Annotated in this window: 401 protein-coding genes, 6 tRNA genes, 6 rRNA genes, 12 pseudogenes and 1 riboswitch (2 of these 426 only partly in view); of the genes and pseudogenes, 196 read left to right on the forward strand and 229 right to left on the reverse strand. The window is 59.5% G+C overall.

Features of this window, described 5'->3' with window-relative positions:
• From GF111_RS12415 to GF111_RS12445, 7 genes are all read right to left on the reverse strand, one after another.
• A protein-coding gene (locus GF111_RS12415; protein ID WP_147191515.1) for a TA system toxin CbtA family protein crosses the window boundary here: on the reverse strand, window positions 1-9 show its 5' portion. It extends 360 nt beyond the left edge of the window; the window shows 9 of its 369 coding nt (coding positions 1-9); its start codon is at window positions 7-9; its stop codon lies off the left edge, out of view.
• Window positions 10-67: 58 nt separating this feature from the next.
• Window positions 68-403 (reverse strand): type IV toxin-antitoxin system YeeU family antitoxin, encoded by a 336-nt coding sequence (locus GF111_RS12420; RefSeq protein ID WP_224217841.1) that lies wholly within the window; start codon window positions 401-403, stop codon window positions 68-70.
• An 11-nt stretch (window positions 404-414) separates the two neighbouring features.
• Entirely contained in the window at window positions 415-894 is a 480-nt protein-coding gene (gene radC / locus GF111_RS12425) for a DNA repair protein RadC (RefSeq protein ID WP_047729511.1), read from the reverse strand.
• Between the two features lie 181 nt (window positions 895-1,075).
• Window positions 1,076-1,696, reverse strand: coding sequence for a hypothetical protein (locus GF111_RS12430; protein ID WP_047730810.1), 621 nt, complete (start codon window positions 1,694-1,696; stop codon window positions 1,076-1,078).
• Window positions 1,697-1,723: 27 nt separating this feature from the next.
• A complete protein-coding gene (locus tag GF111_RS12435) occupies window positions 1,724-2,278 on the reverse strand; it encodes a hypothetical protein (protein WP_047729513.1) in 555 nt (184 codons plus the stop codon).
• Window positions 2,279-2,525: 247 nt separating this feature from the next.
• The gene (locus GF111_RS12440) at window positions 2,526-3,407 is read right to left on the reverse strand and encodes a GTPase family protein (protein ID WP_224217842.1); all 882 of its coding nucleotides are present in this window, start codon (window positions 3,405-3,407) and stop codon (window positions 2,526-2,528) included.
• Window positions 3,408-3,489: 82 nt separating this feature from the next.
• A complete protein-coding gene (locus GF111_RS12445) occupies window positions 3,490-4,296 on the reverse strand; it encodes a hypothetical protein (RefSeq protein WP_047729515.1) in 807 nt (268 codons plus the stop codon).
• A gap of 626 nt (window positions 4,297-4,922) precedes the next feature.
• On the opposite strand from GF111_RS12445, the gene GF111_RS12450 reads away from it, so the two are divergent.
• Both GF111_RS12450 and GF111_RS12455 read left to right on the forward strand, forming a co-directional pair.
• Window positions 4,923-5,555, forward strand: a complete 633-nt coding sequence (locus tag GF111_RS12450; protein ID WP_071845329.1) for an inovirus Gp2 family protein — start codon at window positions 4,923-4,925, stop codon at window positions 5,553-5,555.
• Window positions 5,556-5,723: 168 nt separating this feature from the next.
• On the forward strand, window positions 5,724-5,933 hold the full coding sequence (locus GF111_RS12455) for an AlpA family transcriptional regulator (RefSeq protein WP_047729519.1): 210 nt from the start codon (window positions 5,724-5,726) through the stop codon (window positions 5,931-5,933).
• Window positions 5,934-6,140: 207 nt separating this feature from the next.
• Here the strand turns inward: GF111_RS12455 and GF111_RS12460 are convergent, their stop codons facing one another.
• The 3 genes and pseudogenes from GF111_RS12460 to GF111_RS12470 all read right to left on the reverse strand — a co-directional run.
• Window positions 6,141-6,956, reverse strand: coding sequence for a hypothetical protein (locus tag GF111_RS12460; protein WP_047729521.1), 816 nt, complete (start codon window positions 6,954-6,956; stop codon window positions 6,141-6,143).
• 150 nt (window positions 6,957-7,106) lie between these two features.
• A pseudogene (locus GF111_RS12465) lies at window positions 7,107-7,344 on the reverse strand (transposase); the annotation flags it as partial.
• Window positions 7,345-7,457: 113 nt separating this feature from the next.
• Window positions 7,458-8,066 (reverse strand): annotated as a pseudogene (locus tag GF111_RS12470) (tyrosine-type recombinase/integrase); the annotation flags it as partial.
• Here GF111_RS12470 and GF111_RS12475 point away from each other — a divergent pair.
• Window positions 8,064-8,498, forward strand: a pseudogene (locus tag GF111_RS12475) (ATP-binding protein); the annotation flags it as partial. The pseudogenes GF111_RS12470 and GF111_RS12475 sit on opposite strands and share 3 nt — an antisense overlap.
• A 104-nt stretch (window positions 8,499-8,602) precedes the next feature.
• Here the strand turns inward: GF111_RS12475 and GF111_RS12480 are convergent.
• Window positions 8,603-8,855: pseudogene (locus GF111_RS12480) on the reverse strand (IS21 family transposase); the annotation flags it as partial.
• On the opposite strand from GF111_RS12480, the pseudogene GF111_RS12485 reads away from it, so the two are divergent.
• Window positions 8,849-9,202, forward strand: a pseudogene (locus GF111_RS12485) (IS1 family transposase); the annotation flags it as partial. The pseudogenes GF111_RS12480 and GF111_RS12485 sit on opposite strands and share 7 nt — an antisense overlap.
• A 39-nt stretch (window positions 9,203-9,241) precedes the next feature.
• Here GF111_RS12485 and GF111_RS12490 read toward each other — a convergent pair.
• Window positions 9,242-10,378 (reverse strand): acetyl-CoA carboxylase biotin carboxylase subunit family protein, encoded by a 1,137-nt coding sequence (locus GF111_RS12490; protein ID WP_154235522.1) that lies wholly within the window; start codon window positions 10,376-10,378, stop codon window positions 9,242-9,244.
• 83 nt (window positions 10,379-10,461) lie between these two features.
• Here GF111_RS12490 and GF111_RS12495 point away from each other — a divergent pair, with 83 nt between their 5' ends.
• On the forward strand, window positions 10,462-11,430 hold the full coding sequence (locus GF111_RS12495) for an IS5-like element IS903B family transposase (protein ID WP_000654805.1): 969 nt from the start codon (window positions 10,462-10,464) through the stop codon (window positions 11,428-11,430).
• 183 nt (window positions 11,431-11,613) lie between these two features.
• On the opposite strand, the gene GF111_RS12500 is transcribed toward GF111_RS12495, so the two are convergent.
• The 4 genes from GF111_RS12500 to GF111_RS12515 all read right to left on the reverse strand — a co-directional run bounded on the left by GF111_RS12500 (window position 11,614) and on the right by GF111_RS12515 (window position 16,878).
• Window positions 11,614-12,861 carry an ATP-grasp domain-containing protein gene (locus GF111_RS12500; RefSeq protein WP_080346894.1) on the reverse strand — a complete coding sequence of 416 codons (1,248 nt, stop codon included), beginning with the start codon at window positions 12,859-12,861 and terminating at the stop codon, window positions 11,614-11,616.
• Window positions 12,862-12,977: 116 nt separating this feature from the next.
• Window positions 12,978-14,084, reverse strand: a complete 1,107-nt coding sequence (locus GF111_RS12505) for a G-D-S-L family lipolytic protein (protein ID WP_047729525.1) — start codon at window positions 14,082-14,084, stop codon at window positions 12,978-12,980.
• A gap of 151 nt (window positions 14,085-14,235) precedes the next feature.
• Window positions 14,236-16,068: a carbamoyltransferase gene (locus GF111_RS12510; RefSeq protein WP_047729527.1), complete on the reverse strand. Its 1,833-nt coding sequence runs from the start codon at window positions 16,066-16,068 to the stop codon at window positions 14,236-14,238.
• A 9-nt stretch (window positions 16,069-16,077) separates the two neighbouring features.
• Window positions 16,078-16,878, reverse strand: a complete 801-nt coding sequence (locus GF111_RS12515; protein ID WP_047730815.1) for a phytanoyl-CoA dioxygenase family protein — start codon at window positions 16,876-16,878, stop codon at window positions 16,078-16,080.
• Between the two features lie 335 nt (window positions 16,879-17,213).
• On the opposite strand from GF111_RS12515, the gene GF111_RS12520 reads away from it, so the two are divergent.
• Complete coding sequence (locus GF111_RS12520) at window positions 17,214-18,407, forward strand: MFS transporter (protein ID WP_071845333.1); 1,194 nt, start codon at window positions 17,214-17,216, stop codon at window positions 18,405-18,407.
• Here the strand turns inward: GF111_RS12520 and GF111_RS12525 are convergent.
• The 5 genes from GF111_RS12525 to GF111_RS12545 form a co-directional block, all read right to left on the reverse strand.
• On the reverse strand, window positions 18,404-18,865 hold the full coding sequence (locus tag GF111_RS12525; protein ID WP_047729531.1) for a DUF4145 domain-containing protein: 462 nt from the start codon (window positions 18,863-18,865) through the stop codon (window positions 18,404-18,406). The two genes, GF111_RS12520 and GF111_RS12525, sit on opposite strands and share 4 nt — an antisense overlap.
• A 565-nt stretch (window positions 18,866-19,430) precedes the next feature.
• A complete protein-coding gene (locus tag GF111_RS12530; protein WP_047729533.1) occupies window positions 19,431-20,645 on the reverse strand; it encodes an integrase arm-type DNA-binding domain-containing protein in 1,215 nt (404 codons plus the stop codon).
• 163 nt (window positions 20,646-20,808) lie between these two features.
• Window positions 20,809-20,903: transfer RNA gene (locus GF111_RS12535), tRNA-Sec, on the reverse strand.
• A gap of 99 nt (window positions 20,904-21,002) precedes the next feature.
• Complete coding sequence (locus tag GF111_RS12540; protein WP_147190642.1) at window positions 21,003-22,346, reverse strand: esterase-like activity of phytase family protein; 1,344 nt, start codon at window positions 22,344-22,346, stop codon at window positions 21,003-21,005.
• A 75-nt stretch (window positions 22,347-22,421) separates the two neighbouring features.
• Window positions 22,422-23,621 (reverse strand): cyanate transporter, encoded by a 1,200-nt coding sequence (locus GF111_RS12545; protein WP_071845335.1) that lies wholly within the window; start codon window positions 23,619-23,621, stop codon window positions 22,422-22,424.
• A 126-nt stretch (window positions 23,622-23,747) separates the two neighbouring features.
• Here GF111_RS12545 and GF111_RS12550 point away from each other — a divergent pair, with 126 nt between their 5' ends.
• The 4 genes from GF111_RS12550 to GF111_RS12565 all read left to right on the forward strand — a co-directional run bounded on the left by GF111_RS12550 (window position 23,748) and on the right by GF111_RS12565 (window position 27,696).
• On the forward strand, window positions 23,748-24,602 hold the full coding sequence (locus GF111_RS12550) for a LysR family transcriptional regulator (protein WP_055317504.1): 855 nt from the start codon (window positions 23,748-23,750) through the stop codon (window positions 24,600-24,602).
• Between the two features lie 127 nt (window positions 24,603-24,729).
• Complete coding sequence (locus tag GF111_RS12555) at window positions 24,730-26,118, forward strand: amidohydrolase family protein (protein WP_147190643.1); 1,389 nt, start codon at window positions 24,730-24,732, stop codon at window positions 26,116-26,118.
• A 100-nt stretch (window positions 26,119-26,218) separates the two neighbouring features.
• Entirely contained in the window at window positions 26,219-26,770 is a 552-nt protein-coding gene (locus GF111_RS12560; RefSeq protein WP_038875934.1) for an isochorismatase family protein, read from the forward strand.
• Between the two features lie 2 nt (window positions 26,771-26,772).
• The gene (locus GF111_RS12565; RefSeq protein WP_038875936.1) at window positions 26,773-27,696 is read left to right on the forward strand and encodes a GlxA family transcriptional regulator; all 924 of its coding nucleotides are present in this window, start codon (window positions 26,773-26,775) and stop codon (window positions 27,694-27,696) included.
• Here GF111_RS12565 and GF111_RS12570 read toward each other — a convergent pair.
• Window positions 27,691-28,683, reverse strand: coding sequence for an acyltransferase (locus GF111_RS12570; protein ID WP_047729540.1), 993 nt, complete (start codon window positions 28,681-28,683; stop codon window positions 27,691-27,693). The two genes, GF111_RS12565 and GF111_RS12570, sit on opposite strands and share 6 nt — an antisense overlap.
• A 217-nt stretch (window positions 28,684-28,900) precedes the next feature.
• On the opposite strand from GF111_RS12570, the gene GF111_RS12575 reads away from it, so the two are divergent.
• Window positions 28,901-30,148: an MFS transporter gene (locus tag GF111_RS12575; RefSeq protein ID WP_038875940.1), complete on the forward strand. Its 1,248-nt coding sequence runs from the start codon at window positions 28,901-28,903 to the stop codon at window positions 30,146-30,148.
• A 52-nt stretch (window positions 30,149-30,200) separates the two neighbouring features.
• Here the strand turns inward: GF111_RS12575 and GF111_RS12580 are convergent, their stop codons facing one another.
• Window positions 30,201-30,827: a LysE family translocator gene (locus GF111_RS12580; protein ID WP_102779852.1), complete on the reverse strand. Its 627-nt coding sequence runs from the start codon at window positions 30,825-30,827 to the stop codon at window positions 30,201-30,203.
• Window positions 30,828-30,948: 121 nt separating this feature from the next.
• Here GF111_RS12580 and GF111_RS12585 point away from each other — a divergent pair, with 121 nt between their 5' ends.
• Window positions 30,949-31,860 (forward strand): LysR family transcriptional regulator, encoded by a 912-nt coding sequence (locus GF111_RS12585; protein WP_055311811.1) that lies wholly within the window; start codon window positions 30,949-30,951, stop codon window positions 31,858-31,860.
• 11 nt (window positions 31,861-31,871) lie between these two features.
• On the opposite strand, the gene GF111_RS12590 is transcribed toward GF111_RS12585, so the two are convergent.
• From GF111_RS12590 to fdnG, 10 genes are all read right to left on the reverse strand, one after another.
• Window positions 31,872-32,147, reverse strand: a complete 276-nt coding sequence (locus GF111_RS12590; RefSeq protein ID WP_038875945.1) for a type II toxin-antitoxin system RelE/ParE family toxin — start codon at window positions 32,145-32,147, stop codon at window positions 31,872-31,874.
• Entirely contained in the window at window positions 32,147-32,407 is a 261-nt protein-coding gene (locus GF111_RS12595) for a CopG family ribbon-helix-helix protein (protein ID WP_047729547.1), read from the reverse strand. The genes GF111_RS12590 and GF111_RS12595 overlap by 1 nt, the downstream gene beginning before the upstream one ends.
• Window positions 32,408-32,489: 82 nt before the next feature.
• Window positions 32,490-34,331, reverse strand: a complete 1,842-nt coding sequence (gene selB / locus GF111_RS12600; RefSeq protein WP_047729548.1) for a selenocysteine-specific translation elongation factor — start codon at window positions 34,329-34,331, stop codon at window positions 32,490-32,492.
• Window positions 34,328-35,722, reverse strand: coding sequence for an L-seryl-tRNA(Sec) selenium transferase (selA, locus tag GF111_RS12605; protein ID WP_047729550.1), 1,395 nt, complete (start codon window positions 35,720-35,722; stop codon window positions 34,328-34,330). Before selA ends, selB begins: the two co-directional genes overlap by 4 nt.
• A 68-nt stretch (window positions 35,723-35,790) precedes the next feature.
• A complete protein-coding gene (locus GF111_RS12610; protein ID WP_038875954.1) occupies window positions 35,791-36,396 on the reverse strand; it encodes a glutathione S-transferase in 606 nt (201 codons plus the stop codon).
• Window positions 36,397-36,436: 40 nt separating this feature from the next.
• Complete coding sequence (locus GF111_RS12615) at window positions 36,437-37,087, reverse strand: DcrB-related protein (RefSeq protein WP_047729554.1); 651 nt, start codon at window positions 37,085-37,087, stop codon at window positions 36,437-36,439.
• Window positions 37,088-37,201: 114 nt separating this feature from the next.
• Window positions 37,202-38,131 (reverse strand): formate dehydrogenase accessory protein FdhE, encoded by a 930-nt coding sequence (gene fdhE, locus GF111_RS12620; protein ID WP_038875958.1) that lies wholly within the window; start codon window positions 38,129-38,131, stop codon window positions 37,202-37,204.
• Complete coding sequence (fdoI, locus tag GF111_RS12625) at window positions 38,131-38,766, reverse strand: formate dehydrogenase cytochrome b556 subunit (RefSeq protein WP_004934017.1); 636 nt, start codon at window positions 38,764-38,766, stop codon at window positions 38,131-38,133. Before fdoI ends, fdhE begins: the two co-directional genes overlap by 1 nt.
• On the reverse strand, window positions 38,763-39,665 hold the full coding sequence (fdxH, locus tag GF111_RS12630) for a formate dehydrogenase subunit beta (RefSeq protein ID WP_033649532.1): 903 nt from the start codon (window positions 39,663-39,665) through the stop codon (window positions 38,763-38,765). The genes fdoI and fdxH overlap by 4 nt, the downstream gene beginning before the upstream one ends.
• Window positions 39,666-39,677: 12 nt before the next feature.
• Window positions 39,678-42,725, reverse strand: coding sequence for a formate dehydrogenase-N subunit alpha (gene fdnG / locus GF111_RS12635; RefSeq protein ID WP_094300722.1), 3,048 nt, complete (start codon window positions 42,723-42,725; stop codon window positions 39,678-39,680).
• Between the two features lie 417 nt (window positions 42,726-43,142).
• On the opposite strand from fdnG, the gene sodA reads away from it, so the two are divergent.
• The 4 genes from sodA to GF111_RS12655 all read left to right on the forward strand — a co-directional run bounded on the left by sodA (window position 43,143) and on the right by GF111_RS12655 (window position 47,470).
• Window positions 43,143-43,763, forward strand: a complete 621-nt coding sequence (sodA, locus tag GF111_RS12640; RefSeq protein ID WP_004934003.1) for a superoxide dismutase [Mn] — start codon at window positions 43,143-43,145, stop codon at window positions 43,761-43,763.
• A 125-nt stretch (window positions 43,764-43,888) separates the two neighbouring features.
• The gene (locus tag GF111_RS12645; RefSeq protein ID WP_147190645.1) at window positions 43,889-45,817 is read left to right on the forward strand and encodes a methyl-accepting chemotaxis protein; all 1,929 of its coding nucleotides are present in this window, start codon (window positions 43,889-43,891) and stop codon (window positions 45,815-45,817) included.
• Between the two features lie 99 nt (window positions 45,818-45,916).
• Entirely contained in the window at window positions 45,917-46,588 is a 672-nt protein-coding gene (yiiM, locus tag GF111_RS12650; protein WP_025304787.1) for a 6-hydroxyaminopurine reductase, read from the forward strand.
• Between the two features lie 102 nt (window positions 46,589-46,690).
• Complete coding sequence (locus GF111_RS12655; protein ID WP_038875967.1) at window positions 46,691-47,470, forward strand: class I SAM-dependent methyltransferase; 780 nt, start codon at window positions 46,691-46,693, stop codon at window positions 47,468-47,470.
• A gap of 11 nt (window positions 47,471-47,481) precedes the next feature.
• Here GF111_RS12655 and GF111_RS12660 read toward each other — a convergent pair whose 3' ends face one another.
• Both GF111_RS12660 and GF111_RS12665 read right to left on the reverse strand, forming a co-directional pair.
• A complete protein-coding gene (locus GF111_RS12660) occupies window positions 47,482-47,844 on the reverse strand; it encodes a YibL family ribosome-associated protein (protein ID WP_021504152.1) in 363 nt (120 codons plus the stop codon).
• A gap of 73 nt (window positions 47,845-47,917) precedes the next feature.
• Complete coding sequence (locus tag GF111_RS12665; RefSeq protein ID WP_038875970.1) at window positions 47,918-49,384, reverse strand: PLP-dependent aminotransferase family protein; 1,467 nt, start codon at window positions 49,382-49,384, stop codon at window positions 47,918-47,920.
• A 142-nt stretch (window positions 49,385-49,526) separates the two neighbouring features.
• Here GF111_RS12665 and GF111_RS12670 point away from each other — a divergent pair, with 142 nt between their 5' ends.
• Entirely contained in the window at window positions 49,527-50,135 is a 609-nt protein-coding gene (locus GF111_RS12670; RefSeq protein WP_038875972.1) for a LysE family translocator, read from the forward strand.
• On the opposite strand, the gene GF111_RS12675 is transcribed toward GF111_RS12670, so the two are convergent.
• The 7 genes from GF111_RS12675 to GF111_RS12705 form a co-directional block, all read right to left on the reverse strand.
• Window positions 50,132-50,683 (reverse strand): MltR family transcriptional regulator, encoded by a 552-nt coding sequence (locus tag GF111_RS12675; protein WP_047729562.1) that lies wholly within the window; start codon window positions 50,681-50,683, stop codon window positions 50,132-50,134. The two genes, GF111_RS12670 and GF111_RS12675, sit on opposite strands and share 4 nt — an antisense overlap.
• 94 nt (window positions 50,684-50,777) lie before the next feature.
• Window positions 50,778-51,923, reverse strand: coding sequence for a mannitol-1-phosphate 5-dehydrogenase (locus GF111_RS12680; protein ID WP_134267593.1), 1,146 nt, complete (start codon window positions 51,921-51,923; stop codon window positions 50,778-50,780).
• 58 nt (window positions 51,924-51,981) lie between these two features.
• Window positions 51,982-53,901, reverse strand: a complete 1,920-nt coding sequence (locus GF111_RS12685) for a PTS mannitol transporter subunit IICBA (protein ID WP_038875977.1) — start codon at window positions 53,899-53,901, stop codon at window positions 51,982-51,984.
• A 540-nt stretch (window positions 53,902-54,441) separates the two neighbouring features.
• Window positions 54,442-55,161 carry a DUF3053 domain-containing protein gene (locus GF111_RS12690; RefSeq protein ID WP_147191817.1) on the reverse strand — a complete coding sequence of 240 codons (720 nt, stop codon included), beginning with the start codon at window positions 55,159-55,161 and terminating at the stop codon, window positions 54,442-54,444.
• A 307-nt stretch (window positions 55,162-55,468) separates the two neighbouring features.
• Complete coding sequence (gene glyS / locus GF111_RS12695) at window positions 55,469-57,538, reverse strand: glycine--tRNA ligase subunit beta (protein ID WP_038875981.1); 2,070 nt, start codon at window positions 57,536-57,538, stop codon at window positions 55,469-55,471.
• A 9-nt stretch (window positions 57,539-57,547) separates the two neighbouring features.
• Window positions 57,548-58,465, reverse strand: coding sequence for a glycine--tRNA ligase subunit alpha (gene glyQ, locus GF111_RS12700; protein ID WP_004933966.1), 918 nt, complete (start codon window positions 58,463-58,465; stop codon window positions 57,548-57,550).
• Between the two features lie 744 nt (window positions 58,466-59,209).
• On the reverse strand, window positions 59,210-61,198 hold the full coding sequence (locus tag GF111_RS12705; protein ID WP_047729566.1) for an autotransporter domain-containing esterase: 1,989 nt from the start codon (window positions 61,196-61,198) through the stop codon (window positions 59,210-59,212).
• A gap of 196 nt (window positions 61,199-61,394) precedes the next feature.
• Between GF111_RS12705 and GF111_RS12710 the strand changes: the two genes are divergently transcribed.
• Window positions 61,395-61,961 (forward strand): DNA-3-methyladenine glycosylase I, encoded by a 567-nt coding sequence (locus GF111_RS12710; protein ID WP_038875986.1) that lies wholly within the window; start codon window positions 61,395-61,397, stop codon window positions 61,959-61,961.
• Window positions 61,958-62,377 (forward strand): annotated as a pseudogene (locus GF111_RS12715) (N-acetyltransferase); the annotation flags it as partial. The gene GF111_RS12710 and the pseudogene GF111_RS12715, both read left to right, overlap by 4 nt.
• A 15-nt stretch (window positions 62,378-62,392) precedes the next feature.
• On the opposite strand, the gene GF111_RS12720 reads toward GF111_RS12715, so the two are convergent.
• On the reverse strand, window positions 62,393-63,445 hold the full coding sequence (locus tag GF111_RS12720) for an ISL3 family transposase (RefSeq protein WP_370633554.1): 1,053 nt from the start codon (window positions 63,443-63,445) through the stop codon (window positions 62,393-62,395).
• Between the two features lie 215 nt (window positions 63,446-63,660).
• Between GF111_RS12720 and GF111_RS12725 the strand changes: the two genes are divergently transcribed.
• The 6 genes from GF111_RS12725 (at window position 63,661) to ghrB (ending at window position 69,836) form a co-directional block, all read left to right on the forward strand.
• The gene (locus GF111_RS12725) at window positions 63,661-64,323 is read left to right on the forward strand and encodes an OmpA family lipoprotein (RefSeq protein ID WP_016929583.1); all 663 of its coding nucleotides are present in this window, start codon (window positions 63,661-63,663) and stop codon (window positions 64,321-64,323) included.
• Between the two features lie 126 nt (window positions 64,324-64,449).
• Window positions 64,450-65,484 (forward strand): LacI family DNA-binding transcriptional regulator, encoded by a 1,035-nt coding sequence (locus GF111_RS12730; protein WP_038875990.1) that lies wholly within the window; start codon window positions 64,450-64,452, stop codon window positions 65,482-65,484.
• A gap of 166 nt (window positions 65,485-65,650) precedes the next feature.
• The gene (locus GF111_RS12735; protein WP_038875991.1) at window positions 65,651-66,403 is read left to right on the forward strand and encodes a sugar phosphate isomerase/epimerase; all 753 of its coding nucleotides are present in this window, start codon (window positions 65,651-65,653) and stop codon (window positions 66,401-66,403) included.
• A gap of 7 nt (window positions 66,404-66,410) precedes the next feature.
• On the forward strand, window positions 66,411-67,376 hold the full coding sequence (locus tag GF111_RS12740; RefSeq protein WP_038876064.1) for a sugar kinase: 966 nt from the start codon (window positions 66,411-66,413) through the stop codon (window positions 67,374-67,376).
• Between the two features lie 140 nt (window positions 67,377-67,516).
• Window positions 67,517-68,785 carry an MFS transporter gene (locus tag GF111_RS12745; RefSeq protein ID WP_055317378.1) on the forward strand — a complete coding sequence of 423 codons (1,269 nt, stop codon included), beginning with the start codon at window positions 67,517-67,519 and terminating at the stop codon, window positions 68,783-68,785.
• Between the two features lie 73 nt (window positions 68,786-68,858).
• The gene (ghrB, locus tag GF111_RS12750) at window positions 68,859-69,836 is read left to right on the forward strand and encodes a glyoxylate/hydroxypyruvate reductase GhrB (RefSeq protein WP_055317377.1); all 978 of its coding nucleotides are present in this window, start codon (window positions 68,859-68,861) and stop codon (window positions 69,834-69,836) included.
• Window position 69,837: 1 nt separating this feature from the next.
• Here ghrB and GF111_RS12755 read toward each other — a convergent pair whose 3' ends face one another.
• Complete coding sequence (locus GF111_RS12755; RefSeq protein WP_168166338.1) at window positions 69,838-69,990, reverse strand: hypothetical protein; 153 nt, start codon at window positions 69,988-69,990, stop codon at window positions 69,838-69,840.
• Between the two features lie 195 nt (window positions 69,991-70,185).
• Here GF111_RS12755 and GF111_RS12760 point away from each other — a divergent pair, with 195 nt between their 5' ends.
• From GF111_RS12760 to GF111_RS12775, 4 genes are all read left to right on the forward strand, one after another.
• Complete coding sequence (locus GF111_RS12760; protein ID WP_038875997.1) at window positions 70,186-72,249, forward strand: alpha-amylase; 2,064 nt, start codon at window positions 70,186-70,188, stop codon at window positions 72,247-72,249.
• 135 nt (window positions 72,250-72,384) lie between these two features.
• On the forward strand, window positions 72,385-73,635 hold the full coding sequence (locus GF111_RS12765) for a valine--pyruvate transaminase (protein ID WP_004933935.1): 1,251 nt from the start codon (window positions 72,385-72,387) through the stop codon (window positions 73,633-73,635).
• A gap of 74 nt (window positions 73,636-73,709) precedes the next feature.
• On the forward strand, window positions 73,710-73,931 hold the full coding sequence (locus tag GF111_RS12770) for a ribbon-helix-helix domain-containing protein (protein WP_038875999.1): 222 nt from the start codon (window positions 73,710-73,712) through the stop codon (window positions 73,929-73,931).
• On the forward strand, window positions 73,931-74,311 hold the full coding sequence (locus GF111_RS12775) for a type II toxin-antitoxin system VapC family toxin (RefSeq protein ID WP_055317375.1): 381 nt from the start codon (window positions 73,931-73,933) through the stop codon (window positions 74,309-74,311). The genes GF111_RS12770 and GF111_RS12775 overlap by 1 nt, the downstream gene beginning before the upstream one ends.
• Before the next feature lie 10 nt (window positions 74,312-74,321).
• On the opposite strand, the gene GF111_RS12780 is transcribed toward GF111_RS12775, so the two are convergent.
• The 3 genes from GF111_RS12780 to ibpA all read right to left on the reverse strand — a co-directional run bounded on the left by GF111_RS12780 (window position 74,322) and on the right by ibpA (window position 77,090).
• Entirely contained in the window at window positions 74,322-75,980 is a 1,659-nt protein-coding gene (locus GF111_RS12780; RefSeq protein ID WP_047729572.1) for a putative transporter, read from the reverse strand.
• 167 nt (window positions 75,981-76,147) lie between these two features.
• On the reverse strand, window positions 76,148-76,576 hold the full coding sequence (ibpB, locus tag GF111_RS12785; RefSeq protein ID WP_147190061.1) for a small heat shock chaperone IbpB: 429 nt from the start codon (window positions 76,574-76,576) through the stop codon (window positions 76,148-76,150).
• A gap of 100 nt (window positions 76,577-76,676) precedes the next feature.
• A complete protein-coding gene (ibpA, locus tag GF111_RS12790; protein ID WP_004933919.1) occupies window positions 76,677-77,090 on the reverse strand; it encodes a small heat shock chaperone IbpA in 414 nt (137 codons plus the stop codon).
• Between the two features lie 309 nt (window positions 77,091-77,399).
• Between ibpA and GF111_RS12795 the strand changes: the two genes are divergently transcribed.
• Complete coding sequence (locus tag GF111_RS12795; protein ID WP_016929593.1) at window positions 77,400-77,747, forward strand: YceK/YidQ family lipoprotein; 348 nt, start codon at window positions 77,400-77,402, stop codon at window positions 77,745-77,747.
• A gap of 30 nt (window positions 77,748-77,777) precedes the next feature.
• Here GF111_RS12795 and GF111_RS12800 read toward each other — a convergent pair whose 3' ends face one another.
• Together GF111_RS12800 and GF111_RS12805 are read right to left on the reverse strand one after the other, a co-directional pair.
• On the reverse strand, window positions 77,778-79,058 hold the full coding sequence (locus GF111_RS12800; protein WP_147190059.1) for a DUF3748 domain-containing protein: 1,281 nt from the start codon (window positions 79,056-79,058) through the stop codon (window positions 77,778-77,780).
• A 132-nt stretch (window positions 79,059-79,190) separates the two neighbouring features.
• On the reverse strand, window positions 79,191-79,511 hold the full coding sequence (locus tag GF111_RS12805) for a hypothetical protein (RefSeq protein WP_038876003.1): 321 nt from the start codon (window positions 79,509-79,511) through the stop codon (window positions 79,191-79,193).
• 36 nt (window positions 79,512-79,547) lie between these two features.
• Between GF111_RS12805 and GF111_RS12810 the strand changes: the two genes are divergently transcribed.
• Entirely contained in the window at window positions 79,548-80,516 is a 969-nt protein-coding gene (locus tag GF111_RS12810; RefSeq protein WP_038876004.1) for a threonine/serine dehydratase, read from the forward strand.
• Window positions 80,503-81,444, forward strand: a complete 942-nt coding sequence (locus GF111_RS12815) for an ornithine cyclodeaminase family protein (RefSeq protein ID WP_147190057.1) — start codon at window positions 80,503-80,505, stop codon at window positions 81,442-81,444. Before GF111_RS12810 ends, GF111_RS12815 begins: the two co-directional genes overlap by 14 nt.
• A 25-nt stretch (window positions 81,445-81,469) precedes the next feature.
• On the opposite strand, the gene yidA is transcribed toward GF111_RS12815, so the two are convergent.
• The 5 genes from yidA to dnaA form a co-directional block, all read right to left on the reverse strand.
• Complete coding sequence (gene yidA, locus GF111_RS12820) at window positions 81,470-82,285, reverse strand: sugar-phosphatase (protein WP_047729576.1); 816 nt, start codon at window positions 82,283-82,285, stop codon at window positions 81,470-81,472.
• A 124-nt stretch (window positions 82,286-82,409) separates the two neighbouring features.
• Window positions 82,410-84,824, reverse strand: a complete 2,415-nt coding sequence (gyrB, locus tag GF111_RS12825) for a DNA topoisomerase (ATP-hydrolyzing) subunit B (RefSeq protein ID WP_147190054.1) — start codon at window positions 84,822-84,824, stop codon at window positions 82,410-82,412.
• Window positions 84,825-84,842: 18 nt separating this feature from the next.
• Window positions 84,843-85,928: a DNA replication/repair protein RecF gene (gene recF / locus GF111_RS12830; protein WP_033636531.1), complete on the reverse strand. Its 1,086-nt coding sequence runs from the start codon at window positions 85,926-85,928 to the stop codon at window positions 84,843-84,845.
• A gap of 161 nt (window positions 85,929-86,089) precedes the next feature.
• Window positions 86,090-87,190, reverse strand: coding sequence for a DNA polymerase III subunit beta (gene dnaN, locus GF111_RS12835; RefSeq protein WP_047729577.1), 1,101 nt, complete (start codon window positions 87,188-87,190; stop codon window positions 86,090-86,092).
• A 4-nt stretch (window positions 87,191-87,194) separates the two neighbouring features.
• Window positions 87,195-88,589: a chromosomal replication initiator protein DnaA gene (dnaA, locus tag GF111_RS12840; protein ID WP_048232285.1), complete on the reverse strand. Its 1,395-nt coding sequence runs from the start codon at window positions 88,587-88,589 to the stop codon at window positions 87,195-87,197.
• Between the two features lie 682 nt (window positions 88,590-89,271).
• On the opposite strand from dnaA, the gene rpmH reads away from it, so the two are divergent.
• The 9 genes from rpmH (at window position 89,272) to GF111_RS12885 (ending at window position 96,772) form a co-directional block, all read left to right on the forward strand.
• Window positions 89,272-89,412 (forward strand): 50S ribosomal protein L34, encoded by a 141-nt coding sequence (rpmH, locus tag GF111_RS12845; protein ID WP_000831330.1) that lies wholly within the window; start codon window positions 89,272-89,274, stop codon window positions 89,410-89,412.
• Window positions 89,413-89,429: 17 nt separating this feature from the next.
• Window positions 89,430-89,789, forward strand: coding sequence for a ribonuclease P protein component (gene rnpA / locus GF111_RS12850; RefSeq protein WP_004933883.1), 360 nt, complete (start codon window positions 89,430-89,432; stop codon window positions 89,787-89,789).
• Window positions 89,753-90,010, forward strand: coding sequence for a membrane protein insertion efficiency factor YidD (yidD, locus tag GF111_RS12855; RefSeq protein ID WP_004933881.1), 258 nt, complete (start codon window positions 89,753-89,755; stop codon window positions 90,008-90,010). The genes rnpA and yidD overlap by 37 nt, the downstream gene beginning before the upstream one ends.
• Before the next feature lie 2 nt (window positions 90,011-90,012).
• Window positions 90,013-91,650, forward strand: a complete 1,638-nt coding sequence (gene yidC, locus GF111_RS12860; RefSeq protein WP_147190052.1) for a membrane protein insertase YidC — start codon at window positions 90,013-90,015, stop codon at window positions 91,648-91,650.
• A 96-nt stretch (window positions 91,651-91,746) separates the two neighbouring features.
• Window positions 91,747-93,111, forward strand: a complete 1,365-nt coding sequence (mnmE, locus tag GF111_RS12865) for a tRNA uridine-5-carboxymethylaminomethyl(34) synthesis GTPase MnmE (RefSeq protein ID WP_038876016.1) — start codon at window positions 91,747-91,749, stop codon at window positions 93,109-93,111.
• Between the two features lie 143 nt (window positions 93,112-93,254).
• Window positions 93,255-94,055 (forward strand): MBL fold metallo-hydrolase, encoded by an 801-nt coding sequence (locus GF111_RS12870; RefSeq protein WP_048232282.1) that lies wholly within the window; start codon window positions 93,255-93,257, stop codon window positions 94,053-94,055.
• Window positions 94,056-94,188: 133 nt separating this feature from the next.
• The gene (locus GF111_RS12875; protein ID WP_038876020.1) at window positions 94,189-94,914 is read left to right on the forward strand and encodes a 4'-phosphopantetheinyl transferase superfamily protein; all 726 of its coding nucleotides are present in this window, start codon (window positions 94,189-94,191) and stop codon (window positions 94,912-94,914) included.
• Between the two features lie 161 nt (window positions 94,915-95,075).
• Window positions 95,076-95,642: an NADPH-dependent FMN reductase gene (locus GF111_RS12880; protein WP_147190050.1), complete on the forward strand. Its 567-nt coding sequence runs from the start codon at window positions 95,076-95,078 to the stop codon at window positions 95,640-95,642.
• 77 nt (window positions 95,643-95,719) lie between these two features.
• The gene (locus GF111_RS12885; protein ID WP_038876022.1) at window positions 95,720-96,772 is read left to right on the forward strand and encodes a hypothetical protein; all 1,053 of its coding nucleotides are present in this window, start codon (window positions 95,720-95,722) and stop codon (window positions 96,770-96,772) included.
• A gap of 35 nt (window positions 96,773-96,807) precedes the next feature.
• Here GF111_RS12885 and GF111_RS12890 read toward each other — a convergent pair whose 3' ends face one another.
• Window positions 96,808-98,145: an NCS2 family permease gene (locus GF111_RS12890; protein WP_028128066.1), complete on the reverse strand. Its 1,338-nt coding sequence runs from the start codon at window positions 98,143-98,145 to the stop codon at window positions 96,808-96,810.
• Window positions 98,146-98,380: 235 nt separating this feature from the next.
• On the opposite strand from GF111_RS12890, the gene GF111_RS12895 reads away from it, so the two are divergent.
• Together GF111_RS12895 and yieH are read left to right on the forward strand one after the other, a co-directional pair.
• Window positions 98,381-98,785: an NUDIX domain-containing protein gene (locus GF111_RS12895; RefSeq protein ID WP_162419896.1), complete on the forward strand. Its 405-nt coding sequence runs from the start codon at window positions 98,381-98,383 to the stop codon at window positions 98,783-98,785.
• A gap of 47 nt (window positions 98,786-98,832) precedes the next feature.
• A complete protein-coding gene (yieH, locus tag GF111_RS12900; protein WP_038876027.1) occupies window positions 98,833-99,501 on the forward strand; it encodes a 6-phosphogluconate phosphatase in 669 nt (222 codons plus the stop codon).
• Here yieH and GF111_RS12905 read toward each other — a convergent pair.
• From GF111_RS12905 to asnC, 23 genes are all read right to left on the reverse strand, one after another.
• Window positions 99,498-100,238 carry an amino acid ABC transporter permease gene (locus tag GF111_RS12905; RefSeq protein ID WP_004933841.1) on the reverse strand — a complete coding sequence of 247 codons (741 nt, stop codon included), beginning with the start codon at window positions 100,236-100,238 and terminating at the stop codon, window positions 99,498-99,500. The two genes, yieH and GF111_RS12905, sit on opposite strands and share 4 nt — an antisense overlap.
• 1 nt (window position 100,239) lies before the next feature.
• Window positions 100,240-100,953, reverse strand: a complete 714-nt coding sequence (locus tag GF111_RS12910; RefSeq protein ID WP_048232277.1) for an amino acid ABC transporter permease — start codon at window positions 100,951-100,953, stop codon at window positions 100,240-100,242.
• Between the two features lie 81 nt (window positions 100,954-101,034).
• The gene (locus tag GF111_RS12915) at window positions 101,035-101,874 is read right to left on the reverse strand and encodes an ABC transporter substrate-binding protein (protein ID WP_019455482.1); all 840 of its coding nucleotides are present in this window, start codon (window positions 101,872-101,874) and stop codon (window positions 101,035-101,037) included.
• A 168-nt stretch (window positions 101,875-102,042) separates the two neighbouring features.
• Window positions 102,043-102,777 carry a phosphate signaling complex protein PhoU gene (phoU, locus tag GF111_RS12920; RefSeq protein ID WP_016929613.1) on the reverse strand — a complete coding sequence of 245 codons (735 nt, stop codon included), beginning with the start codon at window positions 102,775-102,777 and terminating at the stop codon, window positions 102,043-102,045.
• Between the two features lie 11 nt (window positions 102,778-102,788).
• Entirely contained in the window at window positions 102,789-103,559 is a 771-nt protein-coding gene (pstB, locus tag GF111_RS12925) for a phosphate ABC transporter ATP-binding protein PstB (RefSeq protein WP_016929614.1), read from the reverse strand.
• A 54-nt stretch (window positions 103,560-103,613) separates the two neighbouring features.
• Window positions 103,614-104,504, reverse strand: a complete 891-nt coding sequence (pstA, locus tag GF111_RS12930; protein ID WP_019455481.1) for a phosphate ABC transporter permease PstA — start codon at window positions 104,502-104,504, stop codon at window positions 103,614-103,616.
• Window position 104,505: 1 nt separating this feature from the next.
• Window positions 104,506-105,462 (reverse strand): phosphate ABC transporter permease PstC, encoded by a 957-nt coding sequence (gene pstC / locus GF111_RS12935; RefSeq protein ID WP_055317615.1) that lies wholly within the window; start codon window positions 105,460-105,462, stop codon window positions 104,506-104,508.
• A 91-nt stretch (window positions 105,463-105,553) separates the two neighbouring features.
• Window positions 105,554-106,594, reverse strand: a complete 1,041-nt coding sequence (gene pstS / locus GF111_RS12940) for a phosphate ABC transporter substrate-binding protein PstS (RefSeq protein ID WP_038876034.1) — start codon at window positions 106,592-106,594, stop codon at window positions 105,554-105,556.
• 336 nt (window positions 106,595-106,930) lie between these two features.
• Window positions 106,931-108,760 (reverse strand): glutamine--fructose-6-phosphate transaminase (isomerizing), encoded by a 1,830-nt coding sequence (glmS, locus tag GF111_RS12945; protein ID WP_038876036.1) that lies wholly within the window; start codon window positions 108,758-108,760, stop codon window positions 106,931-106,933.
• A gap of 152 nt (window positions 108,761-108,912) precedes the next feature.
• Window positions 108,913-110,286: a bifunctional UDP-N-acetylglucosamine diphosphorylase/glucosamine-1-phosphate N-acetyltransferase GlmU gene (gene glmU, locus GF111_RS12950; RefSeq protein ID WP_038876038.1), complete on the reverse strand. Its 1,374-nt coding sequence runs from the start codon at window positions 110,284-110,286 to the stop codon at window positions 108,913-108,915.
• A 289-nt stretch (window positions 110,287-110,575) separates the two neighbouring features.
• Window positions 110,576-110,995, reverse strand: coding sequence for a F0F1 ATP synthase subunit epsilon (locus tag GF111_RS12955; protein WP_004933814.1), 420 nt, complete (start codon window positions 110,993-110,995; stop codon window positions 110,576-110,578).
• Window positions 110,996-111,015: 20 nt separating this feature from the next.
• Window positions 111,016-112,398 carry a F0F1 ATP synthase subunit beta gene (atpD, locus tag GF111_RS12960; protein ID WP_004933813.1) on the reverse strand — a complete coding sequence of 461 codons (1,383 nt, stop codon included), beginning with the start codon at window positions 112,396-112,398 and terminating at the stop codon, window positions 111,016-111,018.
• Window positions 112,399-112,430: 32 nt separating this feature from the next.
• Window positions 112,431-113,294 (reverse strand): F0F1 ATP synthase subunit gamma, encoded by an 864-nt coding sequence (atpG, locus tag GF111_RS12965; protein WP_004933811.1) that lies wholly within the window; start codon window positions 113,292-113,294, stop codon window positions 112,431-112,433.
• Between the two features lie 59 nt (window positions 113,295-113,353).
• Window positions 113,354-114,895 carry a F0F1 ATP synthase subunit alpha gene (gene atpA / locus GF111_RS12970; RefSeq protein WP_004933808.1) on the reverse strand — a complete coding sequence of 514 codons (1,542 nt, stop codon included), beginning with the start codon at window positions 114,893-114,895 and terminating at the stop codon, window positions 113,354-113,356.
• Window positions 114,896-114,907: 12 nt separating this feature from the next.
• Window positions 114,908-115,441: a F0F1 ATP synthase subunit delta gene (gene atpH, locus GF111_RS12975; protein WP_025304741.1), complete on the reverse strand. Its 534-nt coding sequence runs from the start codon at window positions 115,439-115,441 to the stop codon at window positions 114,908-114,910.
• Between the two features lie 14 nt (window positions 115,442-115,455).
• Window positions 115,456-115,926 (reverse strand): F0F1 ATP synthase subunit B, encoded by a 471-nt coding sequence (gene atpF, locus GF111_RS12980; RefSeq protein ID WP_004933804.1) that lies wholly within the window; start codon window positions 115,924-115,926, stop codon window positions 115,456-115,458.
• Window positions 115,927-115,983: 57 nt separating this feature from the next.
• A complete protein-coding gene (gene atpE / locus GF111_RS12985; RefSeq protein WP_004093904.1) occupies window positions 115,984-116,223 on the reverse strand; it encodes a F0F1 ATP synthase subunit C in 240 nt (79 codons plus the stop codon).
• Between the two features lie 49 nt (window positions 116,224-116,272).
• Entirely contained in the window at window positions 116,273-117,049 is a 777-nt protein-coding gene (gene atpB / locus GF111_RS12990; RefSeq protein ID WP_025304740.1) for a F0F1 ATP synthase subunit A, read from the reverse strand.
• A gap of 22 nt (window positions 117,050-117,071) precedes the next feature.
• The gene (gene atpI, locus GF111_RS12995; protein WP_025304739.1) at window positions 117,072-117,455 is read right to left on the reverse strand and encodes a F0F1 ATP synthase subunit I; all 384 of its coding nucleotides are present in this window, start codon (window positions 117,453-117,455) and stop codon (window positions 117,072-117,074) included.
• A 639-nt stretch (window positions 117,456-118,094) separates the two neighbouring features.
• Complete coding sequence (rsmG, locus tag GF111_RS13000; RefSeq protein WP_047729585.1) at window positions 118,095-118,715, reverse strand: 16S rRNA (guanine(527)-N(7))-methyltransferase RsmG; 621 nt, start codon at window positions 118,713-118,715, stop codon at window positions 118,095-118,097.
• A gap of 138 nt (window positions 118,716-118,853) precedes the next feature.
• The gene (mnmG, locus tag GF111_RS13005) at window positions 118,854-120,743 is read right to left on the reverse strand and encodes a tRNA uridine-5-carboxymethylaminomethyl(34) synthesis enzyme MnmG (protein WP_147190048.1); all 1,890 of its coding nucleotides are present in this window, start codon (window positions 120,741-120,743) and stop codon (window positions 118,854-118,856) included.
• A 381-nt stretch (window positions 120,744-121,124) separates the two neighbouring features.
• Window positions 121,125-121,565, reverse strand: a complete 441-nt coding sequence (gene mioC, locus GF111_RS13010) for an FMN-binding protein MioC (RefSeq protein ID WP_016929621.1) — start codon at window positions 121,563-121,565, stop codon at window positions 121,125-121,127.
• 100 nt (window positions 121,566-121,665) lie between these two features.
• Window positions 121,666-122,127, reverse strand: a complete 462-nt coding sequence (gene asnC / locus GF111_RS13015; protein ID WP_004933786.1) for a transcriptional regulator AsnC — start codon at window positions 122,125-122,127, stop codon at window positions 121,666-121,668.
• A 155-nt stretch (window positions 122,128-122,282) separates the two neighbouring features.
• Here asnC and asnA point away from each other — a divergent pair, with 155 nt between their 5' ends.
• A complete protein-coding gene (asnA, locus tag GF111_RS13020) occupies window positions 122,283-123,275 on the forward strand; it encodes an aspartate--ammonia ligase (RefSeq protein ID WP_038876043.1) in 993 nt (330 codons plus the stop codon).
• A gap of 4 nt (window positions 123,276-123,279) precedes the next feature.
• Here the strand turns inward: asnA and GF111_RS13025 are convergent.
• Together GF111_RS13025 and ravA are read right to left on the reverse strand one after the other, a co-directional pair.
• A pseudogene (locus GF111_RS13025) lies at window positions 123,280-124,519 on the reverse strand (ATPase RavA stimulator ViaA).
• A 2-nt stretch (window positions 124,520-124,521) separates the two neighbouring features.
• Window positions 124,522-126,030 carry an ATPase RavA gene (ravA, locus tag GF111_RS13030; RefSeq protein WP_048232264.1) on the reverse strand — a complete coding sequence of 503 codons (1,509 nt, stop codon included), beginning with the start codon at window positions 126,028-126,030 and terminating at the stop codon, window positions 124,522-124,524.
• Between the two features lie 283 nt (window positions 126,031-126,313).
• On the opposite strand from ravA, the gene kup reads away from it, so the two are divergent.
• The 7 genes from kup (at window position 126,314) to rbsR (ending at window position 134,167) form a co-directional block, all read left to right on the forward strand.
• Window positions 126,314-128,182 (forward strand): low affinity potassium transporter Kup, encoded by a 1,869-nt coding sequence (kup, locus tag GF111_RS13035; protein ID WP_038876047.1) that lies wholly within the window; start codon window positions 126,314-126,316, stop codon window positions 128,180-128,182.
• A 171-nt stretch (window positions 128,183-128,353) separates the two neighbouring features.
• A complete protein-coding gene (rbsD, locus tag GF111_RS13040; protein WP_038876048.1) occupies window positions 128,354-128,773 on the forward strand; it encodes a D-ribose pyranase in 420 nt (139 codons plus the stop codon).
• Between the two features lie 7 nt (window positions 128,774-128,780).
• Entirely contained in the window at window positions 128,781-130,286 is a 1,506-nt protein-coding gene (rbsA, locus tag GF111_RS13045; protein ID WP_134267610.1) for a ribose ABC transporter ATP-binding protein RbsA, read from the forward strand.
• A gap of 6 nt (window positions 130,287-130,292) precedes the next feature.
• A complete protein-coding gene (rbsC, locus tag GF111_RS13050; protein ID WP_047729589.1) occupies window positions 130,293-131,261 on the forward strand; it encodes a ribose ABC transporter permease in 969 nt (322 codons plus the stop codon).
• 24 nt (window positions 131,262-131,285) lie between these two features.
• Window positions 131,286-132,173 (forward strand): ribose ABC transporter substrate-binding protein RbsB, encoded by an 888-nt coding sequence (rbsB, locus tag GF111_RS13055; protein ID WP_025160300.1) that lies wholly within the window; start codon window positions 131,286-131,288, stop codon window positions 132,171-132,173.
• Window positions 132,174-132,234: 61 nt separating this feature from the next.
• Window positions 132,235-133,161: a ribokinase gene (gene rbsK / locus GF111_RS13060; RefSeq protein WP_147190046.1), complete on the forward strand. Its 927-nt coding sequence runs from the start codon at window positions 132,235-132,237 to the stop codon at window positions 133,159-133,161.
• Between the two features lie 4 nt (window positions 133,162-133,165).
• Complete coding sequence (rbsR, locus tag GF111_RS13065) at window positions 133,166-134,167, forward strand: ribose operon transcriptional repressor RbsR (RefSeq protein WP_038876052.1); 1,002 nt, start codon at window positions 133,166-133,168, stop codon at window positions 134,165-134,167.
• On the opposite strand, the gene mdtD is transcribed toward rbsR, so the two are convergent.
• Both mdtD and GF111_RS13075 read right to left on the reverse strand, forming a co-directional pair.
• Window positions 134,164-135,579: a multidrug transporter subunit MdtD gene (gene mdtD, locus GF111_RS13070; protein WP_015379462.1), complete on the reverse strand. Its 1,416-nt coding sequence runs from the start codon at window positions 135,577-135,579 to the stop codon at window positions 134,164-134,166. The two genes, rbsR and mdtD, sit on opposite strands and share 4 nt — an antisense overlap.
• A 67-nt stretch (window positions 135,580-135,646) precedes the next feature.
• Window positions 135,647-136,336: a FadR/GntR family transcriptional regulator gene (locus GF111_RS13075; protein WP_033636503.1), complete on the reverse strand. Its 690-nt coding sequence runs from the start codon at window positions 136,334-136,336 to the stop codon at window positions 135,647-135,649.
• 475 nt (window positions 136,337-136,811) lie between these two features.
• On the opposite strand from GF111_RS13075, the gene GF111_RS13080 reads away from it, so the two are divergent.
• From GF111_RS13080 to rrf (GF111_RS13095), 4 genes are all read left to right on the forward strand, one after another.
• Window positions 136,812-138,353 (forward strand): 16S ribosomal RNA (locus tag GF111_RS13080).
• 139 nt (window positions 138,354-138,492) lie between these two features.
• Window positions 138,493-138,568: transfer RNA gene (locus GF111_RS13085), tRNA-Glu, on the forward strand.
• Window positions 138,569-138,802: 234 nt separating this feature from the next.
• Window positions 138,803-141,710: ribosomal RNA gene (locus GF111_RS13090) — 23S ribosomal RNA — on the forward strand.
• 99 nt (window positions 141,711-141,809) lie between these two features.
• Window positions 141,810-141,925: ribosomal RNA gene (gene rrf / locus GF111_RS13095) — 5S ribosomal RNA — on the forward strand.
• The 16S, 23S and 5S rRNA genes sit together here with 1 tRNA gene alongside, the layout of an rRNA operon.
• A 72-nt stretch (window positions 141,926-141,997) precedes the next feature.
• On the opposite strand, the gene mobB is transcribed toward rrf (GF111_RS13095), so the two are convergent.
• Together mobB and mobA are read right to left on the reverse strand one after the other, a co-directional pair.
• Complete coding sequence (gene mobB / locus GF111_RS13100; RefSeq protein ID WP_038872517.1) at window positions 141,998-142,516, reverse strand: molybdopterin-guanine dinucleotide biosynthesis protein MobB; 519 nt, start codon at window positions 142,514-142,516, stop codon at window positions 141,998-142,000.
• The gene (mobA, locus tag GF111_RS13105) at window positions 142,513-143,103 is read right to left on the reverse strand and encodes a molybdenum cofactor guanylyltransferase MobA (RefSeq protein WP_038872520.1); all 591 of its coding nucleotides are present in this window, start codon (window positions 143,101-143,103) and stop codon (window positions 142,513-142,515) included. Before mobA ends, mobB begins: the two co-directional genes overlap by 4 nt.
• A 148-nt stretch (window positions 143,104-143,251) precedes the next feature.
• Between mobA and GF111_RS13110 the strand changes: the two genes are divergently transcribed.
• The 3 genes from GF111_RS13110 (at window position 143,252) to dsbA (ending at window position 145,259) form a co-directional block, all read left to right on the forward strand.
• A complete protein-coding gene (locus tag GF111_RS13110; RefSeq protein WP_004931268.1) occupies window positions 143,252-143,521 on the forward strand; it encodes a YihD family protein in 270 nt (89 codons plus the stop codon).
• A 98-nt stretch (window positions 143,522-143,619) separates the two neighbouring features.
• Window positions 143,620-144,606: a serine/threonine protein kinase gene (locus tag GF111_RS13115; protein WP_147191595.1), complete on the forward strand. Its 987-nt coding sequence runs from the start codon at window positions 143,620-143,622 to the stop codon at window positions 144,604-144,606.
• Window positions 144,607-144,635: 29 nt separating this feature from the next.
• The gene (gene dsbA / locus GF111_RS13120) at window positions 144,636-145,259 is read left to right on the forward strand and encodes a thiol:disulfide interchange protein DsbA (protein WP_025304721.1); all 624 of its coding nucleotides are present in this window, start codon (window positions 144,636-144,638) and stop codon (window positions 145,257-145,259) included.
• A gap of 42 nt (window positions 145,260-145,301) precedes the next feature.
• On the opposite strand, the gene GF111_RS13125 is transcribed toward dsbA, so the two are convergent.
• Entirely contained in the window at window positions 145,302-146,198 is an 897-nt protein-coding gene (locus tag GF111_RS13125) for an acyltransferase (RefSeq protein WP_033636498.1), read from the reverse strand.
• Between the two features lie 497 nt (window positions 146,199-146,695).
• Here GF111_RS13125 and polA point away from each other — a divergent pair, with 497 nt between their 5' ends.
• The gene (polA, locus tag GF111_RS13130) at window positions 146,696-149,494 is read left to right on the forward strand and encodes a DNA polymerase I (RefSeq protein WP_055317180.1); all 2,799 of its coding nucleotides are present in this window, start codon (window positions 146,696-146,698) and stop codon (window positions 149,492-149,494) included.
• Window positions 149,495-150,010: 516 nt separating this feature from the next.
• Here the strand turns inward: polA and yihA are convergent.
• A complete protein-coding gene (yihA, locus tag GF111_RS13135) occupies window positions 150,011-150,655 on the reverse strand; it encodes a ribosome biogenesis GTP-binding protein YihA/YsxC (RefSeq protein ID WP_019452177.1) in 645 nt (214 codons plus the stop codon).
• A gap of 734 nt (window positions 150,656-151,389) precedes the next feature.
• Here yihA and yihI point away from each other — a divergent pair.
• Together yihI and hemN are read left to right on the forward strand one after the other, a co-directional pair.
• Window positions 151,390-151,929 (forward strand): Der GTPase-activating protein YihI, encoded by a 540-nt coding sequence (yihI, locus tag GF111_RS13140; protein ID WP_071890410.1) that lies wholly within the window; start codon window positions 151,390-151,392, stop codon window positions 151,927-151,929.
• A 182-nt stretch (window positions 151,930-152,111) separates the two neighbouring features.
• On the forward strand, window positions 152,112-153,485 hold the full coding sequence (gene hemN / locus GF111_RS13145; protein WP_060434733.1) for an oxygen-independent coproporphyrinogen III oxidase: 1,374 nt from the start codon (window positions 152,112-152,114) through the stop codon (window positions 153,483-153,485).
• A gap of 34 nt (window positions 153,486-153,519) precedes the next feature.
• Here the strand turns inward: hemN and GF111_RS13150 are convergent, their stop codons facing one another.
• From GF111_RS13150 to glnA, 4 genes are all read right to left on the reverse strand, one after another.
• Window positions 153,520-153,642 (reverse strand): YshB family small membrane protein, encoded by a 123-nt coding sequence (locus tag GF111_RS13150; protein WP_015379453.1) that lies wholly within the window; start codon window positions 153,640-153,642, stop codon window positions 153,520-153,522.
• Between the two features lie 113 nt (window positions 153,643-153,755).
• Entirely contained in the window at window positions 153,756-155,168 is a 1,413-nt protein-coding gene (gene glnG, locus GF111_RS13155) for a nitrogen regulation protein NR(I) (protein WP_047729595.1), read from the reverse strand.
• A gap of 8 nt (window positions 155,169-155,176) precedes the next feature.
• The gene (gene glnL, locus GF111_RS13160) at window positions 155,177-156,226 is read right to left on the reverse strand and encodes a nitrogen regulation protein NR(II) (RefSeq protein WP_004931246.1); all 1,050 of its coding nucleotides are present in this window, start codon (window positions 156,224-156,226) and stop codon (window positions 155,177-155,179) included.
• 193 nt (window positions 156,227-156,419) lie between these two features.
• A complete protein-coding gene (gene glnA, locus GF111_RS13165) occupies window positions 156,420-157,829 on the reverse strand; it encodes a glutamate--ammonia ligase (protein WP_025304715.1) in 1,410 nt (469 codons plus the stop codon).
• 369 nt (window positions 157,830-158,198) lie between these two features.
• On the opposite strand from glnA, the gene typA reads away from it, so the two are divergent.
• The 5 genes from typA (at window position 158,199) to fabY (ending at window position 163,127) form a co-directional block, all read left to right on the forward strand.
• Complete coding sequence (gene typA, locus GF111_RS13170) at window positions 158,199-160,022, forward strand: ribosome-dependent GTPase TypA (protein ID WP_004931243.1); 1,824 nt, start codon at window positions 158,199-158,201, stop codon at window positions 160,020-160,022.
• Window positions 160,023-160,188: 166 nt separating this feature from the next.
• The gene (gene yihX / locus GF111_RS13175) at window positions 160,189-160,779 is read left to right on the forward strand and encodes a glucose-1-phosphatase (protein ID WP_004931242.1); all 591 of its coding nucleotides are present in this window, start codon (window positions 160,189-160,191) and stop codon (window positions 160,777-160,779) included.
• Between the two features lie 51 nt (window positions 160,780-160,830).
• A complete protein-coding gene (locus tag GF111_RS13180) occupies window positions 160,831-161,724 on the forward strand; it encodes a virulence factor BrkB family protein (RefSeq protein ID WP_147190291.1) in 894 nt (297 codons plus the stop codon).
• Window positions 161,721-162,158 (forward strand): D-aminoacyl-tRNA deacylase, encoded by a 438-nt coding sequence (gene dtd, locus GF111_RS13185; protein ID WP_025304712.1) that lies wholly within the window; start codon window positions 161,721-161,723, stop codon window positions 162,156-162,158. Before GF111_RS13180 ends, dtd begins: the two co-directional genes overlap by 4 nt.
• Before the next feature lie 21 nt (window positions 162,159-162,179).
• Complete coding sequence (fabY, locus tag GF111_RS13190) at window positions 162,180-163,127, forward strand: fatty acid biosynthesis protein FabY (protein WP_004931235.1); 948 nt, start codon at window positions 162,180-162,182, stop codon at window positions 163,125-163,127.
• 38 nt (window positions 163,128-163,165) lie between these two features.
• Here fabY and GF111_RS13195 read toward each other — a convergent pair whose 3' ends face one another.
• Both GF111_RS13195 and GF111_RS13200 read right to left on the reverse strand, forming a co-directional pair.
• Entirely contained in the window at window positions 163,166-164,827 is a 1,662-nt protein-coding gene (locus tag GF111_RS13195) for an AsmA family protein (RefSeq protein ID WP_147190293.1), read from the reverse strand.
• Between the two features lie 128 nt (window positions 164,828-164,955).
• Window positions 164,956-166,356 carry an NCS2 family protein gene (locus tag GF111_RS13200; RefSeq protein WP_038872554.1) on the reverse strand — a complete coding sequence of 467 codons (1,401 nt, stop codon included), beginning with the start codon at window positions 166,354-166,356 and terminating at the stop codon, window positions 164,956-164,958.
• A 240-nt stretch (window positions 166,357-166,596) separates the two neighbouring features.
• On the opposite strand from GF111_RS13200, the gene gltS reads away from it, so the two are divergent.
• Window positions 166,597-167,808, forward strand: coding sequence for a sodium/glutamate symporter (gltS, locus tag GF111_RS13205; protein ID WP_033649747.1), 1,212 nt, complete (start codon window positions 166,597-166,599; stop codon window positions 167,806-167,808).
• Window positions 167,809-167,850: 42 nt separating this feature from the next.
• Here gltS and recG read toward each other — a convergent pair whose 3' ends face one another.
• From recG to GF111_RS13235, 6 genes are all read right to left on the reverse strand, one after another.
• Window positions 167,851-169,932 carry an ATP-dependent DNA helicase RecG gene (gene recG / locus GF111_RS13210; RefSeq protein WP_094460819.1) on the reverse strand — a complete coding sequence of 694 codons (2,082 nt, stop codon included), beginning with the start codon at window positions 169,930-169,932 and terminating at the stop codon, window positions 167,851-167,853.
• Window positions 169,929-170,624 (reverse strand): tRNA (guanosine(18)-2'-O)-methyltransferase TrmH, encoded by a 696-nt coding sequence (trmH, locus tag GF111_RS13215; RefSeq protein ID WP_048232237.1) that lies wholly within the window; start codon window positions 170,622-170,624, stop codon window positions 169,929-169,931. The genes recG and trmH overlap by 4 nt, the downstream gene beginning before the upstream one ends.
• A gap of 5 nt (window positions 170,625-170,629) precedes the next feature.
• Window positions 170,630-172,741 (reverse strand): bifunctional GTP diphosphokinase/guanosine-3',5'-bis pyrophosphate 3'-pyrophosphohydrolase, encoded by a 2,112-nt coding sequence (gene spoT, locus GF111_RS13220; protein ID WP_019452189.1) that lies wholly within the window; start codon window positions 172,739-172,741, stop codon window positions 170,630-170,632.
• An 18-nt stretch (window positions 172,742-172,759) separates the two neighbouring features.
• A complete protein-coding gene (gene rpoZ, locus GF111_RS13225; RefSeq protein ID WP_004931221.1) occupies window positions 172,760-173,035 on the reverse strand; it encodes a DNA-directed RNA polymerase subunit omega in 276 nt (91 codons plus the stop codon).
• 54 nt (window positions 173,036-173,089) lie between these two features.
• On the reverse strand, window positions 173,090-173,713 hold the full coding sequence (gene gmk, locus GF111_RS13230; RefSeq protein WP_004931218.1) for a guanylate kinase: 624 nt from the start codon (window positions 173,711-173,713) through the stop codon (window positions 173,090-173,092).
• Between the two features lie 211 nt (window positions 173,714-173,924).
• Entirely contained in the window at window positions 173,925-174,542 is a 618-nt protein-coding gene (locus GF111_RS13235) for a trimeric intracellular cation channel family protein (RefSeq protein ID WP_025304704.1), read from the reverse strand.
• Window positions 174,543-174,795: 253 nt separating this feature from the next.
• On the opposite strand from GF111_RS13235, the gene GF111_RS13240 reads away from it, so the two are divergent.
• Entirely contained in the window at window positions 174,796-175,230 is a 435-nt protein-coding gene (locus GF111_RS13240) for a DUF3574 domain-containing protein (protein ID WP_048232234.1), read from the forward strand.
• 34 nt (window positions 175,231-175,264) lie between these two features.
• Here the strand turns inward: GF111_RS13240 and GF111_RS13245 are convergent, their stop codons facing one another.
• On the reverse strand, window positions 175,265-176,449 hold the full coding sequence (locus GF111_RS13245; RefSeq protein WP_004931212.1) for a NupC/NupG family nucleoside CNT transporter: 1,185 nt from the start codon (window positions 176,447-176,449) through the stop codon (window positions 175,265-175,267).
• Between the two features lie 360 nt (window positions 176,450-176,809).
• On the opposite strand from GF111_RS13245, the gene GF111_RS13250 reads away from it, so the two are divergent.
• Window positions 176,810-177,199: a hypothetical protein gene (locus GF111_RS13250; protein ID WP_048232233.1), complete on the forward strand. Its 390-nt coding sequence runs from the start codon at window positions 176,810-176,812 to the stop codon at window positions 177,197-177,199.
• A 66-nt stretch (window positions 177,200-177,265) separates the two neighbouring features.
• Here the strand turns inward: GF111_RS13250 and GF111_RS13255 are convergent.
• A pseudogene (locus tag GF111_RS13255) lies at window positions 177,266-178,117 on the reverse strand (YicC/YloC family endoribonuclease); the annotation flags it as partial.
• A 126-nt stretch (window positions 178,118-178,243) separates the two neighbouring features.
• On the opposite strand from GF111_RS13255, the gene rph reads away from it, so the two are divergent.
• Window positions 178,244-178,960, forward strand: coding sequence for a ribonuclease PH (rph, locus tag GF111_RS13260; protein WP_025160305.1), 717 nt, complete (start codon window positions 178,244-178,246; stop codon window positions 178,958-178,960).
• A 96-nt stretch (window positions 178,961-179,056) separates the two neighbouring features.
• Window positions 179,057-179,698, forward strand: coding sequence for an orotate phosphoribosyltransferase (gene pyrE / locus GF111_RS13265; protein ID WP_004931204.1), 642 nt, complete (start codon window positions 179,057-179,059; stop codon window positions 179,696-179,698).
• A 31-nt stretch (window positions 179,699-179,729) separates the two neighbouring features.
• Here pyrE and slmA read toward each other — a convergent pair whose 3' ends face one another.
• The 3 genes from slmA to coaBC form a co-directional block, all read right to left on the reverse strand.
• Complete coding sequence (gene slmA / locus GF111_RS13270) at window positions 179,730-180,326, reverse strand: nucleoid occlusion factor SlmA (protein ID WP_004931203.1); 597 nt, start codon at window positions 180,324-180,326, stop codon at window positions 179,730-179,732.
• A gap of 252 nt (window positions 180,327-180,578) precedes the next feature.
• A complete protein-coding gene (gene dut, locus GF111_RS13275; protein WP_016929680.1) occupies window positions 180,579-181,037 on the reverse strand; it encodes a dUTP diphosphatase in 459 nt (152 codons plus the stop codon).
• Entirely contained in the window at window positions 181,015-182,232 is a 1,218-nt protein-coding gene (coaBC, locus tag GF111_RS13280) for a bifunctional phosphopantothenoylcysteine decarboxylase/phosphopantothenate--cysteine ligase CoaBC (RefSeq protein ID WP_047730817.1), read from the reverse strand. Before coaBC ends, dut begins: the two co-directional genes overlap by 23 nt.
• 183 nt (window positions 182,233-182,415) lie before the next feature.
• On the opposite strand from coaBC, the gene radC (GF111_RS13285) reads away from it, so the two are divergent.
• The 4 genes from radC (GF111_RS13285) (at window position 182,416) to mutM (ending at window position 184,674) form a co-directional block, all read left to right on the forward strand.
• Window positions 182,416-183,099, forward strand: a complete 684-nt coding sequence (gene radC, locus GF111_RS13285; protein WP_038872576.1) for a DNA repair protein RadC — start codon at window positions 182,416-182,418, stop codon at window positions 183,097-183,099.
• Window positions 183,100-183,361: 262 nt separating this feature from the next.
• The gene (gene rpmB, locus GF111_RS13290) at window positions 183,362-183,598 is read left to right on the forward strand and encodes a 50S ribosomal protein L28 (protein WP_004931195.1); all 237 of its coding nucleotides are present in this window, start codon (window positions 183,362-183,364) and stop codon (window positions 183,596-183,598) included.
• Window positions 183,599-183,609: 11 nt separating this feature from the next.
• Window positions 183,610-183,777, forward strand: a complete 168-nt coding sequence (gene rpmG / locus GF111_RS13295; protein ID WP_002442576.1) for a 50S ribosomal protein L33 — start codon at window positions 183,610-183,612, stop codon at window positions 183,775-183,777.
• An 81-nt stretch (window positions 183,778-183,858) separates the two neighbouring features.
• Window positions 183,859-184,674 (forward strand): bifunctional DNA-formamidopyrimidine glycosylase/DNA-(apurinic or apyrimidinic site) lyase, encoded by an 816-nt coding sequence (gene mutM / locus GF111_RS13300; RefSeq protein WP_004931185.1) that lies wholly within the window; start codon window positions 183,859-183,861, stop codon window positions 184,672-184,674.
• A 3-nt stretch (window positions 184,675-184,677) separates the two neighbouring features.
• On the opposite strand, the gene coaD is transcribed toward mutM, so the two are convergent.
• The 3 genes from coaD to waaA are packed head-to-tail and all read right to left on the reverse strand — an operon-like array spanning window position 184,678 to window position 187,218.
• Window positions 184,678-185,163 carry a pantetheine-phosphate adenylyltransferase gene (gene coaD, locus GF111_RS13305; protein ID WP_004931181.1) on the reverse strand — a complete coding sequence of 162 codons (486 nt, stop codon included), beginning with the start codon at window positions 185,161-185,163 and terminating at the stop codon, window positions 184,678-184,680.
• A gap of 3 nt (window positions 185,164-185,166) precedes the next feature.
• A complete protein-coding gene (locus tag GF111_RS13310; protein ID WP_038872579.1) occupies window positions 185,167-185,940 on the reverse strand; it encodes a glycosyltransferase family 2 protein in 774 nt (257 codons plus the stop codon).
• Window positions 185,941-187,218, reverse strand: coding sequence for a lipid IV(A) 3-deoxy-D-manno-octulosonic acid transferase (gene waaA, locus GF111_RS13315; protein ID WP_147190295.1), 1,278 nt, complete (start codon window positions 187,216-187,218; stop codon window positions 185,941-185,943).
• Window positions 187,219-187,343: 125 nt separating this feature from the next.
• Here waaA and GF111_RS13320 point away from each other — a divergent pair, with 125 nt between their 5' ends.
• Complete coding sequence (locus tag GF111_RS13320; protein WP_038872581.1) at window positions 187,344-188,357, forward strand: glycosyltransferase family 9 protein; 1,014 nt, start codon at window positions 187,344-187,346, stop codon at window positions 188,355-188,357.
• 44 nt (window positions 188,358-188,401) lie between these two features.
• On the opposite strand, the gene GF111_RS13325 is transcribed toward GF111_RS13320, so the two are convergent.
• From GF111_RS13325 to rfaQ, 3 genes are read right to left on the reverse strand one after another with little or no spacing between them, the layout of a single operon-like run.
• A complete protein-coding gene (locus GF111_RS13325) occupies window positions 188,402-189,502 on the reverse strand; it encodes a glycosyltransferase (RefSeq protein WP_055311844.1) in 1,101 nt (366 codons plus the stop codon).
• Between the two features lie 2 nt (window positions 189,503-189,504).
• Window positions 189,505-190,632 carry a glycosyltransferase family 4 protein gene (locus GF111_RS13330; protein WP_038872587.1) on the reverse strand — a complete coding sequence of 376 codons (1,128 nt, stop codon included), beginning with the start codon at window positions 190,630-190,632 and terminating at the stop codon, window positions 189,505-189,507.
• Entirely contained in the window at window positions 190,629-191,711 is a 1,083-nt protein-coding gene (gene rfaQ, locus GF111_RS13335; RefSeq protein WP_038872589.1) for a putative lipopolysaccharide heptosyltransferase III, read from the reverse strand. Before rfaQ ends, GF111_RS13330 begins: the two co-directional genes overlap by 4 nt.
• A 210-nt stretch (window positions 191,712-191,921) precedes the next feature.
• Between rfaQ and GF111_RS13340 the strand changes: the two genes are divergently transcribed.
• A complete protein-coding gene (locus GF111_RS13340; protein WP_147190297.1) occupies window positions 191,922-192,878 on the forward strand; it encodes a polysaccharide deacetylase family protein in 957 nt (318 codons plus the stop codon).
• 8 nt (window positions 192,879-192,886) lie between these two features.
• Window positions 192,887-193,981, forward strand: a complete 1,095-nt coding sequence (locus tag GF111_RS13345; protein WP_038872593.1) for a glycosyltransferase family 9 protein — start codon at window positions 192,887-192,889, stop codon at window positions 193,979-193,981.
• A gap of 36 nt (window positions 193,982-194,017) precedes the next feature.
• Here GF111_RS13345 and GF111_RS13350 read toward each other — a convergent pair whose 3' ends face one another.
• Genes GF111_RS13350 through rfaD form a run of 6 tightly spaced genes read right to left on the reverse strand, consistent with a single transcriptional unit; the run spans window position 194,018 to window position 200,391 of the window.
• Window positions 194,018-194,995 carry a glycosyltransferase gene (locus GF111_RS13350; RefSeq protein WP_148940289.1) on the reverse strand — a complete coding sequence of 326 codons (978 nt, stop codon included), beginning with the start codon at window positions 194,993-194,995 and terminating at the stop codon, window positions 194,018-194,020.
• Window positions 194,992-196,233 (reverse strand): O-antigen ligase, encoded by a 1,242-nt coding sequence (locus tag GF111_RS13355; RefSeq protein WP_055317240.1) that lies wholly within the window; start codon window positions 196,231-196,233, stop codon window positions 194,992-194,994. Before GF111_RS13355 ends, GF111_RS13350 begins: the two co-directional genes overlap by 4 nt.
• Window positions 196,234-196,261: 28 nt before the next feature.
• Window positions 196,262-197,428 carry a glycosyltransferase gene (locus GF111_RS13360; RefSeq protein WP_047729606.1) on the reverse strand — a complete coding sequence of 389 codons (1,167 nt, stop codon included), beginning with the start codon at window positions 197,426-197,428 and terminating at the stop codon, window positions 196,262-196,264.
• Window positions 197,425-198,390 (reverse strand): lipopolysaccharide heptosyltransferase RfaC, encoded by a 966-nt coding sequence (gene rfaC, locus GF111_RS13365; protein WP_047729607.1) that lies wholly within the window; start codon window positions 198,388-198,390, stop codon window positions 197,425-197,427. The genes GF111_RS13360 and rfaC overlap by 4 nt, the downstream gene beginning before the upstream one ends.
• A gap of 2 nt (window positions 198,391-198,392) precedes the next feature.
• The gene (gene rfaF / locus GF111_RS13370; RefSeq protein ID WP_047729608.1) at window positions 198,393-199,439 is read right to left on the reverse strand and encodes an ADP-heptose--LPS heptosyltransferase RfaF; all 1,047 of its coding nucleotides are present in this window, start codon (window positions 199,437-199,439) and stop codon (window positions 198,393-198,395) included.
• Window positions 199,440-199,461: 22 nt separating this feature from the next.
• On the reverse strand, window positions 199,462-200,391 hold the full coding sequence (rfaD, locus tag GF111_RS13375; RefSeq protein ID WP_047729609.1) for an ADP-glyceromanno-heptose 6-epimerase: 930 nt from the start codon (window positions 200,389-200,391) through the stop codon (window positions 199,462-199,464).
• 239 nt (window positions 200,392-200,630) lie between these two features.
• Here rfaD and kbl point away from each other — a divergent pair, with 239 nt between their 5' ends.
• The 3 genes and pseudogenes from kbl to GF111_RS13390 all read left to right on the forward strand — a co-directional run.
• The gene (gene kbl, locus GF111_RS13380) at window positions 200,631-201,827 is read left to right on the forward strand and encodes a glycine C-acetyltransferase (RefSeq protein WP_004931154.1); all 1,197 of its coding nucleotides are present in this window, start codon (window positions 200,631-200,633) and stop codon (window positions 201,825-201,827) included.
• A gap of 9 nt (window positions 201,828-201,836) precedes the next feature.
• Window positions 201,837-202,862, forward strand: coding sequence for an L-threonine 3-dehydrogenase (gene tdh / locus GF111_RS13385; protein ID WP_025304682.1), 1,026 nt, complete (start codon window positions 201,837-201,839; stop codon window positions 202,860-202,862).
• 10 nt (window positions 202,863-202,872) lie between these two features.
• Window positions 202,873-203,895, forward strand: a pseudogene (locus GF111_RS13390) (ISL3 family transposase); the annotation flags it as partial.
• Between the two features lie 6 nt (window positions 203,896-203,901).
• On the opposite strand, the gene GF111_RS13395 reads toward GF111_RS13390, so the two are convergent.
• From GF111_RS13395 to gpmM, 3 genes are read right to left on the reverse strand one after another with little or no spacing between them, the layout of a single operon-like run.
• A complete protein-coding gene (locus GF111_RS13395) occupies window positions 203,902-204,855 on the reverse strand; it encodes a divergent polysaccharide deacetylase family protein (protein WP_038872613.1) in 954 nt (317 codons plus the stop codon).
• 2 nt (window positions 204,856-204,857) lie between these two features.
• A complete protein-coding gene (gene envC / locus GF111_RS13400) occupies window positions 204,858-206,192 on the reverse strand; it encodes a murein hydrolase activator EnvC (RefSeq protein ID WP_147191316.1) in 1,335 nt (444 codons plus the stop codon).
• 9 nt (window positions 206,193-206,201) lie between these two features.
• On the reverse strand, window positions 206,202-207,746 hold the full coding sequence (gpmM, locus tag GF111_RS13405; protein WP_048232194.1) for a 2,3-bisphosphoglycerate-independent phosphoglycerate mutase: 1,545 nt from the start codon (window positions 207,744-207,746) through the stop codon (window positions 206,202-206,204).
• Between the two features lie 297 nt (window positions 207,747-208,043).
• Between gpmM and GF111_RS13410 the strand changes: the two genes are divergently transcribed.
• From GF111_RS13410 to cysE, 5 genes are all read left to right on the forward strand, one after another.
• Window positions 208,044-208,478 (forward strand): rhodanese-like domain-containing protein, encoded by a 435-nt coding sequence (locus GF111_RS13410; protein ID WP_038872623.1) that lies wholly within the window; start codon window positions 208,044-208,046, stop codon window positions 208,476-208,478.
• Window positions 208,479-208,506: 28 nt separating this feature from the next.
• Window positions 208,507-208,755, forward strand: coding sequence for a glutaredoxin 3 (gene grxC, locus GF111_RS13415; RefSeq protein WP_110593639.1), 249 nt, complete (start codon window positions 208,507-208,509; stop codon window positions 208,753-208,755).
• A gap of 57 nt (window positions 208,756-208,812) precedes the next feature.
• Complete coding sequence (gene secB / locus GF111_RS13420) at window positions 208,813-209,283, forward strand: protein-export chaperone SecB (RefSeq protein WP_025304678.1); 471 nt, start codon at window positions 208,813-208,815, stop codon at window positions 209,281-209,283.
• Window positions 209,283-210,302 carry an NAD(P)H-dependent glycerol-3-phosphate dehydrogenase gene (gene gpsA / locus GF111_RS13425; protein WP_038872626.1) on the forward strand — a complete coding sequence of 340 codons (1,020 nt, stop codon included), beginning with the start codon at window positions 209,283-209,285 and terminating at the stop codon, window positions 210,300-210,302. Before secB ends, gpsA begins: the two co-directional genes overlap by 1 nt.
• 103 nt (window positions 210,303-210,405) lie before the next feature.
• Window positions 210,406-211,227 (forward strand): serine O-acetyltransferase, encoded by an 822-nt coding sequence (gene cysE / locus GF111_RS13430; protein ID WP_004931135.1) that lies wholly within the window; start codon window positions 210,406-210,408, stop codon window positions 211,225-211,227.
• A 61-nt stretch (window positions 211,228-211,288) separates the two neighbouring features.
• Here the strand turns inward: cysE and GF111_RS13435 are convergent, their stop codons facing one another.
• The 5 genes from GF111_RS13435 to cpxR all read right to left on the reverse strand — a co-directional run bounded on the left by GF111_RS13435 (window position 211,289) and on the right by cpxR (window position 215,505).
• The gene (locus tag GF111_RS13435) at window positions 211,289-211,960 is read right to left on the reverse strand and encodes a DUF3313 domain-containing protein (protein WP_038872629.1); all 672 of its coding nucleotides are present in this window, start codon (window positions 211,958-211,960) and stop codon (window positions 211,289-211,291) included.
• A gap of 103 nt (window positions 211,961-212,063) precedes the next feature.
• Complete coding sequence (locus GF111_RS13440) at window positions 212,064-212,837, reverse strand: CHAD domain-containing protein (protein ID WP_147190909.1); 774 nt, start codon at window positions 212,835-212,837, stop codon at window positions 212,064-212,066.
• 61 nt (window positions 212,838-212,898) lie between these two features.
• Window positions 212,899-213,372 carry a tRNA (uridine(34)/cytosine(34)/5-carboxymethylaminomethyluridine(34)-2'-O)-methyltransferase TrmL gene (trmL, locus tag GF111_RS13445; protein WP_004931130.1) on the reverse strand — a complete coding sequence of 158 codons (474 nt, stop codon included), beginning with the start codon at window positions 213,370-213,372 and terminating at the stop codon, window positions 212,899-212,901.
• Window positions 213,373-213,415: 43 nt separating this feature from the next.
• On the reverse strand, window positions 213,416-214,810 hold the full coding sequence (cpxA, locus tag GF111_RS13450; RefSeq protein ID WP_048232185.1) for an envelope stress sensor histidine kinase CpxA: 1,395 nt from the start codon (window positions 214,808-214,810) through the stop codon (window positions 213,416-213,418).
• On the reverse strand, window positions 214,807-215,505 hold the full coding sequence (gene cpxR / locus GF111_RS13455) for an envelope stress response regulator transcription factor CpxR (protein ID WP_004931124.1): 699 nt from the start codon (window positions 215,503-215,505) through the stop codon (window positions 214,807-214,809). The genes cpxA and cpxR overlap by 4 nt, the downstream gene beginning before the upstream one ends.
• 148 nt (window positions 215,506-215,653) lie before the next feature.
• On the opposite strand from cpxR, the gene cpxP reads away from it, so the two are divergent.
• The 4 genes from cpxP (at window position 215,654) to GF111_RS13475 (ending at window position 219,532) form a co-directional block, all read left to right on the forward strand.
• Window positions 215,654-216,133, forward strand: a complete 480-nt coding sequence (gene cpxP / locus GF111_RS13460; protein WP_004931122.1) for a cell-envelope stress modulator CpxP — start codon at window positions 215,654-215,656, stop codon at window positions 216,131-216,133.
• Between the two features lie 132 nt (window positions 216,134-216,265).
• Window positions 216,266-217,168 carry a CDF family cation-efflux transporter FieF gene (fieF, locus tag GF111_RS13465; RefSeq protein WP_147190911.1) on the forward strand — a complete coding sequence of 301 codons (903 nt, stop codon included), beginning with the start codon at window positions 216,266-216,268 and terminating at the stop codon, window positions 217,166-217,168.
• A gap of 231 nt (window positions 217,169-217,399) precedes the next feature.
• Window positions 217,400-218,362: a 6-phosphofructokinase gene (pfkA, locus tag GF111_RS13470; protein ID WP_004931116.1), complete on the forward strand. Its 963-nt coding sequence runs from the start codon at window positions 217,400-217,402 to the stop codon at window positions 218,360-218,362.
• A 186-nt stretch (window positions 218,363-218,548) separates the two neighbouring features.
• A complete protein-coding gene (locus GF111_RS13475; protein ID WP_147190913.1) occupies window positions 218,549-219,532 on the forward strand; it encodes a sulfate ABC transporter substrate-binding protein in 984 nt (327 codons plus the stop codon).
• Window positions 219,533-219,597: 65 nt separating this feature from the next.
• Here GF111_RS13475 and tpiA read toward each other — a convergent pair whose 3' ends face one another.
• Together tpiA and GF111_RS13485 are read right to left on the reverse strand one after the other, a co-directional pair.
• On the reverse strand, window positions 219,598-220,365 hold the full coding sequence (gene tpiA / locus GF111_RS13480) for a triose-phosphate isomerase (protein ID WP_004931113.1): 768 nt from the start codon (window positions 220,363-220,365) through the stop codon (window positions 219,598-219,600).
• A 128-nt stretch (window positions 220,366-220,493) separates the two neighbouring features.
• A complete protein-coding gene (locus GF111_RS13485; protein WP_038872643.1) occupies window positions 220,494-221,078 on the reverse strand; it encodes a DUF1454 family protein in 585 nt (194 codons plus the stop codon).
• Window positions 221,079-221,277: 199 nt separating this feature from the next.
• Between GF111_RS13485 and GF111_RS13490 the strand changes: the two genes are divergently transcribed.
• Window positions 221,278-221,697, forward strand: coding sequence for a DUF805 domain-containing protein (locus GF111_RS13490; protein WP_038872646.1), 420 nt, complete (start codon window positions 221,278-221,280; stop codon window positions 221,695-221,697).
• Between the two features lie 11 nt (window positions 221,698-221,708).
• Here the strand turns inward: GF111_RS13490 and fpr are convergent, their stop codons facing one another.
• Together fpr and GF111_RS13500 are read right to left on the reverse strand one after the other, a co-directional pair.
• Window positions 221,709-222,455 carry a ferredoxin--NADP(+) reductase gene (fpr, locus tag GF111_RS13495; RefSeq protein ID WP_038872649.1) on the reverse strand — a complete coding sequence of 249 codons (747 nt, stop codon included), beginning with the start codon at window positions 222,453-222,455 and terminating at the stop codon, window positions 221,709-221,711.
• A 3-nt stretch (window positions 222,456-222,458) separates the two neighbouring features.
• Window positions 222,459-223,070, reverse strand: coding sequence for a metalloregulator ArsR/SmtB family transcription factor (locus tag GF111_RS13500; RefSeq protein ID WP_038872652.1), 612 nt, complete (start codon window positions 223,068-223,070; stop codon window positions 222,459-222,461).
• A gap of 297 nt (window positions 223,071-223,367) precedes the next feature.
• Here GF111_RS13500 and emrD point away from each other — a divergent pair, with 297 nt between their 5' ends.
• Entirely contained in the window at window positions 223,368-224,552 is a 1,185-nt protein-coding gene (gene emrD, locus GF111_RS13505) for a multidrug efflux MFS transporter EmrD (RefSeq protein ID WP_004931102.1), read from the forward strand.
• Between the two features lie 134 nt (window positions 224,553-224,686).
• A complete protein-coding gene (gene tehA, locus GF111_RS13510) occupies window positions 224,687-225,661 on the forward strand; it encodes a dicarboxylate transporter/tellurite-resistance protein TehA (RefSeq protein WP_047729618.1) in 975 nt (324 codons plus the stop codon).
• A gap of 40 nt (window positions 225,662-225,701) precedes the next feature.
• Here tehA and glpX read toward each other — a convergent pair whose 3' ends face one another.
• The 3 genes from glpX to GF111_RS13525 all read right to left on the reverse strand — a co-directional run bounded on the left by glpX (window position 225,702) and on the right by GF111_RS13525 (window position 229,237).
• Window positions 225,702-226,712: a class II fructose-bisphosphatase gene (glpX, locus tag GF111_RS13515; RefSeq protein WP_048232174.1), complete on the reverse strand. Its 1,011-nt coding sequence runs from the start codon at window positions 226,710-226,712 to the stop codon at window positions 225,702-225,704.
• A 128-nt stretch (window positions 226,713-226,840) separates the two neighbouring features.
• A complete protein-coding gene (glpK, locus tag GF111_RS13520) occupies window positions 226,841-228,349 on the reverse strand; it encodes a glycerol kinase GlpK (protein ID WP_038872661.1) in 1,509 nt (502 codons plus the stop codon).
• 42 nt (window positions 228,350-228,391) lie between these two features.
• Window positions 228,392-229,237 carry an MIP/aquaporin family protein gene (locus GF111_RS13525; RefSeq protein ID WP_038872721.1) on the reverse strand — a complete coding sequence of 282 codons (846 nt, stop codon included), beginning with the start codon at window positions 229,235-229,237 and terminating at the stop codon, window positions 228,392-228,394.
• A gap of 525 nt (window positions 229,238-229,762) precedes the next feature.
• Between GF111_RS13525 and zapB the strand changes: the two genes are divergently transcribed.
• On the forward strand, window positions 229,763-230,002 hold the full coding sequence (zapB, locus tag GF111_RS13530; protein WP_004931092.1) for a septal ring assembly protein ZapB: 240 nt from the start codon (window positions 229,763-229,765) through the stop codon (window positions 230,000-230,002).
• A 60-nt stretch (window positions 230,003-230,062) separates the two neighbouring features.
• Here zapB and rraA read toward each other — a convergent pair whose 3' ends face one another.
• The 7 genes from rraA to priA form a co-directional block, all read right to left on the reverse strand.
• Window positions 230,063-230,548 carry a ribonuclease E activity regulator RraA gene (gene rraA, locus GF111_RS13535; RefSeq protein ID WP_038872664.1) on the reverse strand — a complete coding sequence of 162 codons (486 nt, stop codon included), beginning with the start codon at window positions 230,546-230,548 and terminating at the stop codon, window positions 230,063-230,065.
• A gap of 75 nt (window positions 230,549-230,623) precedes the next feature.
• Entirely contained in the window at window positions 230,624-231,541 is a 918-nt protein-coding gene (locus GF111_RS13540) for a 1,4-dihydroxy-2-naphthoate polyprenyltransferase (RefSeq protein WP_015379416.1), read from the reverse strand.
• Window positions 231,542-231,637: 96 nt separating this feature from the next.
• Entirely contained in the window at window positions 231,638-232,972 is a 1,335-nt protein-coding gene (hslU, locus tag GF111_RS13545) for an HslU--HslV peptidase ATPase subunit (RefSeq protein ID WP_025304663.1), read from the reverse strand.
• Between the two features lie 12 nt (window positions 232,973-232,984).
• Window positions 232,985-233,515: an ATP-dependent protease subunit HslV gene (gene hslV / locus GF111_RS13550; protein ID WP_004931085.1), complete on the reverse strand. Its 531-nt coding sequence runs from the start codon at window positions 233,513-233,515 to the stop codon at window positions 232,985-232,987.
• 102 nt (window positions 233,516-233,617) lie between these two features.
• Complete coding sequence (ftsN, locus tag GF111_RS13555) at window positions 233,618-234,553, reverse strand: cell division protein FtsN (RefSeq protein WP_055311854.1); 936 nt, start codon at window positions 234,551-234,553, stop codon at window positions 233,618-233,620.
• A 65-nt stretch (window positions 234,554-234,618) separates the two neighbouring features.
• Window positions 234,619-235,647, reverse strand: coding sequence for a DNA-binding transcriptional regulator CytR (gene cytR, locus GF111_RS13560; RefSeq protein WP_038872675.1), 1,029 nt, complete (start codon window positions 235,645-235,647; stop codon window positions 234,619-234,621).
• A 291-nt stretch (window positions 235,648-235,938) separates the two neighbouring features.
• Complete coding sequence (gene priA / locus GF111_RS13565) at window positions 235,939-238,134, reverse strand: primosomal protein N' (RefSeq protein WP_048233709.1); 2,196 nt, start codon at window positions 238,132-238,134, stop codon at window positions 235,939-235,941.
• Window positions 238,135-238,333: 199 nt separating this feature from the next.
• On the opposite strand from priA, the gene rpmE reads away from it, so the two are divergent.
• Window positions 238,334-238,549: a 50S ribosomal protein L31 gene (gene rpmE, locus GF111_RS13570; protein WP_004931078.1), complete on the forward strand. Its 216-nt coding sequence runs from the start codon at window positions 238,334-238,336 to the stop codon at window positions 238,547-238,549.
• 77 nt (window positions 238,550-238,626) lie between these two features.
• Here the strand turns inward: rpmE and metJ are convergent, their stop codons facing one another.
• Window positions 238,627-238,944 (reverse strand): met regulon transcriptional regulator MetJ, encoded by a 318-nt coding sequence (gene metJ / locus GF111_RS13575; protein WP_004931076.1) that lies wholly within the window; start codon window positions 238,942-238,944, stop codon window positions 238,627-238,629.
• A 304-nt stretch (window positions 238,945-239,248) separates the two neighbouring features.
• Here metJ and metB point away from each other — a divergent pair, with 304 nt between their 5' ends.
• The 3 genes from metB (at window position 239,249) to metF (ending at window position 243,972) form a co-directional block, all read left to right on the forward strand.
• Window positions 239,249-240,409 carry a cystathionine gamma-synthase gene (gene metB / locus GF111_RS13580; protein WP_047729621.1) on the forward strand — a complete coding sequence of 387 codons (1,161 nt, stop codon included), beginning with the start codon at window positions 239,249-239,251 and terminating at the stop codon, window positions 240,407-240,409.
• A 2-nt stretch (window positions 240,410-240,411) separates the two neighbouring features.
• Complete coding sequence (locus GF111_RS13585; protein ID WP_038872682.1) at window positions 240,412-242,847, forward strand: bifunctional aspartate kinase/homoserine dehydrogenase II; 2,436 nt, start codon at window positions 240,412-240,414, stop codon at window positions 242,845-242,847.
• 228 nt (window positions 242,848-243,075) lie between these two features.
• A complete protein-coding gene (gene metF / locus GF111_RS13590; RefSeq protein WP_033645217.1) occupies window positions 243,076-243,972 on the forward strand; it encodes a methylenetetrahydrofolate reductase in 897 nt (298 codons plus the stop codon).
• 108 nt (window positions 243,973-244,080) lie between these two features.
• Here metF and ppc read toward each other — a convergent pair whose 3' ends face one another.
• Window positions 244,081-246,717 (reverse strand): phosphoenolpyruvate carboxylase, encoded by a 2,637-nt coding sequence (gene ppc, locus GF111_RS13595; RefSeq protein ID WP_038872687.1) that lies wholly within the window; start codon window positions 246,715-246,717, stop codon window positions 244,081-244,083.
• A 258-nt stretch (window positions 246,718-246,975) separates the two neighbouring features.
• Entirely contained in the window at window positions 246,976-248,121 is a 1,146-nt protein-coding gene (argE, locus tag GF111_RS13600) for an acetylornithine deacetylase (protein WP_162419915.1), read from the reverse strand.
• A gap of 216 nt (window positions 248,122-248,337) precedes the next feature.
• Here argE and argC point away from each other — a divergent pair, with 216 nt between their 5' ends.
• From argC to argH, 4 genes are all read left to right on the forward strand, one after another.
• On the forward strand, window positions 248,338-249,342 hold the full coding sequence (argC, locus tag GF111_RS13605) for an N-acetyl-gamma-glutamyl-phosphate reductase (protein WP_038872689.1): 1,005 nt from the start codon (window positions 248,338-248,340) through the stop codon (window positions 249,340-249,342).
• A 20-nt stretch (window positions 249,343-249,362) separates the two neighbouring features.
• Window positions 249,363-250,136: an acetylglutamate kinase gene (gene argB / locus GF111_RS13610; RefSeq protein ID WP_038872691.1), complete on the forward strand. Its 774-nt coding sequence runs from the start codon at window positions 249,363-249,365 to the stop codon at window positions 250,134-250,136.
• A 25-nt stretch (window positions 250,137-250,161) separates the two neighbouring features.
• Window positions 250,162-251,382 carry an argininosuccinate synthase gene (locus tag GF111_RS13615; RefSeq protein WP_019452247.1) on the forward strand — a complete coding sequence of 407 codons (1,221 nt, stop codon included), beginning with the start codon at window positions 250,162-250,164 and terminating at the stop codon, window positions 251,380-251,382.
• 68 nt (window positions 251,383-251,450) lie between these two features.
• A complete protein-coding gene (argH, locus tag GF111_RS13620; RefSeq protein WP_038872696.1) occupies window positions 251,451-252,824 on the forward strand; it encodes an argininosuccinate lyase in 1,374 nt (457 codons plus the stop codon).
• Between the two features lie 36 nt (window positions 252,825-252,860).
• Here the strand turns inward: argH and GF111_RS13625 are convergent, their stop codons facing one another.
• The 3 genes from GF111_RS13625 to GF111_RS13635 form a co-directional block, all read right to left on the reverse strand.
• The gene (locus GF111_RS13625; RefSeq protein WP_038872699.1) at window positions 252,861-253,187 is read right to left on the reverse strand and encodes a type II toxin-antitoxin system HicB family antitoxin; all 327 of its coding nucleotides are present in this window, start codon (window positions 253,185-253,187) and stop codon (window positions 252,861-252,863) included.
• Window positions 253,188-253,598: 411 nt separating this feature from the next.
• On the reverse strand, window positions 253,599-255,047 hold the full coding sequence (locus GF111_RS13630; protein WP_038872702.1) for a dihydrolipoyl dehydrogenase: 1,449 nt from the start codon (window positions 255,045-255,047) through the stop codon (window positions 253,599-253,601).
• A 72-nt stretch (window positions 255,048-255,119) separates the two neighbouring features.
• A complete protein-coding gene (locus GF111_RS13635; protein ID WP_019452251.1) occupies window positions 255,120-255,851 on the reverse strand; it encodes a glutathione peroxidase in 732 nt (243 codons plus the stop codon).
• Between the two features lie 151 nt (window positions 255,852-256,002).
• Here GF111_RS13635 and oxyR point away from each other — a divergent pair, with 151 nt between their 5' ends.
• A complete protein-coding gene (oxyR, locus tag GF111_RS13640; protein WP_038872705.1) occupies window positions 256,003-256,920 on the forward strand; it encodes a DNA-binding transcriptional regulator OxyR in 918 nt (305 codons plus the stop codon).
• Here oxyR and sthA read toward each other — a convergent pair.
• A complete protein-coding gene (sthA, locus tag GF111_RS13645; protein ID WP_004931047.1) occupies window positions 256,903-258,300 on the reverse strand; it encodes a Si-specific NAD(P)(+) transhydrogenase in 1,398 nt (465 codons plus the stop codon). The two genes, oxyR and sthA, sit on opposite strands and share 18 nt — an antisense overlap.
• A gap of 218 nt (window positions 258,301-258,518) precedes the next feature.
• On the opposite strand from sthA, the gene fabR reads away from it, so the two are divergent.
• Window positions 258,519-259,151 (forward strand): HTH-type transcriptional repressor FabR, encoded by a 633-nt coding sequence (gene fabR / locus GF111_RS13650; RefSeq protein WP_004931044.1) that lies wholly within the window; start codon window positions 258,519-258,521, stop codon window positions 259,149-259,151.
• 15 nt (window positions 259,152-259,166) lie between these two features.
• The gene (locus GF111_RS13655) at window positions 259,167-259,538 is read left to right on the forward strand and encodes a YijD family membrane protein (protein ID WP_025304650.1); all 372 of its coding nucleotides are present in this window, start codon (window positions 259,167-259,169) and stop codon (window positions 259,536-259,538) included.
• 34 nt (window positions 259,539-259,572) lie between these two features.
• Here GF111_RS13655 and trmA read toward each other — a convergent pair whose 3' ends face one another.
• The gene (trmA, locus tag GF111_RS13660) at window positions 259,573-260,676 is read right to left on the reverse strand and encodes a tRNA (uridine(54)-C5)-methyltransferase TrmA (RefSeq protein ID WP_147190752.1); all 1,104 of its coding nucleotides are present in this window, start codon (window positions 260,674-260,676) and stop codon (window positions 259,573-259,575) included.
• 122 nt (window positions 260,677-260,798) lie between these two features.
• Window positions 260,799-261,011: riboswitch (cobalamin riboswitch) on the forward strand.
• A 68-nt stretch (window positions 261,012-261,079) separates the two neighbouring features.
• On the opposite strand from trmA, the gene btuB reads away from it, so the two are divergent.
• From btuB to GF111_RS13705, 9 genes are all read left to right on the forward strand, one after another.
• The gene (gene btuB / locus GF111_RS13665) at window positions 261,080-262,984 is read left to right on the forward strand and encodes a TonB-dependent vitamin B12 receptor BtuB (protein ID WP_047730818.1); all 1,905 of its coding nucleotides are present in this window, start codon (window positions 261,080-261,082) and stop codon (window positions 262,982-262,984) included.
• Window positions 262,929-263,792, forward strand: coding sequence for a glutamate racemase (murI, locus tag GF111_RS13670; RefSeq protein WP_080491225.1), 864 nt, complete (start codon window positions 262,929-262,931; stop codon window positions 263,790-263,792). The genes btuB and murI overlap by 56 nt, the downstream gene beginning before the upstream one ends.
• Before the next feature lie 373 nt (window positions 263,793-264,165).
• A 16S ribosomal RNA gene (locus GF111_RS13675) occupies window positions 264,166-265,707 on the forward strand.
• A gap of 74 nt (window positions 265,708-265,781) precedes the next feature.
• Window positions 265,782-265,858 (forward strand) — tRNA-Ile (locus GF111_RS13680).
• Between the two features lie 38 nt (window positions 265,859-265,896).
• Window positions 265,897-265,972, forward strand: a tRNA-Ala gene (locus GF111_RS13685).
• A gap of 207 nt (window positions 265,973-266,179) precedes the next feature.
• A 23S ribosomal RNA gene (locus tag GF111_RS13690) occupies window positions 266,180-269,087 on the forward strand.
• Window positions 269,088-269,186: 99 nt separating this feature from the next.
• A 5S ribosomal RNA gene (gene rrf, locus GF111_RS13695) occupies window positions 269,187-269,302 on the forward strand.
• Between the two features lie 94 nt (window positions 269,303-269,396).
• Window positions 269,397-269,473, forward strand: a tRNA-Asp gene (locus tag GF111_RS13700).
• 51 nt (window positions 269,474-269,524) lie between these two features.
• Window positions 269,525-269,600 (forward strand) — tRNA-Trp (locus tag GF111_RS13705).
• A 260-nt stretch (window positions 269,601-269,860) separates the two neighbouring features.
• Here GF111_RS13705 and hdfR read toward each other — a convergent pair.
• Window positions 269,861-270,688: an HTH-type transcriptional regulator HdfR gene (gene hdfR / locus GF111_RS13710; RefSeq protein WP_047729627.1), complete on the reverse strand. Its 828-nt coding sequence runs from the start codon at window positions 270,686-270,688 to the stop codon at window positions 269,861-269,863.
• A gap of 119 nt (window positions 270,689-270,807) precedes the next feature.
• Here hdfR and GF111_RS13715 point away from each other — a divergent pair, with 119 nt between their 5' ends.
• The gene (locus GF111_RS13715; protein WP_019455272.1) at window positions 270,808-271,146 is read left to right on the forward strand and encodes a DUF413 domain-containing protein; all 339 of its coding nucleotides are present in this window, start codon (window positions 270,808-270,810) and stop codon (window positions 271,144-271,146) included.
• A 28-nt stretch (window positions 271,147-271,174) separates the two neighbouring features.
• Here GF111_RS13715 and GF111_RS13720 read toward each other — a convergent pair whose 3' ends face one another.
• The gene (locus tag GF111_RS13720) at window positions 271,175-272,698 is read right to left on the reverse strand and encodes a YifB family Mg chelatase-like AAA ATPase (RefSeq protein ID WP_147190738.1); all 1,524 of its coding nucleotides are present in this window, start codon (window positions 272,696-272,698) and stop codon (window positions 271,175-271,177) included.
• Window positions 272,699-273,039: 341 nt separating this feature from the next.
• On the opposite strand from GF111_RS13720, the gene GF111_RS13725 reads away from it, so the two are divergent.
• The 9 genes from GF111_RS13725 to GF111_RS13765 all read left to right on the forward strand — a co-directional run bounded on the left by GF111_RS13725 (window position 273,040) and on the right by GF111_RS13765 (window position 282,285).
• Window positions 273,040-274,272, forward strand: coding sequence for an MFS transporter (locus tag GF111_RS13725; protein ID WP_038874708.1), 1,233 nt, complete (start codon window positions 273,040-273,042; stop codon window positions 274,270-274,272).
• Window positions 274,273-274,406: 134 nt separating this feature from the next.
• Entirely contained in the window at window positions 274,407-274,505 is a 99-nt protein-coding gene (gene ilvL, locus GF111_RS13730) for an ilv operon leader peptide (RefSeq protein ID WP_013814970.1), read from the forward strand.
• 142 nt (window positions 274,506-274,647) lie between these two features.
• Window positions 274,648-276,294: an acetolactate synthase 2 catalytic subunit gene (gene ilvG, locus GF111_RS13735; RefSeq protein WP_047729630.1), complete on the forward strand. Its 1,647-nt coding sequence runs from the start codon at window positions 274,648-274,650 to the stop codon at window positions 276,292-276,294.
• Complete coding sequence (gene ilvM / locus GF111_RS13740) at window positions 276,291-276,548, forward strand: acetolactate synthase 2 small subunit (RefSeq protein ID WP_038874702.1); 258 nt, start codon at window positions 276,291-276,293, stop codon at window positions 276,546-276,548. Before ilvG ends, ilvM begins: the two co-directional genes overlap by 4 nt.
• 23 nt (window positions 276,549-276,571) lie before the next feature.
• Window positions 276,572-277,498 carry a branched-chain amino acid transaminase gene (locus GF111_RS13745; RefSeq protein WP_033636413.1) on the forward strand — a complete coding sequence of 309 codons (927 nt, stop codon included), beginning with the start codon at window positions 276,572-276,574 and terminating at the stop codon, window positions 277,496-277,498.
• 76 nt (window positions 277,499-277,574) lie between these two features.
• Window positions 277,575-279,425 carry a dihydroxy-acid dehydratase gene (ilvD, locus tag GF111_RS13750; RefSeq protein ID WP_033649965.1) on the forward strand — a complete coding sequence of 617 codons (1,851 nt, stop codon included), beginning with the start codon at window positions 277,575-277,577 and terminating at the stop codon, window positions 279,423-279,425.
• A 5-nt stretch (window positions 279,426-279,430) separates the two neighbouring features.
• Entirely contained in the window at window positions 279,431-280,975 is a 1,545-nt protein-coding gene (ilvA, locus tag GF111_RS13755; RefSeq protein ID WP_038874699.1) for a threonine ammonia-lyase, biosynthetic, read from the forward strand.
• A 53-nt stretch (window positions 280,976-281,028) separates the two neighbouring features.
• Window positions 281,029-281,562, forward strand: a complete 534-nt coding sequence (locus GF111_RS13760) for a hypothetical protein (protein ID WP_147190740.1) — start codon at window positions 281,029-281,031, stop codon at window positions 281,560-281,562.
• 21 nt (window positions 281,563-281,583) lie between these two features.
• Window positions 281,584-282,285 carry a DUF2461 domain-containing protein gene (locus tag GF111_RS13765; RefSeq protein ID WP_038874696.1) on the forward strand — a complete coding sequence of 234 codons (702 nt, stop codon included), beginning with the start codon at window positions 281,584-281,586 and terminating at the stop codon, window positions 282,283-282,285.
• Between the two features lie 8 nt (window positions 282,286-282,293).
• Here GF111_RS13765 and ilvY read toward each other — a convergent pair whose 3' ends face one another.
• A complete protein-coding gene (gene ilvY / locus GF111_RS13770; protein WP_033636409.1) occupies window positions 282,294-283,184 on the reverse strand; it encodes an HTH-type transcriptional activator IlvY in 891 nt (296 codons plus the stop codon).
• 168 nt (window positions 283,185-283,352) lie between these two features.
• Here ilvY and ilvC point away from each other — a divergent pair, with 168 nt between their 5' ends.
• Window positions 283,353-284,828 (forward strand): ketol-acid reductoisomerase, encoded by a 1,476-nt coding sequence (gene ilvC, locus GF111_RS13775; protein ID WP_147190742.1) that lies wholly within the window; start codon window positions 283,353-283,355, stop codon window positions 284,826-284,828.
• A gap of 47 nt (window positions 284,829-284,875) precedes the next feature.
• Here ilvC and GF111_RS13780 read toward each other — a convergent pair whose 3' ends face one another.
• Both GF111_RS13780 and GF111_RS13785 read right to left on the reverse strand, forming a co-directional pair.
• Window positions 284,876-285,577, reverse strand: coding sequence for a LuxR family transcriptional regulator (locus tag GF111_RS13780; RefSeq protein WP_147190744.1), 702 nt, complete (start codon window positions 285,575-285,577; stop codon window positions 284,876-284,878).
• 243 nt (window positions 285,578-285,820) lie between these two features.
• Window positions 285,821-286,753: a sugar kinase gene (locus tag GF111_RS13785; protein ID WP_147190746.1), complete on the reverse strand. Its 933-nt coding sequence runs from the start codon at window positions 286,751-286,753 to the stop codon at window positions 285,821-285,823.
• Window positions 286,754-286,991: 238 nt separating this feature from the next.
• On the opposite strand from GF111_RS13785, the gene pdeH reads away from it, so the two are divergent.
• Both pdeH and GF111_RS13795 read left to right on the forward strand, forming a co-directional pair.
• Window positions 286,992-287,783 (forward strand): cyclic-guanylate-specific phosphodiesterase, encoded by a 792-nt coding sequence (gene pdeH / locus GF111_RS13790; protein WP_047729634.1) that lies wholly within the window; start codon window positions 286,992-286,994, stop codon window positions 287,781-287,783.
• 90 nt (window positions 287,784-287,873) lie between these two features.
• Window positions 287,874-289,913: an AsmA family protein gene (locus GF111_RS13795; protein WP_048232141.1), complete on the forward strand. Its 2,040-nt coding sequence runs from the start codon at window positions 287,874-287,876 to the stop codon at window positions 289,911-289,913.
• On the opposite strand, the gene GF111_RS13800 is transcribed toward GF111_RS13795, so the two are convergent.
• From GF111_RS13800 to yhjD, 3 genes are all read right to left on the reverse strand, one after another.
• Complete coding sequence (locus GF111_RS13800) at window positions 289,914-290,681, reverse strand: CDP-diacylglycerol diphosphatase (protein WP_047729636.1); 768 nt, start codon at window positions 290,679-290,681, stop codon at window positions 289,914-289,916. It lies immediately after the preceding gene.
• Window positions 290,682-290,782: 101 nt separating this feature from the next.
• Window positions 290,783-292,105 (reverse strand): MFS transporter, encoded by a 1,323-nt coding sequence (locus GF111_RS13805; protein WP_038874673.1) that lies wholly within the window; start codon window positions 292,103-292,105, stop codon window positions 290,783-290,785.
• 328 nt (window positions 292,106-292,433) lie between these two features.
• On the reverse strand, window positions 292,434-293,453 hold the full coding sequence (gene yhjD, locus GF111_RS13810; RefSeq protein ID WP_038874670.1) for an inner membrane protein YhjD: 1,020 nt from the start codon (window positions 293,451-293,453) through the stop codon (window positions 292,434-292,436).
• A 342-nt stretch (window positions 293,454-293,795) separates the two neighbouring features.
• On the opposite strand from yhjD, the gene GF111_RS13815 reads away from it, so the two are divergent.
• Entirely contained in the window at window positions 293,796-294,662 is an 867-nt protein-coding gene (locus tag GF111_RS13815; protein WP_038874666.1) for a crotonase/enoyl-CoA hydratase family protein, read from the forward strand.
• Window positions 294,663-294,678: 16 nt separating this feature from the next.
• On the opposite strand, the gene pdeR is transcribed toward GF111_RS13815, so the two are convergent.
• The gene (pdeR, locus tag GF111_RS13820) at window positions 294,679-296,673 is read right to left on the reverse strand and encodes a cyclic di-GMP phosphodiesterase (protein WP_047729638.1); all 1,995 of its coding nucleotides are present in this window, start codon (window positions 296,671-296,673) and stop codon (window positions 294,679-294,681) included.
• A gap of 535 nt (window positions 296,674-297,208) precedes the next feature.
• Here pdeR and spy point away from each other — a divergent pair.
• Window positions 297,209-297,697 (forward strand): ATP-independent periplasmic protein-refolding chaperone Spy, encoded by a 489-nt coding sequence (gene spy / locus GF111_RS13825; RefSeq protein WP_038874659.1) that lies wholly within the window; start codon window positions 297,209-297,211, stop codon window positions 297,695-297,697.
• A 92-nt stretch (window positions 297,698-297,789) separates the two neighbouring features.
• On the opposite strand, the gene GF111_RS13830 is transcribed toward spy, so the two are convergent.
• Window positions 297,790-299,007, reverse strand: coding sequence for a Tm-1-like ATP-binding domain-containing protein (locus GF111_RS13830; protein WP_147190748.1), 1,218 nt, complete (start codon window positions 299,005-299,007; stop codon window positions 297,790-297,792).
• 250 nt (window positions 299,008-299,257) lie between these two features.
• On the opposite strand from GF111_RS13830, the gene GF111_RS13835 reads away from it, so the two are divergent.
• The 3 genes from GF111_RS13835 to GF111_RS13845 all read left to right on the forward strand — a co-directional run bounded on the left by GF111_RS13835 (window position 299,258) and on the right by GF111_RS13845 (window position 304,735).
• Window positions 299,258-299,911: a TetR/AcrR family transcriptional regulator gene (locus GF111_RS13835; RefSeq protein WP_038874652.1), complete on the forward strand. Its 654-nt coding sequence runs from the start codon at window positions 299,258-299,260 to the stop codon at window positions 299,909-299,911.
• 478 nt (window positions 299,912-300,389) lie between these two features.
• Window positions 300,390-303,428: an autotransporter serine protease gene (locus GF111_RS13840; RefSeq protein ID WP_147191069.1), complete on the forward strand. Its 3,039-nt coding sequence runs from the start codon at window positions 300,390-300,392 to the stop codon at window positions 303,426-303,428.
• Window positions 303,429-303,883: 455 nt separating this feature from the next.
• On the forward strand, window positions 303,884-304,735 hold the full coding sequence (locus GF111_RS13845; protein ID WP_038873866.1) for a helix-turn-helix domain-containing protein: 852 nt from the start codon (window positions 303,884-303,886) through the stop codon (window positions 304,733-304,735).
• Here GF111_RS13845 and GF111_RS13850 read toward each other — a convergent pair.
• The 4 genes from GF111_RS13850 to GF111_RS13865 all read right to left on the reverse strand — a co-directional run bounded on the left by GF111_RS13850 (window position 304,725) and on the right by GF111_RS13865 (window position 309,482).
• Entirely contained in the window at window positions 304,725-306,509 is a 1,785-nt protein-coding gene (locus GF111_RS13850) for an ATP-binding protein (protein WP_038873863.1), read from the reverse strand. The two genes, GF111_RS13845 and GF111_RS13850, sit on opposite strands and share 11 nt — an antisense overlap.
• Window positions 306,506-307,000, reverse strand: a complete 495-nt coding sequence (locus GF111_RS13855; RefSeq protein WP_147191064.1) for a molybdopterin-dependent oxidoreductase — start codon at window positions 306,998-307,000, stop codon at window positions 306,506-306,508. The genes GF111_RS13850 and GF111_RS13855 overlap by 4 nt, the downstream gene beginning before the upstream one ends.
• A 156-nt stretch (window positions 307,001-307,156) precedes the next feature.
• Window positions 307,157-308,509: a glutathione-disulfide reductase gene (gorA, locus tag GF111_RS13860; RefSeq protein WP_025304617.1), complete on the reverse strand. Its 1,353-nt coding sequence runs from the start codon at window positions 308,507-308,509 to the stop codon at window positions 307,157-307,159.
• A 130-nt stretch (window positions 308,510-308,639) separates the two neighbouring features.
• Entirely contained in the window at window positions 308,640-309,482 is an 843-nt protein-coding gene (locus GF111_RS13865) for a 23S rRNA (adenine(2030)-N(6))-methyltransferase RlmJ (protein ID WP_047729642.1), read from the reverse strand.
• A gap of 135 nt (window positions 309,483-309,617) precedes the next feature.
• Here GF111_RS13865 and GF111_RS13870 point away from each other — a divergent pair, with 135 nt between their 5' ends.
• The 4 genes from GF111_RS13870 (at window position 309,618) to rsmJ (ending at window position 313,416) form a co-directional block, all read left to right on the forward strand.
• Window positions 309,618-310,022 (forward strand): ASCH domain-containing protein, encoded by a 405-nt coding sequence (locus GF111_RS13870; protein WP_038873857.1) that lies wholly within the window; start codon window positions 309,618-309,620, stop codon window positions 310,020-310,022.
• Between the two features lie 16 nt (window positions 310,023-310,038).
• Window positions 310,039-310,500, forward strand: coding sequence for an HIT family protein (locus GF111_RS13875; RefSeq protein ID WP_038873854.1), 462 nt, complete (start codon window positions 310,039-310,041; stop codon window positions 310,498-310,500).
• 118 nt (window positions 310,501-310,618) lie between these two features.
• The gene (gene prlC / locus GF111_RS13880; protein WP_147191066.1) at window positions 310,619-312,661 is read left to right on the forward strand and encodes an oligopeptidase A; all 2,043 of its coding nucleotides are present in this window, start codon (window positions 310,619-310,621) and stop codon (window positions 312,659-312,661) included.
• Between the two features lie 8 nt (window positions 312,662-312,669).
• Complete coding sequence (rsmJ, locus tag GF111_RS13885; protein ID WP_060433492.1) at window positions 312,670-313,416, forward strand: 16S rRNA (guanine(1516)-N(2))-methyltransferase RsmJ; 747 nt, start codon at window positions 312,670-312,672, stop codon at window positions 313,414-313,416.
• Window positions 313,417-313,444: 28 nt separating this feature from the next.
• On the opposite strand, the gene GF111_RS13890 is transcribed toward rsmJ, so the two are convergent.
• The 10 genes from GF111_RS13890 to GF111_RS13935 all read right to left on the reverse strand — a co-directional run bounded on the left by GF111_RS13890 (window position 313,445) and on the right by GF111_RS13935 (window position 324,851).
• A complete protein-coding gene (locus GF111_RS13890) occupies window positions 313,445-314,044 on the reverse strand; it encodes an SIS domain-containing protein (protein ID WP_042785538.1) in 600 nt (199 codons plus the stop codon).
• Entirely contained in the window at window positions 314,044-315,681 is a 1,638-nt protein-coding gene (locus tag GF111_RS13895; protein ID WP_147191068.1) for an FGGY-family carbohydrate kinase, read from the reverse strand. Before GF111_RS13895 ends, GF111_RS13890 begins: the two co-directional genes overlap by 1 nt.
• Before the next feature lie 279 nt (window positions 315,682-315,960).
• Entirely contained in the window at window positions 315,961-316,914 is a 954-nt protein-coding gene (locus GF111_RS13900) for an ABC transporter permease (protein WP_038873845.1), read from the reverse strand.
• 1 nt (window position 316,915) lies between these two features.
• On the reverse strand, window positions 316,916-317,905 hold the full coding sequence (locus GF111_RS13905) for an ABC transporter permease (protein WP_047729644.1): 990 nt from the start codon (window positions 317,903-317,905) through the stop codon (window positions 316,916-316,918).
• Window positions 317,898-319,397, reverse strand: a complete 1,500-nt coding sequence (locus GF111_RS13910) for a sugar ABC transporter ATP-binding protein (RefSeq protein ID WP_047729645.1) — start codon at window positions 319,395-319,397, stop codon at window positions 317,898-317,900. Before GF111_RS13910 ends, GF111_RS13905 begins: the two co-directional genes overlap by 8 nt.
• A gap of 105 nt (window positions 319,398-319,502) precedes the next feature.
• Window positions 319,503-320,489: an autoinducer 2 ABC transporter substrate-binding protein gene (locus GF111_RS13915; RefSeq protein WP_033636379.1), complete on the reverse strand. Its 987-nt coding sequence runs from the start codon at window positions 320,487-320,489 to the stop codon at window positions 319,503-319,505.
• 329 nt (window positions 320,490-320,818) lie between these two features.
• Complete coding sequence (gene gdhA / locus GF111_RS13920) at window positions 320,819-322,162, reverse strand: NADP-specific glutamate dehydrogenase (RefSeq protein ID WP_033649380.1); 1,344 nt, start codon at window positions 322,160-322,162, stop codon at window positions 320,819-320,821.
• Window positions 322,163-322,361: 199 nt separating this feature from the next.
• The gene (gene uspA, locus GF111_RS13925) at window positions 322,362-322,799 is read right to left on the reverse strand and encodes a universal stress protein UspA (protein WP_004930988.1); all 438 of its coding nucleotides are present in this window, start codon (window positions 322,797-322,799) and stop codon (window positions 322,362-322,364) included.
• Between the two features lie 267 nt (window positions 322,800-323,066).
• Window positions 323,067-323,975 (reverse strand): LysR family transcriptional regulator, encoded by a 909-nt coding sequence (locus GF111_RS13930; protein ID WP_038873838.1) that lies wholly within the window; start codon window positions 323,973-323,975, stop codon window positions 323,067-323,069.
• A 102-nt stretch (window positions 323,976-324,077) separates the two neighbouring features.
• Window positions 324,078-324,851, reverse strand: a complete 774-nt coding sequence (locus GF111_RS13935; RefSeq protein WP_147190859.1) for an SDR family oxidoreductase — start codon at window positions 324,849-324,851, stop codon at window positions 324,078-324,080.
• Between the two features lie 433 nt (window positions 324,852-325,284).
• Here GF111_RS13935 and uspB point away from each other — a divergent pair, with 433 nt between their 5' ends.
• On the forward strand, window positions 325,285-325,620 hold the full coding sequence (gene uspB, locus GF111_RS13940; protein WP_016930435.1) for a universal stress protein UspB: 336 nt from the start codon (window positions 325,285-325,287) through the stop codon (window positions 325,618-325,620).
• A 73-nt stretch (window positions 325,621-325,693) separates the two neighbouring features.
• On the opposite strand, the gene pitA is transcribed toward uspB, so the two are convergent.
• A complete protein-coding gene (pitA, locus tag GF111_RS13945) occupies window positions 325,694-327,196 on the reverse strand; it encodes an inorganic phosphate transporter PitA (RefSeq protein WP_047729648.1) in 1,503 nt (500 codons plus the stop codon).
• Between the two features lie 300 nt (window positions 327,197-327,496).
• Between pitA and GF111_RS13950 the strand changes: the two genes are divergently transcribed.
• Window positions 327,497-328,696, forward strand: a complete 1,200-nt coding sequence (locus GF111_RS13950) for an NAD(P)/FAD-dependent oxidoreductase (RefSeq protein WP_055313435.1) — start codon at window positions 327,497-327,499, stop codon at window positions 328,694-328,696.
• A gap of 28 nt (window positions 328,697-328,724) precedes the next feature.
• On the opposite strand, the gene add is transcribed toward GF111_RS13950, so the two are convergent.
• Both add and GF111_RS13960 read right to left on the reverse strand, forming a co-directional pair.
• The gene (add, locus tag GF111_RS13955; protein WP_147190857.1) at window positions 328,725-329,717 is read right to left on the reverse strand and encodes an adenosine deaminase; all 993 of its coding nucleotides are present in this window, start codon (window positions 329,715-329,717) and stop codon (window positions 328,725-328,727) included.
• A gap of 9 nt (window positions 329,718-329,726) precedes the next feature.
• Window positions 329,727-330,668 (reverse strand): nucleoside hydrolase, encoded by a 942-nt coding sequence (locus GF111_RS13960; RefSeq protein WP_038871515.1) that lies wholly within the window; start codon window positions 330,666-330,668, stop codon window positions 329,727-329,729.
• Window positions 330,669-330,829: 161 nt separating this feature from the next.
• On the opposite strand from GF111_RS13960, the gene GF111_RS13965 reads away from it, so the two are divergent.
• Window positions 330,830-331,513, forward strand: a complete 684-nt coding sequence (locus GF111_RS13965; RefSeq protein ID WP_047729650.1) for a Crp/Fnr family transcriptional regulator — start codon at window positions 330,830-330,832, stop codon at window positions 331,511-331,513.
• Here the strand turns inward: GF111_RS13965 and GF111_RS13970 are convergent.
• The 4 genes from GF111_RS13970 to GF111_RS13985 form a co-directional block, all read right to left on the reverse strand.
• Complete coding sequence (locus GF111_RS13970; protein WP_038871509.1) at window positions 331,510-331,923, reverse strand: VOC family protein; 414 nt, start codon at window positions 331,921-331,923, stop codon at window positions 331,510-331,512. The genes GF111_RS13965 and GF111_RS13970 overlap by 4 nt on opposite strands.
• A gap of 99 nt (window positions 331,924-332,022) precedes the next feature.
• Window positions 332,023-334,203 carry a virulence factor SrfC family protein gene (locus tag GF111_RS13975; RefSeq protein ID WP_147190855.1) on the reverse strand — a complete coding sequence of 727 codons (2,181 nt, stop codon included), beginning with the start codon at window positions 334,201-334,203 and terminating at the stop codon, window positions 332,023-332,025.
• A complete protein-coding gene (locus GF111_RS13980) occupies window positions 334,200-337,145 on the reverse strand; it encodes a virulence factor SrfB (RefSeq protein WP_186766894.1) in 2,946 nt (981 codons plus the stop codon). Before GF111_RS13980 ends, GF111_RS13975 begins: the two co-directional genes overlap by 4 nt.
• On the reverse strand, window positions 337,145-338,392 hold the full coding sequence (locus GF111_RS13985) for an SrfA family protein (RefSeq protein WP_147190851.1): 1,248 nt from the start codon (window positions 338,390-338,392) through the stop codon (window positions 337,145-337,147). Before GF111_RS13985 ends, GF111_RS13980 begins: the two co-directional genes overlap by 1 nt.
• A 294-nt stretch (window positions 338,393-338,686) precedes the next feature.
• On the opposite strand from GF111_RS13985, the gene GF111_RS13990 reads away from it, so the two are divergent.
• Complete coding sequence (locus GF111_RS13990; protein ID WP_038871497.1) at window positions 338,687-339,604, forward strand: DMT family transporter; 918 nt, start codon at window positions 338,687-338,689, stop codon at window positions 339,602-339,604.
• Here GF111_RS13990 and GF111_RS13995 read toward each other — a convergent pair.
• From GF111_RS13995 to GF111_RS14035, 9 genes are all read right to left on the reverse strand, one after another.
• Window positions 339,601-341,094, reverse strand: a complete 1,494-nt coding sequence (locus GF111_RS13995) for a PLP-dependent aminotransferase family protein (RefSeq protein WP_047729652.1) — start codon at window positions 341,092-341,094, stop codon at window positions 339,601-339,603. The two genes, GF111_RS13990 and GF111_RS13995, sit on opposite strands and share 4 nt — an antisense overlap.
• A 79-nt stretch (window positions 341,095-341,173) precedes the next feature.
• Window positions 341,174-341,797, reverse strand: a complete 624-nt coding sequence (locus GF111_RS14000; protein WP_038871492.1) for a LuxR family transcriptional regulator — start codon at window positions 341,795-341,797, stop codon at window positions 341,174-341,176.
• A 108-nt stretch (window positions 341,798-341,905) separates the two neighbouring features.
• A complete protein-coding gene (locus GF111_RS14005) occupies window positions 341,906-342,445 on the reverse strand; it encodes a fimbrial protein (protein ID WP_038871490.1) in 540 nt (179 codons plus the stop codon).
• Window positions 342,446-342,462: 17 nt separating this feature from the next.
• Window positions 342,463-343,467 (reverse strand): fimbrial protein, encoded by a 1,005-nt coding sequence (locus tag GF111_RS14010; protein ID WP_055315447.1) that lies wholly within the window; start codon window positions 343,465-343,467, stop codon window positions 342,463-342,465.
• A 14-nt stretch (window positions 343,468-343,481) separates the two neighbouring features.
• Window positions 343,482-344,093, reverse strand: a complete 612-nt coding sequence (locus tag GF111_RS14015) for a fimbrial protein (protein ID WP_047729654.1) — start codon at window positions 344,091-344,093, stop codon at window positions 343,482-343,484.
• Window positions 344,094-344,104: 11 nt separating this feature from the next.
• On the reverse strand, window positions 344,105-344,851 hold the full coding sequence (locus tag GF111_RS14020; RefSeq protein WP_147190849.1) for a molecular chaperone: 747 nt from the start codon (window positions 344,849-344,851) through the stop codon (window positions 344,105-344,107).
• Window positions 344,852-344,875: 24 nt separating this feature from the next.
• A complete protein-coding gene (locus GF111_RS14025; RefSeq protein WP_038871477.1) occupies window positions 344,876-347,377 on the reverse strand; it encodes a fimbria/pilus outer membrane usher protein in 2,502 nt (833 codons plus the stop codon).
• 71 nt (window positions 347,378-347,448) lie between these two features.
• A complete protein-coding gene (locus GF111_RS14030; protein ID WP_147190847.1) occupies window positions 347,449-348,000 on the reverse strand; it encodes a fimbrial protein in 552 nt (183 codons plus the stop codon).
• A 91-nt stretch (window positions 348,001-348,091) separates the two neighbouring features.
• Window positions 348,092-348,622, reverse strand: a complete 531-nt coding sequence (locus tag GF111_RS14035) for a fimbrial protein (RefSeq protein ID WP_038871472.1) — start codon at window positions 348,620-348,622, stop codon at window positions 348,092-348,094.
• An 826-nt stretch (window positions 348,623-349,448) separates the two neighbouring features.
• Here GF111_RS14035 and GF111_RS14040 point away from each other — a divergent pair.
• The 5 genes from GF111_RS14040 to fetB all read left to right on the forward strand — a co-directional run bounded on the left by GF111_RS14040 (window position 349,449) and on the right by fetB (window position 352,883).
• Complete coding sequence (locus tag GF111_RS14040; protein WP_262372956.1) at window positions 349,449-349,793, forward strand: hypothetical protein; 345 nt, start codon at window positions 349,449-349,451, stop codon at window positions 349,791-349,793.
• A gap of 29 nt (window positions 349,794-349,822) precedes the next feature.
• Window positions 349,823-350,929 (forward strand): FKBP-type peptidyl-prolyl cis-trans isomerase N-terminal domain-containing protein, encoded by a 1,107-nt coding sequence (locus GF111_RS14045; protein WP_186766913.1) that lies wholly within the window; start codon window positions 349,823-349,825, stop codon window positions 350,927-350,929.
• Between the two features lie 38 nt (window positions 350,930-350,967).
• Window positions 350,968-351,255: a FaeA/PapI family transcriptional regulator gene (locus tag GF111_RS14050; RefSeq protein WP_004930885.1), complete on the forward strand. Its 288-nt coding sequence runs from the start codon at window positions 350,968-350,970 to the stop codon at window positions 351,253-351,255.
• 190 nt (window positions 351,256-351,445) lie between these two features.
• On the forward strand, window positions 351,446-352,123 hold the full coding sequence (fetA, locus tag GF111_RS14055) for an iron ABC transporter ATP-binding protein FetA (RefSeq protein ID WP_047729658.1): 678 nt from the start codon (window positions 351,446-351,448) through the stop codon (window positions 352,121-352,123).
• Window positions 352,110-352,883, forward strand: coding sequence for an iron export ABC transporter permease subunit FetB (fetB, locus tag GF111_RS14060; RefSeq protein ID WP_038871458.1), 774 nt, complete (start codon window positions 352,110-352,112; stop codon window positions 352,881-352,883). Before fetA ends, fetB begins: the two co-directional genes overlap by 14 nt.
• A 35-nt stretch (window positions 352,884-352,918) precedes the next feature.
• On the opposite strand, the gene GF111_RS14065 is transcribed toward fetB, so the two are convergent.
• Window positions 352,919-353,755 (reverse strand): TIM barrel protein, encoded by an 837-nt coding sequence (locus GF111_RS14065; protein ID WP_038871456.1) that lies wholly within the window; start codon window positions 353,753-353,755, stop codon window positions 352,919-352,921.
• A 32-nt stretch (window positions 353,756-353,787) separates the two neighbouring features.
• A complete protein-coding gene (locus GF111_RS14070) occupies window positions 353,788-355,230 on the reverse strand; it encodes a sugar porter family MFS transporter (RefSeq protein ID WP_038883346.1) in 1,443 nt (480 codons plus the stop codon).
• Window positions 355,231-355,786: 556 nt separating this feature from the next.
• Here GF111_RS14070 and GF111_RS14075 point away from each other — a divergent pair.
• The 4 genes from GF111_RS14075 to GF111_RS14090 all read left to right on the forward strand — a co-directional run bounded on the left by GF111_RS14075 (window position 355,787) and on the right by GF111_RS14090 (window position 358,987).
• Window positions 355,787-357,292: a CoA-acylating methylmalonate-semialdehyde dehydrogenase gene (locus tag GF111_RS14075; RefSeq protein ID WP_162419962.1), complete on the forward strand. Its 1,506-nt coding sequence runs from the start codon at window positions 355,787-355,789 to the stop codon at window positions 357,290-357,292.
• Between the two features lie 76 nt (window positions 357,293-357,368).
• The gene (iolB, locus tag GF111_RS14080) at window positions 357,369-358,190 is read left to right on the forward strand and encodes a 5-deoxy-glucuronate isomerase (RefSeq protein ID WP_147191340.1); all 822 of its coding nucleotides are present in this window, start codon (window positions 357,369-357,371) and stop codon (window positions 358,188-358,190) included.
• 174 nt (window positions 358,191-358,364) lie between these two features.
• On the forward strand, window positions 358,365-358,634 hold the full coding sequence (locus GF111_RS14085) for a hypothetical protein (protein ID WP_038871448.1): 270 nt from the start codon (window positions 358,365-358,367) through the stop codon (window positions 358,632-358,634).
• Window positions 358,635-358,648: 14 nt separating this feature from the next.
• Window positions 358,649-358,987, forward strand: coding sequence for a type II toxin-antitoxin system RelE/ParE family toxin (locus tag GF111_RS14090; protein WP_038871444.1), 339 nt, complete (start codon window positions 358,649-358,651; stop codon window positions 358,985-358,987).
• 41 nt (window positions 358,988-359,028) lie between these two features.
• On the opposite strand, the gene GF111_RS14095 is transcribed toward GF111_RS14090, so the two are convergent.
• Entirely contained in the window at window positions 359,029-359,865 is an 837-nt protein-coding gene (locus GF111_RS14095; RefSeq protein WP_038871441.1) for a MurR/RpiR family transcriptional regulator, read from the reverse strand.
• 203 nt (window positions 359,866-360,068) lie between these two features.
• Window positions 360,069-362,000, reverse strand: coding sequence for a 5-dehydro-2-deoxygluconokinase (iolC, locus tag GF111_RS14100; RefSeq protein WP_094460935.1), 1,932 nt, complete (start codon window positions 361,998-362,000; stop codon window positions 360,069-360,071).
• A 545-nt stretch (window positions 362,001-362,545) separates the two neighbouring features.
• Here iolC and iolD point away from each other — a divergent pair.
• From iolD to iolE, 4 genes are read left to right on the forward strand one after another with little or no spacing between them, the layout of a single operon-like run.
• On the forward strand, window positions 362,546-364,486 hold the full coding sequence (gene iolD, locus GF111_RS14105; RefSeq protein WP_147191341.1) for a 3D-(3,5/4)-trihydroxycyclohexane-1,2-dione acylhydrolase (decyclizing): 1,941 nt from the start codon (window positions 362,546-362,548) through the stop codon (window positions 364,484-364,486).
• Between the two features lie 35 nt (window positions 364,487-364,521).
• Window positions 364,522-365,535 (forward strand): Gfo/Idh/MocA family protein, encoded by a 1,014-nt coding sequence (locus tag GF111_RS14110; RefSeq protein WP_038871433.1) that lies wholly within the window; start codon window positions 364,522-364,524, stop codon window positions 365,533-365,535.
• A 40-nt stretch (window positions 365,536-365,575) separates the two neighbouring features.
• A complete protein-coding gene (locus GF111_RS14115; protein ID WP_048232101.1) occupies window positions 365,576-366,460 on the forward strand; it encodes a sugar phosphate isomerase/epimerase family protein in 885 nt (294 codons plus the stop codon).
• Between the two features lie 59 nt (window positions 366,461-366,519).
• Window positions 366,520-367,416, forward strand: a complete 897-nt coding sequence (gene iolE / locus GF111_RS14120) for a myo-inosose-2 dehydratase (RefSeq protein ID WP_047729663.1) — start codon at window positions 366,520-366,522, stop codon at window positions 367,414-367,416.
• 58 nt (window positions 367,417-367,474) lie between these two features.
• On the opposite strand, the gene GF111_RS14125 is transcribed toward iolE, so the two are convergent.
• On the reverse strand, window positions 367,475-368,656 hold the full coding sequence (locus tag GF111_RS14125; RefSeq protein ID WP_047729664.1) for a P1 family peptidase: 1,182 nt from the start codon (window positions 368,654-368,656) through the stop codon (window positions 367,475-367,477).
• Window positions 368,649-369,164, reverse strand: coding sequence for a GNAT family N-acetyltransferase (locus tag GF111_RS14130; protein WP_038871421.1), 516 nt, complete (start codon window positions 369,162-369,164; stop codon window positions 368,649-368,651). The genes GF111_RS14125 and GF111_RS14130 overlap by 8 nt, the downstream gene beginning before the upstream one ends.
• 390 nt (window positions 369,165-369,554) lie before the next feature.
• On the opposite strand from GF111_RS14130, the gene GF111_RS14135 reads away from it, so the two are divergent.
• Together GF111_RS14135 and GF111_RS14140 are read left to right on the forward strand one after the other, a co-directional pair.
• Window positions 369,555-370,250 carry a pirin family protein gene (locus tag GF111_RS14135; RefSeq protein ID WP_038873615.1) on the forward strand — a complete coding sequence of 232 codons (696 nt, stop codon included), beginning with the start codon at window positions 369,555-369,557 and terminating at the stop codon, window positions 370,248-370,250.
• Between the two features lie 692 nt (window positions 370,251-370,942).
• On the forward strand, window positions 370,943-371,830 hold the full coding sequence (locus GF111_RS14140) for a hypothetical protein (protein WP_038873612.1): 888 nt from the start codon (window positions 370,943-370,945) through the stop codon (window positions 371,828-371,830).
• Window positions 371,831-371,904: 74 nt separating this feature from the next.
• On the opposite strand, the gene GF111_RS14145 is transcribed toward GF111_RS14140, so the two are convergent.
• From GF111_RS14145 to yhfZ, 8 genes are all read right to left on the reverse strand, one after another.
• Entirely contained in the window at window positions 371,905-372,762 is an 858-nt protein-coding gene (locus GF111_RS14145; RefSeq protein ID WP_224217727.1) for a phosphatase PAP2 family protein, read from the reverse strand.
• A gap of 47 nt (window positions 372,763-372,809) precedes the next feature.
• Complete coding sequence (locus tag GF111_RS14150) at window positions 372,810-374,120, reverse strand: YhfT family protein (protein ID WP_038873609.1); 1,311 nt, start codon at window positions 374,118-374,120, stop codon at window positions 372,810-372,812.
• A gap of 10 nt (window positions 374,121-374,130) precedes the next feature.
• Window positions 374,131-374,484, reverse strand: a complete 354-nt coding sequence (locus GF111_RS14155) for a DUF2620 domain-containing protein (RefSeq protein WP_038873606.1) — start codon at window positions 374,482-374,484, stop codon at window positions 374,131-374,133.
• A 13-nt stretch (window positions 374,485-374,497) separates the two neighbouring features.
• Window positions 374,498-375,391, reverse strand: a complete 894-nt coding sequence (locus GF111_RS14160) for a phosphotriesterase-related protein (RefSeq protein ID WP_038873604.1) — start codon at window positions 375,389-375,391, stop codon at window positions 374,498-374,500.
• Entirely contained in the window at window positions 375,384-376,613 is a 1,230-nt protein-coding gene (locus tag GF111_RS14165) for a phosphopentomutase (RefSeq protein WP_038873601.1), read from the reverse strand. The genes GF111_RS14160 and GF111_RS14165 overlap by 8 nt, the downstream gene beginning before the upstream one ends.
• A 48-nt stretch (window positions 376,614-376,661) precedes the next feature.
• The gene (locus tag GF111_RS14170) at window positions 376,662-377,825 is read right to left on the reverse strand and encodes a YhfX family PLP-dependent enzyme (protein WP_038873600.1); all 1,164 of its coding nucleotides are present in this window, start codon (window positions 377,823-377,825) and stop codon (window positions 376,662-376,664) included.
• A gap of 92 nt (window positions 377,826-377,917) precedes the next feature.
• Window positions 377,918-378,274 (reverse strand): hypothetical protein, encoded by a 357-nt coding sequence (locus tag GF111_RS14175; protein WP_038873597.1) that lies wholly within the window; start codon window positions 378,272-378,274, stop codon window positions 377,918-377,920.
• Window positions 378,275-378,284: 10 nt separating this feature from the next.
• Complete coding sequence (gene yhfZ / locus GF111_RS14180; protein ID WP_047729667.1) at window positions 378,285-379,196, reverse strand: GntR family transcriptional regulator YhfZ; 912 nt, start codon at window positions 379,194-379,196, stop codon at window positions 378,285-378,287.
• A 229-nt stretch (window positions 379,197-379,425) separates the two neighbouring features.
• On the opposite strand from yhfZ, the gene gntR reads away from it, so the two are divergent.
• From gntR to gntK, 3 genes are all read left to right on the forward strand, one after another.
• A complete protein-coding gene (gene gntR / locus GF111_RS14185) occupies window positions 379,426-380,421 on the forward strand; it encodes a gluconate operon transcriptional repressor GntR (RefSeq protein WP_004930833.1) in 996 nt (331 codons plus the stop codon).
• Between the two features lie 340 nt (window positions 380,422-380,761).
• A complete protein-coding gene (gene gntT, locus GF111_RS14190) occupies window positions 380,762-382,078 on the forward strand; it encodes a gluconate transporter (RefSeq protein WP_033636339.1) in 1,317 nt (438 codons plus the stop codon).
• A 101-nt stretch (window positions 382,079-382,179) separates the two neighbouring features.
• Window positions 382,180-382,707 (forward strand): gluconokinase, encoded by a 528-nt coding sequence (gene gntK, locus GF111_RS14195; protein ID WP_033649350.1) that lies wholly within the window; start codon window positions 382,180-382,182, stop codon window positions 382,705-382,707.
• A gap of 30 nt (window positions 382,708-382,737) precedes the next feature.
• On the opposite strand, the gene GF111_RS14200 is transcribed toward gntK, so the two are convergent.
• A complete protein-coding gene (locus tag GF111_RS14200; protein ID WP_025159894.1) occupies window positions 382,738-383,331 on the reverse strand; it encodes a YhgN family NAAT transporter in 594 nt (197 codons plus the stop codon).
• Between the two features lie 394 nt (window positions 383,332-383,725).
• On the opposite strand from GF111_RS14200, the gene asd reads away from it, so the two are divergent.
• From asd to glgP, 8 genes and pseudogenes are all read left to right on the forward strand, one after another.
• Complete coding sequence (gene asd / locus GF111_RS14205) at window positions 383,726-384,829, forward strand: aspartate-semialdehyde dehydrogenase (protein WP_016930397.1); 1,104 nt, start codon at window positions 383,726-383,728, stop codon at window positions 384,827-384,829.
• A 581-nt stretch (window positions 384,830-385,410) separates the two neighbouring features.
• Window positions 385,411-385,815 (forward strand): annotated as a pseudogene (locus tag GF111_RS26750) (RNase A-like domain-containing protein).
• Between the two features lie 8 nt (window positions 385,816-385,823).
• A complete protein-coding gene (locus GF111_RS14215; protein ID WP_047729668.1) occupies window positions 385,824-386,114 on the forward strand; it encodes a contact-dependent growth inhibition system immunity protein in 291 nt (96 codons plus the stop codon).
• Window positions 386,115-386,589: 475 nt separating this feature from the next.
• Window positions 386,590-388,776, forward strand: a complete 2,187-nt coding sequence (gene glgB, locus GF111_RS14220) for a 1,4-alpha-glucan branching enzyme (protein WP_038873590.1) — start codon at window positions 386,590-386,592, stop codon at window positions 388,774-388,776.
• Window positions 388,773-390,755, forward strand: a complete 1,983-nt coding sequence (glgX, locus tag GF111_RS14225; RefSeq protein ID WP_147190876.1) for a glycogen debranching protein GlgX — start codon at window positions 388,773-388,775, stop codon at window positions 390,753-390,755. Before glgB ends, glgX begins: the two co-directional genes overlap by 4 nt.
• Before the next feature lie 15 nt (window positions 390,756-390,770).
• Window positions 390,771-392,048, forward strand: coding sequence for a glucose-1-phosphate adenylyltransferase (glgC, locus tag GF111_RS14230; RefSeq protein ID WP_004930810.1), 1,278 nt, complete (start codon window positions 390,771-390,773; stop codon window positions 392,046-392,048).
• A 139-nt stretch (window positions 392,049-392,187) separates the two neighbouring features.
• A complete protein-coding gene (gene glgA / locus GF111_RS14235) occupies window positions 392,188-393,618 on the forward strand; it encodes a glycogen synthase GlgA (protein WP_147190878.1) in 1,431 nt (476 codons plus the stop codon).
• Window positions 393,619-393,759: 141 nt separating this feature from the next.
• Window positions 393,760-396,207: a glycogen phosphorylase gene (gene glgP / locus GF111_RS14240; RefSeq protein WP_038881512.1), complete on the forward strand. Its 2,448-nt coding sequence runs from the start codon at window positions 393,760-393,762 to the stop codon at window positions 396,205-396,207.
• A 63-nt stretch (window positions 396,208-396,270) separates the two neighbouring features.
• Here glgP and glpD read toward each other — a convergent pair whose 3' ends face one another.
• The 6 genes from glpD to ulaG form a co-directional block, all read right to left on the reverse strand.
• The gene (glpD, locus tag GF111_RS14245; RefSeq protein WP_038878209.1) at window positions 396,271-397,779 is read right to left on the reverse strand and encodes a glycerol-3-phosphate dehydrogenase; all 1,509 of its coding nucleotides are present in this window, start codon (window positions 397,777-397,779) and stop codon (window positions 396,271-396,273) included.
• Between the two features lie 248 nt (window positions 397,780-398,027).
• Window positions 398,028-398,786, reverse strand: a complete 759-nt coding sequence (locus GF111_RS14250; RefSeq protein WP_004930797.1) for a DeoR/GlpR family transcriptional regulator — start codon at window positions 398,784-398,786, stop codon at window positions 398,028-398,030.
• A gap of 50 nt (window positions 398,787-398,836) precedes the next feature.
• Complete coding sequence (gene glpG / locus GF111_RS14255) at window positions 398,837-399,673, reverse strand: rhomboid family intramembrane serine protease GlpG (protein ID WP_038878206.1); 837 nt, start codon at window positions 399,671-399,673, stop codon at window positions 398,837-398,839.
• A gap of 171 nt (window positions 399,674-399,844) precedes the next feature.
• The gene (gene glpE / locus GF111_RS14260) at window positions 399,845-400,171 is read right to left on the reverse strand and encodes a thiosulfate sulfurtransferase GlpE (protein ID WP_004930790.1); all 327 of its coding nucleotides are present in this window, start codon (window positions 400,169-400,171) and stop codon (window positions 399,845-399,847) included.
• 84 nt (window positions 400,172-400,255) lie between these two features.
• A complete protein-coding gene (gene ulaR / locus GF111_RS14265) occupies window positions 400,256-401,011 on the reverse strand; it encodes an HTH-type transcriptional regulator UlaR (RefSeq protein ID WP_047729670.1) in 756 nt (251 codons plus the stop codon).
• A 110-nt stretch (window positions 401,012-401,121) separates the two neighbouring features.
• Window positions 401,122-402,186 carry an L-ascorbate 6-phosphate lactonase gene (ulaG, locus tag GF111_RS14270; RefSeq protein ID WP_047729671.1) on the reverse strand — a complete coding sequence of 355 codons (1,065 nt, stop codon included), beginning with the start codon at window positions 402,184-402,186 and terminating at the stop codon, window positions 401,122-401,124.
• 354 nt (window positions 402,187-402,540) lie between these two features.
• On the opposite strand from ulaG, the gene ulaA reads away from it, so the two are divergent.
• The 6 genes from ulaA to GF111_RS14300 are packed head-to-tail and all read left to right on the forward strand — an operon-like array spanning window position 402,541 to window position 406,966.
• A complete protein-coding gene (ulaA, locus tag GF111_RS14275; RefSeq protein WP_047729672.1) occupies window positions 402,541-403,938 on the forward strand; it encodes a PTS ascorbate transporter subunit IIC in 1,398 nt (465 codons plus the stop codon).
• Between the two features lie 14 nt (window positions 403,939-403,952).
• Window positions 403,953-404,261 carry a PTS ascorbate transporter subunit IIB gene (gene ulaB / locus GF111_RS14280; protein WP_047729673.1) on the forward strand — a complete coding sequence of 103 codons (309 nt, stop codon included), beginning with the start codon at window positions 403,953-403,955 and terminating at the stop codon, window positions 404,259-404,261.
• 10 nt (window positions 404,262-404,271) lie between these two features.
• A complete protein-coding gene (gene ulaC / locus GF111_RS14285; RefSeq protein ID WP_047729674.1) occupies window positions 404,272-404,742 on the forward strand; it encodes a PTS ascorbate transporter subunit IIA in 471 nt (156 codons plus the stop codon).
• 12 nt (window positions 404,743-404,754) lie between these two features.
• Window positions 404,755-405,411, forward strand: coding sequence for a 3-keto-L-gulonate-6-phosphate decarboxylase UlaD (locus GF111_RS14290; RefSeq protein WP_047729675.1), 657 nt, complete (start codon window positions 404,755-404,757; stop codon window positions 405,409-405,411).
• 9 nt (window positions 405,412-405,420) lie between these two features.
• Window positions 405,421-406,275: an L-ribulose-5-phosphate 3-epimerase gene (locus tag GF111_RS14295; RefSeq protein ID WP_047729676.1), complete on the forward strand. Its 855-nt coding sequence runs from the start codon at window positions 405,421-405,423 to the stop codon at window positions 406,273-406,275.
• 4 nt (window positions 406,276-406,279) lie between these two features.
• A complete protein-coding gene (locus tag GF111_RS14300) occupies window positions 406,280-406,966 on the forward strand; it encodes an L-ribulose-5-phosphate 4-epimerase (protein ID WP_047730822.1) in 687 nt (228 codons plus the stop codon).
• Window positions 406,967-406,969: 3 nt separating this feature from the next.
• Here GF111_RS14300 and malT read toward each other — a convergent pair whose 3' ends face one another.
• On the reverse strand, window positions 406,970-409,684 hold the full coding sequence (malT, locus tag GF111_RS14305) for an HTH-type transcriptional regulator MalT (RefSeq protein ID WP_162419964.1): 2,715 nt from the start codon (window positions 409,682-409,684) through the stop codon (window positions 406,970-406,972).
• Window positions 409,685-410,144: 460 nt separating this feature from the next.
• Between malT and malP the strand changes: the two genes are divergently transcribed.
• Together malP and malQ are read left to right on the forward strand one after the other, a co-directional pair.
• Window positions 410,145-412,550 carry a maltodextrin phosphorylase gene (gene malP, locus GF111_RS14310; protein WP_147190205.1) on the forward strand — a complete coding sequence of 802 codons (2,406 nt, stop codon included), beginning with the start codon at window positions 410,145-410,147 and terminating at the stop codon, window positions 412,548-412,550.
• 9 nt (window positions 412,551-412,559) lie between these two features.
• Complete coding sequence (gene malQ / locus GF111_RS14315; protein WP_147190207.1) at window positions 412,560-414,650, forward strand: 4-alpha-glucanotransferase; 2,091 nt, start codon at window positions 412,560-412,562, stop codon at window positions 414,648-414,650.
• Window positions 414,651-414,835: 185 nt separating this feature from the next.
• Here malQ and nfuA read toward each other — a convergent pair.
• Window positions 414,836-415,285 (reverse strand): annotated as a pseudogene (gene nfuA, locus GF111_RS14320) (Fe-S biogenesis protein NfuA); the annotation flags it as partial.
• 48 nt (window positions 415,286-415,333) lie between these two features.
• Between nfuA and GF111_RS14325 the strand changes: the two are divergent.
• A protein-coding gene (locus GF111_RS14325; protein WP_223433957.1) for an IS1 family transposase occupies window positions 415,334-416,031 on the forward strand; the annotation gives its coding sequence in 2 pieces (ribosomal slippage) (window positions 415,334-415,583 and window positions 415,583-416,031; 699 coding nt in all).
• Window positions 416,032-416,041: 10 nt separating this feature from the next.
• Here GF111_RS14325 and GF111_RS14330 read toward each other — a convergent pair.
• Together GF111_RS14330 and gntX are read right to left on the reverse strand one after the other, a co-directional pair.
• A complete protein-coding gene (locus tag GF111_RS14330) occupies window positions 416,042-416,188 on the reverse strand; it encodes a hypothetical protein (RefSeq protein ID WP_370633458.1) in 147 nt (48 codons plus the stop codon).
• Between the two features lie 58 nt (window positions 416,189-416,246).
• Window positions 416,247-416,930 carry a DNA utilization protein GntX gene (gene gntX / locus GF111_RS14335; RefSeq protein ID WP_147190208.1) on the reverse strand — a complete coding sequence of 228 codons (684 nt, stop codon included), beginning with the start codon at window positions 416,928-416,930 and terminating at the stop codon, window positions 416,247-416,249.
• Between the two features lie 40 nt (window positions 416,931-416,970).
• Between gntX and bioH the strand changes: the two genes are divergently transcribed.
• Window positions 416,971-417,741, forward strand: a complete 771-nt coding sequence (gene bioH / locus GF111_RS14340; RefSeq protein ID WP_147190210.1) for a pimeloyl-ACP methyl ester esterase BioH — start codon at window positions 416,971-416,973, stop codon at window positions 417,739-417,741.
• Between the two features lie 270 nt (window positions 417,742-418,011).
• Window positions 418,012-418,296, forward strand: a complete 285-nt coding sequence (locus GF111_RS14345; protein ID WP_038878189.1) for a YdgH/BhsA/McbA-like domain containing protein — start codon at window positions 418,012-418,014, stop codon at window positions 418,294-418,296.
• A gap of 41 nt (window positions 418,297-418,337) precedes the next feature.
• Here the strand turns inward: GF111_RS14345 and GF111_RS14350 are convergent, their stop codons facing one another.
• The 5 genes from GF111_RS14350 to greB form a co-directional block, all read right to left on the reverse strand.
• Window positions 418,338-418,577 (reverse strand): FeoC-like transcriptional regulator, encoded by a 240-nt coding sequence (locus GF111_RS14350; RefSeq protein ID WP_048232091.1) that lies wholly within the window; start codon window positions 418,575-418,577, stop codon window positions 418,338-418,340.
• A complete protein-coding gene (gene feoB, locus GF111_RS14355; protein WP_147190212.1) occupies window positions 418,577-420,892 on the reverse strand; it encodes a Fe(2+) transporter permease subunit FeoB in 2,316 nt (771 codons plus the stop codon). Before feoB ends, GF111_RS14350 begins: the two co-directional genes overlap by 1 nt.
• Window positions 420,893-420,964: 72 nt before the next feature.
• Entirely contained in the window at window positions 420,965-421,189 is a 225-nt protein-coding gene (feoA, locus tag GF111_RS14360; protein WP_047730823.1) for a ferrous iron transporter A, read from the reverse strand.
• Window positions 421,190-421,795: 606 nt separating this feature from the next.
• Window positions 421,796-424,129 carry a Tex family protein gene (locus tag GF111_RS14365; RefSeq protein WP_080490594.1) on the reverse strand — a complete coding sequence of 778 codons (2,334 nt, stop codon included), beginning with the start codon at window positions 424,127-424,129 and terminating at the stop codon, window positions 421,796-421,798.
• A 157-nt stretch (window positions 424,130-424,286) separates the two neighbouring features.
• Window positions 424,287-424,760 carry a transcription elongation factor GreB gene (greB, locus tag GF111_RS14370; RefSeq protein ID WP_038878177.1) on the reverse strand — a complete coding sequence of 158 codons (474 nt, stop codon included), beginning with the start codon at window positions 424,758-424,760 and terminating at the stop codon, window positions 424,287-424,289.
• A 230-nt stretch (window positions 424,761-424,990) separates the two neighbouring features.
• Here greB and cbpA point away from each other — a divergent pair, with 230 nt between their 5' ends.
• The 4 genes from cbpA to envZ all read left to right on the forward strand — a co-directional run bounded on the left by cbpA (window position 424,991) and on the right by envZ (window position 428,608).
• Window positions 424,991-425,953 (forward strand): curved DNA-binding protein, encoded by a 963-nt coding sequence (gene cbpA, locus GF111_RS14375; protein WP_047729683.1) that lies wholly within the window; start codon window positions 424,991-424,993, stop codon window positions 425,951-425,953.
• 5 nt (window positions 425,954-425,958) lie between these two features.
• Window positions 425,959-426,264, forward strand: a complete 306-nt coding sequence (locus GF111_RS14380) for a chaperone modulator CbpM (protein ID WP_038878171.1) — start codon at window positions 425,959-425,961, stop codon at window positions 426,262-426,264.
• Window positions 426,265-426,521: 257 nt separating this feature from the next.
• Window positions 426,522-427,241, forward strand: coding sequence for a two-component system response regulator OmpR (ompR, locus tag GF111_RS14385; protein WP_004709363.1), 720 nt, complete (start codon window positions 426,522-426,524; stop codon window positions 427,239-427,241).
• Window positions 427,238-428,608 (forward strand): two-component system sensor histidine kinase EnvZ, encoded by a 1,371-nt coding sequence (envZ, locus tag GF111_RS14390; RefSeq protein ID WP_038881686.1) that lies wholly within the window; start codon window positions 427,238-427,240, stop codon window positions 428,606-428,608. Before ompR ends, envZ begins: the two co-directional genes overlap by 4 nt.
• Window positions 428,609-428,642: 34 nt before the next feature.
• Here the strand turns inward: envZ and GF111_RS14395 are convergent, their stop codons facing one another.
• The 7 genes from GF111_RS14395 to GF111_RS14425 all read right to left on the reverse strand — a co-directional run bounded on the left by GF111_RS14395 (window position 428,643) and on the right by GF111_RS14425 (window position 435,544).
• On the reverse strand, window positions 428,643-429,122 hold the full coding sequence (locus GF111_RS14395; RefSeq protein ID WP_038878166.1) for a type II toxin-antitoxin system VapC family toxin: 480 nt from the start codon (window positions 429,120-429,122) through the stop codon (window positions 428,643-428,645).
• Window positions 429,119-429,382, reverse strand: a complete 264-nt coding sequence (locus GF111_RS14400) for a plasmid stability protein (protein WP_004930730.1) — start codon at window positions 429,380-429,382, stop codon at window positions 429,119-429,121. Before GF111_RS14400 ends, GF111_RS14395 begins: the two co-directional genes overlap by 4 nt.
• Window positions 429,383-429,508: 126 nt before the next feature.
• Window positions 429,509-431,128: a phosphoenolpyruvate carboxykinase (ATP) gene (gene pckA / locus GF111_RS14405; RefSeq protein ID WP_015379308.1), complete on the reverse strand. Its 1,620-nt coding sequence runs from the start codon at window positions 431,126-431,128 to the stop codon at window positions 429,509-429,511.
• A 193-nt stretch (window positions 431,129-431,321) separates the two neighbouring features.
• Entirely contained in the window at window positions 431,322-432,200 is an 879-nt protein-coding gene (hslO, locus tag GF111_RS14410; protein WP_015379307.1) for an Hsp33 family molecular chaperone HslO, read from the reverse strand.
• A 25-nt stretch (window positions 432,201-432,225) separates the two neighbouring features.
• Window positions 432,226-432,633 carry a ribosome-associated heat shock protein Hsp15 gene (gene hslR, locus GF111_RS14415; protein WP_015379306.1) on the reverse strand — a complete coding sequence of 136 codons (408 nt, stop codon included), beginning with the start codon at window positions 432,631-432,633 and terminating at the stop codon, window positions 432,226-432,228.
• A complete protein-coding gene (gene yrfG, locus GF111_RS14420) occupies window positions 432,630-433,310 on the reverse strand; it encodes a GMP/IMP nucleotidase (protein ID WP_025304546.1) in 681 nt (226 codons plus the stop codon). The genes hslR and yrfG overlap by 4 nt, the downstream gene beginning before the upstream one ends.
• Window positions 433,311-433,408: 98 nt before the next feature.
• Window positions 433,409-435,544, reverse strand: a complete 2,136-nt coding sequence (locus GF111_RS14425) for an intracellular growth attenuator family protein (protein ID WP_047729685.1) — start codon at window positions 435,542-435,544, stop codon at window positions 433,409-433,411.
• A 451-nt stretch (window positions 435,545-435,995) separates the two neighbouring features.
• Here GF111_RS14425 and nudE point away from each other — a divergent pair, with 451 nt between their 5' ends.
• Window positions 435,996-436,550, forward strand: a complete 555-nt coding sequence (gene nudE / locus GF111_RS14430) for an ADP compounds hydrolase NudE (protein ID WP_147190214.1) — start codon at window positions 435,996-435,998, stop codon at window positions 436,548-436,550.
• A gap of 51 nt (window positions 436,551-436,601) precedes the next feature.
• Here nudE and mrcA read toward each other — a convergent pair whose 3' ends face one another.
• A complete protein-coding gene (mrcA, locus tag GF111_RS14435; RefSeq protein WP_047729686.1) occupies window positions 436,602-439,160 on the reverse strand; it encodes a peptidoglycan glycosyltransferase/peptidoglycan DD-transpeptidase MrcA in 2,559 nt (852 codons plus the stop codon).
• Window positions 439,161-439,281: 121 nt separating this feature from the next.
• On the opposite strand from mrcA, the gene pilM reads away from it, so the two are divergent.
• The 12 genes from pilM to trpS all read left to right on the forward strand — a co-directional run bounded on the left by pilM (window position 439,282) and on the right by trpS (window position 449,312).
• Window positions 439,282-440,115 carry a pilus assembly protein PilM gene (pilM, locus tag GF111_RS14440; protein ID WP_147190215.1) on the forward strand — a complete coding sequence of 278 codons (834 nt, stop codon included), beginning with the start codon at window positions 439,282-439,284 and terminating at the stop codon, window positions 440,113-440,115.
• A complete protein-coding gene (locus GF111_RS14445; RefSeq protein ID WP_038878152.1) occupies window positions 440,115-440,654 on the forward strand; it encodes a PilN domain-containing protein in 540 nt (179 codons plus the stop codon). Before pilM ends, GF111_RS14445 begins: the two co-directional genes overlap by 1 nt.
• Complete coding sequence (locus GF111_RS14450) at window positions 440,647-441,141, forward strand: hypothetical protein (protein ID WP_038878151.1); 495 nt, start codon at window positions 440,647-440,649, stop codon at window positions 441,139-441,141. The genes GF111_RS14445 and GF111_RS14450 overlap by 8 nt, the downstream gene beginning before the upstream one ends.
• Window positions 441,134-441,496, forward strand: coding sequence for a HofP DNA utilization family protein (locus GF111_RS14455; RefSeq protein WP_038878149.1), 363 nt, complete (start codon window positions 441,134-441,136; stop codon window positions 441,494-441,496). The genes GF111_RS14450 and GF111_RS14455 overlap by 8 nt, the downstream gene beginning before the upstream one ends.
• The gene (hofQ, locus tag GF111_RS14460; RefSeq protein WP_049193826.1) at window positions 441,493-442,737 is read left to right on the forward strand and encodes a DNA uptake porin HofQ; all 1,245 of its coding nucleotides are present in this window, start codon (window positions 441,493-441,495) and stop codon (window positions 442,735-442,737) included. Before GF111_RS14455 ends, hofQ begins: the two co-directional genes overlap by 4 nt.
• Before the next feature lie 349 nt (window positions 442,738-443,086).
• Window positions 443,087-443,608 (forward strand): shikimate kinase AroK, encoded by a 522-nt coding sequence (aroK, locus tag GF111_RS14465; protein ID WP_004391482.1) that lies wholly within the window; start codon window positions 443,087-443,089, stop codon window positions 443,606-443,608.
• Between the two features lie 106 nt (window positions 443,609-443,714).
• On the forward strand, window positions 443,715-444,815 hold the full coding sequence (gene aroB, locus GF111_RS14470) for a 3-dehydroquinate synthase (protein WP_038878145.1): 1,101 nt from the start codon (window positions 443,715-443,717) through the stop codon (window positions 444,813-444,815).
• A gap of 156 nt (window positions 444,816-444,971) precedes the next feature.
• On the forward strand, window positions 444,972-445,985 hold the full coding sequence (locus GF111_RS14475) for an SPOR domain-containing protein (RefSeq protein WP_055312771.1): 1,014 nt from the start codon (window positions 444,972-444,974) through the stop codon (window positions 445,983-445,985).
• An 84-nt stretch (window positions 445,986-446,069) separates the two neighbouring features.
• On the forward strand, window positions 446,070-446,882 hold the full coding sequence (dam, locus tag GF111_RS14480) for an adenine-specific DNA-methyltransferase (protein WP_038878140.1): 813 nt from the start codon (window positions 446,070-446,072) through the stop codon (window positions 446,880-446,882).
• A 51-nt stretch (window positions 446,883-446,933) separates the two neighbouring features.
• A complete protein-coding gene (gene rpe / locus GF111_RS14485) occupies window positions 446,934-447,611 on the forward strand; it encodes a ribulose-phosphate 3-epimerase (protein WP_019456160.1) in 678 nt (225 codons plus the stop codon).
• Complete coding sequence (locus tag GF111_RS14490) at window positions 447,604-448,302, forward strand: phosphoglycolate phosphatase (RefSeq protein WP_047729689.1); 699 nt, start codon at window positions 447,604-447,606, stop codon at window positions 448,300-448,302. Before rpe ends, GF111_RS14490 begins: the two co-directional genes overlap by 8 nt.
• A gap of 2 nt (window positions 448,303-448,304) precedes the next feature.
• Window positions 448,305-449,312 (forward strand): tryptophan--tRNA ligase, encoded by a 1,008-nt coding sequence (gene trpS, locus GF111_RS14495; RefSeq protein ID WP_025304534.1) that lies wholly within the window; start codon window positions 448,305-448,307, stop codon window positions 449,310-449,312.
• Between the two features lie 51 nt (window positions 449,313-449,363).
• Here the strand turns inward: trpS and cysG are convergent, their stop codons facing one another.
• The 4 genes and pseudogenes from cysG to nirB all read right to left on the reverse strand — a co-directional run bounded on the left by cysG (window position 449,364) and on the right by nirB (window position 454,163).
• Entirely contained in the window at window positions 449,364-450,767 is a 1,404-nt protein-coding gene (gene cysG / locus GF111_RS14500) for a siroheme synthase CysG (RefSeq protein ID WP_094460849.1), read from the reverse strand.
• A 33-nt stretch (window positions 450,768-450,800) separates the two neighbouring features.
• Window positions 450,801-451,274 (reverse strand): annotated as a pseudogene (gene nirC / locus GF111_RS14505) (nitrite transporter NirC); the annotation flags it as partial.
• Window positions 451,275-451,290: 16 nt separating this feature from the next.
• A complete protein-coding gene (nirD, locus tag GF111_RS14510; RefSeq protein ID WP_094460850.1) occupies window positions 451,291-451,617 on the reverse strand; it encodes a nitrite reductase small subunit NirD in 327 nt (108 codons plus the stop codon).
• Window positions 451,614-454,163, reverse strand: coding sequence for a nitrite reductase large subunit NirB (nirB, locus tag GF111_RS14515; RefSeq protein ID WP_147190217.1), 2,550 nt, complete (start codon window positions 454,161-454,163; stop codon window positions 451,614-451,616). Before nirB ends, nirD begins: the two co-directional genes overlap by 4 nt.
• A gap of 302 nt (window positions 454,164-454,465) precedes the next feature.
• Here nirB and GF111_RS14520 point away from each other — a divergent pair, with 302 nt between their 5' ends.
• Together GF111_RS14520 and GF111_RS14525 are read left to right on the forward strand one after the other, a co-directional pair.
• On the forward strand, window positions 454,466-455,734 hold the full coding sequence (locus GF111_RS14520; RefSeq protein WP_217354313.1) for a cytosine deaminase: 1,269 nt from the start codon (window positions 454,466-454,468) through the stop codon (window positions 455,732-455,734).
• Window positions 455,735-456,080: 346 nt separating this feature from the next.
• A complete protein-coding gene (locus GF111_RS14525; protein WP_080441719.1) occupies window positions 456,081-457,649 on the forward strand; it encodes a phosphodiester glycosidase family protein in 1,569 nt (522 codons plus the stop codon).
• 48 nt (window positions 457,650-457,697) lie between these two features.
• Here GF111_RS14525 and GF111_RS14530 read toward each other — a convergent pair whose 3' ends face one another.
• Window positions 457,698-458,720 carry a YdcF family protein gene (locus tag GF111_RS14530; RefSeq protein WP_147190361.1) on the reverse strand — a complete coding sequence of 341 codons (1,023 nt, stop codon included), beginning with the start codon at window positions 458,718-458,720 and terminating at the stop codon, window positions 457,698-457,700.
• Window positions 458,721-459,076: 356 nt separating this feature from the next.
• On the reverse strand, window positions 459,077-459,334 hold the final stretch of the coding sequence (gene tsgA, locus GF111_RS14535; RefSeq protein ID WP_033636290.1) for an MFS transporter TsgA. It continues 927 nt past the right edge of the window; 258 of the gene's 1,185 nt are visible here — the last part of the coding sequence; its start codon lies beyond the right edge, outside the window; its stop codon occupies window positions 459,077-459,079.

Raw genomic sequence — 459,334 nt, forward strand, 5'->3', positions numbered from 1 at the left:
TGTTCGCATAAGGGATATCTCTTTGTTGGATAGTAAGAATGGCGTGAGGTTAAAAATGCAGGGCGTTTTACCTGGGCGTTTCAGGTGTCGGATAAATCGAGAGGTACACATAACCCTGTGATCCCAGACTGTCGGCTTCGCAGGTCAAGCCATTGCAATACAGCGTGACACAGTGCTGATAACGGGGATTGAGCTCACCAGAAAGCAGCATCAGTTCCAGGTGGTTGATGAACTGCGGGAAGGCGTTATCTACGTCACGCAGCTGCTCGTCGCTGAAGGTACCGCTGATATCGGCACGGTCAGCCAGGAAGTGCAGTCGCCCGCCTTCCTGTACCAGGCGGGCGCCAAACTGCGGAGTGACGTTACGTTTAAGTCCCCAGACAGGGGCAATGATTGATGGCATCGTATCGCCCCCTATAACAAGCCGTGTTCAGCAAACGAATACACCGACATGCCGCCGACAATACAGTGATCCAGTACCCTGACCTCAACCAGTGCCAGCGCATCTTTAATCCTGCCGGTGATTTGCCGATCGGCAACACTGGGCTCAGCGTGGCCGGAAGGATGGCAATGCGCGAGAAGTACCGCTGCAGCATTGTGCTTCAGTGCCGCCTTCACGATTTCGCGGGGGTGGACTTCGGTGCTGTTGATACTGCCGGTGAACAACGTTTCGTGGGCCAATAGCCTGTGTTGATTGTCCAGCCAGAGCACCATAAACACTTCGCGCTCCAGCCTAGCCATGCGCAATCGAAGCCAATCGCTGACGGTACCAGGTGAAGTGAATGAGGCTCCCGGTTCACGCAAATGGGTCTCCAGCAAGAACAGGGCGCGTTTGATAGTACGTTGTGTACTTAATGGCAGTTCAGTGACTGCCGGAGATAAGGTTAAGTTCATGAGGTTATTCCGTTGTTTTCAGTCGTTCATAGGCATGACGTCACTGCATTCAGGGTTCATTGAGCGGTAGCGCAGGAGACGATTTGAAATAGGTCATCTCAGCGCCTAAAAACCAAAAACCCCGTCGCGATCGGCGACAGGGCTCTAAGTCAGTAGCAAACTGATAGCGGTAATCAATCAGCTAGAGATGATCAACAAGACGCTTGAGTGGTGATAGCTGACTATCACCTGATTTGATGTCGCATGATGTGGTCTTGGCATTAACCAATGCCTTGCCCAGAGCGGGTGTCAACAATTTCGCCGGGTATTGGAAGCTGTACGCCAGAGGGACATGATCGAAGCTGCTGTCGTTGTGGTAGAAGTGAAAAACAAAGGTCCCTTCCTTACGCTTCTGCATGGCAGAAACCGCCTGTGCCAAATTAGCCGTCAGGAGGCTGTCCATCAACGTATCGGGATGATCGATACTGATGTTCATTTGATGGGCCCCGGCCGGGTAATACTGCAGAGTCATTCCCGTTGCCCCCTCGGCCTTAACGCCATAGATATCTTTCAGGTAATACATGATGCCCAGACGTGCTTCATCGGCGTTGCAGGTGAGCCTGAATTTCTCAGTAACCTTTCCCTTCTTCCCCGTGATGATAAATTCATCAACGCCATCCATAATACGGTCATGCTCAACCTGTACGCTGTCAGCCACCACATTCCGGTATTCTATCGGCTTGGGATCATAAGCCGCTGCGCATGCGGCCTGGCTCAACAGAGCGCTGACCAACAGGGTAAACATCATTATCATTTTTTTCATGTTCATCATCTCCTTGATAAAAATCACTTATTCCTGCTCCGTTAGCGTGACGTAAATATTCCCGCCTGAGCGCACTTCTATCGTCAGCGGTTCTTTTGAGCCGGTATTCAGCAAAGCCTGAGCCTGATAAAAACGCCCTGCCACCTCCTCCTTGATATCTGTGATACGGATACAGTGCTCCTCTATGCCCTGACGCTGCAGGATTTTAGTGACCACCGGGCAAGCGCTTTGCGCCAGCCGTTCGGTACCCGATTGCGTTTTAAAATGATTACCGACCACGGCTGACAATACGGTGCAAATCAGCCATACCTGTAACAAGCGCCAGGGTTTCCCCTGACGCTCGTCACGTTGCCGCAGGTAAACCATCGGTAGCAGGAACCATCCCAGTGAAGGGGCCATTTTCTCCTGTTTCATCAGGCTCAATCGGTCGAGTAGCACCCAGACCAGGGAGCAAAGCATATAAAGACCCAGCGCAACTTTCTGTGGGAGGAAGATAGCGGAGAGACCCCAGATAACAGGAAGGCCAATGGATAAACACCAGGCGTAGGTGTCCTGTTTGAGAAACGGATAAGGTTTCAACATAGAGAAATATTCCTTTATTAATAATAAATTAGAAAACAGTGGGATTGAACATCCTCCCCTGCGAGGGGATCGTATCGGGATGTAAAGAAGAGGGATAATCGTTAGTGAAGATCAATAAACCGAAACCGATCGTTGAAATCTATCGTTAAAAACGATCATTAATTTTAATTTAATAGTCAAAAACTATAATAAATCTATATTCGATCGGCGAAACAGATCGAACACAGGGCAGGTTTTTAGATAGGCGTTAAAAGAAGCGATGCCAGAGTAATTTGGCTAGAGAGAGCAGCCGAGAGCGGGCCTGTTTTAACCATGTTCTGAGTGTGTGTGATTCCAACAGGGCCTCCACACTTTCATCAAAGATGTCTCCCACCACACGGGCAAAACCTTCCTGCGCCGTGGTGGTCACCTTCTCCGTCAGATACTCAGGTTCAAGTTGACGGGTAACCGCACTGCTGGCTTTGTCGGGTAAAACGGTGATGAGGGTTTCGACCCACTGAGATATGTTGAAGCCTTCAGAAGCAGAAACCGCCAAAACAGGATGAATGGGAGAAAATACGGTATTCACCTGGGTCACTTTCTCCTGTAGATTCTGCCGCTGCCGTAGAGAGGGCTGGTGGGTTGCAGTATTCCATTCTCGACAAGGCTCTATTTTATCGGCCTGGCTGAGGACGAACAGAAAGTGGGCAGGATCTGCGCCTTGGAAAACCAACTGCTGGTAACACCGGATATCGTCATTCCAGGCACGATCATCAGCTTTCAGTACCCAGACAATCAGGTCCAGCTTATTCAGCCAATGTTGGTACAAGCGGGCATACATCTTATCAAGCATGGGCGTTTCACCGATTCCCGGGAAATCAATAATGTTGAGAGCATGCAGACCATCAGAGGCTTTGTACTGCTGAGCACGACGGGTACACCCCTTTACCGCATCCACATTAGCGGGAGGGGACGTAAACAGCGTATTACACAGGCTGGATTTACCTGCACCGGTTTTGCCCATCAGTCCGATTGTCGGTTCATAGGCGATCACTTCATCGAGTCGATGAAACACTCTTTGAGATATTTCTCGGGGAAGAGTCTGTAACAAAGAAGACAGAGGCTCATAACTTTTCTGTTTTTTATTCATTGCATTACCTAAGATAATTAAGTTAAATACCACTTCAATGATATTTAACTAAGAAATTATCCAAATAAAAAACCAGAAAAATCTAGATATTTAACAGCCCCCGCCCTTTTAAATTAAATCTTTCTTTGTTGTTAATGTTTTTAATTCCACAGAAAAAACCGTTATCTCCAATGAAAGTGTTTTTTACCTCGCTCACTCTATCTGAAAAAAACTTAGGCTCCTTACAAACCGGAATAAAGAAACCACTATTATCCCTGTGTTCCCTTCTCCTCTCAAAAACAGGTACAACTCCGGAGTACTTATTTGAGAAATTCCTGCGCCACCCTTTATTAATAAGATCTGATTGCCTCAAATATCTAATATTGAAGAAATCATAATACCCACTATATTTATCCCACTCTGTAGAAGTAATTATCATAGGCTGATACATAACGCGATATTTGAGCTCCACACTTGAAACATTTGAGTTCTTCTTTAGACTCCCGGAAAACTGTAGTCTGAGAAACACAAAAATCGCACTGTCATCATCCACCTTATGAACATTTTCCCCATACACTTCCTTATAAAAATCAGCAAGAATCCCTGTGTTGGCCGCTTGGATTATCTGTTCAGAATAAAACAACTTCCTCTCACTAGGCGTAGAAGCCAATGCCTCGTCAAGAACGAGTGCCCCATGAGAAGGGAAAATATCCTGTCTGGGATAGTAGTGATCATAAATCTCTATCTCAGGCCTGACTTTCCGCACATCGTTAGCATGCGGCCTTTCTTGCATGAGAAGCAACTCGACGTATTTTGACTGCGTCATCCCTGCTTTCTTGGCTGAGTTAATGACCCGTTCATAGAGCGCCTTATCGGAAAGATAGGTCGTTATCTTGTACTTGCTTGCCATCTCTTGCTTTCCCCCACAGCCTTGACTTTAAAAAGTAACTTACTTTACAACAAAATCATATATATCATGCAATTATTTTAAATTAAAACAAAAGATCAAGATTTTCAAAGGATCTCTTTGGGAGCAAGTAAAGCGCATTGGGTACGCCAATACATAGGGGTATGTAAAAAAATACTGCGCATCCCATTGATTGATCCATGAACACACTCCCTACAAAACAGCGGTGGCGTTGCCGGTACTGGTCCAGTCTCTCCCATGCCACTCGAGGGAAGAGATAGCAAATGTACCAACCAGAACAGGTTGCCCTGCGCAACAGCCCTTCCCTGCAAACAAGCATGTAAATATAGCGTTTTAAAAAAGCATAACTCCAGAGTAAATTATCCAAAAAGTAATCAATAGAATCGTAGGCTGACACCTCGCCCAGTCTGAAAATCGCCATGAAATTTGCTTAGTGCAAACTAAAATAAAATCTCGGATTGTTTAATATATATATATAAATAACATATATACAGAACACAGTGGATTAATTATATACAAATAAAATTGAATATATGAAAGGTGATTTTAATAATTAAATACGGGGTATGGGATGAGATGAAGACAATTAAACCCTGAGGGCATACATTATGAAAGCAAGCACAACATCACATAACAATCACTACCTAAATAGGTTTGAGCAAGTCATAAATCTCGCTTTGGCTAAACACCCCAGAACCTTAGCTGCACGTATTGACCTGCACTTGCCTAATGAAGCATCTCGTAATGACAAAAATGTCATATCACGTTTTACAGATGCCGTTAAAGCGAAAATAAAAGCAGATAGGAAAAGAAGTAAAAAAACTAATCCCAAGGCACATGACTCTGAAGTTCATTACATATGGGTTAAGGAAAGTAACCAAATAGGAAACAAAGTCCACTACCACGTTCTCCTGATGTTCAATAAGGATGCTTACTGGACACTGGGGAACTATATAGCAGAAGGTAACCTTGCAGACCTCATTGTCCAGGCATGGTGTAGTGCGCTTGGTGCCGATAAAGAAAAGTACCGTTCTCTTGTCTATTTTCCCAAGAACCCCTGCTATCACATCAATAGAAATGCCCTGACGAAAACACATGACTACCAAGCTCTTTTGGACCGTATCAACTACATGGCAAAACACTGGACCAAGCAATACAGCAATCAAGCACGCTCCTTTGGATGCTCGGTAAACTCTGGTGTCCTGATGGGGAAGCAAACGAACAAGCACATAACAACTTAGCAACCAGGGGTAAGGACAAGACTCTCCCATCATCCGGGGGAACTTGCGCCATACCCCCAACTACGAATTATTTATTTCTTACTCGGCAGCCCATCCCTTGAGGGAAGCCAAGTAGAAAACCAAAACGGCATTCCTCCTTTAACCAATTGACTTAAAGGAGATTTAATCATGAATACCAATACACCATCCCTACTAAACGATCAGCTTGTCGATATGGCGTTTATCACGCAGTTCACTGCCTTAAGTGACAAATGGTTTTATAAACTGATCCAGCAGGGTGAATTCCCAAAACCTATTAAACTGGGGCGTAGCTCTCGTTGGCTACAGAGTGAAGTGGAGGCGTGGGTGCAACAACGTATTCAGCAGTCCCGCCCGTAATCATCGGAAGGCTCGGGATCGGTTCAGGTGCCCTCCATGCAAAACGCATGCATTTGCGCCGAGGTCACATTCGCCGTCTGAGAGAGCGAGTCTGCTGATTAGCCGCTGCCTGACTCACTCAGTTTAGCAAAATATTTTGTGCGACCTGTCTTAGTCACTCCTCGGCGATTGTTCCGGATAACAACCTGATGCTTCGTGCTTAAACTCTTACCATACCGCGCTGAACCCTTGTTCCTTCAGCCGATGACGGGTACGCTTCACGTAAGCGGCATCAATAATCTCATCAGGAGGTAAATCGCGCGTAATGTTGCAAATAGTTGCCAGCGCAGCATCTGAGAGTTTAAAAGTCCGTGGTAGCGAGTACCTGTGGCCTGTCTTGTTCTCATCAATACGATTAAACAATTCCCTGAAGAAATCCGTCAGAGAGGGCCTACGGGCTTTAATAATTGCCTCTGTCGCTTCATCGGCACATGTAACATTCACATCTTCCATCCCCAGGGAGCGAAGAATATCAGCAATACCAGGCCAGTACTTGAGATCGTAACGCTGAAGTGATTGCAATTCTGGTTTGAGGTAAAGCTGATAATGACCATTTCCCTCTCCAGCATCATCAATGAAATCCGTTAAGCTGTGCATCCGATCACAGTAGAAATGCCCACTATGATTCAGCAATGCCGAACGTCTCTCTAACATTTCCGCCAACCGGATACTCATTATGCTGATATCTTCATTCAGCTTCGTCAGTTCCTGGTGATCAGCTCGCAGCTCAGCGTAGCGTTCCTTTGTCCCGAAGCTCCCCGTATGAACAAACTGTTCCAGAAGAAGCCACAGGCGTTGCCCGGCTATATTGAGAGAGGCAATTTCCCTATAAACCGGGGCTATTTCATCATGCCGAACGATGAGATATTCAAAAACCGGCCAGGTTGCGGGCCATATCGGGTTGGGCGAATCGCGCCATTCATGGAGCTTTTCTTTCAGGAGCTCCAGCGCAATCATCGGAGCATTATTAACGTCAATAATCATCGTTATTTTCTCTGGCTATCATCTGCGTATGCCCATTATTCACTGTCCCCCCCCTCCGTGTCGGTAACGGGAATACCGTTTTTATACCGTCTTCGGGTTACTTCACTTGTAAGCGTACAGCGAAGGCCGTATTGACAGAGGTCGGGTAAGTTATTCTGTTGGCAAGGTTATACGCCACGGCAGTAGCTCATTGACCCGGTTTATAGGCCAGTCGGCATGTCCCTAGCAAGCTGTAGAGCAACGCCCCTAGCTCACCTCCGTGATCCGAGCCGAAGAACAGGAAGTTCTTGCGCCCCAGACTCACGCTCCGCAAGGCATTCTCTGCGATGTTGTTATCCACCTCGGCCCAACCGTCCTCTGCATAATACGTCAGCGCTGACCATTGGTTCCACTAATGGCGGAAAAGATCAGCAACCAAGTTAGTTCTCTAGTCCATATATCAGTAGAATATGCGTAAATCCCCCCACTCAGGCATAAAAGGTATAAAGATGTATTCAGATCAACAACGTAGTTATCCACGTGAGCAAGCTGCGTCTCAATCCAGGCCGAGTTATAACCCTGCTCATGCAAGATTGTGCTCATCGTGTGGCGGAAACCGTGCCCCGTCAGCCGCCCCTTGTAACCCAGTAGCTCGATAACCTGATTCACGCTTTCTTTGCTGATTGGCTTACGGTGATCGTTTCTCCCAATGAATACCAAGGGATAAGCACCCGTAATAGGTCTAAGAGAATCGAATAGATCGACAACTTGCGTTGATAGAGGGACGACGTGTGGTCGCTTCATTTTCATCACTTCCGGCGGTATGTTCCAGATCCCTTTATCGAGATCGATATCCTGCCAGCGCGCAAATCTCAGTTCCTGGGTTCTGACGCCCGTCAGCATTATAATGCGGGTAGCCGTTTTGGTGATGACGCTACCGGTATAGCCCGCGAGGTCGTTAAGAAAATAGGGTAATTCCTGAGCCGTCAGGAAAGGGAAATGTTGTTTCTTCGGCGGAGTTAGGGCTGAGGCCAGATCGGGGGCAGGGTTATACTCTGCCCGTCCGGTGATAATGGCATAACGGAACACCTCACCACAGCGCTGGCGTACTTTGCGCATCTTCTCCAGCGCAAATATATCCTGATCACCGGGCCGACCGGCAGCGGAAAGAGCTGGCTGGCCTGCGCACTGGGAGAGCAGGCGTGCCGCCAGAAATATCATGTGCAGTACTGGCGGGTGAGCAGGCTCCTGGAGGTGCTTGGAGGCGGGCATGCGGATGGAAGTTACCTTAAGCAAATGAAATTGTTACAGAAGGTAGAGTTGCTTATCCTGGACGATCTGGGTCTGGAAAGTCTGACGGTGCGACAGAGCAGCGATCTGCTTGAAGTGGTGGAAGACAGGTACGAAAAGGGAAGTACGATAGTGATCACTCAGTTACCGGTAGATAAATGGTACGGTCTGATGGAAAAACCGACGACAGCGGATGCGCTTCTTGACAGGTTAATCCACGGAGCTCACAGGTTAAATCTGCAGGGAGAATCAATGCGCAAAAACAAAGAATAGCCAGAATAAAAAAGAGAGAGTAAAAAGTTAAGAGGAAGTGTCCGCCTCAGCCCGTAACGGGTGTTCGTCTCTCGCCGTAATATCTGTCCGGATAAGCCGTAATACGCATTCAGCATCGCCTTCACCACCCGGCGCCGAGTGGCCTGTGCGGGCGGCGTTATCCAGCAGCTTTTCGGGCGTCCAGCTGCTGTGTCCGCCCCGGTGGTGACCGGCATGTGCGCCGGATGCGTCGTATGACTGTACTGCCGGTCGCTGCATGGGTGCTGAGCCACACAGTGCCCCCTTATGCCACACCTGAACCAGCGTCTGGCTGACCTTCACCAGCAGCCGTTCGCCTACCTGCTCATGGGGGACGGAGGGCGTTACAACACTGGCTCTGGTACGCTTACAATACCAAAACTGGCGGCGTCCTGACCTACACCTTCGGGCCGCGCAACGATGAGACATGCAGGGGGGTATTGGCCCTGTTGACGCCGTTCAGCATCGGCATGATTACCAGCGATGACTGGGTCAGCTATGCCAGAGAAGTCCCGAAGGATAAGCATCTGACCGGCAAAATCTTCACCCAACGTATTGAGCGCAACAACCTGACGCTCCGCACCCAGATTAAGCGGCTGGCCCGTAAAACGATTTGTTTTTCACGCTCAATAGAGCTCCACGAAAAGGTCATCGGAGCCTTCATCGAAAAACACATGTTCTACTGATTAGAGGCATTACCAAATAGCGTTCACGTTCGTCCGGAATCACCGTTCACTTTCGCCGGAATTCGCACAGGAAAATAATGTACCATCAGTCTCTCTCATCCATATGGTCTCGCAGTCATTACTCAACTTTTTTACAGAGGTATTAACGAGCATCAAAATAGCTGATATTTGATTAACTCTATCCGGCTTCAGATAGAACTCGGCAGATAGTCGTTTACGTTCGCGCCCCCTGAATGAAAGGACGGTTATTTCTGAATCAACCCCATAAGTATTGATGAATGCAGGCTTATCACAGGAGAAATTATAAAGATGCAGTGCACAAGCATGCGCCCCCGTCCGGTAAATGGCTTCGTTTCCAAGCAAGCTTTTATTTTCCAATGCGTCCAGCAAGGTATGCATACGATGAGTGCCATAAACGATTTTATAAAGCGTGGAACTAGGCTGGCCACAATGGCGGGGATTACTTTCAACGAGCAGAGGTTTACCCTCCTGGGTTAGGAACACTTCATTGTGCGAAAACCCATTTTGCATGCCTGCAACATTCAATACTTTAATAATATACTCGACCACCTTATTGAGTCGGGATACATTTTCAGCATTATAAATTTCAATACCCTTTAACGTCCTATTTTCATCGTAAAGGTACTTCCCTGCCCCTACCAGTTGATGCTGCCCGCCATATGAAAAAAAATCGATAAAAAATTCTTCGCTGCTGGCGGACACATACTGCTGAACCGTTATTTTTTCGATAGCTCTATCTGTATAATATCTGTTTTTCCTGCCAAGCGTTTTACAGAGGTAAACCCGCAACGCCTCTTCTGAGGTAATGACTTCTACGTCGGCCATGGCCGCAGTGTCTTCCGACGGTTTAGCGATCAAGGGATAGCCGATCTCAGCAAACCTTTTGACCTCCTGGCGAAATTCATCCACCGATTTCAATTCAAGACCCGGGATAACCGGCACCCCCCTTGCCTGAATATATTCATTGAGTACAGTTTTGTTAAGAAACAACTCAGCGCGCTCCGCAAGAGCAGGTGTATGAAGAAGGCGACTGAGTGCATTAGCATACCCAAAAGCGGCATCAAGCCCGTTTACCACAAAAGCTGCCTTACTTCCGCAGGCATTCAGCCTACGGAAAAGTTCATTTGCATCCGCACGAGCATCCCCTTCAGACAATAAAATGTCGTCTGAATGTTGGGCCAGCCATTCCTGATTGATACGTAGTGTGGCTTTGTTGAATAAATCGAACTTTTGCTGAGTTGAAGGATCAGATCACACATCTTCCCGACAACGCAGACCGTTCCGTGGCAAAGCAAAAGTTCAAAATCACCAACTGGCCCACCTACAATAAAGCCCTCATCAACCGTGGCTCCATAACTTTCTGGCTGGATGATGAAGCTATTCAGGCCTGGTATGAGTCGGCAACGCCTTCATCACGAGGCAGACCTCAGCGCTATTCTGACCTTGCCATCACGACTGTGCTGGTCATTAAACGCGTATTCAGGCTGACCCTGCGGGCTGCACAGGGTTTTATTGATTCCATTTTTACACTGATGAATGTTCCGTTGCGCTGCCCGGATTACACCAGTGTCAGCAAGCGCGCAAAGTCGGTTAATGTCAGTTTCAAAACGTTCACCCGGGGTGAAATCGCGCATCTGGTGATTGATTCCACCGGGCTGAAGGTCTTCGGTGAAGGCGAGTGGAAAGTCAAAAAGCATGGCCAGGAACGCCGCCGTATCTGGCGTAAGCTGCATCTGGCAGTTGACAGCAACACACATGAAATCATCTGTGCAGACCTGTCGCTGAACAATGTGACGGACTCAGAAGCCTTCCCGGGTCTTATCCGGCAGACTCACAGAAAAATCAGGGCAGCATCGGCAGACGGCGCTTACGACACCCGGCTCTGTCACGATGAACTGCGGCGTAAGAAAATCAGCGCGCTTATCCCTCCCCGAAAAGGTGCGGGTTACTGGCCCGGTGAATATGCAGACCGTAACCGTGCAGTGGCTAATCAGCGAATGACCGGGAGTAATGCGCGGTGGAAATGGACAACAGATTACAACCGTCGCTCGATAGCGGAAACGGCGATGTACCGGGTAAAACAGCTGTTCGGGGGTTCACTGACGCTGCGTGACTACGATGGTCAGGTTGCGGAGGCTATGGCCCTGGTACGAGCGCTGAACAAAATGACGAAAGCAGGTATGCCTGAAAGCGTGCGTATTGCCTGAAAACACAACCCGCTACGGGGGAGACTTACCCGAAATCTGATTTATTCAACAAAGCCACGTAGTGTCTCAAAAGAAGTGACCACAGAGAAAATTAAATAGTTTCTTTGCTGACAGGCCTCAAACGCATCCTCAGCCCACATCCATGGGTGTACAAAAATAATTGCTTGTTTCATCAACTGGTTCTCAAAGATTGTCGGATTCCCATTGACGATACAACATGTAGGTCTGCTGAATCTCTTCCTGACTACCACCTGTCAGGAAGAAGGCGGCTGGACACGAAGAAACATCGGTGGTGGGCCGAAGCGTTGTACCGTCCGCAATTTTCATCATCACACTGACAAATCCGGGTAGTTTTGCAAGAAAGTCCTGAAGTTCGACGTGTGAAAAGGGCTTACGTTGAGAGGCGATGCTGTGCACACAGCGTAATGGTCGCACTTGCATATACTGATTCGCCGCATCATTAAACAAATCCGGGCGAGTGTAAGCAAACCGCATCACTTCCAGCTGATCGCTGCCGGTAGCCAGACGGATAGCTTTGGGATTAGCCGCACCTGAAGCTCGCGCGCCGATTTCAAGGAGTGTAGGGCCTTCTTCAGCCAGAATGAGTTCGGTGTGACCGGCTCCTTTCACAATGCCTACGGCATCTAGCACCTTGAGAGTGTATTCGATGCAGCGCACTGCTTCTAAAGAACAAGGGTCACAAAGCTCATCGAAATCATAAAGGTTTCGACCTGCGGTGAGCTTTTTTGACACCCGCCAAACATCCGTCACCTTATGCCTGCCCTTGAGGCTCACGGTATTCACAACATATTCTGTCCCTTCGATAAACTGCTGAATAAGCGCCTGGTCATTGCGGCTATGCATGCTGTTTTGTTTACCGGCTATTTTCCTGACTGCTGCCTCAACCTCTGCCTCTGTGGTACATATATACACATCGTCTGAACCTGCGCTATCGAGTGGCTTGACCACGGCCTTCTCCCCACCGTGTTGCCTGAACCAGCTTTTCAGCGTGTCTGCGTCATCACTGATGGCCTGTTTCGCAATTCGCAACCCAGCACGTTCTGCCGCCCCATTCATGAGAAATTTGTTTCTGCGAAGTGATGTATTGGCAGGATCATTGCCCTCACGGCTAAAACTCCATGCCAAGCGTTCACTGAGTGCTACGGCAGATTCATTACCGGGAATCACCGCTAATGGCTCATGCCTTGCAATCTGTTGCAAACATTCATCTTCACGGTTTATATCCCACCGATAAAATGCTTTAAACAGATGTTTGTGAAACCGAGGATGGGACAGAGCGTTGACCGAGCCATCAGATTCAATATGAATAAGATCGAAATAATCAGCCATCTCTTCAGTAACCAATGCCCCAGCCGATACAGCATCCACAATAGCAACGACCTGTCTTGGGAAGTCAGCTTTATTTTCCATTATTGAGCACCCCTCAGCGAAGTGGATAAGTTGAACCTGTTTTTTTCTTCTTCCCACGCACTAAACGGCGTAATATTCGGATAAAAATATTTTCTGACTCTTTTTTACCCATTGGATCAGAGGACCTTTTCATATATTATTCTTCCCATTTCTTCGTAACCCAAGTCATTGAAGTGCAGATGGTCAATATAAATATTTTCATGTAATACAGGAGAATCTTTCATAAGCATATTCATGTCAAAAAATCTGATATCCTCTTTAAGACATCCCTGCTGAATCTGTGATGAATAGGTTGCATGCAAGTCAGGTGTTACCAGCTTTTCAAATAAACGCCAAAAGTTGTTCGCACAAGCATCTATTGCATAAAACATCTCTTCTTCCGACTCATGAAAAACCTCCTTACTCCAGCGAGATAGTGGTTGAAGGACATAATGTATTCGTGCACCATTTCTTTGTGCAAGATGATTGATTTGCGCTGCCGAACCCACAGTGCTTTTCGCGGCACGAGTAACACGTTCAGCAAGATTCATATGAGTATCGGTAAAAACCTTGTCTGCAGGATTCTCATCGGCCTCATCAAGCCAATTATTAAGCTTTTCAGCAAGGCGGGGTATCAATTTTTTAGAACTTGCATCATTCCATGATGCATACGAGCTTGCCCTTTTTTTCAAATCCTCATTATAGCGGTTCATATAATGAGAAAATTCGAAAGAGTAATAGTATTTCCCGTATTCGCTAGTGTAATCGTCAGGTAGACCTTCCAACGTAAGCGTATTCATCCCACTCAGAATAACAATATTATTAATCTGGCCAAAACGACTCTGATTGAGCATAAAAATAATAGCTTCCTGGACCGAGTTATAACCGCGGCCACCAAAGTTCAACCAAACCTCACCTGTCAGTCTTGCCAACGTTGACGAAACCGTGCTGGCATCAGATGTCGTGCCCGTTCCCATTGCGGTTGACCCACCGATCACAATGTTTACCGGCTTATCCGCAGGAAAGTTTGCCGTTGATGCCCAGCCAAAAGGAGAGTAACTCAGGCGGAACCCCATATCATCGGTATTAATAATATCTGACGTGTAATTCCGGTGATGAAAAAACATTGTATAAGGCAGCCAGCGAACCCCTAGATACATGAACTCGTCATATTCTCGTAATTGCGGTGTAAGCTCATAACAGCGGTTCACTGCTTCCTGATGAGTCATTGGTTTGAACTTCATTGTCTATCCTTTAAAAAATTTTATCAATAATTCCGCTTTCTCTCGGCATAACGGAGCCTGAAGACGTTGCCAGATAGACCCGAAAAATTTACGTAGCCAGAGAAAAGCAGTCTGCATTTTACTTTGTTTTTTCATATTCATTTCAGCAGATTTAGTCCAGTGGATAGTGCTTCTTCCAGTCTATTTTTTCCTCCCAGTTTGGCTGTTCTTGTTTACGCAACAGGAAATTTCCCAACACCAAATAGTCCATAGATGTACGCATGAAACATACAAACGCATCTTTGGGTGATTCAACGATGGGTTCTCCCCTGACGTTGAATGATGTATTAACCAGAACAGGACAGCCAGTGCGCTCATGAAACACATTTATCAGCTGGTAGAAAAGGGGATTAAATTGCCCATCCACAGTTTGTAGGCGTGCTGAGTTATCTACATGCGTTACGGCAGGGATCTGTGAGCGAATCTGATTCAATTTCTCGAGCCCGACGACCGGTTGCGAATCAGGCTCCGCTGGCGTGAGCTTCGAGTCTGCCACCGGATATACAAACAGCATGTATGGGCTTGCTGCTTTTAAATTAAACCATTCTTTCGCATGCTCTACTAAAACCACCGGCGCAAATGGACGAAATGACTCTCTATTTTTAATCTTGAGATTCATTACCGTCTGCATCTGATGATTACGCGCATCACCAAGTATAGAGCGCGCCCCCAGAGAGCGAGGGCCAAATTCCATTCGCCCCTGGAACCATCCAGTGACATTCCCCCGAGAAAGGATATCCGCAACTTCTGCGCACAGTTCATCTTCTGATAACTCTGTAAAAACGGCGCCTTGCTCAGTAAGGAAATGTAGAATATCTTCGCGTTTATATTCCGTTCCGAGATAACTGCCTTTCATACTGTCTTCCGGTTCAGGTATGCGTTGAGCCCCTCTGTGCTCATACCAACCGGAGAGTGCAGCGCCCAGTGAGCCGCCACTGTCTCCTGAAGCGGGCTGCGCCCAGATATGCTTAAAAATACCCGCCTCAGCAAGCTTCCCATTCGCCACACAATTCAGAGCAACTCCCCCCGCCAGACAGAGATTCTCTGCGCCTGTCTCTTTTTGCCAATGACGTGCAGTCAGTAACACAATCTCTTCAAGAACAGACTGTACTGACGAGGCCAGATTAAATTCGCGTTCGGTTAACTCACTTTCTCCGATCCTGGGCGGACCATCGAAGAGGTCATGAAATTTCTCAGACGTCATCTGGTCCCCTGTAGCATAGTCAAAATATGACATATCCATCTCATAACTGCCGTCTGATTGAATATGTATCAAGTGCTTTTTAATAATGTCTGCATAGATCGGGCGCCCGTAAGGCGCGAGCCCCATGAGTTTGTATTCTCCCGAATCAACTTTAAATCCGCAATAAAATGTAAACGCAGAATAGAGAAGACCAAGTGAATGTGGGAAACGTGTTTCCCACAGTTTCGTGAGAGTGTTTCCTTTACCTTTCCAGGCCGTAGTCGTATCCCATTCACCAACACCATCAATACAAAGAACCAGAGCCTCCTCAAAAGGGCTGGGGAAAAAAGCTGATGCAGCATGCGAATGATGATGATTGATATAAGTGATTTCAGGCACCGCCGTGCCTGCAAAACTAAGTGCTTTTCGTATTTTCTTTTTGACGTGAATTTTATCCGTTAACCAACCGGGAACATGAAAAAAAAGTGATTTAACACCTGACCAACCTGATGTCACGGCAGTTGACATAATGCGATTAAATTTTTCTTCTGGATTTTCATAATAGAAAATTTGTGAAATCTGACAAAGTGTAACACCAGCAGAATTCAAGCAAAATTTAACCGCATTCTCTGGGAAAGAGGGATCTTGTTTAATTCGTGTAAAGCGTTCTTCCTGCGCTGCGGCAATAATTTCGCCGTCACAAAGCAAAGTCGCTGCGCTGTCATGGAAAAAGCATGATAATCCCAAGATATATGTTTTCATATTTATCTCTTAAAATGCCTTTTTTTCTTTCAACGGAGTAAACTGGCGAGAAGCCATGAACTCGGGGCGCGGCGAGGGCACTGCGCATAGGGCATTGCTGACAGCATTATAAGAAATGAATACCGCCTTTCTGTCCCAGGGCGAGGAGTTCGCACTAGAGCAGTGCAGGAGATTGCAGTGGAAGAACATCACATCTCCCGCTCGGCCTTTTGCCGCGACTATGCCTTTCGCCTCAATCTTCTTGCGCAGGTATGTTTCAGAGAGGCGGTATTTGAGATTCTGAGCTGTCGTGATTGCCCAGTTATCCCCGCCATCAATTTCGCCGTAAGGCCTGTCATGTATGTCATCAATGAGCACATCGTCTTGAGTCCCTGGCACCAAAAGCATGGGGCCATTAAAGTCATTAACTTCATCAAGAAAAATAACCGCGGTCAGGGCCTTGGGTTCCGGCATGCCATCTTCTTTTTTCCAGAACCAATAATCTGAATGCCATTCCCAGTTCTGCCCTTGGAATGCCTGTTTGGTATTGATTTTATACTGGTGCACATAAACCGGGCCGCCCAATAACTTTTCTGCGCAACCAAGCAACCTGGCATCACTAGCCAAGTCTTCAAAAAGCTCGCTATAAATATTAGGGCCATTAATGCTTCTTACAGTTTTACCATCACTCTCCAAAACCCTTCCCTCGGAGTCTTGCTGCATCAGTCTCTGAGTTTCCGCATTGAGAACCCTTACTTCCTGGCGGGTGTAAAGTGACTCAATAATGTTAAATCCATGCTTACGATAACATTCGATATCTTTAACCATCATAATTGCACACATTTCATCCATGTAAATCAATAATAAAAATCAACAATTTACTTAAAAGTCAGCTCGCAAATCACATGGTGGCAAACAACAAAACATAAAACATACTGATCATTTAACATATAGTCAACACGCAAACTCCACTTTTGTTGCTTTTTTTTAACACTATAGAGGTAAAGATTTTTCGGCGAGAAAGTCTGTTATGATGTGGTTTTTTAGACGCGAAAAAACAAGATGCATAACTTGGGAAAATTTTATTATTGAAATTAAACTTAAGCTATTGTTAATTTTTTAGCCGGGATTTAGAGTATGAAGGGAACCTTTAAAAGGACATAAACATGACTGCCGCCTCTACCACAAGCTCACTGGTATGTTTAAAAAACAATGCGTGGCGACTGCTGGCAGGGACGTTTACCTCAGCGTTAGGAAGCGGTGTTGCTGTCATTGCTTCTGCGCTTCTGATAAGCAACAAAACGAGTGATCCTGGCAGCATTGGGCTGTTATTCATCGCCATATCACTGCCTCAGGCTCTTCTTACATTTTTCGCGGGAAGACTAACCGAACGTTTTGCGCCTGAAAGGATGTGCCTGGTCTCCAATCTCGTCTGTACCGCAGGCGCTATCTGGCTGGCCGTTTTGACCCTGTCAGGGGAAGTGGTACCCGCACAGTTATATGCCTTTTCTTTTCTGTTCTCCGCATGCGCTGCTGTGATCTTCCCGGCCACAAATGCCTTAATAAGACATTGCATAACCAATGAACATTTGTCGGTTTTCAGCTCACGCTTTGAAATTGCCCTGCAGTCCGGCTCACTAATTTCCGTAGCGCTGGGTGGTATTGCAATGGACCATTTTTCTCCGGGAAATGTGTTTATCTTTAGCGCTTTGGCCTACTTGCTCAGCGGCTTGCTCACTGGAACACTCTCGTACTCAAAAAAAGCCCCCCTAACCAACAATAACCAGAGGCAAGAGATCCTGCTTAATTACAGGCCTGCAGGCGCACTACTTTTGTATGCGATCGGCAGTGTCATCATCACGGTAACGAATACGTTGATGGTCATACTGATAGTGCAGTATTTCAACTCCAGCGCGACATCTCTTGGTATTGCAGATGCACTTGCAGGCGCAGGAGTGATTATCTCCGCATTACTTTATGCCCAACTGCATAAATTTTTCTCTTTGCTAACGATCATTTCATTAGGGTACGCACTAAGCGCGGTCTGCATTTTCTTCCAACCCAGATTTGACTTGGTGCATTACTTAGTGCTTTTCCCCCTGGGAAGCCTGTTTTACGGATTTGCCAGAATTGGCTGCCGACAACTTATCTACGCGACATGCAGCTCGGAGAAAACAGGACGCTATTTTGGCTATGCCAATGCATTTGGGCTTGTGCTCTCCGCCCCTGTCACCTTGGGCGTAAGCAGTTTGGTAGCGCACTACAACGTTTTGATGGGATATGCTGCGACGAGTGTATTCATTGTAGTGGGTGCGCTCATTTCGTTGTGTATTCTTCGATACAAAAGGGTAGAGTCTTAGGGCGTGGTGTAGATTCGGAAGGATGGGAGAGCATGAAAAGCGCCGGGTTTAAAGTTCGCGCCCTGCTTGCCGAAAGATTGGTGGAACCAGATAGCTAGCGCTCGCGCCACTTTTAAGCCATCCAACGCCTCTTTGTGCTTGGTTTTGAACTGGTGAGTGGCCTTGTTGCCCTCTATCCTCAATAGATGAAATAGCTCGCGTACCGTTGGTTCAAATTTTAGCTCGCGATTGAGGCGGTAGAGTAAATCAGCCTGAGTGGGCGGTTCATCAAACGTGAGCCCGACCAGCGCAGCAATATGTTGTGCTAAGGCTTCACCTAGTTGGCGCAACTTAATCAAGGTGGTGTTGGGATCGCCTGAGAAGGCATTTTCTGCAGCAGGTGCGATTTGTAGAAACAGCGGGTCATGTTCAGCGAGAAAACTGAAATTTGTCGATGTTGTAGCCCTTAAAGCATCCATTCAATCGCTTCTCGATTATAATGCACCTGTGCTTAGAATTGGTATACTTAGTAGCATTGTATCGAAAAAAACCGGTCAGAACAGGTAAGTAAACACTCCCCCACTTAAATCAATATCTTCTTTCGATTCTTAATTGCGGCGCACTGGCCTATTGATACTTAACACTGGTCTATAACCGAGAGTTAAAATGCGTATGGCAAAAAACGACAAAAAAATAAACCGTGTCATAAACCAGCAGCACCAGCATTACTACTGGCACTTTTGATCCCCTTTAGAGAAAGAGCGTTAACTCCTGCACCGCACCCGCACTCCCCATGCTTCAGCACGCCCTAGGATATGGTCAAAAACCTTAGCGCTGACAATACGTCCGCAATTTCAACCTAGGTATCATAGTCCATCACGCGCATTACTTTTTTGACGATGTTCGCGATCACAGGCTCAGGCCGGATTACGGTCACCGATACACCGCAAACCTTCCATTTACACCGAAAAAAATAAGTGCCTGCTGGAGCCAACAGTACCGTATCCACCGGTACTGTTGGTCTGTTAACAATTCCACGTTAATTTAAGCACGGCCCCCAAACTCCCCATGCACTACATTCCCACCGCGCTCTAAGTTGTCCATATAGTCGGCATACCACTGCAGCATCTCTCGTCTCCCATCCAGGTACTTAGCGTGGTTATACGTGCCACGGATACTGTTCTTATCCACGTGAGCAAGCTGCGTCTCAATCCAGGCCGAGTTATAACCCTGCTCATGCAAGATTGTGCTCATCGTGTGGCGGAAACCGTGCCCCGTCAGCCGCCCCTTGTAACCCAGTAGCTCGATAACCTGATTCACGCTTTCTTTGCTGATTGGCTTACGGTGATCGTTTCTCCCAATGAATACCAAGGGATAAGCACCCGTAATAGGTCTAAGAGAATCGAATAGATCGACAACTTGCGTTGATAGAGGGACGACGTGTGGTCGCTTCATTTTCATCACTTCCGGCGGTATGTTCCAGATCCCTTTATCGAGATCGATATCCTGCCAGCGCGCAAATCTCAGTTCCTGGGTTCTGACGCCCGTCAGCATTATAATGCGGGTAGCCGTTTTGGTGATGACGCTACCGGTATAGCCCGCGAGGTCGTTAAGAAAATAGGGTAATTCCTGAGCCGTCAGGAAAGGGAAATGTTGTTTCTTCGGCGGAGTTAGGGCTGAGGCCAGATCGGGGGCAGGGTTATACTCTGCCCGTCCGGTGATAATGGCATAACGGAACACCTCACCACAGCGCTGGCGTACTTTGCGCATCTTCTCCAACGCACCGCGCTTTTCCATACGCTTCAGCGTTTCCAGTAGCTCCATCGGCTTTATTTCAGCTATAGGCCGCTTCCCGATAAAGGGGAAAATATCCTTCTCGAAGGTATCAATGATTTCATCACGGTAGCGCAGTGACCAACGGTCGGCCTTGGATTTATGCCACTCTCTGGCAATCGCTTCGAAGGTATTCTCTATAGAGAGCTTCTGAGCCAACTTCCCTGCTTTCTTTACTTCCCCAGGATCACCACCGGCAGCGAGTATCCTCTTTGCTTTTTCTCTCTCGTCTCGTGCAACCGCCAGCGAAACAATAGGGTAAACACCAAAGGAAAGACGTTTTTCTTTACCGTTGATACGGTATTTCATACGCCAATAGCGAGAGCCATTGGGGGCAACTTCCAGATACAGACCACCGCCATCTGAGAGCTTGTAAGGCTTCTCTTTTGGCTTGGCTGTGTCTACTTGTCGTGCTGTTAGCTTCATTGGGGGCATCTCCAGACTAGCATCCATTCCATGCCCCCCATTATGCCCCCATAATCGTATTGATTCCAGTTGACGTCGGTTGACACTCGTAGATGATAACGGTCTATTTATCTAGGGTTAGCAAGGGATTTATTGATTTTAGGAGACTTCAGAAGAACTCGAATGGCGGAAGATCACAGGAGTCGAACCTGCCCAGAACCGCTGGCGGCCCCAACCGGATTTGAAGTCCGGCCGCCCCACCGGGGACGAGGATCTTCCTTGGAGAAGGGAGAAGCAAGGCGCTGATTATAGCGCAGTTTGTTCGCTGCGCTAAGCGGGAAATCGTGCGGCCGCCGGCGATTCGGCGGCCGAGGGGCGCTACTTCAGGAAATCCTTCACGTCCAGCAGGATGAACTCGTTGTCATCCGCCATATTGGGCTGGCGGCTGGAGGAGAACGGGAAGTTGTTGTCGTTGCCGACGATGATGTGGTTAGCGTCCACCACGTCCACGTTCTCGATGGTGAAGAACGGGAAGGTCAGCACGCCGTCGTTCAGCGGCTTGCGCGCCAGCTTGTTCGGATCCAGAATGTTCATCAGGTCGATATAGCCCAGTTTCTCGACCGGTTTGCCGACGTTGGCGTCCGAGAAAGCGATTTTATATACCCGCTTAAACTTGGCCACCTGGCTGAAGCAGTTGTCGGTCGGCGCGCCGGCGGCGCAGGCTTTATCCGGCGTGCCTTCGCCGTTGTCGCGCTCGATCACCAGCCCGTGGGTGGCGTCGATCATGTTGAAGTCGCCGATGGCGTTCTGGTTGTCTTCCAGCACGTACTGCCAGCTGCGGCCGGTCCAGGCCTGCTGTTTCACGTCGAACTCCAGCACCCGCAGGTAGCGTTTACCGCCGACGTTCTCGAACTGCTCGCCGTCCCACAGCGCCCCTTCCAGCAGCGGGTACAGCTTGCTGCCGTCCGGCGAGGCGGCCATGCCTTCAAAGCCTTTGGAGCGCGCCACCTGGAAGTTCTGCTTGCCGTCCGGCGCGCCCGGCAGGGTCAGCGTCGGGTTGTCCGGCGATTTCACCACCTTGCCGTCCACCTGGGTGTCGAACACCGCCAGCACCTTGCCGTTCAGGTCGGCCTTGATCAGGTAAGGCCCAAACTCTTCACCGATCCACAAGGCATCGTCGGCAAACTGGAAGCTTTCAGGATCGAAATCGCTGCCGGTCAGATAACGCTTCTCGGTGCTCTCGTTGATAATGTGGAACGGCACCTTTTTATCCGGATCGTGCAGGAACACCGTCTTCAGCGGCGCAACCGTGCCGTCTTTGAAATCGATCTTGTAGTGGTTGAGGTACAGCATGGCGTCCGGCGAGTTGGCCTTGCTGCCGAAACCGTTGTCGGTCAGCACCCAGTAGGTGCCGTCGGGCATGTGTTTGATGCCGGAGTGGCCTTGCAATGGCTGCCCATCGATCGGCAGGCCGAGGCCGGTCAGGCGATCGGCGGATTTGCCCGCCACGCTGCCCAGCTCGGTGACGCGTTTGCCGCTGGTGTACTTGCCGCTCTGCTGCAGATCGCTCGGCGCGTCCTTCGGTGTGGAAACGGTGGATTTCACCGGCAGCAGCGCATGCCCGGCCAGCGTCGCTTGCACCCTCTGCGCGTCGGCCCACAGGTTGGCGCTCAGCGCCATGCAGCCGACCAGCAGCGCCAGCCGGGTTTTGGTGTTGTGCATGTCATTGTCCCTTTTCGTTGTTATCGCCCAGAAGTAAAAGCAACGTCACTATAGGGAGCGGCAATGACAGAAATATTATTCGGCGAACGCCCGCCGGTAGCTGTGCGGATGGAAGCGCCAGGTGATAACGATCAGCACCACCACCAGCAGCGCGTGGATCTGCCAGTCCAGCACGAAGCCGCCGCTGTAGTCGCGCAGCAGGCCGGAGAGGTAGGGCGTCACGCCCGCCAGCAGGAAGCCGACGCCCTGCATAAAGGCCACCAGTCGCCCGGCCGCCGCCGGCTGGTGCAGGTGATCGAGCGCCAGCACCAGGCACAACGGGAATGCGCCGCCCAGCCCCAGTCCGGAGAGCAGCACCCACAGCCACGGCAGCGTCTGCGGCAGGTAAATCAGGCCGATAAAGCCGATCAGTTGCATCATCAGCGCCAGCAGCAGCAGCGGCCGCCGGTCATGATTGCGCGCCAGCGCCGGCAACAGCAGCGCGCCCATGACCTGGCCGAAGGTCATCAGCGCCAGCAGCGAACCGCTGGCCTGCGGCTGCCAGCCGAGCTGCATGTAATACGGCGGCAGCCACGCAATCAGGCTGGTATAGCCGCCGTTGATCAGGCCGAAATAGGCGCCGAGCAGCCAGGCGCGCCGGTTGCGCAGCAGGCTTGGCCCGCGGTTTTCACCCGCCGCGCTCAGGCGAGACAACCCGCGGCTGACCGGCCACCAGGCCAGCAGCGCCACCAGCGCCGGCAATGCCCACCAGGCCAGCGCGCGGTGCCAGTCGTGCCCCGCGCTCATCAACCACGGGGTGATCGCCGCGCCCAGCCCGCCGCCGCCCATCAGCGCCGCCGACCACAGCCCGGCCACCAGCGCCATGCTTTTGAGGAAATGATGCTTGATGATGCCGGGCATGACCGCCTGGATCACCCCGATGCCGAGCCCGCCCAGCACCGCGCTCATCAGCAGCTGCACGCTGCCGGGGGCCAGTTCGCGCCAAAGCGCGCCCAGCCCGATCGCCAATAAACTTAACGCCACGGCGCTGCGTTCGCTGAACAGCCGGTTGATGGCGCCACCCGCCAACGCCATCAGGCCCATCATCAGCACCGGCAGCGTGGTCAGCAGCGCCGCGCCGCCAAAGCTCAGCCCGGTGGCCTGGCGCAGCGTCGGCAGCAATGGACCGATCGAGGTCAACAGCGGCCGCATGTTCAGGCCGATCAACACCAGCGCCAGCAGCAGGGGATTGAACCAGCGGCGCGAAGAGGATGAATTAACAGAATGATTTAACACGGTATATTCCTGGTACTGCAAAATGAAGAGTGCGGTGTCACAGCGCGATCGCCGCAGCGTTGCGTTACTGTAGGCAACGCCGCTAGTATTGGGAAATTAAATAATAAAATAGCCAACAGTGGGAAAATGAATCGCTACCCGATGTTCAATCCGCAGCTGCTGCTCAGCTTCGTCGCCGTATGCGACAGCAACAGCTTCACCCGCGCCGCAGAGCGGGTGTTTTTGTCGCAGTCCACCGTTAGCCAGCAGGTGCGCCGGCTGGAAGAGATGCTGGGCAAGCCGCTGTTTGAGCGCTCCTCGCATCAGGTGCTGCTGACCGAAGAAGGCGTGAAGCTGTTGAGCTACGCACGCCGCATCATCGCGCTGAATGAAGAAGCCCACGACGCGCTGACCGGCATCTGGCGCGACGGCGTGCTGCGGATCGGCATGCCGGAGGATTTCGCCGTACCCACCACCGAGCTGCTGGCCGACTTCAGCCGCGAACACCCGCACCTGCGGCTGGACGTCGCCAGCGGCCTTAGCGCCGATCTGCACAGCGCCTACGCGCGCGAAGAGCTGGATCTGATCCTGGTGAAGCAGCGCCGCCGGCAACCGCCGCGCGCCGCGCGGCCGGAACCGCTGCTATGGCTGGACAGCCTGGCCTTCCCGGCCATCGAGCAATCGCCGGTGCCGCTGGCGGTATTTCCGCTCAGCGGCCTGTACCGCGACGAGCTGTGCCAGGCGCTGGACAACCTCGGCAAACGCTGGCGCATCGGCTACAGCAGCGCCAACCTGGCGGCGCTGACCGCCGCTTCCGCCGCCGGGCTGGGCGTCACCCTGCTGCCGGCCGGCTGCCGTCTGCCCACGCACCGGGTGCTGGGCGAGGCCGAAGGATTACCGCCGATAGACAGCTTCGAACTGGCGCTCTACTACCGCGACGGCGCCCCCGCCGCCACGCTGGCGCTGGCCCAGCGGCTGGCGGTGTTTTGCGGGTTGAAATAAACGCAGGCAGACGCCGATCATTACCAAATCGAATAGTCACCAGTGGCAAATGTCGCTGCCAACCGGTCGGTTCCTCTCCTAAATTGGGGGATGTTTCATCCCTCACCTCTGGATTAAGGAACCGAACGTGGAAAATCCTCAACAACCGGGCCGCAGAGCCTTCCTCAGCCAAACCGGCAAACTCACCACCGCCTGCGCGGTGATCGGCCTGACGGGCGGCATGGCGCAGGCCGCGTCACCGGGCGACGGGCAGTGCGCACCGGCACCGATGACCCTGACCGATCGCCACTACTGCCTGAGTGAGGTGCGGCTGGAAGACGGCTTTGAATACGACGGCGAAACGGTGATCGGCACCCGCACCGCGCTGTACACACTGGAGATCAAAGACGGCAAGATCGCCGCCATTCACGCCGCCAACGCCTCCCTGCCCGCCGGCGTGCCCCGCTATCAGGCGCAGGGCCAGCTGCTGCTGCCGGCGTTCCGCGACATGCACATCCACCTGGACAAAACCTTCTACAGCGGCCCATGGCAGGCGCCGCGCCCGCGCCAGGGCAAGACCATCATGGACATGATCGCGCTGGAGCAGACGCTGATCCCGAAACTGCTGCCCACCTCGCAGCAGCGGGCGGAAAACCTGATCGCCCTGCTGCAGTCCAAAGGCAGCACCGTGGCGCGCAGCCACTGCAATATCGATCCGGTCAGCGGCCTGAAAAGCCTGGAGCACCTGCAGCGCGCGCTGGAAAACCACCGGGCGGATTTCAGCTGTGAAATCGTCGCCTTCCCGCAGCACGGCCTGCTGCACTCCAGGGTCGATGCGCTGATGCGCGAAGCGATGCAGATGGGCGTGCAGTACGTCGGCGGGCTCGATCCGACCAACGTCGACGGCGCGATGGAGAAATCGCTGGACGCCATGTTCCAGATCGCCCTCGATACCGGCAAAGGCGTGGATATCCACCTGCATGAAACCAGCCCGGCCGGGGTCGCCGCCATCAACTACATGATCGCCACCGTGGAGCAAAACCCGGCGCTGCGCGGCAAGGTCACCATCAGCCACGCTTTCGCCCTGACCACGCTGACGCCGGGCGAACTGGCGGAAACCGCCACCCGGCTGGCGGCGCAGCAGATCATCATCGCCTCCACGGTGCCGATCGGCGGCCTGATGATGCCGCTGCCGCAGCTCAGCGAGAAAGGGGTGTTCGTGATGACCGGCACCGACAGCGTGATCGACCACTGGTCGCCGTTCGGCACCGGCGACATTCTGGAGAAGGCTAACCTGTATGCCCAGCTGTACCGCGGCGCCGACGAGTATCACCTGTCGCGCGCCATGGCCATCTCCACCGGCGGCGTGCTGCCGCTGGACGATAAGGGCCAGCGCGCCTGGCCGAAAGCCGGCGACGCCGCCGAGTTCGTGCTGGTCAACGCCAGCTGTTCCGCCGAGGCGGTCGCCCGCCTGCCGGCGCGCAGCGCCACCTTCCATCAGGGGCGTCTGGTGGCCGGCCAGGTGAGCAAAGCCTAAGGTCGGTCCGCTGTTGTCATCATGATGGCCGTTTTTGGCCTTCTGCCAGAGTAAGGCGCGGCGCAAGATAGTCGCTACACACACTGTCGGAGGGCCGAAAATGTCACAGAGCGCGTTATTGATCATCGATGTCCAGCAATCATTCCAGCACCGTCCATTCTGGCAGGAGGACGATCTGCCGGCGTTTCAGCAGGCGCTGACCCGCCTGATCGCGGGCTGCCAACAACGCGGCGCGGCGCTGGTCGACGTGCTGCACGTTTCGCCGCAGGGGCCGTTCTCGCTGGCATCAGGCCACGTGCAGCGCCTGCCGTTCCTCACCCACCAGGCGGATATCACCGTGCATAAGCATGTGCACAATGCGCTGACCGAATCCGGCCTCGACGCCTGGCTGCGCGAGCGGGATATCAACCACCTGATCGTCTCCGGCATCCGTACCGAGCAGTGCTGCGAAACCACCACCCGGGTGGCGTCCGATCTCGGTTATCGGGTGACTTTCGTCACCGAGGCGACGCTGACCTTCCCGATGCGCCATCCCGACGGTGAAGTCTTTACCCCCGCGCAGCTGAAGCGGCATACTGAAACCGTACTGGTCGATCGTTTCGCCCGCATCGCCAGCGTGGATGAGACGCTGGCGCAACTCGCACAGGAGTAACCATGTCGCAGGCCGTCTATTTTCTGCTGTTGCCCAATGTGCTGTCGCTGGACGTCAGCGGCCCGGCGGAAACCCTGCGCCTCGCGGGGCAGTTCAGCCTGCGTTATCTCAGCCCGGTGCCACAGATCGTCTGCTCCATCGGCATGACGCTGAGCGGCCTGCAGCCGTTGCCCGAACGCCTGGAAGACGGCGCCATCCTGGTGCTGCCGGGCGTCGGCGATTCGCAGCGCTATTTCGCCGGGGAAGAGGCCGAGCAGGCACGTCGCTGGCTGGCGACGCTGCGGCCCGATCTGCAGCAGCAGCGCATCACCCTGGTGTGCATCTGCTCCGGCGCGCTGCTGGCGGCGCAGGCCGGGCTGCTCGACGGCTATCAGTGCACCACCCACCACGACGTTATCGAGCGTATCCGCCGGCAGGCGCCGGCGGCGCAGGTGAAAGAGAACCGTATCTTCGTCGAAGATCGCGGCGTCTACACCAGCGCGGGCATCACCACCGGCATCGATTTGGCGCTGCACCTGGTCCATCGCCACTGCGGCGCCGGCCGGGCGCGCGACGTCGCCCGCGATATGGTGGTCTATTTCCGCCGCGCCGGGGACGATCCGCAGCTGTCGCCCTGGCTGCGCTACCGCAACCACCTGCACCCGGCGGTGCACCGCGCGCAGGACGTGATGGCCGCCGAGCCGGAGGCCGACTGGTCGGTGCCGCAGGTGGCGGAAAAAGCGCACGTCAGCAGCCGCCACCTGGCGCGGCTGTTTCGCAGCCACGTCGGCATCAGCGTGCGGGAATATCATGAGCAGCTGCGGTTGGCGGTGGCGCAACAGCGCCTGCAGCAAGGATATGGGTTGGAGAAGGCCGCGCTGGCGGCCGGCTTTTCTTCCGGGCGACAGCTGCGCCGCGCCCAGCAGCGCCAGCGCTCGCCGCTATGACACCAGCCGGCGGGTATCCAGCCGCTGCAGGCCGACAGACAGCAGCAGGCTGAGCCCCAGCGCCACGCCGAATACCCAGAAGATATCCAGCAGCGGGTGGCCGGTGAAATCCAGGTGCCGGCTGCGCATCACGTTGACGATCAGGGCGTGAAAACCGTAGATCGCCAGCGAATGGCGGGAGAACCCGCTCAGCCAGCCGATCGGCTGCGGCAAACAGTGTTTCACCCACACCAGCAGCGCCACCGCCGCCATAAACACCAGCGGGCCGCTGTAGATGTAGTAGGTATCGGCGAAGTTGCCGTTGATGAACAGCTGGTGCTTGGTGCCGCGCGCGATCAGCGCCACGCACAGCGCAAATCCCAGCGCCGCCAGCCAGCCCACGGCGCGCCCGCGCGCCTCCATCATGCCAATCGCCCGCCCGGCCAGCGCATACAGCAGGTAGTAGAAGGTGTCGCCGTAGATATACAGGTTAACCGGCAGCAGGTGCACGTTGCCGAAGGCCAGCTTGTCGGTATTCGGGTTGGCGATCGCCGCCAACACCACCAGCGCGGCGGCCAGGTAACGGCGCGACACCGGCTTGACGCTGATCAGCGGCGACAGCAGGTAAATCACCGCAATGGCATAGAAAAACCACAGATGATAGAACACCGGCTTTTGCAGGATGGCGCGCAGCGACGGCCAGAAGCCGATCTTGGTAAAGGCCGCGATATAGATCAGCGCGATGGCGCTGTAGAACAGAATGCAGCAGGCGATACGGGTGAAATGCCGCCGGCCGGCGCTCTTGTCGCCGAAAAACAGGTAGCCGGAAATCATGAAAAACAGCGGCACCGACACGCGCGACAGCGAGTTCAGCACGTTGGCGATATCCCAATTGTGCAGCCCTATCGCCGCGCCGTTGGTGACGTAATAGGTGGTGGCGTGGATCATCACCACCATCATGCACGCCATCGCCCGCAGGTTGTCTATCCAGCCGATTTTCTCGCTCAAACGCTCGCCCGATCTTGTGTCATATTGATAGGTTAAGAAGAGGTTATCGGGCACGGCGTTCGGCGACAACCCAAAAGCGAAATATCAGAATGCACTTAAACAGCACCTTATTATTGCGAAGGTGAACAATTGGCGGCAAAATAGCCGCCACAACTCGCTCAGTTTGCGCTTCCCGCCCTGGCAGTTCCTTTTTCTCTTTTACTATCAGTACAATAATATGAAAACGACATTACCACCTGCGGCACGTTTGGGCCGACAGGCGCTTTTATTCCCTCTTTGTCTGGTGCTGTTCGAGTTCGCCACCTATATCGGCAACGATATGATTCAGCCGGGCATGCTGGCCGTCGTGGCGGATTTCAACGCCGGCGAAGAGTGGGTGCCCACCTCGATGACCGCCTATCTGGCCGGCGGCATCTTCCTGCAGTGGCTGCTCGGGCCGCTGTCGGATCGCCGCGGCCGTCGCCCGGTGATGCTGGCCGGGGTAGCGTTCTTTATCGTCGCCTGCCTGGCGATCCTGCTGGTCACCACCATCGAACAGTTCATCGCCATGCGTTTCCTGCAGGGCATCGGCCTGTGCTTTATCGGCGCCGTCGGCTACGCCACCATTCAGGAGTCGTTTGAAGAATCGGTGTGCATCAAGATCACCGCACTGATGGCCAACGTGGCGCTGATCGCCCCGCTGCTCGGGCCGCTGGCCGGCGCGGCGCTGATCCACGTCGCGCCGTGGCAGAGCATGTTCGTGCTGTTCGCCGCGCTGGCGGCCATCGCCTTCTACGGCCTGTGGAAAGCGATGCCGGAAACCGCCACGCTGCAGGGCGAGGCGTTCTCCGCCGCCAACCTGTGGCGCGACTACCGCCAGGTGCTGGGCAACCGCCGCTTCCTGTGCGGCGCGCTGGCGATCGGTTTCGCCAGCCTGCCGCTGCTGGCCTGGATCGCCCAGTCGCCGGTGATCCTGATCAGCGGTGAGTCGCTGTCGACGCTGGACTACGGCCTGCTGCAAATCCCGGTGTTCGGCGCGCTGATCCTCGGCAACCTGACGCTGGCGCGCCTGACCGGCAAAAACAGCGTGGAGCGCCTGATCAAGCTGGGCGCAGGCCCGATGCTGCTGGGGTTGCTGATCGCCGCGCTGGCAACCCAGTTCTCCAGCCACGCCTACCTGTGGATGACCGCCGGCCTGAGCCTGTACGCCTTCGGTATTGGCCTCGCCAACGCCGGGCTGTACCGCCTGACGCTGTTCTCCAGCAACGTCAGCAAGGGCACGGTGTCAGCCACCATGGGCATGCTGAGCATGATGGTGTTCACCGTCGGCATCGAACTGGCCAAGGTCGCCTACGTCTGGGGCGGCAGCGGGCTGTTCAACCTGTTCAACCTCATCAGCGGCCTGTGCTGGCTGACGCTGGTGGCGCTGTTCCTCGGCAAACGCCGCAACGGCGACCCCACGCCGCAGCCGACCGGCGCGGCTTAAACGCCACGATAAACGCCGGTCCGGTTTCCCGACCGGCGTTTTTTATGCGGCTTCAGCCGAGCAGCCCCCACAGCGCATACCCCGCTCCCACCACCGCCACTACCAACAGCAGCAACGCCGACAGGACAGAGATCGCCCGCCGCGCGTGCTGCAGCGCCGTTCCCGACAGCAGGGTGATATAGGCCAGCAAGATGGCGAAGTCCGCCAGCACCCACAGCGCGGTCAGCAGCGTCAGGCTGGCGCCGATCGAGGGGGTGACGGCGATGAACTGCGGGAAAAAGGCGACGAAGAAGACAATGTCTTTGGGGTTAGCGATGCCCACCAGAAAACCGCTCAGGATCGCCGAGCGTTTTTGCGGTGGCGCAACGGGCTGCGCATCGGGGGTTTGCGCGGATAAATCCTCATACAGCGAGACAATCGCCATACGGCCGATAAACAGGCAACCCAGCAGGCCTACCCACTGCAGCATGCGCATATCCACGGCGAACAGCCCGGTGATAATGAGCGCGGCGATGCCGATCAGCAACAAGGAGGCCCCGTTGCTGCCCAGCGCGGTCAACAGCGCACGCCGGGCGCCAAAGCGCGCTGCGGTGTTGGCCACCATCGCCACCACCGGCCCCGGCGTGGCGATCAGCAAAAAAATGGCGGCGAAATACGCCGCCAGTAACGACAGGTTCATCTTTATTTCACTCACATTCAGTCAGTTGGCGTCGCGCCATTATCATGCCGTCGCCCCCGCCTTGAAAAAGGAGTAATCCTGTCGTTTACTGTGAATCAGACTCATTATTAGAGACGCCGCGATGGCCAGTTCCCTTCCGCCGCTTTACGCCCTGCGCGCCTTCGAAAGCGCCGCCCGTACCGGCTCGTTCACGCTGGCCGCCGAGGAGCTGCATCTCACCCCGAGCGCGGTCAGCAAGCACATCAAAACGCTGGAGCAGCACTTCGGCTGCCGGCTGTTCCAGCGCAACGGCCCGCGTATCGAGGTCACACCGCAGGGGAAAATCTTCGCCGCCGAGCTGCAACAAGGATTTGGCCGCATCGAGCAAGCCTGCGAGCTGTTCAGAAGCCACCGCGATCTGCTGCGGCTGAAGGCGCCCTCCACCCTGACCATGCGCTGGCTGCTGGACTGCCTGAGCCGGTTCAGGCAAACGGCGCAGGCGTTCGACGTGCAGGCAGCCAGCGTCTGGATGGACATAGACAGCGTGGATTTTTTCAGCGAACCCTACGACTGCGCCATCCTGCTCGGCAACGGTCATTTCGGCGCCAATACCGCCGCCGCCAAGCTGTTCGACGAATGGCTAATCCCGATTTGCGCCCCCGCGCTGCTCGCCGACGGGCAGCGCGATCTCGCCGCCTGCCCGCTGATCCACCCTTCGCCCGATCGGCGCGACTGGCGGCGCTGGCTGCAAAAAAGCGGCATCGCGGCCCCGCCCGATCTTGCACGCGGCCAGGTATTTGATTCGCTGGAACAGGGCAATGCGGCGGCCATCGCCGGGCACGGCATCTCGATCGGGGATCTGGCGCTGAGCCTGCGAACCATTGAGGAGGGGTTATTGGCGCTGCCTTGTGACGCCGCCGTGCGCACCGGCGACGGTTACTATCTGGTTTGGCCGGCGGAGTCGGCGAAACGGCCGCTGATCGAACGCTTACAGGCGTTTCTCGCCGCCCAAACGCCCGACGTCAGCCGGGCCGCCGTCAGATTTATCGGGTAGGGGAATTCGGCCTATCGCTCTTCGCGGGTATGCCAAATACGCAGAACATAAATCGTTGCCGGCTGCACCTGGTAACGTATCTCATAACGGCCGACCAGAATACGTCTCACTTCCTGCGGTAAAAACTCATCCAGTCTTTCACCCAGGCGAGGATTATCAAGCAACGCTTTAGGCGCGGCGACCAAGGCCTTCACCGAATTCGCTGCCACAGTGCGGTTAGCCAAGGCAAGAAACTCAAACAAACGCGCCAAATCCGATAGCGCCTTACTCGTCCATTTTAACGCCATCAGCGCGGTACCGGCAGCGGATCGTCACTGTCCAGGCTGGCAGCCCAGGCTTCTACCGACTCATGATCGATAACGTTTTGCTGTTCGACATCGACCAACGCCGCCAGCGTTAACCGACGGCGCTCTTCCTCTTGTTCGAGCCAGGCGGCGAGGGCTTGTTTCACTATCCATCCCCGTGAACGTTCAAGTTTGGCGGCCATTTCATCCACCTTTTCAGCCAAAGGCAGCGGCACATGAGCGGTGATGACTTTCGTATTCATCGTCTTGCTCCTCAGTACAATCAACATCAATCAAAGTGATTAAACCTGATTATACCGCCATCAGAGAACAAAAAATACGCAATCAGTTGCCGAACAATCCGCCGTCACGCAGCAGATGCTCGTTACCCTTGCGGCGGGTAAAGCCGCTGCGATCGAAGAACTCCAGCACCTGGATCGCCAGCTTGCGCCCGACGCCGAGCCGATCGCGGAAGTCGGCGGCGTTGGCGCCGCCCCGCTCCGCATCCAGCTCGCGGATCAGCGCCGCGAACTGATCGATGCGTCGGCTGAGGTAGTAGCGATCCACCACCACCGCCGTCACATGGCCCAGCTGAGCCGCCTTGCGCAGCAGCGCCCGTACCCGGCTCTCTTCCTCGCCCAACTCGCTCGCCAGATCGCGCACCCACCACGGCTCGTCGCCGAACAGCGGTTCGATGCATGCCCACAGCTGCGCCTCTTCGGCGCTGAATGCCAGACCGTGTTCCGGCAGATGCAGCCAGCCGCGCGTATTGCGCAGCGCACCGGCTTTCAGCAGCCGATCGATCATCATAAACACCAACGCTTCCGGCTGCTGAGGCAGCGCCATGCGCCGCAGGCGGGCGCGCCCTAACCCCAGCTGGTCGGCGTGCTGTTGGTGGTACTCCGCCAGCACCTGCAGCAGCCGGCTCTCTGCCTGTTGCACCTGCTCCTGCGCCAGCGCCCGGTCACCGACGATCAGCAGATCGCGGTCCGCCAGCAGTGCCGCCAGGCCGTCGTCGGTCAACTGACGCGCCCAGGCGAACGCCGCCAGCGACAGCGCGCCCTGCGGCAGCTCAAGCGCCAGCACCTGCGCATCGTCTTGCGCCTGCGCCAGAGCCTGCAGCCATGCCAGGTAGTCCGGCTGGCGCTTGCCGCGCTTGGGCGCGCTCAGCCTGAGCACCCGGGCCGCGCCCAGCGTTTGCCGTGCGCCAATATCGCGCAGCACCAGCCGATCGTTCTCCGCCAGCCACAGAGGGCGATCGAGGATCAGTTCCGCCAGCCCGTCGTTCAGCAGCGAAATGCGCCCGGTGATGTGGCTGGCGGCATGGTGCAGATGCAGCGGCTGCCAATGGCGGATCGGCCGATCCGCTTCCAGCGCCACCAGAATGCGTTCCGCCGCCTCCGGCGGACGCTGCGCCAGCAGCCAGTCGCCGCGCGCGATCCGGTCTCTATCGGCATCGCCGCTGATGTTCAACGCGATGCGTTGCCCGGCCTGCGCCTGCTCCACGGTCTGATTTTGAGCGTGCAGGCCACGCACCCGCACCGGCGCGTCGGCGCCGGTCAGCCACAGTGTATCCCCCACCTGCACCCGGCCGCCGAGCGCGGTGCCGGTCACCACCAGCCCCGCCCCTTTGACGCTGAACGCACGGTCTACCGCCAGGCGAAAACGGCGCGTCAGCGCGTGCTCGCCGGGCGATAGCGCCAGCAAATGCGCGCGCAGCACCTCGATGCCCTCTCCCGCCGCCGCCGCGGTAACAAACAGCGGCGCATCGGGCCAGCCCTGGCGCGCCAGTTCGTCGCGCACCTGGCGGCGTACCTCGTCGACACGCGCCGCGTCCACCCGGTCGGCCTTGGTCAACGCCACCGTCAGCGCCGGGCGCCCGCTCAGGCGCAGGATCGCCAGATGCTCGCGGGTTTGCGCCATCACGCCGTCGTCGCAGGCCACCACCAGCAATGCATGGTCGATACCGCCGACGCCCGCCAGCATATTGGCGAGGAATTTCTCGTGGCCGGGCACGTCGATAAAACCCAGCACCCGGCCGTCCGGCTGTGGCCAGTAGGCGTAACCCAGATCGATGGTCATGCCGCGGCGCTTTTCTTCCGGCAGGCGATCCGCGTTGATCCCCGAAATCGCCTGCAGCAGGGTGGTTTTGCCATGATCGACATGGCCGGCGGTGGCGATGATCATGAGGCGCTCAGCGCTTCGATCAGCGCCCCTTCCTGTTCCAGACAGCGCAGATCCAGCCACAGCCGGCCGTCGCCGAGGCGGCCGATCACCGGCTGGGGCAGGCGGCGCCAGCGCTCGGCCAACGCCTCCAGCGTGGCGCCGCGGCCGTCGCGCGGCGTGAAGGTCAGCGCATAGCTAGGCAGGCGATCCACCGGCAGTGAACCGCTGCCAATCTGCGACCAGCACGGTTCGGCGCGCAGCTCGAAATCGGCGCTGAACCGTGGCGTCAGCGCCGCCAGCAGCCGCTCGGCCGCCTGTTGCATCTCCAGCTGCGGGCGGGTCAGCAGCCGCAGCGTCGGCAGCTGCTCAGCCAGTTTTTCCGGCTGCAGATAGAGCCGCAGCGTGGCCTCCAGGGCCGCCAGCGTCAGCTTGCCGACGCGCAGCGCGCGTTTGAGCGGATGCTGCTGCAGGCGAGCGATCAGCGCCTTTTTGCCGACGATGATGCCGGCCTGCGGGCCGCCCAGCAGCTTATCGCCGGAGAACGTCACCAGATCGACGCCGGCGGCCAGCAGCCGCTGCGGCATCGGTTCGGCGGGCAGGCCGTACTGCGCCATATCGATCAGCGAGCCGCTGCCCAGATCGGTGGCGGTCGGCACGCCCTGTTCGGCCCCGAGCAGCGCCAGTTCGGCCTCGTCGACCGCCGCGGTAAAGCCCTGAATGCTGTAGTTGCTGGTGTGTACTTTCATCAACAGGCCGGTCTGCTCGTTGATGGCCTGGCGGTAATCTTTCAGATGGGTGCGGTTGGTGGTGCCGACCTCCACCAGTTGGCAGCCCGCCTGGCGCATCACGTCGGGTATGCGGAACGCGCCGCCGATCTCCACCAGCTCGCCGCGCGACACCACCACCTCTTTGCCGGGGGCGATCGCCGCCAGCATCAGCAGCACCGCCGCCGCGTTGTTATTGACGATACAGGCGTCCTCCGCGCCGGTCAGCCGGCACAGCAGATCCGCTACCGCCCGATCGCGATGGCCGCGCCCGGCACCGTCCAGATCGTACTCCAGCGTCACCGCCTCCCCCATCACCGCGCTTACCGCGTCCTTCACCGGCTGCGCCAGCAGGGCGCGCCCGAGGTTGGTATGCAGCACGGTGCCGCTGAGGTTGAACACCGGCAGCAAAGCCGGGCGTTGCTGCCGGGCCAGCTCCGCCCGCAGCGCCTGCGGCCAGTCGTCGCACCAGGCGGGTAAACGTTGCTGTTGCTTGATCGCGGCGCGCGCCTCGGCCTGCAGCCGGCGCAGCAGTTCGCCGATCAGCGTCTGGCCATGCTGCGCCACCAGCGGTTCAATCGCGGGTTCTCGCAGCAGGCGGTCGATGGCGGGCAGTTGGCTGTAAAGAAGGTGGGATTCAGTGCTCATGGTCGCTCGGTTTTCAGTTTAGACGTATCGGCATAGCAAAACCCCGCCGCGGCGGGGGAGAAAAAAGCTCAGGGAGGCGAGGTGCGGGCGAAGCTTTCGCGGGCGAACAGGCGTTCGGCCAGCTTGACCAGCGCCGGGCGCTCGACGCACCAGTTGGGCAGGATGCGGCGGAAATTGAGGTAGCCCAGCGCGCAGCCGGTGGCGATATCCGCCAGCGTCAGCCGCTCGGCATTGAGCCACGTTTTTTCCCGCGCCAGCGCCTCCAGCGCATCCAACCCCTGCGTCAGTTTGTCACGCTGGCGCAGCATCCAGTTTTCGTCCTGTTTTTCCGGCGCGCGCCGGCTTTCGCGAAACAGGGTCGCTGCCGCTTCGGTCACGCCGTCCGCCAGCGCCGCCACCTGGCGGACGCGCAACGCGGCGGCGCGATCGGCCGGCAAGAACGCCGGTTCCACCGCCAGCAGCTCAAGGTATTCGGCCACCACCGGCGAGTCGTAAAACACCTCGCCGTCATCGGCGATCAGCACCGGCACCTTGGCGAGTGGGTTCAGCTCCTTCACCCGGCTGCCGGGTTCATACGGCGGATCGTTGACGAATTCGAACGCTATCCCCTTCTCCAGCAGCATCACGGAAATCTTGCGCACAAAGGGACTGGTGTAACTGCCGATAAGCTTCATCCGTTCTCCTCCGCTTCGTCCTGGCCGCGGCGCGGCGCCCTTACTTCACCGCCAGGGTATCGATAATCCGCTGCACCAGCGCCTGGTGCACTTCCGGCGTTTTGGCCGGCGACAGCATTTGCAGCGTCACCACCCGCTTGTTGAACACCGTCAGCACCAGCGTGGACACCACCTTCTGCCCGTTGACGGTCTGCTCGGTATCCACCCGGCGAAACTTCTGTTTGCCGACGGTGAAGTTCTCTTCTTTGATGGTCTGGATATTCTGATAGCGCTCGGCCAGCACCGTGATGGCGCTCTGCGCCAGCTCTTTCAGCATTTTGTCGCTGGTGTTGAGCTTCATGTCGTCCGGCGGGATCACCTCGGACGAAACCGCGCTCTGGCGCGACTTGCCGTCAAGGAAGCGCTGAATGGTGGAGGTGTTGTCGTTGATGATGCCGCTGTTCAGCGTCTGATCGCTAAAGCCCGGCGGCAGCTCGAAGGTGATTTTTCCCTTCTGCAACGACACGCTCAGCCCCGGCGGCGCGGGCGGGGTTTCTGCCGGCGCAGGCGGCGGCGGTGGCGCGGGCTGCGTCACGGTCGGCTTGGTGTCCGGTGGCGGTACCGCCGGTTTGGTGTCGTCTTTGTTGTCGCAGGCCGCCAGCCCCATCGCCAGCACGGCGACCGCGGTCAATTTTGCCAGGGTGTTTAACATCGTGGTTCCTTTCGCTTGGCGCGTTATGGCCTAAACGTAGCAACTCGCCCGGGCGAATGCCAGAAGCCCGTTCTGAAATTGCTGGTCCGGCCCCGCGCGAACGGGGCCGGGCGGTTACTCCGCCGGGAACAGGAACGGATTGATGCTGCTGCGGCCGAAGCCTTCTTCTTCCATGCGGGCGTCCAGCACCAGCGAAGCCAGATCGTCGGCCACCGCTTCGACCTGCGGATCTTTTTCCTGATAGAGGATCTTCAGGTAAGTGCCGCAGTCGCCGCAGCTCTCCGCCTTCACCGCCGCCTGCTCGCTGTCCAGCGACCAGTAGTTGAGATCGCGGGTCTGCTCGCAGTTGCTGCACTTCACCCGCACCACGTGCCATTCGCTTTCGCACAGGTTGCAGTGCAGGTAGCGCAGGCCGTTGACGGTGCCGATGTGCACCATGCTGGAAACCGGGATGCTGCCGCACACCGGGCAGAACTGGCGCTGCTCGCCGTATTCGGCGCGCGCCTTGCCGGGGATCAGGCTGGCCATCTGCGCCCAATAGAGCGACAGCGCGGCCCAGAGGAACGGTGCCTTCTCGCTGCCCACCTTGCCGAACTCACGGTTGAGCAAGGCGTCGGCCATCAGCTCCAGCTCGTGTGCCGAGGCTTTCTCCAGGTTGTCCAGCACCGCCAGGATATGCTCCGGCGCCTGCGGGCGCAGCTCGGCGATCAGCGACGTCAGCAGCTTGCGCCAGTGCTCGCTGCGCGGGAACACGCTCAGATCGAGCGGCGGTTTGCCGCTGGCGGCGCCCTGCGCCAGCGCTTCGCTCAGATCGAGCTCCAGCGGGTTATCGTGCAGCGCATGCTGCTGCGCCTGCGCCAGCTCGGCGGCGAAGTTCAGGTAGTCGCCCAGCGGATTGTCGACCGCCAGCTGACGCAGACGATCGGCGCGGCGGCTGTACAGGCTTTTCAGGTTGGCGAAAAGTAACGGCGGGATATTCTCCGCCGTTGTGGACTTCTCACGCTGTGCCCCTAACTGCTCTTTAGGAACGATGCGGATACTCATCAGGGTTTATCTTCCTGTCGTTTCTCGCGGACCTCACGGTACCAGCGCGGATGATGTTTCTTGGCCCAGGCCGCCGGCACCCAGCCTTCCACCATCGCGGTAATGGTGCCTTTTACCCACAATGCGGCGTAAATGTGCACCATAATCACGATAATCAGGCCGACCGCGGCCAGCGAATGCACCAGCAGCGCGATGCGGATCAGCGGGATGGAGAACGACGGCGCAAAATATGGCCGCCAGATCACCACGCCGCTGGCCAGCAGCAGCACCAGGCTGATAATCGCCGCCCAGAACACGCACTTCTGGCCAAAATTATAGCGCCCGGTGTCACCCACTTCCTCGTTCATGGCGATTTTGTGGATGTTCTTGGCCCAGACGATATCTTCCCGGTTGATCAGGTTATGCTTCCAGTAGCGCAGGAACATCAGCAGGAACGCGGCAAACATGATCACCCCGACAAACGGGTGCAGAATGCGCGCCAGCTGCGGCGTCCCGAAGATGTTCATCAGCCAGTTGAAGGAGGGGAAGAAGAACCCCAGCCCGCTGATGGCGGCGAACACGAAGCAGAACGCCACGATCCAGTGGTTGATGCGCTCCGGTGCGCTGTAACGCTGAATGGGCTTTTCCTTTCTCATTTGCGCGTCTCCTCGTCATGCGACTCGTCGTGCTCGTCCTCATCGTCGACGCGGTTAGGCCCGACGCCGACGTAGTGGAACACGCTGGCCGCGAAGGTGGCGGCAAAGCCGATGGCCGCCAGGGGTTTCCACACGCCCTTCCAGAAGGTCACCGCCGGGCTGATGCTCGGGTTGTCCGGCAAACCGTGGTACAGCTGCGGTTTGTCGGCGTGGTGCAGCACGTACATCACGTGCGTGCCGCCCACCCCCGCCGGATCGTACAGACCGGCGTTCTGGTAGCCGCGGGTGTTCAGCTCGCTGACGCGATCTGCCGCCACCTGCTTCATCGCTTCCTTGGTGCCGAAGTGAATGGCGCCGGTCGGGCAGGTTTTCACGCAGGCCGGTTCCTGGCCGACGTCCACGCGGTCGACGCACAGGGTGCACTTGTACACCCGGTTGTCGTCCTTGTTCATGCGCGGTACGTCGAACGGGCAGCCGGCGATGCAGTAGCCGCAGCCGATGCAGTGCTCGGACTGGAAGTCGACGATGCCGTTGGCGTACTGAATGATCGCGCCTTCCGACGGGCAGGCCTTCAGGCAGCCCGGATCGGCGCAGTGCATGCAGCCATCCTTGCGGATCAGCCATTCCAGCTTGCCGTTTTCCTCCACCTCGGAGAAGCGCATCACCGTCCACGACTTGGCGGTCAGATCGGCGGGGTTATCGTACACCCCGACGTTGTGCCCCACCTCGTCGCGGATGTCGTTCCATTCGGAACAGGCCACCTGACAGGCCTTGCAGCCGATACAGGTAGTGACATCGATCAGTTTGGCCACTTCTTCCTGGTGGTCACGGGCGCGCGGCGCCGGCGTGAAACCATTGGTGGCGGATTTACGAATGATGTCTTGAGATTGCATGGCCATAATTCGTCTCCGTTACACCTTTTCCACATTGACCAGGAACGCCTTGAACTCCGGCGTTTGCGTATTGGCGTCGCCGACGAACGGCGTCAGCGTGTTGGCGATAAAGCCTTTCTTCGCCACCCCTTCGTAACCCCAGTGGATCGGGATGCCGATGGTGTCGACTTCCTGGCCGTGCACCTGCAGCGTGCGAATGCGCTTGGTCACCACCGCCTTGGCCTTGATGTAGCCGCGGTTGGAACTGACCTTCACGGTGTCGCCCTGCTTGATGCCTTTCTTCTCCGCCAGCTTCTCGCCGATTTCCACGAACTGCTCCGGCTGCGCGATGGCGTTCAGCCGCGCGTGCTTGGTCCAGTAGTGGAAGTGCTCGGTCAGACGATAGGTGGTGCCGACGTAAGGGAACTTGTCGGATTTGCCCATCGCCGCCAGATCGTCCTTGAACACGCGCGCCGCCGGGTTGGACACCACGTTCGGGTGCAGCGGGTTGGTGCCGAGCGGCGTTTCGAACGGCTCGTAGTGTTCAGGGAACGGCCCTTCCGCCATCTTGTCGGTGGCGAACAGGCGGCCCATGCCTTCCGGCTGCATGATGAACGGCCCGACGTCGCTGCCCGGCGCGGCGGTGCTGTAGTCCGGGATATCGGCCCCGACCCACTTGGCGCCGTCCCACTCCAGCAGCTGGCGTTTCGGATCCCACGGTTTACCCTGCGGGTCCGCCGAGGCGCGGTTGTACAGGATGCGGCGGTTGAGCGGCCATGCCCAGGCCCAGCCCAGCGTATTGCCGAGGCCGGACGGATCGGCGTTGTCGCGCCGCGCCATCTGGTTGCCGGCCGGCGTCCAGCTGCCGGCGAAGATCCAGCAGCCGCTGGCGGTGGTGCCGTCGTCGCGCAGCTGCGCGAACGAGCTGAGCAGCTCGCCTTTTTTCACCAGCACTTTGCCGTCGGCATCCAGCAGATCCGCCAGCGCCTTGCCGTTGTTCTCCTGCGCCACCTCTTCCGGCGCCGGGTTGTCCGGCGTCAGGTAGTCCCAGCGCATGTTCAGCACCTGTTCCGGCACCGCACCGCCGTCGCGCGCATACATCTCGCGCAGGCGGCTGAAGATGCCCGCCAGGATCTCGCCGTCGTTCAGCGCTTCGCCCGGGGCATCTGCGCCTTTCCAGTGCCACTGCAGCCAGCGGCCGGAGTTGACGATCGAGCCGTTTTCTTCGGCGAAGCAGGTAGACGGCAGGCGGAACACTTCGGTCTGGATCTGCGACGAATCGACGTCGTTGAACTCGCCGTGGTTCTGCCAGAAGTTGGAGGTCTCGGTGTTCAACGGATCGATGGTCACCAGGAACTTCAGCTTGGACAGCGAAGCCACTACCTTGTTTTTATTCGGGAACGACGCCACCGGGTTAAAGCCCTGGCAGAAGTAGCCGTTGACCTTGCCCTGCGCCATCATCTCGAAGTACTGCAGCACGTCGTAGCCTTTGTCCCACTTCGGCAACCAGTCAAAGCCCCAGCTGTTGTCCTTCTGCGCCTTGTCGCCGTAGAAGGTCTTCATCATGCTGACGAAGAATTTCGGGTAGTTGCCCCAGTAGTTCACCTGGCCCGGCAGCAGCGCCTTCGGCGTGTTGGCCTTCAGGTAGGTGTCGAGATCGGTCTGTTTCTCCGACGGCAGCGTCATGTAGCCCGGCAGGCTCTGCGACAGCAGGCCGAGATCGGTCAGCCCCTGGATGTTGGAGTGGCCGCGCAGCGCGTTGACGCCGCCGCCCGCCATGCCCATGTTGCCGAGCAGCAGCTGGATCATCGCCATGGTGCGGATGTTCTGCGCGCCGACCGAGTGCTGAGTCCAGCCCAGGGCGTACAGGAACGAAGCGGTTTTATCCGCGACGCAGGTTTCGGCGATGTATTCGCACACCTTGAGGAAATCGTCCTTCGGCGTGCCGCAGATGTTGGTCACCACGTCCGGCGTGTAGCGGCTCACGTGCTGTTTCAGCATGTTCCACACGCAGCGCGGATCCTGCAGCGTGACGTCGCGCTTGGCGAAGCCGTTCTCGTCGAACTGGTAGTTCCAGGTGGTTTTGTCGTACTTGCGGTTTTCCGCGTCGTAGCCGCTGAACAAGCCGTCTTCGAAGGCAAAGTCTTCCCGCACCAGCAGGCTGGCGTTGGTGTAGGCCTCGACGTATTCGCGGTTGAACTTGTTGTTGGTCATCAGATACAGCAACACGCCCGACAGGAAAGCGATGTCGGTCCCGGAGCGGATCGGCGTGTAGAAGTCCGCCACCGATGCGGTTCGGGTAAAGCGCGGATCGATCACGATCAGCTTGGCATTGTTGTGTATTTTGGCTTCCATCGCCCAGCGGAACCCCACCGGATGCGCTTCCGCCGCATTACCGCCCATGACGATAATCAAATTCGCGTTCTTGATATCAACCCAGTGGTTGGTCATCGCACCGCGACCAAATGTTGGAGCAAGACTTGCTACCGTTGGTCCGTGTCAGACACGCGCCTGGTTGTCTACGGCAAGCATGCCGAGAGCGCGACTAAATTTTTGCGACAGAAAACCGGTTTCGTTGCTGGCGGCCGAGGCGCACAGCATGCCGGTGGTCAGCCAACGGTTGACGGTAACGCCCTGGTCGTTGGTTTTGATGAAGTTGGCGTCACGGTCTTCTTTCACCAGCTTGGCGATGCGGGTAAAGGCGTCGTCCCAGCTGATGCGTTGCCATTTGTCCGACCCCGGCGCCCGGTATTCCGGGTACTTGAGGCGGCTTTCGCTGTGGATGAAGTCAACCAGGCCGGCGCCTTTCGGGCAAAGCGCGCCGCGGTTTACCGGGTGATCCGGATCCCCTTCGATATGGAAAATGCTTTCTTTGGCGTTTTTGGCGCCATCACCAAGGCTGTACATCAACAGCCCACAGCCGACGGAACAATACGTACAGGTATTACGGGTCTCGCGGGCGCGCAGCAGTTTGTACTGCCGGGTTTCCGCCAACGCCACTTCGGGGGCAAAGCCCAGCGCGGCCACCGTCGTTCCTGCCATACCGCCAGCGCAGATCTTAAAGAACTGCCTTCTGCTGACCTGCATGGGGGTCTCCTTTACTCTCGATTGTCACATTGTTCAAATGCGCCTGCCCCGCTAGCGCGGCAAACGCGAATGTCACTGTTGTTATGCTTGCTACGAACGCCGGCCATATTACCACAGCGTGCTTGTGGTTGTTACACACTCGTGCTCATTCAGTGAACGCATTGGCACATTTCGATACATTTCGGCGTTGGTGCTCCCTACAGTATAGAGAGTAACCCACGCGCCGGATCGACGGCTTGAGGCGGCCACCCGCCGCCCTCTTCTATCAGTATGTTAGCGCAGCGATTCGTTCATTAACCACACAGTTCACAGGGCATTGATAATCATTTTCAATATCATTTAATTAACTATAATGATCCGACTGCTTACGCGGTGCTCGCCCTTTGCGCCGCCCATACACCACTGGAGATGATGATTATGAGTTATTCACTGCCATCCCTGCCGTACGCTTACGACGCACTGGAACCGCATTTCGACAAGCAGACGATGGAAATCCATCACACCAAACACCACCAGACCTACGTCAACAACGCCAACACCGTGCTGGAAGCCTACCCTGAGCTGGCCAAATACAGCGTTGAAGAGCTGATCCAGGATCTGGATAAAGTGCCTGCCGACAAACGCACCTTCATGCGCAACAACGCCGGCGGCCACGCCAACCACAGCTTCTTCTGGAAAAACCTGAAAACCGGCACCACGCTGGGCGGCGATCTGAAAGCGGCCATCGAGCGCGATTTCGGCAGCGTTGAGAAATTCCAGGAAGAGTTCGAGAAAGCCGCAGCCACCCGCTTCGGTTCCGGTTGGGCCTGGCTGGTGCTGAAAGACGGCAAACTGGCCGTGGTGTCTACCGCTAACCAGGACAGCCCGCTGATGGGCGAAGCCGTCGCCGGCGCTTCCGGTTTCCCAATCATCGGTCTGGACGTGTGGGAACACGCTTACTACCTGAAATATCAGAACAAACGCCCTGACTACATCAAGGCGTTCTGGAACGTGGTCAACTGGGACGAAGCCGCCGCACGCTTCGCCGCGAAGAAGTAATTCGCCCCCGTTGATGAAGATACCCGCCACCGGCGGGTATTTTTTTGCCTGAAATCCGCTAAAGTTTGACCACTTCTTGCCGATGGTTTGTTCAATTGACGTTCGCCCGGAGAAGGAAAAACGCTATGGCGGCATTGCAAGCATTAGCAGGAAAGTTCACTCATCTCACCGTAGGTAAAAAGCTCGGTCTCGGCTTCGCGCTGTTGCTGCTGTTGGCGGTCGTCATCGCCGGCACCGGGGCGCAATATCTGCACATCATCGAATCCCGCGCCGATCGCATCGACTTCAGCAACCGGCTGAACGAGGAGATCAACCAGGCCAAATACAACCGCGCCATGTACGGCCAGACCTACCGGCCGGAGTACATCCAGAACAACCGCGCCAATATTGAGAACGCCGTCAAACTGATAGACCAGGGGCAGGCGCTGAACTGGGACGCCCAAAGCCGCAAGGATCTGCAGCGTCTGGTGACGCTGATCGGGGAATATCAACAGCAGCAAAAAGTCTTTGAGCAGGCGGTCACGGCGAAAGACGCAGTGCGCCAGAGCTGGAACATGTCGGAAGTGCAGGCCAGCCTGAGCCAGGTGGAACGCCAGCTGACCAACGGCGATCTGCAGCTGGCCTTTATCCAACTGAACCAGAAGCTGACCCAGGTGCGCTACGGCGCGCGCGGCCTGCTACTGAGCCTGAACAAGGAAACTGAAGCCCCGCTGATGGCGGCCATTGACGACGCGCGCGACGCGGCCAACGCCCTGAGCCGCCGGGTCAGCGACGCACAGCGCCCGCAGCTGCAGCCGCTGCTGGCCGCCCTGGACGATTACAAAAACCGCATCGCGGCTTACCTACCGGCCTATGAGCACGAGCAGCAGATCAGCCGGCAGCTCGGCGAACGCGCGCAAGCGATCGGCATGCTGGTCAACGCCTTTATGCAGGACGAGCTGGTGCAGACGCGCAACAACATCAATCTGGCGCAGCTGCAAATGGGCATCACCACCCTGATCGCCATCATCGCCGGGGTGCTTATCGCCTGGCGCATCACGCTGCAGATCACCCGTCCGCTGCACAGCACGCTGGCCATGGCGGAACGCATCGCCGGCGGCGACCTGCGCCAGGCGCAGACCAGCACCCGCCGCGACGAGCTGGGGCAACTGCTGAACGCGGTGGCGGCCATGAGCCAAAATCTGCGCACCATGATTGAGAAGATCCAGATGGGGGTCAGCCAGGTTTCTACCGCCTCTGCGGAAATCGCCGCCGGCAACACCGATCTCTCTTCCCGCACCGAGCAGCAGGCGGCGGCGGTCGAGGAAACCGCCGCCAGCATGGAACAGCTGACCGCCACGGTGAAACAGAACGCCGACAACGCCCATCACGCCAATCAGCTGGCCACCGACGCCTCGCAGACCGCGCAGCAGGGCGGCAAGCTGGTGGAAAACGTGGTCAGCACCATGCGCGATATCTCCAGCAGTTCGCAGCGTATCGCCGAAATTACCACCCTGATCAACGGCATTGCCTTCCAGACCAACATCCTGGCGCTCAACGCCGCGGTCGAAGCGGCGCGCGCCGGCGAACAGGGCCGGGGCTTCTCGGTGGTTGCCAGCGAAGTGCGCAGCCTGGCGAGCCGCAGCGCCCAGGCGGCCAAGGAGATCGAAGGGCTGATCGCCGAATCGGTCAGCCGGGTGAAAACCGGCACCGAACTGGTGGAAAGCACCGGCAACACCATGGAACAGATCGTCCGCTCGGTCACCCACGTGCGCGACATCATGGCTGAAATCGCCGCCGCCTCCGATGAGCAGACGCGCGGCATCGCCCAGATTGGCCAGGCGATCGTCGAGATGGACCACACCACCCAGCAGAACGCCGCGCTGGTGGAAGAGTCCGCCGCCGCCGCCGATTCGCTGGAAGAACAGGCCGACATGCTGCTGCAGAGCGTCTCGGTGTTCCGTTTGGCGGAGCAGACCGAACCCGCCGCCGTGAAAGCCGCCGCGCCGAAAGCGCCGGCGGTAAAACCCGCGGCCGCCAATGCCGCAGCGGAAGAGAACTGGACCACCTTCTGATGCCCCGCCGCCCGCCCGACGATTTTCGGGCGGGTTGTTATGTCCCCCCGGAACAACTCAGGCTATGCTGAGCCCTCGACGCGAGACACGGAGGCGCACATGCATCACCCAGACGTTTACATCGGCAATATTCAACCCTACGAAGGCGGGCGCCCCAGCGCCATCGCCAAACGCCAGGTGGATGGCGCCATCCGGCTCACGCCGCTCGGCCTGGAAGGCGACGAACAGGCGGAAAAAAGCTACCACGGCGGGCCTGACCGCGCGCTGTGCCACTACCCGCGCGAGCATTACGCCCACTGGCGCGAGCAGTTTCCGGCGCAGGCAGAGCAGTTTTGCGCCCCGGCCTTCGGCGAGAATATCTCCACCGAAGGGCTGACCGAACACAATGTGTTTATGGGCGACATCTTCCGCTGGGGCGAAGCGCTGATCCAGGTCACCCAGCCGCGCTCACCGTGCTTCAAACTCAATTATCACTTCGCCATCGAGGATATTTCGGTGCTGATGCAGCAAAGCGGCCGCTGCGGCTGGCTGTATCGGGTGGTGTCGCCCGGCGCGGTCAGCGGCGATCGTCCGCTGGAGCTGGCGGCGCGCAACAGCGACGTGTCGGTCGCCGAAGCCATCGCCATCGCCTGGCATATGCCGTTCGACGCGGAACAGTATCGCCGCCTGTTGGCGGTGGCCGGCCTCTCCGCCAGCTGGAGCAAGACCATGCTCACGCGGCTTGCCGAAGGGCGCCTCGAGGACTTCAACCGCCGCCTGCTCGGCCGTTGAAATCGCGGGCGTAAAAGATGAAAAACGTGCGCCGAATGCCGCGTTAACCCTATTCTTCCGCCTATACTGTAGCCGCACGTTTTTTCAGCCAGGAGCCAGGTAATGACCCCCCCGACCCATTTGATTCATCACGCCGCCGCCGAAGGCTATCAGGCCAACGCCGATCGCTATGTGAAAGGCCGGCCCGATTACCCGCCGGAAATCGCCGTCTGGCTGCGTGAAACTATCGGCCTGCACGCCGGCATGACGGTCATCGATCTCGGCGCCGGTACCGGCAAGTTTACCCCGCGCCTGCTGGAAACCGGCGCGCAGGTGATCGCCGTCGAACCGGTGCCGCAAATGCTGGAAAAACTGTCGGCGGCGCTGCCGCAGGTGAAAACGCTGGCGGGCACCGCCGAGGCGATCCCGCTACCGGACGAGTCGGTCGATGCGGTGGTGTGCGCCCAATCCTTCCACTGGTTCGCCACGCCGCAGGCGCTGGCGGAAATCCAGCGCATCCTCAAGCCCGGCGGCAAACTCGGTCTGGTGTGGAACATGCGCGATGCGCGCGTCGGTTGGGTGCGTAAACTGAATCAGATCGTCGATAGCCACGAAGGCGATGCGCCGCGTTTCTATACCGGCGAATGGCGCAAGTTCTTCCCGTTCAAAGGCTTTGAACCGCTGCAGGAACAGGTGTTTATGCTGGGTCACCGCGGCGCGGTGGAGGACGTGATCTACAACCGGGTGCGTTCAACCAGCTTTATCGCCGCGCTGCCGCAGCCGCAACAGGAGCAGGTTATCGAGCGGTTGCGCCAGCTGGTGGCGGAAGAAGAGGAACTGCGGGGCCAGGACACGGTCACCGTGCCCTATCAGACCAAGGCGTATTTCACCACCAAGGTCTGACGCCCGGGGGTTCAGAACGCTTTCTTGGCGTAGCCGGTGACCGCTTTCAGGCCCATCTCGCGGCCCAGCGCGGTCATCGGGTGCACCACAATCAGCCCGCGCGCGCTTTTCTTCAGCGCGCCCATATCGGCCTGCTCTTTCTTGGTGATCTCGCGGCTGAACGGCAGCTGGCTCAGCTTCTGCGCTTCGGCGCTCAGCTTCTCGCCGCGCACGTTTTTCAGGCGCTCGATCTCCGTCGCCAGCTTCTCTTTCTCTTTGGTGTGCTGCGCGATCAACTCAGGGTTGCCCTGTTGGATCACAGTGGCATCTTTGTGGTTCAAGGCGTCCAGCAGGTCGCTCAGGCGCTTGATCTCTGCCTTTTCTTTCTCTTTCATGGTCTCTGGCCCGTTGTGCCCAAAATGGCACGCTAATCAACGATACCGGCATTGTAGCAAAAGGCGCGCGCCGTTACCCGTCTTGCGCAATGCCGGGCGGCAGGCCGCTCATCTCGCAGGCCCTGGCGCCGAGCCGGGCCAACGCCTGGGTGTAGCGCGCGTTGAACGGGTAGCAGCAGGAGAGCCGCAGCGCGTTGCGATAGCGCCCGCTGGGCGAATACAAAGTGCCCGGCGTCAAACAAATCTGCTCCTCCAGCAGCTGATGGAACAGCGCCACGCTGTCCACGCCGGGGGGAAATTCGACCCAAAACACGAACCCGCCCGCCGGCTGCGTGGCCAGCGTGCCGCGCGGGAAATGCCGGGCGATCAGCGCCCGCGCCTCGTCCACCTGCGCCGCATAGCGCTTGCGCAGGTTGCGCAAATGGTGATCGTAACCGCCGCTCTCCAGGAAGGTCGCCAGCGTTTCCGACAGCAGCTGCGACTCGGACATCGACGACACCGCCTTCAGCTTGCGCAACGCCTCGTGGAAACGGCCGCCGCAGATCCAGCCGACGCGAAAATCCGGCGCCAGCGTTTTGGTAAAGCTGGAGCAAAACAGCACCCAGCCGTCGCGATCGAACGCCTTCACCGCCGGCGACAGCGCGCCGCCGAACTGGATCTCGGCATACAGCCCGTCTTCAATCAACGGCACTTGATGATCGTTCATCAGCCGCGCCAGCCGCTTTTTCGCCGCCAGCGGCATAGTGCAGCCCAGCGGGTTTTGCACCGTCGGCATGGCGATCACCGCGTTCAGCCGTTTCTCGTTCAATAGCAGTTCCAGCGCGTCCAGCGACAGCCCCAGCTGCGGATCGGTGGGGATTTCCAGCGCTTTCAGCCCCAGGCTGGCCAGCAGCGGCAGCAGGTAGAAGTAGGTCGGCGACTCCAGCCCGACGCAGTCGCCCGGTTTGGTGGTGACGCGCAGCGCCAGCTGCAGCGCTTCCATGCAGCCGTGAGTCAGCACCACGTCGCCCGGCTCCAGCAGCATGCCCAGCGTCATCGAGCGGCGGGCGATCTGCTGACGCAGCCGCAGGCTGCCGGGCGGCAACGGGTACTGCCCGATCAGATCCGGCTGGCGGCGCAGCTGAGAGGAGAGCATGCGCCCCAGCTTGCCGCCGGGATAAAAATCGCTGGTCTGCGGGCAGGCCAGCGCAATGTTGGTGAAAGCCGGGTTTTGCTGGGCGGCAAACACGGTGTCGATCAGCGCCAGCACGTCGTCCGCCGGCGGTTCGATGCGCCCGCTGGGCGCCGAGGCCATCTTCAGCGCCGGCAGCGTGCTGCGTACATAAAACCCCGACTGCGGCCGCGCTTCGATCAGCCCGCGATCCTCCAGCGTGCGGTAAGCCGACACCACGGTATTGATGCTGACGCGATGGGTTTGCGCACAGCGCCGTACCGACGGCAGGCGGTCGCCGGGCCGCAGCGTGCCGCGGCGAATGGCCTCGGCCAGCGTATCCGCCAGCTGCAGGTAACGGGTATCCGGGGTTTCATCGAGCAGGGTCACAGTTTCTCTCCAGGTAATGGGTACAGTTTACATTTTTCACAACTGTAACCATGACAATATCCAATTTGTGGTTCTGTCACCATCCCATCGCAGCGATTATGCTGATCCTCTCGTGATTACCGCCATTTTCAAGGAACCTGCCATGCTGGACTCCGCCTTTGTCAGCTACGTCACCGTCATGTCGATTACCCCCGGCCCCAACAACCTGCTGCTGGCCTCGTCGGGCGTCAACTTCGGCCTGCGCCGCACCCTGCCGATGCTGCTTGGTATCTGCGTCGGCTGTGCGGTGCAGCTGGCGATCATTATCCCGCTGCTGGCGCTGGCGCTGAGCTGGGCCGGCGTCATCCGCCTCCCGCTGGCGGTGATCGGCTGCGCCTACCTGCTGTGGCTGTCATGGAAACTGTTCCAGGCGGCCTCGCCGGACGCCAAAGAGCAGGCGCAGCCGATGAGCCTGCTCAACGGCGCGCTGTTTCAGGCGGTCAACCCCAAGGCCTGGCTGATGGTGATCAACGTGGCGATCCTGTTCACCCCGCGCGAAGGCGCCACCTTTGTCCATACGCTGTCGGTCATCGCCGGCTTCGCGCTGCTGAACCTGCCGTGCGTGCTGCTGTGGGCGGTGCTGGGCGACCGGTTGCGCAACGCGCTGCGGGTCACCTGGAAGCTGCGCGCCTTCAACGGCGTGATGTCCGGCCTGATGGCTGCCACCGCGCTGTGGTTGTTGTTCGACGAGTGGCGCGCGGCCTTTGCTTAGCCGTGGCCGAGAGGAGAGAGCCGGGAAGGTTGTTTGGCGCCGATGCCGGCGATCAGATCGGTAATGGACAGCACCATGGTGGAGCGCACCATCTGCTGATAGCGCTGGCGCTGCATGGCGATCAGCGCTTCATCCGCTTCGCCCGGCTGCAGGAAGGTCGGCACCGGCGGCAGCGCGGCCACGCAGTGCAGCTCGCCGAACGGCCCGAGGATTTCGTCGTCGACGAAGCGGTATTCCGAGCCGTCGTGGTTCAGTTCTTCGCGCATCGCCATCAGCAGCTCGGCGTCTTCATATTCGTGGCGAGAGATCACCCCCAGCCCATACATCAGCTTCAGGCGCACCGACAGCTCCCCGAGCGGGCCGCTGCCGGACAATAGCGGTTCGACGGCATATTTCACCGCGTAGTCATCTTTGCGGAATACCTGCACCACCAGCACGTTGAGCGCTTCCGCCAGCAGCTCTACCGCCGCGATCAGGAAGCTGCGCACCGTTTTGCCCGCGTTCAGCTTTTCCAGAACCTGGTTTTCAAATGCCTGTGCTTCTTCCATCGTCGCTTTTCGAAAGGCGTGGGGAGGGCCGTCGATGCCGAACTCGGGTTGCAGGAGCGCAGCAAGCTGCGCTCGGGTGTTCATCATCACGATTCTACTTGTGCATGGCGTTATACACAGCAACGGCCTCTTCTACAACCTCGCTTTCCGCCGGCAGGCCGGAAATTTGCGCCAGCGCGGCTTTCGGCCCGAGCGTGTTCAGCAATTCCGCCAACTCCAGCGCCTGCGGATCCTGTTCGCTGCGGTAGCTCATGGCGGCGGCGATGCCCTGGATCAGGTTGGCGTGCGGCAGGCCGTATTCCAGCGTGCCCAGCAGCGGTTTGATCAGGCGATCGCCGGCGCTCAGTTTGCGCAGCGGCTGACGTCCCACGCGCTCGACGTCGTCGTGCAGATACGGGTTTTCGAAGCGGCCGAGGATTTTGTTGATGTAGGCAGCGTGCTTGTCGGCGTCGAAGCCGTAGCGCTTGATCAGCACCGCGCCGCTCTCTTCCATCGCCCCTTTCACCACGCGGCGGATCGCCGGGTCAAGAATGGCGTCACGAATGGTTTGCAGCCCGGCCTGTTGGCCGAGGTAGGCGGTGATGGCGTGACCGGTATTGAGGGTGAACAGCTTGCGCTCGACGAACGCCATCAGGTTATCGGTCAGCTCCATGCCGGCGATCGCCGGAGGCTGGCCTTTGAACTGGGTCTGATCGACGATCCATTCGCTGAAGGTTTCCACCGTCACTTCCAGCGGATCGCTGCTGTCCGCCGGCGGCACGATGCGGTCGACCGCCGAATCGACGAAGCCGACGTGCTGCTCAACCCAGGCCTGCTCGTCCTGCGGCAGCGCGGCGAGCACATGCTGCTTCAGCTGGCTGGTGCCGCGCACCATGTTCTCGCAGGCGATGATGTTCAGCGGCTGCACATTGCCCTGCTGATGACGCAGCACCAGCCCTTTAGCGATCGTGCCGGCGATTTTGCCGAGAATTTGCGGGCCAACGGCGGTGGTCACCAGATCCGCCTCAGCGATCAGCGCCACCGCCGCCTCGCTGCCGCTGTTGACGGCGCTGACGTTGTTGACGCTCTCCACGCGTTCTTGCTCGCCCACCACGTGCACCGCGTAGCTTCTACGGCTGTTCAGCAAATCCAGCACCGTTTGATTGACGTCGGCGAAGGTCAGCTCAACCCCTGCGTCCGCCAGCAGCTTGCCGATAAAACCGCGGCCGATGTTCCCTGCGCCAAAATGTAATGCTTTCATAACTCTACCTTCTTAATGTCGAAGGGTGCAGCAAGCTGCACCCTTTAAAATGATTCTGTTATCCGGCTTTTTTGCCGCCGAGCAGGTCCAGCACTTCCTGCACGCTGGTGGTATTCGCCAGCCGCTCAATCACGCTCTCATCATCCAGCGCGTTGGTCAGGCTGGTGATCACCTGGATATGCTCGTTGTTGCGCGCGGCGATGCCGATCACCAGGCGGGCCACTTCATCCTCTTCCTCGCCGAAGCGCACGCCCTGCGGGTACTGGCAGAACACCACGCCGGTGCGCAGCACCCGGTCTTTGGCCTCGATGGTGCCGTGCGGCACGGCGATCGACTCGCCCAGGTAGGTGGAGGTGAGTTTCTCGCGCTCCAGCATCGCCGGCACGTACTCCGCCTCGACGTAGCCGCCTTTCACCAGCTGCTCGCCGGCGAAGCGGATCGCCTGCTCTTTGTCGCTGGCCTGCAGGTTGAGGAACACGTTGCTCTCGCTCAGCTTGAACAGGTTCGGCTCACCGGCTTCGAAGCTGTCGTCCAGCGCGCCCAGCACCTTCTGCTGGTTGTCGCTGGTTTTGTTGGCCGCCAGCAAGCGATCGACCAGATCGCTGTACAGCTTGCTGTCGAGGAAGTTGGTCAGCGAGATGTGCTGGGCCTGCGGCGCGTGGCGCATCGCGCGCTCGGTCAGATCGCGGTGGGTGATCACCAGATCCACGTCGTCCGGCAGGCTGTTGATGGCGCTGTTGGTCACCGAGATGTTCTTCAGCCCGGCGTCGGCCACTTTCTTGCGCAGCACCCCGGCGCCCATGGCGCTGGAACCCATGCCCGCATCGCAGGCGACGATGATTTTGCGCACGGTGCTCAGATCGCCATCGACCGATGCCGGCGCCGCTGCGCCACCTTTGGACTGCGATTTCATCTCTTGCATGCGACGGGTTGCGGCTTCCAGATCGTCATCCTCTTTCACCTTGGAGGTTTTCAGCAGGAAAGCGGACACCACGAAGGAGACGGCAAAGGCTGCGCACACCGCCGCAATGTTGGCGAAGTAGGCGCCTTTCGGCGTCATCGCCAGCACCGCCAGGATCGAACCCGGAGACGCCGGAGAAACCAGGCCGCCGTTCAGCATCGTCAGGGTGAAGACGCCGGTCATGCCGCCCAGGATCACCGCCAGCAGCAGGCGTGGGTTCATCAGCACGTAAGGGAAGTAGATTTCGTGGATGCCGCCCAGGAAGTGAATGATTGCCGCACCGCCGGCGGATTGCTTGGCGCTGCCGCGGCCGAAGAACATGTAGGCCATCAGTACGCCCATGCCCGGGCCTGGGTTGGCTTCAATCAGGAAGAACACCGACTTACCGGCTTCCGTAGCCTGCTGGATACCCAGCGGCGAGAAGATGCCGTGGTTGATGGCGTTATTCAGGAACAGGATTTTCGCCGGTTCAACGAAAATGGACGCCAATGGCAGCAGGTTGTTCGTCACCATCACGTGTACGCCCGCCGCCAGCAGCTTGGAGAGCACCTCCACCAGCGGCCCGATGCCGAGGAAGGCCAGGATCGCCAGCAGCATGCCGATGATGCCGGCGGAGAAGTTGTTCACCAGCATTTCAAAGCCGCTTTTGATCTTGCCGTCCACCCAGCGGTCAAAGTGCTTGATAGCCCAGCCGCCCAGCGGGCCGGCGATCATCGCGCCGAGGAACATCGGCATGTCGGCGCCGACGATGACGCCCATGGTGGTGATGGCGCCGACGACGCCGCCGCGATCGCCGCCCACCAGCCGCCCGCCGGTATAACCGATCAGCAGCGGCAGCAGGTAGGTGATCATCGGGCCGACCAGCTTGGCTAAGGTTTCATTCGGCAGCCAGCCGGTTGGAATGAATAGCGCGGTGATAATCCCCCAGGCGATAAAGGCGCCGATGTTGGGCATCACCATGTTGCTCAGGAAGCGGCCAAAGTTTTGCACTTTAACCTTGATGTCTGGTGAAAACATAAAACACACCCCTATTGTTACGCGCTGACAATAGAGCGCGTGATTATTGTTGTGACGATCCAGCCGTGTTGCCGCTGTATGCGAAACGGACTCTATCACGCTGTTTTTGTCACGCGAACTTCACGGATTTTTTGTGATACAAATCACATACAACACCCCAACAAACCACCCTTTATAGTGACAAAGATCACATTTATGGCGTGTAAAAAAAGCACAGTGAGAAAAAAACCGCCTTAAAACCCATCATAACGTGACATTTGTCACACTTTTAAATTGATGGTTTGTTTTTAAATTGTGATAAACATCACAATTTATTTTCAGCTGCAGCGCCCGATCGCGACGCTCTGTTTGATCTTCCCTGTGAGCACTCATCCCGCCGGGAACTAGCGAAGTGATGAATGAAAGAAAACTACATTGCCGAATGAATGGATTAATTGAAGTGTAGTACAGAAGCCTGCGCAATAAACCAGCAAGCTATTGGAAACGCTGAGGGGAAATAAAACAGGCCGGTAATGCCGGCCTGCTGCGTGCGTGGAGGCGTTATTGCGTCACGCTTTGAATGGTTTTCTGCGCATTCATCAGGTTCTGCTGTTTGGCCACCAGATTCGACATCATGGTGTTGTACTGCACCACCTGCTGCGCGGTGCGGAACTGCACGCCATTGTTGTTGAAGCTGACCTGATTGCCCTGGCTCTGCAGGAAATCGCCGACCTGCACCAGATCCTGCACAAAGCTGGCGGTGGTCGGGATCGCCGGCATCAGTGCGTTGGCCGGTGCGGTAACGATCTTGTCATAGGCCTGGTTGTACACCGCCTTCAGATCGTCGGGCTGCTTCAGCGCCGCGCGGGCGGTATCCGCCTGTGATTTGGCGGACTGGATCTGCTGGCCCAGCAGGTTCAACGCCCCGACCGATTGCTGCAGCGCATCGCGTTTGTTCAGATAGTCCTGCGCGGTGCGGATCTGGTTAATCTGATCCAGCGCCGGCGTCAGGCTGGCACCGACCGACTTGGACAGCTGCTGCGAGAAGCCGACCAAAATCGCGTAATCGCCGGCATAGTTGCCGAACTTCTGCTTCTGATCTTCGCTCAGCGTGGGGATGTTCGCCCCGCTGCGCATCACGGTATTCTGTAAGTAATCGATAAATGCTTTGCGCTGTTCCGGCTCTTTATCGCCGCAGGCGGTCAATTGCATGACCACCAACAATGCCAATACCGGTGCCAACCAACGCGCGAAACCTCTGCTCTGGATCCCTACCGCCATGTGACATAACTCCTGTTATAAACCTGCTTTTTCATTGGACTCCGCCCCTTTTTCCGCACTCCGTGCGCCTATAAGAATAGATCAACTGGCGGCGTTCCGATACGCGATTCCGCTTGCGATGAGCATTGCCCCGGCCGGGTGCGGTTGAAAATCGTGCGCAAAATGCACTGAGGTTCATTGCCGTCGGCGACCGGACGCTTCAATTTCCCCAAGTCGCCCCCCAAATCGCCAGGCGACCTTGCCTTCGCGCCCAGGAAACGGAAATAAAAAAAGCGCCCGCAGGCGCCTTTTCACAGCAGAGAATCGCTTACTGCAGCACGGAGATGTCCGCCACCTGCAGGAACAGTTCACGCAGCTTGCTCAGCAGCGTCAGGCGGTTCACGCGTACTTCCGCATCGTCCGCCATTACCATCACGTTGTCGAAGAACGCATCCACCGGCTCGCGCAGCGCAGCCAGCTCCACCAGCGCTTCCTGGTAGTTGCCCGCCGCGAAGTACGGCTGCAGCTTGTCGCGCAGCACCACCAGATGAGTCGCCAGCTGGATCTCCGCCGCGTCCTTCAGCACCGAGGCACGCACGCTGTCGTTCAGCGTTTCGGTAGACTTGGCCAGAATGTTGGAGACGCGTTTGTTGGCCGCAGCCAGCGCCGCCGCCGCTTCCAGCGTGCGGAAGTGAGACACCGCCTTGACGCGTGCGTCGAAGTCGGCCGGCTTGGTCGGACGGCGCGCCAGCACCGCCTGAATGGTATCGACCGCGTGGCCTTCTTCCTGATACCAGGCGCGGAAGCGGCCCAACATGAATTCCACCACCTCGTCGACCACTTTGGCGTTGGTCAGCTTGCTGCCGTACAGGCGCACGGCCTCTTCGGTCAGGGTCTGCAGATCCAGCGGCAGGTTTTTCTCGACGATGATGCGCAACACGCCCAGTGCGGCGCGGCGCAGCGCGAACGGGTCTTTATCGCCTTTCGGATGCTGCCCGATGCCGAAGATGCCGGCCAGGGTGTCCATCTTGTCGGCGATCGCCAGGGAACAGGCCACCAGCGACTGCGGCAGCGCATCGCCGGCGTAGCGCGGCTGATACTGCTCATTCAGCGCAACGGCGACGTCTTCCGCCTCACCGTCGTGGCGCGCGTAGTGCATGCCCATCACGCCCTGGGTATCGGTGAATTCGAACACCATGTTGGTCATCAGGTCGCACTTCGACAGCAGGCCCGCGCGGGTGGCGTGGTTGACGTCGGCGCCGATCTGGCCGGCAACCCAGCCCGCCAGCGCCTGAATGCGGTCGGTTTTGTCGCGCAGGGTGCCCAGCTGCTGTTGGAACAGCACGGTTTCCAGGCGCGGCAGGTTATCTTCCAGGCGTTTCTTACGGTCGGTGTTGAAGAAGAACTCGGCGTCGGCCAGGCGTGGACGCACCACCTTCTCGTTACCGGAGATGATCTGCTGCGGGTCTTTCGACTCGATGTTGGCCACGAAGATAAAGTTCGGCAGCAGTTTGCCCGCGGCGTCATACACCGGGAAATACTTCTGGTCGCCCTTCATGGTGTACACCAGCGCTTCCGCCGGCACCGCCAGGAATTTCTCTTCGAATTTGGCGGTCAGTACCACCGGCCATTCCACCAGCGAGGCCACTTCTTCCAGCAGGCTGTCGCTCAGATCGGCCTTGCCGCCAATCTTCTGCGCCGCCAGCTCTGCATCGCGCTTGATGAGGGCTTTACGCGCTTCATAGTCGGCGACCACTTTGCCGCGCTCCAACAGGATCTGCGGGTATTGGTCGGCGTTGTCGAGGGTGAACTCGGCTTCGCCCATGAAGCGGTGGCCGCGCACGGTGCGCGCAGAGTCGATGCCCAGCACGGTGCCTGGGATCAGATCGGCGCCCAGCAGCATCGTGACGGTATGTACCGGACGCACGAACTGCACGTCGGAGTCGCCCCAACGCATCAGTTTCGGGATCGGCAGTTTAGCCAGCGCGGTGCTGACCATGCCGGCCAGCAGTTGCTGCGCCGACTGGCCTTTGACGTGGGCGCGGTACATCAACCACTCGCCCTTGTCGGTCACCAGGCGTTCCGCCTGATCGACGGTGATGCCGCAGCCGCGCGCCCAGCCTTCGGCCGCTTTGCTCGGTTTGCCTTCGGCGTCGAACGCCTGGGCGATCGCCGGGCCGCGTTTTTCAATTTCGCGATCGGCCTGCGCCGCGCTCAGGTTGGCCACTTTCAGCGCCAGGCGGCGCGGTGCGGCGAACCAGCTCACGTCACCGTGTTCCAGGCCGGCGTTGTCCAGCTCGGCGGTGAAGTTGGCGGCGAAAGATTCCGCCAGGGAACGAAGCGCCTTCGGCGGCAGCTCTTCCGTGCCGATTTCCACCAGGAAAGTCTGTTGAGTCATGGCTGCCTCTTAGTTCTCGTTCTTCTTGTTGCACATCGGGAAGCCCAGCGCTTCGCGGGAAGCGTAGTAGGCTTCGGCAACGGCTTTGGTCAGCGTGCGGATGCGCAGAATGTAGCGTTGACGCTCGGTCACCGAAATCGCCTTGCGCGCGTCCAGCAGGTTGAAGGTATGGCCCGCCTTCAGGATGCGTTCATAGGCCGGCAGCGGCAGCGGTTTTTCCAGCGCCAGCAGCGATTGGGCTTCTTTCTCGTACTGCTCGAAGCAGGAGAACAGGAAGTCGACGTCGGCGTATTCGAAGTTGTAGGTGGACTGCTCCACTTCGTTCTGGTGGAACACGTCGCCGTAGGTGGTAACACCCAGCGGGCCGTTGCTCCACACCAGATCGTACACGCTGTCCACGCCCTGGATGTACATCGCCAGGCGCTCCAGGCCGTAGGTGATCTCGCCGGTCACCGGCTTGCACTCCAGGCCGCCGACCTGCTGGAAGTAGGTGAACTGCGTCACTTCCATGCCGTTCAGCCACACTTCCCAACCCAGGCCCCAGGCGCCGAGCGTCGGGTTTTCCCAGTTGTCTTCCACGAAGCGAATGTCGTGGATGGTCGGATCCAGACCCAGCTCTTTCAGCGAGCCCAGGTAGAGTTCCTGAATGTTGTCCGGCGACGGCTTAATCACCACCTGGAACTGGTAGTAGTGCTGGAGACGGTTCGGGTTTTCGCCGTAGCGGCCGTCGGTCGGGCGGCGGGATGGCTGCACATAGGCGGCGGCCATCGGCTCCGGCCCCAGTGCGCGCAGGCACGTCATCGGGTGTGAGGTTCCCGCGCCGACTTCCATGTCCAATGGTTGAACGATGGTGCAGCCCTGGCGCGCCCAATAATCCTGCAGTGTCAGGATCAGGCCCTGGAAGGTCTTGGTATCAAACTTTTGCATGTTGAATTCGCACGCGATACAAGTGGATTTAGATGGAATGGGCCAGTATACCCTTTGACCGTAAGATATACAGCCAGAATCCGGCAACAAGTGCGAATCGGGGTGAGAAGCGCTGGATTTTCACACGTCAGCCGCAGCGTGAAGACACGGCGCTCCGGCCGGCCCCTCGCCATCCACGAGCCGGCCTGAAAGGCGTGACGCCGCCAAATTCATTAGGCACACTTAACAAAAACATCACCCGCCGCCGTTTAAATAAGCAATTAGCTGAACGCTATATCTCGCCTCACCGGCCAAATTCAGGCTGATTTACGTACGCATATCCTTATATTTGCCACAAGATAAAGTTGCGACAATGTTATTTTTGTTAATTTTATCAACTAAAAAACTCCCCTCACCGAGAGATAATGTGATCAAGTGCCAGATTATTTCTTATTAACGTGAAAAATAAGGCGATAGCGCACGGCGGACCGAGGCTCTGGGCATGAAGGGAAGGTGAGGGATGAAATACGGTGCAAACGGGCCACAGAAACAAATTGACAGTTAATCTTTGGTTATACAATAATAAATAAAATTTTCCCTGGTGTTGGCCAAGTGGCTACCTGATCCTTTCATAGGATCAGTTTTTTTTTGTATTTCCGCCAACGTCATTGCGGCCCGCATAATTCACTCCAGGCCGCCCTCCGCTTAAATCCCTTATCAGACCTTATGGCTTATCCTGCGCCGTTGAGCGCGCCGATGGCCAATTCAAAAACGCGCGCTGACGCCGACGTTATACATAAACTGCTCGCCGCTGCTCAGCCCGCCGGTTTGCGACACGGTGGCGAAGGCCGATACCCTGTCCGTCAACGGCATGTTGGCCCCCAGCGTGACATCCACCCAGTTTTTGTCCTGGCCCGCACTGTCGCGGGTGAACGAGGTTTGCGTCGATTTCAAGCCACCGCCGGCGCGGTAGACGTCGTCGCCGAACTGATGCTGATAACTCACTTCCGCATAAGGGTTAAACACGCCGAATTGCGTATCCAGCCGCCAACCCAGCGCGCCGATCTGCGAGTGGTAGGTTTGATCGTTGAAGCGCATGGCGGTGCTGTCATCGCCATCTTCACCGTAGCCGGAAACGCGGCTGTAATCCCAGGCGAACTGCGCGACCGGCCCGGTGGTCAGGTAAGAAGTAATCGGGAAGTCATAGCCGGCGGTCACGCGCGCGCCCCACTGCTTGCCGGTGGTCGAACCGGTTTCGGTGCGCGTCAGCGGCCCCAGCCGCATGCTGCGGCGGATGTCGTCATAATCCATCGTCGCATAGTGCAGATCGGCGTTGACCCAGCCATGCTCGAATAGCGCCAGCGAACTGAAGGCCGACAGCAGCAGCCCGCGCGCCTTGTAATCAAAGCGGCTGGAAGGATGCTGATCGTCGTTGGAACCGGCGATCAACGCGCCGATTAACCAACTGTCGGTCAGCTGATAGTCCACGCCGACGGTCAGGTTGTGGGTAGTGGCATTGCCGTCCCCCGCCGCCCGGTTATCGGCATAGTCGTAGTGCTGGCCGGCGTAACCGCCGAACACGCCCAGCGATCCCTGCGGGTTGTCGCCGTTGCGCAGCTGCTGGAAGCGACTGTCGAGCGTGGCGCGACTGTCGCGCGCCATCGCCGCGGTCGCCTGATTCAGCGCCACCACCTGCGCCGGGCCATCCAACACCGCCTGAATATAATCCGCAATCAGCAGGTGCGCCTGCGGGCTGGGGTGGAAATGGTCGGAGAATAGATAGGACTGGCTGGCGTCGAAGCCGGGCATATCGGAACGACAAACCGCCGAGGAAACGCCCGGCGGGCAAGCCATACCGGCGGTGTTGGCGAAGCCGAACTGCGCCGGATTGGCGATCGCTTCGGCGAACAGCTTGTTGACGTCCACCCGAACGATATTGCCGCCGCCCTGCGCCAGCAGACGGTCTTCACTTTGATTATAGAAATCGGTCAGCTGGGCGGCCTGCGCGCTCAGGCTGTCATACGCCGCGATAAGCTGCGCGGCGATCGCCTGCTGCACCTGAGGAATGGCGCTGCCCTGCTTCGCCGCGGTGGCCAACGCCGCGTGGATCGCCTGCGTGCGTGAAGCGTTGTCCGGCGTCGCCACCGAATTAAGCGTGGCATAGGCCGCCTGGATCGCCGCCCCCTGCACCGGCGACAGCGCCTGTTGAATGATCAATTCCATCAGCTGCGGCGTGGAACCGATGTTCGGCACCGTTGGCACGATCACCGTGCCGGCGCCGGCGTTCAGCAGCGAATGCACCTGCGCGGCGGCGGCCGCAGCGCTGTTATAGGCCACGCCGGGCGCGGTAGCGGCATTCAGCGCCGCCGCCGCCAGATCGTTGCCGCCGATCCAATGAATATACAGCCCGTCGCCGTCGGCCTGGCCGTTGACCCGGTTCAGGTAGCGCTGCACCTGATCCTGGGTGTTGTCGACCGGGTTCAGGCCCGGCACCGCAACGGCGCCGCCGGCGGCGTAGTTTTCACCGCCGTTGTCCGAAGCCACCAGCGCCGCTCCGATGCGTTGCGCCAACGCTTCGTCGTACAGCAAGTGCTGGTTGCCGTCATAGGTGAACCGGCCGTTGTTTCCGGTATCGCTCAGGCTGTCGCCAAAGACGTACAGTTGATCGTACGCCTGAGCCGGTAGGGTCACACTGCAAAGTAGTGCCACTGCAAGCGCCGCCGGGCGGGGCATGCACGTTATTTTCAGAGGCATGAATCGACTCCTGAGAGCCTACAAATGAAGGCAATGTCGTTTTTATCATTGACCGGTTTTCCACCGGCCATGTAGTAACTATTGTCGGCTTTTTCGTCACGTCAAGCGGGCTGATGACAAAACAATCAGAGGCTTGCCAAGTTCGGCGCTACGAGCGATGATTACTGTTCATAAACACAGCATAAGGACAGTCAGGATGGCAGACGAACGTTGCGGTTGGGTGACGGCCGATCCGTTGTATCTCGAGTATCACGACAAGGAATGGGGCGCGCCCACCACCGACGCACGCGAGCTGTTTGAAATGCTGTGTCTGGAGGGGCAACAGGCCGGCCTTTCCTGGATCACCGTTCTGAAAAAGCGCGAGAATTACCGTCGCGCTTTCCACGGTTTCGATCCGCAGCGTGTCGCCGCCATGACCACAGAGGACGTGGAAAACCTGCTGCAGGACAGCGGCATCATCCGCCACCGCGGCAAGATAGAAGCCATCATCACCAACGCCAAGGCCTATCTGGCGATGGAAGCGGCCGGCGAAGATTTCGTCGCCTTCATTTGGGACTTCGTCGGCGGCCGGCCGCAGCTCAATCGCTGGCAGGCGCTGAACCAGGTGCCGGCCAAAACCGAACAGTCCGACGCCATGTCCAAGGCGCTGAAAAAGCGCGGCTTCAAGTTTATCGGCTCCACCATTTGTTACGCCTTCATGCAGGCCAGCGGGCTGGTGAACGATCATCTGACGGGGTGCATCTGCTACCCAAAGCCACGGTGATCCGCCCCTGTGGCCCGGAGGATCTCGAACGGCTGATGGCGCTGTGGCTGCCCAGCACCATCGCCGCCCATCCGTTCGTGGCGGAAAAGTACTGGCGTGAGAGCGCCGCGCTGGTGCGGGAAAACTACCTGCCGCGCGCGCAGAGCTGGGCCTGCTGGCATCACGACGAGATCGTTGGCTTTATCAGCGTGCTGGACGAGCAGTTCATCGGCGCGCTGTTTGTCGATCGAGCGTTTCACGGCCGCGGCGTCGCCCAGGTGCTGATGACGCACGTGCAGCAGCGCTACCGCCGGCTCAGCCTGGAGGTGTACCAGCAGAACCTGCGTGCCTGCGCGTTCTACCACAAGCACGGCTTTCAGGTGACGCAGCGCCTGTTCAATGAAGAAACCCAGGCCTATACGCTGATCATGAACTGGTCGGCAGTCGAAAATTCAACCCATTGGGCTCAGTTTCTCGGCGAAGTGTTGCAACGCCTTGATTCCGCTTTCCTGAGACTGCCTGTACCAGCTTACCCAGCGTCTCTGCGCCTCTTGTTCACTCGGGGCGTACCACAGTTCTTTCAGCGCTGTTTTCATCAGCCAGACCACATTCAACGGCTGATTCGCCTCCAGCAACTCCGTGAGCTTTACCTCATGCCCTTCGGGCAGGTTTTCGGGGTTGCGCAGCAGCAGCCAGCGGCTGCGTTTGATGACCTGACGCGATTTTGGGTTATCACGGAGTTGATTGGCCTGGTCGACGCGGACCCGGTCGATAACCTCCCGGCCATACTTTGCCACCACATGGAACAAGTCATAGACCACTTCCGCCTGCGGGCAGTGATGCCTGACTTCCAGGTCTAACGCCGTATTCATATCCATGGCGACAGACTGGATAGCGGCACAGCCTTCAGCGCCCAGCCAGACGAAGAAGGGGCGGAAGGCCGCTCTGCTGCGGCCTTCGCCCACCCACAACACCTGTTGCGTATCCGCATCCATCACCACGGTGGCATAACGATGTCCTTTGAACAGGGCGAACTCATCCATCACCAGACGGCGGAGGGTATGGCGCTGCGGCTCTGTCCGTTCCCGCAGCAGACGCCGGTAGTCGATATTCTTGACCGTATGCCAGTGCAGTCCGGTGAGTTGTGCAACATGTTTAATCGGCAGTAAACGGACCAGTGACTCAACCCATACGGATAGCGTCGTGGTATATCTCTGGCGTTCAGGCAACCAGCTGATTTTTTCGGTGGTGACCCCGCAATGGGGGCAACACAGGCGCCGGACGGGGACGTTGAGCCAGACGACCCAATCGAGCAGCTGGCGTTCACGCACTCGGCGGAAGGAAACATCATGCACAACAGGCACCCGCCGCTCACAACGACGACAACAGGGCATGACGGCAGCGTCAGGCTGGAGCTGGATAAGCAGGGAGTTGGCAGAAGGATGCGAGAAGGAATTGACGATAAAGCTTAAAAAAGGCGCATCCGCACCCCGGATGCGCGCAATTAGGAATCCGCTGCATGGCGTCGCCCGGCGTTTTGCCGCATAACTCCCCCCAGCACTTCCCCGCGCTCATCATTTGTCACGTTTTTCTCCGGAACTGCCGGCGAGTCAACGCGTCATAGTAGCGCGGTGACGCGGGCCCCACCTGCGTCGCCTATTTTTTGCGCCCCCGTTTTGGGCAGGCGCGTACAGATTTTGATGCCATTAAGGACAAGAACATGAAAAAACGCATTGCAATTATTGCCGGTGCAGTGAGCGTAGCGCTCACGCTGTCGGCCTGTACCACTAACCCATACACCGGCGAATCCGAAGTCGGCAAATCCGGCATCGGCGCAGGCCTCGGGGCCGCACTGGGCGCCGGTGTCGGCGTGCTGTCCTCTTCCAAGAAAGATCGCGGCAAGGGCGCGCTGATCGGCGCGGCGGCCGGTGCGGCACTGGGCGGCGGCGCAGGTTATTACATGGACGTGCAGGAAGCCAAACTGCGCGACAAGATGAAAGGCACCGGCGTCAGCGTCACCCGCCAGGGAGACAACATCGTGCTGAACATGCCGAACAACGTGACCTTCGACAGCAGCAGCGCCACGCTGAAACCGGCGGGCGCCAACACCCTGACCGGCGTCGCCATGGTGCTGAAAGAGTACCCGAAAACCGCGGTCAACGTTGTCGGCTACACCGACAGCACCGGCTCCCGCTCGCTCAACATGAACCTGTCGCAGCAGCGCGCCGACGGCGTAGCCAGCGCGCTGATCACCCAGGGCGTGGCGGCAAACCGTATCCGCACCACCGGTGCCGGCCCGGACAACCCGATCGCCTCCAACAGCACCGCGGAAGGCAAGGCGCAAAACCGCCGCGTCGAGATCACCCTCAGCCCGCTGCAGTAATCCCGTGCGGGGCGCGCAACCGGCGCCCCGCCGCCTCCCTGCGATTTTCTCCTTACCCTTCAATACTCCCGCCCGCACATCGGGTATGGTAGTCTCCTTGGCAATTAACCGCAGGAGGGATCGGCTGTGAGCACTGTCAAGGCAACGCGCGCCTCGGGACGCGCCACCATCAGCGATGTGGCCAGCATCGCCAAAACCGGCAAGACCAGCGTGTCGCGCTATCTGAATGGTGAACAACACCTGCTTTCCGACGATCTCAAACAGCGCATCGAACAGGCGATCCGGCAGCTCGACTACCGGCCAAGCCAGATGGCGCGCAGCCTGAAAGGCGGCCAGACCCGCCTGATCGGCCTGATCCTCGCCGATATCACCAACCCCTATTCGGTGGACGTGATGCGCGGCATCGAGGCCGCCTGCCGCCAGCACGGCTTTACCCTGCTGGTGTGTAACACCAACAACGAAGTCAATCAGGAACAGCACTACCTGCAGCTGCTCAGCAGTTACCGGGTGGAAGGCATCGTGGTCAACGCGGTCGGCATGCGCGAGGAAGCGTTATCCACGCTGCAACAGTCGATGCTGCCGATGGTACTGATCGACCGCAAAATCCCCGACTTCGCCTGCGACGTGGTGGGCCTGAACAACCGCGAAGCCGCCACCGTCGCCACCGAACATCTGCTGCAACAAGGTTTCGAAGCGATCCTGTTCCTCAGCGAGCCGCTCGGTACGGTCAATACCCGTCTCGAACGCCTGCACGCTTTCAGACACACCATGGCACAGCACCCCACGCTGTTGGCGGAGCAGGCCGAAACGCCGCTCAACGATCGGCAGAAGCTGGAGCAGGTGCTGAGCGATTTCAGCGGCCGCCATCGCGGCATGCGCAAGGCGGTGATCTCCGCCAACGGCGCCCTGACGCTGCAGGTGGCGCGCGCCATGCGCCGGCTCGGCATTCAGTGGGGCAACGACATCGGCCTGCTGGGCTTTGACGAGCTGGAGTGGGCGGAGCTGGCGGGCGTCGGCATCACCACGCTGAAACAGCCCACCTACCAAATGGGGCACGCGGCGCTGGAGCGGCTGGTGCAGCGCATTCAGGGCCTGGCTGCCCCCAGCGGCGAGCAGATGTTCTCCGGCGAGCTGATCGTCCGCGGCTCCACCACCCGCTAACCTGCCTTCTCCGGGGCCGTTGCCCGCCCCGCCCTCATCGGCTGTTTTTTGCTCAGCTTCGTGATTGCGATCATATTTTTACACTCTGTCGCTTTCCGCTGGAACCGGTTCCATTTAACGTACCGGTAACAGCAGCGGCGGCAACAATGCCGCCTCAGGAGTCAAAATGAAAACAGAAATCATCGTGGTCACCGGCGCCTACGGCACCGATACCGTCAAACAACACGGCGGCCAGCGCGCGCTGTTACCCATCATCGCCGGCGCGGGCGCCGACGGGGTGGAGATCCGCCGCGAACTGTTCGCCGCCGGCGAACTGGACAGCCTGCCGGCCCTGGCGCAAGAGATTGAACGCCAGCAGCTGTTCGCCGTCTACTCGGCCCCTGAGGCGCTGTTCACCCCGCAACATACGCTGAACCCTAACCTGCCGGCGCTGCTGGCGGAAGCGCAGGCGCTGAACGCGCGCCGGCTGAAGTTGTCCCTCGGCCATTTCCGCCCCGGCTTCGATTTTACCGAGCTGAAAGTGGCGCTGGAACAGCACCCGGTCAAACTGGTGGTCGAAAACGATCAGACGCCGGACTGCGGCATTTTGTCGATGCTGAACGCCTTTTTCCACGCCGCGGAAGATAGCCACCTGCCGGTCAGCATGACCTTCGATATGGCCAACTGGCTATGGGTGGGGCAAGACGCCTTCGCCGCCGCCGAGCGCCTGGCCCGCCACGTCGGTTACGTGCACGTCAAAGCCGCCACCCAAGGCCCGCGCGGCTGGCGCGCCGTCGCGCTGGACGATACCGACGGCAGCTGGCGCGATCTGCTGGCCCGCCTGCCGCACGATGCGCCGCGCGGCATCGAATTCCCGTTGCAGGGCGATGACCTGGAAGCCGTCACCCGCCATTACGTCAATATTTTGCGTGCGGAGTAACCCCATGATGACAACGTTAACGGCAACGACGGCGCAGCAGGCGCCCCTGGATGTGGTCACACTGGGCGAAGCCATGGCGATGTTCGTGGCGGCGCAAACCGGCGATTTGGCGGAGGTGGAAACCTTCACCAAACGCATCGCCGGCGCCGAACTGAACGTGGCGATCGGCCTGGCGCGTCTGGGCATGAACGTCGGCTGGGTCAGCCGCGTCGGCAACGATTCGTTCGGCCGCTTCACCCTGCAGCAGCTGAAAAAAGAAGGCATCAACTACCGGCAGGTGACGGTCGACGGCCACTATCCCACCGGTTTTCAGGTGAAATCCAAAACCACCGATGGTACCGATCCCAGCGTGGAATACTTCCGTAAAGGCTCGGCGGCCAGCCACCTGTCGGTCGCCGATTTCAACCCTGAGTATTTTGGTTCCGCGCGCCACCTGCACCTGAGCGGCGTGGCGGCGGCGCTGTCCAGCGAGTCGCTGGCGCTGTGCCACCATGCGGCGCGCGAAATGCGCGCCATGGGCAAAACCATTTCGTTCGACCCCAACCTGCGCCCGGTGCTGTGGCCCAGCCGCGAGGTGATGATCGAGCAGCTGAACCAGCTGGCGTTCGCCGCCGACTGGGTGCTGCCGGGGCTGAAAGAGGGGCAGATCCTCACCGGCCAATCGACGCCGGAAGGCATCGCCGATTTCTATCTGGAACGCGGCGTGCAGGCGGTGATCATCAAAACCGGCCCGGACGGCGCCTGGTTTAAAACCGCCGCCGGCGACAAGGCGGCAGTGGCCGCGGTCAAGGTCGACAACGTGGTGGATACCGTCGGCGCCGGTGACGGCTTTGCCGTCGGCACCCTCAGCGCCCTGCTGGAAGGCAAAACGCTGATACAGGCGGTGCAGCGCGGCAACAAAATCGGCTCGCTGGCGATCCAGGCCATCGGCGACAGCGAAGGCCTGCCAACCCGCGCGGCGCTGGCCGAATAACAATAAAAAAAACGACTTCTCCGCATGACGTCAGCCTCTGGCCCTACAACCGGGACGCGTCGGGAGAGCATCTGCCCCTTTGTCTTGCATGCCCAGCGTGCCGGGCGAAGGGGATGCAACACCACTGAAGGATACTGAACATGAACAAAGCGACTGTCGCGGCCAAACGCTGGTGGTACATCATGCCCATCGTGTTTATCACCTACAGCCTGGCCTATCTCGATCGCGCCAACTTCAGCTTCGCCTCTGCCGCCGGCATCAATGAAGATCTCGGCATCACCAAAGGCATGGCCTCGCTGCTGGGTGCGCTGTTTTTCCTCGGTTATTTCTTCTTCCAAATTCCCGGTGCCATCTACGCCGAACGCCGCAGCGTCAAAAAATTGATCTTCTGGTGCCTGATCCTGTGGGGCGGCTGCGCCTCGCTGACCGGCGTGGTCAGCAATATCCCGATGTTAGCCGCCATCCGCTTTATCCTCGGCGTGGTGGAAGCGGCGGTGATGCCGGCGATGCTGATCTACATCAGCAACTGGTTCACCAAATCGGAGCGCTCACGCGCCAATACCTTCCTGATCCTCGGCAACCCGGTGACGGTGCTGTGGATGTCGGTGGTGTCCGGCTACCTGATCCACGCCTTCGGCTGGCGTGAAATGTTCATCATCGAAGGCATTCCGGCGGTTATTTGGGCGTTCTGCTGGTGGGTGCTGGCGAAAGACAAACCGGCGCAGGCCGGCTGGCTGAGCGCCGAGGAGAAACAGGCGCTGCAACAGCAGCTGGACGAAGAGCAGAAAGGCATCAAGGCCGTGCGCAACTACGGCGAAGCCTTCCGTTCGCGCAACGTGATCCTGCTGTGCGTGCAGTACTTCGCCTGGAGCATCGGCGTGTACGGCTTCGTGCTGTGGCTGCCTTCCATCCTGCGCAGCGGCATGCAGATGGGCATGGTGGAAGCCGGCTGGCTGTCCGCGGTGCCTTACCTGGCGGCGACCATCGCCATGATCGTGGTCTCCTGGGCGTCGGACAAAATGCAAAACCGCAAGCTGTTCGTCTGGCCGCTGCTGCTGATCGGCGCGCTGGCGTTCTTCGGCTCTTACGCCGTGGGCACCAACCACTTCTGGATCTCCTACGGCCTGCTGGTGGTCGCCGGCGCCGCGATGTACGCCCCCTACGGGCCGTTCTTCGCCATCATTCCGGAAATGCTGCCGAAAAACGTTGCCGGGGGCGCCATGGCGCTGATCAACAGCATGGGCGCGCTTGGGTCGTTCTTCGGTTCGTGGTTCGTCGGCTATCTGAATGGCGCCACCGGCAGCCCGGCGGCCTCTTACATGTTTATGGCCATCGCACTGGTGGTGGCGGTGGTGCTGACGCTGATCGTCAAACCCGCCCGCAACGAGATCCAGCCGCAATTGGCTTGATCCGGTTATACTTTTTATCTGTTAACCCAACCGGGGGGGCGCCATGCCCCCTTTGGCCCAGCTGGAGTTCGTGATGAAGCCTTCTATCGTATTGTACAAAAGCCTGCCTGCCGATCTGCGTGAACGTCTGGAACAGCACTTCACCGTGCACGCCTTCAACGGCCTGCAGCCGGAGAACCGCGACGAACTGCGCCAGGCGCTGCAGCAGGCCGAAGGGATCATCGGTTCCGGCGGTAAAATTGACGAAGCCTTCCTGCAGCAGGCGCCCAAACTGCGCGCGGCCTCGACCGTTTCCGTCGGCTACGACAACTTCGACGTCGAGGCGCTCAACGCCCATAACGTGCTGCTGATGCACACCCCGACGGTGCTGACCGAAACCGTCGCCGACACCATCATGAGCCTGGTGCTGGCGACCGCACGCCGGTTGGTGGAAGTGGCCGAGCGGGTGAAGGCCGGCGAATGGCGCGGCAGCATCGGGCCGGACTGGTTCGGCGTCGACGTGCACCATAAAACCATCGGCATCCTCGGCATGGGGCGTATCGGCCTGGCGCTGGCGCAGCGCGCGCATTTCGGCTTCGGCATGCCGGTGCTGTACAACGCCCGCCGCACGCACGAAGAAGCGGAGCAGCGCTTTAACGCGCGCCGCTGCGATCTGGATACCCTGCTGGCCGAGTCGGATTTCGTTTGCATCACGCTGCCGCTGACCGAACAAACCTTCCACATGATCGGCCGCGATCAGCTGGCGAAAATGAAGAAAAGCGGCATTCTGATCAACGCCGGCCGCGGGCCGGTGGTGGATGAGCAGGCGCTGATCGAAGCGCTGCAAAACGGCGTGATCCACGCCGCCGGGTTGGACGTGTTCGAGAAAGAGCCGCTGCCGGCCAACTCGCCGCTGCTCAGCATGCCGAACGTGGTGGCGTTGCCGCACATCGGCTCCGCCACCCATGAAACGCGCTACGGCATGGCCGCCTGTGCGGTGGATAATTTGATCGCCGCGTTGACCGGCACGGTGAAAGAAAACTGCGTCAACCCGCAGCTGTTGCGGAAATAACTCAGCACGGCCGGTGGTCTGCGGATAACCGGCCGTGTTGCTCTTCCTGCTGCGGTGCGAACAGCGCCTGCAGCTGATGTTCTTCGGCGAAGTGCTGCAATTCGGCATCCTGAATTGCCTGAACGATCTCTTCTCGCCAGTTTTTGTCCGTCATCGCTAACCTCCTTTGATGTTCATCGTTTAATCTGCCGCAGCGCGCGCGCAAAGCCAAGCCGAATCAATCCGAAAACGCTCCGCCCTTCCTCTCCTCCCCGAAAAACCCCCGCAGGGAGGAGGCCATTTTTCCACCGTTTGCCACACTGGGCGCTACCCTGCGAAAAAACGCTTCCTGCCGCGCGTAAGGAGAGCCATGAAACTGTTACCCCTGCCCTTGTTGATGCTGCTGTCGCCTTCGGCGCTGGCCGGCTGGACGCTGCCGGGCTTCCCGGCCTTCGACGAAACTGCCGCCGGGCTGTTCGCCAGCCAGGCCGCGCTTCCCAAAGGCCAGCTGCCGCTGCGGCTGTATCAGGATAACCACTGCTGGCAGCCGGCCGAGGCGGTGAAGCTTAACCAGACGCTGTCGCTGCAGCCCTGCGGCACTCATCCGCCGGTCAGCTGGCGGCAGTTCCGCGCCGGCGATTATCAGGTGCGCATCGACACCCGCAGCGGCACGCCGACGCTGCAGCTCAGCCTGAGCAGCGCGCCGGAAAACACCGCCGTTGCCGTCCGCAGCTGCCCGCGCTGGGACGGCAAGCCGGTCACGATCGACGTCGCCTCCACCTTCGCCGAAGGCGAAACGCTGCGCGATTTCTATTCCGGTCAAACGGCGCAGGTGAGCCAGGGGAAAATCACGCTGCAGCCCGCCGCCGCCAGCGGCGGCCTGTTGCTGCTGGAATCCGCCGCCACGGCGAAACCGGCGGCGTTCAGCTGGCATAACGCCACGGTCTACTTCGTGCTGACCGATCGCTTTGAGAACGGCAACCCGGCCAATGACCACAGCTATGGGCGCCGCAGCGACGGCCTGCAGGAAATAGGCACCTTTCACGGCGGCGATCTGGCCGGCCTGACGCAGAAGCTGGATTATCTGCAGCAGCTGGGCGTCAACGCCTTGTGGATCAGCTCGCCGCTGGAGCAGATCCACGGCTGGGTTGGCGGCGGCACCAAAGGCGATTTCCCGCATTACGCCTATCACGGCTATTACGCACTGGACTGGACTCGCCTCGACGCCAACATGGGCACCGAACAGGAGCTGCGCACGCTGGTCGAGCAAGCGCATCGGCGCGGCATTCGCATTCTGTTCGACGTGGTGGTGAACCATGTCGGTTACGCCACGCTGGCGGATATGCAGACGTTCCACTTCGGCTCGCTGTATCTGCAAGGTACAGAGGTGGAGAAAACCCTGGGGAAAAACTGGAGCGACTGGCGCCCCGGGCCGGGGCAAAACTGGCACAGCTTCAACGACTACATCAACTTCAGCGACAAAGCGGGCTGGCGCCAATGGTGGGGGAAAAACTGGATCCGCACCGACATCGGCGACTATGACTCACCGGGCTATGACGACCTGACGATGTCGCTGGCCTTCCTGCCGGACATCAAAACCGAAGCGCCCGGCGCCAGCGGCCTGCCACTGTTCTATCGCCACAAACCCGACACCGCCGCGCGCGACATGCCCGGCGCCACCACCCGCGATTACCTGACCGTCTGGCTCAGCCAGTGGGTGCGCGATTACGGCATCGACGGTTTTCGCGTCGATACCGCCAAGCACGTGGAAAAACCTACGCTGGCGCTGTTGAAGCAGCGCGCCACGGCGGCATTGGCGGCGTGGAAAGCGGAGCATCCGCAGCAGGCGCTGGATGACGCGCCGTTTTGGATGACCGGCGAGGCCTGGGGCCACGGGGTGATGAAAAGCGACTATTACCAAAACGGCTTCGACGCGATGATCAACTTCGACTTCCAGGACCAGGCGTCGCAGGCATTGGGCTGCTTTGCCGACATCGACGCCACCTACCGGCAGATGGCCGAGCGGCTGCAGGATTTCAACGTGCTGAGCTACCTCTCTTCACACGACACCCGGCTGTTCTTCGCCGGCGACGCCAAAGGCTCGCTGCCGCTGCAACAGCGGGCGGCGAACCTGCTGTTGCTGGCGCCGGGTGCGGTGCAGATTTACTACGGCGATGAAAGCGGCCGCCCGCTCGGCCCAACCGGTTCCGATCCGCTGCAGGGCACCCGCTCCGACATGAACTGGCGTGAACTGCTGGGAGAAAAAGCCCCGCTGCTGGCCCACTGGCAACGGTTGGGGCAGTTCCGCGCTCGCCACCCGGCGATCGGCGGCGGCGTGCAAACCCCGCAGCCGCACGCCGCCTACTACGCCTTCAGCCGCCGGCTCGGCGACGATAAGGTGATGGTGGTGTGGGCCGGCGAACGGTCACAATAATCCAGTGTAATATGCTACTAATCGACTAATGGGCGAAGTTTGTGCCCATTGGTCGATTTGTCGGCCGCATTGCAGCGGGATTTGTCTGGCGGTATGGTGGGGGATTACCTGCTAAGAAACAGTACTGCTGCACCTATGACTTTCTCACTTTTCGGCGAAAAATTTACCCGTTATGCGGGCATTACCCGTTTGATGGACGACCTGAACGAAGGCCTGCGCACCCCCGGTGCCATCATGCTCGGTGGCGGCAACCCGGCGCAGATCCCAGAGATGGAAGCCTACTTCAAACAGCTGTGCCAGGAGATGCTCGATCAGGGCAAACTGACCGAAGCGCTGTGCAACTACGACGGCCCGCAAGGCAAGGACGCGCTGCTGAAAGCGCTGGCCAATCTGCTGCGTGACGAGCTCGGCTGGGAGATTTCGCCACAGAATATTGCACTGACGAACGGCAGCCAAAGCGCGTTTTTCTACTTGTTCAACCTGTTCGCCGGCCGCTATGCCGACGGTTCGCGCCGCCGCGTGCTGTTCCCATTGGCGCCGGAATATATCGGCTATGCCGACGCCGGGCTGGACGAAGGGCTGTTCGTCTCCGCCAAGCCGAACATCGAGCTGCTGCCGGACGGCCAGTTCAAGTATCACGTTGATTTCGAACACCTCACCATCGGCGACGACATCGGCATGATCTGCGTTTCACGGCCGACCAACCCGACCGGCAACGTGATCACCGACGAAGAGCTGATGAAGCTCGACCTGCTGGCGCAGCAGCGCGATATTCCGCTGGTGATCGACAACGCCTACGGCGTGCCTTTCCCCGGCATCATCTTCAGCGACGCCACGCCGCTGTGGAACCCGAACACCATCCTGTGCATGAGTCTGTCCAAGCTCGGCCTGCCGGGCTCGCGCTGCGGCATCGTGATCGCCGACGAGAAGGTGATCACCGCGCTGACCAACATGAACGGCATCATCAGCCTGTCGCCGGGCAGCATGGGGCCGGCGATGGCGACGGAAATGATCGCGCGCGGCGATCTGCTGCGCCTGTCGAACGAGGTGATTCGCCCGTTCTACAAACAGCGCGTCGAGCACACCATCGAGATTATCCGCCGCTACCTGTCGCCGGAGCGCTGCCTGATCCACAAACCGGAAGGGGCTATCTTCCTCTGGCTGTGGTTCAAGGATCTGCCGATCACCACCGAAGTGCTGTATCAGCGCCTGAAAAAGCGCGGCGTGCTGATGGTGCCGGGCCACTACTTCTTCCCGGGGCTGGAGCACGACTGGCCGCATACCCACCAGTGCATGCGCATGAACTACGTGCCCGACCCGGAGAAAATCGAGCGCGGCGTGGCGATCCTGGCGGAAGAGATCGAACGCGCGCATCAGGAAGGCTAACGCCGGCTGATTGAAAATTGACCGATAAAGATATACGATGCATATATCGTATATCTTTTTTTGGAGGGCTAGCGATGACTCGCATCGTGATCGATTTACCTGAAGAAGACCTGCGGCAGCTCGACAATCTGAAAAATATCCGCCACGTTCCCCGGGCCGAAATCATCCGTCAGGCCGTCTCCCGTTATCTGGCGGAGAACCACGTTGAAGATCCCAGCAATGCCTTCGGGCTCTGGTCCGGGGCGATGGGCGATGGCGTAGACTACGAAAATCGTCAGCGCGAGGAGTGGGAATAATGGTGGCTCAACGGGCGTTATTCGACACCAATATCCTGATCGATTATCTCAACGGCATTCCTCAAGCCAAAGACGTTCTGACCGAATACCACATCAACCCGGCTATTAGCGCCATCACCTGGATGGAAGTGATGGTGGGTGCCAAAAAACAGGGGCCGACGCTGGAGCTGAAAACGCGCCAGTTTTTAGGGCAATTCCTGCTGCTGCCTATTACCGATGAAGTTGCCGAACGCGCCGTAGAATTGCGCCACTCACAGCATGTGAAGCTGCCGGACGCCATTATCTGGGCCACCGCGCAGGTGGGGTTCCGGACGCTCATCTCCCGCAACCCCAAAGATTTTGGCACTGACAACGGCGTGTTAATGCCTTACCGGCTGTAGTCGGGCAGCGTTACAGCGTCCAGAACAGCACCGCCAGCAGCTGCGGCGACATGATGCGCAGGAACATCGCCAGCGGATACACGGTGGCGTAAGACAGCGCGGCGGCGCCGCTGGTGGGATGCAGACCGTTGGCGAACGCCAGCGCCGGCGGATCGGTCATCGATCCCGCCAGCATGCCGGACAGCGTCAGATAGTTCATCTTGCCCACCGTGCGCGCCAGAATACCGACGCTCAGCAGCGGAATGGCGGTGATCAGCGCGCCGTACCCGACCCACGTCAGCCCCTCGCCGTGCAACAACGTATCGATGAAGTTGCCGCCCGATTTCAATCCAACCACCGCCAGAAACAGCACGATGCCCAGTTCGCGCAGCGCCAGGTTGGCGCTCGGCGGCATAAACCAATACAGCTTGCCGATGCTGCCGATGCGCCCCAGGATCAGCGCGGCCACCAGCGGCCCGCCGGCCAACCCCAGCCGCAATGCCGCCGGGAAGCCGGGTACGAACAGCGGAATGGAGCCGAGCAGCACCCCGAGGCCGATGCCGATAAAGACCGGCAGCATCTGCACCTGCTGCAGTTTTTGTTGGGCGTTGCCGACGATTGCCGTCACCGCGTCGATGGCCTCCGGCCGACCGACCAGGTTGAGAATGTCGCCGAACTGCAGCGTCACGTTGCTGCCGGCCACCAGCTCCACGCCGGCGCGGTTGAGGCGTGAAATCACCACGTCATACTTCTGCTTCAGGTTCAGATCGCGGATTTTCTTGCCCAGCACCTGCTCGTTGGTCACCACCGCCCTCACCACCTGCAGCGCGGTGCCGCGCGTCGACAGCGAGGCATCCACCTCTTCGCCGATCACCAGCCGGGCATTTTCCAGATCTTCGCGTTTGCCCACCAGATGCAGGTAGTCGCCAAGCTCCAGCCGCTCGTGCGGCGCCGGCACCATCAGCAGCTCCCCGCGTTTGAGGCGCGAACAGACGATCGCTTCACCGTTGAGCAGCGGCACCTGCTTGATCGCCATGCCCTGCAGATTCGGGTTGCGCACCGCCACGTTCATGGCGTGCAGCAGCTCACGCTGATTGCCCAGGCTGCTTTCAAACGCCTGCGCCTCGCGCTCGATGTTGATGCGGAAAAACAGCCGGATCAGCCACATCACCAGCAGAATGCCGCATATGCCGAACGGATAGGCCATGGCGTAGCCCATGCCCATCCCGTCCACCAACGCCGGATCGGAACCGAGATCGGTCAGGATTTGTTGACCGGCACCCAGCGCCGGAGTATTGGTGACCGCGCCGGAGAACACGCCGAGGATGATCGGCAGCGGCACGTCGAACAGCTTGTGCACCGCCGCCGCCACGACACCGCCGGTCAGCACCAGCAGCACCGCGAAGGCGTTGAGGCGCAGACCGGAGACGCGCAGCGAAGAGAAGAAACCGGGGCCGACCTGAATACCGATGGTGTAAACGAACAGGATCAGGCCGAACTCCTGGATAAAGTGCAGCATGTCCCCGTTCAGGCTGATTTGCCCACTCTGGGCGAAGTGACCGACCAGGATGCCGCCGAACAGCACGCCGCCGATGCCCAGCCCGACGCCGTACAGCTTCCAGTTCCCCATCCACAGCCCAATGACGGCCGCCAGCGCCAACATGCTGACGGTCAGGGCGATATCGCTCATAGATCACATCCTTGCCAAAGTTGAATCGGGAATTCGCAGTTAAAAGCACACAGTTAACAAGGATTATGACATCGGACAGACGGGGGGACTGTGGCGTGCGCCACATAACGCAGCGGGGGAGATCCGTCTGGATCTCCCCCGCATGATGATGACCGTTTTTCAGTCGGTTATTTGGCTTCCAGCTCCGGCGTCGCACCGATGGCGATGCGCTGCGGCTGCAAGGCTTCCAGCACCTGACGCACCAGATCGATGTGCAGCAGGCCGTTTTCAAATTTGGCCTCGGACACCTGCAGATGCTCCGCCAGGGTGAAGGTCAGCTGGAACTCTTTGCACACCAGGCCTTGATGCAGGTATTCGACCTGTTTTTCCGGCGGCGTAGGTTTACCGCTGACAGTCAACCGCGGCCCTTCCACTTCGATATTCAGTTCGCTCTGCCGGAAACCGGCCAGCGCCAGAGAAATGCGGTAGTGATTGTCATCGCTTTTCTCGATGTTGTACGGTGGGAACCCCTGGGGTTCCTGGCCACCCATTGAACTGGCCAATTTATCAAAACCAATCCACTGACGCAGAAGCGGGGATAAATCGTAATTACGCATAGGAACAACTCCTTTCATTAAGCGAGATGTGTTTATTCAGCCCCCTGACGGCAGGCTAGGTATTATTTTCCGGCAGCGTACCTGCCGGCGAAACGGGAATTTATTTAATTTCGATGCGGCGCGGTTTTAATGTTTCCGGCACGATGCGTTGCATGTCGATATACAACAGGCCATTCTCCAGTTTGGCGCCTTTAATTTGAATATGTTCGGCCAGCTGGAATTTACGCTCGAAATTACGCTCGGCGATGCCCTGGTATAAATAGGTTTTTTCTGCCGGTTCGTTATTGTGCGCCCCGCGCACGATCAGCAGATTATCTTGCGTGGTGATCTCCAGCTCCTGCTCGGCAAACCCGGCTACCGCGATGGCGATGCGATAATGATTTTCGTCCACCAGCTCGACATTATAAGGCGGATAACCGCCGTTGCCCTGACTCTGACCGGCTTCCAGCGCGTTAAACAAGCGATCGAAACCAATGGCGGAACGGTATAGCGGGGAAAGATCAAAATTACGCATAAAACAGCCTCCTAAGGCACTTCAGCGAGGTTGAAATAAATACGCCTTCCACTCTGGACAGGCTAATTAAGCCAGAATTCCCTTACGGCGAATTCTCAATTCGGCTCTGATGATAAAATGGGGGTTGATTTCATCAATTCAACAGGCGAGGATCAAAAAAACTTCGCACCGATTAGGCGAAAGTTTTTTTACCACTTACACTAAAGTGAGAGAGCCGCCACAGAGCGGGATTTTGCTTCTTTAAAAGCAGCAACAGGATGTTATAAATCAGCTTAATTTAGGGGAACAGCAACCCTGCAGGATGGATTAATGACGACGATGAAAGCGATAGCGACGGGCTGCATGTTGTTGGCGACCAGCGGTTGCTCCAGCGTGATGAGCCATACCGGCCCGAATCAGGGTTACTATCCCGGCACCCGCGCCAGCGTGGACATGCTGAAGGACGACAACACCAGCTGGGCGATGATGCCGCTGGTGGCGCTGGATCTGCCGTTCTCCGCGGTGATGGACACCGTACTGTTGCCTTACGACTATCTGCGTTCCGGCAACGACGCCACCGCAGACTCGCCAAAAGCGCGCATCCTGCGCAGCGAGCAGCAGAATCTGGCGGCAACCGGCAATCCCGGCGAAGGCAACGACAGCACCGCCACCCACTAATCGCGCACGCAGCGGGCCGCCAGGCCCGCCTTACACCTCAACCACAAAGATCTGGTTGAACCCCGCTATCTCGCGCATAAACGCCACTTTCTTGCCATCCGGTGAAAACACCACGGCATCCGCCGACGGCGGCTGCGCGCTGCGCTGCGTTAAACGCTGCAGGCGGCCGCCGGCGACCTCGCACAGCATCACGCTGTTATCGCACACCAAAGCAATCGCCCCGCCCTGCGGGTGCCAGCTGAACGCCGACTGGATGTCATGCTCGCTGCGGCTCACCTGGCGAGGCTCCCCGCCGTTCGGCGACACCGTCCACAGCTGCACCACGCCGCCGCCGTCCTTCATCAAAAATGCGATTTGGCTGCCGTCCGGCGAGCTGCGCAGCCAATGGCGCGGCACACCGGCAACGCCCGGATAACGACGATCGCCGGTAAAGGTTACCCGCCGCTGCCTGACGCCCTGCGGCGGCGCCGGCAGCTCGCTTTCCGTCCCCTGCAGCGGCAAAGCGCCCGCCCTGGCGTAATCGGCATCGTTCTCCGGCAGATCGACGATAAACACCTCCGGCAGCTTCTCGCCGGAGGCGGACAGCGTATCGCCGATGAACGCCAGCGCCCAGCGCTGCCGGCTGCCGTCGGCCTTACGGTAACCTTCGCGGCCGATCCAGCCTTCTTCGTAGGCGCGATTGATCTGATCGCTGCCCGGCTGCGGCTGCGGCACGGTTTCGCTGACCAGCACGCAATAGTGGCTACCGTCATACTCGCGCGGGTGCTGTTTCGGCGGATTGACCCCGTGCAGCGGCACGGCCACCCCGACGTTGCGCAGATCGCGCGCCGGATCGCGTTCGTGCATGACGTGATCGTTGTAGGTAAAGCTAAGACGGCTGCCGTCCGGACTGAAAACGTGCACATGGCTGCCGCCGCGCAGCGCGCCGGGCGTGTAGGGGGCGGTGATATCCAGCGCGTCGAGGGTGATGGCCAACTCGCGATCCGGTTCACTGACGATCACCCCGCGGCGGTGGTGAAAATCATACTGCCAGGCGCTGTCGGGGTGCTCCGGACCGTGGATAAAGGCATAACGCGCCGGCGCATCGGGGCTGACCGTGACCACGCCGACGTGGGCGCCGTGCTGGGCGCGATAAACCACCTCCACCGCGCCGCTGGCGACGTTGACCCGCTCGATGCTCAGACCGGTGAAAGAGGCGCCGCGCGGGCGCACGTCATAAGCCAGCCATTGGCTGTCCGGCGTCCAGACGTTGATATTGGTTAACTGATGCCCGCGAGGGTCGAAAGTCAGTTGTTTTTCCCGATGGCTCATGGCGGTTCTCCTGCGCATGCCGGCACTGAGTCGCCATCTTACCGGATCGGCGACAGCGTTTCACATGGCCTGCGCGGGTAAGGCGGGAGGATTTTTCGGTTCGAAATGACGCAATTATTTTTCAGCGTCTTATCATTTAAGCCGAACGACGGCATCGGCAGGAAATAAGCGGCCGATTAGGCGCTCGCATTCCTGGCGGCGAAACTCAACGGCGCCCATGCCGTATAGGCGGATGCCGCGAGCGCTATTTTTTTCATTCTCATTTCCTTTATCAAAATAAGTCAGCGGCAGCAGCTTCCTTAACGCAAATAAATAAAAAATCGTGTCGCTAAACGACAGGTTAATGATTATTTTCAACGCCAACGCGATGCGCTTCCCCGGCCGTTGCCGCTGGCGGGCCGGGTTGCCCGGCGGTCGGGCGACGGGGTTTACAATCAATACAAAAAAGTACAAACTGGATTTTTAAGTCCAAAATATTACGGAGCCGGTATGAATCCCCTCTTCGATGCCATTGTTTCTGCCCATCAGCAACTGCGCCCTCAGGTACGGGTCACGCCCCTGGAGCGCAGCGTGCTGCTTTCACAGCAGCTCGGCTGTGAGCTGTATCTGAAATGCGACCATCTGCAGCACACCGGCTCCTTTAAATTTCGCGGCGCCAGCAACAAGCTGCGATTGCTGGATAGCGAGCAACGCCGGCGCGGCGTGATCGCCGCCTCAACCGGCAATCACGGCCAGGCGGTCGCCCTGGCGGGGCAGCTGATGGGCGTTGGCGTCACGGTTTATGCGCCGGAGACGGCGGCGAGCATCAAGCTAGACACCATCCGCGCGCTGGGCGGCACCGTGGAACTGGTGCCGGGCGATGCACTGAACGCCGAACTGGCCGGGGAACAGGCCGCCCGCGAACAGGGAAAAACCTATATCTCGCCGTATAACGACGAGCAGGTGATCGCCGGCCAGGGCACCTGCGGCATGGAGCTGGTTGAACAGCTCACCGGTCTGGACGCCGTGTTCGTGGCGGTGGGTGGCGGTGGTTATATCGCCGGTATCGGCACCGTTTTGCGGCAATTGTCGCCGAACACGCAGCTTATCGCCTGCTGGCCTGAAAACGCCACCAGCATGTACAGCGCGCTGGAAGCGGGCCATATCTTCCCGGTGGAAGAGCAAGAAACGCTGTCCGACGGCACCGCCGGCGGCGTCGAACCGGGCGCCGTGACCTTTCCCCTGTGCCAGCAGCTGATCGACCGCAAAGTGCTGGTCAGCGAAGCAGAGATCAAACACGCGATGCGCCGGATCGCCGCCAGCGATCGGTGGATTATCGAAGGCGCGGCCGGCGTGGCGCTGGCGGCGGCGATCAGGCTGGCGCCGGAATTTCAGGGGAAAAAAGTGGCGGTGGTGCTGTGCGGTAAAAACATCGTGCTGGAGAAATACCTTAAGGCCGTCGCCGATGCACATCCTTAACCGGCAGCAAATCCTCGCCGCGTTCGACGCCGAGGCCATAACCGCGCTGCTGAAGCAGGGGTTTATCGCCTATTCGCAGCGGCGGGTGCAACAGCCGCCGGTGCAGCATTTCCTGTTCGAACAGGCCGCCGGCGATTGCTGCATCAAATCCGCCTGGCTGGAAAGCGACGAGCTGTTCGTGGTCAAGGTCTCCGCCGGTTTCTATCGCAACGCCGAACGCGGCCTGGCCAGCAATCAGGGGTTGGTGATGGCGTTCTCCGCCCAGACCGGCGAACCCCGGGCGCTGCTGCAGGATGAGGGCTGGCTGACCGCGCTGCGCACCGCACTGGCCGGCCGCATCGCCGCCGAGCTGTGCGCGCCGCCGCATATTCAGGCGATCGGCATGGTCGGCACCGGCCTGCAGGCACGGCTACAGCTGCAATGCCTGAAACCGGTGACCGATTGCCGCGAGGTGTGGGTGTGGGGCCGCAACGAACAGGCGCTGGCGGCGTATCGGCGCGATGCCGAGGCCGAAGGTTTTCGGGTGCTGACCACGCAGGACGCGGCGGAGCTGGCGGCGCACTGTCAGCTGATCGTGACCACCACGCCCAGCCGCGAACCGATCTTACAGGCGGCGGATATTCGGCCCGGCACGCACATCACCGCCGTGGGCGCCGACGCGCCAGGCAAGCAGGAGCTGGCGACCGATCTGGTGGCCAAGGCGGACGCGCTGCTGGTCGATGCGCTGGTGCAATGTGCTGACTATGGCGAAATCGCGACGGCTTATCGGCAAACTAGGCTCACTTCAACGCCAATCATCGAAATGGGCGCCCTCTTGGCGCAGGGCGGGCGGTTGCGAAGCGAGCCGCAGCACATCACCATCGCCGATCTTACCGGGCTGGCGATTCAGGATCTGCAAATCGCCAAAGGGGTGTTGGCGGCAATATAAAGGGGCGCCGCAGCGCCCCATTTTATCAGCCGTTGAGCACGAACTTCTCGATGGCGCGCGCCACACCGTCTTCGGTATTGGCGCCGGTGACAAACTGCGCCACCGCTTTCAGCTCGGGAATCGCGTTGCCCATCGCCACGCCGACGCCGGCATACTCAATCATCGCCGTATCGTTGGCCTGATCCCCCAGCGTCATGATGTTTTCCCGCGCCACGCCGAGGTGCTCGGCCAGCATTCTCACCCCGGCGCCCTTATCGACGTTCTTGTGCAGAATCTCGAGGAAATAAGGCGCGCTTTTCAAAATGGTATAACGCTCGCGCGTTTCCGACGGGATGCGCGCGATAGCGCGGTCCAACAACTCCGGCTCGTCGATCATCATCACTTTAGGGAAACGCATCTGGCGATCCATCTCTTCCACGCTGCGGTATTTCAGCGGAATACCGGTCATTTCCGCCTCGTGTATGGTGTATTTGCCGATGTCTTTGTTCGGGGTATACAGGGTGTCGAAATCGAACGCCTGGTAGTGAACGCCGAGCTCGCGCGCCATCTGTTCGAAGTGCAGATAGTCCTCGAAGCCCAGCGTTTCCTGCAGGATGCAGGCGCCGTCGACCGCACGCAGCACCAGTGCGCCGTTATAGGTTATACAGAAATCGCCGGGGCCCTGAATGTCCAACTGGCGCAGATAGTCCTGCACGCCGACATAAGGCCGCCCGGTGGCCAGCACCACGTGCACCCCTTTGCGCCGCGCTGCCGCGATAGCCTGCTTTACCGCCGGCGTGATTTGGTGCTGCGGATCCAGCAACGTGCCGTCCATGTCGATCGCAATCAGTTCAATAGCCATTCAACGCTTCTCCCAGTGGTTTTTTCTCATGCTAACGCGTTTCAGCCTCGGCTGTCAGCGCCAAAAAAGGCGTAAAAAAATCCGCGCGGGTCGCCCGGCGCGGATTTTCACAGCCATTAACGCATCAGATATCGATGTTCGCCGCTTTCAGGGCGTTTTCTTCGATAAAGGCGCGGCGCGGTTCAACCGCATCGCCCATCAGCGTGGTGAACAGCTGATCGGCAGCGATGGCGTCCTTGACGGTCACACGCAGCATGCGGCGGCTTTCCGGATCCATGGTGGTTTCCCACAGCTGCTCCGGGTTCATCTCGCCCAGACCTTTATAACGCTGCACCGACAGGCCGCGGCGCGACTCTTTCACCAGCCACTCCAGCGCCTGCTCGAAGCTGTCTACCGGCTGACGACGTTCGCCACGCTCGATGAACGCACCCTCTTCGATCAGCCCGCGCAGCTTCTCGCCCAGCTGGCAGATCTTGCGGTATTCGCCGCCGTGAATGAAGTCGAAGTCCAGCTTATAGTCGGTATCCACGCCGTGGGTGCGGATGCGCAGCGCCGGCTCGAACATCTGGCGCTCACGGTTCTCGAAGATCACGAAGTCATAGCTGCTGCCGTGCTGCTCTTTGTCGTTCAGCGACTGCACCAGCGAAGCGATCCAGGTTTTCACCTTGGCTTCATCGCTGAGATCGCCTTCGTTCAGCGTCGGCTGATAGATCAGGCTGTTCAGCAGCGCGCGCGGGTAGCGGCGCTCCATACGGCCGATCAGCTTCTGCACGCCGTAGTGTTCGGCCACCAGTTTTTCCAGCTGCTCGCCGCCGAGCGCCGGTGCGCTGGCATTGGTGTGCAGCGTAGCGCCGTCCATCGCGATGGCGATCTGGTACTGATCCATCGCCTCGTCATCTTTGATGTACTGCTCTTGCTTGCCTTTCTTCACCTTGTACAGCGGCGGCTGCGCGATGAACACGTGACCACGCTCGATGATTTCCGGCATCTGGCGGTAGAAGAAGGTCAACAGCAGCGTACGGATGTGCGAACCGTCGACGTCGGCATCGGTCATGATGATGATGCTGTGGTAACGCAGCTTATCCGGGCTGTACTCGTCGCGGCCAATGCCGCAACCCAGCGCGGTGATCAGCGTCGCCACTTCCTGCGAGGAGAGCATTTTGTCGAAACGCGCTTTCTCGACGTTGAGGATTTTCCCCTTCAGCGGCAAGATAGCCTGGTTCTTGCGGTTGCGCCCCTGCTTGGCAGAGCCGCCCGCGGAGTCCCCTTCCACCAGGTACAGTTCGGACAGCGCCGGATCGCGTTCCTGGCAGTCCGCCAGTTTGCCCGGCAGGCCGGCCAGATCCAGTGCGCCTTTGCGGCGGGTCATCTCACGCGCTTTACGCGCCGCTTCGCGCGCGCGCGCCGCGTCGATGATTTTGCCGACCACGATTTTCGCGTCGCCTGGATTTTCCATCAGGTAATCCACCAGCTTCTCGTTCATCAACGTTTCAACCGCGGTTTTCACCTCGGAAGAGACCAGCTTGTCCTTGGTCTGAGAAGAGAACTTCGGATCCGGCACCTTCACCGACACCACGGCGATTAAGCCTTCACGCGCATCATCGCCGGTGGCGCTGACCTTGGCCTTCTTGCTGTAGCCTTCCTTTTCCATGTAGCTGTTCAACGTACGGGTCATCGCGGTACGGAAACCGACCAGGTGCGTGCCGCCGTCGCGCTGCGGAATGTTGTTGGTGAAGCAGTAGATGTTTTCCTGGAAACCGTCGTTCCACTGCAGCGCCACTTCCACGCCGATGTCGTCTTTCACGGTCGAGAAGTAGAACACGTTCGGGTGGATCGGGGTTTTGTTCTTGTTCAGATACTCGACAAACGCCTTGATGCCGCCTTCGTAGTGGAAGTGGTCTTCACGGTCGGTGCGCTTGTCCTGCAGGCGGATAGACACGCCGGAGTTGAGGAAGGACAGCTCGCGCAGACGCTTGGCCAGAATGTCGTACTCGAATTCGGTCACATTGGTGAAGGTCTGGTGGCTCGGCCAGAAACGCACCATGGTGCCGGTCTGTTCGGTTTCGCCCACCACATTCAGCGGCGCCTGCGGCTCACCGTGGCTGTAAGTTTGTTCGTGTACTTTGCCTTCGCGGCGGATCACCAGCTCCAGTTTCTCAGACAGGGCGTTAACCACCGAGACGCCCACGCCGTGCAGGCCGCCGGAAACTTTATAGGAGTTGTCGTCGAATTTACCGCCGGCGTGCAGCACGGTCATGATGACCTCTGCGGCTGAAACCCCTTCTTCAGGGTGAATGCCGGTCGGAATGCCGCGGCCGTCATCCTGTACCGATACCGAGTTGTCGGCATGGATGGTGACCTGAATGTCACTACAGTGGCCCGCGAGCGCTTCGTCGATAGCGTTGTCCACAACCTCGAATACCATGTGGTGCAGACCGGTGCCGTCATCGGTATCGCCGATATACATGCCCGGGCGCTTGCGCACCGCATCCAGCCCTTTTAATACCTTGATACTTGAGGAGTCATAAGAATTCGACATCAACGTTTCTCGCTCATTTTAGTCCTGTGGTTGAACCTCTATTTTACCCTGTTCCACGCGGAACATCTTGCCCTTTTCACCGGCCATGTCGGTCACTTGTTCAGCGCTGACCGCGCTGACAAAAACCTGGGCCTGGGTGGCTTTCAGGCGATCGGCCAGCAACCGGCGACGGCCGGTGTCCAGCTCGGAGGCAAAATCATCAATCAGATACAGGCAACGCCGCCCGCTCTGCCGGGTGAGAAACTCACCCTGCGCCAAGCGCAACGCGCACATCAGCAGCTTAAGCTGACCGCGCGATAACAAATCCTCTACCGGCGTGCCGTCGGCACGAATGCGGAAGTCCGCTTTGTGCGGCCCCACCGCGGTATAGGTCAACGCCCTGTCGCGCTCGAACTGGCGCTCCAGCAGCTCGCCGTAGTCGCTCTCTTTGTCCCAGCCGCGCTGGAAGGAGAAGCTCAGGGCGAATTCAGGCAGAAACTGCGCGCAGGTCGCGGTGATATCCGCGGCGATCGCGTCGCTGTATTCCGCCCGCCATTCGCTGATGCGCTCCGCGAGCGGGATCAGTTCCTGATCCCAGGCGCGGATCTGCGCATAGCGACTCACCTGGCGCAGCGCGGCATTGCGCTGCTTCAGTAACCGTTTCAGGTTGCTCCAGGCGGTGAAAAAACCGGGTTCGTTATGAAAACAGCCCCAGTCCAGGAAGGCGCGCCGGAATTTCGGCCCGCCGTTCAGCAGGGTAAAACCTTCGGGAGTGATCAGCTGCATGGGCAGCAGCTGCGCCAGCTCGGCCACCTTGTGGCCGTCGCTGCCATCGATGCGTACTTTGCTGTCACCCTGACGGCTCTTGCTCAATCCTACCGACAGCTCGCGCTCCGTACCTTCTATGCGGCCGTGCAGCACGAACTCCGGCTGGTCGTGGCGGATCACCCGACCGGCCTGCAGGCTGCGAAAGGCGCGGCCGTGCCCGAGGGTATACACCGCTTCCAGCACGCTGGTCTTGCCGCTGCCGTTGGCGCCGACCAAGAAGTTGAATCCCGGCGCCAGTGCCAAATCCGCCGCCTCGATATTGCGGAAATCTTTAATCAATAAACGCGTTAATGCCATGCCAACTCTATCACCGGGAAACTACGCTCACTGTAAGGGCGTTATCGGCGCAGGCAGTTTACGAGCGGACAGCGCACAGCAACCGGAGCGTACACAGAGTACGTGAGGATTGCGAGCACTGCCCAATCGTAAAATGGCAAGCAAGATAGCCCGGATATCGATCACAACCGCATTGGCATGACAACGTAGGCCGCCGCCTGGCTGGCGCCGTCTTCGATTTGCACGCTGGAGACCGAGTCGGTCAACAGCAGGCGCACGTCTTCACACTTGAGCGCGTTCAGCACGTCCAGCACGTAGCTGACGTTGAAGCCGATCTCCATCTCCGCGCCGTCGTAGCTGACGTCGAGGATCTCTTCCGCCTCTTCCTGCTCCGGGTTGTTGGCGGTGATCTTCAGCTGGTTCTGGCTGACGTACAGCCGCACGCCGCGGAATTTCTCGTTCGAGAGAATGGCCGCGCGCGCAAACGCCTGCTTGAGCAGATCGCAGCCGGCTTCCAGCGTTTTATCCGGGTTCTTCGGCAAGACGCGGCGATAGTCCGGGAAACGACCGTCAACCAGCTTGGAGGTGAAGATGAAATCGCCGACGTGGGCGCGGATGTTGTTGCTGCCGATCTGCAACTGCAGCAGCGAATCGCCGCCGTCCAGCAGACGCACCAGCTCCATCACGCCTTTACGCGGCACGATCACCGAATGCGACGGCAGCTGTTGGCCGATCGGCATCGAGCACACCGCCAGGCGGTGGCCGTCGGTCGCGACGGTGCGCAGCTCTTCGCCTTCGGTTTCAAACAGCATGCCGTTCAGGTAATAACGCACGTCCTGATGGGCCATCGAGAACTGGGTGGCTTCAATCAGGCGTTTTAGCGTCGCCTGCGGCAAGGTGAACTCCACCTCGCTTTGCCAGTCGTCCAGGTTCGGGAAGTCCGCCGCAGGCAGCGTGGACAGCGAGAAACGGCTGCGGCCGGACCGCACCAGCATGCGCTCGCTCTCCAGCGTGACGGCGATCTCCGCCCCTTCCGGCAGGCCACGGCAGATATCAAAGAATTTACGCGCGGGCACGGTGGTCGCGCCCGGCTCGTGCGGTTGGGACAGGGCGACGCGCGCCACCATCTCCATCTCCAGATCGGTGCCGGTCAGCAGCAGGCAGCCTTCCGTCACCTGCAGCAGCAGGTTGCCCAGGATCGGCAAGGTCGGGCGGCCGCCCAGCGGGCTGCTCACCTGTTGCAGCGGTTTTAGCAGATGCTCACGTTCAACGATAAATTTCATAGCGCTATGAAGATAATGTTCTGATTAAATTGGAGAAATCTTCTTTGATGTCGTGACTTTCCTCACGCAGCTGCTCGATCTTCCGGCAGGCGTGCAACACCGTGGTATGGTCGCGGCCACCAAACGCATCGCCGATTTCCGGCAGGCTGTGGTTGGTGAGTTCCTTCGCCAGCGCCATCGCCATCTGGCGCGGGCGGGCAACGGATCGCGAACGCCGCTTGGACAGCAAATCCGCGACTTTAATCTTGTAATACTCCGCCACCGTCTTTTGAATATTGTCGATGGTGACCAGCTTTTCCTGCAGTGCCAGCAGATCGCGCAGCGCTTCGCGCACGAAATCGATGGTGATGGCCCGGCCGGTAAAGTTGGCGTTGGCGATCACGCGGTTCAGCGCCCCTTCGAGCTCACGCACGTTGGAACGCAGGCGCTTGGCGATGAAGAACGCCACTTCGCCCGGCAGGCGAATGTCGTTCTCGTCGGCCTTTTTCATCAGGATCGCCACGCGGGTTTCCAGCTCCGGCGGCTCGATCGCCACCGTCAGCCCCCAGCCGAAGCGGGACTTCAAACGATCTTCCACCCCGTTGATCTCTTTAGGGTAGCGATCCGAGGTCAGAATGATCTGCTGATTGCCTTCCAACAGGGCGTTAAAGGTATGGAAGAACTCTTCCTGCGAACGCTCTTTGTTGGCGAAGAATTGGATGTCATCGATCAGCAAGGCGTCGACCGAACGGTAGTAGCGCTTAAACTCTTCGATGGCATTGTTCTGCAACGCTTTGACCATGTCCTGCACGAAGCGTTCCGAGTGCATGTAGACCACTTTGGCGTTGGCCTTGCGCGCCATGATGCCGTTGCCGACCGCGTGCAGCAGGTGAGTTTTACCCAGGCCGGTACCGCCATACAGGAACAAAGGGTTGTAGGCACCGCCCGGATTGTCCGCTACCTGGCGAGCCGCCGCGCGCGCCAATTGGTTGGACTTACCCTCGACGAAGTTGTCGAAGGTGTGTTTAGGGTTGACGTTGGAACGGTAAGAGAGCTCGGGTTGCGCCGCCGCGTTGTCCCAGCTCGGGCGCAAAGGCGCGGCCGTGCGCGCCGCCGGGGCCGCAGGGGCGCTGCTGACGCTGGCGGCCACGGTCTGGCTGATCACCTGCGTGATCGGCTTGCTGCCGACTTCAAAACGCAGCAAAGGCGCATCCGTGCCGCAGAAATCATTCAGCAGACCATTGATGTTGTTTAAGTACTTATCGCGAACCCAATCCAGCACAAAGCGGTTAGGCGCATACAGCGCCAGGGTATTGTCACTCAGTTCCGCCTGCAATGGGCGTATCCACATACTAAATTCTGTGGCAGGTAACTCATCCTGCAATCGGGCAAGACACTGCTGCCAAAGCGAAAGTGACACGGCGGACTCCACTCGAACAAGATCAATAAAGAAAAGAAACGGGCAACTTTTTTATAACTCATGATTTTTGACACATACCCGGCATCGGCTGTTTGCCTGTGGGGGATGCGAACCGCCTTTCACGGTTTGTGTCCCTCACGATCCCGGCATGAGGGATCGCGATCGGAATGACGGATCATAGCGCAATCCGAGCAAGAGATCCTCCCCTTCCTCACAGATTAGATCCATTTTATCCACAGGCCGCGGCCGGCGGCGATCTTTTCACCGCCGGCGCCGGATGACCACGCAGATCCCGGTCGCTGCGCCGCGTTTTTTACATTGTCAACCGGTTATACCCTGTTATCCACGCCGGATCCTGCGATCGCGCGCAAAGGATCTCACGGGGATCCTTGCGATTTCACCCCGAGTCCGTATAATCTTCGCCCTACGTGTGATACCTGGTTCCTTATGGTGCGTCATTAGCCAGACAGGATTCTGCGGTGACCACGGGCCAAGACCGGATTTTGTTCCGTTATTGGCAGACAACCAGGTAGGCTGGCGCGATGCGAATTGACTCAGGACTGTACAATTATTACAATCCCGCTTCTTTATGTATTGCGATTGAGGCGTCGGTCATCTTCACGCCGAGTAGCCAAACGCGTTTACTGATCAGTAATTATTTTAAGTTTAGGTAGAAATCGCTATGAAACGCACTTTCCAACCGTCCGTATTGAAGCGCAACCGTAGCCACGGTTTCCGTGCTCGTATGGCCACCAAAAATGGTCGTCAAGTTCTGGCCCGCCGTCGTGCGAAAGGCCGTGCTCGTCTGACTGTTTCTAAGTAATAAAGCTAACCCGCTGAGTGGTTAAGCTCGCTTTTCCCAGGGAGTTACGTTTGTTAACTCCCACTCATTTCACTTTCGTCTTCCAGCAGCCACAACGGGCTGGCACGCCGCAAATCACCATCCTCGGCCGCCTGAACCAGCTGGGGCATCCCCGCATCGGTCTTACCGTCGCCAAAAAACACGTCAAACGCGCGCACGAGCGTAATCGGATCAAACGCCTAACCCGCGAAAGCTTCCGCCTGCGCCAGCACGAATTACCGGCGATGGATTTTGTCGTGGTGGCCAAAAAGGGGATAGCGGATTTGGATAACCGCGCGCTGACGGAAGCTTTGGATAAATTATGGCGTCGCCACTGTCGCCAGGCTCCCGCATCCTGATCGGGCTGGTGCGGGCCTATCAGCTCGTCATCAGTCCGCTGCTAGGGCCTCGTTGTCGCTTCCAGCCGACATGCTCTCATTACGCAATTGAGGCATTAAGCAGGTTTGGCATGATAAAAGGCAGTTGGTTAGCATTGAAACGCGTATTAAAATGCCACCCTTTGAACCCAGGTGGCGATGATCCGGTGCCGCCAAAAACCGACGATAACAGAGAACACTAACGATGGATTCGCAACGCAATCTTCTCCTCATCGCTCTGCTGTTCGTGTCTTTCATGATCTGGCAGGCATGGCAAACGGACAACGCTCCGCAGCCGGCCGCACAGACCACGCAACAGACTTCGAACGCAGTAGCCGGTGATGCCGCCAGCCAGGCCGTGCCAGCCAGTGGTCAGGGTAAGCTGATTACCGTGAACACCGACGTGCTGTCACTGACCATCAACACCCGTGGTGGCGATATCGAGCAGGCTAAACTGTTGGCCTACCCGGATACTCTGGGTTCATCGACTCCGTTCCAACTGCTGGAAACCACTCCGTCGTTCGTCTATCAGGCGCAAAGCGGCCTGACCGGTAAAAACGGCCCGGACAACCCGGCCAACGGCGAACGCCCGCTGTATCAGGCGGCACAAGACAGCTACACCCTGCCGGAAGGCCAGGACGAGCTGCGCATCCCGCTGACCTACACCGATAAAGACGGCGCGGTCTACACCAAGACTTTCGTGCTCAAACGCAACCACTATGCGGTCGGCGTGGATTACAGCATCGACAACAAAGGCGCGGCACCGCTGGAGCTGACCCTGTTCGGCCAGCTGAAGCAGACCACCGAATTGCCTAAGCACCGCGACACCGGCAGCAGCAACTTCGCGCTGCACACCTTCCGCGGCGCGGCGTACTCGTCCAGCGATGACAAGTACCAGAAATACGCGTTCGACAAAGACGAAAACCTGAGCGTCACCACCAAAGACGGTTGGGTCGCCATGCTGCAACAGTACTTCGCCACCGCGTGGGTACCGGCGACCAAGGGTGACAACACCTTCTACACCGCCAAACCGGGCGACAACCTGTCCACCATCGGCTTCAAATCTACGCCGGTCGTGGTGCAGCCGGGCGCTCAGCAGCAGCTGAACGCGACCCTGTGGGTCGGTCCGGAGCTGCAGGACCAGATGGCCCAGCTGGCGCCGCACCTGGACCTGACCGTGGATTACGGTTGGCTGTGGTTCATCTCCCAGCCGCTGTTCAAACTGCTGAAGTTCATCCACGGCTTTATCGGTAACTGGGGCTTCTCCATCATCATCATCACCTTCATCGTGCGCGGCATCATGTACCCGCTGACCAGGGCGCAGTACACCTCGATGGCGAAAATGCGCATGCTGCAGCCGAAGCTGCAGGCGATGCGCGAGCGCATCGGCGATGACAAACAGCGCATGAGCCAAGAGATGATGGCGCTGTACAAGGCGGAGAAAGTGAACCCGCTCGGCGGCTGCCTGCCGCTGATCATTCAGATGCCGATCTTCCTGGCGCTGTACTACATGCTGATGGGTTCGGTCGAGCTGCGCCACGCGCCGTTCGCCCTGTGGATCCATGACCTGTCGGCGCAAGACCCGTACTACATCCTGCCAATCCTGATGGGCGTGACGATGTTCTTCATTCAGAAGATGTCACCGACCACCGTGACTGACCCGATGCAGCAGAAAATCATGACCTTCATGCCGGTGATCTTCACAGTGTTCTTCCTGTGGTTCCCGTCCGGTCTGGTGCTGTACTACATCGTCAGTAACCTGGTGACCATCCTGCAGCAGCAGCTGATTTACCGTGGTCTGGAAAAACGCGGTCTGCACAGCCGCGACAAGAAAAAAAGCTAAGCGTATTGTAGGGGTTCGGCGCGCCGACCCTTACAGTCACACCAAAGGCGGTCATTAGACCGCCTTTTTGCATCTTAATCGTCAGAGAGAACCGTTATGAGCACCACCGATACCATCGTAGCCCAAGCCACCCCGCCGGGACGCGGCGGCGTCGGCATTCTACGCATTTCCGGAAGCCAGGCCAAAGACGTCGCCCAGGCGTTGCTCGGCAAGCTGCCGAAGCCGCGCTACGCTGACTATCTGCCGTTCCGCGACGCCACGGGCGCCACCCTCGATCAGGGCATCGCGCTGTGGTTCCCGGGGCCGAACTCCTTTACCGGCGAAGACGTGCTGGAACTGCAGGGCCACGGCGGGCCGGTGATCCTCGATCTGTTGCTCAAGCGCGTGCTGGCCCTGCCCGACGTGCGCATCGCACGGCCCGGCGAGTTCTCCGAACGCGCGTTCCTCAACGACAAACTCGATTTGGCGCAGGCCGAAGCGATTGCCGATCTGATCGACGCCAGCTCCGAGCAGGCGGCGCGTTCGGCGATGAACTCGCTGCAGGGCGCCTTCTCCACCCGCATCCACCAGCTCGTGGAAGCGCTCACTCACCTGCGAATCTACGTGGAAGCGGCGATCGACTTCCCGGACGAGGAAATCGACTTCCTGTCCGACGGTAAAATCGAGGCGCAGCTCAACGACGTGATGGCGGATCTGGACAGCGTGCGCGGCGAAGCGCGCCAGGGCAGCCTGCTGCGCGAAGGGATGAAGGTGGTGATCGCCGGGCGCCCCAACGCCGGTAAATCCAGCCTGCTCAATGCGTTGGCCGGGCGTGAAGCGGCGATCGTCACCGATATCGCCGGCACCACCCGCGACGTCCTGCGCGAACATATCCATATCGACGGCATGCCGCTGCACATCATCGACACCGCCGGCCTGCGCGACGCCAGCGACGAAGTTGAGCGTATCGGCATCGAACGTGCGTGGAACGAGATCGAACAAGCCGACAGAGTGCTGTTTATGGTGGACGGCACCACCACCGCCGCCACCGAGCCGGCGGAGATCTGGCCGGAGTTTATGGCGCGCCTGCCGGGCACGCTGCCGATCACCGTGGTGCGCAACAAGGCCGACATCACCGGCGAAACGCTGGGTCTGACGGAAGTGAACAACCACTCACTTATTCGCCTGTCGGCGCGCACCGGCGAAGGCGTCGATGTGCTGCGCGATCATCTGAAACAGAGCATGGGCTTCACCAGCAACATGGAAGGCGGTTTCCTGGCGCGCCGTCGCCACCTGCAGGCGCTGGAACTGGCGGCACAGCACCTGGTGCAAGGCAAAGAACAGTTAGTGAGCGCTTACGCGGGCGAGCTGTTGGCCGAGGAGCTGCGCCAGGCGCAGCTGGCCTTGAGTGAAATCACCGGCGAATTCACCTCCGACGACCTGCTGGGCCGCATCTTCTCCAGCTTCTGTATCGGTAAATAACGCCGCCAGACGCCTTCACGGCCGGGACAAGCCCTTGTTCCGGCCGTTTTTCTTTCCCGCGCTCTGCGCGCCGGCTCACAGAGCCGCTACCGCCCTCCACGCTATACTGAAAAGTCAGGAATCTCTCTCAGGAACGAGTCAACATGGCATTGACCCTCAAGGTACTGCTGGAAAACCGCCGCGCCGCCGGCGCCAACCCACTATTGCAGGCCAAGGCCGGGCTAAGCCTGCTGATTGAGGATGAGACGACGTCCATACTGTTCGATACCGGCCCCGACGACTGCTTTCTGCGCAATGCGGCGCTGATGGGCGTCGATCTCTCCCGTATTACCGCAACGGTGCTCTCCCACGGCCACTATGACCACTGCGGCGGCGTCGCCTGGCTGCCGGACAACAGCCGCATCATCTGTCACCCGCAGGTCGGCGATGAGCGCTATGCGGCGCTGAAGGTGCTGGGCCACACCCGCAAAATCAAAAAGCTCTCTTTGGATATCGACTACGCGCGCCATCGTATGCAATACAGCCGTAAACCGCTGGCGATCGGCGATCGCTTTATGTGGTCAGGCGAAATCGCGGTACCCGCACCGCGCGCCTACGGGGTGATCGCCGGGGAAAACGCGGCGGTGGATTACGTGATCGACGAAGGCGTGCTGATTTACAAATCGGATCGCGGTCTGGTGATCGTGACCGGCTGTGGGCACCGCGGGATCGTCAATATCGTGCGCCACTGCCAGAAAATAACCGGGATCGATCGGATCCACGCCTTGATCGGCGGTTTTCATCTGCGCTGCGCTTCCCCGCGCACGCTCTGGCACGTCCGCCGTTTTTTGCGGCAGCATCAGCCGGAAAAGATCATGGGCTGCCACTGTACCGGCACCTGGGGCCGGCTATGGCTGCCGGCAGGGATCTCGCCGGCCACCGGCGATAGCTGGATCCTGGAATAACGCCTGCGCCGCTCATCATTGAAATCGGCAACAAATCGGATAAAACGCATAGTGTTTTTTGATGATAAATCCTCAACTTAGTCTTAATCTAACACCCCTGCGTTCTTAGCGCCCCTCTGTCATGGAGTGAACAATGGCGTGTCATTTTGCCCGCTGGACACCGGCCTCCGCTGTCCTAGATACCCAAAGACTCTCCGACGAAGTGATAGCCGCCACCCGCACCTTTTCCGTTAAACGCCGCACGCGCTTTCTGCAAGGGCGCATTCTGCTCGCCGAAATGATGTTCTACCTGTACGGTCTGCCGACGCTGCCCCCCATCGCCACCACGCCGACCGGCCGCCCCTGTTTCGCCGATCATCAGCTGCCCGATTTCAGCCTCGCTTACGCCAGCAACACCGTGGGCGTGCTGCTCAGCGACGAGGGCAAAGTGGGACTGGATATCGAAGTGATGCGGGCGCGCGGTACCCGGCAAAGCGCGCTGCAACACGCGCATCAGACGCCGGCGGAAAGTGCCTGGATCGGCGCGCAGGACGATCGGCTGGAGGCAGAAACTCAGCTGTGGAGCATCCGGCAAAGCGTGCTGAAAATTTCCGGCCTCGGCAACAGCGGCCAGGCTACGCTGCGTCTGCATCCCTTCTCCGGCCACCTGCGCTCCAGCGCCACGCCGGACGTTCAGGTGATGAGCGACGCCGACGAATACCTGAGCTGGGCCTGCGCCGGCAGCCCCGGCCTGGACCGCCTGCTGTGCTGGCGCTACGAAGAGCGCCGCGGCCTGCACAAAGACGGGGAAATCTCGCCGCGCAGCCCGGCGGCGTCCTCGCGCTTCGTTAAACTGACGGGCCTGAAGACGCCCGGTTAACGCAGCGCAAAGCGGATAACGCTGTCTTTACCGCACAAGTTGCTGGATTAAATTGTAAAGACAGCTAAATGTTGAGCAATCACCTATTCTCGACCCGCGCTTTAGCCTACTATTCGCCCATGTTGTACGCTGAATCTGCTCATTCGAAAGGGAGAATCACCATGTCAGACCAAGCCTTGAAAATCGTCACTCTGCTCGGTAGCCTGCGCAAAGGCTCCTACAACGCCATGGTGGCCCGCGCCCTGCCTGGACTGGCCCCACAGGGCGTCACCATTGAAGTGCTACCCTCTATCCGCGATATCCCGCTGTACGACGCCGACATGCAACAGGGTGAAGGCTTCCCTGCCGCTGTCGAGGCGATCGCCGAACAGATCCGCCAGGCCGACGGCGTGATCATCGTCACCCCTGAATATAACTATTCCGTGCCCGGCGGGTTGAAGAACGCCATCGACTGGCTGTCTCGCTTGCCGAATCAGCCGCTGGCCGGCAAGCCGGTCGCCATTCAAACCAGCTCGATGGGGCCGATCGGCGGCGCGCGCTGCCAATATCATCTGCGCCAGATCTTGGTGTTCCTCGATGCGATGGTAATGAACAAGCCTGAGTTTATGGGCGGCGTGATCCAGAGCAAGGTCGATGAACAGGCCGGTGAACTGAGCGATCAGGGAACGCTGGATTTCCTGACCGGTCAGCTGTCCGCGTTCAGCGATTTTATTCGCCGCGTGGAGTGACCGTCTCGCGGCGCCCGCGGGGCGCCGCAACAGGACATGAAGTCCGTCAATTCATTGAAAATTAAAGCCATAGCATCATGTATTTTTTCATCTTAGCGTTATTTTTTGTTTCCATCACCAGTCCCGCTTTCGCCGCAGACATGCGTTATCCCGCCGGTGAAGAGCCGCTGGAGCTACCGGCACACAGCGCGCTCAACGCCCAGCTGTCGCGATCCGCGCAAAACCAGGAAGACAAAAAGCTGGGCGCCATGTCGCTGTACCTGACGCTGATGCGCGAAGACGGCCGCAACGTCTGGGCGCCCTACCAGCTGGCGGTATCGTCGGCGGAGAAAGGCCAAACCGAGCTGGCGGAGCGTTACCTGCAGCTGAGCGCCGACCGCGGCCTGTGGTACTACTACAACCTGCTGGAGGACGACGCCTTCAACAGCATCCAGCACTCCGCCACCTACCAATCGATCCTGGCCGCCACCAAAGCGCGCTATCTGCAGCACGCCCGTCACTATGAAGGCAAGGCCAGCTACGCGATGCCGGACGGAGAAGCGCCGCCTGAAGGCTGGCCAACGGTGATCTTCCTGCATACCTACGGCAAAGCCGCCGCCATCAGCCCCGAAGAACGGCTGCTGTTCGGCGAAATGGGCGTGGCGTACATCGAGATCAACGGCACGCAGATGCTGTCGGAAAACAGCTTCCGCTGGTCGAATTACAGCGACGAGAGCACCCACACCGCCATTCAGCGTACGCTGCAACAGCTGGCTCCGCAGCTAAAGCTGAATACCCAACGGATTTACCTCAGCGCCCGCGGCCAGGGCGCACTGCACGCCGCCAACCTGATCGCGAAGTACCCGCAGTTTTACGCCGGCGCGCTCCTGATCGCCCCCAACGGCGAGATCAAGCCGGCCCAGCAGTCGCTGGCGGCGCAAAAGAAAATCGTGATGGCGTATTACGATCGGCAGAACTTCAGCGAGCAGGCGCTGGCATTGCACTTCGCCAATCTGTTCGGGGAGGATAATCAGGTGCAGACGCTGCACTTCGCCCAGGGCGAGGATGCCGCCGGCAGTTGGCAGGCGCGCTTCAGGCGGCCATTGCAGTGGGTGTTGGATCGGGCGCCGGATGCGACGCCGGGCGTCTAGGGGTTCAGGGCCGGCAGGCGCCGGCCCTTTGGCAGTCAATGGCCGTCGACGAAGACGATCTTCAGCACGAACAGCAGCGCCACCACCACCACGCACGGGCTGATTTCACGCCAGCGGCCAGTGCCGAGCTTCATCACGCAGTAGGAGATAAAGCCGAGCGCGATACCTTCGGTGATCGAGAAGCTGAACGGCATCATCACCGCGGTGACAAACGCCGGTACCGCTTCGGTCAGATCGTCCCACTTCACCCGCGCCAGGCTGGAGGTCATCAGCACGCCGACGTAGATCAGCGCGCCGGCGGCGGCGTAAGCCGGCACCATGCCCGCCAGCGGCGACAGGAAGATCACCAGCAAGAACAGCAGGCCGGTGACCACCGCCGTCAAACCGGTGCGGCCGCCGACGGCAACGCCGGAAGAGCTTTCGATGTAAGCGGTCACGGAAGAGGTACCCGCCAGCGAACCGGCCACCGAGCTGATGCTGTCAACGTACAGCGCCTGCTTCATGCGCGGGAACTTGCCCTGGCTGTCGGTCAGGCCGGCTTTATCGGTAACGCCGATCAGGGTGCCGGAGGAGTCGAACAGGTTCACCAGCATAAACGAGAAGATGACCCCGGCCAGCCCGATGTTCAGCGCGCCGGCCACGTCGACCTGGCCCACCACCGAGGTGATGCTCGGCGGCAAGGAGAACAGGCCGCCGTATTTCACGTCGCCCAGCATCCAGCCGATCAGGGTGGTGACCACGATAGACACCAGCACCGCCGCGTGGAAGTTGCGCGAAGAGAGCACGGCGATGATGAAGAAGCCGAGCGCCCCCAGCAGCACGTTGTGCGAGGTCAGGCTGCCGATGGTCACCAGCGTGTCCGGGTTGGCCACCACGATGCCGGCGTTTTTCAGCCCCATCATGCCGATGAACAGACCGATGCCGCTGGTGATGCCGACCCGCAGGCTGACCGGAATGTTGGCGATCATCCAGTAGCGAATGCGGAAAATGGTCAGCAGCAGCAGGCCGACCGCGCCCCAGAAGATGGCGCCCATGCCCACCTGCCAGGAGATGCCCATCGCCCCGACCACCACGAAGGCGAAGAAGGCGTTCAGGCCCATCGCCGGCGCCAGCGCCACCGGCAGGTTCGCCAGCAGGCCCATAAAGATGCTGCCGAAGGCGGCGATCAAACAGGTAGTGACAAATACCGCCTGGGTATCCATGCCCGCCGCGCCCAAAATTTGAGGGTTAACGAACACGATATACACCATGGTGAGGAAAGTGGTGATACCGGCAATCGTTTCCGTACGCGCCGTCGTGCCATGTTGCTTGAGTTTAAACACGCGCCCAAGCAAGCCTTGCTCAGCGTCAAGGCCAGATACTGGTTTGGTCATTATCAGAATTCCGAAAATGGGAATGGACAGTCGCCGGCTATCCTATAACAAAAAGTGGGGCTTTTGACGCCAGTCACAGGTTTTTTTCGCCGTCTTTACGGCTAAACGTGTCAACGGCTTGTATTTACAGGCTTTCATCCCCCGAGCCCGCCCGCTGCGTTGCCGTTTGCCGGCACGGCCGATAAAATGGCCTATCGCATCTCTTACCCTACCCGCTAAAAAAACAGGAATCCGCATGTCTTCGACCTTTATCGATAAGCTCGCGTTAATTACGCTGAAAGACGACAAAGTGGCGCTGGTGCGCTCACACAATAAGACGCTGTTTTATATGCCGGGCGGAAAACGCGAAGCGGGCGAAACCGACGAACAGGCGCTGTGCCGCGAAATCGACGAAGAGCTGACCGTTGCGCTGCTGCCGAACTCCATCGCGTTTTACGGCGAGTTCACCGGCCCGGCGGATAGCAAGCAGGACGGCACCCAGGTGCGTATTCGCTGCTATCAGGCCGACTTTACCGGGCAGCTGCAGCCGGCCGCCGAAATCGCCGAGCTGAGGTGGTGCGACAGCCGCGATCTGCCGCACTGTTCACACGTCGCCGCGCTGATTTTGCACGATCTCAAGGCGCGTAACCTGATCAAGTGATCGCTGAGCGCCCCTCAACGGCGCCAATCCGAAGGAACCTGTCCCGCATGAATCAGATTGACTGCATTTTGTTCGACTGCGACGGCACGCTGGTGGACAGCGAAGTGCTGTGCAGCAAAGCCTATGTGCACATGTTCGCCCACTACGGCATTCATCTGTCGCTGGAAGAGGTGTTCAAAAAATACAAAGGGGTGAAACTGTACGAGATCATCGATCGGGTCAACGCCGAGCAGGGCACTAACCTGGCAAAAGAGGCGTTGGAACCGCTGTATCGGCAGGAGGTGGCGCGGCTGTTCGACAGCGAACTGCAACAGATTGCCGGCGCCCGCGAGCTGCTGGCGCAGGTGACGGTGCCAGTCTGCACCGTCTCCAACGGGCCGGTCAGCAAGATGCGGCACTCGCTCGGCCTGACCGGCATGCTGCCTTATTTTGATGACCGGTTGTTCAGCGGCTATGACATTCAGCGCTGGAAGCCGGATCCGGCCATTGTGTTTCACGCCGCCGAACGGATGCAGGTGCCGGTGACGCGCTGCATCCTGGTAGATGACTCGCCCGCCGGCGCCCAGGCCGGTATCAACGCCGGCATTCCGGTCTTTTACTTCTGCGCCGACCCGCATAACCCGCCGATCGACCACCCGCTGGTGACGACGTTTGACGACCTGGCCCAGCTGCCCGCGCTGTGGCGCGAACGCGGCTGGCGGCTGACGGCCGATTAACTGGCCGGCAACGGCGGTTTGTTGCGCCACCAGCGCCAGGACCGCTTCAGCGCGCGGGTTTGCGCGCCGAAGCGGCGGTTAACCGCGTTGGCCAGCAGATCGAGCGCCAGGCAGAACACGAAATAGACCAGCGCCACGAACAGGAACACTTCCATCGGGTAGACCATGCTGCGGTTGTTGACCTGGGTCGCCAGGAAGGTCAGTTCGCCAACGCCGACGATATAAGCCAGCGAGGTGTCTTTGATCAGAGAAATCCACTGGTTGATGAACGACGGCACCATCATGCGCAGCGCCTGCGGCAGCACGATCATGCGCAGCGTCTGCCAACGGGTCAGCCCCAGAGAAAGCCCGGCCTGCCACTGGCCGGGGCCGATCGCGGCGATGCCGGCCTTCACCGCATGGGCCAGATAGGCCGAGGCGATCAGCGCCAGCGCACACACCACGGTGGTGATTTCCGGGATCTCGACGCCAAACACCATCGGCAACAGGAAATAGGTCCAGAAGATCAGCATGATGACCGGAATGGCGCGGAAAAAGCCCAGCACCGCCGCCAGCAGCCCGGCGGCGACGCCGCGCGACATCGCCAGCGCCACGCCGAGTAAGGTACCAAGCACCGCCGAAGCCACGCCGGCCATCAGGCTGATCGCCAACGTCAGCGCCGCGCCGCCCAGCGGTCCGTCCGGCCAGGTGCCCCATAGCAGGTAGCCCAGGTTATCGTGAATTACGCTGAAATCCATCTCAATGTCCTCCCAGCGGTTTACGCTGTTGGCGCCACATGCCCCAGCCTTCCAGCAGCGCGATGATGGCGATATACAGCACCGTCGCCACGCCGAACGCCTGGAAAGTGCGCAGGGTTTCGGTTTCGACCTGACGCGAGGCGTAAGAGAGTTCGGCCACGCCGATCGCCATGGTCAGCGACGAGTTCTTGATCACGTTCATGTATTGGCCCAGCAGCGGCGGCAGCGCGATTTTCAACGCCTGCGGCAGCACCACGTAGCGCATCGCCTGCCAGCCGGTCAGCCCCAGCGCCTGAGCGGCATATTTCTGCCCGCCGGCGACGCCGCGAATGCCGGAGCGGATCTCTTCGGCGATAAAGGCGGTGGAGTAGAGCGTCAGGCCGAAGAAACCGGCGAGAAACTCGAACGACGGCCACTCAAGCGGGCCAACCTGATGGGCGCTGTTCAGCCACTGCATGGCGGCGGACGGCAGGATCTGCCCGGCGGCGAAATACCAAAAGAACAGCTGCACCAGCAGCGGCGTATTGCGAAACAGCGAGCTGTACCCCACCGCCAGCCAGCGCAACGGCCGCAGGCTGCTGTCGCGCATCGCCGCCAGCACAAAGCCCAGCAATGTAGCCGCCAGCCCCGCGCAGGCGGAAAGCCACAGCGTCAGCAGAAAACCGTGCCACAGCCAGCTCAGATATTGCGGCGCCAGCAGCCAGTCCAGGTTCATGTTCAATCCTTGTCTTGCAGAATGCATCAGGGGCGCAGCAAGCTGCGCCCCTCCGTGCCTATCTCACCGCAAGCGGTTAAGTCAGGCTTTTGGTTGCTGATCCAAAGGCGCGATTTTGAAATCGCCGCGCGGTTGAGCGGATTGGGTTTCCGGCCCGAACCAGCGATCGTAAATCTTAACCGCTTCGCCGTCTTTTTCCAGTTTGATCAACGTCTCGTTCACCGCGGCGGTCAGGCGATCTTCGCCCTTGGGAATGCCGACGCCCTGGTACTCTTTGGTCAGGCTGAACGGCGAAATTTCAAATTCCGCCTTCTGCGCCGCCGGCAGGTTACCGAGCAGGCCGACCAGCTTGGCGTCGTCCTGAGTGATCGCCTGCACGTTGCCGTTACGCAGCGCCACAAACGCCAGCGGGGTGTCATCGTAAGAGATCACTTTCGCCGTCGGGAAACGCTCGCGCAGGGTGATTTCCTGCACCGTGCCCTTATCCGCGCCGATGCGCAGCTTCTTGATGTCTTCCGGGGTTTTCAGCACGCCTTTGCGGGCGATGAATTTCTGGCCGGTGGCGAAGTACGGCACGCTGAAGTTCACTTCCTTGGCGCGCTCGTCGGTAATGGTGAAGTTGGCGGCGATCAGGTCAACCTTCTTCGACACCAGCAGCGGAATGCGGTTGGCCGGGTTGGTGGCGCGTAGCTCAACTTTCACGCCCAGCGCTTTACCGATCGCATCGGCAACGTCCACATCGTAACCCACCAGCTTCTTGCTCTGCGGGTCGATGTAGCCGAACGGCGGGTTGCTGTCGAACACCGCGATACGCACCACGCCGGCTTGCTTGATATCGTCAAGTTTGTCCGCGTGCGCGGCGCCGGCGGCGAGACCAGTCAGACTGGCTAACAACGTTAAGGCCAAAGCGCGATGTTTCATAGAAAGCTCCTAAGTGATTGATGTCCTGCTGGCGGATAAGCTAGCAAGCGCCACATAGGTCAGGAAATAATATAAAAAGCTATGTTTATAACCTTTTTATCTTTACGCGCTTAAGATGGAATAAAGGCGCGGGAAACCGCGCCTTTGAAGGATATTACCCGGAAAGGGTTAGTCGGCTTTTTCGTCTTTACCGCCCGGAGAGAGCAGCTTTTCCAGGGCGTCGCCGCCCAAATGACGGAAGTCCTGCCCTTTGACGAAATAGAAGATAAATTCGCAGATGTTCTGACAGCGGTCGCCGATGCGCTCGATAGAACGGGCGCAGAACAGCGCGGTCAGCACGCTGGGAATGGTGCGTGAGTCTTCCATCATGTAGGTCATCAGCTGACGCACGATGCCTTCATATTCCTGGTCGACCTTTTTATCTTCGCGGTAAATACGGATCGCCTCGTCCAGATCCATGCGCGCAAACGCGTCCAGCACGTCGTGCAGCATCTGCACGGTGTGGCGCCCCAGCGATTCCAGACTGACCAGCAGCGGCTGGTGCTGGTGCGAGAACTTTTCCAGCGCGGTGCGGCAGATTTTGTCCGCCACGTCGCCAATGCGTTCCAGCTCGGAAATGGTTTTGATGATCGCCATCACCAGGCGCAGATCGCTGGCGGTCGGCTGACGCTTGGCGATGATGCGCACGCAGGCTTCGTCGATCGCCACTTCCATCATGTTGACCTTGGCGTCGCCTTCGATCACGCGCTTGGCCAGCTCGCCATCCTGATTGTGCATCGCGGTGATGGCGTCGGTCAGCTGCTGCTCCACCAGCCCTCCCATGGTCAGCACCTGGGTGCGGATATGCTCAAGCTCTGCGTTGAACTGGCCGGAAATGTGTTTATTTAAATTCAGGTTATCCATGATGCTTCCTATCAACCATAACGGCCAGTGATGTAGTCTTCAGTCTGCTTTTTCTGCGGCGCAGTGAACAGGTTATCAGTATCACTGAACTCGATCAGCTCGCCCAGATACATAAATGCGGTAGAGTCGGAGCAGCGCGCCGCCTGCTGCATATTGTGCGTCACGATCACCACGGTGTAGTCGGCCTTCAGCTCGCTGATCAGCTCTTCAATCTTGCCGGTGGAGATCGGATCCAGCGCCGAGCAAGGCTCATCCAGCAACAGCACTTCCGGACGAATGGCGATACCGCGGGCGATGCACAGACGCTGCTGCTGGCCGCCGGAGAGGCTGTAGCCGCTCTGGTGCAGCTTGTCCTTGGTTTCGTTCCACAGCGCCGCCTTGGTCAGCGCCCACTGCACGCGCTCGTCCATATCGGCGCGCGACAGCTTTTCAAACAGGCGAACGCCGAAGGCGATGTTGTCGTAAATCGACATCGGGAACGGCGTCGGCTTCTGGAACACCATGCCGACCTTGGCGCGCAGCAGCGCGATATCCGAGTTGTCGGTCAGGATGTTCTGGCCGTCCAGCAGGATGCCGCCTTCCGCACGCTGTTCCGGGTACAGCTGATACATCTTGTTGAAGGTGCGCAGCAGGGTGGATTTGCCGCAGCCGGACGGGCCGATAAACGCGGTGACCTTGTTCTTGGCGATATCCAGCGTGATGTTCTTCAGCGCATGGAATTTGCCGTAGTAGAAGTTCAGATCGCGTACCTGAATTTTGCTGCTGGAAGCGTCAGTAACCATACTCATCAAGACTTCTCTCTTTTCATCAGCGCCGCCAAAGCGGCGCTCAAAATTTTATGAATGCTTTTTCTTGGCGAAAATCACGCGCGCCAGGATATTCAGTAACAGTACGCACAGGGTGATCAACAGCACCCCGGCCCAGGCCAGCTGTTGCCATTCGGCGAACGGGCTCATGGCGAATTTGAAGATGGTCACCGGCAGGTTGGCGATCGGCTGCATCAGGTCGGTGCTCCAGAACTGGTTCGACAGCGAGGTGAACAGCAGCGGTGCGGTTTCCCCCGCGATGCGCGCAATCGCCAGCAGCACGCCGGTGATGATGCCGGACACCGACGCCTTCAGCGTGATGGCGGAAATCATGCGCCATTTCGGCGTACCCAGGGCGTACGCGGCCTCGCGCAGCGTATCCGGTACCAGCTTCAGCATGTTTTCGGTGGTGCGAATGACGATCGGCACCTGCAGCAGCGCCAGCGCCACGATGCCGGCCCAGCCGGAGAAGTGTTCCATCTTCGCCACCACGATGGTGTAAACGAACAGGCCCACCACGATCGACGGTGCGGACAGCAGGATATCGTTGATAAAGCGGATCACTTCCGCCAGCCAGGATTTACGGCCGTATTCCGCCAGGTAGATGCCGGCCATGATGCCCAGCGGCGTACCGAAGATGGTCGCCCACAGGATCAACAGGCCGCTGCCGGCGATGGCGTTGGCCAAGCCGCCGCCCGCGGTATTCGGCGGCGGGGTCATTTCGGTGAACAGCGCCAGCGACATACCGTCGAAGCCTTTGGTGACGGTGGCAATCAGGATCCAGATCAACCAGAACAGCCCGAACGCCATGGTCGCCATCGACAGGAACAGCGCGAGGCGGTTTTTCTGCCGGCGCCAGGCCTGCATTTTGCGGCGGCTTTCCGCCAGAACGACTGCGTTTTGCATATCCATCGTCGCCATGTTAACGCCCCTCATTCTTGGCCAGACGCATGATCATCAGTTTCGACAGCGCCAGCACGATAAAGGTGATAACAAACAGAATCAGACCCAGCTCCATCAACGCGGCGGTGTGCACGCCGGACTCGGCTTCGGCGAATTCGTTGGCCAGCGCCGAGGTGATACTGTTGCCCGGCATGTACAGCGAAGCGCTGTCGAGCTGGTAGGTGTTACCGATGATAAAGGTCACCGCCATGGTTTCCCCCAGCGCGCGGCCCAGGCCCAACATCACGCCGCCGATGACGCCGTTTTTGGTGAACGGCAGCACGATGCGCCAGATGACTTCCCAGGTGGTGCAGCCGATGCCGTAGGCCGACTCTTTCATCATCACCGGCGTCTGTTCGAACACGTCGCGCATGACCGCGGCGATGTAAGGAATGATCATGATCGCCAAGATCACCCCGGCGGCCAGGATGCCGATGCCAAAGGCCGGGCCGGAGAACAGCTCGCCGACGATCGGAATGCCCGACAGCACTTCGCCCACCGGCGTCTGGAAATATTCGGCGAACAGCGGGGCGAACACGAACAGGCCCCACATGCCGTAGACGATGCTCGGGATGGCCGCCAGCAGCTCAATGGCGATGCCCAGCGGTCGCTTCAACCAGTTCGGCGCCAGTTCGGTCAGGAACAGCGCGATGCCGAAGCTCACCGGCACGGCGATGATCAGCGCGATAAGCGAGGTGACCACGGTGCCGTAGATCGGCACCAGCGCGCCGAACTGCTCCGCCGGCGCGTCCCACTCTTTGGTCCACAGGAAAGCGAAGCCGAATTTCTGCATGCTTGGCCAGGAGGCGAAGATCAGCGAAACGATAATGCCGCCCAGCAACAATAGGGTAATCAGCGCCGCCAGTCTCACCAGCGCGCTGAAAATGACGTCACCGTTTTTGCCCGGTGCTTTGATGGTCGGCTTGTACTCAGCCATAGATTACTCTCTGTTTGAACCCTGGCAGCCCCAACCGGGATCGGAGCCTGAAGAACTGTGTGGGGCGCGGCGAACCCGCGCCCCTGCGTTGTTAGTACAGCGCTTTACCTGAACTGTCTTTTACGTTGGTTTTCCAGGCCGCACGCACCTGCTCAACCACTTCTTTCGGCAGGGTGGCGTAATCCAGCTCGTTAGCCTGTTTGCCGCCGGTTTTGTAAGCCCAGTCGAAGAACTTCAGCACTTCGGCGCCCTGAGCAGGGTTTTTCTGCTCTTTGTGCACCAGGATGAAGGTGGTGGAGGTGATTGGCCACACGTTGTCGCCTTTCTGGTCAGTCAGATCCTGAGCGAAGGTCTTGCTCCAATCCACGCCTTTGGCCGCGTTGCTGAAGCTCTCTTCAGTCGGGCTGACCGGTTTGCCGTCGGCGGAAACCAGCTTGGTGTAAGCCAGGTTGTTCTGCTTGGCGTAAGCGTATTCTACGTAGCCAATAGAGCCTGGCAGACGCTGAACGAAGGCGGCGATGCCGTCGTTGCCTTTGCCGCCCAGACCGGTCGGCCAGTTAACGGTAGAACCGGCGCCAATCTTTTCTTTCCACTGCGCGTTGGCCTTGGACAAGTAGCTGGTGAACACGAACGAGGTGCCGGAACCATCGGCGCGGCGCACCACGGCGATGTTCTGGTCAGGCAGTTTCACGCCTGGGTTCAGCTTGGTGATAGCCGGGTCGTTCCATTTTTTGACGTTGCCCAGGTAGATATCGCCCAGGGTTTTACCGTCCAGAGTCAGTTCGCCGGATTTAATGCCCGGGATATTCACGGCCAGCACCACGCCGCCAATCACGGTCGGGAACTGGAACAGGCCGTCGGCCGCCAGCTTGTCGTCAGACAGCGGGGCGTCGGAGGCGCCAAAGTCAACGGTGTTGGCCACGATTTGCTTCACGCCGCCAGAGGAGCCGATGCCCTGATAGTTAACTTTGTTGCCGGTTTCTTTCTGATAAGAATCTGCCCACTTGGCGTAAACCGGAGCGGGGAATGTCGCACCTGCACCGGTCAGGCTGGCAGCAGCGAACGCGGACACGGCGGTCAGGGAGAAGGTCGCTGCCACAATACTGGCGACGGTGGTACGCATCAGTTTCATAATCCCTCCTAATGGGATATTTAAAAGCGACTTCGAGTCGTTTTAATCAGAGTAAGTATTGCTGCAGGAGGGAAAATAGGACAGTTTGGTGACAGAAAAATGTACGTAATATGACAGTTATATTACAGTGCATTTGAGTGGTGATGTTTTATATAAAAATCAATTCGTTAAATCAAAAACAGCGCAATTGCCAAGCAATAAAAAAACCGTTTGTCCACGCCCTATCCGCTTGAATATGACAACGTTTATCCCTGAATCGGCGCCGCTGTCATCTTTCGCGTTGCTCATGAAAAAAGCCGGCGCTAAGGCCGGCTTTTGCAGTTTACCTGCGGCAGATTACTCTACGGTGACAGACTTCGCCAGGTTGCGCGGCTGGTCAACGTCGGTGCCTTTGATCAGCGCCACGTGGTAAGACAGCAGCTGCAACGGCACGGTGTAGAAGATCGGCGCCACGATGTCCTCGACGTGCGGCAGAGGAATGATGGTCATGCCTTCGCTGCTGACGAAGCCGGCGCCCTGATCGGCGAACACATACAGCTGGCCGCCGCGCGCGCGCACTTCTTCAATGTTGGACTTCAGCTTTTCCAGCAGTTCGTTGTTCGGCGCCACCACAATCACCGGCATATCGGCGTCGATCAGCGCCAGCGGGCCGTGTTTCAGCTCGCCCGCCGCATAAGCTTCGGCATGAATATAGGAGATCTCTTTCAACTTCAGCGCCCCTTCCATGGCGATCGGATACTGATCGCCGCGGCCGAGGAACAACGCATGGTGCTTGTCGGAGAAGCCTTCCGCCAGCGCTTCGATCTCTTTATCCATCGACAGCATCTGCTCGATGCGCGCCGGCAGCGCCTGCAGGCCGTGCACGATCTCCTGCTCCACGCTTTCCGCCATGCCTTTCAGGCGGCCCAGGCGCGCCACCAGCATCAACAGCACGGTGAGCTGCGTGGTGAAGGCCTTGGTCGAGGCTACGCCGATTTCCGTGCCGGCCTTGGTCATCAAGGCCAGATCGGATTCGCGCACCAGCGAAGAGCCCGCAACGTTACAAACGGCCAGCGAACCGAGATAACCCAGCTCTTTGGACAGGCGCAGCGCCGCCAGGGTATCGGCGGTTTCGCCTGACTGCGACAGGGTGATGATCAGGCTGCCCGGACGCACCGCCGATTTGCGGTAACGGAACTCGGAGGCGATCTCGACGTCGCACGGCACGCCGACCAGCGCTTCGAACCAATAACGCGCCACCATACCTGAGTGGTAAGAAGTGCCACAGGCGATAATCTGCACGTGCTGCACCTTGGCCAACAGCTCATCGGCGCGCGAGCCCAGCTCGCTCAGGTTGATTTGGCCATGGCTGAAACGCCCTTCCAGGGTGTTTTTCAGCGCCTGCGGCTGTTCGTAGATCTCTTTTTGCATGTAGTGCCGGTAAGCGCCCTTGTCGCCGGCGTCATACTGCACCTGGGATTCGATCTCAGGGCGCTCGATGGCGTTGCCCTGCTTGTCGAAGATGTTGACGGTGCGGCGAGTCACTTCCACCACGTCGCCTTCTTCCAGGAAGATGAAGCGGCGGGTGACCGGCAGCAGCGCCAGTTGATCGGAAGCGATGAAGTTTTCCCCGACGCCGCGGCCGATAACCAACGGGCTGCCGGAGCGCGCAGCGACCAATACGCTAGGATCGCGGCTGTCCATCACCACAGTGCCGTAAGCGCCGCGCAGTTGTGGGATCACGCGCTGAACCACTTCCAGCAGCGTACCGCCTTGCTGTTGTTCCCAGTGCACCAGGTGCGCAATCACTTCGGTGTCGGTTTCGGAGCTGAAGCGATAACCGCGTTCGATCAGCAGTTCGCGCAGCGGTTCGTGGTTTTCGATGATGCCGTTATGCACCACGGTAATGTAGTCGGAAACATGCGGGTGCGCGTTCGCCTCGGTCGGTTCACCGTGCGTTGCCCAACGGGTGTGAGCGATGCCGGTACCGCCGTGCAGATCGGTCTGCTCCGCCGCTTCGGCCAGTTTTTGCACCTTGCCTACGCGACGCAGACGACTGACGTTGCCTTTTTCGTCGACCACCGCCAGACCGGCGGAGTCATAACCGCGGTACTCAAGACGACGTAAACCTTCCAACAGGATTTCTGCGATATCACGTTGCGCTACTGCGCCTACAATTCCACACATCAGTTATATTCCTAATGAACGCCCTTCATGGACGCTTTCGATGCCTTGACCTGATTTTTGCCGGTTTTTACCGTGCGCCCCCCGAGCCTGTAGATGGTGGGGGTTATTATGTTTTGTATTGGGCTCGTGAACGGAGCCCAACACAAAACACACTATGACTTCTTCTTCACCGGACGTTGCCAGCCCTGAATGTGCACCTGCTTGACACGGCTCAGCACCAGTTCGTTCTCGGCGATATCGCGCGTCACCGTCGTGCCGGCGGCGATGGTGGAGCCTTTACCGACCGACACCGGTGCCACCAGCTGAGTATCGGAACCGACGAATACGCCGTCGCCGATCACCGTCTTGTGCTTGTTGGCACCATCGTAGTTGCAGGTGATGGTGCCGGCGCCGATATTCACGTCATCGCCAATTTCGGCATCGCCCAGGTAGCTGAGGTGGCCGGCCTTGGAGCCTTTGCCCAGACGCGCCTTTTTCATTTCCACGAAGTTGCCGACATGAGCCCCTGCCGCCAGCTCCGCGCCTGGGCGCAGGCGGGCAAACGGCCCCACGGTGCAGTCGGCTTCCAGCACGCTGTCTTCCAGCACGCTGTAAGGGCTGATCTCGCAGTCATCGCCAATCACGCAGTTTTTCAGCACGCAGCCGGCGCCGATTTTCACCCGGTCACCCAGCTTGACGTGACCTTCGATAATCACATTCGCATCAATAGTGATGTCGCGGCCGTGAACAAGTTCCCCACGCAGATCGAAACGCGCCGGATCCAGCAACATCACGCCGGCCAACAGCAGTTTTTCAGACTGTTCCGACTGGAATACGCGCTCCAGGGTCGCCAGCTGCAGGCGGTTGTTTACGCCTTCCACTTCGCTCAAACGCGACGGGTGCACGGTTTCGATTTTCTTGCCGTCGGCATGGGCCAACGCAATGATATCGGTGATATAGAACTCACCCTGTGCGTTGTCGTTATTCAACATCCCCAGCCAGCGCTTCAGATCGCGCCCGTTCGCCACCAGGATGCCGGTATTGATCTCGTTAATCTGGCGCTGCGCCTCGCTGGCGTCCTTGTGTTCCACGATGCCCACCACGTTGCCCTGCTCGCGCACGATACGGCCGTAACCGCTCGGATCGTCCAGCTTGACCGTCAGCAGCCCGATGCCGCCCTGCGGCTTGGCCGCCAGCAGGCGTTGCAGCGTATCCACGGAGATCAACGGCACGTCGCCGTACAGCATCAGCACGTCTTCATCGTCGGCAAAGTGCGGCGCGGCCTGCTGCATCGCATGGCCGGTACCCAATTGCTCGGCCTGCAGCACCCAGTTCAGCGCGCCGTCAGTCAACGTACTCTTCAGCAGATCGCCGCCGTGGCCGTATACCAGGTGAACATGTTGCGCGCCCAGTTTCATCGCGGCATCAATGACGTGTTGCACCATCGGCTTGCCGGCCAACGGATGCAACACTTTGGGAAGATCGGAATACATGCGCGTACCCTTGCCCGCGGCGAGGATAACCACGCTCATTGCGCTGTTCGACATAAGCAACCTGATAACTCCATTTTGATAGACGAAAGTAAAACCGTTTAGCGACGATATTACTACATATTTCTCTGCACGAACCCGGCGCAGACCGCGTGGGCCTAGGCCTGCCGCTATTGCGGCCAATTCGGCGTCGGGACGAAAAAACTGTCGGCGATCGGCGACGTTTATTTCCCGATATCAGGGGTTATACACCACACTGTCCGCCGGGCTGAAATGCTTATTTTAAAGTAAAAAAAAGCGACCCTATAGGCCGCTTTCTTAAAGTTGGGTGCCAGGCACCCAAACATTACATCGCTTTTCTGGTGAGCTCGATAACGCGCAGTTTTGCGATCGCTTTCGCCAGTTCAGCGGATGCCTGAGCATAGTCGACATCGCCATGAGAGCTGCGAATGTGTTCTTCAGCTTTACGCTTAGCTTCCAACGCTCTCGCTTCGTCGAGGTCAGTACCACGGATAGCAGTGTCCGCCAGCACGGTAACCACGCTCGGCTGCACCTCTAGGATGCCGCCGGACAGGTAGATGAACTCTTCTTCACCGTGCTGCTTAACAATACGCACCATGCCAGGCTTGATGGCAGTCAGCAGCGGCGCATGGCCAGGGAAGATCCCCAGTTCACCTTCGCTGCCTGTCACCTGGATCTTCTGCACCAGGCCGGAAAACATCTGTTTTTCCGCGCTGACTACATCCAGATGGTAAGTCATAGCCATATCACCCTCCTCTCAAGGCGTTACAGTTTCTTGGCTTTTTCCACTGCTTCTTCAATGGTGCCAACCATGTAGAACGCCTGCTCCGGCAGGTGGTCATAGTCGCCGTCCATAATGCCTTTGAAACCACGGATGGTGTCTTTCAGCGATACGAACTTGCCCGGAGAACCGGTGAAGACTTCTGCCACGAAGAACGGCTGAGACAGGAAGCGTTGGATCTTACGCGCACGGGATACGACCAGTTTGTCTTCTTCAGACAGCTCGTCCATACCCAGGATCGCGATGATATCTTTCAGTTCCTGGTAGCGTTGCAGAATGGACTGCACGCCACGCGCTACGTCGTAGTGCTCCTGGCCAACAACCAGCGGATCCAGCTGACGGCTGGTAGAATCCAGCGGGTCAACGGCCGGGTAGATACCCAGAGAAGCGATGTTACGGCTCAGTACCACGGTTGCGTCCAAGTGCGCAAAGGTGGTGGCTGGTGACGGGTCAGTCAAGTCATCCGCAGGAACGTAAACGGCCTGTACGGAAGTGATGGAACCGGTCTTGGTCGAGGTGATACGTTCTTGCAGAACGCCCATCTCTTCCGCCAGCGTTGGCTGATAACCTACCGCGGATGGCATACGGCCCAGAAGTGCGGACACTTCGGTACCGGCCAGGGTGTAACGGTAGATGTTGTCAACGAACAGCAGAACGTCACGGCCTTCGTCACGGAACTTCTCCGCCATGGTCAGACCGGTCAACGCAACGCGCAGACGGTTACCTGGTGGCTCGTTCATCTGGCCGTAAACCAGGGATACTTTGTCCAGAACGTTGGAGTCGGTCATTTCGTGGTAGAAGTCGTTACCCTCACGAGTACGCTCGCCCACGCCCGCAAACACGGAATAACCGGAGTGCTCGATCGCGATGTTACGGATCAGCTCCATCATGTTTACGGTTTTACCCACGCCCGCACCGCCGAACAGACCGACTTTACCGCCCTTGGCGAATGGACAAATCAGGTCCATTACCTTGATACCGGTTTCCAGCAGTTCCTGGGAGCTGGACAGCTCTTCGTAGCTTGGCGCCGCGCGGTGAATCGCCCAACGCTCTTCTTCGCCGATGTCGCCTTTCATGTCGATCGGTTGACCCAATACGTTCATGATACGGCCCAGGGTAGCTTTACCCACCGGCACTTCAATCGGGTGGTCCAGGTTGTTCACTTTCAGACCGCGACGCAGACCGTCGGAGGTCCCCATTGCGATACAGCGAACCACGCCACCGCCCAGCTGTTGCTGAACTTCCAACACCAGTTTTTCGGTGCCGTTTTCTACCTCAAGGGCATCGTACACTTTTGGTACGGCATCCTGAGGGAACTCGACGTCCACCACGGCGCCGATTACCTGGATAATCTTTCCAGTAGCCATCTTGAATCCTCTACGTAATTCGTAAACCTAGCTTAAACCGCGGAGGCTCCCGAAACGATCTCGGTGAGTTCCTGAGTGATGCTGGCCTGACGCGCCTTGTTGTATACCAACTGCAGCTCTTTGATCAGGCTACCGCCGTTATCGGTTGCGGCTTTCATCGCGACCATTCGTGCGGCCTGCTCGCTGGCCAGGTTTTCCACGACGCCCTGATAAACCTGCGACTCCACATAGCGGCGCAGCAAGGTATCAAGCAGCACTTTTGGATCGGGTTCATACAGGTAATCCCAAGGCGTTTTCTTCAGCTCTTCGTCATCGGCTGGCGGTAACGGCAGCAGCTGAAGCACCTGTGGCTCTTGGGACATCGTATTAACAAATTTGTTGCTGACAATGTACAGCTTGTCCAAACGACCTTCGTCGTAGGCCTGCAGCATCACTTTCACCGGCCCGATCAGATCCGACAGGGAAGGTTTGTCCCCCATGCCGGTCACCTGGGCAACCACGTTGCCGCCCACGGAACCAAAGAAAGAGGCCGCTTTAGAGCCAATCAGCGCCAAATCGGTTTCGACGCCTTTTTCGGACCAGGCTTTCATCTCCGCCAGCAGCTTTTTGAACAGGTTGATGTTCAAGCCGCCGCAGAGACCACGGTCAGTAGACACCACCAGATACCCGACGCGCTTAACGTCACGCTCATCCAGGTACGGGTGCTTGTACTCCAGATTCCCTAACGCAAGGTGACCAATCACTTTGCGCATGGTCTCTGCATAAGGACGGCTGGCCGCCATGCGATCCTGCGATTTACGCATTTTGGAGGCGGCGACCATTTCCATCGCTTTAGTGATCTTTTGCGTGTTTTGCACGCTAGCGATCTTACTACGTATCTCTTTTGCGCCGGCCATCTCTGCTTCTCCTCAGTGCCAGACGGCCTGCTGTCTTTCAACAGCAGGACCGTTCGGCGTTACCAGGACTGGGTTTTCTTGAAGGTCTCGAGGATGTCTTTCAACTTGCCCTCGATCTCATCATTGAAGTTGCCAGTTTGGTTGATGTGGTTCAGCAGTTCGGCGTGCTCGCGGTCCGCATAGGCGACCAGCGCGGCTTCGAAGCTCACCACTTTGGCGACTTCGACGTCGTTCAGGTAACCGCGTTCTGCGGCAAACAGCACCAGAGACTGTTGTGCAACCGACATCGGCGCATACTGTTTCTGTTTCAGCAGCTCGGTCACTTTCTGACCGTGGCTCAGCTGTTTGCGGGTCGCGTCGTCCAGATCGGAGGCGAACTGGGAGAACGCAGCCAGTTCACGATACTGCGCCAGCGCGGTACGGATACCACCGGACAGTTTCTTCATGATCTTGGTCTGCGCGGCGCCACCAACACGGGATACGGAGATACCCGGGTTAACTGCCGGACGAATACCGGAGTTGAACAGGTTGGATTCCAGGAAGATCTGACCATCGGTAATCGAGATTACGTTGGTCGGAACGAACGCGGAAACGTCACCCGCCTGGGTTTCAATGATCGGCAGAGCGGTCAGTGAACCGGTTTGGCCTTTAACTTCACCTTTGGTGAAGGCTTCAACGTATTCGGCGTTAACGCGCGCTGCACGCTCCAGCAAGCGGGAGTGCAGGTAGAATACGTCGCCTGGGTAAGCTTCACGACCTGGCGGACGACGAAGCAGCAGGGAAATCTGGCGGTAAGCAACGGCCTGTTTGGACAGGTCATCGTACACGATCAGCGCATCTTCACCGCGGTCACGGAAGTATTCGCCCATTGCGCAACCGGCGTATGGCGCCAGGTATTGCAGTGCAGCGGATTCGGAAGCGGTCGCCACCACCACGATGGTGTTGGCCAGTGCGCCGTGCTCTTCCAGTTTGCGCACCACGTTAGCGATGGTGGACGCTTTCTGGCCGATAGCCACGTAAACGCATTTGATGCCGGAGTCGCGTTGGTTGATGATCGCATCGATCGCCAGCGCGGTTTTACCGGTCTGACGGTCACCGATCACCAGCTCACGCTGGCCACGGCCGATTGGAATCATGGCGTCAACGGATTTGTAGCCAGTCTGAACAGGCTGATCAACCGACTGACGCTCGATAACGCCTGGCGCGATAGCTTCTACCGGAGAGAAACCGTCGTTCTCAATCGGGCCTTTGCCGTCGATAGGTGCGCCCAGGGTGTTAACTACGCGGCCCAGCAGACCACGACCGACTGGAACTTCCAGGATACGGCCGGTGCATTTAACCTTCATGCCTTCGGCCAGATCCGCGTACGGACCCATGACCACGGCACCGACGGAGTCGCGCTCCAGGTTCAATGCGATTGCGTAACGGTTGCCAGGCAGCGCGATCATTTCGCCCTGCATAACTTCGGCCAGGCCGTGTACGCGGATGATCCCGTCGCTGACGGAAACGATAGTACCTTCATTGTGAGCTTCGCTCACTACATTGAACTGAGCAATGCGCTGCTTGATCAGTTCGCTGATTTCGGTGGAATTCAGTTGCATGCTCCAGTCCCCTTAAGACTGCAAGACGTCTGTCAGGCGTTCAAGACGACCGCGAACGCTGCCATCAATCACCATATCGCCGGCGCGAACAACGATGCCGGCCAGTACAGACTTGTCAATTTTGCAATTCAGCTTAACTTTGCGTGACAGACGTTTCTCCATCGCAGCGGCGATTTTCGCCTGCTGTTCGTCGCTCAGCGCGCTCGCAGAGAGCACTTCGACTTCGACGGTGGATTCCAGCGAGGCGCGCAGTTCGATGAACTGCTGCAGCACGGCAGGAAGAACCAGTAAACGTCCATTTTCGGCCATTACACGGATAAAGTTCTGGCCATGTTCGTCGAGCCGATCGCCACAAACCGCGATGAACGTCTTGGACAGCGTTTCTGGCGCAACCGCGCCAGACAGCAGTTCAGAGATCTGTTCATTGCGAGTGACTTCAGCAGTAAACGCCAGCATTTCCTGCCAGCGCTCTACGCTTTGGTGCTCAACGGCAAAGTCAAAAGCTGCTTTGGCGTAGGGGCGAGCTACAGTTACAAATTCAGACATCAGCCCCTCCCTCCTTACAGTTCAGCGACCAGTTTATCAACGATGTCGCTGTTAGCAGCTTCATCCACGGAACGTTCGATGATCTTCTCGGCGCCGGCAATTGCCAGCATCGCGACTTGCTTACGCAACTCTTCACGAGCGCGCTTACGTTCGGCTTCGATCTCAGCCTGAGCCTGCGCCACGATTTTGTTACGTTCCTGCTCGGCTTCGGCTTTCGCTTCATCCATGATCTGAGCTTTGCGTTTGTTCGCTTGCTCGATGATCACCTGAGCTTCTGCTTTAGCAGTTTTCAGCTGGTCGGTCGCATTGGCTTGCGCTAAGTCCAGATCTTTTTTGGCACGCTCTGCAGAAGCGAGGCCGTCAGCAATTTCTTTCTGACGTTTCTCGATGGCAGCCATGATCGGCGGCCATACGTACTTCATGCAGAACCAGACAAACAGAACGAACGCGATGGCCTGGCCGAGGATTGTTGCGTTAAGATTCACAGCACAATGCCTCTTTAAAAGTTAATAGTTTGGTTACGTCGTAGAGGGTTACTCTACTTACGCGACGGCGAACATCACGTACAGACCCAGACCTACAGCGATCATCGGGATGGCGTCGACCAGACCCATAACGATAAAGAACTGTGTACGCAGCAGAGGAATCAGGTCAGGCTGACGAGCAGCGCCTTCCAAGAATTTACCACCCAGGATGCCGATACCGATCGCAGCACCGATTGCCGCTAAACCCATCATCACAGCGGCAGCCATGTACAGCAGATCCATACTCAGGTTTTCCATGACAGTCTCCAGTTTGTTTCAGTTTAAAAGTGCAAGTGTTTTAAGAAAATCAGTGCTCTTCAGACGCCATCGACAGATAGACGATCGTCAGAACCATGAAAATAAAGGCTTGAAGCGTAATGATCAGGATGTGGAAGATAGCCCAAGGCAAGCTCAGGACCCACTGTGACCACCACGGCAACAGGCCGGCAATCAGGATGAAGATCAACTCACCCGCATACATGTTGCCGAACAGTCGCAGACCCAGTGAAACAGGTTTGGACAGCAGGCTGACACCTTCAAGAATCAGGTTGATAGGAATGAATACAGGGTGGTTGAACGGCTGCATGGTCAACTCTTTAACGAACCCGCCAACGCCTTTCATTTTGATGCTATAGAACAGAATCAGGATAAACACGCCCAGCGCCATAGACAGCGTGACGTTCACGTCGGCGGTAGGCACGACGCGCAGCGCAGGCAAACCGAGATGAGCACCGATGAACGGCAGGAAGTCTACCGGAATCAGGTCCATCAGGTTCATCAGGAACACCCAGACGAACACGGTCAGCGCCAGCGGCGCAATGACCTTGCTCTTGCCGTGGTACATGTCGCGCACGCTGCTGTCGACGAAACCGACCACCAGCTCCACGGCGGTTTGCAGTTTACCCGGCACGCCGCTGGTGGCGTTTTTGGCCACTTTGCGGAAAATAACTAGGAACAGAACCCCGAGGACGACGGAGAAAAACATCGAGTCGAGGTTAATCGACCAAAACCCAGTCCCGACCTGAAGCTGCGTCAGGTGGTGACCGATATACTCCTGTGGACTGTTGTATCCCTCTGCAGACATGATGCCTCTACCCTTTATTTAGTTAATTTCGGTAACTGTTAATCACGGCCGGTGCCACTATCTGCACCACTAACACCGCTAAATAGGTCAGGCCAAGCGGTATAAACTCCGCCTTGAACACCCCCAGCGCCACGATCAGCAAAACGATGGTGATCACGACCTTTAGCCCCTCGCCGATGGCGAACGACCAGGCAACCCTACCGGGCGCCGGCGTTTGCGCCTGGTGGCGCAAGGCAAACAGCATAAACATTGCACTCGGCAACCAGGCGGCGAGACCGCCTGCCAGCGCCGAAGCGCTCCATTCCGGGCTTTTCAGCCAGAAAGCAACGCTGATCAGAACAAAAGTCATTAACTGCAAAAACAGCAGTTTGCGTGCGACTTTCCCGCTGTAAAGGGACACAGACATGACGTTTGTTCTCTCCGTACCCCAGAGGGGGTATGCTGAGTGACGTATACAACTGTTTTTGCTGTCCTGAGTCAAGCAGCAAAAAACGAGCAAATTATACGGGGCATACCAACGAATTCAATCGATAAGTAGCGAAAAGGTGAACAATTATTTAAATTTCCCTATTCCAGCCTATTTTCACAAGAAAACGGTCGGAATAATAGGGCGCATTTAATTGTCTGATTATTCCAGCGTTGCGTTTAGAAACGCGAAGCCGATCACAGTAATGTCCCTTCCTGATTTATAGCCGATGGTCAACCAAACCGTCTTTAGCAATTTGAGCGATCAAAAAATTATATAAATCAAAACATTATCAGTTAACTGTTCAAAAACAATCCGTATACCCGATGAAAACCTTTTATTGACAAGCAGCGGGGCAATATTCCAACAGCCAATTAACATTAGCAGCAAACGCCAATCTTTCGCACATGATTGCTAACGTGACTATTTCCAAATGCAATTACTCTATTGTCGCTAATTAGCCGCGTTTTTTGTGTTAATAGGAAGTAAATTAACTAAAAAAAGCGACCAACTAATTAGCCTGCTTATCTTTCTGCCTGGTACTGCCTTTAATTCACGCTTGTTTGATCAAAAGCAAACTCAGTTTGCCTTAAGAATCACCAGATGGCGTTCGCCTTCCAGTTCAGGCACCTGCAGCCGCACGATAGACTCCAGGCTAACGCCTGCCGGCAGCTGCGTCAGCTCTTCATCCGGGCGTACGCCTTTCAACGCGTAAAAACGCCCCTGCCCTTTCGCCGGCAGGTGATGGCACCAGGACAGCATATCCTGCAGCGAAGCGAACGCTCGGCTGATCACGCCATCGAACGGTGGCTCGGCCGGAAACTCCTCAACGCGGCTCTGCACCGGCTCGATATTGTTCAGGCCCAGCTCATGCTGCACCTGACGCAGGAAACGCACGCGCTTGCCCAGGCTGTCGAGCAGCGTGAAATGCGCGTCCGGGCGCACGATCGCCAGCGGAATGCCCGGCAAGCCAGGGCCGGTGCCGACATCGATAAAACGCGAGCCCTGCAGATGCGGGTTGACCACGATGCTGTCGAGGATGTGGCGCACCAGCATTTGCTGCGGATCGCGCACCGACGTGAGGTTATAAGCCTTGTTCCATTTATCCAGCATGCCGACATAGCCCAGCAGCTGCTGTTTCTGCTGATCGGGCAGCTCAATGCCTGCTGCCGCAAGCAGCGAGTCTAATTTTTTTTGCACAACGGATCCTCTGGCAGGCGCTGAACGACCAGCGGATGGTTAGCTGGCGCAATGAGGCGACTATGATAATTCAGGGCGCAAGTGATGTCAGCGGCCGTTTGGCTACGGGATGAACAAACGGCCGCCTGGATGCAAGATTTATGCGCTGCGGCGCAGCAGTCCCTGCTTTTTCAGCCAGATCAGCAAAATCGAGATCGCCGCCGGCGTAATGCCGGAGATGCGCGAAGCCTGGCCGATGGAGTTCGGTTTGTGATCGTTCAGCTTGGCGATCACCTCGTTCGACAGCCCCGAAACCTGACGGTAATCGAGATCCAACGGCAACACGGTGTTCTCGTTGCGCTGCTGTTTTTCGATCTCTTCCTGCTGGCGAGCGATGTAGCCTTCGTATTTGACCTGGATCTCGACCTGTTCGGCGGCTTGTACGTCGTCCAGCGGCGGCGCGAAGGCGTCGGTGCCGGTCAACTGCGCATAATCCATCTCAGGGCGGCGCAGCAGCTCTTCGCCGTTTGCTTCACGCGACAACGGTGCTTTCAGCAGCGCATTGACCTGTTCGACGTTCTCGGCGTGCGGGTGCATCCAAATGTCGCGCAGGCGCTGACGTTCGCGTTCGATTCGCTCCAGCTTCTCGCTGTAACGCGCCCAACGCACGTCGTCCACCAGGCCCAGTTCACGGCCTTTTTCCGTCAGGCGGAGATCGGCGTTGTCTTCGCGCAGCATCAGACGATACTCGGCGCGTGAGGTAAACATGCGGTACGGTTCTTTGGTGCCGAGGGTGCTGAGGTCGTCCACCAGCACGCCCAGGTAAGCCTGATCGCGACGTGGCGCCCAGCCTTCCTGTTCGTCGGCGAAGCGCCCGGCGTTCAAACCGGCCAGCAGGCCCTGTGCAGCGGCTTCTTCATACCCGGTAGTGCCGTTGATCTGGCCGGCGAAGAACAGCCCTTGAATGAATTTACTTTCCAGCGTCGGCTTCAAATCGCGCGGATCGAAGAAATCGTACTCGATGGCGTAACCAGGGCGAATAATACGCGCGTTCTGCATGCCTTCCATCGAACGGACGATCTGCATCTGCACGTCGAACGGCAGGCTGGTGGAGATCCCGTTAGGGTAAATCTCGTTGCTGGTCAGGCCTTCCGGTTCGAGGAAGATTTGGTGCGCGTTGCGATCGGCAAAGCGCATCACCTTGTCTTCGATCGACGGGCAGTACCGTGGGCCGATCCCTTCGATGATCCCGGCATACATCGGGCTGCGATCGAGGTTATTGCGGATCACGTCATGGGTTTTTTCATTGGTATGGGTGATGTAGCACGCCATTTGTTCCGGGTGTTGGCTGGCATCGCCCAGGAACGAGAATACCGGCACCGGCGTATCGCCGTGTTGTGGCGCCAGTACGCTGAAATCGATAGTGCGGGCGTCGATGCGCGGTGGCGTACCGGTTTTCAAGCGGTTAACGCGCAGCGGCAGTTCTCGCAAACGCTGCGACAGCGAGATTGAAGGAGGATCCCCGGCGCGGCCGCCGCTGTAATTCTCCAGGCCAATATGGATCTTGCCATCCAGGAAGGTGCCTACGGTCAATACCACCGCCTTGGCGCGGAATTTCAGGCCCATTTGGGTGACGGCGCCCACTACGCGATCGTTTTCGACGATCAGATCCTCAACGGGTTGTTGGAAGATCATCAGGTTGGGCTGGTTCTCCAACGCGGTACGGATCGCCTGGCGATACAGTACGCGATCCGCCTGAGCGCGCGTGGCGCGAACGGCTGGGCCTTTGCTGGCGTTTAGTATCCTAAACTGGATGCCGGCATGGTCGATCGCCATCGCCATCAGGCCGCCGAGTGCATCAATTTCCTTAACCAGATGCCCTTTACCAATACCGCCAATCGCCGGGTTGCAAGACATCTGTCCCAGCGTATCGATATTGTGTGTCAATAATAAAGTCTGACGTCCCATGCGTGCCGCGGCCATGGCGGCCTCGGTCCCTGCATGGCCACCACCGATGATGATGACGTCAAATTGATCTGGATAAAACATGGAACTGCACCTCGCCGTATTGCGAACGATCGTTATTTGCCCTGGGGTGGGGGATTCTACTCAAGTTTAGACGATCGACCAAGTGGTCAGGATCGTCGGTAATTAAAAGAAGATCTTTTTTATTTAAAGATCTCTTTATTAGATCTCTTATTAGGATCGCGATCCTCTGTGGATAAGTGACTATTCACGATGAAGATCAGCAGATTAAGGAGGATCGTTTGCTGTGAATGATCGGTGATCCCGACGCAGATAAGCTGGGATCTAAAAGGCTTGTTATGCACAGGACAAAAAGCGCACTACGGTTGTTATTGGGATAACTACGGCTTTTACCCTGCTTTTAAGTATAGTTATCCACAATCGTTCGCACGATCTTTAGGCAAATTAGAGTAAATTAATCCAGTTTTTTACCCATTCCTCGGCCGGATCCTCGGGAATTTCATGTTCGGTCACGTCGATCTCAAGACGATCGCCGATCCTTTTCGCGCCTCTGGCGATCAACAGATCGTCGATCTGCTTGATCGCACCGCAGAAGGTGTCGTATTCCGAACTGCCCAAACCGACGGCGCCGAACTGCACCTCGGAAAGATCCGGCTGTTGTTCGGCGATCTGCTCCAGCAACGGCTGAAGGTTATCCGGCAGTTCGCCGGCGCCGTGCGTGGAAGAGACCACCAGCCAGCGACCGGTCAACGGCAGCTCATCCAGTTCAGGGCCGTGCAGCATCTCGGTAGAGAAACCCGCGTCTTCCAGCTTTTCAGCCAAATGTTCAGCCACGTATTCGGCGCTGCCAAGCGTACTGCCACTGATCAGAGTAATGTCTGCCATGAACCAACGATCCCAACCTTCTCACTCAAAGTGGCTGCATTGTACGCTGTGAATCGGCTGGGATCTACCTGTGGATAATGTGGGTATGCAATTTGGCGGGTTATGGCACGATGGTGCGCATAATGGGGTTCTGCAGCGAGATCAGCGTTTCGGTAGATTGGATCTCGTCGATGGTCTGGATCTTGTTGATAAGTACCTGTTGCAGCGCGTCGATCGATCGGCACATCACCTTGATAAAGACGCTGTAGTGGCCGGTGGTGTAATAGGCTTCCACCACTTCTTCCAGGCTTTCCAGCTTCTTCAGCGCCGAAGGATAGTCTTTGGCGCTCTTTAATATGATGCCGATAAAACAGCACACGTCGTAGCCCAGCTGTTTGGGGCTGACGTCGATGCGCGCGCCGGTGATGATCCCGGCCTGTTTCATCTTCTCTACCCGCACATGAATGGTGCCGGGGCTGACGGCGAAGTTTTTCGCCAGTTCGGCGTACGGTGTGCGCGCGTTGTCCATCAGAGCGTTGAGGATGCCGCGATCGAGATTATCGATCTGATAAATTTCCGCCATTTAATCCCCCATTAATTAACGATTGTTGAATTCTGTCCGGGTAAAAATGAACGATTAAAAGTGAAAAGGCAATATTGATTAGTGGATATTGAATTAGCGTATCATTTTGTTGCTTAATCGATGGCAACAGAGACAGGTTTACAAGAGATACGGCAATGAAAAAACAGTTTATCCAAAAACAACAACAAATCAGCCAGGTCAAATCCTTCTTCTCCCGCCAGCTGGAGCAACAGCTCGGTCTGATCGAAGTGCAGGCCCCGATCCTCAGCCGTTTGGGCGATGGCACGCAGGATAACCTCTCCGGCAGCGAGAAAGCGGTGCAGGTTAAGGTCAAAACCCTGCCGGACGCCACCTTCGAAGTGGTGCATTCACTGGCGAAATGGAAACGCAAAACCCTGGGTAGCTACGATTTCGGCGCCGGCGAAGGCCTGTACACCCATATGAAGGCGCTGCGCCCGGATGAAGATCGCCTGACGCCTATCCACTCGGTGTACGTCGATCAGTGGGACTGGGAGCGGGTGATGGGCGACGGTGAGCGCAGCCTGGACTACCTGAAAAGCACCGTGCGCAGCATTTACGCCGCCATCAAGGCGACAGAGGCGGAAGTCAGCCGCGAGCATGGTCTGACTCCGTTCCTGCCGGAACAGATCCACTTTGTGCACAGCGAAACCCTGCTGCAGCGCTACCCGGATCTGGACGCCAAAGGGCGCGAGCGGGCGATCGCCAAAGAGCTGGGCGCGGTATTCCTGATCGGCATCGGCGGCAAGCTGTCGCACGGCAAATCGCACGATGTGCGGGCGCCGGATTATGATGACTGGACCACGCCGGCGGCGGATGGCCTGGTGGGCCTGAACGGCGACATCGTGGTGTGGAACCCGGTGCTGCAGGATGCTTTCGAGCTGTCCTCTATGGGCATCCGCGTCGACGCCGCCGCGCTGAAACATCAGCTGGCCCTGACCGGCGATGAAGAGCGCATGAAGCTGGAGTGGCACCAGTCGCTGTTGCGCGGCGATATGCCGCAGACCATCGGCGGCGGCATCGGCCAGTCGCGTTTGGTGATGCTACTGTTGCAACTGTCGCATATCGGCCAGGTGCAGTGCGGCGTGTGGTCGCCGGAAGTGCGCGGGGCGGTCGAAGGCCTGCTCTAACCGCCTAGCGCCGCCAGCGGCGCATCAAACGGCTTTTCAGCCCGGTATCGAAGCGCCAGATATGATCGAAGATGCGCATGATGCCGGGTTTGCCGTAGGCGGACATCGCCACCGCATGGAAACGCTGCTGGTGGCTTTGCTGCTGCTGTTTCACCTTCTTTATTACCTCCTCCGGCAACCGCTGGGCGATAAAATCGGAAATGATCACCGCATCGGCGTCGAACCAGCCGCTTTCCGCCATTTTGGTGACGGTGGCGTTCAGGCAGGCCGCCAGATCGGTGCCGCCGCGAAACTGCTGGCCGAGAAAGCGCACCGCTTGTTCGATGCCGCTGGCGGCGGTGAGTTCGTAATGCACGATCTGGTTGGCGAACAGCATGATGTAGCAGCGGCGGTTGTCCGCCAGCGCAATGCGCAGCAGCGCCAGGCAGAACGCCTTGGCGCACTGTTCGTTGAAACCGCCCATCGATCCTGAGGTGTCCACGCAGACGATAAACGGCCCAGCGTGGCCGGCACCTGTACCATGACCCTGAACGGTTCGGGCTGCGCGTCCTGTTGCTGCACTGCCTTGGCCTGATAGCTGCGGCCCAGCTGCTGCGCCAGCTTTTTCAGCTCCGGCTGCTGCTGCAAAAAGTTGCCGTACTCCACCAGCCGTTGGTAATCGCCGCGCTGCAGCTGGCCTTTGCTCATGTCCCACAGCCTGCCGGCGGCGGTGTCGTTTTCCGACAGCAGCGGCTCCAGCGCGCCGCTCAGCGCCAGGCGCTCCTGCAGTTCCGCCATCAGCTGCTCGCGCTCTTGTTCCAGCAGCTGGTGGTGCAGCATGGTGGCCTGCAGCGTCAGGCTGATGCGCCAGCGCTGCAGGAACAGGGTTTGAAAGCTGTCGTCCAGCGGATGGTTGGGCAGATCGGCAGCGTCCACCAGCGCGCGCGCCTGTTCATAAAACGGCGAGACCAGCTGGCGCAGCAGCTCCATCGTGTCGTTGAGGTTGTGATAGAACTGGGTGTTGTTCTCCAGCTGGCACTGTTGGTAGCGGTCGCCAGCGCCGGCGGCACCATGGCCTCCTGCAGACGCTCCTTGAGCTGCAGTTTCCAGCGTGGCAGATCGCGATCCAGCGCCCGGCGAATGGCCGGAAACTTTTTAAAGAACACCGACAGCTGCGGCGCCGCCAGCATGCCGACGATCATCTCCTCGATCATCTCGCCTTCGGTGATCGCCAGCAGCAGATCGAGCGTCTCCAGACTGAGCATGGTTACTGGCCGCGCATTTGCTGCAGTTGCTGTTTAACCTGCTCTGCCACTTGCAGCAGACTGGCTTCGATCTTGGCCAGGCCGGCGGCGGGGGTGAACAGACAGGGCTGATGCTGGCTGAAGGCGCGGCGCTGTTCCGCCAGGCGCTGGGCCAACGCGTCCATTTCATCCAGCAGCGCCTGCGGCGTGGCGGTGGCCTGTTTGCCCGGCAGCGCCAGCAGCGAAGGCTGGCGGCTGACGTCCAGCACCGTCAGGTGCAGTTGGTCGTCGACCTCCAAATCGATCGGCTGCGCGAAGCCGATGCCGTTCAGCTTGGCGCGCACGTCGCCGCCTTTTTGCAGCCAGTTATCCAGCACGCTGCTCTCGATGCTCAGATGGTTGACCTGAATGTCATGCAGCTGCAGCGGTTTTTGCAGCAGCAGAGTGAGAGTGCCGCCGGCGAACGGCGTGGCCGGTGCGTATTGCGGTTTGCGGCTGAACATGCCGCCCTTTTTCACCAGGCTGATGGCCTGCCGATCGCTTTGTTGTTGCTGATCCTGCAGCCAGCGGGTATGGATTTGTTGCAACTGGATCAACATCGACTGCTGCTGATAGGCCGATTCGGTCAGCAGCTGATCGATCTGCTGTTGCAGCAGCTTCAGCGAGGTGAGATCGTGCCACAGGCAGTCTTTCAGCAGCATCAGGTCGAGCGGGGCGATGGCGTCGCGCCCGCTGAAGAAGGCGCAGGCCTGCAGCAGGCGCAGGGCCTTTTTCCAGCGTCGGTCGGAGACGTACGGCGCCTGTTCCAGCGCGTCCAGCCGCTGACGCAGCTGGAAAATCAGCTCAAAGCAGGCTTCCGGCAGCGCCACCTTGTCGATCTGCGGTTGCCACTGCAGAAACTCTTCGTCGCTGACGCTCAGCGCCGCCGGCACCGGGTTTTGGCTCTCGTTCTGGCGGTTGACCAGCAGCGAGCGGAAATTCTGTTTATCCTGCACCTTGTCCAGCCACAGGCGGATCAGCATGCGGTCATATAAGGCTTCGAGGCTGTTGTCCGCTTCGGGCAGTTCGTTGGAGGCGGTGACCAGCAGGCGCAGCGGGATCGGTTCTTCGCTGTTGCCGTTGCGAAAGCGCCGTTCGTTGATCGCCGTCAGCAGGGTGTTGAGGATCGCCGGGCCGGCCTTCCAGATTTCGTCCAGAAACACGATCTCCGCTTCCGGCAGGTAGCCGGCGGTCAGGCGCTGATAACGCCCTTCATCTTTCAGCGCCTGAATAGAGAGCGGGCCGAAGACCTCTTCCGGCGTGGAAAATCGCGTCATCAGGTATTCAAAGGAGCGGGCGTTGCGGAAGGCAAACTTCAGCCGGCGCGCGATCAGGCTCTTGGCGATGCCGGGCGGGCCGAGCAGGAATACGCTTTCGCCGCTCAGCGCCGCCAACAGGCACAGGCGGATCGCTTCTTGCCGCTCATAAAGACCGCTCTCCAGCGCGCTGCTGAGGCGGGAAATTCGTTCTGCCAGAAGGGATGATGGCGTCATATAATTGTCGCATTGTCCGAGAGTTAGCCAATCTTGGTCGATAATCCGATGATAAACCACCATTATTTTTAGTGGTATAGCTTATTGATTAGTAATATTTTTCTAAGTTGTGCCGGATATCCGGTTCACATTTTGTTTATTTTTCGGCTCTGATATAAGGGTAGGCAAGCCGTATAAATGGTGCATACTGTGCGGCTTTCTGGTGGGCGTGACGGATCTTTGAGCCCGTATTTTGCCTGATGCGGATGCATCGCTAACGGATGTTCTGATAAAGAAACGAATTATGAGCGCAGAGCATAAGCAGTCCTTATCGGCGGTAACCCTGGCGGCCATCGGCGTGGTCTACGGTGATATCGGCACCAGCCCTCTCTATACGCTGAGAGAGTGTTTCTCCGGCCATTACGGCTTCGATGTTCGTCCTGACGTGGTTTTCGGCTTCCTGTCGCTGATTTTCTGGATGCTGATCGTGATCGTTTCCCTCAAATATCTCACCTACGTGATGCGCGCGGACAACGCCGGCGAGGGCGGTATTCTGACGCTGATGTCGCTGGCCGGGCGCAACACCTCGGCGCGCACTACCGCGGTGCTGGTGATACTGGGCCTGATCGGCGGCAGCTTCTTCTATGGCGAGGTGGTGATCACCCCGGCTATCTCGGTGATGTCGGCGATCGAGGGGCTGGAAATCGCCGCGCCTGCGCTTGACGCCTATATCGTGCCGCTCTCCATTCTGGTGCTGACGCTGCTGTTCGCCATTCAAAAGCACGGTACCGGCAGCGTCGGCAAGCTGTTCGCTCCGGTGATGCTGCTGTGGTTCATCGTGTTGGCGGTGCTGGGCGCACGCAGCATCATTTCGAATCCGGAAGTGCTGCAGGCGCTGAACCCCAAATGGGCGCTCAACTTCTTCATGGAATATAAGAAGGTGTCGTTCTTCGCGCTGGGGGCGGTGGTGCTGTCGATCACCGGCGTCGAGGCGCTGTATGCCGATATGGGGCACTTCGGCAAGTTCCCGATTCGCCTGGCCTGGTTCACCGTGGTGTTGCCATCGCTGGTGCTCAACTACTTCGGCCAGGGCGCGCTGCTGCTGAAAAACCCGGAGGCGATCAAAAACCCGTTCTTCCTGTTGGCGCCCGACTGGGCGCTGATCCCGCTGTTGATTCTGGCGACCCTGGCGACGGTTATCGCCTCGCAGGCGGTAATTTCCGGCGTCTTCTCGCTGACCCGTCAGGCGGTGCGTCTTGGCTATCTGTCGCCGATGCGCATCATTCACACCTCGGAAATGGAATCCGGCCAGATCTATATTCCGGTGATCAACTGGACGCTGTACATCTCGGTGGTGCTGGTGATCATCGGCTTCGAACACTCCAGCAATCTGGCGGCGGCGTACGGCATCGCCGTCACCGGCACCATGGTGCTGACCAGCATTCTGGTCACCTCGGTGGCGATCAACAACTGGCACTGGAATCGCTTCCTGGCGATCGGCATCGTGACCATCTTGCTGATCATCGACGTGCCGATGTTCTCCGCCAACGCCCTGAAGCTGTTCTCCGGCGGCTGGTTGCCGCTGACCTTGGCGCTGGTGATGTTCATCATTATGACCACCTGGAAGAGCGAGCGCTTCCGCCTGCTGCGCCGCCTGCATGAGCACGGCAACTCGCTGGAGGCGATGATTGCCTCGCTGGAGAAATCGCCGCCGGTGCGGGTGCCGGGTACCGCGGTGTTCATGTCGCGCGCCACCAACGTCATTCCTTTTGCGCTGCTGCACAACCTGAAGCACAACAAGGTGCTGCATGAGCGCGTGGTGCTGCTGACGCTGCGCACCGAGGATGCGCCTTACGTGCACAACGTGCGTCGGGTGACCATCGAACAGCTGTCGCCGACCTTCTGGCGGGTGGTCGCAAGCTACGGCTGGCGCGAAACGCCGAACGTCGAGGAGGTGTTCCACCGCTGCGGGTTGGAAGGATTGCCGTGCCGCATGTCGGAGACCTCGTTCTTCATGTCCCATGAATCGCTGATCCTCACCAAGCGGCCGTGGTACCTCTACCTGCGCGGTAAACTGTTCGTCGCCCTGAGCCGCAATGCGCTGCGCGCGCCGGATCAGTTTGAGATCCCGCCGAATCGGGTCATCGAGCTCGGCACGCAGGTCGAGATCTAACCCGCCTGATAAGGGGCTCAGCATGGCTGAGCCCCTTTTGTTTGTGCTTTGTCCGCGCGTGAACGAAACGTTTCGATAACGATCACACTTCTGCATTGTCCCGGTTGCCTTCCCCTGCCGTTTTTTTAAACTCCCTCAGAGAGCGAAACGTTTCGCTAGCGGAGTGAGAAGATGAAAAAAGGCGTATTACTGAATTCCGACGTGTCTGCCGTGATTGCCCGGCTGGGGCATACCGACCAGCTCACCCTGTGCGACGCGGGCCTGCCGATACCGGCGGAAACGCAGCGCATCGATCTGGCGCTGACGCAGGGCGTGCCGACCTTCCTGCAGGTGTTCGCGGCGGTCACGCAAGAGATGCAGGTAGAAAGCGCCATCCTGGCGGAAGAGATCGTGAAACAGAATCCGCCGCTCCACGAGGCACTGTTGGCTGAACTGACCGCACTGGGCCAACGCCAGGGTAATACCATCAGCGTGCGCTATATCAGCCATCAGGCGTTTAAAGCACAAACCGGGCACAGCCGGGCGGTGATCCGCAGCGGGGAGTGTTCGCCTTACGCGAACGTGATCCTGTGCGCCGGCGTAACTTTCTGAGGCGCGTATGCAACCTTTACTGCAACTGAAAGGGATTGATAAAGCCTTTCCCGGCGTGAAGGCGCTTTCCGGCGCTGCCCTCAGCGTCTATCCCGGCAAGGTGATGGCGCTGGTGGGAGAAAACGGCGCCGGGAAGTCCACCATGATGAAAGTGCTGACCGGCATCTATCAGAAAGACGCCGGCAGCCAGTATTTTCTCGGTAAAGAGGTGGCGTTCAACGGGCCTAAGGACTCGCAGGAAGCGGGCATCGGCATTATCCATCAGGAGCTGAACCTGATCCCGCAGCTGACGATTGCGGAAAACATCTTCCTCGGCCGCGAGTTCGTCAACCGTTTCGGCCGCATTGACTGGAAGCGCATGTACGCCGAGGCCGATCGCTTGTTGGCGCGTCTCAATCTGCGCTACAGCAGCCACCGGCTGGTGGGCGAGCTGTCGATCGGCGATCAGCAGATGGTGGAGATCGCCAAGGTGCTGAGCTTCGAATCGAAAGTGATCATCATGGACGAACCGACCGATGCGCTGACCGACACCGAAACTGCCTCGCTGTTCAAGGTGATCAACGAGCTGAAGGCCGAAGGGCGCGGCATCGTGTATATCTCGCACCGCCTGAAAGAGATTTTTGAAATCTGCGACGACGTGACCGTATTCCGCGACGGGCAGTTTATCGCCGAGCGGCCGGTGAGCGAGCTGCAGGAAGATTCGCTGATTGAGATGATGGTCGGCCGCAAGCTGGAAGAGCAGTACCCGCGCCTGGATTTGCCGCGCGGGGAAAAACGGCTGGACGTCAGCCACCTTTCCGGCCCCGGCGTTGAAGACGTCAGCTTTACGCTGTATCGCGGCGAGATCCTCGGCGTGGCCGGGTTGATGGGCGCCGGGCGCACCGAATTGATGAAAATCCTGTACGGCGCCGCCCCGCGCAAGGCCGGCACCGTCAGCCTGGACGGCCGCGACGTGGTCACCCATTCGCCGCAGGACGGGTTGGCGAACGGCATCGTCTATATCTCGGAAGACCGCAAGCGCGACGGCCTGGTGCTGGGCATGTCGGTGAAGGAAAACATGTCGCTGACCGCGCTGCGCTATTTCAGCCGCGCCGACGGCAGCCTGAAACAGGCCGACGAGCGGCAGGCGGTGGGGGATTTCATCCGACTGTTCAATATCAAAACGCCGTCGATGGAGCAGCCGATAGGTCTGCTTTCCGGCGGCAATCAGCAAAAAGTGGCGATCGCCCGCGGCCTGATGACCCGACCGAAGGTGCTGATCCTCGATGAGCCGACGCGCGGCGTCGATGTCGGCGCCAAAAAAGAGATCTATCAGTTAATCAACCAGTTCAAGCAGGAAGGGCTGAGCATCATTCTGGTGTCTTCGGAAATGCCGGAGGTGATGGGCATGAGCGATCGCATTCTGGTGATGCACGAAGGGCATCTCAGCAGCGAGTTCCCGATTGAACAGGCCACCCAGGAAGCGTTGATGGCGGCAGCCGTCGGCAAGCAATACGGCGTAAAGCAGGAGTAATCAGATATGAGTTCCCAGACTATCGCAGCTAAGCGCTGGTTCAGTAAAGAGTGGCTGTTAGAGCAGAAGTCGTTGATTGCGCTGCTGGTGCTGATCGCCGTGGTCTCTTCCATGAGCCCGAACTTCTTCACCCTGAACAACCTGTTCAATATTCTGCAGCAGACCTCGGTGAACGCCATCATGGCGGTGGGGATGACGCTGGTGATCCTCACCTCCGGCATCGATCTGTCGGTGGGATCGCTGCTGGCGCTGACCGGCGCGGTGGCGGCGTCGATCGTCGGCTTTGAGGTCAACGCGCTGGTGGCGGTGGCGGCGGCATTGGCGCTGGGCGCCGCGGTTGGCGCCTGCACCGGGATGATCGTCGCCAAAGGCAAAGTGCAGGCCTTTATCGCCACGCTGGTGATGATGCTGCTGCTGCGCGGCGTCACCATGGTGTACACCAACGGCAGCCCGGTCAACACCGGTTTCACCGACGTGGCCGACACCTTCGGCTGGTTCGGCATCGGCCGCCCGCTGGGCGTGCCCACGCCGATCTGGATCATGGCGATCGTGTTCATCGCCGCCTGGTATATGCTGCATCATACGCGCCTGGGCCGCTATATTTATGCCCTGGGCGGCAACGAAGCGGCGACCCGCCTCTCCGGCATCAGCGTCGATAAAGTGAAGATTATCGTTTACTCGCTGTGTGGCCTGCTGGCGGCGCTGGCCGGGGTGATTGAAGTGGCGCGCCTGTCGTCGGCGCAGCCGACCGCCGGCACCGGCTATGAGCTGGACGCCATCGCCGCCGTGGTGCTGGGCGGTACCAGCCTGGCCGGCGGCAAGGGCCGCATCGTTGGCACGCTGATCGGGGCGCTGATCCTCGGCTTCCTGAACAACGGCCTGAATTTACTGGGTGTTTCTTCCTACTACCAAATGATCGTGAAGGCAGTGGTGATACTGCTGGCGGTTCTGGTAGATAACAAAAGCAACAAGTAACCTCCCCCTACAGGAATCACGATGATGAAAATGAAAAAACTGGCAACCTTAGCTTCCGCCATCGCGCTGAGCGCCACCCTGAGCGCCAATGCCATGGCCAAAGACACCATCGCGCTGGTGGTGTCCACCCTCAACAACCCGTTCTTCGTCTCGATGAAGGACGGTGCGCAGCAAGAGGCCAACAAGCTGGGCTACAACCTGGTGGTGCTGGATTCCCAGAACAACCCGGCGAAAGAGCTGGCCAACGTGCAGGATCTGATGGTGCGCGCGCCCAAGCTGCTGCTGATCAACCCGACCGACTCCGACGCGGTGGGCAACGCTATCAAGATGGCCAACCAGGCTAAGATCCCGGTCATTACGCTGGACCGCGTGGCGAGCAAGGGTGACGTGGTGAGCCACATCGCTTCGGATAACCGCGTGGGTGGCAAAATGGCCGGCGACTTCATCGCCAAGAAAGTGGGTGCCGATGCCAAGGTGATTCAGCTGGAAGGCATCGCCGGCACTTCTGCCGCGCGTGAACGCGGTGAAGGCTTCAAACAGTCGCTGGATCAGAATAAATTCAAACTGTTGGCCAGCCAGCCGGCCGACTTTGATCGCACCAAGGGCCTGAACGTGATGCAGAACCTGCTGACCGCGCACCCGGATGTGCAGGCGGTGTTCGCTCAGAACGATGAAATGGCGCTGGGTGCGCTGCGCGCGCTGCAAACCGCCGGTAAAACCGACGTGATCGTGGTAGGCTTCGACGGCACCGCCGACGGCGTGAAAGCGGTCGAAGGCGGCAAGCTGGCGGCGACCGTGGCGCAGCGTCCCGATCAGATCGGCGTGATCGGTGTGGAAACCGCCGATAAAGTGCTGAAAGGCGAAAAAGTGCCGGCGACCATTCCGGTCGATTTGAAACTGGTCACTCAGTAAGTCATACCAGCGCCATCGGAACGGGGCGTTTACGATGGCGCGCAATTCAGGAATCAATGCGATGGAAACAGGTAAGCTGGTGGTTCTTGGCAGCATCAATGCCGACCATATACTCAATATTGAACAGTTCCCCCACCCGGGCGAAACGGTGATCGGGAAACAGTATAAGGTGGCGTTTGGCGGCAAGGGCGCGAATCAGGCGGTAGCGGCCGGGCGCAGCGGGGCGGAGATCGCCTTTATCGCCTGCGTGGGCGCCGACGACATCGGCGAACGTGTCCGCCGGCAGCTGGCGAGCGATCGCATTGATACCCAACCGATTGAAGCCATCGCCGACAGCACCACCGGCGTGGCGCTGATCTTCGTCAACGCCGAAGGCGAGAACGTGATCGGCATCGATGCCGGCGCCAACGCCGCAGTGACGCCGGATTACCTGGCGCGCTACCAACAAAAAGTGATCGATGCCGACGCTTTGCTGATGCAGTTGGAGTCGCCGCTGGAGACGGTGATCGCCGCCGCCCGCTTGGCGAAGCAGTATCACACGCAGGTGATCCTCAACCCGGCCCCGGCGCGTGAGCTGCCGGACGAGCTGCTGGGCATGATCGATATGATCACCCCGAATGAAACTGAAGCCCAGCGCCTGACCGGCATCGTCGTGGACAACGACGCCGATGCGGCGCGCGCGGCGCAGGCGCTGCACGACAAGGGTATCGCGACGGTGATCATCACCCTTGGCAGCCGCGGCGTGTGGCTGAGCGAAAACGGCAACGGCAAACTGGTGCCCGGCTTCAAGGTGCAAGCGGTGGATACCATCGCCGCCGGCGATACCTTTAACGGTGCGCTGGTCACTGCCCTGTTGGAAGGCAAGATCATGGCCGACGCGGTGCGTTTCGCCCATGCCGCGGCGGCTATCGCCGTGACCCGCCCTGGCGCGCAGCCTTCGGTGCCGTGGCGTGAAGAGATCGACGCCTTCTTGCAGCAGCAGGGGTGATCCTTTGGCCACCATGAAAGATGTCGCCCGCCTGGCGGGCGTTTCAACCTCTACCGTTTCGCATGTGGTCAACAACAATCGCTTTGTCAGCGACAGCGTGCGCGACAAGGTCATGGCGGCCGTGGAACAGCTGAACTATGCGCCTTCCGCGCTGGCGCGCAGCCTGAAGCTCAATCAGACGCGCACCATCGGCATGCTGGTGACCGCCAGTAACAACCCGTTTTATGCCGAAGTGGTGCGCGGCGTGGAGCGCAGCTGCTATGAACGCGGCTACAGCCTGATCCTGTGCAACACCGAAGAAGACGCCGCGCGCATGAACCGCAGCATGGAGACGCTGTTGCAAAAGCGCGTCGACGGTTTGCTGCTGATGTGCACCGAAAACCACCGGCCATCGCAAGATGCCCTGAGCCGCTACCCGTCACTGCCGATCGTCATGATGGACTGGGCGCCGTTCGAGGGCGCCAACGACATTATTCAGGATAACTCGCTGCTGGGCGGCGAGATGGCGACCGATCATCTGATCGCCTGCGGCTACCGCAAGATCGCCTGCATCGCCGGCCCGCAGGATAAAACCACCGCTCGTCACCGACTGGAAGGCTATCGCAACGCGATGCGGCGCGCCGGACTGCCGGTTCCGCCAGGGTATGAAGTGCATTGCGACTTTGAGTTTGAGGGCGGCGTGAACGCCATGCGCCAACTGCTGACGCTGGACGAGCCGCCGCATGCGGTGTTCGCCGGTAACGACGCGGTGGCGGTGGGCGTTTATCAGGCGCTGTATCAGGCCGGGCTTTCCGTGCCGCAGGATATGGCGGTGATGGGCTACGATGACATTGAGTTGGCGCGTTATCTGGCGCCGCCGCTGAGCACCATTCATCAGCCGAAGGATTCGCTGGGCGAACTGGCGATCGATGCACTGATCAACCGCCTGCAAAACCCGGAGCGTGCGCCCCAGGTGCTGGTGCTGACGCCCGAGCTGGTGGAGCGCGCCTCGGTGGGCCGCCGTTAACTCGCCGCCTTCGCTTCTTTCTTGCTTTCCTGGCCGCTGATCAAATTGCGGCCATCCTTCCTTCTCAGCAACATAAACACCAGCGCCGACGCCACGGTGACGATCCCCATGGTGATAAAGGTGTAGTGGAAGTGGTCGATCATGGTGCCTAACGACAGGGATTCGTAAAAACGCAGCACCGCTGCGCTGATTGCCACGCCGAAGCTGATGGACAGCTGCTGGGTGACCGCCAGGACGCTGTTGCCGGCGCTGGCGTTGGCGTCGTTCAAATCCGCCAGGCTGATGGTGTTCATGGCGGTGAACTGGGTGGACATCGCCATGCCCAGCACGAACAGCGGCAGGATCATCAGCCACAGCGGCATGCCCGGGCTTTGCAGGGCGAACTGGGCGATCAGTACCCCGATGATAACGGTGATGCCGACCAGCGTTTTACGGTAGCCGAACCAGCGCAGCACCTGAGTGACGGTGGATTTCGCCATCAGCGAGCCGATGGCGGTCGGCGCCATCATGCAGCCGGCGACGATCGCCGTATAGCCGAATCCCACCTGCAGCATGAGCGGCATTAAAAACGGCACGCAGCCAGTTCCCAGCCTCGAGGCGACGTTGCCGGCGATACCGACCGAGAAGGTGCGGGTTTTGAACAGGTCGAGACCGATCAGCGGCTGAGGATGGCGGCGTGCGTGCGCGATATAGCCGAACAGCATCACGAAGCCGCTGAGCAGAATACCCAGCGAAACGTAGCTCGCCAGCACCCGCTCGCCAAACAGCTCAAGCCCGGTAGAGATCAGCACCAGGCTCAGGCCGAACAGCATGAAGCCAAGGAAATCGAAGCGGCGCTTGGGCGTGGTGAAGTCCGGCATGTACTTGCGCGCATAGAAGATGCCGAGCAGGCCGATAGGGATATTGATCAGGAAAATCCAGTGCCAGGTGGCGTAGGTGACCAGCCAGCCGCCCAGCAGCGGCCCGAGAATCGGCCCGACCAGGCCGGGCATGGTGACGAAGTTCAGCACCGGCAGCAGTTCGCTGCGCGGGTAGGCGCGCAGCAGCGCCAACCGTGCAACCGGCATCATCATCGCGCCGCCGATGCCTTGCAGCACGCGAGAGGCGACCAGCACGCTTAACGTAGGGGACAGGGCGCACAGCAGCGAGCCAAGGGTGAATAACGTCACGGCGAAGATGAACACGCGGCGGGTGCCGAAGCGGTCCGCCAGCCAGCCGCTGACCGGGATCAGCATCGCCACCGTCAGCGTGTAGCTGATGACGGCCGATTGCATCGCCAGCGGTGAACGCCCCAGGCTTTGGGCGATAGCCGGCAGCGCGGTGTTAAGGATAGTGGCGTCCAGCGCCTGCATAAAGAACGCCATTGCGGCGATCCACGGTAGTCCTGCCATACTGCGCGCGGATTGGGTCATGGTCGGTCCTGGTTAAGTGGTCGTCTGTCCCTCGTCTCTTTCTTCTATATATAAGCGGGGAGCGTGTCTAGTCTTTCTCTTTCAGCAGTACCTGGCAGGCGACGAGCGCGCCGGCGCTGTCCCCGGCGAGTATCGCATCGACGATAGCCTGATGATGGCGCAGCTTGATCACTTCATTGCCGGTGATGGCGCGGAAGTAGCTTTGGTACACCGAACTGAATAGGTTGGCGAACGAGGTCAGGAACGGGTTGCCGCTGGCCTCGTAGATGAGCTGGTGGAATTGGGTATCGACTTGGATCCAACGCTCGCGATCAAACTGGGTATGCAGCGCGCGCATTTCCGCCATCAGCTCCGCCAGCAGCTTGGTTTGCTGCGGGCTGGCGTGGTTTGCCGCCAACGCGCAGGCCTGCGGCTCCAGAGAGGTGCGCAGGATAAGGAAGTGTTGCATCACCTGATCGAAGTTTTCCCGCGTCATCCACCAGGTCAGTAAATCCTGATCGAGAAAATTCCATTGGCTTTGCGGCATTACGCGGGTGCCGATGCGCGGGCGCGGCAACAACATGCCTTTGGCGGCTAACATCTTTACCGCTTCGCGTACTGCGGTGCGGCTGACGCCGAATTGCTCACCCAGTTCCATTTCACCGGGCAGGATGCTGCCGGCCTGATAATCGCCCGCCAGAATTTGTTGGCCGAGTTTCTCTGCGAGCAGATAAGAAAGATTGCGTTGGGCGGCCTGTTGTTGTGCATTTAGCGGCATGGCTGCGGGTCCTTACTGACATCATTATTTCTATTTTACTCCAGTGATCGCCAGCTTTTATGGCTGTTTGCCGGAAAAAGTGACATAAATTCGTCGCTTTTTCGCCCTTTTGTTGAAAAAAAGCGCGCTTGAAAAGTTTTTTGCAATTAGGGGTTGCGGCCCGCCGAGAACTCCCTATAATGCGCCTCCACTGACCGGGAACAACGACTGACAAGCCGCCGGGTCAGCGAGAAGAAAGCGAAATAAACGCTTGACTCTCTGGGTGAAAAGCGTAATATACGCAGCCCGCGCCGATGAGTTTCTCGGCACTGCTCTTTAACAATTTATCAGACAATCTGTGTGGGCACTCCACAAGACGATATCCAGCATCTTCGGATGCAAAAAAATATCAAGTCTTGAAGAGTGACTAACTGAAGTAAAATTCATGCAGTAAATCTTTGAGCATCGCTTCTCGAGTGGAAGCAAATCAAGCTTTTAATTGAAGAGTTTGATCATGGCTCAGATTGAACGCTGGCGGCAGGCTTAACACATGCAAGTCGAGCGGTAGCACAGGGGAGCTTGCTTCCTGGGTGACGAGCGGCGGACGGGTGAGTAATGTCTGGGAAACTGCCTGATGGAGGGGGATAACTACTGGAAACGGTAGCTAATACCGCATAACGTCGCAAGACCAAAGAGGGGGACCTTCGGGCCTCTTGCCATCAGATGTGCCCAGATGGGATTAGCTAGTAGGTGGGGTAATGGCTCACCTAGGCGACGATCCCTAGCTGGTCTGAGAGGATGACCAGCCACACTGGAACTGAGACACGGTCCAGACTCCTACGGGAGGCAGCAGTGGGGAATATTGCACAATGGGCGCAAGCCTGATGCAGCCATGCCGCGTGTGTGAAGAAGGCCTTCGGGTTGTAAAGCACTTTCAGCGAGGAGGAAGGTGGTGAACTTAATACGTTCATCAATTGACGTTACTCGCAGAAGAAGCACCGGCTAACTCCGTGCCAGCAGCCGCGGTAATACGGAGGGTGCAAGCGTTAATCGGAATTACTGGGCGTAAAGCGCACGCAGGCGGTTTGTTAAGTCAGATGTGAAATCCCCGGGCTCAACCTGGGAACTGCATTTGAAACTGGCAAGCTAGAGTCTCGTAGAGGGGGGTAGAATTCCAGGTGTAGCGGTGAAATGCGTAGAGATCTGGAGGAATACCGGTGGCGAAGGCGGCCCCCTGGACGAAGACTGACGCTCAGGTGCGAAAGCGTGGGGAGCAAACAGGATTAGATACCCTGGTAGTCCACGCTGTAAACGATGTCGATTTGGAGGTTGTGCCCTTGAGGCGTGGCTTCCGGAGCTAACGCGTTAAATCGACCGCCTGGGGAGTACGGCCGCAAGGTTAAAACTCAAATGAATTGACGGGGGCCCGCACAAGCGGTGGAGCATGTGGTTTAATTCGATGCAACGCGAAGAACCTTACCTACTCTTGACATCCAGAGAACTTAGCAGAGATGCTTTGGTGCCTTCGGGAACTCTGAGACAGGTGCTGCATGGCTGTCGTCAGCTCGTGTTGTGAAATGTTGGGTTAAGTCCCGCAACGAGCGCAACCCTTATCCTTTGTTGCCAGCGGTTCGGCCGGGAACTCAAAGGAGACTGCCAGTGATAAACTGGAGGAAGGTGGGGATGACGTCAAGTCATCATGGCCCTTACGAGTAGGGCTACACACGTGCTACAATGGCATATACAAAGAGAAGCGACCTCGCGAGAGCAAGCGGACCTCATAAAGTATGTCGTAGTCCGGATTGGAGTCTGCAACTCGACTCCATGAAGTCGGAATCGCTAGTAATCGTAGATCAGAATGCTACGGTGAATACGTTCCCGGGCCTTGTACACACCGCCCGTCACACCATGGGAGTGGGTTGCAAAAGAAGTAGGTAGCTTAACCTTCGGGAGGGCGCTTACCACTTTGTGATTCATGACTGGGGTGAAGTCGTAACAAGGTAACCGTAGGGGAACCTGCGGTTGGATCACCTCCTTACCTAAAGATATTAGTTCGAGTGGCGTGCTCACACAGATTGTCTGATGAAAAGTAACGAGCAAAGCGCTACCTGTTGATGCCATGAGTTATTCATGCTGATACGAACCGATTAAGTTATTCAGTTTAATCGGATTTTCGTGTCCCCATCGTCTAGAGGCCTAGGACACTGCCCTTTCACGGCTGTAACAGGGGTTCGAATCCCCTTGGGGACGCCATTCCGATAATGAGTGAAAGACATTATCACCGGTCACGACAGGCCGAAAAAATCTTAAAGATGACTTTCGAGTCATGTTTAAGATATTGCTCTTTAACAATCTGGAACAAGCTGAAAATTGAAACATGACGGCTGAAATTTATCCCTCCGTAGAAGTATTGGGGTAAAGAGTAACCTGTCATAGAGTCTCTCAAATGTTTGCAGCACGAACGATGGAAACATCTTCGGGTTGTGAGGTTAAGTGACTAAGCGTACACGGTGGATGCCTAGGCAGTCAGAGGCGATGAAGGGCGTGCTAATCTGCGAAAAGCGTCGGTAAGGTGATATGAACCGTTACAACCGGCGATACCCGAATGGGGAAACCCAGTGTGTTTCGACACACTATCATGTCATGAATACATAGTGGCATGAGGCGAACCGGGGGAACTGAAACATCTAAGTACCCCGAGGAAAAGAAATCAACCGAGATTCCCCCAGTAGCGGCGAGCGAACGGGGAGGAGCCCAGAACCTGAATCGGCTTGTGTGTTAGTGGAAGCGTCTGGAAAGTCGCGCAGCAAAGGGTGATAGCCCCGTACACTAAAATGCACAGGTCGTGAGTTCGATGAGTAGGGCGGGACACGTGACATCCTGTCTGAATATGGGGGGACCATCCTCCAAGGCTAAATACTCCTGACTGACCGATAGTGAACCAGTACCGTGAGGGAAAGGCGAAAAGAACCCCGGCGAGGGGAGTGAAATAGAACCTGAAACCGTGTACGTACAAGCAGTGGGAGCACCTTCGTGGTGTGACTGCGTACCTTTTGTATAATGGGTCAGCGACTTATATTTTGTAGCAAGGTTAACCGTATAGGGGAGCCGTAGGGAAACCGAGTCTTAACTGGGCGAATAGTTGCAAGGTATAGACCCGAAACCCGGTGATCTAGCCATGGGCAGGTTGAAGGTTGGGTAACACTAACTGGAGGACCGAACCGACTAATGTTGAAAAATTAGCGGATGACTTGTGGCTGGGGGTGAAAGGCCAATCAAACCGGGAGATAGCTGGTTCTCCCCGAAAGCTATTTAGGTAGCGCCTCGTGAACTCATCTTCGGGGGTAGAGCACTGTTTCGGCTAGGGGGCCATCCCGGCTTACCAAACCGATGCAAACTCCGAATACCGAAGAATGTTATCACGGGAGACACACGGCGGGTGCTAACGTCCGTCGTGAAGAGGGAAACAACCCAGACCGCCAGCTAAGGTCCCAAAGTCATGGTTAAGTGGGAAACGATGTGGGAAGGCATAGACAGCCAGGATGTTGGCTTAGAAGCAGCCATCATTTAAAGAAAGCGTAATAGCTCACTGGTCGAGTCGGCCTGCGCGGAAGATGTAACGGGGCTAAACCATGCACCGAAGCTGCGGCAGCGACGTTTAGGCGTTGTTGGGTAGGGGAGCGTTCTGTAAGCCGTTGAAGGTGGCCTGTGAGGGTTGCTGGAGGTATCAGAAGTGCGAATGCTGACATAAGTAACGATAAAGCGGGTGAAAAGCCCGCTCGCCGGAAGACCAAGGGTTCCTGTCCAACGTTAATCGGGGCAGGGTGAGTCGACCCCTAAGGCGAGGCTGAAAAGCGTAGTCGATGGGAAACAGGTTAATATTCCTGTACTTGGTGTTACTGCGAAGGGGGGACGGAGAAGGCTAGGCTAGCCGGGCGACGGTTGTCCCGGTTTAAGCGTGTAGGGGGTGTGACCTGGTAAATCCGGTTGCATATCAACCCTGAGGCGTGATGACGATGCACTACGGTGCAGAAGTAGTTGATGCCCTGCTTCCAGGAAAAGCCTCTAAGCTCTAGGTAACATTAAATCGTACCCCAAACCGACACAGGTGGTCAGGTAGAGAATACCAAGGCGCTTGAGAGAACTCGGGTGAAGGAACTAGGCAAAATGGTGCCGTAACTTCGGGAGAAGGCACGCTGGCATGTAGGTGAAGTCCTTCGCGGATGGAGCTGAAGCCAGTCGAAGATACCAGCTGGCTGCAACTGTTTAATAAAAACACAGCACTGTGCAAACACGAAAGTGGACGTATACGGTGTGACGCCTGCCCGGTGCTGGAAGGTTAATTGATGGGGTCAGCCGCAAGGCGAAGCTCTTGATCGAAGCCCCAGTAAACGGCGGCCGTAACTATAACGGTCCTAAGGTAGCGAAATTCCTTGTCGGGTAAGTTCCGACCTGCACGAATGGCGTAATGATGGCCAGGCTGTCTCCACCCGAGACTCAGTGAAATTGAACTCGCTGTGAAGATGCAGTGTACCCGCGGCAAGACGGAAAGACCCCGTGAACCTTTACTATAGCTTGACACTGAACATTGAGCCTTGATGTGTAGGATAGGTGGGAGGCTTTGAAGCGTGGACGCCAGTCTGCGTGGAGCCATCCTTGAAATACCACCCTTTAATGTTTGATGTTCTAACTCGGCCCCATAATCTGGGGTGAGGACAGTGTCTGGTGGGTAGTTTGACTGGGGCGGTCTCCTCCCAAAGAGTAACGGAGGAGCACGAAGGTTAGCTAATCACGGTCGGACATCGTGAGGTTAGTGCAAAGGCATAAGCTAGCTTGACTGCGAGAGTGACGGCTCGAGCAGGTACGAAAGTAGGTCTTAGTGATCCGGTGGTTCTGAATGGAAGGGCCATCGCTCAACGGATAAAAGGTACTCCGGGGATAACAGGCTGATACCGCCCAAGAGTTCATATCGACGGCGGTGTTTGGCACCTCGATGTCGGCTCATCACATCCTGGGGCTGAAGTAGGTCCCAAGGGTATGGCTGTTCGCCATTTAAAGTGGTACGCGAGCTGGGTTTAGAACGTCGTGAGACAGTTCGGTCCCTATCTGCCGTGGGCGTTGGAAGATTGAGAGGGGTTGCTCCTAGTACGAGAGGACCGGAGTGAACGCACCACTGGTGTTCGGGTTGTCATGCCAATGGCATTGCCCGGTAGCTAAGTGCGGAAAAGATAAGCGCTGAAAGCATCTAAGCGCGAAACTTGCCTCAAGATGAGTCTTCCCTGGGCCTTTAAGGCCCCTGAAGGAACGTTTAAGACTAAGACGTTGATAGGCTGGGTGTGTAAGTGCAGCGATGCATTGAGCTAACCAGTACTAATGATCCGTGAGGCTTAACCTTACAACACCGAAGGTGTTTTTAGAGAGATTTTCAGCGAAGTTCCGAGATTGGTTCTGATGGCTTCAGGAGAGTGAAGCGGTTGGAATAAAACAGAATTTGCCTGGCGGCAATAGCGCGGTGGTCCCACCTGACCCCATGCCGAACTCAGAAGTGAAACGCCGTAGCGCCGATGGTAGTGTGGGGTCTCCCCATGCGAGAGTAGGACACTGCCAGGCATCAAACCAAGCCGAAAGCCCTGAACATCAGTTCAGGGCTTTTTGCTATGCGTAAAACGCAAAAAAGCGCAGCTACGCTGCGCCGTTCAACCACTCGACAATAAAGTCGGCGATGCTTTCCGGTTGATTGAGATCCAACTGCTTAGCCGCGATGGATAGTGGCCGGTCGCTGGCTACCGCCACGACAAACTGATCCAGCATGTCTTCCAACGGTCTGCCGATCTCGGCCCGATAAAGCAGGATCTTGCTGACCGGCTCATGTTTGAACCCTTCCACCAGGATCAAATCGACCTTATCGGCATCAAAACGTTCTGCCAGGTAGCGCAGGTCCAAAGGTTGTTGTTCCGGTGTTTCGGTCATTAATGCCCAGCGGCGATCGCTGGCGACCAGCGTTTGGTCGGCCCCCGCTTTGCGCAGCTCATAGCTGTCTTTACCCGGCGTATCCACATCCATGTCATGATGCGTATGCTTTATCAAACCAACCCTCACCTGGCGCTGTTTCAGCATCGGGATCAGCTGTTTGAGCAGGGTGGTTTTTCCCGTTCCGCTATAGGCACCGATGGCCAGCAAGGGGGGCAATGAACGATTCATTTCTTTAGCTCGCGTGCTTGCTGCCAATTCCGGCAGTCTTCCGGCGTATTCAGATTATGAAATGCCGCTTGTTGCCCGCTGAACACCACGCGTTGTGCGTTAATCTGATGCAAGAACAGCATCAGCTTGCGTTCACCCCGCGCCAGATAGTCAGCCAGCTGTGGCGCTGTTTGGGTATGCAATAACGCCAGCGTAGGATGATCCCGTTCGCCATCGCTGGCAAAGGCCGCTGGCGCTGCGCCTTTTTGCTGCCACAGCTGCGCGACTAAGTCGGCGGGAAAGTCGGGGACGTCACAAGGGACGAAGGCCACCCACTCGTTGGGAGATTGCTTGAGCCCGGCGAGCATCCCGGCCAACGGCCCGGCGAAATTGGGCGTCAGATCGCCAATTACCGGCAAACCGCTCGTCTGGTAGCGTGCCTGATTGCGGTTGGCGCTGATGGCAACGGAAGCCACCTGCGGCCGTAACCGGGCCAGAACATACTGATAGAGTGCGATACCGCCAATCGACACCAGGCCCTTATCCTCACCGCCCATGCGCGTGGCTCGCCCGCCGGCCAAAATGACGCCGCTGATTTCTTTATGCATCTCGTTTATCCCGCCTTGTCGATGCGCTGATTGTAGCGCTAAAGCCGGCGTGACATCAGGATTTACCTTTATTGACAAGCCGGTTCTTTCACTGCGTGGGTAAGCCTGTTACTTTGTGAGTTTATTCATGCTATTGGACGATATTGAGATGAAAACGCATCGCGTAAACGAGTTGATCGAGCTGTTGCACCCGGCCTGGCAGGAAGATCCCGATCTCAATTTGATGCAGTTTTTGCAAAAACTGGCGAAGGAAGCGGGCTTCCAGGGCGAGTTGTCCGAGCTGAGCGATGATATTCTTATTTACCACCTGAAAATGCGCGGCAGCGCCGGCACGGATCAGATCCCGGGCCTGAAGAAAGATTACGAAGAAGATTTTAAAACGGCGCTGTTGCGCGCTCGCGGGGTTATTAAGGACTGACCTTCGTGCGGTGCGAGAAAGCATAGCTCGTGAAACGCGCCATTAATGCTACTATTTCTCATTCCCGGCACCGTGCTGTCAGCGATCAAACGAACGTTATGAATAACTCTGCTTTTAATTTCGACACCCTGTCGCCCGATTTGATCATGGACGCGCTAGAAGGGATTGGCCTACGCGTCGATTCCGGCCTGACGGCGCTGAACAGCTATGAGAACCGCGTCTATCAGTTTATGGACGAGGATCGTCGACGCTACGTGGTGAAGTTTTACCGCCCGGAGCGCTGGAGCGCCGCACAAATCGGTGAGGAACATCAGTTCGCTCTGGATCTGGCCGGCGCAGAGATCCCGGCGGTGGCGCCGTTGGCGTTGCAAGGCGCTACGCTGCATACGCACGGCGGCTTTTTCTTTGCCCTGTTCCCCAGCGTGGGCGGGCGGCAGTATGAGATAGACAACCTGGATCAGTTGGAATGGGTGGGTCGTTTCTTGGGGCGCATCCATCAGGTCGGCGGTGAGCGTTTGTTCGCCGAGCGGCCGACGATGGGGATTGAAGAGTATCTCACCGCCCCGCGTCAGGCGCTGGCCGGTTGCGAGCTGTTGCCGGCAGCGCAGCGTGAGGGGGTCCTGCAGGCGACGGATAACCTGATCGCGGCGATCAAGCCGCACTGGCATCTGAACTGGCAGCCGCGCCGTTTGCACGGCGATTGCCATCCGGGCAATATTCTGTGGCGTGATGGCCCGCTGTTCGTCGATCTTGATGACGCGCGCAATGGCCCTGCGGTACAGGATCTGTGGATGCTGTTGCACGGCGAACGTCGCGACCAACTGATGCAGCTGGACGTTTTGCTGGAGGCGTACGGCGAATTTGCCGAGTTCGATCAGCGCGAGCTGGCGTTGATCGAGCCGCTGCGGGCGATGCGCATGGTGTATTACCTGGCCTGGGTCGCTCGCCGTTGGCAGGATCCGGCCTTCCCTAAGAGTTTTCCGTGGATGGCGGAGTCTGATTTCTGGTTATCTCAGACTGCGGCGTTTAATGAACAGGTTAAGCTGTTGCAGGAGCCTCCTCTGCAGCTGACGCCAATGTATTGAAGCTTTAACACAATGGAGAGTTTAGTCTTATGAAAAAAATATGGTTGGCGCTCGTTGGCATGGTGATGGCATTCAGCGCCTCGGCGGCACAGTTTAGCGATGGCACTCAGTACGTGACCCTGGACAAGCCGGTGACCGGTGAGCCGCAGGTGTTGGAGTTCTTCTCCTTTTACTGCCCACACTGCTACCAGTTTGAGCAGGTCTATCACGTGTCCGAGAACGTGAAAAAAGCGTTGCCTGCCGGCACCAAAATGACCAAGTACCACGTGGAGTTCCTGGGGCCGTTGGGCAAACAGCTGACTCAGGCGTGGGCGGTCGCGATGGCGCTGGGCGTGGAAGACAAAGTAAGCCCGCTGATGTTTGAAGCGGTGCAGAAAACCCAGACCGTGCAAACGCCGGACGATATCCGTAACGTCTTCGTGAAAGCGGGCGTAACCGCCGCAGATTATGACGCGGCCTGGAACAGCTTCGTGGTGAAATCTCTGGTGGTTCAACAGGAGAAAGCCGCAGAAGATCTGCAGCTGCGCGGCGTGCCGGCGGTATTCGTCAACGGCAAATACATGGTTAAAAACGATGGCCTGGACACCAGCTCGATGGACGCTTACGTGAAGCAGTTCGCCGATGTGGTTAAATTCCTCAGCCAGCAGAAATAAGCCTGATTCAACATGAAAAACGCCGGCATCGCCGGCGTTTTTTTATCCGTATTGCCGCTTCAATTTATCCAGCAACCGGTCTTTTTCCTGCCACAGCGTATTCAGCCACAGCTGGAAGCGCCGCTTGAACTGTTTGTCGTTGAAGTAGTCCCCGTGCAGGGTTTCATCGATCGGTAGCGTCTCTATTCTCACCACGATACGCGTCAGGCGGCCGCACAGCATATCCAGAAAGGGCCGCTGGTTATTTTCCGGATAAAGCAGGGTGACGTTCAACACTTTGTCGAACTGATTGCCCAGCGCGCTAAGGGTAAACGCGATGCCGGCAGCTTTGGGCGCCAGCAAATTGCGATAAGGTGAATTGCTTTTAATTTTCTTGGCTTCGGTGAAGCGTGAACCTTCGACGAAATTGACGATGGTGGTTGGGCGCTGACGGAATTTTTCGCAGGAACGGCGCGTCGTTTCGATATCCTTGCCGCGTTTCTCGGGGTGTTTGAGCAAATAGGCGCGGGAGTAACGCTTCATGAATGGCATATCCAGCGCCCAGCAGGCCAGGCCGACAAACGGCACCCAGGCGAGCTGCTGCTTGAGGAAGTACTTATTCATTGGAATATGATTTCTGAACAGCACGCACAATACGACAATGTCCGACCAACTTTCGTGGTTGCTGATCAGCAGATACCAGTTTTTGCGATCCAGCCCTTCCAGCCCTTCAATATCCCAACGCAACTGCCCGTTAATGCGCAATAACAGCGCCAGCCCTTGGCACCAACACCACATCATGAAATCGGCGAAAGCCGAGATATATCGCCAAACGGCGGGAATGGGCACCAGGAGTTTCACGATGCCGGCCAGCGTGATGGGGATGGAGCACAACACCGTCACCAGAATGGTAAGTATGACGGAAATGATAAAGATAACAGGCGTTAACAATCTTGGCATGATTATGGGCTGACGGTTGGTGGGAACATCGTTGCATGCCAAAGCGCATGAACAAAAACGCATTTTAACAGAAATCGCCGGGGTAAAGCGCCGCTAAAAATCACTGTTTTTCGTCTCATCGGATAACCCTTTGCTGAGTTTTCGTGCAACTTGTCCAGCTTGTGCTATGGTAATTGAGGCGCCGAATTTGATTAATAGTGCGATTAAAATCCGGCGAAAGTTATATCCACAAATCCAATGAAAGCCAATAATAAAGCGTCGCCGGAATTCGTTCTTTTAACGCGGTGATTTAAATAGGAATTTTATTCGCCGTTATAACGATAATCGCAGCGTTATAATTCGGTCTCTTTTCTATGCACAAAGTTATCCACAGGTAAGATCTTGCGGATCCTCGCGCACAATCACATCATTTTCGTCCGCAATGCACGCTAAGGTTCGTCTCCGGCGGCCAGCTATGGCATGCTTACCCCTATGTTCGATCACGATAAAGAAACGCTATGGCCCAGATTGCAGAAAACCCACTAATCCTGGTTGACGGTTCCTCTTACCTCTACCGCGCTTATCACGCCTTCCCGCCGCTGACCAACTCGGCGGGCGAGCCGACCGGCGCGATGTACGGCGTGCTGAATATGCTGCGCAGTCTACTGTTGCAGTATCAACCGAGCCACGTTGCCGTGGTGTTTGATGCCAAAGGGAAGACCTTCCGCGATGATCTGTTCGCTGAATACAAGTCGCACCGGCCGCCGATGCCGGACGATCTGCGCGCGCAGATCGAGCCGCTGCACAACATGGTCAAGGCGATGGGCCTGCCGCTGTTGGTGACGCCCGGCGTAGAGGCGGATGACGTGATCGGTACGCTGGCGCTGGAGGCCGAAAAGGCCGGCCACGCGGTGCTGATCAGCACCGGCGACAAAGACATGGCGCAGCTGGTGACGCCGAACGTCACCCTGATCAACACCATGAACAACACGATCCTCGGCCCGCAGGAAGTGTGCGACAAGTACGGCATTCCGCCGGAGCTGATCATCGACTTCCTGGCGCTGATGGGCGATTCATCGGACAATATTCCCGGCGTGCCGGGCGTGGGCGAGAAAACCGCCCAGGCGTTGCTGCAGGGCATCGGCGGGCTGGATGCCTTGTATGGCAATCTGGAGAGCATCGCCACGCTGAGCTTCCGCGGTGCCAAAACCATGGCGGCCAAGCTGGAGCAGAATAAAGAGGTCGCGTATCTCTCCTATAAGCTGGCGACGATCAAAACTGACGTCGAGTTGGATCTGACCTGCGCTGAGCTGACGGTGTCCGAGCCGGATGTCGATACGCTGCAACAGCTGTTCAAACAGTACGAGTTCAAACGCTGGCTGGCGGACGTGGAAGCCGGCGTATGGCTGGAAAACAAGAAAGGCGCGGGTGCGAAAGCTGCCGGCGCCGCCAAACCGGCCGTAGCCGCGGAAGCGCCGAAAGCGCTGGCGGAGGCCAAGCTGTCTCAGGACGGTTATGTCACCATCCTGGACGAAGCGACCTTTACCGACTGGCTGGCGCGGCTGAAGAAGGCCGACGTGTTTGCCTTCGATACCGAAACCGACGGCCTGGATACCCTGACCGCCAATCTGATCGGCCTGTCCTTTGCGATTGCGCCGGGCGAAGCGGCTTATTTGCCGGTGGCGCACGATTATCTGGATGCGCCGGCGCAGCTGGATCGCGCTTACGTGCTGGAGGCGCTCAAGCCGCTGCTGGAAGACGAGAAAGCGCTGAAGGTCGGGCAAAATCTGAAGTTCGATATGAGCCTGCTGGCGCGTTACGGCATCGAGATGCGCGGCATCGCCTACGACACCATGCTGGAGTCCTATGTGCTGGACAGCGTCGGCGGCCGTCATGATATGGACAGCCTGGCCGATCGTTATCTGGGCCACAAAACCATCACCTTCGAAGAGATCGCCGGCAAGGGCAAGAACCAGCTGACGTTCAATCAGATCGCGCTTGAGCAGGCGGCGCCTTACGCTGCCGAAGACGCCGATGTCACGCTGCAGCTGCACCTGGCGATGTGGCCGCAGCTGAAGCAGAGCGCAGAGCTGCTGACGGTGTTCAACGAGATTGAAATGCCGCTGCTGCCGGTGCTGTCGCATATCGAACGTACCGGGGTGCTGATCGATCCGGCCATTTTATCGGCCCACTCGCAGGAGCTGGCCAAGCGTCTGGCTGAGCTGGAGGCGCAGGCTCACGAGCTGGCGGAAGAGCCGTTCAACCTGGCGTCGACCAAGCAGCTGCAGGCTATCTTGTACGAAAAACAAAAGCTGCCGGTGCTGAAGAAAACCCCGGGCGGGGCGCCATCCACCAACGAAGAGGTGCTGGCCGAGTTGGCGCTCGACTATCCGCTGCCGAAAGTGATTCTGGAATACCGCGGTTTGGCGAAGCTGAAGACCACCTATACCGACAAGCTGCCGCTGATGATCAACCCGGTCAGCGGTCGGGTGCATACCTCGTACCACCAGGCGGTGACCGCCACCGGCCGTCTTTCCTCAAGCGATCCGAACCTGCAGAACATCCCGGTGCGCAACGAAGAAGGGCGTCGTATTCGCCAGGCCTTTATCGCGCCGGTAGGTTACCGCATCGTCGCGGCCGACTACTCGCAGATCGAGCTGCGCATCATGGCGCATTTGTCACAGGATGAGGGGTTGCTGAAAGCCTTCGCCGAAGGGAAAGACATCCACCGCGCCACGGCGTCGGAAGTCTTCGGCGTGCCGCTGGATAAAGTGACCGGTGAGCAGCGCCGCAGCGCCAAGGCGATTAACTTCGGTCTGATTTACGGCATGAGCGCCTTCGGCCTGGCGCGTCAGCTGGGGATCCCGCGTGGGGAAGCCCAGCGCTATATGGATCTGTACTTCGAGCGTTACCCGGGCGTGCTGGACTACATGGAGCGCACCCGCCAGCAGGCTTCCGAACAGGGCTATGTCAGCACGCTGGATGGGCGCCGCCTGTATCTGCCGGACGTCCGCTCCAGCAATGCCATGCGCCGCAAGGCGGCCGAGCGTGCCGCCATCAACGCCCCGATGCAGGGCACGGCGGCCGACATTATCAAACGTGCGATGATCGAGGTCGACGCCTGGCTGCAAGGGCAGGAGAAGCCGCTGGTGCGCGCGATCATGCAGGTGCACGATGAATTGGTGTTTGAGGTGCACGAGTCGGTGATCGAAGAAGCCAGCCAACGTATCCGCCAATTGATGGAGGGCAGCATGACGCTGGCGGTGCCGTTGAAGGTCGACGTGGGCGTCGGCATGAACTGGGATGAGGCGCACTGATCGCCGGTTTATCGCCGGATGTGCTAACTGGCGAGAACCTAAGCATTTTTCGTAATTAAGCTACAAGATGCGGCGATAGTTTCCCCAACTTCGCCGTTCTTGCGCCGCAAATTGTGTAAGTAAACTACAAAAAATTCTTTTGCCCTGCGAAAAAATGATGTAGAGTTACAGGCGTAGGGTACAGAGGTAAGATGTTCTATCTTTCAGACCTTTTACTTCACGTAATCGGATTTGGCTGAATATTTAGCCGCCCCAGTCAGTATTGACTGGGGCGTTTTTTATTGTAAAAACAGCAGCAAACCATACGTTTTTCCTATCTCTTCGCACCGTTTTTCGTTCCCGCTCCCGCTCCCTCAACGCCGTGATTTGGTGAGATCAGCCTGCCCTGGCGATAAGTTTTTATGATGGCTTTATTTCAGAACTGTAATTAGATAACAAAAAATCCCGCCTGTGGCTGAACTGCGGGCATAAAAAAGCCGATGCGGTGAGGCATCGGCTCTGGCGTTCAGCCTGGGCTTATTCGCCGGCTTCGTCTTCCGGCAGCACTTCCGGCGGGATCTCGTTAAACCAGGTATCCAGCTTCTGGCGCAGCTTGTCGACACCGATCTTCTTCAGCGACGAGAAGGCTTCAACCTGGATATCCCCCATAAACGGCAGCACCGCTTCACGCACCATATTGAGCTGCGCCTTGCGTGCGCCGGAGGCCAGTTTGTCGGCCTTGGTCAGCAGCACCAGCACCGGGGTGCCGACGTCGACCGCCCACTGGATCATCTGCTGGTCGAGATCTTTCAGCGGATGGCGGATATCCATCAGCACCACCAGGCCCTTCAGGCTGTTACGCATCTGCAGGTATTCGCCCAGCGCGCGCTGCCATTTGCGCTTCATTTCTTCCGGCACTTCGGCGTAGCCGTAACCCGGCAGGTCGACCAGGCGGATGCCGTCTTCCACTTCGAACAGGTTGATCAGCTGGGTGCGCCCCGGCGTCTTACTGGTGCGCGCCAGGCTTTTTTGGTTGGTCAGGGTATTCAGCGCGCTGGATTTCCCGGCGTTGGAACGGCCGGCAAAGGCGACTTCAATTCCTGCATCCCCCGGCAGATGGCGAATATCGGGTGCGCTGGTGACGAAATGGGTCACATGATAGTTGTAGTTCTTGCTGGTCAAAATTTTTCGTCTCCGTGAGGATGGCTAACTGGTTGGCGATTATAACTGCATCAGCGGTAAAAATGGCGTGTTTCTCGGTTTTTAAGCGGCGGGACGCGATAAAACGACAGTTATGCCGCGCGTAGGTTGTGAGACATTTGCCATTCGAATCGCGGGTAATGTCGCTTTATTCGAAAGTGATATTTCTGTTTTTATTTTAAAAACAACATGTTGTTTTTTCGTTGTAGGGAAATGTCATCCAAATCGGCGTCAGGTGCCTTGAGCCTTCGCTACAATAACGTAAAGTAGTCGTTAACGCAGGGTTGCGCAGGATTAGGGAACATCCGGGAAGGATGACAAATCTCAGGGAACGCACAGGGCGTGCAATGAGTGCCAGGATAAACGCAAAAGGAAGTGACCCTTTCGCACCGGAATAGGCGGCAGGCACATCGGATGGTGAAGTATCGGCAATTTGGATGCCCGCAGGAAGCGCGCTCGGGAAGAGCGGATGCGAATGGATTGCGCCATGGACGATTTTTCTTTCAGGATGAAGGACGTAGTGGCAAGGAATGCGGTTATAGCAGAGGGAAAAACCGGGATGTTGCATGTACGCAAGGAGCGCGTAACAGGAATACCCTTCGCGAGAAGGTGCGAAATAGGCGGCAGGTTTAACCTGCCGCCTTTTTTCTTTGTCCGCTTTCTGCTAGATTCCGCCGCAATTCTATACTGAATCTACATACCTAAGAGCACACGCTATGAACCAGCCATCAAAAGCACCTCGCGGCAGCGCGGCGAAGTCAAAAACGAAAAAGAAAAGCCGTATGGAGCTCGATCAGGAAGCGCGCGAGCGCAAACGCCTGAAAAAGCGCCGTGGCCTTGCTTCCGGTTCGCGCACCCAGGTCGAGTCCGGCAGCCAGAAAAACAAATCGGCGGCGGCAGCCAAAGACCCGCGTATTGGCAGTAAAGTGCCGGTTGCGCTGGTGGTCGACGAGACCAAAGTGAAGGCCAAACCGCAGCCGAAACCAAAGGCCGAAGCGAAACCGCGCCTGTCGCCGGAAGAAGAGCTGGCGAAGCTGGAAAATGACGAGCGCCTGAACGCGCTGCTGGATCGCATCGACGACGGTGAAACGCTGAACGCGGAAGAGCAAGCGTATGTCGACAAGACGCTGGATCGCATCGATGTGCTGATGGACGTGCTGGGCATCGAGCTGGGCGAAGACGACGACGAAGAAGAAGAAAAGCAGGAAGATATTCTGAAGCTGCTGAAAGGCGGCAATCCGAAAGACGCCTTTTAACGCGCTATGTGGCTAATCCCGACAATAGCCCTACTCTTGATGTGTTATCTGCTGTGGTTATTCGGTAAACTATGGCGGCTGTCTAAGCGCAAAGCGCGTTTTCGCAGCGCTTCCGTGGCCAGACAGCGCAGACAACCGCCCCTCTCCCGGCCCGGTAGAAAAAGATATCGGAAGGAGTGAGCATGTCAGAGCAGACGATTGTCTGGGATTTGGCCCTGATCCAAAAATATAACTACTCAGGGCCGCGTTATACCTCATACCCCACGGCGCTGGAGTTTAACCAGCGCTACGACGAAGCGGCGTTTCAACGCGCCGCTGCGCGCTACCCTGAGCGGCCGCTGTCGCTGTACGTGCATATCCCTTTCTGCCATAAGCTGTGCTACTTCTGCGGCTGCAACAAGCTGGTGACGCGCCAGACGCACAAGGCCGACGAATACCTGAACGTTTTGGCGCAAGAGATCGCCAGCCGTGCGCCGCTGTTCGCCGGCCGTAAGGTCGGCCAGATGCACTGGGGCGGCGGTACGCCGACCTACCTGGATAAAGCGCAAATCAGCCGGCTGGTGGCGTTGCTGCGCGAACACTTTGATTTCCTGCCCGATGCGGAGATGTCGATCGAGGTCGATCCGCGTGAGATAGAGCTGGATGTGCTCGATCATTTACGCGCCGAAGGCTTTAACCGTCTGAGCATGGGGGTGCAGGATTTTAACAAGCAGGTGCAGCAGCTGGTTAACCGCGAGCAGGACGAGGCCTTTATCTTTGCCCTGATAGAGAGGGCCAAAGCGCTGGGCTTCCGCTCGACCAATATCGATCTGATCTACGGCCTGCCGAAACAGACGCCGGAAAGCTTCGCTTTCACGCTGCAGCGGGTGGCTGAGCTGAATCCCGATCGCCTCAGCGTGTTCAACTACGCGCATATGCCGAACTTGTTCGCCGCCCAGCGCAAAATCAAAGACGCCGACCTGCCGGGCGCGCAGCAGAAGCTGGATATCCTGCAGCAGAGCATCGCTTTCCTGACCGGCGCCGGCTATCAGTTCATCGGCATGGATCACTTTGCGCGCCCGGACGACGAGCTGGCGATTGCGCAACGCGAAGGCAAGCTGCATCGAAATTTCCAGGGCTATACCACCCAGGGCGACAGCGATCTGCTGGGGCTGGGCGTGTCGGCCATCAGCATGCTTGGCGACAGCTATGCGCAGAACCAGAAAGAGCTGAAGCGTTACTATGACAGCGTACAGGCGCAGGGTAATGCGCTGTGGCGCGGGCTGGCGCTGACGGACGACGATTGCCTGCGGCGCGATCTGATCAAAACCCTGATCTGCAATTTCCGGTTGGCGTATCCGCCGCTCGAACGGCAATACGGCATCGACTTTACCGCTTACTTCGCCGAAGACCTGCAGCTGCTGGCGCCGTTTGAACGCGATGGGCTGGTGGAGCGGGACGAGCAGGGCATCCGCGTCACGCCGCGCGGGCGCTTGCTGATCCGCAATATCTGCATGTGTTTTGACCGCTATCTGCGGCAACAGGCGCGCAGCCAGCAATTCTCACGGGTGATCTGAGGATGAAAAAACAGCCGCTGATGCGGCTGTTTTTTTAACTGAAGAAGTTAATCAGCGCGGCGCACAACACCGCGGCAACCGCCGCCTGCGGGGTGTGGCTGGCGGCGGAGCCCAGCTCCGCGCCCTGAGAAATGAATACGATGAATGAGTCCAGCATCGTCAACCTCCAGAGTGTGCGACACGATCATACTGCGCCCGCACCGGCTGTAAAGTCTGCGGTTGGCGTTTTTTTGTGCGCCGGACTGCGTTTTTCATCATCCATCCCCGTTCCTATTCCATGCCCAGCTCTTTAAGCTTGCGGGTCAGAGTATTTCGCCCCCAGCCCAGCAGGCGCGCGGCTTCCTGTTTGTGCCCCTGGGTGTGGCGCAGCGCGGTGGTGAGCAGCGTGCGCTCCATTTCCGGCTGTGCTTCCGAAAGCAGGTTTTGATGACCGGAACGCAGCGCGCGATCGGCCCACTGTGCCAGCAGCGTGGCCCAGCTGTCCGGCAGACTGTGGCTGGGGCTCTCCGGCGCGGCGGTTTCGAACAGTTCGCTCGGCAGATCCTGAATCAGCACCTCTTGCCCGGCGGCCATCACCGTCAGCCAGCGGCAGGTGTTCTCCAGCTGGCGCACGTTGCCCGGCCAGGGCAGGCGGGTCAGCGCGGTTTCGGTTTCCGGGTGCAGGTTTTTGGCTTCGACGCCTAACTCTTTGGCGGCGATCTGCAGGAAGTGGCGCGCCAGCCGCGGGATGTCTTCACGGCGCTCGCGCAGCGGCGGCAGGTGTACGCGGATCACGTTCAAGCGGTGGAACAGATCCTCGCGGAACTTGCCTTCCTGCACCCGCAGCTCCAGGTTCTGGTGCGTGGCGGCGATGATGCGTACGTCGACCTTCACCGGCGCATAGCCGCCGACCCGGTAGAACTGGCCGTCCGCCAGCACCCGCAGCAGGCGCGTTTGCACGTCGAGCGGCATATCGCCGATCTCGTCGAGGAACAGCGTGCCGCCGTCGGCCTGTTCAAAGCGCCCCTGACGGATTTGGTTCGCGCCGGTGAAGGCGCCTTTCTCGTGGCCGAACAGCTCGGACTCGATCAGGTCCTTGGGGATGGCGGCCATGTTCAGGGCGATGAACGGCGACTTGGCGCGCGGGCTGTGGCGGTGCAGCGCATGCGCCACCAGCTCTTTGCCGGTGCCGGATTCGCCGTTGATCAATACGCTGATCGATGAACGCGACAGCCGGCCGATGATGCGAAACACGTCCTGCATCGCCGGCGCCTCGCCGATGATGTCCGCTGCCGGATCGCTGGCCGGCTGGCTGCGCACCGGCTGCTGCTGCTCCTGATAATGGCTGATGGCGCGCTCGACCAGCGCCACCGCTTCGTCGATGTCGAACGGTTTCGGCAGGTAGTCGAAGGCCCCTTGCTGATAGGCGCTGACGGCGGCGTCCAAATCCGAATGCGCGGTCATGATGATCACCGGCAACATCGGGTGGCGCTGTTTGATCTGCTTGAGCAGCGCCAGGCCGTCTATACCCGGCATGCGGATATCGGACAGCAGCACGTCGGGGGTTTGCGTGGCCAAGGCTTCCAGCACGTCATTGCCGCCTTCGTAGGTGGCGCAGCTCAGGCCCGCACCGGTGAGCGCGCGCTCAAGCACCCAGCGGATGGAGCTATCGTCATCGACGATCCAGACTATCCCTCGTTGCATAGCAAACCTCACTGACGAATGGGCAGGTAGACCGAGAATTCGGTATGACCTGGCCAACTGTTGAATTCAATTTTTCCGCAATGCTGATCGATAAGATTGCGGGCGATGGATAATCCCAGGCCGGTACCGCCCTCACGGCCGCTGACCATCGGGTAGAACAGCGTGTCCTGCAGCTGCGCCGGCACGCCGGGGCCGTCGTCTTCGACGTCGATGCGCGCCGCCAGGCGGTAGCGGGTGCCGTGCAACGTAATCTGAAACGCGGTGCGGGTGCGCAGCGTGATGGTGCCGCCCGCCTCGCCCAGCGCCTGCAGCGCATTGCGGGTGATGTTCAGCAGCACCTGTTCAATCTGATCCGGGTCGTGGGCCATTTCCGGCAGGCTCGGATCGTAGTCGCGCACCAGCGTGACGTTATCCGGCATTTCCAGCGACACCAGCTGGCAGACGCGCTCCGCGACCTGATGAATGCTCTGGGTGATGTGCTGGCCGGGCCGCTGTGGGCCGAGTAGGCGATCCACCAGATTGCGCAGCCGATCGGCCTGCTCAATGATCACCTTGGTGTATTCGGTCAGCGCCGGATCGGGCAGCGCCTTGGCCAACAGCTGCGCCGCGCCGCGCAGGCCGCCCAGCGGATTTTTAATCTCGTGCGCCAAACCGCGCACCAGATCGCGGGCCGCCACCTGTTGGGCATGCTGCAGCTGTTCCTGGCTCAGGCGGCGCTGATTGTCCATCGGCGCCAGCTCGACCAGGATATAGCCTTCCGGCAGCGCCTGAGCGGTCAGGGAAAGGATGTGCGCACGGCCGTCGACCACCAGGGTCACTTCGTTGTCGGTGAAGCCCTGACCGGCGCGCAGGCTTTCGCGCATCAATGAGACGTTCAGCGAAAAATAACCGAGCAAATCGGGCAGCGGCGTGCCGAACAGCTTGCGGGAGCTTTGCGCCAGCAGCTGCTGTGCCGCCGGGTTGGCGTAGTGAACCGCCAGTGAGTCATCCAACAGCAGGATGCTGTTGATGAGTGAATTGAGGATCTGCCCAGCATCGGGCAGCTTGCCAGTTGCCATACAGCAGACTCCTGCACCTTTTTAGTGCATCTATCCTACTCCATCCGGGATCGGCGCGGTATGGAATAGTTTTGCAGAAAATACGGTGGAGAAAAAAACCCATCCGAAGATGGGCTGAAAGTTTCCACGGCAACAAAAAAGCGATAACAAAAATGTGGGCGCCGTCCGCCTGTGCAGACGGCGCGGGTAGGGCTTAGACGCTGTAGTACAGTTCGAACTCAACCGGGTGTGGCGTCATGCGAACGCGGTCCATCTCTTCTTTGCGCAGTTCGATGTAGGCATCGATCGCATCGTCGGTGAACACGCCGCCGCGGGTCAGGAACTCGCGGTCTTCGTTCAGTGCGGCCATCGCCTCGTCCAGCGAACCGGCCACTTTTGGGATCTCGGCTTCTTCTTCCGGCGGCAGGTCGTACAGGTTTTTGTCCATGGCGTCGCCAGGGTGGATCTTGTTGATGATGCCGTCCAGGCCGGCCATCAGCAGCGCGGCGAAGCACAGGTATGGGTTAGCCGCCGGATCCGGGAAGCGGGCTTCGATGCGGCGCGCTTTCGGGCTGGCGACCACCGGGATACGGATGGACGCGGAACGGTTACGGGCGGAGTAAGCCAGCATCACCGGCGCTTCGTAGCCCGGCACCAGACGTTTGTACGAGTTGGTGGTCGGGTTGGCCAACGCGTTGATCGCCTTGGCATGCTTGATGATGCCGCCAATGTAGAACAGCGCGGTTTCAGACAGGCCGCCGTATTTGTCGCCGGCGAACAGGTTGGTGCCGTTCTTGGACAGCGACATGTGGCAGTGCATGCCGGAACCGTTGTCGCCGAACATTGGCTTCGGCATGAAGGTCGCGGTTTTACCGAAGGCGTGCGCCACGTTGTGCACCACGTATTTGTAGATTTGAATTTCGTCGGCTTTCTTGGTCATGGTGTTGAAGCGGGTTGCCACTTCGTTCTGACCGGCGGTTGCCACTTCGTGGTGGTGCGCTTCAACCACCAGGCCCATCTCTTCCATGGTCAGACACATGGTGGAACGCAGATCCTGCGAAGAGTCGACCGGTGGAACCGGGAAGTAACCGCCTTTCACCGCCGGACGGTGGCCTTTGTTGCCGCCGTCGTATTTTGTGCCGGAGTTCCAGGCGCCTTCGATGTCGTCGATGGCCACGTGGGACCCGCGGATGCTGCTGCCGAAGCGGATGTCGTCGAACAGGAAGAACTCAGGCTCTGGCCCGAACAGCACGGTATCCGCGATGCCGGAGGAGCGCAGGAAGTCTTCGGCGCGTTTGGAGATTGAGCGCGGGTCGCGATCGTAGCCTTGCATGGTGCCCGGCTCGAGAATGTCGCAGCGAATGATCAGCGTAGGTTCTTCGAAGAACGGATCCAGAACCGCCGTGCTGGCGTCCGGCATCAGCACCATGTCAGATTCGTTGATGCCCTTCCAACCACCGATAGAGGAGCCGTCAAACATTTTACCTTCTTCGAAGAAGTCGGCGTTTACCTGGTGAGCCGGGATAGTCACGTGCTGTTCCTTACCCTTGGTGTCAGTGAAACGCAGGTCTACGAATTTCACTTCATGCTCATTCAGCATCGTCAAAACGTGTTCAGCGGACATACTTAACTCTCCCGGTTTATCATTGTCGTCGTCGTGGAACGAATCTGTGGAACTGGCTTTTTTCGCCTTGAAAAGACTAAAGCGAAAAGCGTGCCAACTTTTAGAAAAGGCTTTTATCGCCTCTCTGCGCGGGTTTTACTCAGCCACAGTATGCACCATCAACGATAAATTGCACTGTTATGGTGCAATAAGGGTGGGCGTGGGCACCGAAATGGTGCAAAAGTGCAACGATTGCGGCTTTTTGCACCGTGAAAGGGATCACAAACTGACCGGTACGCGGTTGTTTATAAGAGATGGTTGTGATCTTGTTTAGTCCCTCGCTTAATACGTGTACAATAGCGCGCTATTTCTAATGCCCGAGGCAAAGCTGTGATCGAAAATTTGCGTAACATCGCCATTATTGCCCACGTTGACCATGGTAAAACCACCCTGGTTGACAAGCTGCTGCAACAATCCGGTACTTTCGGAGAGCGTGCGGAAGCGACCGAACGCGTAATGGACTCCAACGATTTGGAGAAAGAGCGTGGGATTACCATCCTCGCAAAAAACACCGCCATTAATTGGAACGGTTACCGTATCAACATCGTGGATACCCCAGGACACGCCGACTTCGGCGGCGAGGTAGAGCGCGTGATGTCGATGGTTGACTCGGTGCTGCTGGTTGTGGATGCAATGGATGGCCCTATGCCGCAAACCCGCTTCGTGACCAAGAAGGCGTTCGCCAACGGTCTGAAGCCGATCGTGGTCATCAACAAGGTTGACCGTCCTGGCGCGCGCCCTGACTGGGTTGTGGATCAGGTGTTCGACCTGTTCGTGAACCTCGACGCGACCGACGAGCAGCTCGACTTCCCGATCATCTACGCTTCTGCGCTGAACGGCATCGCCGGCGTCGACCACACCGATATGGCGGAAGACATGACCCCGCTGTATCAGGCGATCGTCGACCACGTGTCTGCGCCGCAGGTTGAGCTGGAAGCGCCATTCCAGATGCAGATCTCCCAGTTGGACTACAACAACTACCTGGGCGTTATCGGCATCGGCCGCATCAAGCGCGGTAAAGTGAAGCCGAACCAGCAGGTCACCATCATCGACAGCGAAGGTAAAACTCGCAACGGTAAAGTGGGCAAAGTGCTGGGTCACCTGGGTCTGGAGCGTATCGACAGCACCCTGGCGGAAGCGGGCGACATCATCGCCATCACCGGCCTGGGCGAACTGAACATCTCCGACACCATCTGCGACACCAACGCCGTAGAAGCGCTGCCGGCGCTGTCCGTCGACGAACCAACCGTAACCATGTTCTTCAACGTCAACACCTCGCCGTTCTGCGGTAAAGAAGGCAAGTACGTGACGTCGCGTCAGATCCTTGACCGTCTGAACAAAGAGCTGGTGCACAACGTGGCGCTGCGCGTTGAAGAAACCGACGATGCGGACGCCTTCCGCGTATCCGGTCGTGGCGAACTGCACCTGTCGGTGCTGATCGAGAACATGCGTCGTGAAGGTTTCGAGCTGGCGGTTTCCCGTCCGAAAGTTATCTTCCGCGAAATCGATGGCCGCAAGCAGGAGCCATTCGAGAACGTAACGCTGGATATCGAAGAGCAGCATCAGGGCTCCGTGATGCAGGCGATGGGTGAGCGTAAAGCCGACCTGAAAAACATGGATCCGGACGGTAAGGGCCGCGTGCGTCTCGACTACGTGATCCCAAGCCGCGGTCTGATCGGCTTCCGTAACGAATTCATGACCATGACTTCGGGTACCGGCCTGCTGTACTCCACCTTCAGCCACTACGACGACGTGCGTCCGGGCGAAGTGGGCCAGCGTCAGAACGGCGTGCTGATCTCCAACGGCCAGGGCAAAGCGGTAGCGTTCGCGCTGTTCGGCCTGCAGGATCGCGGCAAGCTGTTCCTGGGCCACGGTGCTGAAGTGTATGAAGGCCAGATCATCGGTATTCACTCACGCTCTAACGACCTGACCGTAAACTGCCTGACCGGTAAGAAGCTGACCAACATGCGTGCTTCCGGTACTGACGAAGCGACTACCCTGGTTCCGGCCATCAAAATGACCCTGGAGCAAGCTCTGGAGTTCATCGATGACGACGAACTGGTAGAAGTGACGCCAACCTCGATCCGTATCCGTAAGCGTCACCTGACGGAAAACGATCGTAAGCGTGCCAGCCGCGGTCCTAAAGACGCTTAATCGCTGATTGAGTGTCTCATGCTTAGGGCGCGGTTCTCGCGCCCTGAGTTTTTTCCTCTGTTGTTCCCCGTTTGTGCGGCGCGCTATGCGCTTTTCCGTTCGCTCTCTGTTCAGCTGTTCCTTTTCCCGCTACAGTGAAATCTCACCGGCCCATCAGGAGAGGACTATGCTGTATATCTTTGATTTAGGTAATGTGATCGTCGATATCGATTTCAAGCGTGTGCTGGGCGTGTGGAGCAATTTGAGCGGCACGCCGTTGGCGGTGCTGTCCGATCGTTTCGCCATGGGTGAGGTGTTCCAGCAACATGAGCGCGGTGAAATTAGCGACGAAGACTTCGCCGGCAAGCTGTGTGATGAAATGGGCATTGCGCTCAGCTTCGAGCAATTCGCCACCGGCTGGCAGGCGGTATTCGTCGCGCTGCGCCCGGAAGTGATCGACATCATGCAGCGTCTGCGCAACGAGGGTCACCGGGTGGTGGTGCTGTCGAACACCAACCGTCTGCACTGCAACTACTGGCCGCAGCACTATCCTGAAGTGGCCGCCGCCGCCGATCATCTCTATCTGTCGCAAGATCTCGGCATGCGCAAGCCGGAGGCTGATATCTATCAACATGTGCTGGCTGCGGAAAACACCGCCGCCGCCGACGCGGTGTTCTTCGACGATCACCCGGCGAACGTCCTCGCCGCGCAGGCGCTGGGGATCAAGACGGTGCACGTCACCGATCGCGACGTGGTGCCGGCCTATTTTGCCCAATGAGCGCAGGGCGCGTTAAGCTTAAGGCGTATCAACGGACATCAAGGAGTGACCATGTCGTTTTTCCGCCGCAAGACGCTGCCCTCTGCGATTAAGCCCGGCGTCACCTTCGGACGGTTGCTGTACCAGCGTATCGATCACGATGGCCTGACGATGTTGGCGGGCCATCTCGCCTACGTTTCCCTGCTGTCGCTGGTGCCGCTGGTCACCGTGGTGTTCGCCCTGTTCGCCGCTTTCCCGATGTTTTCCGACATCAGCGAGCAGCTGAAGAGCTTCATTTTTTCCAATTTCGTGCCGGCCGCCGGCAACGTCATACAGAACTACCTGGAACAGTTCGTCGCCAACTCCAACAAGATGACCGCCGTCGGCACCTGCGGGCTGATTGTCACCGCGCTGTTGCTGATCTCCTCGGTGGACAGCGTGCTGAACACCATCTGGCGCAGCAAGAACAAACGGCCGATCGTCTTCTCCTTCGCCGTGTACTGGATGGTGCTGACGCTGGGGCCGCTGCTGGTGGGCGCCAGCATGGCCATCAGTTCGTACCTGCTGTCGCTCAACTGGCTGGCGCAGACCGGCGTCAACGGCCTGGTGGATCAGGTGCTGCGCATCTTTCCGCTGATTTTGTCGTGCACCTCCTTCTGGCTGCTGTATTGCATCGTGCCGACGGTGCGCGTGCCGCCCAAAGACGCGCTGATTGGCGCGGTGGTGGCCGGATTGCTGTTCGAACTGGGCAAGAAGGGATTCGCGCTGTACGTCACCATGTTCCCCTCCTATCAGCTGATTTACGGCGTGCTGGCGGTGATCCCGATTTTATTCCTGTGGGTCTACTGGAGCTGGTGTATCGTGTTACTCGGCGCGGAAATCACCGTGACCATCGGCGAATACCGCGACTACCGCCGGCAGAAGGCGGAGCAACAGGAACCAAAACCAGAAGGGCAGCAGGAATGATTGCGTTGATTCAACGGGTGTTAAACGCCAGCGTCACGGTGGGTGGCGAGACGGTAGGCAAAATCGGCCCCGGTTTGTTAGTGTTATTGGGCGTGGAGCAGGGCGATAACGAGCAAAAAGCGCAGCGCCTGTGCGAACGTGTGTTGGGATACCGTATTTTCGGCGACGAGAACGACAAGATGAATCTCAACGTCCAGCAGGCCGGGGGCAGCGTGCTGGTCGTCTCGCAGTTCACCCTGGCGGCGGACACCCAGAAGGGCATGCGGCCCAGCTTCTCGCGCGGCGCCGCGCCGCAGGAAGCCGATAGGTTGTATCAATATTTTGTTGGCCAGTGCCGCGAACGCGGCGTAGAGACCCAGACCGGCGAGTTCGCCGCCGACATGCAGGTGGCGCTGGTCAACGATGGTCCGGTGACATTCTGGCTACAGGTCTAAGCATTCGGAGAACAGGCGTTTATGTATCACCTACGAGTACCCGTAACAGAACAAGAACTGAAGGAGTATTACCAGTTTCGCTGGGAAATGCTGCGCAAGCCGCTGCACCAGCCGGTGGGTTCGGAAAAGGATGCCTATGACGCCATGGCCCATCACCAAATGGTGGTGGACGAGGCCGGTAAAATCGTCGCCATCGGGCGGCTGTACATCAATGCCGACAACGAGGCGGCGATCCGGTTTCTGGCGGTAGATCCGACGCTGCAGGATAAAGGGCTGGGGACGTTGGTGGCGATGACGTTGGAGTCCGTCGCGCGGCAGGAAGGCGTGAAGCGGGTGGTGTGCAGCGCCCGTGAAGACGCGGTGGATTTCTTCGCCAAACTGGGCTTCGTCAATCAGGGCGAGATCACCGCGCCGCAGACCACCCCGATCCGTCACTTCTTGATGATCAAACCGGTAGCGACGCTGGACGATATCCTGCATCGCCCCGACTGGTGCGGCCAATTGCAGCAGGCCTGGTATGAACACATCCCGCTGAGCGAAAAGATGGGCGTGCGCATCAGCCAATACACCGGCCAGCGCTTCGTCACCACCATGCCGGAGATCGGCAACCAAAATCCGCACCATACGCTGTTTGCCGGCAGCCTGTTCTCACTGGCGACGCTGACCGCCTGGGGGCTGATTTGGCTGCTGCTGCGCGAGCGCCATCTGGGCGGCACCATCATTCTGGCGGACGCGCACATTCGCTACAGCAAACCGATCACCGGCAGGCCGCGGGCGGTGGCGGATCTCGGCTCGCTGAGCGGCGATTTGGCGCGTCTGGCGCGCGGCCGCCGCGCGCGCGTACACGCCGAAGTGCATCTGTTCGGCGACGAGGATAAAGGCGCGGTGTTCGAAGGCACCTACATGGTGTTGCCGGCCGAGCCGGATGTGCCGTTGGATCAGGGCGGTTCTGAAGCGCTGGAAGAGTAAGGCGGCGGCCCTGCCCTGAAGGCGGGCCGCGCAGTGCATTACGGCAGTTGTTGGTTCACCGCTTGGCCGTCGCCGGCGGTGGCCTGCAGATTGCCCTTCAACGAGGCTTTGAACGGCCCGTCGCTGTTCAGCAGCCCTTTCAACTGCAGCTCAAGGTTGCCGTCGCCCGTCAGCGGCACCGGCTGCCATCCCCATTGCTGCAAAGTGTTGATCGGTACCGATCGGCCGTGCAAAGTCAGCTGGAACGGCTTGCCCGGCAGCTGATCGACGGTCGCTTTGGCCTCAAGCAACCCATTAGGCATAAAGGCGCTGAGCTCGGTGACATTGATCTGATTGGCGTCGGCATTCAGCGCCAGCGAAGGGCGCCGCACGTCTATCTTGTTAAAGGTCGCTTCGCTGCCGTTCAGGTTCAGCGAGCCGGACCAGATGCCCCATTGGCGATCGCGCGCCAGCAGCAGATTGCTGCCGTAGCCGTCCAGCGCGGTGATCTGGAATGGGAACGCCGGGTTGATATCGATGATCAGATTGCGGTTGGTGGTCAGTTTGGTGACATACACCTCCGCCAGCCAGTCCGGCAGCGGTTTTAGCCACAGTTCACGCCAGTCGATCGGCAGGGTGTACTCCAGTGCCGCTATGGCCACTTCATCCAGCTGCAGGCGTTTGCCGGCGCGCAGCCAGTTGCCGGAGGTGCGTAGCAGCCCGCCTTCCCAGCGGGTGGTGAATTGCTGAATGGCGATGCCGGCGGAAGAGAGCCGCAGGGTGGCGATCGGGTCGATCAGGTGGAAACTGCCGTTGATCACGTCGCCGGCGTTGACGTTGAGCGAGCCGTCTTCGCTGCGCCAGTCGCCTTTTTCGATGCTGACGTTTTGCAGCGACAGATCGAGATCGTTAAACGCCCATGCCTTGCCTTCCAGGCGCGCGTCGATCAAATCGAAACGCTTGAGGGTGACCGGCGGCAGCGTGGTAAAGCGCTGCATGAATTCCGCCAGCGTTAACGGGGTCTGCATGCGCACGCCGCTCAGCCGCAGGCGATCCACCTGCCAACTGCCGTCGGCGGCGCGGCTGGCCACGCCGGTCAGGTCGCCCTGCGCCAGATCGGCGCCGAAGTTGTTCAACAGCAGCAGGCCCTGTTTTTGCTCCCCTTGCACCAACACCTTCGAGGCGGGAATGCCGTTCAGCGTCATCGAACCGGCGCTGAACTGGAACTGGTTGTTGTCCCCCAACAGATGGCCGGCCAGCGGGCGCCACGGCGTGATGCCGGCAGTGACCTGCTGCGCGTTGAGCTGCCACTTGCTATCGTTGGACTGCAACGCCATGTTGCTCAGCTGCAGCACGTCGGCCTGTACAGGCAGCGCCGCCGCCTGCGGCTGCACGTTCAACGTGCCGTCGCGCAGCGTGACGCTGTGGAAATAGCGCGGTTCGGTGATTTGGCGCAGGCTGAGGCCGAGATCGACGCGGTTGGCGACCAGCGCCTGCGGCTGGCCGTTGCGCGCCAGCTGCACGTCTTCCAGAGCGATCTGGTCCGGCTGGCTCCACGAATGGGTGATTTTTCCTATCGACAGGCGGTATTCACTGTTGTCGCTGATCCAGGCGCTCAGGCGGCCTGCCGCCCAGCGAGTTTGCCCCACCAGGTACAGTACCACCACCGCCAACACGATCAGCAGCAGCAACGTCAGCAACAGCTTTCCGATAAATTTCATCGTCTACATCCGCATCGGTCAAAAAAGATACCCTGTTTATGCCGCAATTGGCCGGGCATCTCAAGGGCAATGGTCTGATAGACAATAAAAAACGGCCGCAAGCGGCCGTTTGAACGTCAATGGACGGGTTACTTTTTCTCGTATTCCTGCGGGAACACCAGGTTCAGCACGATGGCGGTAATACCGCCGGCGGCGATGCCGGAAGAGAGCAGGGTTTTCAGCCAGTCCGGCGCGAACTGCAGGATCAGCGGCTGCTGGGAGACGCCCATGCCGACGGCCAGCGACAGCGCCATGATCATGATGGCGCGGCGGTTCAGACGCTCGCGCGACACGATGCGCACGCCGGAGGCGGCGATGGTGCCGAACATCACGATGGTCGCGCCGCCCAGGACCGGTTCGGGAATGTGCTGTACGAAGCCGGCCACCGCCGGGAACAGCCCCAGCGCGATCAGCATCAGCGCCACCACGAAGCCGACGTAGCGGCTGGCGACGCCGGTCAGCTGGATCACCCCGTTGTTCTGGCCGAAGCAGGAGTTGGGGAAGGTGTTGAACACCGCCGACAGCATCGAGTTCAGGCCGTTGGCCAGCACGCCGCCCTTCAGGCGCTTCATATACAGCGGCCCGCTGACCGGCTGTTCGGAGACGTCGGAGGTGGCGGTGATGTCACCGATGGTTTCCAGCGAGGTGACCATAAAGATCAGCATCAGCGGCAGCAGCAGGTTCCAGTCGAAGCCCAGGCCGTAATAGAGCGGCGTGGGGATGGTGATTGCCGCCGTGGGGGCCGCCGGTGCGTCGGCGGGCAGCATGTCCATCGCCCAGGCCAACAGATAGCCGACTGCCATGGCGATCACCAGCGAAGCCACGCGCAGGTAAGGGTTGCGCTGGCGGTTCAGCAGGATGATCACGGCCAGCACCGCGCCGGCCAGCAGCAGATTTTTCGGCGAGCCGAAGCTGTGATCGTTCATCGCGGCGTAGCCGCCGCCGATCGAGGTCAGGCCGACCTGAATCAGCGACAGGCCGATGATCATCACCACGATGCCGGAAACCAGCGGGGTGATGATGCGGCGCGCCAGATGCAGCACGCGCGACAGCAAAATTTCGGTGCAGGAAGCGACCATCAGGGTGCCGAACAGCGCGGCCATCATGGTCGGCACGTCGGCGCCGCCGTTTTTCAGCGCCAGACCGCCCATGATCAGCGGCGAAACGAAATTGAAGCTGGTGCCCTGAATCGACAGCAGCCCGGAACCCACCGGCCCCCAGGTTTTGATTTGCAGAATGGAAGCCAGACCGGAGGCGAACAGCGACATGCTGATGATGTGCTGGGTATCCTGTGCCGGCAGGCCCAGCGCCTGGCAGATCAGCAGGGCCGGAGTGATCACCGCGACGAACATCGCCAGCAGATGCTGGCCGGCGGCAAACAGCGTTTGCGGCAGCGGCGGGCGATCTTCCAGGCGATAAATCAGTTCACTGGCGCGGGGTTCTGAGGCGGCTTGGCGCGCGGCATCAAGCTCGGAGGATGACATGCTCATGGTGTGGCGTTTCCAGATACGGCAAAGCAGGCATTTTAATGCTCCGCCCCGCAAAAGCAAACGGTTGCGCGTAAATATTATGTTGCCGACTTTCTCGCTTATGTCGCATTTTCATTCATTTTTTCTTGTCATCTCAGCGTTTTTTACTTTTAATCCTGCACTCATCAAGTTTAAAAACTAAGTGGTTTTCTATAACTTATTATTTTTATTTGGATCTTTTCCCTTACATGGAGTACCTGGATGTTTCATCTTGATACTTATGGCACGTTAGTCGCGGCGACGCTGGTTTTGCTCCTCGGAGGCAAGTGCGTCAGAACCATTCCTCTGCTGCGAAAATATACCATTCCTGCTCCCGTCGCCGGCGGTTTGCTGGTGGCCCTCCTGCTGTTAGCCCTGAAAAAGCTCGTCAACTGGGAAATCAGTTTTGACATGTCGCTGAAGGACCCGCTGATGCTGGCCTTCTTCGCCACCATCGGCCTGAACGCCAACCTGGCGCGTTTGCGCGCCGGCGGCAAGGTGCTGGTGGTGTTCCTGTTCGTGGTGCTGGGGCTGCTTATCGTGCAGAACGCCATCGGTATCGGCATGGCGAAAATGCTGGGGCTGGATCCGCTGATGGGCCTGATCGCCGGGTCGATCACCCTGTCGGGCGGCCACGGCACCGGGGCCGCCTGGAGCAAGCTGTTCATCGAGCGCTACGGCTTCGAGAACGCGACGGAAGTCGCCATGGCCTGCGCCACCTTCGGCCTGGTGCTGGGCGGCCTGATCGGCGGCCCGGTGGCGCGCTATCTGGTCAAACACTCCTCCACGCCGGAAGGCACCCCGGATGACAGCGTGCAGCCGAGCGGCTTCGAGAAGCCGGAAAGCGGCCGCCTGATCACCTCGCTGGTAATGATCGAAACCATCGCCATGATCGCCATCTGTCTGAGCCTGGGGCAGCTGATTGCCGGCCTGCTGAGCGGCACGGTGTTTGAACTGCCGAACTTCGTTTGCGTGTTGTTCGTCGGGGTGATCCTCAGCAACACGCTGGCCTTCACCGGTTTCTATACCGTGTTCGAGCGAGCGGTATCGGTGCTGGGCAACGTCAGCCTGTCGCTGTTCCTGGCGATGGCGTTGATGAGCCTGCGCCTGTGGGAACTGGCCTCGCTGGCGCTGCCGATGCTGGCGATCCTGGCGGTGCAGACGCTGGTCATGGCGTTGTACGCTATCTTCGTCACCTATCGGGTGATGGGCAAGAACTACGACGCGGCGGTGCTGGCCGCCGGCCACTGCGGCTTCGGCATGGGCGCCACGCCGACGGCGATCGCCAACATGCAGGCGATCACCGATCGCTTTGGCCCGTCGCACGTGGCGTTTTTGGTGGTGCCGATGGTGGGCGCGTTCTTTATTGATATCGCCAATGCGATCGTCATCAAGCTGTATCTGCTGCTGCCGGTGTTCCCGGCGGTGGGGTGATATCGCGAGTCATCACGAAAAGGGCGCCTGAGGCGCCCTTTTTTATGCGTTGGAGTAGCGCGCCTTCTCCGGCAGCCAGCGTTCAATCAGCGCCTGGGCGTGCTCCGGATAATGCTGATGGAGATGGCGAGCGACGCGCTGCACTTCGGGGATCATCGCCTGATCGCGCAGCAGATCCGCCACCTTGAATTCGGCGCTGCCGGTCTGGCGGGTGCCCAGCAGCTCGCCCGGGCCGCGGATCTCCAGATCGCGCTGCGCGATGACGAAGCCATCGTTGCTGTCGCGCAGCACCTGCAGGCGCGTTTGCGCGGTTTTGCTCAGCGGTGTTTTGTACAGCAGCACGCAGTGTGAGGCCACGGCGCCGCGCCCTACGCGGCCGCGCAGCTGGTGCAGCTGCGCCAGGCCCAACCGTTCCGGGTTTTCGATGATCATCAGACTGGCGTTCGGCACGTCGACGCCGACTTCGATCACCGTAGTGGCGACCAACAGCTGCAGCTCGCCTTGTTTAAACGCCTGCATCACCGCCTGCTTTTCCTGCGCTTTCATGCGGCCGTGCACCAGCGCCACCTTCAGCTCCGGCAGCGCGGTTTTCAATTCTTCCCAGGTGGCTTCCGCCGCCTGCGCTTCCAGCAGTTCGGATTCTTCGATCAGCGTACACACCCAGTAAGCTTGCCGCCCCTCTTCCAGACAGGCGCTTTTCACCCGTTGAATGATGTCGGCGCGGCGGGTATCGGGGATGGCGACGGTGGTCACCGGCGTACGGCCCGGCGGCAGTTCGTCGATGACCGAGGTATCGAGATCGGCATAGGCGGTCATTGCCAGCGTGCGCGGGATCGGCGTGGCGGTCATGATCAGCTGATGGGCGTGGAAGCCTTGCTCTTCGCCTTTCTCCCACAGCGCCAGCCGTTGATGCACCCCGAAGCGGTGCTGCTCATCGATGATCACCAACGCCAAACCGTTGAACTGCACCTGCTCCTGGAAGATAGCGTGGGTGCCGACCACCATAGACACCTGGCCGCTGGCGATGGCTTCCTGCTGCGCGATGCGCGCCTTGCCTTTCTGTTTGCCGGCCAGCCAGCCGACCTCCAGCCCCAGCGGCTCGAACCACTGACGGAAATTGTTGGCGTGCTGCTCGGCCAGCAGTTCGGTTGGCGCCATCAGCGCCACCTGCTTGCCGTGCGCGATAGCGCGCAGCGCCGCCAGCGCCGCCACCAGCGTTTTGCCGGAGCCGACGTCGCCCTGCACCAGCCGCATCATCGGGAAGTCTTTTTGCATATCGGCTTCGATGTCGGCCACCACGCGCGTTTGCGCGCCGGTCGGCGAGAACGGCAACTGGGCGAGAAAACGGTTTTTCAGCCGATCGTCCGGCAGCAGCGGCTGCGCCTGGTAACTCTGGGCACCGGCGCGCACCGCCAGCATGCTCAGATTATGCGCCAGCAGCTCTTCGAGGATCAGGCGTTTTTGCGCCGGGTGTTTGCCCAGCTCCAGATCCACCAGCTGGATGTCCGGCGGCGGGCGATGCAGGGTGTGCAGCGCCTGCGGCAGGCTCATCAGGCCGCCGCTCAACTCCGGCGGCAGCAGTTCGGCGATGGCGCAGGTATCCAGCAGCTCCAGCGCCTGATCGGTCAGCTTGCGCAGCGTGGCTTGCCGCACCCCTTCGGTGGTGGGGTAGACCGGCGTCAGCGACTCCTGCAGCTCGACTTCGCTGGCTTCGCCCTGAATGCGGTATTCCGGATGGATGATTTCCGCGCCGTGGTTGCCGCGTTTGATCTCGCCGTAGGCGGTCACGCGGCGGCCGGTGGCCAGGCTGTTCTTCATCGCGGCGTTGAAGTTGAAGAACCGCATGGTGAGGATGCCGGTGCCGTCGCTGATCTGGCAGGTCAGCATGCGGCGGCGGCCGAAGCTGATGTCGCTGCGCAGCACTTCCCCTTCTACCGTGGCATAGATGCCCGGCAGCAGATCGTTGATCGGGTAGAGACGAGTGCGGTCTTCGTAGCGCAGCGGCAGGTGCAGCAGCAGATCCTGAATGGTCTCGAGGCCAAGCTTGGCCAGTTTGCCCGCCTGGCTGGCGCCAACCCCGGAAAGCGTGGTGAGTGGGACAGCATCCAGCAGGCGGCCTTTCATTTGCGCACCGTCGCCTGCATGGCCGCCCACCATTCGGCGCTGGCGACCACCTGGCCCTGCTCGTCAATCTGCGGGCGTGGCAGCCCTTTGCGCTTGGCCACGTTGGCCAGCACCGGGTAGCCGCCTTCGAACAGCAGACGCTGCTGCTCTTCTTCATCCAGCATGCTGTTGTCGCGGCGATACAGGCCGGCGTTCTGCCGCTGGCGCTGCGCTTCATACAGGATCAGTGCCGAGGCCACGGAGACGTTGAGCGATTGCACCATGCCGATCATCGGAATGACGATGTCCTGATCGGCCAGCGCCAGCGCTTCTTCGGTGATGCCGGTTTTTTCCTGGCCGAGCAGCACGCAGGTGGGCCGGGTGTAATCCACCTCGCGGAAATCGACCGCGCGCGCAGACAGATGGGTGGCCAGAATTTGCATGCCCTGCGCTTTCAGGTGACCGACCGCGTCGCCGATGGAACGATGGGTTTTGACGCTGACCCAGCTGTTGCTGCCGGCGGCGGAGGAAACCAGGGTGCGCATGCGGGTGGTGGGCCACACGGCGTGGACCTGATGCACGCCGACGGCGTCGGCGGTGCGGATAATGGCGGAGACGTTATGCGGTTTGTGCACTTGCTCCAGGCAGACCGTCAAATCCGGCTGCCGGGTCGCGAGCATTTCACAAATCCGCGCATAGCGTTCAGGACTCATAAGCGCTAGTTTCGGTTGCGGTTAACTTTGATCACATCCGGCATGATACGGATTTTACGCATAATGTTTGCCAAATGGATGCGATCGCGGGTGGTCAAGCGGATAAAGGCGCTATAAACCCGACCGTCTTTCTCTTCGGTGTTCAGGCTCTGAATATTGGACTCGGCTGCGTTGATCGCCGCCGTCAGGTTGGCCAGCGCGCCCTGGTGGTTGAACATGTCCACCTTGATCTCGGCGATGAACTCCTGCTCGGTCTCTTTATCCCACTCGACCGCCATGAACTTCTCAGGCTCTTTCTGATAGCCGCGAATATTGCGGCAGGATTCATGGTGGATCACCAGCCCTTTGCCCGGGCTGACGTGAGCGATAATCGGGTCGCCCGGAATCGGACGGCAGCACTTGGCGAAGGTGATCAACACCCCGTCGGCGCCCTTGATGGCCAGGTTACGCACGCCGGAGGAAGCGCCCAGGCTGGACTGATCGCCCTGCAGGTTCTTCGCCACCACCACGCTCATGGCGTTGCCGAGGCCGATTTCCGCCAGCAAATCGTCCAGCGTCGCCAGCTTCATGCGGTCCAGCTCGTGCTGAATGTTTTCCTGCGGGATTTCGGCCAGCTTGCGGCTGCCGCCCAACGCGTGGTTGAGCAGACGGCGGCCGAGGCCGACGGAGTCGTCGCGCTTGAGATTCTTCAGCATCTGGCGAATTTTGGCGCGCGCTTTCGAGCTGACCACGAAATTCAGCCAGGCGGCGTTGGGCCGCGCGCCCGGTGCGGTGATGATCTCGACGGTCTGGCCGCTGGTCAGCGACTGCGACAGCGGATATGGCTGACGATCGACGCGCGCGCCGACGCAGGCATGGCCGATATCGGTATGCACCGCATAGGCGAAGTCGACCGGCGTGGCACCGGCGGGCAGCTCGACGATGCGGCCTTCCGGGGTGAAAACGTAAATCTCATCCGGGAACAGATCGGATTTGACGCTCTCGATAAATTCAAACGAACTGCCGGCGCTTTGCTGCAGCTCCAGCAGGCTTTGCATCCAGCGCTGGGCGCGGATCTGCGCCGTGGTGCCGGTTTCGCCCTGTTCTCTTTCCTTGTAAGCCCAGTGCGCGGCCACCCCCATCTCAGCCATCTGGTCCATGTCTTCGGTTCGGATCTGCACTTCGACCGGCACGCCGTGCGGGCCGATCAACGAGGTATGCAGCGATTGATAGCCGTTGGCCTTGGGAATGGCGATGTAATCTTTCACTCGCCCCGGGCGCGGTTTGTACAGGCTGTGCACCTGGCCGAGCACGCGGTAGCAGGTATCGACCTCTTTCACGATCACCCGGAACGCGTAGATATCCATGATGGAATGGAAACGCTGTTCTTTGAGGTGCATCTTGAGGTAGATGGAGTAGAGGTGTTTTTCCCGCCCGCTGACGCGACAGGCGATGCCGGCTTCGGTCAGCCGCCCTTCGATCTCGGAGAGGATTTTTTGAATCATCTCTTTGCGGTTGCCGCGCGCGGCTTTCACCACTTCCTTGATCACGCGATAACGGTTCGGGTACAGCGCCTCGAAGCCCAGCTCTTCCAGCTCGGTTTTCAGGTGATGAATACCCAGACGGTGGGCGAGGGGGCTGTAGATTTCCAGGGTTTCACGCGCGATGCGCCGGCGTTTGTCGGGGCGCAGCGAACCGAGAGTGCGCATGTTGTGCGTACGGTCGGCCAGCTTGATCAGCACGACGCGGATATCCTGCACCATCGCCATGATCATCTTGCGGAAGTTTTCCGCCTGCGCTTCTTTCTTGTCCTGGAACTTCAGCTTGTCGAGCTTGGAGACGCCCTCAACCAGTTCGGCGACGCTCTTGCCGAACAGCTGTTCCATATCTTGATAGGTGGCTGGGGTGTCTTCGATGACGTCGTGCAGCAATGCCGCCATCAGCGTCTCGTGATCGAGACGCATTTCCGCCAGGATGCAGGCCACGGCGACCGGGTGAGTAATGTAAGGCTCACCGCTGGAGCGTGTCTGGCCCTCGTGCGCGTCGCGCGCGACGAGGTATGCCTGTTTGAGGCGCTTAATCTGCTCCTCGGGCAGGTAACGTTGAATCAGCAGATTCAGGCTTTCAAACAGGTACAAGGCGGACTCGCAGTCTAATTAACGACGACCTTCAGCAATCGCGGTAACCGCTTGAATCTCTGCGGCTTCCTGCTCTTGCTGTTCCTGGCGCTCACGCACGTCGAGGATCTGGCTGGTGATCAGGCCTTCTTCGATTTCGCGCAGGGCGATAACGGTGTACTTGTCGTTCTCTTCCGGAACCAGTGCATCTTTGCCGCCGGTCTGGATCTGACGCGCCCGACGAGCAGCGACCAACACCAGGTCAAAACGGTTACCAATTTTCTCTACAGCGTCTTGAACAGTTACGCGTGCCATATTTGTGCTACTCCACAGGTGACGAAAAGACTGGGCATGATACTGAAACTGCCTTCAGTCTGCCAATAGTTTGCTGATTAAAGCGTCATGCCGCAGCAACTGGCGGCCCAAACGCAGGCGTTCGGCGCGAATGATGGTCTTCAGATCGGACAGCGCCAGATCGAAATCATCGTTCACGATCAGGTAATCGTACTCCGCGTAATGCGTCATTTCCGCCACGGCCTGAGCCATGCGCTTGGCGATCACCTCTTCGGAATCCTGCCCGCGCCCGCGCAGGCGGCGGCCCAGTTCTTCCTTCGACGGCGGCAGAATGAAGATGCTGCGCGCCTGCGGCATTTTGGCGCGGATTTGCTGCGCGCCCTGCCAGTCGATATCCAGAAACACGTCTACGCCGGTCGCCAACACTTGTTCGATGGCGGCGCGCGAGGTGCCGTAATAGTTGCCGAACACTTCGGCGTGCTCAAGAAATGCGTCCTGCTCGATCATCCGGCGGAATTCGTCTTTCGAGACGAAGAAATAGTGTTCGCCGTGATTTTCACCCGGGCGGCTGTCGCGCGTGGTGTGCGAAACCGAAACCTGCGTGTCGTACAGCGGTTGCGTCTTTAACAAAGCCTGAATCAGACTTGATTTACCTGCGCCACTGGGAGCAGAGACAATATAAAGCGTGCCTTGAGCCATGATGATGTTCGTTGATAACGGTTGATATGCCAATAACAGCGGATGTGTATTTTCTCCGCACAGTATACACGGCTAACGCGCCGGGTGCAGCGTTAGCTCGCATTTTGCCCGCCGCTTTGCGCGGAAAAAGCGGCGAATGAGCGAATTTGCGCGTCGAAGGGCAACATTTCTGCAGTTTTGGCCTCGGCGGCGGCGCGTTGCCGCCCCGAGATCAGTGATCCGGATGCTGGTAGTTGAACACCGGCAGGCCGAGGCGGAAGCGCAGGGCGATCAGGCGAGCGCTCAGGCCCGCGACCAGCGTGAGGATCACCACCAGATTGTGCGGCAGGCTGAGGTGCTGCAGGCCGATATACAGCCAGGCGGCGCTGAAGGAGATGCCGGCATAGATCTCTTTCTGGAAAACCAGCGGGATACGGTTGCAGAACATGTCGCGCAGCACCCCGCCGAAGACGCCGGTGATCACCGCGGCGATGGCGGCGATAATGGCGCTGTGCCCCATATCCAGGGCTACCTGCGCGCCGATGATGGAGAAGACGATCAGGCCGACGGCGTCGAGCACCAGGAACAGGCGGCGCAGATGGCGCATCAGGGGGGCCACCCAGGTGGTGACGATCGCCGCTATCGCGACGATGACGATGTATTCCGGGTGTTTGACCCAGCCCAATGGAAAATGCCCGAGCAGCATATCGCGCACCGACCCGCCGCCGATCGCCGTGACCGAAGCGATGATGATCACGCCGAACATGTCCATTTGGCGGCGGCCGGCCGCCAGCGCGCCGGTCATGGCTTCGGCGGTGATGCCGATGATATAAAGGATGCTCAGTAACATAAGGGATTCACAGCGTACTTGCGTCAGAATGATGGCCGGCAGGGTAATCGCCGCCGATGGCGCGCGCCACTGAGTTTTTTTCACCGATGGCGTTTCGGATTAATTTAGCTAATCCAAAATACGTTTTTATTGCCGATAAACAGCCTTTTTTAACATCTGGCTGTTGATGAAAGCATTAGAAATTTCGCGCTGGTTTCCATCGCTGACTATGCTTTTTTCAGCTAATCCTTCAACCGAGAAACCGAGACTGCAGATGAAAAACTCCCCGAAACTGGCCGCCGGCGCCGTGGTGGCCGCCCTGCTGCTGAGCGGCTGCGTGGCGCCAGGCCATCAGGCTGTGTCACCGGCTCCGGCTTGCCACACCGGCGATCCGATGATGCAAACAACGCTCTACTTCGGCCTGAATCGCCCGGCGGGGCCGGCGATCACCGCCGCCGAGTGGCAAACCTTCGTCGACAGCCAGGTGACGCCGCGTTTTAGAGACGGGCTGACGGTCTTTGATGCCAAAGGGCAGTGGCTGGGCCACGACGGCAAGCTGGCGCGCGAGAACAGCAAGGCGCTGCTGTTGATCCATGCGCCGGGCAAAGAGAGTGAGGCGAATATCGAGGCGCTGCGCAGCGGCTATAAGCAGCAGTTTGCGCAGGATTCGGTGATGCGTGTGGATGCGCCGGTGTGTGTGGCGTTTTAAAGCGAACTCCCGGCCATACGGCCGGGAGTGGGGATTACAGCACCAGGCCGGCGATGGCCGCTGACAGCAGGCTCACCAGCGTCGAGCCATAAACCAGCTTCAGGCCAAAACGGGAAACTACGTTGCCTTGCTGCTCGTTCAACCCCTTGATGGCGCCGGCGACGATGCCGATGGAGGCGAAGTTGGCAAACGACACCAGGAACACCGACAGAATACCCAGCCCGCGCGGCGATAGCTCCGCCGCGATTTTCTTCAGCTCAATCATCGCCACGAATTCGTTGGCCACCAGCTTGGTCGCCATGATGCTGCCCGCCTTCAGGGCCTCCTCCGCCGGGATGCCGATCAGCCAAGCCAGCGGATAGAATACATAGCCGAGGATCTGCTGGAAGCTGATGCCGAGCACCGCGGAGAACAGTGCATTGACGGCGGAGATCAGCGCGATAAAGCCGATCAGCATCGCCGCGATGATCATCGCAATCTTGAAGCCGGCCAGAATGTACTCGCCCAACATTTCGAAGAAGCTCTGATCTTCATGCAGTTTGTTCAGCTTCAGCTCCGGCTCGTCTTCGACCTGATACGGGTTGATGATCGATAGAATGATGAAGGTGCTGAACATATTAAGGATCAATGCCGCCACCACGTACTGCGCGTCGATCATCGACATGTAGGCGCCGACGATGGAGAGCGATACCGTCGACATGGCGGTCGCGGCCATGGTGTACATGCGGCGCGGCGAGATATCGCCGATGATGCCTTTATAGGCGATGAAGTTCTCCGACTGCCCCAGCACCAGCGTGCTGACGGCGTTGAACGACTCCAGCTTGCCCATGCCGTTGACCTTGGACAGCAAGGTGCCGACCAGGCGGATGATCAGCGGTAGGATGCGGAAATGCTGTAAAATGCCGATCAGGGCGGAAATAAAGATGATAGGGCACAAAACGCCGAGGAAGATGAACGCCAGGCCATCCTTGCTCATGCCGCCGAACACGAACTCCGATCCTTGGGCGGCGTAGGCGAGCAGGGTGTCGAAGAAGCCGGCGACGTGTTTGATCACGCTGAGCCCGCTGGCGGAGTGCAGGAAGAAATAGGCCAGCGCGCCTTCGATCACCAGCAGCTGGATGATATAGCGCAGGCGGATTTTCTTGCGATTATTGCTGACCAGCAGCGCCAGGGCGATGATCACCACCAGAGCCATAATAAATTGCAGAATTTGTGGCATAAACGGTCCGTACGGTTCACGGGCAGAGAAAAAACACATTTAGCCACAGCATCGCCGTCCTTTCATTACCTTGCGTGATAATTAGAACAAAATACTTATGGCATGCGGGATATCTTGCCGAATGTCATCCGCACGCGCTGTCCGGCAGTTTTTCATAAGCTTCCCGGTGAGCCGGTTCCCCAGGGGCCTGCCGGCTCGCAACCTGATGCAATCACTGTCACTCGCGTGCAAACGCCTGGAATCTGGCTCGCAACTGGCGCTTTTTCATGGCGTAAAGCGTGGTTTTCGCGAGGGAGGCAAAGAAAAATGCCTGAACAAGGCGCCACGACCGGCGCATCTTCTCGGATAAGGAGGCGAACAATGAATACCGGCACGTTGCTCAGGGCGCAGGCCAACGGGGTTAATCCCGACACCGGCGAGCTGTTGAGACCGGCTTCGGCGGCCTGCGCGCCGGAGGTTATCCGCCTGCTGTTCGCGTTGGCCAGCGAGTTCGACGGTGAAGCCGAACGGCAGAAAAAAGTCCGGCTGACGTCGGAGGAGAAGCGGCAGAAGAATCTGGCCGAGGGGCGGCCGGCCAATGCCTACTTCCCTTGGCCGGAAGAGGAAAAGCTGCGGCTGCGCGAGAGCCATGCGGCCGGGGCGACGCTGGAAGCGCTGAGCGATGAGTTTGAACGTTCAACCTGGAGCATTGCGGTGCAGCTGCAGAAAATGGGGCTGATGGGCGAAGAGCAGGCGGCCGCTTATCGCTGATCTGCAGCCATAAAAAAGCCCGCTTGGCGCGGGCTTGATGGCGTGCGGGGCAGGATCACTCGATGTTTGGATCTGCTCGCGCATTTGCTCGATCAGCACTTTCAGCTCGATGGCGGAAGCGGTGACGTCGGCATTGATCGACTTGGAGGCCAGGGTATTCGATTCGCGGTTGAACTCCTGCATCATGAAGTCGAGGCGGCGGCCGACGGCTTCTTTCTTCTTCAGGATGTTGTGCGTCTCTTTCACGTGCGCTTCCAGACGGTCCAGCTCTTCGGCGACGTCGATGCGCTGCGCCATCAGCACCAGCTCCTGCTCCAGGCGGGTGTTTTCCAGCTGTACCTGCGCCTCTTCCAGCTTGCTGACCAGGCGTTCGCGCTGCCATTGCAGGATATTCGGCATCTGGGCGCGCACTTTGACCACTTCGGCGCTGACGCCGTCGAGGCGTTGTTCGATCAGCGTTTTCAGCGCGGCGCCTTCGCTTTCGCGTGCGACGATGAAGTCATCCAGCGCGCCGTCCAGCGCCTGCATCAGCTCGGCGCTGATGGTGTCCAGATCCTGCTCCTGCGCGGACATCACGCCCGGCCAGCGCAGCACGTCGATCGGGTTGATTTCTCCTTCGTCGCTCTGCATTTTCACCCAGTTGGCGGCTTCAACCAGCTGTTTGGCCAGTTTTTCGTTCAGGATCAGCGAGCTTTGCGCGCTTGGATCCAGTTCGAAACGCAGGTTGCATTCGACTTTGCCGCGCGTCAGGCGGCCACGGATACGTTCACGGATCACCGGCTCCAGGCTGCGGAATTGTTCCGGCAGGCGGATGTAGGTTTCTAAGTAGCGCTGGTTAACGGAACGCAGCTCCCAGGCTGCGCTGCCCCATTCACCCTTGATTTCACGCCGGGCGTAGGCGGTCATGCTGCGGATCATTGATGCGTACCCGTAATAGGAAAAGATGGGGCGATTATAGCGTCGCGGCTGCGGGCAGGATAGGCATTACGTCACGAAGCCCGTATAATGCGCAGCCAATAGTTGATTTGAAGCCGGAGAGAGCCCATGCGTCCTGCAGGCAGAGCACCACAGCAAGTTCGCCCCCTGACACTGACCCGTCACTATACCAAACACGCTGAAGGTTCAGTGCTGGTTGAGTTTGGCGATACCAAAGTCTTGTGCACCGCCACGGTAGAAGAGGGCGTTCCGCGCTTCCTGAAAGGCCAGGGGCAAGGTTGGATCACCGCCGAGTACGGCATGCTGCCGCGCTCCACCCACAGCCGCAATGCCCGTGAAGCCGCCAAAGGCAAGCAGGGTGGCCGCACGCTGGAGATCCAGCGCCTGATCGCGCGCTCGCTGCGCGCCGCGGTGGATCTGAAAAAGCTCGGTGAATTCACCATCACCCTCGACTGCGACGTACTGCAGGCCGACGGCGGTACCCGCACCGCCTCCATCTCCGGCGCCTGCGTGGCGCTGGCCGATGCGCTGAACACGCTGGTGGCCAACGGCAAGCTGAAAGCCAACCCGATGAAAGGCATGGTGGCGGCGGTTTCCGTCGGCATCGTCAATGGCGAAGCGCTGTGCGATCTGGAGTATGTGGAAGATTCTGCGGCGGAAACCGACATGAACGTAGTGATGATGGAAGATGGCCGCATGATTGAAGTGCAGGGCACCGCCGAAGGCGAGCCGTTCAGCCACGATGAGCTGTTGGCGCTATTGGCGCTGGCCCGAGGGGGCATCGAAACCATCTTCCAGGCGCAGAAAGCGGCGCTGGCGGACTGATTTTTTAAGGCGACTGAGAAGTCGCCTTTTTTATGCCCGGCGATCGGGCGGCAGTAATGACAAGACCCAAGCAGATTCAGACGAGGAGAAGCAGTAATGAAAGCCTATCAGCGCCAGTTTATCGAGTTCGCGCTTAACAAGCAGGTATTGAAATTCGGCGAGTTCACCCTGAAGTCCGGCCGCACCAGCCCGTACTTCTTCAATGCCGGCCTGTTTAATACCGGGCGTGATCTTGCGCTGTTGGGGCGCTTCTACGCCGAAGCCCTGATGGACTCCGGCATCGATTTCGACCTGCTGTTTGGCCCGGCCTATAAAGGCATACCTATTGCTACCACTACGGCGGTGGCGTTGGCGGAACACCATGAGCGCGACGTGCCTTACTGCTTTAACCGCAAGGAAGCCAAGACCCACGGCGAAGGCGGTTCGCTGGTAGGCAGCCCGCTGCAGGGGCGCGTGATGTTGGTAGACGATGTGATCACCGCCGGCACCGCGATCCGCGAGTCGATGGAAATCATCGGCGCCAGCGGCGCTTCGCTGGCGGGCGTGCTGATCTCCCTCGACCGTCAGGAACGCGGCCGCGCGGATATCTCCGCCATTCAGGAAGTGGAACGCGACTATCACTGCAAGGTGATTTCGATCGTGACGCTGAAGGACCTGATCGCCTATCTGGAGGAGAAGCCGGAAATGGCGGACCACCTGGCGGCGGTGCGCGCTTACCGCGAGCAGTACGGGGTGTAAGTAAAAACGCCGGGCATGCCCGGCGTTATCTTTATTGCAGCTGGGCCGCCAACAGCGGCCAGCGGGCGTCGAATTCCTGCGTTGGGCGATAGCGGAATTCCGAACGCACATAGCGCGACAACATGCCTTCGCAGAAGGCCAGCAGCTGGCTCGCCAGCAGCGTTTCATCGACGATAAAGCCTTTGCCTTCGCGCAATTTACGCTCTTTCAACACCTGGCGCAGCTGCGCCTCGATGCGTTCGAACAGCTGGTTGATGCGGCCCTGCAGGCGATCCTGTTCAAACATCAGCGCGTGGCCGGTCATGATGCGCGTCAGCCCCGGGTTGCGTTCCGCAAAGCCCAGAATCAGCAGTAAAATCAGGCGCAGACGATTAAACGTCTCTTTCTCGTCCTGCAAGATCAGGTTGATGCGGGTGATCAGGCTGTCTTCGATAAACTCGATCAGGCTGTCGAACATCCGTGTCTTGCTGGGGAAATGCCGATACAGCGCAGCTTCAGAAACACCCACGTTCGCGGCGAGTTTGGCGGTGGTGATGCGTTGGCTGCCGTCGCTGGACTCCAGCATCTGGGCTAACGCCTGCAAGATTTCCTCGCGCCGATTCCTTTTCGTCTTTTCTTTTTCTGCCATGTCTGATTAGACCCTTGCTAAAACTTAACTGACGGAAACCCGCGCACCGGCCGCTGCAGAGCAGGCTCTGTGCGGCTTATGTGATAGCTTTTTTACGATGCTGGGGTCAGCGGCCTTAACGGCCTTTTTCCGCGCTGCCTGGTGTGCGCTGCAATTGTCGCGGTAAAACCTTTGCCGCAGAGACATCCTTCTCCCCGGAAAGGCAAGGTTCAGGCGACGTTTCCCTGCCGGCCATCGTGCCTTGGGGGGCGCTTAGTGGCGCCCCGAGTGGCCGAAGCCGCCTTCGCCGCGCTCGCTGCTGTCGAATTCTTCCACCAGGTTGAATTCGGCCTGCACTACCGGCACGAAGACCATCTGCGCGATACGTTCGCCCGGCTCGATGGTGAAGTGTTTCTGGCCGCGGTTCCAAACGGACACCATCAGCTGGCCCTGATAATCGGAGTCGATCAGGCCGACCAGGTTGCCCAGCACGACGCCGTGCTTGTGGCCCAGGCCGGAGCGCGGCAGGATCACCGCCGCCAGGCCGGCGTCGGCGATGTGGATCGCGAGGCCGGTAGGCAACAGCGTGGTTTCACCCGGCGCCAGCTCCACCGCGCTGTCCAGGCAGGCGCGCAGGTCGAGACCGGCGGAGCCCGGCGTGGCGTAGGTCGGTAGCGGGAAATCCTGACCGATGCGCGGGTCGAGGATCTTAACGTCGATTTTTTTCATCATAACGGCTGACTATCTCGTCTATTAAACGTTGGCCAAGGAGTGCCTTGTCGCTCAGCGCCAGGCGTTTTTCTCCATTCTGCCAAAAAAGGTGCAGGGCATTGGTGTCGCTGTTGAACCCGTGCTCTGCAAGCGATACATCGTTAGCGCAAATCAAATCCAGCTTCTTACGCGCCAGTTTTTGCCGCGCGTATTCTTCCACATTCTGGGTTTCGGCGGCAAACCCCACGACAAACGGTCGATTTTTGGTCATCGCCGCCACGCCGGCGACGATATCGGGGTTTTTTACCATCTTGAGGACGATTTCATCACCCTGTTTTTTTATTTTTTCATCGGCGATCTGCTCGGGGCGGTAATCGGCCACGGCGGCGCAGGAGATGAAAATCTGCTGCTGCGCGGCGCGCTGTTGCACCGCCTGCTCCATCTCCAGCGCACTGGTGACGTCCACTCGGGTGACCGATGGCGGCGTCGGCAGGCTGACCGGCCCGGCGATCAGCGTCACCTGCGCGCCGCGGGCGGCGGCGGCGCGGGCAATGGCGAAGCCCATTTTGCCGGAGCTGTGATTGCTGATGAAACGTACCGGATCCAGCGCCTCACGCGTCGGGCCGGCGGTGATCATAACCTGCAAATGTTGCAGATCCTGCGGGGCGGAGAAATGCGCGTTCGCCAGGTCGACAATGTCCAGCGGATCCAGCATGCGGCCCGGGCCGACGTCGCCGCAGGCCTGGCTGCCGCTGTCCGGCCCCCAGAGCAGCATGCCGCGCGCCTGCAGCGTTTGCAGGTTGGCCTGCGTGGCGGCGGCGCGATACATCTGCTGGTTCATGGCGGGGGCGGCGGCGATGGGGGCGTCGGTCGCCAGGCAGACGGTGGTCAACAGATCGTTGGCCATGCCGGCGGCGACGCGCGCCAGCAGATCGGCGGTCGTCGGCGCCAGAATCACCAGATCCGCCCACTTGCCGAGCTCGATGTGGCCCATGGCGGCTTCGGCGGCGGGATCCAACAGATCGTCGGACACCGGGTAGCCGGAAACGGCCTGCAGCGTCAGTGGCGTAATGAACGCCTTGGCGGCGTGGGTCATCACCACGCGCACTTCTGCGCCCCTGTCGCGCAGGCGGCGCACCAGCTCTGGGCATTTGTAGGCGGCGATGCCGCCGCTGATGCCAAGCACAATATGTTTGCCGGAAAGTCCCGTCATCATCATTGTCCGATTGAAAGCCGAAAGATGCGCCATTTTAGCATATCCGCCGTTCAGGTGAGCGATTCCGCAATGGCTGCAGGGCGTTACATTGTGCTTTGCGAAACACTTCGCAATGTTATCAAACACCTGTCGAACGCGCCGGGCAGCACATGGCATGCTGTAGCCCTTTCAGGGAGGAATACGATGAGCAACCCGATTGTGGCGTGCTGGCCGGGCGCGCTGGCGCCGCGTGAAAAGCTGTTGATGCAGGGGGCGGCGGCGCTGTCCGACGCAGAACTGTTGGCCATTTTCTTGCGCACCGGGTTGCCCGGCGTGCACGTGATGCAGCTGGCGGAGCAGCTGCTGCGCCGGTTCGGCTCGCTTTATCACCTGATGTCGGCCGATCATCAGGCTTTTTGCAGCCAAAAAGGCCTGGGGGACGCCAGCTATACGCAGCTGCAGGCGATTGCCGAGCTGGCGCTGCGCTTCTTTTCCAGCCATTTGTCGCAGGAAAACGCCATGCTCAATCCGAGCGTCACCCGGCATTATCTGCAAAGCCTGCTGGCGCATCGCGAGCGAGAGGTCTTTTTGGTATTGTTTTTAGACAATCAGCACCGGGTTATTCGCCATCAGGAGATGTTTGCTGGTACCATCAGCAGCGTCGTCGTCTACCCGAGAGAAATTGTGCGCGAAGCGTTGAAGGCTAATGCCGCCGCGCTGATTCTCGCGCATAATCACCCTTCGGGTAAGGCTGAACCCAGTCATGCCGACCGTTTGATAACGGAACAGGTGGTGAAAGCCTGTCAGTTATTGGAGATCCGAGTGCTTGATCATTTGGTGATCGGTCGGGGTGAATGCGTCTCTTTTGCCGAGCGCGGATGGCTTTAAGCGATTTTTTCGCGATCCTTGTGGGATCTTTAGCTGTTCGGGACTTGAGCACTTACGCTTCAGAGCGTATACTACGCCACCTTTGAGAATCTTGGGTTTGGCGCAAGAGCCTATCTCAGCAGGTTTCTGACCTGATGTGTGGTTTCTACCTGATGACGAGAGTCTCCTCAGTATGAAGTTTGCTGAGATGGGCTCTAAAAGCCTGACGAGGCGGCCATACCCTATACGAAGCTCGAGCTGATTTGATTTTTGGAGAATAGACATGTCCCGAGTCTGCCAAGTTACTGGCAAGCGCCCGGTGAGCGGTAACAACCGTTCCCACGCAATGAACGCGACCAAACGCCGTTTTCTGCCTAACCTGCACTCACACCGTTTTTGGGTTGAGGCTGAGAAGCGCTTTGTAACTCTGCGTGTATCTGCTAAAGGTATGCGTGTTATCGATAAGAAGGGTATTGAGACGGTTCTGGCCGATCTGCGTGCCCGTGGTGAGAAGTATTAAGGAACTGAATCATGGCTAAAGGTGTTCGCGAGAAGATCAAGCTGGTTTCTTCTGCTGGTACTGGTCACTTCTATACCACCACGAAGAACAAGCGTACTAAGCCGGAAAAATTGGAACTGAAGAAATTCGATCCAGTTGTCCGTCAGCACGTAGTATACAAAGAAGCTAAAATTAAATAATTTTAGTGGATTAATGAAAAACCCGGCCTTGGCCGGGTTTTTTGTTTTATAAAGGGTAGAAAACGTCGGAGGGGAAGCCAGATGCCTGAATTACCGGAAGTTGAGACGAGCAGACGCGGTATAGAGCCTTATCTTGTCGGCCACAGCATTCAGTATGCGGTGGTGCGCAACGCGCGCCTGCGCTGGCCGGTTTCCGAGCAGATCCTGACGCTGAGCGATCGGCCGGTGCTCAGCGTGCAGCGCCGGGCCAAATACCTGCTGATCGAGCTGGAGAACGGTTGGATTATCGTGCACCTGGGCATGTCGGGCAGCTTGCGCATGCTGCGCGAGGAAAACGAAGATGAAGCCGGCAAACACGACCACGTCGATCTGGTGATCAGCAACGGCATGATCCTGCGCTATACCGATCCGCGCCGTTTCGGCGCCTGGCTGTGGTGCGAAGATTTGGCGACCAGCAGCGTGTTGGCGCACCTGGGGCCGGAACCGCTGAGCGAAGCGTTCAACGGCGACTACCTGTATGAAAAATCACGCAATAAGCGCACGTTGATTAAACCGTGGCTGATGGATAACAAGCTGGTGGTCGGGGTCGGCAATATTTACGCCAGCGAATCGCTGTTCAGCGCCGGGATCTTGCCCGATCGTCCGGCGGGATCGTTGAGCAAAGCCGAAGCGGAACTGCTGGTGAAGACCATCAAGGCGGTGTTGCAGCGCTCTATCGAGCAGGGCGGCACGACATTGCGCGACTTTTTGCAGTCGGACGGCAAACCGGGGTATTTCGCGCAGGAGCTGCAGGTTTACGGGCGGGCGGGAGAACCGTGCCGCGCGTGCGGCACGCCGATCGAATCCGCCAAGCACGGGCAGCGCAGCACCTTCTTTTGCCGCCGCTGCCAGCGCTGAGCATCACTCGGCGGCGAGCTTCGCCATTAGTGCCTGGGTGACCACGTCAGGCAGGAAAGGCGCGATATCGCCGCCGTGGCGGGCGACCTCCTTCACCAGTGAGGAGGAGATGAACGACCACTCTTCGGAAGGCATCAGGAACACGCTTTCCAGCGTCGGCATCAAATGGCGGTTCATGTTCGCCAGCTGCAATTCATATTCAAAGTCAGACACCGCACGCAGGCCGCGCACCAGGATATTGGCATTTTGGTGAGCGGCAAAGTGCGCCATCAGCTCGCTGAAGCCCAGCACTTCCACATTGTCCAGATGCGAGGTGACCTGCGTCGCCAACGCCACGCGCTCATCCAAGCTGAACAGCGGCTTTTTGCTCGGGCTGGCGGCGATGGCCAGAATCACGTGATCGAACATCAGTGACGCGCGCGTCACTAAATCCAGGTGGCCGTTGGTCATGGGATCGAAGGTCCCGGGATAGATGGCTTTGCTGGTCATGATTCACTTCTCTGAGTAGTTGCGGCCCAATGCCCATAATGCGGCATATTTATTGAAGGTATATTGCGCGTTGACCACCGCTAACAGCAACCCCTGTTTGCCATCCAGGAAGCCGGCGCGCAGCAGCCAGGTTTTGACGAAGGCGCCGAGCGTATGGGTCAGGATAGACAGGTAGCCGCAACGCTTGCCGGCCCGGTGGCGCTGTGTGGCCCACTCTTCGGCGTAGCGCAGCTGTTTGCGCTGGAAGGCGAAGAAGTCGCGGCAGGTCAGGTGCAGCATATCGCCGCTGAGGGGGATCACTTTGGCACCGCCGATGTTCAGCGATTCGTGCACCAGATCGTCGTTATAACGATAGCGTTGGTTGGCGTACAGGCGGTTGACGCGGTCAGGATACCAGCCGCTGTGGCGCATGAAGCGGCCTAGAAACAGGTTGCGCCGCGCACAGCTGTAGACGGCGCCGTCGTCCGGCGCATTCAACACCCGCTCGATGGATTGCCGCAGCTCGGGCGTGACGCGTTCGTCGGCGTCGATCATCAAAACGTAGTCATGGCTGGCATAGCTTTGCGCCAGCTGACGCTGCTTGCCGAACCCCTGCCAGTCGGTGTGCGTGAAGACTTTGGCGCCCAGACCTTCGGCAACGGCGACGCTGTCGTCCTCGCTGCCGGAGTCCAGCACGATGATTTCATCGGCCCATTCGACTGAACGCAGACAGTCCGGCAACAGCCCGGCTTCGTTTTTGGCGATCATCACCACCGACAGGCTTTTGCGGCTGCTCATTCAGTGACTCCGGGGCGGCAGGTGCGGTTCCAGCAGCTGCAGCAGGCGCTGCAACGTTCCCTGATTCTGATACAACACTTCCACCGCATGGCGGCCGTAGTAGCGCCGGTAGTCTTCGTCGGTCAGCAGGGTTTCCACTTCCTTCACCAGCGAATCCACGTCGGTCACGGTGATCAGGCCTTCGGCCTGCGAGAGCTTGGCGCAGATGTCTTTGAAGTTGAAGGTATGCGGGCCCATCAGCACCGGGATGGCGTGCGCGGCGGCTTCCAGCGGGTTGTGCCCGCCGCGTTCTACCAGACTGCCGCCGACAAAGGCCAGATCGGCGATGCCGTACAGCAGCATCAGCTCGCCCATGGTATCGCCGATCACCACCTGGGTGCTGCCGGACGGGATTTCGCCGCTGCTGCGCAGGGTGTAGCTGAAGCCGGCCTTCTGCACCAGCTCTTTGGCGGTCGGGAAGCGTTCCGGGTGACGCGGCACCAGGATCAGCAGCAGGTCGGGGTGTTTTTCCAGCAGTTTGCGATGCGCTTCCAGCAGGATGGTTTCTTCACCGTCATGGGTGCTGGTAGCGATCCACACCGGGCGGCGCGGCGCCCATTGGCGGCGCAGCGTAACGGCGCGGGCGGCCAGTTCCGGGGTGACGGAGATATCGAACTTCAGGCTGCCGGTTACGGCCAGCTGCGAGCGCTTCAGGCCCAGTTCGATAAACCGATCGCCGTCTTCTTGGTTTTGTGCGGCGATCAGCGTAATGCGGCGCAGCATATCGCGCATGAACCCGCCAATTTTCTTATAGCCGGCGGCGGAGCGGGCCGACAGGCGCGCATTGGCGATCACCAGGGGGATCTGCCGCTGATGCAGCGCGTTAATCAGGTTAGGCCACAGCTCGGTTTCCATGATGATCACCAGCTTGGGATTCACCTGGTCGAGGAAGCGGTTCATGGAGCCGGGCAGATCGTAGGGCAGATAGACGTGATGTACGTCTTTGCCGAAAGCGGACTGGACGCGTTCTGAACCTGTTGGGGTCATTGTGGTCACAGTTATCGGCAAAGCGGGGTAACGGTGGCGCAGCGCCCGTACCAACGGGATGGCCGCCAGCGTTTCGCCGACGGAGACGGAATGCAGCATGATGCCGCCTGGCACGACTTTCCCGGCGCAGAAGCCATAGCGTTCCGCCCAGCGTTTACGGTAGGCTGGAGCTTTGCGGCTGCGCAGCAGTAAGCGGAGCCAGATCAGGGGTTGGATGAGGTAGAGTAGTACCTGATATAAACGCAGCAACATTCTATCAATTTCATTTATATGGGTTATTCGGAATAGTACCATAACTGGAAGGGAAAGGCGCTAATTTGGTAACCTTGGGTGTCAGTTTCAGACAACCGGCGAGCGATTTCGCCGACAGGCTCGGAATGAAGAATATTTTAATTATTCGCCGCGACAACATCGGCGATCTTGTTTGCACCACGCCTCTGATTGAAGGGGTGAAAATTGCCTATCCAGACGCAAAAGTTTATCTGCTGATCAATAAAGTCAGCCAGGACGTTGTTAAAAACAACCCTCATCTCGAGAAAGTCTTTGTCTATAAAAAGGCCAAGCACAAGGCGAAAAATGAAACGACGTTGGGCGTTTATTTCGAACGTCTGATGATCTTCCTGAAGCTGCGCAAAATAAAGTTCGATGCGGTCATTCTGGCCAACCCGGTGCCATGTAAATACAGCCTGCGTTTAGCGAAAATGGCCGGCGCCACCCATATCATCGGCGCCGATCTGGGCACGAAAGATATTCATCGCCCGTTCCGCAAGGACGATTTCCGCGGCCTCCATCAGGTCGAACACACCTACAGCTATTTATCGGCGATAACCGACCAATCCATTCCGATCCCGCCGGTGCGGGTGTTTCTGACGCCTGAAGAGCGGCAATTGGCGGCGCAACGGCTACAGGAGCGTCTGCCGCCGGTCGAACGTGTATGCGCCGTGCACATCAGCAGCCGCAGCCCGAAAAGGCGTTGGCCGGTTGAACGCTATGCCGAAATCATCAACCGTCTGGTTGCCGATCCCCACACCGGCGTGCTGATCTTCTGGTCACCGCAGGGCACGCTGGCGCCGGACGACATCGGTGACCAGCAGCGCGCCGAACAGCTGTTGGCGCTGTGCCAAAACGAACGCGTCGCGCTTTATCCGACGGCCTCGGTGCGCGAGCTGTTGGGCGGGTTCGATTTATGCGACCGGGTGCTGTGCAGCGACGGTGGGCAGATGCATCTTGCCGCCGCGCTGAATAAGGACATGGTGGTGTTCTTTGGCGATACCGATAAAGCCTCCTGGCATCCATGGACCGGCCGTCATCATATTTTGCAGAGTGAGTCGGGGCACTGTGAAGATGTTTCTGTCGATGAGGTTTGGCAGAAAATGCAGGCGCTCAGCTAACGAAGAAAATAAGGCAGGTATCCCCTGCCTTATTTATTTCTCTATTATTTTTCTTTCAGCTCAATATATTGACGACAAATAGGCTCCAGCCCATAACTCAGCAATTGCTGTTGATTTATCTGCGGCGGATTGGCGTAAATTTCCGCCATTTTTTCTGCCAGCGACGCTTCGTTTAATTCCGCCAGCGCGTTAGCCATGCCGGCTTTTTCCAGAATTTCCGCAGGGCCGCCCGGGCAGCGAGTGCTGACCACCGGCGTGCCGCACAGCAGCGATTCCACCAGCACGTTACCAAACCCTTCGCTGTCGGAGCTGAGCACCAGCAGCGAGGCATGGCGAATAAACGGGTAGGGATTGGCCTGGAAACCGAGGAATAGCACGCGCTCTGCGATGCCTAAGTCTGTTGCCAGACGTTTGACCTCGGCGACTCTGGCGTCGTCCCCGGTGCCTATCAAGGCCAGCGGTGCCTGAATGCCCGAGTGCGCATAGGCTTTCAGCAGACGGTCATGCCGCTTGGTGGCGTGAAAGCGGCCGACGTGCACCAGATAGTCCTGGCCGGCCAGTTCGCAAGGCGCCGCCGCCTGTTGCTGGATGGCGTCGATGTCGAACGGGTTGTTGATGACCGCCAGCCGGCGTGGGCGAATCGGCAAGTTCTGCTGCAGATCGTCGCCAACCGCCCGTGAAACGGCGACGATATTTCTCCCTTGGTAAACGTTGGCGATTTTGCGCTGCTTCAGCCAGCGATCCAGGCCCTTGCGGTGGCCGAGATAGGAGGTGGAGAGAATGCCGTGAATGCAGAACCACAGGCGATCCGCGGCCAACCGCTTGCTGCGGCTGACGATGCGATCGGTTTTATGCAGATTGGAGAACACCAGATCGAACGCGCCGTGTTGGCGCTCGTGTTCGGCTATTGCCCGATCCAGCGCGGCGGCGCGGCGCGACAGCTCGGTCAGCTTGCGCCAGGGGGCGCGGCTGCGATCGGCCACCACCTGATAATCAATGCCTGACGGGATAGGGTAATTGCAGACGTCGCGCAGCGAGATGAGACTGACGTCATGCCCCTGTTGCTGCATGCCCTGGCACAGGGTCAGCACCACTTTTTCCGCGCCGCCTCCCGGCAGGCCGTCGATGATCATCAGAATACGCATAGTTAATCCAGTAACCGGTTATAGAGGGAAATCAGCTGTTCGGACAGATGCGCCGGCGTAGCCGTCATAATGCGCAATCTCGCCGCTTCGCCCATGGATGATCCCAGCGCCTGGCGCGGCAGCGCCCGAATGGCCTCCGTGATGGCCGGTACGTCGAGCGCGTCGGTCACGAAGCCGTTCTGGCCGGGGGTGATAAACTCGGCGCCGCCGCAGGTGGTGCTGGTGATAACCGGCAGACCGCACGACATCGCTTCCAGAATCACATTCGGGAACGGATCGTACAGCGTCGGCAGCAGCAGCGCGTCCGCGGCCTGATAGAACGGCAAGGTCTGCTTCTGCACGCCCATAAAGTGAACCCGATCGCTGCAGCCCAGCGACTGTGCCAGCGCCCGGTAGCGTTTTTCGTCCTTGTCTTTGCCGACCACCAGGAGGTGGCTGTCGGTCGCCGCCACGGCGCGGATGGCGGCGGCCAGCCCTTTGCGCTCGAAACCGGAGCCGACGAAGATCAGGCAGTGCGCCCGTTGTGGGATCTGATACTGCTCGCGCAGACGTTGGCGCTGGGCCTCGTCGGCGGGCGGGAACTTTTGATTGTCGATGGCGTTATAGATCACCGTGATTTTGTCGGCGGGCACGCCAAAGTCGGCGATGATTTCCTGCTTGATCATCTCGGCGTTGCAGATGACGGCTTTCAGCTCCGGCGCGGCGTACATGGCGCGTTCGGCGCACATCACATAGCGGTGATAGCGATTGGAGAACAGCCATTTGCGGCGCCATTCCGGCAGCAGGCGCGCGCGTTGCAGCAACCAGCGGCGGTGTACGCCGTCGCCGGCGCGGTAGATATCGCAGCCGGGAATGCGCTCGTGGCTTTGCACCAGATCGAAACGCTCTTTCTCCCACAGCGCCCTGGCTGCCACGGCGAAGCCTCGCTCGCGGCTGATGCGGCCGAGTTTTAACGGGTTGCACAGGTGGATATGCCAGTTGGGATTGGCGTCACCCTGCCATTCGCGGGTGATGACGTTCAGATCGAGATCCTGTTGCTCCAGCGCCTCCAGGGCGCGGGAAACGAAACGTTCGGCCCCGCCGTCCGGGCGGTATTTTTGGCGAACGATCGCCAAACGAAATGCTTTCATGCCAGCGTGCTCCGCGCGGCTGCAATCACCGCGTCTGTAGGAATAAAGTCGAGATACCGTTCGTCGGTGCCGGTATCAATGGCGTCCGGATCGGGCAGTTCGCCGAAGTCGCCGGCCCAGATCACGGCGCCGGTAGCCTGCCATGGCCGCCAGAAAGTCAGCTTGGAAGGGCCGAACAGCGCCACACACGGCGTTTGCAGCGCGGCGGCCATGTGCATCGGCACCGAATCCACGCCGATAAACAGCTTGGCGTGGTCGATCAGGGCGGCCAGCTGGCGCAGCGTCAGCTGGCCGGCCAACGAGATCACGCCCTGCGGCGGGCAGAGCGCCAAAATGCGTTCTACCATGGCTTGTTCTCTGGCGTCGGGGCCGGAGGTGATCACCAGCTGGTGGCCGTCGGCCTGCAAGGCGGTGAGGGTGGCGGCCATTTTCTCTTCGCTCCAGCATTTGAAGAACCAGCGCGAGGTGGGCTGCACCACAATATAACTGCCGGCGACGCCCTGTTTCTGCAACCGTTGCTCACAGGCCTGCCAATCCTGCGGATCGTAACTCATGGTCACATGATCACTGAGCGCGGGCAGGTTCAGCGGCGCCAGCAGCGAGAGGTTTTGTTCGACGGTATGCAGGTGGGCGTGATTGTCGACCGGCACCAGCTGCGTGTGGCAGTGGCGCCACAGGAAGCCGCGGCGTTTGGGGAAATCGAAGCCCAGACGGATGCGCGCGCCGGTCAGGCGCGTGATAATGGCGCTGCGCCACTGATCGGCCAGGTTGACCACCAGATCGTAGCGCTGCGCCTTCAGGCGGCGCAGCAGCGCCAGCTCGTGCCCCAGATGCGCGCGGGTGCCCTGTTTTTTCCATTGGCGGTCGATGGCGAACAGGGTCGACAGTTCCGGATTGCTGGCCAGCATCTCCTGCGTTTCCTGATACAGCAGCACATCGATCTGCGCCTGCGGGTAGTTTTGCCGCAGGCTGCTGATGACCGGCGTGACCAGCAGCATATCGCCGTGATGGCGCAGTTTTATGATCAAAATACGCTGTACGGATGGGGCGGAAGTTGGGGCTGGCGCGTCGTTCATCATGAGTCGCTTTCTGGGAAACCAATCTTTGATTCTAAATGACCCGATCGCATGTGGCTACTGTTGCAAGGTTTTCTTGCCGGACCGAAAAAAAATCGCCGGGCTGGGGACGAATGTGCTTCAACGTTGTCCAAACCAGGCAGCAAAGTCGTTTGCCCTGGCGAAACGGCCTGCGTAACATAGTGCATTCTGTTGATATCAGGCTCGATATTCATGACTAAACCGGCGTTTCTCATCACCATTGATACCGAAGGCGATAATCTGTGGCAAAACCACGATCGCATCACGACCGAAAACACGCGTTTCTTGCCGCGCTTTCAGGCATTGTGCGAAAAATACGCCTTCAAACCGGTTTATCTCACCAACTATGAAATGGTGATGGATCCGGCTTACGTCGAGTTCGCGCGCGACGTGATCGCCCGCGGCGTGGGAGAAGTGGGCATGCACCTGCACGCCTGGAACAGCCCGCCGCTGACGCCGCTCACCGACGACGACTGGCGCCACAAGCCTTATTTGATCGAGTATCCCACCGATCAGATCCGCGCCAAGGTCGATCACATGACCAAGCTGCTGGAAGATGCCTTTCAGACCAAAATGCTCAGCCATCGCGCCGGCCGCTGGGCGTTCAACGAATATTATGCCTCGCTGCTGCTGGAATACGGCTATCAGGTGGACTGTTCGGTGACGCCGCGGGTCAACTGGCAGTTTTCGCCGGGCAATCCGCAGGGCAACGGCGGCACCGATTACACCCGGTTCCCGTCGCAGGCTTATTTCATCGATCCGCAGAACATTGCCAAACCGGGCGCTTCGCCGCTGTTGGAAGTGCCGATGAGCATTCAGTACAAGCACTCGGCGCTGATGAACGCGTTCAAGCAAGGTTATGACCGGCTGCGCGGCAAGCGGCGTTCGCCGTCCGTCAACTGGCTGCGGCCGAGTGGCGGCAACGTGGCCAAGATGATAAGCGTGGCTGAGGCGTCGCTGGCGCAGGTGCATGACTACGTCGAATTTATGCTGCACTCTTCCGAATTTATGCCAGGCGGCAGCCCGACGTTCAAAACCGAGCAGGATATCGAAGGGCTGTACCGCGATCTGGAGCAGCTGTTTGACTGGCTGCAGCAGCGTACGGTGGGCATGACGCTGGCCGAGTATTATCAACTTAAAGCGAACTAAGCACGCACATGTCGAAGAAATGGAAAATCAAGGTTGCCGACTGGTTCTTGCGGCGCTATACGGCGAAGTACGGCCGTTTTCAGGATAAGGCGACGTTCGACGGCGCCCAGCAGTTTGACAATATTGTTATCTATTCCACCACGGCATTGGGCGACTTCATGTTCAACACGCCGGCATTGAGGGCGATGAGGGAACGCTACCCCAATGCGCACATCACGCTGGTGGTGCACAAGAAAAACCGCGAGCTGGTGGAAAACGGCCGTTATTACGATCGCGTGGTGTATTGGAATAGCAAGATCAAGACGATACGCCCGTTGCTGAAATCGCTGCGCGAACATCAGCCGGATTTGGCGCTGATTCTGCACTCCCACCTGCCTTATGACATCATCAGCGCCGTACTGGCCGGGGCGAAGTACATTATCAGGGATAACTACAGCTCGGGCATTTGCGGGCTGGAGCCTTGGCTGACCAACTATATCTTCCATTATTACGGCCACTTCGTACGCCGCAAACTGGAGCTGATTTCCATTTTAGGCTGCCGCAGCGACGATCCGACGATGGAAATTCCCGTGGATTATCAGCGCGGCGTCAAAAGCAGCGAGCATCCCACCATCGGTTTTCAGCTGGGGGCGTCAACAGAGTCGCGTTGCTGGCCGGTTTCGCACTATGCGCGGCTGGCCGATGAGCTGGTGGCGAAGCACCCAAATGTGCGTATCGTGCTGATTGGCGCACCGTTCGATGACGGCAAGGCCAAACAGTTTATGAGCCTGATCGGCCCGCAAACGCAGGCCTGCGTGGATAACCAGATCGGTAAAACGGGGCTGCAAGGCTTGCTGACGTTGATCGACAGTTTCCATGTTCTGGTCACCGGCGATACCGGGCCGCTGCATCTGGCGGTGGCGTTGAAAGTGAAAACCATCAGCCTGTTCGTGACCGCCGACTCACGCTCCACCGGCCCGATTCAGGATACTGAACTGCACCGCATCATTCAGGTGTCGCGTACCGGCTATACGATGCCGCTGGAGGCAGAAAGCCCGATGGGGGTCATCCAGCCGCAGCGGATTTATGAGGAGCTGGTCGCGCACGTGCCTTTGACGCGCTGAGGGAGAGACGACGCATCGGCCGCCGGGCCGATGCGGTTAGTGCGGCTTGCGCCCGCGCAGCTTCGAAAGAAAGGTATCCACTCGCGCATAGCGCATCTGGCGGACTTTTTTGCCCGGCACGTCGCTGTTGCGGCAGATATCGGCGGCACGGCGCAGGATGTTCAGCGTTGCCGGCGCGTAATGATAATAGCCGTATACCGCCTTCGACATGCTTTTCACCTCGGAAAAGCAGTTGGCCAGCATCAGGGCGGCCAACCGGCGCAGCGGCTCATCCCCGGGATGCTGCGCCACAAAACGCAGCATCTTCTCCATGGCGAACAGCAGATCTTCAATATCTTTGGGTTTGATATTGCGAGTGATGCCTTGGCTGTTATCCCGATAGAAATAGAGCTCGCAGTCCAGATGGGCGATGCGGCGGGTTTTGAAATACTGAAAAGGCGTGAAAATCACGTCTTCATAGCGTCTGCCGTCTTCGAACGTTTCCCCTTCCAGCAGCGTGCGTTTATACACGCGGCTCCAGAGATGCCACATCGAGCGTGCGAACAGCGGTTGCAGGCAGCCGAGCCCCAACTGTGAAAAGTTGTAGGTTACGGGCTGCGTCGCGCGGTTATCCGGCGTCGGCGGTTGTTCGGTGAACTTCTGATAATTAAAGTCGATCAGGTCATCTTCACCGGCGGTAAGCAGAGGCCGCAGGATTGCCAGATAGTCGTCGCTCAGCAGATCGTCGCCGTCGAGGAAGGTGAGATAGCGGCCGGTGGCCAGCCGTAAGCCGACATTGCGTGCGTGCGCAATGCCGCCGTTAGCCTGTGAAGTAAAGACCACGCGCGGGGGCCGCCGCTGCGCCAGATATTGGCTGACCAGCGCGCCGGAGGCGTCGGTGGAGCCATCATCGATGATCACCACCTCGATATCGTCGCTAATCTGCGCAAATAACGAATCCAGCGCAGCGATAACGAACGCTTCATTATTATAAAACGGCACGATAACGCTGAGCAGCGGCTCCTGATGATTCACGGGGTAGGCTCCTGAACAGGGGGCTGTTTCGGGACGGAAAGAACGGCGGCGATCAACGCCAGGCAGAATATGACGGTGCCTTCCGTGCTGAAGAAGATGACATCGCTCAGGCCGTAAACGAACAGGCTGGCGCTGACGCTTAGCAGCAGCGCGTTGCGCTGCGGCCGGAAGGAAGAGAAGAACAGGCTGACATAGAGCGCCAGCAGCAGCAGTACGCCCCAGATACCCTTGAGCGAGTAGGTTTCCAGCAGCTCGTTGTGCAGGTGGACGTTGATGTAGGGCATGACGCCAGACAGGCGAGGTTGCTGTGCGACCATCGCACGGATCTCTTCGCCGCGCTGCTCGGCGGATTGGCCCCAAGGGGCTTGTGAACCGGTGTGCCATGCCAGCGTTTGCATCGACAGCCGGGAAATGATCGAGTTTTCAGTCTGTGGCTGATCCATCAGGCGCATGTCGGTCTCAAAGGCCTGAATGCGTTCTTCTATCTGCGGCTTGAACACCAGGCCGCAGGCTACGAGCAGCAGCGGTACCGAGGCTACCAACGCGAGCTTGTGTTTCCTGGAAACCAGCTGCTTGGTCGCCAGCAGCGACAGGCAGATCGCTACCGGGTAGACCAACATGGCTGCGCGCGTGCCGGTGAGCACCAGCGCAGAGAAGGAAAGCAGGAACGCAGCGATGTACAACGCCAGGCGGTAACGGGTGCGCAGCATCAGGATGGCTTGCATCATCACCAGATCGATGGCGGTCATCAGGTAGGCGGCGACCGTGGCGCGATCGAAGTTGAGCTCTACGCGCGGGATATTCAACCGCAATCCCTGATAGAGGGAATAGCCGTTGACCGCCAGGCCGGTGGCGAGAGCCACGACGATCAGCAGGCGCTGCACGCACAACCGCTCATTGAGCGCGATCAGCAAAATGAAAGCGGTCGCGAGCTGCAGTTTGCCGGTCGACATATAAGAGCGATAAATATTGATGTACTCACCCGGCTGTTTGAAGTGATGCATCCAGAGGATGGTTCCCATGCCCACGCTGAACATCAGCGCGGGCAGCAGCAGATTTCTCGCGTTGCTGAAGTAGTAGCGCGGATACAGGCAAACGGCGATAAAGGCGATGTAGCTGGAAACGTAAAACAGATTGCGTCCGGTCGCGGAACCGAAAGGGATGGTGCAAAAAGCGATGGCGCACCCCAGATAGATAAGATAGCTGAAGGCAGGATGCGGCGTTCTGTGTTTTAACATCGGGTGTGTTTTCCGGCTCATGTTTCAATTAAGCGATAAAGGATCGCAGCGTGTCGTCGAACTCAGCTTTGAACTGAGCATAGTTGAAATGTTCCGCAGGATAGCGCTGCGCATTTCGGCTCAGAGTCTGGTAGGCTTCGCGCGCCAGCAATTTCTCAACCGCATCCGCACAGTCGAGATGCGACAGCAGCTTGGGCGCGACCAAGCTGTCGGTCAACGGATCGTAGACCTCATGCGGGAAGTCGACCTCGATATCGGTGAGCTGCCGGTGTTGTTCGACGGTGACCGACGGCGTCAGGCCAATGCCGCAGACGCCGTCCTTGACCGCTTCCGGCTGGCCGTCAACCTGCGGGAAAATGACCGGCACGCCGAAATAGAGCGACTCCATGCAGGACAAGCCGAATGGCTCGGTGATCGGCGTGCTCATGTAGATGTGCGTGCGATTGAAGAAGCCGGCGACGTCATCCTGATAACCGCTGAAGGTGACGCGGTCGCCGAGCTGAAGCCGGGCCGCCAGCGCCTCGAACGCCGCGCGATCCGGCCCTTTGCCGGCCACTTCCAGCGTGACGTCATGCCCGCGCCGCAGCAGTTCCTGCATCATCAATAATGAAACGCTGATGCCTTTCAGGCTGACCAGGCGTGAAGCGGTGCCGATCCTGACCGGCTGCGACAGCGTTTTCGGCGCAGTGTCGATCCCCGCCGGCGTCTTGATGCGGTTGATCACCACGTGATTTGGGCAAGGCAGATTAAAACGCAGCTCCATCACCCGCTTCGACGCGTGCGAGGCGGAAATGACGCCGTCCAGCATGGCGAAGAAACTCAGCGTCTTTTTATTCTTGGGGTAACGCCAGGAGCAGCCGTGATCGTAGTAAACCAGCTTGCCGCGCTTGGGTTTGGCCGCCAGCCCCGGTACCAGGTCCCAGACGATCACCACGTCGGCGTTCGCCCGCTCGATTTTCCACTTCAGCAGAAATTTGCGCAGGAACTGCGGGCAGCGCAACGGCAGCGCATTGATCAGGCGGTTGGCGAAGGTGACGGGCTGATGCGCAGGCAACTGACGGCGGATCTCTTCGCCAATGTCGCCGCTGATGCACAAGACCTGGTTGCTGCCGTCGGTGGTATCGTTGATGTACTGCAGGAACAGGCGTTCGACGCCGCCCATTTTACCCAGGTTGATAATATGCAGTTTTTTCATGCTATAACCTTTTGCAACGCCTGCCATGCCGTATCGGCGTCGATTGTCGCCATGCTTTTTTCCGGCGAAATCAGCGAGTGCTGATTTTGCCCGTAGCCGCCGATCAGGCCGGGATCGGTCGGCCCGAAAAGCGTGATGTTGGGTTTGTCGAGCGCGGCGGTCAAATGGCTGAGCCCGGTGTCGACTGAGACCACGCCCTTGGCGCCGGCCAACACCTCGGCCACCTGCTGCAGGCTGAGCTTCGGCAGCACTTCGACATGTGAAAAACCTTCCGCCAACCGCAGCGCGCGCTGATGTTCATGCTCTGCGCCCCACGGCAGTTTGATCTTCAGCCCGCTGTCGGCCGTCAGCGCGATCAGCTCGCGCCAGTTCTGCTCCGGCCAGTGCTTGTCGTCACGCGTCGTCGCGTGCAGAAACACCAAATACTGCCCGGCATCGGCCGGCGGGCGGCTGAGAAAGCGCGCGGCGATGGCGTAATCGCCGTAGCTGCCCGGTTTGTCGTAACCGAGGCTTTTGGCGAACAGCTCGCGCGTGCGTTCCACCGCGTGCTGCTGTTTGTCTATCTCATGGCGCACGTTGTAGAACCAGCTGGCGAACGGCTCGCGCGCGCTCTTGCAGTCCGGGCCATGTTTGTTGCCTTTGGCGATGCGCGTGATCAGCGCGGCGCTTTTGATCAGGCCCTGAGCGTCGATCACTACGTCGTAACGGCGTTCTTGCAGCGCGCGCTTGAAGTCGCAGCGCTGTTGCCGGGTGTCGTTGCCGAACCAGTTCTTGCGCCAGCGGCGAATGGCCACCGGGATCACGCGATCCACCGCCGGGTGCCAGGTGGGGATTTGGCTGAAGCCTTCTTCCACTACCCAGTCGAAGCGGATATCGGGAATGGCCTGCAGCGCATCGGTCAGGGCGGGCAGGGTATGCAGCACGTCTCCCATCGAGGACGTTTTTACGATTAACACCTGCATGACTATTCCTCGCTGGCGACAAGCAACGGCGTCAGCGCATCCAACACTTGCTGCGGCTGAATATCGATCAAACTTTGGTGATACCCCTGTTCGGCATCGCCCTTACGCACCTTGTGGTAGCCGCTGATCAAGCGGATAACCCGCGCCTTGTCGGAGAGCGGCGGCGTGAAGTCGGGGCTGCTTGGGCCGTACAAGGCTATCAGCGGTTTGTTCAACGCTGCGGCAACGTGCATTAAACCGGAGTCGTTGCTGACCACTGCCCGGCAGGCCGCGATCAGGATCACCGCCTGCTCCAGCTGGGTTTTTCCGGCCAGGTTAAGGCAGAAATCGCGCGCGTCTTCCTGCAGCGCGGCGCGGATCTGTTCGCCGGCCTCGTGGTCTTTCGCCGAACCGAACAACGCTATTTGATAGCCGCTCTCGATCAGCCGCTGAGCCAGCGCCGCGTAGTGATAGTGCGGCCAGCGTTTGGCGGGGCCGAATTCCGCGCCCGGGCAGAAGCCGACGATCGGTCGGCTGCCGGTCAGGTTGAAAGCCGCGGTGGTGTCGGCGATTTCTTCGTCGCTCACCTGCAGCTGCGGCCACAGCAGCGGCTGCGGCAGATCGTCGGCGCGCTGAATGCGGCCTTTGTCATAGGCCAGCGCCACGTAGCGCTGCACCATCAGCGGGAAGGCCGCCTTGTCGAGCACGCGGACGTCGTTCAGCAGGCCGTAACGCATTTCGCCCCGCCAGCCGGTGCGCTGCGGGATATCGGCAAAGAAAGGCACCAGCGCGGATTTGAACGAGTTGGGTAGAACGTAAGCGCGATCGTAACGGTTGGCGCGCAGGGCGCGCCCCAGGCGGCGGCGCTCGCCGAGCCCCAGTGCGCCGTGGCCCAGCGGCATCGCCAGCGCCTGATTGACTTCCGGCATGCGCGCCAGCAGCGGGCGGCACCAGGCCGGCGCCATCACATCGATCTCCGCCGACGGGTATTCGGCCTTCAGGGTGCGATAGAGACTTTGCGACATCATCATGTCGCCAACCCAAGAAGGGCCGATAACCAGTATTTTCATACCCAGCGTTAATTCCTTCAGCTTATGCGGTGCGGTTCAACCAGGCCATGTACTCTTTCACGCCTTCGGCGACCGTTTTGAACGGTGCGTCGTAGCCGGCGGCGCGCAGCTTGGTCAGATCGGCCTGGGTGTAAGCCTGATAGCGGCCCTTCAGCTTCTCCGGGAACTCGATGTATTCCACCGCGCCCTTCTGGTGGAAGTCCACCACCGCGTCGGCCACCGCCTGGAAGGTTTCCGCCCGGCCGGTGCCGCAGTTGAAGATGCCGGATTTACCGGTTTCCCAGAACCACAGGTTAACCGCCGCCACGTCGCCGACGTAGATGAAGTCACGCTTGAAGTTTTCGCTGCCGGCGAACAGCTTCGGGTTTTCGCCGCGGTTGATCTGGGTATTCAGGTGGAAGGCGACGCTGGCCATGCTGCCTTTGTGGCCTTCGCGCGGGCCGTAAACGTTGAAGTAGCGGAAGCCGCAGATCTGCGAGTCCGCTTCCGGCAGGATCTCGCGCACGTACTGATCGAACAGGAATTTGGAGTAGCCGTACACGTTGAGCGGCGCTTCATACTCCCGCTCTTCGATGAACTCTTCGCGGCCGCCGTAAGTGGCGGCGGAGGAGGCGTACAGGAACGGAATTTCGCGATCCAGACAGTAGTGCAGCAGGTCTTTGGAGTACTGATAGTTATTGTCCATCATGTACTTGCCGTCCCACTCGGTGGTCGCGGAGCAGGCGCCTTCGTGGAAGACCGCTTCGATATCGCCCAGATCGTCGCCGGCCACGATGCTGGCGACAAAGTCTTCTTTATCGATATAGTCAGCGATGTCCAGATCGACCAGGTTGACGAACTTGGTGCCGTCTTTCAGGTTATCCACCACCAGGATATCGCGATATCCCTTGTCGTTCAGTGCTTTAATGATGTTGCTGCCGATCATGCCGGCGCCGCCTGTGACGATAATCATTGGGTTACCCCTGCTAAGCTGCTGGCGGGGCACAATGCCCCACGCTCAATGGCGGTTATCATAGCATTTCATGCCGCGGCAAACAGCGGAAGGGCTCCGAATATCCCGCATTGCCATTGAAGCCCGCCTTTTGCCGTGATATCTGCTGCAATTTTAATATTCTCTCCCGCGCATTCTCGTCAGTTTGGTTACAAATCAGTAAAATATGCCGCAAATAGCCCAATCCTGGAGATAACCGAATGTCAGCGTCTTTTTATCAGCAGTTGGAACAACAGCTTGCCGCCACTCGCAGTGAAGGGCTGTTCAAGGAAGAACGCATCATCACCTCCGCGCAACAGGCGGATATCGCCGTTGCCGACGGCAGCCATGTGATCAACTTCTGTGCCAATAACTACCTGGGTTTGGCCAATCATCCGGCGCTGATCGCCGCCGCCAAGTCGGGAATGGACAGCCACGGTTTCGGCATGGCGTCGGTGCGCTTCATCTGCGGCACCCAGGACAGCCACAAGCAGCTGGAACAGAAACTGGCGGCTTTCTTGGGCATGGAAGACGCGATCCTGTACTCCTCCTGCTTCGACGCCAACGGCGGGCTGTTCGAAACCCTGCTTGGCCCGGAAGACGCCATTATCTCCGATGCGCTGAACCACGCGTCGATCATCGACGGCGTGCGCCTGTGCAAGGCCAAGCGCTATCGCTACGCCAATAACGACATGACCGAGCTGGCCGCACAGCTGAAGCAGGCCAAAGCCGACGGCGCGCGCCACATCCTGATCGCCACCGACGGCGTATTCTCGATGGACGGCGTGATTGCCAACCTGAAAGGGGTTTGCGATCTGGCGGACGAGTATCAGGCGCTGGTGATGGTGGATGACTCCCACGCGGTGGGCTTTGTCGGCGCCAACGGGCGCGGCACTCATGAATACTGCGAAGTGATGGGCCGCGTCGATATCATTACCGGTACGTTAGGCAAAGCGCTGGGCGGCGCGTCCGGCGGCTACACCGCCGCCAAGAAAGAAGTGGTGGAGTGGCTGCGCCAGCGTTCGCGTCCGTACCTGTTCTCCAACTCGCTGGCGCCGGCGATCGTCGCCGCGTCGATCAAAGTGCTGGAACTGCTGGAAGAGGGCGACGCCCTGCGCGATCGCCTGTGGGCCAACGCGCGTCTGTTCCGCGAAAAAATGACCGCCGCCGGCTTCACATTGGCCGGCGCCGATCACGCCATCATCCCGGTCATGCTGGGTGAGGCGAAGCTGGCGCAGGAATTCGCCAATGCGTTGCTCAAGGAAGGCATCTATGTGACCGGTTTCTTCTATCCGGTGGTGCCGAAAGGCCAGGCGCGCATCCGCACCCAGATGTCCGCCGACCACACCCCGGAGCAAATCGAACGCGCAGTGGCGGCGTTTACACGTATCGGTAAGGATCTTGGCGTTATTGCATAAGGTAAAACCATGAAAGCACTGTCAAAACTGAAAGCGGAAGAAGGGATTTGGATGACCGACGTGCCTCAGCCGGAGCTGGGCCACAACGACATCATGATCAAAATCCGCAAAACCGCGATCTGCGGCACCGATGTGCATATCTACAACTGGGACGAGTGGTCGCAAAAAACCATTCCGGTTCCGATGGTGGTCGGCCATGAATACGTGGGCGAAGTGGTGGCGATCGGTCAGGAAGTCAAAGGTTTCAGCATTGGCGATCGCGTGTCCGGCGAAGGCCATATCACCTGTGGCCACTGTCGCAACTGCCGCGGCGGCCGCACGCACCTGTGCCGCAACACCGTCGGCGTGGGCGTGAACCGTCCGGGCAGCTTCGCGGAATACCTGGTGATCCCGGCGTTCAACGCCTTCAAGATCCCGGATAACATCTCCGACGAACTGGCTTCGATCTTCGATCCGTTCGGCAATGCGGTGCACACCGCGCTGTCGTTCGATCTGGTCGGTGAAGACGTGCTGGTCTCCGGCGCCGGCCCGATCGGCATCATGGCAGCGGCGGTGTGCAAACACGTTGGCGCCCGTCATGTGGTGATCACCGACGTTAACGAATACCGTCTGGAACTGGCGCGCAAGATGGGCGTGACCCGCGCGGTGAACGTCAGCAAGGAAAACCTCAACGACGTGATGGCCGAGCTGGGCATGACCGAAGGGTTCGACGTCGGTCTGGAAATGTCCGGCGCGCCGCCGGCGTTCCGCACGCTGCTCAATGCGATGAACCACGGCGGGCGTATCGCCATGTTAGGCATTCCGCCTTCGGACATGTCGATCGACTGGAACCAGGTCATCTTCAAAGGGCTGTTTATCAAAGGGATTTACGGCCGCGAAATGTTCGAAACCTGGTACAAGATGGCGGCGCTGATCCAGTCCGGGTTGGATTTGACCCCGATCATCACCCACCGCTTCTCGATCGACGAGTTCCAGCAGGGCTTCGACGCCATGCGTTCCGGCAAGTCGGGTAAAGTGGTGCTGAGCTGGGATTGATCTCGGCAAACGTGAAAAGGGCCGGAATTCCGTGCTCGATTGGGTCGTCTGGCTCAACGTCCCCGTCCGGCGCCTGTGTTGCCCCCATTGCGGGGTCACCACCGAAAAAATCAGCTGGTTGCCTGAACGCCAGAGATATACCACGACGCTATCCGTATGGGTTGAGTCACTGGTCCGTTTACTGCCGATTAAACATGTTGCACAACTCACCGGACTGCACTGGCATACGGTCAAGAATATCGACTACCGGCGTCTGCTGCGGGAACGGACAGAGCCGCAGCGCCATACCCTCCGCCGTCTGGTGATGGATGAGTTCGCCCTGTTCAAAGGACATCGTTATGCCACCGTGGTGATGGATGCGGATACGCAACAGGTGTTGTGGGTGGGCGAAGGCCGCAGCAGAGCGGCCTTCCGCCCCTTCTTCGTCTGGCTGGGCGCTGAAGGCTGTGCCGCTATCCAGTCTGTCGCCATGGATATGAATACGGCGTTAGACCTGGAAGTCAGGCATCACTGCCCGCAGGCGGAAGTGGTCTATGACTTGTTCCATGTGGTGGCAAAGTATGGCCGGGAGGTTATCGACCGGGTCCGCGTCGACCAGGCCAATCAACTCCGTGATAACCCAAAATCGCGTCAGGTCATCAAACGCAGCCGCTGGCTGCTGCTGCGCAACCCCGAAAACCTGCCCGAAGGGCATGAGGTAAAGCTCACGGAGTTGCTGGAGGCGAATCAGCCGTTGAATGTGGTCTGGCTGATGAAAACAGCGCTGAAAGAACTGTGGTACGCCCCGAGTGAACAAGAGGCGCAGAGACGCTGGGTAAGCTGGTACAGGCAGTCTCAGGAAAGCGGAATCAAGGCGTTGCAACACTTCGCCGAGAAACTGAAAGGGTATGCCGGTGGCATCATCGCGAGTGCCAGACACAGGTTGAATACCAGCGTGCTGGAAGGGATGAACAATAAGATAAAAGTGATGAAGCGGATGGCCTATGGATACCGGGATAACGCTTACTTCTTCCTGAAAATCAAAGCAGCGTTCCTTTTTTTATGCTTGCGGTTTGGCTTGCGTCCAGTGCTGCCAATGACGCTTGATGAAGGTCACCGGCGGCGAGCTGGCGATGCTGTCGGCGATGACGCCCAGCGCGGTACCGGCGTTGGTTTTTTCCTTCGGCGGTTTGACCTTGCACTGCTTGATGCCGCCGCTGAACGGGTTCTTCGGCTGCGGTTTTTGCGGTTTGACCGGCGGCGGGACGTAGCTGCCGCCAGCGTTGCCCTGCGGTTCGTTCAGCAGCGCGCTCGGTTTGACCAGCACGATATCGGCGGGCAGCGACGGCAGCATCTGCTGCAGCACCTTTACCGTCGCCGGGCGCGGGTGGCCGATGGCGATGGCGGAGCCGTTGCGCCGCGCCAATTCGACCGCGCGGTTGAACTGGCGGCGGATGTCGGCTTCGTTCGCGGTATCGTCGAGAAACACCTTGCGTTTGATCACTTTCACGCCGGTGCCGGCCGCGGCGCGGGTCGCCTGGCTGCTGCCGATGGTCATGCTGTCGAGGAAGTACAGGCGGTAGCTTTCGAGCGCCTGCATCACTTTCTGCATGCCCGGCAGGCTGGAGGTCATGGCGCTGCCCATGTGGTTGTTCATGCCGACCGCGTAGGGCACGTTGTTCACCGCATTGCGGATGATGCGCTGGATCTCGTCGCTGCTCATGGAGGGCTGCAGGGTATCGCGCTCCAGCGGCTGCTTGCTGAGCGGCGCCATCGGCATGTGGATCAAGACTTCGCGGCCCTGGCTGTGGGCGCGGGTGGCCATCAGGCGGGCATGCGGCGCGTTGGGCAACACCGCGACCGAGATCGCCGTCGGCATTTGCAGCACCGCGTTTTCTTCGTGAGGGCGGTAGCCCACGTCATCGATGACGATGGAGAGTTTTCCTGCCTGCGCAGCGTAAACCTGCAGCAGACAGCCTATTAACAGAGCTGTTCGGGTTTTGACATAGCGCAAATCTATCTTCCCAACCACGGCAGTGGGTTAACCGCCTGTCCCTGACGACGGATTTCGAAATAGAGCGACGGCGTTCCCTGGCCGCCGCTGGTGCCGACCAGAGCGATCGGCTGGCCGGCGCGCACCTGCGCCCCGACGTTGACCAACGCGCTTTGGTTGTAGCCGTACACGCTCATGTCGCCTTTACCGTGTTCGACCACCACCATCAGGCCATAGCCTTGCAGCCAGTCGGCCAGCAGCACGCGGCCATCGGCGACGGCTTTCACTTCGCTGCCTTCGCGGGCTTCGATCACCATGCCTTTCCAGCGTAGCTCGCCCTGCTGCTGTTCGCCAAAGCCGTGCAGCGTGCGGCCGCGCACCGGCCACATCAGCTGGCCGGCCGGACGACCGAGGCCGCCGGTTCGCGCCATCAGCGAGCGATCGGCTTCGCTAGGTTTGTAGGTCGTGCCGGTTTTCTTCGCCTGCTGCTCCTTGATGCGCACCTGTTCGCGCACCTTGGCCGCTTCACGCGCTTCGCGTTCGGCGCGCGCACGGGCTTCGCGCTCCGCCCGAGCGATCTTGTCGCGCATGCGGGCTTCGTTCTGGCGCAGTTCCACCAGGCGTTGTTGATCTTTTTCCAGCGAGGCTTCCAGCGCGGTCAGCGTTTTCTTGCGGGCGCCGCGCGCCTGCTCCAGCTTTTGCTGCTGCGTCTGTTGCTCGCCCAGTAAGGATTTTTGCTGGCCCTGTTTGGCCACCAGCGTGGTTTTTTGCTTCGCCAGCTCGGCGCGGGTCTGCTTCAGCTCTTCGATGGTTTTCTGACGCGCTTCGTTCAGATAGCCGAAATAGGCCAGAATACGTTCGCTGCGCTGGCTTTCTTCACCGCTGAGGATCAGCTGCACGGCGCTGTGCTGCCCTTGCCGGAAGGCGGCATCGAGCTGTTTGGCGAGGAGGTTCTGTTGGGCCGATTGCTGCTTTTGCAGTTTGGCTATCGAGGCGTTCAGGCCGGAAATGTCTTTGCCCAGCTGGGTGAGCGTGCCCTGGGTGTCGCGCAACTGGCGGCTGGCTTGGGCGATGTTTTTTTCCTGCTGACGCAGCTGATCCTGCAGCGAGCTGCGCTGCTGTTGCTGCTGCTTCACCGCTTTTTCTTTCTCGGCGATGCTCTGCTGGATGTCTTTCAGCTGGGATTTATTGTCTTCCGCCGCCTGGCCGGCGAGCGGCAACAGCAAGACGCCAGCGCAAAATACGCTGGCGCACATGGCGGTGAACATCCTTGGCGCGGTGCGTTCAGGCAGCGGTCGGCTGCCTGCGTTTGCGCTTCGGGTTACCCTTGATAGTGCAAAAAACGCCTTCTCCCTCATGGAGAAGGATTATTCCACGATGAACAGCGGCTTACCAGTCATCTCTTGCGGGATTTCCATTCCCATCAGCGTTAACAGGGTTGGCGCGATGTCCGAAAGCTTGCCGCCTTCGACCGCCCGCGCCGGTTTGCCGACGTAAATCAATGGCACCGGCAGGCTGGTGTGGGCGGTGTGCGCCTGGCCGGTGGCCGGATCGCGCATCTGCTCGGCGTTGCCGTGATCGGCGGTGATCAGTAGCTGGCCGTCGACGTCGCGCACCGCATCAACCACCTGGGCGATGCAGGCGTCCAACGTCTCCACCGCTTTGACCGCCGCTTCATAAACGCCGGTATGCCCCACCATGTCGCCGTTCGGGTAGTTGCAGATAATGGCATCGTATTTGCCGCTGCGGATGGCGCTCAGCAGCTTGTCGGTCAGCTCGGCGGCGCTCATCTCCGGCTGCAGATCGTAGGTGGCGACCTTCGGTGAGTTGACCAGCACGCGGTCTTCGCCCTTGAACGGCGCTTCCACGCCGCCGTTATAGAAGAAGGTGACGTGGGCGTATTTTTCGGTTTCCGAGATGCGCAGCTGGGTTTTGTCGTGCTTCATCAGCCATTCGCCGAAGGTGTTGGCCAGCGACGCCGGCGGATAGGCGCAGGCGGTCGCGATGTCGGCGGCGTATTCGGTCAGCATCACGAAATCGCCGAACTGCACCTGTTTGGCGCGTGGGAAACCGTCGAAATCCGCGTTCACGAAGGCGCGGGTGATCTGGCGCGCGCGGTCGGCGCGGAAGTTCATGAAGATCAACGCGTCGCCGTCCTGCATCGCGGCATCGGCCTCACCGGCGGCGCGGATCACGGTCGGTCTGACGAACTCGTCGTTTTCACCGCGCTGATAAGCGGCCTGCAGGCCGGCGATCGCATCCTCGGCCACGGAGTCGCCTTTGGCTGCGGTCAGCAGGTCATAGGCCAGCTGCACGCGATCCCAGCGGTTGTCGCGGTCCATCGCGTAGTAGCGGCCGATCAGCGAGGCGATGCGCCCGACGCCCAACGCGGCGAAGGCGTCACGGCAGCGTTGCAGCGGGGCTTCGGCGCTGCGCGGCGGCGTGTCGCGCCCGTCGAGGAAGGCATGCAGATAAACGGCTTTGGCGCCGCGTTGTGCAGCCAGCTTGATCATGGCCAGGATGTGCTCGTCGTGGCTGTGCACGCCGCCCGGCGACAGCAGGCCCATGATATGCACCGCCTTGCCGGCCGCTACGGCCTTATCGACGGCGGCGGTCAGCACCGGGTTGGCGAAGAAGTCGCCGTCGGCGATCGCTTTGTCCAGCCGGGTCAGATCCTGGTACACGATGCGGCCGGCGCCCAGGTTGACGTGGCCGACTTCAGAGTTGCCCATTTGCCCATCGGGCAGGCCGACATCCAGCCCGGAAGCGGCGATCAGCGTATGCGGCTGCTCTCGCCACAGGCGATCCATCACCGGAGTGCCGGCGTTCAGGATCGCGTTGTCCTGCCGCTCTTCACGATGGCCGTAACCGTCCAGGATCACCAGTACCATCGGTTTTTTTTTGCTCGACATTGCATTGACCTCTTATGAACTTTTTAAGCTGCGAATAGCCATGCGCCCGCCGCAGGCATGGCTATTCGCCCTCGAAAAACCGGCTGATTTTACACCGCCGGCGGCGATAAATAGCCCAAAGAGATCAAGGTTGCGGCGAATCGCGCGGGCTTTTATGCTCTGACGTCGGGAATTTCTCAGCGCAGCCCGCAGTTTCTACAATCGCGCTTGCTTATTGGCTGTATTTGCCGCACTCGGCAGGTATACTCTGGAACCTTGACTTATTTATCCCTTAACTGACGGGAGTTGTTACACCCCATGCTGCAAGAAATTATGCCATTCGTAAGCAGACACCCTATTCTGAGCCTGGCTTGGATCGCTCTGCTGGTCGCCGTGATCGTCATGACCTTCAAAAGCCGTTTCTCCAAGGTTAAAGAGATCGCCCGCGGTGAAGCTATTCGCCTGATCAACAAAGAAGAAGCCGTGGTGGTCGACACCCGCAGCCGCGACGATTTCCGCCGTGGTCACCTGGCCAACGCCATCAACCTGACCGCCAGCGAAATCAAAAACGGCAGCCTGGGCGAGCTGGAAAAACACAAAGCGCAGCCGATCATCGTCGTGTGCGCCAACGGCACCGCCTCCCGCGAGCCGGCGGAGAACCTGAGCAAGGCCGGTTTTGAAAAGGTGACTATGCTGAAAGACGGCATTTCCGGCTGGAGCGGAGAAAACCTGCCGCTGGTGCGCGGTAAGTAACCGTTTAACCTATTTGAGGTGGCAATCCATGGCTAACATTGATATCTACACCAAAGCGACCTGTCCGTTCTGCCATCGCGCCAAGGCGCTGTTGAACAGCAAGGGCTCGGCGTTTAACGAGATCGCCATCGACGGCGATAACGCCAAGCGCGAAGTGATGATCGAGCGCAGCGGGCGCACCACGGTGCCGCAGATTTTCATCGACGGCCGGCATATCGGCGGCTGCGATGATTTATATGAACTCGATGCTCGCGGCGGCCTGGATCCGCTGCTTTAAGCAGCTTGCCGGTTCACCGAGTGTCAATAAGGACGTTTAACCAAGGGTATTACTCACATGTCAGAACAAAACAGCACCGAAATGGCTTTCCAGATCCAACGTATTTATACCAAGGACATCTCCTTCGAAGCGCCGAATGCGCCGCAGGTTTTCCAGCAGGAATGGCAGCCGGAAGTTAAACTTGATCTGGATACCGCGTCCAGCCAGCTGGCTGACGAAGTGTATGAAGTGGTACTGCGCGTAACCGTGACGGCGAGCCTGGGCGAAGAAACTGCGTTCCTGTGCGAAGTGCAACAGGCGGGCATCTTCTCGGTAGCAGGCATCGAAGGCACGCAGCTGGCGCATTGCCTGGGTGCATACTGCCCGAACATTCTGTTCCCGTATGCGCGCGAGTGCATCACCAGCCTGGTTTCCCGCGGCACATTCCCGCAGCTGAACCTGGCACCGGTCAACTTTGACGCGCTGTTCATGAACTATCTGCAGCAGCAGGCGGAAGGCGAAGGTGCCGCACCACATCAGGATGCCTGATGAACACCGTCAATGCTTCAATGACTGTCATCGGTGCCGGCTCGTACGGCACCGCATTGGCCATTACGCTGGCGCGTAACGGCCACTCCGTGGTGCTGTGGGGGCACAACCCCGCGCAAATTCAAACGTTGCAGCAAGATCGCTGCAATCAGGCGTTTCTGCCCGACGTTCCCTTCCCCGATACCCTGCTGCTTGAAGCCGATTTGGCGCGTGCGCTGGCGGCCAGCCGCGACGTGCTGGTGGTGGTGCCGAGCCACGTGTTCGGCGACGTGCTGCGCCAGCTGAAGCCGCATCTGCGCCCGGACGCCCGCATCGTGTGGGCCACCAAGGGGCTGGAAGCGGAAACCGGCCGGTTGCTGCAGGACGTGGCGCGTGAGGCGTTGGGCGAGACGATCCCGCTGGCGGTGCTCTCCGGGCCGACGTTCGCCAAAGAGCTGGCCGCCGGCCTGCCGACGGCGATCGCGCTGGCGGCGACCGATGCGCAGTTCGCCGACGATCTGCAACAGCTGCTGCACTGCGGCAAGAGCTTCCGCGTCTATAGCAATCCCGACTTCATCGGCGTGCAGCTTGGCGGCGCGGTGAAGAACGTGATCGCCATCGGCGCCGGCATGTCCGACGGCATCGGTTTCGGCGCTAACGCCCGCACCGCGTTGATTACACGCGGGCTGGCGGAAATGAGCCGTCTGGGTTCTGCGCTGGGCGCCGATCCTTCGACGTTCATGGGCATGGCGGGGCTGGGGGATCTGGTGCTAACCTGCACGGACAACCAATCGCGCAACCGCCGCTTCGGTATTATGCTGGGGCAGGGCAAAGGCGTACAGGAAGCGCAGGACAGCATCGGCCAGGTGGTCGAGGGCTATCGCAATACCAAAGAGGTGTTGGCGCTGGCGCAGCGGCACGGCGTGGAAATGCCGATCACCGAACAGATTTATCAGGTGCTTTACTGCCATAAAGACGCCCGCGAAGCGGCGCTGAGCCTGCTGGGGCGAGCCCGAAAGGACGAAAAACCCAGCGCGTGACATAAAACGATATGCCGGGGCAGCGTGCTGACCCCGCAAATGACCTGGGCCGCTTCGCGCTACCGTGCGAAGCGGCCCGTTTGGCAAGGCAGAGGGGAATGTGATGTCGTCAGAAGAGTTGGAGCAGGTCTGGAACAGCATTAAATCAGAAGCGCGAGCACTGGCTGATTGTGAACCGATGCTGGCCAGCTTTTTCCATGCGACGTTGCTCAAGCACGAGAATCTGGGCAGCGCGCTCAGCTATATGCTGGCCAACAAGCTGGCGACGCCGATCATGCCCGCCATCGCGGTGCGCGAGGTGGTGGAAGAGGCCTACAAGTCCGACAACCAGATGATCGTTTCGGCGGCGCGCGATATCCTTGCGGTGCGGCTGCGCGACCCGGCGGTCGATAAATACTCCACGCCGCTGCTTTACCTGAAAGGGTTCCATGCGCTGCAGGCTTACCGTATCGGTCACTGGCTGTGGCAGCAAGGGCGGCAAGCGCTGGCTATCTACCTGCAAAATCAAATTTCCGTTGCCTTCGGCGTGGACATCCACCCGGCGGCGACCATCGGCTGCGGCATCATGCTCGACCACGCCACCGGCATCGTGATCGGTGAAACGGCGGTGGTGGAGAACAACGTCTCTATCCTGCAGTCGGTCACCCTGGGCGGTACCGGTAAAACCAGCGGCGACCGTCACCCGAAAATTCGCGAAGGGGTGATGATTGGCGCCGGCGCCAAAATTCTCGGCAATATCGAAGTGGGCAAGGGCGCGAAGATCGGCGCGGGTTCGGTGGTCTTGCAGGCGATACCGCCGCACACCACCGCCGCCGGCGTGCCGGCGCGCATCGTCGGGCGTCCGGAGAGCGATACGCCGTCGATGGATATGGACCAATACTTCAACGGCACCAATCACGGCTTTGAGTACGGCGACGGCATTTGAGTGCCGTCTGCGCAGCCATTCAGGGGGAGCTTCGGCTCCCCCTGTGTTTTTCAGGCGGCGGTCAGCCCTGCTTCGGGAAGTTGGTGATATCGGTAACGATGTCGTCGATCGCCGCCTTGACGTCATCCGCCGTGACCGGCGTGCTGTCGTTGTTGACGGTTTTGCCGTAAGCCTTGCGTACCACTTCCATCACCGTTTTACCGGTATCCTGGTCGATCAGCTCGCCTTCGATATACAGCGCGGTATTTTGCGTCCGGTGCCCGGTAGCCGCCATGGTGCTGGCAACGACCGCCGCGACCGGTACCACCTCATAGAACTTCATGTCTTCGTTTTCGGCGGAAACGGCGGTGATGGCGAGTTTGGCTACCAACACACGTGAGCCTGCCGGGCTGGGCAGAATGGTGAAGCGGTTCTGCAACGCGGCTTTAATCCGCTGGGTCGCATACGCCTTGATTTTGTTCAGCGTGTCCTGGCTGACGCGCGTGGTCGGTTTTTCCGCCGGGAAATAGACCACCGGTTGGAAATAGAGGCCGCGGTAGTTGGATTCCTTGTAGTTTGGATCTATCCAGCGCAGCGTTTTATGGCCGCTTGGCGAGGTGGTTTCCTGCAGTTTGCTGTAATCGGACAAGAAGCCCGAATATTGAGACGTTTGGGTGACTTTGGACGAACAGCCCGCCAGCAACAGGCCCGCTGCCAGAACCGCCATGGCAACGCTCAAGCGTTGTTTCTTCATATGGTTTCCTAGATGAGTGGTGATTACCCTTACAAAACATAGCGCATTATCTGTGCCTCATCGGGCATTTTCGGGGCCTGGCGTGCCCTGCCGCGGCCTTTTTTCAGGATCGTGATGCGCCGCCGGTTTCCGCCGCCAGCGCCGGTGATAAGGCGGCGAGTAGGGTATCCGCTCTGGCCAGCGCCTGGCGTTGCTCAACTTGCCATAGGGGCAACAACGGCCAGAGATCCGCCTGATGCTCGGCCTGCAGGCACCAGACCTCCCGATCGTGCCAGTCGCCGAGGGCGTTTTGCGCCGCTTTGAGGCACGCCGTCGCTTCGGGAGAGAGGGGAAGGCGTTGCGGATAGGCTTCGGCGGCGTAACGCAGGCGTTTTATCAACAGCCGCAGACGGTGGCGATCGTAGCCGGTATCGGCCAATGCCCGGCGCAGTTGCCGTTGCTGGCGTTGCAGGCGTCGGTTTAGGCGGTATTTGGCGGTGCGTCGCGCGGTGCGGCGGAAGCGGCGCGGCCAGGCGTGCAACAGCGAGGGAAAGTCGATGAGCTGCGGATGGGTGAGCAGTTGACGGCAGCGAGCCTGAAGATCGCTCCGGCGCACGTTGGCCTGCCAATCGAGGCGATGGCGTGCCAGTTCGGCGATCAGCACCTCGAGATCGCGCAGCGGCGTCGTGAGCTGCCCTAACTCGGCGGCGGCCCGATCGAGCCGCGTTGCACCGGGGCAGCCGCGCAACGGGCGCAGCAGGCTGCGAATGCGGCGCAGACAGACGCGCAGGTCGTGCAGCGCTTCGCTGTCTTGCGCCTGCTGCAGCCGCAGCAGCGCCTCGTTCAGCGCCGTCTCGAGGCGGCGAAGCTGGGTGACAATATCCTCGATGAAAGCCATGTGCCGTTCCTGGAGAGAACATCGCAGCGATGATGCTTCCAGTATGGCGCGTCGTCGCGGATTATGCCTTGATCAGCGCGCCGGCATAGTCCAGCTGCCGCCAGGCCTCATACACTACCACCGATACGGCATTCGACAGGTTCATGCTGCGGCTTTGCGCCTGCATCGGGATGCGGATTTTTTGCTGCGCAGGCAGCGCATCGAGGATGTCGGCGGGCAACCCGCGCGTTTCCGGGCCGAACAGCAGGTAGTCGCCGGCCTGATAGCTGACGGCGCTGTGCGCCGGCGTGCCTTTGGTGGTCAGGGCAAACAGCCGCTGTGGGTTTTCGGCGGCGAGAAAGGCGGCGTAATCGGCATGGCGACTGACGCGGGTGAACTCATGGTAGTCCAACCCGGCGCGGCGCAGGCGCTTGTCGTCCCACGGGAATCCCAGCGGTTCGATCAGGTGCAGGTTAAAGCCGGTATTGGCACACAGGCGGATGATATTGCCGGTGTTGGGTGGAATTTCGGGTTCAAATAAAACGATGTTCAGCATGTTGCAGGCCCCTCGTGAACGAGGGGCGCAGGATAGCAAACTCTTACTGTTCTGTCTTAGTCGACAAACGTTGATGATGCAGCGGTAGCCACAGCACCAACCTCAGGCCGCCAAGCGGGCTGTCTTCGGCCTTCACCCAGCCGCGATGCTGGTTGACCGCCGCTTCGACGATCGCCAGGCCGAGGCCGGTGCCGCCGGATTCGCGGTCGCGCGCTTCATCGGTGCGGTAGAACGGACGGAAGATCTGCTCGCGGTCTTCGGCACTGACGCCGGGGCCGTCGTCGTCAACCTGGATGGTCACGCCCTGATTGTCGGCGCTGAACGCCACGGCAATGCGGGTGTGCGAATAACGCAGGGCGTTGCGCACGATGTTTTCCAACGCGCTGTCCAGCGCACTCGCGTTGCCGAACAGCGTCCAAGGGCCGGGCGGCGCGGTGATCTCCAACTGCTTGCCCATCTGTTCCGCTTCGAAACGAGCATTGTCCAGCACGTCGGCCCACAGGTCGTTGGCCTTCAGCTGCTCGCGCGCCAGCTCGCCTTTTTGCTGCCCGCGCGACAGCGCCAGCAGATCGTTGATCATCGAATCCAGCCGCTGCGCTTCGGTTTCGATGCGCGCCAGCTCGTGGCCTTCACCATGGCGGCGGCGCATCAGCGCGGTGGCCAGCTGCAGGCGCGTCAGCGGCGTGCGCAGCTCGTGCGAGATGTCCGAGATCAGCCGTTGCTGCGCGTTCATCATGCGCTCCAGCGCGCTGACCATCTGGTTGAAGCTGGCGCCGGTGGCCAGAAACTCCTGCGGGCCGGCTTCCAGTTCCGGATGCTGCTTCAGGTTGCCACGCGCCACGTCATCGGCGGCGTTCTTCAGCTTGCGCGCCGGTTTCGCCAGGCTCCAGGCCAGCCACAGCAGCAGCGGGGCGCTGATCAGCATGGTGACGATCAGCAGCAGCAGCGGCCGGTCGAACATCAGGTTGATGAAATCGGATTGCGGGCTGTTGGCGGGGCGGATCAGGTACAGCTGGTAGTTGTCTTCGCCGTCGCGTACCGCGAACGGCCCGACCAGCTCGACGCGGCCGTACTTTTTCTTCTTCGGATGATCTGAATTATCGGATTGGCCGATGAAGTTGCGGACGATCTGCATTTCATTGCGCTGCGCGCCGATCACCCGGCCTTCGCTGGTGACCAGCAGCAGGCGTTGGCCCGGTGGCGCCCATTTGTCGATGGCGCGGAACAGGCGGCGCCACCACATCAGATCGTTGGCCGGATCGTTTTGCAACTCGGCCTCGACGTGCTGTTCCAGCATCAACCCCTGCCGCTGCTCGCTGTCGAGCAGCGAGGTCATTTGGCGGGAGTCGAGCTTGGGCACCATCAGCACCAGCATTAGCACCAGGGCTAACGTGAACCAGAAAATGGCGAAGATGCGTGCCGTCAAACTGTTGATCATGTTGCAGATACCATCAAATAACCCCGCCCACGCAGGGTTTTGAACCACGGATGCCCGTCTTTGCGATCCGGCAGCTTACGCCGCAGGTTGGAAATGTGCATGTCGATGGCGCGATCGAACGGGGTCAGGCGTTTGCCCAGCACTTCCTGGCTCAGCAGTTCGCGCGACACAACCTGGCCGAGATGCTGCGCCAGCAGGTAAAGCAGGGTGAATTCGGTGCCGGTCAGATCCAGTACCTGGCCGTCGAAGCTGGCCTCCTGGCGGCCGGGGTTGAGCTGCAGGCCATCGACGTCCAGCGTCGGGGCGCCGCTGTCGACCTGCTGCTGCTGTTCGCTCCAGTTGGAACGGCGCAGAATGGCGCGAATGCGCGCGACCAGTTCGCGATCGTTGAAGGGTTTCGGCAGATAATCATCGGCGCCCAGCTCTAGGCCCAGCACGCGGTCCAGTTCGCTGCCGCGCGCGGTCAGCATGATGACCGGCGTCTGGTGATGTTGGCGCAGTTCTTTCAGCGTATCGATGCCGTTTTTCTTCGGCATCATGATGTCGAGCAGCAGCAGATCGACGGAGCTGTCCAGCAGCGACAACGCCTGCTCGCCATCGTGCGCGACGACGATATTAAAACCTTCCATTTCAAGCAGTTCTTTTAACAGCGAGGTTAACTCGCGGTCGTCGTCAACTAACAGAATCTTGTTCATTATGATTTACCTCCAGACGCAAAATACGTCATCAACTGTTGCCATTCCATGACTTTACGTAGTTTTACATGCACTGACGCAGGTTTTCAGGTGTAGCGGTACACTGCTCCTCGTTGATTCGCAAAGTGAGAAAGCTTGAGGAGTTGAAATGCGTAAGGTGACCGCATTAGTTATGGCATCACTGCTGGCAATTGGTTCGACCGCTGCCTTCGCTGCCGACACTATACCGGACACAGCCCAACCTCCCGGCAACGACGCGATGACCCGAATACCCGGCCAGCACCATATGTTCGACGGTGTCAGCCTCAGCGAACAGCAGCGCCAGCAAATGCGCGATTTGATGCGCCAGGCCCGGCACGATCTGCCTGGTGTCAATGTAGCTGAAATGGAAGCCATGCATAAACTGGTGACCGCAGAGAAATTTGACGAAGCCGCCGTGTATGCCCAGGCGGAAAAGATGGCCCAACAGCAGGTCAAGCGCCAGGTCGAAATGGCCCGGGTGCGCAACCAAATGTATAACCTGCTGACGCCAGAGCAAAAAAGTGTTTTAGACCAGAAACATCAGCAGCGTATGCAGCAGATGGAGCAACAAATTTCTGGTTTGCAACAAGCTTCTGCCCAGAAGTGAAGTACGACTGAGTAGTCCCCTGTTTTTCCTTGCCATAGACACCATCCCTGTCTTCCCCGCCATGATGGCGGGGTTTTTTTTATCCGACATTTCGCTATATTGAGCGCCATACCTTTTGACCGGGATCCCTTAATGGAACAGCGCTATGCTCGCCTGGTAAAGTCCGCTGCGTTGGCCGCTACCGTGCTGGCGTCATCGCTGCTGTTGATCAAGATCGTCGCCTGGTACCACACCGGTTCGGTCAGCCTGCTGGCGGCGCTGGTGGATTCGTTGGTCGATATCGCCGCCTCGTTGACCAACCTTCTGGTGGTGCGCTATTCGCTGCAGCCGGCCGATGCCGAGCATACCTTTGGCCACGGCAAAGCGGAGTCGCTGGCGGCGCTGGCGCAAAGCATGTTTATTTCCGGCTCCGCCCTGTTTCTGTTCCTCACCGGCTTCCAGCATCTGTATGCGCCGCAAACGCTGCGCGATCCCGGCGTCGGGGTCGTCGTGACGGTGATCGCGCTGATCAGCACCCTGATTCTGGTCACCTACCAACGTTGGGTGGTCAGAAAAACCCGTAGTCAGGCCGTGCGCGCGGATATGCTGCATTATCAGTCAGATGTCATGATGAATGGTGCTATTCTTATCGCTCTTGGGCTAAGCTGGTACGGCTTCCGGCGGGCGGACGCGTTGTTCGCGCTGGGCATCGGCGTTTACATCCTGTATAGCGCGCTGCGCATGGGCTACGAAGCGGTGCAGTCGCTGTTGGATCGGGCGTTGCCAGATGACGAACGCCAGGCGATTGTCGAGGTGGTTTCTTCCTGGCCCGGGGTGAAAGGCGCGCACGATCTGCGCACGCGGCAGTCGGGGCCGACGCGCTTTATCCAGCTGCATCTGGAGATGGAAGATACGCTGCCGCTGCGCGAGGCGCACCGGTTGGCCGACCAGGTGGAACAGGCGCTGCGGCACCGTTTTGCGGGGGCGGACGTCATTATTCACCTGGATCCGTGCTCCGTGCCGCCGCCGGGTAGGCAGGGGCATTGGGAGCTATAATCAGATAGAGGCACAGATCGAAGTTTTATCATGAATATCTGAGTTAGCTCAGCGTGCCATGCGGTGTTTTTACCGTTATATTGCGTGACTTGAATCAATTCAGCTGGGTGTTTTTGATATAATATCCAGCAATAAGCCGTAAAGCTGGTTTTCTGCAGCCGGAGAGGTTTCAAGACGATCGGCGGAGACAGAATTCTTAAGAAATTGCATCTACACAGTTCAGAGGTAGTCATGATCAAGAAAATCGGTGTACTGACGAGCGGCGGTGATTCGCCGGGTATGAACGCTGCAATCCGCGGCGTTGTGCGTTCTGCGCTTTCAGAAGGTCTGGAAGTTTTTGGTATTTACGATGGCTACCTTGGCTTGTACGAAGATCGCATGGAGCAGCTGGACCGCTATAGCGTGTCCGACATGATCAACCGCGGCGGCACCTTCCTCGGCTCGGCCCGCTTCCCGGAGTTCAGGGATGAAAACGTGCGCGCCAAGGCGATTGAAAACCTGAAGAATCGCGGCATCGACGCGCTGGTGGTGATCGGCGGCGACGGTTCCTACATGGGCGCCAAACGCCTGACGGAAGAAGGCTTCCCGTGCATCGGTCTGCCGGGCACCATCGATAACGACGTTGCCGGCACCGACTACACCATCGGTTACTTCACCGCGCTGGAAACCGTGGTGGAAGCGATCGACCGCCTGCGCGATACCTCCTCTTCGCACCAGCGTATCTCCATCGTGGAAGTGATGGGCCGTTACTGCGGCGATCTGACGCTGGCGGCGGCGATTGCCGGCGGTTGCGAATTCATCGTGCTGCCTGAAATCGAATTCAACCGCGAAGATCTGGTGTGCGAAATCAAGGCCGGTATCGCCAAGGGTAAAAAACACGCCATCGTGGCGATCACCGAGCACATCTGCGACATCGATGAGCTGGCGCGCCACATCGAGCAGGAAACCAAGCGTGAAACCCGCGCCACCGTGCTGGGCCACATTCAACGCGGCGGTTCGCCGGTTGCCTACGATCGCATCCTGGCCTCGCGCATGGGCGCCTACGCCATCGAGCTGCTGCTGCAGGGCTACGGTGGCCGCTGCGTCGGTATCCAGAACGAAAAAATGGTGCACCACGACATCATCGACGCGATCGAAAACATGAAGCGTCCGTTCAAGGGCGACTGGCTGGAAACGGCGAAAAAACTGTACTGATACGCCGCTCACCGCACGATAGAAAAGCCTCCGCTCGCGGGGGCTTTTTTATGCCCGTCGGCGATATATTCCGGAATCATCTATCCAAAAATTTTTTATTCTTTAATTGCCGGGAAAGTTTCTGGCAGGCTCTGATGCTAAATCAACCGATTGAGGTTGCGCTTAATTTTCTGGGAGAGCCTGTCGATGCGTAAATGGGGTGTAGGTCTGACATTGGTGCTGTTGGCGTCCGGCGCCATGGCGAAGGATATTCAATTGCTGAACGTGTCCTACGATCCGACGCGTGAGTTCTATCAGGCTTACAACACGGCATTCAGCAAGCACTATCAGGCGGAAACCGGCGACAAGGTGACGGTGCGCCAGTCGCATGGCGGCTCCGGCAAACAGGCGACTTCGGTGATCAACGGTATCGAGGCCGACGTGGTGACGCTGGCATTGGCCTATGACGTCGACGCCATCGCCGAACGCGGGCGTATCGAGAAAGACTGGATCAAACGCCTGCCGGACAACTCGGCGCCTTACACCTCGACCATCGTCTTCCTGGTGCGCAAAGGCAACCCGAAACAAATTCACGACTGGCCCGATTTGCTCAAGCCGGGCGTGTCGGTGATCACCCCGAACCCGAAAACCTCCGGCGGTGCCCGCTGGAACTACCTGGCCGCCTGGGGCTACGCGTTGCACCACAACAACAACGATAAGGCCAAGGCGCAGGAGTTCGTCAAAAACCTGTACAAGAACGTCGAAGTGCTGGATTCCGGCGCGCGCGGCTCGACCAACACCTTCGTTGAGCGCGGCATCGGCGACGTACTGATCGCCTGGGAAAACGAAGCGTTGCTGGCGGAGAAAGAGCTGGGCAAAGACAAGTTCGAGATTATCACCCCGAGTGAATCGATCCTGGCCGAACCGACGGTGTCGGTAGTGGATAAGGTGGTCGATAAACGCGGTACCCGCGATGTGGCGACCGCCTACCTGAAGTATCTGTATTCGCCGGAAGGGCAGACCATCGCGGCACAGCACTATTACCGTCCGCGCGATGCGGCGGCCAAGTTCGCCGGGCAGTTCCCACAGCTGAAGCTGTTCACCGTGGATGACACCTTCGGCGGCTGGACCGAAGCGCAGAAGGTGCACTTCGCCACCGGCGGCGTGTTCGATGAGATCAGCAAACGCTGATGCCGGCTGAGCGGCAATAAAAAACCCCGGCAAGCCGGGGTTTTTTTATGGCAAGCCTAAGGCAATCAGGCTTTTTTCGCTGCGGCAGCGGCTTTGACGATCACGGCGAAAGCGTCGGCTTTCAGCGAGGCGCCGCCAACCAGCGCGCCGTCGATGTCCGGCTGAGAGAACAGCTCTGCGGCGTTCTTGTCGTTCACCGAGCCGCCGTACTGGATGATGATTTCAGCGGCAACCGCGGCATCGTGTTTGGCGATGTGGTCACGGATAAATTTGTGCACGGCCTGCGCTTGCGCAGGGGTAGCGGACTTACCGGTACCGATGGCCCAGACCGGCTCATAGGCGATCACGGTGCCTTTCATCGCCGGTGCGCCCAGCGTTTTCAGCACGGCGTCGATCTGGCGCGCGCACACTTCTTCAGTTTTGCCCGCAGCGTTTTCCGCTTCGGTTTCACCGATGCACAGCACCGGGATCAGCCCGGCTTCTTTCAGCACGGCGAATTTCTCGGCGATGACTTCGTCGCTTTCTTTGTGGTAGGTGCGACGCTCGGAGTGGCCGATGATGATGTACTGGGCACCGACGTCTTTCAGCATGTTGGCGGAAACTTCACCGGTGAAGGCGCCGGACAGGTTAACGTCCACGTTCTGCGCGCCCAGCGCGATGCGGCTGCCGGCCAGCGCGTGCTTGGCCTGATCCAGATACATCACCGGCGGGGCGATGGCGACGCCACAGCCGTCAACGCTGCTCAGCTCATTGCGCAGGCCGGCGATCAGTTCGTTGACCATGTGGGTGCTGCCGTTAAGCTTCCAGTTACCCATAACTAATGGATGACGCATGTTTTTTTCCTCCAACTAGAAAACGCGAGAGTCGAAATGACAACTGCCGGACCGGCAGTTTACCTGCCCAACAGTATAGAGATCATTAAGCGCGAAGGCTTTGCTTTTCGTCATTAAATGCCGCGCCGTTACGGCTCGGAAAGCGCCAGCTTAATCGGTTCAACCGCGAAGGTTACGCCTTTATCGCCGTTGTCCGAGACGACATAGCGAATGGCGCCGACCTGCTGTTGGTAAAAGCGCGACCCTTTGCCTTTTTCCAGCAGGTTGTTCACCTTGTTCTGGCTCTGTTCCACCGTCAACGCCGGTTCGAACTGGCGCATCAGCGCCGCCATATAGCTGATGGCGATGGCACGCGCGGCTTTTTCTTCATTGGCCTGCTGCAGCGGCAGGTGAGTGATCTGCAACGTTTTGATTTTACCGGTGCCTTTCTCCAGCGCGGTGGAGGCGTACAGGTTTTCGTTGAGTTTGCTGGCGGCGCGCGTCAGCAGCGGCGAATCGTCTTCGGTGGCGGGAATGGCGCGGAATTCGCCAATCGGCAGCTTCGGGTTATCGCGGTTGTATTTTTCGCGGAATTTGACCACCGTCAGATCGAACGTCGGTGCCCCGGCCAGCAGGTAAGGTGCGGCGGGCGTCGCATCGGCGGGCGGCGGATCGGCCCAGGCGCTGGCGGCCACCTGCAGCAGGCAGGCGATGACGAGGGTTTTTCTCAGCATGGCGTATGGCATCAAGGACAAAGATGGCTCCGATTAAAGCGATAACCTGCGGGGCTTGTCAAAGATCCCACGCCATTATCGGTTCGCTGACGAGAAAGCTGTGCGGCGCACCGCGTTATGCGAGGCGGAAAACTCGGCCCGGCAGCGCCTATGTTACACTGCGGCGCAGAATATGGGCAGGCTTAGAGCGCAGGAATCGATGACGTTACAACAGTGGTGTTTTTCTTTTAGGGGCCGCATCGGGCGGCGCGACTTCTGGATTTGGATGGGGCTGTGGTTGGCGCTGATGGCGGCGGCGTTTACGCTGGCCAATTATCAGCTGGTCGCCATCCAATCCATCGCCTTCTTTATCGTGGCGCTGCTGTGGCCGACGGCGGCGGTGCTGGTCAAGCGCCTGCACGATCGCAACAAGGCCGGCTGGTGGGCGCTGCTGCTGATTCTGGCGTGGATGCTGGCGGCGGGGAACTGGCAGATGCTGGCGCCGATCTGGCAATGGGGCGTCGGGCGTTTCATTCCGACGCTGATTATCGTGATGATGATGATCGATCTGGGTGCCTTCGTCGGCACGCCGGGAGATAACCGGTTCGGCCCGGAAGCCGAACCGGTGAAGTTCCGCTGACCCTCGCCGGGTTACCAGTAGTGTTCGCTGGTGATGTGGCCCGGCTTGCGGCGCAGGTGCTTGCGCATCTGGCGGTGGTCTTTCAGCGTTTGCTGGGTATCCCGCACCATTTGCGGGTTGCCGCACAGCATCACGTGGCTGGTTTCGGCGTCGATAGTCAAACCGATCGCCGCTTCCAGCCGGCCGTCCTCGATCAGCGCCGGTACGCGGCCGGTCAATGAGCCTGGCGCCTCTTCGCGGCTGACGACGGTCTGGATGCGCAGCTTGCCGTTGTAGCGTTGCTGCAGTTGCTGCATCAGCGGCAGGTAGCTCAGGTCACGCGCAAAGCGCGCGGCGTGCACCAGCACCAGGTTGTTGAAGCGCTCCAGGCCGGCGCCCTGCTGCAGAATCGATAAATAGGGGCCGATGGCGGTGCCGGTCGCCAGCATCCATAGCGTATCGCAGTCGGGCACCTCGTCCAGCACGAAGAAGCCGGCCGCTTCTTTGGTTACCATCACGTCCGAGCCCGGCTGCAGCTGGCTGAGGCGCGGGCTCAGTTTGCCTTCCGGCACGGTGACCAGATAGAACTCCAGATTGGCGTCGTCGGGGGCATTGACGTAGGAGTAGGCGCGTTGCACCCGTTCGCCGTCGATCTCCAGCGCCAGCTTGGCAAATTGCCCGGCGGTGAAAGGATCGATGGGGGCATTGACCACCAGGCTGAGCAGCCCGTCGGTCCATTGTTTTACCTGCGTAACCTTGCCGTTTACCCATTCAGCCATACTCTAAAGCTCCCGTGGTCGAATCAAATAAGCACAATGTCGTGAGCCGGAAATGGCGTGCGCGGTGCGCTCTACCCGGTAGTCGTTGCCGAACAGGCGGTGAAACAGCTGCAGCTCGGAATTGCACAGGCTGCTGCAGCTGGAACCGGCCACGCCAATCGGGCAGTGGTTTTCCACCAACAGCGCGCCGTGCGGGTGGTCGAACAATTCGGCCATGTAACCGTCGTGTTGCCTCAGGCGCACCAGGCGGGCTAACCGGTCCTGATGGCTGCGCTCGGCGGACAGCTCTTCGGCATAACGCAGATAAAGCTGCTCTTCGCGCGCGCTGAGCAACGGTTCCACCCCGGCGCCGCCAAACAGCTGCAGCGCGGATGCCCGCAGCCGCTCCTGATCGGCGGCGGCAAAGGCGTGCCCTCGCTCGGTCAGTGACCAGTAGCGCGTCGGGCGGCCGACCTTGCTGCGCGCTTCTTCGTAACAAACCAACTCACGTTTTTCCAGGGATTGCAGATGTTGTCGGATGCCCATCGGCGTGATGTCCAGACGCTCTGCCAGCATTTTGGCCGAGTGCGGGCCGAGAGCCTTTAACTGCAATAAAATCAGCTCAGGTGTTTTCATGAACCAAATCCCTATGGTGTTATTTTATTTCAAGTTGATGAAAAGAATTATCGATTAAATGCTAAAGCGCGGCTACTGCAAGGGCGCTATTTTTAACTCCAAAGCGTTAGGCGTACAGTTTAATTTACGAGCCTGGTCGGGTTTGCTGCCAGTGTGACCTGGATCAATATCTGCCTGAAACTCGCTAAAAAAATCAGATTTGATTAGTTTATGCCGCCATAGAGGGCTGCTCGCCGTTCTGGCTGCTGCAACGGCCATACCGGGACGCTGTGACGAGTTGAAACGTTAACGAAGATAATGAGAAAACTAGAGAATTTTCACCTGCTGGTGATGCTTATCCTGTTGGTCGCCGTCGGCCAGATGGCGCAAACCATTTATGTTCCCGTGATTGCTGATATCGCCCACGATCTGTCGGTTCGCACCGGCGCCGTGCAACGGGTGATGGCGGCATATCTGCTGACCTACGGTTTCTCCCAGCTGATTTACGGGCCGATATCGGACCGTATCGGGCGTCGTCCGGTGATCCTGACCGGCATGATGATCTTCCTGGTCGGTGCGCTGGGCGCGCTGCTGTCCACCAACCTGACGATGCTGGTCGCCGCCAGCGCGATTCAGGGCATGGGCACCGGCGTGGCGGGCGTGATGGCGCGCACCATGCCGCGCGATCTGTATGCCGGCACCGCGCTGCGCTACGCCAACAGCCTGCTGAACATGGGGATTCTGGTTAGCCCGCTGTTGGCGCCGGTGATCGGCGGCGCATTGGCGATGGTGTTCGGCTGGCGCGCCTGTTACGCCTTCCTGCTGGCGCTGTGCGCCTGCGTCGCCTTCGCCATGTTTCGCTGGTTGCCGGAGACCCGCCCGGTGCAGACGGAAAAACGCCGCATGCTGGCCAGTTTTCGCCAGCTGCTGGGCGACAGCACCTTCAGCTGCTATCTGGTGATGCTGATCGGCGCGCTGGCGGGGATTGCGGTATTCGAGGCCAGCTGCGGCGTGTTGATGGGCGGCGTGTTGGGGCTGAGCGGTCTGACCGTCAGCATCCTGTTCATTCTGCCGATCCCGGCGGCGTTTTTCGGCGCCTGGTACGCTGGGCGCGACGGCAAGACCTTCCATACGCTGATGTGGCATTCGGTGATTAGCTGCCTGCTGGCGGGGGCGATGATGTGGATCCCGGGCTGGTTCGGCGTGATGAACATCTGGACGCTGATCGTGCCGGCCGCGCTGTTCTTCTTCGGCGCCGGCATGCTGTTCCCGCTGGCGACCACCGGGGCGATGGAGCCGTTCCCTTACCTGGCCGGCGCGGCGGGCGCGCTGGTGGGCGGCATGCAGAACATGGGATCGGGGCTCGCGACCTGGCTTTCTGCCATGCTGCCGCAAACCGGGCAGTTCAGCCTCGGATTGCTGATGTTCGCGATGGCGCTGCTGATCCTGCTGTGCTGGTGGCCGCTGTCCAACCGGATGCAACATCAGGGGCATACCGCATAACCCTCTTCCTGAACCGGCGCAGGCCTTAGTCTTGCAAGACGACTAAGGTCCTGCCGCCGGTTTGACCCAGGTTATTACTGCGCTGAGGCGATCGGCATACACTTTACCGACAGTATTTTTCCGGGTTATTCGCTATGTCATCACTGCAGTTCATTCAACGTGTTCCCGTCGGCTTCTTTGGGATGGTTCTGGGGGTTTTCGGCCTCGGCAGCGCCTGGCGATACGCCGCCACGCTCGGCTATGGGCCCGGCTGGCTGGGTGAGTCGCTCATCTTTCTCGGCAGTGCTATCTGGCTGGCGTTGGCGCTGATCTATCTCTGCCGCTGCCTGATTGACCCACGCGCGGTGCGTGACGAGTTTCGCAACAACACTCAGTTCAGTTTTATCAGCCTGCTTCCGGCAGGCGGCGTGTTGGTGTCCATCGGTCTGCACCCCTACAGCCTGCCGCTGGCGAATGGGCTGATGGTCGCGGGCTCCGTCGGCCAGCTCATCTTCTCGGCCTGGCGCTGTGCGCCGTTGTGGCGCGGCGAGTTCGCGTCGGAGGCCACGACGCCGGGATTCTACCTGCCGACGGTGGCCGCTAACTTTATCTGCGCGATGGCGTTTGGCACCGCCGGCCACCCTGATATCGGCATGATGTTTCTTGGCGCCGGTTTGATTTCATGGCTGACCCTCGAACCCGCCATCATCCACCGTCTGCGTACCAAAGCCGCGCTGCCGGCCGCCGCCCGCGGCGTTATCGGTATTCAGCTGGCTCCGGCTTTTGTCGCCTGCTACGCGTGGTTATGCGTCAATGGCAACGACTTCGATACGTTCGCCTTAATCCTGTTGGGCTACGGCCTGCTGCAGCTGTTTTTTATGTTCAGGTTGGTGCGTTGGTTTTTTGCCGGTGGCTTCAGCCCGGGCATGTGGGCTTTCTCGTTCGGCTTATCGGCGATGGCGAACGCGTCGCTGCGGTTGTTGCAGAGCCAGCGCGGGGCAGATATGCAAGTGCTGGCCTGGGGGCTGTTCGCGTTGGCTAACCTGCTGCTCATCGGCCTGATGGTGAAGACGCTGTGGCTGCTGTTGCGTGGGAAACTGCTGCCCGCCAAAACGCCGGTGGCGGGATGAACCCGCCCTCAGCGGCTGCTGGGGGCGGTCTCCTGTCGGCTTACAGCAAAAACTCGTGCAGCGCCGGGTCTTTGCGATCCAGATAGTGGGTCGAACGGATGCGGCGGATGGTGCGTGACTTGCCGCGGATCAGCAGGGTTTCGGTCGTGGCCATGTTGCCCTGGCGGCTGATGCCCTCCAGCAGATCGCCCTTGGTGATGCCGGTGGCGGAGAAGATCACGTTGTCGTTGCGCGCCATCTGGTCCATGCGCAGCACCTGACCGGCCTCGATACCCATTTCCCGGCAGCGCGCCAGCTCCTGTTCGCCGATGCGGCGGTTCTCGGCGCTGTCGCCTTTCACCTCATGGCGCGGCAGCAAACGCGCCTGCATGTCGCCGTCCAGCGCGCGGATCACCGCGGCTGAGATCACCCCTTCCGGCGCGCCGCCGATGCCATACATCACATCGACCTCGCTTTCCGGCATGCAGGTGAGAATGGAGGCCGCCACGTCGCCGTCAGGAATGGCGAACACCCGCACGCCCAGCTGTTGCATCTGCGCGATGACGCCGTCGTGGCGCGGTTTGGCCAAGACGATCACCGTCAGCTGCGACAGCGGTTTGCCCAGCTGTGCGGCGACGTTCTGCAGATTCTCCGCCAGCGGCAGGTCGAGATCGATGGCGCCGCGCGCCGCCGGGCCGACCACCAGCTTCTCCATGTACATGTCCGGTGCGTGCAGGAAGGTGCCGCGATCGCCCACCGCCAATACGGCCAACGCATTGGACTGGCCCATGGCGGTCATGCGGGTGCCTTCGATCGGATCGACCGCGATGTCGACCGCGTCGCCCTGGCCGGTGCCGACCTGTTCGCCGATATACAGCATCGGTGCTTCGTCGATCTCGCCTTCGCCGATCACGATGCGGCCATCGATATCCACTTTGTTGAGCATGATGCGCATGGCGTGGACCGCCGCACCGTCGGCGGCGTTCTTGTCGCCGCGTCCCAGCCATTTGTAGCCCGCCAGCGCGGCGGCTTCGGTAACGCGGGAAAATTCGATGGCTAATTCACGTTTCATGGCAAACCTGTCAGTGAGAAAGGGAAGAAAATATCGGCAAAGTCTATCACAGCGTGGTGGCGGCGGGGCGGAGCAAAAAAAAGCGCCGCCCGCAGGCAGCGCTTGTTGGAGAAACGGCAGCTTCGGGATTACTCGTGATCTTCCCATGCCTGAGCACGAGCCACCGCTTTTTTCCAGCCGCTGTAGCGGTAGTTGCGTTCGGTGGTTTCGATGCTTGGGCGGAATTCGCGCTCAATCACCGCTTTGCTCTTCACTTCATCCAGATCGTTCCAGTAGCCGATGGCCAGGCCTGCCAGGAACGCGGCACCCAGCGCCGTCGATTCACGCACTTCAGGACGCTCTACGCGGGTGCCGAGGATATCGGACTGGAACTGCATCAGGAAGTTGTTGGCGACCGCGCCGCCGTCCACGCGCAGCGATTGCAGGCGGGTGTTGGCGTCGGCCTGCATGGCGTCCAGCACGTCACGGGTCTGGAAGGCGATGGATTCCAGCGTGGCGCGGATGATGTGGTTGCTGTTGGCGCCACGGGTCAGGCCGAAGATGGCGCCGCGGGCATACGGATCCCAGTAAGGGGCGCCCAGGCCGGTGAAGGCCGGCACCACATAGACGCCGTTGCTGTCTTTCACCTTGGTGGCGAAGTATTCGGAGTCGGCGGCGTCGCTGATCAGTTTCAGCTCATCGCGTAACCACTGGATAGACGCACCGCCGATGAACACTGCGCCTTCCAGCGCATAGTTCACTTCGCCGCGCGGGCCGCAGGCGATGGTGGTCAGCAGGCCGTTTTTCGAGCGCACCGCTTCTTTGCCGGTGTTCATCAGCAGGAAGCAGCCGGTGCCGTAGGTGTTCTTCGCCATGCCCGGTTGAACGCACAGCTGGCCGTACAGCGCTGCCTGCTGGTCACCGGCGATACCGGCGATAGGAATACGCGTGCCGCCTTTACCGCCGATGTTGGTCTGGCCGTACACCTCGGAGGAAGGACGGACTTTCGGCAGCATGGCGCGCGGGATATCCAGCACTTCCAGCATGCGCTCATCCCAGTCCAGCTCGTGGATGTTGAACATCATGGTGCGTGAGGCGTTGGTGTAATCGGTAACGTGTACGCGCCCCTGGGTCATTTTCCACACCAGCCAGGTATCGACGGTGCCGAACAGCAGTTCGCCGCGCTTGGCGCGCTCGCGGGCGCCTTCGACGTTGTCCAGGATCCACTTCACCTTGGTGCCGGAGAAGTACGGGTCAACCACCAGGCCGGTGTTGTGACGGATGTACTCTTCCAGCCCGTCGCGCTTGAGCTTCTCGCAGATGTCGGCGGTGCGGCGGCACTGCCAGACGATGGCGTTGTAAATTGGCTTGCCGGTCTCTTTTTCCCAGACGATGGTGGTTTCGCGCTGGTTGGTGATGCCAATGCCGGCGATCTGATCGGAATTGATGTCGGCTTTCGCCAGCACTTCTACCAGCGTCGAGCTTTGCGACGCCCAGATCTCCATCGGGTCGTGCTCAACCCAGCCGGCCTTTGGATAGATCTGCGGGAATTCGCGCTGCGATACCGCAACGATGTTGGCGTCGTGATCGAGCACGACGGCGCGTGAGCTGGTGGTCCCTTGGTCGAGTGCGACAATGTATTTTTTTTCTACAGTCATGGTAATTATCCTGCTGTTGTTAACCGTGTAAAACTGCACCCATCACGCTTTGCGCTGCTGGGTCTTGGCATCAGGCTCTTCTTCCGTCACGCAGACGTCGCACGGCAGGTGGCGGCCAATCAGCGCGCGGTAACCGAAAGCGCCCAGGCCACAGCCGACGATAGGGGCGAAGATCGGCACCAGGAAGTACGGGATGTCGCGTGCGCCGGTGAAGGCGACTTTGCCCCAGCCGGCCAGGTAGGCGAACAGTTTCGGCCCGAAGTCACGCGCCGGGTTCAACGCAAAGCCGGTCAATGGTCCCATGGAGGCGCCGATCACGGCAATCAGAATACCGATCAGCAGCGGGGCCAGCGGGCCGCGCGGAATGCCGTTGCCGTCGTCGGTCAGCGCCAGGATCAGGCACATCAGAATGGCGGCGATCACCGTTTCTACCAGGAAGGCCTGGCCGACGGAGATGTGCGCGTTAGGGTAAGTCGAGAAGATGCCCGCCAGTTCGAGGCTTTCGTTGCTGCCGCGCACCATGTGGTGAGCCGCTTCGAAGTCGAAGAACAGGTTGTAGTACAGCCCATAGACCAGGGCAGCGGCGCAGAAGGCACCGGCGACCTGCGCAATGATGTAAGGCACCACTTTGCGCCCGTCGAAGCAGGCGAACAGCCACAGAGCGAGGGTGACCGCAGGGTTGAGATGCGCGCCGGAAATGGCGGCGGTCAGATAGATGGCCATGGCGACGCCCAGGCCCCAAATGATGCTGATTTCCCACTGGCCGAAGCTGGCGCCCGCCAGTTTCAGCGCGGCAACGCAGCCTACGCCAAAGAAGATCAGCAGCGCCGTGCCGAGGAACTCGGCGATGCACTGGCCTTTTAATGTCGGACTGGTGGTTTGGCTCATAATGTTGTTGTCCTGCAAAACGGCGGTTGTTGGTTTATAGGCTCAGTTGGGTATACATCCGGCCTATGGGCACAGTTTTTTTTCATCTCGTCCAATTATTGAATAAGGACGTGATGTAAATTTATCGTTAACGAACATAAACGAGAAATAGCGAAATCAAAATGTGTGTGGCGCGTCATAAAATTGAGCGATTTCGCGTCGTTTAGTGTTCTTTCTGAGCCATAAAAGTGTGATCTGACCAGTGGTTTGGCGAGGGTTGTTAACAACTCGCGGCGGTGGCGGCGGGGATTTTCAGTTTTTGCTGATGGTGGGGGCAGGAAAATTGCAACAGACTGCGCGATGATCCGGTATGTTGCTAGACAGGCGGAGACTGGCTACTTACAATCGTTTTTAACGAATCGAGACTGGCGCGCCTTCCGTAACGGCGCGCGTCACTGAGCGCGATGCAATATTCGCAGTAGCTGCAGCCGACGTTGCGGCCGCTACTTATAGATGTACGCCTTGCTATCATGAGGGGACTGAAGCATGTCATTTGAAGTATTTGAGAAACTGGAAGCAAAAGTACAGCAGGCGATTGATACCATCACCTTGTTGCAGATGGAAATTGAAGAGCTGAAAGACAAAAACAACTCTCTGTCGCAGGAAGTTCAGGCTGCCTCCGGCAACCACGAAGCGCTGGTGCGCGAAAACCAACAGCTGAAAGAAGAACAGCACGTATGGCAAGATCGCCTGCGCGCTCTGCTGGGCAAAATGGAAGAGGTCTGATTCCTCACGCCATGCAGCAACGAAAAGGGCGCCTTAGGCGCCCTTTTTCATGACCGAAAATCACTCGATGTCGAGCGGGTCTTCGGAGAGGATGATGCCGGTGTTGTCGGCATACAGGTGATCGCCGGAGAAGAAGGTGACGCCACCGAAGTTGACGCGGATATCGCTTTCGCCCACGCCTTCGCTCACGGCACCCACCGGGATCGCCGCCATTGCCTGAATGCCGATGTCGAGCTCTTCCAGATCGTCCACCTGACGCACCGCGCCGTACACCACGATGCCTTCCCATTCGTTCTGGGCGGCCAGGCGCGCCAGTTCGGCGTTGATCAGCGCCCGGCGAACCGAACCGCCGCCGTCGACCAACAGCACGCGGCCGCGGCCGTTTTCTTCAAGCAGATCGAACAACAGGCCGTTATCCTCAAAGCATTTCACCGTGGTGATCTGCCCGCCAAATGAAGTACGCCCGCCAAAATTGGAGAACAGAGGTTCAACAACGTTCACCTCTTCATGATAGATGTCGCAAAGTTCGGAAGTATCGTATTTCATAGGATTTTACGTCTGTTTGCCGCTGGAATGTTCAGTATATCCCTTTATTCGCCCTGTTGGCAAAATCATCAGTTTTTAACTGAGCGCCACGCCGATGGCGAACAGCAGGTTGGCCAGCAACGCCGCCTTGACCATGTGTTCCAGCATCGGCCGCATGCCGACCGGCGTCGGATCGCGCAGCACGCGCAGGCCGTGGCGCACCAACAGCGGGATCGCCAGCACGAACAGCCAGCCCCACGGGCTGTGGAGATTGAACAGTGTAAACAGCGCGAAACACAGCACCGCGCCGCCGAGCAGTAGGGCATGGTAAATGCGCGCCTTGTGCGGGCCAAGACGCACCGCCAGCGTGTTCTTACCGTTCTCGCGATCGCTCTCGATATCGCGCAGATTGTTGATGTTGAGCACCGCCGTCGCCAGCAGGCCACAGGCGGTGGCCGGCAGCATCACGACGCTGTCGAAGGTGTGCGTTTGCAGATAGTAGGTGCCGGCCACGCTCAGCCAGCCGAAGAACACCAGCACCGAGATGTCACCCAGCCCCAAATACCCGTAGGGCTTGTTGCCGACGGTATAGGTGATGGCCGCCACGATAGACAGCCCGCCCAGCACCAGGAAGCCTACTACGTCGCTGGGTTGCTCGCAGGCGACGGCGATCAGCGAACAGCCGGCGAGGGCGATCAGCACCACCGTCACCACCAGCGCCCGTTTCATCTGCGCCTGGGTGATCATGCCTTTTTGCATGCCGCGCAACGGCCCGATGCGATCTTCTTTATCGCTGCCTTTGACCGCATCGCCGTAGTCGTTCGCCAGGTTGGAGAGGATCTGCAGCAGGCCGGCGGTCAACAGCGCCAGCAGCGCCACTTCAGGTTTCAGGCTGCCGTGCCAGGCGGCGATGGCCGAGCCGACCACGATGGAGGCAAAGGCCAGCGGCAGGGTGCGGGGGCGTAGACTTTCCAGCCAGGCGGAGATCGGGGTGGTGGAGGTTGATGAGCTCATGTTTCGCTTCTGTCAGTGAGTTGCGGTGTCCGTTAGAAATAATTGTGGGAGGCAATGCCTCCCACACAGATGACTGACAAGACAATGATTGAGCGATTATAGGATAAAACGACTCAAATCTTCATCCGCCACCAGTTCATCCAGATGACTGCGCACGTAATCCGCATCAATTGTAATGGATTGGCCATTAATTTCACTCGCATCGTAGGAAATATCTTCCATCAGACGTTCCAGCACGGTGTGCAGACGACGCGCGCCGATGTTCTCGGTGCTTTCGTTGACCTGCCACGCGGCTTCGGCGATGCGGCGGATGCCGTCGGCGGTGAACTCGATGTTGACGCCTTCGGTGCCCATCAGCGCTTTGTACTGCTCGGTCAGCGACGCGCTCGGCTCGGTCAGGATGCGCTCGAAGTCTTCGGTGGTCAGCGCCTGCAGCTCAACGCGGATCGGCAGACGGCCCTGCAGTTCCGGGATCAGATCCGACGGATTGGCGGTCTGGAACGCGCCGGAAGCGATGAACAGGATGTGGTCGGTCTTCACCATACCGTGCTTGGTCGACACGGTGCAGCCTTCCACCAGCGGCAGCAGATCGCGCTGCACGCCTTCGCGCGAGACGTCCGGGCCGGAGCTCTGGCCGCCGCGCTTACAGATTTTGTCGATCTCGTCGATAAACACGATGCCGTGCTGTTCAACCGCTTCGATCGCCTGCTCTTTCAGCTCTTCCGGGTTCACCAGCTTGGCGGCTTCTTCTTCCACCAGCAGCTTGAAGGCTTCTTTGATCTTCACCTTGCGCGGCTTTTGCTTCTGGCCGCCGAGGTTCTGGAACATCGACTGCAGCTGGTTGGTCATCTCTTCCATGCCCGGAGGCGCCATGATTTCCACGCCCATCGGCGCCGCGGCCAGATCGATTTCGATCTCTTTGTCGTCCAGCTGGCCTTCGCGCAGTTTCTTGCGGAATGCCTGGCGAGCGGCAGACGGCTCCTGATGCTCTTCCGGCTGGCCCCAGTTGTTCTTGGCCGGCGGGATCAGCACGTCGAGAATGCGCTCTTCGGCCAACTCTTCGGCACGGGTGCGGTTTTTCTCGATCGACTGCATGCGCACCATTTTGATGGCGGCATCGGTCAGATCGCGGATGATGGAATCCACTTCTTTGCCCACATAGCCCACTTCGGTGAACTTGGTGGCTTCAACCTTGATGAACGGCGCGTTGGCCAGCTTCGCCAGACGACGGGCGATTTCGGTTTTACCGACGCCGGTCGGGCCAATCATCAGAATGTTTTTCGGGGTCACTTCGTGACGCAGCATCTCGTTGAGCTGCATCCGGCGCCAGCGGTTGCGCAGGGCAATGGCGACAGCGCGTTTGGCCTTGTTTTGGCCAATGATATAGCTGTCCAGTTCGCTGACGATCTCGCGCGGGGTCATTTCAGACATGGTATTCGATCCTTACGCTTTGGAAGGCAATTCTTCAATGGTGTGGAAATGGTTGGTGTAAATACAGATGTCGCCGGCGATGTTGAGGGATTTCTCAACGATGTCGCGGGCGCTCAGCTCGGTATTTTCCAACATGGCGCGGGCTGCGGCCTGGGCGTACGGGCCGCCGGAGCCGATGGCGATCAGATCGTTTTCCGGCTGCACCACATCGCCGTTGCCGGTGATGATCAGCGAGGCGGTTTCATCGGCGACCGCCAGCAGCGCTTCGAGCTTGCGCAGCATGCGGTCGGTGCGCCAGTCTTTCGCCAGCTCGACGGCGGCTTTCACCAGGTGGCCCTGATGCATTTCCAGTTTGCGTTCAAACAGTTCAAACAGCGTGAAGGCGTCAGCGGTGCCACCGGCGAAACCGGCGATCACTTTGTCGTTATACAGGCGACGCACTTTCTTGACGTTACCCTTCATCACCGTATTACCCAGGGTTGCCTGGCCATCACCACCGATGACGACCTGGCCGTTGCGGCGTACGCTTACAATTGTTGTCACGAGCAGACCCTCGTTAAAGACGGAAAGAAGTCCCCGCAGCGCCTGCTTTCGCAGACGCTACGAGGCATATTGAGAGTATAGATGGGGGGGGATTGACGCTTTTCAACCCCCAACGGAGAGGGGAATGCAACTCGACATGCCGACGCCCTTCAGGCGCGAAAGGGTTTTGTCCGCGGCGGCGCGGCTGCTGTACGGGCCGAGTACCACGCGATTCCAACCGCCGCCGGCGGTGATGCGGCTCTCGATGCCTTCGAACGCCAGGCGCGCACGCACGGATTCAGCCTGATCGGTGGCGCGGAACGAACCGCATTGCACCATCCACTTCTGTTTCGATTCCGGTTTGGTTTCCTGCTTGGCCGTTTCCTGCTTCACTTCCGGTTTGGGCTCCGGCTTCGGTTGCGGCTTCGGCTCCTGCTGTTTCACCTGCACCGGTTGCTGGGCAGTCGGTTTTGGCTGCGGGTGCTGCTGCACCGGCGCGGTAGTGGCCCCGTTGCTGAACGGGTTGCGCGGCGGCTGGCTGACCTGCTGCTGTTGCTGTACCGGCTGCTGCTGCATTTGCTGTTGTTGCATCTGCTGCTGCTGGCGGGTGCTGCGCGCGTTGGCCTGGCCCGGATCGTTATACGGCACTTCGTTCAGCTGCGTCGGGCGCTGCTGCATATCGGCCTGCATCTGCTCCAGCAGCTGCCGCTGTTCGGCGGTCAGCTGAGTTTTGGAATTGAGCTCGCCGCCGGCCGTCGGTTCGGTCGGGGTTTGCACGCCGATCTGCCGGTTTTCCAGCTCTTTGATGTAGCGCCAGCGCTCTTCCGGCTTCGGCGGCAGGCCGTTGCCGGGGCGCGTGGTGTGCGCAGGCAACAACGGCGCGTCTTCCGGCTTGTTGTGCGTAATGAAATAGAGGCCACCGACAAAGACAACCAGCAACGCGGCGGCTAACGCCAGCACGGTTTTGGAAACCTTCGGAGAACTGCGTTTTTTACGGCTGGGGGTTTTACGCTTAGCTCCTGCTGCGCGCCCACGGCTTACATAGTCTTTTTGTGCCACTATTATTCCGCTGTGTCCTGATGAGAGGATAAGTCCGTCATGTTACTGAACCCTAAAATATTTGACTAGCGTTTCGGGGCAGCGGTGCTGCCTCTGATAATCAATTCACTGTCCAATAGCCGGGAGCCGCTGGCCACCGTCTGGCCGTTCAACTGCTCCAGCAGCAACAACATCGCCTGCTGGCCGATCTGGAAGCGCGGCTGCGCCACCGTGGTCAGCGGCGGATCGCAATACTGCGCCAGCTTGAGGTCGTCAAAGCCGACGATCGACAGATCCTGCGGTATCCGCAGCCCCATTTTCTTCGCCTGGGACAGCACGCCGATCGCCATGACGTCGCTGTGGCAGAATACCGCCGTTGGCGGTTTCGGCTGCGCCATCAGCGCCGTCAGCGCTTGCGCGCCGGCTTCGTAGGTAAAATCACCCCGGGTAATATAGCTGCTTTCGACGGTAATGCCATTACGACGTAGCGCTTGAACGTAACCCTGCAGCCGATAATGGCTCAGCGGCATCTGTTCCGGCCCGGCGACGCAGGCGATCTGCCGGTGGCCCAATTGATGCAAATAATGCACGGCTTCAAAGGCGGCGGTCAGGTTGTCGATGTGCACCGTCGGCAGTTCCAGCTCGGGGGCGAACTCGTTGGCCATCACCATTGGCGGCAGGTTGCGCTGTTCTTCCTTGCTGGCGTCGAACGGCAGGTTGGAGCCCAGCAGCAGCATGCCGTCGATCTGCTTGGTGATGATCAGATTGACGAAGGTGCGCTCTTGCTGGTTTTGCTGCGCGCAGTCGCCGATCAGCACCAGATAGCCTTGTTGGGCGGCGGTCTGTTCGATCCCCTGGATCACATCGGCGAAAAACGGATCGCAGATGTCGGGCACGATCACCAGGATGGTGCGGGATTCGTTGCGCTTGATATTGCGTGACAGAGCATGAGGAGAATAACCCACGGCCAGGACGGCCTGTTCCACTTTCTGGCGCGTCGGCGTTGACACCTTTTCCGGGTTCATCAGCGCACGCGATACGGTAGCCGTTGAAACGCCCGCCATTTCGGCGACGTCTTTCATGGTCGCCATGGATAACTCTTTCTTGTGTTCCAACGCCTTTCTCCTTGCGTCAGCCCCATGCCGACGCCACTACTGCTGTTTGCTCACAATGTCCGGCATGCGGTGGCGAGATTGTTGTCATTGAGCGCCACTCGCGTTCGGGCACTCCGTCGCGCTGCGATGTGGCGACAAAATTTGCCCTCGCAGACATTCTAAACAGAATACGCCCCGCCTTTGTTACCTAATTTGCATAAAAAATGTGACCTGAGAAGGTTTTTTAGCGTTCGCTCGCAATTTCAAGGGTAAACGTTTGCACTGCGGCAGCTAAATCGGACTTTTCCGGGATCAGCTGTCGATCGGATCGACATCCAGCGTCCATTTCACCTTGCGCGTTTGCGGCAGGGTGCCGATCAGCGGCAGCGAGCTTTTCATCAGCTGTTGCAGGACGCGCCGCGTCGGGTGCTGCAGCAGCAGCTGCCAGCGGAAACGGCCGCCGCGTTTGGACTGCAGCGCCGGCACCGGGCCCATCACCCACAGCGAATCGTCCTTCAGCGGGCTGGCTTCCAGCAGGTTACGCAGCTGCTGCAGGAACAGCGGGGCCTGCTGGTTGTCGTGATCTTCGGCGCGCACGATGATGTGGCTGGTGTAAGGCGGCAGAAACACGCTGTTGCGCTCCGCCAGCGTCTGTTTGGCGAAGGCGTCATAACCCTGTTGCAGCAGCACCTGCAGCAGCGGGTGCTCCGGATGGTGGGTTTGCAGCAGCACTTCCCCCTGCTTGCCCGCCCGGCCGGCCCGCCCGGAGACCTGGGTATACAGCTGAGCGAAACGCTCGGCGGAGCGGAAGTCGGCGGAGAACAGCGCGCCGTCCACGTCCAGCAACGCCACCAGGGTGACGTCGGGAAAATGGTGGCCCTTGGCCAGCATCTGCGTGCCGATCAGAATGCGCGCTTCGCCGCGATGGATATCCGCCAGGTGCTGCTCCAGCGACCCTTTACGGCTGGTGGTGTCGCGATCGATGCGGGTGATCGGCGTATCGGGGAACAGCGGTGCCAGCTCATGTTCCAGCTGTTCGGTGCCGACGCCGACCGACACCAGGTGGGTCGAGCCGCACTGCGGGCACTGGTGCGGCACCGGCCGCTGGCTGTCGCAGTGGTGGCAGCGCAGCTGGCGCTGATGCTGGTGGAAGGTGTAATAGTGATCGCAGCGCTGGCACTCGGCGATCCAGCCGCACTCGTGGCACAGCAGCGCCGGGGCGTAACCGCGGCGGTTGAGGAACAGCATCACCTGATTGCCGGCTTTTAAATGGTGCTGCATGCTCTTCAGCAGCGGCTGCGACAGGCCGACCTTCAGCGGCAACCCTTTCAGATCGATCAGATGCTGCGCCGCCGGTTTGGCGTTGCCCGCGCGCTGGGTGAGCTTTAACTGGCGATATTTGCCCAGCTGCACGTTGTGCAGCGTTTCCAATGCCGGGGTCGCGGAGCCCATCACCATCGGGATGTCCTCTTCCCGGGCGCGGAACACCGCCAGATCGCGGGCGTGGTAGCGCCAGCCTTCCTGCTGCTTATAAGAGCTGTCGTGCTCTTCGTCGATGATGATCACGCCCAGCTGACGGAACGGCGTGAACAGCGCCGAGCGGGTGCCGATGACGATGGCGGCTTCGCCGCTGCGCGCGCGCAGCCAAACCGCCAGCCGCTCGCTGTCGTTCAGGCCGGAGTGCAGTACGTCTACCGGCGCGTTGAAGCGCTCGCGAAAGCGGGCGATGGTTTGCGGTGTCAGGCCGATTTCCGGCACCAGCACCAGCGCCTGCCGGCCTTTGGCCAGCACGTTCTCCAGCACGCTGAGGTAGACCTCGGTCTTGCCGGAGCCGGTCACCCCGGCCAGCAGCCAGGCGGCGAACTGCTCATCCTCGCTTCTGATCGCCCCGACGGCGGTAGCCTGTTCGGTGTTCAGCCGCAGCCGCTCGCCGAGCACCGCAAAGTTGGGGCGCCAGTCGTGCGTGGCCGCGACCTGAGCGCGCAGATCGATCAGCCCTTTGGCGCGCAGCGCCTGCAGGGCGCTTTCCGTCAGCTCCAGCTGGCTGACCTGGTGGCGATAGACCGGGCGTTGCAACAGCGCCGCCAGCGCCTGCTGCTGTTTCGGCGCGCGTTTCAGGCTTTCGGGCGGGGTGGCGCGCCCCTCTTCGGTGGCGAACCATTGCCACAGCGGCGCGGCCTCGGCCGGTTTGCCTTGCCGCAGCAGGATCGGCAGCGCATGGAACAGCACTTCGCCAATGGGGTAGTGATAGTAATCGCTGGCCCAGCGCAGGATGCGCCACAGGCTAGGGGAGAACAGCGACTCGGCGTCGATCACGCTGTCGATCGGTTTGAGCTTGTCCAGCGGCAGTTCGCTGGTGTCGCTGCAGCCGGTGACGATGCCGATCGCATGCTGCCTGCCCCAGGGCACGCCCACGCGCGCGCCGGCCACCGGCTGCATGCCGGGCGGCAGCAGATAGTCGAAGGTGCGGGCGAGGGGGACCGGCAAGGCAACGTGTACGACGGGCATGATCTCATCCAAATTGAAAAAAGTGGGCATCAGTTTACACGGCGCATCGGCAAATGTACGGTTCCGATTGCGCGCCTCGACTAATACTGTATAATTTGCCGCCTTTGGTATAATTCGATACCAAAATTCTATTATCAACCACGTGTGGTGTCTGGCGAAACAGGGCTGGATAGCGACACGGCCTTAACTGAGGTTTCCCATGAAACAAGGTATCCACCCAAAATACGAAGAAGTTACTGCTAACTGCTCTTGCGGTAACGTGATGAAGATCCGCTCCACCGTGGGCCACGATCTGAACCTGGACGTTTGTGGCGCATGCCACCCGTTCTACACTGGCAAGCAGCGTGATGTTGCTACCGGTGGCCGCGTTGACCGCTTCAACAAGCGTTTCAGCGTACCAGGCGCTAAGAAATAAGATTTCTTATCGTCCGATGAAAAAGGCGCCTTTGGCGCCTTTTTTCGTTTCTGCCGCCGGCGTTCGCCGGATGGTTCTCAATATTCCCAGGTATCGGGATCGACACCCAGTTCGCGCATCAACGCTTTTGCGGCTTCCGGGATTTCATCGCTGCGCTCTTTGCGCAGGTCTTCATCGTTCGGCAGCGGCTGGCCGGTAAAGGCATGCAGAAACGCTTCGCACAGCAGTTCGCTGTTGGTGGCGTGGCGCAGGTTGTTCACCTGGCGACGGGTCCGTTCGTCGGTGAGGATTTTCAGGACCTTCAGCGGAATGGATACCGTGATCTTTTTGACTTGCTCGCTTTTTTTACCGTGTTCAGCGTAAGGGCTGACATACTCGCCGTTCCACTCAGCCATGGGACACCTTAACTTTGTCAGAAAAATTACAAAATTCTAAAAACCGGCCAATTATGCCCGATCTTCACTGTTCTCACTAAATAAATGTCAATTTTACGCGACCAGGGTCACTGAATGCCCCGCCTCGGGCGGACATTGTGGCTTAACATCTTATCGTCATGTCATATCGGCATAATTTTAGCGGGTATTGTGCCATTGCTCAATCTATACGCAGAGAAGTTTAGATGTCCAGATGTATTGACGTCTATCAATCCTGCGATTACTCTTTAGGCCTCATTCACCGAACCGAGAGCCGAGCGAGCCCATGACGCGTAAACCAGCCACGATTGCCGTACGCAGCGGCCTGAACGACGACGAACAGTATGGCTGCGTTGTCCCGCCGATTCATCTGTCCAGCACCTATAACTTTACCGACTTCAACCAACCCCGAGCCCATGATTACTCGCGCCGCGGCAACCCGACGCGCGACGTGGTGCAACGCGCGTTGGCGGAGCTGGAAGGCGGCGCCGGCGCGGTGATGACCGGCAGCGGGATGTCGGCGATCCATCTGGTGACCACCGTGCTGCTGAAGCCGGGCGATCTGCTGGTGGCGCCGCACGACTGCTACGGCGGCAGCTATCGGTTGTTCGACAGCCTGAGCAAGCGCGGCGCCTATCGCGTGCTGTTCGTCGATCAGGGTAATGAAGCCGCCCTGCAGCAGGCGCTGGCGCAAAAGCCGAAGCTGGTGCTGATTGAAAGCCCCAGCAATCCGCTGCTGCGCGTGGTGGACATTGCGGCGATCTGCACCGCCGCACACGCGGCGGGCGCGTTGACGGTGGTGGACAACACCTTCCTCAGCCCGGCCCTGCAACAGCCGATCGAACTCGGTGCCGATCTGGTGGTCCATTCTTGCACCAAATACCTGAATGGGCATTCGGACGTGGTGGCCGGCGCGGTGATTGCCAAAGATCCCGAGCTGGCGGTCGAATTGGCCTGGTGGGCGAACAATATCGGCGTGACCGGCGGCGCGTTCGACAGCTATCTGCTGCTGCGCGGCATGCGCACGCTGTCGCCGCGCATCAAGGCGGCGCAGCAAAACGCCGAAGCGATTGTCGGCTATTTACAGCAGCAACCGCTGGTGAAAAAGCTGTATCATCCTTCCCTGCCGGAAAACCCGGGGCATGAGATCGCCCGCCGGCAGCAGCGCGGCTTCGGCGCGATGCTGAGTTTTGAACTGGACGGCGATGAAGCGGTGCTGCGCCGTTTTCTCTCTGCCCTTGAGCTGTTTACTCTGGCAGAATCGCTGGGCGGCGTAGAAAGCCTGATCTCGCATGCAGCGACCATGACCCACGCCGGCATGGCGGCGGAGGCACGGACAGCGGCCGGCATCTCCGAGAGCCTGCTGCGCATTTCCGTGGGTATTGAAGACAGTGAAGATTTGATTGCCGATCTGGAACGCGCTTTCCAGGCGGCGGCAACGAGGTAAGCATGAATGCAATTGCTGTAGCAGGGCCGGTGAGCGGGCGTCAACTGCACAAGTTTGGCGGCAGCAGTCTGGCGGATGTGAAGTGTTATCTGCGTGTGGCCGGGATTATGGCGGAATACAGCCAGCCGGGCGACATGATGGTGGTATCGGCCGCCGGCAGTACCACCAACCAGTTGATCAACTGGCTGAAGCTCAGCCAGAGCGATCGCCTGTCTGCGCACCAGGTGCAGCAGACGTTGCGCCGCTATCACAGCGATCTTATCGGCGGCCTGCTGCCGGCGGAAAGCGCCGAGCCGCTGATCGCCGAGTTCATTCAGGATCTGGAACGTCTGGCGGTGTTGCTGGACGGCAAAGTCGACGAGGTGTGCTATGCCGAAGTGGTCGGGCACGGCGAGATCTGGTCGGCGCGCCTGATGGCGGCGGTGCTCAACCACCTGGATATGCAGGCGGCCTGGCTGGATGCGCGTGATTTCCTGCGCGCCGAGCGCGCCGCGCAGCCGCAGGTGGATGAAGGCCGTTCTTATCCGCTGCTGCAACAATTGTTGGCCCAACATCCGGGCAAGCGCCTGGTGGTGACCGGCTTCATTTCGCGCAACGACGCCGGGGAAACCGTGCTGTTGGGGCGCAACGGCAGCGACTACTCTGCCACTCAGGTCGGCGCGTTGGCCGGCGCGGCGCGCGTCACCATCTGGAGCGACGTGGCCGGGGTGTACAGCGCCGACCCTCGCAAGGTGAAAGACGCCTGCCTGCTGCCGCTGCTGCGCCTGGATGAAGCCAGCGAGCTGGCGCGCCTGGCGGCGCCGGTGCTGCATACCCGCACCCTGCAGCCGGTCTCCGGCAGCGATATCGATCTTCAGCTGCGCTGCAGCTACCAGCCGGAGCAGGGCTCGACGCGCATCGAGCGCGTATTGGCGTCCGGCACCGGCGCCAAGATTGTCACCAGCCACGATGACGTGTGTCTGATTGAGCTGCACGTCGCCGCTCAGCACGACTTCAAACTGGCGCAGAAAGAATTGGATCTGGTGCTCAAGCGCGCACAGATCAAACCGCTGGCGGTGGGCATCCATCCTGACCGCAATCGGATACAGCTGTGCTACACCTCCGAGGTGGTCAACAGCGCGCTGGCGACCCTGCAGGCCTCGGCGCTGCCGGGTGAACTGCACCTGCGCGAAGGGTTGGCGCTGGTGGCGATGGTCGGCGCCGGGGTATGCAAGAACCCGCTGCACAGCCACCGTTTCTATCAGCAACTGAAAGATCAGCCGGTCGAGTTTATCTGGCAGGCTGAAGATGGCATCAGCCTGGTGGCGGTATTGCGCCAGGGGCCGACCGCGCTGCTGATTCAGGGGCTGCACCAAAGCCTGTTCCGTGCCGAGAAGCGCATCGGTCTGGTGCTGTTCGGCAAGGGCAACATCGGGTCGCGTTGGCTGGAGCTGTTCGCCCGTGAGCAGACCAATATCTCCGCGCGCAGCGGTTTCGAATTTATCCTGGCGGGGGTGGTGGACAGCCGCCGCAGCCTGCTGAACTACGACGGGCTGGATGCCAGCCGTGCATTGGCGTTCTTTGAGGACGAAGCGCAGGAACTTGACGAAGAGTCGCTGTTCTTGTGGATGCGCGCACACCCGTTCGACGATCTGGTGGTGCTCGATGTGACCGCCAGCGAAGAACTGGCCGGGCAGTATCTGGATTTCGCCAGCTACGGTTTCCACGTGATCAGCGCCAACAAGCTGGCGGGTGCCTCGTGCAGCGATACCTATCGCCAAATTCGCGACGCCTTCGCCAAAACCGGCCGCCACTGGCTGTATAACGCCACCGTCGGCGCCGGGCTGCCGGTCAACCATACGGTGCGCGATCTGCGCGACAGCGGCGACAGTATTTTGGCAATCAGCGGCATCTTCTCCGGCACGCTTTCCTGGCTGTTCTTGCAGTATGACGGCACGGTGCCGTTTACCGAACTGGTGGATCAGGCCTGGCAGCAGGGGCTGACCGAACCGGATCCGCGGGTCGATCTCTCCGGTCAGGACGTGATGCGCAAGCTGGTGATCCTGGCGCGCGAAGCGGGCTACGACATCGAACCGAACCAGGTGCGGGTCGAGTCGCTGGTGCCGGCGGGCTGCGAGCTGGGCTCCGTCGATCAGTTCTTCGAGAACGGCGAGGCGCTGAACCAACAGATGCAGCAGCGCTTTGAGGCCGCCAGCGAAATGGGCCTGGTGTTGCGGCACGTGGCGCGTTTCGATGCCAACGGTAAGGCGCGGGTCGGCGTGGAGGCGGTGCGTCCTGAGCATCCGCTGGCCTCGCTGCTGCCGTGCGACAACGTGTTCGCCATCGAAAGCCGCTGGTATCGCGATAATCCGCTGGTGATCCGCGGGCCGGGCGCCGGCCGCGACGTGACCGCCGGCGCGATCCAGTCAGACCTTAACCGGCTGGCACAGCTGCTTTAGTCCTCTGCGGGCGCGGGTTCACCGCGCCCCTTTGCTTTTCCTGCCATACTTATCCCTGCCGCCGTCATGAAATTCCCTCGTTGAGCGGGTGAAGATTAATCATCTTATTCCCCTCATTTTCCTGTTGACTCTTTAGCCAATATGCGGCATTTTCTATCTAGACGTCTAAACGTATAGACGCTCATAAAAATGAAATAAAAACAGTGATCGATAAGAGGTGAGCAGGGTATGAGCTTTTTCCACGCAAACCAGCGGGAAGCGCTGAATCAGAGTCTGGCGGAGTTGAACGGCCAGATTAACGTATCATTCGAGTTCTTCCCGCCGCGCACCAGCGAGATGGAAGAGACCCTGTGGCAGTCGATCGATCGTCTGAGCATCCTCAAACCCAAATTCGTTTCCGTCACCTACGGTGCCAACTCCGGCGAGCGCGATCGCACCCACAGCATCATCAAGGGGATCAAGGAGCGCACCGGCCTGGAGGCGGCGCCGCACCTGACCTGCATCGACGCCAGCCCGGCGCAGCTGCGCGACATCGCGACCGATTACTGGAACAGCGGCATCCGCCATATCGTGGCGCTGCGCGGCGATCTGCCGCCGGGCGGCGGCAAGCCGGAAATGTACGCGACCGATCTGGTGGCGCTGCTGAAAGACGTGGGAGACTTCGACATTTCCGTCGCTGCCTACCCGGAAGTGCACCCGGAGGCGAAGAGCGCCCAGGCCGATTTGATTAACCTGAAGCGCAAGATCGACGCCGGCGCCAGCCGCGCCATCACCCAGTTCTTCTTCGACGTTGAGAGCTACCTGCGCTTCCGCGACCGCTGCGTCGCCGCCGGTATCGACGTGGAAATCGTGCCGGGCATTCTGCCGGTGTCCAACTTCAAGCAGCTGCAGCGCTTCGCCACCATGACCAACGTGCGGGTGCCAAGCTGGATGACCAGCATGTTCGAAGGGCTGGACGACGATGCGGAGACCCGCAAAATGGTCGGTGCCAACATCGCCATGGACATGGTGAAGATCCTCAGCCGCGAAGGGGTGAAAGATTTCCACTTCTATACGCTGAACCGTGCAGAGATGAGTTACGCGATCTGCCACACGCTGGGCGTGCGCCCGGTGGCCGCAGCCTGACAGGCTTGTCCCATTGAAAAATGGGCGTCGCTTTACCGCGGCGCCCTTTTTTTGTGGGGGAAAGGCATAAAAAAACGGCCCCGATAAACGGGGCCGCGATTAGGCTCACTAGCCGGTGTTGCGCATCCCGGCGGCGACGCCGGCGATGGTGACCATCAGGGCCTGCTCGACGCGGGCGTCCGGCTGCTCCTGCTGACGCGAACGGTGCAGCAGCTCGGCCTGCAAGACGTTCAGCGGGTCGGTGTAAACGTTGCGCAGCGCGATGGATTCGGCAATCCACGGCAGGTCTTCCATCAGGTGCGCATCGTTGGCGATGGTCAGCACCACCTTGATGTCGCTTTCCAGCTGATCGCGCAGCTGTTGGCCCAGCGGCCACAGCGATTTATCCACCAGGCGTTGATCGTAGTATTCCGCCAGCCACAGGTCGGCCTTGGCGAACACCATTTCCAGCATGGCGATGCGGGTGGAGAAGAACGGCCAGTCGCGACACATCGCCTCCAGCTCCGCCTGCTTGCCGGCTTTCACCGCTTCCTGCAATCCGGCGCCGGCGCCGAGCCAGGCCGGCAGCATCAGGCGGTTCTGCGTCCAGGCGAAGATCCACGGAATGGCGCGCAGGCTTTCCACGCCGCCGTTCGGCTTGCGTTTGGCCGGGCGTGAGCCCAGCGGCAGTTTACCCAGCTCCAGCTCCGGCGTGGCCGCGCGGAAGTAAGGCACGAAGTCCGGGTTTTCACGCACGTAGCCGCGATACATCCGGCAGGAGGTCTCGGACAGATCGTCCATCAACGCCCGCCATTCTTTCTTCGGTTCCGGCGGCGGCAGCAGGTTGGCCTCGAGGATCGCCCCGGCATACAGCGCCAGGCTGCTGATGGTGACTTCAGGCAGGCCGAATTTGAAGCGGATCATCTCGCCCTGTTCGGTGACGCGCAGGCCGCCCTTCAGGCTGCCCGGCGGCTGCGACAGCAGCGCCGCATGCGCCGGTGCGCCGCCGCGGCCGATGGAGCCGCCGCGCCCATGGAACAGCGTCAGCGCCACGCCGGCTTTTTCACAGGTTTTGATCAAGGCGTCCTGCGCACGGTACTGCGCCCAGGAAGCGGCCATCACGCCGGCGTCTTTCGCCGAGTCGGAGTAGCCGATCATTACCATCTGTTTGCCCTGAATAAAGCCGCGATACCAGTCGATGTTCAGCAACTGGGTCATTACGTCGTCGGCGTTGTTCAGATCGTCGAGGGTTTCGAACAGCGGAGCGACGGGCAGCGCGAACGGGCAGCCGGCCTCTTTCAGCAGCAGGTGTACCGCCAGCACGTCGGAAGGCGTGCGCGCCATCGAAATCACGTAGGCGGCGATCGAGCCCTGCGGCGCTTCGGCGATCACCCGGCAGGTTTCCAGCACTTCCTGCGTGTCGGCGCTCGGTTGCCACTTCAGCGGCACCAGCGGGCGTTTGGAGTTCAGTTCGCGGATCAGGAACGCCTGTTTATCGGCTTCTGACCAGCTTTCATAGTCGCCCAGCCCCAGATAACGGGTCAGCTCGGCGATGGCTTCGGTATGGCGGGTGCTTTCCTGGCGCACGTCGATGCGAACCAGCGGTACGCCGAAGCAGCGCACGCGGCGCAGGGTATCCAGCAGCTGACCGTTGGCGATGATGCCCATACCGCAGGCCTGCAGCGATTGGTAGCAGGCATACAGCGGCTCCCACAGCTGCTCGTTGTTCACCAGCAGGTCGTGCGGCTTCAGCACGCGTTCGCCCTTCAGGCGGCCTTCCAGATAGGCCTGGGAGCTCATCAGCTGGCTGCGCAGCTGCTTCATGATTTCGCGGTACGGTTCCTGCACCTCGTCACCGCCGGCGCGGGCGCGCAGCTCCGGGGTGCATTCGGTCATCGACAGCTCGGAGACCAGCACCTGGATATCGCGGGTGAACAGGTCGCAGGCTTTCCAGCGGCTGAGCAGCAGCACATGGCGGGTGATTTCGGCGGTCACGTTCGGGTTGCCGTCGCGGTCGCCGCCCATCCAGGAGGTGAAGCGCACCGGCACCGCTTCCGCCGGCAGGCTGTAATTGATGGAGTTTTCCAACTGCTCGTTGAACTCGCGCAGGAACGCCGGCACGCCTTCCCACAGGCTGTTTTCTACCACCGCGAAGCCCCATTTGGCTTCGTCGATCGGGGAGGGGCGATGTTTGCGAATTTCATCGGTGTGCCACGACTGGGCCACCAGTTGGCGCAGGCGGCGCATGATCTTGTTGCGCTCGTAGTCGGCCAGATCGTTGTGATCGAGCTGGCTGAGGCAGGTGTTGACCTCCACCAGCTTGTGGATCAGGGTGCGGCGGGTGATCTCCGTCGGGTGCGCCGTCAGCACCAGCTCGATGGAAAGTTGCGACACCGCGTGCTGCAGCTCTTTGTCGCTGAGCTTTTTGTCTTTGAGGCGGCTGAACAGCTGCGCCAGCGCTTCCGGGTTGCTGGCGGCTTCGCCGTTGGGCGAAATGCTGTGGTACTGCTCGGCGACGTTGGTCAGGTTGAGGAACTGGCTGAAGGCGCGCGCCACCGGCAGCAACTCGTCGTTGGACAGGTTCTGCAGGGTGGAGAGCAGCTCCTGGCGATGCGCTTCGTTGCCGGCGCGTGAAGATTTGGAAAGCTTACGGATGGTCTCAACGCGATCGAGAATATGCTCGCCCAGCGCTTCTTTGATGGTATCGCCGAGCAATTTGCCGAGCATACTGACATTACTGCGCATTGCCGAATATTGTTCGTTCATATAACCCCTGACCCAGTTCTGTATGATTTTTATCTTGTAAATAAATTTCACGCGTCAGGCGCAGACCGCCAGCCTGATCACATCGCGTTCCTGTCCAATCGTCAATTGACACTATTTTTAGCAAAAAAACATCAAAATCGGCGCATTTTCTGAAATTTAATTACGCCGCGTCGGTTATCAGCGTGGCTTATTTAGCCGTTTACTACTTATTTTGAGGTAGGGGAAAGCATAAAACATTTCCCCTGTTAAATGTCGGGTTTATTGCCGGCAAAAGTGACTGACCAGCTGGCCCAGCAGTTTGCGCGTCGGTTCGATAAACGCGGTGTCGATGTATTCGTCCGGCTGGTGGGCCTGATCGATGGAACCAGGGCCGAGCACCAGGGTCGGGCATACCTGTTGCACGAACGGCGCTTCGGTGCAGTAGTTGACCACCTGCGTGCGGGTGCCCAGCAGCTCCTCGATCACCGCCACCATACGGTGGTCGGTCGGGCACTCGTAGCCCGGCACCGACGCGTGCAGCTCTTCGATAGTCAGGCGGCCCGGCCAGCGTTGGCTCACCGGCTCCAGCGCCTGATGCATCAGTTCGTTGATGTTGTCGAGCGTCATGCCGGGCAGCGGGCGGATATCCAGGTGCAGTTCGCAACAGGCGCAGATGCGGTTGGCCGCGTCGCCGCCGCTGATATGGCCGAAGTTCATGGTGGGATAAGGCACGGCGAACGCCGGATTGTTGTAGCGCTCCTGCAGGGTCTTGCGCAGCTCCATCAGGTGGCCGATGGACTCGTGCATCAGATCGATGGCGTTGACGCCGCGCGCCGGATCGCTGGAATGGCCGGACTGGCCGACGATGCGAATGGCATTGGCCATGTGGCCCTTGTGCGCGCGCACCGGCTGCAGCGAGGTCGGCTCGCCGATGATGGCGAAATCCGGACGAATGGCGGTAGAGGCGGCGAAGTAACGCGCGCCGGCCATCGTCGTTTCTTCATCTGCGGTGGCTAAAATGTACAACGGCTTGGTCAGCTTGCTCGCGTCGATATCGCGCACCGCATCCAGAATAAAGGCGAAGAAGCCTTTCATGTCGGCGGTGCCCAGCCCGTAGAGCTTGTTGTCGTGCTCGGTCAGGGTGAAGGGATCGCGCGTCCAGCGGCCTTCGTCGTAAGGCACCGTATCGGTGTGGCCGGCCAGCAGCAGGCCGCCGCTGCCTTCGCCGATGCTGGCCAGCAGGTTGAATTTGTGGCGCGACTCCGGCACCGGCTGTACGTCGACGCGAAAGCCCAGGTCGGCAAACCATCCGGCCAGCAAGTTGATTAACGCCTCATTGCTCTGATCGAGGCCGGCATCGGTGGCGCTGATCGACGGAGTGGCGATCAACGCCCGGTACAGCTCAATAAATGGAGGTAATTTCATCTTCACTGTTGACAGCCTTTGGTTAGGATAGTATCAATATTCATGCATTTATTTTGAATAAAAATACAGTAAGCCGAAGCGTAAGGGAACCCGATACCCGGATGTTTATAAAAGCATCAACGCCTGGCTCCGTGGGTGAACGGCGCAACAACGCTGGCTAGCCCTGTTACCTGGGTCGCAAGCGACCGCACGTCAGTTTAGAAGGTGAAAGGCCACATGTTGAATACGCTGATCGTTGGTGCCAGCGGTTACGCCGGAGCGGAGCTCACGGCTTACCTGAATCGCCACCCACACATGAACATAACCGCTTTAGCGGTTTCAGCGCAAAGTGCAGATGCAGGAAAGTTACTTTCCGATCTCCATCCCCAGTTGAAAGGCATCGTCGATCTGCCGCTGCAGCCGTTGACCGACGTTGCCAAGGCGGCGCAGGGCATCGACGTGGTGTTCCTCGCCACCGCCCATGAAGTCAGCCACGATATCGCACCGGCCTTCCTGGCGGCGGGCTGCGTGGTGTTCGATCTGTCGGGCGCCTTCCGCGTGCAGGACGCCGGTTTTTATAGCCAGTACTACGGTTTCGCACATCAGCATGGCGCCCTGCTGGAGCAGGCGGTATACGGCCTGGCGGAGTGGCAGAGCGACAAGATCAAACAGGCGCAGCTGATTGCCGTGCCGGGCTGTTACCCGACGGCGGCGCAGCTGGCGCTGAAGCCGTTGATCGAGAAGCAGCTGCTGAACCTCGACCAGTGGCCGGTGATCAACGCCACCAGCGGCGTCAGCGGCGCCGGGCGCAAGGCCAGTATGACCACCAGCTTCTGCGAAGTGAGCCTGCAGCCGTACGGTATTTTCACTCATCGGCACCAGCCAGAGATCGCCGCGCACCTGGGCGTGCCGGTCATCTTTACGCCGCACCTGGGCAATTTCCCGCGCGGCATCCTTGAAACCATCACCTGCCGCCTGAAGGCCGGCGTGACCGCGCAGGACGTCGCCGCCGCCTATCATGCCGCCTATGACGACAAGCCGCTGGTGCGGTTGTACGACCAGGGCGTGCCGGCGCTGAAAGCGGTGGTGGGGCTGCCGTTCTGCGACATCGGTTTTGCGGTGCAGGGCGAGCATCTGATCGCCGTAGCGGTGGAAGACAACCTGCTGAAAGGCGCGGCGGCGCAGGCGGTGCAATGCCTGAATATCCGTTTCGGCTTCCCGGAAACCCAGTCACTCCTTTAAACCAGCGTGAGTAAACAGCAATGAACCCGTTAATTATCAAGTTAGGTGGCGTGTTATTAGACAGTGAAGAAGCGCTGGAGCGTCTGTTTACCGCGCTGGACAGCTACCGGCAGCAGCATCAGCGCCCGCTGGTGATCGTGCACGGCGGCGGCTGCGTGGTGGACGAGCTGATGAAGCAGCTCTCTTTGCCGGTGGTGAAAAAGAACGGCCTGCGGGTCACGCCGGCCGATCAGATCGACATCATCACCGGCGCGCTGGCCGGCACCGCCAACAAAACGCTGCTGGCGTGGGCGATTAAACATCAAATCAACGCCGTCGGCCTGAGCCTGGCGGATGGCGGCAGCGCGGTCGTGACCCCGCTCGATCCGGCATTGGGCCACGTCGGCAACGCGCAGCCCGGTTCGCCCGCGCTGCTCAATACCCTGCTGAGCGCCGGCTACCTGCCGGTGGTCAGCTCCATCGGCATCACCGCCGAAGGGCAGTTAATGAACGTGAACGCCGATCAGGCGGCGACGGCGCTGGCGGCGACGCTGGGGGCGGATCTGATCCTGCTGTCGGACGTCAGTGGCATCCTCGACGGCAAGGGGCAACGCATTGCGGAAATGACGGCGCAAAAAGCGGAACAACTGATCGCGCAAGGCATCATCACCGATGGTATGGTGGTGAAGGTGAATGCGGCGCTCGACGCGGCCCGCACCCTCGGCCGCCCGGTGGATATCGCCAGCTGGCGCCATGCCGATCAGCTTCCTGCTTTGTTTAACGGCGTGTCGATTGGCACCCGGATCCTCGCTTAATTTTAGAATTAGAAAGGAATAGATCATGCAAAACCAAGGCATCAAAAAAATCGTTCTGGCGTACTCCGGCGGCCTGGATACCTCGGCCATCATTCCATGGCTGAAAGAGAACTACGGCGGCTGTGAAGTGGTGGCGTTCGTGGCGGACATCGGTCAGGAGCGCAGCGATCTGGAAGGTGTGGAGCAAAAAGCCCTGCAGTCCGGTGCCTCTGAATGTCACGTGGTGGATCTGCGTGAAGAATTTATCCGCGATTACGTTTATCCGGTGCTGCAGACCGGCGCCCTGTACGAAGGCAGCTACCTGCTGGGCACGTCGATGGCGCGGCCGATCATCGCCAAGGCGCAGGTCGAGCTGGCGTTGAAAGTGGGCGCCGACGCGCTGTGCCACGGTGCGACCGGCAAAGGCAACGACCAGGTGCGTTTCGAGACCACCTACACCGCACTGGCGCCACAGCTGAAAGTGGTGGCGCCGTGGCGTGAGTGGAACCTGCGTTCCCGTGAAGCGCTGCTGGATTACCTGAAAGAGCGCAACATCCCGACCACCGCATCGTTGGAGAAGATCTACAGCCGCGATGAAAACGCCTGGCACATCTCCACCGAAGGCGGCGTGCTGGAAAGCCCGTGGAATGCGCCGAACAAAGATTGCTGGGTATGGACCGTCGATCCACAGGAAGCGCCGGATCAGCCTGAGCAGGTGACCGTTACCGTTGAGAAAGGTCGCGTTGTTGCGGTTAACGGTAAAGCGCTGTCGCCGTACCAGTGCCTGGAAACCCTGAACGCGCTGGGTGCCAAGCACGGCGTTGGCCGTATCGACATCGTGGAAAACCGCCTGGTGGGCATCAAATCCCGCGGCTGCTATGAAACCCCGGGGGGCACCATCATGGTGGCGGCGCTGCGCGCCGTCGAACAGCTGGTGCTGGATCGCGACAGCTTCAAATGGCGCGAGCAGCTGGGCCTGGAGATGTCCTATGTGGTGTACGACGGCCGCTGGTTCGCGCCGCTGCGCCGCTCGCTGCAGGCTTCTGCCGAAGCGCTGGCGGAAGAGGTGAACGGCGAAGTCGTGCTGCAGCTGTACAAAGGCCAGGTGACGGCGACCCAGAAGAAATCGGCCAACAGCCTGTACTCCGAAGAGTTCGCCACTTTCGGCGAAGACGAAGTTTACGATCACAGCCACGCGGGCGGCTTTATTCGCCTGTTCTCTCTGTCTTCACGCATCCGTGCGTTGAACGAGAAAAAGAATAAATAATCGATTGGCGTGACTCTGCAAGGGCGCAGCATGCTGCGCCCTTTCGCATAAAAATTCAGGAGTAAGATATGGCACTTTGGGGCGGACGGTTCACTCAGGCGGCGGATCAGCGGTTCAAGCAACTCAACGATTCGCTGCGGTTCGATTATCGCCTGGCGGAGCAGGATATCGTGGGCTCGGTGGCCTGGTCGAAGGCGCTGGTGACCGTTAACGTGTTGACGGCAACGGAGCAACAGCAGCTGGAGCAGGCGCTGAATGCGCTACTGACGGAGGTCCAGGCCGATCCTTTGGCGATCGTCCAAAGCGATGCCGAAGACATCCACAGCTGGGTGGAGCAGAAGCTGATCGAGAAGGTCGGCGATTTGGGCAAGAAGCTCCACACCGGCCGCAGCCGCAACGATCAGGTCGCGACCGATCTGAAGCTGTGGTGCAAACAGCAGATCGGCGACCTGCATCAGGCGATCGTCCAGCTGCAGCAGGCGCTGGTGGAGACCGCCGAAGCCAACCAGGATGCGGTGATGCCGGGGTATACCCACCTGCAACGCGCGCAGCCGGTGACTTTCGCGCACTGGTGCCTGGCCTATGTCGAGATGCTGGCGCGCGATGAGAGCCGTCTGCAGGATACCCTGAAACGGCTGGACGTCAGCCCGCTGGGCAGCGGCGCGCTGGCCGGCACCGCTTATCCTATCGATCGCGAGCAGCTGGCCGGCTGGCTGGGCTTCGCCTCGGCGACCCGCAACAGCCTGGACAGCGTATCCGATCGCGATCACGTGCTGGAGCTGCTGTCCAACGCCGCCATCAGCATGGTGCACCTGTCGCGCTTCGCCGAAGATCTGATCTTCTTCAACAGCGGCGAAGCGGCGTTTGTTGAGCTGTCCGACCGCGTGACCTCCGGTTCTTCGCTGATGCCGCAGAAGAAAAACCCGGACGCGCTGGAGCTGATCCGCGGCAAATGCGGCCGCGTACAGGGCGCGCTGACCGGTATGATGATGACGCTGAAAGGCCTGCCGCTGGCGTACAACAAAGACATGCAGGAAGACAAAGAAGGGCTGTTTGACGCGCTCGACACCTGGATGGACTGCCTGCAGATGGCGGCGCTGGTGCTGGACGGCATCCAGGTGAAACGCCCGCGCTGTCAGGAAGCGGCGGAACAGGGCTATGCCAATGCCACAGAGCTGGCGGATTACCTGGTCGCCAAGGGCGTGCCGTTCCGCGAAGCGCACCACATCGTCGGCGAGGCGGTGGTAGAAGCGATTCGCCAGGGTAAACCGCTGGAAGCGCTGCCGCTGGCGGATTTGCAGCAGTTTAGCGCGACGATCGGTGACGACGTTTACCCGATCCTGGCGTTGCAATCCTGCCTGGACAAGCGTGCGGCCAAAGGCGGCGTCGCACCGCAGCAGGTGGCCACGGCAATCGCCGCAGCGAAACAGCGTTTGGCCTGACGACGACAAGGGCGGCCCGGCGCCGCCCTTGAACCTTTACCCCGCCAGGCGTGCGCACAGATAACGGTTCAGGCTCACGCCTTCCTCCATCGCGCCGATCGCCAGCCGGCGATGTTGTTCCGGCGTCATGCGCAACACCAGTTTTCCGCTGAAGTTCTTTTCCGCCAGCGCCTGCGGCGGCGTTTCGCCTTGCGTCAGCATATCGGCGATCGTTTCGCTCACCACTTTCTCGATACCCTCCAATGCGCCGGTACGCGTGGCGGCCAGCCAGGACAACGAGGGGAATTCGGCGCACAGCCCGACATATTCACGTTCTTCCGCTGACCAGGTGATGCGATAGGTATAGTGTTCATGCTTTTCCATGTTCTTCCTCCATTCTGGCCAGTGCGGCGATGACCTGCTTAACCTGATATGCCTTGGCTGCGCCGTTGTTGCCGCGTTGGATATTGATGCGCGGATCGCCTGACCAGGGCATGCGATAAACGTGATGGCTGCTACCGTTTTATGCGCGGCGGCCCAAACCATCGCACGCAGATTTTCGCTAATCTCGGCGAATTTGATGCTGTTCTGCCGCTGTTGCAAATCAGCGATGTCATCCCTGATCTCGTTCATGCCGCCTCCATTTTAGTATCATTATTGGTATCATTTCAATGTTGAAGTATAAAAAATGAGCGCAGAAGGGCCGTGAGGCAAGAGGAGGGAGGAAAATGTGGAAAGCGCTGCGCAAAAAAACCGGGCCTGAAGGCCCGGTAGGTGTGAACGGAGAAGGAGGCGTTATTCGCCCGGGCAGCGCTGGCAGCGCTCGATTTCGGCCGTGCCGAGTTTGAGTTTCGCCTGCAGATCGCGCAGCGCGGTGCGCAAGCCTTCTTCGATCACCGGATGATAGAACGGCATGTCCAGCATCTGATCGACGGTCATCTGCTGCTGGTGCGCCCAGGCCAGCAGGTGTGCGATGTGTTCGGCGTCCGGGCCGATCATTTCCGCGCCGAGGAAACGGCCGGTGCCTTGCTCGCCGTAGACGTGCAGAATGCCTTTGTTGCGCAGCATCACTCGCGAGCGGCCCTGATTCTCAAACGAGACGTTGCCCACTTCAAAGCAGCCGCAGGCGCTGAACTTCTCGCTCAGCTCGCGGAAGGTTGAGCCGACCATGGCGATCTGCGGATCGGAGAACACCACCGAAATCGCGCTGCGTCGCAGGCCCGGATTGATCTCCGGGAAGCTGCCGGCGTTGGCACCGGCGATGCGTGCCTGGTCGCTGGCCTCATGCAGCAGCGGCAGTTGGTTGCTGGCGTCGCCGGCGATGAAAATATGCGGCACGCTGGTTTGCATCGTCAGGCGGTCGGCCAGCGGCACGCCGCGAGCGTCGAGCTGCAGGCCGGTGTTTTCGAGGCCCAGCCGATCGACATTGGGGCGGCGGCCGGTGGCGGCCAGCACGTAGTCCACCAGGATCTCCTGCGGTTGGCCCTGCAGATCCCGATAGCGGATAAACACCTTGTCGCCTTCGCGCTGCATCATCTCTACCTTCACGTCGGCGTCGAGGTAGAACTCTTCCCCCAGCGCCTTCGCAGCGTAATCGCGCACGGCGCTGTCGGTCAGCGGCCCGACCGCGCCGCCGATGCCGAAGACCTTGGTGTCGACGCCGAGGCGGTGCAGCGCTTGCCCCAGCTCGAGCCCGATGACGCCGGGGCCGAATACCGCTACGGACTGCGGCAAATCATCCCAGTTGAACAGGTCGTCATTGACGATCAGACGATCGCCCAGTTCGCTCCACGGCGCCGGCCAGCTGGGGCGGGAACCGGTGGCGATCACGATGCGCTGCGCCACGATGCGCGTATGCTCATCGACTTGCAGCGTGTTGTCGTCGATAAACCGGGCATAGCCCTGAATTTTGTCGCCGGCCGGGATCTCGTCCACGCCTTCCAGCACGAAGCCGACGAAGCGATCGCGTTCGCGCTTGACGCGCGCCATCACTTCGCGTCCGTCGATGCGGGTTTTACCGGTTGGGTGCACGCCAAAGCCCGGCGCGCGTTCGATTTGATGCACCGCTTCGGCAGCGGCGATCAACAACTTGGATGGCATACAGCCAACGCGCGCACAGGTGGTGCCGTAAGGCCCGCCTTCGATCATCACCACGCTGGGGGTAGACAGTTTGGCCGCGCGATAGGCGCCGAGCCCTGCGGTGCCGCCGCCGATGACCGCGACATCAACGTTCAACAGTTTCATATCCGCTCCTGAAAGGTAAAAAAAGGGCGGGCCGTAGCCCGCCAAAGTTCACGTTGGCTTTGTTATTACTTATTAAGCTGACAGGAAAGTTTCCAGATCGTCGCTGCCACCGATGTGACGGCCGCCGATGAACACTTGCGGCACCGTGGCGCGGCCGCTGACGGCGCGCAGGCTGACGGTGGTGGCGTCTTTGCCCAGCACGATCTCTTCATACTGAATGCCGCGCTCTTGCAGCATCTGTTTGGCTTTGGCGCAGAATGGGCAGCCTGGTTTGGTGAACAGGGAGACCGACTCCTGCACTTTGAATTCCGGCGCCAGGTATTTCAGCATGGTGTCTGCGTCGGACACCTCAAACGGGTCGCCCGGTTTGTTCGGTTCGACGAACATTTTCTCGACCACGCCGTCGCGCACCAGCATCGAGTAGCGCCATGAACGTGGGCCAAAGCCCAGATCCGCTTTCTCGACCAGCATGTTCATGCCTTTGGTGAATTCACCGTTGCCGTCCGGCACGAAGGTGATGTTTTCCGCATGCTGATCGGCTTTCCAGGCGTTCATCACGAAGGTGTCGTTCACCGAGACGCACAGAATGCCGTCGACGCCGTGCTGTTTGAATACGCTGGACAGCTCGTTGTAGCGCGGCAGATGGCTCGAAGAGCAGGTCGGCGTGAACGCGCCCGGCAGCGAGAACACGATGACCGTTTTGTTTTTGAACAGGTCATCAGTGGTCACATCAATCCATTGGTCGCCCTGACGGGTGTGGAAAGTAACCTGAGGAACTTTCTTGCCTTCTTGACTGGTAAACATTGATTAACCCCTTAATTAGGAAAAGTAATTTTTAGCATTTAGCGCGATATCGCTTCGTTGGGACACATTATTGTCGCTGGGGCTTGATAGATCTAATCGCTCATTGCTATCTTATCTATCGCCATGAGCTATCATGGAATGGAGGGAAACAATGAATATTCGTGATTTAGAGTATCTGGTCGCCTTGGCCGAGCACCGGCACTTCCGCCGTGCGGCCGATTCATGCCATGTAAGCCAGCCCACGCTGAGCGGGCAGATCCGCAAGCTGGAAGACGAGTTGGGCGTCATGCTGCTCGAGCGCACCAGCCGCAAGGTGCTGTTCACCCAGGCGGGTCTGTTGCTGGTGGAGCAGGCGCGTACCGTGCTGCGCGAAGTGAAAGTATTGAAGGAGATGGCCAGCCAGCAGGGCGAAGCCATGTCCGGGCCGCTGCACATCGGCCTGATCCCGACCGTGGGGCCTTATCTGCTGCCGCAGATCATCCCGACGCTGCACAAAACCTTCCCGAAACTGGAAATGTACCTGCACGAGGCGCAAACCCAGCAACTGCTGGCACAGCTCGACAGCGGCAAACTGGACTGCGCCATTCTGGCATTGGTAAAGGAAACCGAGGCGTTTATCGAAGTGCCTCTGTTCGATGAACCGATGAAGCTGGCGGTGTATTCCGATCACCCGTGGGCGCAGCGCGATCGCGTGGCGATGCCGGATTTGGCGGGAGAGAAGCTGCTGATGCTGGAGGATGGCCACTGCCTGCGCGATCAGGCGATGGGCTTCTGCTTCCAGGCGGGCGCGGACGAGGATACCCACTTCCGCGCCACCAGTCTGGAAACGCTGCGCAATATGGTCGCGGCCGGCAGCGGTATTACCCTGCTGCCGTCACTGGCGGTGCCGCCGCAGCGCGAACGCGACGGCGTCTGCTATCTGGATTGCTACAAGCCGGAACCGAAGCGCACCATCGCATTGGTATATCGCCCCGGTTCCCCATTGCGCAGCCGTTATGAGCAGTTGGCCGAAGCGATCCGCGAGCACATGCAGGGCTACATCGACAGCGCGTTAAAACAGGCGGTTTAAGCCGTTAAGCGCCGCCACCCGGTAGGCTTCGGCCATGGTCGGATAGTTGAAGGTCGTATTAACGAAATACTCGATAGTATTGCCTTCACCTTTCTGTTCCATGATCGCCTGACCGATGTGGATGATCTCCGCCGCACGCTCGCCGAAGCAGTGGATCCCGAGGATCTGCAGGGTGTCGCGATGGAACAGGATCTTCAGGCTGCCGACGTTCATCCCGGCGATCTGCGCACGCGCCAGATGTTTGAACTGGGCGCGGCCCACTTCATACGGCACCTTCATCGCCGTCAGTTCCTGCTCGGTTTTGCCGACGGAGCTGATTTCCGGAATGGTGTAGATGCCGGTCGGGATATCTTCGATTAAGTGACCGCTGGCTTCGCCGGAAGCGATCGCCTGCGCGGCGATGCGGCCCTGATCGTAGGCGGCGGAAGCCAGGCTCGGATAGCCGATCACGTCACCGACCGCATAGATGTGCGACAGCGCGGTTTGGTACATGCTGTTCACCTTCAGTAGCCCGCGGCTGTCCGATTCCAGGCCGACGTTTTCCAACCCCAGCGAATCGGTGTTGCCGGTACGGCCGTTGGCGTACAGCAGGCAGTCCGCTTTCACCTTTTTGCCGGACTTCAGGTGCACGATCACGCCGTCTTCGGTACCTTCAATCTTCTCGAACTCCTCGTTGTGGCGGATCACCACGCCGTTGTTCCAGAAGTGGTAAGAGAGCGAATCCGACATCTCCTGATCGAGGAACGCCAGCAGGCGATCGCGGGTGTTGATCAGATCGACCTTGACGTTCAGACCGCGGAAGATAGACGCGTATTCGCAGCCGATCACCCCGGCGCCGTAAATGATCACGTGGCGCGGTTCATGGCTCAGCTCGAGAATGGAATCGCTGTCGTAGATGCGCGGGTGATTGAAATCGACGCTGGCCGGATGGTAAGGGCGCGAGCCGCAGGCGATCACGATGTGGTCGGCGCGGATGGTGTCCTGGGTGCCGTCCATGTAGCTGACGCTGACGGTGTTGGCGTCGATGAAGCGCGCGTCGCCGGCGAACAGTTTGCACTGGTTCCGCTCATAGAAGCCTTGGCGCATGCGGGTCTGCTGGCTGATGACGTTATCGGCGTGGCGTAAAATGTCAGGGAAGGTCGCGCTGAGCGTGCGCGAGTTGTTGTAAAGCGGGTTCTGGTTGAATTCGATAATGCGGCTGACGGCGTGGCGGAGGGCTTTGGAAGGGATGGTGCCCCAGTGGGTACATCCGCCGCCTACGTTGTTGTACCGTTCGATAACGGCCACGCGGGCGCCCTGTTTCACCAGCCCCATGGCGGCACCTTCACCACCAGGGCCCGAGCCAATCACAATGGCATCAAATTGATAGTGCTGTTGCATGTAGGAGAGACCTGTTTTTTTATACAAGATTACAACGGTATCTTAACATCATAGCGCTGCTCACCCAATCACCATTAGGCTTTTTGAGGCAAAGCACAATCGGCTCAGGGCGGAAGTGTGATAGAGCGCGTTAGTATAAATGCTGTTGCAATAAAATTTGCTATATTGCCGAGTCTAGGGCGTTAGACTGAGAGAATGGAACCTATCCGGATATGCATATGGGCGTCAGAGCACAACAAAAAGAACGGACTCGTCGTTCCCTGATCGAAGCCGCTTTCAGCCAGCTGAGCGCCGAACGCAGCTTCGCCAGTCTGAGCCTGCGGGAAGTTTCACGCGAGGCGGGCATCGCGCCCACGTCGTTTTATCGCCATTTCCGCGATGTGGACGAGTTGGGGCTGACCATGGTGGATGAAAGCGGCCTGATGCTGCGTCAGTTGATGCGCCAGGCGCGCCAACGCATCGCCAAAGGCGGCAGCGTGATCCGCACCTCGGTGTCCACCTTTATGGAGTTTATCGGCAACAACCCGAACGCCTTCCGCCTGCTGCTGCGCGAGCGCTCCGGCACGTCGGCGGCATTCCGTGCGGCGGTGGCGCGCGAGATCCAGCATTTCATCGCCGAACTGGCGGACTACCTCGAGTTGGAAAATCACATGCCGCGCAGCTTTACCGAAGCGCAGGCCGAAGCGATGGTCACCATCGTGTTCAGCGCCGGCGCGGAAGCGCTGGATATCGACGTCGAGCAGCGGCAGCAGCTGGAAGAACGGCTGGTGCTGCAGCTGCGGATGATCTCCAAAGGGGCGTATTACTGGTATCGCCGCGAACAAGAAAAAGCTTCTGTGTCCCACGTATAAAAAAGGTAAAAAATGATGGAAAAACCAGGCCGTGAAAATGGCACCTTACTGCTGGCGTTGATTGCCGGCCTTTCGATCAACGGTTCCTTTGCCGCGCTGTTCAGCTCGGTGGTGCCGTTTTCGATCTTCCCGCTGATCGCGTTGGTGCTGGCGGTGTACTGCCTGCATCAGCGTTACCTGAACCGCGCCATGCCGGACGGCATGCCGAAGCTGGCGGCGGCCTGTTTCCTGCTGGGGCTGCTGTTGTACAGCGCCATCGTGCGCGCCGAATATCCGCAGATCGGCTCCAACTTCCTGCCGTCGGTGATCTGCGTGGCGCTGGTGCTGTGGATCGGGATGAAACTGAAGGCGCGCAAGGCGCCGGATGCGCCGACTCAAGAGTCGTAATGCAACGGGGCGCCATCATAGCGCCCCTGTCATATCAGCGGTGCTTTTCCAGCAACACGCCGCATTCCATGTGATGGGTATACGGGAACTGATCGAACAGCGCCAGACGGCTGACCCGGTGGGTGGCCTGCAGCGTTTCAAGGTTGGCGCACAGCGTTTCCGGGTTGCATGAGATATACAGAATGCGCGGGTAGGCCTGCACCATCTTCACCGTTTCATCGTCCAGCCCGCTGCGCGGTGGATCGACGAAAATCGTCTCGCAGTTGTAACCGCTCAGATCGATGCCCTTCAACCGGTTGAATTCGCGCACCCCGTTCATCGCCTGGGTAAAATCTTCCGCCGCCATGCGGATGATCTGCACATTGTCGATATGGTTGGCAGCGATGTTGTATTGCGCCGCCGCCACCGACGGTTTGGCGATCTCGGTCGCCAGCACGCGCTCGAAATTGCGCGCCAGCGCCAGCGAGAAGTTGCCGTTGCCGCAATACAGCTCCAGCAAATCGCCTTTGGAACCGGCGGTCACCGCCAGCGCCCATTCCAGCATTTGCACGTTCATGGCCGCGTTGGGCTGTGTAAAGCTGTTTTCCACCTGGCGGTAGATCATGTCGCGGCCGGCGACCGGCAGCACTTCGTCAACATAATCCTGGTCGAGCATGATTTTGGTCTTCGACGCCCGGCCGATTAGCTGCAGGTCGAAACCTTGCGCGCGCAGCTCATCGCGCAACTGCTCGGCGCGCTGTTGCCAAACGTCATCCAGCTTGCGGTGGTACAGCAGCGAGGCGATGATTTTGCCGCTTTGCGTCGACAGATAATCGATCTGGAACAGCTTGTGACGCAGGATCGGTTCCGGTTTCAGCGCGGCGATCAGGGCGCTCATCAGGCGGTTGATCAGCTCGCTGGCGGCCGGGAATTGATCGACGCGAATACGCTGCTTGGTCTGCTGATCGAACATGATGTGGTACATGTCGTCCGCGTCGTGCCAGATGCGGAATTCGGCGCGCATGCGGTAGTGGTCGACTGGCGAGCGGAACACTTCCGGCTCGGGCGCCGCGAACGGTGACATCAACGTCTTCAGGCGGGCGACTTTCTCCGCCAGTTGGTCATCGTAACGTTCAATAGGCAAATTCTCGGGCGTCATGTGTTTCTTCTCGTCAGGCAAATTTGATCAGCGGGGATTGTAGGGAATCAGCCCGTGAAGTCCAGTTTTGTCGCGTTTATTATTTGTAACATCAATGGCAGTCTAGACATCTATTTGCATTGATCGTAGCATTGCCGTCCGGCCTCAAGCAGCGAGTGAAAAGGGAATCCGGTGTGAATCCGGAGCTGACGCGCAGCGGTAAGGGGAAGTCACGGCGATAGCGTTTCGACGCAGACACTGTCCACTGCAGGATGGGAAGTCATCGCCCGTTGCCGGTCGCGCCCGCGGCCCGCAAATCCCAAGCCCGAAGACCTGCCGGTGTTACGTCGCAATGTCCGTGGCCGTCGCGAACTACCGGCCATGATCCTGCGGCATCCGCCAATTAAGTTTGGATGCTTTTCTCATGACAATTACAAAAAATACGCTGCTGGCGGTGGTCTCCTCCGTCACGGCCTTTTCTGGATGGGCGCAAGACAACACGACAGCCACGAGTGGCGATAACCTGGTGGTGACCGCCAACCGCTTCCCGCAGCCGGTTTCTTCCGTGCTGGCTTCTACGTCGATCGTGACTAAAGATGATATTGATCGTTGGCAGTCCAAAAATCTTTTAGAGGTGATGCGGCGACTGCCCGGCGTTGATATTGCTCAAACGGGGGGGTTGGGACAAAGCGCCTCTTTGTATGTCAGAGGTTCAGAGGCGCGCCATACTTTAGTGCTCATAGATGGTGTCCCAATCGCGAAACCTGGTATTACAGGCGTGGCGGATTTTAACCAAATACCTATCTCGTTAGTGCAACGTATTGAATTTATCCGTGGACCTCGCTCCGCAGTATATGGTGCCGATGCTATTGGGGGGGTCATTAACATCATTACACAGACGGATGCAGATAGAGCAAATCTGACGGCTGGATTGGGTTCCAACCGTTATCAGGAATACAGTGGTAGTTTCCAACGTAAGGTGAACGACAATACTCGTGTCACGGTAGCAGGAGCCTTTCAGGACAGCAAAGGCTACAACATCCAACCTAACTCGACATATAGCGTAGATAGCGATCGTGACGGTTGGGGTAACAAATCGTTCTGGGCTGGGATTGAGCATAAGTTTAGTGAACAGGTGTCTGGCTTTGTCCGTGGTTATGGCTATGGAGCAAGCAGTGACTACGATGCGGGGTCTGCAGGAAGCCCTGATGAACAGCAGATCTATAATCATACCTATGACGGTGGACTCCGCTATCAGCAAGACAGTTTTGCCTCCCAGATCGTCGCCAGCTACCAGAAATATAAGACACTTAATTATCTCAGTACGGAAGGCCGCTATGCCGATAGTAATTCCCTGGATGACATGGAGCAGCGTAATGTGCAATGGGGTAATACGTTAGCACTGGGACATGGGATGGTGAGTGCAGGCCTTAACTGGAAGCAACAAAAACTGGTTTCCACGGGTCTTGGTTATGACTCTGTAACTTATTTGCCTTATCGAGCGGGTGATAATTACAAACAGGATAATACTGGGGCATATGTTACTGCCCAGCAGCAGTTCGATACCATCACTGTAGAAGGTGCGCTTCGTGGCGATGATAACGAGGATTTTGGTACGCATGGCACATGGCAAACGGCTATTGCTTGGGAGTTCATCCCTGAATATCGTCTAGGTATCTCTTATGGGACGGCTTTCCAGGCGCCTACGTTAGGTCAGCTATATGGCCAGAGGCGTTTTGGTATCGCCTCAAATGAACATTTGAAGCCTGAAGAGTCGAAGCAGTGGGAAGCCAGTTTGGAAGCTACCTCTGGACCATTGCACTGGCGGTTGGCTGCTTACCACAATAAAACTAGCAACCTGATTGACTATTACTATAACACTTTGACGTCATCGGGCGCCTACTACAATATTAAGGCCGCCACTATGAAAGGTCTTGAATGGAATGGGGACTTTGATACCGGGATTTTCAATCATCAGATTACGCTCGGTTATCTTGATGCTCGCCGGGATGAAGATAATGAAGTGCTGGCTCGTCGTGCCAAACAACAGGCTAAATATCAGTTGAGCTGGGTAATGTATGACTTTGATTTTGATGTTAGCTATCAGTATTTCGGTAAGCGCTTCGATAACAACACCAGTATCTATAATACGGAACAGCGTCGTTTACCGAGTTATAGCACTGTTGATCTCGCAGTTTCGTATCCGGTCACATCTCATCTGACAGTTCGTGGTAGAATTGCCAACCTGTTTGATAAAGATTATGAGACGGCCTATGGCTACGCTACTCCAGGAAGAGAATACTACCTCACTGGAAGCTATACCTTCTAACAGCACCGCCACACCTCGCCCGACGGTGCTGGTTTTCGATTCCGGCGTCGGCGGGCTGTCGGTATATCAAGAGATTCGGCAGTTGCTGCCGGATCTCCACTATATATACGCTTTCGACAACGTGGCGTTCCCCTACGGTGAGAAGTCCGAAGAGTTTATCGTTGGGCGCGTGCTGGAGATTGTCGGTGCAGTGCAGCAGCGGCATCCTCTGGCGATTGTCGTCATTGCCTGTAACACTGCCAGCACCGTCTCCTTGCCGGCCCTGCGCGAGCGTTTCAGTTTCCCGGTCGTGGGCGTGGTGCCCGCCATCAAGCCTGCCGCCCGTCTTACCGTCAATGGCATCGTCGGCCTGTTGGCGACTCGCGGCACCGTACAGCGCAGCTACACCCACGAACTGATTTCCCGTTTCGCTACCGACTGCAAGATTGAGCTGCTGGGCTCTTCAGAGCTGGTGGAGCTGGCGGAGGCCAAGCTGCACGGCGAAGCCGTGCCGCTGCCGGTGCTGAAGAAGATCCTGCATCCGTGGCTGAGCATGCGCGAGCCGCCGGATACCGTCGTGCTGGGCTGCACCCATTTCCCTCTATTAGCTGAAGAGCTGATGCAGGTGTTGCCGGAAGGCACCCGGCTGGTGGATTCCGGTGCGGCGATTGCCCGTCGTACCGCCTGGCTCATCTCGACGCAGGAAAATCTGGTCTCGAGCCAGGAAGAGAATCTGGCGTATTGCATGGCGTTAAATGAAGATACTGACGCTTTATTGCCCGTTTTGCAGGGCTACGGCTTTAAATCGTTGAAAAAACTGCCGCTTTAACGGTGTTTTGGTTAAACATTCAACGGTCGGAAAAAATATTGAAAATAGGGGTTGCGGCCCGCCGAGAACTCCCTATAATGCGCCTCCACTGACCGGGAACAACGACTGACAAGCCGCCGGGTCAGCGAGAGGAAAGCGAAATAAACGCTTGACTCTCAGGGCGAAAAGCGTAATATACGCAGCCCGCGCCGATGAGTTTCTCGGTACTGCTCTTTAACAATTTATCAGACAATCTGTGTGGGCACTCCACAAGACGATATCCAGCATCTTCGGATGCAAAAAAATATCAAGTCTTGAAGAGTGACTAACTGAAGTAAAATTCATGCAGTAAATCTTTGAGCATCGCTTCTCGAGTGGAAGCAAATCAAGCTTTTAATTGAAGAGTTTGATCATGGCTCAGATTGAACGCTGGCGGCAGGCTTAACACATGCAAGTCGAGCGGTAGCACAGGGGAGCTTGCTCCCTGGGTGACGAGCGGCGGACGGGTGAGTAATGTCTGGGAAACTGCCTGATGGAGGGGGATAACTACTGGAAACGGTAGCTAATACCGCATAACGTCGCAAGACCAAAGAGGGGGACCTTCGGGCCTCTTGCCATCAGATGTGCCCAGATGGGATTAGCTAGTAGGTGGGGTAATGGCTCACCTAGGCGACGATCCCTAGCTGGTCTGAGAGGATGACCAGCCACACTGGAACTGAGACACGGTCCAGACTCCTACGGGAGGCAGCAGTGGGGAATATTGCACAATGGGCGCAAGCCTGATGCAGCCATGCCGCGTGTGTGAAGAAGGCCTTCGGGTTGTAAAGCACTTTCAGCGAGGAGGAAGGTGGTGAGCTTAATACGTTCATCAATTGACGTTACTCGCAGAAGAAGCACCGGCTAACTCCGTGCCAGCAGCCGCGGTAATACGGAGGGTGCAAGCGTTAATCGGAATTACTGGGCGTAAAGCGCACGCAGGCGGTTTGTTAAGTCAGATGTGAAATCCCCGGGCTCAACCTGGGAACTGCATTTGAAACTGGCAAGCTAGAGTCTCGTAGAGGGGGGTAGAATTCCAGGTGTAGCGGTGAAATGCGTAGAGATCTGGAGGAATACCGGTGGCGAAGGCGGCCCCCTGGACGAAGACTGACGCTCAGGTGCGAAAGCGTGGGGAGCAAACAGGATTAGATACCCTGGTAGTCCACGCTGTAAACGATGTCGATTTGGAGGTTGTGCCCTTGAGGCGTGGCTTCCGGAGCTAACGCGTTAAATCGACCGCCTGGGGAGTACGGCCGCAAGGTTAAAACTCAAATGAATTGACGGGGGCCCGCACAAGCGGTGGAGCATGTGGTTTAATTCGATGCAACGCGAAGAACCTTACCTACTCTTGACATCCAGAGAACTTTCCAGAGATGGATTGGTGCCTTCGGGAGCTCTGAGACAGGTGCTGCATGGCTGTCGTCAGCTCGTGTTGTGAAATGTTGGGTTAAGTCCCGCAACGAGCGCAACCCTTATCCTTTGTTGCCAGCGGTTCGGCCGGGAACTCAAAGGAGACTGCCAGTGATAAACTGGAGGAAGGTGGGGATGACGTCAAGTCATCATGGCCCTTACGAGTAGGGCTACACACGTGCTACAATGGCATATACAAAGAGAAGCGACCTCGCGAGAGCAAGCGGACCTCATAAAGTATGTCGTAGTCCGGATTGGAGTCTGCAACTCGACTCCATGAAGTCGGAATCGCTAGTAATCGTAGATCAGAATGCTACGGTGAATACGTTCCCGGGCCTTGTACACACCGCCCGTCACACCATGGGAGTGGGTTGCAAAAGAAGTAGGTAGCTTAACCTTCGGGAGGGCGCTTACCACTTTGTGATTCATGACTGGGGTGAAGTCGTAACAAGGTAACCGTAGGGGAACCTGCGGTTGGATCACCTCCTTACCTAAAGATATTAGTTCGAGTGGCGTGCTCACACAGATTGTCTGATAGAAAGTAACGAGCAGAAATACCTTTATAGGCTTGTAGCTCAGGTGGTTAGAGCGCACCCCTGATAAGGGTGAGGTCGGTGGTTCAAGTCCACTCAGGCCTACCACTTCTCGGAAGTGGAAAAGGTACTGCGCGTGACTGTATGGGGCTATAGCTCAGCTGGGAGAGCGCCTGCCTTGCACGCAGGAGGTCAGCGGTTCGATCCCGCTTAGCTCCACCATATAGTCCGGTATTTCAATACTTCAGAGTATATTGGCGACAGTATGCTGCGAAGTATTTTGCTCTTTAACAATCTGGAACAAGCTGAAAATTGAAACATGACGGCTGAAATTTACCCCTCCGTAGAAGTATTGGGGTAAAGAGTAACCTGTCATAGAGTCTCTCAAATGTTTGCAGCACGAACGATGGAAACATCTTCGGGTTGTGAGGTTAAGTGACTAAGCGTACACGGTGGATGCCTAGGCAGTCAGAGGCGATGAAGGGCGTGCTAATCTGCGAAAAGCGTCGGTAAGGTGATATGAACCGTTACAACCGGCGATACCCGAATGGGGAAACCCAGTGTGTTTCGACACACTATCATGTCATGAATACATAGTGGCATGAGGCGAACCGGGGGAACTGAAACATCTAAGTACCCCGAGGAAAAGAAATCAACCGAGATTCCCCCAGTAGCGGCGAGCGAACGGGGAGGAGCCCAGAACCTGAATCGGCTTGTGTGTTAGTGGAAGCGTCTGGAAAGTCGCGCAGCAAAGGGTGATAGCCCCGTACACTAAAATGCACAGGTCGTGAGTTCGATGAGTAGGGCGGGACACGTGACATCCTGTCTGAATATGGGGGGACCATCCTCCAAGGCTAAATACTCCTGACTGACCGATAGTGAACCAGTACCGTGAGGGAAAGGCGAAAAGAACCCCGGCGAGGGGAGTGAAATAGAACCTGAAACCGTGTACGTACAAGCAGTGGGAGCACCTTCGTGGTGTGACTGCGTACCTTTTGTATAATGGGTCAGCGACTTATATTTTGTAGCAAGGTTAACCGTATAGGGGAGCCGTAGGGAAACCGAGTCTTAACTGGGCGAATAGTTGCAAGGTATAGACCCGAAACCCGGTGATCTAGCCATGGGCAGGTTGAAGGTTGGGTAACACTAACTGGAGGACCGAACCGACTAATGTTGAAAAATTAGCGGATGACTTGTGGCTGGGGGTGAAAGGCCAATCAAACCGGGAGATAGCTGGTTCTCCCCGAAAGCTATTTAGGTAGCGCCTCGTGAACTCATCTTCGGGGGTAGAGCACTGTTTCGGCTAGGGGGCCATCCCGGCTTACCAAACCGATGCAAACTCCGAATACCGAAGAATGTTATCACGGGAGACACACGGCGGGTGCTAACGTCCGTCGTGAAGAGGGAAACAACCCAGACCGCCAGCTAAGGTCCCAAAGTCATGGTTAAGTGGGAAACGATGTGGGAAGGCATAGACAGCCAGGATGTTGGCTTAGAAGCAGCCATCATTTAAAGAAAGCGTAATAGCTCACTGGTCGAGTCGGCCTGCGCGGAAGATGTAACGGGGCTAAACCATGCACCGAAGCTGCGGCAGCGACGTTTAGGCGTTGTTGGGTAGGGGAGCGTTCTGTAAGCCGTTGAAGGTGGCCTGTGAGGGTTGCTGGAGGTATCAGAAGTGCGAATGCTGACATAAGTAACGATAAAGCGGGTGAAAAGCCCGCTCGCCGGAAGACCAAGGGTTCCTGTCCAACGTTAATCGGGGCAGGGTGAGTCGACCCCTAAGGCGAGGCTGAAAAGCGTAGTCGATGGGAAACAGGTTAATATTCCTGTACTTGGTGTTACTGCGAAGGGGGGACGGAGAAGGCTAGGCTAGCCGGGCGACGGTTGTCCCGGTTTAAGCGTGTAGGGGGTGTGACCTGGTAAATCCGGTTGCATATCAACCCTGAGGCGTGATGACGATGCACTACGGTGCAGAAGTAGTTGATGCCCTGCTTCCAGGAAAAGCCTCTAAGCTCTAGGTAACATTAAATCGTACCCCAAACCGACACAGGTGGTCAGGTAGAGAATACCAAGGCGCTTGAGAGAACTCGGGTGAAGGAACTAGGCAAAATGGTGCCGTAACTTCGGGAGAAGGCACGCTGGCATGTAGGTGAAGTCCTTCGCGGATGGAGCTGAAGCCAGTCGAAGATACCAGCTGGCTGCAACTGTTTAATAAAAACACAGCACTGTGCAAACACGAAAGTGGACGTATACGGTGTGACGCCTGCCCGGTGCTGGAAGGTTAATTGATGGGGTCAGCCGCAAGGCGAAGCTCTTGATCGAAGCCCCAGTAAACGGCGGCCGTAACTATAACGGTCCTAAGGTAGCGAAATTCCTTGTCGGGTAAGTTCCGACCTGCACGAATGGCGTAATGATGGCCAGGCTGTCTCCACCCGAGACTCAGTGAAATTGAACTCGCTGTGAAGATGCAGTGTACCCGCGGCAAGACGGAAAGACCCCGTGAACCTTTACTATAGCTTGACACTGAACATTGAGCCTTGATGTGTAGGATAGGTGGGAGGCTTTGAAGCGTGGACGCCAGTCTGCGTGGAGCCATCCTTGAAATACCACCCTTTAATGTTTGATGTTCTAACTCGGCCCCATAATCTGGGGTGAGGACAGTGTCTGGTGGGTAGTTTGACTGGGGCGGTCTCCTCCCAAAGAGTAACGGAGGAGCACGAAGGTTAGCTAATCACGGTCGGACATCGTGAGGTTAGTGCAAAGGCATAAGCTAGCTTGACTGCGAGAGTGACGGCTCGAGCAGGTACGAAAGTAGGTCTTAGTGATCCGGTGGTTCTGAATGGAAGGGCCATCGCTCAACGGATAAAAGGTACTCCGGGGATAACAGGCTGATACCGCCCAAGAGTTCATATCGACGGCGGTGTTTGGCACCTCGATGTCGGCTCATCACATCCTGGGGCTGAAGTAGGTCCCAAGGGTATGGCTGTTCGCCATTTAAAGTGGTACGCGAGCTGGGTTTAGAACGTCGTGAGACAGTTCGGTCCCTATCTGCCGTGGGCGTTGGAAGATTGAGAGGGGTTGCTCCTAGTACGAGAGGACCGGAGTGAACGCACCACTGGTGTTCGGGTTGTCATGCCAATGGCATTGCCCGGTAGCTAAGTGCGGAAAAGATAAGCGCTGAAAGCATCTAAGCGCGAAACTTGCCTCAAGATGAGTCTTCCCTGGGCCTTTAAGGCCCCTGAAGGAACGTTTAAGACTAAGACGTTGATAGGCTGGGTGTGTAAGTGCAGCGATGCATTGAGCTAACCAGTACTAATGATCCGTGAGGCTTAACCTTACAACACCGAAGGTGTTTTTAGAGAGATTTTCAGCGAAGTTCCGAGATTGGTTCTGATGGCTTCAGGAGAGTGAAGCGGTTGGAATAAAACAGAATTTGCCTGGCGGCAATAGCGCGGTGGTCCCACCTGACCCCATGCCGAACTCAGAAGTGAAACGCCGTAGCGCCGATGGTAGTGTGGGGTCTCCCCATGCGAGAGTAGGACACTGCCAGGCATCAAATAAACGTTATCAGCGTGACGACTGGTAATGCGCAAATCGCAGAGCGCGATTTTGCCGGCATCGAGAGATGCAACGTAAAAGAATCGGTGGAGCGGTAGTTCAGTTGGTTAGAATACCTGCCTGTCACGCAGGGGGTCGCGGGTTCGAGCCCCGTCCGTTCCGCCACTTATTTAATTATGCCTGCTTTATTAGCAGGCATAATGTTAAGCGAGATTTAGGGGCGTAGCTCAGTTGGTAGAGCACCGGTCTCCAAAACCGGGTGTCGCGAGTTCGAGTCTCTCCGCCCCTGCCATATTAAGAACCCTTTGCGAAAGCAAAGGGTTTTTTTTTGCCTATCATTTTTCTTCCTTACCGCTTTGAAACAGAGCACATGGACGTTAGGTGCCGATGTTTGCCCGATCCTGGTTGCTCCATCCTCTTCCGATCTTTACCCCCGTGACCTCCTGATTCCCTTGCTGTTTTGCATTTTCTTCTCTCAGAGGGCGATGGGTGCATTTTAACGTGATAGACAGCCATGACCACGATGGCGGCGTTTAAGGCCGCCATAACGCTTTAGGCTGCGGTATTTAAAGGTATTTTAAGTAATTGCCGAATCAAAGGTTGTTGATCGCTGTTTTGCAACCAGACGGCATACAGGGGGCGGATAATCGGTGGGATCTCGGCGGCGGCCACCAGCTGTGGGTATTCTTGTTCCCACTGGCTGGGCAGGAAAGCGCATCCGCCCGTGGTTTCCAGCAGCTGACGCGTCAGGTGAGCGGAGGTAGTGGTGAGCACCGGCACGTTATCGCCTTCCAGCATGCGGCTTTCCTGTTGGTGAAAGTCGGCTCCCCATTCCAGCTTGATGTAGGGCATTGGGGCCTGTTTATCACGATGCGCGGATGAGAACAGGCGTAATGAGAAATTGCTCAGCTGCTGGCTGGCCAATTCATCCATCTTCGGCGGTTCAGTGGTGATCAGTAAATCGAGCTGCCTTTCATGCAGTTGTTTTACCAAAGAGTGCCTTAATGCCACCCTGGCTTCGAGCTGTAGCGCCTCGCGTTGTTGATAGAGCGCCTGCAACCAGGGGGTCAGATAGGCCTCCCACAGCGAAGCGGTAGCGCCAATCGACAACTCGGTGTGTTGCAGCGAACGCACGACCTCCTTCTTCGCCAACTGCCAGGTGTTCATCAGGCTCTCGGCATAGGGCAGAAGCCGCTCACCGGCAGGCGTCAGGCGGATATTGTTGCGATGACGGGTAAATAAATTTGCGCCCAGCTGGTTTTCTAACTGACGGATGCGGAAACTGACCGCGGACTGCGTTAAGTACAAAGATTCTGCGGCTCTGCCAAAGTGACGCGTTCTACTGACCTCCAAAAAGGTTTTCAGTAATTCGGTATCCACACCTATCTCCAAAAAAATTTGTCGTTAAGATTTAAATGTTTTGTTTTACACGCTGTCAAGCCTATCTAATACTCCGCGCCATAAACAGCACGGCCATAAGAGAATTAGGAGCGTGTCAGATGGCGGATAGCTTCACCACGACCAATCGTTTTTTTGATAATAAACATTACCCTCGCGGGTTCTCCCGTCACGGCGATTTCACCATTAAAGAGGCGCAATTGCTAGAGCGCTTCGGTTACGCGTTTAACGAGTTGGACTCGGGTAAACGCCAGCCGGCCACTGAAGAAGAACAGCTGTTCGTCGCAGTGTGCCGCGGTGAGCGCGAAGCGGCTACCGAGCAGGAAAAAGTATGGGCTAAATATCTGGCGCGCACACGTCGCCCGAAGAAATTCCATACTCTGTCCGGCGGTAAACCGCAGGCTGACGCAGTAGAAGATTACAGCGACAGCGACGACTAAAGACGATGGGGCCTGCGGGCCCCATTTTCTATTCCAGACTACGATGCAGCTGTAACAGCAGACGGTCCATACTGCGATAGCCCAGCGCTTCGCTGAGATGGCGCCTGTTGAGCTCAACATCCCCCGCCAAATCCGCCAACGTGCGCGCAACTTTCAAGATGCGCTGCCAGGCGCGGACCGATAACCCCAGCGCGTTTAATGTTGCCTCCAAAAACTCGGCGTCTGCCGTCTGCAGAACGCAATCACGTTCCACTTCGCGGTTGCTCAACAGCGCGTTGACTTTACCGGCACGTTCGAGCTGCCGGGCGCGTGCCTGCTGCACCCGTTTTCGCACCAGCTCACTGCTTTCTCCCTGCGTTTTCCGCTGACTGAGCGTACCCGGAGGCAACAGCGGCACTTCGATAGACAGATCGAAACGGTCGAGAAAAGGCCCTGACAGCCGGGCCAGATAGCGCAATACCTGCTGCGGTGAGGCGCGATTGTGTAACCCCTGATAATGTCCGGTCGGGCTGGGGTTCATTGCCGCAATCAACTGCACTCTGGCGGGGAAACAGACCTTGGCGTTGGCGCGTGAAATCACGATCTCGCCGGACTCCAGCGGCTCACGCAGCGCATCCAGCACCTTACGCTCGAATTCCGGTAGCTCATCCAGAAACAGCACGCCGTTATGCGCCATAGAGATCTCACCGGGGCGGGGCAGTGAGCCGCCGCCGACCAATGCCGCCATCGATGCACTGTGATGCGGTGCGCGAAACGGCCTCTGGCGCCATGGCAGGGCGGCGGGGATATGGTGCTGCAAGCTGGCGACCGCCAGGCTTTCCAGCGCCTCATGCTCCGTGAGCGGCGGTAGCAGGCCTGTGAGGCGGCTGGCCAACATGGTTTTACCGGTGCCGGGCGGCCCAATCAGCAGCAGGTTATGCCCGCCGGCGGCGGCGATCTCCAGTGCCCGCTTGGCTTGTTCCTGACCGATGATGTCGCGCAGATCGGCGCTGTCGCAGGCGGTGTCCGCAGCGGGAGGCGTGGCCGCCACCGGCAGTTCGCCCTGGCCGAGCAGAAAGGCGCAGACTTCCAGCAGGTGCCGGGCGGTATGGGAGCGCGACTGTGCGATCAGGCCGACCTCGGCGGCGTTGTCCGTCGAGAGGATCAGTTGCCGCCCGGCGTCAGCCGCCGCCAGCGCCGCCGGGATCGCGCCCCTGACCGCGCGCAGTGCGCCGGACAGTGCGAGCTCGCCAAGAAACTCGTAGCGCGCCAACGGTGCGAGGGGCAATTGCTCGGAGGCGGCGAGGATCGCCAGCGCTATCGGCAGATCGTAACGCCCGCCTTCTTTCGGCAGATCGGCGGGCGCCAAATTGACGGTGATGCGCCGGGCGGGAAAGGTGAAACCGTTGTTGATCAGGGCACTGCGTACCCGATCGCGCGCCTCTTTCACCGTGGTTTCCGGCAGACCGACCAGCGTCAGGCCGGGCAGGCCATTGCTGATATGCACCTCCACCGTCACGGAAGGGGCCTGAACGCCGATGATGGCGCGGCTATAGATTACCGCCAGTGACATATCGCTCTCCTTGCTGATGGCGACATGATGCGCGATTCATCTTGGTGGTGCGCGGAGTTATTGGTGTTTTTTCGATGGTTTTCGCAGCTTAATCACCGATTTTTATCTCATTGAATGGGATTGTGCGAGCAGACTCGCAGCCTGCGGCAATACCCATTAACAATTCGCTGAAGGCTGCAACACATTAGCGGCCCAGACGCATTGCAACCATAGGCTTGATGGGTGTATTTAACAATTGATTAAAAGAAAAATCACTTCTTTAACAAACCTCGACCGCCGCCGCATTCTGCCCGGCAGCCGCTAAGCCTCCTGACTTCGTACTCTACGGTAGGGATAACACTATGTTCGGTTGGACCCCGCTGCAGCGCAACGCGGCAATCGCCAGCTTTTCAAGCTGGACGCTCGACGCTTTCGATTTTTTCGTGCTGGTATTCTTACTCAGCGATATCGCGCAATCCTTTCACGTCGGCCTGGAACAGGTCACGTTGGCGATTCTGCTCACGCTGGCGGTGCGGCCTATCGGCGCGCTGATCTTCGGGCGCGCGGCGGAAAAGTATGGCCGCAAGCCGATCCTGATGTTGAATATCGTCTTCTTCTCGGTATTTGAGCTGCTCTCCGCCGCCGCGCCCTCGCTGACGGTCTTTTTGCTGTTGCGGGTGTTGTACGGGGTTGCGATGGGCGGCATCTGGGGCGTGGCGTCGTCATTGGCGATGGAAACCATACCGGACCGCTCACGCGGCCTGATGTCGGGTATTTTCCAGGCTGGCTATCCGTTCGGTTATCTGCTGGCGGCGGTGGTGTACGGCCTGCTGTTCGAAACGGTCGGCTGGCGCGGCATGTTCGTTATCGGCGCAGCGCCGATCCTGCTGCTGCCGTTTATTTATTATTGCGTGCAGGAGTCGCCGGTGTGGCTGGCGGCGCGCGAACGCAAAGAAAGCACCGCTTTGCTGCCGGTATTGAAGAGCCACTGGAAGCTGTGCTGCTATCTGGTGCTGCTGATGGCGGCGTTCAATTTCTTCTCCCACGGCACGCAGGATCTGTATCCGGTATTTTTGAAAGTTCAGCACGGTTTTGACCCTAAAACCGTCAGTATCATCGCCATAAGCTACAATATCGCGTCCATTATCGGCGGCGTTTTCTTCGGTTCGTTATCGGAAAAGATCGGCCGTAAGAAAGCGATCATCATCGCCGCGCTGCTGGCGTTGCCGGTGATCCCGCTGTGGGCGTTTTCCAGCGGTTCATTGATGCTCGGGATCGGCGCTTTCCTGATGCAGTTCATGGTGCAGGGTGCCTGGGGCGTGATACCGACCTACCTGACCGAACTGGTGCCGGCCAACACCCGCGCGGTGCTGCCGGGGTTCGTGTACCAGCTGGGCAATCTGATCGCCTCGGTCAACGCCACGCTGCAAGCCACCATCGCCGAGCATCATGGGCATAATTACGGCCTGGCGATGGCGATCGTCGCCGCTACGGTGGCGGTGGCGATCGCCCTGTTGGTGTTCTTCGGCAAGGATACGCGCGGCAAGGCGATCACCGACGCGGTGAAAAATCCGGACATGCGCGCCAACGTGTGAAAGAGGGGGGGATTTGCGTGAGGTATGACCAGATTGCGCCGAATAATAACGCAAAAAAAGTGTTGTCATGCCGCGCGCGACTATGGTACCTCTGTAAGCATTAGTTCTGAATGAGCACAGTGAACAAACCCATTATGAAAGCCTTTGCCCAAGTGATTAGCCTAGTCGTGATTAGCGTGGTGGTGATTATTATCCCACCGTGCGGGGCTGCACTTGGACGAAGAAAGGCTTAGCAAACAAGCCGGAATCGCAAGAGAACCCCCGCACCGTCAGGTCCGGGGGTTTTTTATTGGCAAGAGAAAAGTGGAGCAAGGGGCAGAGCATGAAAAACAGAACAAAATCCTGCAGTTGTCGAAGTAAGACGGGGAAATAACTATGAATGGCGCTCAGTGGGTAGTTCAAGCGTTGCGTGCGCAGGGTGTGGATACCGTATTCGGCTATCCGGGTGGGGCAATCATGCCGGTGTACGATGCGCTGTACGACGGCGGTGTGGAACACCTGCTGTGTCGCCATGAACAGGGCGCCGCGATGGCCGCCATCGGCTACGCCCGCGCCACCGGCAAAGTCGGCGTTTGCATCGCCACTTCCGGCCCTGGCGCCACCAACCTGATCACTGGCCTGGCTGATGCGCTGCTCGATTCCGTTCCCGTTGTCGCCATCACCGGTCAGGTGGGTTCCGCGCTGATCGGCACCGATGCCTTTCAGGAGATCGATGTTCTCGGCCTGTCTCTGGCCTGCACCAAGCACAGCTTCCTGGTGGAATCGCTGGACGCCTTGCCGGGCATCATGGCGGAAGCGTTCGCCATCGCCGCAGGCGGCCGCCCTGGCCCGGTGCTGATCGATATCCCGAAAGACATTCAGCTGGCGCAGGGCGACTTGCACCCGCATCTGATGCCGGTCGACGAAGCGCCGGCGTTCCCGGCGGCAGCGTTGGCAGAAGCGGCCGAGCTGCTGGCGCAGGCCCAAAAACCGATGCTGTACGTCGGCGGCGGCGTGGGCATGGCGCAGGCGGTGCCGGCGCTGCGTGAATTTATCGCCGTGACCCGCATGCCGAACGTCGCCACCCTGAAGGGGCTGGGTGCGCCGGATGCGCAAGATCCGCTGTACCTCGGCATGTTGGGCATGCACGGCACCAAGGCTGCCAACCTGGCGGTGCAGGCGTGCGATTTGCTGATTGCCGTCGGCGCGCGTTTCGATGACCGCGTAACCGGCAAACTGAACGCCTTCGCACCGCATGCCAAAGTGATCCACATGGATATCGATCCGGCGGAGATGAGCAAGCTGCGCCAGGCGCATGTGGCCCTGCAGGGCGATCTGAAAGCGTTGCTGCCGGCGTTGCAGCGCCCGCTGAATATCGCCGCCTGGCAGCAGCAGGTGGCGGTACTGAAAGCTGAGCACGCCTGTCGCTACGATCACCCCGGCCAGCCGATCTACGCGCCATTGTTCTTGCGCCAGCTGTCCGCCCGCAAGCCGGCCAACAGCGTGGTGACCACCGACGTGGGCCAGCATCAGATGTGGAGCGCGCAGCACATGACGTTCGAACGCCCGGAGAATTTCATCACCTCCAGCGGCCTCGGCACCATGGGGTTCGGCGTGCCGGCGGCGGTGGGGGCCCAGATCGCGCGCCCGCAAGATACGGTGATCTGCGTCTCGGGCGATGGCTCCTTCATGATGAACGTACAGGAGCTGGGCACCATCAAGCGTAAACAGCTGCCGCTCAAGATCGTGCTGCTGGACAACCAACGCCTCGGAATGGTGCGTCAGTGGCAGCAGCTGTTCTTCGACGGCCGCTACAGCGAAACCAACCTGTCCGATAACCCCGACTTCCTGATGCTGGCCGCCGCCTTCGGCATTCCCGGCCAGCGCATCAGCCGCAAGGATCAGGTGGAGGACGCGCTCGAGGCGCTGTTCAACACCGAAGGCCCTTATCTGCTGCAGGTCTCTATCGACGAACTCGAAAACGTCTGGCCGCTGGTGCCGCCGGGCGCCGGCAACGAAACCATGTTGGAGGAAATATCATGATGCAGCATCAACTCTCTATCCAGGCGCGTTTTCGCCCCGAAATGTTAGAGCGCGTATTGCGGGTCGTGCGTCATCGCGGCTTTCAGGTTTGTGCTATGAATATGGTTTCTCCGGCCAACGCCGACAGCATCAATATCGAATTGACCGTTGCCAGCCCACGTCCGGTCGCCCTGTTGTCATCTCAGTTAAGCAAACTGCTGGACGTCTCCTGCGTCGAGATCCAGCAGCCAACATCACAACAAATACGCGCCTGAGGCGCCGAGAAGGATAAATAACAATGACAAAGAAAGCCGATTACATTTGGTTCAATGGTGAGATGGTTCCCTGGGCCGAGGCCAAAGTGCACGTGATGTCGCACGCGCTGCATTACGGCACGTCGGTATTTGAAGGCGTGCGCTGCTACGACTCGCACTTGGGGCCGGTGGTGTTTCGCCATCGCGAGCATATGCAGCGCCTGCATGACTCGGCGAAAATCTACCGCATGCCGGTTTCGCAAAGCGTCGACGAGCTGATGGAAGCCTGCCGCGCCACGCTGCGCAAGAACAACCTGGTCAGCGCGTACATCCGCCCGCTGGTGTTCGTCGGCGATGTCGGCATGGGCGTCAACCCGCCGGCCGGTTACAAAACGGACGTGATTATCGCGGCGTTTCCTTGGGGCGCTTATCTGGGTGAAGAAGCGCTGGATCAAGGCATCGATGCGATGGTCTCCTCCTGGCACCGCGTCGCACCAAACACGATCCCCACTGCGGCCAAGGCCGGCGGCAACTATCTTTCCTCCCTGCTGGTGGGCAGCGAAGCGCGTCGCCACGGCTATCAGGAAGGCATCGCGCTCGACGTGCACGGCTACATTTCCGAAGGGGCGGGCGAGAACCTGTTTGAAGTGAAAGACGGCGTGATTTACACCCCGCCGTTCACCTCTTCGGCGCTGCCGGGCATCACCCGCGACGCGATCATCAAGCTGGCGAAAGACATGGGCTTTGAAGTGCGTGAGCAGGTGCTGTCGCGCGAATCGCTGTACCTGGCCGACGAAGTGTTCATGTCCGGCACCGCGGCGGAAATCACGCCGGTACGCAGCGTGGACGGCATTCAGGTCGGCATCGGCAAATGCGGCCCGGTGACCAAACAGATCCAACAGGCGTTCTTCGGCCTGTTCAGCGGCAAGACAGAAGACAAATACGGCTGGCTGGATCCGGTAAATCCGTAACGACAAGACAGACAGATAAGAATATCCAGGCGGTTCGTTCGCCGCCTGTCATAAATACATTTGGAGTGAAAAGAGCATGCCTAAGTACCGTTCCGCCACCACCACTCATGGCCGCAATATGGCGGGTGCCCGCGCATTGTGGCGCGCGACCGGGATGACCGACGCCGATTTCGGCAAGCCGATCATCGCCGTGGTCAACTCCTTTACCCAGTTCGTGCCGGGCCACGTGCATCTGCGCGATCTGGGCAAACTGGTCGCCGAACAGATCGAAGCCTCCGGCGGCGTGGCCAAAGAGTTCAACACCATCGCGGTGGATGACGGCATCGCCATGGGCCACGGCGGCATGCTCTATTCCCTGCCGTCGCGCGAGCTGATCGCCGACTCGGTCGAATACATGGTGAACGCCCACTGCGCCGACGCGATGGTGTGCATCTCCAACTGCGACAAGATCACCCCGGGCATGCTGATGGCGGCGTTGCGCCTGAATATCCCGGTGATCTTCGTCTCCGGCGGCCCGATGGAAGCCGGCAAGACCAAACTCTCCAACCAGATCATCAAGCTGGATCTGGTGGATGCGATGATCCAGGGAGCGAACCCGAACGTCAGCGACGCCGACAGCGAGCAGATCGAGCGTTCCGCCTGCCCGACCTGCGGTTCCTGCTCCGGCATGTTCACCGCCAACTCGATGAACTGCCTGACTGAGGCGCTGGGCCTGTCGCAGCCGGGCAACGGCTCGCTGCTGGCCACTCACGCCGATCGCAAAGCGCTGTTCCTCAACGCCGGCAAGCGCATCGTCGAGCTGACCAAACGCTATTACGAGCAGGACGACGAGAGCGCGCTGCCGCGCAATATCGCCAACAAGGCGGCGTTTGAGAACGCCATGACGCTGGACATCGCCATGGGTGGCTCGACCAACACCGTGCTGCACCTGCTGGCTTCGGCGCAGGAAGGTGAGGTGGACTTCACCATGGAAGACATCGATCGCCTGTCGCGCAAAGTGCCGCATCTGTGCAAGGTGGCGCCGAGCACGCAGAAATACCATATGGAAGACGTGCACCGCGCCGGCGGCGTAATCGGTATCCTCGGTGAGCTGGATCGCGCCGGCTTGCTGAACCGCGAGGTGAACAACGTGCTGGGGCTGACCCTGCCGCAGACGTTGGAAGCCTACGACGTGATGCTGACCCGCGACGAAAGCGTCAAGAAAATGTACTCCGCCGGGCCGGCCGGTATCCGCACCACGCAGGCATTCTCTCAGGACTGCCGCTGGGATTCGCTGGACACCGACCGCAAGGAAGGCTGCATCCGCACCCGTGAGCACGCCTACAGCCAGGACGGCGGGTTGGCGGTGCTGTACGGCAACCTGGCGGAAAACGGCTGTATCGTCAAAACCGCCGGCGTAGACAAGGAAATCCTCACCTTCCGCGGCCCGGCCAAAGTGTATGAAAGCCAGGATGATGCGGTAGAAGCGATCCTCGGCGGCAAAGTGGTGGCGGGCGACGTGGTCGTTATCCGTTACGAAGGGCCGAAAGGCGGGCCGGGCATGCAGGAAATGCTCTATCCGACCACCTACCTGAAGTCGATGGGGCTGGGCAAGGCGTGCGCGCTGATTACCGACGGGCGTTTCTCCGGCGGCACCTCCGGGCTGTCCATCGGCCACGCCTCGCCGGAGGCGGCCAACGGCGGCCTGATCGCCCTGGTGCAGGACGGCGACATGATCGCGATCGACATTCCTCATCGCGGCATCCAGCTGGACGTCAGCGAGCAGGAACTGGCGGCGCGGCATGAAGCGGAACTGGCGCGCGGCGACGCGGCCTGGACGCCGAAAAACCGTGAGCGTCAGGTATCCTTCGCGCTGCGCGCCTACGCCTCGTTGGCCACCAGCGCCGACAAAGGCGCGGTACGCGACAAGAGCAAACTGGGGGGATAAGCAGCATGGCGGTCTCTCAACCCCTACCCAGCGCCCCCTGCGGCGCGGAATATCTGCGAGCGGTACTGCGCTCGCCGGTCTACGAGGTGGCGCAGGTCACCCCGTTACAGGCCATGAGCAAAATTTCTTCGCGCCTCGGCAACACCATTTTGGTGAAGCGCGAAGATCGCCAGCCGGTGCACAGCTTCAAGCTGCGCGGGGCCTATGCGATGATCGCCGGGCTGGACGAGGAGCAGAAGGCGCGCGGCGTCGTAACGGCTTCGGCCGGCAACCACGCGCAGGGCGTAGCCTTCTCCGGTAAACGGCTGGGCATCAAAACGCTGATCGTGATGCCGGTGTCCACCGCGGACATCAAAGTGGATGCGGTGCGCGGTTTCGGCGGCGAAGTGCTGCTGCACGGCGCCAATTTCGACGAGGCCAAAGCGAAGGCGATCGAGCTTTCCCAGCAGCAGGGCATGACCTTCGTGCCGCCGTTCGATCATCCGACGGTGATTGCCGGGCAGGGCACGTTGGCGATGGAGTTGCTGCAGCAAGACGCGCATCTGGATCGGGTCTTCGTGCCGGTCGGCGGCGGCGGCCTGGCCGCCGGGGTGGCGGTGCTGATCAAGCAGCTGATGCCGCAGATCAAAGTGATCGGCGTCGAAGCGGAAGACTCCGCCTGCCTGCGCGCGGCGCTGGATGCCGGCCAGCCGGTGGATCTGGCGCGCGTCGGGTTGTTCGCCGAAGGCGTGGCGGTGAAGCGTATCGGCGACGAAACCTTCCGCCTGTGCCGTGAATATCTGGACGACGTAATCACTGTGGACAGCGACGCCATTTGCGCAGCGGTCAAAGATCTGTTCGAGGACGTGCGTGCCATTGCCGAACCTTCCGGCGCGCTGGCGCTGGCGGGGCTGAAAAAGTACGTTCAGCAGCACAACATTCAGGGCGAGCGTCTGGCGCACGTGCTGTCTGGCGCCAACCTCAACTTCCATGGGCTGCGCTACGTTTCCGAACGCTGCGAACTGGGCGAACAGCGCGAAGCGCTGCTGGCGGTGACCATTCCGGAACAGCAGGGCAGCTTCCTCAAGTTCTGCCAACTGCTGGGCGGCCGCTCGGTGACCGAATTCAACTACCGCTACGCCGATGCCGACAACGCCTGCATTTTCGTCGGCGTGCGTCTGACGCGTGGCCACGCCGAACGGCGGGAAATCATCGACGAGCTCAATGCCGACGGTTATCAGGTGGTGGATCTGTCGGACGACGAGATGGCCAAACTTCACGTGCGGTACATGGTGGGTGGGCGTCCGTCGAAGCCGCTGCGCGAACGGCTGTACAGCTTTGAGTTTCCGGAGTCGCCGGGCGCGCTGCTGAAATTCCTGCAGACGCTGGGCACGCACTGGAACATTTCGCTGTTCCACTATCGCAGCCACGGCACCGACTTCGGCCGGGTGCTGGCGGCCTTCGAACTGGCGCAAACCGAGCCGGAATTCGAGCGGCACCTGCAGGCGCTGGGCTACGATTGCCACGACGAAACCGACAACCCGGCGTTCCGCTTCTTTTTGCAGGGGTGAGCCCGGTGCGTTTACCCGGCCGGCTGGCCCGCTTATTGACGCAGGGCCGGGAGATGGAACGCCAAATCGCGGCGCGCGATCGCGCACTGTTCGCCGGCGTGGATGCGCAGCTCGAGCAGCATTTCCTGACGCCGGGCCAGCGGCTGTTGCCGCCGGGCGTCGGCAATGTCATGTTGCTGATGGTATGCCTGACGTTGGGGCTGGCGGGCGTGATGGGCCTGGCCACGGACGTGGCTGCCGCCTGGAGCGGCAAGACTTCCGCCGCCGTTCTCATGGGCAGCGGCGCGATCGTGGCGGTGTGGATGACGTTGAACCTGTTCCAACTGGTGCAGGGTAAAAACAGCGGGGTGGTATTGTTGCAATATTACCTTGGCATGCTCGGCCTATTTTGCCTTGGCGCCGCGGCGGCGTGGGCGTCGGAGATGACCGGCATCGCCACCGTCGCCATGCTGCTGGGGGGCGTGGTTGGCGGTGCACTATTCAGCAACCGGGCGGTGTTCTCTCTCTGTGTCGCTTACTTTCGCACGCGTCGGCGCGTGTTTATCAAACGCCGTTGGCAGAGGGAAGATCTGCGCAACACCCGATAAACCGTCAGAACGGAAAAACTTATGACGCAACCCTTCTCCGGCTTTAGCCAGCAGGGGCTGAATTTCCTGCAGCAGGTGCGGATCGAGAACGATAAGGCGTGGTTCGACGGCAACCGCGATATCTACGATCGCGAGCTGCTGGCGCCGTTTCGCGCGCTGGTGGAGCAGCTGGCTCCCGGCATGTTGGCGATCGACCCGCAGTTCGAGACTCGCCCGGCGATCGGCAAAACGCTGTCGCGCATTCATCGCGACACGCGCTTTTCTCATGACAAATCGCGCTACCGCAGCCGCATGTGGCTGACGTTCAAGCGTCCGAGCAAAGACTGGAAAGACGCGCCGGTCTACTTTTTCGAACTGGGGCCGGACATGCTGCGCTATGGGCTCGGCTACTACAGCGCCAATAAGCCGACCATGGATCTGTTCCGCCATACGCTGAGGCAGCGGCCGCAGCCTTTCCTTGAGGTGGCCGCCTGCTGCCGGCCGCCGTTCGAGCTGGTGGGTGAGAGCTACAAGCGTCCGCTGGTGAAGGAACAGGCGGCGGAGATCGCCACCTGGTACAACCGCAAGTCGTTTGCGGTGATGGTGACCGACAGCGAAGTGGAAAAGCTGTTCAGCGCCGATCTGGTGCCGCTGCTGGCCGGGGCATTTTTGCAGCTTGAGCCGCTCTACCACTGGCTGATGCAGGTAGAGACGATGAAGCAGATCGATCCGGCGGATCTGTAAATCTCGCGTCAGCGGGGATGCAGCAAGCGCCAAAAGGCGTCGATCAGCGGATCGCTGAGGCGCTTTTTCTGGACGCAGACCCCCAGCTCGAACGGTTCGACCATCGAGATGTTATCCAGCTGCGAGATGCGGTTGCGTACCGGCTCCGGGCTGTTGTCCACCACCACGCTCGGGATCAGCGCGATGCCGCAGCCCAACGCGACCATCGACACGATGGCTTCGTGGCCGCCGACGGTGGCGTAAATCAGCGGATTGCTGATGCGGTGGCGGCGGAACCACAGCTCGATGCGTTTTCGCGACGGGCCGTGCTCCGGCAGGATGAACGGGATCTCGGCCCAGTCGGGCCTGTCGGCGAATGCCTGGCTGCGCACCGCACAGGGTAGCGCCGGCGCGATCAGCACCAGCGGGATTTCGCCGATTTTGGTGAACGCCACGCTGGCGGGCAACGTTTCCGGCCGGCCGGCGATGCCGAGATCGGCCTCGTTGGATTGCACTTTGTCGACCGCGTCGGCGGCGTCGCCGGTGGTCAGCTTAATCTCGACCAGCGGGTGCTGCGCGCGGAAGCGATCGAGGATCGGCGGCAGGTGGCTGTACGCCGCGGTCACCGAACAGAACAGCCGCAGTTCGCCGCTCAGCGAAGGGCCGTGCTGGCCGAGCGAGTGCTTCAGCTGCTGATACTGCAGCAGCGTTTGCTGGGCGAATTCTTTCAGCTGTTCGCCGGCGTCGGTCAGCTGCACGGTACGGTTGTCGCGCAGAAACAGCGGCTGCCCGAGGATCTCTTCCAGCCGCTGGATCTGGCGGGAGAGCGTCGACGGGCTGACGTGCATCGCCTTGGCGGTGCGCCCGAAGTGATGGCTTTCGGCCAAATGCAGGAACAGCTTTAAATCACGTAAATCCATATCGATACGCTCGCAGTGAGAGTGTTGCATAAATTGCAATATCACGTTCTCAATATATCAATTTAAGCAACGCATTTCCTGTTATACATTGAGTTTAACGAATCTCCGCACAGACAGGGCGGGGAATGAAAATAACAATGCAAGACAACATCAAACCGGAGTACCACCATGGCTAACTATTTCAACACATTGAACCTGCGTCAGCAGTTGGCGCAATTGGGTAAATGCCGCTTTATGGCGCGCGACGAATTTGCTGACGAAGCCGGCTACCTGAAAGGTAAAAAAGTGGTGATTGTCGGCTGTGGCGCCCAGGGGCTGAACCAGGGGCTGAACATGCGTGACTCCGGCCTGGACGTCGCCTATGCCCTGCGCAAAGAAGCGATCGACGAGAAGCGCGCTTCCTGGCGCAAGGCGACCGAAAACGGTTTTAAGGTCGGCACCTACGAAGACCTGATCCCGCAGGCGGATCTGGTGGTCAACCTGACGCCGGACAAGCAGCACTCTTCCGTGGTGCGCGCGGTGCAGCCGCTGATGAAAGACGGCGCGGCGCTGGGTTACTCCCACGGCTTCAACATCGTTGAAGTGGGTGAGCAGGTGCGTAAAGACATCACCGTGGTGATGGTCGCGCCGAAATGCCCGGGCACCGAAGTGCGTGAAGAGTACAAGCGCGGCTTCGGCGTGCCGACCCTGATTGCGGTTCACCCGGAAAACGATCCGAAAGGCGAAGGCATTGCGATCGCCAAGGCCTGGGCGGCGGCGACCGGCGGCCACCGCGCCGGCGTGCTGGAGTCTTCCTTCGTTGCCGAAGTGAAATCCGACCTGATGGGCGAGCAGACCATTCTGTGCGGCATGCTGCAGGCGGGTTCGCTGCTGTGCTTCGACAAGCTGGTTGCTGAGGGCACCGATCCGGCTTACGCCGAGAAACTGATTCAGTTCGGCTGGGAAACCATCACCGAAGCGCTGAAGCAGGGCGGCATCACCCTGATGATGGATCGCCTGTCCAACCCGGCCAAGCTGCGCGCCTATGCGCTGTCCGAACAGCTGAAAACCATCATGGCGCCGCTGTTCCAGAAGCACATGGACGACATCATCTCCGGCGCGTTCTCCAGCGGCATGATGGCCGACTGGGCGGAAGACGACGTGAAACTGCTGACCTGGCGCGAAGAGACCGGCAAAACCGCATTCGAGAATGCGCCGCAGTTTGAAGGCAAAATCAGCGAGCAAGAGTACTTCGATCACGGCGTGCTGATGGTGGCGATGGTGAAAGCGGGCGTTGAGCTGGCGTTCGAAACCATGGTCGATGCCGGCATCATAGAAGAGTCGGCTTACTACGAGTCGCTGCACGAGCTGCCGCTGATCGCCAACACCATTGCGCGCAAACGTCTGTATGAAATGAACGTGGTTATCTCCGATACCGCAGAGTACGGCAACTACCTGTTCGCCAACGCGGCGGTGCCGCTGCTGAAGGACTTCATGACCACCCTGCAGGCGGGCGATTTGGGCAAAGCCGCGGCGGGTACGGCGGTGGACAACGCGCAGCTGCGCGACGTGAACGAAGCGGTGCGCAGCCACCCAATCGAAACCGTCGGTCGCAAACTGCGTGGCTACATGACCGACATGAAACGCATCGCCGTTGCGGGCTGATTTTCCGCAAGGTAAAGAACACAAAGCCGGCTGTGATGCCGGTTTTTTTATGCCTCCGGCGGCGCGAGCAGCTGCCGTTCAAGGCAGCGCCGGATCGCGTGTTTGGCGTTGGCGACCCCCAGCTTACGCACCACATTGCCGATGTGAAACTTCACCGTACCGGTTTTGATCCCCAGGATCAGCGCGATCTCGTGGTAGGTTTTGCCCTGGCTGGCCCAGTAGAGGATTTCCCCTTCGCGCGGCGAGAGCCGGTCTGCCTGGCTCGCCTCGGCGCTGGCCAAGGCCAGAGCGTGCTGGTGGGTATCGACCAATACCATCTGCAGGCTGGCCCTCTCGTCTTCCATCAGCTGCCGCAGCTCGGCGTCATCGGCCGCCGTGGCGCTGATCGACAAGATCGCCAGGTTGTTGTCGTGATCGTGCAAAACAAAGCTGCAGCCGTGCACGATGTCGTATTCCCGCGCCTGGCTGAAGATCTTCCGGTAATGCCGATCCTCGGTGGTGACGGGGGTGTCGTGCCACATGAAGGGCGCGCAGCGACTATGGGCGGCGCGCACGACGGGATCGATGCGCTGATAGCGATTGGCGCTGTAGATGTCCAGCCATTCTTGCGGGTAGCTCGAGACCAGCAGATGGCGATCGGGACGGTGTTTGTTGAAGGTCAAATAAGCGTATTTGAATTGGCTGAAGGCGTGCAGTCGGCCGTCAAGATGCAGTCTTGCGGCGACGGCGTTGGCGAATGCGACGGCCATCGGTAACCTCCCTGTCGTTCGGCGGCTCAGCCCGACCTGCACCAAAGTCCAGCTAGTCAGTGCGGCGGATTGAAATTTATACTCGGCTAATAAATTCAAAAAGGCGGCAATGCCAAGACCCGAGCTTAGCAGCTCTGGGCGGAAATAAGCCAACGCCAGGGAAATTCTTTCAATCATCCTCTGATCAATGTTTCTGGGAACTATTGTGCGGGCGGTGGGGTAACCTCGCCGCCGCCTTATTGGCTATGCGGGCATTGCCGTTGCGGGAATGATGGCGCCGCGATGTTGGATCACCGTCGCGGCAAGCCGGTGGCCGCGCAGCGCCGCCTGCTGGGCGCTGCCGCCGCTCAGGCGTTCCGCCAGATAACCGGCGCTGAAAGAGTCGCCCGCGGCGGTGGTATCCACTACGCGCTCCGGCGGCAGCGCGATCGCCGGTACCTCAAGTCGCTCTCCCCCCACGCTGAACACCAAACAGGCATCCGCGCCGCGTTTGATAACGATCTCGCCGACGCCGAGCGCCTGCGTGCGTGCCACCACCTGTTCAACCGGCTGCGTGCCCCACAGCAACGCTTCGTCATCCAGCGTCAGGAAGGCGATGTCGGTGCAGGTCAGCACCTCGCGGTAGGCTAGCTGAGTTTCCTCACGGCTTTGCCACAGGCGCGGGCGGTAGTTGTTGTCGAAGATAACCTGGCCGCCGTTGGCGCGGCAGCGGCGCAGCAGCGCCAGCAGCTTCGTGCGGTCGGCGGGCGCGAGGATCGCCAGGCTAATGCCGCTGAGATACAGGTAATCGAACTGCGCCAGCCGGGCGCACAGCGCCTCGGCCTGGGGGCCCGCAAGCCAATACCGGGCGGCGGCGTCATTGCGCCAGTAGTAGAAGGTGCGTTCGCCGGCGGCGTCGGTTTCGATCACGTACAGGCCCGGCAGTTTGTTTTCCAACTGCTGAATCAGCCCGGTCTCGATCTTCTCCTGCCGCCAGGCCTGCAGCATTTCGCCGCTGAAGCTGTCGGTGCCGAGCGCGGTGACGTAATGCACCTGCAGCGCCTGTTCCGGCATTTGGCGAGCGAGGTAGACGGCGGTGTTGAGGGTATCGCCGCCAAAGCCGCGCGTTAGCTGCGCGCTCTGCTGCGACAGCTCGATCATGCATTCGCCGATCACGGCGAGATTTCGGATAGTCATCGTCAATAAGCCCTGGCTAAAGAAGAAGCAACAGCCGCCAGTCTCCACGCAAGGCGGTGAGGGAGTCAATAAATTAAAACAGTGTTTTAATTTTTTATGATCGCGATCGGCCCATGCCAACAGGGCGAAGAGGAAAGCGCGCGGCAATTCATGCTTAAAGTTTTACGCGGTGCGGCCGATAAGCTGGGTAAACAAACAGCGGCAGCGCTCTCACTTCTCCGCCACGGCGATAGTACCGATGATAACCAACCTGATCTCGGGTCTGCTGGCGCCCTGTTTTGCCCTCTATGCCTGCGCCAAATCGCGGCGCTACTGGCGGCAATGCCGGCGCTTGTATACCTTCCAGCCGATTTATCGCACCAGCGGCGCGCTGCTGGCGGTGGAACTGCTGACGGCGGTATATCACCCGAATGAGCCGGACAAACGGCAATCCCCGGAACAGTATTTCGCCTCGCTCGGCGTTGCCCAGCGTTTGCGGGTGATCCAGGAACAGCTGGCGCTGTTGCAGCGCTGGCAGGCATTGTTCATTCGCCACGCGGTGATGGTGTCGGTCAATATCGACGGCATCGCGCTGCAAGCGTTGCAGCGCCATAGCGAGCTGCAACGCCAGATCGCCGAGATGCCCTATCTGCGCTTCGAGCTGGTGGAGCACGCCGAAACGGCGTCAAACCACCCGTTGCAGCAGATCGTCGGCGGCGAACGGCTGTGGCTGGACGATTTCGGCAGCGGGCTGGCCAACTTCTCCGCCGTCGGCGCCTGGCGCTATCAATATATCAAGGTGGCGCGCGAGTTGTTCACCTTGCTCAAACAGTCGGAAGAGGGCGTACAGCTGCTCGGCACCCTGATCAAGATGATGAACCAGCACAGCGACGGGGTGATCGTCGAAGGCGTGGAAACCGAGCAGGAGTGGCGGCTGGTGCAGCGTTCCGGCGCGTTGGCCGCGCAGGGCTACTATCTTTCCCGCCCGGCGTGCTTTGAAACTCTGCACAGCGTACCGACACTGTTCGCCGCGCCCGGCGCGCCGGCGTGAACTCCGGCCTATCCTCAGCTAGGCTTAAACGGGGCTGCTCATTCTTTTTCCTTTCATTCGGCAGCCCGGTTTATGTGCTGAGGGAGCCCTATGACAAGAACAGGAAAGGTTTTCAGCTGGCTGGGCGGCATTGTGCTGCTGGCGATCGTCGCGCTGGCGATCTTCATCGCTACCTTCGATTGGAATCGACTCAAACCCACCATCAACGACAAGGTGTCGGCCGAACTGCGGCGGCCGTTCGCCATCCGCGGCGATCTGGGCGTCGACTGGTCGCGTAACCGGGATGAGGGCGGCTGGCGCGCCTGGGTGCCTTGGCCGCATATTCACGCTGAAGACGTGTGGCTGGGTAACCCGAAAAACATGCCCGGCGACAGCATGGTGACGCTGCAGCGCGTCGACGCCAGCATCGCACCGCTGGCGCTGCTGAGGAAAGAACTGCTGATCCCGCGCATCTGGCTCAAGCAGCCGAATGCGTCGTTGGAACGCCTGGCCAACGGCGACAACAACTGGACGTTTGATCTGGCCGCTGGCCAGGATCCGCAGCAACCGCCTTCCGCCTGGTCGTTCACCGTTCACGACATCGTGTTCGACAAGGGACAGATCGCCTTTAAAGACGCCGCCCTGAAGGCGGATTTCCGCGCCGTTATCGATCCGCTCGGCAAACCGCTGCCGTTCAGTGAAGTGACCGGCAAACAGAGCGGCGGCAAGGCCGCTACCCCCGACTACGTTTTCGGTTGGCAGGTCAAGGGCAAATATAACGGCGAACCGCTGAGCGGCAGCGGCAAGATCGGCGGCATGCTGTCACTGCAGAGCGCCGATCTGCCGTTCCCGCTGCAGGCCGACGTGCGTTCCGGCAGCACCCGGGTTGCGGTGGCGGGCACCTTGTCCGATCCGCTGAACCTCGGCGGCCTGGACGTGCAGCTGAAATTTTCCGGCGAAAGCCTGGGTGACCTCTATGGCCTGACCGGCGTGCTGCTGCCGAACACGCCGCCGTATGCGACCGATGGCCATCTGATAGCCCGCCTGCATCAGCCGGGCGGCGCCGTGTTCGAATATCAGAAGTTCGACGGCAAAATCGGCGACAGCGACATTCACGGCGACTTGAAATACGTTGCCGGTAAGCCGCGGCCGACGCTGAACGGCGCGGTGAACTCCCGGCAGCTGAGGTTGGCGGATCTGGCGCCGTTGATCGGCGCGGATTCCAACGCCGCCAAAGCCGGGCGCGGCGAGAAGAGCCGCCAACCGGCGGATAAGGTGCTGCCGGTCGCACAGTTCGATACGCAAAGCTGGCGCAAGATGGATGCGGACGTGAAGTTTGCCGCCGCGCGCATCGAACGCGGCAGCGATTTACCGCTGAGCGATCTGGCCACGCACCTGAAGCTGAACAATGGCGAGTTGCGTCTGGATCCGCTGCGCTTCGGCATGGCGGGCGGCAGCCTGAACGCCGTGGTGCGCCTCGACGGCGGCAAAAAGCCGATGCGCGGCCAGGTGGATATGCATGCGCGCAAACTCCAGCTCAAACAGCTGTTGCCGAACGTAGCGGCGATGAAGCGCAGCCTCGGGCAGATGAACGGCGACGCCAGGCTGACGGGCAGCGGCAATTCGGTGGCCGAGCTGCTGGCGACCAGCAACGGCGACCTGCGCCTGTTGATCAATAACGGGGTGATCAGCCGTAGCCTGATGGAGATCCTCGGCCTGAACGTCGGCAACTATTTGGTGGCGCAGCTGTTCGGCGACGACGTGGTGGGCATCAACTGCGCCGCGGCGGACGTCGGCATCCGCAGCGGCGTCGCCGCGCCGCGGCTGTTCGTGTTCGACACCGAGAACGCGGTGATCAACATTACCGGCAACACCAACCTCGCCACCGAACGGCTGGATTTGTCCATCGATCCGGAAAGCAAGGGGATGCGCGTGCTGACTCTGCGCTCGCCGCTGTACGTGAAAGGCACCTTCAAGCACCCCGACGCTGGGGTGAAAGCCGGGCCGCTGATCGCGCGCGGCGCGGCGGCGGTGGCGTTGGGGGCGGTGCTGACGCCGGCGGCGGCGCTGCTGGCGCTGGTCTCGCCCAGTGAAGGCGGCGAGGAAAACCAGTGCGGGCAGATCCTGCGGGAGATGAAAGGTAAAAAGTAATCAGGCGCGCGGCGGCGGTGAGAGCAGCCGGCAGTCGTGATCCTGGATCTCTTCCGCCGAGGCCAGGGTGAACGGCAGCAGGCTGCGCTCGGTCGCCAGCAGCAGGAAATCGCCGTCCGGCAGCGCGGTCATCGCCAGGCCGAAGCTGCCCATGCGCCCGTCGGCGCGCGGCAGGCCGGAAGCCAACAGACGAAAGGCGCCCTGCTGTTCAAGCTCGGCAGGGGTCACCCGCCGCCCCAGATAGTCATGCCCCAACAGGCCGCCGGGCAGCGGTTGCCATTGCTCGATAAAATCGGGGCCGATCTGCGCCAGCCGCTGTTTTACCGCCGGCAACAGGCAGGAGATATGAATATGCAGCTGGTTTTGCGTGCGGCCATATTCCGAGTTGATCGCCAGTGAAATATCGCCGTCGTCGATCGGTTTGCCATAGCGTTCCGCCATCACGTGGCGCGCGCGCCAGGCCTGGGCGAAGAAATTCGGCGTGGCGGCGTCCAGCACCGCCGGGCTTTCTATCCCGGTGATTTTGGCGCTGGGCATCAGCAGATATTGCAGCGGCCCGTTGCGATCCTTAAACACCACGAAGCCGGCAGGCACATCCACCTGCGCGCAGGGTGCCGGGTTGTCATGCGCCTGCTGATTGGGCAGACATTGCTGGCTAACGATGCGCCACAGCGCATCGGGATGGTCGGGCTTCAACCCGTAATAGAGCGCGATGGCGAGAGCCGCCAGCAGCGCAACGCAGACAAATACCCCACGACGCAGAGACATCGGCCAATCCTGTTACCGAGAGAAACGTCCAGCATAGCCCGGTTTTATGACAGGAAACGAACAACGCGTGCGGCCCCCCGCAGTGAGGGGGCCGTAGGGGATCACAGCGACTGGTGGCGGGTTTCTTTCATCAGCAGCAGGGCCAACAGCGTCAGCCCGGCCATCGCCGCCAGGTACATGCCGACGTAGAACAGCCCGTAGTGGGCCGCCAGCCAGGTGGCGATATAAGGCGCCACGGATGCGCCGAGAATAGACGCGACGTTGTAGGAGAACGATGCGCCGGTATAGCGCACTTCGGTCGGGAACAGCTCCGGCAGCAGCGCGCCCATGGGGCCAAAGGTCAGCCCCATGATGCTCAGGCCGCACAGCAGGAAGCCCATCACCAGCGCCTGGTTGCCGGAACCCAGCAGGGTCGGGAACAGGAACGCGAATCCGATCATCAGCAGGGTAATGGCGATCATGGTCTTGCGGCGGCCGAACGCGTCCGCCAGCAGGCCGGCGATCGGTACCATCACGCCGAAACCGATCACCGCCACCATCAACATCCACAGGAAGCTGTTGCGGGAGTAGCCGAGCCCCAACGGCTGCGGCGTGGTGCCGTAGGTCATCGAATACACCGTCATCAGATAAAACAGCGTGTAGGTCGCCAGCATGATGAAAGTGCCGAGTATGGTCGCTTTCAGATGCTTGCTCAGCAGCGTGCCGAGCGGCACTTTCACCTGTTTGCCGGCCTTGGCCACTTTGGCGAACACCGGCGTTTCATGCAGCGACACCCGAACGTACAGGCCAATCAGCACCAGCGCGGCGGAGAGGATGAACGGCACGCGCCAGCCCCATTCCATAAACTGCTGGTCGCTCAGCAGCCAGGAGAGCAGCAGGAAGGTGCCGTTGGCGAAGAAGAAGCCGATCGGCGCGCCCAGCTGGGGGAAGGAGCCGTACAGCGCGCGCTTTTTGGCCGGTGCGTTCTCCGTCGCCAGCAGGGCGGCGCCGCCCCATTCACCACCCAGCCCCAGGCCCTGCCCGAAGCGCGCCAGCGCCAGCAGAATAGGGGCGAAGATGCCGATGGTTTCATAGCTCGGCAGCAGGCCGATCAGCACGGTGGAAATCCCCATAGTCAGCAGCGAGGCGACCAGCGTGACCTTGCGCCCCACGCGATCGCCGAAGTGGCCGAACAGCGCAGAGCCGATAGGGCGCGCGACAAAGGCGACGGCGAAGGTGGCCAGCGATTGCAGCGTCGCGGTGGTCGGGTCGCCCTGTGGGAAGAAGATATGTGGAAACACGATCACCGCGGCGGTGGCATAGATGTAGAAGTCGAAGAACTCGATGGCGGTACCGACCAGTGAGGCGACGATGACTTTCCCGCGGGAGTTCACCGGTGTGGACGCGTCGTCGGCGTCGAGTGGGGGTGCGATGGTGGCTTGCATAATATTTCTTATTGTTGGAAGGGGTAAAAATCCATCTTAGTGACAGCATTCTGCCTTTTCAACGCGGGAACTTTGGACAATGGCCCCACTAACCGGTTAAAAAGACTAATGTTTTATCTGGCTTGTTTTCTGCAGCGTTAAACGTTGAGAAAGGGCTTTCGTGCAGAGGGAATGGCTGTAAAAGCGGCAAAGAAAAGTGAGTGGGCAGTTTGTTATGCTGGTTTTTCGGATCACAAGCCGCGTTATTTAGACGTATTGACTGGTTTTTTAGTTGGTATGTAGAGGAAAGTGCCGGTGTGTGCGATAACACCGGCACGATCGCATGGCTTCAGCGCGCCGGAGGTTCGCGTTCCGGCAACGCTTTGTCGCCTTTGTAGTCGGCGGTGGCGATCCAGGCGGCGCAAAACAGCGTCAAACGGGCGAAGAAGTAGAAGAACGCCATCAGCCCGATCACCGATCCGAAGGCCGCGCCGGAAGGCGACTTCGCCACCTGCGGCAGCGTCATGGTCATCACGAACTTGATCACCTCAAAGCCGATGGCGGCGAGCAAGGTGCCGCGCAGCAGCGCTTTTTTCTTCGGTTTGTGGCGCGGCAGCATCCAGAAAATCCACAGGAACAGCAGATAGTTGGCGAAAATCGAGATCGACAGCGCGATCAGCGTCAGCGCCGGCCGCAGCCATTCGATGCCGCCCAGCCCCAGCGCATTGACGATCGCCGCCTGCGCCGACCCGGCGACCGAGGTCAGCGACAGCGTAATGATCAGCGCGACCACCAGGCCGGTCAGCGAGATGAAGTCGCGGGTGTATTTGAAGTAGATTTTCTCCTGATCCTGCGGATTGCGCTCCCAGACATCGCGCGACTGCGCGCGGATCGCCTCGCGCAGGTTGCCCATCCAGCTGATGCCGGAATAGAGCGCCAGCGCCAGGCCGGTCAATCCCACGGTGGTGCGCTGTTGAATGGCGGTGTTGACGGTGTTCTTCAGCGTGCTGGCCAGCGTCGGATCGCTGATGCTGCCGACGATGCGGTTGATCAAACGGGCCAGCAGATCCGGGTTGGAGGCCAGCACGAAGCCGGCGGCGGCAAACGACACCATCAGGACCGGGATCAGCGAGAGGAATGAAAAATAGGTAATCGCGGCGCCGAACTGGCTACCCAGCCGATCGTTAAAGCGTTCGGCGGCGCGCAGCAGGTGCGCCACGCTTGGCCAGGCTTTGATGCGTTCAATCAGACGTGAAAAACCACCGATGCGGCGGTCGAGGGTCTCATGGCCGGTCTTGATGGCGATAAGCGGCTTCGGCGGCGTGTCTTGTGCGGGCTGGTGGCGTTCCTGGTCTGGTCCTGTAGGCATTACTTCACGATTTCCTTAACGTTAAACGGCATGTTTCAGCGTTGATTATAGCCAAAGCCCCGCAGCGTTTTGAACGCCGGGGCGGCAAACGGTCATTTTCCGAGCTTAGCGCGTTAGCGCCCGGCATGAAATGCCGGGGAGGGGCCGATAGGTAAAATTCCTATGAAAACCCCGTGGCGCCTCGGTTTTTTTCACTTCCCTACCTCCAATTTTTATCTGTTTCGTCGGCGAGAAAGCGTTTACTCATGATGTGGCGTCGCGCTTTTGCTGTCCGCCGCTCCGCTGCAGCCGTAGGGGCTGGAACGGTCTCATCCGTCATCAACAGAAAAACTGGAAGGTCTTATGAAATTGCTTAATCACCCCACCTGTCGTCCGTTTACCGAAGCGGGCAATTTGTCGCAGCTGTCCGCCTACTATGAAGAGGGGCGACACATCATGTGGATGTTGCTGCGCGCTGCGCCGCGCCCCTGCTTTAACCAGGCGCTGATCGAAGACATCATGACGCTGGCGCAGGCGGCGAAGGAGTCTTCGCTGCGGTTCGATTTCTGGGTCACCGGCTCGCTGGTGCCGAACATGTTCAACGTCGGCGGCGATCTGCAGTTCTTCGCCGAAGCGATCAAAAACCGCAAGCGCGAGGCGATGATGGCCTACGCGCGCGCCTGCATCGACTGCGTACATGCGGCGGCGCGCGGTTTCGACACCGGCGCGGTCAGCATTGCGATGGTCGAAGGCAGCGCGCTGGGCGGCGGTTTTGAAGCGGCGCTGGCGCACCATTTCGTGCTGGCGCAGAACAACGCGCGCATGGGGTTTCCGGAGATCGCGTTCAACCTGTTTCCCGGTATGGGCGGTTACTCGCTGGTGGCGCGCAAGGCGGGCATGCGCTTGGCCGAGGAGCTGATTTGGGGCGGCGAGTCGCACACCGCAGAGTGGTTCGAGAGCCGAGGGCTGGTAGACCAGCTGTTCCAGCCCGGCGACGCCTATATGGCGACGCGCACCTTCATCGATACCATCCGGCCGAAGCTCAACGGCATGCGCGCCATGCTGCGGGCGCGCCAGCGCGTGTTGCAGCTGACGCGTTCCGAGCTGATGGACATTACCGAAGACTGGGTGCACTCGGCCTTTACCATTGAGGAAAAAGACCGCGCCTACATCGAGCGGCTGGTGATGTTGCAGGATCGCCATACCCTGAACCTGCGTCGTGCCGGCTAACGTTAACGCGCCCGCCTCACGCGGAGGGTGAGTGCGGGCGGTAGGACTGCAGCCAATGCTCCAGCTGTTCCGGGAGCATTGGCCGCGCAAACAGAAAGCCCTGTTTTTCGTCCACGCCGACCTCGTCGAGGAAGTGGTTTTCGCTCTCGGTCTCCACCCCTTCGGCGATCACCCGGAACGCCAACGCCTCCGCCGCCGCAACGATCGCGCGCACCAACGATTGCGATACCGGGTTGAAATTCACCCCGCGCACGAAGCTTTTATCCAGCTTGATGGCGTCCAGCGGAATACGCGCCAGCTGCGCCAGCGACGAATAGCCGGTGCCGAAGTCGTCGAGATGCACCTGCGCGCCCAGTTCGCGCAGCCGGGTGATCAGCGCGCGTGCGCGATTCTCGTCTTCAATCAGGCTGCTTTCGGTCAACTCGAAGTCCAACAGACAAGGGGCCATGCGGTGACGGCGCAGCACCCCGAGCAGGTCGTTGACGATGCTGTCGTCGGCCAGCTGCCGGGCGGAGAGGTTGACCGCCACCCGCAGATTCAATCCCTGCTCTTGCCACTGCGCCGCCTGGCCGGCGGCGGTCTGCAATACCCATTGCCCCAGCGGGCCGATCAGGCCGGACTCCTCGGCGTAGGAGATGAACTGCAGCGGCGGAATCAGGCCGCGCTCCGGGGAATCCCAGCGCACCAGCGCTTCCACGCTGTGCACTTCACCGCTGCGCGCGTCGATTTTCGGCTGGTAATACAGCACCAGCTGATTTTGCTCCAGGCCTTTGCGCAGATTGGTGTCCAGCCACATGTATTCGGCGACGCGCTTGTTCATCTCCGGCGAGAAGACGGTATAGGTGCGTTTGCCGTGCTCCTTGGCGACGTACATGGCGGTATCGGCGCTGCGGATCAGGCTGTCGAGATCGTTGCCGTGCTCCGGGCACAGCGCGATGCCGATCGAACAGCCGGTATACACCTCAATCAGGCCGATACGGAAAGGGGTTTTCAGCCTGTCGATGATGCGCTGCGCCAGCGTTTGCAGGCGCTCGCGATCGGTTTGCGGCGCCAGCACCAAGAATTCGTCGCCGCCGAGGCGGGCGAGCACCTGGTCCGGGCTCAGGCAGCCGAGGATCGCCAGCGCGACCTCGACCAGCAGCCGATCGCCGAACATATGGCCGTAGGCGTCGTTGACCTTCTTGAAGTTGTCGAGATCGAGGTAGACCAGGCCGAAACTCTCTTCGCCGCGCGTGGCGATGGCGTGATTGATCTTGTCCTGGATCGCGTTACGGTTCGGTAGGCCGGTGATGAGATCGGTGTTGGCCAGCACCCGCAGCCGCTCCTGCGCACGGCGTTCTTCGGTGATGTCGGTACCGGAGCAGATAAGATACACCTCGTTCTTGCCGCTGCCGCTGTGCACGAACTTATTGCGGAACAGGAACAGCCGTTCGCCCTTGACCGTTTTTACCCAGCGTTCCACCTCATAGGACGAGCCGTTGCGGAAGAAGCCGGCGATGTTGCGCCGCGAAGCGGCGGCTTCTTCCGGGCTCATAAACAGCTGGAAAACGTTTTTGCCGATCACTTCGTGTTCGCGCAGCCCGGTGTACTCCTCGCTCAGCCGGTTGAAGCGTTGGATGCGGCCGTGCTGATCGACGATCACGATCACCGAGTTGGCTTCGGACACCACCTGCTCGGCGAAGGAGAGGCCGTGCACCAGATCGCGCGCCACGGATAGGGTGTCGCTGAAGGCGGAAGCGGTGCCCGCCCATTCGAGGTTATTGACGCGGCGCCCCACCAGATGCAGATGCAGCGGCTCTCCGGCGAGCGTAATGGTCAGTTCAAGGCTGGCGGTGACGCCGGTCAGGCGGCGGATTTTCGCCGCTTCCATGGCGCTGAGCGCCACCGCGACGTGGGCTTTGCCCTTAACGGCGGACAGCTCCAGGGCATTGCTGTCAAACGCCAGCCGCCAGTGGGGGCTTTGGGTGCCGAAGTGGGCGTTAAGAAGCTCAGGGCCTTGGTCTGCGGGCATGATGATTCCTCAAAAGAGCACGGGCGGCCGGTCAGCACAGCTCCGGGGCAGCCTGTTGGCCCGAAAGTGGTCGCCGTGCGCATCTGTGCATCATATAACAGGTTTTCACAGGCGAGGCGGGTGATGGAAACTATTATATAAGCAATGATTAGTTTTGCGGTGTAAACGTCACCCGGCGGCCGGTTGTCTTAAAGTGTAGGAGAACATCGGATCCTGTGATGTTTGTACCGACCTCCCCGCTATCGGAAAACGGTTGATGCAAGGTTGCCGTGGAGGCGAGTAAATTATAGCGGTGAGGGGAAAGCGGAAAAATAACTCCACCGGGGGGATTTTTACCGGGAAATTAAAATTTCCATCAAATAAACGCCATCTTCATAGTTCTCTCATAATTGGTGAATAAATCCGAGACGGGTTTTAAAAAGTTTACACACCCTCGCATTACTTGAATTTTATCAGCCTATTATTATCTCCGACGACGAATGAGCCTGTTAACGTACAGCGCTCCTGATGAAGAAAAACTTTTAAGGAAATGATTATGCGTAAATTGACGGCTTTATTTATTGCTTCCACGCTGGCTCTGGGTTCTGCTTCTGCGGCGTTCGCTGCAGACACGACGGCACCGGCACCGGATGCGGCGCCGATGAAAATGATGCATCACAAGGGTGAAGGCAAAGGCGGCCCGTTCGCTGGGCTGAACCTGACCGAACAGCAGCGCCAGCAGATGCGCGATATCATGAAAGAGTCGCACCAGAAGCGCGGGCCGGGCATGAAAGAGGAACGCCAGGCGCTGCATAATCTGGTGGCTTCCGACAGCTTTGACGAAGCGAAGGCGAAAGCGCAAATTGACGCGATGGGCAAAGCGCAATCCGAACGCATGCTGGAACGCGCCAAAGCGGAAAATAAAATGTATAACCTGCTGACTCCTGAGCAGAAAAAACAATACAATGAGAATTATCAGAAACGCGAGCAAAAGATGATGGACCATATGAATAAAATGAAGGAGCAGATGTCCTCCGGTCAGTAATATCCGCTCGCGGTGAATAAAAAAGGGCCAGACTATTTGTCTGGCCTTTTTTATTTGGCGTTATCACCGGCAGGTTCTGCAGTGAGTGATAATCATTCCCCGCCGACAATGTGCCGGAACTGTTCGGCAACGGCCTGTGCAAAGCGCGGGTCGTTAATATGATAAGGCGTTTTTATCAGCCGGCGTTTGTCGGTGGCGTATACCGTCTCCTCCAGCGCTTGCGTAAAGGCGGCCAGCGCCGCCGGATCCCAGAACGGTTGCCCCGGCGCATCCAGAGCCGATACGCCCCCTGCCGGGATCACGAAGCGCACTTCGCCCGTACAGGCGTTGATTTTTTCGCCCATCCAACGTCCGATTAACGCGCTTTCCCGCGCGCTGGTGCGCACCAGCGTCACTTGCGGATTGTGATGGTGGCGCAGGCGGTTGGCGTAGCGAGCCGGCACCGTATTCGGCGCGCCGAAGTTGATCATGTCGATCGCGCCGCAGGAGAGCACGCAAGGGATGCCGGTACGCGCGATGGCCCCGAAACGATCTGCATTGCAGGGCAGCACACCGCCAAACAGGTAATCGGCCACTTCGGTGGTGGTCAAGTCGATGGCGCCGTGCAGTTGGCGGCTATCGATCAGTTTTTCCAGCGCTCTGCCGCCGCTGCCGGTGGCGTGAAACGTCAGGCAATCCCATTGCGGCTCAAGGTCGGCAACCAGCGCCTGAATGCAGGGCGTGGTGACACCAAACATCGTCAGGCCAATCGCGGGCTTGTCGTCGGGATAGTCGATGGCGGCGAAGCGTACTGCCCCGGCTATCTGGCGCGCCGCGTTGCCGAGCACCCGTCGCGAGATGCGGTTCAGACCGGCGAGATCGGTGACCGAATACAGCATGTTGATGTCACTGGCGCCGACATAGGCGGAAACGTCACCCGCCGCCATGCTTGAGACCATTATTTTCGGCAGGCCGATCGGCAGCTGCTGCATGGCCGGCGTGATGATGGCGGTGCCACCGGAGCCCCCCAGGCCAAGCAGGGCGGCAATATCGCGGCGCGTCAGGATAAAGCGTTCGAAAGCCGTCGCCATGGCGGCGATCGCCTGGCCGCGGCTGGCGCAGAAGACCGCGCCGGCGCCTGCCGGATGGTGGCAGGCAACGTCCTCTGGGCTGATATCGGCGGGGGAATCAAACGGCAGGCTACGGGTGGAGAGATCGACGGTTCGCGTAGGTAAATTCAGGGCAGCGAGCAGCCGCCGTACGTACTCCAACTCTTGTCCTTTGGTATCTGCTGTGGTAGCAATATAGAAAAAACTTGAAGTATCAATCATGGGGTTTTCCCGAGTGTTTCTAGTTTTTATTTATAAATTATGATGTTATATTTTTATTGGAACCCTGGTGCTGGCTATTAAGTTAAAGTAATTAATGTATTTATATAATGAGACGGCCGTATCATTTTTGCAAGGGTTAGGCGATGCAAAATGGGACTTCTGTCTCATTTTTGAGCTTTTCAACGTGGCCGGCGCTTTGCCGGCAACCGGCCAACAGAGGCATCGTCCCCGGTTGTGCTAGCGTGTGCAGATGCATGAGGTTTATGTGCCGATAGATGCTTTTCCCGTCCCTCTCGATCCTTCTCTGACCTCTGCCCGGGCAAAAACCTACCGTTTGTTGCTGGCCAGCGCGATGGCGCTGTATGACGAAGGCGCGTTTCCTTCGATCACCGAACTGGCGGCGCATGCACAGGTATCGCGTGCGACGGCCTACCGTTACTTTCCGACCCAAAGTGCGCTGATTAGCGCCGTGGTGGCGGAAAGCCTGGGTCCAATCCTGGAATGGCGCCCGCAAGACGATGATGCTTTGAAGCGTATTCAGCAATTACTGAGCTTCGCCTATCCTCAGATGGAGCGGCATGAGGGGGCGCTGCGCGCGGCGTTGCAGCTCTCTTTACAGCAGTGGGCGAACGCGACGCCGGGCGAAAAATTCGTGCGCGGCAACCGCAAGCGTCTGCTGGCGCTGGCGGTAGAACCGTTGCAGGGCAAACTGCCGTCGGACTCTCTGCAGAGAGTGATTCATGCTTTCTCGCTGATTTACGGCTCGGAAGTGTTTCTGGTGTTGAAAGATATCTGGGGCCTGGAGCTGGATAATATTCAGGACGTCACGCAATGGATGGCCAAAGCCATCCTTCGTCAGGCGGAAGAAGACGCGATGAACAGCAAAAAAACATCAGCAGGATAATCCAATTTTTGCCGATGGCTGAGTGAAAATCCAGCATAATTCACTGAGTGAATATTGGCAAAATTTATAATTAAAAGTGATAAAAGACGCCTGTTAATCACTTTTCAGGCGTTCTGCTTGTTTGTTATTTACTGAATTATATTCTTATTTATCATAATCATAATATTTTTTCTCTCACCTCATGCCGCGACTTCGGCGTTGGGAGATGTCATTGCCATTTCTTATCCTCCTTCGCCTGATTCACCCCTGAAACTTTCTCTCCTCCCTCCAGACTGCCGGATGACACATTAAGCGCACTTGAGATTGTTGTGCTTTATTTATTTGGTGTTACCAAACTGTTACACAAAAAATCTTATAAAACATTTGCAAACAACAACGGACGGTATCTGGGATGGAGAAGAAACTTAGAGGAGTCAAATCCGCTCGGGCGGCCTTCGGCTGGCCTGAAATCGGCGTTCATCGCGCACAATGGAGTGCGATGCTGATCTGCCTGACGGCGATCGGCGGGGCGCAGGCTGCCAGCTATATAGAGAACGGCAAAGCGGGCGATCCGGCCAGCTGGCGCAACGCCGAATTCAACGCCAACTGGGGGCTGGGGGCGATCCACGCCGATGAAGCCTACGCCGCAGGCTATACCGGCAAAGGGCAGAAGGTGGGCATTTTCGACACCCCGGTCAACCGCCATCCCGAGTTCGCCGGCGACGGCAAACTGATCAACGTGGTCACCGAAGGCTATCGCGCCTACACCGATCCGCACCGGCCGGGCATTAACGCCGGCGACCGCTTTTACTTCGACGGCACCTTCCACTTCTACAGCGGCTCACAGGGCATGCTGAGCAATCACGGGGTGCACGTCGCGGGCATCAGCGCCGCCAACCGCGATGGCGTCGGCATGCATGGCGTGGCCTTCGATTCGCAGGTGATCAGCGTCGATAACGATAACGACGGCCCGGCCTACGGCGAATTTCTCGGCTTGGACGGCGCCGTCACCAATGCCGGCTGGCAGGCGATGATCAACAGCGGTGCGCGGGTGATCAACAACAGCTGGGGCGTCAGTATTCCCGACTTTCTGTCCGACGGTGGCCGCGATCCTAACGCGCTGCACTTTGAGCTGAAGGATGCGCAGGAACAATTCGATCAGGTCAAACCGCTGCTCGGCAGCCTGGCCGGCGCAGGTTATCAGGGCGCCATCGACGCAGCGCGCAAAAATATTCTGGTGCTGTTCGCCGCCGGCAACGACGGCAACTACAACCAACCGGATGTGATCAGCGGGCTGGCCTACTTCGTGCCGGACATCGCGCCGAACTGGCTGTCGGTTGCCAGCGTGGCGCAGGATGCGGCATCGACCAACAGCGTGCCTTACACCATCAGCAGCTTCTCTTCCCGCTGCGGCTATACCGCCAGCTTCTGCGTCTCGTCGCCGGGCAGCAAAATCTACAGCACCGTGGCCAACGGTTCCGATCCGGCCAACCTGGTGTCGGACTACGGCAATAAAAACGGCACCTCGATGGCGACGCCGCACGTCACCGGCGCGGTGGCGGTGTTGTTGCAGCGCTTCCCGTACATGACCTCGGCGCAGATTGCCGACGTGTTGAAAACCACCGCCACCGACATGGGCGCGCCGGGCATCGATGCGCTCTATGGCTGGGGGATGATCAACCTGGGCAAGGCCATCAACGGTCCGGGCATGTTCTATACCGTCGAGGATATTCCTGCGGAGTTCCGCATCCCGGATCCGACGGGCGTGGCCTATGGCCCGACCCAGTTTGTCGCCAATATTCCGGGGAGGGGCGCCGAGGTGGATGCCGGTACGCTGCACGCCAGGAAATGTGATGACTTCCACTGTGGATGGGAAATCTACTCCAACAACATTACCGGCCACGGCGGCCTGACCAAAGAGGGCGCGGGAACCCTGGAGCTGACCGGCACCAACACCTATGCCGGCCCGACGCTGGTCAATCAGGGGCGGCTGGCAGTCAACGGCTCGGTCACCTCGGCCGTCAGCGTGCAGAACGGCGGCATCGTCGGCGGCAGCGGCACGGTCGGTTCGCTGACCGCCCGTCAGGGCGGTACCGTGGCGCCGGGCAACTCGATCGGCACCCTGAACGTGGCGGGCAACGTCAGCTTCGAACCGGGTTCGCGCTACGCGGTGGAAGTGGGGCCGAACGGCCAGAGCGATCGGATCCAGAGCAGCGGCTCGGCGACGATCGGCGGCGGCGAGGTGGCGGTGACGCTGGAGAACAGCGCCAACCTGCTGACGCAAAGCGAGGTACGCAGCCTGCTGGGCCAGCAGTACACCATCCTGAGCGCGCAGCAGGGGGTGAGCGGGCAGTTTGACGCGGTGGCGCCGAACTACCTGTTCCTCGGCACCGGGCTGAGCTACCAGCCGACCGGGGTGACGCTGAGCGTCGGGCGCAACGGCACGAGCTTCGCCAGCGTGGCACAGACGCCGAACGAGCGGGCGGTGGCGGCGGCGGCGGATGCGCTGGCGGCGGGCAACCCGGTGTACGAAAGCGTTCTCAACAGCGGCACGGCGGGCGAGGCGCGGCAGGCGTTCCGTCAGCTGTCGGGGCAAATCCATGCGGATATCGCGTCGGCGCTGGTGAACGACAGCCGCTACCTGCGTGAGGCGCTGAACGGGCGTCTGCGTCAGGCGGAAGGGCTGGCGAGCTCGTCGGCCATCAAGGCGGACGAGGGCGGTGCCTGGGCGCAGCTGCTGGGGGCGTGGGACCACGCGTCGGGCGACGCCAACGCCACGGGTTATCAGGCCTCGACCTACGGGGTGCTGGTAGGGCTGGACTCGGCGGCGGCGGACGACTGGCGGCTGGGGGTGGCGACCGGCTACACCCGCACCTCGCTGCACGGCGGGTACGGGTCGAAGGCGGACAGCGACAACTACCACCTGGCGGCGTACGGCGACAAGCAGTTCGGGGCGCTGGCGCTGCGCGGCGGGGCGGGCTACACCTGGCACCGCATCGACACCAAGCGGTCGGTGAACTACGGAATGCAGTCGGACCGCGACACGGCGAAGTACAGCGCGCGCACCGAGCAGCTGTTCGCGGAAGCGGGTTACAGCGTGCAGGGTGAGTGGCTGAACCTGGAGCCGTTCGTGAACCTGGCGTACGTGAACTTCGAGAACAACGGCATCGCGGAAAGCGGCGGTGCGGCGGCCTTGCGCGGGGATAAACAGCACACGGATGCGACGGTGTCGACGCTGGGCCTGCGTGCGGACGCCGAATGGCAGGTGAGCGCGGGCACGACGGTGGCGCTGCGCAGCGAGCTGGGGTGGCAACACCAGTACGGCGGTCTGGAGCGAGGCACCGGGCTGCGGTTCAACGGCGGCAACGCGCCGTTCGTGGTGGGCAGCGTGCCGGTGTCGCGCGACGGGATGGTGCTGAAGGCGGGGGCGGAAGTGGCGGTGAACGAAAACGCCACGCTGTCGCTGGGCTACGGCGGGCTGCTGTCGCAGCACCACCAGGACAACAGCGTCAACGCCGGCTTCACCTGGCGCTTCTGACCTTCAACGGCGATCTCAAGGACAACGGAGCCGGCATGCCGGCTCCGTTTTTATTTGCGGCTGCGGGGTGAGTCCGTATGATGGCGCGGCGCCAGGGCAATAAAAAACCGGGACCCTGACGGATCCCGGCTCAAAAGTGGGTAAAACAGATTAGCGCTAAAGGCTCAAGCCCCGTTTTGCTTGTGCAGTCCGAGCGATGTGCTCATCGTCTCAGTAGCGGCAACGGAACAAATTTTCCCTGGTGTTACTATGGTTATTATTAAAAAACGTGCTGGTGTTATTTTTTATAGTGTATTGCTGTATGTCTCTTTTGATACCATGTTTGACGATGCAACATGGTATGTCAAGCAACGTTTTTAACGCATAATTGCATGAAATGCTAGTTTTAGATGTGGCTTTTTCAGTAGAAATAATCAAAACGACTGATAAATCAGTAAAAAAAATCGAAGGAACAAATGGATAACAATCACCAAAAATTCGATTCACAGTCGATTGCCAATCGGGTCAGGGAGCTGTTTTTACATTACGGGATTGGAAAACGTCAGCATGCCCGAGAGCTCAGCCGCATCTTGGATCTGAGTTTTTCACATGCGCACCGCAAACTGAAAGGGCAAAGCCCCTGGACGCTGGAGCAGATCAACAGCGTCGCGGCCGCGCTGGGAGAAACGCCGGCGGCGATCGCCGATTTGAGCGCCGAACACGAGACGCCCGAGCCAAACATGGCGCGCGATGCCATCTTTGTCGTGGCGGGGGTGGCGATACCTTGCGTCGGGCACATCGGCGACGAGCTTGCTGCCGGGCGGCCGGCGGAGTTTGTGGCGCTGCGCGTGGAAGGGCAGTGGCATATCTATCGCGCCGATGAGGCGCCGGCAGGCCCGCGTTACGGCGTCGATCTGATCGAAATCCGGCCTGGCTTCGGCGACGACGAGCGGCTGAGCATCGCGGTATTGGACGATTCGCATCAGGCGGCCGATGAGCTGGCCAAGTATCTCGGCGGCTGCGGCTTTAACGCGGTGGCGTTTTACGACGTCGACAGCTTCTGTCAGGCATTGCAGCAAAGCCTGTTCGACGGCTACGTGGTGGACTGGCTGATCGGTGAGGAAACGGCGGATCGCTGTATCGCCACCATCCGCGCCTCCGATAACCCGGATGCGCCGGTACTGGTGCTGACCGGCGAGCTGGGGACCGACCGACGCGAGTCGGAAATCGCTCAGGCGATGCGCGAGTACGACGTGCTCGGCCCTTATGAAAAGCCGGTGCGGCTCCATGTGATCGAAGCCGCACTGCAACGCTGTTTTAATCTTTAGCGGGGAACACCTCGGCCAGCGCGCTCGACAGCGCATCCAGCCGGACCGGCTTCATCAGGTAGTTGTCGAACAGGGCGCGCTGGTCCGCCGTCAGCTGCTCCGGCGTGTAGGCGCTGATGCCGATGATCGGCACATGGCGGTTGGGGCCGCGACGGTTGCGCAGCTGCCTGGCCAGGGCGGCCCCGTCGATGCCCGGCATCTGCAGATCCAGCAACAGCGCGTCGTAAGGGCGTCTGAGCAGCTTCTGCAGCGCGCGCTCCGGCGAGTCGCACAGTTCGTGCTGATAGCCCAGCTTGTCCAATAGCGCCGCAAAGGCGTCACCCACCGACTTGTTGTCATCCACCACCAGGACCTGCTGCGGCTTCTGCTGCAGAGAGGCATTGGCGGCGGCGGGCTCGTCGGCACGTTCGTCTTCACTGATCTGCACCGGAATGCTGACGATAAAGGTGCTGCCCTTCTTGATTTCGCTGTACACCGTGATGGTGCCGTCGAGCAACGTCACCAGGCCGTGCACGATCGCCAGCCCCATCCCCACGCCGGCATACTGCTTGGTATGCGACTGATCCAACTGGGTAAAGGGTTTGAAGATCTGATCGAGCTGGTCTTTTTCGATACCGATGCCGGTGTCGGTCACTTCGATGATCAACGAACTGCCGCCCGGTTGGCGGCGCAGGCAGCTGTGCAGCGTGATGCTGCCGCTTTCGGTGTATTTGTAGGCGTTGGTCAGCAGGTTGACGATAATCTGCCGGATGCGCAGCGGATCGGAGTGCACCAGCAGGTGGCTGCACTCCACCTCGCAGCTGAGTTTGACCTGCTCTTTACGGGTCAGGGTGGCGATTTCGTTGGCGGTCTCCGCGATCAGCTTCTGCGCGTCGAACGGCACGATGCGCAATTCCATCATGCCGCTGTCGAGGTGCGCATAGTCGGTCAGATCTTTCATCTGGCTTTCGATTTGCTGCGCGGCGGTCTCCAGCCGCTGGAAAGTGTCCGCATGCTCCGCCGACACCCGGGTGTTCACCAGCACGTCGATGGCCGACATCACGCTCTGCAATGAGGTGCGCAGCTCGTGGCCGATGGCGCCGAGGAAGGCGTTTTTGGTGCGGGTCGCTTTCTCCGCCTCGATCGCTTTGGCCTGCTGGCGAATGGTCAGCCGCTGCTGACGGAACACGATCAGGGTGATGGCGATCAGCGCAATCACCGAGAACATGACGATCACCAGCCCATAGAAAATGATGTGCCGTTTCTCGATATAGTCCTCATAGGCGGCGGTGCGCTGCTTCACCTCGGCGTGGTCGGTCAGGTTGGCCATTTCGATGGCGTAAGGCTTGATGGCCTTCATGGCCGCGAAAACCTGGTCGAAGTCGATTGTCGGGCTGTCCAACAGCTTATCGATGCGATCCATCTGCAGGCGCATCTGTTTGACCACTTCCGGGTAACCCGGCTCGGCGTACAGCGGCTGGGTCGATTCGGAGACGGTTTCCAGCACGTAAAAGCGCGAATAGAGGATTTCGAACCGCAGCCGCAGATTGTCGTTGTCGACCTGCGGAGCGTGGCTCTGCTGCTCGACGAAGGTGTCGAATTCCGCCAGCTTGATGGAGAACTTGGCGATCGACCACGAGTAGTTCTCCTGCGTGCCGGCGATGGCATACAGCCCTTTCTTCGACAGGGTGGCGCTGTAGTAATAGAGCGTGACGGTCGACGCCACCAGAAACAGCGCGGCGAAGATGGCCGGGATCGCCAGCCTGCTGCCGTTCTTAAAGGTCGTCAGCTTCATTTGATCACGATCCTGTCGACTTGCCAGATAAAGCGCGAGTTGTACAACGGCGAGTTCAGTTCAGGCCCGGCGGCGTCGCGCGGGTAAACCAGGAACAGCGGGCCGAAGTTTCTGAGCTTCAGCATTTCCCCGTCCATCTTGTAGGCCAGGATCATGTTGTACTTTTTGACGTCGGACAGCGGCACGTCGATGTAATAATCGTTCAGCGCGTAGAAGGTCAGCGTCTCGCCCTTGGCGCCGACGCGCTCGAGGATATCGGCCACCGAAATCCCTTCGAATTTTCTCTGTGGCGTCCAGGACGTGGAGGTGGTAATGCTGCGCACCGGCATTGCCAACAGCTGCTTATCGGTGAACAGATAGCTTTTGTTGACCGGGTCGGTCACGTTGTCGATCTTGCCCGCCACTTCCAGGGTAAAGCTGAGCGCGCTGCTCTGGGCGATAATCAGGGCCACGTAGGCCATCGCAAGGGTTTTGCATAGTTTGAACAGCATCGGTGTTCTCCAGAGGCGCGGGGAGGTTGTATCAGTCCCGCTAATTTATCAGGCAGAATAATGGCAGAAAAAGCAGGCGGGTGCGAAGGGAATAGTAAACCGCACAAAAAGAACAGGCCGGTGTTTACCGGCCTGAGAATGGGCTAACCGCAGCGGTTAGCGCATGGTAACGAACTCTTCCGCCGCGGTCGGGTGGATCGCCACGGTGTTGTCGAAGTCCTTCTTGGTGGCGCCCATCTTCACCGCTACCGCGAAGCCCTGCAGGATTTCATCCATGCCGAAGCCGATGCCGTGCAGGCCGACGATCTTCTCTTCCTTACCCGCGCACACCAGCTTCATGCGGCACGGCTGACGGTGCTGCGTCACGGCGCTGTACATGGCGGTGAAGGAGGATTTGTACACCTTCACGTTGTCCGCCCCGAACTTCTCAATGGCTTCCGGTTCGGTCAGGCCGACGGTGCCGATCGGCGGGTGGCTGAACACCACGGTGGCGATGTTGCTGTAATCCAGGTGCTCGTCCGGCTTGTTGTTGAACAGGCGCTCGGACAGGCGGCGGCCGGCGGCCACGGCGACCGGGGTCAGCTCTACCGCGCCGGTGTTGTCGCCCACCGCGTAGATGCCTTTGACGTTGGTGTTCTGGAACTTATCGACGTCAATGTAGCCTTGCTCGTTGGTCTTCACCCCGGTAACGCCGAGGTTCAGGTTGTCGGTCGCCGGTTCGCGGCCGATGGCCCAGATCAGGCAGTCGACGGTGAATGCCTTGCCGTTTTCCAGCTGCAGCGTCAGGCTGCCGTCGGCGTTCTTGACGATCGCTTTCGGCACCGATTCGGTGTGCAGGCTCGGCCCTTCGGTGTTCATCACTTCCACCAGGGTTTCGACGATCATCGGATCGAAGCTGCGCAGCGGTGCGTGCTTGCGCACGAACAGGTGCGTTTCCGCGCCCAGCGCGTTCAGCACGCCGGCGATCTCCACGGCGATATAGCCGGCGCCGACTACGGCGACGCGCTTGGGCATGGCGTCCAGCTCAAAGAAGCCGTCGGAGTCGATGCCGTATTCCGCACCCGGAATAGCCGGGTGGCTCGGGCGGCCGCCGGTGGCGATCAGGATGTGGTCGGCGGTGATGGTCTCGCCGTTCACTTCCACGGTGTGCGCATCCACGAAGCGCGCGAAGCCTTTGATCACGTCGACCTTGTTCTTGCCCAGCACGTTGTCGTAGGAGTTGTGGATGCGGTCGATATAGGCGGTGCGGTTGGCGACCAGCTTCTTCCAGTCGAAGGCGTTGACGGTGGTGTCGAAGCCGTAGTCCGGGCCGTACTGATGGATGGCCTCGGCGATCTGCGCCGCGTGCCACATGACTTTTTTCGGTACACAACCCACGTTTACACAGGTGCCGCCCAGCTCTTTGGCTTCAATCAGCGCACACTTTTGGCCGTACATGGCTGCCCGGTTGATCGATGCGATACCGCCGCTGCCGCCGCCAATTGCTAGATAATCGTAATGTTTCGTCATCTGGGATTTCCATGAGTTGTGAATTTGAAGAGGGTAAGAGTTTAACGCCTGACCGGGGTTTGTCGCAAAGATTGCGTCGATGGCTGCGATAGGTGGACGCAGGGCGCGGCGAACCGCGCCCTGCCGGGGATTATTCCGGTACCACCCAGTTCACCAGATGGTGGCCGATGCCCGACGGCACCAACGCTTTGTGCAGCCACGGCAGCACGTTTTTCATCTGCTGTTCCAGCTTCCACGGTGGGTTGATGACGATCATGCCGGAGGCGGTCATGCCGCGCTGATCGCTGTCGGGTTTCACCGCCAGTTCGATCTGCAGAATGCGGCGAATGCCGGTGGCTTCCAGATCGCGCAGCATGCGTTTGATCTGCTGGCGCATCACCACCGGGTACCACAGCGCGTAAGTGCCGGTGGCGAAACGCTTGTAGCCTTCCTGAATGCCTTTGACCACGTCCTGGTAATCGGTCTTCATTTCATACGGCGGATCCATCAGGATCAGGCCGCGGCGCGACAGGGGCGGCAGCTGGGATTTCAGCTGCTGATAGCCGTCGGCGCGCTGCACTTTGGCGCGTTCGTCTTTCTGGAACTCGCTGCGCAGCAGCGGGTAGTCGCTCGGGTGCAGCTCGGTCAGGTGAATTTTGTCCTGCGGGCGCAGCAGCTGGCGGGCGATCAGCGGCGAACCGGGGTAGTAGCGCAGCGTGCCGGAACGGTTGAAGTTGTGCACCACGCTCATGTAGGCCGCCAGCTCTTCCGGCAGATCGTCGCGCTGCCACAGCAAGCCGATGCCTTCCAGGTATTCGCCGGTGCGCTCGGCGTGTTCGCCGCTGAGCTGATAACGACCCGCGCCCGAGTGGGTATCCAGATACAGGAACGGCTTCTCTTTTTCCTTCAGCGACTCGATGATCAGGCTCTGAACGGTGTGCTTGAGCACGTCGGCGTGGTTGCCGGCGTGGAAACTGTGGCGATAACTTAACATGACGGGTGGCGATTCCTTGTGCTCCGCAGACGGAGCATTCAATGCAATAAGGCTTATAATCTGCACAGTATAAACTGTCTGGCCGGGAAAAACTGGACTCCGTTGCCGCAGACGTTCACAGAAAGGGACAGGACGATGAGCAAACAGGCGATTTTGGCGAACTACCCCGACGCGGCGCGCTGGGCGTTCGGCGATGGCCCCGAGTTGGCCGACGAACTGCTGCAGTTGGTGCTGAGCGGGGAAAAGACCGCCACCTGCAGCTCCTATGCGAGCTATCGCCGGGAGCAAATGCCGATGATCGGCGACGATAGCATTATTCTCGACGGCCGCGGCGAACCGGCCTGCGTGATCAAAACCTTGGCGCTGCGCCTGGTGCGCTACGACCAGGTGACCGCCGAGATGGCGGCCAAAGAGGGCGAAGGCGACAAAAGCCTGGCGTTTTGGCGCGAGGGGCATCAGGCGTTCTTTACCCGCGAGGGCACTTTTGCGCCGGACATGTGGCTGGTGTTCGAAGAGTTCGAACGGGTTGAAACGCTGTGAATCACAAGGAGAAAGGATGAGCTGCATTTTTTGCGACATCGTGGCGGGCAAGGCGCCGTGCCATAAAATCTGGGAAGACGACGACCATCTGGCCTTCCTGTCCATCTTTCCCAACACCGACGGCTTCAGCGTGGTGATCCCCAAGGCGCACCACCCGAGCTACGCCTTTGACCTGCCGGACGAGGTGTTGAGTGCGCTGATGCTGGCGACCAAGCGGGTGGCGAAGCAGCTGGACCGCGCATTCGACGACGTCGGCCGTTGCGGCATGGTGTTCGAGGGCTACGGCGTCGATCATGTGCACGCCAAACTGATCCCGCTGCACGGCACCGCGTCGCTGGATCAGTGGCGGCCGATCGAATCGACCTCGCCGAAGTTTTTCGAACGTTACGAGGGCTATATCTCCTCCCACGACGCCGCGCGCGCCGACGACGATCGGCTGGCGGCGCTGGCCGCCCGCATCCGCCAAAGCGCCGTTTAAGGCACGAACGATCAACGCCGGGCATTGATTTTCCTGTTGTCTGGCTCCATGTTAGAGATTCATACGCATTTTAAGGCTCGCCCCCGTGGCGGGCCCCAACGCTAATCAGGACTGCCCTATGACAAATCCGTTGCTGACCCCGTTTTCCCTGCCGCCGTTCTCGGCGATCCGCCCTGAAGATATCGTGCCTGCGGTGCAATCCGCGCTGGCGGACTGCCGCGCCGCGGTAGAGCGCGTGGTCGCGCAGCCGGGGCCGTTCACCTGGGACAATCTGTGTCAGCCGCTGGCGGAGTCGGACGATCGCCTGTCGCGCATCTGGTCGCCGATCGGGCACCTGAACTCGGTGAAAAACAGCCCGGAGCTGCGCACCGCCTATGAACAGGCGCTGCCGCTGCTGTCCGAATACGGCACCTGGGTCGGCCAGCACGAAGGGCTGTACCAGGCCTACCGCAGCCTGAAAGAGGGTGCGGCGTTCGAGGCGCTGAGCGTGCCGCAGCGCAAGGCGGTGGACAACGCGCTGCGCGATTTCGAACTGTCGGGCATCGGCCTGTCGGCGGATAAACAGCAGCGCTACGGCGAGATCGTCGCGCGCCTGTCCGAACTGGGTTCCACCTACAGCAACAACGTGCTCGACGCCACCATGGGCTGGAGCAAACTGATTACCGACGAAGCCGAGCTGAGCGGCCTGCCGGAGAGCGCCCTGGCGCAGGCACAGGCGATGGCGCAGGCCAAAGAGCAGGACGGCTGGCTGCTGACGCTGGACATGCCGAGCTACCTGCCGGTGTTGACCTACGCCGACAACCGCGCGCTGCGCGAGGAGATGTACCGCGCCTTCGCCACCCGCGCCTCCGATCAGGGGCCGAACGCCGGTAAATGGGACAACAGCGAAGTGATGGCGGAAACGCTGGCGCTGCGCCACGAGCTGGCTCAGCTGCTGGGCTTCGATACCTACGCCGACAAGTCGCTGGCGACCAAAATGGCGGAGAGCCCGGAGCAGGTGATCGGCTTCCTGAGCGATCTGGCCAAGCGCGCCCGCCCGCAGGCCGAGCAGGAGCTGGCGCAGCTGCGCGCCTTCGCCAAACAGCACTATGGCGTGGACGAGCTCGAAGCCTGGGACATCACCTATTACGGCGAAAAACAGAAGCAGCACCTGTTCTCCATCAGCGACGAGCAGCTGCGCCCGTACTTCCCGGAACAGCGGGTGGTGGAAGGGCTGTTCGAAGTGGTGAAACGCATCTACGGCATCACCGCCAAAGAGCGTAAAGACGTGGAGACCTGGCATCCGGACGTGCGCTTCTTCGATCTGTTCGACGCTAACGGCGAGCTGCGCGGCAGCTTCTACCTCGATCTGTACGCCCGCGAAAACAAACGCGGCGGCGCCTGGATGGACGACTGTGTCGGCAGCCTGCGCAAGGCCGACGGCACGCTGCAAAAACCGGTCGCTTACCTGACCTGCAACTTCAACCGCCCGCTGGGCGACCAGCCGGCGCTGTTCACCCATAACGAAGTGACCACGCTGTTCCACGAGTTCGGCCACGGTCTGCACCACATGCTGACGCAGATCGATACCGCCGGCGTCTCCGGCATCAACGGGGTGCCGTGGGATGCGGTCGAACTGCCGAGCCAGTTTATGGAAAACTGGTGCTGGGAGCCGGAAGCGCTGGCGTTTATCTCGGGCCACTACCAGTGCGGCGAGCCGCTGCCGAAGGCCATGCTCGACAAGCTGCTGGCGGCCAAGAATTACCAGGCGGCGCTGTTCATCCTGCGCCAGCTGGAGTTCGGCCTGTTCGATTTCCGCATGCACTTCGAATACAGCCCGGAAAAAGGGGCGCAGATCCTGCCGACGCTGGCGGAAGTGAAGAAAATGGTGGCGGTGGTGCCTTCGCCAAGCTGGGGCCGCTTCCCGCACGCCTTCAGCCACATCTTCGCCGGCGGCTACGCGGCGGGTTACTACAGCTACCTGTGGGCGGAAGTGCTGTCGGCCGACGCCTACTCGCGCTTCGAAGAAGAGGGGATTTTCAACGCCGAAACCGGCAAATCCTTCCTCGACAACATCCTGTCGCGCGGCGGTTCGGAAGAGCCGATGGCGCTGTTCAAACGCTTCCGTGGCCGCGAGCCGCAGCTGGATGCTATGCTGCGCCATTACGGCATTAAAGGATAACCCGACACGTGAGCGTGTGTTTATTGTGTGAAGCAGGCGCCGATCCCGGCGCCTTGTCTGTTTTGGCGCAGCGCTGGCAGCTGACGTCCGACGACGACGCGCAGATGGCGCTGGTACTGACCCCGCAGCGGCTGGAGCTGCGCAAGCGCGACGAGCCGAAGCTCGGCGGGATCTACGTCGATTTCGTCACCGGTACCATGGCGCACCGGCGCCGCTTCGGCGGCGGCCGCGGCGAGGCGGTGGCCAAAGCGGTCGGCATCAAGGGCAGCTATCTGCCGGACGTGGTGGACGCTACCGCCGGGCTGGGGCGCGACGCCTTCGTGCTGGCGGCGCTGGGCTGCCGGGTGCGGATGCTGGAGCGCAATCCGGTGGTGGCGGCGTTGCTGGACGACGGCCTGCAGCGCGGCTATCAGGATGCGGAAATCGGCCCGTGGCTGCGCGAGCGTCTGACGCTGCTGCACGCCTCCAGCCTGACGGCGCTGGCGGATCTCAGCCCGCGCCCCGAGGTGGTGTATCTCGATCCGATGTTCCCGCACAAGCAAAAAAGCGCGCTGGTGAAGAAAGAGATGCGGGTGTTTCAATCGCTGGTGGGCAGCGACGATGACGCCGACGGCCTGCTGGAGCCGGCGCGCCGCCTGGCGACCAAGCGCGTGGTGGTGAAACGCCCGGACTACGCGCCGCCGCTGGCCGACGTGCCGGCGCACGCCGCCACGCTGACCAAAAGCCACCGTTTCGATATCTACATGCCGCTGTAATGTCAGCCGGGCCCGCGGTGTCGGGCCCTCAGTTTTCCTCCCGCAAACTTTTCCCCACGCCGCCGCCCGGATGCACCGCCAATAGGGTGTCCTTGTCGTAACCGCTGCGCGTCATCAGGCAGGCGCAGGCGGCGTCGAAGATCGCCAGCACCAGCACAATTGAGGTGGTGGCCAGCATGTTCAGCGGATCTATCTCCTTTTGCACCCCGGTGGCGATCGTCAGCTGCGCCGCCTGCGCGATGGCGGAATGCGGGTTTTCCGTCACCGCGATCAGCGTCACGCCCTTGGCCTGCAGCGTTGGCAGCAGGCGGGTCAGCTCGTCGGAATTGCCGCCGCGCGAGATCAGGATCAGCAGATCGTCGGCGCGCAGAAAACCCAGATCGCCGTGCGCCGCGCCGGTGGCGTCGAGGTAGACCGCCGGCCGTTCCACGCAGGCCAGCATGTGGGCTATCTTGCGCGCCGCAATCCCCGAGGTGCCGACGCCGGTGACGGCGATTTTACCGCGGCAGTCGGCCAGCAGCGCCAGCAGCCGTTGCCAGGTGCGCGCGTCGAGGCGCTCGCCCAGCTGCGCCAGCTCCTGGCTGTAGGTTTGCCAACCCTGCACGGCCTGCCGCCATTCCTGCTGCATCACGCCTCCTCCTGCATCAACCGGCGGTATTTCATGTGGTCGTTGTACAACTCGTGGAATACCCGGTATTTGCGGTCGTAGTAGCTTTTTATCTGGTTGGTCTGCGGCGTGACCGTCTTGCCGATGCGGCTCATGGCGCTCATCGCCTCCGGCAGGGTGTCGAACACGCCCGCCGCCACGGTGCCCATCATTGCGCCGCCCAGCAGCATCGCTTCGCTCTCCTCCGGCAGCAGCATGGCGCAGCCGGTGGCGTTGGCGTGCTCCTGCACGAAGATCGGGTTCTTGGTGCCGCCGCCGCTGGCCATGATGGTGTCGATGCTGTAGCCGCTGTGGTTCATGGTTTCGATGATGTGGCGGGTGCCGAGCGCGATGGCCTGAATGGTGGCCAGGTAGTGCAGCGCCATGTCCTCCGGCGTGCGCGACAGCTTCAGCCCGGTCAGGATGCCGGTCAGCGTCGGGTTGGCGCGCGGCGAGCGGTTGCCGTGGAAGTACGGCAGCATATGAATGTCCTGCGTCAGAAAGGCGATATTCTCCGGCTCGCCGGCCATGCGGCGCAGAATGGCGTTCAGCACCTCATAGATGGTCTGCCCCTGGGTTTTCGCCTGCGCCAGCAGCTCCAGGTAGCACGGGTGCGATTGGATGACGTGGTCGATCAGCGCGCCGGTGGCGGACTGGCCGCCCTCGTTCAGCCAGTATTCCGGCAGGATCGCCGAGTAATATGGCCCCCAGACCCCGCCGATAAAGCGTGCGGTGCGCGACATCGCCATATGGCCGGTGGAGGTGCCGCCGATCAGCGCGACGCGGCGGTTGAAGTCGGCCACCTCGCCGGAGACGCCGGTGGCGCCCAGCGTGCCGAGGGTGCCGGCGTGGGCATCGATGATCGACACGCTCACCGCCGTGCCGGCGATCAGCCCCATCTCGCTGGCGGCGCGCTGGGTCAGGCCGTGGCCCAGCGGCTCGCCCATCATTTTGACGTCGCTGCCGATCTTGGCCGCGTCATGTTCCAGCACGTCTTCCAGCCCGATCTGCTGGAAGTAGCTCTTGTCCCAGCGCTGTTCGTGGCCGAGATAGGTCCACTTGCACACCGTCGAGCACAGCGAACGGGTGGCGTCCTGGGTGGCGCGCCAGGTGAGGAAGTCCGGCAGATCGAACAGGTAACCGGCGTTGGCCCAGGTGGTGGGCATGTGCTGTTTCAGCCACAGCAGTTTCGGTGTCTGCATCTCCGGTGAAATGATGCCGCCGACGAAGTCCAACACCCGGTGTTTGGTGGCGTTGATGCGCTCGGCCTGGGCGATCGCCCGGTGATCCATCCACACGATGATGTTCTGTTCGGTGCGGCCGGAGGGGCTGACGGTCAGCGGCTTGCCCTCTTTATCCAGCACCACCAGCGAACAGGTGGCGTCGAAGCCCAGCCCCTTGACCTGAATCGGGTTGATGTCGGCCTGGTTGACCGCGTCGCGCACCGCATTGCACACCGCCTGCCAGATGTTATCCGACGACTGCTCGACGAAATCCGCCTTCGGCCGGTACAGATCGATGGCCCGGCTGGCCTGGCCGACCATGCGGCCATTAAGATCGAATACGCCCGCGCGCGCGCTTCCGGTGCCCACATCTACGCCAATAAAATAGCTCGCCATTATTTTCTCCTAAAGGTTGTGCCTCGCCATTGCCCGTGAGCGCCGCTGGCGGTCATTTAAGCGCGAAGCAAGGCGTGAGCCGTGAAGTTTGGTGGGCCCAAATAAGCGGTGAATAACGATGCTGCGCGCTTAAATGGCCCCAGCCCGAAGGGACGCGCCCCAAAATCCCGATTTCTTCGTTGTCAGGTTTGGACATAGACCCGCTATGCCCTGCACCTTCCGCCTTGATAGCGGAATTTTGGGTCTGCGTCGGCGCCACGTTCAATGACGGGGCGCAACCTAAACTTTTCGATTCTGTAACGCGATAAACAGGATCAGCACGCCGCCCCACAGGGCCATGGTCAGGTAGCTGCTGACCCCCAGCAGATTGAGGCCGCTTTCCAACATTTGCAGCACGATCAGCGCCAGCACCAGCCCCAGAATACGGCCGAAACCGCCGTCCGGGTTAATGCCGCCCAGCACCGAGGCCAGAATGGTCACCAGCAGATAAGATTCGCCGTAGCCGGCCTTGGCCGAGTTGAACTTGGCCATCATCAGCAGGGCGGCGCCCCAGCCGAGCAGGGCCGACAGGATATACACCGCGATCTGCACCCGTGCGGTGTTCACGCCGCTGAAGCGGGTGGCCTGTTCGTTAGAGCCGATCAGGTACAGGCTGCGGCCCAGCGTGGTGTGCTCCAGCAGCAGCCACAGCCCGGCCGCCACCAGCAGGAACAGGATCAGCGCCACCGGTACGCCGAGCACGGCGCCGTTGCCGAGAAATTGAATCGCCGCCGGGAAGCCGGAGATCACCGCGCCGTTGGACAGCAGGATATTCAGGCCGGTGATCAGGGTCATGGTGCCGAGCGAGGCGAGGATTGGCGAGACGCCGATCCAGGCCACCAGCGCGCCGTTCAGCGCGCCGATCGCCACTGCCACCAGCAGGCCGGCCAACAGCGCCAGCGCCAGGAACAGCGGCTGGTCGGGATGGCTGACGATGATCGCCGCCATCACCAGCGAACAGGCGTTGGCGCCGGCGATGATCGACAGGTTGATGCCGCCGGTCAGCATGGTGATGCCCATGCCGAGCGCCAGCAGGCCGAGGATCGGCAGCTGCGAGGCGATCGACTGGAAGTTGCCGAGGCTGAAGAAGCGCGATCCGAGCAGCCCGGCGAAGAGCAGCGCCACCGCGATGATGATCGCGCCCTGCAGGCGAATGATCCGATCGCTTGGGATCAACCGAGTTAACTGCGTCATGTCAGATCTCCTTGAGCAGCTTGCGTTTTTCGTTCCAGGCGGTGGTGCTGATGCTGATCAAAATGATCGCGCCGCTGAATACCTGGTGCCAATAGGCCGAGACGCTGAGCAGCGTCAGCCCGTTTTGCAGGAAGGCCAGCAGCACCACGCCGAGCAGGGTGCCGGTCAACGAGCCGCGGCCGCCGCTCATGCTGGTGCCGCCCAGCACCACCGCCGCCAATACCGTCAGCTCGAAGCCAAGCAGCGAGTTGGGGGCCACCGACTGGGTGATCTGCGCCTGCACCACCGCCGCGACGCCGGCCAGAATGCCCATGTAGCCGTAGACGCAAAAATGCAGCCGCAGCAGGTTCAACCCCAGGCGCGACGCCGCGTCGCGGTTGCCGCCCATCGCGTAGATCTGGCGCCCCAGCCGGGTGCGGTTCATCAGCACGCCGGTGACGACGATGGTCCCCAGCAGGCACAGCAGCGGCAGCGTCAGGCCGTAGTCGTAGCCGTCGGCGCCCTGGAACGAGAACCAGTTGATGCCGTTCATGAACCAGTCCGGGAAGCCGTACAGCCAGGTGCCGTTAGTGGCGTACACCAGCAGGCCGTAGAACAGGTTAAGGGTGGCGATGGTGATGATGATCGCCGGCACTTTCAGCCAGTACACCAGGAAACCGTTCACCAGCCCGAGCAGCAGGCCGACGCCAATCGCCAGGGCGAACGCCAGCGGGAAGCTGCCGCCGTGCTGGATCACCCAGCTGGCCATCACATACTGGGCGATGGCGGTAACCGCCGGGAACGAAATGTCGATGCCGCCGGCGATCAGCACCACGAACAGCCCGCAGGCCAGGATGCCGAGAATGGCGTAGCTGGTGGCGACGTCGGTCAGGTTGCCGAGCGTCAGAAATTCGTCGGTGCCGGCGCTCAGGCCGATCGCCAGCAGCAGCACCAACAGGCCGAGATAAAACTCGTGCCGCCCGGCCAGGCGGGCCAATAATGACTTATCCATTCACCACCTCGGCGATCTGTTGCTCGGTACTCTGGTGCGGCGCGAATTCGGCGATCAGTTCGCCCTTGCGCATCACCATCACCCGATGGCTGTTGTAATAGGCTTCCGGGATCTCGTCGCAGATCATCAGCACCGCCATGCCCAGCTGCGCCAGATCGCGGGCGATCTGGTAGATCCCCTCTTTGTTGGCGATGTCCACGCCGACGGTGGGCGAGTCGAGGATCAGAATCTTCGGCTGGGTCGCCACCCATTTGGCGATGGCGATGCGCTGGGCGTTGCCACCGGACAGGGTTTTCACCGGCAACGCGCTGTCGGACACCTTGATGTTCAGATCGCGGATCAGCCGGTTGACCAGCTTGGTCGCCTTGACGTGATCCAACAGTCCGAGCGAGGTATGCAGCCGATCGAAGACGGTGACGATGGTGTTGTCGTAGATGGATTGTTCCATGATCAACCCCTGCGTCAGGCGATCCTCCGACACATAGCCGATGCCGTGGCGCACCGCTTCGCGGTTGTTGTGCAGCTGCACCGCCTGGCCCTCGATGCGGATCTCGCCGCTGTCCGGCCGCGTCATGCCGAACAGGCTGAGGCAAAGTTCGGTGCGGCCGGCGCCGAGCAGGCCGACGATCGAGACGATCTCGCCGCTACGTAGCGCCAGATTGACGTTGCGGTATTTCTCGCCGCGGCTGAGGTTGCGCACCTCGAGCAGCGGCGCCTGTTCGGCCGGCGGCAGCGGTGGCAGCGGGCTGTAGTGGAAGCGTTGGCCGGTCATCAGGAACGCCAGTTCATGGCTGTCCAGTTCGCTGGCCGGCCAGGTGCCCACCAGCTTGCCGTCGCGCATCACGCTGATGCGATCGGCGACTTCCATCACTTCATCCAACCTGTGGCTGACGAATACCACGCAGATGCCGGCCGCCTTCAGCTCGTTGACCACCCGCAGCAGGCCGTCGACCTCCTGGCGGGTCAGCGAGGCGGTCGGTTCGTCCATGATAACCAACCGAGCCTCGGCGGCGATGGCGCGGCAAATCGCCACCAGTTGCCGATCGGCGATCGACAGTTTTTCCACCTTTTTATCGGGATCGATGCGTATGCCGACCCGCGCCATGGCGTCGAGCGCCGTCTGGCGCATCACCCGCTTGCGCACCCAGAAGCGGCCGCCGGGCAGGTAACGGTGGATGGCGATGTTCTCCGCCACCGTCAGGTTGGGGAACAGCGACAGGTCTTGGTAGATCACCTGTATGCCGTAATAACCGGATAGCTGTGGCGTCAGGGCGTGGAAGAGTTTGCCTTCCAGCGAAATGTTGGCGCCTTTTTCCGGCTGATAGACGCCGGAGATAATTTTAATGATGGTGCTTTTGCCGCAGCCGTTTTGTCCGGCCAGGCAGTGCACTTCGCCTTTATTCAGCGTCAGGTTGATCTGGTCTAATGCCAGCACGCCTGGGAATCGCTTGCTGATATTCTCCAGGGTGATAAATGCGGGGGAGGCTGTCATAACGTTAACCTGTGCTTGCGTAGCGGCCGAAGCCCTGGGCGCAGCAATGCTGCGCCCCTACGAGGGTTTAACTACTTTCCCGGTGTGGCGAAATTACGCGAAAAATCAGAATCCAAGCGATTGGGCGTTGTCTTTGGTCACTTCCAAAATCTTATTAAACCGAATCACTTTGTGTTCCATATCGACGTCAGCCTTGCCAAGGCCCTCGATCGACAGGTCTTTGTTCACTTCCTTGCCCTGCAGCAGCTGGTCGGCCACCGTCACCAGCGCATAACCGGCGTCTTTCGGATCCCACAGCAGCGCTTTCTTGATGTCGCCGCGCATCAGGTAAGGGGCGGCCTGCGCCGGCATGGCGATGCCCACCACCGCGATTTTGTCCTTGGCGCGTTTCTTGGCCACCGCCTGGCCGGCGCCGATCGGGCCGAGCGAGCCGAAGCCGATGATGCCCTTCATCTGCGGATAGGTTTTCATCAGGTCCAGCGTGGTGGCGTAGGATTTGTCGATGCTTTCCGCCACCGGCAGGCGCGAGGTGACTTCAAACATGTCCGGGTATTTTTCTTTCTGGTATTTGATGGCGGAGTCGGCCCAGGCGTTGTGCAGCGGCACGGTCAGCGAGCCGACGTAGATCGCGTAGCCGCCTTTGCCACCCATGTCTTTCGCCAGCTCATCGACGTTGGCCTGCGCGTATTTCTCACTGTCGATGGTCTCGATGTCCCACTGACCGATCTGCTGGTCCGGGGATTCATGGGTCAGCACCACGATGCCTTTGTCGCGCGCTTTTTTCAGCACCGGCTCCAGCACCTTGGCGTCGTTCGGCACCACGATGATGGCGTTGACGTTCTTGGCGATCAGATCTTCAATCACCTTGACCTGCGCGGCCGGATCCGGCGTAGAAGGGCCGGTCTGGTAGGCGTTGACGTCGAGTTTTTTCGCCGCTTCGTTGACGCCCACTTCCATGCGGTTGAACCACGGAATGCCGGTCACTTTAGCGACCACGGCAATCTCATACTTATCAGCGGCGAACACAGGTGTTGTCGATAACATGCACGCAGAAACCACACATGCATTTAATAATGCGAGGTTAAATTTCATTAGCTGTACCTTTTTTTATCTGTAGGGGTGGCGGTTTTTCCACCGCTGCAGATTACAAAGGAATGGAAGAGGGGGCGTAGCTGAAGTTAATGAAATGTGATCTGCGCACATTTAAGTAAAATAATGGCGTATTTAGTGTTAAATAAATGTTTAATTATTTGATGGTGGTAAATTTACTACCGATTAAGAAGTAAAAAGTAACCTTTTATTAACTTTCATTTAACGCACTGGCATCATTTGTATGGCGTGAAAGCATAAAAAAATGCCGGCGCAGAGGCCGGCATTGAAGCATTTAATCGATGTGTGAACAAGATCACCTTTATGGCGGATTACAGCACGCCCTGCGCCAGCATGGCGTCCGCGACTTTGACGAAACCGGCGATATTCGCGCCGTGCACGTAGTGGGTTTGCTTGCCTTCACCGCCGTATTCCACGCAGGCGTGGTGAATATCGGCCATGATATGTTGTAAACGTACATCCACTTTCTCTGCCCGCCAGCCGATGCGCGCGGCGTTTTGCGCCATCTCCAGCCCCGAGGTGGCGACGCCGCCGGCGTTGGCCGCCTTGCCCGGCGCGAACAGCACGCCGGCGTCGAGGAAGGCGTCGGTGGCCTGGATGGTGGTCGGCATGTTGGCGCCTTCCGCTACCGCCTTCACCCCGTTGCGGATCAGCGTTTGCGCCGCCTCGAGATCCAGTTCGTTCTGGGTGGCGCACGGCAGGGCGATATCCACCGGCACGTTCCACGGCTGCTGGCCCGCCAGATACGTCAGGCCGCGTTCGCGGGCGTAGTCCGCCACCCGGCCGTAGCGTTGGTTTTTGATCTCCGCCAGGTGTGCCAGCTTCTCGGTGGTGAAGCCGTCTTCGTCCACCAGGGTGCCGCCGGAATCCGACACGGTGATCACGCGCGCGTCCAGCTCCAGCGCTTTCTCGATGGTGTACTGCGCCACGTTGCCGGAGCCGGACACCGCCACCCGCATGCCCTCAAAGCCCAGGCCGTGGCGCTGCAGCATGGCGTCGGTGAAGTACACCAGGCCATAGCCGGTCGCCTCGGGGCGGATCAGGCTGCCGCCGAAGGAGAGGCCCTTGCCGGTAAATACGCAGGCGGTATTGTTGGACAGTTTTTTCATCATGCCGGCCATAAAGCCGACTTCGCGGCCGCCGACGCCGATATCGCCGGCCGGCACGTCGGTGTCCGGGCCCAGATGGCGATACAGCTCGGTCATCAGCGCCTGGCAGAATCGCATGATCTCGCCCTGGCTTTTGCCCTTCGGATCGAAATCGGAGCCGCCTTTGCCGCCGCCCATCGGCAGGGTGGTCAACGCGTTCTTGAAGGTCTGCTCAAAACCGAGGAATTTCAGGATCGACAGATTTACCGACGGGTGGAAGCGCATGCCGCCCTTGTAAGGGCCGATGGCCGAGTTGAACTGTACGCGGAAGGCGCGGTTGACCTGCACCTGGCCGCGATCGTCCACCCAGCTGACGCGGAACTGAATGACGCGCTCGGGCTCCACCAGGCGCTCCAGCAGCGCCTGTTCGCGATAGCGCGGGTTGCGTTCGATAAACGGCCACAGCGAGGTGAATACTTCGCGCACCGCCTGCAAATATTCCGGCTGGTGGGGGTTATGGCGTTGTAACGAGGACAGGAAAGACTCTACCGATACGGCATATTCCATGGATAACTCCTTTTCGCATTAAATTTCCCCCGCTATTTCTTATAGATATGGGTATAGGCGATGCCCGGGGGAGGATGTTGTGTCTTTAGCGACTATATCATCGGAGGGCGGTTGATTATCAAGCGATTAATCGGCATAGCGGCATGAAAAACGCCCGCAGGGCGCGGGCGTTGGGCAGTTAAGTTGGCAAGCGCTTACTTTATTCGTCTTCTTCATCGCGCAGCGGCACGATCAGCATATCGATGTGCACGGTATTGATCAGCTGGCGTGCGGAAGACATCAGCTTGCTCCAGAAGTCCTGGTGGTGGCCGCACAGCACCAGGTCCATGTCGTATTTCTTGATGGCATCAACCAATACCTGTGCCAGATCGCCGCTGCCGCTCAGGGTCTCGGTGATCGGGTAGCCGGCGTTCTGCGACAGCTCGGTCAGCGCCTGATGGGTTTCCTCGGAGATGCGTTTTTGCATGTCGCCGAGATTGACGTCGATAAGGCCGGTATAGAGGTCGGAATAGTTGACATCGACGTGGATCAGAGAAACTTTAGCGTTGTACGGCCGCGCCATCGAGACGGCTTTTTCTACCAGGATCTTGCTTTCCGGTGATAGGTCCACCGCGATCAGTATGTGTTTGTAAGCCATAAGAATACTCCTTCCATAAACATGCCGATTAAAAAGGGTTAGCAGGCGTTCCGTTTACCCGCCTGGCGCTTTTGGTTCCATAGTATCATTCGGATAACGCAATGATATGTTGGGGCGATCACACTGCGCCGCATCGAAAATCTCTCCGCCCGATACCTTTCGTTGTACACCCGCGCGGCGTAAAAGCCTATGGATTATGCGGATGCTGACGGTCTGACCGCTTGAATTATAAGCGTTATTAAACAAAGTATAGCGCTAAATGTGCAATCAGCGCTCCAGATGCGGCTGCAGCAGGCTTTCAAACCACTCATGAAACACCGCCAGGCGGCGCGATCGCTGGCGGCGATGGGGGTAGATCAGGGCGATCGGCATGGAAGCGGCGCGGTATCCGGGCAGGACTTCCACCAGTTCACCGGCGTCGAGCAGGTGTTGCACGTCGTAGCGCGGGATCTGCATCAGCCCCAGCCCGGCGCGGCAGCAGGCGATATAGCTTTCGGCGTTGTTGACCACCACCCGGCTGGGCAGTTCGAGCCGTTGCGTATGGCCGTCGTCGGCCAGGTATTCCCAGGGGGATTCGCGGCCGGTTTTGGGCGAGGCGTAGCCGATGCTCCAGTGTCCCTCGACGAGATCGCCGGGCTGGCGCGGGTGGCCGAATTCGCCCAGGTAAGCGGGGCTGGCGCAGTTGATCAGCGCGATATGGCCGAGTGGGCGCATTACCAGGCTGCTGTCGTGCAGATCGCCGACGCGCACCGCGCAGTCGACCCCTTCCTGCACCAGATCGATGGCGCGATCGGCGGAGCCGAGCACCAGCTGCAGATGAGGATGGCGCCGCAGCAGGCCGGGCAGCGCCGGCGCGATCAGCCGGCGGGCGATGCGGCTCGGTACGTCGACGCTGAGCCGGCCGGACGCCTGGCGCTGGCTGGCCTGAAACGACTGATCGATGTCTTCCACCTCGGCCAGCAGCGGGCGCAGCCGCTCGAGCAGCTGTTCGCCGTCGGCGGTCAGCCGCACCTGCCGCGTGGTGCGGTGCAGCAGGCGCACGCCCAGCTGCGTTTCCAGCTGTTGCACGGCGGCGGACACCGAGGCGCGCGGCACCTCCAGCGCATGGGCCGCCCGGATAAAGCTGCCCATTTCCGCCACCTGTACGAATACGCGGTATTGATTGAATCTGTCCATCTCGTTACCTGCTGTTCCTTGGCGCCGTTTCTGACAGAGAGTGTAGCCGCATGGCGCGGTTGCGCGCGAGCAGGTGCGGGGGCATCTGTGCCCCCGTCGAACTTATTTGGTGGTGTAGCCGCCGTTGATCAGGATGGTTTGGCCGGTTACCCACCAGCCGTCGCTGACCAGGTGGCGGATGAACGGCACCACGTCTTCGATATCGGTCAGGCCGGTTTTGCTGAACGGCGACAGCGCCGCCGCCGTTTTGTGGTAGGCCACGGCGTCCGCACCCTCCGCCGGGTAGAAGAACGGGGTGTCCATCGGGCCGGGGCCGACCGCCGTCACGGAGATACCGCGTTCGCCGAACTCCTTGGCGGCGGCGCGGGTGAAGTGTTCCACCGGCGCTTTGGTACCGGCGTAAGCGGCGTAAAACGGCGTGAAGGCGCCGAGCAGCGAGGTGACCAGCGTGCAGATTTTACCGTTGTCGTTGAGGTGTTTGCCCGCCTCTTTCAGGAAGAAGAACGCGGTTTTGGCGTTGACCGCCGTCATCTCGTCGTACTCGGCTTCGCTGATGTCGACCATCGGCTTTTTCAGCACTTTGCCGACGGTATTGATGGCGATATCCGGCCTGCCGACGGTGGCGACCGTATCGGCGAACAGCTTTTCGACCGCGCCCGCGGTGGTGAGATCGGCCTGCAGCGCGACGCCTTGCGCCCCGGCGGCCTGAATGGCGGCGACGGTTTTTTCCGCTTCGGCTTGGGAAGCGGCGCTGTTGTAGTGGATCACCACCGCTTTGGCGCCTTGTTCAGCCAAATCGCGTGCGATCAGCCCGCCGAGGTTTTTGGCGCCGCCGGCGATGAGGACGGTTTTTCCCTTGATTGAATGGGTTGCCATAACAGTTTCCTTGGATGAGCGTAATGGAAACCTGAGTCTAGCCAGCGTGGGGGGAAAGATCAGCGGCGTGGGGCGGGATAGACTATCCAGAAAAACCGACCAATCACCGGCCGGCGGTTAGTCGTTAGCCCGCCCCGGCGGAGGGCGTTTCGGCGCGGGGTGGTAAATTTTATCCACTGATCAGGCCAGTTTGCGTTTCATTAACCTACAATGATGGATATGGGCCTCATCATTTCCCCTCTGAGTGGAACCACGCTGTGCAAATCTCTCTGTGCGGTGCGGTAACGTCTCGGGAGGCGGTGGGTTATGGGCGTGGCCCGTGCAGGCAAAAAAGGGGATGAGAGCGGTAAGCTCCAGCAGAGTATCGGGTAATGAGGTAGGGCGGTTGGACCCGGCGGATGGCCGCGGATAACAACGCCTTGAGGGGGCAATCATGATCAGTACCGTCGCGCTGTTTTGGGCCTTATGTGTGGTGTGTGTGGTAAACATGGTGCGGTATTACTCTTCTCTGCGCGCGCTGCTGGTGGTATTGCGCGGCTGTGACCCGTTGCTGTACCAATACGTCGACGGCGGCGGTTTCTTCACCGCCCACGGGCAACCCAGCAAGCAGCTGAGGCTGGTGCGCTATATCTTTGCGCAACGCTATGTCGAGCACCACGATCCGGAGTTTATTCGCCGCTGCGAGCGGGTGCGCGGGCAGTTTATGCTGACCTCGGCCCTGTGCGGCCTGGTGGTCATCAGCCTGATAGCGCTGATGATTTGGTATTAATGCCTTCCTGTTTCCCTTGATGCAGGCAAAAAAAAGGCGGCCTTTCGGCCGCCTTTCTCATGATGCTTATCGCTTAGATCAGCTTCAACGCGACCCAATACAGCGCACCGGAAAGCAGAATCGAGATTGGCAGGGTCAGTACCCAGGCCAACAGGATGTTCTTCACGGTTTTGCTCTGCACGCCGCCGCCGTCCACGATCATCGTCCCGGCAACCGCCGAAGAGAGGACGTGGGTGGTGGAGACCGGCATGCCGGTATAGCTCGCCACGCCGATCGACAGCGCTGCGGTCATCTGGGCCGACACGCCCTGGGCGTAGGTCATGCCTTTCTTGCCGATCTTCTCGCCGATGGTGGTGGCCACGCGTTTCCAGCCCACCATGGTGCCGAGCGACAGCGCCAGCGCGACGGCGACGATGATCCACATCGGCGCGTACTCGACGGTCTGCAGCAGATCCTGACGCAGGTTCTTCAGGAAGCGCTGGTCGGCGGATGAGGTTTCCGGCAGCTTGGCGACTTTATCCGCCGTGTCGGTCACGCACATCAGCAGGCGGCGCAGGTGGCTGCGCTGTTCAACCGTCAGCTGATCGTAGCTTTGCAGGTTGGTCAGCATGCCCTGAGCCAGCTCGATCGCCGGCATGGCACGCGAACTGTCGCAGTGGAACTCAGCCGGCTTGTTCGGTGCAGCTTCATCATCCGGGCTTGGCACCAGCGGCGTCAGCGACACCGCATGCGACAGCGCGTCGCCGTGCTGCTGGTAATATTGCTGCAGGTGGCTCACGGCATCACGCGTACGGGTGATGTCATAACCGGTTGCATTCATATTGACCACGAAGCCGGCCGGCGCAACGCCGATCAGCACCAGCATGATAAGGCCGATGCCTTTTTGGCCGTCGTTGGCGCCGTGCGAGAAGCTGACGCCAATCGCCGACAGGATCAGTGCGATACGGGTCCAGAACGGCGGCTTACGTTTGCCGTCGACCTTTTCACGTTCCGCAGGGGTCATGTGGATACGCTGGCGTTTCTTGGTGCCACTCCAATAGCGGCGCAAGGCGAACACCATCACTCCCGCCACCATCATGCCGACCAGCGGCGAGAACAGCAGAGAAAGGAAAATACCAATCATTTTCGGGACGTTAAGCGCATCCACCACCGAAGTGTGGGTCATCAGGGCATTGGTTAAACCGACACCGATGATGGCGCCTATCAGCGTATGGGAACTGGAGGCCGGCAGACCGAAATACCAGGTGCCGAGGTTCCAGATGATTGCCGCCAACAGCATGGAGAAGACCATGGCTAGTCCGTGTGCTGAACTGACGTTCAACAACAGATCGGTAGGCAGCAAGTGGACGATGGCGTAAGCAACACTCAAACCGCCGAGCATTACGCCAAGAAAGTTGAACAAACCTGCCATCACGACCGCAAGTTGCGAGCGCATGGCGCGGGTATAAATAACTGTAGCGACCGCATTGGCCGTATCATGAAAACCGTTGATGGCTTCATAAAACAACACGAACAACAATGCGAGAATTAACATCAGGCCGGTATGGAAATCCAGGCCAGCGAACAAATGCAGCATAAGCGTTACGCCAGTTTGTGGACATGAACGCCGCGCATTATCAGTGACAACCGGGGCCGGGGAAAAGGAAAATATGACGTTTTTTTGATTTGGACATGACGAAATGATGGCGTGTCTATAACAAAAATATGGAATATCAACGCGTTACTCTCCTCTGACCTCTGTAATATTTTCTTACTATGGCGTTGGCGGCGCCGGGGCTTTACAATCTGCCGCCGTGAATTTGGCGGTGACCGGCGGCGAAACGGCGTAATATGGCGCTCTTTTGTCGCGATTGTGGTTTTGATAAGTGAGGCTCAGGTGGAACAGTTTGATGTCGTAGTGATTGGGGCGGGCGCCGCCGGCATGTTTTGCGCCGCGCAGGCGGGGCAACTCGGTTGCCGCGTGTTGCTGCTCGACAACGGCAAAAAACCGGGCCGCAAGATCCTGATGTCCGGCGGCGGGCGCTGCAACTTCACCAATATGTATGCCGAGCCGGCGGCCTATCTGTCGAACAACCCGCACTTCTGCAAGTCGGCGTTGGCGCGCTATACCCAGTGGGACTTCATCGATCTGATCAACCGCTACGGCATCGCCTACCATGAAAAAACGCTGGGGCAGCTGTTCTGCGACGACTCGGCGCAGCAGGTGGTGGATCTGCTGGTCAAAGAGTGCGAACTGGGCCAGGTGACGATGCGCCTGCGCAGCGAAGTGCTGGGCGTGGAGAAAACCGAACATGGCTACGCGCTGGCGCTGAATGGTGAAAAAGTGAGTGCTCGCTCACTTGTGGTAGCCAGCGGCGGTTTGTCCATGCCGGGGCTGGGCGCTTCGCCGTTCGGTTACAAGCTGGCGGAGCAGTTCGGCCTCAAGGTGCTGCCGACGCGCGCCGGGCTGGTGCCTTTTACCCTGCATAAGCCGCTGCTGGAGCATGTGCAGACGCTGTCCGGCGTCTCGGTGCCGACGGTGATCACCGCCGAGAACGGCGTCAGCTTCCGTGAAAGCATCCTGTTCACCCATCGCGGCCTGTCCGGCCCGGCGGTGCTGCAGCTGTCCAGCTACTGGCAACCGGGTGAGTATGTGAGCGTTAACTTACTTCCTGATCTGGATTTGGCGGCCTTCCTGGATGACCAGCGTCGCCAGCATCCGAATCAAAGCCTGAAAAACACCCTGGCGTTGCACTTGCCGAAGCGGCTGGTGGAATGCTTGCAAACGTTGGGACAACTGCCGGAGGCCACGCTGAAGCAGCTGAATGCGCCGCAGCAGGCGGCGCTGGTGGATCTGTTGCAGAACTGGCGCGTGCAGCCGAACGGCACCGAAGGTTACCGCACGGCGGAAGTGACGCTCGGCGGCGTCGACACCAACGAACTTTCCTCCAAGACGATGGAAGCCCACAAGGCGCCGGGGCTCTATTTTATCGGCGAAGTGGTGGACGTGACCGGGTGGTTGGGCGGCTACAACTTCCAGTGGGCCTGGAGCTCTGCCTGGGCGTGCGCTCAGGCGTTGGCGGCGCAGGAGCGTTAAAAGCCGCTCAGCCTTGAAACGCACCGGGTTACATTGGCCCGGTCTTGAGCTGATTCATTAATTTTATTTTAGTATTGCCGTCGAGAAAACTCGCTTCCAGCGCCTGTCGGTTGCTGCGGTTAAAATCGTCATCCTGCCAGCCGAAGGCGTCATGCAACAGCTGGTACTCTTTGTTCAGCGTGGTATCGGCGACGGTGCGCGCATCGGTATTCACGTTCAGCCGCACTCCCATCCTTTTCAGCCGGTCTATCGGGTGACTGTCGATGCTGTCGAACAGATTGCAGACGAGATTGCAGCTGGGGCAGATCTCGAGCAGGACGCCGGTGGCTACCAGGCGCTCGATAAGCGCAGTATCCTCGATGCTCCTGACGCCGTGGCCGATGCGCGACACCTGCAGCCAATCCAGCGTTTCCCGTACGCTGTCGGCGCCCTTCGCCTCGCCGGCGTGGGCGATGACGTTGCCGCCGGCTTCGCGCACCGCCCGAAAGGCCGCTACGTGATTGGCCAGCGGGTAACGCGCTTCGTCGGCGGCCAAATCCAGCGCGACCACGCCGCGGCCCAGAAAGTTAACCACGAGCCCGGCGGTTTGCAGGCTGGCGGCCGCATCGAAATGCCGCAGCGTGCACAGGATCAGCCCGGCGGCGATGCCGTAAGTTTGCGCGGCGTCACGCATCGCGGCGAGCACCGTCTCGACCACCGCTTCACCGCTTAACCCCATCCGGGTATGCAGCAGCGGGGCAAAGCGCACTTCCGCATAGATGACGTTATCCGCCGCCAGCTGCGCGAACAAGTCATCGACGGCCAGCGTTATCGCCTGGTGCGTCTGCAGGAGGTCTATTTGTGGTGCGATCTTGTTTAAAAAGTCCCCGAGATCGGCGCATCGTTTCGGCGCGATAAATTGCCGATTAAAGGCCGTTCTGGTTATTTGCGGGTCGATCTTTTTGACATAGTGGTAGCTTAAACAGGTATCCAAATGGACGTGCAATTCCACTTTCTTCAATATTCTTGGATCGAATTTCATACGGGCCACTTATTTCATTAACGGCTGAGATAACAACGAAAACAGTTTTTCTTTAAACAGGCCGGGTTTAATGCGGGTGATCACGCGGGCATTGGCCGGTTCGCCGGTCAGGTGGGTGGAATCAATGACGTAATGGCCGTAAGACCTTTCACTTTTATATTCTACCCAGGAATACGCCTCCAGACTGGTCTCGACGATGTCCGGGTAGAGCGCCACCGCCATGGCGGTCGGATCGGGTAAATCAAAACCTTTACGCTCGCTGCGCCCGGCGTTGAACGCCATCAGCGTGCGATTGCAGCGCACGGTAAAGCGGCCCAGTTTGCCGAGATGATGCAATCGTTCAATATCGTCCTCGTCAATAAACGCTTCCCCCATCCCGATCTCCCAACCGACGAGGGTGAGCGGCAGCCCGGCATTCAGCACCAGATGGGCGGCCTCAGCGTCGGCGTAGAAGTTAAATTCGGCCAGCGGGGTAATATTGCCCGGCGTCAGCCCGGAACCGCCCATGACATAAACCCTTTTCACTTGTTCGGCCAGCGCGGGCGCTTTCAGCACCGCCATCGCGAGATTGGTCAGCGGGCCGAGAGTGACGATCTCCAACTCGCCAGGGCGTCGTGCGGCGCAGTCGATGATGGCGTCCACGGCATGCATGGGGTCGGCGGTCAGCTGCGGTTCGGGCAAGGCCATGTCGCCCATGCCGTCTTCGCCGTGAATGTGGTGCGAGTGATAGCGCGTGCGGAACAGCGGTTTCGCCATGCCGGCGTATACCGGAGGGGCATAGGTTCCCGCTTTTTCCACGCAGATAAGCGCATTTTTGACGCATTGTTCAAGCGGGCAGTTGCCTGCGACCGTGGTGATCGCTTCCACCCTCACGTCAGGCTCGCGCAACGCCATCAGCAAGGCGACGGCATCGTCGGAGGCGGTATCGGTATCTATCAAAATATGTCGCATGGCAGTCTCCTTGGGTGGGGTCTGCGGAGAAAATACCCAGACGGTCCGAGGCAAAAAAGGTCAGATGTCCTGTTCCGTTCTGAAGCGCGCCGGCTATTCTGGGCGCAGCTGAAAAGATAGGATGCAAGACGTTAACGGATAAGCCCTGGGAGTAAATCGCCGTGAAAACTGTCGGTGACAGCAAGCTAAAAGAAGCGTTTATCGAAGCTCACGATCTGCGAACGGCGCTTTCGCCCCCGCTGTTGGCCGCCTTGCGCCTGGTCAGGGTCGAGGCCGGTGAATACCTGGTGACGCAAAGCGATCGGTTGACCCACCTGTTTTTTCTCGTGCAGGGAAAATTGCAGGTTGAGAATTACGATGTGAACGGCATGCACATCGTCTTTTCCTTCGAAACGGATTTCTCCGTGATAGGCGATCTGGAGCTGTTCTCCCAGGCGCAGCGGGCGGTGTTCAGCACCGTTCAGGCGGTTACGGACGCGCTGATCTTCACGCTGCCTATTGACGTCATCAAAGAGCGGGCCATGCACAATCCTGTTTTCCTCGCCTTTATGTGCCGGCAGTTGAGCGACAAGCTGCTTAACGCTTCATTGCTGCATGCGAGCGGCGGCTTAACGGCAGAATATAAGTTGCGCAAATTTCTGTTATTTAAAATAAAGCAGGAAGGCGTGCAGATTCAGCTCGAAAACAGGGAGTTGCTGGCGGGCAGATTAGGGATCTCCGTCAGGCAGCTGAGCCGCGCGTTGGCGCAGCTCGCGGCGGACGGTATTATTCAGTTTAAAAACAAATCGCTACGGGTGGTGGATAGCCAACGGCTGGCCGACATCAACGGGAGCGCCAGGATCTAGCCGATCGCCGGCCCCTTAAGCTCGATGCGATTGCCGTCCGGATCGCTGAAGTAAATCGACGGTCCGTCGCCTTCCGCGCCGTAGCGCGATTCAGCAGGATCGACGGCGATCCCTTGCGATCGCAGATAGGCCAGCAGTTCGTCTTCGTTGAAAGGATCGATGCGCAGGCAGAGGTGATCGACATTTTGCCGGTGAGGATCGGGCGCATCGCCGCCTTTTTTTCCAAGCTGGCCGTTAACGTCGACCAGATCAATCATGGCCGCCCCGGCGTGCAGGTGCATCAGCCCCAAATCCGGCCGCCGTTTGGCGATATCACAGCCGACGATCTGGGTATAAAAATGCAGGCTTTTCTGCATATCGCGCACGCGCAGAACCACATGGTCGATAGTCTTCAGGCTGAAAGGGGGCATGATTTTCTCCCAGAATCGCGGCGTTACTCATCAGCATAATCGGCAACGCCCGATTTATCCCGTTTTCTCCCCCTACTGCTTTGCTGCCAGAGCCGCCGCTTAGCGCAGGGTTGCCACGATCCCTTCCAACGCCGCGCGCTGCGCCTCGCCGAGCGCGCTTTCCGTCGCCGCATTCTCCGCCAGCAGGGTTTGCAGGCCAATCAGCCAGTCATAGATATAAAACGCGGTGTTTTTGGTCGGCGTCGGCGCCAGCCGGGTTAACCGCTGCTGGCGGCTCCAGTCCACCGCCGGCTGCGGCGGTGGGGTAAAGATCGGCTGGCCGGGATTGACGCGGCTCTCGGGGCGCGTTGCCGCATCGCGCCGCTGGAAGCCGAGCCAGGCGACGAAGTCGCCCAGTATCGCCAGCGCCTGGCTGATTTGCCGATCTTCGCACTGGTCCGGCAGGCCCCCGGCGCACAGCGCGCGTTCCAGCTCATCATCGAGCCGCAGGCGGCAGGCGGCGCCGATCAGCGCATCAACCAGCAGTTCCAGGTGCGGCTTTTCGACGCCGAGCAGCTCCAGCAACCGACGGCTGTCCGGCAGGCTGCGCAGATGGTTGATCCAATCCGCGAATACCCGCGCGGCAAAGGATGACGCGGGGGGCTCGCCGGGTGCCGGGGTTTCCGGTGCGCCGAACAGATCGATATCGAGCCCGAACGGCGCTGGCGTCGCCGTCGGGGCCGGCGCGGCGTGCTGCTGTTGCTGATAAAGCTGGCGCAACGTATCGCGCTGCGGTAACAGCCGTTCCAGCAGTTCGCCGTGGCGGCCGGCCTGCGCCTGCAGCGCTCGCAGCAGCTGCTGGCCGCGTTGCTGCGCCGCGTGTGGATCGGTGGCGGTGAGCCAGTTGCCGAGCAGGCTTTCCGTCAGCTCGCGCTGCAACTCTTCGCGCTGTTCGAGCAGGCGCGCTTGCTTCTGGGCCGGGCGCGCCTGGGCGGCCAGGTAGCTCACCATACGGCGGCAATCCTGTTCATCCAGCGCCAGCAGCGTGGCCCAGCTGTCGCCGGGCTCGCCGACCTGGCGCTGTACGGCGTCGTCGGGGCGCGCTTTGCCTTCCCCGCGTTGATCGAACGGTGTGATCGCCCAGATCAGGCCAGGCTTGCGGCGCTGGCGCAGCGCCGGGGTTTCCCCCTGAGTCTGGTTGACCCAGTTGGCGAGCGCCTGGCCGATGCGGGCGGCGTCCTGTGGCGTGGCGGCGGCATCGGCCACCAGCAGCAGGTTGGCGTGCAGGCCGTCTGCGCAGCGGGACAGCAAATGGGCGCGTTTCGCCTGTTGCAGCCGCTGCGTTGGTTCCGCCTGCGGGCAGGCGCGGCTGCCGGGCAGGTCGATCAGCGCCACGTCGGCGGGCAGGCCCGCCTGCGCCGTTTGCGGCAGAACGGTGGTGACTTCGGCGGTCAGCCAGGTCAGATCGCTCAGCGCGATCTCCCGTTCACCGCCGTGTTCGGCCATCACGACGATCGTCGCGTTTTCCGCTGCGGCGCTCGCGGTCAGCAGCGGCAAGGCGCGGTGCGAAGCATGAACCTGTCGGCTGCCGCCGAGGGCATGCAGCGTGTGTGCCAGCTGGCGATAATGCGCCGTCAGCGTTGTTTCCTCTCCCCACAGCGGCGCAAACAGGCGCGCGCGATCGTCGATGCTCAACTGCGGCGCCAGCGCCACGGCCTGCGGCCAGAAATGCCTGTCCAGCGTCTGTTGCCCCTTGTCGCCGTGGCGGCGTTGGCTATCCCACAGCGTCAGCACATCGCTGTCGCTGAGGCCGTCGAGGGCGACGGTTTGGCGGTGGCGCGCCAACGCTTGCAGATGGCGGGCGATCGCGCGGGCGTCCCAGTCCAGCCGGAAGCCGCCCATCGCGGCGGCATCGAGCGTGATGGCCAGCCACTGCGCTTCATCGAGCAGCGCGAGGGCGAGCGGATACTCGGCGCACGGCGACGGCGCGACGGCGCCGTAACGCACCGCCAGCGCGGCGTCTGCGTGCAGCCTTTCTGCGCCGGGGGCCAGCGCCGCCAGCAGGTGGGCCTTGGCGGCGGTGTTGTGGCCGTACAGGCCGATAGCGACCTGCTCAGGTTGCGCATTCGCCAATTGCAGCGCGCGGTTATGGCAACGGCGCAGGCGCAGCGTCAGGCGATCCGCCTCCTGTTCCAAACGAGTGGACTGCCGGCGCGCGGCGTCCACCCAGGCGATCGCCTGCAGAATGCCGGTGCTGAGTGTGTGGTTCGGGGCCGATTGGGCGGTAGTGGTGGCTTTCATCGTGGGTAAATGCTCCCGCTGTCTATCCAGTAGTGGGTCGCGCCGGAGGCGCTGGCAGCCAGGGTATTGAGTTTCAGTTGCAGATGGTGCGCCGGGACGGGGCTGTCGTCGGCCAGCAACGCCTGCGCGATCTTGACGCTTTCTGCGCCCTGTTCGGCGCTGGCGGTAATGGCCAGCCGCAGGGTGATCACCGCATCGCCGGCCAGTTTGCGCGCCAGCTGGGCGTCATTGATGGTCAGCGTATAGAGCGGCGAGGCCGGCCAGCGTTCGTTGTCCAGTTGGCGAAAGCCCAGGCGCAGCGGGCCGCGCAGCTGGAAGCTGCCGGCGGGGTCGAGCGCGAAGTCGGCGCGATCCAGATCGATGTCGCGGTAATAGACGTTATCGTCCGCCAGCATGTTGTTGCCGTCCAGCATGCCCAGATGGCGAATGGTGGAGTAGGGCTGGAAATCGCCGACGTTGAAGTAAAAGCTCTCCAGGCGCAGGTCGATCGCCAACAGGCACAGCATGGCACCCACCGCGGCGGTGGATTTCGGGTTGTCGATGCGGCCGCGTTTGTTGAACGGGTACCAGCTGCGGGTGTGGTAGCCCTCGAGCGGCAGAATGCGGCTGGCGGGCAGCGGCTGCAGATGGCGCAGCAGCGCCTGCACGCCGGGGAAACGCGCCGGGCGGCCGGTCAACAGCAGCACGTCGCAGGTATACAGCGCCACCACCTCGGCCAGCAGGCGCAGGCAGCGGCCGATGCCGATGCGATCGGACAAGAAGGCGGCGTGCAGATCGGCCAGGCGGATCACCAGCGGGGTGTGCAGAATATCGAAGGCGTCGCTGTCGGCTTCGCGCTGCACCTCGCCGTTGATAAACGCCAGCACCTGCGGCGTCGGCGGCTGCGGCAGCAGGTCGCCCAGGCTGGCGGCGATTTCCGCCCGGCTGTCCAGCGGATCGTATTCTTCATAGGCGCCGAGCAGCGCGCGTCCGGCGGGCATGAAAATCTGCAGCGCGGCCTGCTGACGCAGGGTGGAAAGCCCGTCCATGCGCCCTTCGTTGCCGAACAGCCTGTCCATCAACGCCGGGGCGGCGTTCACGCCGGCGGCTTCGAACGCCTGCTGCACGGCGGGCAGGATAAACTGCTGGATGGCGTCCAGCAGGATATCGTCGCCGGCGACTTTAAAGCCCTCGCGGAACAGCAGGCGCGGGTTGATTTTGATGTTGTTGCCCACGCCGTCGTCGAGCGAATAGTGCGTGATCGCCAGATCCGTGGTGCCGCCGCCGATGTCGATGGAGGCGATGCGCAGCGTTTTTCCCGCCTGCTCACCCGGCGCCAGCGGCCGGTCGGGCCGGGCCATGGCGGCGAAAAAGGCGTCGGTGCGGCCGGCGAAGTTCACCTGGGTTTCATTGTACAGATAGACCATCTGGCCGCAGGTGGCCTCGTCCCACTCCATCTGCACCTGAGGCACCGGGAAGCGGGCGTGCGCGCCGTCGAACGGCGCATCCTGCGGGTGCCAGCCGAGGGCCTTCCACACCAGCCCGATCGCTTCCTGCATGCGGCGGCGGAAGATCTCTCGCTCCGGTTTCGGCATGGCCGAAGGCAGCGTCAGAATGATGGCGCGCAAACGGCGCGGCGCGGCGGCGTTCGGCATGCGGCTGCGCTGGGCGATGCTGTTGATCTGCATCAGCGCCTGCGCCAACAGCTCGGCGAGCATCAGCGTCATCACCGCGCTGCGGCTGTAATGGGCGGCGAACACCGGCAGCCGTTGCGCCGTCGGCAGGGCAGACAGCGGCACGCCTTCGTCGTTGATGAGGGTGGTCAACGGCGCGGCGGCGGCCATCGGCTCGTGCCGCTCGTTGAAGCGCCAGCCGGGCGCATAGCGCTCCTCGTCCCACAGGTAGCGGCGCGGGCTGGAAATGCCGGTAGTGCCTTCGTGGCCCGTTCGCCGCTGCGCCAGCTGCGCGGCTTCGCGGCCGACGCGGGTGATGGAGGGCCACTGGAAGGCGTCGTCGCGCCCGCTCTGGAACGACAGATGCGGCTTGCCGAAGCTGGCCTGAGAAAACTCCACCCGGCTCTCGAACAGTTCGTTGTAGACGCGGTGCGGTTCGGACAGCGAACGCAGCTGCAGCTCGTAGGTTTGCTTCAGGCCGTTGCTCTCTTCCGGGTGGTCTTCGACCAGCACGCCGCAGGTGTGCGAGTTGCCGACATCCAGCACCAGATCGACGTCGATCGCCGGTTGCTGCAGCGTCGCCGCCACTATTTTTATCTGCGGTACCGCCAGCTGATGGCCGAGCATGTGCAGCAGATTGAGGTAGTGCGCCTGATACTCGAAGGTTTTCAGCCCGGCGTTGATCTCCACTTCGGCGCGCTGCTCCCGCTCGGCGGCGCGCTGGCTGAACGCTTCGCGCAGCCAGCCGTCTACCCAGGTCAGATCGAGAAACTCGCCCAGCTCGTGGTTGCGGTGCGCCAGCGCGAAGTTCAGCCCGGTGCCGAGATCGCTTTCGCCCGGCGCCAGAGTCTCTTGGCCGGGCGCGGCGGCGCGGGTGTCGAAGGCCAGCACCACGCGCAGCAGGTTGCCGTCCTGATCCGGTTCATCCAGCTGCACCACCTGCAGGCGCGCCCAGTTGTCCGGGCCCGACAAAAACAGGCCCGCCGGGGTGTGGCGCAAGAAGGGCAGCGGCAGCCAGAGCTTATCCAGCAGGCGCAGCGACTGCTGCAGCGGATAGCTGAACTCCGGCCGCACCACTTCGGCGGCCTGGTTGCCCACGGCCGGCAGCTGGTATTTGCCGCTCTCGGCCTCCCATTGCAGGCGCAGCAGCGGGCCGCTGGCGGTCTTGCGCACGAATTTGCCGGGAAACTCGGCGTCCAGCAGCGGCGTCAGGGCAAAGTCCAGCAACTGAATGCCGCTGTCCTGAATCAGCGTAATGCCGTGTTTGTAGTCCGTAAGGGGTGCCAGCATCATTTACTCTCGCGCTTGAACGTCATGGGATAGGTGGTGTCCGCATCGTAGCGGCCGGTGCACTCCGCCGCGCCGGTTTCGCCCTGGCGGCAAACGATCTCCGGGATCTGGTAGCGGCTGCCGTCGCTGCAGCGCGCCTTGGTGCGGCTGTTGATCACCAGATTGCCGGACTGCATCAGCCCGGCTTCGACCGCCACCCGGCAGCTGACGCCGTCGCCGTAGGAGATGATGGCGTTGCCTTTGCCGCCGTTCAGACGGTATTGCAGGCCGGGGCGTTTGCCGGTGATCGGGTCTTTCAGCGCCACCGTGGCGCGCCATTTGCCGTTAAGGAAACGGGTGGAGCCGGCCTTCACCGCCTCGGGCGGCAGCACCAGCGCATTTTTGTCCGCCGGCTGCGGGATGACCGGTGCCGGTGGCGGCGGCATCAGCGTCGCGTGCGCCAGCGGCAAGCGCAGTTTGGGCAACGGCGCGGCGGCTTTTTCCGGCGGGGCCGGATGCTGGACCTCCGCCGGCATCGCCGGTTGCGGCGGCGAGCGGTGCAGCCAGGCGGCCAGCGCCGCACTGCCTAGCAGCAGCACGGGAAAGAGCCAGAGAGCATAGCGCCGGCGCGGGCGAACGGCGGCAGGGGATTCGATAGGCGCTGCCGGGGCGGGCGCCGGTTCGGGCTCGGCGGCCGGGGCCGGTTTTACTGGTTCGACAACGGCCGGTTTACGCGGAGCGGCGGCGATCGGCGCCGGTTTTTCCACTTCGACTTTCACCTCTGCTTCGATCGGGCGCAGGCAGGCCAACGGATCGTCCGGGCTCTGCGCCTGCGGCTTGATAAAGCCCCAGAAGGTCAGCACCGGCCGGTCGTCCACCAGATAAACGTGGTTGGGATCGGGCATGTGCATCGCTTTGGCCAGCAGCGCGCCGAACAGGCGATGGCTGGGGTGATCGGTCGCCTGGGCCTGTTCCGTCAGGCTGCGAAAGGTCGTCAGGCAGTGTTCCAGGTGGCGCACTGCCTGCGCCCGCTGGGCATCGCTTGCCGCCAGCCAGGAGGTGACCTTGCCGGGGAAGGGCGCATACCAGTCGATGCGGGTGCCGCTTTCGTTCGGTTGGGGGATCGCCAGACAGTCGGCGGCCTGCTGCTGCCGGCGAAGACGCAGGGTTTCCCGCAGCTGCTGCGCGCAGGCGTAGACCGGTTGCCCGTTTTCGCCTAAAGCCAGCACATCATCCAAACTGCCACTGCGTAAGAAGGGTTTCACCACGGCACCGCACCTTGTCCTGTTCTGCAAAAACGCATAAAAGTCCATGATACCCCGCAGGCAGAGCCGCCAAACGGCCAAGGACAGCCCGAAAAACGCCCTTCTTTGGCGTTAGCGGCGCGCTTTGCCAACCGGCACAGTGAAAATTTCGCTATCTGGACCTGTCTGTGAACCGCTTTATCTGAAAAATAGAACCTAGCCCCGGCAAGCGACGCCGGGGAACGATGTTCTCTTTCACTATGACATCGCCTCGCGGGTTGCCGATTTCGGTATGCCTCAGGCGTGCGGAGCGTTCACATGACGGACAGTCAGTCTGAAAAAACTCTCGTTGTTCCCCCTGCACATCCCGCCGTCGGGCATTCGGCCCAGGGCTGGATGAACGGCTTCCTTGGCATGATGATCTTCAGCGGCTCGCTGCCCGCCACGCGAGTGGCGGTGCTGGAGCTCGATCCGCTGTTTCTGACGGCGGTCAGGGCGGCGATCGCCGCCTTGCTGGCCCTGTGTGCGCTGCTGATCACCCGGCAGGCGCGGCCGACGCGGGCCGATTTGCCGCCGCTGCTGTTTGTGGCGCTCGGCGTGGTCATCGGTTTTCCGCTGCTGACGGCGCTGGCGCTGCAGCACACCACCTCGGCGCATTCGCTGGTGTACATCGGCCTGCTGCCGCTGGCGACCGCCGGTTTTGGCGTTTTGCGCGGCGGAGAACGGCCCAAGCCCGCTTTTTGGGCTTTTTCAGGCGTCGGCGCCGTGCTGGTGGGCGCTTTCGCGTTGAGCCAGGGGAGCGGCGGTGCCTGGCAAGGGGATGCGCTGATGGTCGGGGCGGTGTTGCTGTGCGGCCTGGGTTATGCCGAAGGGGCGGTGCTGTCGCGCCGGATCGGCGGCTGGCAGGTGATCTCCTGGGCGCTGGTGGTGGCGTTGCCGTTGACGCTGGCGGCCACCTGGCTGGCGGCGCCGGCCGGTTGGCCTGCGATCAGCGGCGCCGCCTGGCTGTCGCTGGTTTACGTCTCGGTGTTCAGCATGTGGATTGGGTTTATTTTCTGGTATCGCGGCCTGGCGCAGGGCGGCATCGCCGCCGTCGGACAGTTGCAGCTGCTGCAGCCGTTCTTCGGCCTGGCGCTGGCGGGCTGGCTGCTGCATGAGACCGTCCAGCCGATGATGATCGCCGTGATGGCCGGCGTGGTGGTTTGCGTGTTCGGCGCCAAACGTTTTTCCCGCTAGGCGCCGCTGCCGGCGCAGGCCAGGATCACCTGTCCGAGCCGTTCCACCGCCTGTTGCACCTGGCGGTCGGCGTAACCGCCCAATCCCAGCACCAGACCCGGCTCACCGTGGCCGGGCGCATACATCGGCGACACCGCCCGCAGCGCCAATCCGGCTTCGTTGGCGCATTGGGCGACCCGCACGTCATCGAGACCTTTCCTCAGCCACAGCACCATGTGCATGCCCTGATCGCAGGGCTGCACGACCGCCAGCTCAGGGGGGATATGCGTGTTGATCGCCTCGATCAGCACCCGGCGTTTCTCGGCGTAGACGCCGCGCATTTTGCGGATATGCCGGTCGAGATACCCTTCGGCGATAAAGGCGGCCAGCACGTGTTGATCCGCGCTGGGCGGATGGCGATCCATCAGGATCCTGGCGCCGCAAAAGGCGTCGACCAGCGGCGGCGGCACGACGGCGTAACCCAGCCGCAGCGAAGGGAACAGCATCTTGCTGAAGGTGCCGAGATAGAGCGTCCGTTCGGGCGCCAGCCCCTGCAGCGAAGGGAACGGGTGACCGGCGTAGCGCATCTCGCTGTCGTAGTCGTCTTCCACGATCCAGGCCTGCCGCTCTTTGGCCCAGGCCAGCAGGGCGCTTCTTTTCGCCATGCTCATCGGCATGCCCAGCGGATATTGATGCGACGGCGTGACAAAGGCGGCGCGGGCGTCGGCGGCCAGACGCACGCCGGCGGCAACGTCGATGCCGTCGTCGGCGACGGGCACCCTAATCATGTGCCGATCGCGAAACAGGCTGTCGAAAATGGCGGTAATGCCGGCGTAGGCGGGATCTTCGACCCAGGCGCTGTCGCCGGCGTCCAGCAGGATCTGGGCGGCCAAATAGAGCCCTTGTTGCGTGCCGGAGGTGATGAGGATTTGCTGCGGCGTGCAGTTTACCGAGCGGGAACGGCGCACATAGTCGCAGATGGCTTCGCGCAGCGGCAACGCGCCCAGCGGATCGCCGTAGCCCGACGGGGCGCCGGGGCCGCGTGCCCGGACGCGGTTACCGAGCCGCCGCCAGACATCGTCGGGCGCGGTATCACCGATCGGCACCGAGACGGTGAACGGTACCGGCGGCAGCGCCCGTGCCTGGGCGGCGAAGCGCGCCAGATGCTGCGCCTGTGAAGAAAGCGGCACCGCTACCGCCGAGCTCGCCTGCACGTTGGCGTGCGGCGTGCGGCGCGGCGCCTGATAGTGAGCGACCCGGGTGCCGGAGCCGGGCTGCGGCTCGAGAAAGCCTTCCGCCGTTAGCTGAGCGAAGGCTTCCAATACCGTGCCGCGTGCCAGATGCAGCGCCGCTGATAGCCGTCGCGTCGAGGGCAGCAGATCGCCCGCTTTCAGATCGCCCCGATGGATGGCCTGGCGCAGGGCCTGCGCCAGCTGGTGGCTAAGCTGGCCCGCCAGGCGATCGAGCTCGCCGATGGCGGGGACGTCAACGACTTTGGCTATTCTGGGCATGTATTCCGGCTCGCTTTGCAGTGCGAAAATGAGTATTCAGAGTAAACCACTCTGGCGTCACTCGCGAGCCTGTTGTCGCTCAGCCAAGCCCCCGCTGATTCAGCAGCACCTTATTCAACTCACTGTTTTTGCGCACGTTCAGCTTGCGCATCGCCGAACGCTTGTGGGCGCTGATGGTTTTCTGGCTGCGCTGCAGCAGGCCGGCGATGCTGCAGGCGGACATGCCGCTGCTCATCAATCCCAGCACCTTTTTCTCGCAGTGGCTGAGCGCGGCGATGCGGCAGGCCTGGCATTTCCACATGCCGGCGGCATGCACCGCCATCCACGGATGCTGGATGAATTTTTCCAACGCCATTTGCAGCTTGAGGCGGATGGCGTAGGCCGAATCGCCCCGATGGATGCTGAACAGCGGCGGCAGGTTTTTCACCTGTTGCTGGGTCGTGTCGTCGAGGATCAGCAGGGTCAGCTGCCGCTGGCGCGGGATGCCGTAGGGGCTCTGATAGCAGCAGGCGCAGCCCCAGCGCTCTTCCGGCGTGCGGAACACGATTTCGATGTTATCCAACGCCTGCAGCGCCAGCGGTGAGAATTGCGGATACCGGCGCTGGCATTCGTTCAGGGAGTGCAGATAGTCCTGCAGCAGCAGACGCAGCCCCTGCTGGTAGAAGTTATCGCTGTCGAACAGCGTGAAGCGAATATCTGGCATGGGTGGCTCCTTAAAAGGCCGCGGCACCGCGCCGGAGCGAACGGTGACGGCCAATCGCCGGCGTTCGCGCACCGGTCGTTTTCCTGATTTCCCTGGGGCGGTGCGGGCTTATTGGTACGCCAGCACAAAATTGGCGACGGACGTGAATTCGCCTTCGGTAATGCTTTGGTTCTGAATCGCACTCGGCCGTCCCTGCACATAGGCGGTGAAGTTCAGGCTGTTGGGGCCGTTTTGCAGCGCGACGGCGCTGGTGGCCTTATTCAGATCGATATCTGCACCCTGATGATCGAACAGGGCGATGGCGGCGCCGTTCGCCCCGTTGTTGATCGCCAGCTTGCCCGGCAGTTCTCCGTCTTCAGTGCCGCTGAAGGTCACGCTGACGGATTTGAACACCGTAGTCTTGCAGTCGGTCAGCTTGATGCTGAACGGCACCGGCGTGGTGTGGCCGTAGCGGTACAGGGTTTTGACGATCACCGTGCCCATCTCCACCAGTTGGTCGGCGGACTGCGGTTCGATATTGCACGGGCGGCTCACCACGGTGCCGTGGAACTGCACCGGCGCGCCGATAAGCTCGGTATTCGCCGTCGCCGGCATGGCGGTAAACCACCAGGGCACGCAGCTCAGCAGCGCTAAAGCGCGTAGACGCATTTTCGTTCCTCCCTCGGTTACTGGAATGCCGCCACGATGGTGGCCGATGCGTTGAATTCCCCTTCGCCGATCTCTGCGCCGCCGTTGGCGAACGGTGCCGCCACCAGGTTCCAGGAGCCGCCGTTGCCGATATTCGGCACCGGGTAAAACTCATTCGGGATAACCAGCTGGCCGTTGTGCGTCAGCCGGATGCCGAGATCGTTCTTGTCGGTTTTGAACACCTCGTTGCTGAAGGCGGCCGCCGTGCCCGACACCGCCAGCTTGATGTTCAGCGTACCGTCCTCGAAGCTGCCGCCCTCGCACTGGAAGCGCACCGGAATGCTTTGCGGGTAGTTCGAGCCGTTGAGATCGCTGCCGCCGATCTCGCCGAACTCCACGTTGATCAGCTGGCCTTCGTTCACCACGCATTTATCCGGCACGTAAAGGATCGCGGACTGGATAAACACCTGCGCCATCGGATTGGGGCCGAAACCGCCGTCGGTCGAGCCGAGGCGACCGTACATCTCGATGATCTGCCGATCGTTAATCTCGACGCCGTTAATGATCTTTTTGCGCACCCGGAAGGTGATGCGGCCTTTGGAGCCGCTTTCGTAGTTGTTTACCTGCACATAGGGCGGCGAACAGCTGTGATTGGGATACTCGTTGGATTCGTTGTAAAAAGGCACCGTGACATAGGCCTTCTTGTTGCCGGCGATCCACACCTCGGCTTTTAAATCCAGAAAGTCATTCAGTTTTAAATAGCCGTTGCCGTAGTCGGAGGGGGGCAACGCCGAATCCGACTTGTAAAAGTGCGGGCTTCTGGGGATCGGCGTATCGCAGTAGGCCTTACCGGTATATTGACCACCTAACGAATAAGGGAACACTTTGGTAAACCCCACCTGGTTGGTGATGTTGCTTTGATTCAGATCGATATAGAACTGTTTCGGCCCGCCGTCCGGCGTGACGTAGCCGTTGGCCCAGGCGGCGGGGGCCGCCAGCGCGATCGCCAGCGGCAGGCAGAGTTTGGTCAGTTGAGTTTTCATCGCGTTCTCGAGCCTCACAGGTAAATCACCTGAATGTGCGCCACGGCGGCGAACCCGGCCGCCATCACCGCCCGCTGGGTGGACTCCACGCTGGCGCTGAACCACAGGGTGTTGCTGCCGGGTTGCAGAATGTAGGGGCGGCTGCGTTGATTCAGCTCCAGCGCCTGGCCTTGCTGGTCTTGCAGCCGCAGGCCGATGCCCTGCACGCCGCCGTTCAACTTCAGCAGCGACGGGTTGTCGACGTCGCTTTCGCCGAGAAACACCAGCGTCGCGGCCTGCTCTCCCTGCAGATAGAGGCGGCCGGCGTCGCCGTTGCGCGGGCCGGCCGGGTTATCCGCCAACGCGCGCGCACCCAGCAGGCAGTTGCGGAACGAGAGGCGAAAACGCACCGGCGCGCTGCGATCGCCGGCGTTGCGGAAGTCGCGTGCGCTGACGTCGCCCAGATCGACGGACTGATCCCGGCTGTCCGGCGTCAGGCTGCAGGGGGAGCTGAGCAGGCCGCCGTGAAAGCTGACGGTGCCGGTGGTGCCTTCGATCACGCCCAGCGGCGTTGCCGCCAGCGCGCTGCCGCCGCACAGCAGTGCGCCGAGCAGCAGCGGGCGCAGTCGATCGGTGAATTCAGCCATGCTGGACCTCCTTATTTTTTCTCGGGCACGGCGGTGCAAACGTTGCCGTTGCAGGCGAAGCGCAGTTCGGGGTGGCCGCCGTAGTCGTTGATGTAGGTGATGACGAAGCTGTTCATGCCCGTGTCGTGCAGCTTGAGGCTTTCGCTGGATTTCGGCTTCAGCATCAGCGGCTGAAAACCGCCGATCGCGCCGCCGCCCTGTTTTTGCGTCTGCCGCGTCATGCCGGTCAGGGTGATGTAAAACGGCGTCGGGTTGTCGACGGTGACGGCGCCGCCGCTTTTACGGAACACCAGCTTTTCCTGCCACACCTGCCCCTTGGGCGCGACGATGGCCTTCGGCCGGTAGAACAGCTTGATCTGCGTTTGCAGCGCCAGCTGCATCACGTTGGTTTTGGTGCTTTTCGGCGGAATTTCGCGCAGGTTGAAGTAGAACACCGACTCGCGATCCTGCGGCAGGCGATCCGCCTCCGGCGTCTTGGTGATGCGCACTACGCTGCGTTCGCTCGGCTCCACGCGCTGCAACGGCGGCAACACCACCAGCGGCGAGGTGATTTTCTGGTGCTGCTCGTTCTCCAGCCAGGACTGCGCCAGGAATGGCAACTCTTTGTTTTCGTTGGCGATATTCAGGCTGATCGATTTGGCGTCGCTCACATAGACGGCGCGCGTGCGATCCAGCGATATCGCCGCGTCGGCGGTGGGCAGTACGGCGCTCAGGGCCAGGCCGGCGGCGGTCAGTAGCGTTATCGGGTGTTTGTTCATGTCATTATTTCTCAGCGTTACGGATTACAGGGTGGCGCACGGCAGCAGCAGCTGGTCCAGCGGCTTGGCGGCGCCCGGGATCACGATGCGGCAACGGCGTTGGCCTTCCCAGGCGACGTCCAGCTTTTCCTCCGGCTGCACGCCGGTCAGGTAGACCGAACCGCCGTCGTTGACCACCGCGACCTCGCGGCCTTTCTCGCTCAGCACTGCGGCGCCGAACGGCGGTTCGCTGCCGTCCGCGAGGCGAATGGTGGCCAGCAGCTTGCTGCCTTTCACCACCTCGAAGTGGCGGTAGCCGATCGCGCCTTCGGTCAGCGTGCCTTGCACCACGGCGCGAGTGGCCTCGACGTCGTCCGCCAGCTTGTTGACGTCGATGCGGGTGTCGGTGTTGTAGTAGCTGGTGATGTCGGAAATCACCGCCAGCCCGAAACGGTTGCTGTAGGCGCGGCCGTTGTTGATCGGCACGCCGGCGATGCCGTCGGTGTCGAGCATCATGCGGCTGCCGCCGTTGCTCGAGTTCTGGTGCGCCGCGATACCGTGCCGGGTAGCGGTGAGGCCGCCGCGGAACGAGCCGCCGATCGACGAGTAGCTGTCCTGCTGGTAAGAGGCGCTGGCGTTCAGCGAGCCGAATGAAGCGTTATGGGTGTAGTACCCGCGTGCCAGCGATTTGCCGGACTGATTAAAGCCGCCGCTGACCTGCCAGGTATTGTCCGGATCGCTGTAGTCGTTGTACGACGCGGTCTGCGTGACATCGCCATTGTTGGTTTGCAGCGCATAACCGACGCGCCGGCGATCGCCGATCGGCACGGTGAAGTTGAGCATCACGCTGTCGTCGGTGCGGCCCTGGTAATAGGTGCGGTAAGCCGACAGCGAGGCGGTGATGTTGCTGATATCGCCGACGCTGAACAGCTTGCTGGCTGACAGCCCGTAACGATCCTGAGTTCGCGCATCCCAATAGGTCTGGTGCGAGTAGGTCAGGTAGGCGGTGATCGCCTTGGCGCTGTCTTCCGCCATAAAGGTTTTGCTGGCGGTGATGGTGTACAGCTCTTTCTGACGGCCGTTGTAATTCTTGTCGTAATCGCCGTAACGCTCCTGCAGGTACTGCGACATGTTCATGAACTTGCGCTGCGAGAAGCGGTAGCCGGCGAAGGTGATCTGGCTGTTCAGCTCGTCGAAGCGTTTGGCGTAGTTGAGCTTGAACGACATGCCGCTGGCGGTCGGTTCGCCGGGCAGGCGGGCGATCGACTGGGTGACGTCCAGCGACATGGCGCCGAACACGTTCAGATCGCGGCCGAGGCCGAGCGCCCAGGCGTTATAGTCGCCGCCGAGCAGCGCGCCGCCGTACAGCGACCAGGCGTTGCTCAGGCCCCAGGAGAAATCGCTGGCGGAAAACAGCGGCCCCTGGGTGCGGTGGTCGTAGGCCGAGGTTTTGCCCAGCGCCACGTTGTAGCGCACGTAGCCCGGTCGGGTCAGGTACGGAATGGTGGCGGTATCCACCTGGAAGGTCGAGACGGTGCCGTCTTGCTCTTCCACCTTGACGTCCAGCTTACCGCGCACCGAGCTGTTGAGATCCTGAATGGCGAACGGCCCGGCGGGCACGGTGGTTTCGTACAGCGTGCGGCCTTCCTGCGAGACGGTGATCTTGGCGTTGCTCTTGGCGATGCCGCGCACTTCCGGCGCGTAGCCCTGCAGGTTGGGCGGCAGCATGCGCTCGTCGCTGGCCAGGTTGAGGCCGGTGAAGCGATAGGCGTCGAACACCCCGGAGTCGAGGTAGATCTCGCCCAGCGTCAGCTTGGCGGCCTGCATCGGCAGCGCGCGATAGGCGTAGATCTGGTTCCAGTCGAAACCGGTGCTGCGATCGCCGGCCTGCTGATTGTAATTGGCCTGGTAGTCTGCGCGCAGGCGCCAGGCGCCCATATTGGCGCCCAGCGTGCCGTAGCTGCTCAGGTTCTGGGCGGTGTTGTTGTTGTGGTTCTGCTTGCCTAACTGGCCGCTCAGGTTGTAGTCCAGCAGCAGGCCGGGGATGCCGTCGTCCCACTGCTCGGGCGGCGTCCAGTCGGGATCGGAGTATTTCATCCACGCCTGCGGGATGGTGATCGCCAGCACGCCGCCGCCGATGCGATCGGAGACGGTCGCGCCTTTGATGCCGCGAATGTCGGCGCACTGGTTGTCGTGCCACAGGGTGACTTTTTTGGCCGCTTCTTCTTTCAGCGCCATTTTTTCCACCAGGTCAGGCGGCAGGCACACCTGGCTGCCGCTTTTGTTATCCGGCGACGGGAAATACTGAATGCTGCGCTGGGGCAGCGTTTTCTGGTTGATCTTGATGTCCAGCAAATAAGCGCCGGGCATGACGTAATCAGCATCGGAGAAACGCGAAAGATCCACTTTGCTGCGCTCGCCGATGTCCAGCACGTCGGTATTGAACTCCGTGGCGGAAAATGCCGGACGCACCCAGAGGAAAGATAGAATGACGAGGAGAGGTAGGTGTTTCCGTGTCAGTAATGACGTCATAGCATAATCACTCATGGCAAGTCCGCGCCCAATAGCAGGTCATCCGTACGACCTGAATACGTAATGCTGTGCAGCGCCCGCCGGCGCTAGAGATAAGACAGGGTGAATTTGGCCAGAGAGCTGAAGTCGCCCGCCCGCGCCTTGTCGGGATGCAGGCGCAACTGCGCGCCGAAGCGCAGCGTGTTGTCGCCGGCGACAATCTGGTAATCCGCCGTCGTGCTGCCGAGCGGGATCGGGGTGCCGGCATCGGTCAACAGCTCGATAGCCACCCCCTTCGCCTCGCCGTAAACGCCCAGCAGAGAAGGATCCCGGCTGTCGGCGGTGCCGTCGAACGTGACGTTGGCCGCGCGATAGATGAAGTCAGGCTTCACCTGGCTGGCCAGCTCGCAGTTCACCAGTTTGATCGTGAAATGGCGGCGGCTGCCGATCAGCACCGACTGCCCGTCCTGCGAGGCGTCGCTCATGGAGATCAGCCCGAAATCGACGGTTTGATCCAGGCTGTCGCTGGCGATGCCGCACGGCGTTTCGACGATGGTGCCGCCCAGGCTGACTTTGCCGTGGCCCTGATTTTTCGCTGCCGCCGCCGCGTTGCCAACGCTGAGCGCGATGAGCAACAGGCCGCAAAGGCGGATAGTCATACTGGCGTCTCCCTGTCTTTCCCTGTTCCCTTGCCGGTATCCTCGGCATGCAATAAAGCGGGGGATGCCCTGAGACATCCCCTGTGGGGTATTACAGGTAAGCCAGGGTGAAGTTCGCCACGCTGGTGAAGTCGCCCGGTACCACGGTGCTTGAGGCGCTGCTGCCCTGCAGGTAAGCGGCGAATTTCAGCGAGTTGTCGCCGTCGTTCAGGCCCTGGCCGTCGGTCGCGGTGCCCAGTTCCACTTCTTTGGAGTGCAGGTTGTCGTAGATCACGATGCCGGCGCCGGTTGCGGTGCCGCTCAGAGCCAGCAGTTTGCTGTTGATCGGATCAGGCGTGCCGGTAAAGGTCACTTTGACGTTTTTCATGGTAGAGATGGAGCAATCTTTCAGTTCGATGTTGAAAGGTTGCATGCTGGATTTACCCTGGTTGGCCAGGATGCGGCTGCTGATCTGGCCCATCGGCACGGTCTGATCAACGGATTCCGGCGCGACGCTGCATGGCGCATCGATAATTTCGCCGGTAAAGGTGACTTTACCGCTGCCCTGATTAGATGCGGCATGAGCAACAGATGCGGAAGCGAAAGCAATCACGGTTGCCAGCATTAATTTATTCAGTTTCATTTCTCAGGTTCCTGTAGAGAGTTTTTAAATAAAAAGAACAGCACATCTAAATCCCCCGCGGCGGCGGCAACGCCATGTCGCCGGCCGTGCGGTTGGAGCCAGATCCTTTTGCTCTGGGCAATACGCCAACATCCGTTATTTATGAGAAATAACGAGATTTGGAAAATCGACAATGAATTTTCTGGTAAATAAAATACGAGTTTTATGTGTGGCGTGTTGCTGGGAATATTCTTGCAAATAATAGTATTGCTTGGGAATAGATTTTATTAAATTAAGTCAAATTCAGAATATAAAACCAAAAGGAAAAAGAAATATATTTGCTTTAAAATCAATAGATCGTATACAAATATTATCCAGTATAAATCACTATATAAATAACGATATGCGAGATATTAGATCGGGGGAAATAGGGGTGCACCTACAATTCACAATATTGTTTTGCTAATATCGCCCTTAGGCAGCAGATGATGCATTTCTCTTTAGAAACAAAATATAAAACATAATTAATTGTTTTTATTGTTGTTTCATGGTTTTTTGTTCACTATTGATTGGGTTTCTTATTCGCGTTTAACCCGCGTTTAGATCTAATTAATTAACAATTGAATAACAATTACACCGGTAGTGAATTATTCTATCGCATTGCGGTATAGGGATTTTTCGCTGTCTAACCCCTTTTGATTAATCAAATTAAGGCATGTGCCGCTGCCGTTCGCCACATAATGATGACCTAAGTGACAATTAAAGGATTATAAACGGAATGATAACGATGATTAATGCTTGCGGTGGACGCCGCAAGGTGGGATTGGCTATATTTTTGCTGTCTTTTATGGTGCTATCTGGCTGTGTGGACGGTAGCAAGACAAAACTGAATTCTGTGAAAAAACTTTCACAGAACAATCCTAATGATAAATCCGATGAACAACGCATCGCGCTTTGCCAACAACGGGTTAATTCGTTAAAGAATATTAATCCGCAAAGTTACCAAAAGCGCATTGCCTATTTTAACGGCCTGCTTTCCAACGCCTCGGGATATGCCGGGGTGCGCGGCAACGTGGATGAGAGTACCCGTAAAGCGATTGATGCTCTTTATCAATATAAAACCGAGAAATTCTGCGCCGACGTCGAGCATGAGCTGATGTCCGATCTGTCCAGCCGGGTTGAGAATCTGTAGCCATGAAGCGATGCGCGCAAGGATGGGCGATGGGCTTTTTGCTGTTGGCGGCGAACGGGGCCGCTTGCGCCGCCGACGACGGCATTCCCGCCCTGTTGAAGTTCGCTGAACAACGGCAGGCGCCGCCGGCCGCGCTCGGGGAAGACACCGCGCGTAAACCGGTGCCCGCACCGGCCGCCAAATCGGCTGCCATCGCCGGGGCAGACGGCGTTCGTTTAACTTCTCTGAAGCAGTCTTTGCAACAGCAGGCGGAGAAAATCCGTCAGTTGGAGCGGCAGTTAGCGGCGGCTCAGGCCGCGGCGGCGCCGAAACGGGAGCGGGCCGTCGTCGATATTCGGCCGCTGGCCGATGCCCTGAAGGGATTGCGGCAAGCCGTTGCGCCAGTGCCTGAGGTGGGCGCATTGGCCGCTTCGCTAACGCAGGCCGAACAGCGCAGCGCAAGGTTGGCGGCGCAGTTGGCGCAGCAGCAGCAGCGGATCGACACTTTGCTGGCCGAGCGGCAGCAGGCCACCGAACCGCCCTTGCTGGCCAGCGAGGCGGACAAACAGGCGTATGCCGCTGGCGTGTCTCTGGGGCGCGACATTGTGCATTTGCAGCAGGAGAACCGGCGCGCGGGGCTGGAGGCGGACAGCCGGCTGTTGCTGGCCGGCATCGCCGATACCCTGGCCGGGCGGTTGCGGCTGGATGAGGCCGCCATCGACAGCGCGTTGCGCACGGCGCAGCAGCGGTTGCAGCAGACGCAGGCACCACCGCCACCGCTGGACGACAAAGCCTATCTGGCCGATTTCGCCCGTCAGGAGGGCGTCAAGCAGGATGCGCTCGGTTTCTACTACCGGGTGGACTATGCCGGCAATGGGGCGATTGGCGCCGACGATCGGGTGGATATCGTGGTGCGCGAAAACCTGGTCGACGGCCGGGTGGTCAAAGATATGGAGTTGGCAGGGACGGTGATCTCGCAGCCGTTGACGCGCTATCCGCCGCTGTTTCGCGCCGCTATCGAGAAGCTGCAGCGCCACGGCTCGATCACGCTGGTGGTGCCGCCGGCGCTGGCGTACGGCAAGCAGGGCAGCCCACCGGCAATCCCCCCGGACGCCACCATGATTTATACCCTGCGCATCGCTGACGTGCAGCCGTGAACGGGGGAGCTCAGCAGTAACCACTCAGGAGGAATGCTATGGCCAAGGCGCCGAAAACGTTTGAAAGTAGAAAATCGCTGATGCTGAATGTGTTGCAAGGATTGTGCAGAGAGCGTGTCGAAGGGTCAGGGGGCCACCATCCCCCGCCGGAGCAGTGGCCGAAGACGCGCGAGCTGGCGGATAAATGCGGCGAAAACATTTATACCACCCGAACCCTGCTGCTGGCGCTGGAAAAGGAGGGCAAGGTCCACTGCACCCACCGCAGCATCAACAATTCTCTACGCTGGTACAGCTGCGACGAACAGGCAGCGATAAAAAAAGAGTGATTCGACCCTGGCGGTCGCTTTTGACTATCTCTACAGCTAATCATTAATTAATCTTATCATTTGGCGGGGCGTTTTGCTCCGCCAATCCTCCTCTCCGCTCTCTGCCATCCGCGCAGGCATTGCTAAGATGTTTTTTGCGGCCATATACTTATCGCTCAGACGGGAACAGGTGTAGGGAGCCGGCATCGTAATGAAGGAAAAGAAAGACATACTGAGATTGGATGATATTCATTATCAAATAGACAACCAGGTGATCCTGGACTCCGTCTCTTTCACGCTGGGTGAAGGCGAGTTTAAACTGATCACCGGGCCTTCCGGCTGCGGGAAAAGCACGCTGCTGAAAATCATCTCTTCCTTAATGGATCCGACCCGCGGGAGCCTCTATTTCGACGGCCAGGCGATCGCCGAGATGTCGCCGGAGGCGTATCGCAAGCAGGTTTCTTACTGCTTCCAGACGCCGGCGCTGTTCGGCAATACGGTTTACGACAATCTGGCGCTGCCCTACCAGATCCGTCAACAGTCGCCGGATGAACGAAAAATGAAGGCCGATCTAACGCGTTTCGGCCTGCCGGAGGCGATGCTGACCAAAAGCATCAACGAGCTGTCCGGTGGAGAGAAGCAGCGCGTGTCCCTGATCCGCAACCTGCAGTTTATGCCCCGGGTGCTGTTGCTCGATGAGATCACCAGCGCGCTGGACGAGGAAAACAAACGCAACGTCAATGAGATAGTGCATCAGCTGGTGGCGGAGCACCGGCTGGCGGTGCTGTGGGTGACGCACGATACCGAAGAGATAGCGCATGCGGATGAGGTGATCACCCTGCGCGCGCACGGCGCCGAGCAACAGGAGCAACAGCATGAATCAGCATAACATCACCAACGAATCCTTAGGCTTGTCGATGATCCTGGTGGTGGTCGCCATCCTGATCAGCCACCGGGAAAAGCTGGCGCTGGAAAAGGACATTATCTGGAGCATCTGCCGCGCGGTGGTGCAGCTGATCATCGTCGGCTACGTGCTGAAGTATATTTTCGACCTGGATAACGCGCTGCTTACCGTATTGATGGTGCTGTTCATCTGCTTTAACGCGGCCTACAACGCCAAGAAACGCAGCAAGTACGTCGAACACGCGTTCGTGACGTCGTTTATCGCCATCACCACCGGCGCGGTGCTGACGCTGGCGGTGCTGGTCTTGACCGGCTCCATCGAATTTACGCCGATGCAGGTGATCCCCATCTCCGGGATGATCGCCGGTAACGCCATGGTAGCGGTGGGGCTGTGCTACACCAACCTCGGCCAGCGTTTCAAAAGCGAACAGCAGAAGATTCAGGAGATGCTCAGCCTGGGGGCGACGCCCAAGTTCGCTTCGGCGGCGCTGATCCGCGACAGCATCCGCGCTTCGCTGATCCCGACCGTGGACTCGGCGAAAACCGTTGGGCTGGTTAGCCTGCCGGGCATGATGTCCGGGCTGATCTTCGCCGGCATCGACCCGGTGAAAGCGATCAAATATCAGATTATGGTGACCTTCATGCTGCTTTCCACCGCCAGCCTGTCGACCATCATCGCCTGCTATATGGCCTACCGTAAGTTTTACAACGAGCGCCACCAGCTGGTGGTCGGCAACCTGAAGTAACGCCATGAAAAACGGCCTCCGCGGAGGCCGTTTTTTTACCCTTGCAGCAGGGCGATGCTGTGGCGGATTTCCCGTTCGATATCCGCCTCGCTCCAGCTGTCCAGCTGCGAAGAGAAGGGCTCGAAGGCATAGACGCCGGTGTAGCCCAGGCGTTCCAGGTTCTGTACCTGACGGCGGCTCTCCAGCCGATCGCCTGCGCTCAGCATAATGCGCTCTTCGTCGCTCAGCGCGCCTTTATCCCGCCCGTCTTCCACGCCGGACAAATGCACCAGGCCGATCTGCGTCACCTGGATTTGCGCATCGAAGTCGGCCTGCGTCACATCGCTCAGGTAGTGGTGGAAAGTATCGAGCACGATGCGGTACGGCGCGCCCGAATCGCGGATGAGCGCCTGGGTCAGCAGCGACGATCGCAGCGAACTGATGCTGAAGCCCAGCGGCTCGACGTACCCCTGCACGCCATAGCGCGCAAACAGCGGCGCCAGCAACCGCAACGCCGCGAGGGTGTCGTCGCGTTTTTGCTGCTCGCTGCGCTTGTCATCGGCGCTGCAGTGTGGGCACAGCACCAGCGCCCGGCTGTGGATGGCCTGCGCCTGCGCCAGCAACGCTTCGGCGCGCTGCAGCAGCGCCGCCGGGTCGTCTACCCGATTGAACATGCCGAGGGCGTTGATCGTGACAATCTCGATGCCGTATTGCGCGGCGAGCGCGTTGAGCTGCGCGTCGCTCAGATCGTCAGTTACCTTGCCGCTGGGCATGTCGTTGCGCAGCTCAATTTTGCTGAGCCCGCAGCGTTTCACCAGGCGGAAAAAACTGTCCAGATCGAGATTCGGCGCGATCTTGCGGTTAATGCAGAAGCGGTCCAGCGCAAGTGTCATGAGGCATTACTCCAGCGGTCAGAGTTGAGAGATCAGGATTTGCCGTTTTCCAGCGGCAGCGGCTTGCCGTCGGGCAGGGGGTGACGGTGGCGTTTGGCCAGCACCACCTGCTCCATTTTTTCCAGCGAGACGCCTTTGGTTTCCGGAATGTAGCGGCCGATGAACCAGTAGCTGAACAGGCAGCAGGCGGCGAAGATCCACATCGGGAAGGCGCCGTGGAAATGCGAGAACAGATACGGGTGGTCGTTGATCATCGGGAACGACTGCGATACCGCGAAGTTGGCGACCCACATGCAGCCGACGGCAATGCTCATCCCCTGCGCGCGCATGCGGTTCGGGAAGATTTCCGACACCAGCACCCAGGCGCCGACGCCCCAGGACAGCGCATAAAACACCATGAAGAACAGCATGCCGAACAGCGCGAAATAGCCGGTGGCCTGGGTGTAGAGCGCGTACGAGGTGAGCAGCAGGCCGGCGATGGCGCCCAGCGTGCCATAACGCATCAAGGGAATGCGACCCATACGATCCATCAGCATGGCGCCGATGACCGAACCGACCAGCTGCAGCACGCCGATCCAGATGGTCTGGAACAGCGCTTCCTGCGCGTTTTCGGTCACGGTTTTCAGCACCACCGGCGCGTAATACATCATTACGTTGACGCCGGTCACCTGCTGCAACATGGCGATCATGCAGCCGACGAACAGGATGAAACGTACCCGCACATCGCCGTAGTTCAGCTTCCGGTGCTGCTGCTGTTGATCCTGATGCAGCGAGTCTTTGATTTCTTTCAGCAGATTTTGCGCGTGGGCGGCGTTGGAGACCTTGGTCAACATCGCCAGCGCCTGATCGTCGCGCCCCATCATTACGTTCCAGCGCGGGGATTCAGGAATGACGAATACCAGGATGCAGAACAGAATGCAGGGGATCACGCCCGAGGCGAACATCCAGCGCCAGCCCATTTCCACCAGCCAGGCTTCGCTGGCGAGGCTGGCGATTTTGAAGTTGACGTAGAAAATCACGATCTGACCGAAGACGATGGCGAACTGCTGCATGCTGAGCGCGCGCCCGCGCATGTCTTTCGGCGACACTTCCGACATGTACATCGGCGACACGGTGGCGGCAATGCCGACCGCCAGCCCGCCGATGATGCGGTAGATGACGAACCAGGTGAAGGTCGGGGCCAAGGCCGCGCCGACGGCGGACACGGTGAACAGCAGCGCCGCCAGCATCAGCGCCTTTTTACGGCCCCAGCGCGCCGCCAGCGGCCCGGCGGCGAAGGCGCCGACCACGCAGCCGATCACTACGTTGGAGACCGCCCAACCGGTTTCGGCCGGGCTGAGACTGAAATAGGTTTTCAATGCTTCGATCGCGCCGGAGATCACGGCGGTATCGTAGCCGAACAGAATGCCGCCCAGGGCGGCGATGCCGCAAATTCGCAATATGTAGCCGGTATTGTGCTTACGCTGATATGACATGTGTTGCTCCGATTTTTATCCTGGCTTCCGTCCGCACGGTTGGGGTGTCGGGAAGAGGGCGAGCGGAAGGGTGTGAACCGTGCCTGTCATCAAGGCGATGTCGTCGATAAATGCTGGAACAAACAAGAACATTTATTTCATAATTAGTGAATAATGGAATATTGATTTTTAGATCCAGTTCAAAAAAAACCGTCGCGAGCGATTCGGGCACCTTGGGCGAACGGGGGCTGGCGGTAACAACGACAGGGCAGGCACAGCGTGGGTTTTCTGTAGCAAAGTCAGTGTGCATTACCCCGGGTTTCTTCTCCGCCGTTGCGCTTTCCCTGGCACGGTAATGAAAGCGCCAACCGGATCGACACCGCAAAATTGCGACCTCACGCACTAAAAATAAATTTTCCAAAACAATTTATTTGAAACTTTTTTTTCAATGAAATAGAGTTTGCTGTATCCGGTCAGGATTTAGCCGGCTTGCCGACGGGGTTTGGCGAGCGGGACGATTAACGCCGCGCCGCCGGCGAATGGCCAGGCGACAGCGGACTTGAAAAGAGGGCGTGACATGAAAACCGTGGGTAACTTTATTGGCGGGCAGGTGTGCCTGAGCAGCAGTAATCAAACCGTTGACGTGCACAACCCGGCCAGCGGGCAGGTTGAGCGGCACGTCACGCAGAGCACCGCCGCCGAAGTCAAACAGGCCATCGACGTGGCCCATCAGGCATTTGCCGACTGGTCGTGCACCACGCCGCTGCGCCGCGCGCGCATCATGTTCAATTTCAAGGCGCTGTTGGAACAGCACCGCGACGAGCTGGCCGAGCTTATCGTCAGCGAGCACGGCAAAGTGTACTCGGATGCGCTGGGCGAACTGACGCGCGGCATGGAAGTGGTCGAATTCGCCTGCGGCATCCCGCATCTGCTCAAGGGCGAGTATTCGCCGGACGTCGGCAGCGGCGTCGACAGCTTCTCGCTGATGCAGCCGCTGGGCGTGGTGGCGGGCATTACCCCGTTCAACTTCCCGGCGATGGTGCCGATGTGGATGTTCCCTATCGCGCTGGCCTGCGGCAACACCTTCATCCTCAAGCCGCCGGCGCTGGTGCCTTCCGCCTCGGTGCGCCTGGCGGAGCTGCTGAAAGAAGCCGGCCTGCCGGACGGCGTGTTCAACGTGGTGCACTGCGCCAATGAAGACGCGGCGCAGCTGTGCACCGATCCGCGCATTCAGGCGGTGAGTTTCGTTGGCTCATCCACCGTGGCGGAACATATCTACACCACCGCCAGCGCGCACGGCAAGCGGGTGCAGGCCTTCGGCGCGGCGAAGAATCAGGCGATCGTCATGCCGGACGCCGATCTGGACGCCACGGTCAACGCGCTGATGGGCGGCGCGTTCGGCTCTGCCGGTGAGCGCTGCATGGCGTTGCCGATCGCCGTGGTGGTCGGTGACGATACCGCCGACAAACTGATCGCCAAATTGAAGCCGCTGATCGCGCAGCTGCGCGTCGGGCCGGGCTTGCCGCAGGGCGGCGAAGAGAATGAAATGGGGCCGCTGGTGTCGTCCGCCCACCAGAAGAAGGTGCTGGGCTATATCGATCTGGGCGTGGAAGAAGGCGCCACCCTGGTGGCCGACGGCCGCAATTATCAGGTGCCGGGCTATCCTGAAGGCTACTACGTCGGCGGCACGCTGTTCGACCATGTGAAACCGAATATGCGCATCTACCGCGAAGAGATCTTCGGGCCGGTGCTGGGCATCGTGCGGGTGCCGGACTACCGTACCGCCATCGACACGGTGAACGGCCATGAGTTCGGCAACGGCAGCGCCATCTTTACCGGCAGCGGCCACTACGCGCGCCAGTTCGTACAAGAAGTGCAGGCCGGGATGGTCGGCGTCAACGTGCCGGTACCGGTGCCGATGGCGTTCCACAGCTTCGGCGGCTGGAAGCGCTCGGTGTTCGGTGCGCTGAACGTGCACGGCACCGACGGGGTGCGCTTCTACACGCGCATGAAGACCGCCACCGCGCGCTGGCCGGCCGGGCAGCAGACGGTGTCCGAATTCAGCATGCCGACGCTGGGTTAAGCGCTGTCATATTCAGGCCAGGCCGTTGCTCCTTCGGGCAGCGGCCTTTGCACGAATCATTAACAGGAGAATCGAGATGTCTTCACTGCTTGCCAAATGTCAGACGCCGAACGCCGAAGGGCGCATCCAGCATGTGACGCCGGAAAATGCCGGTTGGCGCTATGTCGGCTTTGACGTTTATCGCCTGGGCGCCGGGCAGTCGCTGCAGCTTGAGTGCGGCGATAAGGAGCTGTGCCTGGTGCTGGTGGCCGGTATCGCCTCCGTCGCCACGCTGCGCGCCGAGTACCCGCATATCGGCAAGCGCATGAGCCCGTTCGAGCGCACGCCGCCTTACGCGGTGTATGTGCCGCATCACGATCGCATCGACGTGCGGGCAGAGACCGATCTGGAGCTGGCGGTGTGCAGCGCGCCCGGCAGCGGCCACCTGCCTTCACGGCTGATCACGCCGGCGGATATCGGCGTGGAGCGGCGCGGCAAGGGGCGCAACCAGCGGTTGGTGCACAACATTCTGCCGGACAGCGAGCCGGCCGACAGTCTGCTGGTGGTGGAGGTTTACACCGACGAGGGCAACACCAGTTCCTACCCGAGCCACAAGCACGATCAAGAAGACTCGCCGGACGAAACCTATCTGGAAGAGACGTACTATCACCGCATTCAGCCGGAGCAAGGGTTCTGCATGCAGCGCGTCTATACCGACGACCGCACGCTCGACGAGTGCATGCCGGTCTACAATCGCGATGTGGTGAAAGTGCCGCGCGGTTATCACCCGGTGGCGACCCTGGCGGGCTACGACAACTATTATCTCAACGTGATGGCCGGGCCGGTGCGGCAGTGGAAATTCACCTGGGAAAAAGACCACGCCTGGGTTAACGGCGACGCCTATCCCGCCGCGCAATAAGCGCTTGAGGCCCGGCTTGCCGGGCTTTCTCTATATTAGGGTATAAATTTGCCCTAAATTTGCCCTCCCTCTTGCTCAAATGATAACCTGTCCGCATGCGATTGCTCCCCGACTGAGTGAATCCAAAGAACCGCTGTGATACAGCGTGATTGCCTATGCGCAGGAGGAAAAACCATGACGACTACCATGTCCCAAAAAGCGGCGCGCGAAGGATTAGGTTCGCCCGATCTGTTTGAAGGCGGGGTTTACGTCACAAAAAATGGTGTTGCTGAGCTGTTTGTGCAAACGGCGGCTGAGAGAGAGGCCGAAATTCGGGAACGCAATCTGGAGCGCCAGTCCAACGCGTTGCTGAAACTGACTATGATGGCGAAGCAAGAGATTAAAAATCATCGCGGTCTGTCGCCCGAAGAAACGTTGCAGCGGCTGCGCGACGCGCGGAAATAGGCCCGAGGTGCAGGATGCCCCAGGAAATACGTTTTACCGTCGCGCCGGCGGCGGAATGGAGCCTGAAAGACATCGAGTCTTACAAGAGTGGAACGATAGGGGCCGCCGCCGCCGGGGTGTTCGTGGATAATCTGTTGTTATCGTCTCTTGCGGCAATCGCGGACGATCCTGCCCGCTATCGCTTCAACGCCGTGCTGGCGGGCATGGGGGTACGGTTGCACGAGCGATTGGATCCCGACAGCGAATATCGCGTCATTTATGACTACGACGGCCAGACGGTGGAGATTCTGCTTTTCATCAGCATGAAGCAAGATCTGGAAAGCGCGCTCTACCGTTATTTGTTGCTGCAATAATCCCGCCGCGCCCGAGCCTGCCGGGCGCGTTCACCCCAGCCTTACTCGTCCCGGGCGTTATTCAGCGCCAGCGAGACCGCCAGCGTCTGCGCCAGGCACATCGAGGCCACCTGCGAACGGAATCCGTCCACCTGCGCTTCGCGCACCACGAAACAGACGTCGCTGAAGGCGGCCAGCGGGCTGACCTGGCTGTCGGTGATGGCGATCTGTTGCGCGCCGCGCTTGGCGCCCAATTCCACCAGTTCCACCGCCTCGCGGGCGTACGGCGAATAGCTGATGGCGATCACCACGTCCTTCGGTTTCACCATGCTCAGCTGTTCGGTGAACATGCCGCCCAGGCCGTCGATCAGAAACGCGCGGCGCTCCAGATGGCGCAGCGCGTAGGTGAGGTAAGAGGCGACGCTGAACGAGCGGCGCAGGCCAATCACGTAGATGTTTTCGGCGTTGTTGAGCAACTCGACGGCGCGTTCCAGCTGCTCGGGGGCGATCTGCATCGCCAGCTGCTGCAGCGCCTGCGCGTTGACCATGGTGAACACGTTGAGGATTTCCGCCGGTTTCTCCGGCGCGACGTTGTCGTCGGTGGAGGTTTGGCGGAACAGGCGTGCGCGCTCGGTATAGTTCGCCGTCTCTTCCATCAGATGCTGACGGAACACCTGCTTCATTTCGTTGAAGCCGCTGAAGCCGAAGGCGTTGGCGAAACGGATCAGCGTGGAGGGCGGCACGCTGGCCTGTGCGGCGATGGAGGCAACGGTATCGAAAGCGATGCTGTTACTGTTATCCAAAATGTAGCGCGCCACCTGCTTCAAACGCTTGCTCAGCGTTTCATAACGGTGGCGGATCTCGTCCTGTAACAGCGAAAGTTGAGTTGGGTTGTTCATCCATTCGGCTCGCAGTGGGGTGAAGGCGCATTGGCCTGACGCCTGAAATATTGACAGGGTATTTTAACAGACGGAGCGGAAATTTCATTTCCTCAAAAAGCGATTTATTCGATCGCACATTGCGCGACTTCACAGAAAAGGGGCAAAAAAATCCCCTTAAAGCGGCGAAATGGCCTTAAGGGGTCGTGAACTCGCGCTCGCTGTCAGTGCGCGCCGCCCGCCTGCGGACGGTACTGGCGCCAGAAACCGATCAGCGTCAGGTATTTTTGTTTCACCTGCTCGATCAGGGCGGCGTCGTCGATTTCATCCTGCAGCCAGCGGCGCGAAGGCTGGCCGAAGATGGTGCGGCCGACGGCGAAACCTTTCACCCAGCGCGCATCCGCAGCGGCGGCAAAGCCCGCCTTCAGCACCGCTTCCGGGGAGTCGAGCCCCAGGATCAGCACGCCGCGGCAGAAGGGATCGTAGGTGTCGATCAGCGCGCCGACCCGCCGCCAGTTTTCCGCGCTCAGCGGCGGCAGTTTCCACCAGTCCGGCTGAATGCCCAACCGGTAGAAGTGTTCAATCATCTCCAGATAATGGCGTTCGTCCTTGTCGGGGTTGTTGTCCGGCAGGATCACCTCCAGCAGCAGCTCGTGGCCGGATTTGCAGCAGCCGCGGTAGACGTCGGCGATCAGTTCATCCTGCTCGCGGCGCAGTTCCGCCGCGTCGTGCGGGTGATAAAATACCAGGCACTTCACCACGTGCTCCTGCGGCCAGTCGATCAATTGTGAGCCGATATTGCCGTGCTCCAGGCGCAGCGGGCGCGAGCTGGGCAGCTCCACCGGCCGGCCGATCCACCATCCCTGGCCGGTGATCTCGTTCAACGCCGCCTGCCCGTAGGTGGTGTCGGCCAGAATGCCGCTGTTGCCGTTGAGGCCGGCCTGCGCGGCAGCCTGTTGCGCCGCCGTTAACAGCAGGGTTTTCAGGCGCGGAATGCGTTCCTCGCCGACGCCGGCTTCGCGCGCCATGTCCGCCAGCTGCTTGCGGTGATCGAAAGCAAACACGCACAGCTCTGGCCATTGCTGCTTGCGGGTGGTCACCCGGTGCAGGTGGTTCAGACGTGCGTCGCGGTCCGGGCGCGTGACCTGCCGTTCGCGCAGCAGGTAGTCGTCCAGCTCCCGTTTGGTCGGCATGGCCGGCGCGCAGCCGTGGCGCGACACCACCAATGCGCCGCAGGCGTTGGCGTAGCGGCAGGCCTGATCCCAGCCCTCATCGTTCAGGTAGCCGCGCAGCAGGCCGGACATAAAGGCGTCGCCGGCCCCCAACACGTTCAGCACCTCAACCCGCACGCCGGCGTGCAGCTTCACCTGCGCCCAGTCGTCGGCGATTTCGCCTTCGAACACCGAGCAACCCTGCGCGCCACGCTTGCACACCAGCGTGGCCGCCGTGGCCCGCCGCACGTTTTTTAGCGCCGTCAGCGTGTCGGTGCTGCCGCCGGCGATGTGAAACTCCTCTTCGGTGCCGACGATCAGATCGAAATGGTGCAGCACCTCCTGTAGCTCGCGCGTGACCTGGTCCGATTCCACAAAGCGGGTTTCGCCGTCGCCCAGCGACGTCAGCCCCCACAGCACCGGGCGGTAATCGATGTCCAGGGCGGTGCGCAGGCCGTGGCGGCGCGCGTATTCCAGCGCCTTCAGCACCGCGGCGCGGGTGTTCGGGTGCGACAGGTGTGTGCCGGTGATGGCCAGCGCGCGCGAGGAAGCGATGTAGGCCTCGTCGATGTCGTCCGGCGTCAGCGCCATGTCCGCGCAGTTTTCGCGGTAGAAGATCAGCGGGAAGGTTTCCTGATCCTTGATGCCGAGGATCACCAGGCCGGTTAATCGTTGCTTGTCGGTGATGAGGCAGCGGGTATCGGCCCCGACGCGCTGCAGCTCTTCACGCAGAAAGCGGCCCATGTGCTCGTCGCCGACGCGCGCCAGCATGCCGGATTTTAACCCCTGAATGGCGGTGCCGTAGGCCACGTTGCCGGAGGAGCCGCCGAGGTACTTGGCGAATGTGCCGGCGTCTTCCAGCCGCGCGCCGATCTGCTGAGCATAGAAATCGACGGCGATGCGCCCGAGACAAATGACATCAAGCTGTTTTTCTTGTGTAGCCATACCCGTTTCCTTCTGTTTAAGCAAAACTCCGGCGGCGGCCCGAGCGTGGCGCCCTGCAGGAAGCATGGGAACAGTATGGGGAATGAAAATTTCAATTTCAATATGAAATGAAATTTACACCCCAATAATGTGATGCATTTAAAACATCGGTAAGGGGATGGAAAAGGCGGTGAAACGGCCACGGAAGGGCGGCCAGGCGCGCGCTGAAAAGGAGTGCGAGGACAGGATAAAAGGCTGTCATCCTGAGTGCTGACGGTGGTCACCCGCCATTGCGTGGCGCGAAGTCAGCGAAGGCTGAAGCACGAGATGAAACGGGCTTTTCATGCAATATGCGATCTTTATCGCAAAATGAAATGTTTCTTCTGTAATGTGATTTTATGAAAAATATATTTGTTTATAATCGCTTCACGTTTCAGGTTGTCGACTTCGTGAGCAGCGGGCATCGCCTGCTCAAGATAATAGCTGCCGCCGCGTAACACAAACACGGGATTGTCGGCTCGGCGCGAGCCCTTTCCGGGGCGGCCCTCAATCTAAAGGGTGAGTAAATGGGCAAGATCAGGCTAACCATGGCGCAGGCGCTCGTCAGATTTCTCGATAACCAGTATCTGCTGGCCGACGGCGTGGAAACCAAATTCGTCGCGGGCATTTTCGCGATTTTCGGCCACGGCAACGTGCTGGGGCTGGGGCAAGCGCTGGAACAGGATAGCGGCGAGCTGCGGGTACATCAGGGCCGCAACGAGCAGGGCATGGCCCACGCGGCGATCGGCTTTGCCAAACAGAAGCTGCGCCGGCAGATCTACGCCTGCACCTCATCGGTCGGCCCCGGCGCCGCCAACATGATCACCGCCGCGGCCACCGCCACCGCCAACCGCATTCCTTTATTGCTGCTGCCGGGTGACGTTTACGCCTCCCGCCAGCCGGATCCGGTGCTGCAGCAAATCGAGCAGCCTTACGATCTCAGCATCAGCACCAACGACGCGTTCCGCGCGGTGAGCAAATACTGGGATCGCATTGTGCGACCGGAGCAGCTGATGAGCGCCTGCATCAACGCGATGCGCGTGCTGACCGATCCGGCGGATACCGGCGCGGTGACGCTGTGCCTGCCGCAGGACGTGCAGGGTGAAGCCTACGACTATCCCGACTATTTCTTCCAAAAACGCGTGCATCGGCTCGATCGCCGCCCGGCGACCGACGGCATGTTGGCGGACGCGCTGGCACTGCTGACCGCCAAGCGCAAACCGCTGCTGGTGTGCGGCGGCGGCGTGAAATACTCGCAGGCCGGGCGGGCGCTGCGCGAATTTGCCGAGCGCTTCGGCATTCCGTTTGCCGAAACCCAGGCCGGCAAAGGCACGGTGCCGAGCGACCATGAATTCAACCTCGGTGGCATCGGCGAAACCGGCTGCCTGGCGGCCAACACGTTGGCCCGGCAGGCCGATCTGGTGATCGGCGTCGGTACCCGTTACACCGATTTCACCACCTCGTCCAAATGGCTGTTCCAACACCCGGACGTCAGCTTCCTCAATATCAATGTCAGCGCCTTTGACGCCGGCAAGCTCGACGGCGTGCAGGTGCTGGCGGATGCCCGCGAGGCCCTGAACGCATTGGGCGCGCTGCTGGTGCAGGCTGACTACCGCGCCGGCTGGGGCGACGCCATCGCCGCGGCGCGCGGTGCCCAGCGTGAAGAGACCGCGCGTGTTTATGCGGTGGAATACGGCGGCGCGGGTTTTGTACCGGAGATCGACGATCACCTCGATCGCGAGCGGGTGTTCGCCGAATTTATCGCCCAGACCGATTCCGCGCTGACCCAGAGCCGCGTGCTGGGGGTGCTGAACCGCGAGCTGCCGGCGGACAGCGTGATCGTCGCCGCCGCCGGCAGCCTGCCGGGCGATCTGCAGCGGGTGTGGCACAACCGCGGCGAGCACGGCTACCACGTGGAATACGGCTACTCCTGCATGGGGTACGAGGTGAACGCCGCGCTGGGGGTCAAGCTGGCCGAGCCGCAGCGCGAGGTGTACGCAATGGTGGGCGACGGCGCGTTCATGATGCTGCATTCCGAACTGGTCACCTCGATTCAGGAAGGCTGCAAGATCAACGTGGTGCTGTTCGACAACATGACCAACGGCTGCATCAACAACCTGCAGATGGAACACGGCATGGACAGCTACACCACCGAATTCCGCTTCCGCAATCCAGAGGGCGGCAAGCTCGACGGCAAGCTGGTGCCGGTCGATTTTGCCATGCTGGCGGCGGCTTACGGCTGTAAAACCTATCGCGCCACCACCGAGCAGCAGCTGCTCGACGCGCTGGCCGACGCCCGCAGGCAAACCGTGTCCACGCTGCTGGACATCAAGGTGTTGCCGAAGACCATGGTGCACAAGTATCTCAGCTGGTGGCGCGTGGGCGGCGCTCAGGTGGCCGACAGCGAGAAAATCGTCGAAGTGGCGCGCAAGCTGCAGGAAAACATCGATAAGGCGCGCGATTACTGATTCGTTTTCATACATAAATCTCGAGGGTAGCGAAAATGACATTGAACATTGGGGTTATCGGCACCGGCGCCATCGGCCGCGATCATATCCGTCGCTGCAGCAAAGTGTTGCAGGGTGCCCGCGTGGTGGCGGTAAACGACATCAACCGCGACAACGCTGCCAAGGTGGTGAGCGATCTGCAGCTGGATGCGCGGGTGTATGACAACGGCCACGATCTGATCAAGGCCGCCGACGTGCAGGCGGTGCTGGTCACTTCCTGGGGGCCGAGCCACGAAGAGTTCGTGTTGGCGGCCATCGCCGCCGGCAAACCGGTGTTCTGCGAGAAACCGCTGGCGGTGACCGCGCAGGGCTGCAAAAACATCGTCGATGCCGAAGCGAAACACGGCAAGCGGCTGGTGCAGGTCGGCTTTATGCGCCCTTATGACCAGGGCTATCGCGCGTTGAAACAGGTGCTGACCAGCGGCCAGATCGGCGAACCGCTGATGCTGCACTGCGCGCACCGCAACCCGACGGTCGGCGAGGCCTACACCACCGATATGGCGATCACCGATACCCTGATCCACGAAATCGACGTGCTGCGCTGGCTGCTCGATGATGACTACGTGTCGGTGCAGGTGGTGTTCCCGCGTAAGAGCCCGAAGGCGTTCCCGCACCTGAAAGATCCGCAGATTGTGCTGTTTGAAACCGCCAAGGGTACGCGCATCGACGTCGAAATCTTCGTCAACTGCCAGTACGGCTACGACATTCAGTGCGAAGTGGTGGGGGAAACCGGCATCGCCAAACTGCCGGAGCCGTCCTCGGTACAGATGCGCAGCGGCGCCCGCCTGTCGACCGAAATCCTGACCGACTGGAAAGATCGCTTTATCGACGCCTATGACGTCGAGCTGCAGGGTTTCATCAACGATGTGGCCGCGGGCAAGCTGACCGGGCCTTCCGCCTGGGACGGCTACGCCGCCGCGGTGACCGCCGACGCCTGCGTGGCGGCCCAGCTCAGCGGCGAGATTGTGCCGGTGACCTTGCCGGCGCGCCCGGTGTTCTACAACAAATAATCGGCTTGTCCCCCATACCTACGATTGCAGAGGAGTGACCATGAAGATCGCTTTTGATGTCGACGTTATACGGGATTTGGGCGTGACCAAAATGGTGCAGCAGGTGGCAGACTGGGGCTACAAATACATCGAGCAGTCGCCGCACCCGCAGATCAACCCGTTTTACAAGCATCCGAAGGCCAGCCGCGAAATCATGGCGGAGTATAAAAACGCCCTGAAAGCGGCCGGCGTGGAGATCTCCTCATTTATCGTGGTGTATCGCTGGTCCGGGCCGGGGGAAGATCGCCGCCAGGCGGCGGTCAAAAACTGGCGGCGGATGATCGAAATCGCGGTGGAAATGGGCGTGCAGGTGATTAACACCGAACTGGCGGGTAACCCCAACGAACCGGAGATCTGCGAGGAGCTGTGGTATCGCTCGATGGAGGAGCTGCTGCCGATCGTCGAGCGCGAGGGTATCCGTATGGAGATCCAGTCGCACCCGTGGGACTTCTGCGAGCTGGGCAACGAAACCGCCGATCTGGTGAAGTCGCTGCGCAGCGACCACGTCAAATACCTCTACAGCGTGCCGCATACCTTCTACTACGACAAGGGGCAGGGTGACGTGGCCGGCATGCTGCAGTACGCCGGGGACGATCTTTCCCACGTGCTGATCGCCGACACCATGAATCACACCAAGCATTGCCGTTATATCGTCAACCCGCCGGGCGTTGACGCCGCGGTACATCAGCACGTCGGCATCGGCGAAGGCGAGGTGAATTTCGACGCCCTGTTCCAGACGCTGCGCGACATGGAATTTGCCAACCGCAGCTTCAAGGTCGGCGGCGAATCGATCATCTGCACCTCACTGTTCGGCTACCCGGAAAAGATGCCGAGCCAGGCGGTAGCGACCAGAGAGCGCATCGAAAGAGAGCTGTTGGGCAAATAATCTTATTCGGCTCGCCGGCGGCGTTTGCACCGGCGGCCCTCCAAGGACCGAGGCAGACCATGAATAAAGACAACGTGAAATTGGCCATTGCGCCAATCGGTTGGACCAACGACGACATGCCCGATCTGGGCAAGGAAAACACCTTCCAGCAGTGCGTCAGCGAAATGGCGTTGGCCGGCTTCACCGGCAGCGAAGTGGGCAGCAAATACCCGCGCGATCCGGCGGTGCTGAAACCGATGCTGGATATTCGCGGCATCCAGATCTGCAACGCCTGGTTCAGCACCTTTTTCGCCGACGGCCAGAAAGACAAAACCATCGATGAATTTATCAACCACATGAATTTCCTGCATGCCATGGGCGCCAGGGTGATCGGCTGCTCCGAGCAGAGCAAGAGCATTCAGGGCACCACCAAAGGCGTGTTCGAAGAGAAGCCGTACTTCAGCGATGAAGAGTGGCAGCGCGTGGCTGACGGTTACAACGAGCTGGCGAAGATCGCCGCCGGCAAAGACATGCAGGTGTGTCTGCACCACCACATGGGCACCGGCATTCAGACCACGGCCGAAATCGATCGCTACATGAGCATGGTCAACGACGACGTCTACCTGCTGTTCGATACCGGCCACGCCTACTATTCGGAAGGCAGCCAGCAGGCGATGATGGCGATCCTGGAGAAGTATCTGCCGCGCATCAACCACGTCCATCTGAAGGACGTGCGCGATGAGGTGGTGGCGGAAGTGAAAGCCAACAAGCTGAGCTTCCTCGACGGCGTGAAGAAGGGCACCTTCACCGTGCCGGGTGATGGCGTGATCGACTTCAGGCCGGTGTTCAAGCTACTGGACGAGCGCGGTTACAAAGGGTGGATGGTGGTGGAGGCCGAGCAGGATCCGGCGCTGGCCAATCCGTTCGAGTATGCGGTAAAAGCGCGCCGTTATATTCGGGAAACCGCCGGCATTTAAGCGGCGAGGGTTAATCATGATTAAGGGGCGCCAGCGCCCCTTTTTTGGTGGCGGCGTGTTAGCCGCCGAGCGTTTGCCAGGTTGCGACCTGGCTGCCGGGCCACGGCGTGGCGGCATGTACGCCACGGGCGATCGCCCGGGCCAGGGTGTCCGCCGCCAGCGCGCCGATCTGCAGCACCGCCAGTTCGCGGCTGCCCTGAACCTCACGTTGCCCGGTGGACAGGGCGAACACCACGTCGCCGTCAAACGGGCTGTGCAGCGGGCGGATGGCGCGCGCCATGCCGTCTTGCGCCATGATGGCCACCCGTTTCAACTCCACCCGCGTCAGCGCCAGGTCGGTGGCGATGCAGGCCAGGGTGGTGTTCTTTCTGCCGCCCTGCGGCTCTTGTTCCATCCAATCTTCGCCCTGCGCGCGCAGTTGCGCCAGCGCCGCTGCGCCGCCGTTGCCGAATTCACCGTCAATTTCATAGGGGGTCGCCCAGAAGGCGCGGGTGCCGGGCGCGACCACCGCACCCAAACTGTTGACCGCTACCAGTGCGCCGACGGTAGCGCCATTGGCGGCAATGATAGATGCCGAGCCGAGGCCGCCTTTCAGCTTACCCATGCCGGTCATGGCGCCATAGCCGGCGCCGACGGTGCCCAGCGGAAAGTCCAGCCCGGCCTTGCCGACCGCATCGATGCCCAGTTGGCGATACGGCGGCGTGAGCTGCCAGTTTTTGTCGCCACCGTTGGCCAGATCGTACAGGCAGGCGGTGGGCACGATAGGGGAGACAGGCACGCCGGGGGCCGGGCGCAGCGCGTAGCCTCGGCCCTGTTGCCCCAGCCAGGCCGCGACGCCATCCGCCGCCGCCAGGCCGTAAACCGAGCCGCCGCTGAACGTCAGCGCATCGACGGTCTGTACCAGATTGTCTTCACCCAGCGCGTCGGTTTCCCGGGTGGCTGGGCCGCCGCCGCGTACGTCTACGGCGGCGATCGCCGGGCTGTCCGGCAGGATAACCGTTGTGCCGGTACGCACCCGGCTGTCTTGCGCCGCGCCGACCTTCAGGCCCGGCACATCGGTAATCAGGTTGCGGGCGCCTGGGCGCCCGGCGGCGGAAGTTGGCATAGCGGCACCTAACGGGGTGAGAGGAGAGAATATGCCGACGGCGGCGGTCAGGCCGGCCAGCGCTTGTAAAAAGGTTCGGCGGTTGATGCACAGGGGCCGGCGCAGCGGCCCCTGCGGATGGGGACGATTACGCATCGCCGTGCGGCTGCCCGGAGCGCAAACGCGCCATATGGTAGGCGTCGACCAATACGCCGTCGCGCATGGCATAGGCGCGGCTGGTGCCCTCTATCTCGAAACCGAATTTGCGGTACAGCGCCATGGCCGCCGGGTTGTCGGTGAACACCGTCAGCTCGATGCGCTCGATGGCCGCCCAGTTGTCGCACAGGTCTATCATTGCCTGCATCAGGCGGCTACCGACGCCTTTGCCGTGGTAGCGCGGATCGACGCCGATGCCGAAGGTGGCCACGTGGCGGCGGCGCACGCGCTGGTTCAGCATGACGGCCAGCTGGCCGGCAAGCTGCCCGTCGATGAAGGCCGCCAGGTTATGCGTGCCTGGTTCGGGATTGGCGAGGCGCTTCTGCCAGGACTCGACGGACGGTAGCGGGAGCTGCAGCGTATCGCGATAGACGGGCGTCTGAGAATAAAGATGATGCAGGGCTTGCGCATCCGTAGTTTCCACGTGGCGTATCACGATCTCGCTCATCTCGCTGCTCCTGTTGTTTACCGGTTGAATAACCTCTGAATTTATCCGTTTACTGCCTTGAGTCAATATTATTTGAACGGGTCAAAAAAAACGCTTTACAGGTGCGAATGATAATGATTATTATTGCGATGCGTTCCGGGGAGGGCATCAACCCTTGATACTCTCGCTGCGAAGGCACGACATTGCTCACATTGCTTCCAGTGTTTACTTAGCCAGCTCGGGTGCTGGCTTTTTTTTTTGCCCTTTTTCAACCGCTTCCGCCTTCAACAAATCCGTTGCCCATCTGCCGCTTCATTCCATCGAAATTTTTGAACAGAGGCATGAGTTTTTTACGCTTTCTTATTCTGCCCGCAGGACTAGACTGTAAAAAAACATTGAGGAGAGTTGAATATGATTTATGTACGTAAAGCGGAAGACCGCGGCCACGCCAATCATGGCTGGCTGGATAGCTGGCACACCTTCTCTTTTGCCGACTACTACGATCCGAACTTTATGGGGTTCTCGGCGCTGCGTGTGATCAACGAAGACGTGATCGACGCGGGGCAGGGTTTCGGTACCCACCCGCATAAAGATATGGAAATCCTGACCTATGTGCTGAGCGGCACGGTGGAACACCAGGACAGCATGGGCAACAAGGAGCAGATCCAGGCCGGCGAATTCCAGATCATGAGCGCAGGCACCGGGGTGCGTCACTCCGAGTACAACGCCAATCAGGATCGTCCGTTGCACCTGTACCAGATTTGGATCATTCCGGATCAGGTCGGGCTGGAGCCGCGCTACGAGCAGCGCATGTTCGACGCGCCGCAGGGCCGTCAGCTGGTGCTGTCGCCGGATGCGCGCGACGGTTCGCTGAAGGTGTTCCAGGATATGACGCTGTCGCGTTGGGCGCTGAATAAAGGCGAACAGGGTGAGTATCCGATCGCCGCTGGCCGCCGCATTTGGATCCAGGTGGTGCGCGGCAAGGTCTCGGTCAACGGCCAGGCCGCTGGCATCAGCGACGCGTTTGCGGTGTGGGATGAATCGGCGCTGACGATTCAGGCCGACGAAGAGAGCGAAATCCTGCTGTTCGATCTGCCGCCGGTGTGATTAAGCGGTAAATATCAAGAACGCACGGCCGCTGATGCGGCGAGTGGCGCAATATGACCAGCCCAGCGCTTCAGGCTTCGCCTGGAGCGCTGGTTTGTTTTTCGCATTATGGCTCGGCTATTCCCTTCTGCTTTTCTTGCGCCCCCATCGCGCCAGGTTTCAAAAAAAATGTTTGCTTCCTTTTGACCGAAAAATTTGATTCCTATTTATCTGTGTGATTTTTATACTCCTGGCGCGAGGGTGAATACGATTAAAGTTATCGTGCTTTACATTGTTGATGATAATATTTACAGTCAGATCATTTATTGAACAATTAAATAAAGGTCTTTGAATTATTATAGGAGCTAATATTTTCCTGGTAACGTGTTAATTGCAAACATAATGCAATCGCCGATGTTTTCATAACGTTAATTTCAGGTGAAATGTATGTGAGCTGATGGATTAATAGCGTTTGATGATTGAAATATGTAAAGAAAACCGGCCATAAATCGATTCCAGGGCGGTTCCGGTTTGTTGATTGGAGGATGGTCGTTAATTAAGTTACGTGCTAAACATAGTATTAATTTCATTCGTCAATTTATTTTCGCTTTCAACTGCTTCGCCTTGGTGATGTACGCTCTCAGGTGTATGGGCTTTCTATGGCATGAATGGCGTTTGCAGAAAACAGTTTCATACCTGGAGATAGAGGAAAAATGATGAAAATTAAAAATGAACGTAACGGCACTTATGATGATTTCTTAAATGCGATACTCACTTTCGAAAGCACTATCGATCCGCAAAAAGCGCAATACTATGCCGAAAATTATGATAATCCAACCGCGACTTCTTATCAGGATGTGGAGTATCCCGGCCGGGTTATTCGGGCCCAGGATGGAACGACAACCAAAAGCAATGTCTCGATAAGAGAGTATTTCGAGCGTTTGGGCATTGGTAAATATTATACTCAAGGTTCAACGGACCCGCAGATGTTCAAGCAAATGCAGTACGCGACGATGAATTATCTCGGCTTTATCGGTTATCAGCTCAGCGAACAGGATTTTTGGGATCTGGGATATTACACGCACTATGATGAAAATCATCTTCCTAAATATTATTCCGACGTGCCGGTGTCAAATTGGGCCAACGGCGTGCGGGATAAGATCATGAATCTGCCTGGCAAAGGCGAAGTGCATGTCACGGATGTAAATACCTGGCAAGGCACCTTTACCGGCAAACACGGCATTAATAGTTTTGACGATGTTCTCGATCCCGATAAACAGGACTATGTCGCTAAAGATCATTTTGTCGATAAGTACGAGGGCATGGTGCGTTTGCTGGCGGAGAGAGGCAAAACCCTGAATGATTATTTGGGCACCACTATTCGTTGGTCTGAATGCCATCCCGTGTTGACGCCGCCGCCTGGCGTGCCGGATGCGGTGGAAATCACTATGTCGGGGTTACTCGGCGGCGCCCATCTGCGTGGTGCGGAGGGCATTACTGCCCTGTTGGTCGATCATGAAAACCGGGCGGATGAAAACGGCACGGCGATTTTGCAGTATGTCTATGAATTCGCAGGATATGACACCCCGTTTAATCCCTAATGCTCTTCAGTAGTCGCCACGGCATGACATGATTCCCCCGCGCTTGCGCACGGGGGAATCGACGCGGGCTAGGGTTACCGCTCTTGCGTTTGCTGCTGCAGTAACAGCCGATCTATCTCTCGTTTTGCTTCCCGAAATTGCTGCTGATATTCCGCGCTGGCTTGCAATCGGGCAAAGGCACCGGCCGCCAACACGCGGCCGGCTTCGACATCGCTGGCCCAGTGGACGCCGCAAATCAGCCGGCTGCGGCCAAACTCATAACCTTTGTGCATGAGTTCCGTCGCGCGTTGTGGCTCCATCGCCGTCAGCGTCATCGCCCATACGAAACCGGTTACGGCATGCCCGGAGGGATAGGAGCCGCCATCGTTGCTGAGCGCGTTGTGTTCTTTAGGAGTACAGCTGTCCACCCGTAGCGCGGAGTAGGGGCGAATGCGGGCGTAGGCCTTTTTCGCGCCGTTGGAAGCATAGCCGGCGTCCGTGAGCAGCCGGCTGAGCAAAAGATGGGTATGCGGCGTGTGCTTGCGCGAAATCTCCGTGCCCAACGCGTCGGAGAAAGCCCGACCGATGGCATCGAAGGACAGATTGGCATCCTCCACCGCCACCCGGCCCCGGGGCGTATCGCGCAGTTTGCGAAGCTGGTAAAAGATTTCCACGTCGGCTTTCCAGGCCGCGCTGCCTTCAACCGGTGGGGGCGGTAGGATTGCCGCGCCGTCCGGATAGTCCGCAGGCGTAAGATAACCGTTGATCCAGCCTTTGATATAGGGAGAAAAGCCTACGTTCGGATAGCCGATATCCGCATAGTCCACCCGCCAACGTTCGCGGGTATCGCTGTTGGGCGCGATGGACTCGGCATGCGCCAGCGCGTTTTGCAGGCAAATCAGGGCGAGCCCGGTAACGGCTCTTCTTATGTTCAGAACTAATGTAGCCATCATTATTCCCTTCCTGACATAATGTTGTTTCAGTAATGGCGCCGGTTTGATCACTGCGGAACAAACAGACCGATCCAGCCGAAAATATTGAGCAGAATGCCGGTGATAATTACCGCCACCACCGGCGCGGCGATTTTCAGTACCGGGCGGCCGAGCGCTTCGTTGAGGAAGTAGAGCGCCGCTGCCATGCTGAACCCCGTGTACCCGGCCATTTTGATGGCCGCGAAAATCGAGCCGATCAACAAGGCGAACTCCATCAACATGTTCATTGCGTTGCGGATATTGTCGGATGCATTGCGCACCGAAGGATATCGGCCCAGCCATTTGCCGATATAGCGGAGCAGCAGGATTTCCAGCGTGATGACGATCGCTCCCGCCGGCGCGGCAAGCCAGGGTGAGGGTGAAAGGTAACCGACGACAAAGACGAACGTGAAGCCGGCCACCGCATATACCCCGGTTGCCAATGCGGTAGTGGCGATCAGTGGAATGAATCCAAGCCCGCGCATGAATTCGGCCAGCGCTGCCTGGTGTAGGAGGGCGTCTGACTCTGCGGGCGAGATGCCGGGCGCGTAGGCTTTCGCCAGCGTATAGATCGAGACCTCAGAGCCGCCGAAGATCTTTATGCTGGCGACGGCGGAAATCAGCGCGCCGGTTATGGCGATAAGCGGCAGGTTGTTGATGATACGCTGTGTGCGCTCCTCAAACATCGACGGGGTCGAAGTCTCTTCACCCGTTGGGGAGGCCCGCCGATCTTTCAGATCGCGGAAAATCGCGATGCCCAACAGCAAAACCATACCGACGAAGATTTCGATCGATTCCGGGAACAGATGCGGGAAATAACGCACGACGATCAGGCGCGACAGCAGCACCAGCAGGGCGGCGACCACGCTTTGTTTCCAGCCAAACTGGTAGAAAATGGCGACCAGGGGAAAGAGCGCGAAGGCTGACACGACCGGATTGCTCAGTTCCCCCAGCGCGCCAATGATGTCTACCGGCAGCGAGGTCAGGAGTTGGTTGATGGGCTGCAGGCTGGTGAAGACCAGAATGCCCCAGATTGCACCGAGAATGAATGCCAGCCACACGTTGACGGCCAGCACGCCGATGATGTCGGTAGGCAGAAACAGCAGCCAGCTGTTCAGCAGGCCGGTGGACAGCGTAAATGAAATGCCGACGGAGGCCACGAACCCTATGCTGAGGCCAAAAGCGATGCTGCCCGCTTCCCGGCGGTTCATATGGCCTTCCACCAGCTGCGGAAGAATAGGGCGAATACCGTCATGAAAGACTGCCGCCGAACGGTGAGATAACAGCGCCGTCATGCCCGTCAGCAGGGATACCAGAATGACGGAGAGGATATGGTCCATCTTCGCCTCCTTATGACAGTTGCCGAACCAACAGCGGGATCGCATGCTCGACATGCTCGACGGAAAGGCCAAAAGCGACTTTTCCTTCCGCTACCCACTTCGTGATTTGCTCTTCTTTCGCGCGAATGCCCGGCTTGGCGATCGTGCAGCATTTGTTGAAGCCGATGATGGCAATCGCGATAGACAACGCCGCGCCGGCGCCGGTATTGCAGGCGCCGATGAAATAATCCAGCTCGCCGTTTTTGACTCGGGCGGCGGCCTCCATGTCGTTTAAGATGCTGACTTCAAAAGCGCCTGGGGCGGCGGTCTCGATGGCCTGTTTGATCTGCTCCCGCTGTAAACCTGCAATTCCGATTTTTTTCATGGCTATCACCTTATTATTTGAAGAACCGATTTGGGTTGTGTTGCAGCATTGAGGTCACGGCCTGCTGACCGATCCCCGCCTCCAGCAACAGCGGAACGAAGCTGTCAAGCAGGTAGCTGAATCCGGGTCCGCCGTTGCCGCGCAGATGCGAACGGCGCGTGATATCCATCGACAGCATCACTCGATCGAGCAGGCCGCGTTGCGACAGCGCGGTCAGCATCGCCACGCGTTTTTCATCCGGGTAGTAGCTGTTTTTGCCGATGGTGTCGAACTGTACCCACGCGCCCTGATCGATCAGGTGCAGGACAGTTTCCAGGTTGTCTTTCAGGTCGCAGTGGCCAATCACCACCCGATCGGCCGGCACACCGTAAGATTGCAGCAGAGCGAGCTGCTCCGGCCCCATGGTGCTGAAACTGGTATGCGTGGAGATTGGCCGGCCCGTAGCGTGGTAAGCCAGGGCGGCGGCGTGGAACATTTTTGCTTCGTCGGGCGTGATGCGGCCCTCGCTGCTGCCGATTTCGGCAATCACGCCGGCGCGCAGGCCGCTGCCGTCGACGCCGCATTCAATTTCGGCAATCATTTCGGCGGCCAGCGTTTGCGCATCTCGGGTGGCGACGTGTTCGGGATAGAAATCCTGCTGGTAATAGCCGGTGGACAGCAGCACGTTGATGCCCGTATCGCGCATCAGCCGCGCGATGAAGTGGACATCCCTCCCCATATAGCGATTGGTGACTTCGACGATGTTGCGGACGCCCCGCGCCATTAACGCCTTCATTTCATCGCGCAGCAGAGCATAGTCGTCGAGGCGACAGTCATCGTTATGCTTGAACGGTGAAAGATCGATATGCAGATGTTCATGTGCATAGGTGTAGCCGCTGGCGTTGAGCCATTCAATCCGATCAGTCATGTGAGTTCCCCTGCAGTAATGAGAAAAAAGAGGCGCCGTTCTGCGGTGCGGGAGCGCCGAAGGCTTCGCAAACGGAAGCGCCCACGTCGGACAGGGTGGCGCGATCACCCAGCCGGATGCCGGTGACGCCCGGGCGCCAGACCAGCAGAGGCACGCACTCGCGCGTGTGCTGCGAATGTCCGATAGTCGGATCGTTACCATGATCGGCCATGACCACCAACACGTCGTCCTTATCCAGCAGCGACATGAGATGCGTCAGATACCCGTCCACCAGTTGCAGGCGCTCCGCATAACGCGCCACATCCTGCGCATGCCCGGCCAAATCGGTTTCCTGTATATTGCTGCAGATGAAGCGGGGGCCTGGCCGTTGAGCTTCGCTCAGGGTAAGCGCCATGATGTGCGCGGAGTCGACAATCCCGCCGAAGTTGTCGCCGCCGGGGTTGGCGACGATATCTGCCACTTTCCCTATCAGGGATGTGGGGATCCCTTGACGTTTTAGGCAGGCGGGGACCTGTACGGTCTCATCGACGCCGTATCCCAAATGAACGACCCGGAAGCCTTGTCGGTAGACGCCCGAGAGCGGGGCATTGATGCCGGCGTACATGTTTTGCCGGCTTTGCGCTGCTGCGGCGATGGCTTCGTTGCTGGTGCTTTTTCCGCCGAAGACGATGACGCGGCTCACGCGCGCGCATCGCCGAACGATCGCGCCGATTTTTCTGACCGTGTCGTAATCGATCAGGTTCAGGTTGGCGGTCACGTTGTAGACCAGGCCTGGGTCGGTTTCAAGGTTATCGCCGACAGCCACGGCGTCGTTAACCCACAGGTATGCGGTATTCGCCGTCACCGGGAGCCGCTGTATCCGGTAGCCCGCCTTTCGCAAGGCGTCGGCTGTTTCATCCATGATTTCGCCAAACGGCACTCTGAGGGGCTGCTTGGGTTGAGTTCCCATAATTTCCTGGTGTCCCATGAAAGAGTCGGCGCCTTCATGTTGCAGCGCCGCTTTGCCGACGTTTGCCTGCGGATTGGGTTCCATCACGTTGGCCCGGTATCCCAGTGAGTTGATTAAGCCCAATCTTTCCATTGCGGGCAGACGGAGATCGGGACATTGCTGCAGAATATGGCCGCAGGTATCGGCGCCTATGTCGTTCGGCCTGACTTGCGGCACATCCTCCATGGCACCGACGCCAAAGCTGTCGAGCACCAGGACTACAAATTTGTTCATGCTGTGTTCCCCCATGACATTGGCGGCTAAGACGTCGGTGCCGTTTGGCTATTGCCGTGAGACGATAGGATTGCCCAAGCTGTCGTAGAGCCCGGCTATTGTTGGCTGGCCCGTGCTGATGCCCTGGATAAGCGCTACGTCGCTGCGGGTGACGAAGATCTGTGTGCGAAAGCACATGATGACCGGGCTGCCAACCGCGAAATTGCCCTCTAGCCCCAGGTAGTAATCGATATTGTCCGATTTGAACGGCAGCGTCCGCGTCTCGTGAAGGGCATCCCCTGCGAAAACCAGCGCATTCCGCAGGCGGCCGCGACGATAATAGCCGCCGCCGAAGCACAGGCTGTTCGGTCCTGCGTTATGAGACACTTCCGACAGATAAAGCATGGCGATGCGTTCCGGCTGCTCGCCACATTCGTTGGCAGGAATGGTGCCGGTAAACGCATGGCCGGGTTCAATATGCGTCGCGCCACCGCGGGCAAGCGCAGGGATGGTGTCGCAGCTATTGGCCGACGGGGCGTTAATCTGTTCGATAGGAAAGCCCGCCGCGCGCAGCGTTTCCGCCGCGTTGACCAGCGTTTTAAAGTTCGGCGTGGTGAGGTTTTCACCGTTCGAGGGCGACGCCAGGACACAGGGAAAATGCGTGACGCCGGCGATTTCCACGCCGCCAAGCGCGGTGATGCGGGTGGCGACGTCAAGCAGTTCGTTAGGCTGAAAACCGCCTTCCTGGCCGGGGTAGACGATGTCGCCGGTCTGGCATACCTTCAGCAGCAGGCGTTGCCGTATGCCGAGACGCCGGGCGCATTCGGCGATCCTGTGCGCTTTGTCAAATGAGAAGACCGTGATGACTTCCGGCCGGCATCGCAGCGCGCTTTCGATTTCCCCGTCCGGGATTTGCACCAGATGCCCCAGATGGCGAAGCGGCACGCCGCTATTGGCGAGGCATCGCGCTTCGCGGAAGTCCACCGCTACCGCTCCGCTGAATCCCAAGGCGATAATTTGTTGGGTCAGCCAGGGATTGCGCCCGAACTGCTTGCTCATCACATACGGCGTCACACGATATTTTTCCGCCGTTTGCAGAATGCGGCGCGCGTTCTCTTCCACCATATCCACATCGATCACCCAGGTATCCGGCGTGAGCTTGTGCTGTCGCAGCAGCCCGAGCGAAGTGTCAATCAGCGGCTGATTTTGTTTGCGTAGCGCATCTAAAAACATAGGGTTGGCGACTCCTTAATACAGCGGTTTTTGAAACATCGAACCGATCGTTGTCTAAATATTCATTTTTTTGAATATTTGGTGTGAAAAAATCAAAGCTGTTGTTGGGCGCGTAGGCCAAACAGGTTGGCCAGTAGATAGCCTTCTTCATTGGGATGCAGCCGTACGCTGAACTTTGCCAGTAGCGCATCATTTAGCCGCCGCAGGTAAGTCAGTTCGCCCGATGCGGCGATCTCCTGCAGAAAGTCTTCGCCCAGCGGTTCGATGATTTCGCCACGCCGTGAACGCATCAGCGCGTTAGCCATGTGCACGATGGCCATCCACCCCTGTTCCTCGGGTAACGGGCGCCCCCAGTGCGTTTCCAGATCGTCAATGACTTGCAACATGCCGATGAAAATGTCTTCATCTATCACTCCGGTCTGGCAAAGCAGCTTCATCTTCTCTTCCACAACGTCTCCTTCAATAGCTGGGCTCAATCTCTTCTGACACCACGGCACGCTGGTGCTGGCGAACCCGGTGCGTATCGACAAAAGTATCCAGCAGTTTCCCGGTGCTCCGGTCATCGCTGCGGATTAAAATGGTGGCCTCCGTCGCCAGCACGACGCGTTGATCTCCTTCCAGAGGCGTGGCTTCCAGCCCGTATCGAGCCAACACCTGGCGGTTCTCGACGTTCCAGACGACGGCATCGATGGTGCCGTTTTCGAGCCGGCTCAGGCAATCGTGGTAAGGGACTTCCACCCGCGCGACCCTCGCCGGGTCATAGACCATATCCGTCAGCAGCTTTTGGTCCATAGAACGGCAGTCCACGCCGACTCTACCCACTGCGCAGCGATCTCCGCGGCGGCGAATGATCTGATGCGACACCCAAGAATGTTCCCCAAGCGTCGCCGCGATCTTCACCCCGTTTTCCGGCCTGCTTGCATATTCTTCAGCGGCCAGGCGCGAGACGACCGCCAGGTCATAAATGCCATTGCGCAAACATTCCACGCGAATATCCGCTCCCCGCATATGTGCGAAGTAGAACGGCACGTCGGAAAACTCGCGCTTCAATCCGCTGGCGAGCCCTTCGTACTCGCGGGTATAGGGCAGCGGCATGGCGCAAACAACGCGGGAAATGTTGGCGTAATCCAGCAGCGACCTATAGTCCACATGGGTTAAGAAGCTGCCGTTGCGCCCGCTGCGTTGTACGGTTATGCAGCCTGCGCTTTCCAGCGTCTTGAGCGCCGCCTGCATCAAACCGATGGATAGGGTGTTGTCGCGGGCCAGTTCGCCAATCGTTTTTAATCGATCCCCCGATTGGCATCCCAGCAAGTACATCGCCAGACAGCTCAGCGATAACCCTTCTTTTTTTATAAATTGACTGCGGCTCATTTAAATATTCATTTAAGTGAAGATTTATGCCAGAGATACACTAAAAGCGTAGAGAGATCCAAAAATTACGGCGAATGTGTGATGAAGTGCACGTACCGGTGATCTGTTTCCGCTTGGCGCGGGGAATGGAATCTGTGAGTTCTGTCGACCGTCGCATAACCGACAATATCGGCCCGCCGTTTTTTTTGCTAAAATGACTGCCCATTCACGGTTAGTCAGTTCATTGATAATGAAGAAAAAACGGCCGGTACTCCAGGATGTGGCGGACAAGGTGGGCGTGACCAAGATGACGGTGAGCCGTTATCTGCGCAATCCCGACCAGGTTTCTGCCGCCCTGCAGCAAAAAATCGCCGTCGCGCTGGATGAGCTGGGCTACATCCCCAACCGCGCGCCGGACATCCTCTCCAACGCCACCAGCCGGGCGATTGGCGTGCTGTTGCCGTCGCTGACCAACCAGGTGTTCGCCGAAGTGCTGCGCGGCATCGAAAGCGTCACTGACGCGCACAACTACCAGACCATGCTGGCGCACTATGGCTACCTGCCGGAGCGTGAAGAAGAGCGTTTGACCTCGCTGCTTTCTTACAATATCGACGGCCTGATCCTGTCTGAGCGCCATCACACGCCGCGCACCCTGAAAATGATCGAGGTGGCGGGCATTCCGGTGGTGGAGCTGATGGACTGCGTCTCGCCGTGCATCGATCTGGCGGTGGGCTTCAACAACTTCGAGGCGGCGCGCCAGATGACGCAGCAAATCATCGCGCACGGCCACCGTCACGTGGTCTACTTCGGCGCCCGTCAGGATGAACGTACCATCATCAAACAACAGGGGTATGAGCAGGCGATGCGTGAATCCGGCCTGGAGCCGTACAGCATCATGACCGCGCGGTCTTCCTCCTATTCCGCCGGCGGCGAGCTGCTGCGCCAGGCGCAGCGCGATTATCCGCAGATCGACAGTATCTTCTGCACCAACGATGACCTGGCGATCGGCGCGGCCTTCGAGTGCCAGCGGCAGGGGCTGTCGATCCCGCAGGACATGGCGATCGCCGGTTTCCACGGCCATGATATCGGTCAGGTGATGGTGCCTAAGCTGGCCAGCGTGCTGACGCCGCGCGAACGCATGGGGCAGATCGGTGCCGAGCGCCTGCTGGCCCGGCTGCGCGGCGAAACGGTGTGCCCGCGCATGGTGGACGTCGGTTTCACCGTGATCCCCGGCGGCAGTATCTGAGCCATTTTAACGTTCTGTTTTAACACCCTTTCTTTTTGCAGCGCGCCCTGAGGCGCGCGGGTTATCCCGCCTGTAAGCCCGCCGCTCGTTGCCGGCATAAGTTTGATCTCTGTCCCAGAACGCGAATTTTAGCCGCTTACCCGGTTCCGGCGCTCATGTTGTTACCGGTATCATGATACCGGTAACAACGAGCGTGCGGTCATCTTGCTGCAAGACTGAACCTCTGAATCAACAACACCTACAGCTCTTCTTAAACACCGGGAAAGAGCCTAAAAATAAAACAACCGCACGCTTTACGCCTATCGTAAAGAGAGTCGCGATAAAAGGTTGGAGAAAAATTATGCCATTAGTGATTGTTGCAGGCGGCGTAGCGCTGCTGCTGCTGCTGATGATCCGCTTCAAGCTGAACGGCTTTATCTCTCTGGTGCTGGTTGCTCTGGCGGTCGGGATCGCACAGGGTATGCCGGTCGATAAGGTCATCGGCTCCATCAAGGCCGGCGTGGGCGGCACGTTGGGCAGCCTGGCGCTGATCATGGGCTTCGGCGCCATGCTCGGCAAACTGCTGGCGGACTGCGGCGGCGCACAGCGCATCGCCACCACGCTGATCGACAAGTTCGGCAGAAAACATATTCAATGGGCGGTGGTGCTGACCGGCTTCACCGTCGGCTTCGCGCTGTTCTACGAAGTGGGCTTCGTGCTGCTGCTGCCGCTGGTGTTCACCATCGCCGCCTCCGCGCGCATCCCGCTGCTGTACGTCGGCGTGCCGATGGCCGCCGCGCTGTCGGTGACCCACGGCTTCCTGCCGCCGCACCCAGGCCCGACGGCCATCGCCACCATCTTCCATGCCGACATGGGTAAAACCCTGTTGTACGGCACGCTGCTGGCGATCCCGACGGTGATCCTGGCTGGCCCGGTTTATGCCCGCTTCCTGAAAGGCATCGACAAGCCGGTGCCGGAAGGCCTGTACAACCCGAAAACCTTTACCGAAGCAGAGATGCCGAGCTTTGGCGTCAGCGTCGCCACGTCGCTGGTGCCGGTGATCCTGATGGCGCTGCGCGCGGTGGCTGAAATGGTGTTGCCGAAGGGCCACAGCCTGCTGCGCTTCGCCGAGTTCTTCGGCGACCCGGTGATGGCGACCCTGATCGCCGTGCTGATCGCTATCTTCACCTTCGGCCTGAACCGCGGCCGCACCATGGATGAAGTGATGGGCACCATCACCGACTCGATTAAAATCATCGCCATGATGCTGTTGATCATCGGCGGCGGCGGCGCCTTCAAACAGGTGCTGGTGGACAGCGGCGTCGAGCAGTACATCGCCGGCCTGATGGAAGGCAGCAACGTTTCGCCGATCCTGATGGCTTGGTCGATCGCCGCCGCGCTGCGTCTGGCGCTGGGTTCCGCCACCGTGGCGGCAATCACCGCCGGCGGCATCGTCGCCCCGCTGATCGCCACCACCGGCGTCAGCCCTGAGCTGATGGTGATTGCGGTCGGTTCCGGCAGCGTTATCTTCTCGCACGTTAACGATCCGGGCTTCTGGCTGTTCAAGGAGTACTTCAACCTGAGCATCATGGAAACCATCAAATCCTGGTCGGTGTTGGAAACCATCATCTCGGTGTGCGGCCTGGTAGGCTGCCTGCTGCTGGCGACGGTCGTATAATCGTTATCCGACGCCCTGCGGGGCGTCGGCGTTCCAGAGTATCTTTATCAGTTGGGACGCATTTGGCGCGATCGCGCCAGTTCCCATAAGGGCATGACACAATGAGTAATCCGCAGAATCACGTATTTATCCTGATGGGGGTGTCCGGCAGCGGTAAATCCGCCGTGGCCAGCGCCGTCGCCCGGGAAGCCGATGCCGCCATGCTGGACGGCGATTACCTGCACCCGCGCGCTAACATCAACAAAATGGCCGCCGGGCATGCGCTGGACGACAACGATCGCGCTCCGTGGCTGGCTGCGCTCAACGACGCCATCTTCGCCATGCAACGCACCAATCCGGTGTCGCTGCTGGTGTGTTCGGCGCTGAAAAAAAGCTATCGTGACCGCCTGCGCGAAGGCAATCGCAACCTGCATTTTCTCTACCTGAAAGGGGACAAGACGGTGATTGAGGAGCGCCTGAAACAGCGCAAAGGCCACTTCTTCAAACCGCAGATGCTGGTTTCGCAGTTCGCCACGCTGGAAGAGCCGGGCGAGCAGGAGCCGGATGTGCAGGCGATCGACATCAACCAGCCGCTGGACGGCGTGGTCGCCGACACGCTCGCCTGCATCAACCGTATCACCGCCCGCTAAGCGCGGGCCGTCGTCGGCGCCGTCAGGCGCCTACAGCTTCATGTAAGCCCGCACGCCGTCCAGGAACATCTGGGTCGACAGCATCACCAGAATCAGCCCCATCAACCGCTCCAGCGCGCTGACGCCTTTGCTGCCCAGCAGGCGCAGGAACAGATTCGACATCAGCAAAATGGCCGCGGAGAGGCCCCAGGCGATCAGCAGCGCCGCCACCAGATGGGGCAGCTGGTGCGGATACTGGTGCGACAGCAGCATCAGCGCCGCCAGAATCGACGGCCCGGCCACCAGCGGGATCGCCAGCGGCACCAGGAAGGGTTCTTCGCCGGCGGACAGGCCCGAACTGTTGCCCTCCTGAGACGGGAAAATCATCTTGATGGCGATCAGAAACAGAATGATGCCGCCGGAAATGGAGACGGTTTCGGTACGCAGGTTGAGGAACGCCAGAATTTTCTCGCCGGCGAACAGGAAAATCAGCATCAGCAGCAGGGCGATCAGCAGCTCGCGGATCAGCACCACCCGGCGCCTGCGCGGTTCCAGGTGCTTGAGCACCGACATGAAAATCGGCAGATTGCCCAGCGGGTCCATAATTAAAAACAGCAATACCGTAGCGGAAATCATCTCTGTCATGGTGACCTCGTGATCGGGAAAACGCCTCGGCCTTTCCGGCCGCGTCCTTGCCTATACCCTATGGATTTCAAATTGCAGCTAGGCGCCCAGCGATCGCATCCCCAGGAGCTTACTCAAGTAAGTGACTGGGGTATGACAAATCTGCCGGGAGCAGATTTGAACGCTGCTCGCAGCGGCCCCTTGGGGCGTGGCCCACGGATGGGCCACGTAACTACGTGCAGGTAACAACGCTGCAGTTTGAAAGACGACGGGTATATAAGAAGGATTGCTGAGAAATCCCCAGCCATCGAATAAATTCACTTTGCGCCCGCGCCGACATTTTGTAAGGTGAAGAGATATTGCACACAACTCGTTATCACCTACATAGCCCTTATCCGGGCGGGAAACAGATATTATGAAAAACGTTGGTTTCATCGGTTGGCGCGGAATGGTCGGCTCGGTTCTCATGCAACGCATGACGGAAGAGCGCGATTTCGACGCCATTCGCCCGGTCTTTTTCTCTACCTCGCAGCACGGTTCTGCCGCGCCGGCCTTCGGCGGCCAGCAGGGCACGCTGCAGGATGCGTATGACATCGACGCGCTGAGCGCGCTCGATATCATTATTACCTGTCAGGGCGGCGATTATACCAACGAAGTGTATCCTAAGCTGCGCGCCAGCGGTTGGCAGGGTTATTGGATCGACGCGGCCTCTTCGCTGCGCATGCAGGACGATGCCATCATCATCCTGGATCCGGTCAACCACGCGGTGATTCAGCAGGGCCTGGACAAAGGTATCAAAACCTTCGTCGGCGGCAACTGCACCGTCAGCCTGATGCTGATGTCGCTCGGCGGTCTGTTCGCCAACGATCTGGTGGAGTGGGCGTCGGTCGCCACCTACCAGGCGGCCTCCGGCGGCGGCGCGCGCCACATGCGCGAACTGCTGACCCAAATGGGCATGTTGCACGCCGACGTGGCGAAGGAGCTGCAGGACCCGGCCTCCGCCATTCTGGATATCGAGCGCAAGGTGACCGAGGCCACCCGCAGCGGCAAACTGCCGACCGATAACTTCGGCGTGCCGCTGGCCGGCAGCCTGATCCCGTGGATCGACAAGCAGCTCGACAACGGCCAGAGCCGTGAAGAGTGGAAGGGTCAGGCGGAAACCAACAAGATTCTGAACACCGGCAGCGTGATCCCGGTCGATGGTCTGTGCGTGCGCGTTGGCGCGCTGCGCTGCCACAGCCAGGCGTTCACCCTGAAGCTGAAAAAAGACGTGTCGCTGCCGGAAATCGAGCAGATGCTGGCGACGCACAATGACTGGGTGCGCGTGATCCCGAACGACCGTGAGCTGACCATGCGCGAACTGACGCCGGCGGCGGTGACCGGTACGCTGAATACGCCGGTCGGCCGTCTGCGCAAGCTGAATATGGGGCCGGAATACCTGTCGGCGTTCACCGTGGGCGACCAGCTGCTGTGGGGCGCGGCCGAGCCGCTGCGCCGCATGCTGCGTATCCTGTTGTAAACCCCACTCGCCAGTTCATCTGTAGTATTTCAAAGCCCGCTTATTGCGGGCTTTTTCATATGAGTTGGGTCATGTCGGTATTGTCTGAGTGTGGTTACAAGTTAACCTGTGCTGTGGTATTTATAAACGCATTGTCTACATAGTGCAGGTATAGGGATATGATCTCCAACGAAGGATTGCAGGTTGCGCTTTCACCCGTGCAGCTAGCGGCCGTGATATCGGATAGCACGGTCACAGAAGGGGAAACCTGGAGTAATCGGCTCATGGGGGCTGGGTTTGGCGGGGGGAGTCGTCGAACTTCTTGGGGCTGGGGTTATGTGCTATGCACCTGACCCAACATTGTTAACCAAAGTGGGATGCGTGGTCGTAGGCACTCACAGCATGGATAGCATAAAAACCGCTTAAAATCAGATCATTACCGGTCGATCATTTACGACAGATACTTACAAGTCGGCGGTTTTGCTGGCTCAGATGTTGGGGGCCGACGAGGATACGGCCTACAACGTCGGTTTAACGGTAGATATTGCCGTTCCGCTGGTGTTTGCAAGCGCTTTAGGCGTTGCGCGCGTGGCTGCCTTCGGGTGGGGCAACTAAAATTGCTTGAGCACGAGTCTATAGCCGGTGCCAAAGGAGGCGGGCACACCATTGCTAAGCATGTCGCTAAAAGCTCAGAGGAATTGTTGGAGCGCTTGGCAAAGAGCCCTGGTTTACAATCAGCCTCGGCGTTTACAGATTTACGTACTGCTGAATACGCAATTAGTCGGGCGTTGTGAGTGAATCACTCGCTTATTAAGCACTAGTCGCAACAGCCTGCTTCGGCCAACGTGCTTGAACTCACGTATCAGGCGGGTAAAGCGGTTGGTTTTGGCTACAGGCAAGGAGGCGCAATTCAATTAACGTCCAACAGTGTGCGAGTTGTCTTGCTAAAGAAGATTTACAACGGTAAGCCATATTACATTTTAACCGCTTACCCCATTATCAGATAAGGGACCCTATGGGCTTTTCAGTCGCTAATCTCGGTACACTTGTGCGTGTTTTTTTTGGGCAAGATTATGATTTATTTGGAGAGTCTGTAGAAGAGATCCTGGCCTCTTATCGGGAGACGGAAAATACCGCGACAGTGAGAAAAACCGTCGATGAAGCACGAGCGTTGCTGGCGCAATATCCTGGGGAACAACAGCTTGAACTTGCTGTTGCTGAACTTGCTGATGGGGAGTTTGCACCAGCGCCATGGGGATACACAGCGCGATCGTTTCTTGAGAAGGTGATCTCTGCTTTGGAATAGGCGATACCTGCTGCTTCTGTACTTTGTTGTAAACCCGCACTTCCTGGGGGCTGGCTGATTTCAGCCCCCTAAAGCCTCATTTTCCGCTTTTTTGTTCGCCGCGCACCGCGCCGGGCAACGTCACCGCAAGCCTCGTTTCACCGGGCTCCACCCCGCATATCTCCTCGTCGGCCGCCGCATGCAGAAGCCGCCGGGCTGGCAGTTTTCTTAATGAAGAATTTTCCTGAGCAATGCTGAGCAGTTTTTAACAGACATTGGCTATGCTTAAGGCATGGGCGAACAATTTTTCACCATGACTGAAATATTTCAAAAAATAAGCATAAAGAGCGAAATTCAGGTCGGCAGAGTAAAGATTGGTCAATAACCGACCGCAATCACGCTTTAGAGTCCGAATGCATTGCATGATGACCAAAACGGCCAAGGAATAACCAACAAGCCGTGCTTAGATCATGCTGTTAATCTAAGGAAGAAGACTATGCCTGTACTTTCCGATCGTGACGTGATTGATCAGATCATCTCCGGCCATTACGCCGATCCCTTTGCTCTGCTTGGCATGCATGCGACCGATAACGGTCTGCAGGTGCGTGCGCTGCTGCCGGACGCCACCGAGGTTTGGCTGATTGAGCAGCAAACCGGCCGGCGGTTGGCGCAGCTGAACTGCGACGACCCGCGCGGCTTCTTCAGCGCCGTGGTGCCGCGGCGCAAAAATCCTTTCCGCTATCAGCTGCAGGTCAGCTGGCGCGATCACCAACAGACTGTCGACGATCCCTACCGGTTCGGCCCGCTGTTGCAGGACATCGACAGCTGGCTGCTGGCCGAGGGCACGCACCTGCGCCCCTATGAACGCCTGGGGGCTCACCTCGCCACGCTGGATGGCGTCGACGGCGTCAGCTTTGCCGTTTGGGCGCCTAACGCCCAGCGCGTCTCGGTGGTGGGGGAGTTCAACTTCTGGGACGGCCGCCGCCATCCGATGCGTCTGCGGCGTGAAAACGGCATCTGGGAGCTGTTCCTGCCCGGCGTGCGGGCCGGCCAGCTGTACAAATATGAAATCGTCGATTGCTACGGCAATACCCAGCTGAAAGCCGATCCTTACGCCTTCGAGGCGCAGATGCGCCCGGACACCGCCTCGCTGGTGGCGCCGCTGCCGGAGGTGGTGCCGTCGACGCAGGCGCGCCGCCGCGCCAACGATTTTGACCAGCCGATCGCCATCTACGAGGTGCATCTCGGCTCATGGCGTCGCCACACCGACAACCACTTCTGGCTCAGCTACGGCGAGCTGGCGGTGCAGCTTATCGACTATGTGAAGGACATGGGATTCACCCATATCGAGCTGCTGCCGATCAACGAGCACCCGTTCGACGGCAGCTGGGGCTATCAGCCGCTGGGGCTGTATGCGCCGACCCGGCGCTTCGGCACGCCGGCCGATTTCAGGGCGTTCGTGGCGGCGGCGCATGAGGCGGGCATCAACGTGATCCTCGACTGGGTGCCGGGGCACTTCCCCAGCGACGCCTACGGCCTGGCGAACTTCGACGGCACGGCGCTGTACGAATACGCCGATCCGCGCGAGGGCTACCATCAGGACTGGAATACGCTGATTTACAACTACGGTCGCCACGAGGTGCGCAACTACCTGGCGGGCAACGCGCTGTATTGGCTGGAGCGCTTCGGCATCGACGCGCTGCGGGTGGATGCGGTGGCGTCGATGATCTATCGCGACTACAGCCGCGCCGACGGCGAATGGGTGCCGAATTACTACGGCGGCAACGAGAATCTGGAGGCCATCGCCTTCCTGCGTTACACCAACCAGACTATCGGCCAGGCGCAGCCGGGCGCGGTGACGTTGGCGGAGGAGTCCACCGACTACCCCGGTGTCACCCTGCCGCCGGACGCCAACGGTCTGGGGTTCCACTACAAATGGAACCTCGGCTGGATGCACGACACGCTCAATTACATGAAGTGCGATCCGGTGCACCGCAAGTATCACCACAACCAGATGACCTTCGGCATGCTGTACGCCTATACCGAGAACTTCGTGTTGCCTATCTCGCACGATGAAGTGGTGCACGGCAAAAAATCGGTCCTCGACCGTATGCCGGGCGACGCCTGGCAGAAATTCGCCAACCTGCGCGCCTATTACGGCTTTATGTGGGCGCATCCGGGCAAGAAGCTGCTGTTTATGGGCTGCGAATTCGCACAGGGGCGCGAGTGGAATTTCGATACCAGCCTCGACTGGCATTTATTGGAAGGGCTGGATAACTGGCATAACGGCGTGCAGCGACTGGTACGCGATCTAAACCACTGCTACCGGCAGCAGGCGCCGCTGTACGAGCGCGACTACCGCCCGGACGGCTTCGAGTGGCTGGTGGTCGACGATCACGACAACTCGGTGTTCGCGTTCGCGCGCTACGATTCGCAGGGCAATGAGCTGATCGCCATCAGCAACTTTACCCCGGTGCCGCGCTACCGCTACCGCATCGGCCTCTCCCGCGCCGGCGACTATCACGAGATCCTCAATACCGATTCGCACCACTATCACGGCAGCAACGCCGGCAATCAGGGGCGGGTCTCTTCCGAAGCGGTCGGCAGCCACGGCCGCGACTTTTCCATCTGCGTGACGCTGCCGCCGCTGGCGACCATTTATCTGCTGCGGGAGGCACCATGACGGAGCTGACGGCCGGCCGCGCCGCGCCGCTGGGCGCGCATTACGACGGCGAAGGCATCAACTTTACCCTGTACTCGGCGCATGCCGAGCGGGTGGAGCTGTGCCTGTTCGACGGCCAGCAGCGTGAGGTGCGCCTGCCGCTGCCGGCGCGCAGCGGCGATATCTGGCATGGCTATTTGCCGGGCGGCAAGCCGGGACAACGTTACGGTTACCGGGTCTACGGCCCGTTCGACCCGGCGAACGGACAGCGGTTCAACCCCAACAAGCTGGCGCTCGATCCGGCCGCGCGCGCGGTGGAAGGGCCGGTGGCGGACCACCCGCACCTGCACGGCGGTTACGATCGGCCGGATCCGCACGACAGCGCCGAGCTGATGCCGAAATGCGTGGTGGTGGACCAATGCTACGACTGGCAGGACGATCGCCCGCCCGCCATGCCCTGGGGGCAAACGGTGATTTACGAAGCGCACGTACGCGGCCTGACGCTGCTGCACCCGAAGCTTCCGCCGGCGCTGCGCGGCAGCTTCGCCGCGCTGGGGCACCCGGTGATGATCGCCCACTTCAAACGCCTCGGCATCACCGCGCTGGAACTGCTGCCGGTGCAGCAACATACCTCCGAACCGCGTCTGCAGCGGCTGGGGCTGATCAACTACTGGGGCTATAACGTGCTGGCGCCCTATGCGCCGGACAACCGCTACGCCAGCCTGAGCACCGACGGCACGCCGCTGAACGAATTTCGCGATGCGGTCAAGGCGCTGCACCAAGCCGGCATCGAGGTGATCCTCGACGTGGTGTTCAACCACAGCGCCGAGCTGGATATGGACGGGCCGATGCTGTCGCTGAGCGGCATCGACAACCAGAGCTACTACTGGCTGACGCCGGAAGGGGACTACGTCAACGACACCGGCTGCGGCAATACCCTGCGGCTCGATCAGCCGCAGGGCGTGGCCTGGGTGATGGACTGCCTGCATTTTTGGGTGCGGGAGTGCCATGTCGACGGCTTCCGCTTCGATCTGGGCAGCGTGCTCGGCCGCACGCCGGGATTCGATCGCGATGCGCCGCTGTTCCAGGCGATGCTGGCGGACGATGTGCTGTCGCGCTGCAAGCTGATTGCCGAACCCTGGGACGTTGGCCCCGGCGGCTATCAGGTGGGGGCGTTTCCCGGCCGCTTCGCCGAATGGAACGACCATTACCGCGACGACATGCGTCGTTTCTGGCTGCAGAGCGGCGTGTCGCTCGGCCAGTTCGCCCGGCGTTTTGCCGCCTCCAGCGATGTGTACAACCAGCGCGGGCGAGCGCCTTACGCCACCGTCAACATGCTGACCGCCCATGACGGTTTTACCCTGCAGGACGTGGTCAGCTTCAACGAGAAACACAATCAGCCGAACGGCGAAGGCAACCGCGACGGCAGCGATCGCAATTTCAGCAACAACCACGGCGTGGAAGGCCTGGTCGCCGACGACGCCATTGTGCAACGCCGCAGGGCCAGCCAGCGGGCGATGCTTGCCACGCTGTTGCTGTCCCAGGGAACGCCGATGCTGCTGGCCGGCGATGAACAGGGACACAGCCAGCAGGGGAACAACAACGCCTATTGCCAGGACAACGCCACCACCTGGCTCGACTGGTCCACGGCGGATGACGCGCTGACCGATTACGTCGCGGCGCTGATCGCGCTGCGCCGTCGGATCCCCGCGTTGCAACAGGACCGCTGGTGGCAGCAGGACGACGGCAGCGTGCAGTGGCTGAACGCACAAGGGCAGGTGCTCGACGCGCAGCAGTGGGAGCAAGGCGATCTGTTCATGCAGATCCTGTTGTCGCAGCGCTGGCTGCTGCTGGTCAACGCCACGCCGCAAACGGTGGAGATGAGGTTGCCGGAAGGCGATTGGCAGGTTGTCGCTCCGTTCACTCAGGAAGACTCACGGGCGGTGTTACCCGCCTGGCACCAGGACGCGCGCTCGCTTTGCGTTCTGGTACGGAAATAATAAAAGGAGTCCGCTATGGTTAGGTTTGAAAATAAAGACCCCCTGATGTTGGCGCGCCAGCTGCCGATTAAATCCGTAGCGCTGATCCTGGCCGGCGGCCGCGGCTCGCGCCTGAAAGATTTGACCTCCACCCGCGCCAAGCCCGCCGTCCACTTTGGCGGCAAATTCCGCATCATCGATTTCGCCCTGTCGAACTGCCTGAACTCCGGCATCCGCCGCATCGGCGTGATCACCCAATACCAGTCGCACACGCTGGTGCAGCACATTCAGCGCGGCTGGTCGTTCCTCAACGAAGAGATGAACGAGTTCGTCGACCTGCTGCCGGCCCAGCAGCGCCTCAGCACCGAACATTGGTACAAAGGCACCGCCGACGCGGTCTACCAGAACCTGGACATCATCCGCCGCTATGAGGCCGAATACGTGGTGATCCTGGCGGGCGACCATATCTACAAGATGGATTATTCGCGCATGCTGATCGACCACGTCGAGAAGGGGGCCCAGTGCACCGTGGCCTGCCTGCCGGTGCCGCGCAGCGAAGCCGGCGAATTCGGCGTGATGAAGGTGGATGAAAGCGACCGCATCATCGAGTTCCTGGAGAAACCCGCCGATCCGCCGGCGATGCCGGGCAACCCGGATATGTCGCTGGCCAGCATGGGCATCTATATTTTTAATGCCGCCTACCTGTTCCAGCTATTGGAAGAGGATATGTCGACCCCCGGCTCCAGCCACGATTTCGGCAAGGATCTGATCCCGAAAATCACCGCGCAACAGGCGGCGTGGGCGCATCCGTTTACCTTGTCCTGCGTGACTTCCAACCCCGATCTGCCGCCGTACTGGCGCGACGTAGGCACGCTGGACGCCTACTGGCGCGCCAACCTCGATCTGGCGTCGGTGACGCCGGAGCTGGACATGTACGACCGCGCCTGGCCGATCCGCACCCACATGGAGCCGCTGCCGCCGGCCAAGTTCGTGCAGGATCGCTCCGGCAGCCACGGCATGACCATGAACTCGCTGGTGTCCGGCGGTTGCATCGTGTCCGGGTCGGTGGTGGTGCATTCGGTGCTGTTCCCGCGCGTGCGAGTGAACTCGTTCTGCACCATCGACTCTACCGTATTGTTGCCGGACGTGAACGTCGGCCGTTCCTGCCGCCTGCGGCGCTGCATCATCGACCGCGCCTGCCACATTCCGGAGGGCATGGTGATCGGGGAAAACGCCGATGAGGACAGCAAGCGCTTTTATCGCTCGGAAGGCGGCATCGTGCTGGTGACGCGCGAAATGTTGTCAAAATTGTGAGTTAACGTGGGCGGCAGAACGATAGCCTGCCGCCTGATGAACGGTTCGATGGCTTGCGCAACGCGGCACGCATAACAGCGGCAAGCCTGCTTTATTTATTTCTTATCCAGAGGCCTTTGGCCGACTTTCAGGAGTGATAATGCAGGTCTTACACGTATGTTCTGAAATGTTCCCCCTGCTGAAAACGGGCGGACTCGCAGACGTGGTTGGCGCGTTGCCGGCGGCGCAAATCGCCGAAGGCGCCGATGTTCGGGTGCTATTGCCCGCTTTCCCTGACGTACGCAACGGCATTCCGGACACCGTGCTGGTGGCGGAAATCGACTCGTTCGCCGGCCGGGTCGGCCTGCGTTACGGCACCTACCATGGCGTGGGCATCTATCTCATCGATGCCCCCTGGCTGTATGACCGGCCGGGTAGCCCGTACCACGATCAATCCATGTATGCCTACCCCGATAACCATCGCCGCTTTGCGCTGCTGGGCTGGATGGCCTGCGAGCTGGCCAAGGGGCTGGATCGCTACTGGCGACCGCAGCTGGTGCACGCTCACGACTGGCACGCCGGCCTGACCTGCGCCTATCTGGCCGCCAACGGCCACCCGGCGCGCTCGGTATTCACGGTGCACAACCTGGCCTATCAGGGGCTGTTCTCTGCCCATCACGTGACCGAGCTGTGGCTGCCGGCGTCGTTTTACGACGTTTATGGCCTGGAGTTCTACGGCCAGATGTCGTTCCTCAAGGCCGGGCTGTTTTATGCCGACCACGTGACCGCCGTCAGCCCGACCTATGCGCGCGAGATCACCCGGCCGGAGTTCGGCTATGGCATGGAGGGGCTGCTGCAGGAACGGCAGCGGCAGGGCAGGCTGAGCGGCATCCTCAACGGGGTGGACGACAAGATTTGGGATCCGGCCCACGACCCGCGGCTGAGTATCCGCTACGACGCCGACGATCTGAAAAGCAAGGTCAAAAACAAGCTGCATCTGCAAAAGGCCATGGGGCTGAAGGTGGACGAATCGCTGCCGGTGTTCGCAGTAGTGAGCCGTTTGACCAGCCAAAAAGGTCTGGACCTGGTGCTGCAGGCATTGCCTGAACTGCTGGCGCAGGGCGGGCAGCTGGCGCTGCTGGGCGCCGGCGACGCGGTGCTGCAACAGGCGTTTCTGGCCGCCGCCGCCGACTATCCCGAGCAGGTTGGGGTGCAGATCGGCTATCACGAATCCTTCTCCCACCGCATCATCGGCGGCGCCGACGTGATTCTGGTGCCGAGCCGCTTCGAGCCCTGCGGCCTGACGCAGCTCTACGGCCTGAAATACGGCACGCTGCCGCTGGTGCGCCGCACCGGCGGGCTGGCAGACACGGTGGTGGACTGCGCGCTGGAAAATCTGGCCGACGGCACCGCCAGCGGCTTCGTGTTCGACGATTGCGATGCCGTCGCGCTGGGCAACGCCATCCGCCGCGCCATGGTGCTGTGGAGCCGGCCGAAACACTGGCGCCACGTTCAGCGCCACGCCATGAGCGTGGACTTCGGCTGGCCGGTGGCGGCGAAAGAGTATCTGTCGCTTTATCAACGTTTGTAGCCCGCGTTTCGCGTCGTGGGTTGACGCGCGGCGGGCAGCCGTTTGGGTTGATTGTCGGGGCGCGGCGTACCGCGTCCATGTTCAGCGGGGCCAGCTATTCCGCGGCGAATGGCTGGGCTCCCTAAAAGGGATCAAAAAGCCATGACTTCACCGTTTAGTTACACCTCACCTACGGTCAGTGTGGAAGCGCTGAAACACTCCATCGCCTATAAGCTGATGTTTATCGTCGGCAAGGATCCGGCCATCGCCAACCGGCACGACTGGCTGAACGCCGTGCTGTTCGCGGTGCGCGATCGCATGGTTGAACGCTGGCTGCGCTCCAACCGCGCCCAGCTGTCGCAGGACGTACGGCAGGTGTATTACCTGTCGATGGAGTTCCTGATCGGCCGCACCCTGTCGAACGCGCTGCTGTCGATGGGCATCTATCAGGACATCGACAACGCGCTGAACGAAATGGGGTTGAGCCTGGGTGAACTGCTGGAAGAAGAGAACGACCCAGGCCTCGGCAACGGCGGTCTGGGGCGCCTGGCGGCCTGCTTCCTCGATTCGCTGGCGACGCTGGCGCTGCCGGGGCGCGGCTACGGCATTCGCTACGAGTACGGCATGTTCAAGCAGAACATCGTCAACGGCCAGCAGATGGAGTCGCCGGACTATTGGCTGGAGTACGGCAATCCGTGGGAGTTTCCGCGCCACAACACCCGCTACAAGGTGCGCTTCGGCGGCCGCGTGCAGCAGGAGGGCGCCAAGGCACGCTGGCTGGAGACCGAAGAGATCGTGGCCATCGCCTACGATCAGGTGATCCCCGGTTTCGACACCGACGCCACCAACACCCTGCGGCTGTGGAGCGCGCAGGCCAGTAACGAGATCAACCTCGGCAAATTCAACCAGGGCGATTATTTCGCCGCAGTGGAGGATAAAAACCACTCGGAGAACGTGTCGCGCGTGCTGTATCCGGACGACTCGACCTCCTCCGGGCGCGAGCTGCGGCTGCGGCAGGAGTATTTCCTGGTGTCGGCCACGGTGCAGGACATCCTCAACCGCCATTGGCTGATGCACAAAACCTTCGACAACCTGGCGGACAAGATCGCCATTCACCTCAACGACACTCACCCGGTGCTGTCGATTCCCGAACTGATGCACCGGCTGATCGACGAGCACAAATTCAAGTGGCTCGACGCCTGGGAAGTGGTGGAGCAGGTGTTTTCCTACACCAACCACACGCTGATGAGCGAGGCGCTGGAAACCTGGCCGCTGGACATGATAGGGCGCATCTTGCCGCGCCATCTGCAGCTGATTTTCGAAATCAACGATCACTTCCTCAAGATGGTGCAGGAAGTGGCGCCGGGCGACAACGACCTGCTGGCGCGGGTCTCGATCATCGATGAAACCAACGGCCGCCGGGTGCGCATGGCGTGGCTGGCAGTGGTGGCCAGCCACAAGGTCAACGGCGTTTCCGCCCTGCATTCCGAGCTGATGGTGCAGTCGCTGTTCGCCGACTTCGCCCGGCTGTTCCCCAATCGTTTCTGCAACAAAACCAACGGGGTGACGCCGCGCCGTTGGCTGGCGCTGGCCAACCCGCCGCTGGCGGCGGTGCTGGACGACTGCATTGGGCAAACCTGGCGCACCGATCTCAGCCAGCTGAGCGAGATCAAGGACAACGTCGATTACCCGAGTTTCCTGCAGGCAGTGCAACGCGCCAAGCGGCAGAACAAGGAGCGGCTGGCGCTGTACATCGCCAAAACGCTCAACGTGGTGGTCAACCCGGATGCGCTGTTCGACGTGCAGATCAAGCGCATCCACGAGTACAAACGGCAGCTGCTCAACGTGTTGCACGTCATCACGCTGTATAACCGCCTGCTGGACGATCCGGAGATCGAGCGCGTGCCGCGGGTGGTGATCTTCGCCGGCAAGGCGGCCTCGGCCTACTATGCCGCCAAGCAGATCATCCGCTTGATCAACGACGTGGCCAAAGTGATCAACAACGATCCGCGCGTGCATACCCAGCTGAAGGTGGTGTTCATTCCGAACTACGGCGTCAGCCTGGCGCAGATCATTATCCCGGCGGCGGATCTGTCGGAACAGATCTCGCTGGCGGGCACCGAAGCCTCAGGCACCAGCAACATGAAGTTTGCGCTGAACGGCGCGCTGACCATCGGTACGCTGGACGGCGCCAACGTCGAGATGCGCGAGCACGTGGGGGAGGAGAACATCTTTATCTTCGGCAATACCGCCGAACAGGTGGAGGAACTGCGCCGCAACGGTTACAACCCGCATCAATACTACGAGCAGGATCCCGAGCTGCACCAGGCGCTGACGCAGATCGCCACCGGCGTCTTCAGCCCGGACGAACCGAAGCGCTACAGCAACCTGTTCGACTCGTTGGTGAACCTGGGGGATCACTACCAGCTGCTGGCAGATTACCGCAGCTACGTGGATACGCAGGACAAGGTGGACGAGGTGTATCTCAATCAGGACGAGTGGACGCGGCGCGCGGTGCTGAATATTGCCAACATGGGCTACTTCTCCTCCGATCGCACCATTCAGGAATACGCGGACGAAATCTGGCACATTCAGCCGGTGAAGCTGTAAGACGGAAGAGAAAGCGCAAAGAAAAGGGCCGGATAACCGGCCCTTTTTTCGTTACGCTGCGGCTCAGGAAGCCAGAGACAGCGCTTTCGTTTTCGCGTGTTCCGCCAGCCAGGCTTTCACCCGCGCCTGCTGCGCTTCGTCCAGCCACATGCCCAGCTTGGTGCGGCGCCAGATGGCGTCGTCCAGCTCTACGACCCACTCTTTGTCGGTCAGGTAGCGCAGTTCGGCTTCATACAGACCGTGGCCGAAATCTTCGCCCAGATCGCCGAGGCCGTTGGCACCGGCCAGGATCAGCTCGCTCTGGCTGCCGTAGGTGCGGGCATAGCGGCGCGCCAGGGCTTCCGGCAGCCAGCCGTGCGCACGGCGCAGTTTGGCTGCGTAGCCGTCGCGATCGCCGCCGATGTCACCGCCTGGCAGCGTGGCGTTTTTGGTCCACGCCGGGCCGCAGCCTGGGTAGTAGTGGGCCAGTTTTTCCATCGCGTGCTCGGCCAGCTTGCGGTAGGTGGTCAGCTTGCCGCCGAAGACCGACAGCAGCGGTGCCTTGCCTTGCTCGTCGTGCACGTCCAGCGTGTAATCGCGGGTGATCGCCTGCGGCGAATCGGATTCGTCGTCGCACAGCGGACGCACGCCGGAGTATGTCCAGACGATGTCGTCTCGGCCCAGCTGCTTCTTGAAGTGATCGTTGTACACTTTCAGCAGATAAGCGATTTCGTTCTCGTCGATCTTCACGTCCTTCGGATCGCCTTTGTACTCCACGTCGGTGGTGCCGATGATGGAGAACTCGTCATTCCACGGGATCACGAACACGATGCGGTGGTCTTCGTTCTGCAGAATGTAAGACTGCGGCTGATCGTGCACGCGCGGCACCACGATGTGGCTGCCTTTGATCAGGCGGATGCCGTAAGGCGATTTCAGCTTCAGGCCGTCGTCGAAGAAGTTTTTCACCCACGGGCCGGTGGCGTTCACCAGGCCTTTGGCGCGCCAGGTGAAGGTTTTGCCGCTGTCGATATCGACCGCTTCCACCATCCACAGGCCGTTTTCACGCCATGCGCGGGTCACTTTGGTGCGGGTGCGCACTTCGCCGCCGCGTTTTTCGACTTCCTGCGCGTTCAGCACCACCAGGCGAGCATCGTCGACCCAGCAGTCGGAATATTCGAAACCGCGCTTCAGTTCAGGCTTCAGCACCGATTCTGGTCCAAAGCGCAAGCCCTTGCTGCCCGGCAGGCTGGTGCGTTTGCCCAGGTGATCGTACAGGAACAGGCCGATACGGATCATCCAGGCCGGACGCAGGTGCGGCTGGTGCGGCAGGCGGAAACGCATCGGGAACGCGATGTGCGGCGCCAGCTTCAGCAGCACTTCACGCTCGGCCAGCGCTTCGCTCACCAGACGGAATTCGTAGTGTTCCAGGTAGCGCAGGCCACCGTGGATCAGTTTGGAACTGGCGGAAGACGTAGCACAGGCCAAGTCTTGCGCTTCCAGTAGCAGTACCGACAGCCCGCGCCCGGCAGCATCCGCCGCGATGCCGGCACCGTTGATGCCGCCACCGATAACGATCAAGTCTTTGGTTTCCACGTCATCTTCCTCCAGATGTTCGAAATAGCTCTTTCGTGTTCGTTTTCGCTCATGATTGTAATCAAAAACCAACAAGCAAGCCAAGACTTAACCAAACAAAAACATTTAGGCGTGATAGAGGTAACAGTTTGGTGATGATAGTCACATAAATGATATGGATATGGCGCGAGCGCGCAAACGGCTGTCGATGAAGAGGGGCGGGGGGGTAGGAAACGGGGCGGCGGCGCGCCCCGCAGGTTAACAGCGGATCAGCACAGCTCCAGCTGCACGTCGTACTGCTCGATGATTTTCATCACGCTCGGCGGCGGTAACTGGTCGGTAAACAGGTAGTCGATCAGATTCATGTTGCCCAGGTTGACCATGGCGTTGCGGCCGAATTTGGAGTGGTCGGTGACCAGCATCACGCAGCGGGAATTTTCGATAATCGCGCGTTTGGTGCGCACTTCGTGATAGTCGAATTCGAGCAGCGAGCCGTCCATATCGATGCCGCTGATGCCGAGAATGCCGTAATCGAGGCGGAATTGAGAGATGAAGTCCAGGGTGGCTTCGCCCATGATGCCGCCGTCGCGGGTGCGCACTTCGCCGCCGGCCAGGATCAGACGGAAGTCTTCCTTGGCGGTCAGCAGGGTGGCGACGTTGAGGTTGTTGGTGACCACGCGCAGGTTCTTGTGGTTCATCAGCGCATGGGCCACCGCTTCCGGCGTGGTGCCGATATCGATGAACAGCGTGGCGCCGTCCGGGATCTGGCTGGCGACGCGCTGCGCGATGCGGGCTTTCTCTTCCGACCACATCACCTTGCGATCGTTATAAGCAGCGTTGACCGAGCTGGAAGGCAGCGCCGCGCCGCCGTGGTGACGCTGGATCTTGTTCTGGTCGGCCAGGTCATTCAAATCGCGGCGAATCGTTTGCGGGCTGACGTCAAAATGTTCCACCAGCTCTTCCGTGCTGACGTAACCCTGCAGGCGCACCAGCTCGATAATTGCGTCATGACGCTGTGTTTGCTTCACGATAATCCCCTAAAACGCCCGCTATGCCCGCTGGGCACAGCTCCCGGCTGTTATTGTTCGTTGTGTGCGCGATGACGCGTATCCCAAAATGCCATCAATAACCCTAACACTAAACCGGCTACGTGTGCCGCGTTGGCGATCGACATTCCTAAAATATCGAAATATCCGGCCACCAACCACAGCACCGAGAACACCATCAGCCCGCGCGGCAGCATCAGGCCGCGCTCCGGCGCCCGTTCACCCGTCAGCCACACATAGCCCATCAGCGCATAGACCACGCCCGACAGCCCGCCGAACAGCGCGCCGCTGAACAGCGATTGCGCCCAGCCGCTGAAGAAGGCCGACACCACCGCCAGCACGAACAGCTTGCCGGCGCCGAGGCGTTTTTCCATCTGGCCGCCGAGATACCACCACCACATCAGGTTAAACAGGATATGCAGCAGGGAGAAATGCAGGAACGCATGGCTGACCCAGCGCCACAGCTGCGTGTATTGGCTGCTGTCCTGCGGCCAGGAGAGCCAGTACATCACGGTGTCGTCGCCCAGCGCCTGCATCAGGATGTAGACCGCGATGCACAGTACCATCACGCCGAGCGTCAGCGGCCCGGCCTTGCTGCGCAGGGTGTGCAGGTAGGATTCGCTCTGATAGTGCAGGCCGGCGTCGGTATGGCCGGTCTGCCAGCTGGCGGCCTGATAACGGCGGTTGAGCGGATCGACCAGAAACTGCTGCAGCTCGTGTTGCACCTGTTCGAGGTGGCCGTCGTCGGCCAGCCAGATTTCCGCCGCCTCGCCGCTGTTGCGCAGCTCAAGCCGGATGCCCTGGGTCGCCATATAGTCGACAAAGGCCAGCGCCAGGCGCGGGTTGGATATGGCGATTACTCTAACCATTGCTCTTCCGTCGTAAGTGAATGATTTTGGCCGCGGCTTGCTCGTCGGCGACCCTGACGGCCGATTATAACGTCGAAATCCTGAGCGCTGGCAAACGGATCTGCGAAAAACCCGCGAAAACGCGCATAAAAATGAAGGGGAAGCCCGCCGATGCGCGGCGGGCGGCGGGGATCAGGCAGAGGTTTCCACGTCTTGCGGATACTGACGGGCCCAGGCCTCGAAGCCGCCGTCGATGCTGTAGACCGCGTCGAACCCCTGGTGCAGCAGGTACTGCGCCGCGCTGCGGCTGCTGTTGCCGTGGTAGCACATCACCATCACCGGCCGCTCGAAGTCGTTTTGTTGCATAAAGGCCGACAGGGTGGCGTTGGTGAGATGAAAGGCGCCTGGCGTATGCCCGGCTTCAAAACTTTGCGGATCGCGGATGTCGACCAGGGCGGCGCTGCCCTCTTTCCAGCGGGTGTACGCCTGCTCAACGTTGATCGCTTCGAACTGTTCCATACTGCTGACTGCCTCATTATTGGGGGACGCCGCTATTGTAACCAACTCTGCGGCGTTTAAGACCAGAGCAAGGGTATGGTTTTGTCACACCAGCAGCACTTCAACGCCTTGCTGACGCAGTTGCTCAACGATCGCCGGATCGGCGGCCCGGCCAGTGATCACCATGGCGATTTGCTCGGTGCGGCTAAATAGCATGCCGGCGCGTTGGCCGACTTTACTGCTGTCAACCAGCACAACCAGTTTACCGACGTAGTTGAGCATCTTTTGCTCCGCCATGGCGGTCAGCATATCCGTTTTATACAAACCCTCGGCGGTAAGGCCGATACCGCTGGTGAACATCCAGTGCCCGGCGTACAGGGTTGCGTCGCCTTCCTGAGGCGCCAGAGTAATCGACTGGGTTTTGTTGTACTGGCCTCCCATGATCACCACGCTGTCGTGTTCCTGATCGATCAGGTAATTGGCCAGCGGCAGATAATTGGTGATCACCTGAACCGGCTTGCCGCAAATTTCACGGCCCAACAGAAATGCGGTGGAGCCGCAGTTGATCACCACGCTTTCACCCGGCTGACAGAGCTGTGCCGCGGCCGCCGCAATGCGCATTTTTTCATCGAGGTGCTGGGTTTGGTGGATATTGAGCGGCGTCCAGGCCGGGCGCGGAGTTTGCGTGGCTTCGGCGCCGTTGCGTACTTTGCGCAATTTGCCGATTTCATTCAGCTTGTTGATGTCCCGGCGCGCGGTGGCCGGAGAGATGTCAAACGCCGCGATCACGTCCGCCACGGAGATTTGCCCCTTGCGCTGCAAGAGATCGAGAATAGCGTTGTGGCGTTGGGACTCTGTCATGCGGGCTCCGTGGAGAGAAAAAACGTCGTTGCCTTCGATTATATGCGCGCCGTTTGACGATTTGAATCATTGCCGTTCAAAAGCGCGCATCCGTATGCAACACCGATTGATTACAAGAAAGACTTGAAGGGCAGGTCGGGTTCCTGGATGAAACAATCATCGAACCCGCGCGGGTAGTGATATTCCAGATTGTCTTTGTCCTGCGGCCAGATGAACTTGCCGCCAACCTGCCAGATAAACGGTTTGAAACCGTACTTGAGCCGGTCCTTTTTCATATCCCACAACACGCGGATCTCCTGCGGATCTGCCTGGAAATTAGACCAAATATCGTGGTGGAAGGGGATCACGACCTTGGCGTTCAGCGATTCCGCCATGCGCAAGATGTCTGCGCTGGTCATCTTGTCAGTAATGCCGCGCGGGTTCTCGCCGTAGGAGCCGAGGGCGACATCGATCTGATGATCGTTGCCGTGCTTGGCGTAATAGTTGGAGTAGTGGGAATCGCCGCTGTGATAAAGGTTGCCGCCCGGCGTTTTGAACAGGTAGTTGACCGCCCGCAGGTCCATGCCGTCCGGTAGAACGCCCGCCGCTTTTTGTTCCACCGGCAATGTAATGAGTGCCGTGCGATCGAAGGCGTCCAGCGCATGAATTTCAATGTCTTTGATTTTTATCACGTCGCCAGGTTTGACGGTGATGCAGCGCGCCGGCGGCACGCCCCAGCCGATCCAGATATCCACGCAGCTTTTCGGCCCGATAAACGGGACGGTGTCTGGACAGTTCTGCAACACTGCCGCCGCGACGTTCACATCGATATGATCGTTGTGATCGTGCGTGGCCAACACGGCGTCGAGCTGAGTGATGGCGAACGGGTCGAGTACGAATGGGGTGGTGCGCAGGTTCGGCTGTAACTTCCGCACTCCGGCCATGCGCTGCATTTGGTGGCCGGTTTTCATCAGCGGGTTGCCGTGACTCTGCTTGCCGGTGCCGCACCAGAAATCGACGCACAGGTTGGCGCCTTCTTCGGACTTGAGCCAGATGCCGGTGCAGCCCAGCCACCACATGGCGAAAGTACCGGGCGCGACGTTCTCCTGCTCTATCTCTTCGTTCAGCCAGGTGCCCCATTCGGGAAAGGTGTTCAATATCCAGGACTCGCGGGTGATGTCGTTGACTTTACTCATGGGTCTTTCCTCGTTGGTGGTGATAATAAAATCACAAATAATCATTTAAAGATTTTATGTGATTTGTTTTGATCGAATCTAGCACCGTTTTTTTCCACTGACAACGATCGAAATACACGTAAACGCCGCCGAATTTACGCGCTGCGCCGGCGTTCTCTCTCCTTTTCGTTTGATTAACTGCTATTAAATTCAATGGGTAATAAAGTGTAAGTCGTCTAATTCATTGAATGTTAGTGGAATTGATTTTTAACTTGCGAGGTTGTTCACAAATAATCATTTATGATCTTTTTGTGATTTATTGTGATTGGTATGGTGAAGGCGTTACCTGCATGCCAACCTTTTCGGGAGAGCCGTATGGAAACTCTTTACACCATCTTCACCGTCTTTTTTAACCAGGTGATGACCAATGCACCGCTGCTGTTGGGGTTGGTTACGCTGTTGGGTTACACGTTGCTGCGCAAAAGCGCGGCGGTCATTATCAAAGGCACGATCAAAACCATTATCGGTTTCATGTTGCTGCAAGCCGGTTCCGGCATCCTGACCGGCACGTTCAAACCCGTTGTGGCGAAGTTGTCCGAGGTATACGGCATCAACGGGGCGATTTCAGATACCTATGCCTCGATGATGGCCACCATCGAACGTATGGGGGACGCCTACAGCTGGGTCGGCTACGCGGTCTTGCTGGCATTGGCGCTGAACATTCTCTACGTACTGCTGCGGCGTATTACCGGCATCCGCACCATCATGCTCACCGGCCACATCATGTTTCAGCAGGTTGGGCTGATCGCGGTATTTTTCTACATTCTGGGTTACGGCATGTGGACGACGGTATTGTGCAGCGCGCTCTTGGCTTCACTGTACTGGGGCATCACCTCCAACATGATGTTCAAACCGACGCAGGCGGTAACGGAAAACAGCGGTTTCTCGATCGGGCACCAACAGCAGTTCGCGTCGTGGCTGGCATACAAGGCCGCACCGTATCTCGGTAAAAAAGAGGACAGCGTGGAAGATCTGAAGCTGCCCGGGTGGCTGAACATTTTCCATGACAACATCGTGTCCACCGCCATCGTGATGACGCTGTTTTTCGGCATCATTCTGTGCTCGTTCGGCTTGGACACTCTGCAGGCGATGGCCGGTAAAATTCACTGGAGCATCTATATCCTGCAAACCGGGCTGATGTTCGCGGTGGCGATTTTCATCATCGTGCAGGGTGTGCGTATGTTCGTCGCCGAATTGACCGAGGCCTTTAACGGCATTTCCCAACGTCTGATCCCCGGCGCGGTACTGGCCATCGACTGTGCCGCCATTTATAGCTTCGCGCCCAACGCCGTGGTGTGGGGTTTTATGTGGGGCACCATCGGCCAACTGATCGCCGTCGGCATACTGTTAGCGCTTGGCTCTTCCATCATGATTATTCCCGGTTTCATTCCCATGTTCTTTTCTAACGCCACCATCGGCGTATTCGCTAACCACTTTGGTGGCTGGCGCGCGGCGATGAAGATCTGTCTGGTAATGGGAATGATAGAGATCTTCGGCTGCGTGTGGGCCATCAAACTGACCGGGCTAAGCGCCTGGATGGGCATGGCGGACTGGTCGATTCTGGCGCCGCCGCTGATGCAAGGGCTGAGTCTGGGCCTGTGGTTTATGGGCGTGGTGATCGTTATCGCCCTGCTGTACATGTTCTTCGCCGGACGCACCCTGCGTGCGGAAGAAGATTCTGAAAAACAATCGGTTGAATCGGCGTCACGTTAATAGGAGTGCAGATTATGACGGTACGAATCCTGGCGGTATGCGGTTGCGGACAAGGCAGTTCCATGATCATGAAAATGAAAGTCGACCAATTTTTAACGCAGCAAGGCGTGGATCATTCGGTCAACAGCTGTGCGGTGGGGGAATACAAATCCGAGTTGAATGGGGCTGACATCATCATTGCTTCCACCCATGTCGCGGATGAAATCGTCGTCAGCGGCAACAAATACGTGGTCGGGGTACGCAATATGCTCTCGGCGGCGGACTTCGGCCCGAAGCTGATGGACGTCATCGGCGCGCATTTTCCGCAAGATTTGAAGCAGTAAGGAGCGAGTCATGAAGCTGAGCGATTCGTTGGCGCAGAATAACGCTATCCAACTGCAGGCGGAGGCTGCCGACTGGCGCCAGGCGGTGCGGCTGGGGGTCGATCTGCTGGTGGCCGCCGGCGTGGTGGAACCACGCTATTTCGACGCTATTTTGGCCGGCGTCGAACGGCACGGCCCTTACTTCGTGCTAGCGCCGGGCCTGGCGATGCCGCACGGCCGGCCGGAGGAAGGGGTGCTGAAAACCGGCTTCGCCTTAGTCACCCTGAAGACGCCGGTGTGTTTCGGCGATGAGGACAACGATCCGATAGACATCTTGATCACCATGGCGGCGGTGGACGCCAAAACGCATCAGGAGGTGGGGATCATGCAAGTGGTGAACCTGTTTGAAGATGAGGCGAATTTCGATCGCTTGCGGGCCTGTCGCCACGCGAGCGAGGTATTGGCGTTGATCGACAAAACGTCTACGGCGGCGGCGAATTGAAGGAGACAAACAATGAACACGCATTTACCGATGTTGCAGGTGGCGCTGGATAATCTGTCCATGGCTGCGGCTTACGACACGACTCGCCTGATCGCGGCCGAAGTCGACATCATCGAAGTCGGCACTATTTTGTGCGTGGCGGAAGGCGTGCGAGCCGTACGCGATTTAAAAGCGCTGTATCCGGATCGCATCGTGTTGGCGGACGCAAAAATCGCCGATGCGGGTCAGATTTTGGCGCGAATGTGCTTCGAGGCGAATGCCGATTGGATCACGGTGATCTGCTGCGCCGATATCAATACGGCCAAGGGAGCCCTGCAGGTGGCGCATGAGTTCGGTGGTGACGTGCAGATAGAACTGACGGGGTTCTGGACCTGGGAACAGGCGCAGGCGTGGCGTGAAGCGGGAATTGGTCAGGTGGTGTATCACCGCAGCCGTGACGTGCAGGCGGCGGGGATATCCTGGAGCGATGACGATATCCGCGCGGTTCGTCGCCTGAGCGAGATGGGTTTTAAGGTGACGGTCACCGGCGGACTGGCGCTGGAGGATTTACCTCTGTTCCAAGGTATTCCCATCCATGTCTTTATCGCCGGGCGCAGCATTCGCGATGCCGCCGATCCGGTCGCGGCGGCGCGGGAGTTTAAACGTGTCATCGCCCAGCGGTGGGGCTGAGGAGCGGTTATGTTGCACAAATCCGTGCCGTTGGGCATCTATGAGAAAGCGTTGCCGCCGGGCGAGGATTGGCTGACGCGCCTGCAACTGGCGGGTGAGTTGGGATTCGATTTCGTTGAAATGTCGATCGATGAAAGCGACGGCCGCCTGGCGCGGCTGGACTGGAGCGCTGAACAGCGGCTCGCGTTGGTTAGCGCCGTTGCGGCGAGCGGTGTGCGCGTCCCTTCTTTATGCCTCAGCGCCCACCGGCGTTTTCCGTTGGGCAGTGAAGACGACACGACGCGCGACCGAGGACTGGATATCGTGCGAAAAGCTATTCGGCTGGCGCAGGATACCGGCATCCGGGTGATCCAACTGGCCGGGTATGACGTTTATTACCCGCAGTCTACTGCGCAGACCCGCGCCCGGTTCCGCGCCGGATTGGTGCAGGCGGTAGAGATGGCCAGCCGTGCACAGGTCATGCTGGCGATGGAAATCATGGACTATCCGCTGATGAACTCGATCAGCAAGGCGCTGGGCTATGCCCACTACCTGAATAACCCGTGGTTTCAGCTTTACCCGGATATCGGCAACTTGTCTGCCTGGGACAACGATGTGCCGATGGAGCTCATAGCCGGAAGCGGGCACATCGTGGCGGTACACGTTAAGGATACGCGGCCGGGGGAGTTTAAGAATGTACCGTTCGGCGAGGGCGTAGTGGATTTCGTACGCTGTTTCGAAACGTTGCTTGCGAGCGGCTATCGTGGCCCCTATCTGCTCGAGATGTGGAGCGAGACAGCGAACGATCCGCTGCGGGCGGTGCGGGAGGCGCGTGCCTGGGTGGTTGAACGTATGGTCGAGGCCGGGTTGGAAATAAGGAGGTAGTATGCTGGAGCAACTGAAAAGTCAGGTGTACCGAGCCAATATGGCGTTGCCTGAGCACGGGCTGGTGACCTATACCTGGGGCAATGTCAGCGGCATCGATCGGGCCAGTGGGCTGGTGGTGATCAAACCCAGCGGCGTACCTTATGAAACGATGCGGGCTGAGGATATGGTGGTGGTGAATGCGCGAGGTGAGGTTGTTGAGGGGCAACTGCGGCCTTCGTCCGATACGCCGACGCATTTGGCGCTGTACCGGGCGTTCCCTCAACTCGGCGGTGTGGTACATACGCACTCCACCCATGCCACCTCCTGGGCGCAGGCAGGGGAAGCGATACCGGTGCTCGGCACCACTCACGCCGACTATTTTTCCGGCGATATTCCTTGTACCCGCGGGCTGACGGCGGAAGAGGTGGCGCGGGAATATGAGCTGAACACCGGTCGGGTGATTATAGAAACCCTGAAAGGGCGTGAACCATTGCACATTCCCGGTATCCTGGCGTATCAGCATGGCCCGTTCAGTTGGGGAAGGACGCCGGATGAGGCGGTGCATAACGCCGTGGTGTTGGAGGCGGTGGCGAAAATGGCGTGGATCAGCCGGGATATTAACCCCGGCCTAAGGCGGATCGATGACTATCTGCTGGAAAAGCATTTCAGCCGCAAACATGGCGCCGGCGCCTATTACGGCCAGCGCTGACTCTCAGGCGCCGTACCCCATCATCTTCAACAGCTGCTGCGCCTGCTGCACCGCTTCCTGGCGATGGGCCACGCCGAGCTTCTGGTACAGGTTGCGGATGTGCGTCTTGATGGTGGTAGCCGCCACGTCCAGCTCACCGGCGATCTGGTCGTTGCTGTAGCCGGAATAGATCAGCCCCAGCACCTGCCATTCGCGCTGGGTGAGCGGGCTGGTGCGGATCAGCTCCGGCACCTGCGGGTGGGTCAGCAGCTTATCGACGAAGTTCTCGTCAAAATGCGCGAACTTGTGCCGATGATGCTGGTTGATGTCGCGCAGAATGCGCTGGGCACGATGCTGTTCCAGCTCCGGCAGCGTGTTGAGCTGGATCAGCTGGCGCAGCTGCTGCGCCATCGCTTCGCCCTCGATGACGAAATGGCTGATAAAGCCGGTGCGGTTGGCCAGCGACAGCGCTTCGATCAACGCCTGCTGCGCTTCGCCCTTGCGCTCTTGCAGCCAGTACAGCTGGTTGCTGAGCAGCAGGTTGCGGTTGAGATCGCTCACCAGCCGCAGCCGGCGGGCGTTCTCGTTCAGTTCATCCAGCACCACGCCGGCCTCGTCATACTGGCCGAGCAGAATCTGCACCCGCGCAATGTTGCGCCACTGGCCCTGCGTGAAGTGGTTGTCCGCCATGCCGGGCTTTTCGGTGTGGCGCAGCCACTGGGCGGCGGCGGCGGTGTCGCCGGTCATCTGCCAGTGGATCACCCGTGACTTGTCGGTGTTGGTCAGCCAGTCGCGATGGTAATGGGCGCCGTGCAGCAGGGTTTCGCAGCGCTGCAGGTGAGTATTGGCATTGTCCAGATCGCCGCGCGCCAGCGAGCATTTGGCCAACATGGCGATGCACTGCAGCTGCTGCTGCGGTTGGTAGTTGGCCAGAATTTTCAGCCCGGCGCGCGCCGCGTCTTCCGCTTCGTCCAACCGTGACCATGACCACAGGATCTGGGCGCGGATGCGCAGCAGAAATTCGTGCATCGGCAGCTGTTCCAGGTGCTGCTCGCGGATCAGTTCGAACGCCTTGTCCTGGGTTTCGTAAGCGGCCTGCAGGAAGCCTTGGGCGATAAGGATTTCGCTCTGCTGCAGCAGCGCCCAGAGCGCGTAATGGTTCGCCTGATGACGACGCGCCATCTGCTCGGTCTGCTGCATCATCGGCAGCGCGCGCGCCAGTTCGCCCTTGCAGTGGTGCACTTCGCCGGTCACCGAGGTGGCGACGATGCGGCTGTAGTAGCTGGACAGCGGCAGGAATTTCAACGCTTCGGTCGCCAGCCGCTCGGCTTCTTCCGGTTTGCCGGCGTTGATCGCCACCTGGGCGCGCAAGGCGTCGAACTCGGCGTGCAGCGTTTGGTCTATCTCGATTTTCTGTTCGCGCATGGTGCGCTCGGCGCGCTCCAGCAGGGTGTTGACCTCGCCGTAGCGGTGCTGGCTCTGCGCCAGCCAGGCCTGCAGCAGCGCCAGCTTGGGGTTTTGGATCAGGCGCTCATACGGCAGCGCGTTGAGGCACTCCTCCAGCAAGGCCAGTTCGCTGTGGTGGAACAGCGACCAGGCGTGTTGCAGCAGGATATCGCGCAGCATGCTGACGTCGCTGGCCGCCAGCGCGTGGTGAATGGCCTCCGCCGGATACCCCAGCGCCAGCCAGCCTTCGGCAGCGGCGCGGTGCAACCCCGGCAGCTCCAGCGCCAGTTCCCACTGGCAACGCTGGCGCAGGAAAGAGGCGAACAGCGGGTGGAAGTTGAACCATTCGCCGGTGTCGTCTATGCGGTGGATAAACAGCCCCTGACGCTCCAGCTCCTCCAGCCGCTGCTGGCCGTTGTCTTCGCCGGTCAGCCGCACGATCAGCGCGTCGTTCATCGAGCGCAGCACCGAACAGCGCAGCAGGAAGGCGCGCGCATCGGCATCGACGTGATCCAGCACTTCGTCCACCAGGTAGTCTGACAGGTGACTGGCGTTCAGCCCCGCCAGGCGCTTGGCCGACAGCTGGGCCGACGAGGCGGACTGACGGGCCGACAGCGCGATCAGCTGCAGCGCGGTGGCCCAGCCTTCGACTTCGTCGCACAGGCGGCTGCTGTCCTGCTGTTCCATCGGCGCCGCCAGGCGGCAGTCGAAGAACTGTTTGGCTTCCTGATGGGTAAACGCCAGCTGCTGCGTACCCATTTCCAGCAGCTGATCGCGCACCCGCAGATTGGCGATGCCGAGCGGCGGCAGGGTGCGTGAGAGCAGGATCAGCGTCAGGTTTTCCGGCTGATGGCGAAGGAAAAAGCGCATGGCTTCGTGGATGGCGTCGTTGGTGATAAGGTGGTAGTCGTCGATCACCAGGTACAGCGGCTGGTGCCAGTCGGCCAGCTCGATAAACAGCTGGGCGAACAGCGCCGACAGGCTGGCGTACTGATGCTTCTGGCTCAGCGCCTCGCTCTTGACGCAGCGGCCGCCGCTGGCCTGCTGCAGCGCGGCGATCAGGTAGCTGGCGAAGCGCTCCGGCTGGTTGTCGCTCTCATCCAGGGAATACCAGCCCAAATCGGCCTTGCCGGCCGCCCATTGGGCGATCAGCGTGGTTTTCCCGTATCCCGCCGGGCAATTGACCAGTGTCAGGCGATAATTGCCCGCGCTGGCCAGTTTGGCCAGCAGGCGATCGCGGATCACGGTATTTTGCAGCCGTACCGGGCGGCTCAGTTTTGATGGGATCAGCATAGTATTCCAGGGTATAAATCGCGGTTCCCGCCGGGATTGGAGTGGTGCTAATTATTTTATGGTTCGTAATTAATAGCTCCCCCTAACTTCTGCCAACCCTAAACGTATTGCAACAAGCTTCCGCATCGGCTTGGAGTTAAGTTGCTATCGATCACACTTTTTTACGTTTGGCGCCGGCGCGCGGCGAGGCGGTTGCAGATCGCATTTCCGGCCATGGACAAAACTTCAGCAGTGCGAATACTTGTGCTAACGTCATGGTTAACGTTCTCAGTGCTCGCCGCACGCGTTGGCGGGCTTTTTTGCATCGTTGCAAGGGAGTCAAAAAGTGCCTGAGATCACAATTCCAGCTACGCCCCAATCCTCCTCCCCAGCTAATCCCCAGGCGGGATGATGCCGTCAGGCTTTCTCACCGGCACGATAGCGGCAATTTGACCCACTTACTGGATAGAGAGTTTTCCTTATGTCACAGCCTACGCTCAAGAAGGATGCTTTTCTGGCGGCGCTTGCCCGCCAGTGGCAACGGTTCGGCCTCAGTTCCGCACAGCAGATGACGCAGCATCAATGGTGGGAAGCCGTCAGTGCGGCGCTGGCCGAGCAGTTGGCCACTCAGCCGGCGCCACGCAAAAGCGCCAAACCGCTGCGCCACGTGAACTACATCTCAATGGAGTTTCTGATCGGCCGGCTGACGGCGAACAACCTGATCAACCTGGGCTGGTACGACACCGTCGAGCAGGCGCTGGCGGAGCAGAACGTCAAGCTGGCGGATTTGCTGGAGCAGGAAACCGATCCGGCGCTGGGCAACGGCGGGCTGGGGCGCTTGGCGGCCTGTTTCCTCGACTCGATGGCGACGGTGGAGCAGCCGGCCACCGGCTATGGGCTGAACTACCAGTACGGGCTGTTCCGCCAGTCGTTCCAGGGCGGGCAGCAGCAAGAGGCGCCGGATAACTGGCAGCGCGAGAGCTACCCGTGGTTCCGCCACAACGCCGCGCTGGCGGTGGACGTGGGCATCGGCGGCAAGCTGGAAAAGCAGGCCGACGGCCGTGAACTGTGGCGCCCGGCCTTCACCCTGCGCGGCGAAGCCTGGGATCTGCCGGTGCTGGGATATCGCAACGGCGTGGCGCAGCCGCTGCGCCTGTGGCAGGCGACCCATCAGCATCCGTTCAACCTGAGCGATTTCAACGACGGCAAATTCCTGCAGGCGGAGAAGCAGGGCGTAGAAGCCGACAAGCTGACTAAGGTGCTCTACCCGAACGACAACCATCAGGCCGGCAAGCGCCTGCGCCTGATGCAGCAGTATTTCCAGTGCGCCTGCTCGGTGGCGGACATTTTGCGCAAGCACCATCAGGCCGGCCGCAAGATTGAAGAGCTGCCGAAGTACGAAGTGATCCAGCTGAACGACACCCACCCGACCATCGCCATTCCGGAAATGCTGCGCATTCTGCTGGACGAACACCAGCTGGAGTGGGAGGCAGCCTGGGCGATCACCAGCAACACCTTCGCCTATACCAACCACACCCTGATGCCGGAAGCGCTGGAATGTTGGGATGAAAAACTGGTGCGCAGCCTGCTGCCGCGTCATTTCTCAATCATCAAACAGATCAACGCCAGGTTCAAAAAGCAGGTGGATAAGCACTGGCCGGGCGACGAGGCGGTGTGGGCCAAACTGGCGGTGCATCACAACAAGCAGGTGCGCATGGCCAACCTGTGCGTGGTCAGCGGCTTTGCGGTCAACGGCGTGGCGCAGCTGCACTCGGATCTGGTGGTGAAAGATCTGTTCCCGGAATATCACCAGCTGTGGCCGAACAAATTCCATAACGTCACCAACGGCATCACGCCGCGTCGCTGGCTGAAACAGTGTAACCCGGCGCTGTCGGGCCTGATCGACGAGACGCTGAAGGTGGAATGGGCGAACGATCTCGATGCGTTGCGCGGGCTGGAAAAATTCGCCGACGACGCGGCGTTCCGCCAGCGTTATCAGCAGATCAAACGTGACAACAAGGTGGCGCTGGCCCATTACGTGCACGGCGTGATGGGGTTGACGCTCGACCCGGACGCAATTTTCGACGTGCAGATCAAACGTCTGCACGAGTACAAACGCCAGCACCTGAACCTGCTGCACATCCTGTCGCTGTATCGCCAGCTGCGCGACAACCCGAATCTTGACATCGTGCCGCGCGTCTTCCTGTTCGGCGCCAAGGCGGCGCCGGGCTACTACCTGGCGAAAAACATCATTTACGCGATCAACCAGGCGGCCGAGAAGATCAATAACGATCCGTTGGTGAAAGATCGCCTGAAAGTGGCGTTCATTCCCGACTACCGCGTGTCGGTGGCCGAACTGATGATCCCGGCGGCGGATATCTCCGAGCAGATCTCCACCGCCGGCAAAGAGGCCTCCGGCACCGGCAACATGAAGCTGGCGCTGAACGGCGCGCTGACGGTCGGCACGCTGGACGGCGCCAACGTCGAAATCGCCGAGCAGGTGGGCGAAGACAATATCTTTATCTTCGGCAATACCGTGGAGCAGGTGAAGGCGATACTGGCGAAGGGCTACGATCCGCTCAGCTACCGTAAAAAAGACAAGCACCTGAAGGCGATTTTGGACGAGCTGGCGAGCGGCGCGTTCAGCCACGGCGACAAGCACGCGTTCGACATGATGCTGCACAGCCTGCTGGAAGGCGGCGATCCCTATCTGGTGCTGGCGGACTTCGCCTCGTACTGCCAGGCGCAGCGCCGGGTCGACGAACTGTATCGCGATCGGGACGAATGGACGCGGCGGACTATCCTTAACACTGCGCGCGTCGGCATGTTCAGCTCGGATCGCTCGATTCGCGATTACCAGCAGCGCATCTGGCAAGCCAAACGTTAAGGAGAGCGAATGGATCGTAAGCGTATCGATCAGGCGGCAGCGCAGGCGGGGATCGCTGCCGATTTCATCAATGCCCACGGCAAGCGGCAGGCGATTGAGCCGGAGACCAAGCGCAAGCTGCTGGCGGCCATGAGCCGGGCCGATGCCGCGCAGGAAGGGGCGGCATCGCCGTTGCCGGCGGTCAAGGTGTTCTATCAGGGCGCGCCGCTGGTGCTGACCCCGGCGGGCGAAGGCGACTACCTGTGGGCGCTGCAGCGTGAAGACGGCGAATGCCTGCAGGGGCGCGTCGGCGCGCGCAAGACCCTGACGCTGCCCGGCGACCTGCCGGCGGGGTATCACCAATTGACGCTGAGCCAGGGCGCACGGCAGTGGCCATGCCGAGTGATCGTCGCGCCGAGGCGCTGCTTCGAGCCGGACGCCTTGCTGACCGGCAAGAAACTGTGGGGCGCCTGCGTTCAGCTGTATACGCTGCGTTCCGATCGCAACTGGGGCATCGGCGATTTCGGCGATCTGCGTCTGATGGTGGAGCAGGTGGGGGAGCGCGGCGGTGCCTTCGTCGGTCTCAATCCGATCCATGCGCTGTATCCGGCCAACCCGGAGAGCGCCAGCCCTTACAGCCCCTCGTCGCGCCGCTGGCTGAATCTGGCGTATATCGACGTCAACGCGGTGGAGGATTTCCAGCGCAGCGATGCGGCGCAGCGCTGGTGGCAGAAGCCGGCGACGCAGAAGCAGTTGGCCAAGGCGCGCGCCGCGGAGTGGGTGGATTACACCGCCGTGATGCAGCTGAAGCTGGCGGCGCTGAAGCTGGCGTTCCCGCTGTTTCAGGCGCGCAAGCCGAACGACGCGCAGCGTCAGGCGTTCGAACGGTTCGTGACTGAGGGCGGCGACAGCCTGTATCAGCAGGCGGCGTTCGACGCGCTGCATGCCCACCTGGCGGCCAAAGACGCCAGCCAGTGGGGATGGCCGGCCTGGCCCGAGGGCTATCGGCGGGGGCAGAGCGAAGCGGTGCGGCAGTTCTGCGACGAACATCAGGACGCGGTCCGCTTTTACCTGTGGCTGCAATGGCTGGCGGCCACGCAGTTTGCGCAGTGTTTTGAGCAGAGCCGGCAGCAGCAGATGCCGATTGGTCTGTATCGCGATCTGGCGGTCGGGGTGGCGGAAGGCGGGGCGGAAACCTGGTGCGACCGCGAGCTGTACTGCCTGAAAGCGTCGGTCGGCGCGCCGCCGGACATCCTGGGGCCGCTGGGGCAAAACTGGGGCCTGCCGCCGATGGATCCGCACGTGATGGCGGCGCGCGGTTATCAGCCGTTCATCGATCTTTTGCGCGCCAACATGACCAGCTGCGGCGCGCTGCGTATCGATCACGTCATGGCGCTGCTGCGGCTGTGGTGGATCCCTTATGGCGAAACCGCCGATCGCGGCGCCTACGTCAAATACCCGGTGGACGATCTGCTGGCGGTGCTGGCGCTGGAAAGCCAGCGCCACCGCTGCATGGTGATCGGCGAGGATCTCGGCACCGTGCCGGTAGAGATCGTCGGCAAGCTGCGCGACAGTGGCGTCTATTCTTACAAAGTGCTGTATTTCGAAAGCGATGGTGAACACCATTTCCGCGCGCCGCAGGCCTATCCGGTGCAGGCGATGGCGACCATCACCACCCACGATCTGCCGACGTTGCGCGGCTATTGGCAAAGCGGCGATCTGACGCTGGGCAACCGACTGGGGCTCTATCCGGACGCGGAGATCCTGCGGGAGCTGTTCGCCGATCGGGAACGCGCCAAGCAAGGGCTGCTTGACGGGTTGCATCGCTATGGCTGCGTGCCGCAGAAGGTGGGCAAGAGGGCGGCGCTGCTCGGCATGAGCCCGCTGCTTAACCGCGGCCTGCAGCGTTATGTCGCCGACAGCGCCAGCGCCCTGCTCGGCCTGCAGCCGGAAGACTGGCTGGACATGGCCGATCCGGTCAATATTCCCGGCACCAGCGATCAGTACCCTAACTGGCGGCGCAAGCTGACCCAAACGCTGGAGGAGATGTTCGCCGATCCGCGGATAAACCGGCTGCTGAAGGATTTGGACAAACGGCGGCGCAAGGTGTCGGTGGGGTGACGATCGAGTGTCGTTGTATTAAGACAAAGGATGAAGATCGTAGCCCTATCCAAATGATGGATACCCGAATTAATTGGAGTTGCAGCTAGGCGGCAAGTGCGTAAATCCCCAGGAGCTTACTTAAGTAAGTGACTGGGGGGCGCGCACGCAGCCAACAACGCTGCAACTTCAAGTAAGAAGGGGAATCAGTAGTAGGAGTGCTCGCCGCGTTGGTGCTCGGTCAAATCACGCACACCCTTCAGCTCCGGGAACTTCTGCAGCAGCTCTTTCTCGATGCCTTCTTTCAGCGTGACGTCGACCATCGAACAGCCGTTGCAACCGCCGCCGAACTGCAGGATCGCCATGTTGTCGTCGGTGATCTCCATCAGCGTCACGCGGCCGCCGTGGCCCGCCAGCTGTGGGTTGATCTGCGACTGCAGCACGTATTCCACGCGCTCCATCAGCGGCGCGTTGTCATCGACCTTGCGCATTTTGGCGTTCGGCGCCTTCAGCGTCAGCTGAGAACCCAGCTGGTCGGTCACGAAGTCGATTTCGGCGTCTTCCAGATACGGCGCGCTCAGCTCATCGACATAGGCAGACAGTTTGTCGAACTTCAGTTCGGTATCCGTCGCTTCTACCGCGTCCGGCGGGTAATGGTGCCAACTTACTGATTTAGTGTATGATGGTGTTTTTGAGGTGCTCCAGTGGCTTCTGTTTCTATCAGCTGTCCCTCCTGTTCAGCTACTGAAGGCGTGGTGCGTAACGGTAAAAGTACTGCCGGACATCAGCGCTATCTCTGCTCTCACTGCCGTAAAACATGGCAGCTACAGTTCACTTACACCGCTTCTCAACCCGGTACGCATCAGAAAATCATTGATATGGCCATGAATGGCGTCGGATGTCGCGCCAGTGCACGCATTATGGGCGTTGGCCTCAACACGATTTTACGTCACTTAAAAAACTCAGACCGCAGTCGGTAACCTCACGCATACAACCGGGCAGTGACGTCATTGTTTGCGCGGAAATGGACGAACAGTGGGGTTATGTCGGCGCTAAATCACGCCAGCGCTGGTTGTTTTACGCGTATGACAGGATACGGAGGACGGTTGTGGCGCACGTATTCGGTGAACGCACGTTGTCCACGCTGGAGCGTCTTCTGGGCCTGCTGTCGGCCTTTGAGGTCGTGGTATGGATGACGGATGGCTGGCCGCTTTATGAATCACGCCTGAAGGGAGAACTGCACGTTATCAGCAAGCGATATACGCAGCGCATTGAGCGGCATAACCTGAATCTGAGGCAACATCTGGCAAGGCTGGGCAGGAAGTCACTGTCGTTCTCAAAATCGGTGGAGCTGCATGACAAAGTCATCGGGCATTATCTGAACATAAAACACTATCAGTAAGTTGGAGTCATTACCCGTCCGGCGGGCAATAAGAGACACCGCATTCGGCCGTCGGCGTGCCCGGGTTGATCACGAATACGCGGATTTGGGTGCCTTCTTCTTGATTTGCCAGCAGTTTGGCAAAGTGTTCCTGTGCAGCATCTGTTATACGGATCATAGCATTAGCTCAATAGTTGACTTCTATAGTCGGTTATAATACGCCCATTGCCGTGGCACTACAACGTGCGGCAAACGCACCATATCTGCACCGAGGCGGCGCCTTGCCGCCGCAGCAGCGCCGCGATCTCCGCGACGGTACTGCCGGTGGTCACCACGTCATCCACCAGGGCGATATGCCGGCCGGCGACCGAGACGGTGCAGATGAACGCGCGCTGCAGATTGCGCCTGCGCGCTCCGGCGTTCAGCCGCTGTTGCAGGGCGGTCTTGCGTACCCGGCGCAAGGCGGCGGGCCGATAGGGGCAGCCCAGCCAGCGCGCCAGCGGCCGGGCCAGCAGATCGCTCTGGTTATAGCCGCGGCGCCAGCAGCGTGATGCATGCAAGGGTACCGCTAAAATCAGGTCGGGTCTGTTCAGATACTGCTCTCTGCGCGCCAGCTGCCAGCGCAACAGCATCAGGCGCGTCAGCGCCGGTGCCAGCTCGGGCGCGTGGTGAAACTTGAACCTCTTTACCAGTTGGCTGAGGGGCGCAACGTAGTCGCCAACGAACACCAGCCGTTGCCAGGGCGGCGGCCGTTGCAGGCAGCGGCCGCAGGGCGTTCGCGTCTCCCCGGCGGGCAACCCGCAGCGCGGGCAACACGGTGGGCTGGCCGGCAGATGGCGCAGGCAGCAGCTGCAGATGCCATGACGCATCAGGCTCAACGGCTGTCGGCATAGCCAACAGCGGCTGCGGATTGATAGCATAGAGCCTCCGAGACGGATAAGCATGAAAGGACAATAACCAATGACAGCGCTGTACTGGCAAACAATAGGTGAAGGCGAACGCGATCTTGTGCTGCTGCACGGCTGGGGATTGAACGCCGAAGTGTGGAGTTGCATTCAGGCGCGACTGGCGCCGCATTTTCGCCTGCACCTGGTCGATCTGCCGGGGTACGGCCGCAGCCAGGGGTTCGGCGCCCTGTCGCTGGAACAGATGACGGAGATCGTGCTGGCGGCCGCTCCGCCGCAGGCCTGGTGGCTAGGCTGGTCGCTCGGCGGGCTGGTTGCCAGCCAGGCGGCGCTGATGCAACCGCAGCGGGTCAAAGGGCTTATCACCGTGGCTTCCTCGCCGTGCTTTGCCGCCCGTGATGAGTGGCCGGGGATCCGCCCGGACGTGCTGAGCGGTTTTCAACACCAGCTGAGCCTGGATTTCCAGCGCACCGTCGAGCGTTTTCTGGCGTTGCAGACGCTGGGCACCGAGAGCGCGCGTCAGGATGCGCGCCAGCTGAAAGCGGTGGTGCTCAACCAGCCGACGCCAAGCGTCGAGGTGTTGAACGGCGGGCTGGAGATTCTGCGCACCGCCGATCTGCGTGCGCCGTTGGCCGCGCTGGAGCTCCCGCTGCTGCGGATTTACGGCTATCTGGATGGGCTGGTGCCGCGCAAGGTCGCCGAGCTGCTCGACGCCGCCTGGCCGAATTCTACGTCGCAGCTCGTGGCCAAAGCCGCCCATGCGCCGTTTATCTCTCATCCCGACGAATTTGTGACGATGATCGAAGCGTTTATTGCAGCACATTGAATGCGGCGGGAAAACGCACGATAGGGCGCGAAAAAAAACGCCGCCGGGTGGATAAAAGACAAAGCTGTTCGATACTTAGTGAGTCAATGCGTTGGCTGCAAAATGAAAAGACCGCGCGCGGCGCTTTTCATTTTGGCGTTTCGTCTCTGGGAAACAGGCCCCGTCAGGGAAAGCAACGAGGCCTGAGGATGTCGCGGCAGCCTGATGTACTACGCATGGATTCTTGACGGCTTTCATAACAGATAAATTATCCATTGAGAGGTTAGTGTCATGAAATCATTGAAGATGATTATTGCAGCGACAGTGCTGGGTTCGGTGTCTTTCGGCTCCATGGCGGCAACCCTGCTGACCAAGGAAGATCTGGATAAGAACCCGGGTAAATACGAGAAGATCGGCACCGTGACCACCACGGCGCAGACCACCTCGCCGATGGATGCCAAGGATGAGCTGTCCAAACTGGCGGACGAAAAGGGCGGTCAATACTACGTGATCCTGGCAGGCCGCGAGCACGGTAAATTCAGCGCCATCGCTGAAGTTTACAAAGACAAGCAATAAGCCTTCAACGGCAAGGGGCGCCGCTGCGGCGCCCCTGATCGTTAGGCCTTCAGCCGGTAGAAAACCGTGCTGCACCCCTGGCCCTGCGGGCAGCCTTTGCAACTGCCGCTCAGACAGGCGCCGTCATCCTGTTCGATACGCTCTACTTTTCCCATCGCCGCCAAACGGTCCAGCATCGCCTGCACCAACGGCAGCGGCGTCGCCAGCGATTGGCTGAGCTGCTGCGCCTGAGCGCTGCCAAGCAGCGCCAGTGCATCGCGCACCTGCAGCAGCCCGGCCATCAGTGACAGCTCCCCTTGGCGCCCTGGCAACAGGCCGCCGGCGTAGCGTTGCCCAGGCGTACCGTAACGCGGCTGCGCGCCCGGCGCAGGCCGAACAGCACCAGCAGGTTCACCGCCAGCACCACCAGGATCGCCGTCAGGCTGTACTGCGGGTGTTGGTTGAAGGTGGCCACCTGGTAGAACAGCGTCGCCAGCGAGTAGGCCACGTTCAGCCCCCACAGAATAGAGAAGGTCATCCAGCCGCGGCTCGATTCACGGGCGATGGCGCCCATTACCGAGACGCAAGGCACATACAGCAGCACGAAGATCAGGTAGCTGTAGGCGGAGATGCCTGAGCCGAATTTGCTGCTCATCACGCCCATCGAGCCGACGCCCATCTCGCCGTCACCCTTGCTGGCTTCGATTGGGTTGGAGAGCACGCTCAGGCTGAAGGTGTTTTTCAGGCCGTCCCAGGTTTCGTTCAGCGCGCCGCCCAGCTCATCGAGCAGGTTGAAGTTGGCGGCGTCGAACGCCTCTTTGTTGATGTGCTCGGCGGTGTACAGCGTGTTCAGCGTGCCGACCACCACTTCTTTCGCCATCGCGCCGGTCACCAGACCGACGGTGGCCTGCCAGTTATCGCTGTGGACGCCCATCGGCTGCAGCAGCGGCGTCAACACCTTGGAGACCGAGGCCAACGCGGAGTCGTTGATATTGTCGACCGTCTTGCTACTGAACGAGAAGCTGTTCAGGCCGCCGATGAACATGCTGGCCACCACGATCACCTTACCGGCGCGCAGCACGAAGCCTTTCAGACGCTGCCAGGTTTGCAGCAGCAGGCTTTTCAGGTGCGGCACGTGGTAGACCGGCAGCTCCATCACGAACGGCGAGGCCTCGCCACGCATGATGGTGTATTTGAGCACCAGACCGGTGAGGATCGCCACCGCAATGCCGAGCATGTACAGCGAGAACACCACCCCGGCGCCGTCCTGGCCGAAGAAGGCGGCGGCGAACACCGCAAAGATCGCCAGACGGGCACCGCACGACATGAACGGCGCCATCATGATAGTAATCAGGCGCTCGCGCTGGGCGTCCAGCGTCCGGGCACCCATGATGGACGGCACGTTGCAGCCGAAGCCGACGATCAGCGGCACGAAGGATTTGCCCGGCAGCCCGAGCGCCTGCATCAGGCGATCCATCACGAACGCCGCGCGCGCCATGTAGCCGGAGTCTTCCAGGAAGGACAGGAACAGGTACATCATGCCGATCTGCGGCACCAGCGGCAGCACGGTGTTGATGCCACCGCCGACGCCCTGCGCCAGGAAAACGGTCAGCCAGTCGGGGAAGTGCAGGGTGTAGCCGAGCCACTGAATGCCTTGAATGAAGATCGCCGCCGAGCCGATATCAAAGATCGGCTGCAGCGCGCCGCCGATGTTGATCGCCAGCAGGAACATCAGGTACATCACCAGCAGGAAGATCGGCACACCCAGCCAGCGGTTGAGGATCACTTTATCCAGCATCTCGGTCAGGCGGTTGGGCATCGCCTGCTGCGAGTTGCTGACCGCGTCGCACAGGGCGGCGATAGACTGGTAGCGCGCGTCGGCGATCACCAGCGCCGGGTCTTCTTGCTGCTGCTGTTGCAACGCCTGGGTGGCCGCAGGCAGCAGTGCGACGGCGGGGCCGGCCAGCCGGTGGCTGTAGATGTCGCCTTCCAGCATCTGCAGCGCCAGCCAGCGGCGCTGTACTGCCGGCAGCGTTTGCGGCATGGCGTCGCTCAGCGTGGCGACCTCTTTCAGCAACAGCGGCGGATAGTTCACCAGCGCCTGCTGTTCGTTGATGTGGTGATTGTCGATCATCTGTTTCAGCACGCCGATGCCGTCGGCGCGGGTGGAGACCATCGGCACCACCGGGCAGCCGAGGCGCGCCGACAGCGCGGCGACGTCGATATCGATATGCTGGCTTGTGGCGATGTCGAGCATGTTGAGCGCCACGATGCAGGGAATGCCCAGCTCCAGCAGCTGCAGCGTCAGATAGAGGTTGCGCTCCAGGTTGGAGGCGTCGACCACGTTGATCAGCAGATCGGCGTCGCCGCTCAAAATGTAGTGGCAGGCGATCTGCTCATCGAGCGAGGTTTGCTCTGAAATGGTGGTCAGGGAATAGGTGCCCGGCAAATCGACCAGCCGCACGTCGGACTGCGGGGTGGTGAAATGGCCTTCTTTGCGTTCGACCGTCACGCCCGCCCAGTTGCCGACCCGTTGGCGTGCGCCGGTCAGCTGGTTGAACAGCGTGGTTTTGCCGGAGTTCGGGTTACCGATTAAGCCGATGGTGAGTTTTTTCATAGTTCAGCGTGTCGTCTTCAAGGAGAACAGCGCCGGCGCAAGGGCGCGTCGGCAAACGGAGGGCGTGCCGGCTCAGAACTGGCCGTCGAGCTGCAGCAGCGCCAGATCCTTCCTGCGCAGCACCAGGCTGACGCGGCGGGTTTTAATTTCTATCGGATCGCCCAGCGGCGCGACGCGCACCACGTCGAACGAAGAGCCGGGTAGCATGCCGAGCGATAACAGTTTCTGGCGGTAGGCCGGCGCAATTTCACCGGAAAAGCCGACAATCTTATACGTGCGTTTAGGTTGAAGCTGCATGTGATTAACCTTCCGGGTGCCGATGAACATCGGACTGATGATAATTGGACGTTGCCGGCGAAAATGCCACGCCGTCGGCGGTATTCATCCATAAGGTCATGCAATAAAGTGAGCGCAAATAATAGTCATTATCATTATCGCGTTCAATGCAAAAAGTAAGGGTATTGTAACCAATTATTATGGCGACGACAGTTTTTGATGGCGTTGCCTGGATTAATGACGTTTTACCACCGCTGGCGAGCGGGAACAAATGAGAATGACGAGTTAAATCAGTTACGTATTTGTATCCGAGTTTTCTCGTTTGCAAACTTCGATGGTTTTTTCCCTTTATTTATTTCCCCCGAAAGGCAATTCAATAACATTATTCCGGCGTAATGCGAGCGGTAACCATTTGTGTTTCGTTCACAATTCGCGAGATGAAACAGGCGTGTTAACGAAGTTGTTAATAAATGGCTGCGGAGAGGATTTTTATTGCCTGAATAATGGGAGGACGGTCACGCAGGAACGGGACATAAAAAGATGACGGTTTATTGAGACGGGTCAAAAAATGCCGCAGGTTTTATTCATCAGAAAGGGCGGAGCAGGCTCCGCCCTGTCGGTTCCGACTTAGCGTTTCTTACCGAACGCCGCCGCCAGCGCGTCGCCCATGGCGCTGTTGCCGGCCGGCGCCGCGTTGCGCGGTTTGGCCTTGTTGGCGCCGGCCGAACGGCTGGCGTTGTCGCGTGCCTGCGCTGGCGCGTTGCCGCCGCGGCGCGGTGAACCTTCGCCCGGCTGCTCATCCAGGCGCATGCTCAGCGCGATGCGTTTACGCTGCAGATCGACTTCCATCACCTTCACTTTGACAATGTCGCCGGCCTTCACCACGGTGTGCGGATCTTCAACGAACTTGTCCGCCAGCGAGGAGATGTGCACCAGGCCGTCCTGATGCACGCCGATATCCACGAAGGCACCGAAGTTGGTGACGTTGGTGACCGACCCTTCCAGGATCATGCCCACCTGCAGATCGTTGAGGGTTTCCACCCCTTCGGCAAAGGTCGCGGTTTTGAACTCCGGACGCGGATCGCGGCCCGGTTTCTCCAGCTCTTTCAGGATATCGGTGACCGTCGGTACGCCGAACTTGTCGTCGGTGAAATCGACCGCTTTCAGGCTGCGCACCGCCGAAGCGTTGCCCATCAGGTCCTGCAGCGCCTGCTCGGTGGCGGCCAGAATGCGCTGCACCACCGGGTAGGCTTCCGGGTGAACGGTGGAAGCGTCCAGCGGATTGTCACCGTGGTTGATGCGCAGGAAGCCGGCACACTGTTCGAAGGCCTTCGGCCCCAGGCGGCTGACTTTCAGCAGCTGTTCACGGTTGCTGAAGCGGCCGTTCTCGTCGCGCCAGTTGACGATATTTTGCGCCATCATGCGCGTCAGGCCGGCCACGCGGGTCAGCAACGGCACCGACGCGGTGTTCAGATCGACGCCGACGGCATTCACGCAGTCTTCCACCACCGAGTCCAGCTTCTTCGCCAGCTGGCTCTGGCTGACGTCGTGCTGATACTGGCCGACGCCGATGGATTTCGGGTCGATCTTCACCAGCTCCGCCAGCGGATCCTGCAGACGACGAGCGATGGACACCGCGCCGCGCAGCGACACGTCGAGATCCGGGAATTCCAGCGCCGCCAGTTCGGACGCGGAATACACCGATGCGCCCGCTTCGCTGACGATCACTTTCTGCGCCCGGACCTCGGCGAACTGCTTTTGCAGGTCGAGATAGAAGCGCTCGGTTTCACGCGAGGCGGTGCCGTTGCCGATGGCCACCAGCTCCACGTTATGTTTGATACACAGTGCCGCGACGATGGCGGCGGCTTTGGCCGCTTGCCCGGTGTGTGGGTAGACGGTGTCGGTGGCGACCAGCTTGCCGGTCGCGTCGACCACGGCGACTTTCACCCCGGTGCGCAGGCCCGGATCGAGGCCCATGGTGGCTCGCATGCCGGCCGGCGCCGCCATCAGCAGATCGTGCATGTTGCGGGCGAACACGTTGATCGCTTCGTCTTCCGCGCGCTCGCGCACCGTGCCCATCAGCTCGGTTTCCAGGTGCAGAAGCACCTTGATGCGCCAGGTCCAGTTGACCACCGCCTTGCGCCAGGCGTCGGCCGGGGCGTTGTTCAGGCGCAGGTTGAGGTGATTGATGATGATCAGCTCCGCCTGGCTTTCGCGCGGCGCTTCCTCAAACTGCGGATCGGCGTTCAACGCCAGCTGCAGCACGCCTTCGTTGCGGCCGCGGAACATCGCCAGCGCGCGGTGCGAAGGCACCTGAGAAATCGGTTCGTGATGATCGAAATAGTCGCGGAACTTGGCGCCTTCTTCTTCCTTGCCCTCGACGACTTTGGACACCAGATGGGCGTTTTTCCACAGGTAGTCGCGCACCTTAGCCAGCAGCGCGGCGTCTTCGGCGAAGCGCTCCATCAGGATATAGCGCGCGCCGTCGAGGGCGGCTTTGACGTCCGCCACGCCCTTGTCGGCATCGACGTAGCGTTCAGCCAGCTGTTCCGGCTGCTGTTGCGGATCCTGCCACAGCACGTCCGCCAGCGGTTCCAGACCGGCCTCGATGGCGATCTGGCCGCGGGTGCGGCGCTTCGGTTTGTACGGCAGGTAGAGGTCTTCGAGTTCGGTCTTGCTCAGCGTGGCGTTGATCGCCCCCGCCAGTTGTTCGGTCAGTTTGCCCTGTTCATCAATCGACTTCAGGATGGTCTGGCGACGATCTTCCAGTTCACGCAGATAACCCAGGCGGGTTTCCAGCTGGCGCAGTTGGGTGTCGTCCAGGCCCCCGGTGACTTCCTTACGATAGCGTGCAATAAAGGGCACGGTATTACCTTCATCCAGCAGACGGATGGCGGAGTCGACTTGCTCCGGCCGGGCCTGCAGTTCTGTTGCAATAATGCGGCTCAGTGGGTCATTCATAGGTCTGGTATCTGTATTGAGAACGGTGAATAAACAGGGGACAGTTATACGGATTGATCGCGGAAAATGCCAGCGGAGCGGGCCGCCGCCGCGCGGCCGCCGCGTGGAGAACTGCGCAGGCGGCGGCGTTGGCGGCGGTTCGGAAAAAGCTGAAAGCTTACTTCGGGTAGTCTATCTCGTTCACGTACCACTGCGCCTCGCCCAGCGGCGTATTGACGGTGGCGACGTCCCCGACCTCTTTTTTCAGCAGGGCGCGCGCCATCGGCGCGTCGATGGAGATGTAATCCTTGCGGCCGAAGATCTCGTCGTAACCGACGATGCGAAAGCGTTTGGTCTCGCCGTCTTCGTTCTCTACTTCCACCCAGGCGCCGAAGAACACTTTGCCTTCCTGCTGCGGGGAGTAATCGACGATCTTCAGCTGCTCCAGGCATTTGGTCAGATAGCGGACGCGGCGATCAATTTCGCGCAGCCGCTTCTTGTTGTACTGGTAGTCGGCGTTTTCGCTTCTGTCGCCCAGGCTGGCGGCCCAGGTCACTTTCTTGGTCACCTCGGGGCGTTCTTCGCGCCAGAGGTAATCCAGCTCTTGTTTGAGCTTGTCATACCCTTCACGGGTTATCAGTTGAGTTCTCATCGTGATTTATCTTTATGGGGCCACCGCCACAGTGTACGTGAATGCGCAGGGCTTTAGAAATGGTGCGCGGGCCTGCGCGTTGTCGCACGGTTTTTATTCAGTTTGCGCAGCTTTTAACAATCGGGAGTATGCTTAGCGATAGCGGAAAAGGAATGTGACGAAAGGAGGATATCTGGCGAGAGAGACAAGGAATTTTGGCGCACAACCCAACACATTGAAGGTATTACCGCATGGAATTTAAAGATTACTACGCAACGATGGGCGTCGAGCCCAACGCCGATCTGAAAACCATCAAAACGGCCTACCGCCGGCTGGCGCGTAAATATCACCCTGACGTGAGCACCGAAGAAGACGCCGAGAGCAAATTCAAGGAGCTGGCCGAAGCCTATGAGGTGCTGAAGGACGAAGAGCGCCGTGCCGAGTACGATCAGATCCGGCTGCACCGCAACGATCCGAACTTTGGCCGGCAGGCGCGCGGCGATCACGGCGGCTATCAGCAGAGCGCTTCATGGCACGGCGGCGGCGCCGACGCGCAAGACTTCTCCGATTTCTTCGAAAGCATGTTCGGCGGGCGTGCTGCGGGCGGGCACCGCTCCGCTTCGCACTCGCACGGCGGGCATGGCTTCCGCGGCCAGGATCTCGAGATGGAGGTGCCGCTGTTCCTCGAGGAAACGCTGCATGGCCAAAGCCGCGAGATCTCCTACAAGCTGCCGGTGTTCGACGAGCTGGGGCGGCAGGTGAGCGAAGCCAGCAAAACGCTGAACGTGAAAATCCCGGCCGGTGTGGGCGACGGCGAGCGCATTCGCCTCAAGGGGCAGGGCGTTGCCGGCGTGGGCGGCGGCCAGAACGGCGACCTGTATCTGGTCATCCGCCTCGCGCCGCATCCGCTGTTCGAGATTGATGGCCACAACCTGAGCATCGTGGCGCCGCTCGCCCCGTGGGAAGCGGCGCTGGGAGCCAGCATCGAGGTGCCGACGCTGACCGGCAAAATCGCGTTGACCGTGCCGGCCGGCAGCCAGAGCGGCAAACGGCTGCGGGTCAAGGGCAAGGGGCTGGCGGGCAAGAAAGAGCCCGGCGATCTGTATGTCATTCTCAAGGTGGTGATGCCGCCGAAGCCGAACGAGAAGGCCAGCGCCCTGTGGCGAGAACTGGCTGAACAGGCGGCGTTCAACCCGCGCGCGGAATGGGAGTAAAGCACATGATGAAAAAAGAGATCACATTCACCGTGGTGGAACTGTGTCAGAGGGTGGAGATTTCAGAGGATGAGCTGGTCGAGATCGTCGGCCTGGGCGTGATCGTGCCGCTGGAGCCGGCGCAGCCGAGCTGGGAGTTCGATTACCCGGCGCTGAGCCATCTGCAGCGGGCGCGCAGGCTGCGGGCCGAGCTGGATCTGGATTGGCCGGGGATCGCCATGGCGCTGACGCTGCTCGACCGGGTTGATACGCTGCAGCAAGAGAACCGGCAGCTGCGCCGGCAACTGGCGCGTTTCCTGCAGACTTCCTGACTCGCCCTCAAAACGCCACCGTGCGGTTCGCCGGTGGCGAAATTGCATAAAATTGGGCCGCCGCCCCACATTGCGCCGATAAAGGGCGAAATTTTGACGAACCCCCGTCGACATTCGATGAAAATTGTTGATAAATGGGGAAAAGAATAAGCTTTGTAACAATTTCGTCTAGAATACATACCATTAAACGCTGTCTCAAATGGCAAGGTTTTCTAACAATATTCGAGTCAGGCAATAAAGCCTTTGGGAGTAATACCATGCAAGAGAATCATAAGATCCTGGTTGTCGATGATGACATGCGCCTGCGCGCGCTTTTAGAACGTTATTTAACCGAGCAGGGCTTCCAGGTTCGCAGCGTTGCCAACGCTGAGCAAATGGATCGCTTGCTGACCCGTGAATCCTTCCATCTGATGGTGCTCGATCTGATGTTACCGGGCGAAGATGGGCTGTCCATCTGCCGCCGCCTGCGCAGCCAGAGCAACCCGATGCCGATCATTATGGTCACCGCCAAAGGCGAAGAGGTCGATCGCATCGTGGGGCTGGAAATCGGCGCCGACGACTACATTCCTAAGCCGTTCAACCCGCGTGAACTGTTGGCTCGCATCCGTGCGGTGCTGCGCCGCCAGGCTAACGAACTGCCGGGCGCGCCTTCGCAGGAAGAGGCGGTGATCGCATTCGGCAAATTCAAACTGAACCTCGGCACCCGCGAGATGTTCCGCGAAGACGAACCGATGCCGTTGACCAGCGGCGAGTTCGCGGTCCTGAAGGCGCTGGTTAGCCACCCGCGTGAACCGCTGTCGCGCGATAAGCTGATGAACCTGGCGCGTGGCCGCGAATACAGCGCCATGGAGCGCTCCATCGACGTGCAGATCTCGCGCCTGCGCCGCATGGTGGAAGAAGATCCGGCGCATCCGCGTTATATCCAGACCGTTTGGGGTCTCGGCTACGTGTTCGTCCCGGACGGCAGCAAGGCATGAGGCGATTGCGCTTTTCACCGCGTAGCTCGTTTGCCCGAACCCTGTTGTTGATCGTCACCTTGCTGTTCGTCAGCCTGGTGACGACCTATCTGGTGGTGCTGAACTTCGCCATCCTGCCCAGCCTGCAGCAGTTCAACAAGGTATTGGCGTACGAAGTGCGTATGCTGATGACCGATCGGCTGCAGCTGGAGGACGGCACGCTGCTGGAAGTACCGCCGGCGTTCCGCCGTGAGATCTACCGCGAACTGGGCATCTCTCTCTACACCAACTCGGCGGCGGAGGAGAGCGGCCTGCGCTGGGCGCAGCACTACCAGTTCCTCAGCCAGCAGATGGCGCAGCAGCTCGGCGGGCCGACCGATGTGCGGGTGGAGGTGAACAAGAACTCCCCGGTGGTGTGGCTGAAAACCTGGCTGCAGCCCGATATCTGGGTGCGCGTACCGCTGACGGAAATCCACCAGGGCGACTTCTCTCCGCTGTTCCGCTATACGCTGGCGATCATGCTGCTGGCGATCGGCGGCGCCTGGCTGTTTATCCGCATTCAAAACCGCCCGCTGGTGGAGCTGGAACATGCGGCGCTGCAGGTGGGCAAGGGCATCATTCCGCCGCCGCTGCGCGAGTATGGCGCTTCCGAAGTGCGGTCGGTGACTCGCGCATTCAATCAGATGGCGTCGGGCGTCAAGCAGCTGGCGGATGACCGCACCTTGCTGATGGCCGGGGTTAGCCATGACCTGCGCACGCCGTTGACGCGCATCCGGCTGGCGACGGAGATGATGAGTGCCGAAGACGGCTATCTGGCCGAGTCGATCAATAAAGACATCGAAGAGTGCAACGCCATCATCGAGCAGTTCATCGATTATCTGCGCACCGGGCAGGAGATGCCGACCGAAAGCAGCGATCTGAACGCCATTTTGGGCGAGGTGGTCGCGGCGGAGAGCGGCTATGAGCGGGTGATTGAAACCGCGCTGTCGCCGGGCGAGCTGATGATGAACGTGCATCCGCTGTCGATTAAGCGGGCGGCGGTGAACATGGTGGTGAACGCGGCGCGTTACGGCAACGGCTGGATCAAGGTCAGCAGCGGCCGCGAGCTGCAGCGCGGCTGGTTCCAGGTAGAGGATGACGGCCCGGGCATCAAGCCGGAAGAATTGAAGCATCTGTTGCAGCCGTTCGTACGCGGTGACAGCGCGCGCAGCACCAGCGGCACCGGTCTGGGGCTGGCGATCGTGCAGCGCATTATCGACGCGCACGACGGCGAACTGGATATCGGCACCAGCGAACGCGGCGGGCTATTGATCCGCGCGTATATTCCGTTGCCGATGGAGAAAAAAGAGTCGGCCAACGGCCATCAAACCGCCAGGGAAAATGCCTGACGCTCTTGGCGCGGGCCGCGTTGCTGCGGCCCCGTCAGGACTTCCTGCTCATCACGTAGTATTCCGCCGCATCCTCATGCAACCGACGGCCGGTCGGCGCCTGCCACGGATCGATTAACTCGATGCCGCAGTGGAGGAAGTCTTTGGTGTTGCGGGTGGCCAGGACGGCACCGTAATACAGGCAGGTGGCGGCGATTTGGGTATCCGGCATGCTCATCGCTTTACCCAGAAGCCGATTCCTTGCCGTCAATTCCGCGTATTGCATCGCGCACAGCCCATCAAACGGCAATATCTGCCCCTCGAACTTCAATTCAATCGCGTCCGCCAATTTGAGCTTGAGATCCCGCTGGCGCTTGCCGTCAGGCATGCAGGCGACGCCGCTGAACAGTTCGGCCAGGACAATGGCGCTCAGATAGAGCTCGTCATTGTCCTTTTCATTTAACCAGTTAATGACGTTGTAGTACGGACTGGGGCGCAGCGTCTCCGAAATGACGTTGGTGTCGAGAATAATCATGCGTTGTCATCTTCATCATCAAAGGTGACGATGCGTGGTGGCACGGCGTCACGCGGTGGGATCTCCAGCTCGACGCCGCCGAACTCGGCGAAGTGCTGATGCATCCAGGTACCCAATCCATAGCGCGGCGGCTTTTTCACCAGCGCCTGTTTCAGGATCATGCGCGCTTCCTCTTCCATGGAATGGCCGTTTTTCGCCGCTGAAATACGCAGCAGCTCTTTGATTTCGTCGTCCAGATTTCTGACGGTGATAGTAGCCATTGAAACCTCCTTTGCTATCAATGATTGCATTGACTTATTTTCTCGCCTTGCTGGTTAAAAAGCAATCACTGAAAATAAAAAAAGGCGCGGGATCCGCGCCTTAGCTGAAGAGGTAACGCTACCGAATTACAGCTTAGGGCCGGCGCTGACCAGCGCGGCGCCCGCAGGCGTGTCGGTGTATTTGTCGAAGTTGGTGATGAAGCGCTCGGCCAGATCCTGCGCTTTTTCCTGCCACTGCTCGAGGCTGGCGTAGGTATTGCGCGGATCGAGGATCTCCGGGTTCACGCCCGGCAGCGCGGTCGGCATCGCCAGATCGAAGATCGGCAGGGTGACGGTTTCCGCCTTGTCGATTTCACCGCTCAGGATGGCGTCAATGATGCCGCGCGTATCTTTGATCGAGATGCGCTTGCCGGTACCGTTCCAGCCGGTGTTGACCAGGTAAGCCTGGGCGCCGGCGGCCTGCATGCGTTTCACCAGCACTTCGGCGTACTGCGTCGGGTGCAGCGACAGGAATGCGGCGCCGAAGCAGGCGGAGAAGGTTGGCGTCGGTTCGGTTACGCCGCGCTCGGTGCCGGCCAGCTTGGCGGTGAAGCCGGACAGGAAGTGGTACTGAGTCTGGTTGGCGGTCAGACGCGATACCGGCGGCAGCACGCCGAAGGCATCGGCGGTCAGGAAGATCACCTTGGTGGCGTGACCCGCCTTGGACACCGGCTTGACGATGTTCTGGATATGATAGATCGGATAAGAAACGCGGGTGTTCTCGGTTTTCGAACCGTCGTTGAAGTCGATGCTGCCGTCGGCCAGCACGGTGACGTTTTCCAGCAGCGCGTCGCGTTTGATGGCGTGGTAGATGTCCGGCTCGGCTTCTTCAGACAGCTTGATGGTCTTGGCGTAGCAGCCGCCTTCGAAGTTGAACACGCCGTCGTCGTCCCAGCCGTGCTCGTCATCGCCGATCAGCTGACGCTTAGGATCGGTGGAGAGGGTGGTCTTGCCGGTACCGGACAGGCCGAAGAACACCGCCACGTCGCCTTTCTCGCCCACGTTGGCCGAGCAGTGCATCGAGGCGATGCCTTTCAGCGGCAGCAGGTAGTTCATCATCGAGAACATGCCTTTCTTCATTTCGCCGCCGTACCAGGTGCCGCCGATCAGCTGCATGCGCTCGGTCAGGTTGAAGGCGACGAAGTTCTCCGAGTTCAGGCCTTGCTGCTGCCAGTTCGGGTTGGTGCATTTGGCGCCGTTCATCACCACGAAATCCGGCTCGAAGTCAGCCAGCTCTTCGTCGCTCGGGCGGATGAACATGTTTTTCACGAAGTGCGCCTGCCAGGCCACCTCGGTGATGAAGCGCACTTTCAGGCGCGAGTCGGCGTTGGCGCCGCAGAAGGTATCCACCACGAACAGGCGTTTGCCGGACAGTTGTTCGGTGACCAGGTGTTTCAGATCGGCCCACACTTCCGGGCTGAGGGGTTTGTTGTCGTTTTTGCCTTTGCCCTGATCGGCCCACCACACGGTATCGCGGGTGATGTCGTCGCGGACGATGTATTTGTCTTTCGGCGAGCGGCCGGTGAAGATGCCGGTATCGACGGAGACGGCACCCAGCTTGGTGACTACCCCACGCTCAAAACCTTCCAGAGATGGGTCTGTTTCTTCCTTAAACAGCAGTTCATAGCTCGGGTTGTGAACGATTTCGCTAACGTCGTGAATGCCGTAAGCGGCCAGATCCTGAGGGGTTATACCTTTAACGCGCATGTTACTACTCCTTGGTCACAGAATTTCTGGCGGCAATTGTAGGGATCTAACGGTGCGTAACCGCGATGGGTATCAAATATTTAACGTTTTAGGCGGTATTTCGTTACGATCTGAGAGATAGCACACGGAAAAAAGCAAACGTGCAAACGGCGGGCGTTGGCGGGCGCCGGGCGCGCCCACCGAGGGGGGTGACTTAGTGCAACTGGTCGCTTTCGCCGGTGTTACCCGCATACAAAGCGGCAACATCAACCGGGTCAAAGACATAGTGGCTGCCACAGTAGTCGCAGTGCATGTCGATATTGCCGTCCTGCTCCAGCATGTCCGCCACTTCGTCGGTCGGCAGGGTCAGCAGCGCGTCGGCGCAACGCTGGCGCGAACAGGTGCAACGGAACTGCACGTCCTGCGGTTCGTACAGGGTGACCTCTTCCTGGTGATACAGGCGGTACAACACTTCGTTGGCCGGCAGGCCGAACAGCTCTTCGCTTTTTACCGTGTTGGTCAGTTGCACCAGATGATCGAAATCATCGAGGTTGCCGTCCTGCGCCGGCAGCACCTGCAGCAGCATACCGGCCGCCGCGGCGTTGCCTTCCGCTTCGCCGGTGCGGATGAACAGGCGGGTTGGCAGCTGCTCGGACTGGCGGAAGTAGGCTTCCAGGCATTCAGCCAGGGTTTCACCTTCCAGACCGACCACGCCCTGATAGCGCTCGCCTTCCGTCGGCGAAATGGTGATGACCATGACGCCGTTGCCGATCATCTGATGCAAGGTGCTGTCGTCGGCGATAGGCGCCTGGGTGCGCGCAACGCCGCGCATCTCCTGACGGTTGTTGCCGTTGATCACCGCCAGCTTCAGCGGGCCGTCGCCTTGCAGCTGCACGGTGATGTCGCCGTCGAACTTCAGGGTCGCGGTCAGCAGACTGGTGGCGACCAGCAGTTCGCCCAGCAGCTTTTGCACCGGCGCCGGGTAGTCGTGGTTGTTCAGGATCTGCTGATAGGTTTCGCTGACGGTAACCAGCTCGCCGCGCACCGCGTAGTTTTCAAACAGGTAACGGTGCAATTGGTCATGGTTGGACATAATCTTCTCTCATTGCGGTGAGGGGTTATTCCGGCTCACCAAATTTAAATTTCATCAGGTCGCGCCGCTCCTTTTTGTCCGGACGACGGTCCGGATGCGGCATGGTCAACGCGTTCATCTTGCGCGCCAGCGCCATCTTTTCGCGGTTGGCGATGCTGGCTTCGGTTTCCTGATACATTTGCTGCGCCTCGCCGGCGCCGCGGCGTTGGCTGGTCAGCGCCAGCACGATCACCGTACGTTCTTCGTTGCCCTGCCGCAGCTTGAGCTCGGCGTTGAGTTCGACAATCTTGCTCGGCTTACCGCGCTGGCCGTTGTAATGCACCTTGCCGCCGTCGATCATTTCGCGTGCCAGCGCGCGGGTCTTATAGAAGCGTGCGGCCCAGAGCCACTTATCCAGCCGTACCGCGTCGTCGCGCGTCGCTTTTTCCTTCATGCTTCCCCCTTGGCCAGCGCCGGTATCAGCAGGCGATAGTCACGCATCGACGGATGGCGCTGGAAGCTTTTCTCCGCCGTACTGGAGTCTGGGTTTTGCACGCCCAGGCAGTAACGAATGCCGAAAGTGCGCGCCGCGTCGAGGATCGGCTCGCCGTCGTCGACGAACAGCGTGCGCTGCGGATTGAATCCGGTGTGCTGTTGCACCGCCTGCCACAGACGCTGATCTTCTTTCGGATAACCAAATGTGTGGGTGGAAAACAATAAATCAAGGTGTCGATCGAGGCCGGTATGCTCGATTTTCACCGCCAGGCTGTGCGGATGGGCGTTGGTCAGCAAAATGGTTTGCAGACCGGCGTCGCGCAGCGCTCGTAAAAACGGCTCGGTGTCTTCGCGCAGCCGGGCGCGGCTGCCGACTTCGCTGGTCATGCGGTAAATATCCAGATCCAACCGCTCGCTCCAGTAATCGAAGCAATACCAGTTCATGGTGTGCTGCACCGCCTGATACTCCCGCTCAATGATATGGCGGGCTTCGTCGAAAGGAATGGCGCGCCTTTCGCTCAGCGCCTGCGGCACCAGGCTGAGCCAAAAGTGGCTGTCGAACTCCAGATCCAGCAAGGTGCCGTCCATATCCAGCAGCACGGTATCGATCTGCGGCCAATCAAACTCGGGAACCATAAAAACTCCACGGGCGGACCGACGGGCGGTCCGCAGATGAGAATAATAGCGTTAGCGTAGCATAAGCAGATGACAGGGCGGAGGCCCCGGCGTCAGGTTCAGGCCATCGGCCGCATCGACATCGGATTGAGCTGCGGATTGAAGCAGCTGTCGTAGTAACGCTGGATATCGGCGACGCGGTGCTGATTGATGCGACGACGTTGCACCAGCCGCCAGGCGTTATAGCCCAGGCTGATGACGACCGCCAGCAACAGCAGACTGGTACCGAGGTAGCGCCATAGGGTGATCATGTCCGGTTCGCTGTGCAGCGCCACATGACGGGTGCCGTTGGCGTCGACGCTGAGGCTGGTGATCACGCCCTGTGCCTGGAAGGGGGTGTGCAGCAGCAGAGTGGAAAGGCGCTGCAACTCATTCCACTGGTCGAGGGCGTTGTATTCGCTCTGCGGTGCCGACGGCTGCGGATGGCTGACCAGCTGGCGGCCTTCGTCGCTGCTGATCAGGAAACCGCCCGGCGGCGGGCTGTTGAGCGCTGCGGCGGCCAAACGCGTTTCATTGAAGATGAACGACGATGTGGCCACTTTGGTCAGGCTTTCCAGCGACTCGGCGCTCACCGGGCGCAGCAGGACGTTGACGCCTTGCAGCGCGCCGGACCTGGCGCGTTTCACCAGGCCGCTCCAGTTTTTGGCGTTGCCCAGGTTGACCAGGGCGTTCTTCAACCGCACGCAGTCGCTTTCTGCCTGGCACAAATTCTGTGTTTTCAAAACGATATCAGAGAAGTCGTCCAACAGGATCATGCCGGATTTCTCGATGGCGCTGGCCAACTGCGGGTTGACCTTCTGATCGGCGCCGCTCGGATGCAGCTGGCTGTTGACCGTGGCCAGCAGGGCCGTCGCTTTGTCAATGACTTCCGATTCCGGCTGCGGCAGTGGGGCGGCGTTGTTCCAGTAGATGCCGGAGCAGTCGAACGGCGCAAAATTGACGGCGCTGCCCCCATTGGCCGGCGGGGGCACATAGCACATGCCGCTGCCGCGCACTTTCAGCGTGTCGCCGATGCGCAGCGGCGTGGCTTCCAGCGCCTGAACGCTGGTCACTTCCACTTTTTGCGCACCCTGCAGCCAGGCCATGCTGAGGGTCAGCGGCAGGTTGAGCGGGATATAGATCAGCAGCAACAGCAGCACCAGCGCCGAGCTGGCGACCAGCACCGCGTTGCGGCCCCACTGCTGCAGCGGGAAGTTTTTCACTTCGTCATGCAGCGAGAGGAAGCGCCCCTGACGCACCACCTGCCGATTGAGATAGACGTCCACATCGGTGGTCTTGCCCAGGTCCTGCGTCAGGTAAGGCTGCCAATGCGGCGGGTAGATAAGATCGATGATGCCGAGTGAAATGTTGCTGATCTGCCCCTGGCCGGATTCGCCGAACAGGCCCCAGCGCTTCGGCGTACCGCGCAGACAGTGGATCTCTTTCAGCTCGCGTGACGCCGGACGGCGGAACAGGTTCCAGCATCCCCAGGCGATCATCAGCACCGCCACGAAAATCATCCAGGGGATCACCAGCACCGGGCTTATCAGGCTGAAGAACAGCAGCAGCAGCGCGGCGGAGATGATGACGGCTTCACGGATGCCGTTCGGCCGGTTCAGCGCATGCTCTTCCGGCGTTTCCTTGCGAATATTGATCAGCTCGACATGCTCGCTCTCTTCCTTGCGGATAGAGGCGTTTTTGGTCGGCGCGGCGCTCACCACCGGCGGTTGCGGCCGGTCGTGAATATGATCTTTCAGCGAGTGCCCGTTGAGCGAAATCACCAGCGGCAGCGTCTGGGTACGGATCACTTCCACATGGTTGTCGGCGGTGATATAGGGTTCCCAAAACGGCGGCAGGTGCACCTCTTCGGCATCGAGATAATAGCGCCATTTATTGGGATCGTCGCTGGCCAGCCCATAGCGGGTGATGGCGTGCGTGACGGGATAAACGTTATCGCTTTGCGGGGTGAGCGCCAGTTTGGCTGCGGGCAAGGTAGCGCCGCCGCCGGGCAACAGCTTGTTGCTCAGCTTGTTTTGCTGATTGAGATAGAACTCGACCGCAGCACGCTCTTCGTCGGTCAGCTTGCGGTGGGCAGGTTTGATAAACGGCAGCGCGTGCGCCAGAGCCGACGGGTTGCGCGCCTTGAACCACAGGTACAGGCCGGCGGCAATCAGGCAGACAAGCACTAAGGCCAATATCAACACTATTGTGCTCATGCAATCCCCATCTCACACCCGTGAATTTCGCCAACCTGATGAAAAGGTGAATATTATACGGAGTAAACCGCCAGGAGGCACCCAGAACTAATGAGGGAACAAACAGATTCTCGCTCTGGATCTCATTCCTTCATGACGCAAGGCCATTTTATCACTGATTCTTGCCTGCGTGATACTAGCAACCGGCCTCTGCCGTCGATATCGGTATTATCCTATTTTCATGTGTGCTGTTTGCTGAATCAGTACGGAAAATCGCCCACCGCTGGCTACGCTTGTTAAAAGAAAGTAAATTACTGCTCATGCTCATGCTCGTTGCGGCGGAGCTTACCCTTAACGCACAATGTGATCAGGATCGAATTTGGTCAGCGTTTGAGCGCCAACGAGCCGTGCGTTACGCCAATCATTATTTCGGTTGCCCTGTCCGCGCCTGGGTAACCTCTTTGAGGCAATCATGGATAAACACCTGCAAAAACCTAAAATTCTGAAAGTGGAAACCGTCGCGCGTTCGCGTTTGTTCAACGTCGAGTCGGTCGATTTGGAATTCAGCAACGGTGTGCGGCGGGTGTATGAGCGCATGCGGCCTTCGGATCGCGAAGCGGTGATGATCGTGCCGGTGATTGGCGATGACCTGCTGCTGATCCGCGAATATGCGGTAGGCACCGAATCCTATGAGCTGGGGTTCCCGAAAGGGCTGATCGATCCCGGTGAGGGGATGCTGGAGGCCGCCAACCGCGAGCTGATGGAAGAGGTGGGATACGGCGCGAAGCGCTTCGATTTTCTCAGCAAGCTGACGATGGCGCCCTCTTACTTTTCCAGCAAAATGAATATCGTGCTGGCGCACGATCTCTATCCGCAGAGCCTGGAAGGGGATGAGCCGGAGCCCCTGCCGCAGGTGCGTTGGCCGATCGCCGACATGATGGCGCTGCTGGCGGAACCGGATTTTCGTGAGGCGCGCAACGTCAGCGCGCTGTTCCTCTCAGAGGCATTTTTGCGCGCTTCGCGCTGATACGCTTCGCGCCAAACAAAAAAAGGGCCAGATTTCTCTGGCCCTTTTCGATCAGAACAGCTCGTGGCTTTCACCGCCCGGATCGGTCAACGTGGTGCCGGTATCGCGCGATGGGTAGTCCGTCGGCTGAGTTCCTTCGATGAAGTACTCGGAACGGCTACCGCCGCCACCGCCAGAGAGCTTGCCGCTGCTCTTGTCGATGGTGACGCTGATGATGCCCGGCGGCGGCGTGACTTTCTGCTCCGGGATGCCTTCCAGCGCGGTCTTCATGAAGTCGTCCCACGCCGGCTGGGCGCTCTTGGCTCCGCCTTCACCGCCGGAAATCTGATCCGGGATGGCGCCGGATACCGTCGAACGGCCCAGGTCGCGGCGATGATCGTCGAAACCGATCCATACCGACGTCACGGTATCCGGGCCATAGCCGGAGAACCAGGCGTCTTTGGAACTGTTGGTGGTACCGGTTTTGCCACCGATATCATGACGTTTCAGATCGCGCCCGGCGCGCCAGGCCGTGCCCATCCAACCCGGTTCACCGAAGATGTTGCTGTTCAGCGCGTCGTGGATCAGGAAGGCCAGCGGCGTGCTGATTACGTGCGGCGCATACTGTTGGTCGCCGTCCTGCTGCACCTGAGCCGGGGTAACCTGCTCCAGCTGCGGCATCGGCACCGTGCTGTTGCTGCCTTCCTGCGAGGTGGCGACGTTTTCGATGTTGTCGTCGGACAGCACCGCCGAACGGTGGGTATCGCCGTAGATCACCGGCAGGTTGCAGCTGCTGCACACCACTTTCGGTTTGGCTTCGAATACCGTATTGCCGTTGTCGTCTTCAATTTTGGTGATGAAGTACGGGTCAACCAGGTAACCGCCGTTCGCCAGCACCGCGTAGCCGCGTACCAGCTGCATCGGGGTGAAGGAGGCAGAGCCCAGCGCCAGCGATTCAGTATGCACGATGTTTTGCGCCGGGAAGCCGAAGCGCTGCAGATATTCCGCCGCGTAGTCGACGCCCATCGCACGCATCGCGCGCACCATCACCACGTTCTTCGATTGCCCCAGCCCCTGCCGCAGGCGAATCGGGCCGTCGTAGGTCGGCGGCGAGTTCTTCGGCCGCCAGTCGGTGCCGGCGCCGGCATCCCAGCGGGTAATCGGCAAGTCGTTCAGAATGGTGGCCAGCGTCAGGCCTTTATCCATCGCGGCGGTGTACAGGAACGGTTTGATGTTCGACCCCACCTGGCGCAGAGCCTGCGTGACGCGGTTGAACTTGCTCTGGTTGAAATCGAAACCGCCGACCAGCGCTTTCACCGCGCCGTCGTTCGGGTTGATCGAGACCAGCGCCGAGTTGACGTCCGGGACCTGCGACAGCCACCAGGCCTCGTTCACTTTACGCACCCATACCTGCTGGCCGGCCTGCACCACGTCGGTGACGCGTTTCGGCGTTGGGCCTTGCTGCGTGTCTGAACGGTATGGGCGCGCCCAGCGCATGGTCGCCATCGGCAGGGCAATGCTGCTGCCGTCGGCCAGCATCGCCGTCGCTTCCTGCGGGTTGGCGGCGGTGATCACCGCCGGCGCCAGCGGGCCGTAGTTCGGCAGATTTTTCAGCGAATCGACAATCTGTTTGCGATCCCAGGCCGCTTCGCCGACTTTCCACAACACGTTGGACGGGCCGCGGTAGCCGTGGCGCATGTCATAGGCCAGCACGTTGTTGCGTACCGACTCTTGCGCCGCCAGCTGCAGCCGTTTGGTGACGGTGGTGTAAACCTTGTAACCGTCGGTATAGGCATTTTCACCGTAGCGCTTGATCATCTCCTGACGCACCATCTCGGAGAGATACGGCGCGGAGAAGCTGATTTCCGGCGCATGGTAGTTGGCGACCAGATCTTCGGCGCGCGCCTGATCGTACTGCGCCTGCGTGATGTAGTGTTCGTCCAGCATGCGCGACAGCACCACGTTGCGACGGGCAACGGCGCGATCGTGCGAATAGAGCGGGTTGAAGGTGGACGGCGCTTTCGGCAGGCCGGCGATGGTCGCCATTTCGCTCAGGGTCAGCTGGCTGACGTCTTTGCCGAAATAGACCTGAGCGGCGGCACCCACGCCGTAGGCGCGGTAACCCAGATAGATCTTGTTCAGATACAGCTCAAGGATTTCATCCTTGGTGAGCATCTGCTCGATGCGCACCGCCAGGAAGGCTTCCTTGATTTTACGCATCAGGGTGCGTTCCGGGCTTAAGAAGAAGTTACGCGCCAGCTGTTGGGTAATGGTACTGGCCCCCTGCGAAGCGTGGCCGGAGACCAGCGCGATGGAGGCGGCGCGGAAGATGCCGACCGGATCGACGCCGTGGTGATCGTAGAAGCGGCTGTCTTCGGTGGCGATGAATGCGTGCACCATCACCGGCGGAATTTGATCCAGCTTCAGCGGAATGCGGCGCTTCTCGCCATATTGGGCGATCAGTTCGCCATCGGCGCTGTAAACCTGCATCGGTATTTGCAGCCGCACGTCTTTCAGCGTTGCGACGTCGGGCAGCTGCGGCTCGACATATTTGTACAAGCCGAAAATCGAGGCTGCTCCCAGCACGATGCAACATACTGCAAGGATTAGTAAATACTTTACGAACTTCACCTGAGATTTCCCATTTCTAAGTCATTTGGGCAGTTTATAAACAACCGCGCGGTAGTATAAAGGCAAGCCTGCGACATGGATATGTTCTTTTATCATCTGATGTTATGGAGGCTTGCGAAACATGTTCCCTCAAGCATGGCAGGTGGGGCTGGATATACAAATCGACTGCGTGCGGGCGGTGGCGGCCCAACGCCGCCGCAACGGCTGGCAGTTGCGCCACTGGTGGCAGCAGGCGCTGCCGCAGGCAGTTTTACGCGACGGCTGCCTGGAACCTTCCGAATTCCTGATCCGGGCGCTGCGGCAATGGCGCGTCCAGCTGCCGCGACATATTTCCTTACGCATTGCCCTGCCGGCGCAGCGCGTGTTGCAGCAGCGTATGGCGCGGCCTGACGCGCGGCTGCGCGAGCCGGAACGCAGCGACTATATCGGCGGCCACGGTTTGAAGCAGTTTCCGCTCGACGGCCAGACGCTGGCGCTCGACTATCGCGCCGCACCGGGGAATGAGGCGGCGCTGCTGTTGACCGCCGCGCGGCGGCAGGAGCTGCAGCAGTGGCTGCATTGTTTGCGTCAGGCTGGCCTGCACCCGCAAGCGGTCGATATCACTCCCTGCGCGCTGCGGGTGATGGCGACGGCGGCGGGCGTGCCGCCCGCCGCGGGGCTGATGCATCGCCTCGATCGGGAATGGCTGTGGGTGGCGCCGGCCGATGGCGCCTTCGCCTTTGGTCTGGTGCCGGGCGACGATGGTGCTCAGGCGCTGCGGGCGCTGCAAGCCCAGACGCCGGTGGGCGACGATCGGCCTGTCTATGCCGGCAGCGTGCTGGTGGGAGCCCTGCCTGCCGGTTGCCTTGCCTGGTCGCCGCTCAGCGCCTTCACGCAGCTGCGTCCGCCGTTGCCTGTCCATCCCTCGGCGTTCGCGTTGGCCGGTGGTCTGGCGCTGCGCGAGGAGGATCGTTGATGTATCAGGTCAACTTTCTGCCCTGGCGCCAGCGCCGCGATCGGCGACGCGCCTATTTCTGGCTGGGCGTGCTGTTGTTGCAGGTAATGGCGCTGCTGCTGGCACTGTTCCTGGTCGCCGGCCAGCTGCGTCACCAACAGGCGCAGCGGCAGGCGCGGCTGGCGATGTTGGGTGAGGAGCTGGCGGCATTGACGTCGTTTGCCCGCCAGCAGCAACAAGAGCGGGCGCAGCAAGCGATGCACAGTGCCCGCGCCGAACGGCAGGCAAATAACGCCCAACATAACCGGCGTTATTTGCAGCTGCTGCAGCAATTGTCCTCCAGCATTCCTCCGCCGCTGTGGCTTACGGCGTTGGACAGCAATGCGGCGAACGGCCTACGGCTGCGTGGATTGAGCCGCTCTCCTGCGGCCATCACGCAGTTCGAACGGCGGCTGGCGGGGATACCTGCGTTGCCACGGCTGCATTTGGCTGAGGTGGCACAACGCGAAGATGGCCTGTACTCCTTTCATCTGGCGGCGCAGTGGGGGCGTGATGGATAGCCGTTTGTCATCCGGGCTGCGCCTCTGGCTGAGCTTGCCGGGCTGGCTATTGCTGCTGTCGCAAGGGGTGGGCATCGGCACGCTGGCGCTGTTGGGCGGCGGTTGGCTGCTGCAAGACGAATGGCGTCAGCGGGAAAACGCGGCGGAGCGGCAACAGCGCCTGCTGCAACAGATCGCTATGGTGCAGAGCCAGTTGGAAGAGACGCCGCAAACCGTTATCCCGGCGGCGGCGCTTGCGCCGACCACCACCGGCGATTTGGCGAGCGTGCTGCAACGGGCGGGGGGCGCTTTGCTGCGCTGGCAGCGGCAGGAAAAACCGCCGCGGCAAACGCTGAGCTTGCGCATTGATTACACCGGCTTGCTGGTGCTGCTGGAGGCGCTGCCCGCCGATTTACGCCTCGAGCAGCTGAGCGTGGAGACGCCGCCCCTTGGCATGACGGCGCGGTTGGTTTTGCAGGATGCCACCGAGGATCAGCCCGATGAGTAAAAGACCCGGCCGTGGGTGGTGGTGGCTGCTATGGCCGTGGGCCCTAAGCGCTGAGCCGCGCGACCCGTTTGCGCCGCCTCCGCTGCCTGCTTGTGCCCAAACGGCGGCATCGCCGGCGGGCTGGCGACTGAAAGGCGTCATCGGGCAACCGACGTTGCGCTATGGCTGGGTGGTGACGCCGGCGGGACAATGGTTGCGCCTGCGGCCGCAGCAGCGGGTGCTGGCCGAGCGCTGGCAGGTGACGCAGGTGCAGGCGCGCAGCCTGACGTTAACGGCGCTGGCGGCCGAACCGGATTGCCCGGCGAGCCAGGGCGACATCTCGCTGATAATGGACAACAAGGATGGTAAGCCATGAAGGGACGCGCTGGACTGGGCGTGGCGCTGTGGTGTCTGACGCTCGGCGCCGCACAGGCGCAGGATAAACAGGTTATTTCGCTGGAGTTTCAGGATGCGCCGGTCACGGTCATCCTGCAGGCGCTGGCGGATTATCGGCAGATGAACCTGATCGCCGCGCCCGGCGTGAGCGGCAACCTGACGCTGCGGCTGGAGAATGTGCCCTGGCCTCAGGCGCTGGCGCTGACCCTGCGCATGGGCAAACTGGCGATGACGCGTGAGGGTAACGTGATGCTGATTGCGCCGGAGCCGGACGCGCAGGAAAAAAGGCAGCAGCGAGAGGCGCTGGCACAGCGGCAACCGCTGCACAGCCTGAGCCTGACGTTACAGAACGGCGATGCGGCGGAGATTGCCGAAAGCCTCAATGCCCAACGCGGCGCCTTGCTCAGCGAGCGGGGCAGCGTGCTGGCGGATAAGCGCACCAATACGCTGCTGCTGCGCGACACCGCGCCGATCCTGGCGCAGTTGAAAAAGCGGGTAACGGAAATGGACGCGCCGCTGGCACAGGTTCAGCTGGCTGCGCATATCGTGACCATCAACAGCGAAAGCCTGCGCGAACTCGGCGTGCGTTGGGGATTGGCGCCCGACGACAGGCCAGCGCAGCCACTGCGGCCGGGTAATCTCGGCGTCAACCTGCCGCTGGAGCGCAGCGCGGTGAACGTCGGTTTCCACCTGGCACGCATCAGCGGGCGTTTGCTGAGCCTCGAGCTGACGGCGCTGGAACAGGAGAATCAGGTGGAGATCATCGCCAGCCCGCGCCTGCTGACGGCGCACCTGCAAACCGCCAGCATCAAGCAGGGAACCGAGATCCCTTACGAAGTGTCAAGCGGCGCCAGTGGTGCGACCGCCATCGAGTTCAAAGAGGCGGTGCTGGGCATGGAGGTGACGCCGAAAGTGTTGCCGGACGGGCGCATCACGCTGACCTTGCACATCAGCCAAAATATGCCGGGGCGCGCCATCAGCCGAGGCGCGGGGGAAGCGCTGACCATCGATAAACAGGAGATTAAAACGCAGATCACGGTGAAAAACGGTGAAACCCTGGTGCTCGGCGGTATTTTTCAACGGCATAGCGGCAAGACGGCGGACAAGGTGCCGGGATTGGCGGACGCGCCGTTATTGGGAGGCTTGTTCCGACAAAGCGGCGCACAACAGAAAAAACGCGAGCTGGTGATCTTCATTACGCCGACCCTGATTAAAGGATAAGCGGCTACCTGTCAGGCGGACGGCAAATCTCCTAAAGTTGATGAGCAGATACACTTTTTTATCTCCTTGGGGGGATCTGCGTTTGACGCTGCGGCCGATTTAGCTTACAAGGGTTACCGAATTGAGCACCGAGGTTTTTTGTTAGCGTCAAGACGCCGTTAAAAACATATGGTTTCCCTCCCGCGGCGTGGATTGCGATTTATTCGGTTGCCAAACTACCAAGAGTGTTGAGATAATTTTTCGTCTGATCTCGCACTATCGCTCATGAGGTTTCAGTTTAGGTCCCGCCGCTGATTTGATTGGCGGGGCGGGTTAACATTAACGAATTGTCTTAGTAATACCGAAAAACATGGCAGAGAAACGCAATATCTTTCTGGTTGGGCCTATGGGTGCCGGCAAAAGCACTATTGGCCGTCAGTTAGCTCAGCAACTCAATATGGAGTTCTTCGACTCCGATCAAGAAATTGAGCGACGTACCGGAGCTGACGTGGGCTGGGTATTCGACGTGGAAGGGGAAGAAGGTTTCCGCGATCGTGAAGAAAAAGTCATTAATGAACTGACGGAAAAACAAGGGATTGTGTTGGCGACCGGCGGCGGTTCGGTGAAGTCGCGCGAAACGCGCAACCGTCTGTCCGCGCGCGGTGTGGTGGTCTATCTGGAAACCACGATCGAGAAGCAGCTGGCTCGTACCCAGCGTGATAAAAAACGCCCGCTGCTGCAGGTCGATTCTCCGCCGCGTGAAGTGCTGGAAGCCTTGGCGAAAGAGCGCAATCCGTTGTATGAAGAGATTGCCGATGTCACCATCCGCACCGACGATCAGAGCGCTAAAGTGGTTGCTAACCAGATCATCAACATGCTGGAAAGCAACTGATTGCCGATTTTCGCGTTCGCCGTCGGCCAATGCGGAAAACTGATTTGTGTTCCCCGCCGCTGCGGGGATCAACCACCGCCGCACCATACAGAGAACTGAGCGCGACATGGAGAGAATTACTGTAACGCTTGGGGAGCGCAGCTACCCGATTACCATCGCCGCCGGATTGTTTAACGATCCGGCTTCTTTTATGCCGTTGAAGGCGGGTGAGCAAGCGATGTTGGTCACCAACCAGACCCTGGCGCCGCTCTATCTGGAGCGCGTCCGGCAGGTGCTGGAGCGGGGCGGCGTCGTGGTGGATCAGGTGATCCTTCCCGATGGTGAGCAGTACAAATCTCTGGCGGTGTTGGATCAGGTGTTTTCGGCGCTGCTGGAAAAACCGCACGGGCGCGACACGACGCTGATCGCGCTCGGTGGCGGCGTTGTCGGCGATCTGACCGGCTTTGCCGCCGCGTGCTATCAACGCGGCGTGCGTTTCATTCAGGTTCCCACCACGCTGTTGTCGCAGGTGGATTCTTCCGTGGGCGGCAAGACCGCCGTCAACCACCCGCTCGGCAAAAACATGATCGGCGCTTTCTATCAACCCGCTTCGGTGGTGGTTGATCTGGATTGCCTGAAAACGTTGCCGACGCGTGAACTCTCTTCCGGCCTGGCTGAAGTCATCAAATACGGGATCATCCTCGATCGCGAGTTCTTCGTCTGGCTGGAAAACAACATCGATGCGCTGATGGCGTTGGATATGCAGGCGTTGGCCTACTGTATCCGCCGCTGCTGCGAGCTGAAGGCCGAGGTCGTGGCTGCCGACGAACGCGAAAGCGGCCTGCGCGCCTTGCTGAATCTGGGCCATACTTACGGCCACGCCATCGAAGCCGAAATGGGCTACGGCGTATGGCTGCACGGCGAAGCGGTGGCTGCAGGCATGGTGATGGCGGCGGAAACCGCGCACCGTCTTGGCCAGTTCTCCGTTGAAGATATCGAACGCATCAAAACGCTGCTGCTGCGCGCCGGGTTGCCGGTTTGCGGGCCGCAGGAAATGACGCCGGAGTCCTATCTGCCGCACATGCTGCGCGACAAGAAAGTGCTGGCGGGTGAACTGCGTCTGGTGCTGCCGACCGCGATCGGTGCGGCGGAAGTGCGCGGTGGCGTAGGGCATGAACTGGTGTTGGCGTCGATCGCCGCCTGCCTGCCTGAGCAGCAGCGTAATTAAATCGGACCAAGTAACAGTGGCTTAGCCGCCATTTGCATCTATATTAATACAGTGAGCAGAGCACGACGGGTGTCGCTTTGCCATCATCGGGTTAATCTGCCCGTGCCACGGTAGGTCTACGGTGGTGGGCTTTTGCCTCTAGTTGGAGGGTTTCAGATGGACGAGTTTAAACCGGAAGACGATCTCAGACCTGATAGCAGCGATCGTCGTCCTACGCGTTCGCGCAAGCCGGCCGCCGCGCCGCGCTTCGCCGTTTCGCGCCAGCATTTGATGATCGGCATCGGCATTTTGGTGCTGTTGCTGCTGATTATCGGTATCGGTTCCGCCTTGAAGGCGCCGACCAAGCATGAGGTGGCTCAGGATAGCGGCGCACAAAACGGCGCGGCTCGCGATATCAACCTGTCCGGTTCTTCGTCGCTGACCACCGCCAACAACGGCGTGCCGGGCGGCACGACGGATACCCACGACAACAACGGCGTGAGTGCGACTCAGCCGCAGCAACCGCAGAACGTCAGCGTTCCGCCGATCTCAGGCACGCCGACCGAAGCGCAAACTCAGCCTCAGCAGGGCGGTGCGCAGCAGCGCGTCGATCTGCCGGGCAACATGGCGGATGCGCTGTCGCAGCAGCAGGGGCAAGTGGATGCCGCGACCCAGGGCATGACCGGCGCAGCCTCGACGCTGCCGACCGCACCGGCGACGGTGATGAGCGGCGCCGCAGCGCGCGAGGCGACTCGCCCTGTGCAAGGTACCGCGCAGCAACAGCATAAAACGCCGGCGAAAACTGCCGCCACCAAACCGACCGCGACGCAGCATAAATCACCGACTACGGTGTATACGCCGCCGGCCAAGCCGTCTTCCACCGCGAAAGCGGGAGCGGTCAGCAGCAGCGGCAGTTCGCTGCAGTCTGCACCGGGCAGCCATTACACGCTGCAGCTGAGCAGCGCTTCGCGTTCCGATACGCTGAACGCCTACGCCAAACAGCAGAAGCTGCAGAACTACCTGGTGTACGCCACCAAGCGTGACGGCAAGCCGTGGTATGTGCTGGTAAGCGGCAACTACGCGTCTTCCGCAGAAGCGAAGCGCGCCATTGCTTCGTTGCCGGCGGATGTACAGGCGAAAAAACCATGGGTCCGACCTGTACATCAGGTACAGCAAGATCTTAAAAAATAAATCATTTAAATTTGTGCGCTGATGTGCTGTCTGAAACAGAGTACAATCCGCCGCTCTGAATTGTATAAGTAGCTAATTGACGGCATGAAGAAAAACCGCGCTTTTTTAAAATGGGCTGGTGGAAAATACCCGCTGGTAGACGAGATTCGTCGCCATCTGCCGGCGGGAGACTGCTTAATCGAGCCCTTCGTGGGGGCGGGATCCGTCTTCCTGAATACGGATTACGACGCCTACATTCTCGCCGACATCAATAGCGATCTTATCAACCTGTATAACATCGTTAAGCTGCGCACGGATGACTTCGTGCGCGATGCCCGCACGCTTTTCGCCGATGAATTCAATAACTCGGATCAGTTTTACCTGCTGCGAGAAGAGTTCAATACTAGCACCGAGCCTTACCGCCGGGCGCTGCTGTTCCTGTACCTGAACCGCCACTGCTATAACGGCCTGTGCCGCTATAACCTGCGCGGCGAGTTCAACGTACCGTTCGGCCGCTACAAGAAACCGTACTTCCCGGAAGAAGAGCTCTACTGGTTTGCCGAAAAATCGCGCAATGCCACTTTTGTCTGCGAGCATTACCGCGATACCATGGCGAAGGCCGTGGCCGGCGCCGTGGTGTATTGCGATCCGCCTTATGCGCCGCTGTCGGCGACGGCGAATTTCACCGCTTACCATACCAACAGCTTCAGCATCGCCGATCAGCAGAGCCTGGCGCAATTGGCGCATCAGCTCTCGGTAGAGAGCCGGGTACCGGTATTGATCTCCAATCACGATACCGAGCTGACGCGCGACTGGTACCAGAATGCTGCGCTGTATGTGGTGAAAGCGCGCCGCACGATCAGCCGCAATATTCTGGGCCGCAGCAAAGTGAACGAGCTTTTGGCGCTGTATCGCTAAGCCGGGGGCACCCCGGCGCATAACAACTCGACCCTACGTTTGGAGAAGCGGATGAAAAAGTTTTTGATTGCCCCGTCCATTCTGTCGGCAGATTTTGCCCGGTTAGGTGAAGATACCGCCAACGTGCTGGCCGCAGGCGGCGACGTGGTGCACTTCGACGTGATGGACAACCACTACGTGCCCAATCTGACCATCGGTCCGATGGTGTGCGAAGCGCTGCGCAACTACGGCATTACCGCGCCGATTGACGTGCACCTGATGGTCAAACCGGTGGACCGCATCGTGCCTGATTTCGCCAAGGCCGGCGCGTCTTATATCTCTTTCCACCCCGAAGCTTCCGAGCATGTCGACCGCACCATTCAGCTGATCAAAGAGCACGGCTGTAAAGCCGGCCTGGTGTTCAACCCGGCCACGCCGCTGAGCTACCTCGATTATGTGATGGATAAAATCGACGTGATCCTGCTGATGTCGGTTAACCCAGGCTTCGGCGGCCAGTCGTTCATCCACGGCACCCTGGACAAGCTGCGCCAGGTGCGCAAGCTGATCGACGACAGCGGTCGCGACATCCGCCTGGAAGTCGACGGCGGGGTGAAGGTGGATAACATCGCCGAAATCGCCGCTGCGGGCGCCGATATGTTCGTCGCCGGTTCCGCCATCTTTGGCCAGCCGGACTACCGTAAGGTGATCGACGAGATGCGCAGCGAGTTGGCGAAGGTTTCCCATGGCTGATTTCGGCGCGATCCGCGCATTGGCCTTCGATCTGGACGGCACGCTGGTCGACAGCGCGCCGGGCCTGGCGGCCGCCATCGATATGGCGCTGGAAGAGACGGGCCTGCCGCAAGCGGGTGAAGAACGGGTTGGCACCTGGATCGGCAACGGCGCCGACGTGTTGGTGCAGCGCGCGCTGCGCTGGGCGGAAGCGGAAGGCACGCCGGAGCAGTGCGGCCGGCTGCGTGAACGCTTCGACCATTTCTATGCGCAGACCGTTGACAGCGGTAGCCGCCTGTTCCCGCAGGTGCAAGAGACGCTGGCCCGGCTGGCCGCGCACGGCTACCCGATGGCGCTGGTGACCAACAAACCGACGCCGTTCGTGGCGCCGCTGCTGGCGGCGCTGGGCATTGGCGACTATTTCTCGCTGGTGATCGGCGGCGACGACGTGACGGAAAAGAAACCGCACCCGGCGCCGTTGTATCTGGTGCTCGGCAAGCTTGGGCTGCGCGCGCATGAACTGCTGTTCGTCGGCGATTCACGCAACGATATTCAAGCCGCGCAGGGCGCCGGTTGCCCAAGCGTCGGCTTTACCTACGGTTATAACTACGGTGAATCGATAGCCCTGAGCCACCCCGATCGGGTGTTGGAGCGCTTCGCCGATTTGTTGCCCGCTCTTGGGCTGTCATCTTTAGAGAATCAGGAAATTTAAACATGAGTAAGCCCATCGTATTTAGCGGCGCGCAGCCGTCCGGCGAACTGACCATCGGCAACTACATGGGTGCGCTGCGTCAGTGGGTGCAGATGCAGGACGACTACGACTGCATCTACTGCATCGTCGATCTGCATGCCATCACCGTGCGCCAGGACGCCGAGAAACTGCGCAAGGCCACGCTGGATACGCTGGCGCTGTACCTGGCCTGCGGTATCGATCCGGAAAAAAGCACCATCTTCGTGCAGTCGCACGTGCCTGAGCACACGCAGCTGAGCTGGGTGCTGAACTGCTACACCTATTTCGGCGAACTGAGCCGCATGACGCAGTTCAAAGACAAATCCGCACGCTACGCGGAGAACATCAACGCCGGGCTGTTCAGCTATCCGGTGCTGATGGCGGCGGATATCCTGCTGTATCAAACCAACCAGGTGCCGGTGGGCGAAGACCAGAAGCAGCACCTGGAACTGAGCCGCGACGTGGGGCAGCGTTTCAACGCGCTGTATGGCGACGTGTTCAAAGTGCCGGAGCCGTTTATTCCTAAATCCGGCGCGCGCGTGATGTCGCTGCAGGAACCGACCAAGAAGATGTCCAAGTCGGACGATAACCGCAACAACGTGATCGGCCTGCTGGAAGATCCGAAAGCGGTGACCAAGAAGATTAAGCGCGCAATGACCGACTCGGAAGAGCCACCTGTCGTGCGTTACGACGTGGTCAACAAGGCGGGCGTCTCCAACCTGCTGGATATTCTCGCCGGCGTGACCGGCAAGAGCATCGCGCAGTTGGAAGCCGAGTTCGAAGGCCAGATGTACGGCCACCTGAAAGGCGCGGTGGCGGAGGCCGTCTCCGGCATGCTGGGTGAGCTGCAGGAGCGTTATCACCGCTTCCGTAACGACGAAGCCTATCTGCAGCAGGTGATGCGCGACGGTGCCGCCAAGGCCCGCGCACGCGCGCAGGAAACCCTGGCGAAGGTCTATCAGGCCGTCGGTTTCGTACCGCCGCAGGCGTAACGCCGGCGAAAATAAAAAAAGCGGCCACGGGCCGCTTTTTTTACGTCGGTATCACGCCATTTGCGCCAGGCCGGCGGGTGATGCCTCGCTGGCGAACCAGTTGAGTTTGCTGCGCAGGCTGACCACGCTGCCGACGATGATCAGGCTGGGGCTGGCGGCCTGCAGTGACAGGGCGCCCAGTTGGCCGAGCTCGCCTTCGATCACCCGCTGGCGGCAGGAAGTGCCGTTTTCTACCAGCGCCACCGGCGTGGTGGCCGCCAATCCATTCGCGATCAGCTGGCGTTGGATCTCCGCCGCCTGCGACAGCCCCATATAGAACACCAGCGTCTGTTGCCCGGCGGCCAGCGTCGCCCAGTCCAATCCGCCGTCGGCCTTGGCGTGCCCGGTCACCAGGCGTACGCTCTGCGCATGGTCGCGGTGGGTGAGCGGGATACCGCTGTAGGCTGAACAGCCGGAGGCGGCGGTGATGCCCGGCACCACCGAGAACGGCACGTTGGCGTCTGCCAGCGTCTCCAGCTCTTCGCCGCCGCGGCCGAAGATAAAGGGATCGCCGCCCTTCAGACGCACCACGCGTTTGCCTTGCTGCGCCTGCTGCAGCAGGATTTGGTTGATTTGCTCTTGCGGCACGCAGTGGTGCCCGGCGCGTTTGCCGACGAAGATACACTCGGCGTCGCGGCGCACCAGCGTCATGATCTCTTCGGAGACCAGCCGGTCGTAAACCACCACGTCGGCCTGCTGGATCTGCTGCAACCCTTTCAGCGTCAGCAAGCCGGCATCGCCCGGCCCGGCGCCCACCAGCACCACTTCACCGCGATCTTCCGGCTGTTCGCTGAACAGCTGCTCGAGCTGGCGTTCGGCCAGCGTGGCGTCGTCGTTGGCCAGCGACTGCGCCAGCCGATCGTGGGCGAATAACCGTTCCCAGAAGCGACGGCGCGCGCCGAGGCTGCTGAAGCGTTGTTTTACCCGCTGCCGCAGCGAGCCGCCCAGCTGGGCCAGCTTGCCGAGGTGCTGCGGCAGCATCGCTTCCAGCTTCTCGCGCAGCAGCCGCGCCAGCACCGGCGCTTTGCCGCCGGAGGACACCGCCACCATGATCGGCGAACGATCGATGATTGACGGCATGATAAAGCTGGCGCGTTTCGGATCGTCCACCACGTTGCAGAACACCCGCTGCTGGTTGGCGCACTGATACACCAGTGCGTTGACCTCCAGCCGGTCGGTGGCGGCGATCACCAGCCATTTTTCCGCCAGCAGTGCCGGACTGAATTCGCCTTCGGCCAGCGTCAACCGGCCTTCTTCCGCCCACAGGTGGAAATGCGGGGTGAAGTCCACGGCGTTGACGGTCAGCGCTGCGCCGGCGTCCAGCAGCAGGCGTGCCTTGCGTTCGGCGATCTCGCCGCCGCCGACCAACAGGCAGGCTTTATGTTGCAGTTGGCAGAAAATCGGCAGGTAGTCCATCGGCATTCCTCGGGGTTATCGACGTGGGGGCGGGATGCGCCTGAAGAACAGCACTTCGGCCGGCGCGGTGGTTTTCGCCAGCGCGGCGCTGTGCACCAGGCTGGTATCTACCGGCAGCAGGCTGCCGCCGCCGTAGTAATACATCAGCGCCACCAGCACCGAGCCGAGCAGGTTGCCGAGCCAGGTTTGCGGCAGCACCGCCCACATCTGGCTCTGGCGGATAGTGCCGGCCTTGACGCCGAGCGTCAGGAACATCGTATGGCCGGTGAACAGCTCGGAACCGGCGATGATCACCAGCGTCAGCGCGATGCCGAAGGTGGCGCCCATCACCAGCGGCCGCACGCTTGGGTCGACCAGGTTGCCGAGGGTGAAGATCAGGATGATGCCGAGGCCGACGTAGGCGCCGGCCATCGCCGAGCTGATCCAGAAGCCGAGCGGGCTCTCCTTCGCCAGGCGGACGATGCGCGCCGCGTTGGCGGCGCATTTGTTGATCGTGTCGGTAAACATGTTGCCTCCCGAAAGGTTATGCCGCGACGTGCACGATGCCGTCGACCACCCGGCTGGCGAAGCTGGCGACGGAGCGGCTGTCGTCTTCCAGACAGTGGCCGTCGTACAGGCGGAAATGCTGTTTCTTCAGCGGGCTGGCGACCCACAGCTCGCCCTGATGCTCGGCGATGAGGCCGCGCGACAGCACGCTGGCCTGGGCGAACGGGTCGATATTGCTGATGGCGAACACCTGCTCGTCGGCATAGGGGCGGAACACCGCCACCTGCCGATCGCCGATCAGGGCGCACACGCCGGTGCCGGGCAGAATGTCGGCGACGGGACAAACGGTAATCCACTGGCTCATGCGTGGCTCTCCTCGGTATCGATCAGGGTGACGTGAATGCGCTCGTCAGGGCGCGCCGGGCGGTGCTGGTCGCGTTCGGCCACTACCTGCACATTCGGATCGCGCAGCGGGCTGTTGATGAAGTGGGCGAAGCGCAGCTGCGTTTCCGGATGCTCGACGGTCTCTTTCCACTCGCAAATCACCGCATCGCGCAGGCGGGCGATCTCCGCTTCCAGTTGGTCGTTGATGCCGAGCTTGTCGTCGACGATCACCTTGCGCAGATAATCGATGCCGCCTTCCAGGCTTTCCAGCCACACCGAGGTGCGCTGCAGCTTATCGGCGGTGCGGATATAGAACATCATGAAGCGGTCGAGGTAGCGCACCAGCGTCTCGCGATCGAGGTCGGCGGCCAGCAGGTCGGCGTGGCGCGGTTTCATGCCGCCGTTGCCGCAGACGTACAGGTTCCAGCCGTTCTCGGTGGCGATGATGCCGACGTCCTTGCCCTGCGCCTCGGCGCATTCACGGGTACAGCCCGAGACGCCGAACTTCATTTTGTGCGGGGTGCGGATGCCTTTGTAGCGATGTTCCAGCGTGACGCCGAAGCCGACGCTGTCGCCGACGCCATAGCGGCACCAGGTGCTGCCGACGCAGGTTTTCGCCATGCGCAGCGCCTTGGCATACGCGTGGCCGGTTTCAAAACCGGCGGCGAGCAGCTTGCGCCAGATGGCCGGCAGATCGTCTTTCTGCGCGCCGAACATGCCGATGCGCTGCGAGCCGGTCATTTTGGTATAGAGGTTGTATTCCTTGGCGATCTGGCCGATGGCCAGCAGGCCGTCCGGGGTGATTTCGCCGCCGGCGGAGCGTGGGATCACCGAGTAGGTGCCGTCTTTCTGGATATTGCCGAGGAAGTTGTCGTTGGTATCCTGCAGCGGCGTATGCTGCGGCTTGAGGATGTATTCGTTCCAGCAAGAAGCCAGCAACGAGCCGACGGTGGGTTTACACACTTCGCAGCCGTAGCCTTTGCCGTATTTGGCCAGCAGCGCCTCGAACGACTTGATGCCTTCGACGCGGATCAGGTGGAACAGCTCCTGGCGCGAATAGGCGAAGTGTTCGCACAGGTGGTGGTTGACCTCGATGCCTTGCTTGCTCAGCTCGGCGTTCAACACCTGAGTGAGCAGCGGGATGCAGCCGCCGCAGCCGGTGCCGGCCTTGGTTTCTGCCTTCAGCGCCGCCACGGTGTGGCAGCCTTTGTTGACCGCCTGGATGATGTCGCCTTTGCTGACGTCGAAGCAGGAGCAGATCTGCGCGCTTTCCGGCAGCGAATCCACGCCGATGGCCGGTTTGCTGCCCGCGTGGGCCGGCAGGATCAGGCCGTCCGGGTTTTCCGGCAGTTCGATGCCGTTCAACGCCAGCTGCAGCAGGTTGCCATAATCGCTGGTGTCGCCCACCAGCACCGCGCCGAGCAGGGTTTTGTTGTCGGCGCTGACCACGATGCGTTTGTAGACTTCTTTGCTTTCATCCAGATAAACGTAGCTGCGGGCGCCCTCGGTGCGGCCGTGGGCATCGCCGATGCCGCCGACGTCCACGCCCAGCAGCTTCAGCTTGGCGCTCATGTCGGCGCCCTGGAAGCCGTTTTCGCGGCCCAGCAGGTGATCGACGGCCACCTGCGCCATTTTGTAACCCGGTGCCACCAGGCCGAAGGTGCGATCGCGCCAGGCGGCGCACTCACCGATGGCGTACACGTCCGGATCCGACGTCTGGCAGCTGTCGTTGATGGCGATGCCGCCGCGGCGGCCAATCTCCAGCCCGCACTGACGCGCCAGCTTGTCCTGGGCGCGGATGCCGGTGGAGAACACGATGAAATCCACTTCCAGCAGGCTACCGTCGGCGAAATGCATGGTTTTGCGCGCCGTGCCACCGCCGTTGACGATCTCCTGGGTATTTTTGCCGGTGTGTACCTTGACGCCCATGCGCTCGATCTTGCGGCGCAGCTGGTCACCGCCCATCGGGTCGAGCTGTTCGGCCATCAGCACCGGAGCGAACTCGATCACGTGCGTTTCCACCCCCAGGCTTTTCAGCGCGCCGGCGGCTTCCAGCCCCAACAGTCCGCCGCCGACTACCGCACCGCGTTTGCTGCGGCGCGCGCAGGCTTCGATGGCGTTCAGGTCTCCGATGGTGCGGTAAACGAAGCAGTCCTGGCTATCCGAGCCTTTAATCGGCGGGATCCACGGATAGGAGCCGGTGGCCATGATCAGCTTGTCGTAATAGACGGTGCGGCCGGTGTTGGAGTGGATGACCTTCTCGTCGCGATTGATGGTGATAGCGCGCTCGCCGACCAGCACCTTCACGCCGTGTTTTTCGTAAAAGCCTTCGCGCACCAGCGACAGCTCTTCGGCGGTGTGGTGCGAGAAGTAGGAGGAAAGGTGCACGCGATCGTAAGCGATGCGTGGCTCTTCGCAAAATACGGTGATTTCGAACTGGTCTTTGTCTGCTTTATCCAACAGATCTTCGATGAACCGGTGGCCGACCATGCCATTGCCGACGACGGCAAGTTTGACTCTGCTCATTATTGCCTCAAAATTCTGGTTTCCTAGGCTTACCTTATCTCTCCCGATGGGCAATTTATTGATGCAAATCAATCACACCCTTATATACCTCTAACGTGGTATATAGATGATTTTTCACGTTTTTTGATAAGTTGCGGATTTTATTCACCTTTAGCTGAAGCGAGTCAGTTTGCATGCAAATTACCCCGCAGGGAGTAAACGCAGGGGTAGGCAGGCAACGGCGACTTTGTCAGCGCGATCCGCTGCCAGTATGATGAAGAAAACCTGCGCAACGGCAGAGGTGAAGGGTGGCGAAACGTCCATTGAGGTTTATCGACAACTTGCGTTTAAGCGGGCATGAAGGGTTGTGGCAACTGGCGATCGAACAGGGGCGCATCGCGCATCTGGTGCCGCAGCCGGAAGGGCAGGAGTGGCGCAGCGACGTGTTGGATGCGCAGGGCGGGCTGGCGTTGCCGGCGTTCGTCGAACCGCATATTCACCTGGATACCACGCAAACCGCCGGTCAGCCGGCCTGGAACCAGTCCGGCACGTTGTTCGAGGGCATTGAGCGCTGGGCCGAACGTAAAGCGTTGCTGACCCATGAAGACGTCAAACAGCGCGCCTGGCAAACGCTCAAGTGGCAGATCGCCAACGGCGTGCAGTATGTGCGCACCCACGTTGACGTTTCCGATCCCACGCTGACCGCGCTGCGTGCCATGCTGGAGGTGAAGCTGGAGGTGGCGCCCTGGGTGACTCTGCAGATCGTCGCCTTCCCGCAGGAGGGGATCCTTTCCTATCCCAACGGCGAAGCGCTGCTTGAAGAGGCGCTGCGGCTGGGGGCCGACGTGGTGGGTGCCATTCCGCACTTCGAATTCACCCGCGAATACGGCGTGGTGTCGCTGCATAAGGCGTTCGCGCTGGCGCAAAAATACGATCGGCTGGTGGACGTGCACTGCGATGAAATCGACGACGAGCAATCGCGCTTCGTCGAGACCGTGGCGGCGCTGGCGCTGAAGCTGGAGATGGGAGCGAAAGTCACCGCCAGCCACACCACGGCGATGCACTCTTACAACGGCGCTTACGCCTCGCGGCTGTTCCGCCTGCTGAAAATGTCCGGCATCAACTTCGTCGCCAACCCGCTGGTGAACATTCACCTGCAGGGGCGTTTCGACAGCTACCCGAAACGGCGCGGCGTGACGCGGGTGAAGGAGATGCTGGAGGCAGAGATCAACGTCTGCTTCGGCCATGACGACGTGTTCGATCCCTGGTACCCGCTCGGTACCGCCAACATGTTGCAGGTGCTGCATATGGGGCTGCACGTGTGCCAGCTGATGGGCTATGGCCAGATCGACGATGGGCTGAAGCTGATCACCCACCACAGCGCGCGCACCCTTAACCTGAGCGACTACGGGCTGGCGGCCGGCAACAGCGCCAACCTGGTGATCCTGCCGGCGGAAAGCGGCTTCGACGCGGTGCGCCGCCAGACGCCGGTGCGTTATTCGATTCGCCAGGGGGCGGTGATCGCCGAAACGCGGCCGGCGGAAACCACGCTGCATTTGCAGCAGGATGAGACGGTGGATTTTCGGCGTTAGCCGGTTCCTTTGCCCGCGACAATGATGGTGAACATTATATGTCGTGGGCGACCCTCTCGCGATAATTCCGGTAACGCGAGGTACATTATTGTTCGGCCAGTTAATGATTCTCTTTATAACCTGGAGTATCTAATAATTAATCGTTTAAATAATTTTAAGTGTGTTTTTTACCATGGAATGCGACTCATTAGTTATTTTTATCCTATATTTTCACTTCTTGTCGGATAATGGGTTGTTGATATTGATTCTAGTCAACTATTTGAGGGTTTTTATTTAATCCTGTGGATATTCTTTGGGTTGTGGTCTAATTTCCAGGGATTGGTGATTAACTTTATTGGTGTCTGACATGCAAGGATTGATGATGATTTTACGCCGCGTAGCATTGTTTAGTTTCCTGGTTTTTGGCGGGGCATGCTATGCGGCGCCTGCTGGCGAAGGTAGCGTTACGGATCCGACCAATGATTTTGATGACATAAACATTCAGGATCCCAATTGTGATAAGCGTGCCACAGAGAAATATTCGGCTAATGAATATAGGTATGCCATGTTCACGATGTGTGAAAAATATGTCGATGGGAAGATGGTTTTAATTCTATGGGTGAACAAGTATCAAGATTACAGTACGGGTTTTTGGTACGATTGGGAAGATCCTTATAAGTTGAGCCTGTTGGTTGGCATAAAACATGACGAAACAGGGCGAGAAAGTCAGCAGATCTTTCAGTTATATGGATTTGGCAGGGATAAACGATTCGTCAGGGTGATACCAACACCAAGGTCTGGGAAATATACGTTTACTCTCAACGCGACCGTACATTCTGATAAAATAGGCAGCAGTAATGATATCTATGTTCGTCTAAGTAAAGTCGTAAATATTGGTCCCGATGGCGCTAATGTTTTAATGAAGCTGACGGATGCGATAGAAAAAAACAAAGATGCGCCATTCGTATACACTTTTGATAAAGACCATCAGATACCAATGCGCTCAGGCATTGACGAGTACTATGCCAATAACCAAAATGGGACACTGCTGGTTATTCCCAATGTGAGGAAATTGGTGCCGTCATTGCTGTTGGACATGAAAAAGCGGACATCGCTACGGTGCGAAAAGAATGACAATGCGTCAACGGACGATGGGGTTAAACAATCTAATGAAATTTATTACCCTGTTGGTGCATGGGGAAGGTTGGCTTTTCCCGATATTGTGCTGAACGTTAACTATTTTGATATCAGGCCACAAAGACGTGGCAGTACCTGGATAAGTAACGGTTGTGCAACGCCGCTTGGTATGTACTATGACAATATTAAAGACGGTGCAACGCAGCCGGAGCTGGAAACCGGTGACTATTTCCCCGGGCTGCGTCATTTCGTCGATGAGCATAATAAAGCTGCGCCGGTCGACACACTTTTTTGGGAAATGAATCAGCCTGGTATTCCGTTGCACATTGTAAATAACACCGATCGGTTTAGTACTGAAGCCACGCGTTTGGCCGATAGGCTAAGCAATATGAGGGCTCAGTTTGTGGCCTTTTCTGGAACCTCGCTGATTCCACGGCGTGATGACGGCCCAGAAGGTCAGCCGGATAACGGGCCGGCTCAAACGACCCGGATTGCCCTGGGTTACCATAACAAGCAGGATCGTCTCTATATTTTTCACGGCGGTGCCTACCGTGACGGTGTTGACCGCGAGGATCTGACCGCGTTGTTCCGGGCATTGGAGGCCAAGATGGCGGTAGAACTGGACGGCGGTGGTTCCGCCGCATTGGTTATCAAAAACGGCATTGCAAAATGGGGCGGCGGCGAAGCGCCCAAGAGCAGCTGTCCTAACTCTGGCGCTTGGTGCTCGCCGATAAAACAACCCGACGGGAATGCCCGACCGGTGCCTTCCTGGTTGGGAATCGAACTGAGTCGGCCCTGAACAGTGATATAACTCCCGGCGGGCAGCGAGTCATCCGGGAGCGCGCCATCAGTTTAACGAAAATTCAGGTGCGGCCGAAATCATATACAATCCATAGGCGCGTAGCGCATCACGATAGATACCCAGTTTGCGTTTCCCTTCGAATTTCATCTCTTCTTCGGAGGCGTCTGGGGCCGCGACGGTTGTGATGTTATAGTGTTCTCCTTTGGCCAGGGCGAGGGATTGCAAAATGACATGGCACCTGCGCACATGGGTTGCGGAACTGACGATGACAATGTCATTTCGTTTTGCTTGTTTGATGATGTAACGTGAATAAATAAAGTTTTCTACGGTATCTGTCGCGTAGTTTTCGGCAATTATCCTGTTTTCGTCTATTCCTTGGGCAATCAGCCATTGCTTCATTTCGATACCTTCACTTTTGTCATTTCTCGGCACACCACCCGTTACGATAATTTTAGCCTCAGGTAACATTTTCGCCATGGCTAAGGTTTTTTTCAGCCGGTCTATCAATATATTATCCATGACGCCATCCTCTTTTAATGCATAGCCTAAGGTGAGTATTAGCGCTGGCTTGTCTGTGTTGTAGCCGACGGGGAGTGTTTCCGCTGTTGGCATAGCTAATTGCTCATTGATATTGCCGATTATGGTCGCCACATCTTTCGCTCGCTGCGCACTGATTTTCCTTAGGGCCGACATTTCGTTGGTAATTGATTGCCCCAGGTAGTGTTTGTACATCACCAGATAGGTCAGCGCATCAATATCACCACCGGTTTGGGTATTTATTCCGGCGTAGACGTCCAGTGCTTTATTAATATTTCCTTGCAGTATATAGGTGTTTCCCAGGCTAAATAGGACGTCCAGGCGTTGTGGTGCACTCTGGTGAGCCGAGGATAGCGCATTTTCCAATTTTTCCAGGTTATAAATCTCATAGGCGTTTTTCGCAGTTAAGAGAAACTGGTGTGTTGCGTTACGCGAGTTAATGGCTGAAGCCGTTGTGAATGACGTGTTTTTACCATAGACAGGAGCATGGCTTATCAAAGATAAGAGCAAGGCATAAAATATAATCTTCATTTATGAGATTCCTTTATATATATTTGATGGTAATATTTTAGAACCGAATGCGTGAAAATGATAAGTGAAATGGCTAAGTGAGCGATATTCGCCGGTAGGCCAGTGTTGTTTTTTATTAATCGGAGTTTTCAAATATACAGGGCGTTGGCATTTTATACAATGCCAATTTAATCACGCTCCGTCACCCCGCGAATTGGAGATGAAATTCGGTTATGCCGCCGGCCCAGGGCGCGTTAGCCCGGTCTACGGAAAAGCGGGAGGAATAAAAAATGCCGGCCAGGGAGAAGTGGCCGGCATTTATCTAAGGAGAGAGGGCATTCTCAGTCAACGACGATGAACTCAGCCCTGTGTGCGGATCAATGTGTCACGTGACCGTGGCTGCGGTGCTTGGTCACAAAGCCCAGCAGCAGACACATCACGAACACCGCCAGGTACAGGCCGTTGGCGGTGGTCAGCGCCGCGTGCGCGCCGCCTTTCGCCACGATCGGGCCGGTGACCACGAAGGTCAGCATGGTGCCGATGGTGCCGCAGGTCAGGATAAAGTTGACCAGCTTCGGTGAGGAGACCTTGGTCTGCAGCGAGCCGAGGGTGATCAGCGTGGTGTAGATGGCGCT

Source organism: Serratia sp. HRI, from assembly GCF_010119335.3.
GTDB classification, from domain to species: domain Bacteria; phylum Pseudomonadota; class Gammaproteobacteria; order Enterobacterales; family Enterobacteriaceae; genus Serratia; species Serratia nevei.

Excerpts from the sequence above, each read along its gene's own strand:
- GF111_RS12420 (WP_224217841.1), bottom strand. The coding sequence starts at position 403 with ATGCCATCAATCATTGCCCCTGTCTGGGGACTTAAACGTAACGTCACT.
- radC (WP_047729511.1), bottom strand. The coding sequence starts at position 894 with ATGAACTTAACCTTATCTCCGGCAGTCACTGAACTGCCATTAAGTACA.
- GF111_RS12430 (WP_047730810.1), bottom strand. The coding sequence starts at position 1,696 with ATGAAAAAAATGATAATGATGTTTACCCTGTTGGTCAGCGCTCTGTTG.
- GF111_RS12435 (WP_047729513.1), bottom strand. The coding sequence starts at position 2,278 with ATGTTGAAACCTTATCCGTTTCTCAAACAGGACACCTACGCCTGGTGT.
- GF111_RS12440 (WP_224217842.1), bottom strand. The coding sequence starts at position 3,407 with ATGAATAAAAAACAGAAAAGTTATGAGCCTCTGTCTTCTTTGTTACAG.
- GF111_RS12445 (WP_047729515.1), bottom strand. The coding sequence starts at position 4,296 with ATGGCAAGCAAGTACAAGATAACGACCTATCTTTCCGATAAGGCGCTC.
- GF111_RS12450 (WP_071845329.1), top strand. The coding sequence starts at position 4,923 with ATGAAAGCAAGCACAACATCACATAACAATCACTACCTAAATAGGTTT.
- GF111_RS12455 (WP_047729519.1), top strand. The coding sequence starts at position 5,724 with ATGAATACCAATACACCATCCCTACTAAACGATCAGCTTGTCGATATG.
- GF111_RS12460 (WP_047729521.1), bottom strand. The coding sequence starts at position 6,956 with ATGATTATTGACGTTAATAATGCTCCGATGATTGCGCTGGAGCTCCTG.
- GF111_RS12500 (WP_080346894.1), bottom strand. The coding sequence starts at position 12,861 with ATGGAAAATAAAGCTGACTTCCCAAGACAGGTCGTTGCTATTGTGGAT.
- GF111_RS12505 (WP_047729525.1), bottom strand. The coding sequence starts at position 14,084 with ATGAAGTTCAAACCAATGACTCATCAGGAAGCAGTGAACCGCTGTTAT.
- GF111_RS12510 (WP_047729527.1), bottom strand. The coding sequence starts at position 16,068 with ATGAAAACATATATCTTGGGATTATCATGCTTTTTCCATGACAGCGCA.
- GF111_RS12515 (WP_047730815.1), bottom strand. The coding sequence starts at position 16,878 with ATGATGGTTAAAGATATCGAATGTTATCGTAAGCATGGATTTAACATT.
- GF111_RS12520 (WP_071845333.1), top strand. The coding sequence starts at position 17,214 with ATGACTGCCGCCTCTACCACAAGCTCACTGGTATGTTTAAAAAACAAT.
- GF111_RS12525 (WP_047729531.1), bottom strand. The coding sequence starts at position 18,865 with ATGGATGCTTTAAGGGCTACAACATCGACAAATTTCAGTTTTCTCGCT.
- GF111_RS12530 (WP_047729533.1), bottom strand. The coding sequence starts at position 20,645 with ATGAAGCTAACAGCACGACAAGTAGACACAGCCAAGCCAAAAGAGAAG.
- GF111_RS12540 (WP_147190642.1), bottom strand. The coding sequence starts at position 22,346 with ATGCACAACACCAAAACCCGGCTGGCGCTGCTGGTCGGCTGCATGGCG.
- GF111_RS12550 (WP_055317504.1), top strand. The coding sequence starts at position 23,748 with ATGAATCGCTACCCGATGTTCAATCCGCAGCTGCTGCTCAGCTTCGTC.
- GF111_RS12560 (WP_038875934.1), top strand. The coding sequence starts at position 26,219 with ATGTCACAGAGCGCGTTATTGATCATCGATGTCCAGCAATCATTCCAG.
- GF111_RS12565 (WP_038875936.1), top strand. The coding sequence starts at position 26,773 with ATGTCGCAGGCCGTCTATTTTCTGCTGTTGCCCAATGTGCTGTCGCTG.
- GF111_RS12575 (WP_038875940.1), top strand. The coding sequence starts at position 28,901 with ATGAAAACGACATTACCACCTGCGGCACGTTTGGGCCGACAGGCGCTT.
- GF111_RS12580 (WP_102779852.1), bottom strand. The coding sequence starts at position 30,827 with ATGAACCTGTCGTTACTGGCGGCGTATTTCGCCGCCATTTTTTTGCTG.
- GF111_RS12585 (WP_055311811.1), top strand. The coding sequence starts at position 30,949 with ATGGCCAGTTCCCTTCCGCCGCTTTACGCCCTGCGCGCCTTCGAAAGC.
- GF111_RS12590 (WP_038875945.1), bottom strand. The coding sequence starts at position 32,147 with ATGGCGTTAAAATGGACGAGTAAGGCGCTATCGGATTTGGCGCGTTTG.
- GF111_RS12595 (WP_047729547.1), bottom strand. The coding sequence starts at position 32,407 with ATGAATACGAAAGTCATCACCGCTCATGTGCCGCTGCCTTTGGCTGAA.
- selB (WP_047729548.1), bottom strand. The coding sequence starts at position 34,331 with ATGATCATCGCCACCGCCGGCCATGTCGATCATGGCAAAACCACCCTG.
- selA (WP_047729550.1), bottom strand. The coding sequence starts at position 35,722 with ATGAGCACTGAATCCCACCTTCTTTACAGCCAACTGCCCGCCATCGAC.
- GF111_RS12610 (WP_038875954.1), bottom strand. The coding sequence starts at position 36,396 with ATGAAGCTTATCGGCAGTTACACCAGTCCCTTTGTGCGCAAGATTTCC.
- GF111_RS12615 (WP_047729554.1), bottom strand. The coding sequence starts at position 37,087 with ATGTTAAACACCCTGGCAAAATTGACCGCGGTCGCCGTGCTGGCGATG.
- fdhE (WP_038875958.1), bottom strand. The coding sequence starts at position 38,131 with ATGAGTATCCGCATCGTTCCTAAAGAGCAGTTAGGGGCACAGCGTGAG.
- fdoI (WP_004934017.1), bottom strand. The coding sequence starts at position 38,766 with ATGAGAAAGGAAAAGCCCATTCAGCGTTACAGCGCACCGGAGCGCATC.
- fdxH (WP_033649532.1), bottom strand. The coding sequence starts at position 39,665 with ATGGCCATGCAATCTCAAGACATCATTCGTAAATCCGCCACCAATGGT.
- sodA (WP_004934003.1), top strand. The coding sequence starts at position 43,143 with ATGAGTTATTCACTGCCATCCCTGCCGTACGCTTACGACGCACTGGAA.
- GF111_RS12645 (WP_147190645.1), top strand. The coding sequence starts at position 43,889 with ATGGCGGCATTGCAAGCATTAGCAGGAAAGTTCACTCATCTCACCGTA.
- yiiM (WP_025304787.1), top strand. The coding sequence starts at position 45,917 with ATGCATCACCCAGACGTTTACATCGGCAATATTCAACCCTACGAAGGC.
- GF111_RS12655 (WP_038875967.1), top strand. The coding sequence starts at position 46,691 with ATGACCCCCCCGACCCATTTGATTCATCACGCCGCCGCCGAAGGCTAT.
- GF111_RS12660 (WP_021504152.1), bottom strand. The coding sequence starts at position 47,844 with ATGAAAGAGAAAGAAAAGGCAGAGATCAAGCGCCTGAGCGACCTGCTG.
- GF111_RS12670 (WP_038875972.1), top strand. The coding sequence starts at position 49,527 with ATGCTGGACTCCGCCTTTGTCAGCTACGTCACCGTCATGTCGATTACC.
- GF111_RS12675 (WP_047729562.1), bottom strand. The coding sequence starts at position 50,683 with ATGGAAGAAGCACAGGCATTTGAAAACCAGGTTCTGGAAAAGCTGAAC.
- GF111_RS12680 (WP_134267593.1), bottom strand. The coding sequence starts at position 51,923 with ATGAAAGCATTACATTTTGGCGCAGGGAACATCGGCCGCGGTTTTATC.
- GF111_RS12685 (WP_038875977.1), bottom strand. The coding sequence starts at position 53,901 with ATGTTTTCACCAGACATCAAGGTTAAAGTGCAAAACTTTGGCCGCTTC.
- GF111_RS12690 (WP_147191817.1), bottom strand. The coding sequence starts at position 55,161 with ATGGCGGTAGGGATCCAGAGCAGAGGTTTCGCGCGTTGGTTGGCACCG.
- glyS (WP_038875981.1), bottom strand. The coding sequence starts at position 57,538 with ATGACTCAACAGACTTTCCTGGTGGAAATCGGCACGGAAGAGCTGCCG.
- glyQ (WP_004933966.1), bottom strand. The coding sequence starts at position 58,465 with ATGCAAAAGTTTGATACCAAGACCTTCCAGGGCCTGATCCTGACACTG.
- GF111_RS12705 (WP_047729566.1), bottom strand. The coding sequence starts at position 61,198 with ATGCCTCTGAAAATAACGTGCATGCCCCGCCCGGCGGCGCTTGCAGTG.
- GF111_RS12710 (WP_038875986.1), top strand. The coding sequence starts at position 61,395 with ATGGCAGACGAACGTTGCGGTTGGGTGACGGCCGATCCGTTGTATCTC.
- GF111_RS12725 (WP_016929583.1), top strand. The coding sequence starts at position 63,661 with ATGAAAAAACGCATTGCAATTATTGCCGGTGCAGTGAGCGTAGCGCTC.
- GF111_RS12735 (WP_038875991.1), top strand. The coding sequence starts at position 65,651 with ATGAAAACAGAAATCATCGTGGTCACCGGCGCCTACGGCACCGATACC.
- GF111_RS12740 (WP_038876064.1), top strand. The coding sequence starts at position 66,411 with ATGACAACGTTAACGGCAACGACGGCGCAGCAGGCGCCCCTGGATGTG.
- GF111_RS12745 (WP_055317378.1), top strand. The coding sequence starts at position 67,517 with ATGAACAAAGCGACTGTCGCGGCCAAACGCTGGTGGTACATCATGCCC.
- ghrB (WP_055317377.1), top strand. The coding sequence starts at position 68,859 with ATGAAGCCTTCTATCGTATTGTACAAAAGCCTGCCTGCCGATCTGCGT.
- GF111_RS12755 (WP_168166338.1), bottom strand. The coding sequence starts at position 69,990 with ATGACGGACAAAAACTGGCGAGAAGAGATCGTTCAGGCAATTCAGGAT.
- GF111_RS12760 (WP_038875997.1), top strand. The coding sequence starts at position 70,186 with ATGAAACTGTTACCCCTGCCCTTGTTGATGCTGCTGTCGCCTTCGGCG.
- GF111_RS12765 (WP_004933935.1), top strand. The coding sequence starts at position 72,385 with ATGACTTTCTCACTTTTCGGCGAAAAATTTACCCGTTATGCGGGCATT.
- GF111_RS12770 (WP_038875999.1), top strand. The coding sequence starts at position 73,710 with ATGACTCGCATCGTGATCGATTTACCTGAAGAAGACCTGCGGCAGCTC.
- GF111_RS12775 (WP_055317375.1), top strand. The coding sequence starts at position 73,931 with ATGGTGGCTCAACGGGCGTTATTCGACACCAATATCCTGATCGATTAT.
- GF111_RS12780 (WP_047729572.1), bottom strand. The coding sequence starts at position 75,980 with ATGAGCGATATCGCCCTGACCGTCAGCATGTTGGCGCTGGCGGCCGTC.
- ibpB (WP_147190061.1), bottom strand. The coding sequence starts at position 76,576 with ATGCGTAATTACGATTTATCCCCGCTTCTGCGTCAGTGGATTGGTTTT.
- ibpA (WP_004933919.1), bottom strand. The coding sequence starts at position 77,090 with ATGCGTAATTTTGATCTTTCCCCGCTATACCGTTCCGCCATTGGTTTC.
- GF111_RS12795 (WP_016929593.1), top strand. The coding sequence starts at position 77,400 with ATGACGACGATGAAAGCGATAGCGACGGGCTGCATGTTGTTGGCGACC.
- GF111_RS12800 (WP_147190059.1), bottom strand. The coding sequence starts at position 79,058 with ATGAGCCATCGGGAAAAACAACTGACTTTCGACCCTCGCGGGCATCAG.
- GF111_RS12810 (WP_038876004.1), top strand. The coding sequence starts at position 79,548 with ATGAATCCCCTCTTCGATGCCATTGTTTCTGCCCATCAGCAACTGCGC.
- GF111_RS12815 (WP_147190057.1), top strand. The coding sequence starts at position 80,503 with ATGCACATCCTTAACCGGCAGCAAATCCTCGCCGCGTTCGACGCCGAG.
- yidA (WP_047729576.1), bottom strand. The coding sequence starts at position 82,285 with ATGGCTATTGAACTGATTGCGATCGACATGGACGGCACGTTGCTGGAT.
- gyrB (WP_147190054.1), bottom strand. The coding sequence starts at position 84,824 with ATGTCGAATTCTTATGACTCCTCAAGTATCAAGGTATTAAAAGGGCTG.
- recF (WP_033636531.1), bottom strand. The coding sequence starts at position 85,928 with ATGGCATTAACGCGTTTATTGATTAAAGATTTCCGCAATATCGAGGCG.
- dnaN (WP_047729577.1), bottom strand. The coding sequence starts at position 87,190 with ATGAAATTTATCGTTGAACGTGAGCATCTGCTAAAACCGCTGCAACAG.
- rpmH (WP_000831330.1), top strand. The coding sequence starts at position 89,272 with ATGAAACGCACTTTCCAACCGTCCGTATTGAAGCGCAACCGTAGCCAC.
- yidD (WP_004933881.1), top strand. The coding sequence starts at position 89,753 with ATGGCGTCGCCACTGTCGCCAGGCTCCCGCATCCTGATCGGGCTGGTG.
- yidC (WP_147190052.1), top strand. The coding sequence starts at position 90,013 with ATGGATTCGCAACGCAATCTTCTCCTCATCGCTCTGCTGTTCGTGTCT.
- mnmE (WP_038876016.1), top strand. The coding sequence starts at position 91,747 with ATGAGCACCACCGATACCATCGTAGCCCAAGCCACCCCGCCGGGACGC.
- GF111_RS12870 (WP_048232282.1), top strand. The coding sequence starts at position 93,255 with ATGGCATTGACCCTCAAGGTACTGCTGGAAAACCGCCGCGCCGCCGGC.
- GF111_RS12875 (WP_038876020.1), top strand. The coding sequence starts at position 94,189 with ATGGCGTGTCATTTTGCCCGCTGGACACCGGCCTCCGCTGTCCTAGAT.
- GF111_RS12880 (WP_147190050.1), top strand. The coding sequence starts at position 95,076 with ATGTCAGACCAAGCCTTGAAAATCGTCACTCTGCTCGGTAGCCTGCGC.
- GF111_RS12885 (WP_038876022.1), top strand. The coding sequence starts at position 95,720 with ATGTATTTTTTCATCTTAGCGTTATTTTTTGTTTCCATCACCAGTCCC.
- GF111_RS12890 (WP_028128066.1), bottom strand. The coding sequence starts at position 98,145 with ATGACCAAACCAGTATCTGGCCTTGACGCTGAGCAAGGCTTGCTTGGG.
- GF111_RS12895 (WP_162419896.1), top strand. The coding sequence starts at position 98,381 with ATGTCTTCGACCTTTATCGATAAGCTCGCGTTAATTACGCTGAAAGAC.
- yieH (WP_038876027.1), top strand. The coding sequence starts at position 98,833 with ATGAATCAGATTGACTGCATTTTGTTCGACTGCGACGGCACGCTGGTG.
- GF111_RS12905 (WP_004933841.1), bottom strand. The coding sequence starts at position 100,238 with ATGGATTTCAGCGTAATTCACGATAACCTGGGCTACCTGCTATGGGGC.
- GF111_RS12910 (WP_048232277.1), bottom strand. The coding sequence starts at position 100,953 with ATGAACCTGGACTGGCTGCTGGCGCCGCAATATCTGAGCTGGCTGTGG.
- GF111_RS12915 (WP_019455482.1), bottom strand. The coding sequence starts at position 101,874 with ATGAAACATCGCGCTTTGGCCTTAACGTTGTTAGCCAGTCTGACTGGT.
- phoU (WP_016929613.1), bottom strand. The coding sequence starts at position 102,777 with ATGGATAACCTGAATTTAAATAAACACATTTCCGGCCAGTTCAACGCA.
- pstB (WP_016929614.1), bottom strand. The coding sequence starts at position 103,559 with ATGGTTACTGACGCTTCCAGCAGCAAAATTCAGGTACGCGATCTGAAC.
- pstA (WP_019455481.1), bottom strand. The coding sequence starts at position 104,504 with ATGGCGACGATGGATATGCAAAACGCAGTCGTTCTGGCGGAAAGCCGC.
- pstC (WP_055317615.1), bottom strand. The coding sequence starts at position 105,462 with ATGGCTGAGTACAAGCCGACCATCAAAGCACCGGGCAAAAACGGTGAC.
- pstS (WP_038876034.1), bottom strand. The coding sequence starts at position 106,594 with ATGAAACTGATGCGTACCACCGTCGCCAGTATTGTGGCAGCGACCTTC.
- glmS (WP_038876036.1), bottom strand. The coding sequence starts at position 108,760 with ATGTGTGGAATTGTAGGCGCAGTAGCGCAACGTGATATCGCAGAAATC.
- glmU (WP_038876038.1), bottom strand. The coding sequence starts at position 110,286 with ATGTCGAACAGCGCAATGAGCGTGGTTATCCTCGCCGCGGGCAAGGGT.
- GF111_RS12955 (WP_004933814.1), bottom strand. The coding sequence starts at position 110,995 with ATGGCTATGACTTACCATCTGGATGTAGTCAGCGCGGAAAAACAGATG.
- atpD (WP_004933813.1), bottom strand. The coding sequence starts at position 112,398 with ATGGCTACTGGAAAGATTATCCAGGTAATCGGCGCCGTGGTGGACGTC.
- atpG (WP_004933811.1), bottom strand. The coding sequence starts at position 113,294 with ATGGCCGGCGCAAAAGAGATACGTAGTAAGATCGCTAGCGTGCAAAAC.
- atpA (WP_004933808.1), bottom strand. The coding sequence starts at position 114,895 with ATGCAACTGAATTCCACCGAAATCAGCGAACTGATCAAGCAGCGCATT.
- atpH (WP_025304741.1), bottom strand. The coding sequence starts at position 115,441 with ATGTCTGAATTTGTAACTGTAGCTCGCCCCTACGCCAAAGCAGCTTTT.
- atpE (WP_004093904.1), bottom strand. The coding sequence starts at position 116,223 with ATGGAAAACCTGAGTATGGATCTGCTGTACATGGCTGCCGCTGTGATG.
- atpB (WP_025304740.1), bottom strand. The coding sequence starts at position 117,049 with ATGTCTGCAGAGGGATACAACAGTCCACAGGAGTATATCGGTCACCAC.
- atpI (WP_025304739.1), bottom strand. The coding sequence starts at position 117,455 with ATGTCTGTGTCCCTTTACAGCGGGAAAGTCGCACGCAAACTGCTGTTT.
- mnmG (WP_147190048.1), bottom strand. The coding sequence starts at position 120,743 with ATGTTTTATCCAGATCAATTTGACGTCATCATCATCGGTGGTGGCCAT.
- mioC (WP_016929621.1), bottom strand. The coding sequence starts at position 121,565 with ATGGCAGACATTACTCTGATCAGTGGCAGTACGCTTGGCAGCGCCGAA.
- asnC (WP_004933786.1), bottom strand. The coding sequence starts at position 122,127 with ATGGCGGAAATTTATCAGATCGATAATCTCGATCGCGGCATCCTCAAC.
- asnA (WP_038876043.1), top strand. The coding sequence starts at position 122,283 with ATGAAAAAACAGTTTATCCAAAAACAACAACAAATCAGCCAGGTCAAA.
- ravA (WP_048232264.1), bottom strand. The coding sequence starts at position 126,030 with ATGACGCCATCATCCCTTCTGGCAGAACGAATTTCCCGCCTCAGCAGC.
- kup (WP_038876047.1), top strand. The coding sequence starts at position 126,314 with ATGAGCGCAGAGCATAAGCAGTCCTTATCGGCGGTAACCCTGGCGGCC.
- rbsD (WP_038876048.1), top strand. The coding sequence starts at position 128,354 with ATGAAAAAAGGCGTATTACTGAATTCCGACGTGTCTGCCGTGATTGCC.
- rbsA (WP_134267610.1), top strand. The coding sequence starts at position 128,781 with ATGCAACCTTTACTGCAACTGAAAGGGATTGATAAAGCCTTTCCCGGC.
- rbsC (WP_047729589.1), top strand. The coding sequence starts at position 130,293 with ATGAGTTCCCAGACTATCGCAGCTAAGCGCTGGTTCAGTAAAGAGTGG.
- rbsB (WP_025160300.1), top strand. The coding sequence starts at position 131,286 with ATGAAAATGAAAAAACTGGCAACCTTAGCTTCCGCCATCGCGCTGAGC.
- rbsK (WP_147190046.1), top strand. The coding sequence starts at position 132,235 with ATGGAAACAGGTAAGCTGGTGGTTCTTGGCAGCATCAATGCCGACCAT.
- mdtD (WP_015379462.1), bottom strand. The coding sequence starts at position 135,579 with ATGACCCAATCCGCGCGCAGTATGGCAGGACTACCGTGGATCGCCGCA.
- GF111_RS13075 (WP_033636503.1), bottom strand. The coding sequence starts at position 136,336 with ATGCCGCTAAATGCACAACAACAGGCCGCCCAACGCAATCTTTCTTAT.
- mobB (WP_038872517.1), bottom strand. The coding sequence starts at position 142,516 with ATGAATCGTTCATTGCCCCCCTTGCTGGCCATCGGTGCCTATAGCGGA.
- mobA (WP_038872520.1), bottom strand. The coding sequence starts at position 143,103 with ATGCATAAAGAAATCAGCGGCGTCATTTTGGCCGGCGGGCGAGCCACG.
- GF111_RS13110 (WP_004931268.1), top strand. The coding sequence starts at position 143,252 with ATGAAAACGCATCGCGTAAACGAGTTGATCGAGCTGTTGCACCCGGCC.
- GF111_RS13115 (WP_147191595.1), top strand. The coding sequence starts at position 143,620 with ATGAATAACTCTGCTTTTAATTTCGACACCCTGTCGCCCGATTTGATC.
- dsbA (WP_025304721.1), top strand. The coding sequence starts at position 144,636 with ATGAAAAAAATATGGTTGGCGCTCGTTGGCATGGTGATGGCATTCAGC.
- GF111_RS13125 (WP_033636498.1), bottom strand. The coding sequence starts at position 146,198 with ATGCCAAGATTGTTAACGCCTGTTATCTTTATCATTTCCGTCATACTT.
- polA (WP_055317180.1), top strand. The coding sequence starts at position 146,696 with ATGGCCCAGATTGCAGAAAACCCACTAATCCTGGTTGACGGTTCCTCT.
- yihI (WP_071890410.1), top strand. The coding sequence starts at position 151,390 with ATGAACCAGCCATCAAAAGCACCTCGCGGCAGCGCGGCGAAGTCAAAA.
- hemN (WP_060434733.1), top strand. The coding sequence starts at position 152,112 with ATGTCAGAGCAGACGATTGTCTGGGATTTGGCCCTGATCCAAAAATAT.
- GF111_RS13150 (WP_015379453.1), bottom strand. The coding sequence starts at position 153,642 with ATGCTGGACTCATTCATCGTATTCATTTCTCAGGGCGCGGAGCTGGGC.
- glnG (WP_047729595.1), bottom strand. The coding sequence starts at position 155,168 with ATGCAACGAGGGATAGTCTGGATCGTCGATGACGATAGCTCCATCCGC.
- glnL (WP_004931246.1), bottom strand. The coding sequence starts at position 156,226 with ATGGCAACTGGCAAGCTGCCCGATGCTGGGCAGATCCTCAATTCACTC.
- glnA (WP_025304715.1), bottom strand. The coding sequence starts at position 157,829 with ATGTCCGCTGAACACGTTTTGACGATGCTGAATGAGCATGAAGTGAAA.
- yihX (WP_004931242.1), top strand. The coding sequence starts at position 160,189 with ATGCTGTATATCTTTGATTTAGGTAATGTGATCGTCGATATCGATTTC.
- GF111_RS13180 (WP_147190291.1), top strand. The coding sequence starts at position 160,831 with ATGTCGTTTTTCCGCCGCAAGACGCTGCCCTCTGCGATTAAGCCCGGC.
- dtd (WP_025304712.1), top strand. The coding sequence starts at position 161,721 with ATGATTGCGTTGATTCAACGGGTGTTAAACGCCAGCGTCACGGTGGGT.
- fabY (WP_004931235.1), top strand. The coding sequence starts at position 162,180 with ATGTATCACCTACGAGTACCCGTAACAGAACAAGAACTGAAGGAGTAT.
- GF111_RS13195 (WP_147190293.1), bottom strand. The coding sequence starts at position 164,827 with ATGAAATTTATCGGAAAGCTGTTGCTGACGTTGCTGCTGCTGATCGTG.
- GF111_RS13200 (WP_038872554.1), bottom strand. The coding sequence starts at position 166,356 with ATGAGCATGTCATCCTCCGAGCTTGATGCCGCGCGCCAAGCCGCCTCA.
- gltS (WP_033649747.1), top strand. The coding sequence starts at position 166,597 with ATGTTTCATCTTGATACTTATGGCACGTTAGTCGCGGCGACGCTGGTT.
- recG (WP_094460819.1), bottom strand. The coding sequence starts at position 169,932 with ATGAAAGGCCGCCTGCTGGATGCTGTCCCACTCACCACGCTTTCCGGG.
- trmH (WP_048232237.1), bottom strand. The coding sequence starts at position 170,624 with ATGAGTCCTGAACGCTATGCGCGGATTTGTGAAATGCTCGCGACCCGG.
- rpoZ (WP_004931221.1), bottom strand. The coding sequence starts at position 173,035 with ATGGCACGCGTAACTGTTCAAGACGCTGTAGAGAAAATTGGTAACCGT.
- gmk (WP_004931218.1), bottom strand. The coding sequence starts at position 173,713 with ATGGCTCAAGGCACGCTTTATATTGTCTCTGCTCCCAGTGGCGCAGGT.
- GF111_RS13235 (WP_025304704.1), bottom strand. The coding sequence starts at position 174,542 with ATGTTACTGAGCATCCTTTATATCATCGGCATCACCGCCGAAGCCATG.
- GF111_RS13240 (WP_048232234.1), top strand. The coding sequence starts at position 174,796 with ATGAAAAACTCCCCGAAACTGGCCGCCGGCGCCGTGGTGGCCGCCCTG.
- GF111_RS13245 (WP_004931212.1), bottom strand. The coding sequence starts at position 176,449 with ATGCCACAAATTCTGCAATTTATTATGGCTCTGGTGGTGATCATCGCC.
- GF111_RS13250 (WP_048232233.1), top strand. The coding sequence starts at position 176,810 with ATGAATACCGGCACGTTGCTCAGGGCGCAGGCCAACGGGGTTAATCCC.
- rph (WP_025160305.1), top strand. The coding sequence starts at position 178,244 with ATGCGTCCTGCAGGCAGAGCACCACAGCAAGTTCGCCCCCTGACACTG.
- pyrE (WP_004931204.1), top strand. The coding sequence starts at position 179,057 with ATGAAAGCCTATCAGCGCCAGTTTATCGAGTTCGCGCTTAACAAGCAG.
- slmA (WP_004931203.1), bottom strand. The coding sequence starts at position 180,326 with ATGGCAGAAAAAGAAAAGACGAAAAGGAATCGGCGCGAGGAAATCTTG.
- dut (WP_016929680.1), bottom strand. The coding sequence starts at position 181,037 with ATGATGAAAAAAATCGACGTTAAGATCCTCGACCCGCGCATCGGTCAG.
- coaBC (WP_047730817.1), bottom strand. The coding sequence starts at position 182,232 with ATGATGACGGGACTTTCCGGCAAACATATTGTGCTTGGCATCAGCGGC.
- radC (WP_038872576.1), top strand. The coding sequence starts at position 182,416 with ATGAGCAACCCGATTGTGGCGTGCTGGCCGGGCGCGCTGGCGCCGCGT.
- rpmB (WP_004931195.1), top strand. The coding sequence starts at position 183,362 with ATGTCCCGAGTCTGCCAAGTTACTGGCAAGCGCCCGGTGAGCGGTAAC.
- rpmG (WP_002442576.1), top strand. The coding sequence starts at position 183,610 with ATGGCTAAAGGTGTTCGCGAGAAGATCAAGCTGGTTTCTTCTGCTGGT.
- mutM (WP_004931185.1), top strand. The coding sequence starts at position 183,859 with ATGCCTGAATTACCGGAAGTTGAGACGAGCAGACGCGGTATAGAGCCT.
- coaD (WP_004931181.1), bottom strand. The coding sequence starts at position 185,163 with ATGACCAGCAAAGCCATCTATCCCGGGACCTTCGATCCCATGACCAAC.
- GF111_RS13310 (WP_038872579.1), bottom strand. The coding sequence starts at position 185,940 with ATGAGCAGCCGCAAAAGCCTGTCGGTGGTGATGATCGCCAAAAACGAA.
- waaA (WP_147190295.1), bottom strand. The coding sequence starts at position 187,218 with ATGTTGCTGCGTTTATATCAGGTACTACTCTACCTCATCCAACCCCTG.
- GF111_RS13320 (WP_038872581.1), top strand. The coding sequence starts at position 187,344 with ATGAAGAATATTTTAATTATTCGCCGCGACAACATCGGCGATCTTGTT.
- GF111_RS13325 (WP_055311844.1), bottom strand. The coding sequence starts at position 189,502 with ATGCGTATTCTGATGATCATCGACGGCCTGCCGGGAGGCGGCGCGGAA.
- GF111_RS13330 (WP_038872587.1), bottom strand. The coding sequence starts at position 190,632 with ATGAAAGCATTTCGTTTGGCGATCGTTCGCCAAAAATACCGCCCGGAC.
- rfaQ (WP_038872589.1), bottom strand. The coding sequence starts at position 191,711 with ATGATGAACGACGCGCCAGCCCCAACTTCCGCCCCATCCGTACAGCGT.
- GF111_RS13340 (WP_147190297.1), top strand. The coding sequence starts at position 191,922 with ATGACTAAACCGGCGTTTCTCATCACCATTGATACCGAAGGCGATAAT.
- GF111_RS13345 (WP_038872593.1), top strand. The coding sequence starts at position 192,887 with ATGTCGAAGAAATGGAAAATCAAGGTTGCCGACTGGTTCTTGCGGCGC.
- GF111_RS13355 (WP_055317240.1), bottom strand. The coding sequence starts at position 196,233 with ATGTTAAAACACAGAACGCCGCATCCTGCCTTCAGCTATCTTATCTAT.
- GF111_RS13360 (WP_047729606.1), bottom strand. The coding sequence starts at position 197,428 with ATGAAAAAACTGCATATTATCAACCTGGGTAAAATGGGCGGCGTCGAA.
- rfaC (WP_047729607.1), bottom strand. The coding sequence starts at position 198,390 with ATGCAGGTGTTAATCGTAAAAACGTCCTCGATGGGAGACGTGCTGCAT.
- rfaF (WP_047729608.1), bottom strand. The coding sequence starts at position 199,439 with ATGAAAATACTGGTTATCGGCCCTTCTTGGGTTGGCGACATGATGATG.
- rfaD (WP_047729609.1), bottom strand. The coding sequence starts at position 200,391 with ATGATTATCGTCACAGGCGGCGCCGGCATGATCGGCAGCAACATCATT.
- kbl (WP_004931154.1), top strand. The coding sequence starts at position 200,631 with ATGTCAGCGTCTTTTTATCAGCAGTTGGAACAACAGCTTGCCGCCACT.
- tdh (WP_025304682.1), top strand. The coding sequence starts at position 201,837 with ATGAAAGCACTGTCAAAACTGAAAGCGGAAGAAGGGATTTGGATGACC.
- envC (WP_147191316.1), bottom strand. The coding sequence starts at position 206,192 with ATGAGGGAGAAGGCGTTTTTTGCACTATCAAGGGTAACCCGAAGCGCA.
- gpmM (WP_048232194.1), bottom strand. The coding sequence starts at position 207,746 with ATGTCGAGCAAAAAAAAACCGATGGTACTGGTGATCCTGGACGGTTAC.
- GF111_RS13410 (WP_038872623.1), top strand. The coding sequence starts at position 208,044 with ATGCTGCAAGAAATTATGCCATTCGTAAGCAGACACCCTATTCTGAGC.
- grxC (WP_110593639.1), top strand. The coding sequence starts at position 208,507 with ATGGCTAACATTGATATCTACACCAAAGCGACCTGTCCGTTCTGCCAT.
- secB (WP_025304678.1), top strand. The coding sequence starts at position 208,813 with ATGTCAGAACAAAACAGCACCGAAATGGCTTTCCAGATCCAACGTATT.
- gpsA (WP_038872626.1), top strand. The coding sequence starts at position 209,283 with ATGAACACCGTCAATGCTTCAATGACTGTCATCGGTGCCGGCTCGTAC.
- cysE (WP_004931135.1), top strand. The coding sequence starts at position 210,406 with ATGTCGTCAGAAGAGTTGGAGCAGGTCTGGAACAGCATTAAATCAGAA.
- GF111_RS13435 (WP_038872629.1), bottom strand. The coding sequence starts at position 211,960 with ATGAAGAAACAACGCTTGAGCGTTGCCATGGCGGTTCTGGCAGCGGGC.
- GF111_RS13440 (WP_147190909.1), bottom strand. The coding sequence starts at position 212,837 with ATGGCTTTCATCGAGGATATTGTCACCCAGCTTCGCCGCCTCGAGACG.
- trmL (WP_004931130.1), bottom strand. The coding sequence starts at position 213,372 with ATGCTGAACATCGTTTTATTTGAACCCGAAATTCCACCCAACACCGGC.
- cpxA (WP_048232185.1), bottom strand. The coding sequence starts at position 214,810 with ATGATCAACAGTTTGACGGCACGCATCTTCGCCATTTTCTGGTTCACG.
- cpxR (WP_004931124.1), bottom strand. The coding sequence starts at position 215,505 with ATGAACAAGATTCTGTTAGTTGACGACGACCGCGAGTTAACCTCGCTG.
- cpxP (WP_004931122.1), top strand. The coding sequence starts at position 215,654 with ATGCGTAAGGTGACCGCATTAGTTATGGCATCACTGCTGGCAATTGGT.
- fieF (WP_147190911.1), top strand. The coding sequence starts at position 216,266 with ATGGAACAGCGCTATGCTCGCCTGGTAAAGTCCGCTGCGTTGGCCGCT.
- pfkA (WP_004931116.1), top strand. The coding sequence starts at position 217,400 with ATGATCAAGAAAATCGGTGTACTGACGAGCGGCGGTGATTCGCCGGGT.
- GF111_RS13475 (WP_147190913.1), top strand. The coding sequence starts at position 218,549 with ATGCGTAAATGGGGTGTAGGTCTGACATTGGTGCTGTTGGCGTCCGGC.
- tpiA (WP_004931113.1), bottom strand. The coding sequence starts at position 220,365 with ATGCGTCATCCATTAGTTATGGGTAACTGGAAGCTTAACGGCAGCACC.
- GF111_RS13485 (WP_038872643.1), bottom strand. The coding sequence starts at position 221,078 with ATGCTGAGAAAAACCCTCGTCATCGCCTGCCTGCTGCAGGTGGCCGCC.
- GF111_RS13490 (WP_038872646.1), top strand. The coding sequence starts at position 221,278 with ATGACGTTACAACAGTGGTGTTTTTCTTTTAGGGGCCGCATCGGGCGG.
- fpr (WP_038872649.1), bottom strand. The coding sequence starts at position 222,455 with ATGGCTGAATGGGTAAACGGCAAGGTTACGCAGGTAAAACAATGGACC.
- GF111_RS13500 (WP_038872652.1), bottom strand. The coding sequence starts at position 223,070 with ATGAAAACACCTGAGCTGATTTTATTGCAGTTAAAGGCTCTCGGCCCG.
- emrD (WP_004931102.1), top strand. The coding sequence starts at position 223,368 with ATGAGAAAACTAGAGAATTTTCACCTGCTGGTGATGCTTATCCTGTTG.
- tehA (WP_047729618.1), top strand. The coding sequence starts at position 224,687 with ATGTCATCACTGCAGTTCATTCAACGTGTTCCCGTCGGCTTCTTTGGG.
- glpX (WP_048232174.1), bottom strand. The coding sequence starts at position 226,712 with ATGAAACGTGAATTAGCCATCGAATTTTCCCGCGTTACCGAAGCCGCC.
- glpK (WP_038872661.1), bottom strand. The coding sequence starts at position 228,349 with ATGACTGTAGAAAAAAAATACATTGTCGCACTCGACCAAGGGACCACC.
- GF111_RS13525 (WP_038872721.1), bottom strand. The coding sequence starts at position 229,237 with ATGAGCCAAACCACCAGTCCGACATTAAAAGGCCAGTGCATCGCCGAG.
- zapB (WP_004931092.1), top strand. The coding sequence starts at position 229,763 with ATGTCATTTGAAGTATTTGAGAAACTGGAAGCAAAAGTACAGCAGGCG.
- rraA (WP_038872664.1), bottom strand. The coding sequence starts at position 230,548 with ATGAAATACGATACTTCCGAACTTTGCGACATCTATCATGAAGAGGTG.
- GF111_RS13540 (WP_015379416.1), bottom strand. The coding sequence starts at position 231,541 with ATGAGCTCATCAACCTCCACCACCCCGATCTCCGCCTGGCTGGAAAGT.
- hslU (WP_025304663.1), bottom strand. The coding sequence starts at position 232,972 with ATGTCTGAAATGACCCCGCGCGAGATCGTCAGCGAACTGGACAGCTAT.
- priA (WP_048233709.1), bottom strand. The coding sequence starts at position 238,134 with ATGCCCGTCGTACACGTTGCCTTGCCGGTCCCCCTCGCCCGCACCTTC.
- rpmE (WP_004931078.1), top strand. The coding sequence starts at position 238,334 with ATGAAACAAGGTATCCACCCAAAATACGAAGAAGTTACTGCTAACTGC.
- metJ (WP_004931076.1), bottom strand. The coding sequence starts at position 238,944 with ATGGCTGAGTGGAACGGCGAGTATGTCAGCCCTTACGCTGAACACGGT.
- metB (WP_047729621.1), top strand. The coding sequence starts at position 239,249 with ATGACGCGTAAACCAGCCACGATTGCCGTACGCAGCGGCCTGAACGAC.
- GF111_RS13585 (WP_038872682.1), top strand. The coding sequence starts at position 240,412 with ATGAATGCAATTGCTGTAGCAGGGCCGGTGAGCGGGCGTCAACTGCAC.
- metF (WP_033645217.1), top strand. The coding sequence starts at position 243,076 with ATGAGCTTTTTCCACGCAAACCAGCGGGAAGCGCTGAATCAGAGTCTG.
- ppc (WP_038872687.1), bottom strand. The coding sequence starts at position 246,717 with ATGAACGAACAATATTCGGCAATGCGCAGTAATGTCAGTATGCTCGGC.
- argE (WP_162419915.1), bottom strand. The coding sequence starts at position 248,121 with ATGAAATTACCTCCATTTATTGAGCTGTACCGGGCGTTGATCGCCACT.
- argC (WP_038872689.1), top strand. The coding sequence starts at position 248,338 with ATGTTGAATACGCTGATCGTTGGTGCCAGCGGTTACGCCGGAGCGGAG.
- argB (WP_038872691.1), top strand. The coding sequence starts at position 249,363 with ATGAACCCGTTAATTATCAAGTTAGGTGGCGTGTTATTAGACAGTGAA.
- GF111_RS13615 (WP_019452247.1), top strand. The coding sequence starts at position 250,162 with ATGCAAAACCAAGGCATCAAAAAAATCGTTCTGGCGTACTCCGGCGGC.
- argH (WP_038872696.1), top strand. The coding sequence starts at position 251,451 with ATGGCACTTTGGGGCGGACGGTTCACTCAGGCGGCGGATCAGCGGTTC.
- GF111_RS13625 (WP_038872699.1), bottom strand. The coding sequence starts at position 253,187 with ATGGAAAAGCATGAACACTATACCTATCGCATCACCTGGTCAGCGGAA.
- GF111_RS13630 (WP_038872702.1), bottom strand. The coding sequence starts at position 255,047 with ATGAAACTGTTGAACGTTGATGTCGCGGTCATCGGCGGCGGCACCGCA.
- GF111_RS13635 (WP_019452251.1), bottom strand. The coding sequence starts at position 255,851 with ATGTTTACCAGTCAAGAAGGCAAGAAAGTTCCTCAGGTTACTTTCCAC.
- oxyR (WP_038872705.1), top strand. The coding sequence starts at position 256,003 with ATGAATATTCGTGATTTAGAGTATCTGGTCGCCTTGGCCGAGCACCGG.
- sthA (WP_004931047.1), bottom strand. The coding sequence starts at position 258,300 with ATGCAACAGCACTATCAATTTGATGCCATTGTGATTGGCTCGGGCCCT.
- fabR (WP_004931044.1), top strand. The coding sequence starts at position 258,519 with ATGGGCGTCAGAGCACAACAAAAAGAACGGACTCGTCGTTCCCTGATC.
- GF111_RS13655 (WP_025304650.1), top strand. The coding sequence starts at position 259,167 with ATGGAAAAACCAGGCCGTGAAAATGGCACCTTACTGCTGGCGTTGATT.
- trmA (WP_147190752.1), bottom strand. The coding sequence starts at position 260,676 with ATGACGCCCGAGAATTTGCCTATTGAACGTTACGATGACCAACTGGCG.
- btuB (WP_047730818.1), top strand. The coding sequence starts at position 261,080 with ATGACAATTACAAAAAATACGCTGCTGGCGGTGGTCTCCTCCGTCACG.
- murI (WP_080491225.1), top strand. The coding sequence starts at position 262,929 with ATGGCTACGCTACTCCAGGAAGAGAATACTACCTCACTGGAAGCTATA.
- GF111_RS13715 (WP_019455272.1), top strand. The coding sequence starts at position 270,808 with ATGGCGGATAGCTTCACCACGACCAATCGTTTTTTTGATAATAAACAT.
- GF111_RS13720 (WP_147190738.1), bottom strand. The coding sequence starts at position 272,698 with ATGTCACTGGCGGTAATCTATAGCCGCGCCATCATCGGCGTTCAGGCC.
- GF111_RS13725 (WP_038874708.1), top strand. The coding sequence starts at position 273,040 with ATGTTCGGTTGGACCCCGCTGCAGCGCAACGCGGCAATCGCCAGCTTT.
- ilvL (WP_013814970.1), top strand. The coding sequence starts at position 274,407 with ATGAAAGCCTTTGCCCAAGTGATTAGCCTAGTCGTGATTAGCGTGGTG.
- ilvG (WP_047729630.1), top strand. The coding sequence starts at position 274,648 with ATGAATGGCGCTCAGTGGGTAGTTCAAGCGTTGCGTGCGCAGGGTGTG.
- ilvM (WP_038874702.1), top strand. The coding sequence starts at position 276,291 with ATGATGCAGCATCAACTCTCTATCCAGGCGCGTTTTCGCCCCGAAATG.
- GF111_RS13745 (WP_033636413.1), top strand. The coding sequence starts at position 276,572 with ATGACAAAGAAAGCCGATTACATTTGGTTCAATGGTGAGATGGTTCCC.
- ilvD (WP_033649965.1), top strand. The coding sequence starts at position 277,575 with ATGCCTAAGTACCGTTCCGCCACCACCACTCATGGCCGCAATATGGCG.
- ilvA (WP_038874699.1), top strand. The coding sequence starts at position 279,431 with ATGGCGGTCTCTCAACCCCTACCCAGCGCCCCCTGCGGCGCGGAATAT.
- GF111_RS13760 (WP_147190740.1), top strand. The coding sequence starts at position 281,029 with ATGGAACGCCAAATCGCGGCGCGCGATCGCGCACTGTTCGCCGGCGTG.
- GF111_RS13765 (WP_038874696.1), top strand. The coding sequence starts at position 281,584 with ATGACGCAACCCTTCTCCGGCTTTAGCCAGCAGGGGCTGAATTTCCTG.
- ilvY (WP_033636409.1), bottom strand. The coding sequence starts at position 283,184 with ATGGATTTACGTGATTTAAAGCTGTTCCTGCATTTGGCCGAAAGCCAT.
- ilvC (WP_147190742.1), top strand. The coding sequence starts at position 283,353 with ATGGCTAACTATTTCAACACATTGAACCTGCGTCAGCAGTTGGCGCAA.
- GF111_RS13780 (WP_147190744.1), bottom strand. The coding sequence starts at position 285,577 with ATGGCCGTCGCATTCGCCAACGCCGTCGCCGCAAGACTGCATCTTGAC.
- GF111_RS13785 (WP_147190746.1), bottom strand. The coding sequence starts at position 286,753 with ATGACTATCCGAAATCTCGCCGTGATCGGCGAATGCATGATCGAGCTG.
- pdeH (WP_047729634.1), top strand. The coding sequence starts at position 286,992 with ATGATAACCAACCTGATCTCGGGTCTGCTGGCGCCCTGTTTTGCCCTC.
- GF111_RS13795 (WP_048232141.1), top strand. The coding sequence starts at position 287,874 with ATGACAAGAACAGGAAAGGTTTTCAGCTGGCTGGGCGGCATTGTGCTG.
- GF111_RS13800 (WP_047729636.1), bottom strand. The coding sequence starts at position 290,681 with ATGTCTCTGCGTCGTGGGGTATTTGTCTGCGTTGCGCTGCTGGCGGCT.
- GF111_RS13805 (WP_038874673.1), bottom strand. The coding sequence starts at position 292,105 with ATGCAAGCCACCATCGCACCCCCACTCGACGCCGACGACGCGTCCACA.
- yhjD (WP_038874670.1), bottom strand. The coding sequence starts at position 293,453 with ATGCCTACAGGACCAGACCAGGAACGCCACCAGCCCGCACAAGACACG.
- GF111_RS13815 (WP_038874666.1), top strand. The coding sequence starts at position 293,796 with ATGAAATTGCTTAATCACCCCACCTGTCGTCCGTTTACCGAAGCGGGC.
- pdeR (WP_047729638.1), bottom strand. The coding sequence starts at position 296,673 with ATGCCCGCAGACCAAGGCCCTGAGCTTCTTAACGCCCACTTCGGCACC.
- spy (WP_038874659.1), top strand. The coding sequence starts at position 297,209 with ATGCGTAAATTGACGGCTTTATTTATTGCTTCCACGCTGGCTCTGGGT.
- GF111_RS13830 (WP_147190748.1), bottom strand. The coding sequence starts at position 299,007 with ATGATTGATACTTCAAGTTTTTTCTATATTGCTACCACAGCAGATACC.
- GF111_RS13835 (WP_038874652.1), top strand. The coding sequence starts at position 299,258 with ATGCATGAGGTTTATGTGCCGATAGATGCTTTTCCCGTCCCTCTCGAT.
- GF111_RS13840 (WP_147191069.1), top strand. The coding sequence starts at position 300,390 with ATGCTGATCTGCCTGACGGCGATCGGCGGGGCGCAGGCTGCCAGCTAT.
- GF111_RS13845 (WP_038873866.1), top strand. The coding sequence starts at position 303,884 with ATGGATAACAATCACCAAAAATTCGATTCACAGTCGATTGCCAATCGG.
- GF111_RS13850 (WP_038873863.1), bottom strand. The coding sequence starts at position 306,509 with ATGAAGCTGACGACCTTTAAGAACGGCAGCAGGCTGGCGATCCCGGCC.
- GF111_RS13855 (WP_147191064.1), bottom strand. The coding sequence starts at position 307,000 with ATGCTGTTCAAACTATGCAAAACCCTTGCGATGGCCTACGTGGCCCTG.
- gorA (WP_025304617.1), bottom strand. The coding sequence starts at position 308,509 with ATGACGAAACATTACGATTATCTAGCAATTGGCGGCGGCAGCGGCGGT.
- GF111_RS13865 (WP_047729642.1), bottom strand. The coding sequence starts at position 309,482 with ATGTTAAGTTATCGCCACAGTTTCCACGCCGGCAACCACGCCGACGTG.
- GF111_RS13870 (WP_038873857.1), top strand. The coding sequence starts at position 309,618 with ATGAGCAAACAGGCGATTTTGGCGAACTACCCCGACGCGGCGCGCTGG.
- GF111_RS13875 (WP_038873854.1), top strand. The coding sequence starts at position 310,039 with ATGAGCTGCATTTTTTGCGACATCGTGGCGGGCAAGGCGCCGTGCCAT.
- prlC (WP_147191066.1), top strand. The coding sequence starts at position 310,619 with ATGACAAATCCGTTGCTGACCCCGTTTTCCCTGCCGCCGTTCTCGGCG.
- GF111_RS13890 (WP_042785538.1), bottom strand. The coding sequence starts at position 314,044 with ATGCAGCAGGAATGGCGGCAGGCCGTGCAGGGTTGGCAAACCTACAGC.
- GF111_RS13895 (WP_147191068.1), bottom strand. The coding sequence starts at position 315,681 with ATGGCGAGCTATTTTATTGGCGTAGATGTGGGCACCGGAAGCGCGCGC.
- GF111_RS13900 (WP_038873845.1), bottom strand. The coding sequence starts at position 316,914 with ATGACGCAGTTAACTCGGTTGATCCCAAGCGATCGGATCATTCGCCTG.
- GF111_RS13905 (WP_047729644.1), bottom strand. The coding sequence starts at position 317,905 with ATGGATAAGTCATTATTGGCCCGCCTGGCCGGGCGGCACGAGTTTTAT.
- GF111_RS13910 (WP_047729645.1), bottom strand. The coding sequence starts at position 319,397 with ATGACAGCCTCCCCCGCATTTATCACCCTGGAGAATATCAGCAAGCGA.
- GF111_RS13915 (WP_033636379.1), bottom strand. The coding sequence starts at position 320,489 with ATGAAATTTAACCTCGCATTATTAAATGCATGTGTGGTTTCTGCGTGC.
- gdhA (WP_033649380.1), bottom strand. The coding sequence starts at position 322,162 with ATGGAATATGCCGTATCGGTAGAGTCTTTCCTGTCCTCGTTACAACGC.
- uspA (WP_004930988.1), bottom strand. The coding sequence starts at position 322,799 with ATGGCTTACAAACACATACTGATCGCGGTGGACCTATCACCGGAAAGC.
- GF111_RS13930 (WP_038873838.1), bottom strand. The coding sequence starts at position 323,975 with ATGGACAGATTCAATCAATACCGCGTATTCGTACAGGTGGCGGAAATG.
- GF111_RS13935 (WP_147190859.1), bottom strand. The coding sequence starts at position 324,851 with ATGGCAACCCATTCAATCAAGGGAAAAACCGTCCTCATCGCCGGCGGC.
- uspB (WP_016930435.1), top strand. The coding sequence starts at position 325,285 with ATGATCAGTACCGTCGCGCTGTTTTGGGCCTTATGTGTGGTGTGTGTG.
- pitA (WP_047729648.1), bottom strand. The coding sequence starts at position 327,196 with ATGCTGCATTTGTTCGCTGGCCTGGATTTCCATACCGGCCTGATGTTA.
- add (WP_147190857.1), bottom strand. The coding sequence starts at position 329,717 with ATGAAATTCGATCCAAGAATATTGAAGAAAGTGGAATTGCACGTCCAT.
- GF111_RS13960 (WP_038871515.1), bottom strand. The coding sequence starts at position 330,668 with ATGCGACATATTTTGATAGATACCGATACCGCCTCCGACGATGCCGTC.
- GF111_RS13970 (WP_038871509.1), bottom strand. The coding sequence starts at position 331,923 with ATGCCCCCTTTCAGCCTGAAGACTATCGACCATGTGGTTCTGCGCGTG.
- GF111_RS13975 (WP_147190855.1), bottom strand. The coding sequence starts at position 334,203 with ATGAAAGCCACCACTACCGCCCAATCGGCCCCGAACCACACACTCAGC.
- GF111_RS13980 (WP_186766894.1), bottom strand. The coding sequence starts at position 337,145 with ATGCTGGCACCCCTTACGGACTACAAACACGGCATTACGCTGATTCAG.
- GF111_RS13990 (WP_038871497.1), top strand. The coding sequence starts at position 338,687 with ATGACGGACAGTCAGTCTGAAAAAACTCTCGTTGTTCCCCCTGCACAT.
- GF111_RS13995 (WP_047729652.1), bottom strand. The coding sequence starts at position 341,094 with ATGCCCAGAATAGCCAAAGTCGTTGACGTCCCCGCCATCGGCGAGCTC.
- GF111_RS14000 (WP_038871492.1), bottom strand. The coding sequence starts at position 341,797 with ATGCCAGATATTCGCTTCACGCTGTTCGACAGCGATAACTTCTACCAG.
- GF111_RS14005 (WP_038871490.1), bottom strand. The coding sequence starts at position 342,445 with ATGCGTCTACGCGCTTTAGCGCTGCTGAGCTGCGTGCCCTGGTGGTTT.
- GF111_RS14010 (WP_055315447.1), bottom strand. The coding sequence starts at position 343,467 with ATGAAAACTCAACTGACCAAACTCTGCCTGCCGCTGGCGATCGCGCTG.
- GF111_RS14015 (WP_047729654.1), bottom strand. The coding sequence starts at position 344,093 with ATGGCTGAATTCACCGATCGACTGCGCCCGCTGCTGCTCGGCGCACTG.
- GF111_RS14020 (WP_147190849.1), bottom strand. The coding sequence starts at position 344,851 with ATGAACAAACACCCGATAACGCTACTGACCGCCGCCGGCCTGGCCCTG.
- GF111_RS14025 (WP_038871477.1), bottom strand. The coding sequence starts at position 347,377 with ATGAGTGATTATGCTATGACGTCATTACTGACACGGAAACACCTACCT.
- GF111_RS14030 (WP_147190847.1), bottom strand. The coding sequence starts at position 348,000 with ATGACTATCCGCCTTTGCGGCCTGTTGCTCATCGCGCTCAGCGTTGGC.
- GF111_RS14035 (WP_038871472.1), bottom strand. The coding sequence starts at position 348,622 with ATGAAACTGAATAAATTAATGCTGGCAACCGTGATTGCTTTCGCTTCC.
- GF111_RS14040 (WP_262372956.1), top strand. The coding sequence starts at position 349,449 with ATGGTGCTATCTGGCTGTGTGGACGGTAGCAAGACAAAACTGAATTCT.
- GF111_RS14045 (WP_186766913.1), top strand. The coding sequence starts at position 349,823 with ATGGGCTTTTTGCTGTTGGCGGCGAACGGGGCCGCTTGCGCCGCCGAC.
- GF111_RS14050 (WP_004930885.1), top strand. The coding sequence starts at position 350,968 with ATGGCCAAGGCGCCGAAAACGTTTGAAAGTAGAAAATCGCTGATGCTG.
- fetA (WP_047729658.1), top strand. The coding sequence starts at position 351,446 with ATGAAGGAAAAGAAAGACATACTGAGATTGGATGATATTCATTATCAA.
- fetB (WP_038871458.1), top strand. The coding sequence starts at position 352,110 with ATGAATCAGCATAACATCACCAACGAATCCTTAGGCTTGTCGATGATC.
- GF111_RS14065 (WP_038871456.1), bottom strand. The coding sequence starts at position 353,755 with ATGACACTTGCGCTGGACCGCTTCTGCATTAACCGCAAGATCGCGCCG.
- GF111_RS14070 (WP_038883346.1), bottom strand. The coding sequence starts at position 355,230 with ATGTCATATCAGCGTAAGCACAATACCGGCTACATATTGCGAATTTGC.
- GF111_RS14075 (WP_162419962.1), top strand. The coding sequence starts at position 355,787 with ATGAAAACCGTGGGTAACTTTATTGGCGGGCAGGTGTGCCTGAGCAGC.
- iolB (WP_147191340.1), top strand. The coding sequence starts at position 357,369 with ATGTCTTCACTGCTTGCCAAATGTCAGACGCCGAACGCCGAAGGGCGC.
- GF111_RS14085 (WP_038871448.1), top strand. The coding sequence starts at position 358,365 with ATGACGACTACCATGTCCCAAAAAGCGGCGCGCGAAGGATTAGGTTCG.
- GF111_RS14090 (WP_038871444.1), top strand. The coding sequence starts at position 358,649 with ATGCCCCAGGAAATACGTTTTACCGTCGCGCCGGCGGCGGAATGGAGC.
- GF111_RS14095 (WP_038871441.1), bottom strand. The coding sequence starts at position 359,865 with ATGAACAACCCAACTCAACTTTCGCTGTTACAGGACGAGATCCGCCAC.
- iolC (WP_094460935.1), bottom strand. The coding sequence starts at position 362,000 with ATGGCTACACAAGAAAAACAGCTTGATGTCATTTGTCTCGGGCGCATC.
- iolD (WP_147191341.1), top strand. The coding sequence starts at position 362,546 with ATGGGCAAGATCAGGCTAACCATGGCGCAGGCGCTCGTCAGATTTCTC.
- GF111_RS14110 (WP_038871433.1), top strand. The coding sequence starts at position 364,522 with ATGACATTGAACATTGGGGTTATCGGCACCGGCGCCATCGGCCGCGAT.
- GF111_RS14115 (WP_048232101.1), top strand. The coding sequence starts at position 365,576 with ATGAAGATCGCTTTTGATGTCGACGTTATACGGGATTTGGGCGTGACC.
- iolE (WP_047729663.1), top strand. The coding sequence starts at position 366,520 with ATGAATAAAGACAACGTGAAATTGGCCATTGCGCCAATCGGTTGGACC.
- GF111_RS14125 (WP_047729664.1), bottom strand. The coding sequence starts at position 368,656 with ATGCGTAATCGTCCCCATCCGCAGGGGCCGCTGCGCCGGCCCCTGTGC.
- GF111_RS14130 (WP_038871421.1), bottom strand. The coding sequence starts at position 369,164 with ATGAGCGAGATCGTGATACGCCACGTGGAAACTACGGATGCGCAAGCC.
- GF111_RS14135 (WP_038873615.1), top strand. The coding sequence starts at position 369,555 with ATGATTTATGTACGTAAAGCGGAAGACCGCGGCCACGCCAATCATGGC.
- GF111_RS14140 (WP_038873612.1), top strand. The coding sequence starts at position 370,943 with ATGATGAAAATTAAAAATGAACGTAACGGCACTTATGATGATTTCTTA.
- GF111_RS14145 (WP_224217727.1), bottom strand. The coding sequence starts at position 372,762 with ATGATGGCTACATTAGTTCTGAACATAAGAAGAGCCGTTACCGGGCTC.
- GF111_RS14150 (WP_038873609.1), bottom strand. The coding sequence starts at position 374,120 with ATGGACCATATCCTCTCCGTCATTCTGGTATCCCTGCTGACGGGCATG.
- GF111_RS14155 (WP_038873606.1), bottom strand. The coding sequence starts at position 374,484 with ATGAAAAAAATCGGAATTGCAGGTTTACAGCGGGAGCAGATCAAACAG.
- GF111_RS14160 (WP_038873604.1), bottom strand. The coding sequence starts at position 375,391 with ATGACTGATCGGATTGAATGGCTCAACGCCAGCGGCTACACCTATGCA.
- GF111_RS14165 (WP_038873601.1), bottom strand. The coding sequence starts at position 376,613 with ATGAACAAATTTGTAGTCCTGGTGCTCGACAGCTTTGGCGTCGGTGCC.
- GF111_RS14170 (WP_038873600.1), bottom strand. The coding sequence starts at position 377,825 with ATGTTTTTAGATGCGCTACGCAAACAAAATCAGCCGCTGATTGACACT.
- yhfZ (WP_047729667.1), bottom strand. The coding sequence starts at position 379,196 with ATGAGCCGCAGTCAATTTATAAAAAAAGAAGGGTTATCGCTGAGCTGT.
- gntR (WP_004930833.1), top strand. The coding sequence starts at position 379,426 with ATGAAGAAAAAACGGCCGGTACTCCAGGATGTGGCGGACAAGGTGGGC.
- gntT (WP_033636339.1), top strand. The coding sequence starts at position 380,762 with ATGCCATTAGTGATTGTTGCAGGCGGCGTAGCGCTGCTGCTGCTGCTG.
- gntK (WP_033649350.1), top strand. The coding sequence starts at position 382,180 with ATGAGTAATCCGCAGAATCACGTATTTATCCTGATGGGGGTGTCCGGC.
- GF111_RS14200 (WP_025159894.1), bottom strand. The coding sequence starts at position 383,331 with ATGACAGAGATGATTTCCGCTACGGTATTGCTGTTTTTAATTATGGAC.
- asd (WP_016930397.1), top strand. The coding sequence starts at position 383,726 with ATGAAAAACGTTGGTTTCATCGGTTGGCGCGGAATGGTCGGCTCGGTT.
- GF111_RS14215 (WP_047729668.1), top strand. The coding sequence starts at position 385,824 with ATGGGCTTTTCAGTCGCTAATCTCGGTACACTTGTGCGTGTTTTTTTT.
- glgB (WP_038873590.1), top strand. The coding sequence starts at position 386,590 with ATGCCTGTACTTTCCGATCGTGACGTGATTGATCAGATCATCTCCGGC.
- glgX (WP_147190876.1), top strand. The coding sequence starts at position 388,773 with ATGACGGAGCTGACGGCCGGCCGCGCCGCGCCGCTGGGCGCGCATTAC.
- glgC (WP_004930810.1), top strand. The coding sequence starts at position 390,771 with ATGGTTAGGTTTGAAAATAAAGACCCCCTGATGTTGGCGCGCCAGCTG.
- glgA (WP_147190878.1), top strand. The coding sequence starts at position 392,188 with ATGCAGGTCTTACACGTATGTTCTGAAATGTTCCCCCTGCTGAAAACG.
- glgP (WP_038881512.1), top strand. The coding sequence starts at position 393,760 with ATGACTTCACCGTTTAGTTACACCTCACCTACGGTCAGTGTGGAAGCG.
- glpG (WP_038878206.1), bottom strand. The coding sequence starts at position 399,673 with ATGGTTAGAGTAATCGCCATATCCAACCCGCGCCTGGCGCTGGCCTTT.
- glpE (WP_004930790.1), bottom strand. The coding sequence starts at position 400,171 with ATGGAACAGTTCGAAGCGATCAACGTTGAGCAGGCGTACACCCGCTGG.
- ulaR (WP_047729670.1), bottom strand. The coding sequence starts at position 401,011 with ATGACAGAGTCCCAACGCCACAACGCTATTCTCGATCTCTTGCAGCGC.
- ulaG (WP_047729671.1), bottom strand. The coding sequence starts at position 402,186 with ATGAGTAAAGTCAACGACATCACCCGCGAGTCCTGGATATTGAACACC.
- ulaA (WP_047729672.1), top strand. The coding sequence starts at position 402,541 with ATGGAAACTCTTTACACCATCTTCACCGTCTTTTTTAACCAGGTGATG.
- ulaB (WP_047729673.1), top strand. The coding sequence starts at position 403,953 with ATGACGGTACGAATCCTGGCGGTATGCGGTTGCGGACAAGGCAGTTCC.
- ulaC (WP_047729674.1), top strand. The coding sequence starts at position 404,272 with ATGAAGCTGAGCGATTCGTTGGCGCAGAATAACGCTATCCAACTGCAG.
- GF111_RS14290 (WP_047729675.1), top strand. The coding sequence starts at position 404,755 with ATGAACACGCATTTACCGATGTTGCAGGTGGCGCTGGATAATCTGTCC.
- GF111_RS14295 (WP_047729676.1), top strand. The coding sequence starts at position 405,421 with ATGTTGCACAAATCCGTGCCGTTGGGCATCTATGAGAAAGCGTTGCCG.
- malT (WP_162419964.1), bottom strand. The coding sequence starts at position 409,684 with ATGCTGATCCCATCAAAACTGAGCCGCCCGGTACGGCTGCAAAATACC.
- malP (WP_147190205.1), top strand. The coding sequence starts at position 410,145 with ATGTCACAGCCTACGCTCAAGAAGGATGCTTTTCTGGCGGCGCTTGCC.
- malQ (WP_147190207.1), top strand. The coding sequence starts at position 412,560 with ATGGATCGTAAGCGTATCGATCAGGCGGCAGCGCAGGCGGGGATCGCT.
- GF111_RS14330 (WP_370633458.1), bottom strand. The coding sequence starts at position 416,188 with ATGATCCGTATAACAGATGCTGCACAGGAACACTTTGCCAAACTGCTG.
- gntX (WP_147190208.1), bottom strand. The coding sequence starts at position 416,930 with ATGCTATCAATCCGCAGCCGCTGTTGGCTATGCCGACAGCCGTTGAGC.
- bioH (WP_147190210.1), top strand. The coding sequence starts at position 416,971 with ATGACAGCGCTGTACTGGCAAACAATAGGTGAAGGCGAACGCGATCTT.
- GF111_RS14345 (WP_038878189.1), top strand. The coding sequence starts at position 418,012 with ATGAAATCATTGAAGATGATTATTGCAGCGACAGTGCTGGGTTCGGTG.
- GF111_RS14350 (WP_048232091.1), bottom strand. The coding sequence starts at position 418,577 with ATGGCCGGGCTGCTGCAGGTGCGCGATGCACTGGCGCTGCTTGGCAGC.
- feoB (WP_147190212.1), bottom strand. The coding sequence starts at position 420,892 with ATGAAAAAACTCACCATCGGCTTAATCGGTAACCCGAACTCCGGCAAA.
- feoA (WP_047730823.1), bottom strand. The coding sequence starts at position 421,189 with ATGCAGCTTCAACCTAAACGCACGTATAAGATTGTCGGCTTTTCCGGT.
- GF111_RS14365 (WP_080490594.1), bottom strand. The coding sequence starts at position 424,129 with ATGAATGACCCACTGAGCCGCATTATTGCAACAGAACTGCAGGCCCGG.
- greB (WP_038878177.1), bottom strand. The coding sequence starts at position 424,760 with ATGAGAACTCAACTGATAACCCGTGAAGGGTATGACAAGCTCAAACAA.
- cbpA (WP_047729683.1), top strand. The coding sequence starts at position 424,991 with ATGGAATTTAAAGATTACTACGCAACGATGGGCGTCGAGCCCAACGCC.
- GF111_RS14380 (WP_038878171.1), top strand. The coding sequence starts at position 425,959 with ATGATGAAAAAAGAGATCACATTCACCGTGGTGGAACTGTGTCAGAGG.
- ompR (WP_004709363.1), top strand. The coding sequence starts at position 426,522 with ATGCAAGAGAATCATAAGATCCTGGTTGTCGATGATGACATGCGCCTG.
- envZ (WP_038881686.1), top strand. The coding sequence starts at position 427,238 with ATGAGGCGATTGCGCTTTTCACCGCGTAGCTCGTTTGCCCGAACCCTG.
- GF111_RS14395 (WP_038878166.1), bottom strand. The coding sequence starts at position 429,122 with ATGATTATTCTCGACACCAACGTCATTTCGGAGACGCTGCGCCCCAGT.
- GF111_RS14400 (WP_004930730.1), bottom strand. The coding sequence starts at position 429,382 with ATGGCTACTATCACCGTCAGAAATCTGGACGACGAAATCAAAGAGCTG.
- pckA (WP_015379308.1), bottom strand. The coding sequence starts at position 431,128 with ATGCGCGTTAAAGGTATAACCCCTCAGGATCTGGCCGCTTACGGCATT.
- hslO (WP_015379307.1), bottom strand. The coding sequence starts at position 432,200 with ATGTCCAACCATGACCAATTGCACCGTTACCTGTTTGAAAACTACGCG.
- hslR (WP_015379306.1), bottom strand. The coding sequence starts at position 432,633 with ATGAAGGAAAAAGCGACGCGCGACGACGCGGTACGGCTGGATAAGTGG.
- yrfG (WP_025304546.1), bottom strand. The coding sequence starts at position 433,310 with ATGGTTCCCGAGTTTGATTGGCCGCAGATCGATACCGTGCTGCTGGAT.
- GF111_RS14425 (WP_047729685.1), bottom strand. The coding sequence starts at position 435,544 with ATGAGCACAATAGTGTTGATATTGGCCTTAGTGCTTGTCTGCCTGATT.
- nudE (WP_147190214.1), top strand. The coding sequence starts at position 435,996 with ATGGATAAACACCTGCAAAAACCTAAAATTCTGAAAGTGGAAACCGTC.
- pilM (WP_147190215.1), top strand. The coding sequence starts at position 439,282 with ATGTTCCCTCAAGCATGGCAGGTGGGGCTGGATATACAAATCGACTGC.
- GF111_RS14445 (WP_038878152.1), top strand. The coding sequence starts at position 440,115 with ATGTATCAGGTCAACTTTCTGCCCTGGCGCCAGCGCCGCGATCGGCGA.
- GF111_RS14450 (WP_038878151.1), top strand. The coding sequence starts at position 440,647 with ATGGATAGCCGTTTGTCATCCGGGCTGCGCCTCTGGCTGAGCTTGCCG.
- GF111_RS14455 (WP_038878149.1), top strand. The coding sequence starts at position 441,134 with ATGAGTAAAAGACCCGGCCGTGGGTGGTGGTGGCTGCTATGGCCGTGG.
- hofQ (WP_049193826.1), top strand. The coding sequence starts at position 441,493 with ATGAAGGGACGCGCTGGACTGGGCGTGGCGCTGTGGTGTCTGACGCTC.
- aroK (WP_004391482.1), top strand. The coding sequence starts at position 443,087 with ATGGCAGAGAAACGCAATATCTTTCTGGTTGGGCCTATGGGTGCCGGC.
- aroB (WP_038878145.1), top strand. The coding sequence starts at position 443,715 with ATGGAGAGAATTACTGTAACGCTTGGGGAGCGCAGCTACCCGATTACC.
- GF111_RS14475 (WP_055312771.1), top strand. The coding sequence starts at position 444,972 with ATGGACGAGTTTAAACCGGAAGACGATCTCAGACCTGATAGCAGCGAT.
- dam (WP_038878140.1), top strand. The coding sequence starts at position 446,070 with ATGAAGAAAAACCGCGCTTTTTTAAAATGGGCTGGTGGAAAATACCCG.
- rpe (WP_019456160.1), top strand. The coding sequence starts at position 446,934 with ATGAAAAAGTTTTTGATTGCCCCGTCCATTCTGTCGGCAGATTTTGCC.
- GF111_RS14490 (WP_047729689.1), top strand. The coding sequence starts at position 447,604 with ATGGCTGATTTCGGCGCGATCCGCGCATTGGCCTTCGATCTGGACGGC.
- trpS (WP_025304534.1), top strand. The coding sequence starts at position 448,305 with ATGAGTAAGCCCATCGTATTTAGCGGCGCGCAGCCGTCCGGCGAACTG.
- cysG (WP_094460849.1), bottom strand. The coding sequence starts at position 450,767 with ATGGACTACCTGCCGATTTTCTGCCAACTGCAACATAAAGCCTGCCTG.
- nirD (WP_094460850.1), bottom strand. The coding sequence starts at position 451,617 with ATGAGCCAGTGGATTACCGTTTGTCCCGTCGCCGACATTCTGCCCGGC.
- nirB (WP_147190217.1), bottom strand. The coding sequence starts at position 454,163 with ATGAGCAGAGTCAAACTTGCCGTCGTCGGCAATGGCATGGTCGGCCAC.
- GF111_RS14525 (WP_080441719.1), top strand. The coding sequence starts at position 456,081 with ATGCAAGGATTGATGATGATTTTACGCCGCGTAGCATTGTTTAGTTTC.
- GF111_RS14530 (WP_147190361.1), bottom strand. The coding sequence starts at position 458,720 with ATGAAGATTATATTTTATGCCTTGCTCTTATCTTTGATAAGCCATGCT.